Origin of the sequence: Sulfitobacter sp. 1A12779, from assembly GCF_043557315.1 — a bacterium.
GTDB classification, from domain to species: Bacteria; Pseudomonadota; Alphaproteobacteria; order Rhodobacterales; family Rhodobacteraceae; genus Sulfitobacter; species Sulfitobacter faviae.
On record NZ_JBIFFU010000001.1, the window covers coordinates 55073 to 495978 of the forward strand.

437 protein-coding genes, 2 tRNA genes, 1 other RNA gene, 1 pseudogene and 1 riboswitch (1 of these 442 cut by a window edge) are annotated in these 440906 nt (G+C 63.2%); of the genes and pseudogenes, 238 read left to right on the forward strand and 203 right to left on the reverse strand.

Features of this window, described 5'->3' with window-relative positions:
• Together ACGYLQ_RS00290 and ACGYLQ_RS00295 are read right to left on the reverse strand one after the other, a co-directional pair.
• Positions 1-242 carry the 5' portion of a paraquat-inducible protein A gene (locus ACGYLQ_RS00290; RefSeq protein ID WP_271690018.1) on the reverse strand. It extends 418 nt beyond the left edge of the window, so 242 of the gene's 660 nt are visible here — the first part of the coding sequence; the start codon lies at positions 240-242; its stop codon lies beyond the left edge, outside the window.
• A complete protein-coding gene (locus ACGYLQ_RS00295; protein ID WP_394439603.1) occupies positions 200-847 on the reverse strand; it encodes a paraquat-inducible protein A in 648 nt (215 codons plus the stop codon). Before ACGYLQ_RS00295 ends, ACGYLQ_RS00290 begins: the two co-directional genes overlap by 43 nt.
• Before the next feature lie 157 nt (positions 848-1004).
• On the opposite strand from ACGYLQ_RS00295, the gene ACGYLQ_RS00300 reads away from it, so the two are divergent.
• Positions 1005-1565, forward strand: a complete 561-nt coding sequence (locus ACGYLQ_RS00300; protein WP_067268192.1) for a type 1 glutamine amidotransferase domain-containing protein — start codon at positions 1005-1007, stop codon at positions 1563-1565.
• A 50-nt stretch (positions 1566-1615) separates the two neighbouring features.
• On the opposite strand, the gene ACGYLQ_RS00305 is transcribed toward ACGYLQ_RS00300, so the two are convergent.
• From ACGYLQ_RS00305 to ACGYLQ_RS00355, 11 genes are all read right to left on the reverse strand, one after another.
• Positions 1616-2719 carry a CaiB/BaiF CoA transferase family protein gene (locus ACGYLQ_RS00305; protein ID WP_394439605.1) on the reverse strand — a complete coding sequence of 368 codons (1104 nt, stop codon included), beginning with the start codon at positions 2717-2719 and terminating at the stop codon, positions 1616-1618.
• Entirely contained in the window at positions 2716-3687 is a 972-nt protein-coding gene (locus ACGYLQ_RS00310; RefSeq protein ID WP_394439607.1) for a C45 family autoproteolytic acyltransferase/hydolase, read from the reverse strand. The genes ACGYLQ_RS00305 and ACGYLQ_RS00310 overlap by 4 nt, the downstream gene beginning before the upstream one ends.
• A gap of 17 nt (positions 3688-3704) precedes the next feature.
• Positions 3705-5162 carry a biotin carboxylase gene (locus ACGYLQ_RS00315; protein ID WP_394439609.1) on the reverse strand — a complete coding sequence of 486 codons (1458 nt, stop codon included), beginning with the start codon at positions 5160-5162 and terminating at the stop codon, positions 3705-3707.
• 17 nt (positions 5163-5179) lie between these two features.
• Positions 5180-7915, reverse strand: coding sequence for an aminotransferase class I/II-fold pyridoxal phosphate-dependent enzyme (locus ACGYLQ_RS00320; protein WP_394439612.1), 2736 nt, complete (start codon positions 7913-7915; stop codon positions 5180-5182).
• Between the two features lie 66 nt (positions 7916-7981).
• Entirely contained in the window at positions 7982-9064 is a 1083-nt protein-coding gene (locus ACGYLQ_RS00325; protein WP_394439614.1) for a carbon-nitrogen hydrolase family protein, read from the reverse strand.
• Between the two features lie 67 nt (positions 9065-9131).
• Complete coding sequence (locus ACGYLQ_RS00330; protein WP_067268202.1) at positions 9132-9563, reverse strand: universal stress protein; 432 nt, start codon at positions 9561-9563, stop codon at positions 9132-9134.
• Positions 9564-9575: 12 nt separating this feature from the next.
• Complete coding sequence (locus ACGYLQ_RS00335; protein ID WP_394439617.1) at positions 9576-12329, reverse strand: TRAP transporter permease; 2754 nt, start codon at positions 12327-12329, stop codon at positions 9576-9578.
• Between the two features lie 103 nt (positions 12330-12432).
• On the reverse strand, positions 12433-13392 hold the full coding sequence (locus ACGYLQ_RS00340) for a TAXI family TRAP transporter solute-binding subunit (protein WP_067268205.1): 960 nt from the start codon (positions 13390-13392) through the stop codon (positions 12433-12435).
• A gap of 222 nt (positions 13393-13614) precedes the next feature.
• Positions 13615-15216: an ABC transporter ATP-binding protein gene (locus tag ACGYLQ_RS00345; RefSeq protein ID WP_394439620.1), complete on the reverse strand. Its 1602-nt coding sequence runs from the start codon at positions 15214-15216 to the stop codon at positions 13615-13617.
• Positions 15213-16028: an ABC transporter permease gene (locus ACGYLQ_RS00350; protein ID WP_394439622.1), complete on the reverse strand. Its 816-nt coding sequence runs from the start codon at positions 16026-16028 to the stop codon at positions 15213-15215. The genes ACGYLQ_RS00345 and ACGYLQ_RS00350 overlap by 4 nt, the downstream gene beginning before the upstream one ends.
• The gene (locus ACGYLQ_RS00355) at positions 16025-16972 is read right to left on the reverse strand and encodes an ABC transporter permease (RefSeq protein WP_209217004.1); all 948 of its coding nucleotides are present in this window, start codon (positions 16970-16972) and stop codon (positions 16025-16027) included. Before ACGYLQ_RS00355 ends, ACGYLQ_RS00350 begins: the two co-directional genes overlap by 4 nt.
• A 251-nt stretch (positions 16973-17223) precedes the next feature.
• On the opposite strand from ACGYLQ_RS00355, the gene ACGYLQ_RS00360 reads away from it, so the two are divergent.
• Complete coding sequence (locus tag ACGYLQ_RS00360) at positions 17224-17661, forward strand: HdeA/HdeB family chaperone (RefSeq protein WP_067268212.1); 438 nt, start codon at positions 17224-17226, stop codon at positions 17659-17661.
• Between the two features lie 77 nt (positions 17662-17738).
• Here the strand turns inward: ACGYLQ_RS00360 and ACGYLQ_RS00365 are convergent, their stop codons facing one another.
• Positions 17739-19223 (reverse strand): ABC transporter substrate-binding protein, encoded by a 1485-nt coding sequence (locus tag ACGYLQ_RS00365; RefSeq protein WP_394439625.1) that lies wholly within the window; start codon positions 19221-19223, stop codon positions 17739-17741.
• Between the two features lie 159 nt (positions 19224-19382).
• On the opposite strand from ACGYLQ_RS00365, the gene ACGYLQ_RS00370 reads away from it, so the two are divergent.
• The 3 genes from ACGYLQ_RS00370 to ACGYLQ_RS00380 all read left to right on the forward strand — a co-directional run bounded on the left by ACGYLQ_RS00370 (position 19383) and on the right by ACGYLQ_RS00380 (position 22636).
• On the forward strand, positions 19383-20645 hold the full coding sequence (locus ACGYLQ_RS00370; RefSeq protein WP_394439628.1) for an Hsp70 family protein: 1263 nt from the start codon (positions 19383-19385) through the stop codon (positions 20643-20645).
• Between the two features lie 167 nt (positions 20646-20812).
• On the forward strand, positions 20813-21658 hold the full coding sequence (locus ACGYLQ_RS00375) for a formate/nitrite transporter family protein (RefSeq protein WP_394439631.1): 846 nt from the start codon (positions 20813-20815) through the stop codon (positions 21656-21658).
• A gap of 42 nt (positions 21659-21700) precedes the next feature.
• Positions 21701-22636, forward strand: coding sequence for a YihY/virulence factor BrkB family protein (locus ACGYLQ_RS00380; protein ID WP_394439634.1), 936 nt, complete (start codon positions 21701-21703; stop codon positions 22634-22636).
• A gap of 3 nt (positions 22637-22639) precedes the next feature.
• On the opposite strand, the gene ACGYLQ_RS00385 is transcribed toward ACGYLQ_RS00380, so the two are convergent.
• Entirely contained in the window at positions 22640-23368 is a 729-nt protein-coding gene (locus ACGYLQ_RS00385) for a Crp/Fnr family transcriptional regulator (protein ID WP_394439637.1), read from the reverse strand.
• 90 nt (positions 23369-23458) lie between these two features.
• Here ACGYLQ_RS00385 and ACGYLQ_RS00390 point away from each other — a divergent pair, with 90 nt between their 5' ends.
• Positions 23459-23830 (forward strand): hypothetical protein, encoded by a 372-nt coding sequence (locus ACGYLQ_RS00390; protein WP_394439640.1) that lies wholly within the window; start codon positions 23459-23461, stop codon positions 23828-23830.
• Here the strand turns inward: ACGYLQ_RS00390 and ACGYLQ_RS00395 are convergent.
• The 3 genes from ACGYLQ_RS00395 to ACGYLQ_RS00405 form a co-directional block, all read right to left on the reverse strand.
• Entirely contained in the window at positions 23781-24131 is a 351-nt protein-coding gene (locus ACGYLQ_RS00395) for a phage holin family protein (RefSeq protein WP_394430448.1), read from the reverse strand. The two genes, ACGYLQ_RS00390 and ACGYLQ_RS00395, sit on opposite strands and share 50 nt — an antisense overlap.
• Complete coding sequence (locus tag ACGYLQ_RS00400; RefSeq protein ID WP_394439643.1) at positions 24132-24437, reverse strand: YqjD family protein; 306 nt, start codon at positions 24435-24437, stop codon at positions 24132-24134.
• 106 nt (positions 24438-24543) lie between these two features.
• Entirely contained in the window at positions 24544-25353 is an 810-nt protein-coding gene (locus ACGYLQ_RS00405) for a response regulator (RefSeq protein ID WP_067264155.1), read from the reverse strand.
• A 94-nt stretch (positions 25354-25447) separates the two neighbouring features.
• On the opposite strand from ACGYLQ_RS00405, the gene ACGYLQ_RS00410 reads away from it, so the two are divergent.
• From ACGYLQ_RS00410 to ACGYLQ_RS00425, 4 genes are all read left to right on the forward strand, one after another.
• Positions 25448-25618 carry a NepR family anti-sigma factor gene (locus ACGYLQ_RS00410; protein ID WP_197470876.1) on the forward strand — a complete coding sequence of 57 codons (171 nt, stop codon included), beginning with the start codon at positions 25448-25450 and terminating at the stop codon, positions 25616-25618.
• Positions 25618-26175, forward strand: a complete 558-nt coding sequence (locus ACGYLQ_RS00415; protein WP_394439646.1) for an RNA polymerase sigma factor — start codon at positions 25618-25620, stop codon at positions 26173-26175. Before ACGYLQ_RS00410 ends, ACGYLQ_RS00415 begins: the two co-directional genes overlap by 1 nt.
• Before the next feature lie 2 nt (positions 26176-26177).
• Positions 26178-27902: a sensor histidine kinase gene (locus tag ACGYLQ_RS00420; protein WP_394439649.1), complete on the forward strand. Its 1725-nt coding sequence runs from the start codon at positions 26178-26180 to the stop codon at positions 27900-27902.
• Positions 27903-28041: 139 nt separating this feature from the next.
• Positions 28042-28209, forward strand: coding sequence for a hypothetical protein (locus tag ACGYLQ_RS00425; protein WP_209216953.1), 168 nt, complete (start codon positions 28042-28044; stop codon positions 28207-28209).
• 70 nt (positions 28210-28279) lie between these two features.
• Here ACGYLQ_RS00425 and ACGYLQ_RS00430 read toward each other — a convergent pair whose 3' ends face one another.
• Positions 28280-28831, reverse strand: a complete 552-nt coding sequence (locus ACGYLQ_RS00430) for a cupin domain-containing protein (RefSeq protein WP_394439651.1) — start codon at positions 28829-28831, stop codon at positions 28280-28282.
• Positions 28832-29010: 179 nt separating this feature from the next.
• Here ACGYLQ_RS00430 and gabT point away from each other — a divergent pair, with 179 nt between their 5' ends.
• From gabT to ACGYLQ_RS00450, 4 genes are all read left to right on the forward strand, one after another.
• Positions 29011-30411 carry a 4-aminobutyrate--2-oxoglutarate transaminase gene (gene gabT, locus ACGYLQ_RS00435; protein ID WP_394439654.1) on the forward strand — a complete coding sequence of 467 codons (1401 nt, stop codon included), beginning with the start codon at positions 29011-29013 and terminating at the stop codon, positions 30409-30411.
• A gap of 232 nt (positions 30412-30643) precedes the next feature.
• Positions 30644-31633 carry a P1 family peptidase gene (locus tag ACGYLQ_RS00440; protein WP_394440229.1) on the forward strand — a complete coding sequence of 330 codons (990 nt, stop codon included), beginning with the start codon at positions 30644-30646 and terminating at the stop codon, positions 31631-31633.
• A complete protein-coding gene (locus ACGYLQ_RS00445) occupies positions 31626-32435 on the forward strand; it encodes an alpha/beta fold hydrolase (protein ID WP_394439657.1) in 810 nt (269 codons plus the stop codon). The genes ACGYLQ_RS00440 and ACGYLQ_RS00445 overlap by 8 nt, the downstream gene beginning before the upstream one ends.
• Entirely contained in the window at positions 32432-33799 is a 1368-nt protein-coding gene (locus ACGYLQ_RS00450; RefSeq protein ID WP_394439659.1) for a tetratricopeptide repeat protein, read from the forward strand. Before ACGYLQ_RS00445 ends, ACGYLQ_RS00450 begins: the two co-directional genes overlap by 4 nt.
• A 15-nt stretch (positions 33800-33814) precedes the next feature.
• Here the strand turns inward: ACGYLQ_RS00450 and ACGYLQ_RS00455 are convergent, their stop codons facing one another.
• The 5 genes from ACGYLQ_RS00455 to hemC form a co-directional block, all read right to left on the reverse strand.
• The gene (locus ACGYLQ_RS00455) at positions 33815-34504 is read right to left on the reverse strand and encodes a fumarylacetoacetate hydrolase family protein (RefSeq protein WP_067262780.1); all 690 of its coding nucleotides are present in this window, start codon (positions 34502-34504) and stop codon (positions 33815-33817) included.
• A 98-nt stretch (positions 34505-34602) separates the two neighbouring features.
• Entirely contained in the window at positions 34603-36312 is a 1710-nt protein-coding gene (locus ACGYLQ_RS00460) for a hydantoinase B/oxoprolinase family protein (RefSeq protein ID WP_394439662.1), read from the reverse strand.
• 4 nt (positions 36313-36316) lie between these two features.
• Complete coding sequence (locus ACGYLQ_RS00465) at positions 36317-38392, reverse strand: hydantoinase/oxoprolinase family protein (protein WP_394439665.1); 2076 nt, start codon at positions 38390-38392, stop codon at positions 36317-36319.
• Between the two features lie 62 nt (positions 38393-38454).
• Positions 38455-39387, reverse strand: a complete 933-nt coding sequence (locus ACGYLQ_RS00470; protein ID WP_394439667.1) for a LysR family transcriptional regulator — start codon at positions 39385-39387, stop codon at positions 38455-38457.
• Positions 39384-40331 (reverse strand): hydroxymethylbilane synthase, encoded by a 948-nt coding sequence (hemC, locus tag ACGYLQ_RS00475; protein WP_394439670.1) that lies wholly within the window; start codon positions 40329-40331, stop codon positions 39384-39386. The genes ACGYLQ_RS00470 and hemC overlap by 4 nt, the downstream gene beginning before the upstream one ends.
• Positions 40332-40415: 84 nt before the next feature.
• Here hemC and hemE point away from each other — a divergent pair, with 84 nt between their 5' ends.
• The gene (gene hemE, locus ACGYLQ_RS00480) at positions 40416-41456 is read left to right on the forward strand and encodes a uroporphyrinogen decarboxylase (protein ID WP_394439673.1); all 1041 of its coding nucleotides are present in this window, start codon (positions 40416-40418) and stop codon (positions 41454-41456) included.
• 192 nt (positions 41457-41648) lie between these two features.
• Here the strand turns inward: hemE and hemF are convergent, their stop codons facing one another.
• Entirely contained in the window at positions 41649-42530 is an 882-nt protein-coding gene (gene hemF, locus ACGYLQ_RS00485; protein ID WP_209216943.1) for an oxygen-dependent coproporphyrinogen oxidase, read from the reverse strand.
• Positions 42531-42548: 18 nt separating this feature from the next.
• On the reverse strand, positions 42549-43079 hold the full coding sequence (gene idi, locus ACGYLQ_RS00490; protein WP_394439676.1) for an isopentenyl-diphosphate Delta-isomerase: 531 nt from the start codon (positions 43077-43079) through the stop codon (positions 42549-42551).
• 195 nt (positions 43080-43274) lie between these two features.
• Here idi and ACGYLQ_RS00495 point away from each other — a divergent pair, with 195 nt between their 5' ends.
• Positions 43275-43745: a c-type cytochrome gene (locus tag ACGYLQ_RS00495; protein WP_394439679.1), complete on the forward strand. Its 471-nt coding sequence runs from the start codon at positions 43275-43277 to the stop codon at positions 43743-43745.
• Positions 43746-43803: 58 nt separating this feature from the next.
• Here the strand turns inward: ACGYLQ_RS00495 and ACGYLQ_RS00500 are convergent, their stop codons facing one another.
• From ACGYLQ_RS00500 to ACGYLQ_RS00530, 7 genes are read right to left on the reverse strand one after another with little or no spacing between them, the layout of a single operon-like run.
• The gene (locus tag ACGYLQ_RS00500) at positions 43804-44949 is read right to left on the reverse strand and encodes an iron-containing alcohol dehydrogenase (RefSeq protein ID WP_394439682.1); all 1146 of its coding nucleotides are present in this window, start codon (positions 44947-44949) and stop codon (positions 43804-43806) included.
• Positions 44950-44952: 3 nt separating this feature from the next.
• Positions 44953-46326 carry an aldehyde dehydrogenase family protein gene (locus ACGYLQ_RS00505; RefSeq protein ID WP_394439685.1) on the reverse strand — a complete coding sequence of 458 codons (1374 nt, stop codon included), beginning with the start codon at positions 46324-46326 and terminating at the stop codon, positions 44953-44955.
• 2 nt (positions 46327-46328) lie between these two features.
• The gene (locus ACGYLQ_RS00510) at positions 46329-47693 is read right to left on the reverse strand and encodes a glutamine synthetase family protein (RefSeq protein ID WP_394439688.1); all 1365 of its coding nucleotides are present in this window, start codon (positions 47691-47693) and stop codon (positions 46329-46331) included.
• A gap of 59 nt (positions 47694-47752) precedes the next feature.
• Positions 47753-48790, reverse strand: coding sequence for a TRAP transporter substrate-binding protein (locus ACGYLQ_RS00515; protein WP_136720278.1), 1038 nt, complete (start codon positions 48788-48790; stop codon positions 47753-47755).
• Between the two features lie 50 nt (positions 48791-48840).
• Positions 48841-50166, reverse strand: coding sequence for a TRAP transporter large permease subunit (locus tag ACGYLQ_RS00520; protein WP_067268276.1), 1326 nt, complete (start codon positions 50164-50166; stop codon positions 48841-48843).
• Complete coding sequence (locus ACGYLQ_RS00525; RefSeq protein ID WP_067268278.1) at positions 50166-50732, reverse strand: TRAP transporter small permease subunit; 567 nt, start codon at positions 50730-50732, stop codon at positions 50166-50168. Before ACGYLQ_RS00525 ends, ACGYLQ_RS00520 begins: the two co-directional genes overlap by 1 nt.
• Positions 50729-51496, reverse strand: coding sequence for an N-formylglutamate amidohydrolase (locus ACGYLQ_RS00530; RefSeq protein WP_394439692.1), 768 nt, complete (start codon positions 51494-51496; stop codon positions 50729-50731). Before ACGYLQ_RS00530 ends, ACGYLQ_RS00525 begins: the two co-directional genes overlap by 4 nt.
• Positions 51497-51616: 120 nt before the next feature.
• Between ACGYLQ_RS00530 and ACGYLQ_RS00535 the strand changes: the two genes are divergently transcribed.
• The 5 genes from ACGYLQ_RS00535 to ACGYLQ_RS00555 all read left to right on the forward strand — a co-directional run bounded on the left by ACGYLQ_RS00535 (position 51617) and on the right by ACGYLQ_RS00555 (position 56587).
• Complete coding sequence (locus tag ACGYLQ_RS00535) at positions 51617-52489, forward strand: MurR/RpiR family transcriptional regulator (RefSeq protein ID WP_067268280.1); 873 nt, start codon at positions 51617-51619, stop codon at positions 52487-52489.
• A gap of 135 nt (positions 52490-52624) precedes the next feature.
• The gene (gene nadA / locus ACGYLQ_RS00540; protein WP_394439695.1) at positions 52625-53677 is read left to right on the forward strand and encodes a quinolinate synthase NadA; all 1053 of its coding nucleotides are present in this window, start codon (positions 52625-52627) and stop codon (positions 53675-53677) included.
• An 11-nt stretch (positions 53678-53688) separates the two neighbouring features.
• A complete protein-coding gene (locus ACGYLQ_RS00545; RefSeq protein ID WP_394439698.1) occupies positions 53689-55245 on the forward strand; it encodes an L-aspartate oxidase in 1557 nt (518 codons plus the stop codon).
• A 2-nt stretch (positions 55246-55247) separates the two neighbouring features.
• Positions 55248-56093 carry a carboxylating nicotinate-nucleotide diphosphorylase gene (nadC, locus tag ACGYLQ_RS00550; protein ID WP_394439701.1) on the forward strand — a complete coding sequence of 282 codons (846 nt, stop codon included), beginning with the start codon at positions 55248-55250 and terminating at the stop codon, positions 56091-56093.
• Between the two features lie 44 nt (positions 56094-56137).
• Positions 56138-56587: a GNAT family N-acetyltransferase gene (locus tag ACGYLQ_RS00555; protein ID WP_394439704.1), complete on the forward strand. Its 450-nt coding sequence runs from the start codon at positions 56138-56140 to the stop codon at positions 56585-56587.
• Here ACGYLQ_RS00555 and ACGYLQ_RS00560 read toward each other — a convergent pair.
• Both ACGYLQ_RS00560 and ACGYLQ_RS00565 read right to left on the reverse strand, forming a co-directional pair.
• Entirely contained in the window at positions 56577-58082 is a 1506-nt protein-coding gene (locus ACGYLQ_RS00560) for a heme biosynthesis protein HemY (RefSeq protein ID WP_067268285.1), read from the reverse strand. The genes ACGYLQ_RS00555 and ACGYLQ_RS00560 overlap by 11 nt on opposite strands.
• A gap of 10 nt (positions 58083-58092) precedes the next feature.
• Entirely contained in the window at positions 58093-59037 is a 945-nt protein-coding gene (locus ACGYLQ_RS00565; protein ID WP_394439707.1) for a COG4223 family protein, read from the reverse strand.
• On the opposite strand from ACGYLQ_RS00565, the gene ACGYLQ_RS00570 reads away from it, so the two are divergent.
• Positions 59006-59587, forward strand: a complete 582-nt coding sequence (locus ACGYLQ_RS00570) for a hypothetical protein (RefSeq protein WP_394439710.1) — start codon at positions 59006-59008, stop codon at positions 59585-59587. The genes ACGYLQ_RS00565 and ACGYLQ_RS00570 overlap by 32 nt on opposite strands.
• Positions 59588-59714: 127 nt before the next feature.
• Here ACGYLQ_RS00570 and ACGYLQ_RS00575 read toward each other — a convergent pair whose 3' ends face one another.
• Entirely contained in the window at positions 59715-60413 is a 699-nt protein-coding gene (locus ACGYLQ_RS00575; protein WP_394439713.1) for a uroporphyrinogen-III synthase, read from the reverse strand.
• 75 nt (positions 60414-60488) lie between these two features.
• Here ACGYLQ_RS00575 and tsaD point away from each other — a divergent pair, with 75 nt between their 5' ends.
• From tsaD to ACGYLQ_RS00595, 4 genes are read left to right on the forward strand one after another with little or no spacing between them, the layout of a single operon-like run.
• On the forward strand, positions 60489-61592 hold the full coding sequence (gene tsaD / locus ACGYLQ_RS00580; protein WP_394439716.1) for a tRNA (adenosine(37)-N6)-threonylcarbamoyltransferase complex transferase subunit TsaD: 1104 nt from the start codon (positions 60489-60491) through the stop codon (positions 61590-61592).
• Positions 61589-62542 carry an NAD(P)H-dependent glycerol-3-phosphate dehydrogenase gene (locus ACGYLQ_RS00585; protein ID WP_394439719.1) on the forward strand — a complete coding sequence of 318 codons (954 nt, stop codon included), beginning with the start codon at positions 61589-61591 and terminating at the stop codon, positions 62540-62542. The genes tsaD and ACGYLQ_RS00585 overlap by 4 nt, the downstream gene beginning before the upstream one ends.
• 1 nt (position 62543) lies before the next feature.
• Entirely contained in the window at positions 62544-62816 is a 273-nt protein-coding gene (locus tag ACGYLQ_RS00590; RefSeq protein WP_067268301.1) for a YciI family protein, read from the forward strand.
• Positions 62816-63235, forward strand: coding sequence for an EVE domain-containing protein (locus tag ACGYLQ_RS00595; protein ID WP_394439722.1), 420 nt, complete (start codon positions 62816-62818; stop codon positions 63233-63235). The genes ACGYLQ_RS00590 and ACGYLQ_RS00595 overlap by 1 nt, the downstream gene beginning before the upstream one ends.
• A 251-nt stretch (positions 63236-63486) precedes the next feature.
• Here the strand turns inward: ACGYLQ_RS00595 and ACGYLQ_RS00600 are convergent, their stop codons facing one another.
• From ACGYLQ_RS00600 to ACGYLQ_RS00615, 4 genes are all read right to left on the reverse strand, one after another.
• Positions 63487-63828: a DUF2853 family protein gene (locus tag ACGYLQ_RS00600; protein WP_209216928.1), complete on the reverse strand. Its 342-nt coding sequence runs from the start codon at positions 63826-63828 to the stop codon at positions 63487-63489.
• 172 nt (positions 63829-64000) lie between these two features.
• Positions 64001-64912, reverse strand: coding sequence for a PRC-barrel domain-containing protein (locus ACGYLQ_RS00605; protein WP_394439725.1), 912 nt, complete (start codon positions 64910-64912; stop codon positions 64001-64003).
• A gap of 207 nt (positions 64913-65119) precedes the next feature.
• Positions 65120-66511, reverse strand: a complete 1392-nt coding sequence (ahcY, locus tag ACGYLQ_RS00610; protein WP_394430387.1) for an adenosylhomocysteinase — start codon at positions 66509-66511, stop codon at positions 65120-65122.
• 83 nt (positions 66512-66594) lie between these two features.
• Positions 66595-66897, reverse strand: coding sequence for an S-adenosyl-L-homocysteine hydrolase (locus tag ACGYLQ_RS00615; RefSeq protein ID WP_231886452.1), 303 nt, complete (start codon positions 66895-66897; stop codon positions 66595-66597).
• A gap of 75 nt (positions 66898-66972) precedes the next feature.
• Between ACGYLQ_RS00615 and ACGYLQ_RS00620 the strand changes: the two genes are divergently transcribed.
• Positions 66973-67569: an HD domain-containing protein gene (locus ACGYLQ_RS00620; protein WP_394409229.1), complete on the forward strand. Its 597-nt coding sequence runs from the start codon at positions 66973-66975 to the stop codon at positions 67567-67569.
• Entirely contained in the window at positions 67566-68045 is a 480-nt protein-coding gene (locus ACGYLQ_RS00625) for a GNAT family N-acetyltransferase (RefSeq protein WP_394439729.1), read from the forward strand. The genes ACGYLQ_RS00620 and ACGYLQ_RS00625 overlap by 4 nt, the downstream gene beginning before the upstream one ends.
• On the opposite strand, the gene ACGYLQ_RS00630 is transcribed toward ACGYLQ_RS00625, so the two are convergent.
• Together ACGYLQ_RS00630 and ACGYLQ_RS00635 are read right to left on the reverse strand one after the other, a co-directional pair.
• Positions 68042-68596, reverse strand: coding sequence for an ActR/PrrA/RegA family redox response regulator transcription factor (locus tag ACGYLQ_RS00630; RefSeq protein WP_067268317.1), 555 nt, complete (start codon positions 68594-68596; stop codon positions 68042-68044). The genes ACGYLQ_RS00625 and ACGYLQ_RS00630 overlap by 4 nt on opposite strands.
• A gap of 46 nt (positions 68597-68642) precedes the next feature.
• Complete coding sequence (locus tag ACGYLQ_RS00635) at positions 68643-69257, reverse strand: SCO family protein (protein ID WP_394439731.1); 615 nt, start codon at positions 69255-69257, stop codon at positions 68643-68645.
• Between the two features lie 99 nt (positions 69258-69356).
• Between ACGYLQ_RS00635 and regB the strand changes: the two genes are divergently transcribed.
• From regB to ACGYLQ_RS00690, 11 genes are all read left to right on the forward strand, one after another.
• Entirely contained in the window at positions 69357-70748 is a 1392-nt protein-coding gene (regB, locus tag ACGYLQ_RS00640; RefSeq protein WP_209216922.1) for a sensor histidine kinase RegB, read from the forward strand.
• Positions 70749-70833: 85 nt separating this feature from the next.
• Complete coding sequence (locus ACGYLQ_RS00645) at positions 70834-72360, forward strand: PAS-domain containing protein (protein WP_394439734.1); 1527 nt, start codon at positions 70834-70836, stop codon at positions 72358-72360.
• Between the two features lie 56 nt (positions 72361-72416).
• Positions 72417-72890 carry a tRNA (adenosine(37)-N6)-threonylcarbamoyltransferase complex ATPase subunit type 1 TsaE gene (gene tsaE, locus ACGYLQ_RS00650; RefSeq protein WP_394439737.1) on the forward strand — a complete coding sequence of 158 codons (474 nt, stop codon included), beginning with the start codon at positions 72417-72419 and terminating at the stop codon, positions 72888-72890.
• Complete coding sequence (locus ACGYLQ_RS00655; RefSeq protein ID WP_394439740.1) at positions 72887-73900, forward strand: aminoglycoside phosphotransferase family protein; 1014 nt, start codon at positions 72887-72889, stop codon at positions 73898-73900. The genes tsaE and ACGYLQ_RS00655 overlap by 4 nt, the downstream gene beginning before the upstream one ends.
• The gene (locus ACGYLQ_RS00660; protein WP_394439743.1) at positions 73873-74565 is read left to right on the forward strand and encodes a nucleotidyltransferase family protein; all 693 of its coding nucleotides are present in this window, start codon (positions 73873-73875) and stop codon (positions 74563-74565) included. Before ACGYLQ_RS00655 ends, ACGYLQ_RS00660 begins: the two co-directional genes overlap by 28 nt.
• On the forward strand, positions 74558-77515 hold the full coding sequence (addB, locus tag ACGYLQ_RS00665) for a double-strand break repair protein AddB (protein WP_394439746.1): 2958 nt from the start codon (positions 74558-74560) through the stop codon (positions 77513-77515). The genes ACGYLQ_RS00660 and addB overlap by 8 nt, the downstream gene beginning before the upstream one ends.
• Entirely contained in the window at positions 77512-80883 is a 3372-nt protein-coding gene (gene addA, locus ACGYLQ_RS00670) for a double-strand break repair helicase AddA (protein WP_394439748.1), read from the forward strand. The genes addB and addA overlap by 4 nt, the downstream gene beginning before the upstream one ends.
• A 36-nt stretch (positions 80884-80919) precedes the next feature.
• On the forward strand, positions 80920-81240 hold the full coding sequence (trxA, locus tag ACGYLQ_RS00675; protein WP_007118424.1) for a thioredoxin: 321 nt from the start codon (positions 80920-80922) through the stop codon (positions 81238-81240).
• A 198-nt stretch (positions 81241-81438) separates the two neighbouring features.
• Positions 81439-81999, forward strand: coding sequence for an ATP-dependent protease subunit HslV (gene hslV, locus ACGYLQ_RS00680; RefSeq protein ID WP_067623712.1), 561 nt, complete (start codon positions 81439-81441; stop codon positions 81997-81999).
• Entirely contained in the window at positions 81996-83297 is a 1302-nt protein-coding gene (gene hslU / locus ACGYLQ_RS00685) for an ATP-dependent protease ATPase subunit HslU (RefSeq protein WP_067267727.1), read from the forward strand. The genes hslV and hslU overlap by 4 nt, the downstream gene beginning before the upstream one ends.
• A 38-nt stretch (positions 83298-83335) precedes the next feature.
• Positions 83336-84553: an MFS transporter gene (locus ACGYLQ_RS00690; protein ID WP_394439751.1), complete on the forward strand. Its 1218-nt coding sequence runs from the start codon at positions 83336-83338 to the stop codon at positions 84551-84553.
• Here ACGYLQ_RS00690 and ACGYLQ_RS00695 read toward each other — a convergent pair.
• From ACGYLQ_RS00695 to ACGYLQ_RS00705, 3 genes are read right to left on the reverse strand one after another with little or no spacing between them, the layout of a single operon-like run.
• On the reverse strand, positions 84550-85134 hold the full coding sequence (locus ACGYLQ_RS00695; RefSeq protein ID WP_394439754.1) for a Smr/MutS family protein: 585 nt from the start codon (positions 85132-85134) through the stop codon (positions 84550-84552). The genes ACGYLQ_RS00690 and ACGYLQ_RS00695 overlap by 4 nt on opposite strands.
• A complete protein-coding gene (locus ACGYLQ_RS00700) occupies positions 85131-86123 on the reverse strand; it encodes a murein transglycosylase A (protein ID WP_394439756.1) in 993 nt (330 codons plus the stop codon). Before ACGYLQ_RS00700 ends, ACGYLQ_RS00695 begins: the two co-directional genes overlap by 4 nt.
• Before the next feature lie 41 nt (positions 86124-86164).
• Positions 86165-86824 (reverse strand): Tim44/TimA family putative adaptor protein, encoded by a 660-nt coding sequence (locus ACGYLQ_RS00705; protein WP_394439759.1) that lies wholly within the window; start codon positions 86822-86824, stop codon positions 86165-86167.
• Between the two features lie 104 nt (positions 86825-86928).
• On the opposite strand from ACGYLQ_RS00705, the gene ACGYLQ_RS00710 reads away from it, so the two are divergent.
• On the forward strand, positions 86929-87426 hold the full coding sequence (locus ACGYLQ_RS00710) for an FxsA family protein (protein WP_394439762.1): 498 nt from the start codon (positions 86929-86931) through the stop codon (positions 87424-87426).
• Positions 87427-87491: 65 nt separating this feature from the next.
• Positions 87492-87974, forward strand: coding sequence for a protein-export chaperone SecB (secB, locus tag ACGYLQ_RS00715; RefSeq protein WP_394439765.1), 483 nt, complete (start codon positions 87492-87494; stop codon positions 87972-87974).
• 3 nt (positions 87975-87977) lie between these two features.
• Here secB and dnaQ read toward each other — a convergent pair whose 3' ends face one another.
• Genes dnaQ through ACGYLQ_RS00735 form a run of 4 tightly spaced genes read right to left on the reverse strand, consistent with a single transcriptional unit; the run spans position 87978 to position 90679 of the window.
• Positions 87978-88667 (reverse strand): DNA polymerase III subunit epsilon, encoded by a 690-nt coding sequence (gene dnaQ / locus ACGYLQ_RS00720; RefSeq protein WP_271688639.1) that lies wholly within the window; start codon positions 88665-88667, stop codon positions 87978-87980.
• Positions 88660-89250: a dephospho-CoA kinase gene (coaE, locus tag ACGYLQ_RS00725; protein WP_394439767.1), complete on the reverse strand. Its 591-nt coding sequence runs from the start codon at positions 89248-89250 to the stop codon at positions 88660-88662. Before coaE ends, dnaQ begins: the two co-directional genes overlap by 8 nt.
• Complete coding sequence (locus tag ACGYLQ_RS00730) at positions 89250-90083, reverse strand: shikimate dehydrogenase (protein WP_394439769.1); 834 nt, start codon at positions 90081-90083, stop codon at positions 89250-89252. The genes coaE and ACGYLQ_RS00730 overlap by 1 nt, the downstream gene beginning before the upstream one ends.
• Positions 90080-90679 carry a Maf family protein gene (locus tag ACGYLQ_RS00735; protein WP_394439771.1) on the reverse strand — a complete coding sequence of 200 codons (600 nt, stop codon included), beginning with the start codon at positions 90677-90679 and terminating at the stop codon, positions 90080-90082. The genes ACGYLQ_RS00730 and ACGYLQ_RS00735 overlap by 4 nt, the downstream gene beginning before the upstream one ends.
• 406 nt (positions 90680-91085) lie before the next feature.
• On the opposite strand from ACGYLQ_RS00735, the gene ACGYLQ_RS00740 reads away from it, so the two are divergent.
• The 7 genes from ACGYLQ_RS00740 to ACGYLQ_RS00770 all read left to right on the forward strand — a co-directional run bounded on the left by ACGYLQ_RS00740 (position 91086) and on the right by ACGYLQ_RS00770 (position 98430).
• A complete protein-coding gene (locus ACGYLQ_RS00740; protein WP_067267858.1) occupies positions 91086-91535 on the forward strand; it encodes a CopD family protein in 450 nt (149 codons plus the stop codon).
• 124 nt (positions 91536-91659) lie between these two features.
• Positions 91660-92931 carry a transcription termination factor Rho gene (gene rho / locus ACGYLQ_RS00745; RefSeq protein WP_067267859.1) on the forward strand — a complete coding sequence of 424 codons (1272 nt, stop codon included), beginning with the start codon at positions 91660-91662 and terminating at the stop codon, positions 92929-92931.
• 32 nt (positions 92932-92963) lie between these two features.
• Positions 92964-94250 carry a tRNA uridine-5-carboxymethylaminomethyl(34) synthesis GTPase MnmE gene (mnmE, locus tag ACGYLQ_RS00750; RefSeq protein WP_394439774.1) on the forward strand — a complete coding sequence of 429 codons (1287 nt, stop codon included), beginning with the start codon at positions 92964-92966 and terminating at the stop codon, positions 94248-94250.
• 4 nt (positions 94251-94254) lie between these two features.
• Positions 94255-96126 carry a tRNA uridine-5-carboxymethylaminomethyl(34) synthesis enzyme MnmG gene (mnmG, locus tag ACGYLQ_RS00755; RefSeq protein WP_394439776.1) on the forward strand — a complete coding sequence of 624 codons (1872 nt, stop codon included), beginning with the start codon at positions 94255-94257 and terminating at the stop codon, positions 96124-96126.
• Entirely contained in the window at positions 96123-96728 is a 606-nt protein-coding gene (gene rsmG / locus ACGYLQ_RS00760) for a 16S rRNA (guanine(527)-N(7))-methyltransferase RsmG (protein ID WP_394439779.1), read from the forward strand. The genes mnmG and rsmG overlap by 4 nt, the downstream gene beginning before the upstream one ends.
• The gene (locus ACGYLQ_RS00765) at positions 96721-97518 is read left to right on the forward strand and encodes a ParA family protein (RefSeq protein WP_394409157.1); all 798 of its coding nucleotides are present in this window, start codon (positions 96721-96723) and stop codon (positions 97516-97518) included. Before rsmG ends, ACGYLQ_RS00765 begins: the two co-directional genes overlap by 8 nt.
• Positions 97519-97530: 12 nt before the next feature.
• Positions 97531-98430 carry a ParB/RepB/Spo0J family partition protein gene (locus ACGYLQ_RS00770; protein WP_394439782.1) on the forward strand — a complete coding sequence of 300 codons (900 nt, stop codon included), beginning with the start codon at positions 97531-97533 and terminating at the stop codon, positions 98428-98430.
• On the opposite strand, the gene hemW is transcribed toward ACGYLQ_RS00770, so the two are convergent.
• From hemW to rph, 3 genes are read right to left on the reverse strand one after another with little or no spacing between them, the layout of a single operon-like run.
• Positions 98427-99581 carry a radical SAM family heme chaperone HemW gene (gene hemW / locus ACGYLQ_RS00775; protein WP_394439785.1) on the reverse strand — a complete coding sequence of 385 codons (1155 nt, stop codon included), beginning with the start codon at positions 99579-99581 and terminating at the stop codon, positions 98427-98429. The genes ACGYLQ_RS00770 and hemW overlap by 4 nt on opposite strands.
• Positions 99574-100185, reverse strand: a complete 612-nt coding sequence (gene rdgB / locus ACGYLQ_RS00780; RefSeq protein WP_394439787.1) for an RdgB/HAM1 family non-canonical purine NTP pyrophosphatase — start codon at positions 100183-100185, stop codon at positions 99574-99576. Before rdgB ends, hemW begins: the two co-directional genes overlap by 8 nt.
• Positions 100182-100895, reverse strand: coding sequence for a ribonuclease PH (rph, locus tag ACGYLQ_RS00785; RefSeq protein ID WP_394439790.1), 714 nt, complete (start codon positions 100893-100895; stop codon positions 100182-100184). Before rph ends, rdgB begins: the two co-directional genes overlap by 4 nt.
• Before the next feature lie 110 nt (positions 100896-101005).
• Here rph and hrcA point away from each other — a divergent pair, with 110 nt between their 5' ends.
• Together hrcA and ACGYLQ_RS00795 are read left to right on the forward strand one after the other, a co-directional pair.
• Complete coding sequence (gene hrcA / locus ACGYLQ_RS00790) at positions 101006-102070, forward strand: heat-inducible transcriptional repressor HrcA (protein ID WP_271688629.1); 1065 nt, start codon at positions 101006-101008, stop codon at positions 102068-102070.
• A 9-nt stretch (positions 102071-102079) separates the two neighbouring features.
• Positions 102080-102643, forward strand: a complete 564-nt coding sequence (locus tag ACGYLQ_RS00795; protein WP_067267873.1) for a nucleotide exchange factor GrpE — start codon at positions 102080-102082, stop codon at positions 102641-102643.
• Positions 102644-102674: 31 nt separating this feature from the next.
• Here the strand turns inward: ACGYLQ_RS00795 and mutS are convergent, their stop codons facing one another.
• Positions 102675-105296: a DNA mismatch repair protein MutS gene (gene mutS, locus ACGYLQ_RS00800; protein WP_394440231.1), complete on the reverse strand. Its 2622-nt coding sequence runs from the start codon at positions 105294-105296 to the stop codon at positions 102675-102677.
• A gap of 192 nt (positions 105297-105488) precedes the next feature.
• On the opposite strand from mutS, the gene ACGYLQ_RS00805 reads away from it, so the two are divergent.
• Complete coding sequence (locus ACGYLQ_RS00805; protein WP_394439793.1) at positions 105489-107747, forward strand: NADP-dependent malic enzyme; 2259 nt, start codon at positions 105489-105491, stop codon at positions 107745-107747.
• On the forward strand, positions 107747-108622 hold the full coding sequence (locus ACGYLQ_RS00810) for a ribokinase (RefSeq protein ID WP_394439796.1): 876 nt from the start codon (positions 107747-107749) through the stop codon (positions 108620-108622). Before ACGYLQ_RS00805 ends, ACGYLQ_RS00810 begins: the two co-directional genes overlap by 1 nt.
• Before the next feature lie 15 nt (positions 108623-108637).
• Here ACGYLQ_RS00810 and msrA read toward each other — a convergent pair whose 3' ends face one another.
• Positions 108638-109303: a peptide-methionine (S)-S-oxide reductase MsrA gene (msrA, locus tag ACGYLQ_RS00815; RefSeq protein WP_394439798.1), complete on the reverse strand. Its 666-nt coding sequence runs from the start codon at positions 109301-109303 to the stop codon at positions 108638-108640.
• A gap of 155 nt (positions 109304-109458) precedes the next feature.
• Here msrA and ACGYLQ_RS00820 point away from each other — a divergent pair, with 155 nt between their 5' ends.
• The gene (locus ACGYLQ_RS00820) at positions 109459-110157 is read left to right on the forward strand and encodes an HAD family hydrolase (RefSeq protein ID WP_394439800.1); all 699 of its coding nucleotides are present in this window, start codon (positions 109459-109461) and stop codon (positions 110155-110157) included.
• A 66-nt stretch (positions 110158-110223) separates the two neighbouring features.
• Positions 110224-110637, forward strand: a complete 414-nt coding sequence (locus ACGYLQ_RS00825) for a hypothetical protein (protein WP_067267884.1) — start codon at positions 110224-110226, stop codon at positions 110635-110637.
• Positions 110638-110778: 141 nt separating this feature from the next.
• Here ACGYLQ_RS00825 and ACGYLQ_RS00830 read toward each other — a convergent pair whose 3' ends face one another.
• Positions 110779-112005, reverse strand: a complete 1227-nt coding sequence (locus ACGYLQ_RS00830; protein ID WP_394439801.1) for an argininosuccinate synthase — start codon at positions 112003-112005, stop codon at positions 110779-110781.
• Positions 112006-112129: 124 nt separating this feature from the next.
• Between ACGYLQ_RS00830 and ilvA the strand changes: the two genes are divergently transcribed.
• Complete coding sequence (ilvA, locus tag ACGYLQ_RS00835; RefSeq protein ID WP_394407985.1) at positions 112130-113362, forward strand: threonine ammonia-lyase IlvA; 1233 nt, start codon at positions 112130-112132, stop codon at positions 113360-113362.
• Positions 113363-113440: 78 nt separating this feature from the next.
• Positions 113441-114694 carry a PP2C family protein-serine/threonine phosphatase gene (locus tag ACGYLQ_RS00840; RefSeq protein ID WP_394439802.1) on the forward strand — a complete coding sequence of 418 codons (1254 nt, stop codon included), beginning with the start codon at positions 113441-113443 and terminating at the stop codon, positions 114692-114694.
• Here the strand turns inward: ACGYLQ_RS00840 and ACGYLQ_RS00845 are convergent.
• On the reverse strand, positions 114691-115128 hold the full coding sequence (locus ACGYLQ_RS00845) for an NUDIX domain-containing protein (protein ID WP_394439803.1): 438 nt from the start codon (positions 115126-115128) through the stop codon (positions 114691-114693). The two genes, ACGYLQ_RS00840 and ACGYLQ_RS00845, sit on opposite strands and share 4 nt — an antisense overlap.
• Before the next feature lie 76 nt (positions 115129-115204).
• Here ACGYLQ_RS00845 and ACGYLQ_RS00850 point away from each other — a divergent pair, with 76 nt between their 5' ends.
• From ACGYLQ_RS00850 to ACGYLQ_RS00880, 7 genes are all read left to right on the forward strand, one after another.
• Complete coding sequence (locus ACGYLQ_RS00850; RefSeq protein WP_067267891.1) at positions 115205-116179, forward strand: Hsp33 family molecular chaperone HslO; 975 nt, start codon at positions 115205-115207, stop codon at positions 116177-116179.
• A 1-nt stretch (position 116180) separates the two neighbouring features.
• Positions 116181-116777 (forward strand): CoA pyrophosphatase, encoded by a 597-nt coding sequence (locus ACGYLQ_RS00855; protein WP_394439804.1) that lies wholly within the window; start codon positions 116181-116183, stop codon positions 116775-116777.
• Complete coding sequence (locus ACGYLQ_RS00860) at positions 116774-117934, forward strand: CCA tRNA nucleotidyltransferase (RefSeq protein WP_394439805.1); 1161 nt, start codon at positions 116774-116776, stop codon at positions 117932-117934. Before ACGYLQ_RS00855 ends, ACGYLQ_RS00860 begins: the two co-directional genes overlap by 4 nt.
• A gap of 166 nt (positions 117935-118100) precedes the next feature.
• Entirely contained in the window at positions 118101-119939 is a 1839-nt protein-coding gene (locus tag ACGYLQ_RS00865; protein WP_394439808.1) for an ABC transporter ATP-binding protein, read from the forward strand.
• Entirely contained in the window at positions 119936-121768 is a 1833-nt protein-coding gene (locus ACGYLQ_RS00870; protein ID WP_394439809.1) for an ABC transporter ATP-binding protein, read from the forward strand. Before ACGYLQ_RS00865 ends, ACGYLQ_RS00870 begins: the two co-directional genes overlap by 4 nt.
• 37 nt (positions 121769-121805) lie before the next feature.
• The gene (locus ACGYLQ_RS00875) at positions 121806-123029 is read left to right on the forward strand and encodes a class I SAM-dependent RNA methyltransferase (protein ID WP_394439811.1); all 1224 of its coding nucleotides are present in this window, start codon (positions 121806-121808) and stop codon (positions 123027-123029) included.
• A gap of 111 nt (positions 123030-123140) precedes the next feature.
• Positions 123141-123638, forward strand: a complete 498-nt coding sequence (locus ACGYLQ_RS00880) for a murein L,D-transpeptidase family protein (RefSeq protein WP_168612924.1) — start codon at positions 123141-123143, stop codon at positions 123636-123638.
• Between the two features lie 62 nt (positions 123639-123700).
• On the opposite strand, the gene ACGYLQ_RS00885 is transcribed toward ACGYLQ_RS00880, so the two are convergent.
• A complete protein-coding gene (locus ACGYLQ_RS00885) occupies positions 123701-124198 on the reverse strand; it encodes a CAP domain-containing protein (protein ID WP_209216885.1) in 498 nt (165 codons plus the stop codon).
• A gap of 168 nt (positions 124199-124366) precedes the next feature.
• Between ACGYLQ_RS00885 and ACGYLQ_RS00890 the strand changes: the two genes are divergently transcribed.
• Positions 124367-124978 (forward strand): L,D-transpeptidase, encoded by a 612-nt coding sequence (locus ACGYLQ_RS00890; RefSeq protein ID WP_394439812.1) that lies wholly within the window; start codon positions 124367-124369, stop codon positions 124976-124978.
• A 141-nt stretch (positions 124979-125119) separates the two neighbouring features.
• On the forward strand, positions 125120-125302 hold the full coding sequence (locus ACGYLQ_RS00895) for a hypothetical protein (RefSeq protein WP_067261136.1): 183 nt from the start codon (positions 125120-125122) through the stop codon (positions 125300-125302).
• Between the two features lie 105 nt (positions 125303-125407).
• Here ACGYLQ_RS00895 and hemH read toward each other — a convergent pair whose 3' ends face one another.
• Both hemH and ACGYLQ_RS00905 read right to left on the reverse strand, forming a co-directional pair.
• The gene (gene hemH / locus ACGYLQ_RS00900; protein ID WP_394439814.1) at positions 125408-126484 is read right to left on the reverse strand and encodes a ferrochelatase; all 1077 of its coding nucleotides are present in this window, start codon (positions 126482-126484) and stop codon (positions 125408-125410) included.
• A gap of 54 nt (positions 126485-126538) precedes the next feature.
• Positions 126539-127357, reverse strand: a complete 819-nt coding sequence (locus ACGYLQ_RS00905) for an SAM-dependent methyltransferase (RefSeq protein WP_394439816.1) — start codon at positions 127355-127357, stop codon at positions 126539-126541.
• 14 nt (positions 127358-127371) lie between these two features.
• Here ACGYLQ_RS00905 and ACGYLQ_RS00910 point away from each other — a divergent pair, with 14 nt between their 5' ends.
• Genes ACGYLQ_RS00910 through ACGYLQ_RS00925 form a run of 4 tightly spaced genes read left to right on the forward strand, consistent with a single transcriptional unit; the run spans position 127372 to position 129680 of the window.
• Positions 127372-128103 carry a ComF family protein gene (locus ACGYLQ_RS00910; protein WP_394439818.1) on the forward strand — a complete coding sequence of 244 codons (732 nt, stop codon included), beginning with the start codon at positions 127372-127374 and terminating at the stop codon, positions 128101-128103.
• 37 nt (positions 128104-128140) lie between these two features.
• Positions 128141-128401 carry a glutaredoxin 3 gene (grxC, locus tag ACGYLQ_RS00915; protein WP_067265371.1) on the forward strand — a complete coding sequence of 87 codons (261 nt, stop codon included), beginning with the start codon at positions 128141-128143 and terminating at the stop codon, positions 128399-128401.
• Positions 128398-129228 (forward strand): carbon-nitrogen hydrolase family protein, encoded by an 831-nt coding sequence (locus tag ACGYLQ_RS00920; RefSeq protein ID WP_394439821.1) that lies wholly within the window; start codon positions 128398-128400, stop codon positions 129226-129228. Before grxC ends, ACGYLQ_RS00920 begins: the two co-directional genes overlap by 4 nt.
• An 11-nt stretch (positions 129229-129239) precedes the next feature.
• Positions 129240-129680: a MarR family winged helix-turn-helix transcriptional regulator gene (locus ACGYLQ_RS00925; protein WP_067265366.1), complete on the forward strand. Its 441-nt coding sequence runs from the start codon at positions 129240-129242 to the stop codon at positions 129678-129680.
• Here the strand turns inward: ACGYLQ_RS00925 and ubiG are convergent.
• On the reverse strand, positions 129655-130413 hold the full coding sequence (gene ubiG / locus ACGYLQ_RS00930) for a bifunctional 2-polyprenyl-6-hydroxyphenol methylase/3-demethylubiquinol 3-O-methyltransferase UbiG (RefSeq protein ID WP_394439823.1): 759 nt from the start codon (positions 130411-130413) through the stop codon (positions 129655-129657). The genes ACGYLQ_RS00925 and ubiG overlap by 26 nt on opposite strands.
• Before the next feature lie 48 nt (positions 130414-130461).
• Here ubiG and pip point away from each other — a divergent pair, with 48 nt between their 5' ends.
• The 6 genes from pip (at position 130462) to infB (ending at position 137755) form a co-directional block, all read left to right on the forward strand.
• Entirely contained in the window at positions 130462-131433 is a 972-nt protein-coding gene (gene pip, locus ACGYLQ_RS00935; RefSeq protein WP_394439825.1) for a prolyl aminopeptidase, read from the forward strand.
• Complete coding sequence (locus ACGYLQ_RS00940) at positions 131430-132293, forward strand: ABC transporter substrate-binding protein (RefSeq protein WP_394439827.1); 864 nt, start codon at positions 131430-131432, stop codon at positions 132291-132293. Before pip ends, ACGYLQ_RS00940 begins: the two co-directional genes overlap by 4 nt.
• A gap of 136 nt (positions 132294-132429) precedes the next feature.
• Positions 132430-133008 carry a ribosome maturation factor RimP gene (rimP, locus tag ACGYLQ_RS00945; RefSeq protein ID WP_067265355.1) on the forward strand — a complete coding sequence of 193 codons (579 nt, stop codon included), beginning with the start codon at positions 132430-132432 and terminating at the stop codon, positions 133006-133008.
• Entirely contained in the window at positions 133008-134636 is a 1629-nt protein-coding gene (gene nusA, locus ACGYLQ_RS00950) for a transcription termination factor NusA (protein ID WP_394439830.1), read from the forward strand. The genes rimP and nusA overlap by 1 nt, the downstream gene beginning before the upstream one ends.
• 20 nt (positions 134637-134656) lie before the next feature.
• Positions 134657-135277: an RNA-binding protein gene (locus ACGYLQ_RS00955; protein ID WP_271688604.1), complete on the forward strand. Its 621-nt coding sequence runs from the start codon at positions 134657-134659 to the stop codon at positions 135275-135277.
• 9 nt (positions 135278-135286) lie between these two features.
• Positions 135287-137755 (forward strand): translation initiation factor IF-2, encoded by a 2469-nt coding sequence (gene infB, locus ACGYLQ_RS00960; protein ID WP_394439831.1) that lies wholly within the window; start codon positions 135287-135289, stop codon positions 137753-137755.
• Between the two features lie 9 nt (positions 137756-137764).
• On the opposite strand, the gene ACGYLQ_RS00965 is transcribed toward infB, so the two are convergent.
• From ACGYLQ_RS00965 to ACGYLQ_RS00990, 6 genes are all read right to left on the reverse strand, one after another.
• The gene (locus ACGYLQ_RS00965; protein ID WP_394439832.1) at positions 137765-138571 is read right to left on the reverse strand and encodes a metallophosphoesterase family protein; all 807 of its coding nucleotides are present in this window, start codon (positions 138569-138571) and stop codon (positions 137765-137767) included.
• Positions 138568-139485, reverse strand: a complete 918-nt coding sequence (locus ACGYLQ_RS00970; protein ID WP_394439833.1) for a diacylglycerol/lipid kinase family protein — start codon at positions 139483-139485, stop codon at positions 138568-138570. The genes ACGYLQ_RS00965 and ACGYLQ_RS00970 overlap by 4 nt, the downstream gene beginning before the upstream one ends.
• Before the next feature lie 80 nt (positions 139486-139565).
• Positions 139566-139688, reverse strand: a complete 123-nt coding sequence (locus ACGYLQ_RS00975; protein WP_271688600.1) for a hypothetical protein — start codon at positions 139686-139688, stop codon at positions 139566-139568.
• A 117-nt stretch (positions 139689-139805) separates the two neighbouring features.
• Positions 139806-140204: an 8-oxo-dGTP diphosphatase MutT gene (gene mutT, locus ACGYLQ_RS00980; protein ID WP_067264286.1), complete on the reverse strand. Its 399-nt coding sequence runs from the start codon at positions 140202-140204 to the stop codon at positions 139806-139808.
• A gap of 4 nt (positions 140205-140208) precedes the next feature.
• On the reverse strand, positions 140209-141435 hold the full coding sequence (gene argJ / locus ACGYLQ_RS00985) for a bifunctional glutamate N-acetyltransferase/amino-acid acetyltransferase ArgJ (RefSeq protein WP_394439834.1): 1227 nt from the start codon (positions 141433-141435) through the stop codon (positions 140209-140211).
• A 3-nt stretch (positions 141436-141438) separates the two neighbouring features.
• Positions 141439-142287 carry a peptidylprolyl isomerase gene (locus ACGYLQ_RS00990; protein ID WP_209216871.1) on the reverse strand — a complete coding sequence of 283 codons (849 nt, stop codon included), beginning with the start codon at positions 142285-142287 and terminating at the stop codon, positions 141439-141441.
• Between the two features lie 173 nt (positions 142288-142460).
• Here ACGYLQ_RS00990 and secA point away from each other — a divergent pair, with 173 nt between their 5' ends.
• The 3 genes from secA (at position 142461) to ACGYLQ_RS01005 (ending at position 147816) form a co-directional block, all read left to right on the forward strand.
• Positions 142461-145163, forward strand: a complete 2703-nt coding sequence (gene secA / locus ACGYLQ_RS00995; RefSeq protein ID WP_067264279.1) for a preprotein translocase subunit SecA — start codon at positions 142461-142463, stop codon at positions 145161-145163.
• A gap of 102 nt (positions 145164-145265) precedes the next feature.
• On the forward strand, positions 145266-146237 hold the full coding sequence (locus tag ACGYLQ_RS01000) for a hypothetical protein (RefSeq protein WP_394439836.1): 972 nt from the start codon (positions 145266-145268) through the stop codon (positions 146235-146237).
• 19 nt (positions 146238-146256) lie between these two features.
• Positions 146257-147816, forward strand: coding sequence for a phosphate ABC transporter substrate-binding/OmpA family protein (locus tag ACGYLQ_RS01005; RefSeq protein WP_394439838.1), 1560 nt, complete (start codon positions 146257-146259; stop codon positions 147814-147816).
• Positions 147817-147826: 10 nt separating this feature from the next.
• Here ACGYLQ_RS01005 and radC read toward each other — a convergent pair whose 3' ends face one another.
• The 3 genes from radC to dnaK all read right to left on the reverse strand — a co-directional run bounded on the left by radC (position 147827) and on the right by dnaK (position 151850).
• Positions 147827-148588 carry a DNA repair protein RadC gene (radC, locus tag ACGYLQ_RS01010; protein ID WP_209216868.1) on the reverse strand — a complete coding sequence of 254 codons (762 nt, stop codon included), beginning with the start codon at positions 148586-148588 and terminating at the stop codon, positions 147827-147829.
• Between the two features lie 108 nt (positions 148589-148696).
• Positions 148697-149845 carry a molecular chaperone DnaJ gene (gene dnaJ / locus ACGYLQ_RS01015; protein WP_067264268.1) on the reverse strand — a complete coding sequence of 383 codons (1149 nt, stop codon included), beginning with the start codon at positions 149843-149845 and terminating at the stop codon, positions 148697-148699.
• An 82-nt stretch (positions 149846-149927) separates the two neighbouring features.
• Positions 149928-151850, reverse strand: coding sequence for a molecular chaperone DnaK (dnaK, locus tag ACGYLQ_RS01020; RefSeq protein ID WP_271688593.1), 1923 nt, complete (start codon positions 151848-151850; stop codon positions 149928-149930).
• A 207-nt stretch (positions 151851-152057) separates the two neighbouring features.
• Between dnaK and ACGYLQ_RS01025 the strand changes: the two genes are divergently transcribed.
• On the forward strand, positions 152058-152660 hold the full coding sequence (locus tag ACGYLQ_RS01025) for an alpha-ketoglutarate-dependent dioxygenase AlkB family protein (protein ID WP_394439841.1): 603 nt from the start codon (positions 152058-152060) through the stop codon (positions 152658-152660).
• A gap of 50 nt (positions 152661-152710) precedes the next feature.
• Here the strand turns inward: ACGYLQ_RS01025 and ACGYLQ_RS01030 are convergent, their stop codons facing one another.
• Together ACGYLQ_RS01030 and ACGYLQ_RS01035 are read right to left on the reverse strand one after the other, a co-directional pair.
• Entirely contained in the window at positions 152711-153319 is a 609-nt protein-coding gene (locus tag ACGYLQ_RS01030) for a COG3650 family protein (RefSeq protein WP_394439843.1), read from the reverse strand.
• Positions 153316-154140, reverse strand: a complete 825-nt coding sequence (locus ACGYLQ_RS01035) for an ABC transporter permease (RefSeq protein WP_067264256.1) — start codon at positions 154138-154140, stop codon at positions 153316-153318. The genes ACGYLQ_RS01030 and ACGYLQ_RS01035 overlap by 4 nt, the downstream gene beginning before the upstream one ends.
• Positions 154141-154256: 116 nt before the next feature.
• On the opposite strand from ACGYLQ_RS01035, the gene cysQ reads away from it, so the two are divergent.
• The 10 genes from cysQ to ACGYLQ_RS01085 all read left to right on the forward strand — a co-directional run bounded on the left by cysQ (position 154257) and on the right by ACGYLQ_RS01085 (position 166564).
• Entirely contained in the window at positions 154257-155054 is a 798-nt protein-coding gene (gene cysQ, locus ACGYLQ_RS01040; protein WP_394439847.1) for a 3'(2'),5'-bisphosphate nucleotidase CysQ, read from the forward strand.
• Positions 155054-155854, forward strand: a complete 801-nt coding sequence (locus ACGYLQ_RS01045) for a 3-deoxy-manno-octulosonate cytidylyltransferase (RefSeq protein WP_394439848.1) — start codon at positions 155054-155056, stop codon at positions 155852-155854. The genes cysQ and ACGYLQ_RS01045 overlap by 1 nt, the downstream gene beginning before the upstream one ends.
• Positions 155851-157128 (forward strand): glycosyltransferase family 2 protein, encoded by a 1278-nt coding sequence (locus tag ACGYLQ_RS01050; RefSeq protein WP_394439849.1) that lies wholly within the window; start codon positions 155851-155853, stop codon positions 157126-157128. Before ACGYLQ_RS01045 ends, ACGYLQ_RS01050 begins: the two co-directional genes overlap by 4 nt.
• 61 nt (positions 157129-157189) lie before the next feature.
• Positions 157190-158083, forward strand: coding sequence for a UTP--glucose-1-phosphate uridylyltransferase GalU (galU, locus tag ACGYLQ_RS01055; protein WP_394439851.1), 894 nt, complete (start codon positions 157190-157192; stop codon positions 158081-158083).
• A 17-nt stretch (positions 158084-158100) separates the two neighbouring features.
• Positions 158101-159303, forward strand: a complete 1203-nt coding sequence (locus ACGYLQ_RS01060) for a glycosyltransferase family 4 protein (protein ID WP_394439852.1) — start codon at positions 158101-158103, stop codon at positions 159301-159303.
• A gap of 44 nt (positions 159304-159347) precedes the next feature.
• Complete coding sequence (locus ACGYLQ_RS01065) at positions 159348-160358, forward strand: glycosyltransferase family 2 protein (RefSeq protein WP_394439855.1); 1011 nt, start codon at positions 159348-159350, stop codon at positions 160356-160358.
• Entirely contained in the window at positions 160355-162052 is a 1698-nt protein-coding gene (locus tag ACGYLQ_RS01070; RefSeq protein ID WP_394439857.1) for a beta-1,6-N-acetylglucosaminyltransferase, read from the forward strand. Before ACGYLQ_RS01065 ends, ACGYLQ_RS01070 begins: the two co-directional genes overlap by 4 nt.
• A 3-nt stretch (positions 162053-162055) precedes the next feature.
• Positions 162056-163483, forward strand: coding sequence for a nodulation protein NodH (locus ACGYLQ_RS01075; protein WP_394439859.1), 1428 nt, complete (start codon positions 162056-162058; stop codon positions 163481-163483).
• Between the two features lie 180 nt (positions 163484-163663).
• On the forward strand, positions 163664-164224 hold the full coding sequence (locus ACGYLQ_RS01080) for a YitT family protein (protein WP_394439861.1): 561 nt from the start codon (positions 163664-163666) through the stop codon (positions 164222-164224).
• Between the two features lie 150 nt (positions 164225-164374).
• A complete protein-coding gene (locus ACGYLQ_RS01085) occupies positions 164375-166564 on the forward strand; it encodes an NADP-dependent isocitrate dehydrogenase (RefSeq protein WP_394439863.1) in 2190 nt (729 codons plus the stop codon).
• A gap of 107 nt (positions 166565-166671) precedes the next feature.
• Here ACGYLQ_RS01085 and gyrB read toward each other — a convergent pair whose 3' ends face one another.
• The 8 genes from gyrB to mutM form a co-directional block, all read right to left on the reverse strand.
• Positions 166672-169086, reverse strand: a complete 2415-nt coding sequence (gyrB, locus tag ACGYLQ_RS01090) for a DNA topoisomerase (ATP-hydrolyzing) subunit B (protein WP_067263758.1) — start codon at positions 169084-169086, stop codon at positions 166672-166674.
• Positions 169087-169165: 79 nt separating this feature from the next.
• Complete coding sequence (locus ACGYLQ_RS01095) at positions 169166-169786, reverse strand: LysE family translocator (RefSeq protein WP_394439866.1); 621 nt, start codon at positions 169784-169786, stop codon at positions 169166-169168.
• A complete protein-coding gene (gene recF, locus ACGYLQ_RS01100) occupies positions 169783-170880 on the reverse strand; it encodes a DNA replication/repair protein RecF (RefSeq protein ID WP_394439869.1) in 1098 nt (365 codons plus the stop codon). Before recF ends, ACGYLQ_RS01095 begins: the two co-directional genes overlap by 4 nt.
• Before the next feature lie 59 nt (positions 170881-170939).
• Positions 170940-172058, reverse strand: a complete 1119-nt coding sequence (dnaN, locus tag ACGYLQ_RS01105) for a DNA polymerase III subunit beta (protein ID WP_209216850.1) — start codon at positions 172056-172058, stop codon at positions 170940-170942.
• A 162-nt stretch (positions 172059-172220) separates the two neighbouring features.
• Positions 172221-173582 (reverse strand): chromosomal replication initiator protein DnaA, encoded by a 1362-nt coding sequence (gene dnaA, locus ACGYLQ_RS01110; RefSeq protein WP_136720544.1) that lies wholly within the window; start codon positions 173580-173582, stop codon positions 172221-172223.
• Between the two features lie 521 nt (positions 173583-174103).
• Positions 174104-174367, reverse strand: a complete 264-nt coding sequence (gene rpsT / locus ACGYLQ_RS01115; protein WP_067261164.1) for a 30S ribosomal protein S20 — start codon at positions 174365-174367, stop codon at positions 174104-174106.
• A 173-nt stretch (positions 174368-174540) separates the two neighbouring features.
• Positions 174541-175317, reverse strand: a complete 777-nt coding sequence (locus tag ACGYLQ_RS01120; protein ID WP_394439871.1) for an enoyl-CoA hydratase — start codon at positions 175315-175317, stop codon at positions 174541-174543.
• Positions 175318-175381: 64 nt separating this feature from the next.
• The gene (mutM, locus tag ACGYLQ_RS01125; protein ID WP_394439873.1) at positions 175382-176233 is read right to left on the reverse strand and encodes a bifunctional DNA-formamidopyrimidine glycosylase/DNA-(apurinic or apyrimidinic site) lyase; all 852 of its coding nucleotides are present in this window, start codon (positions 176231-176233) and stop codon (positions 175382-175384) included.
• Positions 176234-176333: 100 nt separating this feature from the next.
• On the opposite strand from mutM, the gene ubiE reads away from it, so the two are divergent.
• Entirely contained in the window at positions 176334-177086 is a 753-nt protein-coding gene (gene ubiE, locus ACGYLQ_RS01130) for a bifunctional demethylmenaquinone methyltransferase/2-methoxy-6-polyprenyl-1,4-benzoquinol methylase UbiE (protein ID WP_067261168.1), read from the forward strand.
• A complete protein-coding gene (gene ubiB, locus ACGYLQ_RS01135; protein ID WP_394439874.1) occupies positions 177086-178618 on the forward strand; it encodes a 2-polyprenylphenol 6-hydroxylase in 1533 nt (510 codons plus the stop codon). The genes ubiE and ubiB overlap by 1 nt, the downstream gene beginning before the upstream one ends.
• 30 nt (positions 178619-178648) lie before the next feature.
• On the opposite strand, the gene ACGYLQ_RS01140 is transcribed toward ubiB, so the two are convergent.
• Positions 178649-179830: an acetyl-CoA C-acyltransferase family protein gene (locus ACGYLQ_RS01140; RefSeq protein WP_394439875.1), complete on the reverse strand. Its 1182-nt coding sequence runs from the start codon at positions 179828-179830 to the stop codon at positions 178649-178651.
• Positions 179831-179945: 115 nt separating this feature from the next.
• Between ACGYLQ_RS01140 and ACGYLQ_RS01145 the strand changes: the two genes are divergently transcribed.
• The 3 genes from ACGYLQ_RS01145 (at position 179946) to tdh (ending at position 182831) form a co-directional block, all read left to right on the forward strand.
• Positions 179946-180512 carry a helix-turn-helix domain-containing protein gene (locus ACGYLQ_RS01145; RefSeq protein ID WP_394440233.1) on the forward strand — a complete coding sequence of 189 codons (567 nt, stop codon included), beginning with the start codon at positions 179946-179948 and terminating at the stop codon, positions 180510-180512.
• A gap of 94 nt (positions 180513-180606) precedes the next feature.
• Positions 180607-181791 carry a glycine C-acetyltransferase gene (locus ACGYLQ_RS01150; protein ID WP_394439876.1) on the forward strand — a complete coding sequence of 395 codons (1185 nt, stop codon included), beginning with the start codon at positions 180607-180609 and terminating at the stop codon, positions 181789-181791.
• Positions 181791-182831: an L-threonine 3-dehydrogenase gene (tdh, locus tag ACGYLQ_RS01155; protein WP_394439877.1), complete on the forward strand. Its 1041-nt coding sequence runs from the start codon at positions 181791-181793 to the stop codon at positions 182829-182831. Before ACGYLQ_RS01150 ends, tdh begins: the two co-directional genes overlap by 1 nt.
• A 5-nt stretch (positions 182832-182836) precedes the next feature.
• On the opposite strand, the gene ACGYLQ_RS01160 is transcribed toward tdh, so the two are convergent.
• The 3 genes from ACGYLQ_RS01160 to ACGYLQ_RS01170 form a co-directional block, all read right to left on the reverse strand.
• A complete protein-coding gene (locus tag ACGYLQ_RS01160; RefSeq protein WP_394439878.1) occupies positions 182837-183565 on the reverse strand; it encodes a metallophosphoesterase family protein in 729 nt (242 codons plus the stop codon).
• A 135-nt stretch (positions 183566-183700) separates the two neighbouring features.
• Complete coding sequence (serA, locus tag ACGYLQ_RS01165) at positions 183701-185296, reverse strand: phosphoglycerate dehydrogenase (protein ID WP_394439879.1); 1596 nt, start codon at positions 185294-185296, stop codon at positions 183701-183703.
• 95 nt (positions 185297-185391) lie between these two features.
• Complete coding sequence (locus tag ACGYLQ_RS01170; RefSeq protein ID WP_394439880.1) at positions 185392-186555, reverse strand: phosphoserine transaminase; 1164 nt, start codon at positions 186553-186555, stop codon at positions 185392-185394.
• A gap of 154 nt (positions 186556-186709) precedes the next feature.
• On the opposite strand from ACGYLQ_RS01170, the gene serB reads away from it, so the two are divergent.
• Complete coding sequence (gene serB / locus ACGYLQ_RS01175) at positions 186710-187585, forward strand: phosphoserine phosphatase SerB (protein WP_394414673.1); 876 nt, start codon at positions 186710-186712, stop codon at positions 187583-187585.
• A gap of 54 nt (positions 187586-187639) precedes the next feature.
• Here the strand turns inward: serB and ACGYLQ_RS01180 are convergent, their stop codons facing one another.
• Positions 187640-188620: an asparaginase gene (locus tag ACGYLQ_RS01180; RefSeq protein WP_394439881.1), complete on the reverse strand. Its 981-nt coding sequence runs from the start codon at positions 188618-188620 to the stop codon at positions 187640-187642.
• Positions 188621-188806: 186 nt separating this feature from the next.
• Here ACGYLQ_RS01180 and ACGYLQ_RS01185 point away from each other — a divergent pair, with 186 nt between their 5' ends.
• On the forward strand, positions 188807-189331 hold the full coding sequence (locus ACGYLQ_RS01185) for an invasion associated locus B family protein (RefSeq protein ID WP_082851954.1): 525 nt from the start codon (positions 188807-188809) through the stop codon (positions 189329-189331).
• Positions 189332-189632: 301 nt separating this feature from the next.
• On the opposite strand, the gene ACGYLQ_RS01190 is transcribed toward ACGYLQ_RS01185, so the two are convergent.
• From ACGYLQ_RS01190 to ectA, 4 genes are read right to left on the reverse strand one after another with little or no spacing between them, the layout of a single operon-like run.
• Complete coding sequence (locus ACGYLQ_RS01190) at positions 189633-191069, reverse strand: aspartate kinase (protein WP_067261587.1); 1437 nt, start codon at positions 191067-191069, stop codon at positions 189633-189635.
• A 5-nt stretch (positions 191070-191074) separates the two neighbouring features.
• Positions 191075-191467: an ectoine synthase gene (locus ACGYLQ_RS01195; RefSeq protein ID WP_394439882.1), complete on the reverse strand. Its 393-nt coding sequence runs from the start codon at positions 191465-191467 to the stop codon at positions 191075-191077.
• A gap of 5 nt (positions 191468-191472) precedes the next feature.
• Positions 191473-192765, reverse strand: a complete 1293-nt coding sequence (gene ectB / locus ACGYLQ_RS01200) for a diaminobutyrate--2-oxoglutarate transaminase (RefSeq protein WP_394439883.1) — start codon at positions 192763-192765, stop codon at positions 191473-191475.
• 52 nt (positions 192766-192817) lie between these two features.
• Positions 192818-193351, reverse strand: coding sequence for a diaminobutyrate acetyltransferase (ectA, locus tag ACGYLQ_RS01205; RefSeq protein WP_067261582.1), 534 nt, complete (start codon positions 193349-193351; stop codon positions 192818-192820).
• Between the two features lie 234 nt (positions 193352-193585).
• Between ectA and ACGYLQ_RS01210 the strand changes: the two genes are divergently transcribed.
• Together ACGYLQ_RS01210 and rlmN are read left to right on the forward strand one after the other, a co-directional pair.
• Positions 193586-194086, forward strand: a complete 501-nt coding sequence (locus tag ACGYLQ_RS01210) for a MarR family winged helix-turn-helix transcriptional regulator (protein ID WP_271688566.1) — start codon at positions 193586-193588, stop codon at positions 194084-194086.
• Between the two features lie 89 nt (positions 194087-194175).
• Positions 194176-195357, forward strand: coding sequence for a 23S rRNA (adenine(2503)-C(2))-methyltransferase RlmN (gene rlmN, locus ACGYLQ_RS01215; protein ID WP_394421238.1), 1182 nt, complete (start codon positions 194176-194178; stop codon positions 195355-195357).
• Here rlmN and ACGYLQ_RS01220 read toward each other — a convergent pair.
• Complete coding sequence (locus tag ACGYLQ_RS01220) at positions 195354-196484, reverse strand: NAD(P)/FAD-dependent oxidoreductase (protein ID WP_394439884.1); 1131 nt, start codon at positions 196482-196484, stop codon at positions 195354-195356. The genes rlmN and ACGYLQ_RS01220 overlap by 4 nt on opposite strands.
• A 236-nt stretch (positions 196485-196720) precedes the next feature.
• On the opposite strand from ACGYLQ_RS01220, the gene ACGYLQ_RS01225 reads away from it, so the two are divergent.
• From ACGYLQ_RS01225 to ACGYLQ_RS01285, 13 genes are all read left to right on the forward strand, one after another.
• Positions 196721-198208, forward strand: a complete 1488-nt coding sequence (locus ACGYLQ_RS01225) for an ABC transporter substrate-binding protein (protein WP_394439885.1) — start codon at positions 196721-196723, stop codon at positions 198206-198208.
• A 50-nt stretch (positions 198209-198258) separates the two neighbouring features.
• Positions 198259-199203 (forward strand): ABC transporter permease, encoded by a 945-nt coding sequence (locus tag ACGYLQ_RS01230; RefSeq protein WP_394439887.1) that lies wholly within the window; start codon positions 198259-198261, stop codon positions 199201-199203.
• Positions 199200-200018 (forward strand): ABC transporter permease, encoded by an 819-nt coding sequence (locus tag ACGYLQ_RS01235; RefSeq protein ID WP_394439889.1) that lies wholly within the window; start codon positions 199200-199202, stop codon positions 200016-200018. Before ACGYLQ_RS01230 ends, ACGYLQ_RS01235 begins: the two co-directional genes overlap by 4 nt.
• Positions 200015-200989, forward strand: a complete 975-nt coding sequence (locus ACGYLQ_RS01240; protein ID WP_394439891.1) for an ABC transporter ATP-binding protein — start codon at positions 200015-200017, stop codon at positions 200987-200989. The genes ACGYLQ_RS01235 and ACGYLQ_RS01240 overlap by 4 nt, the downstream gene beginning before the upstream one ends.
• Positions 200982-201770: an ATP-binding cassette domain-containing protein gene (locus tag ACGYLQ_RS01245; protein ID WP_394439893.1), complete on the forward strand. Its 789-nt coding sequence runs from the start codon at positions 200982-200984 to the stop codon at positions 201768-201770. Before ACGYLQ_RS01240 ends, ACGYLQ_RS01245 begins: the two co-directional genes overlap by 8 nt.
• Positions 201767-202573, forward strand: coding sequence for a metallophosphoesterase family protein (locus tag ACGYLQ_RS01250; RefSeq protein WP_394439895.1), 807 nt, complete (start codon positions 201767-201769; stop codon positions 202571-202573). Before ACGYLQ_RS01245 ends, ACGYLQ_RS01250 begins: the two co-directional genes overlap by 4 nt.
• A 202-nt stretch (positions 202574-202775) precedes the next feature.
• Positions 202776-203366 carry a helix-turn-helix domain-containing protein gene (locus ACGYLQ_RS01255; protein WP_394440235.1) on the forward strand — a complete coding sequence of 197 codons (591 nt, stop codon included), beginning with the start codon at positions 202776-202778 and terminating at the stop codon, positions 203364-203366.
• A gap of 64 nt (positions 203367-203430) precedes the next feature.
• On the forward strand, positions 203431-205023 hold the full coding sequence (locus tag ACGYLQ_RS01260) for an ABC transporter substrate-binding protein (protein WP_067262570.1): 1593 nt from the start codon (positions 203431-203433) through the stop codon (positions 205021-205023).
• A gap of 78 nt (positions 205024-205101) precedes the next feature.
• On the forward strand, positions 205102-206211 hold the full coding sequence (locus tag ACGYLQ_RS01265) for a M24 family metallopeptidase (protein WP_394439897.1): 1110 nt from the start codon (positions 205102-205104) through the stop codon (positions 206209-206211).
• On the forward strand, positions 206205-207212 hold the full coding sequence (locus ACGYLQ_RS01270; protein ID WP_168612859.1) for an ABC transporter permease subunit: 1008 nt from the start codon (positions 206205-206207) through the stop codon (positions 207210-207212). Before ACGYLQ_RS01265 ends, ACGYLQ_RS01270 begins: the two co-directional genes overlap by 7 nt.
• Positions 207212-208117: an ABC transporter permease subunit gene (locus ACGYLQ_RS01275; RefSeq protein WP_394439899.1), complete on the forward strand. Its 906-nt coding sequence runs from the start codon at positions 207212-207214 to the stop codon at positions 208115-208117. Before ACGYLQ_RS01270 ends, ACGYLQ_RS01275 begins: the two co-directional genes overlap by 1 nt.
• A 3-nt stretch (positions 208118-208120) precedes the next feature.
• Positions 208121-209098, forward strand: a complete 978-nt coding sequence (locus ACGYLQ_RS01280; RefSeq protein WP_394439901.1) for an ABC transporter ATP-binding protein — start codon at positions 208121-208123, stop codon at positions 209096-209098.
• The gene (locus ACGYLQ_RS01285) at positions 209095-210054 is read left to right on the forward strand and encodes an ABC transporter ATP-binding protein (RefSeq protein ID WP_394439903.1); all 960 of its coding nucleotides are present in this window, start codon (positions 209095-209097) and stop codon (positions 210052-210054) included. The genes ACGYLQ_RS01280 and ACGYLQ_RS01285 overlap by 4 nt, the downstream gene beginning before the upstream one ends.
• A gap of 16 nt (positions 210055-210070) precedes the next feature.
• Here ACGYLQ_RS01285 and doeB read toward each other — a convergent pair whose 3' ends face one another.
• The 8 genes from doeB to ACGYLQ_RS01325 all read right to left on the reverse strand — a co-directional run bounded on the left by doeB (position 210071) and on the right by ACGYLQ_RS01325 (position 218111).
• Entirely contained in the window at positions 210071-211060 is a 990-nt protein-coding gene (gene doeB, locus ACGYLQ_RS01290) for a N(2)-acetyl-L-2,4-diaminobutanoate deacetylase DoeB (RefSeq protein WP_394439905.1), read from the reverse strand.
• Positions 211057-212238: an ectoine hydrolase DoeA gene (doeA, locus tag ACGYLQ_RS01295; protein ID WP_394439907.1), complete on the reverse strand. Its 1182-nt coding sequence runs from the start codon at positions 212236-212238 to the stop codon at positions 211057-211059. The genes doeB and doeA overlap by 4 nt, the downstream gene beginning before the upstream one ends.
• Before the next feature lie 60 nt (positions 212239-212298).
• Positions 212299-213090, reverse strand: a complete 792-nt coding sequence (locus ACGYLQ_RS01300) for an ectoine utilization protein EutA (protein WP_394439909.1) — start codon at positions 213088-213090, stop codon at positions 212299-212301.
• A gap of 17 nt (positions 213091-213107) precedes the next feature.
• A complete protein-coding gene (locus ACGYLQ_RS01305) occupies positions 213108-213548 on the reverse strand; it encodes a universal stress protein (protein WP_067262549.1) in 441 nt (146 codons plus the stop codon).
• Positions 213549-213560: 12 nt separating this feature from the next.
• Positions 213561-214847 carry a TRAP transporter large permease gene (locus ACGYLQ_RS01310; protein ID WP_067262546.1) on the reverse strand — a complete coding sequence of 429 codons (1287 nt, stop codon included), beginning with the start codon at positions 214845-214847 and terminating at the stop codon, positions 213561-213563.
• Positions 214848-214850: 3 nt separating this feature from the next.
• Positions 214851-215489, reverse strand: a complete 639-nt coding sequence (locus tag ACGYLQ_RS01315; RefSeq protein WP_394439911.1) for a TRAP transporter small permease — start codon at positions 215487-215489, stop codon at positions 214851-214853.
• A 73-nt stretch (positions 215490-215562) separates the two neighbouring features.
• On the reverse strand, positions 215563-216573 hold the full coding sequence (gene dctP / locus ACGYLQ_RS01320; RefSeq protein ID WP_394439913.1) for a TRAP transporter substrate-binding protein DctP: 1011 nt from the start codon (positions 216571-216573) through the stop codon (positions 215563-215565).
• A gap of 137 nt (positions 216574-216710) precedes the next feature.
• Positions 216711-218111, reverse strand: a complete 1401-nt coding sequence (locus tag ACGYLQ_RS01325) for a PLP-dependent aminotransferase family protein (RefSeq protein ID WP_394439915.1) — start codon at positions 218109-218111, stop codon at positions 216711-216713.
• On the opposite strand from ACGYLQ_RS01325, the gene ACGYLQ_RS01330 reads away from it, so the two are divergent.
• The 5 genes from ACGYLQ_RS01330 (at position 218110) to ACGYLQ_RS01350 (ending at position 223291) form a co-directional block, all read left to right on the forward strand.
• The gene (locus ACGYLQ_RS01330; protein ID WP_231886306.1) at positions 218110-218643 is read left to right on the forward strand and encodes an Lrp/AsnC family transcriptional regulator; all 534 of its coding nucleotides are present in this window, start codon (positions 218110-218112) and stop codon (positions 218641-218643) included. The two genes, ACGYLQ_RS01325 and ACGYLQ_RS01330, sit on opposite strands and share 2 nt — an antisense overlap.
• Before the next feature lie 128 nt (positions 218644-218771).
• Positions 218772-220256 (forward strand): NAD-dependent succinate-semialdehyde dehydrogenase, encoded by a 1485-nt coding sequence (locus ACGYLQ_RS01335; protein ID WP_209273779.1) that lies wholly within the window; start codon positions 218772-218774, stop codon positions 220254-220256.
• A 48-nt stretch (positions 220257-220304) separates the two neighbouring features.
• Positions 220305-221675 (forward strand): aspartate aminotransferase family protein, encoded by a 1371-nt coding sequence (locus ACGYLQ_RS01340; RefSeq protein WP_394439917.1) that lies wholly within the window; start codon positions 220305-220307, stop codon positions 221673-221675.
• 288 nt (positions 221676-221963) lie between these two features.
• Positions 221964-222935 carry a PleD family two-component system response regulator gene (locus ACGYLQ_RS01345; protein WP_394439918.1) on the forward strand — a complete coding sequence of 324 codons (972 nt, stop codon included), beginning with the start codon at positions 221964-221966 and terminating at the stop codon, positions 222933-222935.
• Complete coding sequence (locus tag ACGYLQ_RS01350; RefSeq protein ID WP_067261064.1) at positions 222932-223291, forward strand: Hpt domain-containing protein; 360 nt, start codon at positions 222932-222934, stop codon at positions 223289-223291. Before ACGYLQ_RS01345 ends, ACGYLQ_RS01350 begins: the two co-directional genes overlap by 4 nt.
• Positions 223292-223380: 89 nt before the next feature.
• On the opposite strand, the gene ACGYLQ_RS01355 is transcribed toward ACGYLQ_RS01350, so the two are convergent.
• The 3 genes from ACGYLQ_RS01355 to ACGYLQ_RS01365 all read right to left on the reverse strand — a co-directional run bounded on the left by ACGYLQ_RS01355 (position 223381) and on the right by ACGYLQ_RS01365 (position 228771).
• The gene (locus tag ACGYLQ_RS01355; RefSeq protein WP_067261066.1) at positions 223381-223752 is read right to left on the reverse strand and encodes a response regulator; all 372 of its coding nucleotides are present in this window, start codon (positions 223750-223752) and stop codon (positions 223381-223383) included.
• A gap of 12 nt (positions 223753-223764) precedes the next feature.
• Positions 223765-225417 carry an ATP-binding protein gene (locus ACGYLQ_RS01360; RefSeq protein ID WP_394439920.1) on the reverse strand — a complete coding sequence of 551 codons (1653 nt, stop codon included), beginning with the start codon at positions 225415-225417 and terminating at the stop codon, positions 223765-223767.
• A gap of 153 nt (positions 225418-225570) precedes the next feature.
• A complete protein-coding gene (locus tag ACGYLQ_RS01365; RefSeq protein WP_394439922.1) occupies positions 225571-228771 on the reverse strand; it encodes a CHASE domain-containing protein in 3201 nt (1066 codons plus the stop codon).
• Positions 228772-229051: 280 nt separating this feature from the next.
• Here ACGYLQ_RS01365 and ACGYLQ_RS01370 point away from each other — a divergent pair, with 280 nt between their 5' ends.
• Positions 229052-230665, forward strand: a complete 1614-nt coding sequence (locus ACGYLQ_RS01370) for a GMC family oxidoreductase (RefSeq protein WP_394439924.1) — start codon at positions 229052-229054, stop codon at positions 230663-230665.
• Positions 230666-230668: 3 nt separating this feature from the next.
• On the forward strand, positions 230669-231634 hold the full coding sequence (locus tag ACGYLQ_RS01375; RefSeq protein WP_394439926.1) for an NAD(P)H-dependent flavin oxidoreductase: 966 nt from the start codon (positions 230669-230671) through the stop codon (positions 231632-231634).
• Positions 231635-231659: 25 nt separating this feature from the next.
• Here the strand turns inward: ACGYLQ_RS01375 and ACGYLQ_RS01380 are convergent, their stop codons facing one another.
• Positions 231660-232523, reverse strand: coding sequence for an LOG family protein (locus tag ACGYLQ_RS01380; RefSeq protein ID WP_271688521.1), 864 nt, complete (start codon positions 232521-232523; stop codon positions 231660-231662).
• A 173-nt stretch (positions 232524-232696) separates the two neighbouring features.
• Between ACGYLQ_RS01380 and dapD the strand changes: the two genes are divergently transcribed.
• The 7 genes from dapD (at position 232697) to ACGYLQ_RS01415 (ending at position 239654) form a co-directional block, all read left to right on the forward strand.
• Positions 232697-233524, forward strand: coding sequence for a 2,3,4,5-tetrahydropyridine-2,6-dicarboxylate N-succinyltransferase (gene dapD / locus ACGYLQ_RS01385; RefSeq protein WP_322328761.1), 828 nt, complete (start codon positions 232697-232699; stop codon positions 233522-233524).
• A gap of 57 nt (positions 233525-233581) precedes the next feature.
• Positions 233582-233836, forward strand: coding sequence for a GlsB/YeaQ/YmgE family stress response membrane protein (locus ACGYLQ_RS01390; RefSeq protein ID WP_067261077.1), 255 nt, complete (start codon positions 233582-233584; stop codon positions 233834-233836).
• A 74-nt stretch (positions 233837-233910) separates the two neighbouring features.
• Entirely contained in the window at positions 233911-234249 is a 339-nt protein-coding gene (locus ACGYLQ_RS01395; RefSeq protein WP_394439928.1) for a hypothetical protein, read from the forward strand.
• Positions 234250-234350: 101 nt separating this feature from the next.
• A complete protein-coding gene (gene dapE / locus ACGYLQ_RS01400) occupies positions 234351-235496 on the forward strand; it encodes a succinyl-diaminopimelate desuccinylase (RefSeq protein ID WP_394439930.1) in 1146 nt (381 codons plus the stop codon).
• On the forward strand, positions 235493-236062 hold the full coding sequence (locus ACGYLQ_RS01405; RefSeq protein ID WP_394439932.1) for a TIGR04282 family arsenosugar biosynthesis glycosyltransferase: 570 nt from the start codon (positions 235493-235495) through the stop codon (positions 236060-236062). The genes dapE and ACGYLQ_RS01405 overlap by 4 nt, the downstream gene beginning before the upstream one ends.
• 32 nt (positions 236063-236094) lie before the next feature.
• Positions 236095-238365, forward strand: a complete 2271-nt coding sequence (gene rnr, locus ACGYLQ_RS01410) for a ribonuclease R (protein ID WP_394439934.1) — start codon at positions 236095-236097, stop codon at positions 238363-238365.
• A gap of 101 nt (positions 238366-238466) precedes the next feature.
• Positions 238467-239654 carry a lytic murein transglycosylase gene (locus ACGYLQ_RS01415; protein ID WP_394439936.1) on the forward strand — a complete coding sequence of 396 codons (1188 nt, stop codon included), beginning with the start codon at positions 238467-238469 and terminating at the stop codon, positions 239652-239654.
• A gap of 33 nt (positions 239655-239687) precedes the next feature.
• Here the strand turns inward: ACGYLQ_RS01415 and ACGYLQ_RS01420 are convergent, their stop codons facing one another.
• Positions 239688-241082 carry an aspartate aminotransferase family protein gene (locus ACGYLQ_RS01420; RefSeq protein ID WP_394439938.1) on the reverse strand — a complete coding sequence of 465 codons (1395 nt, stop codon included), beginning with the start codon at positions 241080-241082 and terminating at the stop codon, positions 239688-239690.
• A gap of 75 nt (positions 241083-241157) precedes the next feature.
• Entirely contained in the window at positions 241158-241859 is a 702-nt protein-coding gene (locus tag ACGYLQ_RS01425; protein ID WP_082852089.1) for a GntR family transcriptional regulator, read from the reverse strand.
• Positions 241860-242004: 145 nt separating this feature from the next.
• On the opposite strand from ACGYLQ_RS01425, the gene ACGYLQ_RS01430 reads away from it, so the two are divergent.
• From ACGYLQ_RS01430 to ACGYLQ_RS01450, 5 genes are all read left to right on the forward strand, one after another.
• Positions 242005-243090 (forward strand): polyamine ABC transporter substrate-binding protein, encoded by a 1086-nt coding sequence (locus tag ACGYLQ_RS01430; RefSeq protein ID WP_394439940.1) that lies wholly within the window; start codon positions 242005-242007, stop codon positions 243088-243090.
• A gap of 100 nt (positions 243091-243190) precedes the next feature.
• Positions 243191-244318, forward strand: a complete 1128-nt coding sequence (locus tag ACGYLQ_RS01435; RefSeq protein WP_394410880.1) for an ABC transporter ATP-binding protein — start codon at positions 243191-243193, stop codon at positions 244316-244318.
• Between the two features lie 2 nt (positions 244319-244320).
• Positions 244321-245196 carry an ABC transporter permease subunit gene (locus ACGYLQ_RS01440; RefSeq protein WP_394439942.1) on the forward strand — a complete coding sequence of 292 codons (876 nt, stop codon included), beginning with the start codon at positions 244321-244323 and terminating at the stop codon, positions 245194-245196.
• Positions 245193-246014 carry an ABC transporter permease gene (locus ACGYLQ_RS01445; protein WP_394439944.1) on the forward strand — a complete coding sequence of 274 codons (822 nt, stop codon included), beginning with the start codon at positions 245193-245195 and terminating at the stop codon, positions 246012-246014. The genes ACGYLQ_RS01440 and ACGYLQ_RS01445 overlap by 4 nt, the downstream gene beginning before the upstream one ends.
• Positions 246011-247339 carry an NAD(P)/FAD-dependent oxidoreductase gene (locus ACGYLQ_RS01450; protein ID WP_394439946.1) on the forward strand — a complete coding sequence of 443 codons (1329 nt, stop codon included), beginning with the start codon at positions 246011-246013 and terminating at the stop codon, positions 247337-247339. The genes ACGYLQ_RS01445 and ACGYLQ_RS01450 overlap by 4 nt, the downstream gene beginning before the upstream one ends.
• 9 nt (positions 247340-247348) lie before the next feature.
• Here the strand turns inward: ACGYLQ_RS01450 and ACGYLQ_RS01455 are convergent, their stop codons facing one another.
• Entirely contained in the window at positions 247349-248248 is a 900-nt protein-coding gene (locus tag ACGYLQ_RS01455; RefSeq protein ID WP_394440237.1) for a rhodanese-related sulfurtransferase, read from the reverse strand.
• A 98-nt stretch (positions 248249-248346) separates the two neighbouring features.
• Between ACGYLQ_RS01455 and pncA the strand changes: the two genes are divergently transcribed.
• Together pncA and pncB are read left to right on the forward strand one after the other, a co-directional pair.
• Positions 248347-248943, forward strand: coding sequence for a bifunctional nicotinamidase/pyrazinamidase (gene pncA / locus ACGYLQ_RS01460; protein ID WP_394439948.1), 597 nt, complete (start codon positions 248347-248349; stop codon positions 248941-248943).
• Positions 248944-249012: 69 nt separating this feature from the next.
• Positions 249013-250305, forward strand: a complete 1293-nt coding sequence (gene pncB / locus ACGYLQ_RS01465; RefSeq protein ID WP_394439950.1) for a nicotinate phosphoribosyltransferase — start codon at positions 249013-249015, stop codon at positions 250303-250305.
• Between the two features lie 3 nt (positions 250306-250308).
• Here the strand turns inward: pncB and ACGYLQ_RS01470 are convergent, their stop codons facing one another.
• On the reverse strand, positions 250309-251319 hold the full coding sequence (locus ACGYLQ_RS01470; RefSeq protein WP_394439952.1) for a PAS domain-containing protein: 1011 nt from the start codon (positions 251317-251319) through the stop codon (positions 250309-250311).
• Positions 251320-251484: 165 nt separating this feature from the next.
• Positions 251485-251702: riboswitch (cobalamin riboswitch) on the forward strand.
• Between the two features lie 33 nt (positions 251703-251735).
• Between ACGYLQ_RS01470 and ACGYLQ_RS01475 the strand changes: the two genes are divergently transcribed.
• The 10 genes from ACGYLQ_RS01475 to cobJ all read left to right on the forward strand — a co-directional run bounded on the left by ACGYLQ_RS01475 (position 251736) and on the right by cobJ (position 261283).
• On the forward strand, positions 251736-251906 hold the full coding sequence (locus ACGYLQ_RS01475; RefSeq protein WP_394439954.1) for a CbtB-domain containing protein: 171 nt from the start codon (positions 251736-251738) through the stop codon (positions 251904-251906).
• 213 nt (positions 251907-252119) lie between these two features.
• Entirely contained in the window at positions 252120-252803 is a 684-nt protein-coding gene (locus ACGYLQ_RS01480) for a CbtA family protein (RefSeq protein WP_394439956.1), read from the forward strand.
• Positions 252804-252814: 11 nt separating this feature from the next.
• Entirely contained in the window at positions 252815-253327 is a 513-nt protein-coding gene (locus ACGYLQ_RS01485; RefSeq protein WP_271688497.1) for a hypothetical protein, read from the forward strand.
• A gap of 72 nt (positions 253328-253399) precedes the next feature.
• Positions 253400-253774: a DUF1636 family protein gene (locus ACGYLQ_RS01490; protein ID WP_394439958.1), complete on the forward strand. Its 375-nt coding sequence runs from the start codon at positions 253400-253402 to the stop codon at positions 253772-253774.
• Positions 253771-254805, forward strand: coding sequence for a cobalamin biosynthesis protein CobW (gene cobW, locus ACGYLQ_RS01495; protein ID WP_394439959.1), 1035 nt, complete (start codon positions 253771-253773; stop codon positions 254803-254805). The genes ACGYLQ_RS01490 and cobW overlap by 4 nt, the downstream gene beginning before the upstream one ends.
• 6 nt (positions 254806-254811) lie before the next feature.
• On the forward strand, positions 254812-258054 hold the full coding sequence (cobN, locus tag ACGYLQ_RS01500) for a cobaltochelatase subunit CobN (RefSeq protein WP_394439961.1): 3243 nt from the start codon (positions 254812-254814) through the stop codon (positions 258052-258054).
• Positions 258051-259199 (forward strand): precorrin-3B synthase, encoded by a 1149-nt coding sequence (cobG, locus tag ACGYLQ_RS01505; RefSeq protein WP_394439963.1) that lies wholly within the window; start codon positions 258051-258053, stop codon positions 259197-259199. Before cobN ends, cobG begins: the two co-directional genes overlap by 4 nt.
• Positions 259189-259818, forward strand: coding sequence for a precorrin-8X methylmutase (locus ACGYLQ_RS01510; RefSeq protein WP_067265689.1), 630 nt, complete (start codon positions 259189-259191; stop codon positions 259816-259818). Before cobG ends, ACGYLQ_RS01510 begins: the two co-directional genes overlap by 11 nt.
• 2 nt (positions 259819-259820) lie before the next feature.
• The gene (gene cobI / locus ACGYLQ_RS01515) at positions 259821-260552 is read left to right on the forward strand and encodes a precorrin-2 C(20)-methyltransferase (RefSeq protein ID WP_394440239.1); all 732 of its coding nucleotides are present in this window, start codon (positions 259821-259823) and stop codon (positions 260550-260552) included.
• A complete protein-coding gene (gene cobJ / locus ACGYLQ_RS01520) occupies positions 260549-261283 on the forward strand; it encodes a precorrin-3B C(17)-methyltransferase (RefSeq protein ID WP_394439965.1) in 735 nt (244 codons plus the stop codon). Before cobI ends, cobJ begins: the two co-directional genes overlap by 4 nt.
• Here the strand turns inward: cobJ and ACGYLQ_RS01525 are convergent.
• Positions 261259-262008, reverse strand: a complete 750-nt coding sequence (locus tag ACGYLQ_RS01525; protein ID WP_394440241.1) for a cobalt-precorrin-6A reductase — start codon at positions 262006-262008, stop codon at positions 261259-261261. The genes cobJ and ACGYLQ_RS01525 overlap by 25 nt on opposite strands.
• Here ACGYLQ_RS01525 and cbiT point away from each other — a divergent pair.
• From cbiT to cobF, 7 genes are read left to right on the forward strand one after another with little or no spacing between them, the layout of a single operon-like run.
• Complete coding sequence (gene cbiT, locus ACGYLQ_RS01530; RefSeq protein WP_394440243.1) at positions 262007-263188, forward strand: precorrin-6Y C5,15-methyltransferase (decarboxylating) subunit CbiT; 1182 nt, start codon at positions 262007-262009, stop codon at positions 263186-263188. The genes ACGYLQ_RS01525 and cbiT overlap by 2 nt on opposite strands.
• Complete coding sequence (locus ACGYLQ_RS01535; RefSeq protein WP_067267847.1) at positions 263185-263553, forward strand: cobalamin biosynthesis protein; 369 nt, start codon at positions 263185-263187, stop codon at positions 263551-263553. The genes cbiT and ACGYLQ_RS01535 overlap by 4 nt, the downstream gene beginning before the upstream one ends.
• 5 nt (positions 263554-263558) lie before the next feature.
• A complete protein-coding gene (cobM, locus tag ACGYLQ_RS01540) occupies positions 263559-264344 on the forward strand; it encodes a precorrin-4 C(11)-methyltransferase (RefSeq protein ID WP_322328778.1) in 786 nt (261 codons plus the stop codon).
• A complete protein-coding gene (locus ACGYLQ_RS01545; protein ID WP_394439967.1) occupies positions 264341-265663 on the forward strand; it encodes a cobyrinate a,c-diamide synthase in 1323 nt (440 codons plus the stop codon). Before cobM ends, ACGYLQ_RS01545 begins: the two co-directional genes overlap by 4 nt.
• On the forward strand, positions 265663-266388 hold the full coding sequence (gene cobA, locus ACGYLQ_RS01550) for a uroporphyrinogen-III C-methyltransferase (RefSeq protein ID WP_394439969.1): 726 nt from the start codon (positions 265663-265665) through the stop codon (positions 266386-266388). Before ACGYLQ_RS01545 ends, cobA begins: the two co-directional genes overlap by 1 nt.
• Complete coding sequence (locus ACGYLQ_RS01555; RefSeq protein WP_394439971.1) at positions 266385-266687, forward strand: DUF1636 family protein; 303 nt, start codon at positions 266385-266387, stop codon at positions 266685-266687. Before cobA ends, ACGYLQ_RS01555 begins: the two co-directional genes overlap by 4 nt.
• Positions 266684-267433 (forward strand): precorrin-6A synthase (deacetylating), encoded by a 750-nt coding sequence (cobF, locus tag ACGYLQ_RS01560; protein WP_394439973.1) that lies wholly within the window; start codon positions 266684-266686, stop codon positions 267431-267433. The genes ACGYLQ_RS01555 and cobF overlap by 4 nt, the downstream gene beginning before the upstream one ends.
• 3 nt (positions 267434-267436) lie before the next feature.
• Here the strand turns inward: cobF and arfB are convergent, their stop codons facing one another.
• The 6 genes from arfB to ACGYLQ_RS01590 all read right to left on the reverse strand — a co-directional run bounded on the left by arfB (position 267437) and on the right by ACGYLQ_RS01590 (position 272756).
• Complete coding sequence (arfB, locus tag ACGYLQ_RS01565) at positions 267437-267859, reverse strand: alternative ribosome rescue aminoacyl-tRNA hydrolase ArfB (protein WP_067267837.1); 423 nt, start codon at positions 267857-267859, stop codon at positions 267437-267439.
• A gap of 329 nt (positions 267860-268188) precedes the next feature.
• Complete coding sequence (locus ACGYLQ_RS01570; protein WP_394439975.1) at positions 268189-268809, reverse strand: queuosine precursor transporter; 621 nt, start codon at positions 268807-268809, stop codon at positions 268189-268191.
• Between the two features lie 63 nt (positions 268810-268872).
• The gene (locus tag ACGYLQ_RS01575; RefSeq protein WP_394439977.1) at positions 268873-269787 is read right to left on the reverse strand and encodes an esterase-like activity of phytase family protein; all 915 of its coding nucleotides are present in this window, start codon (positions 269785-269787) and stop codon (positions 268873-268875) included.
• On the reverse strand, positions 269760-270704 hold the full coding sequence (mepA, locus tag ACGYLQ_RS01580; RefSeq protein WP_067267832.1) for a penicillin-insensitive murein endopeptidase: 945 nt from the start codon (positions 270702-270704) through the stop codon (positions 269760-269762). Before mepA ends, ACGYLQ_RS01575 begins: the two co-directional genes overlap by 28 nt.
• Positions 270701-272074 (reverse strand): MFS transporter, encoded by a 1374-nt coding sequence (locus ACGYLQ_RS01585; RefSeq protein ID WP_394439979.1) that lies wholly within the window; start codon positions 272072-272074, stop codon positions 270701-270703. The genes mepA and ACGYLQ_RS01585 overlap by 4 nt, the downstream gene beginning before the upstream one ends.
• 103 nt (positions 272075-272177) lie before the next feature.
• Positions 272178-272756, reverse strand: a complete 579-nt coding sequence (locus tag ACGYLQ_RS01590) for an acyl-CoA thioesterase (RefSeq protein WP_209216990.1) — start codon at positions 272754-272756, stop codon at positions 272178-272180.
• A gap of 132 nt (positions 272757-272888) precedes the next feature.
• Here ACGYLQ_RS01590 and ACGYLQ_RS01595 point away from each other — a divergent pair, with 132 nt between their 5' ends.
• From ACGYLQ_RS01595 to ACGYLQ_RS01615, 5 genes are all read left to right on the forward strand, one after another.
• Positions 272889-273176: a YggT family protein gene (locus ACGYLQ_RS01595; protein ID WP_067267829.1), complete on the forward strand. Its 288-nt coding sequence runs from the start codon at positions 272889-272891 to the stop codon at positions 273174-273176.
• Positions 273177-273282: 106 nt separating this feature from the next.
• Positions 273283-275328 carry a DNA helicase RecQ gene (recQ, locus tag ACGYLQ_RS01600; RefSeq protein ID WP_394439981.1) on the forward strand — a complete coding sequence of 682 codons (2046 nt, stop codon included), beginning with the start codon at positions 273283-273285 and terminating at the stop codon, positions 275326-275328.
• 31 nt (positions 275329-275359) lie between these two features.
• Entirely contained in the window at positions 275360-276139 is a 780-nt protein-coding gene (gene yaaA / locus ACGYLQ_RS01605) for a peroxide stress protein YaaA (protein ID WP_394439983.1), read from the forward strand.
• A 91-nt stretch (positions 276140-276230) separates the two neighbouring features.
• A complete protein-coding gene (locus ACGYLQ_RS01610; RefSeq protein WP_394439984.1) occupies positions 276231-276881 on the forward strand; it encodes a DUF1007 family protein in 651 nt (216 codons plus the stop codon).
• Positions 276866-277747: a nickel/cobalt transporter gene (locus tag ACGYLQ_RS01615; RefSeq protein ID WP_394439985.1), complete on the forward strand. Its 882-nt coding sequence runs from the start codon at positions 276866-276868 to the stop codon at positions 277745-277747. Before ACGYLQ_RS01610 ends, ACGYLQ_RS01615 begins: the two co-directional genes overlap by 16 nt.
• Here ACGYLQ_RS01615 and ACGYLQ_RS01620 read toward each other — a convergent pair.
• The 4 genes from ACGYLQ_RS01620 to ACGYLQ_RS01635 are packed head-to-tail and all read right to left on the reverse strand — an operon-like array spanning position 277744 to position 284439.
• Positions 277744-279786 carry a hypothetical protein gene (locus ACGYLQ_RS01620; RefSeq protein WP_394439987.1) on the reverse strand — a complete coding sequence of 681 codons (2043 nt, stop codon included), beginning with the start codon at positions 279784-279786 and terminating at the stop codon, positions 277744-277746. The two genes, ACGYLQ_RS01615 and ACGYLQ_RS01620, sit on opposite strands and share 4 nt — an antisense overlap.
• Complete coding sequence (locus ACGYLQ_RS01625; RefSeq protein ID WP_394439989.1) at positions 279783-282551, reverse strand: DUF4159 domain-containing protein; 2769 nt, start codon at positions 282549-282551, stop codon at positions 279783-279785. The genes ACGYLQ_RS01620 and ACGYLQ_RS01625 overlap by 4 nt, the downstream gene beginning before the upstream one ends.
• The gene (locus ACGYLQ_RS01630) at positions 282548-283435 is read right to left on the reverse strand and encodes a DUF58 domain-containing protein (RefSeq protein ID WP_394410965.1); all 888 of its coding nucleotides are present in this window, start codon (positions 283433-283435) and stop codon (positions 282548-282550) included. The genes ACGYLQ_RS01625 and ACGYLQ_RS01630 overlap by 4 nt, the downstream gene beginning before the upstream one ends.
• Positions 283432-284439, reverse strand: a complete 1008-nt coding sequence (locus tag ACGYLQ_RS01635) for an AAA family ATPase (RefSeq protein ID WP_394439991.1) — start codon at positions 284437-284439, stop codon at positions 283432-283434. The genes ACGYLQ_RS01630 and ACGYLQ_RS01635 overlap by 4 nt, the downstream gene beginning before the upstream one ends.
• A gap of 70 nt (positions 284440-284509) precedes the next feature.
• Here ACGYLQ_RS01635 and ACGYLQ_RS01640 point away from each other — a divergent pair, with 70 nt between their 5' ends.
• Together ACGYLQ_RS01640 and ACGYLQ_RS01645 are read left to right on the forward strand one after the other, a co-directional pair.
• Entirely contained in the window at positions 284510-285085 is a 576-nt protein-coding gene (locus ACGYLQ_RS01640; protein WP_394439993.1) for a DUF1285 domain-containing protein, read from the forward strand.
• An 18-nt stretch (positions 285086-285103) separates the two neighbouring features.
• Positions 285104-285868, forward strand: a complete 765-nt coding sequence (locus tag ACGYLQ_RS01645) for a hydroxypyruvate isomerase family protein (RefSeq protein WP_394439995.1) — start codon at positions 285104-285106, stop codon at positions 285866-285868.
• Here the strand turns inward: ACGYLQ_RS01645 and ACGYLQ_RS01650 are convergent.
• The 4 genes and pseudogenes from ACGYLQ_RS01650 to ACGYLQ_RS01665 all read right to left on the reverse strand — a co-directional run bounded on the left by ACGYLQ_RS01650 (position 285857) and on the right by ACGYLQ_RS01665 (position 289988).
• Positions 285857-286474, reverse strand: a pseudogene (locus ACGYLQ_RS01650) (glutathione S-transferase). The gene ACGYLQ_RS01645 and the pseudogene ACGYLQ_RS01650 sit on opposite strands and share 12 nt — an antisense overlap.
• A 208-nt stretch (positions 286475-286682) precedes the next feature.
• Entirely contained in the window at positions 286683-286889 is a 207-nt protein-coding gene (locus ACGYLQ_RS01655; protein ID WP_394439997.1) for a YdeI/OmpD-associated family protein, read from the reverse strand.
• Entirely contained in the window at positions 286889-289687 is a 2799-nt protein-coding gene (gene polA, locus ACGYLQ_RS01660; RefSeq protein ID WP_394439999.1) for a DNA polymerase I, read from the reverse strand. Before polA ends, ACGYLQ_RS01655 begins: the two co-directional genes overlap by 1 nt.
• A 121-nt stretch (positions 289688-289808) precedes the next feature.
• Entirely contained in the window at positions 289809-289988 is a 180-nt protein-coding gene (locus ACGYLQ_RS01665; RefSeq protein WP_067263007.1) for a zinc-finger domain-containing protein, read from the reverse strand.
• A 168-nt stretch (positions 289989-290156) separates the two neighbouring features.
• Here ACGYLQ_RS01665 and gpmI point away from each other — a divergent pair, with 168 nt between their 5' ends.
• The 3 genes from gpmI to ACGYLQ_RS01680 are packed head-to-tail and all read left to right on the forward strand — an operon-like array spanning position 290157 to position 294151.
• Positions 290157-291674 carry a 2,3-bisphosphoglycerate-independent phosphoglycerate mutase gene (gene gpmI / locus ACGYLQ_RS01670; RefSeq protein ID WP_394440001.1) on the forward strand — a complete coding sequence of 506 codons (1518 nt, stop codon included), beginning with the start codon at positions 290157-290159 and terminating at the stop codon, positions 291672-291674.
• A complete protein-coding gene (locus ACGYLQ_RS01675; RefSeq protein WP_209216699.1) occupies positions 291671-292807 on the forward strand; it encodes a murein hydrolase activator EnvC in 1137 nt (378 codons plus the stop codon). The genes gpmI and ACGYLQ_RS01675 overlap by 4 nt, the downstream gene beginning before the upstream one ends.
• 3 nt (positions 292808-292810) lie before the next feature.
• Positions 292811-294151 carry a S41 family peptidase gene (locus tag ACGYLQ_RS01680; protein WP_067268037.1) on the forward strand — a complete coding sequence of 447 codons (1341 nt, stop codon included), beginning with the start codon at positions 292811-292813 and terminating at the stop codon, positions 294149-294151.
• 83 nt (positions 294152-294234) lie between these two features.
• Here the strand turns inward: ACGYLQ_RS01680 and ACGYLQ_RS01685 are convergent, their stop codons facing one another.
• The 4 genes from ACGYLQ_RS01685 to ilvD form a co-directional block, all read right to left on the reverse strand.
• Positions 294235-294609 (reverse strand): hypothetical protein, encoded by a 375-nt coding sequence (locus ACGYLQ_RS01685; protein WP_394440003.1) that lies wholly within the window; start codon positions 294607-294609, stop codon positions 294235-294237.
• A gap of 9 nt (positions 294610-294618) precedes the next feature.
• On the reverse strand, positions 294619-295392 hold the full coding sequence (locus ACGYLQ_RS01690; protein ID WP_394440005.1) for a DUF6478 family protein: 774 nt from the start codon (positions 295390-295392) through the stop codon (positions 294619-294621).
• A gap of 118 nt (positions 295393-295510) precedes the next feature.
• Positions 295511-296110 carry a hypothetical protein gene (locus ACGYLQ_RS01695; RefSeq protein WP_394440007.1) on the reverse strand — a complete coding sequence of 200 codons (600 nt, stop codon included), beginning with the start codon at positions 296108-296110 and terminating at the stop codon, positions 295511-295513.
• The gene (gene ilvD, locus ACGYLQ_RS01700; RefSeq protein ID WP_394418535.1) at positions 296091-297857 is read right to left on the reverse strand and encodes a dihydroxy-acid dehydratase; all 1767 of its coding nucleotides are present in this window, start codon (positions 297855-297857) and stop codon (positions 296091-296093) included. Before ilvD ends, ACGYLQ_RS01695 begins: the two co-directional genes overlap by 20 nt.
• A gap of 211 nt (positions 297858-298068) precedes the next feature.
• Here ilvD and ACGYLQ_RS01705 point away from each other — a divergent pair, with 211 nt between their 5' ends.
• From ACGYLQ_RS01705 to ACGYLQ_RS01720, 4 genes are all read left to right on the forward strand, one after another.
• On the forward strand, positions 298069-298968 hold the full coding sequence (locus ACGYLQ_RS01705; protein WP_394440009.1) for a CPBP family intramembrane glutamic endopeptidase: 900 nt from the start codon (positions 298069-298071) through the stop codon (positions 298966-298968).
• A gap of 56 nt (positions 298969-299024) precedes the next feature.
• Entirely contained in the window at positions 299025-299984 is a 960-nt protein-coding gene (gene accD / locus ACGYLQ_RS01710; RefSeq protein WP_136720227.1) for an acetyl-CoA carboxylase, carboxyltransferase subunit beta, read from the forward strand.
• Positions 299981-301252: a bifunctional folylpolyglutamate synthase/dihydrofolate synthase gene (locus ACGYLQ_RS01715; protein ID WP_394440011.1), complete on the forward strand. Its 1272-nt coding sequence runs from the start codon at positions 299981-299983 to the stop codon at positions 301250-301252. Before accD ends, ACGYLQ_RS01715 begins: the two co-directional genes overlap by 4 nt.
• Before the next feature lie 96 nt (positions 301253-301348).
• A complete protein-coding gene (locus ACGYLQ_RS01720; RefSeq protein WP_394440013.1) occupies positions 301349-301534 on the forward strand; it encodes a hypothetical protein in 186 nt (61 codons plus the stop codon).
• A gap of 18 nt (positions 301535-301552) precedes the next feature.
• On the opposite strand, the gene zapE is transcribed toward ACGYLQ_RS01720, so the two are convergent.
• The 4 genes from zapE to ACGYLQ_RS01740 form a co-directional block, all read right to left on the reverse strand.
• Positions 301553-302611: a cell division protein ZapE gene (gene zapE / locus ACGYLQ_RS01725; RefSeq protein ID WP_067261145.1), complete on the reverse strand. Its 1059-nt coding sequence runs from the start codon at positions 302609-302611 to the stop codon at positions 301553-301555.
• A 134-nt stretch (positions 302612-302745) separates the two neighbouring features.
• Positions 302746-303651 carry a LysR family transcriptional regulator gene (locus tag ACGYLQ_RS01730; protein WP_067261147.1) on the reverse strand — a complete coding sequence of 302 codons (906 nt, stop codon included), beginning with the start codon at positions 303649-303651 and terminating at the stop codon, positions 302746-302748.
• A gap of 144 nt (positions 303652-303795) precedes the next feature.
• Positions 303796-304737, reverse strand: coding sequence for a zinc transporter ZntB (locus tag ACGYLQ_RS01735; RefSeq protein WP_394440014.1), 942 nt, complete (start codon positions 304735-304737; stop codon positions 303796-303798).
• A gap of 76 nt (positions 304738-304813) precedes the next feature.
• A complete protein-coding gene (locus ACGYLQ_RS01740) occupies positions 304814-306841 on the reverse strand; it encodes an FAD-dependent oxidoreductase (RefSeq protein WP_394440016.1) in 2028 nt (675 codons plus the stop codon).
• 116 nt (positions 306842-306957) lie between these two features.
• Between ACGYLQ_RS01740 and ACGYLQ_RS01745 the strand changes: the two genes are divergently transcribed.
• Genes ACGYLQ_RS01745 through ACGYLQ_RS01755 form a run of 3 tightly spaced genes read left to right on the forward strand, consistent with a single transcriptional unit; the run spans position 306958 to position 308389 of the window.
• On the forward strand, positions 306958-307431 hold the full coding sequence (locus ACGYLQ_RS01745) for a GNAT family N-acetyltransferase (RefSeq protein WP_394440018.1): 474 nt from the start codon (positions 306958-306960) through the stop codon (positions 307429-307431).
• A complete protein-coding gene (locus tag ACGYLQ_RS01750; RefSeq protein ID WP_394440020.1) occupies positions 307428-307910 on the forward strand; it encodes an RNA pyrophosphohydrolase in 483 nt (160 codons plus the stop codon). Before ACGYLQ_RS01745 ends, ACGYLQ_RS01750 begins: the two co-directional genes overlap by 4 nt.
• Positions 307907-308389, forward strand: a complete 483-nt coding sequence (locus ACGYLQ_RS01755) for a hypothetical protein (RefSeq protein ID WP_394440021.1) — start codon at positions 307907-307909, stop codon at positions 308387-308389. The genes ACGYLQ_RS01750 and ACGYLQ_RS01755 overlap by 4 nt, the downstream gene beginning before the upstream one ends.
• Before the next feature lie 13 nt (positions 308390-308402).
• Here ACGYLQ_RS01755 and ACGYLQ_RS01760 read toward each other — a convergent pair whose 3' ends face one another.
• Genes ACGYLQ_RS01760 through nth form a run of 3 tightly spaced genes read right to left on the reverse strand, consistent with a single transcriptional unit; the run spans position 308403 to position 310629 of the window.
• Positions 308403-308996, reverse strand: a complete 594-nt coding sequence (locus ACGYLQ_RS01760; protein ID WP_394440023.1) for a GNAT family N-acetyltransferase — start codon at positions 308994-308996, stop codon at positions 308403-308405.
• Positions 308997-308998: 2 nt separating this feature from the next.
• Positions 308999-309988, reverse strand: a complete 990-nt coding sequence (locus tag ACGYLQ_RS01765; protein WP_067261159.1) for an adenosine kinase — start codon at positions 309986-309988, stop codon at positions 308999-309001.
• Positions 309985-310629, reverse strand: coding sequence for an endonuclease III (gene nth / locus ACGYLQ_RS01770; protein WP_209216671.1), 645 nt, complete (start codon positions 310627-310629; stop codon positions 309985-309987). Before nth ends, ACGYLQ_RS01765 begins: the two co-directional genes overlap by 4 nt.
• Positions 310630-310740: 111 nt before the next feature.
• Here nth and ACGYLQ_RS01775 point away from each other — a divergent pair, with 111 nt between their 5' ends.
• The gene (locus ACGYLQ_RS01775; protein ID WP_394440025.1) at positions 310741-311643 is read left to right on the forward strand and encodes a methylated-DNA--[protein]-cysteine S-methyltransferase; all 903 of its coding nucleotides are present in this window, start codon (positions 310741-310743) and stop codon (positions 311641-311643) included.
• Between the two features lie 98 nt (positions 311644-311741).
• Entirely contained in the window at positions 311742-312398 is a 657-nt protein-coding gene (locus tag ACGYLQ_RS01780; RefSeq protein WP_394440027.1) for an OmpA family protein, read from the forward strand.
• 56 nt (positions 312399-312454) lie between these two features.
• On the opposite strand, the gene ACGYLQ_RS01785 is transcribed toward ACGYLQ_RS01780, so the two are convergent.
• Positions 312455-313492: an NAD(P)/FAD-dependent oxidoreductase gene (locus tag ACGYLQ_RS01785; protein WP_394440029.1), complete on the reverse strand. Its 1038-nt coding sequence runs from the start codon at positions 313490-313492 to the stop codon at positions 312455-312457.
• 57 nt (positions 313493-313549) lie between these two features.
• Between ACGYLQ_RS01785 and mnmD the strand changes: the two genes are divergently transcribed.
• Together mnmD and ACGYLQ_RS01795 are read left to right on the forward strand one after the other, a co-directional pair.
• Positions 313550-314224: a tRNA (5-methylaminomethyl-2-thiouridine)(34)-methyltransferase MnmD gene (gene mnmD / locus ACGYLQ_RS01790; protein ID WP_394440031.1), complete on the forward strand. Its 675-nt coding sequence runs from the start codon at positions 313550-313552 to the stop codon at positions 314222-314224.
• On the forward strand, positions 314221-315099 hold the full coding sequence (locus tag ACGYLQ_RS01795) for a DMT family transporter (RefSeq protein WP_394440033.1): 879 nt from the start codon (positions 314221-314223) through the stop codon (positions 315097-315099). The genes mnmD and ACGYLQ_RS01795 overlap by 4 nt, the downstream gene beginning before the upstream one ends.
• Here ACGYLQ_RS01795 and ACGYLQ_RS01800 read toward each other — a convergent pair.
• Complete coding sequence (locus ACGYLQ_RS01800) at positions 315064-317028, reverse strand: lytic transglycosylase domain-containing protein (RefSeq protein ID WP_394440035.1); 1965 nt, start codon at positions 317026-317028, stop codon at positions 315064-315066. The genes ACGYLQ_RS01795 and ACGYLQ_RS01800 overlap by 36 nt on opposite strands.
• 125 nt (positions 317029-317153) lie before the next feature.
• On the opposite strand from ACGYLQ_RS01800, the gene dapA reads away from it, so the two are divergent.
• Positions 317154-318029: a 4-hydroxy-tetrahydrodipicolinate synthase gene (gene dapA / locus ACGYLQ_RS01805; protein WP_209216660.1), complete on the forward strand. Its 876-nt coding sequence runs from the start codon at positions 317154-317156 to the stop codon at positions 318027-318029.
• A 60-nt stretch (positions 318030-318089) separates the two neighbouring features.
• Here the strand turns inward: dapA and ACGYLQ_RS01810 are convergent, their stop codons facing one another.
• The 6 genes from ACGYLQ_RS01810 to ACGYLQ_RS01835 all read right to left on the reverse strand — a co-directional run bounded on the left by ACGYLQ_RS01810 (position 318090) and on the right by ACGYLQ_RS01835 (position 327019).
• Positions 318090-318965 (reverse strand): dimethyl sulfoxide reductase anchor subunit family protein, encoded by an 876-nt coding sequence (locus ACGYLQ_RS01810; RefSeq protein ID WP_394440037.1) that lies wholly within the window; start codon positions 318963-318965, stop codon positions 318090-318092.
• The gene (locus ACGYLQ_RS01815) at positions 318965-319723 is read right to left on the reverse strand and encodes a 4Fe-4S dicluster domain-containing protein (protein ID WP_394440039.1); all 759 of its coding nucleotides are present in this window, start codon (positions 319721-319723) and stop codon (positions 318965-318967) included. The genes ACGYLQ_RS01810 and ACGYLQ_RS01815 overlap by 1 nt, the downstream gene beginning before the upstream one ends.
• 49 nt (positions 319724-319772) lie before the next feature.
• Positions 319773-322589 carry a molybdopterin oxidoreductase family protein gene (locus ACGYLQ_RS01820; protein WP_394440041.1) on the reverse strand — a complete coding sequence of 939 codons (2817 nt, stop codon included), beginning with the start codon at positions 322587-322589 and terminating at the stop codon, positions 319773-319775.
• Positions 322586-323680 (reverse strand): acetate/propionate family kinase, encoded by a 1095-nt coding sequence (locus tag ACGYLQ_RS01825; RefSeq protein ID WP_394440043.1) that lies wholly within the window; start codon positions 323678-323680, stop codon positions 322586-322588. The genes ACGYLQ_RS01820 and ACGYLQ_RS01825 overlap by 4 nt, the downstream gene beginning before the upstream one ends.
• Before the next feature lie 3 nt (positions 323681-323683).
• Positions 323684-325459: a sulfoacetaldehyde acetyltransferase gene (gene xsc, locus ACGYLQ_RS01830; RefSeq protein ID WP_394440045.1), complete on the reverse strand. Its 1776-nt coding sequence runs from the start codon at positions 325457-325459 to the stop codon at positions 323684-323686.
• Between the two features lie 96 nt (positions 325460-325555).
• Positions 325556-327019, reverse strand: coding sequence for a PLP-dependent aminotransferase family protein (locus ACGYLQ_RS01835; protein WP_394440047.1), 1464 nt, complete (start codon positions 327017-327019; stop codon positions 325556-325558).
• A 118-nt stretch (positions 327020-327137) separates the two neighbouring features.
• On the opposite strand from ACGYLQ_RS01835, the gene ACGYLQ_RS01840 reads away from it, so the two are divergent.
• Together ACGYLQ_RS01840 and nagA are read left to right on the forward strand one after the other, a co-directional pair.
• A complete protein-coding gene (locus ACGYLQ_RS01840; RefSeq protein ID WP_394440049.1) occupies positions 327138-328025 on the forward strand; it encodes a BadF/BadG/BcrA/BcrD ATPase family protein in 888 nt (295 codons plus the stop codon).
• A complete protein-coding gene (gene nagA, locus ACGYLQ_RS01845; protein WP_394440051.1) occupies positions 328025-329155 on the forward strand; it encodes an N-acetylglucosamine-6-phosphate deacetylase in 1131 nt (376 codons plus the stop codon). Before ACGYLQ_RS01840 ends, nagA begins: the two co-directional genes overlap by 1 nt.
• Here the strand turns inward: nagA and ACGYLQ_RS01850 are convergent.
• The 4 genes from ACGYLQ_RS01850 to ACGYLQ_RS01865 form a co-directional block, all read right to left on the reverse strand.
• A complete protein-coding gene (locus ACGYLQ_RS01850; RefSeq protein ID WP_394440053.1) occupies positions 329152-329913 on the reverse strand; it encodes a sulfite exporter TauE/SafE family protein in 762 nt (253 codons plus the stop codon). The genes nagA and ACGYLQ_RS01850 overlap by 4 nt on opposite strands.
• Before the next feature lie 145 nt (positions 329914-330058).
• Positions 330059-330322 carry a glycine zipper 2TM domain-containing protein gene (locus ACGYLQ_RS01855; RefSeq protein WP_209216644.1) on the reverse strand — a complete coding sequence of 88 codons (264 nt, stop codon included), beginning with the start codon at positions 330320-330322 and terminating at the stop codon, positions 330059-330061.
• A gap of 207 nt (positions 330323-330529) precedes the next feature.
• On the reverse strand, positions 330530-331927 hold the full coding sequence (locus ACGYLQ_RS01860; protein WP_394440055.1) for an aspartate aminotransferase family protein: 1398 nt from the start codon (positions 331925-331927) through the stop codon (positions 330530-330532).
• Between the two features lie 200 nt (positions 331928-332127).
• On the reverse strand, positions 332128-334227 hold the full coding sequence (locus tag ACGYLQ_RS01865; protein WP_394440057.1) for a DEAD/DEAH box helicase: 2100 nt from the start codon (positions 334225-334227) through the stop codon (positions 332128-332130).
• A gap of 290 nt (positions 334228-334517) precedes the next feature.
• Between ACGYLQ_RS01865 and selD the strand changes: the two genes are divergently transcribed.
• Positions 334518-336689 carry a selenide, water dikinase SelD gene (gene selD, locus ACGYLQ_RS01870; protein WP_394440059.1) on the forward strand — a complete coding sequence of 724 codons (2172 nt, stop codon included), beginning with the start codon at positions 334518-334520 and terminating at the stop codon, positions 336687-336689.
• On the opposite strand, the gene mnmH is transcribed toward selD, so the two are convergent.
• The 7 genes from mnmH to ACGYLQ_RS01905 form a co-directional block, all read right to left on the reverse strand.
• Positions 336673-337728 (reverse strand): tRNA 2-selenouridine(34) synthase MnmH, encoded by a 1056-nt coding sequence (mnmH, locus tag ACGYLQ_RS01875; protein ID WP_394440061.1) that lies wholly within the window; start codon positions 337726-337728, stop codon positions 336673-336675. The two genes, selD and mnmH, sit on opposite strands and share 17 nt — an antisense overlap.
• 51 nt (positions 337729-337779) lie before the next feature.
• Positions 337780-338130 (reverse strand): RidA family protein, encoded by a 351-nt coding sequence (locus ACGYLQ_RS01880; protein ID WP_394440063.1) that lies wholly within the window; start codon positions 338128-338130, stop codon positions 337780-337782.
• Between the two features lie 71 nt (positions 338131-338201).
• A complete protein-coding gene (locus ACGYLQ_RS01885) occupies positions 338202-338588 on the reverse strand; it encodes a rhodanese-like domain-containing protein (protein ID WP_394440065.1) in 387 nt (128 codons plus the stop codon).
• An 11-nt stretch (positions 338589-338599) separates the two neighbouring features.
• Positions 338600-339778 carry a lytic murein transglycosylase gene (locus ACGYLQ_RS01890; RefSeq protein ID WP_394440067.1) on the reverse strand — a complete coding sequence of 393 codons (1179 nt, stop codon included), beginning with the start codon at positions 339776-339778 and terminating at the stop codon, positions 338600-338602.
• Between the two features lie 13 nt (positions 339779-339791).
• The gene (gene cbiB / locus ACGYLQ_RS01895; RefSeq protein WP_394440069.1) at positions 339792-340700 is read right to left on the reverse strand and encodes an adenosylcobinamide-phosphate synthase CbiB; all 909 of its coding nucleotides are present in this window, start codon (positions 340698-340700) and stop codon (positions 339792-339794) included.
• The gene (locus ACGYLQ_RS01900; protein WP_394440071.1) at positions 340697-341650 is read right to left on the reverse strand and encodes a threonine-phosphate decarboxylase; all 954 of its coding nucleotides are present in this window, start codon (positions 341648-341650) and stop codon (positions 340697-340699) included. The genes cbiB and ACGYLQ_RS01900 overlap by 4 nt, the downstream gene beginning before the upstream one ends.
• A gap of 79 nt (positions 341651-341729) precedes the next feature.
• Positions 341730-342704, reverse strand: a complete 975-nt coding sequence (locus ACGYLQ_RS01905) for a glutathione S-transferase family protein (RefSeq protein WP_394440073.1) — start codon at positions 342702-342704, stop codon at positions 341730-341732.
• A 173-nt stretch (positions 342705-342877) separates the two neighbouring features.
• Between ACGYLQ_RS01905 and ACGYLQ_RS01910 the strand changes: the two genes are divergently transcribed.
• On the forward strand, positions 342878-343234 hold the full coding sequence (locus tag ACGYLQ_RS01910; protein WP_209216633.1) for a hypothetical protein: 357 nt from the start codon (positions 342878-342880) through the stop codon (positions 343232-343234).
• Positions 343235-343273: 39 nt separating this feature from the next.
• Here the strand turns inward: ACGYLQ_RS01910 and ACGYLQ_RS01915 are convergent, their stop codons facing one another.
• Positions 343274-344443, reverse strand: coding sequence for a MalY/PatB family protein (locus ACGYLQ_RS01915; protein ID WP_394440075.1), 1170 nt, complete (start codon positions 344441-344443; stop codon positions 343274-343276).
• Positions 344444-344539: 96 nt separating this feature from the next.
• On the opposite strand from ACGYLQ_RS01915, the gene def (ACGYLQ_RS01920) reads away from it, so the two are divergent.
• The 4 genes from def (ACGYLQ_RS01920) to fmt are packed head-to-tail and all read left to right on the forward strand — an operon-like array spanning position 344540 to position 346993.
• A complete protein-coding gene (gene def / locus ACGYLQ_RS01920) occupies positions 344540-345058 on the forward strand; it encodes a peptide deformylase (protein WP_067264635.1) in 519 nt (172 codons plus the stop codon).
• Complete coding sequence (gene def / locus ACGYLQ_RS01925) at positions 345055-345552, forward strand: peptide deformylase (protein WP_394440077.1); 498 nt, start codon at positions 345055-345057, stop codon at positions 345550-345552. The genes def (ACGYLQ_RS01920) and def (ACGYLQ_RS01925) overlap by 4 nt, the downstream gene beginning before the upstream one ends.
• A complete protein-coding gene (def, locus tag ACGYLQ_RS01930) occupies positions 345549-346046 on the forward strand; it encodes a peptide deformylase (RefSeq protein WP_271692494.1) in 498 nt (165 codons plus the stop codon). Before def (ACGYLQ_RS01925) ends, def (ACGYLQ_RS01930) begins: the two co-directional genes overlap by 4 nt.
• A gap of 38 nt (positions 346047-346084) precedes the next feature.
• Positions 346085-346993 (forward strand): methionyl-tRNA formyltransferase, encoded by a 909-nt coding sequence (gene fmt / locus ACGYLQ_RS01935; RefSeq protein WP_394440079.1) that lies wholly within the window; start codon positions 346085-346087, stop codon positions 346991-346993.
• Between the two features lie 10 nt (positions 346994-347003).
• On the opposite strand, the gene ACGYLQ_RS01940 is transcribed toward fmt, so the two are convergent.
• The 5 genes from ACGYLQ_RS01940 to ACGYLQ_RS01960 all read right to left on the reverse strand — a co-directional run bounded on the left by ACGYLQ_RS01940 (position 347004) and on the right by ACGYLQ_RS01960 (position 350691).
• A complete protein-coding gene (locus ACGYLQ_RS01940) occupies positions 347004-347627 on the reverse strand; it encodes a trimeric intracellular cation channel family protein (protein ID WP_271692492.1) in 624 nt (207 codons plus the stop codon).
• Positions 347624-348088 (reverse strand): ribonuclease HI, encoded by a 465-nt coding sequence (gene rnhA, locus ACGYLQ_RS01945; RefSeq protein WP_394440081.1) that lies wholly within the window; start codon positions 348086-348088, stop codon positions 347624-347626. Before rnhA ends, ACGYLQ_RS01940 begins: the two co-directional genes overlap by 4 nt.
• Before the next feature lie 54 nt (positions 348089-348142).
• The gene (gene ispH / locus ACGYLQ_RS01950) at positions 348143-349093 is read right to left on the reverse strand and encodes a 4-hydroxy-3-methylbut-2-enyl diphosphate reductase (protein WP_067264614.1); all 951 of its coding nucleotides are present in this window, start codon (positions 349091-349093) and stop codon (positions 348143-348145) included.
• Between the two features lie 60 nt (positions 349094-349153).
• Positions 349154-349891, reverse strand: a complete 738-nt coding sequence (locus ACGYLQ_RS01955; protein ID WP_394440082.1) for a LuxR C-terminal-related transcriptional regulator — start codon at positions 349889-349891, stop codon at positions 349154-349156.
• A 251-nt stretch (positions 349892-350142) separates the two neighbouring features.
• Positions 350143-350691 carry an NYN domain-containing protein gene (locus tag ACGYLQ_RS01960; RefSeq protein ID WP_209216621.1) on the reverse strand — a complete coding sequence of 183 codons (549 nt, stop codon included), beginning with the start codon at positions 350689-350691 and terminating at the stop codon, positions 350143-350145.
• Positions 350692-350836: 145 nt separating this feature from the next.
• Here ACGYLQ_RS01960 and folK point away from each other — a divergent pair, with 145 nt between their 5' ends.
• The 12 genes from folK (at position 350837) to recO (ending at position 360317) form a co-directional block, all read left to right on the forward strand.
• Complete coding sequence (folK, locus tag ACGYLQ_RS01965) at positions 350837-351427, forward strand: 2-amino-4-hydroxy-6-hydroxymethyldihydropteridine diphosphokinase (protein WP_394440245.1); 591 nt, start codon at positions 350837-350839, stop codon at positions 351425-351427.
• Between the two features lie 70 nt (positions 351428-351497).
• On the forward strand, positions 351498-351851 hold the full coding sequence (gene rpoZ / locus ACGYLQ_RS01970) for a DNA-directed RNA polymerase subunit omega (protein WP_067264606.1): 354 nt from the start codon (positions 351498-351500) through the stop codon (positions 351849-351851).
• Between the two features lie 36 nt (positions 351852-351887).
• A complete protein-coding gene (locus ACGYLQ_RS01975) occupies positions 351888-354038 on the forward strand; it encodes a RelA/SpoT family protein (RefSeq protein ID WP_394440084.1) in 2151 nt (716 codons plus the stop codon).
• 37 nt (positions 354039-354075) lie between these two features.
• Positions 354076-354732 (forward strand): DUF2062 domain-containing protein, encoded by a 657-nt coding sequence (locus ACGYLQ_RS01980; protein ID WP_067264597.1) that lies wholly within the window; start codon positions 354076-354078, stop codon positions 354730-354732.
• Between the two features lie 100 nt (positions 354733-354832).
• Positions 354833-355585, forward strand: a complete 753-nt coding sequence (locus ACGYLQ_RS01985; RefSeq protein ID WP_209216617.1) for a pyridoxine 5'-phosphate synthase — start codon at positions 354833-354835, stop codon at positions 355583-355585.
• A 113-nt stretch (positions 355586-355698) separates the two neighbouring features.
• Positions 355699-356142: a PA2169 family four-helix-bundle protein gene (locus tag ACGYLQ_RS01990; protein ID WP_067264591.1), complete on the forward strand. Its 444-nt coding sequence runs from the start codon at positions 355699-355701 to the stop codon at positions 356140-356142.
• 147 nt (positions 356143-356289) lie between these two features.
• Positions 356290-356703 carry a holo-ACP synthase gene (gene acpS / locus ACGYLQ_RS01995; protein ID WP_394412161.1) on the forward strand — a complete coding sequence of 138 codons (414 nt, stop codon included), beginning with the start codon at positions 356290-356292 and terminating at the stop codon, positions 356701-356703.
• A gap of 122 nt (positions 356704-356825) precedes the next feature.
• Complete coding sequence (gene lepB / locus ACGYLQ_RS02000; RefSeq protein ID WP_394440086.1) at positions 356826-357662, forward strand: signal peptidase I; 837 nt, start codon at positions 356826-356828, stop codon at positions 357660-357662.
• Complete coding sequence (gene rnc / locus ACGYLQ_RS02005) at positions 357659-358345, forward strand: ribonuclease III (protein ID WP_067264583.1); 687 nt, start codon at positions 357659-357661, stop codon at positions 358343-358345. Before lepB ends, rnc begins: the two co-directional genes overlap by 4 nt.
• On the forward strand, positions 358342-359250 hold the full coding sequence (gene era / locus ACGYLQ_RS02010; RefSeq protein ID WP_394440088.1) for a GTPase Era: 909 nt from the start codon (positions 358342-358344) through the stop codon (positions 359248-359250). The genes rnc and era overlap by 4 nt, the downstream gene beginning before the upstream one ends.
• Positions 359251-359265: 15 nt before the next feature.
• Positions 359266-359595 (forward strand): DUF1491 family protein, encoded by a 330-nt coding sequence (locus tag ACGYLQ_RS02015; protein ID WP_271692485.1) that lies wholly within the window; start codon positions 359266-359268, stop codon positions 359593-359595.
• Positions 359595-360317, forward strand: coding sequence for a DNA repair protein RecO (gene recO / locus ACGYLQ_RS02020; protein WP_394440090.1), 723 nt, complete (start codon positions 359595-359597; stop codon positions 360315-360317). Before ACGYLQ_RS02015 ends, recO begins: the two co-directional genes overlap by 1 nt.
• Here recO and ACGYLQ_RS02025 read toward each other — a convergent pair.
• Both ACGYLQ_RS02025 and ACGYLQ_RS02030 read right to left on the reverse strand, forming a co-directional pair.
• On the reverse strand, positions 360301-360693 hold the full coding sequence (locus ACGYLQ_RS02025; protein ID WP_394440092.1) for an META domain-containing protein: 393 nt from the start codon (positions 360691-360693) through the stop codon (positions 360301-360303). The genes recO and ACGYLQ_RS02025 overlap by 17 nt on opposite strands.
• 67 nt (positions 360694-360760) lie before the next feature.
• Positions 360761-362443 (reverse strand): acyl-CoA dehydrogenase family protein, encoded by a 1683-nt coding sequence (locus ACGYLQ_RS02030; RefSeq protein ID WP_394440094.1) that lies wholly within the window; start codon positions 362441-362443, stop codon positions 360761-360763.
• 142 nt (positions 362444-362585) lie between these two features.
• Here ACGYLQ_RS02030 and ACGYLQ_RS02035 point away from each other — a divergent pair, with 142 nt between their 5' ends.
• Positions 362586-363350 carry a sulfite exporter TauE/SafE family protein gene (locus ACGYLQ_RS02035; protein ID WP_271688395.1) on the forward strand — a complete coding sequence of 255 codons (765 nt, stop codon included), beginning with the start codon at positions 362586-362588 and terminating at the stop codon, positions 363348-363350.
• Positions 363351-363558: 208 nt separating this feature from the next.
• Here ACGYLQ_RS02035 and ACGYLQ_RS02040 read toward each other — a convergent pair.
• Positions 363559-363634 (reverse strand) — tRNA-Ala (locus tag ACGYLQ_RS02040).
• A gap of 99 nt (positions 363635-363733) precedes the next feature.
• On the reverse strand, positions 363734-364063 hold the full coding sequence (locus ACGYLQ_RS02045; RefSeq protein ID WP_394440095.1) for a TIGR02300 family protein: 330 nt from the start codon (positions 364061-364063) through the stop codon (positions 363734-363736).
• Positions 364064-364174: 111 nt separating this feature from the next.
• Between ACGYLQ_RS02045 and ACGYLQ_RS02050 the strand changes: the two genes are divergently transcribed.
• Positions 364175-364861, forward strand: a complete 687-nt coding sequence (locus ACGYLQ_RS02050) for a SprT family zinc-dependent metalloprotease (RefSeq protein WP_322328853.1) — start codon at positions 364175-364177, stop codon at positions 364859-364861.
• Here the strand turns inward: ACGYLQ_RS02050 and ACGYLQ_RS02055 are convergent.
• A complete protein-coding gene (locus ACGYLQ_RS02055; protein ID WP_394440097.1) occupies positions 364858-365979 on the reverse strand; it encodes an aminodeoxychorismate synthase component I in 1122 nt (373 codons plus the stop codon). The two genes, ACGYLQ_RS02050 and ACGYLQ_RS02055, sit on opposite strands and share 4 nt — an antisense overlap.
• A gap of 8 nt (positions 365980-365987) precedes the next feature.
• The gene (locus ACGYLQ_RS02060) at positions 365988-366281 is read right to left on the reverse strand and encodes a Dabb family protein (protein ID WP_007118141.1); all 294 of its coding nucleotides are present in this window, start codon (positions 366279-366281) and stop codon (positions 365988-365990) included.
• A gap of 126 nt (positions 366282-366407) precedes the next feature.
• On the opposite strand from ACGYLQ_RS02060, the gene ACGYLQ_RS02065 reads away from it, so the two are divergent.
• Positions 366408-367058, forward strand: coding sequence for a GntR family transcriptional regulator (locus ACGYLQ_RS02065; protein WP_067264652.1), 651 nt, complete (start codon positions 366408-366410; stop codon positions 367056-367058).
• Positions 367059-367235: 177 nt separating this feature from the next.
• On the forward strand, positions 367236-367682 hold the full coding sequence (locus tag ACGYLQ_RS02070) for a GNAT family N-acetyltransferase (RefSeq protein WP_394440099.1): 447 nt from the start codon (positions 367236-367238) through the stop codon (positions 367680-367682).
• Here the strand turns inward: ACGYLQ_RS02070 and ACGYLQ_RS02075 are convergent.
• Both ACGYLQ_RS02075 and ACGYLQ_RS02080 read right to left on the reverse strand, forming a co-directional pair.
• Positions 367679-368641, reverse strand: a complete 963-nt coding sequence (locus ACGYLQ_RS02075; protein ID WP_394411162.1) for an acetyl-CoA carboxylase carboxyltransferase subunit alpha — start codon at positions 368639-368641, stop codon at positions 367679-367681. The genes ACGYLQ_RS02070 and ACGYLQ_RS02075 overlap by 4 nt on opposite strands.
• Before the next feature lie 158 nt (positions 368642-368799).
• Positions 368800-369759 (reverse strand): L-malyl-CoA/beta-methylmalyl-CoA lyase, encoded by a 960-nt coding sequence (locus tag ACGYLQ_RS02080; protein ID WP_067264541.1) that lies wholly within the window; start codon positions 369757-369759, stop codon positions 368800-368802.
• Positions 369760-370016: 257 nt separating this feature from the next.
• Here ACGYLQ_RS02080 and dgcN point away from each other — a divergent pair, with 257 nt between their 5' ends.
• From dgcN to ACGYLQ_RS02095, 3 genes are read left to right on the forward strand one after another with little or no spacing between them, the layout of a single operon-like run.
• Entirely contained in the window at positions 370017-371018 is a 1002-nt protein-coding gene (gene dgcN, locus ACGYLQ_RS02085) for an N-acetyltransferase DgcN (protein ID WP_394440101.1), read from the forward strand.
• 2 nt (positions 371019-371020) lie between these two features.
• Entirely contained in the window at positions 371021-371986 is a 966-nt protein-coding gene (gene dgcA, locus ACGYLQ_RS02090; RefSeq protein WP_394440103.1) for an N-acetyl-D-Glu racemase DgcA, read from the forward strand.
• Between the two features lie 2 nt (positions 371987-371988).
• Positions 371989-372849, forward strand: coding sequence for a D-amino-acid transaminase (locus ACGYLQ_RS02095; RefSeq protein ID WP_394440105.1), 861 nt, complete (start codon positions 371989-371991; stop codon positions 372847-372849).
• 3 nt (positions 372850-372852) lie between these two features.
• On the opposite strand, the gene ACGYLQ_RS02100 is transcribed toward ACGYLQ_RS02095, so the two are convergent.
• Positions 372853-373296: a DMT family transporter gene (locus ACGYLQ_RS02100; protein WP_209216582.1), complete on the reverse strand. Its 444-nt coding sequence runs from the start codon at positions 373294-373296 to the stop codon at positions 372853-372855.
• Positions 373297-373402: 106 nt separating this feature from the next.
• Here ACGYLQ_RS02100 and ACGYLQ_RS02105 point away from each other — a divergent pair, with 106 nt between their 5' ends.
• On the forward strand, positions 373403-373861 hold the full coding sequence (locus tag ACGYLQ_RS02105) for a MaoC family dehydratase (protein WP_394440107.1): 459 nt from the start codon (positions 373403-373405) through the stop codon (positions 373859-373861).
• An 86-nt stretch (positions 373862-373947) separates the two neighbouring features.
• On the opposite strand, the gene ACGYLQ_RS02110 is transcribed toward ACGYLQ_RS02105, so the two are convergent.
• Positions 373948-374259, reverse strand: coding sequence for a DUF1244 domain-containing protein (locus tag ACGYLQ_RS02110; protein WP_067264526.1), 312 nt, complete (start codon positions 374257-374259; stop codon positions 373948-373950).
• A gap of 152 nt (positions 374260-374411) precedes the next feature.
• Here ACGYLQ_RS02110 and pyk point away from each other — a divergent pair, with 152 nt between their 5' ends.
• The 5 genes from pyk to ACGYLQ_RS02135 all read left to right on the forward strand — a co-directional run bounded on the left by pyk (position 374412) and on the right by ACGYLQ_RS02135 (position 378266).
• On the forward strand, positions 374412-375857 hold the full coding sequence (pyk, locus tag ACGYLQ_RS02115; RefSeq protein ID WP_271692464.1) for a pyruvate kinase: 1446 nt from the start codon (positions 374412-374414) through the stop codon (positions 375855-375857).
• A gap of 26 nt (positions 375858-375883) precedes the next feature.
• On the forward strand, positions 375884-376108 hold the full coding sequence (locus ACGYLQ_RS02120) for a hypothetical protein (RefSeq protein WP_067264509.1): 225 nt from the start codon (positions 375884-375886) through the stop codon (positions 376106-376108).
• Positions 376109-376234: 126 nt separating this feature from the next.
• The gene (rpmI, locus tag ACGYLQ_RS02125; RefSeq protein ID WP_067264506.1) at positions 376235-376435 is read left to right on the forward strand and encodes a 50S ribosomal protein L35; all 201 of its coding nucleotides are present in this window, start codon (positions 376235-376237) and stop codon (positions 376433-376435) included.
• 15 nt (positions 376436-376450) lie between these two features.
• Positions 376451-376816, forward strand: a complete 366-nt coding sequence (rplT, locus tag ACGYLQ_RS02130; protein WP_067264504.1) for a 50S ribosomal protein L20 — start codon at positions 376451-376453, stop codon at positions 376814-376816.
• A 253-nt stretch (positions 376817-377069) separates the two neighbouring features.
• Entirely contained in the window at positions 377070-378266 is a 1197-nt protein-coding gene (locus tag ACGYLQ_RS02135; RefSeq protein ID WP_394440109.1) for a Hint domain-containing protein, read from the forward strand.
• Here the strand turns inward: ACGYLQ_RS02135 and ACGYLQ_RS02140 are convergent.
• A complete protein-coding gene (locus ACGYLQ_RS02140; protein ID WP_394440111.1) occupies positions 378255-378467 on the reverse strand; it encodes a hypothetical protein in 213 nt (70 codons plus the stop codon). The two genes, ACGYLQ_RS02135 and ACGYLQ_RS02140, sit on opposite strands and share 12 nt — an antisense overlap.
• 94 nt (positions 378468-378561) lie before the next feature.
• Positions 378562-379236, reverse strand: a complete 675-nt coding sequence (locus ACGYLQ_RS02145) for a type 1 glutamine amidotransferase domain-containing protein (RefSeq protein WP_209216575.1) — start codon at positions 379234-379236, stop codon at positions 378562-378564.
• Between the two features lie 172 nt (positions 379237-379408).
• Here ACGYLQ_RS02145 and pheS point away from each other — a divergent pair, with 172 nt between their 5' ends.
• From pheS to ACGYLQ_RS02165, 4 genes are all read left to right on the forward strand, one after another.
• Positions 379409-380482 (forward strand): phenylalanine--tRNA ligase subunit alpha, encoded by a 1074-nt coding sequence (pheS, locus tag ACGYLQ_RS02150; RefSeq protein WP_394440113.1) that lies wholly within the window; start codon positions 379409-379411, stop codon positions 380480-380482.
• 67 nt (positions 380483-380549) lie between these two features.
• On the forward strand, positions 380550-380831 hold the full coding sequence (locus ACGYLQ_RS02155) for a YrhK family protein (protein WP_322329665.1): 282 nt from the start codon (positions 380550-380552) through the stop codon (positions 380829-380831).
• A gap of 9 nt (positions 380832-380840) precedes the next feature.
• Positions 380841-383237, forward strand: coding sequence for a phenylalanine--tRNA ligase subunit beta (gene pheT, locus ACGYLQ_RS02160; RefSeq protein ID WP_394440115.1), 2397 nt, complete (start codon positions 380841-380843; stop codon positions 383235-383237).
• Positions 383238-383257: 20 nt separating this feature from the next.
• The gene (locus tag ACGYLQ_RS02165; protein ID WP_209216571.1) at positions 383258-383701 is read left to right on the forward strand and encodes a YtoQ family protein; all 444 of its coding nucleotides are present in this window, start codon (positions 383258-383260) and stop codon (positions 383699-383701) included.
• 253 nt (positions 383702-383954) lie between these two features.
• On the opposite strand, the gene ACGYLQ_RS02170 is transcribed toward ACGYLQ_RS02165, so the two are convergent.
• Positions 383955-384119, reverse strand: a complete 165-nt coding sequence (locus tag ACGYLQ_RS02170) for a hypothetical protein (RefSeq protein ID WP_394418417.1) — start codon at positions 384117-384119, stop codon at positions 383955-383957.
• Between ACGYLQ_RS02170 and ACGYLQ_RS02175 the strand changes: the two genes are divergently transcribed.
• Together ACGYLQ_RS02175 and mscL are read left to right on the forward strand one after the other, a co-directional pair.
• Positions 384060-385010 carry a histidine kinase dimerization/phosphoacceptor domain -containing protein gene (locus ACGYLQ_RS02175; RefSeq protein ID WP_394440247.1) on the forward strand — a complete coding sequence of 317 codons (951 nt, stop codon included), beginning with the start codon at positions 384060-384062 and terminating at the stop codon, positions 385008-385010. The two genes, ACGYLQ_RS02170 and ACGYLQ_RS02175, sit on opposite strands and share 60 nt — an antisense overlap.
• Before the next feature lie 122 nt (positions 385011-385132).
• Positions 385133-385564 (forward strand): large conductance mechanosensitive channel protein MscL, encoded by a 432-nt coding sequence (mscL, locus tag ACGYLQ_RS02180; protein ID WP_394440117.1) that lies wholly within the window; start codon positions 385133-385135, stop codon positions 385562-385564.
• Positions 385565-385626: 62 nt separating this feature from the next.
• On the opposite strand, the gene ald is transcribed toward mscL, so the two are convergent.
• On the reverse strand, positions 385627-386745 hold the full coding sequence (gene ald / locus ACGYLQ_RS02185; protein ID WP_394440119.1) for an alanine dehydrogenase: 1119 nt from the start codon (positions 386743-386745) through the stop codon (positions 385627-385629).
• A 138-nt stretch (positions 386746-386883) separates the two neighbouring features.
• On the opposite strand from ald, the gene ACGYLQ_RS02190 reads away from it, so the two are divergent.
• Positions 386884-387342, forward strand: a complete 459-nt coding sequence (locus ACGYLQ_RS02190) for an Lrp/AsnC family transcriptional regulator (protein WP_120351940.1) — start codon at positions 386884-386886, stop codon at positions 387340-387342.
• Positions 387343-387458: 116 nt separating this feature from the next.
• Here the strand turns inward: ACGYLQ_RS02190 and rpsU are convergent, their stop codons facing one another.
• Positions 387459-387665, reverse strand: coding sequence for a 30S ribosomal protein S21 (rpsU, locus tag ACGYLQ_RS02195; RefSeq protein WP_007118112.1), 207 nt, complete (start codon positions 387663-387665; stop codon positions 387459-387461).
• A 110-nt stretch (positions 387666-387775) separates the two neighbouring features.
• Here rpsU and ACGYLQ_RS02200 point away from each other — a divergent pair, with 110 nt between their 5' ends.
• From ACGYLQ_RS02200 to ACGYLQ_RS02215, 4 genes are all read left to right on the forward strand, one after another.
• On the forward strand, positions 387776-388468 hold the full coding sequence (locus ACGYLQ_RS02200; protein WP_209216567.1) for a COQ9 family protein: 693 nt from the start codon (positions 387776-387778) through the stop codon (positions 388466-388468).
• A gap of 72 nt (positions 388469-388540) precedes the next feature.
• Positions 388541-389275, forward strand: a complete 735-nt coding sequence (locus ACGYLQ_RS02205) for an energy-coupling factor ABC transporter ATP-binding protein (protein ID WP_394440121.1) — start codon at positions 388541-388543, stop codon at positions 389273-389275.
• A complete protein-coding gene (locus ACGYLQ_RS02210; RefSeq protein WP_394440123.1) occupies positions 389250-389846 on the forward strand; it encodes an energy-coupling factor transporter transmembrane protein EcfT in 597 nt (198 codons plus the stop codon). Before ACGYLQ_RS02205 ends, ACGYLQ_RS02210 begins: the two co-directional genes overlap by 26 nt.
• 61 nt (positions 389847-389907) lie before the next feature.
• Entirely contained in the window at positions 389908-390453 is a 546-nt protein-coding gene (locus ACGYLQ_RS02215) for a biotin transporter BioY (RefSeq protein WP_209216564.1), read from the forward strand.
• Between the two features lie 31 nt (positions 390454-390484).
• Here ACGYLQ_RS02215 and ACGYLQ_RS02220 read toward each other — a convergent pair whose 3' ends face one another.
• Entirely contained in the window at positions 390485-391591 is a 1107-nt protein-coding gene (locus tag ACGYLQ_RS02220) for an acetyl-CoA C-acyltransferase (RefSeq protein ID WP_394440125.1), read from the reverse strand.
• Positions 391588-392817 carry a class I adenylate-forming enzyme family protein gene (locus ACGYLQ_RS02225; RefSeq protein ID WP_394440127.1) on the reverse strand — a complete coding sequence of 410 codons (1230 nt, stop codon included), beginning with the start codon at positions 392815-392817 and terminating at the stop codon, positions 391588-391590. The genes ACGYLQ_RS02220 and ACGYLQ_RS02225 overlap by 4 nt, the downstream gene beginning before the upstream one ends.
• A gap of 97 nt (positions 392818-392914) precedes the next feature.
• Between ACGYLQ_RS02225 and ACGYLQ_RS02230 the strand changes: the two genes are divergently transcribed.
• On the forward strand, positions 392915-393925 hold the full coding sequence (locus ACGYLQ_RS02230; RefSeq protein WP_394440129.1) for an NAD(P)H-quinone oxidoreductase: 1011 nt from the start codon (positions 392915-392917) through the stop codon (positions 393923-393925).
• A gap of 162 nt (positions 393926-394087) precedes the next feature.
• Here ACGYLQ_RS02230 and ACGYLQ_RS02235 read toward each other — a convergent pair whose 3' ends face one another.
• A complete protein-coding gene (locus ACGYLQ_RS02235) occupies positions 394088-394732 on the reverse strand; it encodes a ribonuclease T (protein WP_394440131.1) in 645 nt (214 codons plus the stop codon).
• A gap of 123 nt (positions 394733-394855) precedes the next feature.
• On the opposite strand from ACGYLQ_RS02235, the gene ACGYLQ_RS02240 reads away from it, so the two are divergent.
• The 3 genes from ACGYLQ_RS02240 (at position 394856) to ACGYLQ_RS02250 (ending at position 398241) form a co-directional block, all read left to right on the forward strand.
• Positions 394856-395635 carry a DUF1013 domain-containing protein gene (locus tag ACGYLQ_RS02240; protein ID WP_067268570.1) on the forward strand — a complete coding sequence of 260 codons (780 nt, stop codon included), beginning with the start codon at positions 394856-394858 and terminating at the stop codon, positions 395633-395635.
• Positions 395636-395754: 119 nt separating this feature from the next.
• Positions 395755-396876: an endonuclease/exonuclease/phosphatase family protein gene (locus tag ACGYLQ_RS02245; protein WP_394440133.1), complete on the forward strand. Its 1122-nt coding sequence runs from the start codon at positions 395755-395757 to the stop codon at positions 396874-396876.
• A gap of 186 nt (positions 396877-397062) precedes the next feature.
• A complete protein-coding gene (locus ACGYLQ_RS02250; RefSeq protein WP_394440135.1) occupies positions 397063-398241 on the forward strand; it encodes a type III PLP-dependent enzyme in 1179 nt (392 codons plus the stop codon).
• 75 nt (positions 398242-398316) lie between these two features.
• On the opposite strand, the gene recR is transcribed toward ACGYLQ_RS02250, so the two are convergent.
• From recR to ACGYLQ_RS02270, 4 genes are all read right to left on the reverse strand, one after another.
• On the reverse strand, positions 398317-398910 hold the full coding sequence (recR, locus tag ACGYLQ_RS02255) for a recombination mediator RecR (RefSeq protein WP_067268574.1): 594 nt from the start codon (positions 398908-398910) through the stop codon (positions 398317-398319).
• A gap of 54 nt (positions 398911-398964) precedes the next feature.
• Positions 398965-399309: a YbaB/EbfC family nucleoid-associated protein gene (locus ACGYLQ_RS02260; RefSeq protein WP_007118099.1), complete on the reverse strand. Its 345-nt coding sequence runs from the start codon at positions 399307-399309 to the stop codon at positions 398965-398967.
• A gap of 51 nt (positions 399310-399360) precedes the next feature.
• Positions 399361-401127 (reverse strand): DNA polymerase III subunit gamma/tau, encoded by a 1767-nt coding sequence (locus ACGYLQ_RS02265; RefSeq protein WP_394440137.1) that lies wholly within the window; start codon positions 401125-401127, stop codon positions 399361-399363.
• A gap of 77 nt (positions 401128-401204) precedes the next feature.
• On the reverse strand, positions 401205-401567 hold the full coding sequence (locus ACGYLQ_RS02270) for a YidH family protein (protein WP_394440139.1): 363 nt from the start codon (positions 401565-401567) through the stop codon (positions 401205-401207).
• Positions 401568-401630: 63 nt separating this feature from the next.
• Here ACGYLQ_RS02270 and ACGYLQ_RS02275 point away from each other — a divergent pair, with 63 nt between their 5' ends.
• Entirely contained in the window at positions 401631-402464 is an 834-nt protein-coding gene (locus tag ACGYLQ_RS02275; protein WP_394440141.1) for a neutral zinc metallopeptidase, read from the forward strand.
• A gap of 130 nt (positions 402465-402594) precedes the next feature.
• Here the strand turns inward: ACGYLQ_RS02275 and ffs are convergent.
• Positions 402595-402692: signal recognition particle sRNA small type (gene ffs, locus ACGYLQ_RS02280), an RNA gene on the reverse strand.
• Between the two features lie 37 nt (positions 402693-402729).
• Positions 402730-404574, reverse strand: coding sequence for a 5'-nucleotidase C-terminal domain-containing protein (locus ACGYLQ_RS02285; protein ID WP_394440143.1), 1845 nt, complete (start codon positions 404572-404574; stop codon positions 402730-402732).
• Positions 404575-404739: 165 nt separating this feature from the next.
• On the opposite strand from ACGYLQ_RS02285, the gene nudC reads away from it, so the two are divergent.
• Positions 404740-405708 carry an NAD(+) diphosphatase gene (nudC, locus tag ACGYLQ_RS02290; protein ID WP_394440145.1) on the forward strand — a complete coding sequence of 323 codons (969 nt, stop codon included), beginning with the start codon at positions 404740-404742 and terminating at the stop codon, positions 405706-405708.
• Between the two features lie 72 nt (positions 405709-405780).
• On the forward strand, positions 405781-406254 hold the full coding sequence (locus tag ACGYLQ_RS02295) for an SRPBCC family protein (RefSeq protein WP_067268594.1): 474 nt from the start codon (positions 405781-405783) through the stop codon (positions 406252-406254).
• Between the two features lie 21 nt (positions 406255-406275).
• On the opposite strand, the gene ACGYLQ_RS02300 is transcribed toward ACGYLQ_RS02295, so the two are convergent.
• Positions 406276-407133: a prephenate dehydratase gene (locus ACGYLQ_RS02300; RefSeq protein ID WP_394440147.1), complete on the reverse strand. Its 858-nt coding sequence runs from the start codon at positions 407131-407133 to the stop codon at positions 406276-406278.
• Positions 407134-407287: 154 nt separating this feature from the next.
• On the opposite strand from ACGYLQ_RS02300, the gene ACGYLQ_RS02305 reads away from it, so the two are divergent.
• Positions 407288-407788 (forward strand): c-type cytochrome, encoded by a 501-nt coding sequence (locus ACGYLQ_RS02305; RefSeq protein WP_394440149.1) that lies wholly within the window; start codon positions 407288-407290, stop codon positions 407786-407788.
• Positions 407789-407912: 124 nt separating this feature from the next.
• Positions 407913-408734, forward strand: coding sequence for an alpha/beta fold hydrolase (locus ACGYLQ_RS02310; RefSeq protein ID WP_394440151.1), 822 nt, complete (start codon positions 407913-407915; stop codon positions 408732-408734).
• Between the two features lie 41 nt (positions 408735-408775).
• Here ACGYLQ_RS02310 and ACGYLQ_RS02315 read toward each other — a convergent pair whose 3' ends face one another.
• Positions 408776-410029, reverse strand: a complete 1254-nt coding sequence (locus tag ACGYLQ_RS02315; RefSeq protein ID WP_394440153.1) for a GAF domain-containing protein — start codon at positions 410027-410029, stop codon at positions 408776-408778.
• Between the two features lie 266 nt (positions 410030-410295).
• On the opposite strand from ACGYLQ_RS02315, the gene ACGYLQ_RS02320 reads away from it, so the two are divergent.
• From ACGYLQ_RS02320 to ACGYLQ_RS02335, 4 genes are read left to right on the forward strand one after another with little or no spacing between them, the layout of a single operon-like run.
• Positions 410296-412224 carry an extracellular solute-binding protein gene (locus ACGYLQ_RS02320; RefSeq protein WP_394440155.1) on the forward strand — a complete coding sequence of 643 codons (1929 nt, stop codon included), beginning with the start codon at positions 410296-410298 and terminating at the stop codon, positions 412222-412224.
• 9 nt (positions 412225-412233) lie between these two features.
• Positions 412234-413325, forward strand: coding sequence for a microcin C ABC transporter permease YejB (locus ACGYLQ_RS02325; protein WP_067268603.1), 1092 nt, complete (start codon positions 412234-412236; stop codon positions 413323-413325).
• Positions 413325-414431 (forward strand): ABC transporter permease, encoded by a 1107-nt coding sequence (locus tag ACGYLQ_RS02330; RefSeq protein ID WP_394429409.1) that lies wholly within the window; start codon positions 413325-413327, stop codon positions 414429-414431. Before ACGYLQ_RS02325 ends, ACGYLQ_RS02330 begins: the two co-directional genes overlap by 1 nt.
• Positions 414428-416008, forward strand: coding sequence for an ABC transporter ATP-binding protein (locus ACGYLQ_RS02335; protein WP_394440157.1), 1581 nt, complete (start codon positions 414428-414430; stop codon positions 416006-416008). Before ACGYLQ_RS02330 ends, ACGYLQ_RS02335 begins: the two co-directional genes overlap by 4 nt.
• A 129-nt stretch (positions 416009-416137) precedes the next feature.
• On the opposite strand, the gene ACGYLQ_RS02340 is transcribed toward ACGYLQ_RS02335, so the two are convergent.
• Together ACGYLQ_RS02340 and ACGYLQ_RS02345 are read right to left on the reverse strand one after the other, a co-directional pair.
• Positions 416138-417601 (reverse strand): D-alanyl-D-alanine carboxypeptidase family protein, encoded by a 1464-nt coding sequence (locus ACGYLQ_RS02340; protein WP_394440159.1) that lies wholly within the window; start codon positions 417599-417601, stop codon positions 416138-416140.
• Positions 417602-417864: 263 nt separating this feature from the next.
• Positions 417865-418572 carry an HAD family hydrolase gene (locus tag ACGYLQ_RS02345; protein WP_209216544.1) on the reverse strand — a complete coding sequence of 236 codons (708 nt, stop codon included), beginning with the start codon at positions 418570-418572 and terminating at the stop codon, positions 417865-417867.
• 156 nt (positions 418573-418728) lie between these two features.
• Between ACGYLQ_RS02345 and clpS the strand changes: the two genes are divergently transcribed.
• The 7 genes from clpS (at position 418729) to ACGYLQ_RS02380 (ending at position 423578) form a co-directional block, all read left to right on the forward strand.
• A complete protein-coding gene (clpS, locus tag ACGYLQ_RS02350) occupies positions 418729-419052 on the forward strand; it encodes an ATP-dependent Clp protease adapter ClpS (protein WP_394440249.1) in 324 nt (107 codons plus the stop codon).
• Positions 419053-419055: 3 nt separating this feature from the next.
• On the forward strand, positions 419056-420048 hold the full coding sequence (locus ACGYLQ_RS02355) for a class I SAM-dependent methyltransferase (protein ID WP_394440161.1): 993 nt from the start codon (positions 419056-419058) through the stop codon (positions 420046-420048).
• A 19-nt stretch (positions 420049-420067) separates the two neighbouring features.
• The gene (locus tag ACGYLQ_RS02360; protein WP_067268615.1) at positions 420068-420868 is read left to right on the forward strand and encodes an SDR family NAD(P)-dependent oxidoreductase; all 801 of its coding nucleotides are present in this window, start codon (positions 420068-420070) and stop codon (positions 420866-420868) included.
• Between the two features lie 89 nt (positions 420869-420957).
• A tRNA-Met gene (locus tag ACGYLQ_RS02365) sits at positions 420958-421034 on the forward strand.
• Positions 421035-421170: 136 nt separating this feature from the next.
• A complete protein-coding gene (locus ACGYLQ_RS02370; protein ID WP_067268618.1) occupies positions 421171-421602 on the forward strand; it encodes a thioesterase family protein in 432 nt (143 codons plus the stop codon).
• 75 nt (positions 421603-421677) lie between these two features.
• Positions 421678-422646 (forward strand): Gfo/Idh/MocA family protein, encoded by a 969-nt coding sequence (locus ACGYLQ_RS02375; RefSeq protein ID WP_394440163.1) that lies wholly within the window; start codon positions 421678-421680, stop codon positions 422644-422646.
• A complete protein-coding gene (locus ACGYLQ_RS02380) occupies positions 422643-423578 on the forward strand; it encodes an acetamidase/formamidase family protein (RefSeq protein WP_394440165.1) in 936 nt (311 codons plus the stop codon). Before ACGYLQ_RS02375 ends, ACGYLQ_RS02380 begins: the two co-directional genes overlap by 4 nt.
• 68 nt (positions 423579-423646) lie before the next feature.
• Here ACGYLQ_RS02380 and ACGYLQ_RS02385 read toward each other — a convergent pair whose 3' ends face one another.
• From ACGYLQ_RS02385 to hmgA, 7 genes are all read right to left on the reverse strand, one after another.
• On the reverse strand, positions 423647-425326 hold the full coding sequence (locus ACGYLQ_RS02385; protein WP_394440167.1) for an ABC transporter substrate-binding protein: 1680 nt from the start codon (positions 425324-425326) through the stop codon (positions 423647-423649).
• A gap of 235 nt (positions 425327-425561) precedes the next feature.
• Entirely contained in the window at positions 425562-425750 is a 189-nt protein-coding gene (locus ACGYLQ_RS02390; RefSeq protein ID WP_394440169.1) for a DUF2783 domain-containing protein, read from the reverse strand.
• A complete protein-coding gene (locus ACGYLQ_RS02395) occupies positions 425747-427354 on the reverse strand; it encodes an FAD-dependent oxidoreductase (protein ID WP_394440171.1) in 1608 nt (535 codons plus the stop codon). Before ACGYLQ_RS02395 ends, ACGYLQ_RS02390 begins: the two co-directional genes overlap by 4 nt.
• Positions 427355-427364: 10 nt before the next feature.
• Complete coding sequence (locus ACGYLQ_RS02400) at positions 427365-427619, reverse strand: hypothetical protein (RefSeq protein ID WP_394440173.1); 255 nt, start codon at positions 427617-427619, stop codon at positions 427365-427367.
• Positions 427619-428569 (reverse strand): MBL fold metallo-hydrolase, encoded by a 951-nt coding sequence (locus ACGYLQ_RS02405; RefSeq protein ID WP_394440175.1) that lies wholly within the window; start codon positions 428567-428569, stop codon positions 427619-427621. The genes ACGYLQ_RS02400 and ACGYLQ_RS02405 overlap by 1 nt, the downstream gene beginning before the upstream one ends.
• Before the next feature lie 46 nt (positions 428570-428615).
• Positions 428616-429869: a fumarylacetoacetase gene (gene fahA, locus ACGYLQ_RS02410; RefSeq protein WP_394440177.1), complete on the reverse strand. Its 1254-nt coding sequence runs from the start codon at positions 429867-429869 to the stop codon at positions 428616-428618.
• A 20-nt stretch (positions 429870-429889) separates the two neighbouring features.
• Entirely contained in the window at positions 429890-431251 is a 1362-nt protein-coding gene (hmgA, locus tag ACGYLQ_RS02415) for a homogentisate 1,2-dioxygenase (RefSeq protein ID WP_394440179.1), read from the reverse strand.
• A gap of 66 nt (positions 431252-431317) precedes the next feature.
• Here hmgA and ACGYLQ_RS02420 point away from each other — a divergent pair, with 66 nt between their 5' ends.
• Positions 431318-431767 carry a MarR family winged helix-turn-helix transcriptional regulator gene (locus ACGYLQ_RS02420; RefSeq protein ID WP_067268636.1) on the forward strand — a complete coding sequence of 150 codons (450 nt, stop codon included), beginning with the start codon at positions 431318-431320 and terminating at the stop codon, positions 431765-431767.
• 26 nt (positions 431768-431793) lie between these two features.
• Positions 431794-432678, forward strand: a complete 885-nt coding sequence (locus ACGYLQ_RS02425) for a DMT family transporter (RefSeq protein WP_394411303.1) — start codon at positions 431794-431796, stop codon at positions 432676-432678.
• 2 nt (positions 432679-432680) lie between these two features.
• Here ACGYLQ_RS02425 and ACGYLQ_RS02430 read toward each other — a convergent pair whose 3' ends face one another.
• Complete coding sequence (locus tag ACGYLQ_RS02430) at positions 432681-433490, reverse strand: division plane positioning ATPase MipZ (RefSeq protein WP_271688345.1); 810 nt, start codon at positions 433488-433490, stop codon at positions 432681-432683.
• 232 nt (positions 433491-433722) lie between these two features.
• Between ACGYLQ_RS02430 and ACGYLQ_RS02435 the strand changes: the two genes are divergently transcribed.
• The gene (locus ACGYLQ_RS02435; RefSeq protein ID WP_394440181.1) at positions 433723-434397 is read left to right on the forward strand and encodes a hypothetical protein; all 675 of its coding nucleotides are present in this window, start codon (positions 433723-433725) and stop codon (positions 434395-434397) included.
• Between the two features lie 174 nt (positions 434398-434571).
• On the opposite strand, the gene rpmE is transcribed toward ACGYLQ_RS02435, so the two are convergent.
• From rpmE to ffh, 11 genes are all read right to left on the reverse strand, one after another.
• Entirely contained in the window at positions 434572-434793 is a 222-nt protein-coding gene (gene rpmE / locus ACGYLQ_RS02440; protein ID WP_067262252.1) for a 50S ribosomal protein L31, read from the reverse strand.
• 11 nt (positions 434794-434804) lie between these two features.
• Positions 434805-435188 (reverse strand): 50S ribosomal protein L19, encoded by a 384-nt coding sequence (gene rplS / locus ACGYLQ_RS02445; protein WP_067262249.1) that lies wholly within the window; start codon positions 435186-435188, stop codon positions 434805-434807.
• Between the two features lie 272 nt (positions 435189-435460).
• Complete coding sequence (locus ACGYLQ_RS02450) at positions 435461-435622, reverse strand: DUF1328 family protein (RefSeq protein ID WP_082849512.1); 162 nt, start codon at positions 435620-435622, stop codon at positions 435461-435463.
• 69 nt (positions 435623-435691) lie between these two features.
• Positions 435692-436480 carry a tRNA (guanosine(37)-N1)-methyltransferase TrmD gene (gene trmD / locus ACGYLQ_RS02455; protein ID WP_394440183.1) on the reverse strand — a complete coding sequence of 263 codons (789 nt, stop codon included), beginning with the start codon at positions 436478-436480 and terminating at the stop codon, positions 435692-435694.
• Positions 436477-437268, reverse strand: a complete 792-nt coding sequence (locus ACGYLQ_RS02460) for a hypothetical protein (protein WP_394440185.1) — start codon at positions 437266-437268, stop codon at positions 436477-436479. The genes trmD and ACGYLQ_RS02460 overlap by 4 nt, the downstream gene beginning before the upstream one ends.
• Positions 437269-437283: 15 nt before the next feature.
• Positions 437284-437811: a ribosome maturation factor RimM gene (gene rimM, locus ACGYLQ_RS02465; protein WP_271688341.1), complete on the reverse strand. Its 528-nt coding sequence runs from the start codon at positions 437809-437811 to the stop codon at positions 437284-437286.
• A complete protein-coding gene (locus ACGYLQ_RS02470) occupies positions 437808-437957 on the reverse strand; it encodes a hypothetical protein (RefSeq protein WP_169306052.1) in 150 nt (49 codons plus the stop codon). Before ACGYLQ_RS02470 ends, rimM begins: the two co-directional genes overlap by 4 nt.
• The gene (bluB, locus tag ACGYLQ_RS02475; RefSeq protein ID WP_394440187.1) at positions 437957-438586 is read right to left on the reverse strand and encodes a 5,6-dimethylbenzimidazole synthase; all 630 of its coding nucleotides are present in this window, start codon (positions 438584-438586) and stop codon (positions 437957-437959) included. Before bluB ends, ACGYLQ_RS02470 begins: the two co-directional genes overlap by 1 nt.
• A 16-nt stretch (positions 438587-438602) precedes the next feature.
• On the reverse strand, positions 438603-438989 hold the full coding sequence (rpsP, locus tag ACGYLQ_RS02480) for a 30S ribosomal protein S16 (RefSeq protein ID WP_394440189.1): 387 nt from the start codon (positions 438987-438989) through the stop codon (positions 438603-438605).
• Between the two features lie 43 nt (positions 438990-439032).
• Positions 439033-439341: a chorismate mutase gene (locus tag ACGYLQ_RS02485; RefSeq protein WP_394440191.1), complete on the reverse strand. Its 309-nt coding sequence runs from the start codon at positions 439339-439341 to the stop codon at positions 439033-439035.
• A complete protein-coding gene (ffh, locus tag ACGYLQ_RS02490) occupies positions 439338-440858 on the reverse strand; it encodes a signal recognition particle protein (protein WP_067262238.1) in 1521 nt (506 codons plus the stop codon). The genes ACGYLQ_RS02485 and ffh overlap by 4 nt, the downstream gene beginning before the upstream one ends.
• Positions 440859-440906: the final 48 nt, after the last annotated feature.

The following is a 440906-nucleotide window of genomic DNA, read 5'->3' on the forward strand; positions in this document are numbered from 1 at the left end:
AGCGTGCGGGTTTTAAGCATCGGATAGGTATTCGCGGGGATGTAGCACATCAGCCCCACCGTCCAGAACGCCCAGACACGCTGAAGGCTCATCCGATCGCGCGAGACCAGCTTGCTGCCACAGCGGCTGCAAAGCTCCGTGCCCATCGGCGCGGGCTTGTTACAGCGGGTGCAGGCCACGATGCCCAACTCCCGTGCGCTCACGATGTCTTGGGATGTTCCAGAGAGTTCCATACGGACCATTTGCATAAGAATCTGTCCTGCGCGATGACGAGGATCACCAGCGCGCCGAACATGTAAAACGCGGGGCCAAAGCCCACATCGGCCAGATCGGCCACTTTGACCAGCGCCACGGCACAGCCGATGGCAAAAACCTCGGCCATCGACCAAGGGCGCAGTTCCTCTGACAGGCGAAAGGCGGCGACGGCATGCCGCGCGGGCGGGCGATCCAGCACCACGGGGATCAGCACATAGAGCGTCAGCAGCACCCGCACGAGCGGGATGAAAAAGATCAGCGCCGCCGTGGCCAGCGACAAGAGGATCATCGGCCCGCCGGAAAAGGCAAGTGCTGCATCCAGCACCGACACCGCGTTGCTGGCCCCCGCCGCGTCGATGGTGAGAAAAGGAAAGACCGCCGCCCCGATGATCAAGACCATGACCGCCACCGCCACGGCGATGATCTGCAACCCGGCGTTCCTGCGGGGCGTGATCAGGGCGGTATGGCACCGCTCACAACTCGCCCGCTCCCCATGGGCGGGGCGGCGCAGCCGGTAGACGGCGTCGCATTGCGGACAGACGATCAATTCGTCCATGGGCAATTCGGCAAGGGGGGTGTCGGGGCGATCCATTCTGAACGCATATATGATGCCGTCCTTTGACGTATCAACAAATATTCACCGCCCTGTGGCGCATCTGCACCGGCGGATCATCGCCCTCGCGCAAATGTGAGGGGAACAGGCGGCCATGCAGACCGTTGGTCCTGCAGAAATGACAAAGGAGAAAGCAATGACTGATATCACCAATGCAAAGATCCTGATCCTCGCCACCAATGGCTTTGAGCAGTCCGAACTGGAAAAACCCCTGAACGATCTGCGCGACCGCGGCGCCACCGTCCATGTGGCCACGCCCGACGGCAATGAGATCAAAGGTTGGGACGAAGATGACTGGGGCAACACCGTGCCCGCAGACCTCGCCCTTCGGGACGTGAATGTCGATGACTACCAAGGCATCGTGCTGCCCGGTGGCCAGATCAACCCCGACCTGCTGCGCGCCAACGAAGACGCGGTGGCTCTGATCCGCAAGTTCCACGACAGCGGCAAGACCGTCGCCGCCATCTGCCACGCCCCGTGGCTGCTGATCGAGGCGGGCATCATCAAGGGCCGCAAGGCGACTTCCTTCTCCTCCATCGCAACGGATGTGAAGAATGCCGGTGCGCATTACGAAGACAGCGAAGTGGTGGCCGACCAAGGCATCGTGACCAGCCGCTCGCCCGAGGATCTCGACGCTTTCGTCGCCAAGATCGTCGAGGAAATCGAAGAGGGCAAACACGACCGCAAAGCGGCCTGAGCCTTGCCGCTATGACGAGATTTACCCCCGGTCCTTTGGCCGGGGGTTTTTCATGCGCGGTCTCGCGGCAGGCCAAGTTCGGCCAGCACCGCATCGGTATCCGCGCCGATGGCCCGTGGGGGGCTGGGCATCTGTGGCGCGGCACCGTCAAACCGCGGCGTTTGGCCTGATTGCAGCACCCCATCGACCCTCACCACATTGCCCCGCGCCGCCATCTGCGGATGATCCGGCGCTTCGGAAAAGCTGAGCACCGGGGCCACGCAGGCATCTGAGCCATCGAAATGCGCCGCCCAGTCGTCCCGGGCGCGGGTGGCAAAAATCGCGGTGAAATCGGCGATACGCGCCTCCCATGTCGTCCTGTCGTTCTGGCTCTCGGCAAGCGCCGCAGGCAGGCCCAACTTCTCTAGCAAGATCGTGTAGAACTGCGGCTCCAAAGCCCCGACCGAAAGGAACTTCCCATCCGCACAGGTGTAGCAACGGTAAAACGGCGCGGCCCCGTCGAGCCAATTGGCGGCACGCTCTTCGGTCCATGCGCCTTGGGCCAACATGCCGTGGATCAGCCCCATCATCGCGGGCACCCCATCGACCATCGCGGCATCGACGACTTGTCCCCTGCCGGTCACCCCGCGTTCGATCACGGCCGCAAGGATGCCGAACAGCAAGAACATCGTCCCGCCGCCGTAATCCGCCACCATGTTCAGGGGCGGCACCGGGGGCGCGTCGGCGTGGCCCATGGCATGAAGTGCCCCTGTTAGAGCCAGATAATTGATGTCATGCCCCGCCGTCTGCGCCCATGGACCGGTCTGGCCCCAGCCGGTCATGCGGCCATAGATCAGAGCCTCGGGGCAGTCGTCGGGGCCAAGGCCCAAACGCTCCATCACGCCGGGGCGAAACCCTTCGATCAGCACATCGGCAGAGGCGATCAGCGCCTTCGCCGCGGCGATCCCTTCGGCGGTTTTCAGGTTCAACACCACCGACCGCTTGCCGCGCCGGTTGATGTCCGACGGGTCCGCCGGGGCGGCTTTGCGGTCAACCGTGATGACATCCGCGCCTAGATCGGCCAGCAGTTGCCCCGCCAGCGGCGCGGGGCCAAGGCCGGAAAACTCCACCACCCTGAGCGAGGACAGCGGCCCTTTGCGCGCCGCCCCGCTCATGCCGCCCCCGGCACCAAGACCTGCCGCGCCCCTTCGGTGAAATCCGTCAGCGACAGCGCCCATGTCGTGCCGGGCCAGCGCAACTCCATCTCGCGTTTGCGCGGACGGTAGACGGCGGTGTAGAGCGTGCCGAAACCGGCGTTGAAGGCCGTGGAATAAAGCGGCGGCTTGAGGAAGGCGCCGATGAACTTCTCCTCCGGGTCGCGGTGCAGACGCAGACGTTGCAACAGGTAGCGCTCCCGCTCGACCGTGGCGGTAAAACGGGCGTGGCTGATCCATTCCACATTTTCTTGGTGGTTGGTGGCCACCGCGGCGCGGGTGATGACAGCCGGGCGGTCAGGGGCCATCATCGCGGTCAGGTAGCTCCGCTTCCGGTCGAGCACGGTGACGTTATAGCTCATATGCGTCGGCACCCGTGCCAGTACCTCGCCCGCCTCTTGCGCGGTTTCGCAGGTCTGCAGCACATAGCGCAGGATCAGCGGCACGCCGAACCCCTCACCCACCACGCGCCGCCCGCCAAAGGTCAGCGAGATCGACAGCCCCGCATCATTCACCCCATCGACCAGCCCCCATAGCCCGTCTGAGGTGCCCATGACCTGCCGCCCCTGCCAGCCCGAGCGCAGCACCATCGCGTCAAAGGCGTTGGGGTTATAGTCATAGTTGCGCACCATGACCGGCTCTTTCCCCGCCCAGATCGCCTGCGAACAGGCCGAGAGATAGGGCGGTGGGCAATAGAAACTAAGGAAGCGCGCCGCGTGATCGCCGCCGCCCGCAAGACTGCAAAGCTGGTCATAAAGCGGCAGCATCTCGGGCATATGCTGGGCCAGCGCACGGCGGCATTGGGCATAGGTCGGGCGCGCGGCCTCCCCCTCCTTCAACCACCATGCGTGATAATCAGGCCAATAGGCCGCGAAGAGACCGGCCCATTTCGGGCCGGGCTGGTCTTCGGACAATGCGCGCCAATACATCGCGGCCTTTCGTCTTGCTACAGGATCTTGAACGCCGGATCAGAAAGCTCTGGACCGGCCGAGGCGGTGGGCAAGGGTTTACCGTGCACACCACGTTTGATCCCGTGAATCCACTTTTTCGCGCGTTCATTCAACTGGAAAGACTTGGTCATCGACCGGCCCCGCGTCACGAGGATGCCGATATCCGCGCCTTCATAGCGATAGTCACCCGGTTGCAGGATGCGCAGAAAGAAGGCCTCGTTCTCGCTCTCGACCGCGCGGCGGTGATAGTCGAAACGGTCAAAGACCACGCTGCCGTCTTCCTTCATCTTGTAAATGCCGGTCTCGGGCGCTTCGGTGCAGATGTCGACACTGTCTTCGGTGTGTTTAATGACCATCTGGCTCCAGCCGTCGATATTGTCCGGATCGGCCCAGCGGGCGTTCAGCTCATCCACGTCGAGGGTGAATTTCTTGCGGCTGAACTCCAGCAAGTGGAACAGGAAAAGCGGCGCGTCGGCATGGGCGAAGGCCGCGTGGTTGGTCATGGAACTTGCGCCGGTGATCCGCGGGTTCAACTCCCCCAACCAAAGGTCGCCGGTCTTCTTGTCGATCAGGAAGTCGAGCTCGAAATAGCCGCGATAGCCCTCTTTCCGCAGCTGCTCGCCGAACTTGAAGGTCAGATCGCGCGCCTTCTCGCGGACCTTGGGCGGGAAGGCGGTGGCGAGGATCTCGTTCCCGCACCAGCCGCCGCGATAGGGGGTCAATTCCTTGAAGCCGACCAGTTCGGTCATCAGCGGGCCGACGATGGTGCCTTCCTTGGTGGCGCAGGCCTCGATCGCGGCACCGCGACAGTCGATCCGCTTCATGATCTTGATCTCGCCCTCGCCCACGATCTCACTTTCGTGGCGGCGGAAATCGGCCTCGGACTTGATGAAGAATGTGGTATGCCCGCTGTCGCCATAGGCCGATTGCAGCACGAGGTCATGGCCCAGATCGGCCTTCTCGCAGATCTCGCGCAGGTGGTCGTAGCTTTTCACCTCGCTCAGCGTGTTGGGCACGGAAGGCACGCCGGCCTTGTTGCCGATGCGCACAGTCTCAATCTTGTTGTCCATCGATTGGCGCAGCTTGGCTTTTGGGAACCAGACCTCGGCCCCAAGTTCCTTGGAAAGCCGCTCGGTCTCCTCGTCGAACATTAGGAAGACGAACTTGGGCTTGCCGCCGCGGCGCTTGATGAAGTCGATGACCTCCTTGTGCTGCAGCAGGTAGTTGTTGATGTCCTCGATGCTCTGGAACTCCGCATGGGGCTGTTCCGAGGGGCAGAAGACGTTGGGATGCTTGCCGCCGTAGCAGTCGATGTAGCAGATGTACTTGAAATTCTTCACCCATTCATCGAGGCCCAGCAGATTGAAGTTGGTCGCCGAGATGAAATAGACCGGGTCCTCGTTTCGGTGAAAGAACCGGCGGATTTCGGAGATATTCTTGAGAATTTTTGCCATGTCGTAGGTCCTTTTGGTCAAACGGGTGAAGAAGAAAGGTCTTTGCGGCGCACGCGTTTCAATGCCTCCGCGGTAAAGACGCGCAGGCCCAGATCGGGCCGGTATCCGTGGATCTCGCTCACATCGAGCGCGCGCATGAAGTCGAGAATTTCCTGACTGACGACCTGTCCGGGGACGAGGATCGGAAAGCCGGGCGGATAGGGGATGATGAAGCTGGCCGAGACCACCGTGTCGCCCGCGTCCATGACCTCTTGCAAGGATCCGTTCAGATCGAGGTAGTCACAGTTCTTCTCATCATAGGCGAGGAAGAAGGGCGTGCGAATGTCGCCCTCGGGCGTGTCGGCCGCGCGGAAGGCTTCGTGGAAGCAACTGAAATCCGGCAGCGGCGGGTAGTTTTCCATCAGATTGGTGACGCGCCGGTCGAATGACAGCCGCTCCATCCGGCTGGCATCGTCCAAAAGATCGTCGAGCGATTTGGCGATCTCCACCAGCACTTCGATCAAATAGGCGACCGAAGAGCGCGTGGTGCCGATGTTAGTCATGAACAACACGGTATTGCGCGAGGTCTTGTTGATCTGGATGCCGTATTTATCCATCAAGATCTGTGTCTTGAAGGTATCGCCATCCCAGCCCGTGCCGCCCACTGCGAGGGTCACGCGGGTCGCGTCGAGCACGAATTCATCCTGCTCCCAACAATCCCACATGTCGGTCCAACCCTGCTCAACGTCATAGTAGCTGGTGACGCCGCTTTCGCGGTGCTGTTCGGGGATCATGTCCCCGGCGGAGAGCACTTTGAAATACTTGCGTAAGAGCGGGTGTTCGCTGATCGCACGGCGCATCGACATTGCCGCTTCGACCTGTCGTTGCACAAATTCGAACCCTTCGAGTTCGACCTGACGCCGCCCCACGTCGAGCGAGGCGATGATCTGGTAGTTCGGCGAGGTCGAAGTGTGGGTCATATAGGCTTCGTGGAAGCTCTGCTCGACCTCACCTTTGAAGTCCTGATCGTTGACGTGGATCATCGAGCCCTGCCGCAGTGAGGTCAGCGTCTTGTGGGTCGATTGCGTGGCATAGGCCCGCACCCGCGCCTGCGGCGGGGGGATCAGCCGGGTGTTGAGCAGGGTCTCATCATTCGCGTCTTTCAGGGTCTTTTGCTGGGCCTCATAGGCGGCGGCATGGGCCTCGGACTTGAACTTCGCCCGCAGGGTATTGGCCGCGTTCATCGCGGTGCGTTGCCGATATGTGGGACTAAACCGGGCGAAAGCGAACCATGCCTCGTCCCAGAGGAAGATGAGGTCGGGCTTGATTGCCAGACATTCCTCCATCACCCGCTCGACGTTATAGACCAGCCCGTCGAAGGTGCAGTTGGTCAGCAAAAGCATCCGCACCCGGTCGAGTTTCCCCGCCGCCTTCAGCTCCAACAACCGTTCCTTGATCTCGCGCAGCGGCACCGCGCCGTACATCGAGTATTCGTTAAGCGGATAGCTGTCGAGGTAGCTGACCTGCGCGCCTGCCAGCACCATGCCGTAGTGGTGGCTCTTGTGGCAGTCGCGGTCGACCAACACGATGTCGCCGGGCCGCACCAGCGCCTGCACCACGATCTTGTTGCAGGTCGACGTGCCATTGGTGGCGAAAAACGTCTGTTTAGAGCCAAAGGCGCGGCTTGCGAGTTCCTGCGCCTCTTTGATCGGTCCATGCGGCTCTAGCAAGCTGTCGAGGCCGCCCGAGGTCGCCGAGGTCTCTGCAAGGAAAATATTCGGCCCATAGAACGCCCCCATGTCCTGAATCCAGTGACTGCGGGTGATCGACTTGCCACGGCTGATCGGCATGGCGTGGAAGACGCCGGTGGGCTGTTTGGAGTATTCTACCAGCGCAGTGAAGAAGGGCGACTTGTTGCGCGCCTGCACCCCGCGCAGGATGTTAAGGTGCAGCTCCATGAAGTCTTCTTGATTGTAGAAGACCCGCCGGCAAATCCCCAGATCGAGCCCGGCGATATCTTCGACCGAGCGTTCGGTGACCAGATAGGCATCAAGCTCGGGCCGGACCTTGGCGATCATGCGGCAAAGCTCGGGGCCATAGCTCTCAGGCTGGAGCGCGTCGATCTCATCCTGCCCGCCCGCGCGGGCGAGGTAGCGGGTCAGGATCTGTTGATCGACTTTCGATTTCAATGTGAGCCCGGGGCGGACCACGATGGCTTGAATGTTGTGGTTGAACATCACCGCGATCAGCGCGTCTTCGAGGCTGGGCACCACGACGGCTTCGTAGATGAACGGGTCTTCGGTCCGGCGCATGCGGGTGACATTGCTGCGCAGCCAGCGTTCCTGCTGTTCGTTCACATTGTCGACGATCAGCACTTCGAAATAGGGTTTCGCCAGCGCCCGCGCCTCGGGCGGCAACATCGCCTCGTCGTCATGCTCGTCCTGATCCAGACTGTCGCGTTCCAACGGGATGGTGCGGCGGCGGTAAGCGCCGGTGGTCAGCGCCCGAGTTACCCGGTTCACGGCAAAGGCCAGATCCTCGAAATTGCCATGGGCGAACTGGCGGCGCATGTGGTCAAAAGCGGACATGCCCGGAAAGGCCCAATAGGGCTCGATCAGGGCCAGTGACTCAAACAGCGCCTCGATTTCCTTGCGCCCCTGCGCCGCGTTCTTGCCTTTCGGATCGCGCGACATGGCGGCGGCGGCGGCGCGCAGGGCGCTCCACCGATCCGACCGCAGTTGAATGGCCGAGGAATAGTCGTTCATAGAATGCATCAGTCGTCCTCTGCTGGAGGGCCGACCGATGCGTCAGGTAGCGCTTTGCGCGAACCTAACCCCGGCCTAGCCGCTGGTATTGTCGTTCTGCCCGGGTGTGTCAGGCGTTGTTTGTGGGTCCGGCGTGGCCGCAGCCGGGGCCACGGGCGCCGGTGTCTGGGCCACCTCGGGCGCCGTCCCGGCGGTGGGGCTGGCAAGCGGCTCAGGCGGGAAACCGTTCTTGCCCTTATAGGTCGGGATTTCGGCAGGCACCTGCTGGGCGGGCACATCGACATGCAGCCCCGCGCGGCTGCCCTGTTGCGGGATTTCAAGCGGGCCAAGCGTGTGCAGGAAGGCATCCGCGCCGCTGTCACGGTCATAGACCGGGAAGTCGGTCGGGCGGTCGCGGAAGGATTTAAGCAGTTGGCCCAGCCCCTTCATCCCCGTCTCACGCTGACGGCGCACCATGTTGAGGTCGATCTCGATCGGGAACATATCCTCTTGCCCCGCCGATTGGTGCAGCACCATCGAAGTCGGATCGACCACGCAGGACCGGCCCACACCCCCGGCGCCGAGGCCGTTCACGTCGAAGATATAGCACTGGAACTGCGCCGCCGTGGCGCGCGCGATGGCAAGTTCCGCATCGCGGTCGGTGGTCCCGGTCAGCACCGGGTGCAGCAACACCTCGACCCCTTGCGAGGTCAACTGCCGCGTCGTTTCGGGGAACCACATGTCATAGCAGATCGACAGGCCAAAGCGGCCCACATCTGGCACATCGAAAATACAGAATTCATTGCCCGCCGCGATCCCGGCCTCATAGGGCCGGAAGGGGAACATCTTGGCATAGCGGCGCACCACTTCGCCTTCGGGGTTGATGACGACCGAGGTGTTATACACGCGGCCATCCTCGGGATGCTTGAGGAACATCGAACCGGGGATCAGCCAGACCCGGTGCCGCCGCGCGGCGGCCTGAAACTGCTCAATCGTCTCATTCTCGGGCGGCAGGGCAAACCGGTCAAGCGGGCCGAAAGGCGCCAGTTCGGAGAACAGCACCATCTGCGTCCAAGGGAAACGCGCCATCAGAATGTCGAGCCGCTGGATCATGCCCTCGACATTGGGCTGCAAGGCATTGACGTACATCTGCACGCCGGCAATCGCGAAAGGGGTCATGCGTGAATACTCCGAACTACGCGGCGCAATGGACCATTTCCTTGCCTATCTCCGCGACGCACGTGTCTTACGCCCTCACGACCAGAACGGAAACAGGAGAACGACGCACAATGCGGTCGGCGTTGGAGCCGACGAGGAATTCCCGCAAGCTGTCGGGGTGCTCCGACCCCATGACCACCAGATCGGCGTTTGATTTCTTTATCGTTTTCAGCGCCTCGCGGTGGATCTTGCCGAATTTCAGGTGCTGCTTCACCTTTACGTCATCAGGCACCTCACGCTCGACCAGCTGTTCAAGCGCCTTGGCCGCGCGGCCCGTGGCCTGTTTCTCGTAATCTGCGGGAAAGAACCCTTCGACCAGCGGCGTACCCATGTCCGGCACGACCGAGAGGATATGCAGCGTGCCTTTGGAGAGGCGGATCATATCAATCGCCTGCGGCAGCGCCTTTTCCCATGATTTCGGGTCGCTCAGATCAACGGTCAGCAGAATGTTATCGAACATGATGCGCCCTCCTCAGGCTGTCGCGGGCTTACGGGGGGCCTGCGCGGCACGGCCCCGTTGCAAGAAGACCACTAGCGCCAGAAGTAGCAGGGCGGGGATGAACATCCAGTACTTGCTGGGTTGTGGCATCGGTTTCAGCACCCGCAGCACCTCTTGATCCCAATCAAGGCCCGCGCCCTGCGCCGGGCTGTCATAGAGGACATCGTCGATGATCATCTTGTCGCCATCCTCGCGGAACATGAGACCCGCGGCCTCCAGCTTCTCGGCCCCGGTCTCACCTTCGCCGATGGGCAGCAGCGCCACGAACTCCAGCGGATCGCCCAGATCGTTCACGCCTGAGATGCGCAGCCGCAGCCGTTCGCCCGCGGGGGTCTCTTCAGCGGCCTGAACAATCTCGGTCGGGGCTTTCTCGCTATAGGGGGGATAGACCATGTCCATCCAAAAGCCCGGGCGGAACAGGGTAAAGGCGATGAGCAGCAGCGCGATGGTTTCATAGAAACGGTTGCGGGCCAGAAAGAAACCTTGGGTCGCCGCTGCGAAAAGCAGCATGGCCACGGTCGCCACCACAAAGATGAACAGCCCCTGCCCCCATGTGACCCCGATCAGCAGCAGTTCCGTGTTGAAGATAAACAGGAACGGCAGCGCCGCGGTGCGCAGGGAGTAGAAGAAGGCGACAAGCCCAGTGCGGATCGGATCACCGCCCGAAACGGCGGCGGCGGCAAAACTCGCCAGACCCACCGGCGGGGTCACATCGGCCATGATGCCGAAGTAGAAGACGAAGAGATGCACCGCGATCAGCGGCACGATCAGCCCGTTCTGCTGGCCCAGCGTCACGATCACCGGCGCCAGCAGCGCCGAGACGACGATATAGTTCGCCGTGGTGGGCAGGCCCATTCCAAGGATCAGCGACAGCACCGCAGTCAGGAACAGGATGGCAAGGATATTGCCGCCCGAGAGCACTTCGACCACATCTGCCAGCGCCGAGCCGACACCGGTCTGGCTGACCGCGCCGACGATGATGCCCGCCGTGGCGGTGGCGATGCCGATGCCGATCATGTTGCGCGCGCCGGTGACCAGACCGTCGATCAGGTCTAGGAACCCGGCTTTGACATCGTTGACGAACTGGCTCTCCCCCCGGAACATCGCCATAAGCGGGCGCTGCGTCAGCAGGATGAAGATCATATAGGCCGCCGCCCAAAAGGCCGAGAGGCCGGGCGACAGGCGGTCGACCATCAGCGCCCAGACCAGCACCACGACAGGCAGGATGAAATGCAGACCGGACCGCGCAGTCGGCCCCGGCATCGGCAGGGTCGTCACCTCGGCGTTGGGGTCTTCCATCTCAAGCGGTTCTTCCTTGCTCGCCACATAAAGCAGGCCGACATAGACCGCCGTGAGGAAGACAAAGATGATATAGCCCGCCGTTTCGGGGAAGGCCGGGCGGATCCAGCCCATCAGGTAATAAACGGCGAAGGATAGCGCGCAGATCGCGATGATCGCAAAGGCGATGCCGATAAGCTGCTGCACCAGCGGCTTGGGCGTATAGGCACGCGGCAGGCCCTGCATCCCGGCCTTCATCGCCTCAAGATGCACGATGTAGACCAGCGCGATGTAAGAGATCACCGCAGGCAGGAAGGCGTGTTTGACCACGTCGAAATAGGGAATGCCGACATATTCGACCATCAGGAAGGCCGCAGCCCCCATGACGGGCGGCATGATCTGGCCGTTGACCGACGAAGCCACCTCGACCGCGCCGGCCTTCTCGGAGTTGAAGCCCACCTTCTTCATCAGCGGGATGGTGAAGGTGCCCGTGGTCACGACGTTGGCGATCGAGGAGCCCGAAATCAGGCCGGTCATGGCCGAGGCCACAACGGCAGCTTTGGCCGGACCGCCGCGCATGTGACCCATGAGGCTGAAGGCGACTTGAATAAAATAGTTACCCGCCCCCGCGCGGTCCAACAGCGAGCCGAAAAGCACGAAGAGGAAGACGAAGGAGGTCGACACGCCAAGCGCGATGCCAAAGACGCCTTCGGTCGTGATCCACTGGTGGTTCACGATCTCCGAAAGGCTGTTGCCCTTATGCGCGATGATGCTGGGCATATAGGGGCCAAGCACGGTGTAGAAAAGAAAGACGCTCGCCACGATCATCAGCGCAGGCCCAAGGGCGCGGCGGGTGGCTTCGAGCAGGATTAACAGGCCGGTCACCCCCGCGATATAATCCGGCAGGATCGGCGCGCCGACGCGGTTGGCGATGTCACGGTAAAAGATAAAGAGGTAGAGCGCGCAGAAGGTGCCGACGATGGCCAAGGCCCATTCCCAGATCGGAATGCGGTTCTTGGGCGAGCCGAGCAGCACTGTCGCGACCACAAAGGCCGCCGGGATCGGGATCCACCAGACCGCGGTGGAATCCTTCGTACTGACCATAAAGAGCGCGGCAAGAACAATGGGAACGATGACGCCAAGCGCCACCTGAAAACTGGTGCGCGTGGCCGGAAACACCATGATGCCAAGGAATACGGCAAAGCCAAGGTGAATGGAGCGGGCCAGCGTATCGTTGAAAAGGCCGATGGGCGAGGCGATGTAGAGCTGGAACAGGGACCAAGCCAAGGCCACCAGCAGCAGCAAAGTGCCCATCAACCCGCTGACAGAACGCCCACCCGTGTCAGAAGAAGCGACAAGTTCGTCCAGTTCCGCCTGGCTCAATCCGCCCCGGTCACCGGTCGCGGCGGTTTCGACAGCCGCCGCCTTTTGCTGGTCCTTCTCAGACATATCGTCCCCCTGTCGGCTCCACCTTGGGGCGGATGCGCATATTGTTTTTTTCGGGTCTCTGACGGCAGCGTACCGCCGCCAGAGCTATCATGTCACGGATAGATTACTCGAGCCAACCTTGCTCTTTGTAATACTTCTCGGCGCCGGGGTGCAGCGGCGCGGAAAGACCGCCCGAGATCATTTCCTCTTGGGTCAGGTTCTCAAAGGCAGGGTGCAGACGCTTGAAACGGTCGAAATTGTCGAAAACCGCTTTGACCACCTGATAAACGACTTCGTCGTCAACATCGGCGGAGGTCACGAAGGTGGCTTTCACACCAAAGGTTTTCACGTCTTCGTCGGTGCCCTTATACATACCGCCCGGCACGGTGGCCTCGGCATAATAGGGGTTGTCGTCGATCAGACCTTGGATCGCGTCACCATCCACGGGGATCAGCTTGGCGTCGACGGTCGACACGGCTTCTTGGATCGAACCGTTGGGGTGACCCACGGTGTAGATGATCGCATCCACCTTGTTGTCGCCCAGAGCGGCGGCTTGCTCAGCCGGCTTCAGCTCGGAGGCCAGTGCGAAATCGTCCAGCGTCCAGCCTTTGGCGTCCATCACGACTTCCATGGTGGCGCGCTGACCGGAACCGGGGTTGCCGATGTTCACGCGCTTGCCTTTGAGGTCGTCGAAGGACTCGATGCCGCTGTCGGCACGGGCGATGACGTTGAAGGGCTCACCATGCACGGAGAAGACCGCGCGCAGGTTGTCGAACTTGTCACCCTCGAACTGGGAGGAGCCGTTGTAGGCGTGGAACTGCCAGTCGGACTGGGCCACGCCCATGTCCATGTCGCCCGCTTTGATCGCGTTGATGTTGGCGATCGACCCGCCGGTGGAAGGCGCGGTGCATTTCAGGTTGTGATCCGCGGTGCCGCGGTTCACCAGACGGCAGATCGACTGACCGACGACAAAGTAAACGCCCGTCTGACCACCGGTGCCGATGGTGATGAATTTTTCCTGCGCCATGGCCGCAGTGCCGGCCACCATGGCACCGGTCATCGCGAGCATTTTGAACATTTTCATAAGATGTCTCCCATTGTTATATTTGGCGGACCACCCTTTAAGTGGACCCCATTGCATGCACAAGTAGAGCGCCGCAGCCTTCAGGCAATTGACTGGGCAGGGAAATTTCAAACGCGCCGTTCGGGCCGCGAGCAGACATGCCCCTGTGGCGGGAATCCCCGATTTCACGTTAGGTCGGTTTTTCATCGCAATCAATGCGGCTGACACGAAGGGCCGCAAAGCCTACCCGACGGGCTGAGGCAGGTCAGGCAGAACCGGCGCGGCGGCGATCAGCGATTTGGTATAGGCGTGCTGCGGCGCGTCAAAGACCTGCGCGGTCTCTCCGGCCTCGACGATCTTGCCAGACTGCATCACCAGCACCCGGTCCGTCACCGTGCGCACCACCGAAAGGTCATGCGAGATGAAGAGATAGGTCAGGTCATAATGGCTGCAAAGATCGGCCAGCAGATCGAGGATCTGCGCCCGGACCGAGACATCAAGCGCGCTGACGGCCTCATCGAACAGAATCAACTCGGGCCGGATGATCAGCGCCCGGGCAATGGCGATCCGCTGGCGCTGACCGCCGGAGAATTCGTGGATGTATTTCCGCGCATCCGAGGCGCGCAGCCCCACGGCGGTCAGCGCTTCGTCAATCGCGCGAGTGCGCTCGGCCCCCTGCGGCGGGGTGTCGAGCAGGTGAAACGGCTCGGTCACCAAACGGTCGACCCGGTGGCGCGGGTTGAAACTGCCGAAAGGGTCTTGGAACACCACCTGCATCTTGCGGCGCACGGCAAGGTTCGGCTGCGTCCCGGTAAAGACCGGCTGGCCATCGACCGTGATACTGCCCTCTTGCACCGGTTCCAGCCCCAAAATCGCCCGGGTCAGGGTCGATTTCCCGCAACCGGATTCCCCGACCAGCCCCAAACGCTCCCCCCGGTTCAGGGTAAAGCTGAGGTTGTCCACCGCGCGGAACGTGCCGAGCGCGCCGAAGAGTGTCTTGCGCGGCAGATGGTAGTCGCGACAGACGCCTTTGACCTCCAACAGAGGCTGCGGCGTGGGCGGCGCGGGCAGGTTCACCTCATGGCGTGAGGCGTCGAAAAGCATTTTGGTATAGGGGTGCTGCATGTTGTGCAGCAGGGCCTGCGTCTCCCCCTGTTCGACGATCTGCCCCTTGCGCATGACGATGATCCGGTCGGCCATATCCGCCACGACGGCAAGGTCGTGGGTGATCATCAACAGCCCCATGCCGTCCTCGCGCGCCAAACGGGTCAGCAGGGCGAGGATCTGCGCCTGCGTGGTGACATCCAGCGCGGTGGTCGGCTCATCGGCGATCAGCAGACGGGGGCGCAGGGCGATGGCGATGGCGATCACCACCCGCTGGCGCTGCCCGCCGCTCAGCTCATGCGGATAGCGCGACAGGGGGAAGCGGTCTTGAGGCAGGCCGACGCGGGTCAGCGTATCGGCGGCGCGGGCCTCAGCCTCGGCCCGGGAGACGCTGGGTTCATGCACCCGGATGGTCTCAGCCACTTGGCGCCCGATGCTTTGCACCGGGTTGAGCGCGGTCATCGGCTCTTGGAACACCATGCCGATGTCATTGCCGCGCATATCGCAGAGCGCTGCCTCGTCCATCTGGGTCAGATCGTCCTCGCCCAGCATGATATGCCCGGTCGTCGTCGCGCCTTTGGGCAAGAGTTGCATCGCCGCCAGCGCGGTCATCGACTTGCCCGAGCCGCTTTCCCCGGTCACGGCCACGATCTCTCCCGGTGCGACGGAAAAGGTCACCCCGCCGAGGATGCGCAGCCCGTGGATTGAGAGCGAAAGGTTGGAGACAGAAAGAAGCGTCATGTGCGTGCTACCCTCAGGCGGGGATCAAGCAGATCGCGCAGCCCGTCACCCATCAGGTTCAGCCCCAGCACCGTCAGGATGATCGCGAAACCCGGCATCAAGGCCATATGCGGCGCGATGCTGACCATGGTCTGCGCATCGGCCAGCATCCGGCCCCAAGACGGCACCGGCGGCTGCGCGCCGAGGCCGACATAGCTCAGCCCCGCCTCGGCAAGGATGCCGAGAGAGAATTGGATGGTCCCCTGCACGATCAGCAGATTGGCGACATTGGGCAGGATATGCTCGAACGAGATCCGCGCCGCGGCTTTGCCTGCCACCCGTGCCGCCATGATGAACTCCCGCTGCCACAGCGACAGCGCCGCACCGCGGGTGATCCGCGCGAAAACGGGAATGTTGAAGATGCCGATGGCGATGATCGCATTGATCGCCCCGGCGCCAAAGACCGCCGTAATCAGAATGGCGATGACAATGGCCGGGAAGGCAAAGACCAGATCATTGCCGCGCATGATGACCTCATCCACAAGGCTGCCGCGCCGTGCCGCAGCCCAAAGCCCCAACGGCACACCCACGCCCATGCCAATGCCCACCGCTACCAGCGCCACGGCGATAGAGGTGCGCGCGCCGACCATGATCATGCTCAGAATGTCGCGGCCAAAATGATCCGTCCCCATGGGATGCGCCAACGACGGGCTGCGCAGCTTGTTCGCAATATCAAGCCCGGCATAGTCATAGGGCGTCCAGACAAAGGAGATCAGCGCGGCCAGCAGAAAGACCGAGGTCAGCACGGCCCCAAGAAACAGGTTGCGGTTCATGTGCGGGCCCTCAACCGGGGATCGACGGCAGCATAGGCCAGATCGACAAGGAAGTTCACCAAGATCACCGAAAAGACCAAGAGCATCACGACCGACTCGACCACGATCAAATCCCGCGCCGAGATCGACTGAAACACCAGTCGCCCGAGCCCCGGCAGGTAAAAGACCTGCTCAATAATGATCGACCCGGCCAGCAGGAAGGAGAACTGCAAGCCGATGATGGTCAGCACCGGGATCAGCGCATTGCGCAACCCGTGCCGCCAAAGCGCCTGCCGCGCCGTCAGCCCCTTGGCCCGCGCGGTGCGCATAAAATCTTCGCCCAGCACATCCAGCAGGGCCGAGCGCATGACCCGCGCAAGAATCGCCGCCTGCGGCAAGGCCAGCGCGATGGCAGGTAGGGTCAGCGCGTGCAGCCCGGCGAAAAGCCCCTTGTCCCAACCGACGAAACCGCCTGCCGAAAACCAGCGCAGATTGATCGAAAAGATCAGCACGAGGATCATGGCGAACCAGAAGTTCGGCACCGCCACGCCCAATTGCGTCGCCCCCATCACGCCCACATCCCCCGCCCGACCGCGGCGCGAGGCGGCATAGATGCCCGCCGGAAAGGCCACGATGACAGAGAGGAAAAGCGCATAAAGCGCCAAGGGCACAGAGACCCAAAGCCGGTCGCCGATCATCTCGGTCACCGGAGTGCGATAGGTGTAGGAAGTGCCGAAATCCCCCTGCAACATGCCACCGACCCATTCCAGATAACGCTCTGGCCGGGACTGATCGAGCCCCAGTTCACTGCGCAGCGCGGCCAGTGTTTCGGGCTGGGCATTCAAGCCCAGCATAAAGGAGGCCGGATCGCCGGGGGCGACCTCGATCACCATGAAAATCACCAGCGACGCGACCGCGAGACTGATGAGCAAGGAGAGAAATCTTTTCAACGCATAGCGCAACATAGCGCGGAGGTTAGGCGGCACGCTCGGGAGGGTCCAGAGCCCGCGTGCAGTTTCCCGCGCGAGAAAGAAAAAAATGATTATTTTTTGGATGCTCGGCCAGCTGCGCCCCGAATGATCGCCGAAAGAATCCAGTCAAGGCATGCCCTTAGCCGCTTTGGGCGCGGTTTTCGCGGGGCTTATTGCTATGCGCTGGAACCATATCGGTTATGCGGTGTTGTTTTCGGGAGAACAGACAAAACTGGAGAATGAAAATGAAAACGACTTTGAAAACACTTGCGATCGCTGGCCTTCTGGGCACCGTTTCCGCACCCGCTTTTGCCGCCGCTCACATGGACATGGCCACCATGACCTGCGCCCAGTACCAAGAACTGAGCGATGACGACAAAATGAAAGTCGCTTCCATGGCAATCGCCGAGCTGGAAGATGGCGGCCACGGTGGCTCCCTGATCACCGAAACCAAGAGCGACGGTTCCGAGCCGAGCGACATCTCAGCTGAAGAAGCGACAGATTCCGAAGAGACCGAAGATTCCCTGATCGACAACACCAAAGCCGTTGAAGATTCCGAAGACGCCGACGTGATGGCCGACACGGACATGCAGCAGGAAATGGAAGACTTCATGGTCGTCTGCAACCAGAACCCCGACGCGCTGGTAAGCGAAGCCGCTGCTGGCATGCGTGGCAAAGACTAATAGGTCTTCGCCTCTAATTACGAAGGGCGCGCCTCACGGCGCGCCCTTTTTTAGTTTCTCGACATGATCCTTTCAGATCACTCCGCCCAGCTAACACCGGTTAGATCGGTCGCCTGTGTCGGTGCGTTCACCCAAAGCCCTTCGACACCGGCCTTGGCAATCGTCGGGAAGGCGAGCTGGAACAGGTAACCGTTCACATAGTCTTCGGCGATGATGCGCTGCGCCTTGGCCAGCATCTCGCTCCGCGCGGCGGGGTCGGCGGTCTTGTTGAACTCGGTCATCAGAGACTGGAACTCGGCATTGTCATACTGGAAGTAATAGTCCGGGTTGGCATAGATGTTGATGTCCATTGGCTCGGTATGGCTGACGATCGACAGGCCGAAATCCTTGCCTTTGAACACGGTTTCCAACCACTGCGCCCATTCGACATTGGTGATCTGGGCCTTGATGCCAACCTCGGCCAGCTGCGCGGCGATGATCTCCCCCCCGCGGCGGGCGTAGGAGGGGGGCGGCAGGTGCAATGTCGTCTCGAACCCATCGGGGAAACCGGCCTCGGCCAGCAGCGCCTTGGACTTTTCGGGATCGTAGCCGCTCATCTCTGTCAGGTCGACGTAGTCCGGGTTATGCGGTGCGAAATGGGTGCCGATGGGCGTGCCATAGCCGAACATCGCCCCGTCGATGATCGCCTGCCGGTCGATGGCATGGGCCACGGCCTCGCGCACTTTGACGTTATCGAAAGGCTCGCGCTGGTTGTTAATCGACAGGATCGTTTCGCCTTCGGTCGAGCCGATCAGAACCTGAAACCGCGGGTCGGCTTCGAACTGTGGGATATTCTCAGGCGCGGGGAAGCCGGTGAAAACATCGACATCTTCAGCCATGACGGAGGCGAAAGCCGCTGTCGGGTCCGAGATGAATTTGAAGGTCGCGCTGGCCAGCGCGGGCGCTTCGCCCCAATAGTCTTCATTCCGGGTCAGGGTGATCTTGTCGCCTTGGTTCCAGTTTTCGAACTTGAAAGCGCCGGTGCCGATTGGGGTCTGTTTGATTGTCTCGACCGATTCCGGCGCCACGATCACCGCATCGCCCCAAGCGAGGTTGAACAGCATGTTGCCGTTCGGCTCGCTCAGTTTGACCTCAACGGTCTGCGGATCGATGACATTCACCTCGGAGATTGCGGAGTAAAGTGCCTTTTGCGCGTTGGCGCTGTCTTCGGCATTGATCCGGTCGAGGGTGAATTTCACGTCCTCGGCATCCATCGTGGTGCCATCGTGAAAGGTGACCCCCTCGCGCAGCTTGAAGGTATAGGTCAGCCCGTCTTCGGAAATCTCCCAAGATTCCGCCAGCCCCGGCACGACAGAGCCGTCGCCCGTGAAGCGGGTCAGCCCTTCGAAAACATTGGTATATAGCACCGAGTCGATGGCGCCCGCAGCGGCGGAGGTCGGATCGAGGTGCGGCGGCTCAAGCTGCATGGCGACGGTGATGTCGTCCTTGGCAAGGGCCGTTGTGGCGGCAGCGACCAATGCGGCGCTGGCCACACCGGTCATCAAGCGGTTCAAACGGTTCATGAAAGTCTCCCATATTGGCGTATTTTTTTGCGAGGCTAGCCAAAAGCCACGCGGCACGCCAGCCTTCGTTGCCAAGCGCGCGCGAGAAGGGTATCGCGGGTGCTTTGCACGGGCGCGCCGCACGTCGGGGCGACCGTGAAAAGGCATCAGGAGAACATCATGGCCACGCTGGGGATTGATTTCGGAACCTCCAATACCGCGGCGGGCATCGCCGTTGACGGCACGCCGCGTCTGATCCCACTGGAGGTCGAGGCGCAGACCCTTCCGACGGCGGTCTTCTTTGATTTCGAAGCGCGGGAAATGCGGATCGGTGCCGCGGCCTCCGACGCGCTGCTGGCCGGGGCCGAGGGCCGCTATATGCGCGGGTTGAAAAGCCTGCTTGGCACCCGGCTGATGCGCGAACGAAGGGTGCTCTTGGGCGAACGGTTGGATTTTATCGATATCGTGGCGCGTTTTCTGGCGCGGGTGAAGACACAGGCCGAAGCCGCGACGGGAATGCATTTCGACAGGGCGCTCTCGGGGCGCCCCGTGCGCTTTCATTCCGCTGATGACGCCCGCGATGCCCAAGCCCTGACAGACCTGCGCGAGGCCTATGCTCGGGCGGGCTTCGATCATGTGGACTTCATGAACGAACCCGAAGCCGCCGCGATTGCCAATCGAGCGGCCTTGCGTCCGGGGGATCTGGGGCTGGTCATCGATATCGGCGGCGGCACCTCGGATTTCACGCTGTTCCGGCAGCGCGGGAACGATGAGATCGACATTTTGGAAAGCCACGGCATTCGGCTGGGCGGGACCGATTTCGACCGGTCCCTGTCGATCGGGCGGGTGATGCCGCAGCTTGGCATGGGCAGCGAAATTCGCCACGCTTTCGGGGGTGACACCCATATCGCGCCCAATGCGATCTTTAACGATCTGGCCACTTGGGCGAAAATCCCGTTTCTCTATGGGCCGGAGACCCGCAAGGCGGCGGCGGAACTGCATAAGTTCGCCGAACATCCCAAACGTCTGGCGCGCTTGGTTAAAGTGCTTGATGAAGAGCTTGGCCATGACCTCGCCTTTGCTGTCGAAGCGGGGAAAATCCGCGCCAATGGTGCGGGGGGCTCGGGGGATGCTGATCCGGTGATCGATGTCTCGATGCTCAAACCCCGCGCTACCTTGCCCCTGCCCCGCGACTGGATGCGCAAGCGGCTGTCGAAACTCGCCGTGCAGATGGGGGATGCGGCAGAGGCGACGGCGCAGAAGGCAGGCCTCGCGCCCGAGGCAGTGGACCGGCTGATCTTTGTCGGCGGGTCGAGCCTGATGGCGGTGGTCGAAGAGGAGATGCGGGCGCGGTTTCCACGGGCGGAACTGCATCGGGGGGCGGCGCTGACTGCGATTGTTGAGGGGTTGGCCTTGCGGGCCGGTGGGGATGAACGCGGCTGATCCGGCCGGTTGAGAGTGCGGGATCGGTATTTGAGAAAGGATGAAGGTGAAGGGGGGAGGCTCGACAGGGCCGCTGATGGTGCGGCGTGAGGCTGCGGTCTTTTTACTGTGCAGAAGGCTGCGGCGGGCTATGTTCATTATGTCCATAGTTTTTAGGAAGAACGCGCATGGCCCCACTGATCCAGAAGAAACCCCCGACCTCTGCTGTGCAGGAGGAGGCGGAAGAACGCTCTGTCAGTGATGCGGCGGCGCTGTCGCCCAAGCTGATTTACGAGGTGATCCGCCGCGAGGGGCGCGACGAGTTGAATCGAACCAACCGTTCGCTGATCTGGTCGGGGATTTCCGCGGGGATGCTGATCAGTCTTTCGGTCTTGGGCGAGGCGATTTTCCGGACCTATCTGCCGGATGCGGAGTGGCGGTTCCTGCTGGAGAACCTTGGCTATTCCTTGGGTTTCATCGCGGTCATCATGGGCCGGATGCAGTTGTTTACCGAAAACACCATCACCACCGTCTTGCCGCTGATGCAGGAGCGCAGCTTGGGGGTCTTGTGCAGTCTGTTGCGGCTTTGGGGTGTTGTATTGGGGGCGAATGTCGTCGGGGCCTTTGCGGCGGCGGCGCTGTTTATTTATACGCCTGCTATTCCAGAAAACATTCTGCCCGCCATTATCAGCCTTTCGGAACATGCCACAGGGATGGGGGTGTCGGAGGCATTCTGGCGCGGCATTCCGGCGGGCGTGATCGTGGCGCTGATCGTTTGGATGCTTCCGCAGGCGGATGAGACAGCGTTTTTCCTGATCCTGACCTTTACATGGCTGATCGCGGCGGGGGATTTCACCCATATTGTCGCCGGGTCGGTTGAGATGGCGGCGCTGCTTTTGCATGGCGGCTTGGGGGTCGGTCAGGCGATCTTTGGCTTCTTCCTGCCGGTGCTTGTGGGCAACATCATTGGCGGCACGGTGGTCTTCACCCTTGTTGCCTGGGGCCAGGTCCGCGACGATGTGGAGGACAGTTGAGGCAAAGCGGTCCCGATTAAGGTTGGGGCCGAATTGAGAGGAATGACATTGGTGTTGCGCAGCCCCCCGACCCGACCGGCGATCTATTGGGACGCTTTCAAAGCGAGTCTGAAGCAGGCGGCGGAGGACAACCTTGCGCTGATCTCGGCCGGGGTGGCGTTTTTCGCCATGTTGTCGCTGTTTCCGGCGCTGGCGGCATTGATCGCGCTTTTGGGACTGATCTCGGACCCTGTCGTCGTCGTTGCCCAATTGGAGGAAGTGCGCGGGCTGCTGCCGGATGATGTCTATGACATCATTAATACGCAGGTGACCGGCTTGGTCACCGCGCGGGCCGATACGTTGGGTTGGGCCGGTATCGTGTCACTGCTGGTGGCGCTTTGGTCCGCCCGGGCTGGGGTGGGGGCGATGGTGATCGGATTGAACGCCGTTTACAATGAGCGCAACCGCAATGCCGCGAAACACTACCTTCATGCCCTGCTTCTGACGGTGAGCCTTGTGGCGGTCGGCATCGTGGCGCTGCTGGCGGTAGTGATCGCGCCGATCATTCTGGCCTTCATCCCGCTTGGCCCCTTTGGCAATGCGGTGGCCGACCTTTTGCGTTGGACCGTGGCAACGGTGGTTTTGTTTGCCGGGGTTGGGGTGCTTTACCGCTTTGGCCCGAACCGGCGGGCGGCGCGGCTGCCGTGGCTCAGCAGCGGGGCGATTTTGGCGGTGCTGTCTTGGGCGGTGCTCTCCATCGGTTTTTCCTATTATGTGGCCAATTTCGGCAACTACAATCAGGTCTATGGCTCGATCGGGGCGGTGATCGCGATGTTGATCTGGCTTTGGATCAGCAGCTTTCTGATCTTGTTTGGGGCCGCGTTGAACGCCCAGGTGGAGCGGCGGACGCGGCCTGACAGCACCGTTGGCCCGGCCAAGCCGCGCGGGCAACGTGGGGCGGAGGCGGCGGATACCTATATCGATGTGGCGCAGGACTGACGGTTAGAGCAGCGGGCGTTTTTGGCGGCTTTCCGGATCGGTCATCCCCTCTTTCGCCAAGGCGGCGAGATTGTTGATTTGCAGCACCCTGTCGGACCATGACAGCAATTGACGCTCCTTCAGGGCGCCGAGGGTCTTGTTGGTGTGCACCACCGAGAGGCCAAGCGCATCGGCCAGATCGCGTTGCGAATAGGGCAGCAGCATCTGGTTGTGGGTGACCATCCCGAGCGACTGGCCGCGTTCGAAAATCTTGACCATCGCCCAAGCGATGGCCTGCATCGCGCTGCGTTGGCCGATGGTAGCGAGGACTTCGCCCATGAAATGCTCTTCGATGGCGGCCAGCCAAGTGATGTCAAAGGCGCGTTCGGGGTGGGATTTGAAGAAATTCCAGAACTCACTGCGGTTGAAAACGCAGAGCCGCATATGGGTGCGGGCTTCGACGGAATGGCCCATTTCGCCCATGATGCCTGCCTGTAGCCCGATGAAATCGCCGGGAAAGACAAAGCTGATGACCTGCCGGCTGCCGTTCTCTAGCGTCTTGTCGCGGATGCCCATTCCGGTGAGCGCCGTGTAAAGCTGGGGCGAGTTCGACCCTTCCATCAGGATCGGCGTGCCCGGTTCGACGGTCAACTCACCTGACTTGAACTTCTCCATGAAGCTCACTTCTTCTTTCGACATCGGCAGGAAGGCATCCCTGCGCCGAAGGGGGCAATAGCGGCATTGTGTCGTCATTAGATAAAATTTGCCTTCATATGTCTTAGTTTAATGCGCGCGTTTTGCGCACCCCCTACACCGGCGACTTTGCTTACCCGGGGGAAGACCATGTCGATCTTGATCTACGAACCGGACCCATTGGTCTGTTCAGACATAAATGAAACGCTTTCTGCCGCGTTTCCGCAATCTCAAATTGAAGTATTGGAAAGCTTTGATCTCAGCGCCTTGGTGGACAACGTCAACGACACGGAATTCGCGGTCCTGTCGCTGCGGCGCGAACAGTTGCAGCAGCATCTGTCGGAACTGTCGAATTTGCAGGAGTGGTTTCCGATCATCTGCATCATGTACGATACACCACGGATGGCAAAGGTGGGCGAGCGGCTGAAATTCATCACCCGCCCGTTTTCCAGCAGCAACCTGCTGGCCGCTGTTAACGGCGCGCTTTCTGACCCGCGGTTATGCCAGCCAGAAATGCCATGACCAGGTTCTTCAGGCCATCATGATCGGAAGCGGCGGGGTCTTCTTGCCGGGACGGCTGCGCCGCGGCCTCACCATCTGACCCGGCGATGGCGAGCAAGAGAAAGCCCATTCCGAAATAGACCGCGCCGAGGATCAGCGCGGCGGTGAGCGCAGTGGTGACGGTGATGAGGTAAAGCCACGCCGCCAGCGTCAGAAACAGCAGGCCGATCAGCAAAAAAAGCGCGGCCCCGGCGCTGAGCATGGCGGTACGCAGTGCCCGTCGCAGGGAGCCGCGCAGATGTTGCATCACCGAAGACAGCATTTAGCGGCGGGCCGTCACAAGACCGACGAGGAAACCAATGCCTGCGGCAATCCCCAAAGCGGTTCCGGGCTGGGTCTTGAGGAATTCCTCGGCCTGTTGCTGAACTTCCATCGCCTTGAGACGCCCCGTATCGGCGAAATCATTCGCCGCATTGCGGGCATTGTCGCGCATCTCTTCCGACTTGGCCTTGCCATAGTCGCCCAGGGTTTCGGTCAGCGATGCGATGTCTTTTTTGAGAAGTGCGATCTGATCCGAAAGATCGTCAATCGTCACTTCTTTTGCGGCAGCGGTTGTGGTCTTGGCCATGCGGACCTCCTGAATGTTTGAGTGATGTTAGGCGGCACATGTTTTTAATGCAAAGGGTTCCCTACGCGACGTTGCGCGCGGGGAACCCTGTTTTCGTGGCTCAGCTTCAGGCGTTGAGCGTTTCCGTGGAGGAAAAGAACATCGCTTGCGACACGGCCGAGACGACCTGATCCACCGAATAGGGCTTGGAAATCAGGAAGGCAGGCTCGGGCTTGTCGCCGGTCAGCAGACGCTCAGGGAAGGCCGTGATGAAGATCACCGGACGCATGCCCAGCTCGTTCAGCAGGTCGTTCACCGCGTCGATGCCCGAAGAGTTGTCGGCCAGTTGAATGTCGGCGAGGATCAGGTCCGGCACATCGGCCTTGCCCAGTTTCACCGCCTCTTCACGGGTGCGCGCGATGCCGGTCACCCGGTGGCCCATCTCGGCCACGATGGATTCAATGTCCATCGCGATGATGGCTTCGTCTTCGATGATCATCACCGAACCCGAGGTGCTGTCGGCCATTTCACGATGGGCGATCTGGATCAACTCGCCCGCTTCGGCCTCATCCACACCGATGATCTTGGCGATTTCCCCGTGAGAGAAGCCTTCGATGGTGTGCAGCAAAAGCGCTTCACGGCTGTTGTTCGTAAGGCTGGAAAGATGGCGCTGTGCCTTGGCCCGCGGGCCGCTTTCGCCCTCTTCCACCGGGGCACCTGCGCTGGCCCAAATGCCGTACAAAACCTTGAAAAGACCCGTCTTTGTATCTACTCCATCGAGCACCGAGCGATCAACCAAGATGGCTTCGAGGGCTGCCGCGGCAAAGGTGTCGCCACTGGTCTGGCTGCCTGTCATCGCCCGCGCGAACCGGCGAAGGTAGGGGATGTTTGCTCCCAGTTCATCGCTGATGCTGGTCTTTTGTGTCGCATCGTTCATCTAGTCGAATCCTTTTTAACTTTTCTTGGAACCAAACACCCCGACATTGTGTTTGGTTCCAGTATGCGTACATAATTATTTAAACGAGACGACGATGCCAGAGGTGATGTTAGTGAATTCAGGAAACAAGGACGAGCGCGAGCGCGTCATCGACGACAACCTCAAACGGGTCTTTGATGAGACGCTCGAAGAAGGCATCCCTGATCGTTTCAAGGATCTGCTTCAGAAGTTGAAGGAACAGGATTCAGAAAAAGGAACGTCATAATGACCCGTCCCGATCCGCGCGACGAGCTGGTAGAACATCTGCCGGCCATGCGGGCCTTTGCCATCAGCCTGACACGCAATGGTGCCACGGCAGACGACATGGTGCAGGACACCCTGGTCAAGGCGTGGACCAACATCGAAAAGTTCCAAGAAGGCACGAATATGCGTGCTTGGCTCTTCACGATCCTGCGTAACACCTATTATTCCTCGCGCCGCAAGGCGAAGCGCGAAGTCTCGGACGTGGATGGCATGCTGACCGATGGGCTGGCCGAAAAGCCCGCGCACGATGGCCACATGCAGATGACCGACTTCCGCAAAGCGCTAGCCCTCTTGAAGGACGAACAACGCGAAGCGCTGCTTCTTGTCGGGGCCTCCGGTTTCTCTTACGAAGAGGCTGCGGAGATGTGTGGGGTCGCTGTTGGCACCATCAAGAGCCGCACCAACCGGGCGCGTGCCCGCCTTGCCGAACTGCTGGGTCACCATGACGACGAGTCGCTTGAAATGACCGATGACGCAACAATGTCTGTCCTATCCGCATCTAAAGTTTCCTCTTTCTAAATATGACATCTGGCTTCTTCAGCGGTGATCTGATGCGTGGGCTGACGATCCGTATCCTGCTGTTTCTGTCTCTCGCGCTTTTGCCCATCGGGCTGATCGCGGTTGTACAGACACGGCAGATCGCGGATCAAAGTCGCCAAAGCGCGGAGCTATCGCTGATCGCCGTGACGGAACAAGCCTCCGCGGCGGAACGCCGGGTGATCCAAGAGGCCTTTGGCGCCGCCGAAGCGCTCACCTCGATCGTGCGGCTCAGGCGGGACGATCCCGAGGAATGCACGGCTTTCCTTAGGGAATACAAACAGGCGTCAGACATCTATTCGCTTGTGGGTTTCATCGGACTAGACGGACAAATGACCTGCTCCTCCACGGGGCAGGATCATGACTTTTCGCAGGATGAGAATTTCCAGACCCTGCTGGAAAACCCGGTCCGCCGCGCGATGCCAGTGTTGCAGGGGGCGGTCAGCAATCAAGTGGTTACGCTGATCAACGCGCCGGTCTACGAAGAGCGCGAGTTGATCGGCTTCATGGCGCTTAGCATCCCCGAGGATGCCATCAACGCGATCCGCGAGCCCAAGACCAAACACAGCAGCGTTGCGATGATGACCCTCAATAAGATGGGTCATATCCTTACCACCGAAAACGGGCTTGAGGTGGCCAAGACGGAATACCCCAGCGATGTCGCCCTTTCGTTGCTGACCACCAAAGACCCCAATGTCTTTCTTTCACAGAATTCCGACGGCCAAGAACGCGCCTATGTGATCGTGCCGATCGTGCCCGACACGGTCTTCGCGCTTAGCGTCTGGCCCAGCAACACCCCGTTTCTGGACACCGGCGTTTCGACCCGTCTCAGCGCGCTTTTGCCCATCGTCATGTGGTTGGCGAGCCTTATCGTGGCCTTCTGGGCGCTGAACCGTCTGGCAATCAACCATATCCGCAAGCTCGGGCGGCAGATGCGGCGCTTCGCGCTGAACCGTACCCTGCCGCGTGGGACACTCGGCCCCTCGGTTCCCACCGAATTGGTCGAGATGGAGGCTGCTTTTGTCGGCATGGCGGAATCCATCTTGCGGGACGAGGCGACGTTGGAAGACAGCCTTCGGCAGAAGAACATCCTGCTGAAAGAGGTGCACCACCGGGTCAAAAACAACCTGCAACTGATCTCTTCGATCATGAACATGCAGATCCGGCAGGCCAAAAGCGAAGATGCGCGTTTCGTGCTGCGCCGGTTGCAAGACCGTATCCTCAGCCTCGCCACGGTGCATAAAAACCTCTATCAGAATGACGATCTGGTCCGCGTCAATGCCAGCGAGCTACTGCGTGAGATTGTGGGCCAGATGCTCTCAGTCGGCTTGCCTTCCGGCACTGGCGTGAAGGTCGAACAGTCCTTCGAGCCGATCAAGATCGACGCCGACGATGCCGCGCCGCTGACCCTGCTGGTCTCTGAGGCGCTGACCAATGCGCTTAAATACGTCTCGACAGTCGAACATGGCAAAGGCTTCATTTCGCTCAAACTGATCCAAACCGGGCCAGAGCAGGCGATGCTCGAAGTGCGCAACACCATCGGCAACCCCGAAGAGGTGAAGTCCGGCACCGGGCTTGGCTCGCGCCTGATCCTCGCCTTTACCCGCCAGTTGAACGGCCAGGTCGAGGTCGAAACCAACGACGACATCTATCAGATCAGGGTGAACTTCCACGTCCCGACCGACAGCAAAATGATCTACGATTACTGAGACCCCGAAGCCCCAAAGGAATCTGGCCCAAAACGCGGCAGACCGATCACAGACTCGTCATAGGCGAAAAATTTGTCGGAACCCTTTGGCCTGCGCGCGGTTGAGCACCTGAAACGCAGTGCTGAAAAGGAACACGGAGATGACCACGGAGCTTTTTCTCGGCGGTCTGACCATCCTGACCTTAGCGGCGGTCATCATCCTTGCCCTCACCACGGGCCGAAGGGAACTTCACCCGGATGAGGACCGCACCGGGCGCGAAAAACAGCAACCGGAGGCCCAAAGGTCGAACTACCGGTCAGACTACTAAGACCTGACACCCCCTATCGACCGCCCCGAGCAGAATGCTCGGGGCGGTCGATATTTATGAGGCCCCTTTTTCAGAAGCTGGGCGGGGTACAGGCGCTGACGATCTCACAACTCTCGGACCCGGTGTTGCGGAACCGATGCGGCAGGCGGCTGTCGAACAGATATCCGTCCCCGGCATGAAGCAGGCTGACCGCGCCATCCACCGTCACTTCGATGCTCCCGCGCACCACGACCCCCGCCTCTTCGCCCTCATGGCTCAGAAACTCAGGTCCGGTATCCGCGCCGGGCTCATAGGTCTCGTGCAGCACCTGAATTGCGTGATGTGCGGCACTGCCCAACTGGCGCAGGGATACGCCGCCCTGATGGCTCGGTGAAATCTCGGTCAACTCCTCCGCACGGTAGAAGACCTTGGCGCTGTCGTCCTCTTCCAAAATCGCGAAAAACTCGGCCATGCTGATGGGAATCGCGTCCAACAGGCTTTTGAGTGAGGCTACCGAGGGGCTGGTTCGGTTCTTTTCGATCAGCGATATCGTGCCATTGGTGAGCCCGGCCTTGGCCGCAAGCTCCCGTTGGGAGAGCCCATGTTTCTTGCGGATCGCTCTGAGTTTATCGCCGACGTTCAATGGCTTGTCCTTTGTAGGCCCCCGCGCCGCCGCCACGGGGCACGGCCCTGGGTCAACCGGGGGTCACGGGAATTGTTAGATAGAGGCTACGATCGCGATTGACAATTATATTAAACGGAATATGGATTTTTTAAACGACACGTCTCTGCCCCTCTCTTTCGCAATAAGGTATCTGTTCCATGTCCAGCACCGTCAAGAAATCACCCCGGAAATCCGCGGCCAAGGCCAAAGCCGCGCCACAGATCTCCGTGGTCGAAACCAACCCCGCGACCCAGCCCGACGGTCAAACCAACGCCGATCTCATCGCGCGCCGCGATGCCGCCGTGCCGCGCGGTGTCGCCTCCGCCGCACCGATCTACGCGAAATATGCCGAAAACGCCGAGCTGTGGGACGTGGAAGGCAACCGCTACATCGACTTCGTCGGCGGCATCGGCGTGCTGAACACCGGGCACCGTCACCCCAAGGTGGTCGAGGCCGCCAAGGCGCAGGAAGATCATTATACCCACACCAGCTTTCAGGTCGTGCCCTACGGGCCCTATGTCGACCTGACCGAAAAGCTGAACGCGCTCGCCCCCGGTGACGCGCCCAAGAAGACGCTGCTGGTCACCACCGGCGCCGAAGCCGTTGAGAACGCGGTGAAAATCGCCCGCGCCGCCACCGGCCGCCCCGGCGTCATCGCCTTCACCGGCGGCTACCACGGCCGCACCCTGCTGACGCTTGGCATGACCGGCAAGGTTACGCCCTATAAGAAAGACGTCGGCCCCTTCCCCGCGGATGTCTTCCGCGCGCCTTTCCCCTCTGTGCGCGACGGGATCACCGTGCAGGATGCACTGACCGGGCTGAAGAACCTCTTCCTCACCGATGCCCAGCCCGAACGTGTCGCCGCGATCATCATCGAACCGGTGCTTGGCGAAGGCGGCTACACCCCCGTACCTTTCGAGATGATGCAAGAGCTGCGCGCGATCTGTGACCAGCACGGCATCCTCTTGATCGCTGACGAGGTGCAGGCGGGCTTTGGCCGCACCGGCACATGGTTCGCGATCGAGCATTCCGGCGTGGTGCCAGACCTGATCACCGTGGCGAAATCCATGGCAGGTGGCTATCCGCTGGCCGGCGTCATCGGCCGCGCTGACGTGATGGACGCGATGGACCCCGGCGGCTTGGGCGGCACCTATGGCGGCAACCCGGTGGCCTGTGCCGCAGCACTGGCAGCCATCGAGGCGATCGAAGACGAAGGTCTGCTGGCCCGCTCGACCGCGATGGGCGAAACGCTCAAAGCCCGCTTTGCCGAGATTGGCGAGCGTTCCGCGCCCTTCCGGTTCTGGGACATCCGCGGCCTTGGGGCCATGGTCGCCGTTGAATTCGTGACCGACTTCGACAGTGCCAAGCCCGACGCCGATTTCACCAAACGCGTCATTGCCCATGCGCTGAAGCGCGGGCTGCTGCTGCTGAGCTGTGGCATGTATGGCAACGCCGTGCGCGTGATGGTCCCGCTGACAGCCTCCGACGCCATCGTCGAAGAGGGGCTCGCCATCTTTGAAGAGGCCGTCGCCGCCGCTGTCGCCGAAGAGCAGAAGTAAACCAAACGGTCACACCGGATGGATCGGGCGCGCGGGGCAACCTGCGCGCCCATTTTTATGGCGTCCCTCCGGCGGGGGCATCCTGTCCCACCTCGGCCCTTGGCATCCGCCGGGGAAGCGCGCAAACTCCGCCCGAAATCAACGCCGGAGTGACGATGCCCTTGTTAGCCCCCTGCCCCATGCGCACCCTTGCGGGGATGTTTCACGTGAAGAGCCTGCCATGAGCGCGCCGATGCGTCCCGGCCCGCGCAACCTGATCACCGATGTGACCGGGCTGAAGGTGGGCAATGCGCAGGATGCGCGGCTGAAATCCGGCAGCACCGTGCTGATCGGCGATGCGCCCTTCACCGCCTCTGTCCACGTCATGGGCGGCGCGCCCGGCACGCGCGAGACAGACCTGCTGGCCCCTGACAAGACCGTCGCGGCGGTCGATGCACTGGTGCTCTCGGGCGGCTCTGCCTATGGGCTGGATGCCTGTTCGGGCGTGGTCGATGCCCTGCGCGCGAAGGGCCGCGGCTTTCGCGTGGGGGACGCGCTGATCCCGCTGGTGCCCGGCGCGATCCTCTTCGATCTGCTGAACGGCGGCGATAAGGATTGGGCGCAGAACCCCTATGCCGATCTTGGCCGCCAAGCCTTGGAAGCGGCGGGCGAAGATTTTCAAATCGGCTCGGTCGGCGCGGGCACCGGGGCGCTGAGCGCGATGGTCAAAGGGGGCCTCGGCTCCGCCAGTTTGCAATTGCCAGATGGCAGCACGGTCGGCGCGCTTGTCGGGGCCAATCCGGTGGGCGCCGTTACCACCCCCGGCGACCGCTATTTCCACGCCGCCCCCTTTGAGATCGACGGAGAGTTCGGCGGGCTGGGGCCGGACCCTTCCGCCGGGCTGGGGCTGAGCTTCGAGAGCCGCAAGATGGCGGCCATGTCGGCCCGCGCCAATACCACCATCGCCATCGTCGCCACCGACGCCACGCTGACCAAGGCCGAATGCCAGCGCGTCGCCGTGGCGGCCCATGACGGCATCGCCCGCGCCGTGGTGCCTGCGCATATGCCCAATGACGGCGATCTGGTCTTCTCTCTCTCGACCGCGGCGCGGCCTGCGGGGGATGTGGCGATGATCGGCCATGCCGCCGCGCTCTGCCTGTCGCGCGCCATCGCCCGCGCCATCTATGCGGCCACCCCCGCCGATGGGGATCTTTTGCCTTGTTGGAGCACGTTGAATGCCTGATCTGCCCCTCTCCGATATTTCACTTCATTATGAGGTCGACGGGCGCGGCCCGCCGCTTTTGATGCTGGCCGGGATGCTGAGCGACAGCGCGAGTTGGGGCGCTCTGGCGCCCTTGCTTTCCGATCACTTCACCCTGATCCGGCCCGACAACCGCAGCACCGGGCGCACGACCCCTTGGGATGCCGAAACCTCCGTCGCGCAGATGGCACGGGATGCGCTGGCGCTGATGGATCATCTGGGGCATGACACCTTTCACGTCGTCGGCCATTCGATGGGTGGGCTGATGGCGATGGAGCTTTTTGGCCTCGCGCCGGATCGCATCGAAGCGCTCAGTATCCTCGCCTCTGCCCCGGTTCGCGCACCCCGGACCATGGCAGTCTTCGATGCGCTGCTCGCCGTCCGCCGCGCGCCGGAAGGGGAGCAGCTTTGGCTGCGCGCGCTCTACCCTTGGATTTTCGCCCCCGGTTTCTTCACTGATCCTGACAATACCGAGGCCGCCCTCGCCGCAGCGCTAGCCTATCCCCATGCGCAGAGCGCAGATGCCATGGCCCATCAACTAGAAGCGTTGCGCGGTTTCCGCCCCACGGTACGGCCCGCTGATCTGACCTGCCCGACCCAAGTGCTCCACGGCGCCGAAGACCTGCTGATCCCCCGCGCCACCGCCGAGGAGGCTTTTGCAGAAATTCCCGATGTGACCCAGATCACCCTGCCAGATGCAGGGCATTCGATCCATTGGGACGCCGTCGAGGCCGTCGCCCAACATCTGCGCCAATTCCACGACACCGCCGGAGACCCGAGATGACACAAGACCTTTACGGATTGGAAACCTCTACCGACCGCCCGGAAACCTTGCAGGCGATCAATGACTTCATCCACGGCTTCCTGTCCTACCAACCCAAGGCCGCGGGCGTGATCGCCGCCGCCGATGCTGACCCCGATGGCCCGCTGGTCAATGCCTATGCCGCGCTCTTGTGGATGTTCCTCGAACACCCCATCGCCCCCGAGAAGGCCCGCCCCTATCTGGACCGCGCCAAAGCAGCCCCCGGCGCCAATGCTCGCGAACAAGAAGTGATCCGCGCCGTTGGGCATTGGATCGACGGCGATGTGCCCGCCCTCGTCGCCGCCTGTGATGCCATCACCGATAAATGGCCCCGCGATCTGGCGATGCTGAAACTGGCGCAATACCACCTGTTCAACACCGGCGATGCCGCAGGCATGTTGCGCATGGCGTTGAAATCCCTGCCCGAGGCCGAAGACATCGCCTATACCCACGGCATGATCGCCTTTGGTTATGAGCAATGCCATCTGCTCGACCGGGCCGAGGCTGCTGCCCGCCGGGCGATGGAATTGCGCCATGATGAGCCTTGGGCGCATCATGCGCTGGCCCATGTGATGCTAACGCAAGGCCGCGTCGCCGAAGGCGCGCGTTTCATGGAAAGCGTGGCCGATACATGGAGCGATCTGAACTCCTTCATGCGGAGCCACAATTGGTGGCATCTCGCGCTGTTCTACCTGTCGCAGGGCCGTCACGACGATGTGCGCGCCGCCTATGATCAGCATATCTGGGGGCTGGAGAAGGACTATTCCCAAGACCAAGTCGGCGCCGTGTCCCTGCTGGCGCGGATGGAATTCGCAGGCGTCGATGTGGGCGACCGTTGGGGCGATGTGGCCGACCATGTGGCGGCCCGGGGGGCGGATACGGTGAGCCCCTTCCTGACGTTGCAATATCTCTATGCCCTTTGCCGCACCGGGCGTCCCGAGGCGGCAGAGATGCTCACCGCGATTGAAGGTCGTGCGAGCGAGACTGCCGCCCATGACCACGCCGCATGGGCCGAAGTCGCACTGCCCGCCGCCCGGGGCATCGCCGCCCATGCCAAGGGGGAGTGGGCCACGGCGATCCGCGAGCTTGGCATGGCCCTGCCCCGCATGGCCGAATGCGGCGGCAGCCATGCGCAGCGTGACCTATTCGAGCAAATCCACCTCGACGCGCTGGTGCGCGATGGCCGGGCCTCTGCCGCGCAGCAGGTGCTTGAGATGCGCCGGACCTATGACCCCGATGGCGTGCCGCTGAACCTGATGCTGGGCGAGGTCTATGAAAAGACCGGCCTGCCCGATCTGGCGGCCCAAGCCCGCGCGCGGGCCGAACGCACGCTGGCCGGGGCCTAGACCGAGCCGCGCGCTTTAGGCGCGCGGGCCGACGGTGACTTCGAACTCGGAGATGCCGTCGACCCCCCCGGTGATCACATCGCCGGGCTGCACCGCCGCGACACCGGCAGGCGTGCCGGTCATGATGATGTCACCCGGTGCCAAGGTCACGGCCTGCGACAGGGTGGCGGTATGCTCCCGCACCGACCAGATCATCTGCGACAGATCGGCCTCCTGCTTCATCTCGCCGTTCACGGCAAGCCAAAGGCGGCCCTTCTCGACCGAGGGGACATCGGCCATGGGCAGGATCGGCGCGATGGGCGCGGAGTTGTCAAAGGCCTTGGACCAGTCCCACGGGCGGCCCATCTTCTTGGCCTGCGCCTGAAGATCGCGGCGGGTGAAATCAATGCCCACCGAGGCGCCCCAAATGTGATCCATCACATCCGCTTCCGCGATATTCGCGCCGCCCTTTCCGATGGCGATGACAAGCTCTGCCTCGAAATGGAAATCCTCCGTCAGCGGCGGATAGGGCACGGTGCAGGGCGTATCCAGCGTGGCATCGGCGGGTTTGGTGAAAAAGAACGGCGGGTCGCGCATGTCATTGCCCATCTCAAGCACATGCGCCTCATAGTTGCGGCCCACGCAAAAGACACGGCGCACCGGGAAACGGTCGCTGGTGCCTTGAACGGCAAGGCTGCTTTGCTTGGGGGGATCAATCACATACATCACGGGTGTTCCTTTTGGCATAATGCCGCCAAGGAACACCCGCGCTTTGTAACAGTCAATGACCCCTTGCGCTTATAAGCCTTTGAGCGGCCACTCTTTCACAGTTCGGCGCCTTTGCGGATGGCCTCTTGCACCTCGGCGATCTCCTCGGCACTCAGCCCATAGTCCGCCGCCGCCACCTCGGCGCTGATGTAGCCGCGCAGAAGGTCGCGTTTGACCTGCGCCTTGGGGCGTTCCTCGGCAGGGCCGTAGCCGGCGCCACCCGGGAAGGCCATCATCACCTTCGCCCCATGTGGCACGAACTGTTTGCCCTTGCCGCGCATCGGCGTGCCGTCATCGCGGGCGATGGTGGTGGGCGCCCCAGGCTTGCCGCCCTGCCGCCCGCGTGCGGGGTGATCGACACGGTCGAACATCGCCTGCATGTCGAACTCATGCCCCTCGCGCGCACCGACCTCCATGTATTGCCCCAGCCCGCCGCGCTGGCGGCCCGCGCCGCCGCTGTCGGGGCGCAATTCCTTGCGCCAGATGACGACGGGACCGGCGTGTTCCGTGGCCTCCACCGGCATGGTCATCACGCCCGAGGGGAAGGCCGTGGCATTGAGCCCGTCATGTTCGGGCCGGGCGCCAGAACCACCGGAGTTGAAGGTCAGCACCTCAGCCCGGCGCGCGCCTGCGGGCGCTTTCGCATCGGTGCGGGGGCGCAGGCTGACCTGGAAGTTGCACAGACACCCCGCCCCCTCGGCCGGCACTAGGTTCGGCAGGATCTGATCCAGCGCTGCATAGACCGTGTCGGGCACGAAGTGGCCCACGATATGCCGCAGCGCCACCGGCGCGGGGTGGACGGCGTTGACGATGGTATCCTCGGGCGCGGTGATCCGAAACGGCTCAAGCGAAGCGGCGTTGTTCGGGATCTCCGGCGCGATGGCGCATTTCAGGGCGTAGCAGGCATAGGCCTTGGTATAGACCAGCGGGCAGTTGATGCCCTTCTTATCGATCCCGCTGGTGCCTGCGAAATCCGACAGGATGTGGTCTTCCGCGATGCTCACGGTGACCTTCAGCGTGATCGGCGTGTCGAACCCGTCGATCGTCATCTCCCCCGTCGCCTGCTGGCGCGGCAGGGCGGCGATGCGTTCCAAGGTGGCGCGGCGGGAATTGTCGAGGATGAAGCTCGCGATGCCGGTGAGATCGTCGAGGTCGAATTCCTCCATCATGTCGATGAGGCGGCGGTGGCCGATTTCGTTGCAGGTGGTCAGCGCATAGATGTCGCCGATCAGCTGATCCGGCTCGCGCACGTTGCCGCGGATGATCCGCACCAGCGTCTCGTCGACCTTGCCCGCATCGGCGAATTTCATGATCGGCAGATAGAGCCCTTCCTCGTAGACGCTCGCCGCATCCGCGCCGAACCCGCGCCCGCCGATGTCGACGATATGCGCGGTACAAGCGAAGAAACCCACGAGCTTGCCGCGGTGGAAGGAGGGCGTGACCATGGTGATGTCATGCAGATGGCCGGTGCCCTCCCACGGATCGTTGGTGATATAGACGTCGCCTTCGCGAATGTTCTGCCGCCCGATCCGGCGGATGAAATGCGCCACCGCGTCGGCCATGGCGTTGACATGGCCGGGCGTGCCGGTGACCGCCTGCGCCAGCATTTGCCCATCGGTGTCATAAACGCCCGCGGAAAGGTCCCCGGCCTCGCGTACCGAGGTCGAGAAGGCGGTGCGCACCAGTGCCTGCGCCTGTTCCTCGACCACCGAGATGAGGCGGTTCCACATGACCTGATAGGCGACGTTGGAATGTGTCTGTGCCATGGGCTTACCCTTTCACGGTGATGTCGATGCAGCCGTCGGGCTGGCAGATCGCCCGGCGCGAGGCGGGCAGGATGATCGTCGTCTCATCCTCGGTGATGGCGGCGGGGCCTTCGGCGGTCTGGCCCGGGGCCATCTGCCCGCGCAGCACGACGTCGGCCTCGCAGTACTCGGAAAGCGCCGGGTCGAAAATGCGCCGTGTTAGAGCCACATCCGCCGTATTCCCCGGCGTCTCTTCCGCGACCCGCGCAACCTCTTCGGGCGGGGTGGTGGCATTGACCGACCAAACCGTGATCTCGATGTCCAAGCCCTCGACGGTACGGCCGAAAAGCTTGGCGTAATCGGCCTCGAACAAGGCTTCGAAACGCGCGGCATCGGGGTTTAGCGCGTCCGCCTCGTCCAGCACGATGGGGATTTCCCAGCCCTGCCCGCTGTAGCGCATGTAGACCTTGTATTCCGACAGGATCTCGGCCCCGGCATCGCAATTGCGGACAAAGCCGGTGGCCTCGTCCCGCAGTTCCGCCAGCAGCGCCTTGATGCGGGTCGCGTCGAAGTCCGACAGCTTCATGTAGACCGAGCGGTTGGCCTCGAAGCTGAAGGGCGCTCGCAGGAAACCGATGGCCGAGCCGACCCCGGCACCGGGCGGCACCAGCAGGCGCTCAACCCCCAGCTTCTCACACAGCCGCCCGGCATGCAGCGGGGCCGCGCCGCCGAAGGCGATCATCGTGTAATCGCTGAGGTCTTCGCCGTTCTCCACCGCATGGACCCGCGCGGCATTGGCCATGTTCTCGTCCACGACCTCGGCCAGACCGAAGGCAGCAGTGGCGGCGTCCATGTCGAGCTCCTGACCGATGACCTGATGCAGCGCAGTCTCGGAATTGCCGGTCTCGAGCCGGATCGAACCGCCCGCGAAATTGTCGGGGTCCAGCTTGCCCAGCACCAGATCGGCATCGGTCACCGCGGGCTTCTCCCCACCGCGCCCGTAACAGGCCGGCCCCGGCTCGGAGCCCGCACTTTCCGGCCCCACCCGGATCTGCCGCATGGCGTCCACATGCGCGAGGCTGCCGCCGCCCGCGCCAATCTCGACCATGTCGATCACCGGTATCGAGATCGGCATGCCGGAGCCTTTCTTGAAGCGATAGGTCCGCGCCACCTCGAAGACCCGGCTGGTCTTGGGTGTCTGGTTCTTGATCAGGGAGATCTTGGCCGTGGTGCCGCCCATGTCGAAGCTCAGCACTTTGTCGAGCCCATAGCGCGCGGCGATGTTGGCGGCGAAGACCGCCCCGCCCGCGGGGCCCGACTCCACCAGCCGCACCGGGAATTCGGCGGCGCTTTCGATCGAGATGATGCCGCCGCCCGAATGCATGAGGAAGATGTTGCAGGAGACGCCCTCCTCCTGCAGGCGCCCTTCCAGCCGTCCGAGGTAGCTCTTCATCAGCGGCTTGATATAGGCATTGGCAACCACGGTGTTGAAGCGCTCGTACTCGCGCATCTGCGGAGAGACCTCGGAGGAGATCGAGACCATGACCCCCGGCAGCTTCTCTTCCAGCACCTCGCGGACCATGCGCTCATGTGCGTCGTTCAGATAGCTATGGATCAGCCCGACCGCGACGCTTTCATAACCCGCCTCGGCAATGCGGTCCGCCAGCGCCTCGACCTCGGCCCGGTCGAGCGGGTGCAGAACCGCCCCCGTGGCATCGACACGCTCTTCCACCGTGTATCGCATCTGGCGCGGCAGCAGCGGTTCGGGGAGGTTGAGGTTCAGATCATACTGCTCGAACCGGCTTTCGGTGCGCATTTCGATCACGTCGCGGAAGCCCTGGGTGGTGATCAGCGCGGTTTTGGCCCCGCGCCGCTCGATCAGCGCGTTGGTCGCCAGCGTGGTGCCGTGGATGATCTGCGTGAGGTCGGCGGGCGTGATCCCGGCCTTGGCGCAGACCTGATGCATCCCGTCGATGATCGCGTTCTCGGGCGCGGCATAGGTGGTCAGCACCTTGGTCGAGAAACTCTCGCCGCCCTTTTCCAGCACCACGTCGGTGAATGTGCCGCCGATATCTACGCCCAGTCGGATGGTTGATGCCATGTCTCACTCCTGTTTGGATGCAGGATAGGGGTGGGCGCAGCATCGGTGCAAATTATTATATTCTATGGGTGTGAAAGGTTTTTTCGATCCTCGACATCGAAGCTTCGGGCGCAGTCGCGGGCCAGTTCAGCGGCGCGGGCGACATAGGCGGGCGTGCGATCCGCGTGATAACGCGCGGCGACTTGCAGCGGGCGCGGGTGCCACGCGGCGGGCAGAATCCGCAGCGCCCCATCGGCCAGCGCGGCTGCCACCATCACACGCGGCATCACCGCCACACCCATCCCGTCGAGCACCATGTTCATCGCCGCCGACAGGCTGCTGGAGGGCACCAAACGGGCCTTCGGCGCAGTCGTGCCGTCGAAATGGCCGATCAGATCGGAATGAGCCTGCGTATGCCGCGCATGGCCTAGCACCGGATGGCGCAGCATGGCGGCGAAGTCGGGCGCGGGGCCGATCTGCGCGGCCAATTCCGGCGCGGCGACCCAGATGTAGTCATAGGTCGCAAGGTCCAGCTGCCCGCTTGCCGGGGTCGAGAAGGGGGCGGTTTGCAGGGTCAGGTCGAGCGCATGGGCGGCAAGCTCTTGATCCAGATCGCGCGACAGATCGACGGTAAGCTCGACTGTGAGATTGGGATAGGCATCGGCCAGCGCGCGCAGAAAGGGGCGCAGCCATGTGCTGGCAACCACTTCGGTCACGCCAAGGCGGAGGCTGTCGTCGATCAGGTCGGGCCGCGCGGCGGTCTCGACCAGTGCTTCGGCTTCGCGCAACACGCAGCGGGCTTGGGTCAGCAGGGCGCTGCCCTTTTCGGTGAGCCGGATGGACCCGGCATCGCGCTGCATCAGGGTGACGCCCAAGGTTGCCTCCAGCCCGGAAATCCGGGCCGAGATATTGGGCTGTGTCGTGTTCAGATGCGCGGCGGCGCGGCGAAAACTGCCAAGGTCTGCGACCCAGATCAGCGCTTCAAGCTGTTTCAGCGTGAAGAGATTGCCGATCATTCGCGCCAGTCAAAGAAACCCGGTCCGGCCTCGGCCAGAAGCTTGCGGGCCATCGCCTCGCCTGCCGCGGCGCCGTCGGAAATGGCGCAGGTCACGTCATCGCCGATGGCATCGGACCCGTCGGGGCGCAGCACCTGACCGCGCAGGCGCATCTCGCTGCCGTTGAGTTCGGCCAGACCGGCGATGGGCGTCTCGCAAGACCCATCGAGGGTGGCGAGGAACGCGCGTTCGGCGGCAAGCTGTTCGCCAGTCTTGCGGTCATGGATCGCCGAGAGCATCTCGGCGGCGCGGCTATCGCCCTCACGGCGCTCAACCCCAATGGCGCCCTGCGCGATGGCAGGCAGCATGTCGTCGGGGTGCACAGCGGCGTGGGGCACGTCGTCCATTTGCAAGCGGTTCAGCCCGGCCATGGCGAGGAAGGTCGCCTCGGCCACACCGTCATCAAGTTTTTTCAAACGAGTCTGCAAGTTGCCACGAAACTCGACCACTTCCAGATCAGGCCGCCGCAGTTTCACTTGCGCGCGGCGGCGCAGACTGGAAGTGCCCACCACCGCGCCTTCGGGCAACTCGGCGATGGAGTTCAGATGCGGCGAGATGAAAGCGTCGCGGCAATCCTCGCGCGGCAGATAGGTGTCGATCAACAGCCCCTCGGGTTGCAGCGTCGGCATGTCCTTCATCGAATGCACCGCGATGTCGATGGAGCCGTCGAGCAGCGCCGCCTCGATCTCGCGGGTGAACAGCCCCTTCCCGCCAATCTCTTTCAGCGGGCGGTCGATGATCTTGTCGCCCGTGGTCTTGATCACGACGATGGTGAAAGCCTCGAACGGCAGATCGAAGGCGGCGGCGAGCCGGTCGCGCACCTCATTCGCCTGCGCGAGCGCCAGAAGCGATCCGCGTGTGCCGATGTTGAGAGGCCGGGCCGGGGTGGGGAGCTGATACGTCATGACGCATCCCTACCCCCGTCGACATGAACTGACAACTGCTGTACCTGCGCTACCTACGGGTTTGCCACAAATAGGAACGCCACAATGACTGCGAATAAGACCATCCTGCGCGCCCTTGCGGGCGAAACCCTGCCGACGCCGCCGATCTGGATGATGCGGCAAGCCGGGCGCTACCTGCCCGAGTATCGCGCGACCCGGGCCGAGGCAGGCGATTTCCTGTCGCTGTGCTACAACCCGGAACTGGCCGCCGAGGTGACGTTGCAACCGATCCGCCGCTATGGTTTCGACGCTTCGATCCTTTTCGCCGACATCCTGCTGGTGCCGCAGGCGCTTGGTGCCGATCTGTGGTTCGTCACCGGTGAGGGGCCGCGTCTGTCGACGATCACCACCAAGGCCGAGATGGAAGCGCTGAAACCGGCGGACGCCATTCACGACCACCTCTCCCCGATTTACGAGACCGTGCGCATCCTGTCGCGCGAACTGCCCGAAGAGACGACGCTCATCGGTTTTGCGGGCGCCCCTTGGACGGTGGCGACCTATATGATCGCGGGCAAGGGCACGCCGGATCAGGGGCCAGCCCATGCGCTAAAGGACGAGAACCCCGAGGTGTTCGATGCACTTATGGAGCGGATCACGCTGGCGACGATCGAATACCTCGACATGCAGATCAAGGCGGGGGCCGAGGTGGTAAAGCTCTTCGACAGCTGGGCCGGATCGCTGGAAGGCACGGATTTCGACCGCTATTCGACAGAGCCGTTGCGCCAGATTATCAGCGCGCTGAAGGCGCGTCATCCGGGCGTGCCGGTGATCGCCTTCCCGCGTGGAGCCGGGGCGCGTTTCGCCAATCTACATGCCGCCACGGGGGCCGATTGCATCGCCGTCGATGACGGGGTGAGCGCAGAGTGGGTGGCCGAACATGTGCAGCCGCATGGCTGTGTGCAGGGCAACCTGAAATCCTCGCATATGGTGACGGGTGGGGATGCGCTGGTGCAGGAGACACGGGCGATTTGCGATGCGCTGTCGAAGGGGCCGCATATCTTTAATCTGGGGCATGGGATCACGCCGGATGCGGATCCGGAGAATGTGCAGTTGATGATTGATACCGTTCGCGGGATGCGGGGGTAAGACCTAGCCACATGTGATGAGGGCCATCGCCTGCCCGCGGGTGGGCGATGCGACGCTGGTTCATACCACTTTATGGTTCAACCATGATGTCTGTCCGACACGGGGCCCCAGCATCACCAAATCGCCTACCCGTCCGGGCGGGCAGGCGATGGCCCGGCGCCTGCGGCTTGATTCCGGGCCGGCGTGGTTAGCTCAAACCCACTTCGCCATCGGCGGCAGGCTCATCAGCACCGCATCCGGATCATGCCCCGTCTCCAGACCAAACTTCGTCCCCCGGTCGTAGACAAGGTTATACTCGGCATAGATCCCCCGGTGCCGCAGCTGCACGTCCTTGTCGTCCATGTCCCACGGCATCTCGCGCCGTTTGTCGACCACGGGCACATAGGCGGGCAGGAACGCGCGACCCACATCCTGTGTCAGCGCGAAATCCGCCTCCCAGTCGCCGCTATTGCGGTCATCGTAAAAGATGCCCCCCACACCCCGCGCGCGTTTGCGATGGGGGATGTAGAAATACTCATCCGCCCAAGCCTTCAACTCATCATAGAGCGTGGCCCCATGCGGGTCGCAGGCGGCCTTCATCTCGGCATGGAAATGGTCGGTGTCCTCGTCATACTCGATACAAGGGTTCAGATCCGCGCCGCCGCCGAACCACCATGCATGGGGGGTCCAGAACATGCGGGTATTCATATGCACCGCAGGCACATGTGGGTTTTGCATATGCGCAACCAGACTGATGCCCGAGGCCCAAAAGCGCGGATCTTCGGCCATGCCGGGCAGACCCTTGCGCGCGGCCATGGCGGCCTGCGCCCGCTCGCCCAACTCGCCGTAGACGGTGGAGATATTCACGCCCACCTTCTCGAACACACGGCCCCCGCGCATCACCGACATCTCACCGCCGCCAGCGTCCGATCCATCGGGGGCAGTGCGGGTGGTGTTGCTGACCACGAAACGCCCGGCCTCTTCCTCGCCCACATGACGCGCTTCGATGTCGTGAAACGCCTGAACGATGTCATCGCGAAGCTTGCGGAACCAATCCGCCGCGCGTGTCTTTTGGTCTTGCATGTCGTCGGTCATCTCTGGCCCGCCTTTCTGTTATTCCATCGCCCCGCCGCCAAGGATCAGACCTTCGTGTTCGGCCATGTAAATCCGCAGCCAAGGCGTATATGCATCGGGGCGCTGCGCGAGGTCGGCATGTAGATCGCCAAGGGTGATCCAGCGCGTCGCCATCACTTCGTCAGGGTTTTCCATGATCGTCAGATCCGGCGCGGCATGGGCGAGATAGACCTCGACCACCTCATGTTCGATCAGCCCGCCGCCGACATCGGCGCGGTATTCGACCCGGCCCCGGTGTTGCAGTGCCAGCCCCGTGATCCCCAACTCTTCCTCCAGACGACGCGCGGCGCAAACCTCGGGCGGCTCATCCCAATGCGGATGCGTGCAGCAGGTGTTCGCCCAAAGACCGGGTGTGTGATATTTGCCAAGCGCGCGCTGCTGCATCAGCAGCTTGCCGTTGGAGATGACGAAAACGGAAACCGCCATATGCCGCAAACCGCGTTCATGCGCGGCGAGCTTTTCGACCGGTTGCAGGGTGCCGTCGACCCAGGCGGGGACCATGATCTCCATCAGATGCGGCTTACCGTTGTGTTCATCTCACCCTCGGCGCAGAAGAAATTCACCGGCAGTTATCGGGGGATTTCCCCCTAGTCTCAACCGCTAACCGGCCCGCCCTGCGCCCGTGCTACCTTTTGGCGCAGCCGAGAACCTTTACCCCTTCGCCCCAAACGCTAGTTTCAAGTCAGACTGACAAAGGAACTCACAATGAACATGCGTATCGCGTCGATCTTCGCCATCTGCCTCGGGGCCACGCCCCTTTGGGCGGAAAGCCATGCCTCCGGTGACGCCGAAGCCGGGGAAAAGGTCTTTCGTAAATGCAAAAGCTGCCACATGATCTCGGATGATGAGGGCAACGATATCCAAAAAGGGGGCCGTACGGGGCCGAACCTTTATGGGATCTACAACCGTGTGGCGGGTTCCGTCGAAGACTACCGCTATGGCGATTCCATCGTGGCTGCGGGCGAGGCCGGGCTGACATGGGACGAAGAGAGTTTCACAGGCTACGTCGCCGACCCCAAGGGGTTTCTGGCCGAGTATCTTGATACGAAACGGGCCAAATCGAAAATGTCTTACCGTCTGAGAGACAAAGAAGACGCGAAAGACGTTTGGGCCTATCTGGTCTCCGTCGGGCCGGAAGTGACCGAGACTGAAGAGGCGGCAGAGGCGACCGAGTAATTCGCGCATTCAGCGCAATGCGAGAGGGGGGCCATCTGGCCCCCCTTTTTGTTTCAGATCAGAAGCAGTCGCGCAGCAGCTGCGTGACGTTCTCTTTGTTAAGCTCAATGGGGTTGCCGCCGCAGCTGGGGTCTTGCAGGGCCGAGGCCACCAGCCCGTCGATGTCGGGGTCGGTCACCCCAAGGGCAGTCAGCGAGCTGGGGATGTTCAACTCTTCATTCAGCTTGCCGACGAAATCGTAGAACCCGTCAAAGCCGCCCACGATATCGAGATAGGCCGCCGCCTTGGCCAGACGCTCCTCGATTGCGGGGCGGTTCATGCGCAGAACCGGCTGCATGACCACGGCGTTGGTGGTGCCGTGATGCGTGTGATGCACCGCGCCGATCGGGTGGCTGATGGCATGGATCGCGCCCAGACCCTTTTGGAACGCTGTGGCGCCCATGGCAGCGGCGGACATCATATGGCCGCGCGCCTCAAGATCACTGCCATCGGCATAGGCGCGGGGCAGGTATTCCTTGACCAGACGCATCCCTTCCAGTCCCATGCCTTGGCTCATCGGGTGATAATGCGGCGAGCAGAAGGCTTCGAGACAATGGGCGAACGCGTCCATCCCCGTGCCTGCGGTGATCATCGGCGGCATGCCGACGGTCAGTTCTGGGTCGCAGATCACGACAGCGGGGAGCATCTTGGGATGGAAGATGATCTTCTTCTCATGGGTCTGGGAATTGGTGATGACGCTGGCACGCCCCACTTCCGAGCCTGTGCCGGCGGTCGTCGGCACGGCCACGATGGGCGCGATGCCGTCGGCGTCGGCGCGGGTCCACCAATCGCCGATATCCTCGAAATCCCACAGGGGGCGGGTTTGGCCCGCCATGAAGGCGATGACCTTGCCCAGATCGAGACCGGAGCCACCGCCAAAGGCGATCACGCCGTCATGGCCGCCATCGCGGTAGACCTTGATGCCCGCCTCGGCGTTCATCTCGGTCGGGTTCGGGTCCACGTCCGAGAACATCGCGCGGCCCAGACCTTCGGCCTCCATCAAGTCCAGTGTGGACTGGGTGATGGGCAGATAGGCCAGCCCCTTGTCGGTGACCAGCAGCGGCTTCTTGATGCCCGCAGCGGCGCAAGCCTCGGCAATCTCTTTAATCCGGCCCGCGCCGAAGCGGATGGCGGTGGGGTAAGACCAATTGGCAGTCAGGGACATGTCTCAGGCTTTCTTGAGGTGGTAGGATTTGGGGCGTGTCAGCGCGTGATAGCCCAGTTCAGACAGGCCCGCGCCGCGCCCGGTTTGCTTGCAGCCGGTCCAGCACAGCGCCGGGTCCAGATAGTCGGCACGGTTCATGAAGACGGTGCCGGTTTCCAACCGCTGGCCGATGGCCTCGGCGGCCTCGGCATCGGCGGTAAAGATCGCGGCGGTCAGACCGAATTGGCTGTCGTTCATCAGCGCAATGGCCTCTTCATCGTCCTTGACCGGCATGATGCCGACAACGGGGCCAAAACTTTCGTCACGCATGACGCGCATCTCATGGGTCACATCGGTGAGCACCTGCGGGGTCAGATAGGCACCGCCATCGTCGGCGGGCATTCTATCGATATGCGCCTTGGCACCAGCGGCGACGGCCTCATCAATCTGCGCGCGGACCTCATTGGCGAAACGGACATTGGCCATCGGGCCAAGCGTCGTGGCCTGATCCAGCGGATTGCCGAGGTTGAGGTTATTCACCCATGCCACGGCCTTTTCGACAAAGGCGTCATAGAGGCTTTCGTGCACATAGATCCGCTCGATCCCGCAGCAGCACTGGCCCGCGTTGAACATCGCCCCGTCCATCACGCCGTCGACGGCCGCGTCGAGGTTGGCATCGGCCCGGACATAGGCGGGGTCTTTGCCGCCCAACTCGGTGGCGACGCCGGTGAAAGTGCCCGCCGCCGCGCGCTCCATCGCCTGACCGCCGCCGACAGAGCCGGTGAAGTTCACGAAATCGAACGCATTGTCGGCGATCAGCGCCGAGGTGGTGTCATGGCTCAGCACGACGTTTTGGAACACATCCTCGGGCACGCCCGCGGCGCGGTAGGCATCGGCGAGGTGTTCACCCACCAGAATGGTCTGCGAGGCGTGCTTCAGGATCACCGAATTGCCCGCGATCAGCGCAGGCGCGATGGTGTTGTTCGCGGTCATATAGGGGTAGTTCCAAGGTGCCACGACGAAAACCACGCCATGCGGCTCACGCATGATCTTGCGGCTGAAGGCGTCGCTCTCTTCGATCACCTTGGGCGCCAGCGCGTCGGCGGCGATCTTGGCCATGTGGCTGGTGCGTTCTTGCAAGCCGCCGAACTCACCACCGTAGCGCACCGGGCGGCCCATCTGATGGGCCAGTTCCTCGGTCATCCGGTCGGTGGAATTCTCAATCTCTTTCAGCGCGGCCATCACCAGATCGACACGCTCCTGCAAGGGGCGCGCGGCCCATGCCTTTTGCGCGCGGCGCGCGCGGGCGACAGCGTCTTGCGCTGCCTGCGTGCTCAGGGTTTCGCGCTCCGCATAGACCGAACCGTCAATCGGAGAGATACATTTTACCGTCGTCATTCTCAGGCCCTTTCAAAGCCGCGGGCGATTTCCCAATCGGTCACCACCCGGTCATATTCTTCCTGCTCCCATTCCGCCGCGCGGGTGTAATGGGTCACTACATCGTCGCCCAAGACCTCGCGCAGGAACGTCGAGCCGCGCAGGGTCTCGGTTGCTGCCCGCAGGGTCTGGGGGATATCGACAGCGTCGGACTCGCCATAAGCATCGCCGCGTGTGGGCGGGGCAAGCTCCATCTTGTCTTCGATCCCTTTGATTCCGGCAGCCAGCATGACCGTCTGCGCCAGATAAGGGTTTAGGTCCGATCCGCCAATACGGCATTCGACCCGCACGCCCTTTGTCCCTGCCCCGCAGAGGCGGAACCCCGCGGTGCGGTTGTCGACGGACCAGACGGTCTTGGTCGGGGCGAAGGTGCCTTTGGCGAAGCGCTTGTAGCTGTTCACATAGGGGGCGAGGAAATAGGTATATTCCGGCGCATAGGCGATCAGCCCGGCCATATAGTGGCGCATGAGTTCGGACATGCCCAACTCACCCTCGCTGTCAAAGAAAGCCGCTTCGCCGTCTTTCCACAGCGACTGATGGACGTGGCTGGAAGAGCCGACGCGGTCCTTGTGCCACTTGGGCAGGAAGCTTGCCGCGTGGCCCTGCTGCCAAGCGATCTCCTTAACCGCATGTTTGGCAATCGTGTGATAATCGGCGCAATCAAGCGCCTTTGAATAGCGGATGTTGAGCTCTTCTTGACCGGCCTCGGCCTCGCCCTTGGAGTTCTCAATCGGCAGACCGGCGGCAAAGAGATGGTTGCGCAGCGGGCGCATCACGTTCTCTTCCTTGGTGGTCTGGAGGATGTTGTAGTCTTCGTTATAGCCGCTGATCGGCGTGAGGTCGCGGTAGCCGCCCTTGCGGATCGCGTCAAAGCTTTGCTCGAAAAGGAAGAACTCCAGCTCGGTCGCCATCATGGCGTCGAAACCCAGTTCCTTCAGCCGCGCGATCTGCTTCTTCAGCATGGCGCGCGGGGAATGCGGCACCGGCTGATGCGTATCGTGATCCAGCACGTCGCAAAGCACCATCACCGTGCCCTCCAGCCACGGCACCGGGCGAATTGTGTCGAGGTCGGGCTGCATCACATAGTCGCCGTAGCCCGTCTCCCACGAAGTGGAGGCAAAGCCTTCGGGCGTGGCCATCTCAAGGTCGGTGGCCAGCAGGTAGTTGCAGCAATGGGTTTCTTTATAAGAGGTCTCGACGAAGTTGACGGCATGGAAGCGCTTGCCCATCAACCGGCCTTGCATGTCCACAAGGCACGCAAGAACCGTATCGACGGATCCTTCTTTGACCAGTTTTTTCAGCGCGTCGAATGTCAGTGTGCCGGGCATGTTCTGTCCACTTCAGGGGGTAAGGCGGGGGCGCAGGCAGCGCGCCCCCGGTTGTCGGTTCAGCCGTTGGTATAGGGCGGACCGGCTTTGTTGATGACTTCGTTATAGTCACGGAAGATCTGCACGATCTTGGCGTGCACTTCGCCTTCTTCGGCGATCTCTGTCCAGAAGTCCTTGGCCGCGTTTTCAACCTCGGCCCATTCGTCGGCAGGCACGGTGCTGAGCTTAAGCTTGTCGCCCTGCGCCCGCAGACGCGCCTCACCGCCCCAGTACCACTGGTTGCGGTAGGTGTGGCCCGCTTCGATCCCCGCCATGACCAACTGTTTGAGGTGATCCGGCAGATCGGCCCACTGCTGCTGATTGACGAAGAACGACCCGATCCAAGCACCCGAGATGTTGTTGGTCAGGAAGTAGTCGGTCACATCGGCCCAGCCGACGGTGTAGTCTTCGGTGATGCCGGACCACGCCATGCCGTCGAGCTCGCCTGTTTGCACGGCGACCTCGGCGTCCTCGTAGGGAATGTTCACCGGCACCACGCCGAACTTCGACAGGAAGCGGCCCGCGGTGGGGAAGGTGTAGAGCTTCAGACCGTCCAGATCGGCGACCGATTTGATCTCTTTGGTGGTGTTGAAGTTACAGGGGTCTTGGCCCGCAGCCGACAGCCATTCAACACCGACCTTGGCATATTCCTCTTTCCAGATTTCGGCCAAGCCGTACTGGTTGAACAGCACCGGCACGTCGAGAATGTGCTTGGTGGCGAAGGGGAAGTAGCCGCCGAATTGTTGCAGCGGCGTGGGCGAGGCCATGGAGTCGTCATCGGAATGCACCATGTCGATGGTGCCGCGCTGCATGGCTTGGAACAGCTCACCGGTGGGGACGATCTGGTCGGCGTAGAACAGTTCGATCTCCATCTCGCCATTGGCGGCGGCGTTGATGTAATCGACCGCCGGTTTGGTCACCTGCTCACCCAGAGCGGCGCCGGCATAGGTCTGCATACGCCATTTGATCGGCGCTTGAGCATGCACGATGGAGGGCGCGGCGAGGGCCGCAGGGGCGGCGACGGCGGCCCCGGATAGAAACTTTCTGCGAGTGGTCATACGTCTCTCCTTTGTTGAAATGTCAGGCCGTCTTTGCGCGGCTCTCATTGTTATTTGTCGTAGATGTAATCGGGCAGCCATGTCGCGATCTCCGGGAAGACCATGACAAGTATCAGCGCCAAGACCATCACCAGCACGAAGGGCGTAATCGACGCATAGATGTCGCGCAGGGTAATCTCCGGCGGGGCCATGGCGCGCATCAGGAACAGGTTATAGCCGAAGGGCGGCGTCATATAGGCGATCTGCGTGGTGATCGTATAAAGGATACCATACCAGATCAGATCAAAGCCCAGCGCACCGACCAAGGGCACATAGAGCGGCGCCACGATGACCAGCATCGCCGTATCATCAAGGAAGGTGCCCATGATGATGAAGCTAAGCTGCATCATGATCAGGATCATCCAGGGGCTGAGGTTCATCTTCTCGGTGAACAGGCTCTCAATCGCCTTTACCGCCCCCAGCCCGTCAAAGACCGCGCCAAAGGCGAGGGCGGCGAGGATGATCCACATGAACATGCAGGTGATGCCCAAGGTGTTGCGGACGGAGTTTTCGAAAACCTCGCGGGTCATGCGGCCCTTGAGAACGGCAGCAAAAAACGCCGCCGCCGCCCCGATGGCCGAGCTTTCGACCAAGCTGGTCCAACCGTTGACGAAAGGCACCATCATCACCGCAAAGATCACCAGCGGCAGGATGCCCGCGCGCAGCAGGCGCAGTTTCTCGGCACGGGGAATGTCGCGATCCTCGGCTGAGAGGATGGGACCAAGTTCGGGATTCATCCGGCAGCGGATGACGATATAGGCGATGAACATCGCTGCCATCATCAACCCCGGGATGACCCCGGCAAGCCACAACTGCCCCACCGGCTGCCGCGCGATCATCGCGTAAAGCACCAGCACGACCGAGGGCGGCACGAGGATGCCAAGGCTGGACCCCGCTTGGATCACCCCCGTGACCATCCTTTTGTCATAGCCGCGTTTCAGCAGTTCCGGCAGCGCGATGGTCGAGCCGATCGCCATGCCCGCCACGCTGAGCCCATTCATCGCCGAGATCAGCACCATCAGGCCAATCGTGCCAATCGCCAGCCCGCCGCGCACCCCGCCCATCCAGACGTGGAACATGCGGTAAAGGTCATCGGCGATGCGGCTTTCGCTCAGGACATAGCCCATGAAGATGAACATCGGCAGCGTCAGCAGCGGATACCATTTCATCAGCTTCATCGCGGCGGCGAAACCGATGTCATAACCGCCCTTGTCGCCCCAGAGCAGCAGCGCCGAGACCACGGCGATAAAGCCGATGGCGCCAAACACCCGCTGGCCAGTCAGTAGCATCAGCATCATTGACGAGAACATCAATGTCGCAATCATTTCATAGGACATCAGATGGCCTCACCCTTGAGCCGCAGCACGTCTTTCGCGAGCTCGGACAGACATTGCAGCAGCATCAGAAAGATGCCGACGATCATCACGACCTTGATCGGCCAGAGATACGGACGCCATGCGGAACTGGATTGCTCCATATGGCCAACCTCTTCGCTGCCGGTGATCAGGCCACCGAAAAAGCTGAACGGCTCGGTCCCCCAGTAGCCCAGCGAATAGGCGGTAGAGCTTACCGCGCCATAGAGCAGCACGCAGAGATAGAAGATCAAAAAGAAGACGGTGAAGAGGTCAAACCACGCTTTGCGGCGCAGCGACCAATCGCCATAGAGCAGGTCCATCCGCACGTTCGACCCCAGTTGGATCGAATAGGGACCGCCCAAGATGTAATAGCCCACCATGACGAACTGCGCCATTTCCAGCGTCCAAAGCGAGGGGACGAAGAAGGCTTTGCTGACGGTGGACCACAACAGCACCCCCATCAGGACAAAGATGCCATACATCATGATCCGCCCGATCCGCCGGTTCATCGCGTCGATGCCTCGGATATAGCCCCGGATGAACCTCATGGTTTGACCTCCTCCATCTCGGGCCGAGCCATGGCGGCGCGGAGCCAATTGCTGATCATCTCGGCCATCTGCCGCTGTTCGGCTTCGGTCGTGATGAGGTCATTACGGATCTCTAGCATGACATGCGGATGACCATGGGCCAGCCCATGTTCTTTCAGCGTATGGGTCACCCCGTCCTCCGGGCCGTAGGGCTCATTTCGTTCGACATTCAGAGCCGTGAACTCCGACGCCACCGCGAGCATCGCATCGGCAAGGCGCGTGTCGCTGTCATGCAGAATGCCGATCTCAACGCTGCGCGGTTTGCCGTGGTAAATCGGCGTAAAACTATGCACCGTGACAATCGCAGGCGCATCGGCCCGTTTGATCGTTGCCGCCAAAGTCTTGCGGAATGGCTCGTAATAGCGCGCCACCCGCTCGGCCCGGCCAGCCTCATCAAGCGTGGCATTGCCGGGGATCGCGAAGATCTCGCTCTGCGCTGGCATCGCGCCCGGGGCTTCGGGCGGGCGGTTGCAATCGTAGACCAGACGCGAGACGCGCCCCGCCACCAGCACCGCATCCAGATCCTGCGCCATGGCCCGGGCCACGCCCAAGGCACCGGGATCCCAAGCCACATGGCTTTCGCGGGCCGCGGCATCCAGCCCCAGACCGTCGTAGCAGGCCGGTATCTCACGCGCCGCATGTTCGCAGACCAACACCAGCGGGGCCTTGGCCCCGGCATTGATCACCTCGACGGCTTCATTCGAAAGATCTGACTGTTCTGACACCCTGTCCCCCTCAGTTAGATCAAACCTCATTCGGGCGGGGGGCTTCTGTCAACAGAATAATGTCAAATTTATTACAACGCCGTTCAGTTTGTGTTATTACTCGTCAAAAGAGGGGCATCCATGGCTGAACCGACGCTGACCATTTCCGACCGTATCCAGCAAGAGTTGGACCGGCTGACCCGTGCGGAACGGCAACTTGCCCATTCGATTCTGGAAAACTACCCCGCCTCCGGCCTCGGCCCGCTGACGGCGCTGGCGAAGGATGCCAATGTCTCGACCCCCACCGTGGCGCGGATGGTGCAAAAGCTGGGGTTCAAGGGCTATCCCGAGTTTCAGAACGAGCTGCGCGAAGAGCTTAAGGCCAAGGCCAAGAACCCCATCGCCAAACATGACAACTGGACCGAAGGCGCGCCCTCGGGCCATGTGTTGAACCGGTTCACCGACGCAGTGATCGACAACATCCGCCACACGTTGGGGCAGATCGAGCCTGCCACCTTCGACCGCGCCTGCGCCATGATCGCCGATACTGCGCATCCGCTCTATATCGTGGGCGGGCGCATCACCCATGTGATGGCCGAATATCTGTTCCTCCACGCCCAGATCATCCGCCCCCGGGTGACACATATCCAATCTACATCAAACGCTTGGCCGCATTACCTATTGGACGTGGGCGAAGGCGATGTCTTCGTCATTTTCGACGTGCGGCGCTATGAGAACAACACGCTGAAACTGGCGGAGATGGCCCATGCACGGGGGGCCAAGATCATCCTCTTCACCGACCAATGGCGCTCTCCGGTGCATAGCCTTGCCGATATCTGTTTCTCCAGCCGGATCGTCGCGCCCTCAGCTTGGGACAGCGCGGCGGCTACGCTGCTGCTGGTAGAAAGCGTGATCTCGGCCATGCAAGACATCAACTGGGCCGATACCAAAGACCGGGCCGAACGGCTGGAAGACATGTTCGACCAGACCCGTTTGTTCCGCAAATTCACCTAACGCCCCCAGCAAGCAACCCCTTGTCATAAAGGGTATTGGCTTGCCCAAACCCCGCTAGTCGTCTATGGCCAGCACGCCGGGTGTGGTGTCCAGCGCGGTGCCGTGACACGCGCCAAGGCCGGAGGGGGACCGACCATGCGTGATGAAATCTTTTCGCCCAGCGAGCTTGAGCGCCATTATGACCTCGCGCCATCGCCAGCGCTGGCGGCTGAAATGGCCGATCTCTACGCCAAGATGGACCGTGTCGTCTCGCCCCCCGATTGGGCCATCCACGCGCCTTACGTCGCCGCGATCAACAAGCTCAAGAAAGAGCGCAACGCGGTCATCCTCGCGCATAATTACATGACGCCCGACATCTACCATGGCATCGCGGATTTCGTCGGCGACAGCCTGCAACTGGCAGTGAAGGCCACCGAGGTTGAGGCCGATGTCATCGTGCAATGCGGCGTGCATTTCATGGCCGAAACCTCGAAAATCCTGAACCCCGCCAAAACCGTGCTGATCCCCGACATGGAAGCGGGTTGCTCGCTGGCTGAAAGCATCACCGCCGAGGGCGTGGCACAGATGCGCGCGCAATATCCCGGCGCGCCGGTTGTCACTTACGTCAACACCACGGCCGAGGTGAAGGCGGCGTCGGACATCTGCTGCACCTCGTCGAACGCGGCGCAGATCGTGGCGGCGCTTGAGGCCGAGACGATCATCATGACGCCGGACAAATACCTTGCCCAGAACATCGCCAAACAGGTGCCGCAAAAGCGCATCGTCTGGTGGGACGGCGCCTGCATCGTGCACGAACGCTACACCGCGAAAGACATTGCGGATTACCGCGAGTGGAACCCAGATACTCGCATCATCGCGCACCCCGAATGCCCGCCCGACGTGGTGGCGGAGGCGGATTTCTCCGGCTCCACCAGCGGCATCCTTGACTACGTGCATCGTGAGAAACCGGCGAAGGCGATGCTGGTCACCGAATGCTCCATGGCGTCGAACATCGCCGATGAATTGCCCGAGGTCGATTTCGTCGGCCCCTGCAACATGTGCCCCTACATGAAGAAGATCACGCTTGAGAAGGTGCTCTGGTCGCTGCACACGATGTCCGGCGCCGTCGAAGTGGAGGCCGAGGTTGCCAGCAAGGCGCGGGTGGCCGTGCAACGGATGATCGACCTCTCCCGCGAACTCGGCCTCTGAAGGGCGCGCGCGTGGAGCAGATCACAACCGGCAGGATCATCATCGTTGGGGCCGGTCTGGGCGCGCTCTATGCTGCGCTTTGTCTTTCGCCGCGCAAGGTTTTGCTAATCTCGCCCGATCCTTTGGGGTCAGGGGCCAGTTCCGCTTGGGCGCAGGGCGGCGTGGCCGCCGCGATGGCGCAGGCCGACAGCCCCGAGGCCCATGCGCTCGACACCATCAAAGCCGGGGCGGGTACAGTCGAGCCGCGCGTCGCCGCCACCGTAACGGATGAGGCCCGGGCCCATATCCTCGCCCTGACAGATTTCGGCACCGCCTTCGACCGCAGCGCCGATGGTGGCTATGTCATGTCACGCGAGGCGGCGCATAGCTTTGCCCGCGTCGTGCGCGTGCAGGGCGATCAAGCGGGGGCCGAGATCATGCGCGCCCTAATCGAAAAGGTGCGCGAAACACCGTCTATCCAAGTGCTCGAAGGGGTGCTGGCCCGCGGTTTGGAAAGTGACGGCACCAAGGTCACCGGGGTCGAGATCGAACTGGCACGGCCCGAAGGCTCCGCCCCAGCAATGCTGCGCGGCGCGGGGGTCTTGCTGGCGGGCGGCGGGTCTGGCGGGCTTTATGCGCTGACCACCAACCCGGCCCGCATTCGCGGGCAGGTGATCGGCATGGCCGCCCGCGCGGGCGCGCTCATTGCCGATGCGGAATTCGTGCAATTTCACCCCACCGCCATCGACTGCGGCGAAGACCCGGCCCCCTTGGCGACCGAAGCACTGCGCGGGGCCGGGGCGCATCTGATCAACCGCGAAGGCGCGCGTTTTATGGAGGTGGTTCACCCCCTTGCCGAGCTTGCCCCGCGTGATGTCGTGGCCCGCGCCATCTTTGCCCAGACCCAAGAGGGGCTGCGCCCCATGCTGGACACCCGCGCGGCCTTGGGCGCGGCGGTGCTGACCGACTACCCCGCCGTCGCAGCCGCCTGCGCGCGCAATGGCATCGACCCGGTGACCCAGCCCATCCCCGTCGCCGCCGCGGCGCATTACCATATGGGCGGCGTCGCCACGGATGCGCATGGCCGCTCAAGCCTCGCCGGGCTCTGGGTCTGCGGAGAGGCGTCTTCGACCGGGCTGCACGGCGCGAACCGTCTGGCATCTAACGGGCTGCTCGAAGCGCTGGTCTTTGCCCGCCGCGCGGCGCAGGACATGCTTGAGGAATGCGAAGCGGGCGAAGATGACGCCGTACAGCTGCCGGATTTGCCTGCTGGCGAGACGCCGAACGAGACGCTCGTCACCCGCCTGCGCCAAACCATGACCGCAGAGGTCGGCGTGCTGCGGGATGCGGCGGGCTTGCACCGTGCCTTGACGGCCATCGCCGAGATCGAAGCCGCGCAACCCGATTGCGCCCAGTTGCAAAACATGACCGCCACCGCAACGTTGATCGCCGCCGCCGCCCACGCCCGGCGCGAAAGCCGGGGCGCGCATTGCCGCACGGACTATCCCAAAACGCTCCCCGAAGCCGCCCGCAGCTTCATGACATTGGCCGAGGCCACCGCCCGCCGCTCCAACCCCGAGGACGCCTGAAGATGACCACCGCCCTGCCCGACCTGATCCTTGAGCCGTTGGTCCGTGCCGCTTTGATGGAAGACCTCGGCACCTATGGTGACGTCACGACCCGCAGCGTGATCCCCGAGGGCACGACCTATACCGCCCGGCTGCGCGCCCGCGCCGAGGGGGTCGTCTCTGGCATGCAAATCGCGCGGCTGGCCTTCCACCTTGTCGACCCCACGCTTGAGGTGCGCACGCTGAAGGAAGACGGCAGCAGGATCGCCAAAGGCGACACGCTGATGGAGATCGAAGGCTCCGCCGCCGCGATCCTCTCGGCGGAACGTGTGGCGCTGAACTTTGCCGGGCGGCTCTCGGGCATCGCCACCCTGACAGCGGCCTGCGTGGCCGAGACGAAGGGGACCGAGACCCGGATCACCTGCACCCGCAAGACCACGCCGGGGCTGCGCATGGTCGAGAAACAGGCGGTGCTGCATGGCGGCGGGTTCAACCACCGCTTCTCCCTCTCCGACGCGATCCTGATCAAGGACAACCACATTGCCGCCGCCGGGGGCATCCGGCCCGTGTTGCAGGCGGTCAAGGCCAATGCATCGCATATGATCCGGGTCGAAATCGAGGTCGACACGCTGGCGCAGCTTGAAAAGGTCTTGAATGAAGGCGGCGCGGATGTGGTGCTGTTGGATAATATGGACACGCCGACGCTCGCGCAGGCGGTCGACATGGCGCAAGGGCGCATCGTGCTGGAGGCTTCGGGCAACATGACCCTGCCGCGCTTGGCCGAGGTCGCGGCAACGGGGGTGCACTATATCTCTATGGGCGCGCTGACACATTCTGCGACAACACTGGACCTTGGGCTGGATTTCTGAACCAACTGGGGCAAAGATCGCGCAGCCAGCGAAGGGAGCCCGCCATGTCCGACCTTACCATCCGAACCGTGAGAGACCATGACCGCGCCGATTGGGAGCGGCTTTATCAAGGCTATGCCGAATTCTATAGAGTCGAGCAGACCCCGGAGATGCGTGCGCGGGTCTGGTCTTGGCTGCATGATCCGCTGACCGAGGTCGAAGGGCTGGTTTGCGAAGATGCCGAAGGGCGGGTAATCGGCCTGACCCATTTTCGGCATTTCGCCCGCCCGCTTGCCGCGGCGACAGGCTGTTTCCTCGACGATCTTTTCGTGGCCCCCGAAGCCCGCGGCAGCGGCGCTGCCGATGCGCTGATCGGAGAGGTGAAGAAGATCGCCCAAAAGCGCGGCTGGAGCCTCGTCCGCTGGATCACGGCCGAGGGTAACTACCGCGGCCGTGGTGTTTATGACAGGCTGGCCACCCGGACCAACTGGGTCACCTACGACATCAAGCTGTAGGGTCTGGCGCTTTCTTGGGCGTCTCGGGATCGGTCGGCTTTTCCGGTTCGGTCACCAGTTCCGCATCTTCGATATCCTCCGTCCGCGTGGTCAACGCCCCCTCTGTCGGGGTCGTTTCCGGCGCGCCGACGATCAGCGGCAGCATCTGAACACCGCTCGGCATGGCCACTTCCGACAGCGGCGGCGTCTTCCATTCCAGCGTGTCGAAGCTCTTGCAGTTTTCGCAGATCGGCACCCATTCGGCATGGATGTGGTGGCAGTTCTCGCAAATCCACTGCGGCCCGCGTGAGACGTTAAGCGCGCGTGTCAGCCAGCCTTTGACGACGGTGTCCGGCGCGCCCTCGCCCCGCTCGATCGCCGCCATCAGGGTGACGGACCGGGCCGAGGGATCGGTCTCGACCAGATTGCCAAGCGCCCGGCGCGCTTCGGGGAAGTCTTCGTTGGCGATGTGCAATTCGGCCAGCAGCATCTTGGTCTCGGGATGGTCGGGCTGAGATTTGGTCAGCGCGCGGAACCGTTTGATCCGCTGGGGCGGTGTCTCATCCGGCTGAATCTCGGCGAAGGCGGCGGCAAGATCGGGGTGCGGCTGCACGCTCCACGCTTTTTGCAACACTTTGGAAGCATTGCGGGGCTTGTCCTGCGCGATATAGCTGCGCGCGGCCATCACGGCGGCGGGCACCAGATCGGGCGACAGGCGGTTCGCTTCAATCGCGGCCTCGCGGGCTTCGACACTGTTGCCCTCGTCGATGACCTCGCGCGCCTCTGAGAGTGCCAGAACCGCGTCGCGGCGTTTGTGCACATCGCGCGGCAGATGGCCGTTCTTATACTTGGCCTGCAGAGTGCCACGCGCACCGGTCCAATCATGTTTCTCGGCCTGCAACTTCAGCAGGGTGTCGCCGGTTTCCTCATGTTTCGGCTTCAGCGCAAAGGCCTTCTCGGCCAGTTTCAGCGCCGTTTCGGTATCTCCGTCGGCCAGCTTCTGCTTCATGATACCGCGCACGCCGACGAAACGGGTCTTTTCGTCTTCGACCAGCTTGCGATAGGTCCGTTCGGCCTTGCGACGGTCCCCCGCCAGCTCCGCCGCCTGTGCAGTCAGCAGATTGGTCAGCGCCGGGCGTTTGAGATAGCGGTCGGCCTTGGCCGCCTTGGCCATCGCGACCTGACCCTCGCCGCTGGCCAGCGCCATCAACCCGTCCGACAGTGCTTCATAGCCCTTGCGCTCCCGATTGCGGTCAAAGTAGCGCGACAGCGCCGTCTCATCGCCATTCAGGAAATGCCAGACTGCCGAGAGCAACGACACGATCTTGAGCAGCACCCAGACCGCAAGCATCAGCAGCAAAACGGCGATCACCGATTGCAACGGTCCAAGGGTATATTCCGTGCCCGCCACGGTCAGTTGAATGCCGCCTTCACTTTCCAACAGGAAACCCGCGCCCCAAGCCAGAGCGGCGACCAGCACGACGAAAAGAACGATTTTAATAAGGGACCAGAGCATTTTTCGTTCCTCAGTTGGCCGTCAGGCGTTGGGAGAGTTCATTGGCGGCGGTTTCAGCCGCCTGACGCGCGCGGGCATCGGCAAGCCATGCCGCCATCGCATCCTGCGCGGGGGCTGGCAGCGTGTCGATCTCGGCCAGCGCATCGGTCAAACGGCCATCGCGCACCGCTGCTTCGGCGCGAGACAGGACAGCATCGGCATCCGTCCCTTCGCGCGGCGCAACCGAGCGGGCCCCGAGTTGACGTTTCAGGAAGTTGCCAAAGCCGCCTTCGCCCTCTTCCGGCACGGCAGCACGGGCGGTGGCCAGCGCCTGCCGCGCGGCATCGGGATAGCGCGCTTGGAGATTGGCGAGGGTGACGACACCGCCGGCGGCGCTTTCACGCAGGGTTTCGGGTATGTCCTCGACCCCGGCCTGCTGCAACTCGGCCAGCGGCGCTTCGAAGGGGCGACCGGCGCTGATCGCGGCATTCATCTGGGTCATCGCAGTCTGGGCACGGGCCGCTTCAGCTGCGGCGGCGGTTGCCTCTTCGGCGGTCTGGGCGTTTTCCAGCAGGCTCTCGATCTCGCTGCGCTGTTCGGCGACGGAGGCGCGCAGGGCTTCCATCTCACGCTCAAAAGCCGCGACCGCGACTTGGTTGTCACCGCCGGTTGCGGGTTGCTTTTCAACCGTGGTGAGGCGGCTGTCGATCTCGCCCAATTGGCTTTGCAGCGCCGAGAGGGCCTCGCGGCTGCCGGTCAGTTCCTCGCGCAGCGCGTCGACCTGCGGCAGGCTTTCCGGCAGGGTGGCAGGCTCTTCGACGCGGGCTTCCAGTTCCGCGATGCGGGCCTGCTGCGCTTCCATCGCGCTTTGCAATTCCGCCGCGCTTTGTGCGCGGGTGCCCAAGACGTCATATTCCGATGCGGCAAAGCCGAGGCCCGCAGCGATGGCACCGCCGAGCAGCATGGGGAAGAACACGCTGCGCTTACGCTCTTTCGGGGCAGGCTCAGGGACCGAGGTCGATGCAGGTGGGGACATCGGTTTGGACGTGGCAGCGCTTGGCTTTTCGGCCTTTTCCGGCGCGGGTTTGGATGAGCTACCGCTCGGCTTAGACGCGGCCGCCGAGGCGCGGGATGGCGCGGGATCAGCGGCCGGTTTCTCTTTGGGTGCCGGTTTGTCCTTGGGTGCAGCGCTGGTGGCGCTTGTCTTGGGATCGTCCTTGGGCGAAGCCGTCTGGGGCTTCGTCTCTTTAGGCGGTGTGGCGCTCTCGGGCTTGTCCGTGGCTTTGTCGTCCGACTTGGCCGCAGCGGCGGGCGTTGCCGTTGCTTTATCCGTTGTGGGCGTGGTGCTGGATGTCTTCGACGGGTCGGCCTTGCCCGTTTCGGTTTTCGGCGCGTCGGGCTTCACATCCTCGGTTTTCGGCGCGTCGGGTTTTGCCGTCTCCGCCCCCTTACCATCGGTCTGGCTGGGTTTCGCGGCCTCGGCCTTCTCCGCCGTGGTTGCCTTGTCCGCCGCGGGAGGCGTCTGATCGGCTGTGGTCTTGTCCGCTTCGCTTTTGCTGACCGTCTTCTTGGGTTTTGCCACGCCTCACGCCTTTCGATTCTGAACCTGTCATTCACTCGCAATGGCGAGCTTACCCGGCATACCTATGCCCCTCAAGGCAAGGTGGTGCAGCGGAATAGTTTTTCAACGGCCTCTGCCATAGCCTCGCCGGTGGGTTCTGCAGCGACATCATGCGCATAGAGCGGCAGAGCTTCAAGCGCCAGAGCGGCGGCGCGGCTGATCGACAGGGCGATGACCCGTTCCGTCGAAGCTGCCTCCCGGGCGAAATGCTGCGCGCTACGCGGGGAAAACAGCGGCACGATGACAGGGTTAGGGCCTGTTAGAAGGGTCTGCGCGGCGGTTGAGAGTGGCAGAAGTGTCTGGTCATAGACCGTGGCGGTTTCCACTTTCAGACCCGCGGCGCTTAAAATTCCGGCAATATCTGCCCGCCGGTGCCGCCCGGCAAGGTGCAAAAGCGGGCCGATCCGGGGGCGTTCCGACAGGGTCGCGATCAGCGCCTCGGCATCCAGCCCGACCATCTGCGCCTGCCAGCCCGCTTTGCCCGCCGCCGCCGTGGTCTGCGGGCCGACGCAATAGGCAGGCCGCCCCTCCCCCAAAGGCGCATGGGCCACGGCATTGGCCGAGGTAAAGATCACCCCGGCATAGGGCGAAAGATCGACAGGCTGACCCGTCGCGGTAATCTCGATCAGCGGAGAGATCACGGCCCCGTCGCGCAGCGCAGGCGAGAGCCGATCCAGAAACTGCGCGGCACCGGGCTGGGGACGTGTCAGAAGCAATCTTGGCTGCGGCATCGCAAGGCTCCGGCATTGTTTGCGCGTGAGAGCGGTGTTACCTGCGGTACAGGTGCCTTGCAACGGAAAGCCCCCATGCCCTCTACCCAGTCTCAGACCCGCTTGATCCTTGGTTTGGAAAGCAGTTGCGACGATACCGCCGCCGCCGTGGTGCGTATGGAGGAGGACGGGCGCGGCAAGGTGCTGGCCTCGGTCGTGGCGGGCCAGACCGAGCTGCACGCCGACTTTGGCGGCGTCGTCCCCGAAATCGCCGCCCGCGCCCATGCCGAGAAATTGGACCACTGTGTCGAGGATGCCTTGGCCGAAGCCGGGATCGGCCTGCCGCAGATTGACGCCATCGCGGTGACCGCCGGGCCGGGGCTGATCGGCGGCGTGGTGTCGGGCGTGATGTGCGCCAAGGGGCTCTCGGCGGCGACGGGCAAACCGCTTTACGGGGTGAACCACCTCGCGGGTCACGCGCTGACCCCGCGGCTGACCGATGATGTGCCCTATCCCTATCTAATGTTGCTGGTCTCGGGCGGGCATTGCCAGTTTCTGCTGGTGCGCGGGCCGGAAAGCTTCGACCGTCTCGGCGGTACGATCGACGATGCCCCGGGGGAGGCATTTGACAAGGTCGCGCGGCTGTTGGGCCTGCCCCAGCCGGGCGGGCCGTCGATCGAAAAATGCGCCCAAGAGGGCGATGCGAAACGCTTTGCCCTGCCGCGCCCCCTACTGGATCGCGAAGGCTGCGACATGTCCTTCTCGGGGTTGAAAACCGCCGTGCTGCGCGCGCGTGACAAATGCGTGGCAGAGCGTGGCGGGCTGACGCGACAGGATCAGGCGGACCTCGCGGCAGGGTTTCAGGCTGCCGTGGTCGATGTGCTCGCGCATAAAACGCGCCGTGCTTTTGCGGAGTACCCGGCGGAGGGCGCACGTAGCCTCTGCGTGGCGGGGGGCGTGGCGGCAAATCGGTCCATTCGCGCCGCGTTAGAGACTGTTGCGGCAGAGCAAAAGGCCGCCTTCGTGGCGCCGCCGCTGGCGCTTTGCACCGATAATGCCGCGATGATCGCCTTCGCCGCAGGAGAGCAAGCCGCCCTGCGGGATGCCGATGACCTGACCCTCGCCGCGCGGCCCCGCTGGCCGCTGGATACCGCGCGCCCGTCGATGTTGGGCAGTGGCAAGAAGGGGGCCAAGGCATGAGCGTTTCCGTCCTCGGCGCAGGGGCATTCGGCACGGCACTGGCCATTTCGCTTGCGGGCAAAGGGCCGGTAACACTCTGGGCGCGTGACGCGGGGGATATGGCCGCGCGGCGCGAGAACGCCAAACGCCTGCCCGACCGCCCTTTCCCCGAGACGCTCAGCGTGACCGAAAGCCTTGCCCAAGCGGCTGAGGCCGAGACCCTTCTGCTGGCCGTGCCGATGCAAAAGCTGCGCAGCGTGTTAAAGGAACATCGCGCGGCGCTTCACGGGAAACATTTGGTTGCCTGCTGCAAAGGCATCGAACTCAGCAGCGGCGTGGGGCCGGTCAGCGTGATCGAAGAGACCATTCCCCAAGCCACCGCCGCGATCCTGACGGGGCCCAGCTTTGCCGCCGATATCGCACGGGGCCTGCCCACCGCGCTCACCTTGGCCTGTGCAGACCCTGCGGCGGGCGAACAGCTACAAGCGGAACTCACCACGGCGAACCTGCGGCTTTACCGCACCACGGATACCACCGGCGCGGAATTGGGCGGGGCGCTGAAGAACGTCGTCGCCATCGCCAGCGGGGCCGCGATAGGGGCCGGATTGGGCGAAAGCGCCCGCGCCGCGCTGATGACCCGCGGCTATGCTGAAATGCAGCGCCTCGCCGCCCACCTGAAGGCTGAGCCGACAACGCTGGCCGGGCTTTCGGGCTTTGGTGATCTCACGCTGACCTGCACCTCCGAGCAATCGCGCAACTACCGTTTGGGGCAATCGCTGGGTCAAGGCACCCCCTTTGACCCATCGACCACAGTCGAAGGGGCCGCGACCGCCCGCGCCGTCGATGCGCTGGCCCGCGAAGCGGCACTTGATATGCCGATCACCCGCGCGGTTGCCGGATTGCTCGACAACCAGTTAGATGTGGCTGGTGCCATGAAATCTTTGCTGACCCGCCCCCTAAAGGAAGAATGATATGTTTGTTGCCCTGATCGCCCATGACAAAGCCGATGGCCTGCCGATCCGTCAGGAAAACCGGCCCGACCATCTGGCCTATCTAAAATCCAGCGATGCCGTGGCACAGGCTGGGCCGCTTTTGGATGCTGAAGGCGGCATGATCGGTTCGCTTATCATTCTGGACGTGCCCGATATGGCCGCAGCCGAGGATTGGGCCGCGAATGACCCCTATGCCAAGGCCGGCTTGTTCCAAAGCGTGACCCTGACCCATTGGAACCGGGTGATCGGCTGATGGCCTATTGGTTGTTCAAATCCGAACCCGCAACTTGGAGCTGGGCCGACCAAAAGGCCAAGGGCGACGCGGGTGAGGAATGGGACGGCGTGCGCAACTATCAGGCCCGCAACTTCATGTGTGAGATGAAGGTTGGCGACCTCGGGTTCTTTTACCACTCGCAGAAAGACCGTGAGATCGTCGGCATCGTCGAAGTCTGCGCCGAGGCTCACCCCGACAGCAGCACCGATGACCCGCGTTGGGAATGTGTGGACATCAAAGCGGTGCGGTCGTTCAACCAGCCGGTCAGTTTGGATACGATCAAAGCGGACCCAAGGCTGGAGGACATGGTTCTGGTGAAGAATTCGCGCCTATCCGTGCAGCCCGTGACCGATGCGGAATGGCAGCTTATCTGCGCCTTGGGCAAGACCGCGCCCTAATACCGGCGCGGCCATCGGAAAAACGAAAAAGGGTTCCGGCACCCCGCCAGAACCCTTCTCACCCCATGTGCTCCCATAACCACCACACATGTTCGTAACTCTTACCAGCCGCTCTGGCCGATATAAGAGAGATAGCAGAAACCGGTGATTTACTCAACTTTCGACTGTTTCAAAGCCCGCGCAAAAACGAAACGCGCGCTTAACCAAGCGCGCGTCTGAGGTAAGGTTTTGGTAGGGTTTCCCACCGCCCTTCAGGCGTAGACGGACTCTTTGCCGAAGTGTTTGACCAGCATGTAATAGACCACCGCGCGGTACTTGTTCCGCTCGGACCGGCCATAGGTCTCGATCACTTTTTGAATGCCGCCCATAAGATGCTCATCATCTGGCAGGCCGAGTTTCTTGATCAGGAAGTTGTCCTTCACGGTGTTCAACTCAGCCGTATCGCTGGAAGACACCGTCTGTGCGTCGGCGTTATAGATCGACGGTCCGCAGCCGATGGTGACCTTGGTCAAAAGGTCCATATCCGGCTCCATGCCGCATTTGTTCTTCAGGTCTTCGGCGTATTTGGCGATCCATTCGTCACGCTTGCCCATAAAATCTCTCCCAATAGTGTCTTCGGCCCGTCAGGGGTTCCTGAAACCGGAGCCTAAGGCCATATCCCTGTATTGCAAAAGATTTATTTCGGGCGCGGCGGGCTGACCCCGGAGCCGCCAGAAAAAGAGGCGCCCGAATTGGGCGCCTCTCAGTCAGGATATCGGCTGTCGCTTAGGAGGCGTCGTCAAGGCGGACGTCGTCTTCCAGCCCTTCGATGTTGCCTTCATCGACTTCCGGCTGGGCTTCCAGCTCGGCTTTGGTCCAGGAGCTCAGCTTCAGATCGTTCTCGGCTGCCATGGAAATTTCCTCAAGCGGTACGGCGACGGTGTGTTCGCCAAGGCCGAGGAAGCCGCCCACGCCAACAACGGCGGCATAGCCATCGTCGGTCTTGATGACATAATCGACGTCACCAATGCTGTCGCCATCGGCTTCGACCACGGTCAGGCCGACCAGATCACCCACGACCATGCCGGAGAATGCGTTGCTCATGCCGGTGTCGGTGCGTGTCACGTCTGTTTCCATGTCCGCTTCGGTGTTGGAAGCGACATTCTCATCCAGATCGGTTTCGGCTTCGCCTTCGATCTCGGCAGTGGTTTCATTATCGAAATCGGCATCTTCGTCGGCTGCCAGATCGGTGTCAGTCTCGGTGGTGACGGTGCCGCTGGTGTCGGTGCTCAGGGTCGAATTCGACTCTGAATCGGCGTTTCCGGCCAGATCCGCTTCGGCATCGGTTGTCGGCGTCACGCCATCGGTCTCGGCGGTCAGTTCCGCTTCGTTGTCGACTTCGGTATCACCTTCGAATTCTGCGCCCTGTGTCGGCGCGGTCAGGATTTCGTCGGTTGTATTGGGGTCGTTGGTCCCCTCGTAGTCGTCGGAATTTTCGCCCGACATCTCAGCCGTGCGCTCGGCCTGCTGCTCAACAGTGGCGGTCAGATCGTTGGCCGTGTTGGTGACGCTCTCGCCCGAGATGGTGGTCTCGGCTTCCGCGGCGGCACCGGCTTCGGTGTCGGCGGTCTGAGCGAATGCGGTACCCGCGGTCAGAGCGAGGGCGGCGACGGTGGACTTCAGGAATGTACGTTTCATCTTCGATACTCCTTTTGAATGGTCTGGGGATGAAACACCGCCCGAATGACTATGTTCCGCCCGCCCTCCGCCGCTGGCAGATATGTGCTTGAATCCGCCGATTGATCTGATTTTCCTATATATCGCAGTCGCTTGACAGAAAAACGCCGTCCCGGAGATCTCCGGGACGGCGCTGAAACATGCTAGAAAGAGGGAACTCTTTGCAGGTTAGTAGCGGTAATGCTCAGGCTTGAACGGACCTTCGGGCGTCACGCCGATATAGGCGGCTTGCTCGGGGTTCAGCTTGGACAGTTTCACGCCGATCCGGTCGAGGTGCAGGCGGGCGACCTTCTCATCCAGATGCTTGGGCAGGATGTAGACATCATTCTCGTATTTGTCGGTGTTTTCCCACAGTTCGATCTGCGCCAGCACTTGGTTGGTAAAGGAAGCAGACATGACGAAAGACGGGTGCCCGGTGGCGTTGCCGAGGTTCAGCAGACGGCCTTCGGAAAGCAGGATCAGACGATTGCCATTCGGCATCTCGATCATGTCCACCTGCTCTTTGATGTTGGTCCACTTGTGGTTCTTCAGCGCGGCGACTTGGATTTCATTGTCGAAGTGGCCGATGTTGCCGACGATCGCCATGTCCTTCATCTCGCGCATGTGTTCGATGCGGATCACGTCCTTATTGCCGGTGGTCGTGATAAAGATATCGGCGGTCGCGACCACGTCTTCCAGCAGCACGACCTCGAAACCGTCCATCGCGGCTTGCAGCGCGCAGATCGGGTCGACTTCGGTGACCTTAACGCGGGCACCCGCACCGCGCAGAGACGCGGCAGAGCCTTTGCCCACGTCGCCATAGCCCATGACAACGGCGACCTTGCCCGCCATCATCGTGTCTGTGGCGCGGCGGATACCGTCGACGAGGCTCTCTTTACAGCCGTATTTGTTGTCGAACTTCGACTTTGTGACAGAGTCGTTCACATTGATCGCGGGGAAGGGCAGTTGGCCCTGTTTCACGAGATCATAGAGACGGTGCACGCCGGTGGTGGTCTCCTCAGACACGCCCTTGATCTGGTCGCGCATCTTGGTGAACCAGCCGGGGCTTTCCGCCATACGCTTCTTGATCTGCGCGAAAATCGCCTCTTCCTCTTCGGATTTCGGCACGGCGATCAGCTCGTCTTCACCATTTTCCACGCGCGCGCCGAGAAGGATGTAGAGCGTCGCATCGCCGCCATCGTCGAGGATCAGGTTCGGGCCTTCGGGGAACATGAAGGATTTATCGAGGTAATCCCAATGCTCGACCAACGACTGGCCTTTGATGGCGAAGACCGGCACGCCCGCTTCGGCGATGGCCGCCGCCGCGTGGTCTTGGGTCGAGAAGATGTTGCAGGATGCCCAACGCACATCTGCGCCAAGGGCGACCAGTGTTTCGATCAGAACGGCGGTCTGGATGGTCATGTGCAAAGAGCCGACGATCCGGGCGCCTTTCAGCGGCTTGCTGTCACCGTATTCATCGCGCAGCGCCATCAGGCCCGGCATTTCGGTCTCGGCGATGTCCAGCTCTTTACGCCCGTAGGCCGCCAGATTGATATCCTTAACAATATAGTCGTGGGCCATGCGGCGCTCCTGTTTAAAGTGTTGCAGGGCGGTTAGCACCTTCGCCGCGAATTCTCAACGTGAATGGGAAAGGCCGCGCCGGATCAGTCCAGAAGAGCGGCCAGTTGCTTATCACCCGACAGGCCCGCCATCCAATCATCGCCTTGAGCCAGCACGCAGGCATTGCCATCGGCCAAAGTCTTGACCAAGGTCCATGTGCCCGACTGATCCGATGCCCAAAGCTGGCTGTTGTCTTCACGCTGACCGGGCACCGGCTCTTCACCGTACCAATCGATCAGGGCAGACTTCATTTCCTTGGCGGGCATGCAGACTTCTTCTGCCTGTGCAGCACCGGCGAGGGTGGCCAAGGTAACTGCAACTATCGTACCGGAAAAAACGGGTTTCATGATCATCTCCTTCGTGGGATGAACAGGTTTGACAGGGATTTGTTCCCAAGGCTCACGAGGTAAGGACCCCCGCGAATGGCGCAGAAACCACGCGCATGGCAAAGGATGCTGTCAGGTCGGCGGCTTGACCTGCTCGACCCCACGCCGGTCGATGTCGAGATCGAAGACATCGCCCATGGTCTGGCCTTTGTCGCACGCTGGAACGGGCAGACACGGGGCGACTATGCCTATTCGGTGGCCGAACATTCGCTGCTGGTGGAAACGATTTTCGCCCGCATCGCCCCCCGTGCGCCTGCGAAATGGCGCCTCGCCGCGTTGCTGCATGATGCGCCGGAATATGTGATCGGCGACATGATCTCACCCGTAAAGGCCGCCGTCGGGCCGGATTATCGCGCTTTGGATGAGCGGTTGACCACTGCCGTGCATGTCCGCTTCGGCCTTCCTGCCAGCTTACCGGTGCGGGTCAAGCAGCAGATCAAGAAAGCCGACCGCGTCAGCGCTTGGATGGAGGCCAGCCAGATCGCAGGCTTTTCCGAGGCCGAGGCGACCCGTTTCTTTGGCCGCCCCGATGCGGCGCTGATGGAGGGGCTGACCATCCTGCTCCGCCCGCCGGTCGAGGTACGAGCCGAGTTCACCGAACGGCACGCGGCGCTGCTGCGCGAAATGGCGTGATCCACATCCGCCGCGCCGGAGCGCTCGATACCCGCGCCTTGGCCGAATTGCTGAACGCGATCATCGCCAAGGGCGGCACCACCGCCATGGTCAGCCCCGTCACCCCGCGCGAGTTGCAAGGTTGGATGGCCGCGCCCGACAGCGCGTGGCATCTGGCAGAAGATGGGCGGGGAGAGATCAAAGGCTTTCAGTACATCGAACCCCATCCCGACCTGCCCGAAGGCGGTGTGGATGTCGCAACTTTCGTACGGTTGGGAGAGACGGGGTTCGGCATCGGCTCGGCCCTGTTCGAACAGACCAAACAGGCCGCGCGTGATCTAGGCTATGCCCATATCCACGCCATCATCCGCGCCGACAATCAGGGCGGGCTGGCCTATTACCAAAGCCGCGGGTTCGAGGATTTCAGACGGCTGCCAAACTGCACACTAGCCGATGGCACCCGCGTCGATAAAATCTGGAAACGGTTCGAGCTTTAGCGCGGCGAGCGTTTTGCCAAGATGCGTTGCAAGGTCCGCCGGTGCATGTTCAGCCGCCGCGCGGTTTCCGAAACGTTTCGGTCACACAGCTCATAGACCCGCTGGATATGCTCCCACCGCACGCGATCCGCGCTCATCGGGTTTTCCGGCGGTTCGGGCAGGTCCCCTCCGGTGGCCAAAAGCGCATTCACAATGTCATTGGCGTCAGCGGGTTTCGACAGGTAATCCGTGGCCCCGGATTTCACCGCCGCCACTGCCGTGGCAATTGCACCATAGCCCGTCAGCACGACGACCCGCGCATCGGCGCGTTTGTCGCGCAGCACTTCAACCACGTCGAGCCCATTGCCATCCTGAAGCCGCAGATCCACCACGGCAAAGGCCGGGGGGCGCGCGGTGGCGATGGCTTTGCCCGCCGCGACGGACCCTGCGGTTTCCACCTCAAAGCCGCGTTTCTCCATCGCCTTGGCCAAACGGCGCAGAAACGGCTCATCGTCATCGACCAAAAGCAAGCTGCGGTCCGCGCCTAAGTCAGAAATATCCTGCATCAACATCCCCTCTCAAAGGCTAATATGGGGCGGCCAAGGCGGCGGGTCAATTTCAGCTTTGATCCAGAAAACAACCGATGCTGTCGGCCATCTCTTCGGGCCGTACTTCACGGCGGAAAAAGTCGACGACGCCTTCTTCGGGCATGACCAGATAGCTGAAGGTCGAGTGATCGACGAGGTATTCACCATTCTCATCTTCGGGGTGCACCTTGTAATAGGTGCGATACGCTTGGCTGGCGGCTTTGACCTGCTCGGGCGAGCCGGTCAGCCCGACCATGCGCGGGTGCATCACCTCGGCAAAATCACCGACCACTTCGGGCGTGTCGCGCGCAGGGTCAACGGTGATGAAGACCGGCGTGATGCTCTGGCCGCGCTCATCCAGAATTTCGGTCGCCGCCGCGTTGCGGTCCACGTCCAGCGGGCAGACATCGGGGCAGGAGGTATAGCCGAAATAGAGCAAGGCCGGCTCTTTGATGACATCGGCATCGGTCACGGTTTCGCCCGCGCTGTTGACCAGTTCGAACGGCCCGCCAATATCGCCGCCCGCCACTTGGCTTGACCGGCAGGTGGCATAGGGATCGTCCTCGCCCCGCAGCACCATGAAAGCCGTCCCGGCCAGAAATACCGCCGCAACCCCAGCTGCGCCAAATGCAATCATTCGTTTCATGTCAGTCCTCCGCCGTGCTGGCCGGTCTTGATCGTGTTTCGCCGCAGACCTACGCTAGATGGCAGGTGATGCAAGACGCAATAAAGTGATGGGGTTAAGATGACGCAGGCAAATATCCGGCCCCTCGATGGGCGCACCCGCGCCAGTTGGATCCGCCTGCGCACGATGATCCTGCTGCGCTGGTTCGCCATCGCCGGACAGTTGACCGCCGTCACCGTGGCGCAATGGGCGCTTGGGCTGCAACTGGCCTTTGGCCTGTGTTACCTGACGATCGGGGCCTCAGTGGTGGGCAACCTTGTCGCGGCCTTCGTTTTTCCGCAGAACAAACGCCTGTCGGAGCGCGAGAACCTTGCCATGGTGCTCTTCGACCTGCTGCAACTGACCGCGCTTTTGGCGCTGACCGGCGGGTTACACAATCCCTTTGCTCTGCTGCTGCTGGCCCCGGTGACGATCTCGGCCACCGCGCTCAGCCTGCGCTCGACACTGGTTCTGGGCGGCACCGCGATTATCGCGGCCTCGGTGCTGGCGCTGTGGCATCTGCCATTGGTGACGCAATCAGGCGATGTGCTGCGCCAGCCCGGCATCTTCGTCTTTGGCCATTGGGCGGCGCTGCTCATCGCTATCGTCTTTACCAGTGCCTATTCCCGGCGCGTTACGACCGAGGTCCACTCCATGGCCGACGCACTATCGGCCACGCAGATGGTGCTGGCACGAGAGCAGAAACTCTCGGACCTCAGCGGCGTCGTTGCCGCCGCCGCGCATGAATTGGGAACGCCGCTTGCCACGATCAAACTGGCCAGCACCGAACTGCTGGGCGATCTAGAAGACCGTCCCGATCTGGCCGAAGACGCGGCGCTGATCCGCGATCAGGCCGACCGCTGCCGGGATATCCTGCGCGACATGGGCCGCATCGGGAAAGACGATCTGCACATGCAGCGCGCGCAGCTGACCGCCGTGGTGAAAGAGGCCGCCGAGCCGCATCTGGAGCGCGGCAAGACGGTGATGTTTTCCGACAACCCGATGGCCCGAGACCCGGCCCGCGCCCCGACGATCCCGCGCAAGCCCGAGATCATCCACGGGCTGCGCAATCTGGTGCAGAACGCCGTGGATTTTGCCGAAACCACGGTTTGGATCGAAACCGAATGGTCCGCCGAGGATATCTCGGTGCGGATTATCGACAACGGGCCGGGCTTTCCGCCACAGCATCTGGGCCGGATCGGCGATCCGTTTTTGCGCCGCCGAGGAGGTGCGTCGAACGAGACGGCGCGGCCCGAATATGAGGGCATGGGGCTTGGGCTGTTCATCGCCAAAACCTTCCTCGAACGCTCGGGCGCGCGGCTGCGCTTTGCCAATGGGTCCGACAGCGGTTGGCTGCGCGGGCTGCCCCCCGCTGGCAGCGGCGCTGTGGTCGAAGTCGTCTGGCCACGCCGCCTGCTGGACCTTGGCCCCGATGACAGCGTGATGGGCGAGAACCAGCGTCTGACGGCCTGACGGCGGGATTGGCGCGTTTGTTAACCCACCGTTAACCATTGGGGCTCAAAATAGGGCGTCGCATTTGCCGAAAGGGGTCTCCGTCATGGCATTGCCGGATGTCATCATCGTGCTTGCCGCCGCCTCCGTCACCGCTCTGGCCGCTCTTTGGTGGCTCGGCTCGGCTGCGGGGCGACCGGCGGCGGCACCCCCCGGCATCGACGACATGAGCCTGCTGTTCGAAGAGGGGCAGTTGGTCCATGGCTCCGACAATGCGCTGACCCGCTTTGCCCTCGCCCCCGGCTACCACCAGTGGGAGGATATTCGCGATGCGCTGCTATCGCGATTTCCCGAATTCCCCCGCACGCCCCGGCATGGGGCCACCGGCAAGTTGACCCTCAGGGCAGAGGATGGCGACAGCCCGTCGGAGCTGCGCATCACATGGCGCGACGCGCTCTGCTGGCTGCACCTGCCCCAGACCCGCGCGACCGAAGAGATCACGGAAGAGACGTTTCAGAAACTCGCCGCCCTGCGCCGGGCCAGCGAAACCAGCCCGAACCCGGCGTGGCAGACCCATGCGAGCGGACGTATCATCTGGCACAACCGGGCCTATGGGGCCTTGAAACGCAAAGCCCAACCAGATCCGGACTGCGGCGGCGCCGCCCTGTTCAGCACCCCCTCGCCCGACCACCCAAACCGCGTCTGCCTGCGCCGTAGCGATGGAGAAAAGCCGGATTGGTACGCGCTCACCACCACGACCGAAGACAATGTGCAAGTCTACCACGCCACCTGCATCAACGCCGTGGTCGCCGCCGAAGAGGCGCAGCGCAACTTTGTCCAAACCCTCGCCAAAACCTTTGCGCATCTGTCCATCGGGCTCGCGATCTTTGACCGAAACGGGCAATTGGCCCTGTTCAACCCCGCGCTGGTGGATCTGACCGATCTGCCTGCCCCATTTCTCAGCGCCCGGCCTACGATGGTCTCTTTCTTTGACCAATTGCGCGAAAGCCGCCGCATGCCGGAGCCGAAGAATTATAAGAATTGGCGTCACGAAATTGCCGAGGTTATCGCCGCCGCAACCGATGGCCGCTATCAAGAGACTTGGTCGCTGGAGAACGGCCAGACCTACAGCATCCGGGGCCGGCCCCACCCCGATGGCGCCACCGCTTTCCTGATCGAAGACATCACCGCCGAGGTGACCCTAACCCGCAATTTCCGGGCCGAACTTGAACAGAGCCAAAGCCTGCTCGACACGCTCGAAGATGGTTTCGCCGTCTTCTCCGCCTCCGGCGTGCTGACCTTTTGCAACGCCGCCTATCGCGCCCGGTGGAAACAGGACCCGGACAAAAGCTTTGCCGAGATCACCATCGACGATGCGATCCGGGTCTGGCAGGAAATGTCGGCGGCCAATCCGCTCTGGCCCGATGTTGTGGAATTCGTCATGGGCAGGGGCGACCGCGCGGGCTGGAACATGCCCATCTACCCGCATCAGGGCGCGCCGCTTTCTTGCGCGGTCTCGGCCATCGCATCGGGTGCCACGCTCATACGCTTTCGCCCGATCCCCGTCGGCGCGGACCGGTCGGAGCCTTCCAACGTCCCTTCGGCGGGCGACCGGCGGCAACCCTCCAACTAGGACACTCCCAGCCGCTTTAATCTTGCGGCTGCGCGTCGGGACGCTAAGCATGGGGCATGTCCGACGATACCCTTTCCCTCCTGCTCAGCGGCCCCGATGACACCGCTGGGCGCGCCCGGCAACTGGCCGGCCGCCTGTCTCCCAGCGATGTCATCCTGCTCAGCGGCGATGTCGGCGCGGGCAAGACCCATTTCGCCCGCGCGCTGATCACCGAATTGCTCGACCACCCCGAGGATATCCCCTCGCCCACCTTCACCTTGGTGCAGACCTATGACACGGCAAGCAGCGCGATCTGGCACGCCGATCTCTACCGGCTGACCTCCACCCATGAGATCGAGGAGCTCGGGCTGATCGACGCCTTTCACGATGCGATCTGTTTGGTGGAATGGCCGGATCGGCTGGGCCCGCTCGCCCCAGCCAACGCCTTAGAGATCAGCCTGTCCCCCGGCACCGAAGAAGACAGCCGCAGGCTGACCGCAGAATGGTCCGGCGGCGAATGGGCCGAGAAGCTGGCGGCGTGGCGCGAATGACCGAACGCGCCGCACTGATCGAAGGTTTTTTGCAAACCGCGGGCTGGGCCGAAGCCTCCCGTAAGCTGCTGGCAGGCGATGCCTCCAACCGGCGCTATGACCGGTTGCGCAAAGCGAATGGAGCGCGGGCCATTCTGATGGACGCCCCACCGGAACGCGGTGAAGACGTCCGACCCTTTCGTCATGTCGCGGCGCAGCTGACAAGCTGTGGCCTCAGCGCGCCCGAGATTTACCATGCGGACAATGACAACGGTCTGCTGCTGATCGAAGACCTTGGCGATGACCTCTTTGCGCGGCTCATGGCCGCGGATCCGGCTCGGGAACTCCCCCTCTACCGCGCGGCTGCCGACGTTTTGGTCAAACTGCACGCTGCCCCCCTGCCAGATCTGCCAATGTGCGATGCCGATTGGCTGACCGATATGGCCTCCCCCGCCTTCGACTTTTACGCGCCCATAGGCGGGCAGAGCGCAAACGCCGCTTTTGCGCAGGCTTTCCGCCCCCTCGCCGCAGCGCTGGATGACAGCCCGAAGGTCGTGATCCTGCGCGATTATCACGCCGAGAACTTGCTTTGGCTGCCAGAGCGCGAAGGGGCAGCGCGGGTCGGTTTGCTGGATTTTCAAGACGCGCTGCTCGGCCACCCGGCCTATGATCTCGTCTCGATCCTGCAAGACGCCCGCCGCGATGTGCCCCGGGCGGTGGAGGCGCAGATCATCGACGATTACCTTGCCCAAACCGGACAGGCGGAAACCCCCTTCCGCCGCGCCTATGCACTGCTTGGCGCCCAGCGCAATCTGCGCATCTTGGGGATCTTTGCGCGCCTCTGTCTGCGCGACGGCAAACCGCATTACGTCGATCTGATCCCCCGCGTCTGGCAGCATCTGCAACATAACCTGCGCCATCCCGCGCTTGCCGATGTGGCGGAGGCAATCGCAGACGTGCTGCCCCCGCCGACCCCCGAATTTCTGGAGCAACTGAAAAGCCAATGCGCGACAATCCCGACGCCATCATGATGTTCGCGGCCGGGTTCGGCACGCGTATGAAACATCTCACCCAGAACCAACCCAAGCCCATGGTGCCAGTCGCGGGCCGCCCCTTGATTGACCATGCGCTCGACCTTGCCCGCGGGATATCCCCTGCGCGGATCGTGGCGAACCTGCACTACCTGCCCGACCAGTTGGATGCTCATCTGAAAGCGCAGGATGTGCAAACGGTGATCGAAACGCCCCAGATCCTCGACACCGGCGGCGGGCTGCGCAACGCGTTGCCGCTGTTGGGGACGGGCCCCGTTTTCACCATGAACAGTGACGCGATTTGGGCCGGGGCGAACCCGCTCGAAATGCTCCGCAATGCATGGGATTCGGCACGGATGGACGCGCTTTTGATGACCGTGCCGTTGGAAAACACCCTTGGCCATGGCGGCACGGGCGACTTTACCCGCGCCGCGGATGGCCGCCTGCAACGGGGGCCGGGCGAGGTCTATGGCGGGGTGCAGATCATCAAGACCGATCTGCTGGCCGATATCGAAGCCGAGGCATTCTCGCTCAACCTGTTGTGGGACATGATGCTGGCACGCGGGACGCTGTTTGGCCTGCCCTATAGCGGGCGCTGGTGCGATGTGGGGCACCCCGGCGGCATTCCCCTTGCCGAAAGCCTCTTGGCAGGTGCCGATGTTTGAGCCGCAGGACAGCCCCCGCGTCTTTGGCCTTGCCCCCGGCGTAGATTTCCCGCGCGGATTGGTGCGCGGGCTGTGCGACCGGTTAGAGAATGGCCCGCCCGAGGCGATGGCCCGTGTCGAGTTGCTGGTGAACACCAACCGCATGGCACGTCGGCTGCGCCATGATTTCGACGCGGGTCCGGCAGGATTTCTGCCGCGCATCCGGCTGATCACCGACCTTGATGCATTGGCCCCCGGCATCGCGCTGCCCGCCCCGACACCGCCGCTGCAAAGGCGGCTGGAACTCATTCAACTCGTGTCGCGCCTGCTGGATGCCGCACCCGATCTCGCGCCGCGCGCCTCGCTCTATGCGCTGTCGGACAGTCTTGCGGGGCTGATCGACGAAATGCAGGGCGAAGGCGTCTCGCCCGAGACGGTGGCCGGGCTGGACGTTGGCAACCTCTCTGCCCATTGGGAGCGGGCGCAGCGGTTCCTCGCCATCGCGCATGACTATCTGGGCCAAACCACCACCCGCCCGGATGCCGAGGCACGTCGGCGGCAGCTGGTCGCCCGGATCATCACCCGCTGGCAGGACGCGCCACCGCAGCACCCGGTGATCCTTGCCGGGTCCACCGGGTCGCGCGGGACAACCGCGCTGTTGATGGAGGCCGTGGCCCGCCTGCCGCAAGGCGCGATCATCCTGCCGGGGTTCGATTTTGAAATGCCGACCGCCGTTTGGAACGAGTTGGATCAGGCGCTTCTGGCCGAGGATCACCCGCAATACCGCTTCCGCAAACTGATGAATATGCTCGGCGTGGCGCGTGGCGCGGTCGCGCCGTGGTGCGAGATGCCCCCGGTATCGACCGCCCGCAACAAGCTGGTGTCGCTATCGCTTCGGCCTGCGCCCGTCACCCATGCTTGGCTGAACGAAGGGCCTAAGCTGGAAGACCTGCAAGGTGCCACCGCCGACATTACCCTGATCGAAGCGCCCACCCCGCGGGTTGAGGCATTGGCCATCGCGCTGCGCCTGCGCCAAGCTGCCGAGGATGGCGTGAAGGCCGCCTTGATCACCCCCGACCGGATGCTCACCCGGCAGGTCACCGCAGCGCTCGACCGGTGGGGCATTCTGCCCGACGACAGCGCCGGGATGCCGCTGCAACTCTCCCCGCCGGGGCGGTTCTTGCGCCATGTGGCGGCGCTGTTTGTCCGAAAACTGGATGCCGAAGCGCTGCTGACCTTGCTGAAACACCCGCTAACCCACAGCGGCGCGGGGCGGAATTTCCACCAGCTCTATACCCAGCGCTTGGAGGCTGAGATCCGCCGCCACGGGCTGCCCTACCCCGACGCCGAAGGCTTGGCCGAGATTGCAGAGCGCGCCGCGAAGCGGATGGAAGACCCCAGCGGGTTCCGCGATTGGGTCGCTTGGCTGGGCGAGGTTTTCCCCGGCCACGACACCCCCGGAGAGCGGCCCCTGCCCGAATGCGTCGCCGCGCATTTGGCGCTGGCTGAAAGGATCGCCGCCGGGCAACCCGCCGATCCCGACCACCTGCTTTGGCAGCAGGGCGCGGGCATCGCGGCCGAGGCGGTGATGGCGAACCTCACGGAACATGCAGCCCATGGCGGGTCGATGAACGCCGCCGATTATGCCGATCTCTTGGGCGCACTCTTGGCCCAAGAAGAGGTGCGCGAGGCCGATACCCCGCATCCCGACATCATGATCTGGGGCACGATGGAGGCGCGGGTGCAGGGGGCCGAGCTGGTCATCCTTGGCGGTTTGAACGAAGGTACATGGCCCGAAGCGCCGCCGCCCGATCCATGGCTCAACCGTCAAATGCGCGAGAAGGCCGGGCTGCTGCTCCCCGAACGGCGCATCGGCCTGTCGGCGCATGACTATCAACAGGCCATCGCCAGCCCCGAGGTTTGGATCACCCGCGCGATCCGCTCGGACGAGGCCGAGATGGTGCCGTCCCGCTGGCTGAACCGCTTGGGCAACCTGCTGGGCGGCTTGGGCGACACCGGCGGGCCGGAGGCATGGAAGGCCATGCAGCAGCGCGGCAACCACTGGCTGGATCAGGTGCGCGCCTTGGAAGCGGTGGAGCGCACCGCCCCGGCCACGCGCCCCTCGCCCCGCCCGCCGCGCGCGGCGCGCCCCCGCAAGCTGTCAGTGACCGAGATCAAGACGCTGATCCGCGACCCTTACGCGATCTATGCCAAACACAGCCTGAAACTGCGCCCAATCAACCCGCTGGTGCAATCGCCCGACGCGCCGGTGCGCGGCATCGTCCTGCATCGCATCATGGAAGATTTCGTCAAACTCGTGGCCCGCGATCCGGCACGCCTGACCCGCGACACGCTGATGCAAGTGGCCGCCGAGGTGCTGGAGGAAGAAGCCCCCTGGCCCGCTGCCCGCGCCATGTGGCTGGCCCGCATCGACCGGATCGCCGATTGGTTCATCGCCCGCGAAAGCCAACGCGCCGCATTCTCCAGCCCGGTCGCATTCGAACAGGGCGCGCGCGGCAGCTACACCTTTGCCGACCTCGGCTTTACCCTCAGCGGCTTTGCCGACCGGATCGACCAGACCGATGACGGCGATGTGCTGATCTACGACTACAAAACCGGCACCCCGCCCGGCAAAAAGGAGCAGCGGCTGTTTGACAAGCAACTCTTGATCGAAGCGGCGATGGTTGAACGGGGCGGTTTTCCCGAGGTGGGCGTGGCCCATGTGGCCCATGCCGCCTTTATCGGTCTAGGGTCGAAACCCGTCGAAGTCCCCGCGCCGCTGGACGAAGAGAACCCGCAAGAGGTGCTGGCCGGTCTCCACGCGCTGCTCTCGCGCTACCTCGATGAGGGGCAGGGCTTTACCGCGCGGCGGATGGTACAAAGCGATGCCTTTGCCGGGAACTTCGACCAATTGGCGCGGTTCGGGGAATGGGACGGCACCAGCCCCGCCCGACCGGAGGATCTGGAATGATGCGTGATTTCAACGATGCCACCCGCGCCCAGATCGAAGCGGCGCGGCCCGATGCCTCCACTTGGCTGACCGCGAATGCGGGCTCTGGCAAGACCCGCGTGCTGACCGACCGCGTGGCGCGGCTGCTGCTCGACGACGTGGAGCCGCAGCACATCCTTTGCCTGACCTATACCAAAGCCGCTGCCTCGGAGATGCAGAACCGCCTGTTTAAACGTTTGGGCGAATGGGCCATGCTGAAAGACGCGGCACTGCGCAGCGCCTTGGCCGATCTTGGCGTTCAGGGCGAATTGACACCCGAGCAACTGCGCAATGCCCGGACCCTTTTTGCCCGCGCGATCGAAACACCCGGCGGGCTGAAAATTCAGACCATCCACTCTTTCTGCGCGGCCCTTCTGCGCCGCTTCCCGTTGGAGGCGCAGGTCAGCCCGCAATTCACAGAGATCGAAGACCGCGCCGCCGATCTGCTGCGGGCAGAGATCGTCGATGAGATGGCCGAAGGCGAAGACGCCCCGCTGGTCGCCAAGATCGCGCGGCACTACACGGGCGAAGATTTCGCCAGCCTCACCCGCAGCATTGTTGGCCAACGCGATGCCTTCAGCACGCCCCGCTCTTGGGCCGAGATCCTCGCGCTTTTCGCCCAGCCGGAAGACCTCACCGAAGACAAGATCGCGGCTTCGGTCTTCCTTGGCAGCGAAGCGGCGATGATGGCCGAGATCATCCCCCATCTGCTGGCCAAAGGCGGCAATGACGGCAAGGCGGGCGCGGCGCTGCAAGAGATCGACCGCTATGATCTTTCCGCCCTGCCCCAGCTTGAAAACATCCTTCTGACCGGCAGCGGCGCCAAGGCGCCCTTTACCGCCAAGATCGGCAGTTTCCCGACCAAGCCCACGCAAAAGGTCATCGCCGAGCAGATGCCGCAGCTTGAGCAATTGATGCAACGCGTCGAAGATGCCCGCGAAGCGCGGTTGGCGCTGAAGGCGGCGCGCAAATCCTATGTGCTCCACCGTTTCGCGGCCCGTTTTCTGGAACGCTACGCAGATGAGAAGCAAAAGCGCGGCTGGCTCGACTTTGACGATCTGATCCTCAAAGCCCGCGCATTGCTGACCGACAAGGCCGTGGCCGCTTGGGTGCTGTTCCGCATCGACGGCGGCATCGACCATATCCTTGTCGACGAGGCGCAGGACACCTCGCCCCGGCAATGGGACGTGATCGAACGGCTGACAGATGAGTTTTACTCCGGCGCCGGGGCGCGTAACGAGGTCGATCGCACCCTCTTCGTCGTGGGCGACAAGAAGCAGTCGATCTACTCTTTTCAAGGCGCGGACCCCGAAGAGCTGGACCGCAAAGGCACGACATTCGAACAGAAGATCGGTGAGGCGGGCCAGTTTTTCCAGCGCCGCAGTCTTGCCTATTCCTTCCGCTCCTCTTCGGCGATTCTGCAAGCGGTCGATGGGGTTTTCGACCCCGCGATCCAGATCGGTTTCGCCAATGACGGCCATATGGCCTTCAAAGATCGCCTGCCCGGCCGCGTCGATCTCTGGCCCTTCATCGAAAAGGCGGGGCCGGACGAGGAAGGCGATTGGACCGACCCCGTCGACCGGCGCAGCGCGCGGCATCACACGGTGCAACTGGCCGAACGAATCGCGCGGCGCATCAAGGAGCTGACGACCGAGGAGCATTACCTCCCCGATGACAGCAAGGGCGGCTTGGCGCGGCGGCGTATCCAACCGGGGGATTTCCTGATCCTCGTGCAGCGCCGCTCGGCTCTGTTTTCCGAGATTATTCGCGCCTGCAAAGCGGCGGAATTGCCTATCGCGGGGGCGGACAGGCTCAAGGTTGGGGCCGAACTGGCGGTGCGCGATCTGGCGGCGATCCTGTCGTTCCTCGCCACGCCGGACGACGATCTATCGCTAGCCACCGCGCTGAAATCGCCACTTTTCGGCTGGTCAGAACAAGAGCTTTTCACCCTCGCCCATTACCGTAAGGAGGATCACCTCTGGCAAGCGCTGCGCAACCAGACCGAGACCCACGCCGCCACCCTCGCCGTGCTGCGCGATCTGCGGGGGCAGGTCGATTACCTGCGCCCCTACGATCTGATCGAACGCATTCTCACCCGCCACGATGGGCGGCGCAAACTGCTCTCGCGGCTGGGGCCAGAGGCCGAGGATGGGATCAACGCGATGCTGAGCCAAGCGCTGTCTTACGAGCGCGGCACGGTGCCCAGCCTGACCGGGTTCTTGCAATGGATGCAGACCGATGATCTGGAAATCAAACGCCAGATCGACAGCGCGTCGAACCAGATCCGGGTGATGACGGTGCATGGTGCCAAGGGTTTGGAAGCGCCAATCGTGATCCTGCCCGACACCGGGCGGCGCGATGTGACGATCAAGGATGAGATCATCACCGTCGATGGCACCCCCGTCTGGAAAGCCCCGGCGGATGACATGCCCCAGCCCATGCGCGCCCGGCTGGACGAGATGAAAGAGGCCGCGCTGCAAGAGCGGCTTCGCCTGTTCTATGTCGCCATGACGCGGGCCGAAAAATGGCTGATCGTGGCCGCGGCGGGGGAATTGTCGAAAGATGAATCCTCTTGGTATCAAATCACCGCTGCCGCTCTGGCCAGGCTCCGCGCCGAGCCTTTGGGCGACGATGGCACGCTGCGCTATCAACAGGGCGATTGGGATGCGCTCGACATCATAGAGACGCCTGAGAAAACCGTCACAACGCCCAGGTTAGACCCTGTTTTCACCCGCTCCGCCCCCTCCCCCAAGGGAGAGGATAAGACCCTGTCGCCCTCGGATCTCGGCGGAGCCAAGGCGCTTGCCGGTGAGGCCGGGCTCGATATGGACACCGCGTTGAGCTATGGCACGCTGGTCCATGAGCTGCTGGAGCATCTGCCACTGATGGGGCCGGATGCACGGGAGATCTTTCTGGAGCGGTTGGCCCACACACACCCCGCCGAGATGATCGCCCGCGCGGAAGATGAGGCGGAAGCGGTGCTGAACACCCCTGCCCTCGCCCCGCTGTTTGCCGAGACAACCCTCGCCGAAGTGCCCGTGACCGGCAGCCTTGGAGACCAGCGCCTGCATGGCACGATCGACCGTTTGGTGATCGCCGAAGATCACATCCTTGCTGTCGATTTCAAGACCAACCGCGTGGTCCCCGGCACGGCTGAGGCCTGCCCCGACGGGCTGCTGCGCCAGATGGGCGCGTATGCTCATATGCTGCGCCAAATCTACCCGGATCGGCGGATCGAGACGGCCATTCTATGGACCGCGACCCCCGCGCTAATGGTGTTACCCAACGATATCGTGACAAATGCCCTGCGCGCCCTGCCATATCTTGACGCCACTGCCGCGCATTCATAGGTTCAGGCCTCAACCCATTCCTGTCAGGAGAGCATCATGGCAACCGTCGCAGTCACCGACGACACTTTCGACGCCGAAGTCAAAAATTCGGACATTCCGGTTCTGGTCGATTTCTGGGCCGAATGGTGCGGCCCGTGCAAACAGATCGGCCCTTCGCTGGAAGAGCTGTCGGATGAAATGAACGGTCGCGTGAAGATCGTCAAAGTCAACGTCGACGAGAACCCGAACTCGCCCGCCCAAGTCGGCGTGCGCGGCATCCCGGCGCTGTTTATCTTCAAGGACGGGCAGGTCGTGTCCAACCTCGCCGGTGCGCGCCCAAAGGCGGCCCTGCAAAGCTGGATCGAAGAATCCATCTAAGGCCAACGCCTTAGGCATTGAGTTACGAAAACGGGCGTCCTTCGGGGCGCCCTTTTCATTGGGGCAAAGCCTCTGGCCACATCACCCCAAGCGTACCCCCGCATCACACCCGGCAGCCCTGCCCCACGCGCAACCGGCGCTGCCCTTGTCCTGCCCTGCCACGGGGGCCATATAGAGCGCCAAGCGACAGGAGGCCCCATGGCACAGAACGACGATTTCCCCGGTTGGCACGGGACCACGATCATTGGCGTCAAAAAAGGCGGCGAAGTGGTGATTGCCGGTGACGGACAGGTCAGCCTTGGCCAGACCGTGATCAAAGGCACCGCGCGCAAGGTGCGCAAGCTCAGCCCCGGCGGCTATGACGTGGTGGCGGGGTTTGCGGGCTCCACCGCGGATGCCTTTACCCTGCTGGAACGGCTGGAGGCCAAATTGGAAGCGACACCGGGTCAATTGGCCCGTGCCAGTGTCGAATTGGCCAAGGACTGGCGCACCGATAAATACCTGCAAAAGCTCGAAGCGATGCTGATCGTGACCGACGGCAAAGACCTGCTGGTCATCACCGGCGCGGGCGATGTGCTGGAGCCGGAGCATGAGGTCGCGGCCATCGGATCGGGCGGGAACTATGCCCTCGCCGCCGCGCGTGGCATGATGGACAGCGACCGGGACGCCGAAACCATTGCCCGTGATGCCATGGCGATCGCCGCCGACATCTGCGTCTACACCAACGGCAAACTCACCGTGGAGAAAATCACCGCATGACCGACCTGACCCCCCGCGAGATCGTATCCGAACTGGACCGCTATATCATCGGTCAGAACGACGCCAAACGCGCCGTGGCCGTGGCCCTGCGCAACCGCTGGCGCCGCAAACAATTGAGCGATGACCTGCGCGACGAAGTCTACCCGAAGAACATCCTGATGATCGGCCCCACCGGTGTCGGCAAGACTGAGATCAGCCGCCGCTTGGCGAAGCTCGCCCGCGCGCCCTTCATCAAGATTGAGGCGACGAAATTCACCGAAGTCGGCTATGTCGGCCGCGACGTGGAACAGATCATCCGCGATCTGGTAGACAGTTCCATCGCCATGACCCGCGAGTTCATGCGCGAAGACGTTAAAGCCAAGGCCGAACAGGCCGCCGAGGATCGTGTCATCGACGCCATCGCCGGCACCGATGCCCGCGACGGCACGCGCGAGATGTTCCGCAAGAAACTCCGCGCAGGCGAACTCGATGACACGATGATCGAGCTTGAGGTCGCCGATACCTCCAGCCCCTTCCCGATGATGGACATTCCCGGCCAGCAAGGCATGGGGATGATGAATCTCGGCGATATTTTCGGCAAAGCCATGGGCGGCCGCACCACCAAGAAACGCATGGCCGTGGCCGATAGCTATGACGTGCTGGTGGGCGAGGAGGCCGACAAGCTGCTCGACGACGAAGCCGTGAACCGCGCCGCCATTGAAGCGGTCGAGCAGAACGGCATCGTTTTCCTTGATGAGATCGACAAGGTCTGCGCCCGCTCCGATGCGCGCGGTGGCGATGTTTCCCGCGAAGGGGTGCAGCGCGACCTGCTGCCGCTGATCGAAGGCACTGTGGTCTCAACGAAATATGGCCCGGTAAAGACCGACCATATCCTCTTCATCGCCTCGGGCGCGTTCCATATCGCCAAGCCTTCGGACCTTTTGCCCGAATTGCAGGGCCGTCTGCCGATCCGCGTCGAACTGCGGGCGCTGACCGAGGATGATTTCGTCCGCATCCTGACCGAAACCGACAATGCGCTGACGCGGCAGTACACCGCCCTGATGGGGACGGAAGAACTGACCGTCACTTTCACCGAAGAGGGCATCGCGGCGCTGGCCAAGATCGCGGCGGAGGTCAACACCTCGGTCGAGAACATCGGCGCGCGGCGGCTTTACACGGTGATGGAACGGGTCTTCGAAGAAGTCTCCTTCGACGCGCCTGATCGCTCGGGGCAAGAGATCACCGTCGATGCCGATTTCGTTGAAAAGAACCTTGGCGAATTGACCCGCTCCACCGATCTCAGCCGCTACGTTCTTTAGGGCTTTCCTTTCTTCCATGCCCCGGCGATGAAAGGGGCATGGAATACCTCTTATTTCTGCGGCGCAACTGGCTGTTTCTGCTGGCCGGTTTCCTGCTGACCTTCACCTCGTCCTATGGGCAAACCTATTTCATCTCGCTCTTTGCGGGGGCGGTGAAGGGCGACTTTGGCCTGAGTGACGGCCAGTGGGGCGGCATCTATACCATCGGCACGACCCTGTCGGCCATCACCATGGTCTGGGCCGGGGTGCTGACGGACCGCTTTCGCGTGCGGGTGCTGGCCCTTGGCGTGATGCTGGCGCTGGCGGGCGCCTGTTTGGCGATGGCGGCGGTGCCGAATTGGATTGCGCTGATCTTTGTCATCTACGCATTGCGGCTGACCGGGCAGGGGATGATGTCTCAGCTAGGGCAGGTCGCCATAGTGCGCTGGTTCGAAGCTTCGCGTGGCAAGGCGCTTTCGCTCTCTTCGATGGGTTTCGCTGCCGGTCAGGCATTTCTGCTGGTGATCTTCGTGGCGCTTTTCGCCAGCTTCCACTGGCGCAGCCTTTGGGTGCTGGCCGCGGTGCTGGTGCTGCTGACGATCCCGGTGATCCTGATGCTGCTGCGGCAAGAGCGCACCCCGCAAAGCATGGCCGATCAGGCGCAGCGCGCAGGCATGCAAGGGCGGCATTGGACCCGGGCCGAGATGTTCCGCTCAGGCCTGTTCTGGATGATCATCCCGCTGGCCATCGGCCCCGCGGCATGGGGCACGGCCCTGTTCTTTCAGCAGGTGCATCTGACCCAAGTGAAGGGATGGGCCTTGGTCGAATTCGTGGCTTTGATGCCAGTCTATACAATCTCGGCGGTGGCCTCGACCTTCCTCTCGGGCTGGGCGATCGACCGTTTCGGCGTCAGCCGCGTGGTGCCGGTGATGATGCTGCCCTTTGCCCTGTCATTCGCGGTGCTCGCCTATGCCGACACGCTCTGGATGGCCGGGATCGGCTTGCTGATTTTCGGCATGGGGCAGGGGATGCAATCCACCGCGCCGGCGGCCTTCTGGGCCGAGTATTTCGGCACCCGCCACGTCGGGTCGATCAAGGCGGTGGCGGCGGCGCTGATGGTCTTTGGTTCGGCCATCGGGCCGGGGGTGACGGGGCTGTTCATCGACCTCGGCGTCGATTTCCCGCAGCAGATGCTGCCCATCGCGCTTTATTATCTGATCGCCGCAGGCTTGGCCGCATGGGCGATTGCGCGCTACAAACCGCTGCTGTGCGGTTAACGGTTGCGCCGTAGGTAGACATAATAGGCCCCGCCGCCGCCGTGGCTGACATGGGCCTGCGCGACCTGTAGCACGAGACCGCTGAGCGGTGGCATCGACAGCCACTGGGGCACCTGATGGCGCAGCACCCCATCGCGCACGGGGATCGGGCCACCGTCATCGCGCCGCTTGCCTTTGCCGGTGATCACCAGCACCAGCCGTTTGCCCCGGGCATGGGCATCCTTAATGAAACCGTTCAACGCCGGATGCGCCCGATCAAGCGTCATGCCATGCAGATCGATCCGGCCTTCGGGGCGCAGTTTGCCGCGTTTGAGCTTGCCGTAAGCCTTGTGGTCCATCTGAACCGGCGCGGCTTTCATCTGCTCGGCCAATGTGGGGCGCAGGTCGTTGCTGCGCTTTTTCATGTTGGGCTGCGGCTTGTTGCCTTGCAGGGCGATCTTGGCGCGCCGAACCTGCGGCGGGGCAGGGGCGGGGGCGTCGATCTCAGGCGTGAACAGCTTGTTCAGCTCCAGCTTTTCGGTCCGCTCGGTCACCCGGCGCCAGAGTTCGAGATCGTCTTCGTTCAAGCGGCGCCGTTTCATATCGCGCTCTCCGGCAGGAAAGCATAAGCGCGTTGAATGGGCATCAAGACCATCATCCGCCCCGGATCACGCAGACGGCCCGCCACGCGGCAGGCTTTGTCACCGGTGCCAAAGAATACATCCGCCCGCTGCGCGCCCTTGATGGCAGAGCCTGTATCCTGCGCGACCATCAGACGGCGTAGGGGCTCCTTCCCGTCCTTCTCGATCCAGACCGGCGCGCCGAGCGGCACATGCGATGGGTCGACCGCGATGCTGCGCATGGCGGTGATGGACCGGTTCATCGCCCCCAGCGGCCCCTTATCGGCGGGCACGCGGCTGACTTCGCGGAAAAAGACGTAAGACGGGTTGTGATAGAGCAATTCGCGGCCATCTTCGGGGTTGCGGCGCACCCAGTTCTTGATGACATCGGCGCTGACCTGATGCGCCTCATAGACCCCACGCCGCACCAGTTCGACCCCGACTGAGCGGTAATCATGGCCATTCGCGCCGCGGTAACCCACCCGCAGATAGCTGCCATCGGGCAGGCGAATACGGCCAGAACCCTGAATTTGCAGAAAGAAAAGCTCAACCGGGTCATCGACCCAAGCGATCTCAAGCCCGCGGTCGCGCATCACGTCGCCATCCAGGATCTCGCGCCTGGTGAGCCAAGGGCGGATCTGCTCGGCCTCGGGGGGCATGGCGTAGATGGGATATTGAAACCGGGCAGAGGGGTAGAGATCACCGTCCAATTCAGGTTCGAAATACCCGGTGAAAAGCGCGTCTTTGCCGTCTTCCATCAGAACGGGGCGAAAGAACAATTCGAAAAACTGCCGCGGGTCGGGGCCATCCTTGGCCAGTTTGCAGAGCGCGCGCCAATCGACGTCTTTCATGTCGCCGCAGGTGCTGGTGAAAACCTCAAAGGCGGCGGCGTGGTCATCTTCGGCCCAGCCCTCAAGCTGGTCGAAATCCATGACGGTATAATGCACCTCTGCTGCGGACGGCGTGTTCATGGACACACCGCCCAACAGCGCAAGAGCGCCAAGCGCACGCGCTACCCGTCTGTGGAAACCAACAGCCAATTCGGATCGTCCGAGCCCATGACACGGGCGAAGACCCATGTATCTTTTTGGCGTTTGATTTCGGTGCTGCTGCCCTCGACAATCTCGCCCTCACGGTTGCGAACCTCCGAGGTCAGCTCGCCGACGAAGCGGATGGTGAGTTCGGCTTCCTTCGTGGTCTCGTCCATCTTGGCGTCGATCAGTTCCATTTCGCGCACGCCGATGAAATTCGCCTCGATCGTCAGACCTTGGTCCTCCCGCGCGGCGACGCCGTCGACAAAGCTTTCATAGACGTCATCGGCCAGAAACGGCTGAATTTCCGCCAAATCGCCCCGCTCATAGCCCATGACGATCATCTCATAAGCGCCGCGCGCGCCTTGCAGGAAACCGCTAACGCCAAAGGACGGCTCGACCCGCTTCATCTCGGCCAAGGCCTTGCCCGAGGGGCTGTCTTCGGGAACGTGGTCAGTGATATCGAGATCCGGGCCACCTTCGATCACTTCAAACGCGGGGCCGCTGCGGGCGCTTGGCGTTTGATCGGTCACCGGGGGCTTTTCAAAACCCTCACGCGTGCCAAGCACGTTTTTCAGCCGCAGGATCAGGAATACGGCGATACCGGCAAGCACCAGAAGCTGTATCAGGGGAGAATTCATCGAAACCTCATTCAGGGGTGGCATGGAAACATGCGAGTTAAGCTCTTATGTAGGTGTTCGACCGGGGCAAGTCCACTCTGCCCCCAGCAAAAGGACTCCGCCGCATGTGGCTATTGATCGCATTTATCGCCGTGCCTCTGATCGAGATCACGCTTTTCATCCAAGTCGGTGGCGCCATCGGCCTTGGCTGGACGCTGGCCGTGGTGGTTTTGACCGCCATTCTGGGCACATGGTTGGTGCGGTCTCAGGGCGCGCTGGCGCTTGGCCAATTGCGCAGTTCCTTCAATGACTTGCGCGACCCGACCGAGCCTTTGGTGCATGGCGCGATGATCCTGTTTTCCGGCGCGCTCTTGCTGACGCCGGGGTTCTTTACCGATGCTGTCGGCTTTGCCTTTCTGGTGCCGCGCTTCCGCGCCGCCGCCTATCGCGCGATCCGCGACCGGGTGAAGGTCCAAAGCTTTGGGACGCCGGGCGGCATTGGCCCACGCCCCGGCCCGCAGGGCAGGCGCGACCCGCGCGGCGATGTGATCGACGGCGATTTCCATGAGATCCCCGAACAGCCGCGCCAGACCAAGGGCCCCTCGGGCTGGACTAAGGATTGAGCGGCCCGTGCCGACCTGTTAAGTCCGGGTAGATTTAAGAAATTCACCACAATAGGACACAGAAAATGGCAGACAACGAAACCGCACAACCCAAGCAGCCGCAGATGCGCGTGCTGGGCCAGTTCATCCGCGACATGTCGTTCGAGAATATCATGGCGCAGAAGGGTGCCCCGGCGGATGTGCAGCCCGACGTGCAGGTTCAGGTCAACCTCGACGCGAAGAAGCGTTCGGGTGAGAACCAGTATGAAACCGCGATCAAGCTGAACATCACCTCCAAAGCGAAAGACGGCGACGCGACGCTCTTCGTGCTGGAGATCGACTATGTCGGTATCTTCCAAGTCGAAAACGTGCCGGAAGAGCAGATGCACCCCTATCTGCTGATCGAATGCCCGCGCATGATCTTCCCCTTCCTGCGCCGCATCGTCAGCGACGTGACCCGTGACGGTGGCTTCCCGCCGCTGAACCTTGAGAACATCGACTTCCTGTCGCTGTACCGCAACGAAGTGGCACGCCGTCAGGCCGAAAACCCGCCAAAAGCCGACGCTTAAGCGTCAGCCAAGCTGTTTCCACAGCGCGTCGTCGCCCAGTTTGCCGACAAATTCGGCATGGGCGGCGGCTTCGGCCTCTGTCAGACGCGAGGGCAGGGGCGTGGGCCGCGGTTTCGGGGTCCAGCGCGTCTCCGGCTCGCCCGTCTTGCGTTCCGGCGCCGAAGACAGCGCGAAATCCGGCTGCCGCCCCCCGATCAGTTCCAGATAGACTTCGGCCAAGATCTCACTGTCGAGCAGAGCGCCGTGCAGCGTCCGCGAGGTGTTATCAATGCCAAAGCGGCGACAGAGCGCATCAAGTGAAGCGGGTGAGCCCGGAAAGCGTTTGCGCGCAATCTCCAGCGTGTCGAGCGCTTGTTCCCACGGGATCTGCGGCAGGCCCATCCAGCGCAGTTCGGCATTCAGGAATTTGATGTCGAAGGCGGCGTTGTGGATGATCAGCTTTGAATCACCAATGAAATCCAGAAACTGCCGCCCGATCTGCGCGAACTTGGGCTTGTCGCGCAAAAAGTCATCGCCCAGCCCGTGCACCTGAAAGGCTTCCTCGGGCATCGAGCGTTCGGGGTTGATATATTGGTGATAGGTCTCGCCCGTGGCCATGTGGTTCATCAGCTCGACCGCGCCGATCTCAACGATGCGGTCGCCGCTTTCGGGGTCAAAGCCGGTGGTTTCGGTATCGAGCACGATTTCACGCATGGCGCAGTCTTTCCCTGATGTCGCGGATCACCGCCCGCACCTGCGCGCGGGCATGGTCGAGCGTGTCGGTCACTATCACATAGTCCGAGCGGGCGCACTTCTCTTCGGCGGGCATCTGCTTGGCGCGGATGGCGTCGAATTGCGCCTCTGTCATCGTGCCACGCGCCAGTACGCGCTCGCGTTGCACCTCTGCCGGGATCGTCACGCAGGCGACCGCGTCCATCTTGGCTGCGCCGCCGGTTTCGAACAGCAGCGGGATGTCCAGAACGGCGATGTCGCTATCCGCTTCTGCCAAAAACGTCGCCCGGTCTTCGGCCACCAGTGGATGCACGATGGCTTCGATCCGGGGCAGGGCGGTCGGATCGGCGGCGATGATCTCTTTCAACGCGGCACGAGAGACGCCACCGCCCTCGATGGCCTCCGGGAAAGCCGCCTGCATCGGCGCCACGGCAGCCCCGCCCGGGGCATAAAGCCGGTGTACCGCCGCGTCGGCGTCCCATACAGCGCAGCCTTCCTCGGCAAACATCCTTGCCGTGGTCGATTTGCCCATGCCGATGGAGCCGGTAAGCCCGAGGTGGAACATCAGCGCAGCACCGCCGTTCGCGTGGCGCGGTCGACCTCGGGCCGCTGGCCGAACCAACGCTCGAACGCTGGGACCGCCTGATGCAACAACATGCCCAGCCCGTCGACCGTGACGCAGCCCAGATCCTCAGCCGTCTCAAGCAGATGGGTCCGCAGCGGAGCATAGACGAGATCCGTCACCACGGTGCCGGGGCGCAGCCCATCCAGTGGCACCCGCAAGGCGCCTTTGCCGATCATGCCAAGCGATGTGGTGTTCACCAACAAACTGGCGTGATCGATCATATTGCCCGCCTGCACCCAATCGACGACTTTGACGCGGCCGCCGAAATCGCGCTGCAACTGCTCTGCCCGGACGCGGGTGCGGTTTGACAGGCAGATCTCAGGCACGCCAGCATCCAAAAGCGACGAGACAACCGCCCGCGCGGCGCCCCCCGCGCCCAAGACCGCCGCCGGTCCGGCCTTCGGATCCCAATCCGGCGCACCGGCCTTGAGGTTTTCGATGAAGCCGTAGCCATCCGTATTGTCTGCGTGAATTTTGCCATCGGCGCGAAAGATCAAGGTATTGGCCGCGCCGATCAGAGTGGCCCGGTCAGTGATGAGATCCGCGATCTCCATCACCGCTTCTTTATGGGGGATCGTCAGGTTCACCCCGACAAAGCCCATCTTGGGCAGCGTTCTCAGCACCTCTTCCAGATCGTCGGGCGCGACATCAAGCGGCACGTAATGACCGGCGATGCCATAGGTTTCGAGCCAATGGCGATGCAACTGCGGGGATTTGGAATGCGCGATGGGCGATCCGATCACACCGGCGAGGGGGATTTTGGGCAGGCTCATATCGTGAGGTCTCCGCGCAGCGTCAGGTAATTCAGCAGTTCAAGAAATGGCATACCAAGGACGTGAAAGTAATCCCCCTCAATCTGGGTGAAGAGCCGCACGCCTTCCTCTTCCAGCTTGTAGCAGCCGACAGCGTGGCGAATGCTTTCCCAGTTTCGCGCAACGTAGTCTTCTATATAAGCGTCGCTGGCCTCACGCATGCGCAGCCGCACCTGACCGACGTGCCGCCAGAGTGGTTCACCGTCTTCATAAAGCACGGCGGCGGAAAGCAGGGAATGCCGATCCCCGCGCAGCCGGTGAAGCTGCGCAATCGCCTCGTCCTGATCATGCGGCTTGTGCAGCATCTCTCCGCGATGCTCCAACACCTGATCGCAGCCCAGAACTAGCGCGCCGGGGTGCCGCTCGCTCACTTTGCAGGCTTTCATCTCGGCCAAGGTATCGGCGATGTCGCGCGGCTTGGCCTCTTCGGCCCGCAGCGCGGCGGTTATCATCTCTTCGTCAATCTTGGCTGGGATCACCTCATGCGGGATCGCGGCCTGTGCCAAAAGCTGCGCCCGGATCTCCGAGCCGGAGGCGAGGATGATTTTCTGCGGCATGTGGATAACCCTGTGATGATCTGGCGCAAACCTTGAGGATTTGTTCTGCGAGATAAAAGTTGACAGCACAAGCCCGCAGATCTCGCCCCGAGTCGCGGTTTTTGTCGCCGATTCCCACCCCGATGAATAGGGATAAACCGCTTGTGCGTATAACCACGAGACTTCACCGGTTATCCCCGCTTTGATACATTTTGTCCCCCGGAAAATACGCCAGCAAGATCCTGAGAAAACTTAACATTCGCGAATCGGGGTCGGCTTATCCACAGGGGGCCGCCAAGTTTGTTCACCTGTTGATAAGCGGCGGTATAAATCATTAATCCACAGGATTCAGGCGCCCTACAATCAACTACATCTTTTCTCTTTTCTTATTTATTAAGAAAGAAGCACGCACACCGGAGCCTTCCCCATGTTCGATCTTCTCAGCCTCGCTTATCCATGGATCAAAGCGCTCCATATCGTGTCGGTCATCAGTTGGATGGCGGCGCTCTTCTACCTGCCGCGCCTCTTCGTGCATCATGTCGAACAGGCGGGCTCCGCCGGGCGGATGCATGAGACTTTCGCGATGATGGAATTTAAGCTCGCTCAGTTCATCATGCGGCCCGCGATGATGGCGACATGGGTTTTCGGCCTCGCCCTCGTTCTGACGCCCGGAATCGTGGATTGGACGATGATCTGGCCATGGACCAAGGGGGCCAGTGTCATCGCCATGACGGTTTTCCACGTTTGGCTGAAAAAACAGGTCAAATCCGTCGAAAGCGGTGACAGTACCGTCACGGGCCGTCAGTTCCGGCTTTTGAACGAAGTGCCGACGCTGCTGATGATCGTGATCGTCTTCTCCGTGGTCGTGAAATTCTGAGGCAATTGACTCAAGCCGCGCTGCCGCCTATATCTGCGCCACTGTCCCGTCCGGGGCGGTTTCTGCTTGCCACATTCAAATGATCGACCAGCCCGCATTCTGCTGCGGCTGAACAGGATGCTCCATGACAACCGAAACGCTGAACCTCGCTGATCTCAAGGCGCAGACGCCGAAAAACCTGCTCGCCATGGCCGAAGAGCTGGAGATCGAAAACGCCTCGACCATGCGTAAAGGCGAGATGATGTTCCAGATTCTCCGCGAACGCGCGGATGACGGTTGGGAGATCTCGGGCGACGGCGTGTTGGAAGTGCTGCAAGACGGATTCGGTTTTCTCCGCTCTCCCGAAGCGAACTACCTGCCGGGCCCCGATGACATCTACGTCTCGCCCGACATGATCCGCAAATGGTCGCTGCGCACCGGGGACACCATCGAGGGGCTGATCAAGGCGCCCGACGACACCGAACGCTATTTCGCACTGACCGAGGTCACCAAAATCAACTTCGAGGCGCCCGAGAAGGCGCGCCACAAGGTTGCCTTCGAGAACCTCACGCCGCTTTACCCCGACGAGCGTCTGACGATGGAGGTTGATGACCCCACGATCAAGGACCGCTCCGCGCGGATCATCGATCTGGTCTCGCCCATCGGAAAGGGCCAGCGCTCCCTGATCGTGGCCCCGCCGCGCACCGGTAAGACCGTGCTGCTGCAGAACATCGCCAACAGCATCGAGAAGAACCACCCCGAGTGCTACCTAATTGTCTTGCTGATCGACGAACGGCCCGAGGAAGTCACCGACATGCAGCGGTCGGTGAAGGGGGAGGTTGTCTCCTCCACTTTTGACGAGCCGGCCACGCGCCACGTCGCCGTTTCCGAGATGGTCATTGAAAAGGCCAAGCGCCTTGTCGAGCATAAGCGCGACGTTGTTATCCTGCTCGATTCGATCACCCGTCTGGGGCGCGCCTTCAACACCGTGGTTCCGTCCTCGGGCAAGGTCCTGACCGGTGGTGTCGACGCCAACGCCCTGCAACGCCCGAAGCGTTTCTTCGGGGCCGCGCGGAACATCGAAGAGGGCGGCTCGCTCACCATCATCGCCACCGCGCTGATCGACACGGGCAGCCGCATGGACGAGGTAATCTTTGAAGAGTTCAAGGGCACCGGCAACTCTGAGATCGTGCTGGACCGCAAGATTGCCGACAAACGCGTCTTCCCGGCGATCGACATCCTCAAGTCCGGCACCCGGAAAGAGGACCTTCTGGTCGACAAGGTGGACCTGCAGAAAACCTTCGTTCTGCGACGCATTCTCAACCCGATGGGCACCACCGATGCCATCGAATTCCTGCTCGGCAAGCTCAAGCAAACCAAGTCGAATTCTGACTTTTTCGACTCCATGAACACCTGAGTTATTTCGTAATAACAATAGGTTAGTGAAATATGGACACGATATTCGCCCAAGCGTCAGCGCCGGGCCGTGCCGGGGTTGCGGTGATCCGCATTTCCGGCCCGCAGGCCTTCGCAATTGCGCAGGAGATTTCCGGCAAACGTCCTGAGGGGCGCGGAAGCGTGTTGCGAAACCTCTGCGGCACGAGTGGCGAGGTTATCGACCAAGCCTTGGTCCTGAGCTTCCCCGGGCCAAATTCCTTCACCGGCGAAGATGTGATCGAGTTTCAACTGCATGGTTCCATCGCCGTGGTCCGGGCGATGCTTTCCCTGCTCTCGACCTTCCCCGAAACTCGGATGGCTGAAGCGGGGGAATTCACCCGCCGTGCGCTAGAGAATGAAAGGTTGGATCTCGCGCAGGTCGAAGGGCTGGCGGATCTCATCGAAGCCGAAACAGAAGCACAGCGAAAGCAAGCGCTTCGCGTTTTATCGGGCCACCTCGGCGCGCGCGTCGAAGGTTGGCGAAAAGACTTGATCCGCGCCGCTGCGCTTCTAGAGGCCACGATCGACTTCGCGGATGAAGAAGTGCCCATCGACGTCACCCCCGAGGTGGAATCGCTGCTCTCGAAAGTCGGCAAGGAATTGCAAGACGAAGCGGAAGGCACCTATGTCGCTGAACGGGTTCGAAACGGCTTCGAAGTCGCGATCATCGGTGCGCCAAATGCGGGTAAGTCGACGCTCTTGAATGCGCTAGCCGGACGTGACGCTGCGATCACCTCAGAAATCGCAGGCACTACCCGCGATGTAATCGAAGTTCGAATGGACCTCGGCGGGCTGCCGGTCACCCTTTTGGATACGGCGGGTCTCCGCGAAAGCGAAGATAAAGTTGAAGCCATCGGGATCGAGCGCGCAATCGAACGCGCCGGGGCGGCGGATCTGCGGGTGTTCCTCGCGGCGCCGGGTGAGGCCTTGGCCGTTACACCGGAGGAAGAGGATATTGTTCTCCACCCCAAGGCAGATCTCGTTGGTATTGAGGCGAACGGTATCTCAGGGAAGACCGGGCAGGGCTTGTCAGAACTTATCGACCGCATTCAATCTACACTCTCGGAGCGCAGTTCAAGCATCGGACTGGCAACCCATGAGCGACATCGCGTCGCCTTGCAGCAAGCCGTCTCGTGTTTGGCTGAAGTAGATGTTATCCTGACCCGAGGACCTGATTTCTATGATTTGGCCGCTGCGGAACTCCGGTTCGCGATTCGAGCGCTGGAAACCCTTGTTGGCCGCATAGACGTTGAGAACCTGCTGGATGAGATTTTCACCAGCTTTTGCGTAGGTAAATGATGGAGTGTTTCACGTGAAACATTTTGATGTGATCGTGATCGGTGGGGGCCACGCGGGCGCGGAAGCAGCGCACGCTTCGGCACGGCTCGGCGCACAGACAGCGCTGGTCACGATGAGCCGGGATGGAATCGGCGTCATGTCCTGTAATCCGGCCATCGGCGGACTGGGGAAGGGCCATCTGGTACGAGAGATCGACGCGATGGACGGCGTCATGGGTCGCGTTGCCGATAAAGCTGGTATCCAATTCCGCCTGCTAAACCGTCGAAAAGGCCCCGCGGTTCAGGGCCCTCGCGCTCAGGCTGACCGGAGAATCTACCGGACAGAGATGCTGCGCGAGATCGAGGCTCAAGCTAACCTCGACATCATTGAAGGAGAGGTTACCGACTTCGTGATGGACGGCGAAGTCGTTGCCAGCGTAGTCTTGGCCGACGGAACGAACATCAAGGCGACATCCGTCGTTCTTACGACGGGGACCTTCCTCCGGGGTGTCATTCATGTCGGCGATGTATCGCACGAAGGCGGCCGCATGGGGGACAAAGCGTCGGTCAAACTGGCCGAACGGATCGATTCCTTTAATCTACCGATGGGCCGACTAAAGACGGGGACACCACCCCGGCTGGATGGCCGCACGATCAACTGGGATATATTGGAAGCGCAGCCCGGGGACGATGACCCCATCCTGTTTTCCTTCCTCTCCGACAAGGTTTCAGCCCCCCAGGTCGCCTGCGGTATTACCCATACGAACGAGAAAACTCATCAGATCATCAGAGAGAATCTCGATAGGTCCGCAATGTATGGCGGGCATATCGATGGCGTAGGCCCGCGTTATTGCCCTTCGATCGAAGATAAGGTCGTCCGTTTTGCCGATAAAGAGTCGCATCAGGTTTTCCTAGAGCCCGAGGGCGCGGATGATCATACCGTCTATCCAAACGGCATTTCGACCTCCCTCCCGGCAGATGTGCAGGAAGCCTATGTCCGAAGCATGGTCGGCCTCGAGAACGCAACTATTTTGCAACCTGGTTACGCCATCGAGTACGACTACGTCGATCCGCGCGCTCTTTCATCAACGCTTGCGGTCCGTACCGTAGCCGGCCTCTATCTCGCCGGACAGATCAATGGTACGACGGGCTATGAGGAAGCGGCCGCGCAGGGACTGGTAGCAGGCTTGAATGCCGCTCTTAGAGCCCAAGGCCGGAATGCGGTGACATTTACCCGTTCCGAAAGCTATATTGGGGTTATGGTCGATGATCTGACGACCCGGGGCGTTACAGAACCCTACCGGATGTTCACATCTCGGGCCGAGTTCCGCCTGTCGCTACGGGCAGACAATGCGGATCAGCGGCTAACTCCTTTGGCGATTCAGTTAGGCTGTACCTCTGCCGCGCGCCGAGACAGCTTTGAGAAGAAGGTTTCCTCCCTAGAGGAGACAAAAGCGAAGCTGGAAGGTACGGAGTATACGCCGAAAGAGCTTGCGAGCGCCGGTATCAAAGTCAACCAAGATGGTGCAAAGCGTAGCGGCTATCAGGTTCTCGCCTTTCCCGATGTGGAGTTTGAAGACTTGCTGCCACTTGATCGCAGCCTGGAAGAAACTCCATTCGAAATACGCCGACAGATTGAACGGGACGCGCTCTACGCAACCTACATCGCTCGACAACAGAAAGAGATCGATGTGCTGAAGAAAGACGAGAACGTTCGTATACCGTCTGATTTTTCCTTCGATGATCTTGCAGGCCTTTCTAACGAGCTGAAGTCGAAGGTATCTTCCGCGCGTCCGGAAACAATGGCACAGGCGGCGCGCATTGATGGAATGACACCAGCCGCGCTGACTTTGATACTTGCTCGTGTGAAGCGCGGGGCCGGAAAGAAGTCAGCATGAGCACTGAAAATGACATCGATGTTTCACGTGAAACATTTGAAAAGCTGAAAGCCTTTGCTGAACTGGTGAGGAAATGGAATCCGAAGATTAATTTGGTTTCCAAAAGCAGCTTGGATGACCTTTGGTCCCGCCATATTCTGGATTCCGTCCAAATCTTTGAGCTTGCTACGGGGCGAGGGAACTGGGTAGACCTTGGTAGCGGCGGAGGTTTTCCGGGCATCGTTATTTCGATCCTCAATCAAGAAGAGCACAGATTCGATGTGGTTATGGTTGAGAGTGATCAGAGGAAATCAGCTTTTCTGCGGACGGCCATTCGAGAACTTGATCTTGCGGCAAAGGTGAAAACCGACAGAATCGAAGAACTCGAATGTCTCAAAGCAGACGTGCTATCTGCCCGCGCTTTAGCCGATCTGACGAAGTTGTTAGGGTTCGCCGAGTTGCATCTTAAACGCGGAGGCATTGCACTTTTCCCTAAAGGTCAAAGCTGGCAGCGTGAAGACCTAGAGGCGCGGCAGGATTGGACTTACGACCTAGAGACGGTAACCAGCAAGACCAATCCGGACGCTGCCATTCTAAAGATTAAGGATATCGCCCGTGTCTGACCTTTCTCGTCCAGATGGACCGAAAATCATTGCCATTGCAAACCAGAAGGGCGGTGTGGGAAAAACGACGACGACGATCAATCTTGCCGCTGCGCTGGCGGAAGCTGGGAAGCGTATTCTGGTGGTTGATCTGGATCCGCAGGGCAACGCCTCTACGGGGCTTGGTATCGAAGTCGAAGATCGCGAATTTACAACATATGATCTCTTGCTGGACGATAGCCTTCCGCAGGATGTCATTCAGCGCACCGAAACGGAAGGGTTGCTCATCGTTCCGGCGACGGTTGACCTTAGCTCTGCGGATATCGAACTCTTTTCGAATGAGAAAAGAAGTTTCCTTTTGCACGACGCACTCAGGCAAACCCAGATGGATCACTTTGAGTTTGATTACATCCTGATTGATTGCCCGCCTTCGCTCAACCTATTGACCGTGAATGCGATGATCGCGGCGCACTCTGTACTTGTGCCTTTGCAGAGCGAATTTTTTGCGTTGGAAGGGCTCTCTCAGCTTATGTTGACGATAAGAGAGGTCCGGCAAAGCGGGAATAAGGACCTGCGGATTGAGGGCGTTCTGCTGACCATGTATGATCGCCGCAATAATCTGTCGCAACAGGTTGAGAATGATGCGCGGGCGAACCTTGGTGAACTGGTGTTCCAAACCGTGATTCCGCGCAATGTTCGGGTCAGCGAAGCGCCGAGCTTTGCCATGCCCGTTTTGAGTTATGATCCCACATCGAAAGGGGCCCAAGCCTACCGCGATTTGGCGGCGGAGCTAACAAGAAACAATGGTTAATAAGGTGGCAGTATGGCAGACAAACAAGAGCGCAAACGGGGCCTTGGCCGGGGGCTTTCGGCACTGATGGCGGATGTAGCGGAGACCGAGAGCGTGGCCGCCAGGGGGGCCGCGGCGGCGGAGCAGTTCGTTCCGATCGAGCGGATCAAACCGAACCCGGATCAGCCGCGTAAGCGGTTTGAGCAAGAGCATCTTGATGATCTCGCGGCCTCAATCAAAGAAAAGGGGGTCATTCAGCCTCTGATCGTCCGCGCTTTGGCCGACGGAAACTTCGAGATCGTCGCGGGTGAACGGCGTTGGCGGGCATCTCAGATCGCCAAGGTGCATAGCCTTCCGGTGATCGTGCGCGAGTTCACCGATGTTGAAGTGCTTGAAGTCGCGATCATCGAGAACATCCAGCGGGCAGATCTGAACTCGGTCGAAGAAGCGGCGGGCTATCGTCAGTTGATGGATAAGTTCGGCCATACGCAGGAGAAGATGGCCGAAGCCCTCGGGAAAAGCCGAAGCCATATTGCGAACCTATTGCGCCTGCTGAACCTGCCAGATCCGGTTCAAGAGATGGTGCGCCAGAATGAACTGAGCGCGGGCCATGCGCGGGCGCTGATTCCGGCGAAGGATCCGCTGAAACTGGCGCAGCAGGTCATCAAAGGCGGCCTTTCCGTCCGCGCGACCGAGGCTTTGGTCAAGAAAGATCAGGCGGGCGAGCGCGGTAATATGGTAAATAAAGAGCGTCTCTCGCAGCGCCCAGAGAAGGATGCCGATACACAAGCGCTAGAAGGCGATCTGTCAGCAAATCTGGGAATGAAGGTTAGTTTGGACCATAAACCGGGTCAGGAAGCGGGGAAGGTGACGTTGCACTATACCACGCTGGACCAGCTGGATGAGATCTGCCGCCTGCTGGGCGGCTCTTAAGGCAGAAGCGTTTCGATCACAGCGTTTAGGACGATAACGCCTTGATCTGAAACAATTAACCTGTCTTTCTCGCGTGCTGCCATGCCGATGTCTTGCAGGTGATTGACGGCCTTTTCGTCGATCTCATGCCCGGCAATCTCGGCGTAACGGCTAAGGTCAACGCCTTCTTTTAGGCGCAGGCCCATCAGGAGAAACTCGGTCGCCTGTTCGCTTCGGCTCAGGGCGGTCCGGGGTTTCTCCGCTTCGCCTTTTGCGACACCGTCGAGCCACCGTTGTGGATTGCTATAAGCAACCGTCGCGAATTTCTCTCCGTCCAGCGTCAGCCGCCCATGAGCGCCGGGGCCGATGCCGATATAATCCCCATAGCGCCAATAGATCAGGTTGTGACGCGATTGGGCGCCATCCCGGGCGTGGTTTGACACCTCGTACGAGGGCATGCCCATGTCATCGCAGATGTCTTGGGTCAGGGTGAACATATCGGCGCCGAGATCTTCGTCGGGCAGGCCGCGAAGTTTTCCGCGGGCGTAACGGTCGCCAAAGGCAGTGCCTTGTTCGATCGTGAGCTGATAGAGCGAAATATGGTCTATCGCGAGGGATAGAGCCTGTTTTAACTCGGCTTCCCATTCTCCGGCGGATTGGTCTTGCCGCCCATAAATCAGGTCGAAGCTCACACGGTCAAAGGTATTGCGGGCGATGTCGAAGGCGGTCATCGCTTCTTTTGCCGTATGCAGGCGGCCCAAACGTTTGAGATCCGGATCCTTCAGCGCCTGAATGCCCATGGAAACGCGTGATACACCGGCTTGCCGATAGGCGACAAAGCGGCCCGCTTCGACCGAGCCGGGATTGGCTTCGAGGGTGATTTCCAGATCGTTGGCCGTGGGCCAATGGCCCCGGATGGCGCTGATGATGTCTGCGACGACATCGGGGTCCATCAGACTGGGCGTACCGCCGCCGAAAAAGACCGCATTGAGCACGCGCCCCGGTGTCTCATCCGCAGCGCGCTGAAGCTCGGCGAGATAGGCATTCCGCCAAGCGGCTTGGTCGATCTGGCGGCTAACGTGGCTGTTAAAGTCGCAATAGGGACATTTCGCCTCGCAAAATGGCCAATGGATATAGAGGCCGAAGCCGCCCTGTTGCCAGTCTTCAGCCAAAACAGCCCGCAATCAGTTTCGCAAAGGCATCCGCGCGGTGGCTGATGCTGTTTTTCTGCTCGGCGTCCATTTCGGCAAAAGTGACCTCATGACCGTCAGGTTGAAACATCGGGTCATAGCCGTGACCCTGTTCGCCGCGCATCGGCCAAACCAGCGTGCCGTTCACCTTGCCCGCGAAAACCTCATCATGGCCGTCGGGCCATGCCAGGACCAGCGTCGCGCAGAAACGGGCGCGGCGGGGGTGGGGGGCGTTCTTTTCTTCTAGCAGATTGCGCGTCTTGGTCATGGCCATGACGAAGTCGCGGCCATTCTCTGTTTCGGCCCAATCGGCGGTATAGACGCCGGGCGCATTGTTGAGCGCTTCGACCTCAATGCCGGAATCGTCGGCCAATGCGGGCAAGCCGGTCGCCTTGGCGGCGGCATGCGCTTTGATCCGGGCGTTGCCGACGAAGGTCGTCTCGGTCTCTTCCGGCTCGGGCAGGTTCATCTCTGCCGCGCCGACCACCTCAACCCCGTGGGGGGCGAAGAGCTGGCGCATCTCTGCCAGTTTGCCGGCGTTATGGGTGGCGATCAGAATGCGATTTTCGGTGAACTTGCGGGTCATGCGGTAACCGATTTTTGGATGGTTGCCAGTTCGCCGACGCCTTTCTCGGCCAGGTCCATCAGTTGGTTCATCTGGTCGCGGGTATAGGTCGAGCCTTCGGCGCTCATCTGCACTTCGATCAGCTTGCCGGATCCGGTCATGATAAAGTTGCCATCGACGCCCGCCTCGGAATCCTCGGGGTAGTCGAGGTCGAGCACCGGCTGGCCTGCGTAGATGCCGCAGCTTACCGCCGCGACCGGATCGACCAGCGGGTCAGAGACGACATCGCCCGCTTTCATCAGCTTGTTCACGGCCAGACGCAGGGCAATCCAACCGCCGGTGATGGACGCGCAGCGGGTGCCGCCATCGGCTTGCAGCACGTCACAATCGACGGTGATCTGACGCTCGCCCAAGGCGGAGCGGTCGACCCCGGCGCGCAGGGCGCGGCCGATCAGGCGCTGAATTTCGACCGTGCGACCGCCTTGTTTGCCGGAGGCGGCCTCGCGGCGCATCCGCGTGTTGGTGGCGCGGGGCAGCATGCCATATTCCGCAGTGACCCACCCCAGACCGGAGCCTTTGATGAAGGGCGGCACGCGGTCTTCGACCGTCGCGGTGCAGAGCACATGGGTATCGCCCATCTTGATCAGGGCGGACCCTTCGGCATGTTTGGTGAAACCTGTCTCGATCGAGACGGCGCGCATTTCATCGAGTTTCCGGCCAGAGGGACGCATGACATATCCTTTTTGATGTTGCCCGGGGATACCGCCCCACAAGGCTTTGATGCAACCCCGATTGACGTTTGCCCGGCTTGTACCTTTATTAGACAAGAGAGCGAGCACCGATGAAAAACACGCCTGAATTGCTGAAAGACATGAACGACCGATCCCGCGAAGTGTTTCGCCGGGTGGTTGAAGGCTATCTGGAAAGTGGCGATCCGGTGGGGTCTCGCACGCTGACGCGCGACTTCAGCGAAAAGGTCTCGGCGGCGACCATCCGCAATGTGATGCAGGATCTCGAGTATATGGGTCTGCTGGACAGCCCCCATGTCTCAGCCGGGCGCATTCCTACGCAGTTAGGGCTGCGGATGTTCGTCGATGGGATGATCGAGATTGGCGATCCGACGGAGCTTGACCGGGAGAAGATCGACGCGACCTTGGGGAATAATTCCTCTGATGTCGGCGGGCTGTTGGACCGGATCGGATCGGCCCTGTCGGGCGTCACGCATGGTGCCTCCCTCGTGTTGACGCCGAAGCATGAAGCGCCGATCAAACATATCGAATTCGTCTCTCTCTCGCCTGATAGAGCCTTGGTTGTGCTTGTCTTCTCTGATGGTCATGTAGAGAACCGGCTGTTCACACCGCCGCCGGGGCAGACCCCCAGTTCGATGCGCGAGGCGGCGAATTTCCTGAATGCTTTCGTCGAAGGCAAAACCCTTAGCGAGTTGCAGCGCAGCATCAAGCAGGAGATCGCTAAGCGTCGGCAAGAGATTGACGTGCTGGCACAGCAGCTTGTCGAGAGCGGTGCGGTGCTGTGGGACGCGGAAGGGGAGCATTCCGAGCGTTTGATCGTGCGCGGTCGGTCGAATCTGCTGGGCGGAGAGGCGGAGGCCGAAGACCTTGACCGTATCCGCAGTCTTTTTGATGATCTTGAGCGCAAGCGGGACATCGCCGAATTCCTCGAACTGGCCGAAGATGGGGACGGTGTGCGCATTTTTATCGGCTCGGAAAACAAACTTTTCTCACTTTCGGGTTCCTCTCTGGTCGTTTCCCCTTATATGAACGCTGATCGTAAGGTGATCGGCGCCGTGGGTGTCATTGGCCCGACACGCTTAAATTATGGACGTATCGTGCCGATTGTGAACTACACGGCACAACTGGTGGGAAAGCTGATTTCCGACCGGAACTAGAGGTGGAACATGGCAGAGCCGAAAGAAAACGACTTTTTGGACGAGATCGACAGCGCCGAAGCTGAAGAATACGCCGAAGACATGGCCGAGATCGACGAAGAAGCCCTTGCGGTTGAGGAACTGCGCGCCGAGCGTGACCAGTACCGCGACCGTTTCATGCGCGCGCTCGCCGATGCCGAGAATGCGCGCAAACGCTCCGACAAGGACCGTCGCGAGGCCGAGAACTATGGCGGCTCCAAGCTGGCCCGTGACATGCTGCCTGTTTATGACAATATGAAACGCGCGCTGGAAACCACCACCGATGAGCAGAAAGAGGCCTTTGGCCCGCTGCTGGAAGGTGTGGAACTGACGATGCGTGAGCTGCTGAACGTCTTTAAAAAGCACGGCATCGAAGTGATCGCGCCCGAGGTGGGTGACAAGTTCGACCCCAAGCATCACGAAGCGATGTTCGAAGCGCCGGTGCCCGGCACCGTGGCGGGCGAGATCATTCAGGTCGCCGCCGAAGGATTCATGCTGCACGACCGTTTGCTGCGCCCCGCGCAGGTTGGCGTCTCGTCGACCCCGGCGAGCTAAGCACGCAGTCAGTTACTTTTGAAAGAGGCGGTCAGGATTTGGCCGCCTCTTTCAGTTTATAGATCAGCTCAAGCGCTTCCCGTGGGGAGAGTTCATCGGGGATGATCTCGGCCAGCTTCTCTTCGACCGCCGAGGTTTTCGCAGGGGCCGGTTGCGGGGGCGGGCTGGCCGCGAAGAGCGGCAGATCGTCGATCAGCGTCTTTTGTGTAGCCCCGCCTTCGCGTTCGCCTTTCTCCAGTGCCTCCAGCACCACGCGGGCGCGGGCGATCACCGGGGCGGGCAGGCCCGCCAACTGCGCCACCTGCACGCCATAAGACCGGTCCGCGGCGCCCTTGCGCACTTCGTGCAGGAAGACGACCTCGCCCTCCCATTCCTTGACCGCCACCGTGGCATTGTCGACCCCCGGCAGCTTGCCAGCCAGCGCCGTCATCTCGTGGTAATGGGTGGCGAAAAGTGCCCGGGTCCGGTTCACGTCATGTAGATGTTCCAGCGTGGCCCAAGCGATCGAGAGGCCATCGTAGGTGGCCGTGCCGCGCCCGATCTCGTCGAGGATCACCAGTGCGCGGTCGTCGGCTTGGTTCAAGATCGCGGCGGTTTCGACCATTTCGACCATGAAGGTCGAGCGGCCCCGCGCCAGATCGTCTGAGGCGCCGACGCGGCTGAAGAGCTGGCTGACCACGCCGATATGCGCCGAAGTGGCGGGCACGAAACTGCCCATCTGCGCCATCAGGGCGATCAGCGCGTTCTGGCGCAGGAAGGTCGATTTACCGGCCATGTTTGGGCCGGTGAGCAGCCAGATGTTGGCGGCTTCACCTTCGGCACTCAAGTCACAGTCATTGGCGATGAAAGGCTCACCCGATTGCTGGGTCAGAGCGCGTTCCACGACCGGATGCCGCCCACCTTGGATGTCAAAGGCGCGGGACATATCCACGCGCGGGCGGGTCCAGTTCTCACTCCGGGCGAGGTCGGCCAAACCTGTGGCCAGATCGACTTCGGCCAGCCCGGAAGAGGCTTGTCCGATCTCTGCGGCATGCTCTAGAATAGCACTCCGAAGGCTTTCGTAGAGCCGCTTTTCGATCTCCTGCGCGTGGTTGCCCGCGTTGAGGATTTTCGTCTCCAACTCGGACAGTTCGACAGTGGTAAAGCGCACTTGGTTCGCCGTGGTCTGCCGGTGGATAAATGTCTCTGACAGCGGCGGAGAGAGCATCTTCTCCGCATGGGTCGCGGTGCATTCGACGAAGTATCCCAGCACATTGTTGTGCTTGATCTTGAGCGAGGAAATCCCCGTATCAGTGACGAATTGCTGCTGCATGCCCGCGATCACGCTGCGGCCTTCGTCGCGCAGCTCGCGCGCGGCGTCGAGGTCGGCGTCATGGCCGGGGGCGATGAAACCGCCGTCGCGCACCATCAGCGGGGGCTCGGCCACCAGCGCGTGATCCAACAGGTCAATAAGCTCCCCATGGCCTTGCAACCCTTCGGCAGCTTCGCGAAGCAGGTCGGGGAGATCCTGTTGTGTCAGGCTCTGGTGCAAAGCCTCGGCTTCGATCAAGCCATTGCGGATCGCGGCAAGGTCGCGCGGTCCGCCCCGGTCGAGCGAGAGGCGTGACAGTGCCCGGTCGAGGTCCGGCACATTGCGCAGACGTTGGCGAATGTCTTCGGCAACGCGGGCATTGTCATAGGCAAAGCTGACCGCATCGGCGCGGGAGGTGACCACATCGACAACCCGCGAGGGGCTTGAGATCCGCCGCTCCAGCAAGCGCGCGCCCCCGGCGGTGACGGTATTGTCCATGATCGAAAGTAAAGACCCGGCGCGGCCACCATTTAGGGAGTGGGTGAGTTCCAGATTGCGCCGGGTAGCCGCGTCGATCTGAACGGTGCGGGCCTCTGCCTCTTTCTGGGGGGGGCGAAGCAGGGGCAGCTTGCCGCGTTGGGTGATTGTGAGGTATTCTATTACCGCGCCCATAGCCGAGACTTCGGCGCGGGTGAAGCTGCCGAAAGCCTCTAGCGTGGCGATATCAAACAGGTCGCAGACCCGTTTTTCCGCACTGGTGCTGTCAAAGGCCGACCGGGCCAGACCCGTCAGTGCGATCCCGAAATCAGAGACAACCTCGTGCAATTCCGTCTCTTTCGCCTCTGAGACGATCAGTTCCGATGGCGACAGCCGCGCCAGTTCCGGCCCCAGCCGGACTTGGGCCAGCGGCATCACGTGAAACGCACCGGTCGAGATATCGACCCAAGCCATCGCACAGGCATCGCGCACCTCGGCAAAGGCCGCGAGGTAGTTGTGGCGCCGCGCTTCCAGCAGGCTTTCCTCGGTCAGCGTGCCGGGGGTGACCAGCCGCACCACGTCGCGTTTCACGACCGCCTTGTAGCCGCGTTTCTTGGCCTCCGCGGGGCTTTCCATCTGCTCGCAGACCGCCACGCGAAACCCCTTGCGGATCAGCGTCAGCAGGTAGCCTTCGGCGGCATGCACCGGCACGCCGCACATGGCGATATCCTTGCCCTGATGCTTGCCGCGTTTGGTGAGCGCGATGTCCAACGCCTCTGCCGCCGCGATGGCATCGTCAAAGAACATCTCGTAAAAATCGCCCATGCGGTAGAACAGCAACGCGTCCTGGTGGTCCGCTTTAAGCTCGAGATATTGCGCCATCATTGGCGTTACTTTTTCTGTCTGCACGGCTGCCCCCTGTTGCCGCGCGGACCCTACAAAACCCCCCGGCGCAGCGAAAGGGGGTGCGGGGCCTTGGGCGGTCATTGTCATGCGATTTGCACTGACGCGGGGCTTGCGTTGTGCTGAACTCGGATCGTGGCTAAGAAGATCCCAAAGCAGAAGAAGGGTAATGTCGTGACGAGAAAGAACCGTATCACCTCTGAAGAGGCGCTTGCCTTTCACCTCGAACCGACACCCGGCAAGTTCGAGATCTCGGCCACCGTGCCGATGACCACGCAGCGCGACCTGAGCCTCGCCTATTCCCCCGGTGTGGCCGTCCCTTGTGAGGCCATCGCCGAGAGCCCTGAGACGGCTTATGACTACACCAACAAGGGCAATCTGGTCGCCGTGATCTCGAACGGGACCGCGGTGTTGGGGCTTGGCAATCTCGGCGCGCTGGCCTCAAAACCGGTGATGGAAGGCAAGGCGGTTCTGTTCAAGCGCTTCGCGGATGTGAACTCGATCGACATCGAGCTTGATACCGAGGACACCGAGGCCTTCATCAACGCCTGCAAGCTGATGGGGCCGACCTTCGGCGGCATCAACCTCGAAGACATCAAGGCGCCCGAGTGTTTCATCATCGAGCAGCGCCTGAAGGAAGAGATGGACATCCCCGTCTTCCACGATGACCAGCACGGCACGGCGGTGATCTGTGCCGCGGGTCTGATCAATGCGCTGCACCTTTCGGGCAAGAAGATCGAAGACGTGAAGATCGTGCTTAACGGCGCGGGGGCGGCGGGCATCGCCTGTTTGGAACTGCTCAAGGCGATGGGCGCGAAACACGACAATTGCATCATGTGCGACACCAAAGGCGTGATCTACCAAGGCCGCGCCGAGGGCATGAACCAGTGGAAATCGGCCCATGCCGCCAATACCGAGCTGCGCACGCTCGAAGAGGCGATGCAGGGCGCGGACGTGTTCCTTGGCGTGTCGGTCAAGGGGGCGGTGACGCCTGCGATGGTGGCCTCCATGGCCGACAACCCGGTGATCTTTGCCATGGCCAACCCGGACCCGGAGATCACGCCCGAAGAGGCGCATGAGGTCCGCATGGACGCCATCGTTGCCACCGGGCGCTCGGATTACCCCAATCAGGTCAATAACGTGCTGGGCTTTCCCTATCTCTTCCGCGGCGCGCTCGACATCCATGCGCGGGCCATCAACGACGAGATGAAGATCGCCTGCGCCCATGCGCTGGCGCAACTGGCGCGCGAGGATGTGCCAGACGAGGTGGCGCTGGCCTATGGCCGCACGCTGAGCTTTGGCCGCGACTACATCATTCCCACGCCCTTCGACCCACGCCTCATCCATCGCATTCCGCCCGCCGTGGCCAAGGCGGGCATGGATACCGGGGCCGCGCGGCGGCCGATCATCGACATGGACGCCTATGAGGTCGGGCTGAAATCGCGGATGGACCCAACGGCGAGCATCCTGCGCGGCATCAACGCCCGCGCCCGGGCCAATCAGGCCCGGATGATCTTTGCCGAGGGGGACGATCCCAAGGTGCTGCGCGCGGCGGTCATGTATCAGCGCGCGGGCTTGGGCAAGGCGCTGGTTGTGGGCCGCGAGGACGACGTGCGCGCCAAGCTCGAAGAGGCAGGCATGGCCGACGCGGTGCGCGAGTTGGAGGTGGTGAACGCCGCCAACACCCAGCATCTGGCCACCTACAAAGACTTTCTTTATGGCCGGTTGCAGCGCAAAGGGTTCGACCGCAAAGACATCCACCGCCTTGCCTCGCGCGACCGGCATGTCTTTGCGGCGCTGATGCTGGCACATGGTCATGGCGACGGTCTGGTGACCGGGGCGACCCGCAAGTCGGCGCATGTCTTGGAGCGGCTCAACCACGTCTTCGATGCCAATGCCGAGGCCGGGGCCGCGGGCATCACCGCGCTGCTGCACAAGGGGCGCATCGTCTTTATCGCCGACACCTTGGTGCATGAATGGCCCGATGAGAACGATCTGGCCAATATCGCCGAAAGCGGCGCGCGCGTAGCGCGGCATCTGGGGCTTGAGCCGCGTGTCGCCTTCGTCAGCTTCTCGACCTTCGGCTACCCTGTCTCGGAGCGCGCCGAAAAGATGCACCTCGCGCCCGAGGTGTTGGATCAGCGCGGGGTGGATTTCGAATATGAGGGCGAGATGACCGTCGACGTGGCGCTGAACGCGGCCAGTCAGGCGAATTATCCGTTCTCGCGGCTGACGGGGCCTGCGAACATCCTCGTGGTGCCAGCGCGGCACTCGGCCAGCATCTCGGTCAAGCTGATGCAGGAGATGGCGGGGGCGACGGTGATCGGGCCGATCCTTACGGGCCTCGATAAGTCGATTCAGATCTGCTCTTCCACCTCGACGGCGAATGACATCCTTAACATGGCCATTCTCGCGGCCTGTAAGGTGGGCTGATGATCTGGAACCTCGGCTCTATCAACGCGGATAACTTCTATCTGCTGCCCCATCTGCCGGGACCGGGAGAGACCATTTCAGCCCGGAATTTCCGGCAAGGTTTGGGCGGGAAGGGGGCCAATATGTCTGTCGCCGCCGCCCGGGCTGGGACGCGGGTGATGCATGTCGGCGCTTTGGGCGCCGATGGCGGTTGGGCGCTGGAGCGGCTTTTGGAATACGGGGTCGAAACGGCGCATATCACCTTGATGGAGGGCGTGACCGGTCACGCCAATATCGCCGTGGATCTGGAAGGGGAGAACAATATCGTCATCTTCCCCGGCACCAATCACGAGATCACCGATGAGATGATCGGTGCCGCGCTGAGCGAGGCTTCCTCGGGCGATTGGCTGTTGATGCAGAACGAAACCAACGGGCAGCGGTTCGCGGCGCGAACGGCGAAAACTCTGGGCCTGCGACTGGCCTATGCCGCCGCCCCCTTCGATGCGGACGCGGTGACGGCGATCCTCGAACAGATCGACCTATTGGTGCTGAACGAGGTCGAAGCGGCGCAGTTGCGGGCCGCGGAGGGGGGCGAGTTGCGGCAACTGCCGATCGACGACATCGTGGTGACGCTGGGGGCGGGGGGCTGTGAATGGGTCTCTAATAAGGCACATCTGGTCGAAAGCTTCCCCGCCTATCAAGTCGATGCGGTGGATACGACCGGCGCGGGCGATACTTTCACCGGCTATCTGCTGGCCGGGTTGGACCGGGGGATGACCATGCCGCAGGCGATTGATCTGGCCATGCGCGCCGGGGCCTTGATGGTCACGCGTCATGGCACGGCGGATGTGATCCCCGATCTGAAAGAGATCCGGGATCACGATTTTCGCAGCTAGGCTTTTGGGGCGTCGTTACTTCACGAAGGGGGCCGCGCTGCCCCAAAGCTGTTTCACGCGGGCGTCACGGCCACAGCCCTTGCGGTAGCGTTTGTAGGCGACCGATTTTTTCACGGCCACGCCGACACTGCTGAACGCCAGCCGGTCGCTGCTTTTGTAGTAGTCCTGGTGATAATCATCAGCGGGGTAAAAGGGCGCATCGCCAAGGATGGGCGTCACGACCTTGGTGCCAAGGGCGGCCTGCGCTTCGGCCTTGGCAGCCTCTGCCGCGCTTTTCTGGGCGGGGCTGCCCGCGAAAATCGCGGTGCGGTAGCTTTCCCCCCGATCACAGAATTGCCCGCCTCCATCTGTTGGGTCGATCGAGCGGAAGAAGAGATCAAGCAGTGTCTTGCGGCTGACGACATCCGGGTCGAATTGGATCTGCACCGCTTCGTAATGGCCGGTGTTGCCGCCGGTGACCTCTTTGTAGGTCGGGTTCTTGGTGCGGCCCCCGGCAAAGCCCGAGATGGCCTCTTTCACGCCTTTGACGGATTCAAAATCGGCTTCGACGCACCAGAAGCAGCCGCCCGCCACGGTCAGCACCTCGGTCTCCGCCGCTGCTGCGGGGCGGTTCTGCGCGGCGAGGCCCAGAGTGATCGCAAGGGTCAGAATGGCGGGTTTGAACATTGATTTTTGGAACATGTCGGTCCTCCTCAGGCCTAGGGTTGCCGCTGGGGCGGAGATAGCGCAAGGCCGGGGCGGGGAAAGTCACGCTCTGGTGAAGGCAATTTACCACTTGGCGCGCGGGCGCGTTCTTTCTAGCGTTCCGGGTTAAACGGCAATGGGAGAAGCCTTTCATGCGTATTGCGATGTGGTCAGGGCCGCGCAACCTCAGCACTGCGATGATGTATAGTTTCGGAGCGCGTGCGGATTTCACCGCGATGGATGAGCCATTTTACGCGGCCTACCTCAAGGCGACGGGGCTGGATCATCCGATGCGCGACGCGGTACTGGCGGCGCAGGAGCAAGACCCCGCGCGGGTGCCTCTTGGCTTTGTCCAAGACGGCGGGCGGCATCTTTATATGAAACATATGGCGCAGCATATGATCGACGGGTTCCCGCTTGATTGGGCCGAGGACTGCGTGAACATCCACCTGATCCGCCATCCGGCCCGGGTGATCGCGAGCTATGCGGAGAAGCGCGAAGCACCCCGCCTGGCGGATATCGGGTTTGACCGGCAACTCATGCTCTTCGAGCGGTTGGGCGGACTTGTCATCGACAGCGGCGATATCCGCGCGGACCCAGAGGGGATGCTGCGTAGGCTTTGCGCCGCCATCGATCTGCCCTTTGATCCTGCGATGCTGAATTGGCCCGCCGGGCCGCGGGCCGAGGATGGGGTTTGGGCGCCGCATTGGTATGGGGCGATCCATCGCAGCACCGGTTTCGCGGGGCCGGAGGGGGAACTGCCCGAGCTTAAAGGAGCAGAGGCGGAAGTTCTGGAGGCGGCCATGCCCTACTATGAGCGGCTGTTTGTGGAACGTCTAAAAAATTCCTGAAGACCGCGAAACTATTTCGCGGGGCTGTCGTGACTACGGTGCTATTTCAAACGGAGGGAAAACCAGATGAAAAAATTTGCAAGCACCGCAATCGCCCTGTCCATGATCGCCGGTGGCGCATGGGCGGATGCCCATGCCATGGCCATGGTCGAAGCTTCGGGTCAGGATGTATCGAATGGCGTCGTCACTGCCGACAAGGTGATGGCGGGCGAGAATGGCTGGCTGGTCGTGCACCGCACCGACGCCGACATGAAGCCCGGCCCCGTGGTCGGCTACGCGCCGCTGCGCGCGGGCGAGAACATGGATGTCGTCGCGATCCTGCAAGAGGACGTGGCTTCGGGCGACATGCTGATGTTGATGGTTCATTCCGAAGATGGTGGTATGAAAACCGGCGTGTTCGAATATACCTTGGGCGCCAAAGAAGACGGGCCGATCAAACCGAATGGGGAGCTGGTGATGACGGTCGTCACTGCCGATTGATCCGGTAGGTGGCTCAGAGAAAGGCCCGGGCGGGAGCGTCCGGGCCTTTTGCGTTTCTATCTGGGGTTGGCCGCCGGGGGCGCTGCCCCCGGACCCCCGTGGTATTTAAGAAAGGATGAAGGGGGATTAGGGTCCCGCGCTTCAGCCTTTGCTGCGCTTGTCGCGGGCGGCGAGGAGTTTGAGGCGCAGAGCATTTAGTTGGATGAAGCCTGCGGCGTCTTTCTGGTCGTAGGCGCCGGCATCGTCTTCGAAGGTCACATGGGCCTCGGAGTAGAGACTGTGATCGGACCAGCGGCCGACGGTGCGGACATGGCCTTTGTAGAGCTTGAGGCGCACGGTGCCGGTGACATGGGTTTGGCTCGCGTCGATGGCGGCTTGCAGCATGGTGCGTTCGGGGCTGTACCAGAAGCCGTTGTAGATAAGCTCGGCATATTTCGGCATCAGCTCGTCCTTGAGGTGCATGGCACCGCGGTCGAGTGTGATGGATTCGATGCCGCGGTGCGCTTCGAGGAGCAGGGTGCCGCCCGGGGTCTCGTAGATGCCGCGGGATTTCATGCCGACGAAACGGCCTTCGACCAGATCGAGGCGGCCGCAGCCGTGTTTGCCGCCAAGTTCGTTCAGTTTGGTGAGGATCGTGGCGGGGGACATGGCTTCGCCATTGATGCTGACCGCATCGCCGCGCTCGAAGCCGATTTCGACGTATTCGGGCGTGTCGGGGGCGTCCTCGGGGTTCACGGTGCGCTGGTAGACGTAATCGGGTGCGTCGACCGCCGGGTCTTCAAGCACTTTGCCTTCGGAAGAGGTGTGCAGCAGGTTGGCATCGACCGAGAAGGGCGCTTCGCCGCGCTTGTCTTTGGCGATTGGGATCTGGTTCTGCTCGGCGAAGGCCAGAAGTTTGGTGCGGCTCGACAGGTCCCATTCGCGCCAGGGGGCGATGACCTTGATGTCGGGGTTCAGCGCATAGGCGGCGAGTTCAAACCGGACCTGGTCATTGCCCTTGCCGGTGGCGCCGTGGGCGACGGCATCGGCGCCGGTTTCTTCGGCGATCTCGACCAGACGCTTGGAGATCAGCGGGCGGGCGATGGAGGTGCCCAGAAGGTAGAGACCTTCATAGACCGCATTGGCGCGGAACATTGGGAAGACGAAGTCGCGTACGAATTCCTCGCGTACGTCTTCGATGTAGATGTTCTCAGACGCGATGCCCATCATCTCGGCCTTCTTGCGGGCCGGTTCCAGCTCTTCGCCTTGGCCGAGATCGGCGGTGAAGGTCACCACCTCGCAGCCATATTCGGTTTGCAGCCATTTGAGGATGATCGAGGTATCGAGGCCGCCGGAATAGGCAAGCACGACTTTCTTGGGCGCGGACATGACGGGTTTCCTTTCAAGTTCGCCCTGCGAGGTAGCGGTTTTCGCGGGCGCGGGCAAGATTGAAGCCCGCGTTGACCTATGCTGGCTGCGCGCCTATCGACGAATGGCAGCAAGGAGAGCACAGATGGCGGATGAATTTGCACGAAAAGCACAGGCGGCGGCAGAAGCGCTGCGGGCGTTGTTCCCGGCGACACCGCTTTTGCGCAATGAACATCTGTCGGAGCGCTTTGGCGCGGATATCTGGCTGAAACGCGAGGATCTGAGCCCGGTGCGCTCCTACAAGCTGCGCGGGGCCTTCAATGCGATGCGCAAGGTGATCCCGGGGCAGGGGGTTTTCGTCTGTGCCTCTGCCGGGAACCATGCGCAGGGGGTGGCTTTTGCTTGTAGTCATTTCGGGGTGCGCGGCGTGATCTTCATGCCGGTGACGACGCCGCAGCAGAAGGTGCAGAAGACCCGTATGTTCGGCGGTGAGAATGTCGAGATCCGGCTTGTCGGGGATTATTTCGACGCCACGCTGGCCGCAGCGCAGGATTTCTGTCGGGAGGAGGGCGCGCATTTCCTGTCGCCCTTCGATGATGACGACGTGATCGAGGGGCAGGCGTCGGTTGCCGTGGAGATTGCCGCGCAGTTGGGCCGGGTGCCGGACCGGGTGATCTTGCCGGTGGGCGGCGGCGGGCTGTCTTCGGGGGTGGTCAGTTATTTTGGTGAGGCTTGCGATTACACATTCGTCGAACCCGCCGGTGCGCCGAGCCTTGCGCGGGCGTTGGAAGCCGGGGCGCCGGTTGATGTCTCTCCGATCGATAACTTTGTCGATGGTGCTGCGGTGGCCAAGATCGGCGCGCGAACTTTCGAGCGTTTGCGCGGGGTGAACCCGGCGGATGTGGTGCATCTGCCTGAGGACCGGATCTGCGTGACGATCAATGAGATGTTGAATGTCGAAGGCATCGTGTTGGAACCGGCGGGCGCGCTATCGATCGATGCGCTGGGCGAGGTGGCCGATCAGATCGTGGGCAAGACGGTGGTTTGCGTGGCCTCGGGGGGTAATTTCGATTTCGAGCGTTTGCCGGAGGTCAAGGAGCGGGCTCAGCGCTATTCGGGTGTGAAGAAATATTTCATCCTGCGCATGCCGCAGCGGCCCGGGGCGTTGAAGGAATTCCTGATGCTGCTGGGGCCGGAGGATGACATTTGCCGCTTTGAGTATTTGAAAAAGTCGGCGCGAAACTTTGGCTCGGTCCTGATCGGGATCGAGACGCGGCGGCCTGAAAATTTCAAACCGTTTCTTGAGCAGTTGGGGCAATCGGGCTTTACCTATACGGATATCACCAACGACGAAACCTTGGCGCAGTTCGTTCTGTAGGGGCGGAAGACCGGAAGGATTCACCTTCTGGAAAGGCTTGGTAGGTTAACTCGACAGGGTCTGTCAGGATCGTGTCGCATGAAATTGGATATCCCCAGCCTTTCCGAAGCGGTGGCGACACCTGCTGTAGCGTCTTTGGTTTTGGTGGTCGAGGGGGATGAGACCCGGCGGGCCTGTCTTTCGACCGCGTTGAAGGGATGGGGGTATGAGGTGGTCTCTGCCGCCTCGGAAGCCGACGCGTTGGCCCTTTGCGCGCAGGGGTGGCCTGATATCGTACTTTGCAGTGGGGCGATATCGGGGCTCGATTTTTGCCGGGCTTTTCGGGAGCTTTCGCAAGGGCGCGGCAGTTATCTCATTCTGTTGGCCGATAGTCAGGAGGGGGTGGACTGCACCCTTGATGCGGGGGCTGATGATGTTTTGCTCCAGCCCGCCGGTCTGCCGGAGCTACGCGCGCGTCTTATGGCGGGGGCGCGTTTTCTGGCCATGCAGCGGGAGTTGACGCAGAAAAACCAGCTGATCACCGAGACTTTGGATATTCTGCGGCAGGTGCATGCGCGGATCGACAAGGATTTGATCGAGGCGAAAAAATTCCAGCAATCGCTGCTCCGCGAGCGTTATCGCGCCATGGAGGGGGGCAATCTGTCGATGATGCTGCGCTCTGCCGGGCATGTTGGCGGGGATTTGGTCGGGTATTTCCCGGTGCGGCCGGGGGTCGTTGGGCTGTTTGGGTTGGATGTGTCTGGGCATGGGATCAGTTCGGCCCTGATGACGGCACGGCTGGCGGGGTATCTGTCGGCGGCCACGCCGGATCAGAACCTTGCGCTCACGCTTTTGCCCGGGGGGACCTACGCGGCGCGGCCACCGGGCGAAGTGATCGCGGAACTGAATGACCTCGTTCTTCATGAGATGGAGACCGAGCATTATTTCACCCTGATGCTCGCCATTGCGGATCTCACGACTGGAGAGGTCACTGTCGCGCAGGCGGGGCATCCGCACCCGGCCTTGCTGCGCTCGGATGGGCGGGTCGAACAGTCGGGCACCGGGGGGTTTCCTGTCGGGCTGCTTTCTGGGGTGGGGTTCGAAGACTATAAACTTCAGATGGCGCCCGGCGATCGTTTGTTGATCCTATCCGATGGGGTGACGGAATGCCCCGATCCGGGTGGGGAGATGTTGGGCGAAGAGGGGTTGGCGCGCATGTTGGGCGAATTGCGCCGGTTCAGCGGCCCGGCGCTGCTAAGTGCGCTGGTTTGGAAGCTGTCGGAATTTGCTGATAGCCGCGATTTCCCCGACGATGTCTCGGGGATATTGCTTGAGTATCACGGCAATGCCTAGCGCAGGTGGCGTTGCAGAAACAAACGGTCACCTTTATTGGTGAGGGTTGCCAGCGCCTCGCTGGCCGATAGCACCAGCGTGGCGTGATGCGGCTCTGTCGGGGCGGCGATTTGGCGCACGGGATGGGCGACATAGATATGGCAGATCTTCTGCGCCCAGAGGTCGTAGTCCTTCATATAGGTAAAGCGGCGGAAGGCTCCCAATCGGCGCGGGCGGGCGATGCGCCAGCCGGTTTCCTCCAGCACCTCGCGGTGCAGCGCTTGAAGCGGGGATTCCCCTGCCTCGATACCGCCGCCTGGGAGTTGCACCTCGGTCTCCTCCGCCATTTCCAGCGTCATTAGAAAACGTCGTTGCAGCGGCAGAATGGCATAGACGCCGGGGCGTGGCGTGTAGCGTTGGCCGGGCTCTGGTGTCTCACCTGTACGTCGGATCATATGCTGCCCCTTTTTCCATGGGTTGCTGCGCCTATATAGACGCGGTATGCCAAGCGGCCCCCGATAAGGAAACCCGATGACCCAAGGAACTAAAATCGCGTGGGACGATACCGTTCTGCCCTTTCAGCTTGATGATGTCGACATGCGCGGCCGCGTGGCGCGGCTTGATGGCGTGTTGGAAGGCATCCTGAAACAGCACGACTATCCGCCGCAGGTCGAAGCGCTGGTGGCCGAGATGGCGTTGCTGACCGCTTTGATCGGCCAGACGATCAAACTCCGTTGGAAGCTGTCGCTGCAGGTGCAGTCCAAAGGTGCCGTTCGGATGATCGCGACCGATTACTATGGCCCCGAGAAGGAAGGCGAGCCTGCGCGCATCCGCGCCTATGCCAGCTATGATGCGGACCGGCTGACCGACGATGCCCCGTTCGAGCAGGTCGGCGAAGGCTATTTCGCGATCATGATCGACCAAGGCCAAGGCATGACCCCCTATCAGGGCATCACGCCGCTGGCCGGTGGGTCTCTGGCCGCCTGTGCCGAAGCCTATTTCGCCCAGTCCGAACAGTTGCCGACCCGCTTTTCCCTGAGCTTTGGCAAATCGTCCGGCCCGGATGAGCCGGAGCATTGGCGCGCCGGTGGCATCATGTTGCAGCATATGCCCAAAGCCTCGCCGTTGGCGGCCTCGGGCGAGGGGAGCGGTGACATCCTTAAGGCCGATGACTTGGTCGAGGGCGATGAGGCCGAGGATTGGAACCGCGTGAACATCCTGCTCGGCACCGTTGAGGATTTAGAGCTGATCGGCCCCAGCGTTCCGCCGACCGATCTGCTGCTACGATTGTTTCACGAGGAACAACCGCGGGTCTATGACCCCCAGCCGGTGCGTTTCGGCTGTACCTGTTCCGAAGACCGCGTGCGGCAAAGCCTGTCGATCTACTCGGCCCGCGATATCGAAAAGATGACCACGGACGAAGGTCGGGTCACCGCCGATTGCCAGTTCTGCGGCGCGCATTACGACCTTGATCCGGCCACGGTCGGTTTCGACGCCAAGGCCTAAGGTGGGCGACCGGTTCCAGTCCTTTCGCGAGGCGCTTGCCCAAACCGGGGTGGAATCCTCTGATTTCGATCTGAACCCAGAGGTTACCCTCCCCGAGGGGCGTGCCCTGCGCCCTGCGGGGGTGCTGGCCCCGGTGGTGGATACCGGTGGGCGGCTGGAGCTGATCCTGACCAAACGGTCTTCGGCGCTGAAACATCACCCCGGGCAGATCGCCTTTCCGGGGGGCAAGCAAGATGGCGGGGATGCGGATGTCATCGCCGCCGCCCTGCGCGAAGCCCGCGAAGAGATTGGCCTGCCAAGCGATATCGTGGATGTCTTGGGCGTGCTTCCGGCTCATGAGACGGTCACCGGCTTTAGCGTGACGCCCGTGATCGGCCATGTGACGCGGGATTTCACCGTGGTGCCTGAGCCCGGTGAGGTCGAAGAGGTGTTTCGCGTGCCGCTCGACCATGTACTCGACCCCAGCAACTACCTTGTGCATTCCCGGCGTTGGCGCGGCCAGCGGCGGTATTATTACGCCGTTCCCTACGGCCCCTATTACATCTGGGGCGCGACCGCGCGTATGTTGCGGGCATGGGCGACACGAATGAACCAATGATTCCGACCGGCACGCGCTGGCTCCATGACGAAGACGCACAGCGGGTTTGCCGCGTGGTGCAGGATGGCGGGCATCCTATCTATTTCGTAGGCGGCTGCGTGCGCGATGCACTGCTGGGCTTGCCAGACAGCGACGTGGACCTTTCTACCGAAGCGACACCTGAAACGGTGATGGCGCTGGCCAAAGCCGCCGGGGTCAAGGCCGTGCCGACAGGGATCGACCATGGCACGGTGACGCTGGTCTCGGGTGGGAAACCCTTTGAGATCACCACCTTTCGCCGCGATGTAGAGACTGATGGCCGCCGGGCTGTCGTCGCCTTTTCCACCGATATCGCCGACGATGCGCGTCGCCGAGATTTCACGATGAACGCGCTCTATGCCACGCCTGAGGGCCGTGTGATCGATCCCTTGGGCGGGCTGCCCGACCTGCGCGCGCGCCGGTTGCGTTTCATCGAGGACGCAGGTCAGCGTATCCGCGAAGATTACCTGCGCACCCTGCGCTATTTCCGCTTCATGGCGTGGTATGGTGACGCAGAAGTAGGGCCAGAGCCGGAGGCGCTGAATGCCATCGCGTCGAATTTGGATGGGCTCGAGACACTCTCGGCGGAACGTGTGGGGCAGGAGGTCAAAAAACTCCTCCGCGCGCCTGATCCTGCCCCCGCACTGGCTCTGATGCGGCAAACCGGTGCTTTGCCCGTGCTTTTACCGGGGAGTGATGACCGTTGGATTTCCATGCTGGTCCATTTCGAACAGGGTCTTGGCCTTGATCCCGACTGGCTGGTGCGTCTGGCCGCGCTGGGCGGGGAGGCTGTGGCAGACCGTCTGCGGTTGAGCAAAGCTGAGGGCAAACATCTCACCCTGCTGCAAGAGCAGGGTTTCGCAGGGCCACCGTTGCCTGAGCTTGCCTATCGTCATGGGGCAGTGGTGGCCATTGGGGCGGCTTTGTTGCGGGGCTGTATGGCGGAGAACATGCCCAAAACCGCCATGTTAGAGACGATAAGAAACGCCGTCGCGGCTCGTTTTCCGGTAACGGCCAAAGACCTGATGCCCGCGTTCAAAGGCCCGGCCTTGGGCCAAGAGCTTGCCCGGCTGGAGCAGCTTTGGGTCAACTCCGGCTTCACCTTGACCCGGGCGGACCTATTGGAGCGGCGCAGCTAGGTCGACATCGCGGGAAAATTCATCTATCCAAAGCCCATTACAAGGGAGATGGGCGAAATGTACCGCGGGATCTGGTTCAGCTAAGCTGGCATAACCATTGCCCCTTTGCGGCTCTGCTCTTGGGCGATGCCGAACATTTTGCACGTCTATATTTCAAGGTCTCCCCATGTTTCGCTTTTTTGAAAACCTCGTCGATCCCTATGTCTCCTATCGCGAGAAGGATGTGCCGCCCCAAGGGCTGTGGCCCTTCCTGCGGGACTATGCGCAGCCGTTCAAAAAGGTATTCGCCCTCGCCGGACTGATGGCGATCCTCGTCGCCGGGATCGAGGTTGGGCTGATCTACTACATGGGCCGTATCGTCGATCTGCTGGGCAGCGATCCTGCGCAGATGTGGGCGGAACATGGGACCGAGCTGATCCTCGTGGCGCTGGCCGTGCTGTTGCTGCGGCCCATGGTGCAGGCGGTCGATGTGATGCTTTTGAACAATGCGATCTTGCCGAACTTCGGCACGTTGATCCGTTGGCGGGCGCATCGCCATGTCTTGCGGCAATCCGTGGGCTGGTTCGAGAATGACTTCGCCGGGCGTATCGCCAACCGGATCATGCAGACCCCACCGGCGGCGGGGGAGGTGGTCTTTCAGGTCTTTGACGCGATATCTTACTCGCTGGCCTATATGATCGGCGCGGCGATCCTGCTCTCCACCTCGGATATCCGTTTGTTAGTGCCGCTTTTGGGGTGGTTCATCCTCTATGGCGGCTTGGTCGCTTGGACGATCAATCGGGTCGGTCCTGCGTCCAAAGCGGCGTCGGACGCGCGGTCGCAGGTGACGGGGCGTGTGGTGGATGCCTATACCAATATCCATTCGGTCAAAATGTTCGCGCATCATGATCTGGAGGTCGATTTCGCGGGCGAGGCCATCGAAGAGGCGCGGCGCACGTTTCAAGGTGAGATGCGTATTTTCACCATCATGGATGTGGTGCTCACCCTTCTCAACGGCATGTTGCTCGTGGGCGTCGTCGGCTGGGCCTTGGTGTTGTGGATGGGGGCCGAGGCAAGCGTCGGTGTCGTCGCCGCTGCCGCCGCGCTGGCGCTGCGGCTCAATTCCATGACCGGCTGGATCATGTGGGCGCTGTCGAGCTTTTTCCGCGAATTGGGTGTCGTCGCCGAAGGGATGGAGACCATTGCCCAGCCCCTCGCCCTCACCGACCGCCGCGATGCGCCGCCGCTGAAGCTCACCGAAGGGCGGATCGAAATGGCGGGGCTGAGCCATCACTATGGGCGCGACAGCGGCGGGGTTCAGGACATCAATATTACCGTGCAGCCGGGCGAAAGGATTGGCCTTGTGGGCCGCTCGGGCGCGGGAAAATCGACCCTCGTGAAGCTGATACTGCGGTTCTACGACGCTGAAACCGGCGAAATCCGGATCGACGGGCAGGACATCGCGCAGGTCCGGCAAGACAGTCTGCGGCGGCATATCGGTGTGGTGCAGCAGGATTCCTCGCTGCTGCATCGCTCGGTGCGCGAGAATATCCTCTATGGCCGTCCCGACGCCAGCGAGGCCGAGATTATCGCGGCGGCGAAACAGGCGCAGGCGCATGAGTTCATCCTCGATCTGACCGACCCTGAAGGGCGCTCGGGTTATGACGCGCGTGTGGGCGAGCGGGGCGTGAAGCTGTCCGGCGGGCAGCGGCAGCGGATCACGCTGGCGCGGGTGATCCTCAAGGACGCGCCGATCTTGTTGCTGGATGAGGCGACAAGCGCGCTCGACAGTGAGGTGGAGGCGGTCATTCAGGAAACGCTCTATGGCATGATGGCGGGCAAGACCGTCATCGCCATCGCGCACAGGCTGTCGACGATTGCCGAGATGGACCGAATTTTGGTTCTGGATCAAGGTCGTATCGTCGAAGAGGGCAGCCATGACGCGCTTTTGCAGAAAGCTGGCCTATATGCAGCTTTCTGGCACCGTCAGTCGGGCGGTTTTCTCGCATTGGATGAAAAAACGTGAGCATTTCGAACTGGATCAACCCGTTTCGCCCCGCCGAGGGGCCGCCACCGCAGACCCTCTGGGCCTTCATCCGCTGGTGCCTTGCAGGAGCTTGGCCGGTTCTCTGGCTCGCCGCCTTTCTATCTGCCGCCGCTGGCGCGATGGAGGCGGGCACAGCGTGGATTTTGGGCAAGGTGATCGATGCCACGGTCAGCGCAGGGCCGGAGCGGTTTTTTGAGGGCAGCAGTCTGGTTCTGGTCTTGGGCGCGATTGCGTTTTTCCTTGTGGCGCGTCCTGTGCTGTTTGGCCTCTCCTCGGCCTCCAACGCGATCATGGTGCAACCCAATGTGAACCCGCTGGTGCTGTCGCGGCTGCACCGTTGGACATTGGGGCAGAACGTCAATTTCTTTGACGAGGATTTCGCCGGGCGCATCGCGCAAAAGCAGATGCAGGCCGCGCGGGCGGTGACGGATGTGGCCGCCGAGGTGATCAATGTGGTGGCCTTTGCGCTCGCCTCTCTCGTGGGGTCGGTCGCCTTGCTTTTGGCGATCGACTGGCGTGTGGCGGTTGGGTTTTCCGTCTGGCTGGTGATGTATCTGGCGCTGATCAACTGGTTCTTGCCGCGCGTGCGCAAACGGGCCGCGGGACGGGCCGGGGCGCGGGCGATGGTTTCGGGGCAGGTGGTTGATACGATCACCAACATCAAGACGGTGAAGCTTTTCGCCCATGCCGATCACGAAGACCGCGCGGCACTTTCCGCGATGCAGAGCTTCCGTGCCCGAGCCTTGGAGTTCGGCTATCTCGCCGCCGGGTTCCGTCTGGCGCTGATGAGCCTTGCCGGGCTTTTGCCGGTTCTGTTGCTGGGCGGGACGATCCTGCTGTGGCAGCGCGGATTGGCGAGTGAGGGCGATATCGTCGCCTCCGGCGCCATCGCGATCCGTATCGCGCAGATGACGGGCTGGGTCTCTTTCACGCTGATGGCGATCTATTCCAATATTGGCGAGGTCGAAGACGGCATGCGCACCCTGACGCCGCGCGTGCGCCTTGATGATGAGCCTGATGCGCAAAATCTGGTCGTCGGGGCCGGAGAGATCGAATTGCGCGATCTGGGCTTTGCCTATGGCCGCCAGACTGGGGGGATCGACCGCATTTCGCTGATCATCCAACCGGGTGAGAAACTGGGCATCGTCGGTGCTTCGGGGGCGGGGAAATCGACCCTCGTGGCGCTGCTCTTGCGGCTCTATGAACCGGAGCAGGGCAAGATATTGATCGACGGGGTGGATACCACGACAGTGACCCAAGAGAGCCTGCGCCGCAATATCGGCATGGTTACGCAGGAGACGGCGATGTTCAACCGCTCCGCGCGGGACAACATCCTGTATGGCCGCCCCGACGCGACTGAGGCCGAGGTCATCGCCGCCGCCGAACGGGCCGAGGCGCATGAGTTCATTCAGCAACTCGAAGATCACAAAGGTCGCCGCGGCTATGACGCGCATCTGGGCGAGCGGGGGGTGAAGCTTTCCGGCGGCCAGCGCCAGCGCATCGCTTTGGCCCGCGCGATCCTGAAAGACGCGCCGATACTGGTGTTGGACGAGGCGACGAGCGCCCTTGATAGCGAGGTGGAGGCCGCCATTCAGCAGACCCTAGATCGTGTGATGGAGGGCAAAACCGTGCTGGCCATCGCTCACCGTCTGTCGACCCTGACCGAGATGGACCGCATCGTGGTGCTGGACGCAGGCCGCATTGCCGAGATTGGCAGCCATGCCGATTTGCTTGCCCAAGACGGGCTTTATGCGCGCTATTGGCATCGGCAGTCGGGCGGGTTTCTGGATGTGAAGGCGGCGGAATAGGCTTTCCCAGTCGCCTTTGCCGCGCTATGGGCAGGCTATGACAGAACATGAAATCTTGCGTCTCGGCCACCACGGCGATGGCATCGCCGAAGGTCCGATCTTTGCCCCGATGACCCTGCCGGGGGAAACCGTCACCGGCGTTGTCGATGGGCAGCAGCTTCGCGATGTGCGGATCGTCACCCCCTCCGACCAGCGGGTCGCACCGCCCTGTCGCCATTTCAAATCCTGCGGCGGCTGCCAGTTGCAGCATGCCGCGGATGATTTCGTGGCGGCTTGGAAGGTCGATGTGGTGCGCAACGCGCTCTCGGCTCATGGGTTAGAGACAGAATTTCGCCCCATCCAAACCTCCCCCGCGCAATCGCGCCGCCGGGCGACCTTTGCCGCGCGGCGGACGAAAAAGGGCGCTATGGCGGGCTTTCATGGCCGCGCCTCTGACGTGCTGATCGAGGTGCCGGGCTGTCAGTTGGTCGATCCCGCCTTGCTGCCGGGGCTGAAGGTCGCCGAAGAACTCGCGCTGATCGGCACCAGCCGAAAGGCCGAATTGGCCGTCACGGTAACACTTTCGGAAGAGGGGCTGGACGTCTCTGTCGCCAATGGCAAACCGCTCGACGGGCCGCTGCGCCAGCAATTGGCGCAGGCTTGTGAGGCTCTGTCTCTGGCTCGGCTGACATGGGATGGCGAGGTGATCGCGATGCGCGCGCCGCCAGCGCAGCGCTTTGGCGATGCGCCGGTCACGCCGCCGCCGGGCGCCTTCCTGCAGGCCACCCGCCATGGCGAAGCAGCTTTGCTGGAGGCGGTCAGAGACGCCGTGGGCGAGGCCGAAGTCGTGGCCGATCTTTTCGCGGGCTGCGGCACCTTTGCCTTGCCCTTGGCGCAGCAGGCGCGGGTGCACGCGGTGGAAGGCGATGCCGAGATGATCGCCGCGCTGGAAGGGGGCTGGCGTCGGGCCAAGGGGGCAAAACCGCTCACCGCCGAGGCGCGCGACCTGTTTCGCCGACCGCTCCTTCCGGATGAACTGGCCAAGATCGACGCCGTGGTGCTTGATCCCCCGCGTGCCGGGGCAGAGGCGCAGGTGGCCGAGATCATCCGCGCCGAGGTGCCGCGCGTGGCCTATGTCTCCTGCAATCCGGTGAGCTTTGCCTGCGATGTGCAGAACATGGTCGCGGCAGGCTATCGGCTGGACTGGGTGCAGGTGGTCGACCAGTTCCGCTGGTCGTCCCATGTGGAACTCGCCGCCTGTCTGACCCTGTCTGAAAGCTAATCTACGGCCTCATATGACGCCGCGGATCACCGCTTTTTGAGTGAAATTAATCCCTCTCTATGGTAACGTGGATAAAAAGGCCGGAATGGCCGGGGCGTTGAGGGCACAGTGATGAAACGCAGGACGATGATACTTGGCGGCACCGCTATGGTGGCGCTTGGCGCGTGCAGTAGCAGTAAGTTCAAACGTTACACCGGTCCTGAAGTGACCTATGTGGTTGTGAACAAAAGCCAACGCCGCATGATGCTGTTGCACCATAACCGCGTGCTCGAAGATTACCGGATCAAACTGGGCTTCGCTCCGGTGGGTCACAAAGCCTTTGAGGGGGATGGCCGCACGCCCGAAGGGTTGTACCGAATCGACCGTCGAAACCCGAACAGCCGTTTCCACCTTTCCGTCGGGATCGATTACCCGAATGCGCGCGATATCGAAAACGCCCGCGCCATGGGCAAAAGCCCGGGGGGCGATATCTTTATCCACGGGCAGAAAGACCCGCGGAAGAAGGAAAAGCACGATTGGACTTGGGGCTGTATCGCGGTCACCAATAAGGAAATCGAAGATGTCTACGCGATGGTGCGCGATGGCACGCCGATCCTGATTACACCTTAAGGCTCGGCCAAAACGACACCGGCCCCCGCAGGGGCCGGATCAAACGCTCGTTCAGTGAAAGATCAGTTGCCGACGACCAGCGTCCACCAGATCTTGCCGCCGTTTTCCTGATGCCATGCGAAACCCATCTGGCGGCCATCGGGGGCCATCAAGATGCGGCGCGTGTCGGGTTGCTCCATCCATGCGGCGAGGGTCTCAAGCTCGGTCTCATAGGTTTCCGAGATCACCTCGCCGACCAGACCGCCGGTATAGCCCACGCGCTGAATGCGATCGATGGGCGAGGACCCGTCAGAGCCGAAGTGCCAAGGGCGGTTTTGCACCGACATATCGCGCGAATGGGTGGCGGCAGCGGCGTTCAGCTTGGCATCCAGCGCGAGCGGCGTCACCCCGGCAGAGCTACGCAGCGCATTGACGGAGTCGAGCATGCGGAATTGGATCGTACCCGCGTCGGAGCGGCTGATGCGGTAGGTGCCGCCAGCTTTGCCGCCGGTCGTGCTGGACGGGGTACAGGCAGATAGCGCAACCGTCAGCGCCAGTAGAATGGACAGGATACGGATCATATGAGCGCTCCACGCAATGAAGTTTTTTCTGCCTTACATCGGGGCGCGTTGCAGTTCAAACGCACATAGGCATGACTCTGCCGTGCAGCCCCGGTTTCAATTGAAACTGCGTCTTTCGAGCCATATAACTGGCATTAATTAGCATAATTTCAGTTTTGGAGACGCTCCATGTCCGCTCCCCGTTTTTCGATCAAGAGCCGCCGTGGCTTCCTTGCTGGCAGCGCCGCGATGCTCGCCACACCCGCGCTGGCGCAAAGCACCTCTTCTTTCAACTCCACCGCCACGACCGAGACGGAGCGCGACCTGACCGAAGCGGTCAAGCGCAATGTCTCAAGTTTCCGGATGCTGGATTGGCGCCCCTATTTCAGCAACACGCGCAATGGCGCGGTGCTGGTCGATATCGACAGCCGGGCGGTGCATTACTGGTCTGAGGATCAGAGCGTTTACAAACTCTACCCCTCTTCGGTGCCGCTGACCGAAGACCTCACACGCCGTGGCCGGACCCGTGTCATCAAAAAGGTCGAGGGGCCAAGCTGGCGCCCGACGCCTTCGATGCTCAAGCGCAATCCCGAATGGCCGCCTTTTGTCGGCCCCGGCCCGGACAACCCTCTGGGCACCCATGCGCTGTACCTCAGCTGGACCTACTATCGTATCCACGGAACCCACGACACAAGAAAAATTGGACGTAAGTCTTCCAATGGTTGCATCGGGCTCTATAACGAACATATCGCCGAACTTTTTGCCCTGACAAAGGTCGGCACGCAGGTGTTGCTTATTTGACGACATCCCCCTGATTCCTTGATGCAATAGCTGATTCCGGGTTTGCAAACTTTTGCCGATACTGTTTAGAACAGGATTACGAGGTAAGTCTTGGGTGCGTGTATGTATATGATACAGCACGCCTATTCTGGAGGTTATGTTATGAAGAAACTCGTTCTCGCCGCTGCTCTGTCCGCTGCTGCATCGACTGCTTTTGCTGGTTCGCTGGCCGAGCCGATCGTAGAAGCACCGGTCATCGTGGAAGAAACAACAGGTTCGTCCTCGGGCATCCTGGTTCCCCTGATCCTGCTGGCCCTGGTTGCCGCAGCTGTTGCTTCCGACTAATCGGAACTGACGATCAAACGGAAAAGGCGGTGCAATGCACCGCCTTTTTTGTTTTCTGCGTAAGGCTTTGAAAAAGGGGCCGCCGCAGCGACCCCAAGGCGGGGCTTAGTCCAGCCAACCGCCCAAGTTCTCGGTGATGATCGTGGTCAGCGTTTCGATATGCGCCGCATCGTCGTTCAGGCAGGGAATATAGGTAAAATCCTCGCCGCCTGCCTCTTCAAAGCTTTCCTTGATCTCTTCGTTGATCTCTTCCAGCGTTTCGATGCAATCGGCCGAGAAGGCAGGCGCGCAGACGGCGATGCTTTTCTTGCCCGCCTTGGCCTGACGCGCGACCTCTTCAACCGTATAGGGTTGCAGCCATTCCTCGGGGCCGAACTGCGACTGGAAGGTCGTGATGATCTCACTATCCTGCCAGCCCAAACGCTCTTTCAGCAGGCGCGTCGTTTTCTGACATTGGCAGTGGTAGGGGTCACCCTCCATCAGATAGCGCTGCGGCAGACCGTGGTAGGAACAGACCAGCAGATCGGGCTTCTTATCCTTCGCGGCATAGGCCCGCTCGACCGATTGGGCCAGCGCTTCGATATAGTCAGGCCGGTCGAAATAGGGGGCCACGGTGCGCGAAGCGGGTTGCCATTTTTCCTTTGCCAGAGCGGCAAAGAAAGCGTCATTCGCCGTCGCCGTGGTCGCCCCGGCATATTGCGGATAAAGCGGGAAAAACAGGATCTTCTGGCATCCGGCGGCGACCATCGCCTCAACCTTGGAGCGGGTCGACGGGTTGCCATAGCGCATGGCGTAGTCGACCATCACATCGGCCCCGTAGCGCGCTTCGATCGCCGCCTTGATCTTGGCGGTTTGCGATTTGGTGATCGTCGCCAGCGGGCTTTCGTTCTCGGCCTCGTTCCAGATGGATTTATAGGCCGCGCCGCTGGCAAAGGGGCGTTTCGTGAGGATCACCGTCTGCAACAGCGGTTGCCATTTCCACGGGCTGTAGTCGATCACCCGGCGGTCCGAGAGGAACTCGCTCAGGTAACGGCGCATTGACCAATAGTCATAGCCGTCCGGCGTGCCAAGGTTGGCGAGCAGAACACCAACCTTGGGACGCGGGACTTTGGGGTGATCGCCGGGGCCGTGTTCGGGCCGGGCGGCGTCGGCTTGGGCGGAGTGGGGCTGGGCTGCCTGCATGGGGGTTTCCTCGCACATGTGATCCGCGCAGAGATAGCCGCTTTGCCGATTGGGTCAATCGGGGAGGGGTTCCTCGCGACTATTCAGCGCATCTGCCAGCCGTTGCTGCGCCGATCCGGGGCGCAAAGGTTTCTGCTGGCTTTCGTCCGGTGCCCATCCGGCGAGAAAGATCATGTCGAAGGTCGCCGTGATCCGGCCCGAGGCGGCGGTGAAATGCGTGGCGTAAAGCTCGGCCGCGCGGGTCAGCACGGCGCGGCCCGTGGGGCGGCGCAGGCGGGCTTGCAGGGCGTTGGTCTCTCCCATTTCGCGCAGGTCGCGCATCAGGGCCCATGCGTCATCATATTCCACGGTCAGCGGTTGGCTATCGGCCACGGGCAGGGCCAGCCCCGCGCGTTGCAGCAGCGCGCCCAGATCGCGCAGTTCCCCCATCGGGGCGATGCGGGGCGACAGGCCGCCGGTCACTTCGGCTTCGGCCTGACCAAGGCAGGCGCGCAGCTCATGCAGGGTTTGCCCGCCAAGCGCCACGGCCTGTAACAGCCCGTCAGGGCGCAGCGCGCGGCGGCATTGGATCAACTGGCCAATGGGGTCATTCGCCCAATGCAGCCCCATGGCGTGGATTGCCAAATCATGCGCCTGCGGTTCCAGCGCCAGCACCTCGGCCTCGGGGACGATCTTGGCCTTGGGGAACGCCTCTGCCCAGACTTGGGGGAAGGCGGTCACGATGGACGGTGCGGTAAACGTTTTCTTAACCAAACTCAGCCGATCCTGAACCTCATCGGCGGCTGCCTGTTGCAGGAACATGCCCCGCGCCGTCGCGCGGGCGCGGTGCTGGGCGAGGGCCTTGGGGTCGGTCAGGGTGGGCTGTGCTGTCATGGGGAACACATAGAATGCCGCCACGGGGACTTCAAACAGCAGTGTCGCTTATCTATCCGCCGCGTTGTCTGGGCTGCGGGGGGCTTGTCGATGCGGATTTCGGCCTCTGCGGCACCTGCTGGCGCGACACGGCCTTCATCGGGGGAACGGTCTGCGATGCCTGCGGGCAGCCCCTGCAGGGCGGCGGGGATGTGGGTTCACCCCATTGTGATGCCTGTCTTGCCACGCCGCGGCCATGGGCGCAGGGGCGCACGGCGCTCATCTACCGCGATATGGGGCGCAGGCTGGTTCTGGCGCTGAAACATAGCGACCGGCAAGAGATCGCCCGCCCCGCCGCGCGCTGGATGGCGCAAGCGGCGCAGGGCATCCTGCCGCAAGAGGCGCTGATCGCGCCGGTGCCGCTGCATTGGCTGCGTTTGCTGAAACGGCGGTACAATCAATCGGCTCTGCTGGCGAAGGCGCTGTCGGCGGAAACCGGGCACCGCTGGTGTCCCGATCTGTTGCAGCGGGTCCGGCATACGCCATCGTTGGAGGGTTTGGGCCGTGCAGCCCGGTATCGCGTCTTGGAACAGGCGATCCGCGTGCATCCTCGGCGGCGGCACCGTATCATAACGCGACCGGTGATCTTGGTGGACGATGTCTTTACCTCCGGCGCCACATTGACCGCCTGCACGCAGGCTTGTCTAGCCGCCGGGTCCGGCCCCGTTTTCGTGCTGGCACTGGCGCGCGTGGCCAAAGAGACCTAGATCACTGTGCAACGTTAACTGTTCAAAGGGTGATCCTATGCAACCTGTCGAAATCTACACGTCGCCGCTCTGCGGTTTTTGTCATTCCGCCAAACGCCTGCTGACCCAAAAGGGCGCAGCCTTTGACGAGGTCGACGTGCTGTCGGAGCCAGAGCGCAAGAAAGAGATGATCCAGCGCGCAGGCGGCGCCCGGACCGTGCCGCAGATTTTCATCGGCGATGTGCATGTCGGTGGATGCGATGAGCTTTATGCGCTGGACCGTGCCGGCAAGCTGGATGCATTGCTGAGCGACAGATGAAAATCGCGCTGCTGCAACTCAACGTCTCGGACGACCCCGCCGCCAATCTGATCGAGACCCGCGCCCTGCTGGGCGAGGCGGTGGCGGGTGGGGCCGAGTTTGTCCTGACCCCCGAGGTGACGAATTGCGTCAGCACCAGCCGGTCCCATCAACAGTCGGTGCTTGCCTATGAGGAAGACGACGCCACCCTCGCGGCCCTGCGCGAAGAGGCGGCGAAGGCGGGCATCTGGCTGCTGATCGGCTCGCTCGGTCTGAAAACGCGCGGGGGCGACGGGCGCTTTGCCAACCGGTCTTTCCTGATTTCCCCGCAGGGGGAGATCGTCGCGCGTTACGACAAGATCCATATGTTCGATGTAAATATCAACGAGACCGAAAGCTACCGCGAGTCCGCGGGCTATCGCCCCGGTGACAAGGCCGTGCTGGCCGAGACGCCTTTTGGCAAGATCGGCATGTCGATCTGCTATGACATGCGTTTTCCGGCGCTCTATCAGGCGTTGGCCGAGGCGGGCGCGCGTATCCTGACCATGCCTGCGGCCTTCTCTCCGGTCACCGGGGCCGCGCATTGGCACAGTCTGCTGCGGGCCCGGGCGATCGAGAATGGCTGCTATGTGCTGGCCCCGGCCCAGACGGGCACCCATGCCAGCGCCGCGCATAAGACCCGCGACACCTATGGCCATTCGCTGGTCGTGGCCCCTTGGGGGGAGGTGGTGTTGGATGCCAGAACAGCCCCCGGCGTTTACTTTTGTGACATGGACATGGAAGAATGTGACAAGGCCCGCGCCAAAGTGCCCAGCCTTGCCAACCGCCGCCCCTTTGCCGCGCCCTGACCGGACCGAAAATGACCGACGATAAAAACACCCTTGCGATCATGTTGTTCGGAGAATTGCTGGCCGCCGACCAATCGGTGCGCAGTCGCCTGACACGGGTGCTGCCGCGGGGGATGGAGATCTCGCATTTCTCGGTGCTGAACTCGCTTTCTTGGCACGGCGGCGAACGCTCGCCCGCGCAACTGGCCGAGACCTTCAACGTCACGCGCGGGGCGATGACCAACACGCTGAGCAAACTGGAATGGGCGGGTTACGTTCATATCCGCCCTGATTGGGACGACGCGCGGCGCAAGATGGTCGCGATCAGCCCCGCCGGGCGGCAGGCGCGGGATGCAGCGGTGAATGCGATCACGCCGATGATCTCGAACGTGGTGGGGGAGCTTGGCGAAGAACAGGTTCGCGCCACGCTCCCGATCCTGCGCGCGCTCAGACGTCAGTTGAGCCAGGGTTGATGCTGGCTGTAACGTAGTTCACGCTTAGATCCCGATCCGACAGCCGCCACGACCATGCAACAGGGTTAAAGACGAAACCTTTGCGATCCACCGGCTCCAGCCCCGCGCGGCTCAGCAGGTCGAAAAGCTCATCGGGGGTGATGAACTTGTTCCAGTCATGCGTGCCCTTGGGCAGCCAGCGCATCACATGCTCGGCCCCGACAATTGCCATCATAAAGGACTTTGGATTGCGGTTCAGAGTCGAACAGATGTGTAGCCCGCCGGGTTTCAGCAGGCGGCGGCAGGCGGTCAGATAGTCGATGGGGGAGGCGACATGTTCGACCACCTCCATGTTCAGCACCACGTCGAATTTCTCACCGGCATCGGCCATGTCTTCGGCGGTGGTGTGGCGGTAGTCGATCTCTAGCCCCGATTGCTGCGCGTGAATCTGCGCCACGGGGATATTCCCCGCCGCCGCATCCGCGCCCACCACATCGGCCCCAAGCCGCGCCATCGGTTCGGACAGCAACCCGCCGCCGCAGCCGATGTCGAGGATGCGCAACCCCGCGAAGGGGGCAGGGGCCGTCAGATCGCGGTCGAACTCCCCCGCGATCTGACTGGTGATATAGTCCAACCGGCAGGGGTTCAGCATGTGCAGCGGCTTGAACTTGCCGTTCAGATCCCACCATTCGGCGGCCATGGCTTCGAATTTGGCGATCTCGGCGGGGTCGATGGTTGATTGATCCGCTTGCATTCTGATCTCCCTGTGCTCTTTTGGGTTCAATGACTATATAGGGCGGCAATGGACAAGTATCCCGACCAAAAACGCGGCGCGCCGCATCTTTATCCGCCGGTTGAGCCTTTCGACCAGCGGATGTTGTCCGTAGGGCAGGGGCATCAGGTCTATGTCGAGCAATGCGGCAACCCCGAGGGCATCCCTGTCGTGGTGCTCCACGGCGGCCCCGGCGGCGGTTGCAGCCCGGCGATGCGGCGGTATTTCGACCCTAAGGTTTACCGCGTGGTGCTGTTCGACCAGCGCGGCTGCGGGCGGTCCACCCCGCATGCCTCGGTCACGGACAACACGACATGGCATCTGGTCGCGGATATCGAGCTGATTCGCACCACGCTTGGCATCGAGAAATGGATGGTTTTCGGCGGCTCTTGGGGCGCGACGCTTTCGCTGATCTATGCCCAAGCGCACCCCGAAGCGGTGCGCCATCTGATCCTGCGCGGCGTCTTCCTGATGACGCAGGCCGAGCTTGATTGGTTCTACGGCGGTGGGGCCGGGCGTTTCTGGCCCGAACTTTGGGCGCGGTTCGTGAACCTGATCCCCGAAGATGAGCGGGACGATCTGATCGCGGCCTATCACCGGCGGCTCTTCTCGGGCGATCTGCGGGTCGAGCAGGACTATGGCCGCGCATGGGCCGCTTGGGAAAATGCGCTGGCCTCGGTACATTCCGATGGGGTGTCGCATGGCGGGCCATCGGCCTATGCGCGGGCCTTTTCGCGGCTGGAGAACCATTATTTCACCAACAATGGCTTTTTGGAGTTCGACGGTCAGATCCTCGAACATATGGGGCGGATCGCGCATATCCCGGGGGTCATCGTGCAGGGACGCTATGACATGATCTGCCCGCCTGCGGGGGCCTATGCGCTGGCCGAACGCTGGCCCAATGCCGACCTGCGGATGATCCGGGATGCGGGCCACGCCCTGTCGGAGCCGGGGATCAGTGCCGAATTGGTGCGCACGATGGATAGGATCGGACAGCGATGAGCGGGCGCAACTCTCTGCTGGATCGCCGGGCGCTTTTCACCACCGGTGCGGCGGCGGCCCTGCTGGCCGCGACAGGTGCCAGCGGCGGAGAGCCGCCCCGGCGCGGGGGCCGTTTGCGGCTGGCGCTTTCAGGTGCCACGCGAGAGGATACTTGGGTCCATGGCGAGGGGCTCTTCATGCAGGTCGCGCGGCAGGGGATGATCTTTGACACGCTGACCGAAGTCACCGGCAATGGCATCCTCAAGGGTGAGTTGGCGACCGGTTGGCAGGCCAGCGATGGCGCCCGGCAGTGGCAGTTCGATCTGCGCCCCGATGTGCGTTTTCACGACGGCAGCCCCCTGACCGCCCGGGATGTGGTGGCCAGTCTGCGCGGTCTGCTGGCGGGGGCCGAGGTCGCCGTTCAGGACGATCTGCAAGTGCAGGTCACTTTGGCGGCGGCGAATCCTGACCTGCCGCTCCTGCTGGCGCAATCGCGCTATGTGATCCGCCCCGCCCATGCGCCCGAGGCCGGGATTGGCACCGGGCTTTACCGTCTGCGGCGCTTTTCCGCCGCACGTCAGGTTTTGGCCGAACGGGTAGAGACGCATTACAAGGACGGCACCGCCGGGTGGTTCGATACGGTCGAACTGGTGTCGCTCCCCGCCCGTGAGGTGCGGGCGCAGGCACTGAGCGAAGGGCTTGTTGATGCAGCGGATTTACCCGCGCGGCCCCGTTACCGCGACCGGGGGGATGTGACCCTTCAGGCCGATAGCGCAGGCGGGGTCAGCGCGTTGTCGGGCGATCTGCGCCAGCCGCCGAACCCCGGACGCCAAGCGCCGATGGACAACCTGCGCGCGCCCGAGCGGTGGTGGTTCGGCTGAGAGGGGTTGCAGTTTCGCCGCATTCGGCCTATATCCCCTTCAACAGCGGCGCTTTCGGGTCCACACCGAAGGCTCCACCGAATTCGTGAACGGGCCGCGCGCCCGTTTTTTTGTGCCCAGTGAAAATGGATGTCTCATGTCGAATGACCTGATCGCCAAAGCCGCCATCGACCGCCGCCTGGCCGAGATCATCACCCCGGTGATCGAGGATATGGGCTTTGAACTGGTGCGCGTGCGCCTGATGTCGGGCAAATCCACCACCCTGCAAGTCATGGCCGACCGGCCCGAGGGCGGGATCGAAGTGGATGAATGCGCCAAGATCTCGCAGGCCATCGGCGCCGTGCTGGATGTCGAAGACCCGATCTTGGACGAGTATTCGCTCGAAGTGTCGAGCCCCGGCATCGACCGACCGCTGACGCGGCTCAAGGATTTCGACGCCTTCGAAGGCTATGAGGCCAAGATCGAGACGACCGAACTGATTGACGGCCGCCGCCGCTTTAAGGGTGAGCTGGCTGGCGTCGAGGGTGGCGAAGTGCTGATCAATGTCGAAGAAGGCACCATCGGATTGCAGTTCGACTGGCTCAGCGATGCCAAGCTGGTGCTGACCGACGACCTGATCAAGGAAATGCTCCGCCAGCGCAAAGCGTCTGGTGCGATCGACGAAACCGATTTTGATGATATCGAGACTGAAGAGTCTGCTGAGGGAGACACCTAATGGCCATTACATCTGCAAACCAGCTTGAGCTGTTGCAAACCGCCGAGGCGGTGGCGCGCGAGAAGATGATCGACCCCGGTCTGGTCGTCGAAGCGATGGAGGAATCCCTCGCCCGTGCCGCCAAGTCCCGCTATGGCGCCGAGATGGACATCCGGGTCGACATCGACCGCAAGACCGGCAAGGCCACCTTTACCCGCGTCCGCACCGTGGTCGAGGATGATGAGCTTGAGAACTATCAGGCCGAGTTCACCGTAGAGCAGGCCAAGCAGTACATGGCCGACCCCAAGGTTGGCGACACTTTCGTCGAGGAAGTGCCCCCGGTTGAAATGGGCCGCATCGCGGCGCAGTCGGCCAAGCAGGTCATCTTGCAAAAGGTCCGCGAAGCTGAGCGTGACCGCCAGTACGAAGAATTCAAAGACCGCGCCGGGACCATCATCAACGGTCTGGTCAAGCGCGAGGAATATGGCAACGTCATCGTCGACGTAGGCGCGGGCGAAGCGATCCTGCGCCGGAACGAGAAGATTGGCCGCGAAAGCTATCGCCCGAACGACCGCATCCGCGTCTACATCAAAGACGTGCGCCGCGAGCAGCGCGGCCCGCAGATTTTCCTGAGCCGCACCGCGCCTGAATTCATGGCCGAGTTGTTCAAGATGGAAGTGCCGGAAATCTACGACGGCATCATTGAGATCAAAGCGGTTGCCCGCGACCCCGGTTCGCGCGCCAAGATCGCCGTGATCTCGCATGACGGTTCCATCGACCCTGTCGGTGCCTGCGTCGGTATGCGCGGCAGCCGCGTGCAGGCCGTGGTGAACGAGCTTCAGGGCGAGAAGATCGACATCATTCCGTGGAACGAAGACCAGCCCACCTTCCTTGTGAACGCGCTGCAGCCTGCGGAAGTGTCGAAAGTGGTTCTCGACGAAGAAGCCGGTAAGATCGAAGTCGTCGTGCCCGAAGAGCAACTGTCGCTCGCCATTGGCCGCCGAGGTCAGAACGTGCGTCTTGCTAGCCAGTTGACCGGTCTCGACATCGACATCATGACCGAAGAGCAGGAAAGCCAGCGCCGTCAGGCCGAGTTCGAACTGCGCACCAAGCTGTTCATGGACAACCTCGATCTTGACGAATTCTTCGCCCAGCTTCTGGTTTCCGAAGGTTTCACCAACCTCGAAGAAGTGGCCTATGTCGAAGTCGACGAGCTGCTGGTCATCGACGGTGTGGACGAAGACACCGCAGGTGAGTTGCAGGCCCGCGCCCGCGACGTGCTCGAAGCGCAGAACAAAGCGGCGCTTGATAACGCCCGCGCATTGGGTGTCGAAGACAGCCTGGTTGAATTTGAGGGGCTGACCCCCCAAATGATAGAAGCGCTGGCCAAGGACGACGTCAAAACGCTGGAAGATTTCGCCACCTGTGCCGATTGGGAACTGGCTGGCGGCTGGACCACGGTCAACGGCGAGCGTGTCAAAGACGACGGCGCGCTTGAGCCCTTCAATGTGAGCCTCGAAGATGCGCAGGCCATGATCATGACCGCCCGCGTCATGTTGGGCTGGGTCGACCCGACCGAGCTTGAGGACGACGCGGAAGAAGACGACGTAGAAACAGACGGCGAAACCGCCGAGGAGGCCGAGGCCTAAGCGGGCCTCGGGGGTTGCACATGGGACGCGGTGGCGCCTCGAATGACCGCTCAGACGGTGCGGAACGCAAGTGCATCGCCACGGGCGAGGTGCAGCCGAAACACGGGTTGATCCGTTTCGTGGTCGGCCCGGACAATCAGGTTTACCCGGATATTCTGGGTAAACTGCCGGGCCGGGGCATCTATGTCGCGGCGGATCGTGCGGCGCTGGAATTGGCCATCAAGAAAAAGGCTTTTTCCCGCTCGGCGAAACAGCCGGTCACTCTGCCCGACGGGCTGGTCGACGAGGTCGAGCAGCAGTTGGCGCGGCGGGTGGTCGAGCTGATCTCGCTCCAGCGCAAGGCGGGCAAGGCGGTCGCCGGTTACGAAAAGGTCAAGGGTTGGTTGCAAACCGAAGAGGCCGAAGTATTGATACAGGCCGTAGATGGGTCAGGGCGCGGGAAGTCCAAGCTGAGCACCCCACACTATGGTCATTACATCGGTTGGTTGACAGCCGATGAATTGGGTTTGGCATTCGGTCGCCAAACTGTGATACATGGGGCGCTCGCCTCTGGTGGACTCACGCAACGTGTTGTAGAGGAAGCCGGTAGACTTAAAGGCGTGCGCGTAAACGAGGGTGGCAACGGCCATCCGAAAGGATAGACGAGCTTCATGAGCGATAGTGACGGCAAGAAAACATTGGGTCTGCGCGGTGGCGCACGTCCGGGGAACGTAAAGCAAAGCTTTAGCCACGGGCGTACCAAAAACGTTGTGGTCGAAACCAAGCGCAAGCGTGTTGTGGTGCCCAAACCGGGTGGCCAGAAATCAACAGGTCCGGGCGCCGGGCCGATTGGCGATCCCAAGAAGCGCCCCGCAGGCATCACCGATGCCGAGATGGAGCGCCGTCTGAAGGCCGTTCAGGCCGCCAAGGCCCGTGAGGCCGAGGAAGCCGCGCAGCGTGAAGCCGAGGAAAAAGCCCGCGCCGAAGAGCGTGAGCGTCGCCGGGCCGAGATTGAGGCCAAGGAACGCGAAGAGCGTGAGCGCGAAGAAAGCCTCAAAGCCAAGGCCGAGGAAGACGCCCGTCGCAAAGCAGAGGCCGAAGCGGCTGCTGCTGCCCCCGCACCGGAACCTGCCGCTGGACGCGAGCCGGGCAACAAACCTGCGCCCTCCGCGACACCGCGCAAAACCACGGACCGTGACCGCGACGACAGCAAGAAGCGCAGCAAAGGTGGCGACAGCCGCCGCGCGGGCAAGCTGACCGTCAATCAGGCGCTTGCCGGTGGCGAAGGTGGCCGTCAGCGTTCCATGGCGCAGATGAAGCGCAAGCAAGAACGTGCGCGTCAAAAAGCGATGGGTGGCCAGGTCGAGCGTGAAAAGATCGTGCGCGACGTGCAGCTTCCGCCCGCTATCGTGGTCTCTGAACTCGCCAACCGTATGGCCGAGAAGACCGGCGCGGTGGTCAAGGCGCTGATGCAAAACGGCCTGATGGTGACCCAGAACGAAACCATCGACGCCGATACAGCCGAGCTGATCATTGAGGAATTCGGCCACAAAGTGGTGCGCGTTTCCGACGCCGATGTCGAAGATGTCATCAAAGAGGTTGAGGACGATCCGAAGGATCTGCAATCGCGTCCCCCGGTCATCACGATCATGGGCCACGTCGACCACGGCAAAACCTCGCTTCTGGACGCGATCCGCAACGCCAAGGTTGTGGCGGGCGAAGCCGGTGGCATCACCCAGCACATCGGCGCCTATCAGGTGAAAACCGACAACGGCACCGTGCTGTCCTTCCTCGACACGCCGGGTCACGCGGCCTTCACCTCCATGCGTTCGCGCGGGGCTCAGGTGACGGATATCGTGGTTCTGGTGGTCGCGGCGGATGACGCCGTGATGCCGCAGACGATCGAAGCGATTGCCCACGCGAAAGCGGCCAAGGTGCCGATGATCGTGGCGATCAACAAGATCGATAAACCCGCCGCCAATGCCGACAAGGTCCGTACCGATCTGCTTCAGCACGAAGTCATCGTCGAGAAGATGTCGGGCGATGTGCAAGACGTCGAAGTATCGGCAGCAACGGGCCAAGGTCTCGACGATCTGCTCGAAGCCATCGCGCTGCAATCGGAAATCCTCGAACTCAAGGCGAACCCGAACCGGGCCGCCGTGGGTGCGGTGATCGAAGCGCAGCTTGACGTGGGCCGCGGCCCTGTGGCGACCGTGCTGGTTCAGAACGGCACGCTGCGTCAGGGCGATATCTTCGTCGTGGGTGAGCAGTACGGTAAGGTTCGTGCGCTGATCAACGACCAAGGCGAGCGCGTCAAAGAAGCCGGGCCTTCGGTGCCGGTTGAGGTGCTGGGCATCAACGGCACGCCCGAGGCCGGTGACGTGCTGAACGTGACCGAGACCGAAGCGCAGGCCCGTGAGATTGCCGAGTATCGTGCGCAGGCCGCCAAGGACAAGCGCGCCGCTGCCGGTGCCGCCACGACGCTGGAACAGCTGATGGCCAACGCCAAGGCGGATGAGAACGTGAGCGAGTTGCCGATCCTCGTCAAAGCCGACGTGCAAGGCTCCGCCGAAGCGATCGTTCAGGCGATGGAGAAAATCGGCAACGACGAAGTCCGCGTTCGAGTTCTGCACTCCGGTGTGGGCGCGATCACCGAGACGGATGTCGGCCTTGCCGAAGCCTCCGGCGCGCCGATCATGGGCTTCAACGTGCGTGCCAATGCCTCGGCTCGGAACACGGCGAACCAGAAGGGTGTCGAAATCCGCTACTACTCGGTCATCTATGACCTTGTGGATGACGTGAAAGCGGCCGCAAGCGGCTTGCTGAGCGCCGAGATCAAAGAGAACTTCATTGGCTACGCCAATATCAAAGAAGTCTTCAAGGTCACCGGTGTGGGCAAAGTCGCAGGCTGTCTGGTCACCGAAGGCGTCGCCCGCCGCAGCGCCGGTGTGCGTTTGCTGCGCGACAACGTCGTGATCCACGAAGGCACGCTGAAAACGCTTAAGCGCTTCAAAGACGAAGTGCCCGAGGTTCAGTCCGGTCAGGAATGCGGCATGGCATTCGAGAACTACGAAGACATCCGCCCCGGCGATGTGATCGAGATTTTCGAGCGCGAAGAAGTGACCCGCACCTTGGCCTAAGCCAAGCGCTTACAAGATGAATTCCCCAGAGGCCCGGTCGAATTGCCGGGCCTCTGCTTTTGTGAAGGCCCTCTTGCTGTCATCGAAACTGATCCGCGCCAGATTGACGTGCAGGGGCGAGATATCGATCAGGTTGAAATCATTCGGCTCCCCCCGCTGGCGCGAAGACAGGCTGGTGCCCGCGTGCAGTTGGATCGCCAGATGACCGTCATGCTCAGGCGCTGGATGGGCAAAGGTGCCCGCGTGCCAGATGTGCAGATGACCCGACAGGATCAGGTCAGCGCCGCAGTCCAAGAGCCGTCTCAGCGCGCGTTTCGCGCCGGGAATGGGCTTCTTGTGGGTCTCATTGGGGTGATCCAGCGGATGGTGGCAAACCGCAATGCGCAGGGTCTTTTCCCCCCCGCGCGACAGGGCGCGGCAGGCGCGGCCCAAACGGCGCAGGCCCAGTTTGCCGGTCTGCCATTTGAACCGATCAACGGTGTTGATCCCCACGGCGACGAAATCCGCCCCCTCATGCACCGGCGTGAGGTCGTGATCGATCCAATGCCGGTAATAGCGCCACGGGGCGAAAAACCGGGTAAAGGGGCGGTGCAGCGGAATATCGTGATTGCCCGGCACGCTCAGCACCGGCGCGTTGATCCTGTCGATAAAAGCCCGCGCGGCGCGATATTCCTTTTCCCGCGCCCGTTGAGTCAGGTCGCCCGAGATGATCACCAGATCGGGGTCATAGCCATTCACCGCATCTAGGAGCGGTACCAAAAGGTCGGGGCGGTCTTTGCCGAAGTGCAGGTCGGATAGGTGAATCAAACGGCTCATCGCACGGTCTTCCCGGTCGTGGAGGGTACAAAGATATGAATGGGCGAACTGGCACGAGTGAGCCGATACGGGCCGCGCATCACCGCAATCTCTCCGTCCCGCGCGACATAGCGTTTGCGCTGTTTCATGCGTATCTCAATCTCGGACCCGCAGAGCATTTCGTAGTCCGTGTGGTGTTTCGCGCGACCTGTCGCCAACGCCACCGCATGGCGCAGCAGGCCGAAGCGATAGGTGTCAGGGGCGACCAGCAGCACCATATCGCCGCGCGCGATGCAGTCCTGCCCATCAAGCCCCATTTGATCCAGTTGAAACGCGTTGTTCACCGCGAAAACGAGCGGGGTGCGCAGCTGGCTCTCTTTCCCGTCGACCACGATGGTCAATTTGAGCGAGGTGCGGAAATCCATCAAGGCTTTGATCACCGACCAATAGGCGGCGACCCGGCTGCGTCCCCAACGGCGGTAGATGCCTTCGCGCGTTTTGAGGATGGCGGGATAAGCCCCGATACTGGCGTTGTTCAAAAAGGTCTCACCGTTGATCGTCGCCACATGCACCGGGCGGCTGTCACCAGCGGCGATGACGTCGACCGCCTCTTCAAGGTTCTCTGGAATACCCATCGACCGCGCAAAATAGTTGAAGGTGCCCTGCGGGATGATGCCGAGCGGACGGTCGTGGTCTACCATGGCCGAGGACACGCCCGAGATCGTGCCATCCCCGCCCGCGACGGCGATGATCCCCTCGCCGCTAGACAGCGCCTCCCGCGCGGCGCTGGCAGGGTCGTTGCGTTTGTCGATGTGAATGAATTCCGCCGTGATCCCATGCCGCGCAAAGGCGGATCGGATCGTGTTTTCGGCTTGGTCACCGTCTTGACGGCCTGAACCGCGGTTCAGAATGACGATAGCGCGCTTCGATGACATAAGTTCCCCTGCCAAATGCTCGGGGAAAACGCGGTGGAACGCCTATTTGTTCACCTCAATAGGCGTTCCGATGAGATTTTTCAGACAGGCTTGCCTTCGAAAATCTTCCCGTCGACCTGAACGGCCATGCGACCGCCCGCCAACATTTTTACAAAGATACCCTGAACGTAAATGGAACTTCCGATTGCGATGGTTCTCAACATGTCGGCACCCTTTCATACAGATGTTACAACTCTGCCTCAGGATGGTGCGCATTCGGTTAAAAAATCCGCAACATGCTGAGCGATTGGCGATCACTAGTGCAATTCTGCCACTCTGCGCTAGAGCCAATCACGCAATATTGATATGAGCGGTACGTCTGCCTCGGGCATTGGATAGGCGCGCATTTCGTTCGGGCGTACCCATTTCAGGGTCTGCCCCTCGCGCGAAACCGGTGTGCCGCCCCATTTGCGGCAGGCGAACAGCGGCATCAGAAGGTGGAAATCACTGTAGCTGTGGCTGGCAAAGGTCAGCGGGGCGAGACAGGATTCCCATGTCTCAATCCCCAGTTCCTCATGCAACTCGCGGATCAGCGCCGCTTCTGGCGTCTCTCCGGGTTCGATTTTGCCGCCCGGAAACTCCCAAAGGCCCGCCATCGGCTTGCCTTCGGGCCGTTGGGTCAAAAGCACGCGACCATCGATGTCGATCAAGGCCGCGGCGGAAACCAGTACTGTCTTCATCTGGTCAGGACCGGTAATCGGCGTTGATGTCGATATAGCCGTGGGTCAGGTCACAGGTCCATACGGTGCACTGCCCCTCGCCAAGGCCCAGATCGACCCCGATGGTGATGTTCTGACCCTTCATATGCGCGGCGGCATCTTCTTCGGAGTAGTCGGGGCTGCGCCAACCGTCGCGGGCGACTTCGATATCGCCGAAACGGATCGACAGACGGTCACGGTCCGCCGCGGCCCCGGATTTCCCAATGGCCATGACGACGCGGCCCCAGTTGGGGTCTTCGCCTGCGATGGCGGTCTTGATCAGGGGGGAGTTGGCGATGGCCATGGCGTGGATCTTGGCCTCGTCATCGTTGGAGGCACCGGTCACGGCCACCTCGACGAATTTCTGCGCGCCTTCGCCGTCTTTGACGACCTGATGCGCGAGGTCCATCATCACGTCCCGCAGCGCCGCGTCGAAGGCTTCATTGCCCGATACATCGACACCGGAGGCACCTGTCGCGGCCATGATCAGCGCATCGGAGGTGGAGGTGTCACTGTCGACAGTGATGCAGTTGAACGTTGTTTCGGTATGGGTCGAAAGGCGCTGTTGCAGCTCGTCCGTCGCCAGTACCGCATCGGTAAAGATATAGACCAGCATGGTGGCCATATCGGGCGCGATCATGCCCGAGCCTTTGGCGATCCCCGCGATAGAGACGGTTTTGCCGTCGATCTCAACCGTGGCGCTGGCCCCTTTGGGGAAAGTGTCCGTCGTCATGATGGCACGCGCCGCGTCTTCGATGCCCGCGGGGTCAAGCTGGTCATGCAGATCACCCAGCACGGCGGTGATGCGTTCATGCGGCAGGGGTTCGCCGATGACACCGGTGGAGGAGGTGAAGACCCGCGCTTGCGGCACGCCGCAGGCCTCGGCAGCGGCGGCGGTGATCGCCTCGACCGCGTCGGTGCCGCCCCGCCCGGTAAAGGCATTGGCGTTGCCCGAGTTCACGACAATGGCGGCGCCTTCGTCCGAGGCCCCGCCGATTTTTGCCTGGCAATCCAGCACCGGGGCCGCGCGGGTGGCGGAACGTGTGAACGCCCCCGCCACGGCGCTGCCCGGCGCCAGTTTCGCCAACATCACATCGGTGCGCCCTTGATAGCGCACGCCCGCGACGATGGTGGCGAATGTCACGCCGTCGATAACCGGCAATTCGGGAAAACGGGCCGGGGCGAGCGGCGAGACAGCCAGGGATTTAGCCATGAGTTAGTTCAGCCATTCGATGTTGTTGAGAACGGAAGGGTCGATGCCTTCGGCCGCGCTGCGGTCAACCTCGGCAGAGTCGGTCAGGCTTTCGATCGCCTCTTGCACGTTGGTCTGGCGGATTTGGGTTTCCAGCTCTTCACGCACGTCTTCCAGTGCGGGGGCTTCGGCGGTGCGTGTCTCGTTCAGTTTGATGACATGCCAGCCGAACTGGGTTTCCACCGGCTCGGACACGCTGCCAGCTTCCATGCCCGCGACGGCCTCTTCAAAGGCAGGCACCATCATGCCGGGGCCGAACCACCCCAAGGAGCCGCCACCGGGGCCGGAGGGGCCGGTCGATTTCTCTTTGGCAAGCTCGGCAAAGTCCGCGCCGCCATCGAGTTCTGCTTTGATCGCGTCGGCTTCTTCCTTGGTTTCGACAAGGATATGCGAGGCGTTGAACTCGGGCTCAGGCTCTGCGTCGCTGTATTGCGCGTCATAGGCCGCTTGCAACTCTTCGTCGCTCACCGGCTCTGCCATGACGCCTTCGATCGCCTCACCAGCGGTGAGCGAGCGGGTCTCATTCTCGAGCGATAGGGTTACGCGCGGCGGCAATTCGCCGGTAAAGCTGTCGGCGAGGGCCGTCTGCTGCACAAGCTGGTCCAGAAGACCTTTGAACAGCACGTCCTCGGGCAGTTGTTGGTACTGCTGGGGCAGGCTCGCGCGGGCGACGATCATATGCCCGAGCGTGATTTCAGTGTCGTTGACGGTGGCAACAACCGTGTCGAGACCCGGTTCGTCCTGGGCGGCCACAGGCAGCGCCACAGCGGCGGCAAGCGCCAAAGACGACAGAAAAGTGAGGGGTTTTTGCATGGTTGGGTCCAATCGCTTCCTTCGTAGCAGGGCTGCTACATTGACAGTGTATGGCACGCCCCTTACATCGCCTTATGGCGCTGAGAGGCGCGGGCTCATCCACTATCTATGGGCTGCCATGGCGCTCGGCAACCAGATCGGCGCAAGACATCATAACTTCGGCGGGAGATTACATGCTGGGTATCGGAACAATCGCCAAAAAGGTCTTTGGCACGCCAAACGACCGGAAGATCAAGGCGACCCGTCCGCTTGTGGCACGGATCAATGCGCTGGAGCCCGAGTTTGAAAAGCTAAGCGACGACGAGATCAAAGCGCGCACCGCGGAACTGGCCAAACGGGCCGACGGGGGCGAAAGCCTTGACGATCTGCTGCCAGAAGCCTTTGCCAACTGCCGCGAAGCCGCCCGCCGCACCCTCGGCCTGCGTGCCTTCGACACGCAGCTTCTGGGCGGTATCTTCCTGCATCAGGGCAATATCGCCGAGCAGAAGACCGGTGAGGGCAAGACCCTGACAGCCACCTTCGCGGCCTATCTGAACGGTCTCACGCATAAGGGCGTGCACGTGGTGACCGTGAACGAATACCTCGCCAAGCGCGACGCCGAATGGATGGGCAAGGTTTTCGGCGCATTGGGCCTGACCACGGGTGTCGCCTATTCCGGCATGCCGGAGGATCAGAAACGCGCGGCCTACGCCTGCGACATCACCTATGCCACCAACAACGAGTTGGGCTTCGATTACCTGCGCGACAACATGAAGTCGAACCTGTCGGACATGCTGCAACGCGGGCATAACTTTGCCATCGTGGACGAAGTCGACAGCATTCTGATCGATGAGGCACGGACACCCCTGATCATCTCCGGCCCGTCGCAGGACCGTTCCGAGATGTATCAGATCATCGACGCGCTGATCCCCTCGCTTACCGATGAGCATTACGAGCTGGACGAGAAGACCCGCAACGTCACCTTCACCGACGAAGGCAATGAGTTCCTCGAAGAGCAGCTGCGCGCGCGGGAATTGATCGAAGAGGGGATGACCCTTTACGATCCCGAAAGCACGACCATCGTGCACCACGTCAACCAAGGTCTGCGCGCGCATAAGCTGTTCCAGCGCGACAAGGACTACATCGTGCGCGATGGCGCGGTGACGTTGATTGACGAATTTACGGGCCGCATGATGCCGGGCCGCCGCCTGTCGGACGGTCTGCACCAAGCGATCGAAGCCAAGGAAGGCGTCGACATCCAGCCCGAGAACGTGACCCTCGCAAGCGTCACTTTCCAGAACTACTTCCGCCTATACGACAAACTGGGCGGCATGACAGGCACGGCCTTAACCGAAGCCGAAGAATTCGCCGAGATCTACGGCCTTGGCGTGGTCGAAGTGCCGACCAACGTGCCAATTGCCCGTGTGGACGAAGACGACGCCGTCTATCGCACCGCGCGTGAGAAATACGAGGCGATGATCGAGCGGGTCAAAGAGGCCCACGCCAAGGGGCAGCCCTGCCTTGTCGGCACCACTTCGATCGAAAAGTCCGAACAGCTTAGCGCCATGCTGACCGCCGCCGGGATCGAGCACAACGTGCTTAACGCCCGCCAGCACGAGCAAGAGGCGCAGATCATCGCCGAAGCGGGCAAGCTGGGCGCCGTGACCATCGCCACCAACATGGCGGGCCGCGGCACCGATATTCAGTTGGGCGGCAACGTCGAGTTGAAAGTGCTCGACGCGCTGGATGCCGACCCTGAGGCCGACCCGGCCAACATCCGCGCCCAGATCGAAGCGCAGCACGCCGAAGAAAAGCAGAAGGTGCTGGAGGCCGGTGGTCTCTACGTTCTGGCTTCCGAGCGTCACGAGAGCCGCCGCATCGACAACCAGTTGCGGGGCCGTTCGGGCCGTCAGGGTGACCCGGGCCGCACCTCGTTCTTCCTGTCGCTCGAAGATGATCTGATGCGCATTTTCGGTTCGGAACGGCTTGAGAAAGTGCTGACGACGTTGGGCCTGAAAGATGGCGAAGCCATCGTGCACCCATGGGTCAACAAGTCGCTTGAGCGGGCGCAGGCGAAGGTTGAGGGCCGCAACTTCGACATCCGCAAGCAACTGTTGAAGTTCGACGACGTGATGAACGAGCAGCGCAAGGTGATCTTTGGCCAGCGCCGCGAGATCATGGAGGCGGATAACCTCAATGAGATCGTCACCGACATGCGCGAGCAGGTGATCGACGATTTGATCGACACCTATATGCCGCCCAAGACCTACGCCGATCAGTGGGATACCCAAGGTTTCTATGCCGCGGTGATCGAACAGTTGAACGTCGACGTGCCGATCATCGCATGGTGCGAAGAGGACGGCGTGGATGATGAGGTGATCCGCGAACGTCTGATGAAGGCCACGGATGAGTTGATGGCCAAGAAGGCCGAGGCCTTTGGCGAAGAGAACATGCGCAACATCGAGAAACAGTTGTTGTTGCAGGCCATCGACACCAAATGGCGCGACCACCTGCTGACGCTCGAACATCTGCGTTCGGTCGTGGGCTTCCGCAGCTACGCGCAGCGCGATCCGCTGAACGAGTATAAGAACGAAGCCTTCCAATTGTTTGAGACGATGCTCGACAGTCTGCGGCAGGACGTGACCCAGAAGCTGGGCCAGATCCAACCGATGAGCGAAGAGCAACGCCGCGAGATGATGCAGGAAATGGCCGCCCGTCAGGCTGCCATGCAGGCTGCGGCGAGCGAAGCGGCGGATGAGGCCTCTGAACAGGCCGAGGCCGCAGCCCCCGGCTTTGACGAGAACGATCCGTCCACATGGGGCAACCCGGGCCGGAACGATCCCTGCCCCTGCGGCTCTGGCAAGAAGTTCAAACACTGCCACGGTCAGATCACCTGAGCGGCGTCACCTTTTCGCCCATAACTTGGCGTTTCAGGGCCATACCCCGGCCCTGATCCGCGCCCATAAAGTCTCTAACGAATCCGTTGAAGGAGACTTGTCATGTGGCGCACCAAAGAAATTCTGACAGCTGTCGGCACTCTGGCCTGTGCGGTGGGCATTGGCTATGTCATGCAAAGCTCCGACACCGCGCAGCAGCGCTATGGCGCGGCTGAGGCGCAGCGCCCGGTGGCCGACAATGGCGCCTTGCTTGAGGTTGAAGGCATCACCCTGACCTCTGCCGCGCTCGACAGCCCCATCGCGCTGCCAAAACTGGATGACCGCGTGGTCAAGGCCGCAGCGCCCCAAAGCCTGCCGCCCGCCCCGGAAAGCCACGGTGCCGCGATCCCAGCGACCTGTGATATCATTGCCGAAGCGGATGCCGTCGCCGCCGCGATGGTGAAACTCACCCTCGATGCCGCCTGTCTGCCGAATGAGCGGCTGACCGTGCACCATAATGGGATGATCTTTACCGAAGTGACCGATGACCAAGGGCAGTTGTCGGTCACCGTCCCGGCCTTGGCGGAAGAGGCTGTTTTCATCCTCGCCTTCGGCAACGGTGATGGCGCGGTGGCGCAGACTTCGGTCCCCGAACTATCCGACTTCAACCGCGTCGTGCTGCAATGGAAAGGCACGGCGGGGTTTGAGCTTCACGCCCGCGAGTTCGGCGCGGATTACGGCGAGGCGGGTCATGTCTGGTCCGGTGCGCCGCGCGATATGACCGCTGCCGTGCTGGGCGAAGGGGGCTTCATGACCCGCAATGGCGACATTGAGGCTTCTGAGCCGCTGATGGCCGAAGTCTATAGCTTCCCGGTCGCCAAAACGGCGCAGGAGGGCGATGTCGCGTTAAGCGTGGAGGCCGAGGTGAGCGAGGCGAACTGCGGGCTTGAGATCGAAGCACAGGCGCTGGAACTGCGCGGCGACGATCCGGTGAAAACCCAGAACCTGACCCTCGCCGTGCCGGACTGTGACGCTGTCGGCAACTTTCTGGTGTTGAATAATTTGCTCCAAGACCTGAAAGTCGCGCAGAACTGACGCAACCGGGTAGGTCTAGATGAACGGGTTGAAACGTGCGGCGATCAGCGCCGCACTTTTGCTTTTTACGGCGGGCGCATCCGCAGCGCAGGACATCGCACTGACCTCGCGCGATGGCAGCGTCGAACTCAGCGGCACCCTGCTGGGGTTCGACGGCGAATTCTACCGCGTCGAGACCGACTATGGCGAGTTGACCGTCGACAGCAGCGGCGTCTCTTGCGCCGGTCCGGGCTGCCCCAACCTTGCGGATTTCGTGGCCGAGGTGCGCTTCTCGGGCTCTGCCACCATGGGGGCGGTGCTGATGCCCGCGCTGATCGAGGCCTTTGCCGCGCGCCAAGGCTATACCGTCAGCCGCGAAGAGGGGGACAGCGGGCGCTTTGCGCTGCTGCTCTCGCGTGAGGATGACGGCAAGTTTGCCGCGCGGTTCGATTTCCGGGCGAGCAATACCAACGAGGGCTTTGCTGATCTGCTGGCGGATGAGGCTGATGTCGTCATGGCCCTGCGCGAGGTGCGCCGCGAAGAGCGGATCAATGCCCGTGAGGCGGGCTTGGGTGATCTGACCGGAGCCAATCGCAGCCGGGTTCTGGCGCTTGATGCGGTGGTGCCCGTGGTCGCCCCGTCTAATCCGGTCAAACAAATCTCGCCGCTGACCTTGGCGCGGGTGTTCTCGGGCGAGATCAAGAATTGGCAGCGCCTCGGCGGGCCGGACGCACCGATTGAGTTGCATCTGCCCACCGCCGACAGCGGGTTGAGCCAAGCCATCGTGGATCAGGTGCTCACCCCCGCCGGGCTGGAACTGAGCACTGATGTCACCCGTCATGCCATGCCCGATGCGCTGGCCGAAGCGGTCGCGCGGGATGTTTTTGCCCTAGGCATCACCAGCTATGCCGAACAGGGTGAGACCGAGGTGCTGACCCTTGGCGGCAACTGCGGTTTTGCGCTGGATGCCGCACGGCGGACGATCAAAACCGAAGATTACCCGCTGACCGCGCCGATGTTCCTCTATTTCCCCGCCCGGCGCTTGCCGCTGATCACGCGGGAGTTTCTGGCCTTCACCCGTGGCCCTTCGGCCCAGATCGTGATCCGCCGGGCCGGTTTCGTGGATCAAACGCCCGAGGAAATCCCGGTTGAGGAGCAGGGCAACCGCTTTGCCAATGCGATCATCACGGCGGGGGTCGAAACCCCGCTAGAGGAGTTGCAGCGCATGACGGCGACGCTGGTGCCGATGGCGCGGCTCACCACCTCTTTCCGCTTCGAGACCGGGTCGATCCGGCTTGATGCGCAGTCGCGGTCCAACGTGCAGCAATTGGCGCGGGCCTTGGAACAGGGGCAATATGATGCGCGGCGATTGATGTTCGTGGGCTTCAGCGATGGCGAGGGGGCCGCGCGGGCCAACCGCGAAATCGCCCTGCGCCGGGCCGAAGCGGTGCAGCGCGCGGTCAGCGCGGCTGCGGTCACCGCCAATCTGTCGCGCATCGATCTGCGGGTCGATGCCTTTGGCGAGGCGATGCCGATTGCCTGTGACGACAGCGAATGGGGCCGTCAGGCCAACCGGCGAGTCGAGGTTTGGGTGCGCTAACCGCGCCCCGCTATAAATGCCCCTCACTGCGAAAGCTGAGCTCGCGCGATTTGCCGATGATCAGATGATCATGCAGGGTTAGCCCCAAGGCGTCACAGGCGGCGGCGACCTGTCGGGTCATGTCAATGTCTGACCGTGACGGGCTAGGATCGCCCGAGGGGTGATTATGCACGAGGATGATCGCGCTGGCGTTCAACTCAAGCGCACGTTTGGCAACCTCGCGCGGATAGACAGGGACATGGTCAACCGTACCCTTCGCCTGTTCTTCGTCCGCGATGAGGATGTTCTTCCGGTCGAGGTAAAGGACGCGAAACTGCTCCATCTCCAGATGGGCCATGGTGGTGTGGCAATAGTCCAGAAGCGCGTCCCAAGAGGAGACGATATGCCTTTGCAGCACCTTCGCTCGGGCCAGCCGCTGTGCCGCGGCCTCAATGATCTTAAGCTCCACAATCACCGCCTCACCGACCCCTTTGACATCGCGCAGACGGGCGGCGGGGGCGGTGATGACGCGGTTGAAATCGCCGAACCGGTCGAGCAGTTCGCGCGCCAGCGGTTTTACGTCCCGGCGCGGGATGGCACGGAAGAGGACAAGCTCCAACATCTCATAGTCCGGCATGGCCGCCGCGCCCCCGTCGATGAAACGGCTGCGCAGGCGCTGGCGGTGATCCGCGATATAAGAGGGTTGCTTGCCCGTATTGGACGGCGGCGCTTGCGCTTCGTCCAAGAGATAGGGGAGGGGCTGATCAGCCAAGGTTCTCGGGGCACGGGTCATGCCCGGAGTGTCGCGCCAAAGTGGTTATTATTCGGTTAACGGACGGTTAAAACTTCGTTCACCACGCTGCCGAAAAAGGGGAGCCGCATCCACGGCTCCCCCCGATGGTTAACCCTTCATCGAATCCCAGAAGGATTTGACGGAAGAGAAGAAGTTGCTGCTTTCGGGGTTGTTGTTCTGGGCCTCGCCCTCGAACTCCCGCAGCAGTTCTTTCTGCCTATTGGTCAGGTTCACCGGGGTCTCGACCGCCAGTTCGATGATCATGTCACCCACGCCACCGCCACGCAGCGGCGGCATGCCCTTGCCGCGCAGACGCATCTGGCGGCCCGATTGGCTGCCCGCGGGGATCTGCACGCGGCCACGGCCCCCGTCGATGGTGGGCACTTCGATATTGCCACCCAGAGCGGCAGTGCTCATCGACACCGGAACACGACAGAAGAGGTTCGGTCCGTCGCGTTCGAATAGCTCGTGATCGGCCACCTCGATGAAGATATAGAGATCGCCCGAAGGCCCGCCACGCATGCCTGCTTCGCCTTCGCCAGCGAGACGGATGCGGGTGCCGGTTTCGACGCCCGCGGGGATGTTGACCGAGAGCGTGCGCTCTTTCTCAACCCGGCCCGCGCCGCGGCATTTCTTGCAAGGATTCTTGACGATCTGCCCCATGCCGGAACAGGTCGGGCAGGTCCGCTCGACGGTAAAGAAACCTTGCTGCGCGCGCACCTTTCCCATGCCCGAACAGGTGGGGCAGGTCGAAGGTTCCGCGCCGCCTTCGGCACCGCTGCCGTCACAGGCGTCACATTGGACCGAGGCCGGGACGGTGATCGACTTTTGCATGCCCGAAAAGGCATCTTCGAGCGAGATGCGCAGGTTGTAGCGCAAATCAGCCCCGCGTGCGGCACGGCGTCCGCCGCCACCGCCACGTTGGCCCATGAAGTCACCGAAGAGATCGTCGAAGACGTCGGAAAAGGCCGAAGAGAAATCGCCCTGACCGCCGCCCATGCCGCCGCCGGGACGCCCGCCGCCCATGCCACCTTCAAAGGCGGCGTGGCCATAGCGATCATAGGCGGCTTTCTTGTCACCGTCTTTGAGCACGTCATAAGCCTCGCCCACTTCCTTGAACTGGGCTTCGGCTTGGGGGTTGTCTTTGTTGCGGTCGGGGTGGAGGTCCTTCACCTTGCGGCGATAGGCTTTCTTGATCTCGTCGGCAGAGGCCCCTTTGGCAACGCCAAGCACCTCGTAGTAGTCACGTTTTGCCATGGGTTATCATGCTCCTGCGCTGGAACGTGATAGGCCGGCCCGTCTGACGGACCGGCCCTTTCACAGGTTCCGTTTCACACGCTTACGCGCGCTTGTCGTCGTCCAGATCTTCGAACTCGGCGTCAAGGATGTCGTCATCGCCACCTTGGGCTTGCTGAGCATCCGAAGGCTGCGCCGTGTCCTCGCTGCCGCCCTCTTCCTGAGCGGCCTTATAGATGGCTTCGCCCAGTTTCATGGCCGATTCGGTGACGTTCTGGATGCCGTTCTTGATCTTGTCGGCGTTGTCTGTTTCCAGCTCGTCTTTCAGCGCGGCAATGGCCAGTTCGATCGCTTCAACAGTGGTCGGGTCGACCTTGTCGGAATGCTCTTCCAGCGACTTCTCAGTCGAGTGGATCAGCGATTCCGCCTGGTTCTTCGCTTCGATCAGCTCGCGACGGGACTTGTCCGCCTCAGCATTCTCTTCCGCGTCCTTGACCATCTGTTCGATGTCCGCATCCGACAGACCGCCCGAAGCTTGGATCGTGATCTTCTGCTCCTTGCCGGTGCCTTTGTCGAGTGCGCCGACCGACACGATGCCGTTGGCGTCAATGTCGAAGGTCACTTCGATCTGCGGCATGCCGCGGGGCGCAGGCGGGATGTTCTCAAGGTTGAAGGCACCGAGCATCTTGTTGTCGGCAGCCATCTCACGCTCACCCTGGAAGACCCGGATGGTCACGGCGTTCTGGTTGTCTTCGGCGGTCGAGAAGACCTGAGACTTCTTCGTCGGGATCGTGGTGTTGCGGTCGATCAGACGGGTGAAGACACCACCGAGCGTCTCGATACCGAGGGACAGCGGAGTCACGTCGAGCAGAACCACGTCCTTCACGTCGCCTTGCAGAACACCGGCCTGAATGGCGGCACCAAGGGCCACGACTTCGTCCGGGTTCACACCCTTGTGCGGCTCCTTGCCGAAGAATTTGGAGACCTCTTCGGCCACTTTCGGCATGCGGGTCATACCACCCACGAGCACGACCTCGTCGATGTCGGACGCGGACAGACCGGCATCCTTCAGCGCGGCGGCGCAGGGCTTCATCGAAGCTTTGATCAGGTCACCAACAAGGCTTTCCAGCTTGGCGCGGGTCAGCTTCATGACCATGTGCAGCGGCGAGCCATCCTTGCCCATCGAGATGAAGGGCTGGTTGATCTCGGTCTGGCTGGAGGAGGACAGTTCGATCTTGGCCTTCTCTGCCGCTTCCTTCAGACGCTGCAACGCCATCTTGTCTTGCGTCAGGTCAACGCCGTTGGCCTTTTTGAACTCTTCCGCAAGGTAGTTCACGATGCGCATGTCAAAGTCTTCACCGCCAAGGAAAGTGTCGCCGTTGGTGGATTTCACTTCGAACAGGCCGTCGTCGATCTCAAGAATGGTCACGTCGAATGTACCGCCGCCAAGGTCATAGACCGCGATGGTTTGCGTGTTCTCTTTGTCGAGACCGTAGGCCAGCGCGGCGGCTGTCGGCTCGTTGATGATGCGCAGCACTTCGAGACCGGCGATCTTGCCGGCATCTTTGGTGGCCTGACGCTGGGCGTCGTTGAAGTAGGCAGGCACGGTGATAACCGCCTGAGAGACTTCCTCACCCAGATAGCTTTCTGCGGTTTCTTTCATCTTGCCGAGGATGAAGGCCGAGATTTGGCTTGGGGAGTATTTCTCACCCTTGGCTTCGACCCATGCGTCGCCGTTGCCGCCGTCGATGACGTTGAACGGCATGTTCTTTTTGTCTTTGGCCAGATCCGCATCGTCGTTGCGGCGGCCGATCAGGCGCTTGACGCCGAAGACTGTGTTTTCGGGGTTGGTGACCGCCTGGCGTTTCGCCGGCTGGCCGACAAGGCGTTCATCGTCGGTGAAGGCGACGATCGACGGCGTGGTGCGCGCGCCTTCGGCGTTTTCGATCACACGCGGCTGGCTGCCATCCATGATGGCGATACAGCTGTTGGTGGTGCCAAGGTCAATACCGATTACTTTGGACATGTTTCGATCCCTCTTTGAATCTAAGGCGATGACACGAGGCGCGGACCCGTTTTGGCATCCTGCCCCGATCTGTTGACATCGAAGACTACGTGCCTTCGACGGTTCGGAGCGTATATAGGGAGGGTACTTGCACCCTGCAACCATTGGCTGGTCTGGATGGTCGCGATTCCGTGATGTTTTTGCTAAACGAGTGAGGAAGAACGAAAAATGACTGCTTTGCGCCTCCGGGCCTTTGATATTCACAAGGAATTTCTGGGCAGAGCGGCCCAGCAGGAGGTGCTGGAGGCGGTGCGCGGCGTGGTGCGCCAGGCGCCGTTTTTTCGCCCCGAAGTGCCGCGCGGCGGGCGCATGTCGGTCCGGATGAGCGCGGCAGGGCGCTATGGCTGGTTTTCGGATCGGCGCGGGTATCGTTACGTCACCGAACATCCCGACGGTGAGCCTTGGCCCGAGATCCCGGCACCGATTATGGCGATCTGGGATCAGTTGACCGGGTTGGAGCGCCGCCCTGAATGCTGCCTGATCAACTACTACGATGCCGATGCGCGCATGGGGCTGCATCAGGACCGGGACGAGGCGGATTTTCAGTGGCCTGTCGTCTCAGTCTCTCTGGGGGATGATGGGTTGTTTCGGATCGGCAACCTAACCCGAGGGGGCAAGACGGAATCGATCTGGCTGCAATCGGGCGATGTGGTTGTGATGGGCGGTGACGCGCGGCTGACCTATCACGGCGTGGACCGGATCAAACCCGGCACCTCGACATTGCTGCCCAAAGGCGGGCGGATCAACTTGACGCTGCGCGTGGTGGAGTGACGTTTTCTTTAAAAGAAAACGGGCACGGACTTTTCAAAAAGTCCGTCGCTTCAGTGGCTAAGCGAACAACACCCTGTCTGATGTTGCCAGCCATCATTTCCCTGCAAAAGAAAGTCGACAGCCAGCCCATAGGCGCGGTCCGACATGCCATCGCTACAGGCGCGCGTCGTGAGCGTGGCGATGGCCGCGCCCTGCGGCCCCTCGGCGATCATATGAAAACTGTCGCGCCGCCCCTGCGCCGGGCCAGACTGCGTGATGCGGTAATCGCGCGGGCTGCCTGCCATGGCGTGATAGTTCAACGCCTCGCCCGTCACCTCAAAAGACCAAAACGGCTCTGTCCCGCCGCAATGGGCCACGGGTGGGATCGCACCGGCCCATTGGCCCGCTTGCCGGGTGAGGAAACGTAGAGAGACCCAGCCGCTCCCTTCGCCCGTGTTGACCAAGCCCCAGCCGTGATGGTCATCGGGGCGGATCACTTCGATGTTCTGGGCGTCAGGCGCGAAGCTGCCGATGATCGGGGCGCTGGCACTCGGGGCTTGGCGAGTGTTTAACACGTCATCCGCCGCGACACCGCTGACGTCATGCAGGGCGGGCCATGCATCCTGCGTCGCCCAGACAGGCAGTGCCCAAAGGCAGAGGAAGAGCGCCAGAAGTCTCATCGCCGGGCGTTCCAACTAATCGACGCATGGCGGCGGGTATAGAATTCGCCCATCAGTCCGATCATCAAAAGCACCAGACCCACCCAAAGCGGATATTCCCAACTGGTGTAGCGCGGGTTGTAATTGATGAAGGCAAAGCCGCGCGCTTGGTCGATGCTGTGAAACAACGGGTTCCAGTCAAACATCGCCAACATATAGCCGGGCAGGGAGTTGGCGAGGAACATCTTCCCCGAGGCGATCATATTGGCGCGTTGATAGACGGTTGAGAAAATCGTCACGAAGGACGGAAACCACGGTTTGATCGCCAGCATCACCAACCCGAGCGCGCAGCCGGTAAACCACGCGGTCAGCATCATCCCGAAAGCGGCAAAGGGCTGGTCTATGGTGATCGGGGTGACTGCCACATGATAGATGAACAAGATCACGAAGAGCGACAGCACTTGGATATAGAGCGAGCCCACTGCCGCTGATGCGATGGCGATGATCGTGTTCATCGGGGCGTGCTGCATCATCGGGCTTGCCGGTCCCTCAGACCCCGCCACCGCGCCCAAAGCTTTCACATGGGTGAGGTAGAGGAAAATCCCGGACATCAGATAGATGAGAAAGTCACCCCGCACGGCAGAGCCGCGCATCCCGAGGATCGAAAACATTACATAGAAGGCCAGTACGAACATCACCGTTTGCAGCATGTTCATCGCGATGGCGATAAAGGCATTGTTGTGCTGTTTGCGCACGTTGCGCACCACGGAATGGTAAACCAGTTCCGCGATGGCGAGGGCCGAGCCGATGCCGGATTTCGGCTTTCTGGAGGATTGGAACATGCGCGCGTCCTTGACGAAGCCCTAGCGTGGCACGGAATTCTTGCTGTTCCGTTAGCTCCGCAGCATAAGGGAAACAGTGAATTGAAGCAACGACAGCCCGCAGGGCCGGAGGCAAAATGGATTACGAGAAACTGGTCGCGGAAATGCGGCGGCTGGCATTGGAAGCCGGGGACAAGATCATGGAGATCTACGGTCAGGACGATTTCGAGGTGAAATCGAAATCCGACGACAGCCCCGTCACCGCCGCCGACGAAGCTGCCGATGCGATCATTTCCGACGGACTCCGCGCCGCTTTCCCCGATGTCATGTTGGTGACCGAAGAGCAGGCTGCGACCCATTCCGCCAAGGGCGATACCTTTCTCATCGTCGATCCGCTGGATGGCACCAAGGAGTTCGTCCATCGCCGCGGGGATTTCACGGTGAACATCGCGCTGGTCGAAGGCGGCGTGCCGACGCGCGGCGTGGTCTATGCCCCTGCCAAAGCCCGGATGTTCTTTACCCAAGCCGACGGCCAGTCGGTCGAAGAGTCCGGCGCATTCGACAAAGGGCAGGTGGGCGAAACCAAAGCGATTTCGGTCTCTAACCCCGACAATGCGGCCCTGATGGTCGTCGCCTCCAAATCTCACCGCGATCAGGCGACCGATGATTATATCGGCAAATACGCTGCGCGCGACATGACCTCGGCGGGGTCGTCGCTGAAATTTTGTCTCGTCGCGACCGGAGAGGCCGATCTCTACCCGCGTTTGGGCCGCACGATGGAGTGGGACACTGCCGCGGGCCATGCGGTGCTGAACGGGGCAGGCGGCGCGGTGGTGCGCTTCGATGACCTCTCGCCCCTGACCTACGGCAAGGAGGATTTCGCGAACCCTTTCTTCATCGCCCACGCACCGGGCGTTGAGTTGAAGGCGGGCTGATGTCTGTCCTGATCGTCATCCCCGCCCGCTATGCCTCCACCCGCTACCCCGGCAAGCCGCTGGTGGCGCTCACCGGGGCGTCGGGCCAGAAACAGACCCTGATCGAACGCAGTTGGCGGGCCGCCAGCGCTGTGTCGGGCGTCGACCGCGTGGTGGTGGCCACCGACGATGACCGCATTCGGGAGGCCGCCGAAGGTTTCGGTGCCGAGGTCGTGATGACCTCGGAGAGCTGCGCCAACGGCACCGAGCGCTGTGCTGAGGCCCATGCCGCATTGGGTGGGGGCTATGACATCGTGGTCAACCTGCAAGGTGACGCCCCGCTGACGCCGCATTGGTTCGTCGAAGGGCTAGTACAGGGGTTGAAAGACAACCCCGAGGCCGAGATCGCCACCCCGGTTCTGCGCTGCGACGGGGCCACGTTGAACAGTCTTCTGGCCGACCGCAAAGCGGGCCGCGTGGGCGGCACCACAGCGGTTTTCGGCGCCGATAATCAAGCGCTCTACTTCTCGAAAGAGGTCGTTCCCTATACCGGAAAGCCCTATGCAGAGACGGATATGACCCCGGTCTTCCACCATGTCGGCGTCTATGCCTACCGCCCCGATGCGCTGGCGCAATACCCAAGCTGGCCTGTCGGCCCCTTGGAGCAGTTGGAAGGGTTGGAGCAGTTGCGTTTCCTTGAAAATGGCCGCGCCGTGCTCTGTGCGGAGGTCGAGGCCAAGGGGCGCGAGTTTTGGGAATTGAACAACCCCGAAGACGTGCCAAAGCTCGAAGCCATGATGGCGAAAATGGGTCTGGAATGACCGCCACCCCGGTCAGTGCCACGCTTGAAAGCGGCGTGCCTGTCAGCATCGTGATCGTCAGCCGGAATCGGCCCGAAGCATTGCGGCGCTGCCTGACGGGGGTGGAACAGCTTCAATATACCCCTTTCGAAGTCATCATCGTGGCCGATCCCGCCGGGATCGCCGTGGCCCGCGCCATGCATTTCGCCGGGGCGTTGAAGCTGGTCCCTTTCGACAGGTCGAATATCTCTGCCGCGCGCAACCTTGGGATTGCCGAGGCTGCGGGGGAGGTCGTGGCCTTTATCGACGATGACGCGGTGCCCGAGCCGCAATGGCTGCGCCACCTGCTGGAGCCTGCGCAACGGCCCGAGGTCGCGGCGATGACCGGCTTCGTCCGGGGGCGAAACGGTATCTCGTTTCAATATCGTGCGCGCCGGTTGAATGGTGTCGGAGAGCCGGAAACGCTCGATGTCGACCCTGAAACCCCTAGCATCTTGCACCCTCTGCCCGGGGGGGCAATCAAGACCGAAGGCACTAATATGGCCTTTCGGCGCGATGTCTTGGTGGAAATGGGCGGCTTTGACCCGGCCTTTCACTACTATCTTGATGAGACCGATCTGAACATGCGGCTGGCGCGGGCGGGCCATGCCACAGCAATCGTGCCACTGGCCGAGGTCCACCACGGTTTCGCCGCCAACGCCATGCGAAGCGCCAACCGCGTGCCGCGCGATCTTTTCGATATCGGGGCGAGCTGGGCCGTGTTTCATCGCAAACATCTGCCTGCGCAGGACCGTGCCGCCCATTGGGCGCATCTGCGCGCCCAAGAGCGCCGCCGTCTGCTGCGCCATCTGATAAGCGGCGGGTTGGAGCCGCGCGATGTGCCAAGGCTGCTGCGCAGGTTGGACGAGGGGCACGCCGAAGGGGTGGAACGCCCCATCGCCAGCGTCACCCTGCCTGAGAAGGCCGACAGCGCTTTCCGCCCTTTTCCGGCCCGTGCCCGGCGCAGCGTGGCCATGTTCACCCGGCCTATTAATCTGGCGCGAGACCGGGCAAAGGCTGCAAAACGGGCATTATCGGGTGAGATCGTGACCCTGATCAATCTTTCGCCGACGGCGCTTTATCATCGCGTTGCCTTTGATCCGGTCCACGCTATTTGGCTGCAAACAGGTGGAATATACGGAAAGTCCACACGGGATGACGCGGTTTTCCGCTTAACTCGGCGCCTCGACAGGCTGCAGAGGGAAGTTAATCGAGTTGCCAGACAGCGCGGTTTAGGCGATGATCATCGCCGGTAGAAAGACGCAGGTAAATTGACCGTGGCGATCTGTATATTTCGAATAAGTTGTAAGGATTAAAATGCGCAAGAAGGTTACAAAAGCGATTTTCCCCGTTGCAGGCATGGGGACACGCTTTCTGCCCGCCACCAAATCGGTGCCGAAAGAGATTATGACCCTCGTCGACCGGCCTTTGGTTCAATATGCAATCGATGAGGCGCGCGCCGCCGGGATCAAAGAGTTCATCTTCGTGACCTCGCGCGGCAAAGGCGCGCTGGAGGATTACTTTGATCATGCGCCGCAGCTTGAGCAGGAGTTGCGTAAAAAGGGCAAGACCGAGCTTTTGGAGACGCTGCAAAGCACCAATATGGACAGTGGCGCAATCGCCTATATTCGCCAGCACAAGGCGCTGGGCTTGGGCCATGCGGTCTGGTGCGCGCGCCGTTTGATCGGCAATGAGCCCTTTGCCGTTATGCTGCCAGATGACGTGATCGCGGCGGAAAAACCTTGTCTTCAACAGATGGTCGAGGCCTATGAGGAAACCGGCGGCAGCATGGTCGCCGCGATGGAGGTGGAGCCTTCCCGCACGTCCTCTTACGGCATTCTCGATACCAGCGAAGAGCGCGGTGATCGTGTGAAGGTCAGTGGCATGGTGGAAAAGCCTGCCGTCGACGAAGCACCATCGAACCTCGCGGTGATCGGGCGCTATATTCTGGCGCCGACTGTTTTAAAGAACCTGAACAAGCTGAAATCCGGCTCGGGCGGTGAAATTCAATTGACCGATGCGATCGCGCAAGAGATCGAGCAAGACCGCGATGTCTATGGCTTCCGTTTCCGCGGTCAGCGGTTCGATTGCGGCTCTAAAGCGGGCTTTTTGCAAGCGACCGTGGCATTCGGCCTTGCCCGTGAAGAATTGCGCGACGAACTTTCGGCCTATCTGCAAAGCATCTCGCAAGTCGACTGCGCGGCGCAGTAGGGGCGAGAAGCGGGCCTTTGCAGAAGCAATCTCCCCCCGCGCGGCTGTTGGACCTGACGCGCAGCTTGCGTCGGGTTGGGCGGGGCGCGACGGGGGTGGATCGGGTCGAACTGGCCTATCTCTCACATCTTTTGACAGAGGACGCGCCGCTTTTTGGAGTGGCGCGCACTGCTTTGGGGTATGTCCTGCTGGACCGCGATGGGATGCGGGGCTTTCAGGATCGGGTTGCGAGCCGCGTTCCTTGGGGGCGGGCGGATCTGCTTTCGCGCCTGCCGCGGGGGCGTACTGTGGCGCTCAGCCGGGCAGAGAGCGACTTGCGGCGTTTGGCAGTCGCGCGCTGCGTTCCGGCCGGGTTGCCCGCGACGCTCTCCCGGCATCTGCCGCCGGGTTTTGCCTATCTGAATGTCGGGCACAGCAATCTGACGGATCGGGTTTTGGGCGCCGTGAAACAGGCGCGGGGGCGGAGTGCTGTTCTCATCCATGACGTGATCCCATTGGAATATCCCGCCTACCAACGCCCCGGCTCCGTTGCGCCGTTTCGGGCCAGGATCGACCGGGTGAGCGCGCAGGCCGATCTGGTGATTTACAACTCGCAAGACACGCGCCAGCGCAGCGAGGCGCAGATGCGCGGGCGGATTCCGCTTGCCGTCGTCGCGCATCTCGGCGTCGATCTGCCCGCGCCCGATGCTGGCGAGCTGCCTGTGGGGCTTCCGCCAGAGCGTCCCTATTTCGTCGTTGTCGGCACGATCGAGCCGCGCAAGAACCACGGGTTTTTGCTGGACCTATGGCAAAAGATGGGGCCTGATGCGCCGCTCTTGCTGATCTGCGGGGCGCGGGGGTGGAACAACAGCGCGGTTTTCGACCGGCTCGACCGTCTGCCTAAAAACGGCCCCGTGCAAGAGCTGGCGAACCTTGATGACAAAGGATTGGCGGCCTTGGTGCAGGGGGCGGCGGGGATGCTCTTTCCCAGCCATGCAGAGGGGTTTGGCCTGCCCCCGGCAGAGGCGCTGAGCCTTGGAACGCGTGTTTTATGCAACGATTTGCCGGTCTTGCATGAGGTCTTGGGTGACAAAGCCGTTTACGCTCCCCTGAGCGAACCCTATTCATGGATCAGAACAATCGAAGAATGGGCCGCATCTGTGCCAGACCCGCGCCCAGCGACGACTTTTATCGCGCCAACATGGGCCGAACACTTCAAGACCGTGTTAAAGTCGACGTGATAGCGCGGTAGAGGGGCGGTCAGACGCGATAGGTAAGGGGCGGTTTGGGCTTAATTCAGTCATATCGGTTGCGGCTGCAACGCAAGCGCTGGCGCATCCGCGCCTTCCGCAAGCGGCGCGAGTTGACCTCTGTGGCGAACCGGACCGCGCAGATCAAAGCCGACGATATTCTGCTGTTCTGCACGCAGCGCAACGAAGCGATCCGGCTGCCCTATTTCCTGAAATACTACCGCGAGATGGGCGTCGCGCATTTCTTCTTTGTCGATAATGACAGCGACGATGGCGCGCTCGACTATCTGGCCAAGCAACCCGATGTCTCGGTCTGGAGCGCCAAGGCCAGCTACAAACGCGCGCGCTTTGGGGTGGATTGGCTGAACTGGTTGCAGATGAAATACGCCCACGGCCATTGGGCGCTGACGGTCGATCCGGATGAGTTTTTGGTCTACCCCTTTTGTGACACGCGCCCCCTGCGGGCGCTGACCGATTGGCTCGATGCCTCTTCGATCAAGAGCTTTTCGGCGATGCTGCTGGATATGTATCCCAAGGGGCGGCTTGACGAGGAGCCCTATCAGGCGGGGCAAAATCCGATTGAGATCGCCGCATGGTTCGACAGTGGCAATTACACCATTTCGCGCAATCGGCGGTTTGGGAATCTCTGGATACAGGGCGGTCCACGGGCGCGGGTGTTCTTTCCTGACGCGCCTGCCAAAGCGCCCGCGCTGAACAAGGTGCCGCTGGTCAAATGGGATCGGCGCTATGCATATGTCAGCTCGACCCATATGCTGCTGCCGCGCGGGCTTAATCAGGTCTATGACGAATGGGGCGGAGAGAAAGCCTCGGGCGTCCTCTTGCACGCCAAATTCCTCGACACCTTCGGGGTCAAGGCGGCGGAGGAGTTGCAGCGTAGCGAGCATTACGCGGCTTCTGTCGAATACAAAGCCTATGCTGAACAGCTGAAAGACGACCCGCAGCTTTGGTGCAAATGGTCGGAACGCTACATCAATTGGCGGCAGCTTGAGATCCTCGGCCTCATGTCCAAGGGGAACTGGGCATGAGCGTCGGGATCGTCATGTTGGTGCACAACGCTTTTGACCGGGCCGAGCAGGTTGCGCGGCATTGGGCGGCAGCGGGCTGTCCGGTGGTGATCCATATCGACAAGGCGGTGCCCCGGCGGGCGCATGATGCCTTTGTGGCGGCGCTGTCGGATCTCAAGGATGTCTGCTTTAGCCCGCGCAAACGCTGCGAATGGGGCACTTGGGGGATCGTTGCCGCCTCTCAGGGGGCGGCGGAGATGATGCTCTCGCGCTTTCCCAAGGTGCGCCATGTCTATCTGGCCTCCGGCTCTTGCTTGCCGCTGCGCCCGGTGCAGGAGTTGATCGACTATCTTGAGGACCGTCCCCAGACCGATTTTATCGAAAGCGCCACCACGGCGGATGTGCCTTGGACCGTGGGCGGGCTGGATGCAGAGCGGTTTACCCTGCGCTTCCTCTTTTCATGGCGGCGCAATCGCTATCTGTTCGACCGCGCGGTCGAGGTGCAGCGCCTACTGCGGTTGAAACGTCGGATGCCGCGCGGGATCGTGCCGCATATGGGCTCGCAATGGTGGTGCCTGACCCGGCGCACCCTGTCGGCAATCCTGCAAGACCCCGACCGGCCCACCTACGACAAGTTCTTTCGCCATGTTTGGATCCCGGACGAAAGCTATTTCCAGACCCTTGCACGGCTCTATTCCAGCAAGATCGAAAGCCGGTCGCTGACCCTTTCTAAGTTCGATTTTCAGGGCAAGCCGCATATCTTCTACGACGATCACCTCCAGCTTTTGCGCCGCTCGGATTGTTTCGTGGCACGCAAGATTTGGCCCCATGCGGACAGGCTTTATGATGCCTTTCTGACCGACCCTGCCGGTGCGATGAAAAAGACCGAGCCGAACCCCGGCAAGATCGACCGCATCTTTGCCAAGGCGGTGGAGCGGCGCACCCGGGGCCGTGCGGGGCTTTATATGCAAAGCCGTTTTCCCAACGAGGACTGGGAGAATGGCGTCACCGCCGCGCCCTATTCGATGTTTCAGGGCTTTACCGAGATTTTCGAGGATTTCGAACATTGGCTCAGCCGGGCCAGCGGGGCGCGCGTGCATGGGCATCTCTTTGCCCCCGACCGGGTGCATTTCGCGGGCGGGGAAACCGCGCTGAACGGTGCCTTGTCGGACAACCCGGTGCTGCGCGATCATAATGCCAGTGCGTTCCTGACCAATCTGATCTGGAACACCCGGGGCGAGCGTCAGTGCTTTCAGTTCGGCCCAATGGACAATCAAGACATCAACTGGCGTGTGGCCAAGGACCCGAATGCGCATATTTCGGTGATCACCGGCGCTTGGGCGGTGCCGCTGTTCCGCTCGAACCTTGATTTCGCAGATATCCGCCGTCTGGCCGCCAAGTTGCAAAAGGCAGAAAGCACGCATTTGGATGTACTGAATTCGCCCTATACCAAGGCGCGTGTGCGGGTCTGGACCATGGCCGATTTCATCGAAGCGCCGATGGAGCCTTTGCAAGATATCCTTGACGAAATTGGCCGCCCCCGTCTGCGCCGCCTGTCAGAGGCGCCGCGCATGGTTGATCTGAACGGCTTTGGCCAGTTCCTCCAGAACCTCAAGAACCAAGGCATGCACCCCTATCTGGTCGGCGATTTTTCGGTCGCCCAAGGGGGCAGCGCCGATGCCAAACCTTCCCCCAAACCCTATCTGGTGAAATAACCCATGCGCGACAAATTCGACAGTTTCGTGGTCTTCGCCGAGATGCGGACCGGGTCCAACTTCCTAGAGGCGAACCTGAACGCCTTTGCCGGGATCGCCTGTCATGGGGAGTCGTTTAACCCTTTCTTCATGGGCTATCCCAAGAGCGAGCCGATCCTTGGCGTTGATCAGGCCACGCGGGACGAAAACCCCAGAAAGCTGCTGGCGGCGATCCGGGGGCAGCAGGATGCTTTGGGCGGTTTCCGCTATTTCCACGACCACGATCCGCGGGTCTTCGATGAGATCGTCGAGGATCAGCGCTGCGCCAAGATCGTGCTCACGCGCAACCCGGTCGACAGCTATGTCAGTTGGAAGATCGCGCAGGCCACCGGGCAGTGGAAACTGACCGATATGAAGGCGCAGAAGGTGGCGCAGGCCGTCTTTGATGCAGATGAGTTCAGCGCCCATTTGGATGCCCTCCAGCAGTTCCAGATCACGCTGCTGAACCGTTTGCAAACCTCCGGCCAGACGGCATTTTACGTGGCTTACGAAGACCTGCAAAGCGTTGAGGTGATGAACGGGCTTGCGCGCTATCTCGGCGTGGATGAGCAGTTGGAGGGGCTGGACAAGAACCTCAAGAAACAGAACCCCAGCCCGATCTCGGCCAAGGTCAGCAACTATGACGAGATGCTTGAGGCGCTGGCGCGGCTCGATCGTTTCGATCTGACCCGCACCCCCAATTTCGAGCCACGGCGCGGGCCGAATGTGCCCTCTTATGTGGCGGCGGCGACCAGCGGCATGATCTATCTGCCGATCAAATCCGGCCCGCAGGATCAGGTGCTGGACTGGCTCGCCGCCCTCGATGGCGTCCCGCGTGAGGCACTGCGCGATAAGATGTCGCAAAAAGAGCTGCGGCATTGGAAACGCAAAATGCGCGGGCATCGCGGCTTTACTGTGCTGCGCCATCCCGCCCTGCGCGCGCATGATGCCTTTTGCCGCCATATTCTGACCACGGGGGAGGGCAGTTACCGCCAGCTGCGCCACACGCTGATGCGGCGCTACAAGGTGCCGCTGCCCAAGGATGGCCCCGACGCCGAATATGACCGCGAGGCGCATCGCGCCGCCTTTGTCGCTTTCCTGAAGTTTCTCAAAGGCAATCTGGCCGGGCAAACCTCGATCCGGGTGGATGCTGCATGGTGTTCTCAGGCCCAAGCCATTGCGGGGTTCGGGGCGTTCTGCTTGCCCGACCGCATCCTCCGCGAAGAGGAGTTGGCCAGCGAACTCCCCGCCTTGGCTGCGGGTCAAGGCCATGCCACCGTTCCCGCCGTGCCCCAGATGGTGGAGCTCGGGCCCTTCACGCTCGGCGATATCTATGACGATGAGATTGAGGCGCTGACGGCAGAGGCCTATCAGAAGGATTATATGACCTTCGGCTTTTCCCGCTGGCGGTGAGGGGCACAGGCTAGATTGACCTTGCCGGTTCTGACGTAAACTGGAACAACAGGGCATCTTGAGCATCCCGCCAAAGGTCGCGCCGTGAGTTTCCTGTCTGTCACCTCTGTTCCCCGGCTGCGGTGGAGTTCCCCCAAAGCCTTCACGCTCAGGCCGCCATTGGCCTCAATGGTGTTTCTGGTGCTGGGATTGGTCATGTTTGGCTTGGGCGAGGCGCTTTTGGTCACCGCGGGCGTCGGCGTCAGCCCATGGACCGTCTTCGCCGAAGGGGTGACCCGCATCACGGGGTGGAGCCTCGGCTTTGCGACCTTCCTGATCAGCGCCGTGGTTCTTTTGCTTTGGATCCCGCTGATGCAGACGCCCGGTATTGGCACCATTCTGAACGCGGTGATCGTGGCGCTGGTGCTGGAATATGCGCTGCCGATCCTGCCCCACTTCGACAGCTATCTGGCGAATGCCATGCTGGCGCTGACCGGCGTCTTTGTGACCGGCTTTGGCGGTGCGATCTATCTTGTGGCAAACCTTGGCCCCGGACCACGGGACGGGTTGATGACGGGGCTGCAACGGGTCACCGGCAAACCCATCGCGCTGGTCCGCATGAGCATCGAATTGTCCGTCGTTGCCATCGGCTGGGCCTTGGGCGGCACCCTGGGTCTCGGCACGCTGCTTTTCGCGGTGGGGATCGGCCCGGCCATGGCGATTGGGATGCAGATTCTGCAACTGCGCAGCGTGGCCCGCTAGGCGGCAGCGCGCAGGCAGCGCTAGGTGACCCGTCCAAAAGGCTGAAATCCGCTTTTTCCTGAAACGACGCCACCGCATACTGCGGTATACCGTCGACCTTCGCCGCCTCTTCCGCTATCAGGGCAGCAAATGCAGCAATTTGGAGCAATCATGTCCGATATCATCTACACCAAAGTTGACGAAGCGCCGGAGCTGGCCTCTGCCTCGCTGTTGCCGATCATCAAAAAGTTCGCCGAAGCCGCCGGTGTGAGCGTCGGCACGAAAGACATCAGCCTCGCGGGCCGTATCCTCGCGACCTTCCCTGAGCATCTGAGCGAAGAACAGCGTCAGTCCGACGATCTGGCGGAATTGGGCCGTCTGGTGAAGACGCCCGAGGCGAATGTTATCAAACTGCCGAACATCTCTGCCTCCGTGCCGCAGCTGGTCGCCGCGATCAAAGAGCTTCAGGCCCAAGGCTACGCGCTGCCCGACTACCCCGAAGAGCCAAGCACAGACGAAGAAAAAGCCGTGCGCGCCAAATATGACGGCATCAAAGGCTCCGCCGTGAACCCGGTCCTGCGCGAAGGCAACTCCGACCGCCGCGCGGCCAAGGCCGTCAAGAGTTTTGCCCAGTCCAATCCGCACCGCATGGGGGAGTGGACCGCCGACAGCAAGACGCATGTCTCGTCCATGACGGGCAATGATTTCTTCTCTAACGAAGTTTCGGCCACGCTCGACGCCGCGACTGGCGCCAAGATCGTGCTGGAAACCGCGGACGGGGAAAAGGTGCTGAAAGAGGGGCTTGAGTATCCCGCCGGCACCGTGGTCGACGCGACCTTCATGAGCGCGACCGCGCTGAAGGACTTCCTCAACACCCAGATCGAGAAGACCAAAGAAGACGGCATTCTTTTCTCGCTGCACCTCAAGGCCACGATGATGAAGGTCTCCGACCCGATCCTCTTTGGTCACGCGGTCAAAACCTACCTTGCGCCGGTATTTGAAAAACATGGCACAAAGCTCAAAGAACTGGGCGTGAACCCCAACTCCGGTCTCGGCGATCTGCTGGAGCGCGTGAAGGGCGAGAGCGAGATCATGGCCGACATCGACGCATGCATGGAAGAGCGTCCGCCGATGTATATGGTCGATTCCGACAAGGGCATCACCAACCTGCATGTCTCTTCCGACGTGATCATCGACGCTTCCATGCCCGCGCTCATCCGCGCTGGCGGCAAGGGCTGGGGCCCGGACGGCAAAGAGCATGACGCCAACTGCGTGATTCCCGATAGCTCCTATGCGCCGGTCTATGACGAGGCGATCAACTTCTTCAAAGAGAACGGCAAGCTCGACCCGGCCACCGCCGGCACGGTGCAGAACATCGGCCTGATGGCGCAGAAGGCCGAGGAATACGGCTCCCACCCGACCACATTTGAGCTGGCCGAAGCGGGCACCGTCAAGATGATCCTCGACGACGGCACCGTGCTGCACCAGCATAAGGTCGACGCCGGTGACATCTGGCGCTCTTCCTCCGCGCGCAAGGCGCCGATCGAGGATTGGGTGAACCTTGCCATCTCGCGCCAGAAGGCTGAGGGCTGCCGCGCGATCTTCTGGCTGGACGCAAACCGCGCCCATGACGCCGAGCTGATCTCCTACGTCAAGCCCATCCTTGAGGCACAGGGCGTTGCCGACAAGTTCGAGATCATGGCCCCCCGCGAAGCGACCCGCGCCTCGCTTGAGACCATCACCAAGGGCGAGAACACCATCGCGATCACAGGCAACGTGCTGCGCGACTACCTGACCGACCTCTTCCCGATCTTGGAGCTGGCGACCTCGGCCAAGATGCTGTCCATCGTGAAGCTTATGAACGGTGGCGGCTTGTTCGAGACCGGCGCGGGCGGCTCTGCCCCCAAACACGTTCAGCAGTTGATGGAGCAAAACCACCTGCGGTGGGACAGCCTTGGCGAATTCTGCGCCCTTGGCGAGAGCCTGAAGTTCCTCGCCGATGCCCGCGGCAACGAGAAGGCGCGCGTGTTGGGCGATGCCGTGGAAACCGCGACGCAGGGCATCCTCGACCACGGTCGTTCCCCTTCGCGCAAGGTGGGTGAGCCCGACAACCGCGACAGCCACTATTGGTTCGCGCGCTACTGGGCCGAAGCCGTCGCCGCGCAGAGCGATGACGCGGACCTCGCCGCAGAGTTCGCGCCCATCGCCAAGGAACTGGCCGCCAAGGAAGCCGACATCCTGTCCGAGCTTGCAGCGGCCCAAGGCACGGCTGTCGATCTGGGCGGCTACTACCACACCGATGCGGAGAAAACCGCCCGCGTGATGCGCCCCTCCGAGACGCTGAACGGCATCATCGGGTAACTCGCCTGATACAAAAAAATCCGCCGCGTCGCTGTTTAGGCGGCGCGGCGGATTATCGTTTTAAGACCTGGCAGCGGGGCAGAGGCTATACGCCCGCCTACACCCCCTCAAAAATCCAAATTCTCCACGCTCAGCGCGTTCTGCTGGATGAACTCGCGGCGCGGCTCCACCACGTCACCCATCAGCTTGGTGAAGAGATCGTCGGCCTCGGCCATATCCTCCACGCGGACCTGTAGCAGCGTGCGCGCGTCCGGGTCGAGGGTGGTTTCCCACAGCTGGTCAGGGTTCATCTCGCCCAGACCTTTGTAGCGTTGCAGCGACAGGCCTTTCTCGCCCTCGGCAAGGATCGCGTTGAGCAGGTCCATGGGGCCATAGATCATCTGGCTGCGGTCCTTGCGGATCAGCTTGGCGGGTTGGTCGTAGACCTCCTGCAGGTGCTGCGTGAAGCTGCCGGATTTCTTCGCCTCGCCTGAGCGCAGCATGCGACCGTCGAGGGTGCGCACTTCCTCAACGCCGCGCAGAATGCGGGCGAGGCGGATGCCGTGGTCTTGGGTGATGCGCCCCTGCCAGCCGCGCTCGTATTCCAGCGCGATCAGGTTCAGACGGTCGGCGACCTTGTCGGCCACGCCCTGCAGGTCGCTGTCCACCGCGCCCTCGACAAAGGCCCCGGCGATGGCGGCCTGTTCGAGGATGTGGCGGGGGTAGTGGGTCGGGAAAGCCTCCAGCACGCGTTTTAGCTGGCGCGCCATGTCGACCACGCGGGTGAGGTCTTGGCCGGTGATTTCCTCACCGTTGCCTTGGCGCAGCATGGCGCCGTCGACACCCTGCTGGATCAGGTAGTCCTCCATCGCGGCCTCATCCTTGAGGTAGACCTCGGACTTTCCGCGCGAGACTTTGTAGAGCGGCGGCTGCGCGATGTAGAGATGGCCGTTCTCGATAAGTTCGGGCATCTGGCGGTAGAAGAAGGTCAGCAAAAGCGTCCGGATATGCGCGCCGTCAACGTCGGCGTCGGTCATGATGACGATCTTGTGGTAGCGCAGCTTGTCGATGTTGAACTCGTCGCGCCCGATCCCGGTGCCGAGCGCCATGACGAGGTTGCCGATCTCCTGGCTGCCCAGCATCCGGTCGAAACGCGCGCGTTCCACGTTGAGGATTTTACCCTTCAGCGGCAGGATCGCCTGCGTCTGTCGGTCGCGCCCGGTCTGGGCCGAGCCGCCCGCGCTGTCCCCCTCGACGAGGAAGACTTCGGTCTTGGCCGGGTCTTTCTCCGAGCAATCCTTGAGCTTCCCGGCGAGGAAGTTGACGTCCATCGCCGTCTTGCGCCGGGTCAACTCGCGCGCCTTGCGGGCCGCCTCGCGGGCCTGTGCGGCCTCCACGATTTTGCCGACGATCTGCTTGGCCTCGTTGGGGTTCTCTTCGAACCATTCGGCGAGACGCTCGTTCATCAGCCCCTCGACCGCCGGGCGCACTTCGGAGGAGACCAGCTTGTCCTTGGTCTGCGACGAGAACTTCGGATCGGGCACTTTCACTGACAGCACGCAGGTCAGACCCTCGCGGGCGTCGTCGCCGGTGAAGCTGATCTTTTCTTTCTTGGCGATGCCGCTGGTCTGGGCATAGGCGTTGATGGTGCGGGTCAGCGCGCCGCGGAAGCCCGCCATATGGGTGCCGCCGTCGCGCTGCGGGATGTTGTTGGTGAAGGGCAGCACCGTCTCGTGGTAGCTGTCGTTCCACCACATAGCGACCTCGATGCCGATGTCGTCCCGCTCCCCGGTGATGAAGATCGGCTCGTCCATGACCGCGTGTTTGTGCCGGTCGAGGTATTTGACGAATTCCTTCACGCCGCCTTCGTAGTAAAGCTCGGTCTGCAGTGGCTCGACGGGGCGTTCGTCCTTCAGGATGATGCGCACGCCGGAGTTCAGGAAGGCCAGTTCGCGCAGGCGCTTTTCCAGCGTCTCGAAGCTGTAGTCGATGTTCGAGAAGGTCTCGGTCGAGGCCATGAAGCGCACCTCGGTGCCAGTGCGGTCGGTCTCGCCCACGACTTCGAGGTGTTTGGTGGTGAAACCGCCCTCAAACCGCGCGATATGTTCCTTGCCCTCGCGCCAAATGCGCAGTTCCAGCCAGTCCGAGAGCGCGTTCACGACCGAGACGCCGACCCCGTGCAGACCGCCCGAGACCTTGTAGGAGTTGCTGTCGAACTTCCCGCCCGCGTGTAGCTGGGTCATGATGACCTCGGCCGCCGAGACGCCCTCTTCCTCGTGGATGCCCACCGGGATGCCACGGCCGTTGTCGCTCACAGATACGCTGGAATCCGCGTGGATCGTGACCGTCACCGCGTCGGCGTGTCCGGCCAGCGCCTCGTCGATGCCGTTGTCCACGACCTCATAGACCATGTGGTGCAGGCCCGAGCCGTCATCGGTGTCCCCGATATACATGCCGGGGCGTTTGCGAACGGCCTCCAACCCTTTGAGAACCTTGATGGAATCGGCACCGTATTCCTGTGGTGTCAGATCAGTGTCGGACATGCCGAAAAAACCCTTATCGTTTGCCCGATTTATAGTGTTTTCGACCGGCATTGTCACGCGAATGACACAAGATTTTGTGTCAGGCGAAGGGGATGATCAGGCCCACGAAAACCAGCATCGCGCCGGAGATCAGATTGATCCGTCGCAGGGTGCGCGGGGCGGTCAGAAAGCCGCGCAGATGGCCCACCAACAGCGCGATCACGAGGTTGCCGATGAGCGGCACGATGACCGAAGCGGCGAGGATCAGCCCGATGTCGGGGGCGGTGACCGCGCGCAGATCGGAGAAGCCGGGCAGCACGCCCATGTAGAAGAGCACCGCCTTGGGATTGCCGAGGATCGCGATGAGCCCGGCGATGAAACCGGGCCACATGCCGGGGCGGGTGAGGCGGCTGTCGGTGTCGATCTTCGCACCCGCCTGCCGGATCAGGCCCAGCCCCATGGCGATGAACACCAGTGCAGCGGTCCAGCGCAGCACCTCCATAAGCGTGTCGAAGGCCGAGACGATCCAAGTGATCCCCAAGATCGCCACCAGCGGCCAGAGCATGTCACCGATCGCCACGCCAAGCGCCAGCGGCCACGCCGCCTGAAACCCGCCCGAAAGCGCCCGGGCCATCATCGCCAGCCAGACCGGGCCGGGGGTGAGAAACAGGATCAGCAGAGCGCCGCAGTAGAGCAGCAGGTCGGTGGGCAATAGGGTCATGGTTGCCGCACCACCTGCGACAGGCCGTCATCCTCGGTCACTTCCACGTATTGCGCGCGGTCCCCGAGGCTGTCGAAAAGCTCCGGCCCCGTGCCGGTCATCCAAGCCTGCGCGCCAAGTGCCGTGATCTCGTCGTAAAGCGCCGCACGGCGGCCCGCGTCGAGATGCGCGGCCACTTCGTCCAGCAGCAGGATTGGCGGCGCGCCGAAATCGGCGGCGATGGCGCGGGCATTGGCGAGGATGAGCGAGACCAGCAGCGCCTTCTGTTCCCCGGTCGAGCAATCCCGCGCGGCGATGCCCTTGGCGGCATAGGTGCCCTCCAGATCGGCGCGGTGCGGGCCGATCAGCGTGCGGCCGGCGGCGACATCGCGCATCCGGTTGTCCGACAGCGCCCGGCGCAGCCCCTCGGCACTGTCGGGCATGTCGTTTTGCAGCATCAGCGTGGCGATGGGGAAGGCGGTCTGCGCCTCCTCCTGCGCGCTCGCGAGTGCCGTGAGGGCCTGTTGCCGGTTGGCGTGGATCTGCGCCCCGGTCTCGGCCATGCGGTCTTCGAGGGCGGCGTACCACGCAGGCTCGCGCACCATGTCCTTTAGCAGGCGGTTGCGCTCGCGCATGGCTTTCTCGTAGCTCAGCGACAATTCGGCATGGTCGGGCAGCATCGAGAGCGTCACCCGATCGAGAAACCGCCGCCGCCCCTCGGCGCCCTCGATCCAGAGCCGGTCCATCGCGGGGATGAGCCAGAGCACGCGGGCAATGCGGCCAAGCGCTGTCTGGGCCGCAGCCTTGCCGTCGATCTTAGTCTGCCGGGCGGCTCCGCCTTCGGACCAGATCTCGACCTCGTGCAGCACGCTTGGCCCATGCAAGACCCCGGTGATTTTCCATCCCAGAGCCTCGGGACGGCGGGTCATGTCTTGCGCGCTGCTGCGGCGCAGCCCGCGTCCGGGCGACAGGAGCGAGATCGCCTCGATCACATTGGTCTTGCCAGCGCCGTTGGGGCCGTAGAGCGCCACGGGGCGCGCGTCGACCTCGATCACCGCGCGTTTGTGCGAGCGGAAATGCGACAGGCCAAGGTTGGAAAGATACAGCTGCGCCATTCAGACCCCGTTTTCTTGGAAAGAAAACGGCGCGGAAATTGTGAAAATTTCCGCCAGCGTCACACGCGCATCGGCATGACGACATAGACCGCCGAGGTGTCGGTGCCCTCGCGCATCAGGGTCGGATCGCCCGAGGAGTTGAACAGGAAAACGGCGTTTTCGCGGTCCACCTGACTTGCGATCTCCAGCAGGTATTTCGCGTTGAAGCCGATCTCGAGCCGCTCGTCGCCGTAGGCCACGGCAAGCTCTTCTTCGGCCGCACCGCTGTCCGGCGCGTTGACCGAGAGCACCAGACGGTCTTCGTCGAGTTGCAGTTTCACGGCGCGGGAGCGCTCGGAAGAGACGGTCGCCACCCGGTCCACCGCGCGGGCAAAATCGGCAGCGTCGACTTCCATCTTGCGGGTGTTCCCCTGCGGGATCACGCGGGTGTAGTCGGGGAAGGTGCCGTCGATGACCTTGGAGGTCAGGGTGATGGCCGGAGTGGCGAAACGGATCTTGGTCTCGGACACGGATACCGCGATTTCCATCTCATCATCGTCAAGCAGTTTGCGCAGCTCGCCCACGGTCTTGCGGGGCACGATCACGCCGGGCATCTCAGACGCGCCCTCGGGCATCTCGGCGTCGATCCGGGCCAGACGGTGACCGTCGGTCGCCACGCAGCGCAGGGCCTTGCCGCCCTCGGCATCCGCCACATGCAGGTAGACACCGTTGAGGTAATAGCGCGTCTCTTCGGTGGAGATGGCGAATTTGGACTTGTCGAACAGGCGGCGCAGCACCGGGGCCGGAGCCGAGAAGTTCGAGGCGTACTCGGACGACGCCATGACCGGGAAATCCTCCCGCGGCAGCGTGGCCAATGAGAAGTTGGAGCGGCCCGCTTCGACCGTCAGGCGGCCTGCGGCGGTATCGGCGGTGAGGCTGATCAGCGCGCCGTCGGGCAGCTTGCGCACGATTTCATGCAGCAGCGTGGCCGAGACGGTGGTGGCACCTGCGCGTTCGACTTGGGCTGCGACCTTGTCGACCACCTCGATATCCAGATCGGTGGCGCGGAAGGAGACATCGCTGCCCTCGGCCTCGATCAGCACGTTGGCGAGGATCGGAATGGTATTGCGGCGCTCGACCACGGATTGGGCTTGCGAAACGGCTTTGAGCAGTGCCGCGCGTTCGATGCTGAATTTCATATGCCTTCTCCCATACCGACTGCCGGGAGAGGCAAACTACCCGGTTCCCACGCTTACACAAGAACTTTTGTGGCTTTGTTGAAGTGAATGCAAGAGGGGCGCAAGCTGCGCCCCCGATCGCTGTTTGACCGTGTCCTGAGGACAACCCTCAGGCCGCTATGATTAGGATTCGAGCGCCCGGCGCAGCAGTTCCAGATCTTCGGCGATCTGCCCGTCCGAGACCTTGAGTTCTTCGATCCGGCGCACCCCGTGCATGACGGTGGTATGGTCGCGCCCACCGAAGCGGCGGCCGATCTCGGGCAGGGAGCGGCTGGTCATCTGCTTGCACAGATACATCGCCACCTGCCGCGGGCGCGCGTAGCTGCGCAGACGCTTGGGGCCGATCATGTCGCTCAGGCGGATGTTATAGTGGTCGGAAACCTTGCGCTGAATTTCCTCGACCGAAATCTTGCGCTCCGAGGCGCGCAGCACGTCGGCCAGACAATCCTGCGTCAGCCCCATGTCGATCTCGCGGCCCACCAGCGAGGCGAAGGCGAAGAGACGGGTCAGCGCACCTTCGAGCACACGGACGTTGGAGGTGATGCGATGCGCGAGGAATTCCAACACGCCGTCGGCCACTTCGAGGTCGGGGTAGGTCTTGCGCTGCACGTCGACCTTGCTTTGCAGAATGCCGAGGCGCAACTCGTAGTCCGTGGGGTGCAGGTCCACGATCAAGCCGCATTGCAGGCGCGATTTCACGCGGTCTTCGAGGTCTTTGATCTCACCCGGGGCGCGGTCGGCGGAGATGATGATTTGCTTGTGCTGGTCCACCAGCGCGTTGAACGTGTGAAAGAACTCTTCCTGCGTGGAATCCTTGCCCGCGATGAACTGCACGTCATCAACCATCAGCACGTCGACGGAGCGGAAGATTTCCTTGAAATCCATCATCTTACGGTCGCGCAGGGCCTGCACGAAACGGTACATGAACTGTTCAGCCGAGAGGTAGAGCACGTTCATCTCGGGCTTGCGCTCATGCAATTCGCGGGCAATCGCGTGCATCAGGTGGGTCTTACCAAGGCCGACGCCACCATAAAGGAACAGCGGGTTGAAGGTGACGGGGCCGCCTTCGGCGACACGGCGGGCGGCGGCATGGGCCAGTTCGTTGGGCTTGCCGACGACGAAATTGTCAAAGCTGAAGCGCGGGTCGAGCGGGGCGGTGCTGAGCTGCGAATTGGCGGCAGGTTTCGCGGCAGCCGAAGTCTGACGCGCAGCCGGGGCGGGCTTTTCGGCGGCAGGAGTAGGCTGCTGATTCAGGGCAAAGTTCAGACGCGTGGCATCGGTGCCGGTCGCGTTGATCTCATGCAGAATCAGGTCCGAGAAGTTCTGGCTGACGTAGTTGCCGAAGAAATTCGTCGGCACTTTGAGTGTCACGATTCCGTCTTCGACGGCGCCGGGCACAAGCGGTTCAATCCAGGTGGTGTAGTTGTTCTGCCCCACGGTCTTTAGAAGCCGCTCTTTGATCTCGCCCCAGTGATCTAATGTCATCGTGCCTTACGTCCCGCTTTGCTCTTCGCACAGAGGCCGAGTGGATCCCGGCCCTTAATATTGTTTCACCCGGCAACAGGTCATCCACCCGGTCCCACGCGGATGACCGACCTGTGTCCTTCGGACTTTCAAAGAATGGCCTGCCCATGAGCCTGCTGTGCCGTAAACCGGCGCAAGAGGCGCTGAACGAACCGTTCGTGTTCTCATCGACAGGGTAAACGTGCTGGCAGCAGCATTCACGATGGTGCGCGGGACCGTCTGTGAACGGTCACTTGCACCCCCCTGAATTTGGCATTCTGCCAGTTGGCTGACGCCGTGTTCAGGGCCTGTCCCCCCAAGCGAAATGAATCGCTGGACCTTTGGTAGCAAGTGTTTCCGGTTCGCTTCAACATATCTTCCATCTTGACTCAGAGATTGCCGGAAAAGAATCTCTGGCGTGTTTTTTTCGCTGCACCCGCACGAAAAAAGGCGCCGCAATGCGGCGCCTCTTGTGTTTCTAAGGGCTTGGCGATGAAGCCAAATTACCCCAGTGCTTTGACCCGCGCGGACAGGCGCGACATTTTGCGCGACGCGGTATTCTTGTGGAAAACGCCTTTGGTGACGCCGCGCATCAGCTCGGGCTGGGCGGCTTTCAGAGCGGCGGTGGCGGCTTCTTTATCACCAGAGGTGATCGCCTCTTCGACCTTGCGCAGGTAGGTGCGGATGCGCGAACGGCGTGCTTTGTTGATCGCAAAACGCTTTTCGTTTTGACGGGCGCGCTTTGCGGATTGACGGGTGTTTGCCATGAGTATCAGCCTTCGGGTTCATATGTTGCGTAGCAATGCGTGACGCCAACCCGACCGGAAATCCGGACCCCCTTAGGGTAGGTGATTCTAGCCAGAGCGGGCTGCACGCGCATGTATTGGTGCCGCCTATAAGGCAGCGGGCGCGGCAATGCAAGCCGCGCCGGGGGCGACGCTTATTTGTCGCGGAATTGCGCTTCGCGCTTTTCGAGGAAGGCGGACATGCCTTCTTTCTGGTCTTCGGTGTTGAACAGCGAATGGAACATGCGGCGTTCGAACAGCAGCCCCTCGCTCAGCGGCACCTCATAGGCGCGGTTCACGCATTCCTTGACCACGGTGGCCGAGATCATGGATTTCTCGGCGATCTTGGCTGCGGCGCCCATCGCCTCTTCCATCAGCTTTTTCACCGGCACCACGCGCGACACGAGGCCCGAGCGTTCGGCTTCTTCGGCATCCATGAAGCGGCCCGTGAGGTTCATATCCATCGCTTTGGACTTGCCTACCAGACGGGTCAGACGCTGGGTGCCGCCGATGCCCGCCACGACACCGAGGTTGATCTCGGGCTGGCCGAACTTGGCGCTTTCCGAACAGATGATGAAGTCGCACATCATCGCCAACTCGCAGCCCCCGCCGAGGGCATAGCCCGACACAGCGGCGATGATCGGCTTGCGCACGCGCAGAATCTGATCGGTCTCGGGCGTGAAAAGATCCCCCATGAAGACGTCGACAAAGCTTTTCTCGCGCATCATCGCGATATCGGCCCCGGCGGCGAATGCCTTCTCCGAGCCGGTGATGACGATGCAGCGGACCTTGTCGTTTTCCTGCGCGCTTTTCAGCGCCTTGGCGAGTTCACCCAGCAGCGCCTCGTTGAGCGCGTTCAGCGCATCCGGGCGGTTCAGGGTGATCAGGGCCACATGGTTGTCCACGTCCACGATGATCGTTTCGTAAGCCATCAAGAATGCTCTTTGTTGTTGCGCTCAGGGGAATGTGCATACCACGGCACCCCCATGTTTCAAGTTATCTTTGGCAACGCGGACAATAGAAGGAAGAGCGCCCGCTTTGCACGATGCGCGCGATTGCCCCGTCGCAGCCCGGTCTGCGGCAGGCTTGGCCCTCGCGGCCATAGACGTCGAAACTGTGTTGGAAATAGCCCAATTCGCCATCCGCCTGCCGAAAATCCTTGAGCGACGATCCCCCCGCCGTGATCGCATCGGCCAGCACTTGGCGGATGATCGGCACCAGCCCGGCCGCGCGGCTGGCCGAGATGCGCCCGGCCTTGCGGGCCGGGTGAATCCCCGCGCGGTAAAGCGCTTCGCAGACGTAGATGTTTCCCAAACCCGCCACGATCCGTTGATCCAGCAGCGCCGATTTGATCGGCGTGTTGCGGCCTTTCAGCGCGGCGACCAGATGCGCTTCGTGAAAGTCGTTGCCCAAGGGTTCCGGCCCGAGCGAGGCCAGCAGCTTATGCGTCTCGGCCCCGGCGGTGGGCATCAAATCCATCGCGCCGAAACGGCGCGGGTCGTTAAAGGTGATCCGCGCACCGTTACCCATATGCAACACGACATGGTCATGTTTCTCGGGTGCGGGGTGGTTGTGCTGAAATTGCCCCAGAGGGTCGCCCGAAACCAGCATCCGCCCGGACATGCCCAAATGCACCAAGAGCGATTCCCCGCTCGCCAGATCGGCGAGGATGTATTTCGACCGCCGCCGCAGCAGCCCGACGCGCTGCCCGGTCAGCCGCTCCGCCATCCGCTCGGGGAAGGGCCAGCGCAGATCGGGGCGGTTCACCTCGGCGCGGGCGATCACTTGGCCCTCCATCGCGGGGGCCAGCCCCCGGCGGACGGTTTCGACCTCTGGCAGTTCCGGCATCTCGGTTTCCCCTCTGGCTTGCCTGTGACAAAAGGCACGCATTGTCCCTGCCCCCCGGCACCCTATAACAAGGGACAGAACCAGAGGATCGCAAGAGCAGATGACCCAGGACGCTGACAAAACAACCCATTTCGGTTTCGAGACCGTGCCCGAACATGAAAAGGCCGGGCGCGTGCAGGGTGTGTTCAACTCCGTCGCCAGCAAATACGACATCATGAACGATGTGATGAGCATGGGGATCCACCGCGTCTGGAAAGAAGCGATGATGGACTGGCTCGCCCCGCGCCCCGGGCAGAAACTGCTCGATGTGGCGGGAGGCACTGGCGATGTGTCTTTCAAATTCCTCAAACGTGCCGGACACGGCCATGCCACGGTGCTCGACCTGACCGAGCCGATGCTGGTCGAAGGCCGCCAGCGGGCCGAGGCGGACAGGCTGACCGGCAGCCTTGATTGGGTCGTGGGCGACGCGATGGCGCTGCCGTTCCCCGACAACACCTTTGACGTCTACACAATCAGCTTCGGCATCCGGAACGTGACCCGCCCCCAAGAGGCACTGAACGAGGCGTACCGCGTGCTGCGCCCCGGCGGGCGGCTGATGGTGCTGGAGTTCAGCCAACTGCCCAACCCGGCGATGCAGAAAGCCTATGACCTCTACAGTTTCAACGTGATCCCGCGCATGGGCCAAGCCATCGCGGGCGACCGCGACAGCTATCAATATCTGGTCGAATCGATCCGTAATTTCCCCGATCAAGAGACCTTCTTGTCGATGGTGCGCGCGGCGGGCTTTGGGCAGGCCAAATATCGCAACCTGTCGATGGGGATCGCGGCGCTGCATTCGGGTTGGAAGCTCTGATGCGCGGTCCGCACAACATCTGGCGGTTGATCCGCACGGGCGCGACCTTGGAACGCGCGGGGGCGATGAATGTGGTGCTGGATGCTTTCGATGCCTCCCCGCCGCTGCGTTTTGTGGCCCGCGCGCTTGGCCTGCCGTTCAAATGGCTGGGCTACAAGGGCGACCCGACGATGCCGCCCGCCACCCGCGCGCTCACGGCGCTTGGCCCGGCCTACATCAAATTCGGTCAGGTGCTGTCGACCCGCCCCGACGTGGTGGGCGACGATCTGGCGGTGCAATTGCGCGTGCTGCAAGACAAGTTGCCGCCCTTTGACATGGCGCTGGCCCGCAGCGCGGTCGAGCAAGAGTTGGGCGAGCCGGTCAGCGCGATCTTTTCCGAGTTCAGCGAACCCGTCGCCGCAGCCTCCATCGCGCAGGTGCATCACGCGCGGCTGGCCGAGACCGGCGAAGAGGTCGCCGTCAAAGTCCTGCGCCCCGGCATCGAAAAAGCCTTCCGCAAGGACATTGACGCCTTCTACCTTGCTGCCCGCATGGCCGAGATTTTCTCGCCCGGGTCGCGCCGCCTGCGCCCGATGGAGGTGATCGAACATTTCGATGGCGTCGTGCGGGGGGAGTTGGACCTGCGGCTCGAAAGTTCCGCCGCGTCAGAGTTCGCGGCCAACACCAAGGATGACGCCGGGTTTCAACTGCCCGAGATCAAATGGAATTACTCGGGCCGCCGCGTGATGACGCTGGGCTGGGCCGATGGCCTGCCGCTGGGCGACAATGCCGCGCTGGATGCGGCGGGGCACGACCGGGTGGCGCTGTCGGAACGGGTGTTGCAACTCTTTCTTCAGCACGCCCTGCGCGACGGTTATTTCCACGCCGACATGCACCAAGGTAACCTCAAGGTCGCGGCCAACGGCGATATCATCGCCTATGACTTTGGCATCATGGGCCATATCGACAGCTACACCCGCCGGGTCTATGCCGAGATTCTCTATGGCTTCATCCGTCGCGATTACCAGCGCGTCGCCAAGGTGCATTTCGAGGCGGGGTATGTGCCCGCCGACAAGGACGTCGATGAATTCGCCCGCGCCCTGCGTGCGGTGGGCGAGCCGATTTTCGGCATGGACGCCACCCGCATCTCCATGGCGCGGCTGCTGACCTATCTGTTCGAGGTGACCGAGCGTTTCGGCATGGAAACCCGGACTGAGTTGATCTTGCTGCAACGCACCATGGTCGTGGTCGAGGGCGTGGCCCGCTCGCTCAACCCGCATATCAACATCTGGGAAGTCGCCAGCCCCATCGTGACCGACTATATCACCAAGTCGCTCGGTCCCCGGGCCATCGTCTCTGATCTGCGCGACACGGCGATGGTCATGGCCCGTTTCGGCCCGCGCCTGCCCGGGCTGGTCGAACAAGCGCTGAACCGTCAGACCGAAGAGCAGCCCGAGCGCCGCCCCCGTTTCTGGCGCTATATCGCGGCGACTGCGGTGATGTCTGGCGTGGCCGGGGCCACCACAATCGCCCTGATTGATGCACTGCTTTAGGGCAGGGGGCCGCGAGGCCCCCCCCGGCCTTTAGGCGATACGTTCGATTGCCATGGCGATGCCTTGCCCGCCGCCGATGCACATGGTGATCAACGCGCGGTTGCCACCAATCCGCTCCAATTCATACAGCGCCTTCACGGTGATGATCGCGCCCGTCGCGCCGACCGGGTGACCAAGCGCGATGGCCCCGCCGTTCGGGTTCACCTTTGCCGGGTCGAAGCCCAGTTCCTTGCTCACCGCCAGTGCTTGGCTCGCGAAAGCCTCGTTGCTTTCGATCACGTCGAAGTCATCGGCCTTCAGCCCGGTGCGTTCCAGCAGGCGGCGCACGGCGGGGACCGGGCCGATGCCCATAACCTCGGGGCGCACGCCGGCGTGGGCATAGCCGAGGATGCGGGCGCGAGGCGTCAGCCCGGCAGATTTCGCGGCCTCTGCGCGGGCCAGCACCAGCGCCGCCGCACCGTCGTTGATGCCGCTGGCGTTGCCCGCCGTAACGCGGCCGTCTTTCTGGAACACGGGACGCAGCCCGGTCAGCGCCTCTGCCGTGGTCGCCTTGGGGTGTTCGTCGGTGTCGAAGGGCACCATGTCGCGCTTCACCTTGACCTCGACTGGCACGATCTGGTCCTTGAAATGCCCTGCCGCGATGGCCGCCGCCGCGCGTTCTTGGCTTTGCAGGGCGAAGGCGTCCATCTCTTCGCGGGTGATCGTGTGTTCATCCGCCACGTTCTCTGCCGTCACGCCCATATGCCCGGTGCCGAAGGGGCAGTTCAGCGTGCCCAGCAGCATGTCGAGGCTGCGTGCATCGCCCATCTTCTGGCCCCAGCGGGCGTCGGGCAGCACATAGGGCGCGCGCGACATGCTTTCGGCACCCCCGGCCAGCGCGAAGTCTGCATCGCCCAGCATCAGGCTCTGGGTGGCCGAGACCAGCGCCTGGACGCCCGAGCCGCAGAGCCGGTTCACATTCATCGCTGGCACCTCGTCAGGCACGCCCGCGTCGCGCGCGGCGACGCGGCTGAGGTACATGTCGCGCGGCTCGGTGTTGATGACGGTGCCAAAGACGACATGGCCGATCTGCGCCGGGTCAACGCCCGCCCGTTCCATCGCCGCCGCCGCGACGGTGCTGGCCAGCTTGGTGGGCGGGATGGCGGCAAGCGCGCCGCCGAAAGTGCCGATGGCGGTGCGTGCGCCGCTCAGGATGACGATATCGTCTGACATGAAACTCTCCTCTAATCGTTGGCGCCACTATGGGGGGCGGGCGCGGCAAAGTCAGGAGAAACGTCCCGTCATGCGACAGCTTGACAGGGAGGGGGCGCCGCGCGACATATCCGCCATGACGGACAACACCGACAAGATCCTGACACAGCTGCCCGCCCGCCTGAAAGAGGCGCGGCAGGGGCAGGGGTTGTCGCTCGACGCCGTGGCGAAGCTCTCGGGCGTGTCGCGCTCTATGGTCAGCCAGATCGAGCGCGGCGAATCGAGCCCCACCATCGCGACGCTGTGGAATCTCACCCGCGCGCTTCAGGTGGATTTCGCCGGCCTTCTCGACGCCGCCCCCGGCGAGCCGCAGATCGAGGTATTGCGCAGCGCCGCCGTGCCGACGATCAGCAATCTGGGCGACGGTTGCCGCATTCGCATCCTGTCCCCGCCCGAGGAGGCCGGGCATCACGAGGTCTATGAATTGCTCATCGGCGAGGGCGGCGTGCTCGACAGTGCGCCCCACACCCGCGGCGCGCGCGAGCATCTCAGTGTCTTCGAGGGCGCGGTGGAGGTCACCAGCGGCAGCGGGACCGAGCGGCTGCAGGCCGGCGACACTGCGCGCTATGCCGCCGACGTGCCCCATGCGATCCGCGCGACCGAGGGGCCGGTGCGCGCCTTTCTGGTGGTTCAAGACGCCTAGTTTCCGCAATATCGGAAAAATTCCGCCATTTAGGAAATCCTCTATTTCGGAATCGCCTCCGCTATGGTAGAATCTCCCTGAAAAGGAGAGCCTCATGACCCAAGCATTTCTGTCCCATGTCACCGACACCCTGTCCGAGATCGACGCCGAGGGCATGATGAAGCGCGAGCGGCTCATCACCACCCCGCAGGGCGGCGAGATCGCAGTGGGCGACCGCGAAGTCATCAACCTTTGCGCCAACAACTACCTCGGCCTCGCCGATCACCCCGAGCTCATCGCCGCCGCCAAGGAAGCGATGGACGAGAAGGGCTTTGGCATGGCCTCGGTCCGTTTCATCTGCGGCACGCAGGACATTCACCGCGAGTTGGAGCAGAAGCTGGCCAGCTTCCTGGGCCATGACGATTCGATCCTCTTCGCTGCCTGTTTCGACGCCAACGGTGGGCTCTTCGAACCGCTGCTGGGGCCGGAAGATGCGGTCATTTCAGACGCGCTGAACCATGCCTCGATCATCGATGGCATCCGGCTCTGCAAGGCCAAGCGCTACCGTTATGCCAACAGCGACATGGAGGATCTGGAGGCCAACCTGAAACAAGCCCGCGAGGACGGCGCGCGCTTCATCATGATCGCCACCGATGGGGTCTTCTCGATGGACGGCTACCTTGCCAAACTGCCCGAGATCGTGGCACTGGCCGAGAAATACGAGGCGCTGGTGATGGTCGACGATTGCCATTCCACCGGCTTCATGGGGCCAAAGGGCGCGGGCACCCCGGCGCATCACGGGGTGAAGGTCGACATCGTGACAGGCACGCTGGGCAAGGCGCTCGGCGGGGCGATCGGCGGCTATATCGCCGGGCCGCAGCCGGTGATCGATCTGCTGCGCCAGCGCGCGCGGCCCTATCTGTTCTCGAACTCGCTGCCATCCTCCATCGTGCGCGCCGGCATCCGGGCGCTGGAACTGGTCGAAGACGGCGATGATCTGCGTGCACGCCTTTTCGAGAATACGAAATACTGGCGCGCGGGGCTGGAGAAGTTGGGCTTTGACCTGCTGCCCGGAGAGCATCCCATCGTCCCCGTGATGCTGGGCGAGGCGCAGCTGGCGCAGGACATGGCCGCCAAGCTCTTTGAGGAAGGCGTCTATGTCTCGGGCTTCTTCTTCCCGGTGGTGCCGCGCGGTCAGGCGCGCATCCGCACCCAGATGAATGCGGCCCTGACGCGCGAACAGCTCGACCGCGCGCTGAAAGCCTTCGAGACGGCCGGCAAGGCCTGCGGGGTGATCTGATGGCGACGAACGAGATGAAGGCACTGGCCAAGCTGCACCCCCGCGAGGGGCTGTGGATGACCCATGCGCCGGTGCCCGAGGTCGGCCCCGAGGACGTGCTGATCAAGATCAACAAGACCGGCATCTGCGGCACCGATATCCATATCTGGAACTGGGACGACTGGGCCGCCGGGACCGTGCCGGTGGGGCTGATCACAGGCCATGAATTCGCCGGCGAGATCGTGGAGCTGGGCCGCAATGTCGAAGGGCTGGAGATCGGCCAGCGCTGCTCGGGCGAGGGGCATCTGATCGGCAAGCAGTCGCGGCAAAGCCGGGCGGGCAAGTTCCACCTCGATCCCGCGACGCGGGGCATTGGGGTGAACGAGCAGGGGGCCTTTGCGCAATACCTCAAGCTGCCCGCCTTCAACGTGGTGCCGCTGCCGGACGAGATTTCCGACGACATCGGCGCGATCCTCGATCCCTTGGGCAACGCGGTGCATACTGCGCTCAGCTTCGATCTGGTGGGCGAGGACGTGCTGATCACCGGCGCGGGGCCGATCGGCATCATGGCCGCCGCGGTGGCGCGTCACGTCGGCGCGCGGCATGTGGTGATCACGGATGTGAACCCCGACCGGCTGGCGCTGGCCGAGAAAGTCGCCGACGTGGTGCCGGTGAACGTGGCCGAGGAGGACTTGGCCGATGTGATCCCGCGGCTGAAGATGAAGCAGGGTTTTGACGTCGGGCTTGAGATGTCGGGCAACCAGCAGGCGCTGGACCAGATGGTGGAGGCGATGACCATGGGCGGGCGCATCGCCATGCTGGGAATCCCGCCGGGCAAGTCGCCGGTGGACTGGAGCCGCATCGTCTTTAAGGCGATCACCATCAAGGGCGTCTATGGCCGCGAGATTTTCGAGACCTGGTACAAGATGATCGCAATGTTGGAGAACGGGCTGGACGTCTCGGGGATTATCACCCACCGCTTCGGGGTGGATGACTTCGAACAGGGGTTCGCCGCGATGAAATCGGGGCGGTCGGGCAAGGTGGTGCTGGACTGGAACTGAGCCACTCAGGGGCGCAGGCGATTGCGCCCCTGTTGCGTGAGGACCCAAACGTCCTCCCCTTCGAACACCGCTGCGCAGAGCGGTTTGCCATAGCCCGCCCCGGTGTCGAGGTTCACCCGGTTGCCATAGTGCATGGCGCTGTCGACCGGCGTGTGGCCGTGGACGATCACCTTGGGGTGGGGCGCGGTGTGTTGGTGAAACTCCTTGCGGATCCACAGCAGATCATTCTCGCGCTGATCGTCCAGCGGCACCTCGGGGCGGATGCCCGCATGGGCAAAGAACAGGTCGGGCGTTTGATGTGACAGGGCGAGGGTCTTGAGGAAATCCACATGGCTCTGCGGCACCTCTGCGCGGGCTTTCTCATGCACCTCTGACATCCGGTCGCGCCCGCTGACCGAAACCCCGTAGGACCCCAGCGTCGTATCCCCGCCCAAACGCGGGTTAAGCCAGTTAAGCTCTACCAGCAAAAGCGGATCGTGGCGGGGGAAATCCTCCATGAACCAACTGAACATCCGGTCGTGATTGCCCATCAGGAAGGTCCAGTTGCGGCCCTCGGCCTTGCCTTGGGCCAGCCGCTCAATCACCGCTTTGCTGTCGGGGCCGCGGTCGGTGTAATCACCCAGAAAGACGATCTGCGCCTCCGGCCCGCCGTCTTCTTCGATCAAGGTCAAAACGCGCTCAAGCTCGGCGGCGTAACCGTGGATGTCTCCGATGGCATAGATGGGGCTGGGCATGATCGTTCCTGTCCTTCTGCACCCCCTCGTGATGCCGCAAAGCGGCGGGGAAGGGAAGGCTTAGGCCCGACAATGCCCTAAAAGCAAAAGCGCCCCACGAGGGGGCGCTTCCAGATTGTGCAGGTCGTGCGGGCCTTAGACCACGTCGAATTGCAGCGGCTTGATCTGCCGGAACATGCCGGTGTCGCGCAGCTTGCCGATCACCGTCTCGGGCACCTGATCATCGACATAGAGCAGGGCAATCGCCTCGCCCTTGGCGGTGTGGCGGCCAAGGGTGAAGTTGGCGATGTTCACGCCGTTCTCGCCCATGGTCTGGCCCAGTGTGCCGATGATGCCCGGCACGTCTTCGTTGGTGGTGTAGAGCATGTGCTCCCCGATCTCGGCGTCGATGGTGATGCCCTTGATCTGGATGAAGCGCGGCTTGCCGTCCGAGAAGACGGTGCCCGCGATGGAGCGCTCGCGCTTCTCGGTCACCACGGTCACCTTGACGTAGCCGTCGAAGACGCCGGATTTGTCCTGGTTGGTGGTGGAGATCTGGATGCCCTTTTCACGCGCGACCACGGGGGCGGAGACCATGTTCACGTCCGGGTTGGCGCGTTTCATGATGCCCGCCACGACGCCGCAGTTCAGCGCCTTGAGGTTCATCTTGGCGACCGAACCGTCGTAGAGGATGTTGATCGCCTTGATCGGCTCGTCGGTCATCTGGCCAATGAAAGCGCCGAGATGGCCAGCCAGCTTGACCCACGGCCCCATGACCTTGGCTTCCTCGGCGGTGACCGAGGGCATGTTGAGCGCGTTGGTCACGGCACCCGTGAGCAAGTAGTCGGACATCTGCTCGGCCACTTGCAGGGCGACGTTCTCCTGCGCTTCGGTGGTCGCGGCACCGAGGTGCGGGGTGCAGACCACGTTGGGCAGATTGAAGAGCGGGTTCTCCTTGGCCGGTTCCTCTGCAAACACGTCGAAGCCCGCGCCCGCCACATGGCCCGACTTCAGCAGGTCGGCCAGCGCTTCCTCGTCCACCAGACCGCCGCGGGCGCAGTTGATGATGCGCACGCCGGGCTTGGTTTTTTCGAGGTTCTCGCGGCTCAGGATATTCGCGGTCTGCTCGGTGTAGGGCACGTGCAGGGTGATGAAGTCGGCGCGGGAGAGAAGTTCGTCCAACTCGACCTTCTCGACGCCCATCTTCTCAGCCTTTTCTTCGCCCAAGAAGGGGTCATAGGCCACGACCTTCATCTTGAGGCCCCGCGCGCGGTCGCAGACGATGCCGCCGATGTTGCCCGCGCCGATCACGCCCAGCGTTTTGCCGGTCAGCTCGACGCCCATGAACTTGGACTTCTCCCATTTGCCCGCATGGGTGGAGGCGCTTGCCTCAGGAATCTGCCGCGCCACGGCGAACATCATCGCGATGGCGTGCTCCGCGGTGGTGATCATGTTGCCGAAGGGCGTGTTCATCACGATCACACCCTGTTTCGAGGCGGCTTCCTTGTCGATGTTGTCGGTGCCGATGCCCGCGCGGCCGATCACCTTAAGGTTCGGCGCGTTGGCGAGGATCTTTTCCGTCACCTTGGTGGCCGAGCGGATGGCGAGGCCATCATAGTTGCCGATGATCTCGGCCAGCTTGTCTTTGTCCTTGCCCAGATCGGGTTGGAAATCCACGTCGATGCCGCGGTCGCGGAAGATCTGAACAGCAGCTTCGGAGAGTTTGTCGGAGATGAGTACTTTGGGGGCCATTTCTCTGGTCCTTCATAAACGGGGTCAGCGGTGCGCAGAAACGCGCAGCCGACGAGAGGGGGGAGTAGGGTGCGCGATCCTCGCGCACCATCGCGTCACGCGTTGATTTCGGCTTCAAAAGCCCATTCGAGCCAAGGCAGCATCGCTTCGATGTCCGCCGTCTCGACCGTGCCACCACACCAGATGCGCAGGCCCGGAGGGGCATCGCGGTAGGCGCCGATGTCGAGCGCTGCGCCCTCATCCGCCAGCCGCTTGGCCACGGCCTTGGCAAAGGCGGCGCCGTCTTCGATGCGGTCGTCGGTGAACTTCAGGCAGACCGAGGTGTTGGAGCGTGTCGCGGGATCGGTGGCGAGGAAGTCGATCCAGTCATGCGCTTCGACGAAATCGGCCACGGCCTTGGTGTTGGCATCCGCCCGCGCGATCAGGCCTTTCAGGCCGCCCACGGATTTGGCCCAGTCCAGCGCCAGCAGGTAATCCTCGACGCAGAGCATCGACGGCGTGTTGATCGTCTCGCCGCGGAAGATGCCCTCGTTCAGCTTACCGCCCTTGGTCAGGCGGAAGATCTTGGGCAGCGGCCACGCGGGGGTGTAATTCTCCAGCCGTTCCACGGCGCGGGGGGACAGGATCAGCATGCCATGCGCTGCTTCGCCGCCCAGCACCTTCTGCCAAGAGAAGGTTGTCACATCGAGCTTGTCCCACGGCAGGTCCTGCGCGAAGGCGGCAGAGGTCGCGTCGCAGAGCGTGAGCCCCGCGCGGTCCGCCGGGATCACGTCGCCGGTCGGTACGCGCACGCCGGAGGTCGTGCCGTTCCAGGTAAAGCAGACGTCGTTGTCATAGTTCAGCGCGGCCATGTCGACGATCTCGCCATACTCGGCGGTGTGGACCTGCGCCTCGATCTTCAGCTGCTTGACCACATCGGTGACCCAGCCCGCGCCGAAGCTTTCCCAAGCGACCATCTCGGCGGGCCGTTCGCCCAGGAGCGACCACATGGCCATCTCGAAAGCGCCGGTGTCGGAGGCGGGCACGATGCCGATGCGGTAGTCGGCGGGCACGCCAAGCACTTCGCGGGTGGTCTCGATCGCCTGCGCGAGCTTGGCCTTGCCGGGCGCGGCACGGTGGCTGCGGCCCAGCGGGGCATCGCCAAGCTTGGTCAGATCGAATGTGGGGATTTTGGCGCAGGGGCCGGAGGAGAAACGCGGGTTTGCCGGTACGGCAACAGGTTTCGCTTCCGGGCGCGGTGCCGGTTGTTCAATAGCCATTGATGCTACCCTCTCAGATATTCGCCCTTCGTTGGGGAAGGGTGTCCCACTTGCCGGGATACGCGGGGAGGCCGGGCTGGTGCAAGTCGCAAAATGACGCTAGGACGCCGGTCATGTCGCTTTGCGCGGCGCGAATGATGCGGATCGGAAACTTATGTTCACGGCAATCTTGTTGACCTCCCCCACCAACCCCAGCCTCGACCCCGCGCTGGTGGAAAGCCTGCGCAATGCTTGGGGCGGGGGCGACGCGCTTTGGCTGGCCCCGGATGAGGCGGCGGAGTTTTCGCTGGCCCAGATGCCGGAAAACCGTTGGGATGTCTGGGAAAGCTGCCAGTCCATGGGGGTCGATCTGGTGATCGTGCCGACAGAGGGCCGCCGCAAGAAGATGCTGCTGGCCGATATGGACAGCACGATGATCCAGCAAGAATGTATCGACGAATTGGCCGATGAAGCAGGCGTCGGGGAGCGCGTGAAAGAGATCACGGCCCGCGCCATGAACGGTGAGTTGGATTTCGACGGCGCCCTGCGCGAACGGGTCGGCCTGCTTAAAGGTCTGGAAGCCAGCGTGATCGACAAGGTCTTGGCTGAGCGGATCACCCTGATGCCCGGCGGCGGGGCGCTGGTGGGCACGATGAAGGCCAATGGCGGCTATGCCGCACTGGTCTCGGGCGGGTTCACCGCCTTTACTGCCAAAGTGGCCGAGATGCTGGGCTTTGATGAGAATCGCGCCAATACGCTGCTGGTTGAACAGGCCGCGCTGACGGGCGATGTGGGGCTGCCGATCCTTGGGCGTGAGGCCAAGGTGACTGCCTTGGAAGAGATTACGGCAAAGCTGGGGATCACCGAGGATCAGGTCATCGCCGTGGGTGATGGGGCCAATGATCTGGGCATGTTGGGGCGCGCGGGCATGGGCGTGGCGCTACATGCAAAGCCTTCTGTCGCGGCGGAATGTGACATCCGCATCAATTTTGGCGATCTGACCGCGCTGCTGTTCGTGCAGGGCTATGCGCGTAGCGAATTTGCGGGCTGAGCCTGCCCGCGTGGCACTGCCGCTTCGTTTCATCCAAGCGGCAGCGCGAGTGGCTTAAAGCAGCCCCGCCGCTGGTTTCAGCATCCCGGTTTCAAGCCCGCGCCAGTTCTTGATCGGCGCGTTCATCCGCTTGAGCGCGGCGGGGTGGTTGGCGTCCAGCGCCCCCAGTTTGACCATCAGCGCGGTGATCGCACATTCGGCGGCGCGGGTGGTGCCGCAGGCGGCTTTCAATGCGATGCCCAGTTTGCGCTCGGGCCAGATGGCGATGAAGAAGCCTTCGGCCCCGGTCTTCAAGGCGACCTTGCCGTCCATCGCCCGCATCAGTTCTGTGCAGGCACGGCCTTCGCCCGCGACGAGTTCGGGGTGCAGGCGCATGGCTTCGTGCAGGCGCGCCTCGGCAGAGCCTTCGGGCGCGGCGGCGAAATGGACCATGGCGCGGGCCATACCGTGCAGGGTGCAAGCGTAATTCGGGGCCGAGCAGCCGTCGATCCCATAGCCGGGGGAGGTTTCTTGGGTGACCGTCTCGAAAGCTTCAAGGCAGGCTTTTTGCACCGCGTGCTCTGGCTTTTCGTAATCCGCACCGCCACCCAGATGTTGGTTCAGCGTCAGGAAGCCTGCGTGTTTGCCCGAGCAGTTGTTGTGGATCTGGCAGGGTTTCTCATGGGCGCGGATCAGCCCCTCCATCGCGTCGCGGTCGGCGGGCTCCTGCGGGCCGCAGCGAAAGGCGTCGTCGTCCAGACCCAGCGTGTCGAGCCAGACGCCCACCCGGTCGGTGTGGATGGCGGCCCCTTGGTGCGAGGCGCAGGCCAGCGCCAGTTGCTCGGTGCTCAGCCCCGCCTTGTCCGCCGCGCCGGAATTGATCAGCGGCAGCGCTTGGATCATCTTGGAAGACGAGCGCGGCAGAATGACCTTTTCCGGGTCGCCCCAAGCCTCGACGATCTGGCCGCTGGCGTCGCAGATCACGGCGTGACCGGAATGCACGCTTTCCAGAAAGGGTCCGCGCCAGATTTCCGCAAAGGGGGCTGCTTTGGTCATGAGGTTCATCCTGTTTCTGGGCGAAAACCTGCCAATCAGGGTTTCGTCGGTCGCGCGTTTGCCGTTATTGTGGTTGGTGTCGAACAGATAACAGACACCCGCAAGAGAGCAACCCGCCCGAGGTTGCCCGGTTGGGGTCTGTGGACGTGTTGAGGTCAAGGACGGCTGGAGGCTGGACAGATGGGAATGATGAAGACATGTGGTCTTGCACTTGGGGCGCTCGCCCTTGTGGCGAGCGGCGCAGTGGCGCAGGAGCAGAGCACCAACCGGGTGGCTGCCAAGACCGACTGGAGCGTCTTTGTAGAAGATAACCCGACAGAATGCTGGGGCGTCTCGACGCCTAAGGAAGTGGTCAACACGCGCGATGGGCGTGTCGTGGCTGTGAACCGGGGCCAGACATTGCTGATGGTATTCTACCGCCCTTCGGCAGAGGCCAAGGGTCAGGTTGCTTTCACCGGCGGCTATCCTTTCGCCTCGGGCTCGACCGTGACGATGAGCATTTCGGGCAATACCTATGAGCTGTTCACCGAAGGCGAATGGGCGTGGCCCGCGACAACGGCGGATGACGCCAAGATCATCGCCGCGATGAAACGCGGTGCGGATGCGACGCTGGTCGGCAAGTCTTCGCGCGGGACGCAGACCAAGGACACCTTCTCGCTTCTGGGCTTCACCGCTGCGGTTGAAGATGCGGAGAAGCGCTGCGGGGGGTGAGCCTCTGAGACTTGAGAGTTTGGGACGGCCTCGCGATTGCGGGGCCGTTTTTGTTTGGGGTGAACGTGCCACCCGGGCCCGGGGCAAGCCGCAGGCGCCGGGCCATCGCCTGCCCGCCCCACGGGTAGGCGATTTGGTGAGGCTGTGTGTGACTTCGCAGGGCTTACACCATGATTGAAGCATCAAGTGGTATCGAAAATATGTTGGTTCGCAGACCCGCGGGCAGGCGATGGCCCTCGCACGAAAAAGCCGCGGCTTCCTTTCGGGAGCCGCGGCTAAGGATACGTCGTATATTCCGATGTCAGGCCGCCCGCGAGAGCGGCGCCGCCACCTCTTCCTCGATAAACGCGCCGTGCAGCGCCTTGATCACCGGTTGCAAGCTCTCCCGCTCGACGATGAACTGCACGTCCACGTTGCGCGGCCCTTGGCTCGCGCCGATCGCCGTCTCGCCAGCCTCTGCGATGGCCACGAGGCCCCGTTGCAGCACCGAGAGACCGTTCAGATCGCGCCCGATGACCGAGGCCATGGACAGCGTGCGGGTGGTGATCTCGGCGGTGGGGTAAATCTCGGCCAGATCCTTCTCCACCCGGCGCATCGTTTTCAGCGAAGCGTCCAGATAATGGGTGATCGTATTGGCGTTCGAGACTTTCGAGACAATCCGCACGTTGTGGCGTGTCAGTACGTCGAGGATCGCGGTGTCATAGCCTTTGACGCCGACCATGTCCTGCTCGAACAGTTCAAGCGTGACGATGTCCAGACCGGTCACGATTTCCACCGCGGGCGCTTCGGCCTGACGGTCATCGATCAGCGTGCCGGGGTCTTCGGGCTCGAAAGCATTGGTCACGCGCAGCGGCACGTCGGCTTGGCGCAGGGTCTTGGCCGCCTTGGGGTGGATCGCCTCCATTCCCATGTTCGACAGCTGATCCGCCACGTCGTAGTTGGTGCGGCCGATCTTCTTGACGGCATGTTCACCGACAAGCTTCGGGTCGCAGGACGACAGGTGGAATTCCTTGTGAATGATCGCCTCCCGCGCGCCGGTGAGAGCGGCGAGCTTGGAGAATGTCACCTCGGAATAGCCGCGGTCGAACTCGCGCATCAGACCTTCGGCGCATTGCGCGTAGCCTGTGACGATGGGCATTTCCGTATGAGGGTCGATGCCCTCCATCGCCTGCGCGATGCGCTCATCGAGGGTCACATTGCCCTCGTCACGCCACCCCGAGAGGTCGACGAAACGGGCGTTCACGCCAGCGCGTTGCAGCAGGATTGTGGTGACGAAGGCGGAATGCGCCTCGCCCAGACCGGACAGCAACTCGCGGATTTGCAACATGTGTTCCGACAGGCGGAAGTGGCCATAGGCGCAGAGGCGCTGTAGGTCAATCAGGCAGTTGCGGGCACCATGGGTGCGCTCGGAGACAAAGGCGTCGGCCTGTTCGATGTCACCGGGATGCTCCAGCACCTCGCGGTGCACGCGCTGCATCTCGGCCGAGACGCGGGTCAGCGCCTCGTGCCAGCCGTGATCGTTGCTGGCATTGGCCAAATGGGCGTAAACGCCCGGCTCGCCGGATTTCTTATGCTCCAGCAGCAGGTTCGTGATCCCGCCAAAGGCGGAGACCACGAAGACGCGCCCATAGATGTCCGCGCCCTTACGGTCACCGACAAAGAGCGTATCTTTGAGTTGGTTCACGCGGGACATGGACGTCCCGCCGATTTTTTCGACAGTGTGGGACGGTTGAGTCATAAAACTTAAGCGACCTCCTCGGCAGGCGCATAGGAACCATCTTCGCGGTGCACTTCGTTGCCGGTGACCGGCGGGTTGAAGCAGCACGCCATGTGCAATTCTTCCTCTGCGCGCAGGGTGTGTTTGTCGTTCAGGTTCAGGGCGTACATCACGCCGGGGGTGATCTCATGCGTCTCGCCGGTGGCAAGATCGGTGATCGAGCCTTTGCCCTTCATGCAATAGACGCTCTCGAAGTGATGCTTGTAGTGGAACGTGTGTTCCGACCCGGCCTCAAGCACGGTGATGTGGAAGGAAAACCCCATCCCGTCATCGGCCAGAAGCATCCGTGTGGAGGTCCAATTCGCATCCGCCACGTGACGGTCTGTGCCCTGAAGTTTGTTAAAATCGCGTACAATCATCGGTATTACTCCGCTGCCAGTTTCATGTTGCCCGTCACATCGCGGGTCGCTTGAAGAAGGATATCAAAGCCTTCGCGCATAACCTTCTCCGGCGTGGTGAGCGGGGCAAGATATTTTACGATCTCGTCGTTCGCGCCCGATGTTTCGATCACAAGGCCCAATTCATAGGCACGCGCGCAGATCGCACCGGCCAGCTCGCCTGAGCCGACGTCGACGCCCTGCATCAGGCCGCGGCCTTTCAGCGTGGCGCCGTCGACCAGATCGGCCACATCCTTAAGCGCAGTGGTCAGCAGCACGGCTTTCTCGGCCAGCGACTTTTCGAAGGTGTCATCAGACCAGAACTTCTCAATCGCGACGCGGGCGGTGACGAAGGCATGGGTGTTGCCGCGGAAGGTGCCGTTGTGCTCGGCGGGCTTCCAGATGTCATGCTCCGGCGCGATCAGCAGGGCCGCGAAGGGCAGGCCAAAGCCGGAAAGCGATTTCGCTTGGGTGATCATGTCAGGCTTGATGCCGGATGCCTCAAAGGAAAAGAAGCTCCCCGAACGGCCACAGCCCGCCTGAATGTCGTCGACGATCAGCAGCGCACCATGTTTGCGGGCGATCTTTTCGATGCCCTGCATCCATGCGTCGGAGGCCGCGTTCAACCCGCCTTCGCCTTGGATCGGCTCAAAGATAAAGGCCGCGGGCGCGTCGATGCCCGAGGAGGGGTTCGACAGCATCGCGTCGATCATCTCAAGCGTGTCCACGTTCTCGCCCAATGCGCCTTCGAAGGGCATGTGGGTGACATCGGCCAGCGAGCCGCCGCCCGCGCCGCCGCGTTTGCCTTTGTTGCCAGTCAGCGCCAGCGCGCCCATGGTCATGCCGTGGAAACCGTTGGTGAAAGAGATCACGTTGGTGCGGCCTGTTACCTTGCGCGCCAGCTTGATCGCGGCTTCGACGGCATTGGTGCCGGTCGGGCCGGTCATCATAACCTTATAGTTCATGCCGCGCGGCTTGAGGATTTTCTCCTCATAGGCTTCGAGGAAGGCCGCCTTGGTCTCGCTATGAAAGTCGAGGCCGTGGGCGATGCCATCCGCGGTGATATGCTCCACCAGCGCCTGCTTCATGTCCGGGTCATTGTGCCCGTAGTTCAGCGAGGAGCAGCCGGCGAGGAAGTCGATGTAGCGGTTGCCTTCGCCATCGAACATTTCCGAGCCGCTGGCGCGGGTGAAAACGGCGTTCATACCGCGGCAGTAGGAGCGGGCTTCGCTCTCGCGGCGGGTAAAGATGGTCGTGTTCTGTGCCATGTCCTTAGGCATAGGAATTCCTTTCTCTTCTAGAGAGTCTGTCGTGTGAATTGTCAGCTGCGGTTTACGCGGCGCGTTTCAGCGCGGCGGCCTCGGGCAGCGTGATTGTCACCATATGTTCGGTGTCATGCGCGCCCTCGAAGTGGGCGTCTTTGGTAAAGTGGGGCGCATCGGAAAGATCGCCGCCGATGTGGTTCGCAAAGCTGCGGAACAGCCCCCAAGAGGCGTCGTTGTCGCGGGTGATCGTGGTTTTGAGGGTCTTGGCGTCCTCGGTCTCATCCCGGTTCACCAGTTCCATCAGCATGGTTTTCCCCAGACCAAGGCCACGGGCCTTGGGGCTGACGGCGACCTGCCAGACAAAGAAAGCATCTTGGGCAGGGATCATATGGCCGGAGATCCAGCCCACGATATCACCGTCCAACTCGGCCACCACGCAGGTGTCGCGGAAGTGGTCGGCTTGGATCAGGTTCGCATAGAGCGAATTTTCGTCGAGCGGTTTACAGTCGCGAATCAACCGCCAGATGGCGGCTCCGTCCTCGGCATTGGGCTTGCGCAGCTTGGGTGTGCGGGCTTTTTTCATGTCGAGTTTATTCTGCATCCGTTCGTGGCTCCCTGATTGTTTCGATAGGCTAAATAAGTCATGCGCGATGATACTTCAACAATCAAAGCAAATTACTTCAAGATGCGCTTATAGCGTGATTTAAGCGCCATAGAACTGTGCATATTTGTTTCGTTTTCCGAACGAAATTAGGCGGCTTCGCTTAGCTATACTAAGCGATCGGGCAGGTTTTGAGCGATTGCTGAGAATGCCGCCAATGTGCAATGATGCACCATGACGCAGAAACATCCCGACCGGGTCGACGAAAGTCTGATCGCTTTGCGCCGCATTTTGCGGGCCACCGAACTCTATGCCCGCGATCTGGCGCAGGCCGCGGGGGTGACCCCTGCGCAGCTGCGCGTTTTGCAGATCGTGGGAGAGAAGAAAGACCCGACGGCCAAGACCCTCGCCAATCAGATGGGTGTGAGCCAAGCCACCGTGACCGCCTTGGTCGACAAGCTGGTGGCGCGCAGCTTGGTCTCGCGCCAGCCTTCGGCGCAGGACCGTCGCCAGACCAACATCACCTTGACCACCCAAGGCGAGGATGTGTTGGAAGAAGCCCCCGATGCGCTGCAACAGCGCTACGTCCGCGCCTTTGCGGATCTCGCCGATTGGGAGCAGGCGCAGCTGGTGTCGTCGTTGGAGCGTGTGGCGGCGATGTTGAACGTGGACAGTCTGGATGCCGCGCCGGTTCTCGCGACGGGGGAGTTGCGCACAAGCAAGAAGACCTATTGAGCGCGGTCCCAGACCTCGGCGGCCAAACCCTTTTGCAAATCGCGCCTTTTCTTATATAGAGACCCATCCCTAGCCAGTGAGTCTTTGAAATGTCCGCTTCCGCGCCCATCACCCAAGACGTGATGACCCTTCCCCGTAAGCTGCCCGAAGGGCCGATCAACCTTGTCGGCCTGACCCGCGACGCCATGCGCGACGCGCTGATCGCCCATGGCACGCCCGAGAAACAAGCGAAGATGCGTGTGGGGCAGATTTGGCAGTGGATCTACCAGTGGGGCGTGCGGGATTTCGACGCGATGACCAACCTCGCCAAGGGCTACCGCGCTCAATTGGCTGAGAAATTTGTGATCGAAGTGCCCGAGGTGGTGACCCGTGCGGTGAGCGAGGATGGCACCCGCAAATACCTCGTGCGGATCGCGGGCGGTCATGAGGTCGAGGTGGTTTACATCCCCGAAGAGGGGCGCGGCACGCTTTGTGTATCCAGTCAAGTGGGCTGCACGCTGACTTGCTCCTTCTGCCACACCGGCACGCAGAAGCTGGTCCGCAACCTCACGGCAGGGGAGATCATCGGTCAGGTTATGGTGGCGCGTGACGATCTGGGCGAATGGCCTGAAATCGGCGCGCCAAAGGATGAAACTCGGCTTTTGAGCAATATCGTGCTTATGGGCATGGGCGAGCCGCTCTACAACTTCGAGAACGTGCGCGACGCGATGAAGATCGCGATGGACCCCGAAGGCATCCAGCTGTCGCGCCGCCGCATCACGCTGTCGACTTCCGGCGTCGTGCCCGAGATTCACCGCACCGCCGCCGAGATCGGCTGCCAGTTGGCCGTGTCCTTCCACGCCACCACCGACGAGGTGCGCAACAAGCTGGTGCCGATCAACAAGCGTTGGAACATTGAGGCGCTGCTGGAGGCGCTCAAAGCCTACCCCAAGGTCAGCAATTCCGAGCGGATCACTTTTGAATACGTGATGCTGAAGGACGTGAACGACAGCGACGAGGACGCGCATCGTTTGGTCAAGCTGATCGAGGGCATCCCGGCCAAGATCAACCTCATTCCCTTCAATGAATGGCCCGGCTCGCCCTATGAGCGGTCGTCGAACAACCGCATCCGGGCTTTTGCCAACATCATCTATCAGGCCGGCTATGCCTCGCCCATTCGCACCCCGCGGGGCGAGGACATCATGGCGGCCTGCGGTCAGCTAAAATCGGCGACCGAACGCGCGCGCAAGTCGCGCAAGCAGATCGAGGCCGAGGCGGGGATGGGCGGTTAAGCCAGCCCCGCGCGGTCCCGTGCCAGCGCTTCTGCAGTGACACCCTCGGCGGCGATGTCGCCGGGGATTTCCTCACCCCGCACCAATGCCGCCGCCGCGCGCGCCAGCGCCGGGGCGGTCTGGATGCCGTAGCCGCCCTGACCGGCGAGCCAAAAGAAACCCTCTCCCTCGGGATCGAACCCCGCCACCGGATCGCCATCGGGGAGGAAGCTGCGCAGCCCGGCCCAGCGGCTTTCGATGCGCGGGCGCTCCAAGTCGAAGGCGGTTTCGATCCGGTCGATGCAGATCGCGATATCCAGTTCCTCGGGCTGCGCGTCGCAGGGCGGCGAGGGCGTGGCATCGGCGGGCGAAATCAGCAGCTTGCCCGCATCGGCCTTGAGGTAGAACTGCTCGTCGATATCCACCACCATCGGCCAACGGTCCGGCACCATGCCCGCGGGCGGGGCCACCGTCAGCGCCGTGCGGCGTTTCGGGGTGAGGCCCGCAGGTTTCAACCCGGCCAGCGTGGCGATCTCATCCGCCCAAGCCCCTGCGGCATTGACGATCACCGGGGCGTGGAAGGTGCCTTGGTTCGTGTCGACCTGCCAGTCACCCTCTTTGCGAAGCGCTTGCACCTCGGCCTTGGTTTGCAAAACGCCGCCCGTCACGCGGAAGGTCTTGAGGTAATGCTGATGCAGCCCGTTCACGTCGATATCCGCCGCCGAAGTGTCCTGCAGCCCGCCGGTGGCATAGCCTTTGCGCAGCAGCGGCACGCGCGTCTCGACCTCGGTCCCGCTCAGCGGGGTGACATGGGGGCACAACTCCTCAGCAGTGCGGGCGAGCGATCCTTGCTGGTCCTGCCGCGCGACGAAGACCGCGCCGCGGGGTTCCAGCAGCGGATGCGCCAGATGCGGGCTGGCAGGGTCGTGAAAGAAAGCGGCAGAAGCGCGGGAGAGGGCGCGGATCACCTCAGGCCCATAGGTCACGGTAAACAGCGCGGCGGAGCGGCCCGTGGTGTGATAGCCCGGCTGGCTTTCGCGCTCCAGCAGCAGCACCCGGCGGTCGCTGGACAGTTCAGCGGCGATTGAAGCGCCCGCTATGCCCGCACCGATCACGATGCAATCGAAACCTGTTGTTGAATTGTTCATACTCTGCCCTCTCTGCGCTGAGGCTAGCACCGCCCGCGGCGGGGCAAAAGGGCCGAAGCGCGGTCCGCCTCTGCCCCTGCGGGCAATCGGATAAATCCGCCATATTGTTGCAATTGCATGAAATTTTCGTCCGGCGCGGCAAAGCCGTTGACCGAACGCCCCCGCCCGGCGCAGTCTGTCACAAAGGGCGCATGCGGTGATGCCGAACACGCCCCGACCCACAGGAGTGCTGCCCCATGTCCGAACTGACCCTTTCCAAAACCCTTCCCGCGCTGACGCTGGCCTTTGGCCTGATGGCCTCGGCTTCCGCCGCTGCCGAGCTTGTCATCGGCATGCAGCAGGAGCCTACGTCGCTCGATCCCACGGCGGATGCCACCGCCTCCATCGACAGCATGATGACGCAAAACGTCTTCGAATCGCTGACCACCGTGGCCGAGAACGGGGAAGTGCAGCCTAATCTCGCGACCTCTTGGGAGGTGTCGGATGACGGGCTGACCTATACCTTCACACTGGCCGAAGGCGTGACCTTCCACGACGGCAGCACGCTGGACGCCGAGGATGTCGTCTATTCCTTCGACCGCGCCATGGGTGAAGACAGCGTGAACCCGTCGAAGGACATTTTCGAGCCGATCGAAAGCGTCAAGGCCGTGGATCCCCAAACGGTCGAGATCACGCTCACGAACAAGGATGCCTTCTTCCTGTTCAACATGGGGCAGGGCGACAGCGCCATCGTGGCTTCGGAAAGCGTGGAGACCAACAACGCCAACCCGGTGGGCTCCGGCCCCTTCAAGTTCGACAGCTGGACCCGCGGCGACCGGCTGACGCTGGTCAAGAACCCCGATCACCGCGATGCGGCCGAGGTGGCGCTCGACAAGGTGGTCTTCCGCTTCATCTCAGACCCGGCCGCCGCCACCGCGGCGATGATGGCTGAAGAACTCGACGCTTTCCCCGGCTTCCCCGCGCCGGAACTGCTGCCGCAGTTCGAGGCCGACCCGCGCTTCCGCGTCAACGTCGGCTCGACCGAGGGCGAGGTGATCCTTGCCATGAACAACGCCAAGCCGCCTTTCGACAATGTCGAGGTGCGCCGCGCCGTGGCCACCGCCATCGACCGCGATGAGATCATCGAGGGCGCGATGTATGGCCAAGCCGTGCCGATCGGCAGCTTCTACCCGCCGCATGGCACCGCCTATGTCGACCTGACGGACGCCTATCCGCATGACAGTGCCAAGGCCGAGGAGATGTTCGAGGCGGCGGGGGTCGCGGGGGCCACCATGACCCTGCGCGTGCCGCCGTTCCCTTACGCCACACGCTCGGCCGAGATCATCCAGAACCAACTGTCGGAGGCCGGGATCGACGCCAAGGTCGAGAATGTCGAATGGGGCTTCTGGATCGATGAGGTCTACAAGAAGAAGAACTACGACATGACCATCATCGCCCACACCAGCCCCAATGACATGGGCAATTTCGCCCGCGGCCCGGATTATTTCTACGGCTACGACAATGCCGAGATGACCGCCCTGTGGGAGAAGATCCAAACTGAGGTTGATCCCGAGGCGCGCAACGAACTGCTCAAGCAGGGCCAGCAGATGCTGTCCGACCAGTCGGTGCATGGCTTCCTGTTCCAGCTGCCTCTCCTGGGCGTCTTCCGCCAAGAGGTCGAAGGCTACTGGTCCTCCTCGCCCGTGCTCTACATGCCGCTGAAGAACGTGCGCATCGCCGACTGACCTGAAACGGCCGCGGTGCCCCCGGTGGCGCGGCTTTTGGACCTGACTTCGTGGCCTATTTCCTCTTCCGCCGCACGCTCGGTTTCGTGCTGACCCTGCTCGCCGTCTCGCTCGTGGTCTTTGCCGTGATGAACGTGCTGCCGGGCGATCCGGCGTTGACCATCCTTGGCATGGACGCGAGCGAGGATGCCATCGCGGCGCTGCGCGAACAGCTCGGGCTTAACGAGCCGCTGGCGACGCGGTACCTTGCTTGGGTTTGGAACGCGGCGCAGGGGGACTTTGGCCTCAGTCATTCGTTTCGCGTGCCGGTTTCGGAACTCATTGCCGAACGCCTGCCGATGACGATCTCTCTCGCGGTGGCGGGGATGCTGGTGACGCTGGTGCTGGCGCTGGGCCTTGGCATCACGGCGGCGGCGCAGCATGGGCGCGCGGGGGATTGGGGGGTGATGTTTCTGAGCCAGCTTGGCATCGCCGTCCCCGCCTTCTGGCTGTCAATTCTGCTGGTCATGCTCTTTGCCGTGAAGCTGCGCTGGCTGCCGCCGGGTGGCTTTGCCGGCTGGGACGATCCGGGGGCGGCGCTGCGCTCGCTCATCCTGCCCACGGTGGCGCTGGCGTTGGTGCAATCGGCGGTACTGGCGCGGGTCACGCGCTCTTCGGCGCTGGAGGTGATGCGGCAGGATTTCGTGCGCACCGCCCGCGCCAGCGGCCTGTCTCGACAACGGGTGCTCTGGCGGCATGTGCTGCCCAATGCGCTGGTGCCGATCGTGACCATCGTTGGCATGCAGTTCGCCGCATTGGTGACCGGGACCATCGTGATCGAGAATGTGTTCTACCTGCCCGGTCTGGGGCGGCTGATCTTTCAATCCATCGCCAACCGCGATCTGCCCACGGTGCAGGCGCTGGTGATGCTTTTTGCCGCCATCGTGGTGACGGCGAATTTCGTGGTCGATCTGCTCTACGTTGTCATCGACCCCCGGTTGAAGGCGCGGGCATGAGGCGGCTTCCGGCGAATTTCCTGCTGGGGGCGCTGCTGGTGAGCCTCGTGGTCGGGGTGGCGGCGCTGTCGCTCGTCTGGACCCCGCATGACCCGCAGGCGATGTCGATCGGCACCAAGTTCGCGCCGCCGTCCCAAACCCATTGGCTGGGCACCGATCAGTTGGGCCGTGACGTGGTGGCGCAGCTGATGGCGGCGGCGCGCAACTCGATGACCGTGGCACTGGTGGCGGTGCTCTTGGGTGGCAGCATTGGCGTGGGGCTGGGGCTTCTGGCCTCCGCACTCGGTGGCTGGGTTGAGGATGCGGTGATGCGGCTCGCCGACTTGGGCTTTGCCTTTCCGGCGCTGTTGTTCGCGATCATGCTGGCGGCGGTTTTCGGACCTTCGCTGACCAATGCAGTGCTGGCGATCTCCTTCATCAACATTCCCATCTTCGCCCGCGTCACCCGCGCCTCGGCGAACCAGATCTGGACGCGCGATTATGTCGCCGCTGCGCGGGCCGCCGGGCGCGGGCGCTTCGCGATCAGCCGCGATCATATCCTGCCCAACATCGCCGCGGCGGTGATCGTGCAGGCGACCATCGAATTCGCGGTGGCGATCCTTGCCGAAGCGGCGCTGAGCTATCTCGGCCTCGGCGCGCAGCCGCCCGCCTCGAGCTGGGGGCGGATGCTGTCGGAGGCGCAGACGCTGATGTATCTCGCCCCGCAACTGGCGATCTATCCGGGGCTGTGCATCGTCGTGGCCGTGCTGGGCTTTGGCCTTCTGGGCGACGGGCTGCGCGACATCACCGATCCCCGACTGGTGCGCGCGCGATGATTGAGCTTAGCAATCTTTCGATCCATTTCGGCACTGCCGCCGCCCTGCGCGACGCCAATCTGGTGATCGAGCGCGGCGACCGTTTGGGAGTTGTGGGCGAAAGCGGTTCGGGCAAGACGCTGCTGGCGCTTTGTCTGATGGGCATGGCGCCCGAAAGCGCGCGGTTGACCGGGCAGCTACGCATCGACGGGCAGGACATGGCCGCCGCGTCTGAGCGCGATTGGCAGAGGCTGCGCAGCCGCCGCGTGGCGATGGTGTTTCAGGAACCGATGGCGGCGCTGAACCCGCTGCGGCGGGTGGGCGACACGGTGATGGAGCCGATGTTGCTGCATGACGGGCTGACACGCAGCGCCGCCCGTGCCCGCGCCCTGAGCCTGTTCGAAGAAGTGGGCATTCCCGATCCCGACCGTCGCCTGCGGCAGTTCCCGCATGAGATGTCCGGCGGCCAGCGCCAGCGGGTGCTGATCGCGCTGGCGCTGGCCTGCAACCCGATGCTGCTGATCGCGGATGAGCCGACAACCGCGCTCGACGCCAATGTGGCGCTGCGGATCACCGACCTGCTGCAACGGCTCGCGCGGGAGCGGCAGATGGCGCTGGTTTTCATCAGCCATGACCTCGCCGCCGTGGCGCGGGCGACCGAGGACATCGTGGTGATGTATGCGGGCGATATGGTCGAGCAGGGCCGCACGGCAGAGGTGCTGGGCACACCTGCCCATCCCTATACCAAGGGGCTCTTGGGTGCGCGGCCCGATCTGGGCGTGGCGGGGCGGGATGCACAAGGAAAACGGCGCAGGCTGCCGACCATTCCTGGCGCGGTTCCGCCGCTGCAGGGGCTGCCGCAGGGCTGCCGTTTTGCGGGGCGCTGCCCGGTGGAACTGCCCCAGTGCGCCGCGCAGCGCCCGGCCTTCGTGCAGAGCGACGCGGGCCGTGCCGCCGCCTGCCACCTGCTGACGGAGGGGTGCCATGACTGACGCGCCGCTTTTAGAGGTCCGCAACCTGACCCGCCGCTACAAACTGCCGCGCCAAAGTCTGCTGCGTGCCCCGCCAGTGCTGACGGCTTTGGAAAACGCCTCCTTTTCGCTGCACGCCGGGGAGACTTTGGGCGTGGTCGGGGAAAGTGGCTCGGGCAAATCCACTCTGGCGCGGCTGATCATGGCGTTTGAGCGTCCGGACGCGGGCGCGGTGCTGTTTCGGGGGCGCGATCTGCATGGGCTCGGGGGGCAAGAACTGCGCAGCCTGCGGCGCGATTTTCAGATGGTGTTCCAAGACCCTTTTGGCTCGCTCAACCCGCGCCGCCGTGTCGGCTGGTCCATCGCCGAGCCGCTGCGCGCCAATGGTGAGACCGAGGATATCCCCCGCCGCATCGCCGAAGCCTTGGGGCAGGTCGGGCTGCATGCCGCGGACGCGGGCAAATATCCGCATGAGTTCTCTGGCGGACAGCGCCAGCGCATCGCAATCGCGCGGGCCATCGTCACCCGCCCCGCGTTGTTGGTCGCGGATGAGGCAGTCTCGGCCCTCGATGTCTCGGTACAGGCGCAAATTCTCAACCTTCTGATGGACCTGCAGGATGATCTGGGCCTCGGCATGCTCTTTATCAGCCACGACCTTGCGGTGGTCGGCTCGATCTGCGACCGGGTGCTGGTGCTACAGCATGGCAAGACCTTGGAAAGCGGTGCGGCGGCAGATGTGTTGCGCAGCCCCGAGCACCCTTATACGAAAACCCTGCTGACAGCCGCAGGAGTACGCCCATGACCCGTTTCGTCCACCTGACCGACCTGCATATCTCGCATCCCGATTTGGCCGACCCGCATCTGCACAGCGACACGCCCGCCACCCTGCGCCGCGTGGTGGAGGTGATCAACGCGATGGAGCCCCAGCCCGATTTCGTGGTGGCCAGTGGCGATCTGACCAATCACGGCGACCAGCAAAGCTATGCCCTTGTGCGCGAGATTATGGAACCGCTGAAAGCGCCGCTGGTGATGGCCCTCGGCAATCATGACAAACGCGATGGGTTCAACGCGGTCTTTGCGCCGGGGCTGGCCGATGCGCCCTATTTCCACGACGCGCCGCAGGGCGATCTACATGTCATCACGTTGGACAGCAGCGTGCCGGGCAAGGTGGCCGGGGCGCTGGACGACGCGCAGTTCGAGTTTTTGGAAGCCGCGCTTGAGCGTCATGGCGAGCTGGCGAAACTCTTGGTGATCCACCACCCGCCGCGCATTGATCCCGCCGCCCTCGCATGGGGCAGCCTGGACGGGGCGAGCAGTGCGCGTTTGGCCGAGATGTTGAAGGGGCAGCGCGTGGCGGGCATCCTCTCGGGCCATGTGCATGTGAACCGGGTGAGCCATTGGCACGGCATTCCGGTGGTCATTTCCAACGGGCTGCACTCCACTGTCGATCTGACCGAAACTCGCGATCTGCGTATTATGGAGGGGACCGGATTCGGCATTTGCGAATGGCATCCCAGCGGGCTGAGTGTTTCCTTTGCCCCGCTTGACCCGACGGCGTCTGAATTGGCGCGGATCGACCGGGCACAGCTAAAATCCTTTGAGTAGAATGACATCCACCCCCGCTGGCCGCAGCCTCGCGCCCTGCGCCGCGGTGCAGTAAAAAAATTATTGTTGACCCTCAACCTTTTTAATTTCACACAGCGAGACATGAAAAGGCTATACCCGGCATAAGATCGGGCCGCTGTTCACGGGGAGGGTGAATTTGCTGACTGCCAATGGCGACAGTGTATCGACGCTTGGCGCGCGTATGCGCAAGCAACGTCATCGTTTGTCCCTGACTTTGCAGCAGTTGGGCGAAGCCTCTGGCGTGTCGGTCGGGTATCTGAGCCAGGTGGAGCGGGGCCGGGCCACGCCTTCGCTGGGCACCCTGTCGCAGATCGCGGTGGCGCTTCAGGTCGATGTCAGTTTTTTCATCTATACGCCAAAGACCCAAGACAGCCTGACCCGCGCGGCTGAACGTCCGCGCTTTGCCGTTTCGGGCTCATCCATCGAATATGAAAAGATCGGCGCGGATTTCCCGGGCCATGAGCTGTCCTCCTACATCATGAACGTGCCGCCGGGCTATGCCTCGGAAGAGGTCGTCCATGAGGGCGAAGAGGTGATCTATATCCTTGAGGGAGAGATCGCGCAGGTCGTTGATGGGGGGGAGCATATCATGCGGCCCGGCGACAGCCTGCATTACCTCGGCAGCAGCCCGCATTCGTGGTCCAACAAGACCGACAGGCCCGCCCGCGTGCTCTGGGTGGGGCGGATGCAATATGAACAGGCCGCTGGCGCCAATAGAATACGTCCGAATGAAGGGGCGGTCGCCACCGCATTCGCGTCGTCTCGCCCGTAAGGGCGTATCACCTGCGGCGGATACCCCGCTGCCAAGAAACAAACCAACCAGGAGAGAGAATATTATGTCTTTTACAACGAAATTGGCCACCGGTGCCATGCTGGCGGCCCTTGGGGCCTCGGCGGTATCGGCCCAATCGCTGGTCTATTGCTCCGAAGGCTCGCCCGAGGGTTTTGACCCCGCGCTGTACACAGCCGGCACCACATTCGACGCTTCCAGCCACCCGATCTACAACCGTCTGGCCGAGTTCAAAGTCGGCACGACCGAAGTCGTGCCCGCGCTGGCCGAAAGCTGGGAAGTCAGCGAAGACGGCATGACCGTGACCTTCAAGCTGCGCAAAGGTGTGAAATTCCACTCCAACGACCAGTTCACGCCGACACGCGATTTCAACGCCGACGACGTGATCTTCAGCTTTGACCGTCAGGGCAATGAAGAGAACCCCTATCACACCGTCTCGGGCGGCACATGGGAATACTACGGCGGCATGTCCATGCCCGATCTGATCGAAAGCATCGAGAAGGTCGACGACTACACCGTGGCCTTCAACCTGACCCGTCCCGAAGCGCCCTTCATCGCGAATATGGCGATGGACTTCGCTTCGATCGTGTCCAAGGAATATGCCGACGCGATGATGGAAGCGGGCACGCCTGAAATGGTGAACCAAGCGCCCATCGGCACTGGCCCGTTCAAGTTCCAAGCTTACCAGAAAGACGCGGTCATCCGTTACCTGCGTAACGACGACTACTGGGGCGATGCGGCCAAGGTTGAAAGCCTGATCTTCGCGATCACGCCCGACGCCTCCGTGCGCTACCAGAAGGTGCAGGCGGGTGAGTGCCACGTGATGGCATATCCGAACCCGGCTGATGTTCAGGCGATGAAAGACGCCGAAGACATCGTCGTGATGGAGCAAGAAGGTCTGAACGTGGGCTATCTGGCCTATAACACGCAGGTCGCGCCCTTCGACAACGCCAAGGTCCGCAAGGCCCTGAACATGGCGATCGACAAGCAGGCGATCATCGACGTGGTATTCCAAGGCTCCGGCGAAATCGCCAAGAACCCGCTGCCGCCGACCATGTGGTCCTACAACGACGCCATCGAAGACGACAATTATGACCCCGAGGCCGCCAAGGCGATGCTTGAGGAAGAGGGCGTCAGCGATCTGTCGATGAAGATCTGGGCGATGCCGGTTCAGCGTCCCTACAACCCCAACGCCCGCCGTATGGCCGAGCTGATGCAGGAAGACTTCTCCAAGGTTGGCGTCGATGTCGAAATCGTCTCCTACGAATGGGGTGAGTATCTGGAGCGTTCCAAGTCCAAGGACCGTGACGGTGCCGTGCTGCTGGGTTGGACCGGCGACAACGGTGACCCAGACAACTTCCTTGCGGTTCTGCTGGGCTGTGACGGTGTCGAAAAATCCAACCGCGCCCAGTGGTGCAACGAGGAATTCGACGCGCTGATCCAGAAAGCCAAGGTTCTGCCGACCCAAGAAGAGCGTGCGCCGCTTTACGAAGAAGCGCAGGAAATCTTCAAGGATCAAGCGCCTTGGGCCACCATCGCGCATTCGGTCGTCTATATGACCATGCGCCCCGAAGTTGAAAACTATGTCGTGCACCCGCTGGGTGGCCACATCTTCAACCAAGTTGGCCTGAAGCAGTAACACTGCCGCTTTGACCAAAGGGGGCGGCATCATGTGCCGTCCCCATTTTATTAACCTCGCCAGCCCGAAAGCCAGCCCATGTCTCCTTCGCTGAATGATCGCCTGTCGGCCTATGCCGATATCGCCGCCGACCTATCGGTCGATGCCGTGGCGCTGGTGCCCGGCCCGAATTTCACCCGCGCCGTCGACCATGCCTTCATGAGCCACGAACGCCCCTTCGTTCTGGTGATCCCCGCCCGCGGCCCCGCCGCCGCCTTGGTGCCGAACCTTGAATTGGGCAGTTGGGAGTTGGTCGGTTTCGACGGGGCCGTTTTCGATTGGCGCGACCAGACGGGCTATGACGATGCCTTTGCCGCGTTGTTGCAACATCTGACCATCACCTCGCTTGCCGTTGAGGGCCAAGTGATGCGCGTCTTTGTGCATCACGCGCTGAAGAAAGCGCAGCCCGACCTGCGGATCATCGACGCCGAGCGTGAGATCTCCGCCCCCCGCATCATCAAGACCGAGGCCGAGGTCGCGGCCCTACAAAAAGCCATCAACATTTCCGAACGCGCCCTGCGCGCCACGCTGGATAGCGTGAAGCTCGGCCAGACCGAGAAAGAGATCGAACAAAAGCTGGTGCAGATGGTCTTTGCCGAAGGAGCTGATGATCTGTCATTCGCCCCCATCGTCGCTGCCGGTGACGGCTCGGCCCGCCCGCATGCCAAGGCGCGTGAGGATTATCGCGTCAAAGCAGGCGATGCGCTGCTGATCGACTTCGGCGCGCGCAAGGACGGCTTTGCCGCCGACATCACCCGCACCGTTTTCCTTACCCATGTCAGCGACGAGGGGCGCGCCGTGTACGACACTGTGCTGCGCGCCAATCTTGCCGGGCTGGAGGCCACCCGCGCAGGCGTCACCGCGCATGAGATCGACGATGTGGTGACCGGCGTGCTCGAAGCCTCCCCTTTTGCCGACCGCATCCGCACCAAGACCGGCCACGGTCTGGGCCGCGATGTGCATGAAGCGCCTTATATCATGCGCGGCAACCACATGACTTTACCCGCCGGAACGGTGTACACCAACGAACCCGGTCTCTATGAGATCGGCAACTTTGGGGTGCGCATCGAAGATGACGTGCTGATCACCGAAGATGGCTACAAATCCCTGACCAACTTTCCGAAGGAACTGATGGTGCTCCCGTGCTGAAATATGTCTTGTCGCGCCTTGCGACCTTCATCCCCACTTTTATCGGCGTCACGCTGATATCATTCGCCTTTATCCGCTTGCTGCCCGGCGACCCGATCGTCGTCATGGCCGGTGAGCGCGGCATTTCCGAAGAACGCTATCTCGAACTGCAACAGCAGTTCGGCTTTGACCGGCCGATCTATGTGCAGTTCTGGGATTACTTCACCGGCGTGATACAGGGGGATTTGGGCACGTCTTTCGTGACCAAACGCCCGGTCTGGGATGAGTTCTTCTCGCTCTTCCCCGCCACGCTTGAGCTGTCGCTCTGCGCGATGATCTTCGCCGTGGCCTTGGGCCTGCCCGCAGGGGTGATCGCGGCGGTGAACCGGGGCAAGTTCTTTGACCGGGCGCTGATGTCGACCGCGCTGGTGGGCTATTCGATGCCGATCTTCTGGTGGGCGCTGCTGCTGATCATCGTCTTTTCCGGCAACTTGGGCTGGACCCCGGTCTCGGGCCGGATCGACCTTCTTTACTATTTCCCCAACGCCACCGGCTTTATGCTGATTGACAGCATCGTATCGGGGCAGGACGGGGCCTTCCTCTCGGCGCTGCGGCACCTGCTGCTTCCGACCATCGTGCTGGGGACCATCCCGCTGGCGGTGATCGCGCGGCAGACCCGTTCGGCGATGCTCGAGGTGCTGGGCGAAGATTACATCCGCACCGCCCGCGCCAAGGGCATGTCGACGGGCCGGATCAACGGTATCCACGCCCTGCGCAACGCGCTTATCCCCGTCATCACCGTGATCGGCCTGTCGGTCGGCACGCTGCTGGCGGGCGCCATCCTGACCGAGACGATCTTTAGCTGGCCGGGCATCGGCAAGTGGATGGTCGACAGCATCTTCCGCCGCGACTACCCGGTGGTTCAGGGTGGCCTTCTGCTCATCGCCGTCATGGTCATGGTCGTGAACCTTACCGTCGACATGCTCTACGGCATCATCAACCCCAAGATCAGGAAACGCTAATGGACGACGCACTCTCTGCCGAAGCCGAAATGGTGCACGACCGCCCCGGCCGCTTGCGCGAATTCTGGTTCTATTTCCGTGAAAACCGCGGGGCCGTGATCGGCCTGTGGATCTTTGCCATCTTCGCCGTGCTGGCGCTCTTCGGCCCGTGGATCGCCCCACATGACGCGACCGAGCAGTTCCGCTCGGCCACCCTGCAACCGCCCGCGTGGCAAGAGGGGGGGACGTGGAAGCACGTGCTGGGCACCGACCCTCTGGGCCGGGACATGCTCTCGCGGCTGATCGTCGGCGCGCGCTATTCCTTCTTCGTGGGCATCGTGGTGGTGACCATCGCCGCTTCGGGTGGGATCATCATCGGCCTCATCTCGGGCTTCGCGCCCAAATGGGTCGATACGATCATCATGCGGATCATGGACATCATCCTCGCCTTCCCGTCGCTCTTGCTGGCGTTGGTGCTGGTGGCGATCCTTGGGCCAAGCCTCACCAACGCGATGATCGCCATCGCCATCGTGCTTCAGCCGCATTACGTGCGCCTGACCCGCGCCAGCGTGATCTCCGAGCGGCAGAAGGACTATGTCACTTCGGCCCGCGTCGTTGGCGCGAGTACGCTGCGGCTGATGGTCGTGACCGTGCTGCCGAACTGCCTTGCGCCGATCATCGTGCAGGCCGCGCTGTCGTTTTCGACCGCGATTCTTGACGCCGCCGCCTTGGGCTTTCTCGGCATGGGCGCACAGCCGCCGACCCCTGAATGGGGCACCATGCTGGCCGAGGCGCGCGAGTTCATCCTGCGCGCATGGTGGGTCGTGACTTTCCCGGGTCTTGCGATCCTCGTCACCGTGCTGGCGATCAACCTCATGGGCGACGGTCTGCGCGACGCCCTCGATCCGAAACTGAAGCGGAGCTGATTGATGTCTCTATTGCGTATCCGCAACCTCTCGGTCGATTTCGCCACCGCCTCGGGCAAGTTCCGCGCCGTGGACAGCGTCGATCAGGATGTCGACACCGGTGAGATCCTCGCCATCGTCGGAGAAAGCGGCTCGGGCAAGTCGGTCTCGATGCTGGCGCTGATGGGGCTTTTGCCTTGGACCGCCACCGTCACCGCCGATGAGCTGACCTTTGACGGCCACGACCTGCTGACCATGGACAAACGCGCCCGGCGCAAGATCGTCGGCAACGATCTGGCGATGATCTTTCAAGAGCCGATGTCCTCGCTCAACCCCTGTTTCCCGGTGGGCTGGCAGATCAAGGAATCCCTGCGCGTGCACCTCGGCCTGAACCGGGCCGAGCGGCACAAGCGGGCGATTGAACTGTTTGAGCAGGTCGGCATTCCGGACCCGGAAAAGCGCCTTTCGGTCTTCCCGCACCAGATGTCGGGCGGGATGAACCAGCGCGTGATGATCGCCATGGCGATTGCCTGCAAGCCGAAGCTTTTGATCGCGGATGAGCCGACGACCGCGCTCGACGTGACCATTCAGGCGCAGATCCTCGACCTGCTGACCTCGCTGCGCGACGAGACGGGCATGGGGCTGGTGCTGATCACCCATGACATGGGCGTGGTGGCCGAAACCGCCGAGCGCGTGAGCGTGCAATATGCCGGTCGGAAGATCGAAGAGCAGCAGGTACTGCCGCTCTTCCGCGAACCGCACCATCCCTATACGGCGGCGCTGCTGGACGCGCTGCCAGAACGGGCCACGGAGAAACGTCTGCCGACGATCCCCGGCGTGGTGCCCGGCCAGTTCGACCCGCCTGCGGGCTGCCTCTTCTCCCCGCGCTGCAAGTTTGCCAACGACAAGTGCCGCGCCGAGAACCCGCCGCCCTTGGGCGAGGATCTGGGCAAGGCGCGCTGTTTCTATCCGCTCAACACCAATGAAAGGGCCGCGTCATGACTGCCCCCGTAATGACCGCCGACGCGTTGCAGCGACACTATCAGGTTGGTGGCGGCTTCCTGCGCAAGACCCAGACGCTCAAGGCCGTCGCAGGTCTTGATTTTCAACTGCACCCCGGCAAGACGCTGGCGGTGGTGGGTGAAAGCGGCTGTGGCAAGTCCACGCTGGCGCGCATGGTCACGATGATCGAGGAGCCGACCGCAGGCTCGCTGACACTCGATGGCAAGCCGGTGCGGCCCGAGGATTGGGCCGACCTGCGCCAGCATGTGCAGATCGTCTTCCAAGACCCCTATGGCTCGCTTAACCCACGCCAGCAGATCGGCACGATCCTGCAGGAGCCGCTGGTCATCAACCGCAAGGACATGTCCAAGAAAGAGCGCGAGGAGAAGGCGCGCGAGATGCTGCGCCTCGTCGGTCTGCGGCCCGAGCATTACGACCGCTACCCGCATATGTTCTCGGGCGGTCAGCGCCAGCGCATCGCGGTGGCCCGCGCGCTGATGCTCGACCCCAAGGTGCTGGTGCTGGATGAGCCGGTCTCCGCGCTCGACCTGTCGATCCAGTCGGCGATCCTGAACCTGCTGGTGGACCTGCAGGAGAAGATGGATTTGGCCTATCTCTTCATCAGCCACGACCTGTCGGTCGTGCGCCATGTGGCCGATGACGTGATCGTCATGTACCTCGGCCGCGCGGTGGAGAAGGGGCCGAAGGACGAGGTTTTCGACAATCCGCGCCATCCCTATACGGCGGCGCTGCTCTCTGCCACACCGCGCGCGGACCCCGAAGGCGGCAAGGAGCGCATCAAGCTACAGGGCGAATTGCCTTCGCCGCTGGCGATCCCCGACGGTTGCCCCTTCGCCCCGCGCTGCTGGAAAGTGCAGGATGTTTGCCGGAAAGAGCGCCCCCCGTTGGAGGGCGCGCCGCATCCGGCGGCCTGCTACTTCCCCATCGACGAATGAGGCGGGCGCGGGTGGCTCAGACCACCTGCGCCACCACGCCGATGCAATCGCCCATCTTGACCAGCCCCGGCACATGCCGGGCGGTCAGGATGCCGCTTAGCTGCGCATGGGCGAGGATCGCTGGCTGACCGCTTCGGTCGCTGGGCCAGAGGCGGGCGATGGGCTGACCCTCGGTCACCGCGTCACCCAGATCGACCAGCGGCTCCAACAGGGCCGTGGTCTCGCTAAAGGTGAAGCAGCGCCCGTCGGGCATGTCGAGCATCACGCTTTCGGCCACCTCCGGCTTCCCTTTCAGAATGCCCGCATGGATCAGCAGGTTGCGCGCGCCTTTGCGGGCGACGGCGATGCTCTTGGCCGTCGATGTGCCCGCGCCCCCCAATTCGGTGGTGACAAAGACCTTGCCCTGTTCCTCGACCTCGGTGTCGAACATGCCGCGGTTGTCGATCTCTAGCATTTTCATGGAGTAGGGCGCGTTGAAGGCCTCCATCGCGGCCATGCAGGCGGCCTCCTGCCGCTTGTCGGGCAGGATATGTGCAGCGGCGAAGGGCAGGAAATCCAGCGTGCGCCCGCCAGAGTGGTAATCCAGCACAATATCGGCCAGCGGCACCAGTTCGGTGGCGATGTAATGCGCGATCTTCTGGGTCACCGTGCCGCCCGGGCTGCCCGGAAAGCTGCGGTTCATATTGCCGCCGTCGATGGGCGAACAGCGGCGGCCTGCGGCGAAGGCGGGTTGATTCATCATCGGCAGGATGATGACGCGACCCGTGACCTGCGCCGGATCCAGCGTGGCGGCCAGTTCCTGCAAGGCAATCGGACCTTCGTATTCATCGCCGTGGTTGCCACCGGTCAGCAGCGCTGTGGGGCCGTCGCCGCCATTGATGACGGTGATGGGGATCATTACGGACCCCCAAGCGCTGTCGTCGCGGCTGTAGGGCAGGCGCAGGAAACCGTGATGCGCGCCGGGTTGGTCGAGCGGGATGGTCGGGGTGATAGGATTGCTGGTCATGCGGAAACAAACAACTTTCGCGGTGTGGTGCAGAAACATTCATGGCCGGTCTCGGTGATGCGGATCGGCTCGGTGATCTCAAGCCCGCCATCGTCAAGCCAAAGCGCGGGCATGAAATGGAAGGTCATGCCGGGCTCTAGGATCGTCTTGTCGCCACGGCGGAAAGAGATGGTGCGCTCGCCCCAGTCGGGCGGGTAGCTGATGCCGATGGCATAGCCGCAGCGGCTGTCCTTCTCGAAGCCCGCCTTGTTCAGCGTGGCGTTAAAGGCATTGGCGATATCCTCGGCCCGGTTGCCGGGTTTGGCCTGTTCGAGACCTGCATCAATCGCATCCAGCACGGCGCTTTCCGCGTCGCGGTATTTTTGCGGCACATCGCCAAAGAACAGCGTGCGCGACTGGGGGCATTGGTAGCGCCGATGCGCGCCTGCGATCTCAAAGAAGGTCGCCTCGTTGGGCTGCATGGGCCGGTCGTCCCATGTCAGATGGGGGGCTGTGGCGTCCATGCCCGAGGGGGCCATCGGCACGATGGCTGGGTAATCGCCCCAGAACCCCTGCGCGCCGCGAATGCCGGTGGCATAGATTTCGGCCACCAGATCGTTCTTGCGCATACCGGGCACCGCGACTTCGAGGATGCGGACGTGCATTTCCTCCACGATACGGGCAGCGCGTTCCATGTATTCGATCTCGCGTTCGGATTTCACCGCGCGTTCCCAGTTCACCAACGCCGTGGCATCCAAGAAGGTCGCCTTGGGCAGTTTGGTCTTGAGCGTGTCATGTGCGCGGGCGGAGTAATAGTAGTTGTCCATCTCGACGCCGATACGCGCCTGCTCCAACCCCATCTCGCTAAGCAGGGCCGAGAGGTCTTCCATCGGGTGTTTTTCGGGGTTCTGGACGTAGGTATCGTCATAGCCGCGAATGCAGTCGTCCTCCATGAAGACCGTCCGCCGGGCGCCGAGCGCGTCCATGCCGCGGCCCCACCAGACCGGCTCGCCCTCATGGGTCAGGATCACCGCTTGGTAAACATAGAAGGACCAACCGTCATAGCCCGAGAGCCAAGACATGTTCGACGGATCGCTGACGACGATGGCATCGAGATTGCGCGCGGCCATGGTCTTGCGCGTTCGGTCGACCCGGCGCTGGTACTCGCTGTTTGTAAAATTCGCCTCATAAGTGGTCATAGGCCAGCCCCTTTCATGTCTGGTTACCCGAATAATGCGATCCGGCCAGAGGGGCCGGGATCACGGAATGATGCCTTGTGCATGGGCGCTTGGCATGTCGCAGTCGAACAGACGGCCATAGCCATCGGGGCGGCCCGAAAGCCCGCCCATCCGTTGCAACGCCCAGCACAGCGCTTGGTTAGAGGTCACGACGGGCTTTCCCAGCCGTGCTTCGATCCGGTCGATCACGTCAACGCCGCGCAGGGAGGTGCAGGAGAGGAAAAATGCCTCTACTTCCGCGCCATCCAGCGCAGCGGCGCCGTTTATGATGCTTTCGTCGTCGATCCGCGCCATGTCGCGGTCGTCTTCCAATGCGAAGGCCCCGTTGCGCATGACCTCTAGCCCCTGATCGTTGAAATAGGTGGCCAGCGGCGCGGCGGTTTCCGGCAGATAGGGGGTCAGCATCGCCACCCGCGTCACGCCAAGCGCGGCAAAGCCTGCGATGGCGGCAGAGGCGGGGGTGATGACGGGCACGCCGGGCAGCCCCTCGCCAATCGCCTCGCGCACCGCCGGGTTGCCGATGGCGACCGAGGCCGAGGTGCAGCAAAAGGCGATGGCCGAAAGCTGGATGCCCGGCACCAAGAGCGCCGCCGTGCGGGCCATATCGGGGGTCATGGCGCGCAGCCGCTCAGGCGTGGTGGGGTTCTCGAAGGCGATCCGCGCCACATGCAGCGCCGCCTGCGCCGGGTCGATCAGCCGCGCGGCGTCGCGTTCAAAGGTCATGTCAGTCGACAGCAGCATCGCCCCCAGCCGCACGGGGTCATCTTCACGCAAACGGCAATCAAGCGCCTCGCTTTGCACAGGGGGTGTCACCTGAATATTCCTTTGACCTAGACGACAAGCACGGGGCATTTCGCGAGCCCCGTAACCTTGTGAGAGACCGAGCCCAAGAGATAGCTGTCGCCCGTGGCCCCAAGGCCGCGCGAGCCGATGACGATCAGGTCAACCTCATGTTTCTTGGCAAATTCCGTCACCGCCCGCGCGGGGCGGCCAGAGCGGACGAAGGCGCGGACATTCTCGACTCCCGCGTCTTTCATCAGTTGCTTGCCGTGGGTGATAATCTCGGTCGCATGGGCCTGCATCGCGTCGTCGATATTGCCCGGATCGTTCACCCGCACCATCGACAGCGACGCCTCCAGCATCGAATGATGCCGGTAGATCGTCAAAAGCGTCACTTTCGCCCCGGTCAGCTTGGCCATCTCTGCCGCTTTCATCAGCGCGCGGTCGGCATTCACCGAGCCGTCATAGGGCGCGAGGATATGGGTGAACATGACGCTCTCCTCTTATTTCGCAAAGGCCAGATCGCGCAGGAACAGGGCGATCTGCGGGAAAAAGATCAGGGCAACCGAGACGCTCAGCAGCATGATGATGAAGGGCGGGGTGCCGCGGATGACCTCCATATAGGGCCGTTTGAAGACCGCGATGGCGGTGAAAATATCACAGCCGAAGGGCGGCGTGGCCGAGCCGATGGCGACTTGCAGCGTGATGACGGTGCCGACCAGCACCGGGTCGAGGCCGACCGAGTCCACCACCGGTGCGAAGATCGGCACGAAGACGAGGATCACGACGATGGGGTCCACGAACATACAGCCGATGAAAAAGGCCGCCGAGATCACGAAGAGCACGCCAATCGGCCCCATGCTGTCGATCCCGATGCCGGTCAGCACCGCTTGAGGAATTTGCGCGAAGGAGATCACCCAAGAGAATGCCGCACCCGCCGCGACGAGGATGAAGACCACAGCGGTAATCAGCCCGGTCGACTTCGCGGTTTCATAGATGCCGGCAAAGTCGATTTCCCGAAAGACGATCATCTCAAGGAAAATGGCATAAAGAACGCAGGCCGCCGCCGCCTCGGTCGGGGAGAAGACACCGCCGTAGATGCCGCCGATGATGATCGCCGGGAAGCCCAACGGCCAAAGCGCTTGGCGCACCGCGCGGAACCGCTCGCCCCATGTCGCTTTTTCTTCGGTGGGGACGTTGTGGCGGTAGGCGTAGATCACGGAATAGACCGAGAAAAGCGCGAGGATCAGCAGCCCCGGCCCGATGCCCGCGATGAAGAGTTCGGCAATCGACGTGTTAGAGACGACGCCGTAGATGATCATCCCGATGGAGGGCGGGATCAGGAAGGCGATGTCGGAGGAGTTCACGATCAGCGCCAGCACGAAACTGTCTTTGTAGCCCGCCTTCAGCATCCGGGGCCGCAGCGGGGAGCCGACGGCGACGACCGTCGCCTGTGTGGAGCCCGAGACCGCGCCGAACATGGTGCAGGCCGCGGCAGTGGCGACCGCGAGACCGCCTTTCATATGGCCGACGAAAGACATCACCATGTCGATCAGCCGCCCGGCGGATTGGCCCCGTGTCATGATGTCGGCGGCAAAGATGAACATCGGCACGGCGATCAGCGAGGCGGGTCTGACCCCCGCCATCATCTGCTGCACCATCGTCTCAAGCTGGCCGAAACCGCCGAAGAGCGAATAGAAACCGACGAAAGCCCCCACGATCAGCGGGATCATCATGGGAAAGCCGAGCAGCAGCAGGACGACCATGACAGAGAAAATGGTGACGGCCATGGCTCAGACCTCCCGCTCGTTGTCGTCGTAGCCTTCGAGAACGCTGGTCGACAGGTAAATATCTGGTTCGATGATGTTTTTGATCGCTGTCAGCAGGTATTGCAGCCCGGTCATGAAAAAGCCGAAAGGCACCCAGACCAGCGTCCACCAGACCGGCACTTGCAGCGCGGGCAGCAGGCGGCCCCGCCCAGCTTGAGTCATGATGTATTGCAGCGCGTACCAGGCAAGGCCGAACATGAAGACAGCGGTGACAAAGGCGATGAAGATCATCAGCGCTTTGCGCGGGCGCGGGGGGAGGGCGTCGAAAATCGCCGACATGCGGATATGCCGCCCATGCCGCGCGGCATAGGAAATGCCCGCGAAAGTGATGAGAATGATCAGAACGCTGTTCAGTTCTTCGGAAAAGAAGATCGAGCTTTGAAAAACGAAACGGCCCACCACATTGGCGATTGTATTCGCGGCCATCAGCAACACCCCAGCGGCGAGCATCACAGACTCAAGCCAGCTGATCGCGTTGTCGATCGTGCCCAGAGGGCCGGGGAGGGTGGATTTATAGGTGCCCACGGGGGCGTCATCGGTGCCGGTGGTATCTGTCTGCGATTGCAGTTGCGAACTGTGGTTGTCTTCCGTCACCGGCGTCATCCCGTAGATGGTTCAAATGGATCGCGTCAAAATAAGGTCACCCCCCGGCGATGCCGGAGGGTGAGAAAGTCGTTTACTTAACGGCTTCGAGGTCGGCCTTGAATTGGTCAAGGATTTCCTCGCCGCTGTCGCCTGTCATTTCGATGAAGGCTTCTTCGACCGATGCGGCCTTGTCTTTGAAGGGCTGACGCTCTTCTTCGGACAGGATGTTGATCTGCATGTCGGGCTTCGCCGCTGCGATGTTATCCAGCGACTTTTCCTGCAGGCCGGACTGGTATTCGAGGATGTATTCGAATGCCGCGTCAGAGGCGTTCTGAACCACCTCTTTGTCCGCGTCGGACAGGCCGTCATAGAAATCCTTGTTGGCCATCACAGCGGTGGTGAAGTTGTTGTGGCCGATGCAGGTGATGACCTCGGTCACCTCATACATCTTGGTGGATTCCAGATAGAAGCCGGGGTTTTCCTGACCTTGGATGATGCCGGTCTGCATCGCGCCATAGACTTCGCCCCATGGCAGCGGTGTCGGGGTCGCGCCGAAGGCTTTGTAGCTTTCGACCAGAAGCGGGTTGGTCATGACGCGGAACTTGACCTCATTGAGGTCTTCGGGCGTTTTGACCGGCTCTTGTGTGGTCATGCAGACGTCACCCTCGGGGAACATCTTGAGCAGTTCCAGACCCTGCTCTGCATAAAGCTCGGGGAACATTTCGTTGATTGCCTTGGAGGTGCGGAAGAACTCGAACAGTTCCTCGTCGTCCTGCGGCAGCAGGTAGGGCACGAAGAAGACCTGCGCCTCGGGGATCAGCGCGCCGGTGAAGCCGGGGGATTGGTCCACGAACTGAAGAATACCGGCCTGCGCCTGTTCCATCGTGTCAACGGATTCACCCAATGTGCCATAGGGGAAAAGCTGCACTTCGTGGTCGGAGTTCGCTTCGACCTCTTCCTTGAATTTCTGGGCGTATTTGCCCTGCACCTCGTCCAGTGCCTCTTCAAATGCATAGCGCCATGTGTCGGCGGAGGCCGCGCCTGCGACGCTTGTCACGGCTGCGAGGATACCCCCGGTGATAACGGTCTTGAAATTAGCCATCTGTCTCCCTTTCATTTATTGCCCGCGCAGCACAAAGGCCGCAGCGAAACTAATGTCCTGACTGCTAGATCATTTAAACCGATCCCAATCATGTCAATGTGAATATTGATCCATGACAATTTGAGACGCTCTCACAGTCATTCCGCCCTACCCCTGTTGCGTAATCTTGCATCGATCATGCGAATCCCCCGGGCGAATTCGGGAAAGGATTGCCCCCCGATCGAGACGCGAAGCCCCGGGTGGCGGTCGGGCGGGCCGATGGCGAAACTGGCCCCGTTGGCCACGGCGACCCCGCTTTCGCGGATGGATTTGACCAGTTCGGCCTCTTCGTAAATGTCGTGACAGGGCAGCCAGAGGTGCAGCCCGTTCGAACTGGTCCGCATGTCGAGGCCGCGAAACACATTGGCGGCGAAATCGGCACGGTCGCGCAGGGCCAATTGCTGACGGTTGAGCAGGGTTTCGGCGGTGCCTTCTTCGATCCAGCGCCCGGCGATCTCGGTCATCATATTGGTGGCCATCCAACTGGTCACCATATGCCGGTTGGCCGCCGAGGCGCAGAGGTGATCCGGCACCACCAGATAGCCGACCCGCAGCCCCGGCAGCAGGCATTTCGTGAGGCTGGTGAAATAGAGCACCCGTTCCGGGGCCATGGCCGCCATCGGTGGTGGCGGCGCGTCTTGCAGCGGCCCCCATGACTGGTTCTCGATGATCAGCAGGTCATGGCGTCTTGCCACCTCGATCACCGCAGCGCGGCGGCTTTCGGTCATGGTAAAGGCCAGCGGATTGGCGCCATTGGGGATCAGATAGACGGCCTTCACCGGTTCTTTCGCGCAGATCCGCTCCAGCGCTTCGGGGCAGATGCCGCCCGCGTCGACGGTCACCCCTTGCAGGCGGATGCCCAAAAAGCGGGCGAGGGGGCGCAGGGTGTGATGGCCGATGTCTTCGCTGACGATCAGATCGCCCGGTTGCGCCGCCGTCATCATCGCCACAGTCATCGCGCTGGTGCTGCCGTTGGTGGGGATCACCGCCATCCCCTCTAAATCCAGCCCGCAGAGCGAGAGCCAGCGCCGCACCGCGCTGCTGCTGTCCCCGGCGCGGAGGTCTTGGCGAAACCCGCCCATCATCGCGCGGGGCAGGGAGCGGGCCATGGCACGGAGCGTCTTTTGCATCGCCTCTTCATGGGCGTGATCCAGCACAGGTTTCAGGATCGACATATCCAGCAACCGCCCGGCGGCCTTGCGGCTGACGAAGGGCATGGAGATCTCATCGCTCGCCGCGCGCACGAAGGTGCCGCGACCCACCTCTCCGACGATTTTGCCCGCCTCGACGAGCTTGTCATAGGCGCGGCTGACGGTCTGCACGCTCAGCGACAGGTCAAAGGCCATCTGGCGCTGTGTCGGCAAGCGGTCTCCGGGTTTGAGCACGCCGTTCTGTATTGCCGTTTCAATCGCCTGAACGAGTGAACGATAGGCAGGACGGGTCAGGGATCCGGGGTCTGGGCGCCATTTTGTCATGATCTGGATGATCACCACAATCATGACAATTGACAAGTCCGGCATGCGCTCGCATGAAGCGGATATGAGCTTTGTCAAACTCGATAAGCGCGATATCGCGGTGCTGTCGATCCTCTCTCGCGAGGGGCGCATCGCCAAATCCGCGCTTGCCGACAAGGTCAACCTGAGCGCCACCGCCTGCGGCGAACGGCTGTCGCGGCTGGAGGCTGCGGGCATCATCACCGGCTATCAGGCCCATGTCGCCCTGCGCCGCATCGCCCCGCATGTCACCGTCTTTGTGCAGGCCGAATTGGGCAACCATCGGGCCGAGGCATTTCAGCGTTTTGAGGCCGTGATCGCGCAGCATGATGAGATCGTGCAGTGCTGGGCCTTGGGCGGCGGCTTTGACTATCTGCTACAGGTCGTCACCCGCGACATCGACAGCTACCAGCGTCTGATGGATGCGCTGTTGGATCAGCAGGCCGGGCTGAGCCGCTACTTTACCTATGTCGTCACCAAATCGGTCAAATCGGCACCGCTGCCCCTGTCGCTGCTCCTGCCCGAGGGCGAAAGCTGAGCCGCCGTAGTTTTTCCGGCGGGCCGGGGGCTGCGCCGCAAAACCTCCTGCCGATCGGCTGATATTCGGTCAAACCCGCGCCGGTTCCTGCCTTACCTTCGGGGCAATTCATCCCAAGGAGGTGCCCGATGACCAAGATGATCCCAACCCCCGCCGATGGTCTGCCCGCGCTGACGCGGGGCGCACTGGCCCGCCACTTTGCCTATGTCGATGGCGCATGGGTCGCGGGGGCGCAGAGCGATGATTTCAACGTGACCGATCCGGCCAGCGGCGCGGTACTGGGCGCGGTGGCCAAGCTTAGCGCCGAAGACAGCCGCGGCGCGGTGGATGCCGCCCATGCTGCCTTCCCCCATTGGTCGGGCCTTCTGCCGCAAGAGCGCGGCGCGATCCTGCGGCGCTGGCGCGACCTTATGCTGGAGAACCGCGAGGATCTGGCGCGGATCATGACCGCCGAACAGGGCAAACCCATCTCCGAGTCGCGGGGCGAGATCGACTATGCCGCCTCCTTCTTTGAGTTCTATTCCGAAGAAGCCCGCCGCCCGAACATCGAAGGCGTCACCTCGCATCTGCCGGATGCCGAGGTGGAAATCTGGCGCGAGCCGGTGGGCGTGGCCGCCCTCATCACGCCGTGGAACTTCCCCTCTGCCATGCTGACCCGCAAGGCGGGGGCGGCGCTGGCGGCGGGCTGCACCGTGGTGGCGCATCCTTCGGCAGAGACGCCCTTCTCGGCGCTGGCGCTGGCCGAATTGGGCGAACAGGCAGGGCTGCCCAAGGGGGTGTTCAACGTCGTCACCGGGGAGGCGCCGGAGATCGTGAAACCGTGGATGGAAGACACCCGCGTGCGGGCGATCTCTTTCACCGGCTCCACCGAGATCGGCAAGCTGCTGTACCGTCAGGCATCGGACAGCGTGAAACGTCTGGTGCTGGAGCTCGGCGGCCATGCGCCTTTCATCATGTTCGATGATGCCGATATGGACCGCGCCGTCGAAGAGGCGATCAAGGCCAAGTTCGCCACCTCCGGTCAGGACTGCCTCGGCGCGAACCGCTTCTTCATTGCCCGCGACAGCTATGCGACGTTCTGCGCGCGTTTCACCGCCGCGACCGAAGCGCTCACCGTGGGCATCGGGGCGGATGACCCCGACATCGGCCCGTTGATGAACGAAAAGGCCGTGGCCAAACAAGAAGAACACGTCAAAGATGCGCTTGACCGTGGGGCGCGGCTGCTTTGTGGTGGCAAGCGTCACGCGGCGGGGCCGCTGTTCTTTGAGCCGACGGTGCTGGCGGATGTACCGCCCGATGCGCTGATCATGCGCGAGGAAACCTTTGGCCCCGTGGCCGCCATCGCGGCTTTCGACAGCGAGGATGAGGCGATCCAGCGGGCCAATGACACGGAGTATGGCTTGGTGGCCTATGTCCACAGCCAAGACCCCCGCCGCATCTACCGTGCCAGCCGGGCGCTGTGTTTTGGCATGGTGGCGGTGAACCGCACCAAGGTGACCGGCGCGCCGATCCCCTTTGGCGGGACGAAACAATCGGGCATCGGACGCGAAGGGTCGCGGCTGGGGCTCGAAGCCTTTACGGAAGTCAAATACGTCTGCCGTGACTGGGCCTAAGATTTGAAAGACATGGCGCAAAGCCGCGCCGGAAGAAAGGAAAGACCAATGCTGAAGAACGATATGCTCGAACAATGGGACCGTGAGAATTTCTTTCACCCCTCCACCCATCTGGCGCAGCACGCCCGCGGCGAAAGCCCGACCCGTGTGATCAAGACCGCCAAGGGCAGCCATATCACTGACCGCGACGGCAATGAATTGCTCGACGCTTTCGCGGGCCTCTACTGTGTGAACGTGGGCTATGGCCGCACCGAGATTGCCGAGGCGATTGCCGAGCAGGCGCATGAACTGGCCTATTATCACTCCTACGTCGGCCATGGCACCGAGGCGAGCATCACCCTGTCCAAGATGATCCTCGACCGCGCGCCCGAAGGCATGAGCAAGGTCTATTTCGGCCTCGGCGGGTCGGACGCGAATGAGACGAACGTCAAGCTGATCTGGTATTACAACAACATCCTTGGCCGCCCCGAGAAGAAAAAGATCATTTCGCGTTGGCGTGGCTATCACGGCTCGGGGCTGGTGACCGGCTCGCTGACCGGGTTGGAGCTGTTCCACAAGAAGTTCGACCTGCCGTTGGCGCAGGTGGTCCACACTGATGCGCCCTATTACTACCGCCGCCCCGACGCCAACATGAGCGAAGCGGAGTTCACCGCCCATCTGGTGGGCGAGTTGGAAGCGCTGATCGAACGCGAAGGGGCCGACACCATCGCCGCCTTCATCGGGGAGCCGGTTCTGGGCACCGGGGGCATCGTGCCGCCGCCCGAGGGCTATTGGGCCGCCGTGCAAGAGGTGTTGAACAAGCACGACATCCTGCTGGTCGCGGATGAGGTTGTCACCGGCTTTGGTCGTCTGGGGTCGATGTTCGGCTCGGATCACTACGGGATGAAGCCTGACCTGATCACCATCGCCAAGGGCCTGACCTCGGCCTATGCGCCGCTGTCGGGCTCCATCGTGGGCGACAAGATGTGGAAGGTGCTGGAGCAGGGCACCGATGAAAACGGCCCCATCGGGCACGGCTGGACCTATTCGGCCCACCCCATCGGCGCGGCTGCGGGGATCGCGAACCTCAAGCTGATCGACGATCTGAAGCTGATCGAGAATGCCTCGGACGTGGGCGGCTATCTGAACGCGCAGATGAAAGCCGCATTGGGCGATCACCCCAAGGTGGGCGACATCCGGGGCGAAGGCATGCTCTGCGCCGTGGAGTTGGTCGAAGACCGCGAAGGGCGCACGCCTTTCGATCCGGCGCGCAAAGTAGTGCCGACCATCGTCGGCGATATGGTCAAGGCCGGTGTCATCGCCCGCGCCATGCCCCAAGGCGACATCATCGGTTTCGCGCCGCCCTTCTGCCTGACCCGTGAGGAAGCGGATAAGGTCGTGGGGGTCACCGCCGACGCGATCAAGGCGACCTTGGGCTAAGGCTCAAATCTACGAGACATTTAAGCGGCCCGGCGGAAACGTCGGGCCGTTTGTATTGGAGGGAATCACACCCCGCGAGAGGTGCCGCAGCTAGACCGATCAGAAATGAAAAACGGTAAACAGGGCCGTTTATCGGGCCAGATTCCCCCGATATGGAAACAGTGCCCCGGTTTGTCGCCTATTTACTAAGAATTCGCCAAAATTAGGCCACAGTTCCCAGAGAAATTAGAAGAAAGCAGCGGTCCGTCCAGTTTGGGGCCCAAAGATTTTTATCTGTGGAGAGATGTAATGAGAATTCTGGCGGTGGATGACGATCCGATTATCCTCGAATTGCTTGGGCAATTTGTAGAGATCATCGGCGCGCATGACCTGACGACCGCCCCATCGGCTCTGCATGCGGTTGAAATGTTGGGTGATCCCAATCTCGGGCCGATTGATTGCTTCATGCTTGATATTCAGATGCCGGGTATGGATGGGATCGAACTGGCGCAGCACATCCGCAATTCGGCGCGCCATGCCGATACGCCGATCTTGATGCTCACCGCGATGTCCGACAAACGCTATATCGACGCCGCCTTTGCCGCCGGGGCGACCGACTATGTGACCAAGCCTTTCGAGATTGCCGAACTCAAGGCCCGCATCGGGCTGGTCGAAGGCATGGTGAAAGAACGTCAGCAGCGGACCAAGAAGATTTTCGCCGCCAAGACAATCGCCGATCAGGCGACGCATATGGAGCTGTTCGAGCCGGTCCCGATCTATGACGTGGACAATGTGATCGACTATACCGCGATGGAGAACTACGTCGCCCAACTGTCGCGCAGCGCGCTTTTCGGCTCCACCGCCTTTGCCTTCACCATCCGCGAGGTCGATGCCTTCCACGCGACGATGACCTCTTTCGAGTTCTATAGCCTTGTCTCAGATGTGGCCGAAATCCTGTCCGATACGCTCGTCGATCATCAGGTGCTGATGTCCTACGCGGGCAATGGCACTTTCGTATGTGTCACGGAGAGCGGCTGGCGCCCGAATATGGGCGGTTTGATGGATGCGGTTAACTTTGAGTTGTCTCAAACCGAATTGTTCGACAATAATGGCGAGCGTGTTCACCCGCGTGTCAGCGCGGGAGAGGCCGTGCGGCTGATCTGGAAAAGTGGCAATTCCGTCATGGATGCGCTGGCGCAGGCCCATGCAAGTGCAGAAGCCGCCAGTGAGGCGCATACGAGATCGCTCAATGATTTTTGGCAGAATGATCAACAGGCATGACTAAAATGTTAGCGGAACTTCCCGGCATAGAGCGCATCAGACAGCGCTTTGTCGAAATGCTGGACGAGCGTCAGACGCTGATCGCAACCCATGGGTTGGCCGCCTGGGACGGGACCACCGTAGACGAAATCAAAAGCAATCTGGCCAGCGCGCAGGCCATTCTGCACCAGATCGCAGGCAGCGCCGGGTCGCTCGGCTTCGAAGAGCTGGGCCGTCTGGCACGCAAATGCGAAACGCAGATTGTCGAGCATCTGGCCGGGCCGCGCGCCAACCACGCCGATTGCCCGATCGAGATCATTTCGGAACTGGATGGGTTCGTCGCCCATTGCCGGCAGGAAATCGACGCCCACGCCTAAGGGCGCGGCGCCCGGTATTGAGCCGGTCCAAAACCTACTGACAATTTACCGCAAACCCGCCCGCAAGGGCAGGCCAAAGGCAAGTCGGCTCAGCCTGCTTGCATTGCCGCCTTGACCTGATCCGCCAGCGAGATCGGATCGAAGGGTTTGCTGATCACGTCAGCCGCCCCCAGATCGCGAAGCTCTTCGATCTCATTATGCTGGGCGCGGGCGGTCATGAAGATCGCGGGCACGTCGCGCAGGCTTTCCATCTCGCGCATCTTCTCAAGCGTCTGGCGACCGGTCATGCCGGGCATCATCATATCGAGCAGGATCACATCGGGCGTGTAGGACTGAACCTGATTCAGCGCCGCTTCCCCGGTCTCGCATTGGACGACGTCGAAATCGCCGCTCAGCTCAAGCGCCATCAGCGCGATTTCACGAATATCGGCGTCATCCTCGACGTGCAGCAGTTTGATCATTCCATACTCTCTCTAGGAGGCTTCGCGCAGCAACGCGGCCGGTTCCTCTGCCGCTACCTGAGAATTTTTCTTCGGCAGGGTAAAGTAAAATGTCGTACCAAATCCCTCACGGCTGTCAAAACCTATTTTACCGCCGAGATTCTCGACGATGGCTTTGCAAACGCTGAGGCCCAGCCCGGTGCCGCCTTTGTCGGCCCGGTTGGAATTGGACAGATCGGCAAACCGCTGGAACACCTTGTGCTGCTCGGAAGCCGGAATGCCGGGGCCACGGTCCGCCACGGAGATGCGCAGTTCGTCGTCATTCTCTTCGGCGCGGATGGTCACACGCTCCCCAGGTTTGGAGAATTTGGCCGCGTTCGACAGGAAGTTCGTCAGCACCTGAATGACCCGGTTCGGGTCCGTGGTGACCTTGTTCAAGTCCTCCGTCCCTTCGACCTGAATGCGCACGCCATGGCGCTGCTCCAGTGAGGCATTGGCGGCGCTGGTTTCGTGCAGAAGTTCCGCGATGTCGACTTCCTCAAGATTGAATTCCAGCCGCCCGTTGGCAATTTTCTCAAGATCGAGGATGTCGTTGATGATCAGCACAAGCCGGTCGGCGTTGCGGTGGGAGATCTCCAGCAAGGCACGCGCCTTGCTGGGCAATTCGCCCGCCGCCCGCGACAAGAGCAGCCCCATGGAGCCTTTGATCGAGGTCAGGGGCGAGCGTAGCTCGTGACTGACCATCGAGATGAACTCCGACTTCATCCGCTCTTCGTTGATGATATCCGAAATGTCATGCAGCATAATCAGGAACCGCCCCGTCGCCCCACCGGTGGGCAGCAGCTTGATCGTAACTTGGAAATGGTTGCCAAACAGTTGCGTGTCGAACTGCGTCATCGCTTTGCCCGACTTTTTCAGCGCGCGGCAGGCGTCCAGCAGGGCCGGGTTGTCGCTTTCCTCGGTCAGGGTTTCGAGCGTTTGCGTGCGGTAGCTGTCCTTGCTCCAGCCGGTGCGGCTCATGGCGACGCGGTTCATATAGCTGAAGCGTTCTGTCTCGGCGTCGACGATCCAGATGTCATCGCGCAACTCATAGAGCGTTTCCGCCGTGTCGCGCTCGGCCAAAAGCTCGTTGGCATGGGTCACATCGGTACGGGCCGAAATCGACCCGGCCCAAGCGCCCTTTTTGTCGAAAAGTGGCATCACGGTGCACTGCGTCTGGATCACCCGACCATCGGCGCAGCGCAGCGGGGTTTCGCCCTGCCACGTCTTGCCTGCCATCAGGGTGGCGCGGATCTCTGCGGCAAGTTCGCGAAACTCTTCTTGGTAAAGCATCGACACAGGCTGGCCGATCAATTGATCGCGGGTGTAGCCTGTCAGTTCGATGAAACGGTCGTTGACCTGTTCCAGCATCCCGCCCGTATCCACGATGTTCACAATGGCATGGCTGTCGAACGCTTTAAGCCTTTGTTCCATATCTGAATTATCGGCAGGAGCCTGCGGGTTTGGTTGCAATGCGGTCGCGGCAAAGGGCGTGAGCCCCGCCAGAATGATCGCACCGACGACGGGGGTAACCTCGCCCATTTGGCCCGCGAAAATTGCGGATGTTGCGGTGTACCAGCTGCCGGAAATGGCAGTGCCCAGAAAAAATGTGGCGGCGGTACGCTTGGTAAATGGCTTTGACGACACTTGGAATTCCTCGCCCCGAAGCGGACATGCTTAAAACTATAGCATGACTTGTGCATTGTAATTTAATCAAAATGCCAGAGCATATTGGCAATAATATGGCATGTCGCACTTTAGCGTCACTCCGCTGAAATGCCACGGTTTATAACGCGCCGGTTAAGAGGCGCGGGCGGTTGTCCCCGTAATTGAGTTGACCACCGAGCTGATCCCGCTCCGTGATTTGACAAGGTTGATCCCCACGCGGGGGTCGGGTTCGCGGTTGTTGTCTGCGGAAAGGCTGATGATTTTGGCCGCGGGATGCAGGCGGGTGATATCTTCCAGCAAAGAGCGTGCATCGCCGTCGGGCAGGGACCAATCAAGGATCACGACGTCGACTTCATCCTGGCCGATCAACTGTCGCGCTTGGGCAAGGTTGGTGACATTGGTCACCTCCGCCACGCTGTCCAACCCGGTGCGGATCACCTCGGCAAAGTCGATGTCGTCTTCGATATGCAGCACGCGTAGCTTGGTGTCCCGCTCCTCCGCTTCCACGTCGGGGCTGGCGGGCGTTTGCGCGGTCTGCGCCTCGGCAATGGGGCAGGTGAACCAAAAGACGGTGACGCCGTTGGGGATGCTTTCAAACCCGATGGTGCCGCCTTGGCGCTTGATGATCTGCCGCGTGATGTTGAGCCCCAGCCCGGTGCCGCCCTTGGCGCGGGTGTCGGAGCCATCAGCCTGCGAGAAGGCCTGAAAGATGCGCGGGCGGAAGTTTTCCGGCACGCCGGGGCCGGTGTTCTGGATAAAGACGATGGCCCGGTCCTCCAGCCGCTCGGCGCGGATTTGCACCTCGCTCTCGGCATCGGAGTATTTGCAGGCGTTCGAGATCAGATTGGCCAGCACCTGCCGGGTGCGGCTTTCATCCACCCGAACTGTCAGCGGCTTGTCGGGCAGTTGCAGGCCCAAGGTGTTGTTATGGGTGATCGCAAAGGGCGACATTTCGTTGACCGAGTCGGTGATCACCTTGTTCAGATCGACATCATGGAAGTCGAACTGCACTTCGCCCGATGAAATCTTCTCAAGGTCGAGAATGTCGTTCACGATATGCGACAGCCGATCGGCATTGCTGCGGGCAATGTCGATCAGGCGGATATGCGCGGGGAGGAAGCGGCTGTTGTCCGTGGTGTCAATCAGCCCCAAAGCGCCTTTGATCGAGGTCAGCGGCGTGCGCAGCTCATGGCTGACGGTCGAGACAAACTCGCTCTTGATCTGTTCCAGCTTCTTTTGGTCGGTAATGTCGTTGATCTGAACGATAAAGACATAGCCGCGGGCGTTCTTGTCGTAGGTCCAAGAGACGTTGAACAGGCCCCAGCGTTCATAGCCCAGCTTGTGGGTGATGCGGTATTCGGCCTGATAGGTCTGCGAGCTTCGGGAATCGACCAGCCCGCGCACCTCACCGTAGAGCTTTTGCAGATCGCCCTCGGGCATCAGATCGCCCAGTTTGGTGTTCGACAAAAGCTCTTCTTCGCTATAGCCGCAAAGGGTGCAAAGCGCGCTGTTGACGCTGTTGAACACGCCGCCTTCGCCCAAGATCGCCATGCCCACCGGGGCCGCGGCCAGCACTTGGCGAAACCGCCGCTCGCTGGTTTCAAGCGCGTTGCGGGCGTGGACGATGTCGGTCACATCGGTCTGGGTGCCGACCATCCGCAGGGCGGTGCCGTTTTCATCGCGTTCGGTCACCACCGCGTCAGAGCGCATCCAGCGCCACTCACCGGTGCCGATCTTCAGCCGGTATTCGGTAACGGAACGTTGTTGCTGCCCCGAGATACAGGCCTGATCAGTCTGGGTCAGCAGAGGCAGGTCATCTGGGTGAACGCGTTTGAGGAATTCCCCCTGCGGGTCGGGCAGCCGCTCGAAATCCGCCATCCCCAGAATGCGCCGCCATGTGTCGGACACCTCGGATTTGCCGGTGCGCAGGTCGATGTCGAAAACACCGATCTGCGCGCCTTCGAGGGCGAGGTCATAGAGCGCCTTGTTCCGCGCCAGCTCATCCTGCACCGCCAGTTCCGAGGTCAGGTCACGCACGATTGCGGTCACCCGCCGTTCGCCGGTGTGGGTGGTCCAATTGTTGCGTTGCAGATCAAGCTTGAGGTCTTGGCCAAAGCAGGTCTTGCCCGCCGCGTTGACCTGTTCGTGGTCGTGATCCTCAACCAGATCGGTGACGAGTTCGCCGAACTCCATCCCCTTGAGCGCCTCATGCCCATAGCCAAAGCAGACCAGCGCCGCTTGGTTGGCAAAGAGCACCCGGTCATTGCTGCCGAGCAAGAAGATGGGCGTCACCGCGTTTTCGATAACGGCGCGGTTTTCCTCTTCATGGGCGTCGATCTGGCGTTCGCGAAGTACGGCAAGCTCGCTCAGCGCGGCGCTGCGCTGGCGCAGGCTGCGGAAGGCCACGAAGAACAGGATCGCCAGCAGGATGCCGGAGACCAGCAGGATTTCCGGCACGGCACTATGGGTGGCGCGGTCAAAGCTGGCGGTGCTGACATGGACAACGGTCCAAGGGCGGCCAAAGCGTTCGATGGTCTGGGTGATGCTGTGGTGGCCGGTGGCGATGCCTTCGGGCGTGCTGTCGAAAATCCGGTTTTCGGGGGCCGTGGTCAGCCCATCGTAGACTTGGATGTCATAGGACTCTCCCTGAGCGGGGGTCAGCCCGGACAGCAGGTTGGCCCCGACAAAGGGCGCATAGACCCAACCGATGAAACCGGCGGTCTCCTGCGCCGGGCTGTTGTCGGCGGCATAGACCGGGCGCAGCAGCAGGAAACCGGGCTGGCGCGTCTTGTCCTGCACCAGCAGGATGCGCGGCGTCAGCTTCGGCTCTCGCGTCTCACGGGCGCGCAGGGCGGCGCGGCGGCGGTCTTCGTTAAAGCTGATATCAAGGCCCACGGCCTCTGCATTCGGTCCTTGGGGGTAGATATACTGGATCACCATCTTCTCGGCATTGCCGGTGTCGGGGTGGATGCGGAAATCCTCGATCCCGAGGGCGGTGACCTTTTCGATGAACGCCTCTTCGGTGCCTCTGGCAACGGGGGCAACAAAGCCGATGCCGTTGATGCCGGGCAGGAAGCTGTCGATCTCCAGCGTATCGGCATAATGCGCGAAATCGCTGGCCGTCACCTCGTCCGAGGCGTTCATGAAGGCGGCGATGCCATTGAGGCTTTGCAAATAGGTATGCATCCGCGCGTCGAGGCTTTGCAGGCTTTCCTTTGCGATCCGATCAAAGGTCCGTTCGGCGGCGATGTCGTTGCTGCGACTGCTATAAAGAAACACCCCTAAAGTGATGGCGAGGCATCCGATAAACAGTATAATTTCGGGTCGCCGCACCAGTTCAAGCCTTTGTTTCTGGCCACCAAATGGCGGCAAAATCTTTCCCCGAAATGAACGTCGCGCATCGCGGGAGGGGTATGTCCAATCCGGTCATATTCACCCATGGGTCGAAAAAATCAACAAACGGATTCGCCGCGCATGCAAAGCGCGGTGATTGTGGCTTTGCGGCAAAGGCCGCGGGGGCCCGGGCGATTTACGGCAGGGATTGTGACCCGTCACCGCGCGCTCTACCAATGACGGGCCGGGGAGGCGGGACAGAATATCGGGAGAGAGCACCATGAACGACGAAACGCAGCTAGAGGGCCGCTATGACTATATCATTGTCGGTGCGGGCACCGCGGGCTGTGTCTTGGCCAACCGTCTCAGCGCCGATCCGGCCAATCGGGTTCTGCTGCTCGAAGCCGGGGGGGATGACAACTATCACTGGGTAAAGGTGCCGGTGGGGTATCTTTACTGTATCGGCAACCCGCGCACGGATTGGATGATGAAAACCGCGCCCGAGGCGGGGTTGAACGGGCGCTCTCTGGCCTACCCGCGGGGCAAGGTGCTGGGCGGCTGCTCTTCGGTGAACGGCATGATTTACATGCGCGGGCAGGCGGCGGACTATGACCATTGGCGGCAACTGGGCAATGCCGGGTGGAGCTGGGATGACGTGCTGCCCTATTTCTTGAAATCCGAGGATCACCATGCGGGCGGCAGCGAGATGCACCGCGCGGGGGGCGAGTGGAAGGTCAGCAAGCAGCGCCTGCGGTGGGACATTCTGGAGGCCGTGCAAGACGGCGCGCGGGAGTTCGGGATCGAGCCACGGGCGGATTTCAACGATGGCGACAACGAAGGTTCGGGCTTTTTCGAGGTGAACCAGAAAGGCGGGGTGCGCTGGAACACGGCGCGCGGTTTCCTGCGCCCTGCGATGAAGCGCCCCAACCTGCGGGTGATCACCCATGCCCATACCGATGGGCTGGTCATGGACGGCAAGCGCGTGACCGGCGTGCGTTTCACCCATAAGGGCCGCGCGATGCGCGCCGAGGCCGAGGGCGAAGTGTTGCTTTCGGCGGGGGCGATTAATTCGCCCAAGATCCTTGAGCTGTCGGGGATCGGGCAAGGTGACCTTTTAGGCGGCATGGGGATCAACGCGCTGCACGATCTGCCCGGCGTTGGGGAGAACCTTCAGGACCATTTGCAAATCCGCACTGTCTATAAGGTGCAGAACACCAAAACGCTCAACACGATGACCCATTCGATTTGGGGCAAGGGCCGGATGGGGTTGGAATACCTCCTGCGCCGCAGCGGTCCCTTGGCGATGGCGCCCAGCCAGTTCGGCATGTTCACCAAGTCCGACCCCGCGCTGGAAACGCCGGATCTGGAGTATCACGTGCAGCCGCTGTCGACCGACAAGCTGGGTGATCCGCTGCACCCTTTCCCGGCGATCACCGTCTCGGTCTGTAACCTGCGGCCCGAAAGCATCGGCAGTTGCCATCTCACCAGCCGCGACAGCGCGGTGCAGCCCGATATCCGGCTGAACTATCTTTCCGCCGAGAATGACAAACGCGTGGCGGTCACGGCGATGAAACAGGCGCGTCACATCATGACGGCCAAGGCGCTGCACCCCTATGCGCCCGAGGAAATCCTGCCCGGCCCCGCCGTGCAGAGCGACGAAGACCTGCTCGACAAGGCGCGCGACATCGCCACGACGATTTTCCACCCCGTCGGCACCTGCAAGATGGGCAGCGATCCGATGGCGGTGGTCGATAGCGATCTGCGGGTGCATGGCTTAGGCGGTCTGCGTGTCGTGGATGCGTCGATCATGCCCAAGATCGTATCGGGCAACACGGCTTCGCCAACGGTGATGATCGCCGAAAAAGCCGCTGATGCCATTCTGGCGGGGCGGTAGGCGATGCTGACCACGCGGCTGACCAAACGGCTGGGGATCGACCACCCGATTATCCAAGCGCCGATGGCCTTTGCCGCAGGCGGGCGGTTGGCGGCGGCGGTTTCAGGCGCGGGCGGTTTGGGGATGATCGGCGGGGCTTATGATGCCGGCGATTGGATCGCCGAGCAGCAGGAACTGGCGAGCAACCAATCGGTCGGCTGCGGTTTCATCACTTGGAAGCTGCGAGAGCATCCGCAGGCGCTGGAACAAGCGCTCGACCGTGATCCGACGGCGATCTTTCTTTCCTTCGGCGACCCGGCAGAGTTCCTCCCCGCGATCCGCGCGGCAAAGGTGCCGTTGATCTGTCAGGTGCAAACCCTGCGCGACGCCGCCCATGCGATTGATCTGGGGGCCGAGATCATCGTCGCCCAAGGGGCCGAGGCTGGCGGCCACGGCGAGAAACGCGCGACCTTTACACTCGTCCCCGAAGTCGCGGATCACATCGCCCGCCATGCGCCCGAGGTGCTGCTCTGCGCCGCAGGCGGCGTCGCGGATGGGCGCGGGTTGGCGGCGGCGCTGATGTTGGGGGCCGACGGTGTGGTCGTCGGCTCGCGCTTCTGGGCCTCGGAAGAGGCGCTGGTGCACCCCGCGATGCGAGAGGCCGCGCTCAAGGCCTGCGGCGACGACACACTGCGCAGCACCGTGACGGACATCATGCGCGGCTATGATTGGCCCAAACGCTACACGGGCCGTGTTTTGCGCAACGATTTCACCGACCGCTGGCATGACAACCCCGACGGGTTGCGCGCCGCGCTGGCGCAGGAGCTGCCGCGCTGGCAGGCGGCGGTGGCCGCGGGGGATGCCCGCACCGCCAACGCCTTTGTCGGAGAGGTGGCAGGGCTGATCGGTGCGGTCAGCCCCGCCGCTGATATCCTGCGCGATATCGTCCAAGGGGCCGAAGCGGCCTTGGGCCAGACCTTCACCCGGTAACGGGGCGGGGGCGGGCCAAGGCGGCTTAGCCGTGATCTTCGACCTCTTCGCGGCCCGGCACATGTTCGCGGGCGGGGGCGGTTTCCCAATTTTCGATCACCTCCATCGCCTCATCCGCGCTTTCGACAAAGCGGAACAGGTCGAGGTCTTCGGCTGAGATCGTGCCCGCATCGGCCAGCGCGTCCCAGTTGATGATCTTTTCCCAGAACTCACGGCCAAACAGCAAGAAGGGCACTCGGTTCATGCGGCCCGTTTGGATCAGCGTCAGCGCCTCAAAGAGTTCGTCCATCGTGCCGAAACCACCGGGGAAGACGCAGATCGCGCGGGCACGCATCAGGAAGTGCATCTTGCGGATCGCGAAGTAGTGGAAGTTGAAGCATAGCTCGGGCGTGACATATTCGTTGGGCGCCTGCTCGAACGGCAGCACGATATTGAGCCCGATGGAATGGCCGCCCGCGTCCAGCGCGCCGCGGTTGCCCGCCTCCATCACACCCGGCCCGCCGCCGGTCACGATGACGTTCTCGGTGCCGCCGCTTTCCATCGACTTTTCGGTCATCAGCCGGGCAAAGGTGCGCGTCTCGTCATAAAAACGCGACAGATCGGCCAGCGTCTTGGTCCGGGCGGTGTGTTTCTCGGCCGGTTCGGGAATGCGCGCGCCGCCAAAGAGCACGATGGTCGATTGGATGCCATGGGCGTCCAGCAGCAGCTCGGGCTTAAGAAGCTCCAGTTGCAGACGCACCGGGCGCAGCTCATCGCGGCACATGAAGTCATCGTCGGTAAAGGCCAGACGATAGGCAGGCGCGCGGGTTTGGGGCGTGTCGGGGGCGTCTTGGGCTTTGGCGCGGTCTACATTGGCGCGGCGCAGGGGGTGGCGGTGTTCGTCGGTCATCCTCGGGTCTTTCCTTGGTCTGGGGCTTGGCTCAGGTGGCGCGATGGCCGCTTAGGTCAAGATGCCCTGTTGTTCGGCGAATGACCACGCCCCTCATCGCCCGGCAATTGCACCCTAGGCAGTGCAAGGCTATAGCCCTCAAAAGGCCTTTTCATCATTCGGAGACTCGCCCCATGTCCAACGCCCAACTTGAAACCGCCATCGAAGCCGCTTGGGATACCCGCGATCAGATCACCTCCGCCACCACTGGCGAAGTGCGCGACGCCATCGAAGAGACGTTGAACGCGCTCGACAGCGGCAAGCTGCGCGTGGCGGAAAAGCAGGACGACGGTCAGTGGCATGTCAATCAGTGGGCCAAAAAGGCCGTGCTGCTGGGCTTCCGCATCAAGGACATGGAACATCAAGAAGGCGGCCCGCAGGGCGCTGGCTGGTGGGATAAGGTCGACAGCAAGTTCAAAGGCTGGGGCGATACCGAGTGGAAAGAGGCCGGTTTCCGCGCCGTGCCGAACTGCGTCGTGCGCCGCTCGGCCTATATCGCACCGGGCGTGGTGCTGATGCCGTCTTTCGTGAACATCGGCGCCTATGTCGATTCTGGCACCATGGTCGACACATGGGCCACGGTCGGCTCCTGCGCGCAGATCGGTAAGAACGTGCACCTCTCGGGCGGCGTCGGTATCGGCGGCGTGTTGGAGCCGATGCAGGCGGGGCCGACCATCATCGAAGACAATTGCTTCATCGGCGCACGGTCGGAAGTCGTCGAAGGCTGCATCGTGCGCGAAGGCTCGGTGCTGGGCATGGGCGTCTTCATCGGCCAGTCGACCAAGATCGTCGACCGCGAAACCGGCGAGATCATGTATGGCGAAGTGCCCGCAGGTTCGGTCGTCGTGGCGGGCACCATGCCGTCGAAGAACAACGTGAACCTCTACTGCGCCGTGATCGTCAAACGGGTGGACGCCAAGACCCGCTCCAAAACCTCGATCAACGAACTGCTGCGCGACTGAACGGAACCAAATACCCCGTCATGGCGTTGAGACCTGAATTTAAAGGAGATTGACGACATGACGGGTATCGGTTGGTTTGCCGCAATCATCGTGGGCGGCCTTGCGGGCTGGATCGCGGAAAAGATCATGAAATCGGACATGGGTCTGATCATGAACATCATCCTCGGCATTCTGGGTGCCTTGGTCGCGAACTGGCTCTTGATGCTGATCGTCGGCAGCACGCTGGGCGGTTGGTTCGGTCAGTTGGTGGTGGGCGTCATCGGTGCCTGCCTGCTGATCTGGGTCACACGGATGGTCCGCGGCAAGACTTAGGGGCAGGGGCGCGGCCCCTTTCCAAATCCAAGTGAAACGGTTAGGGCTGCCGAAAGCAATCGGCGGCCCTTATCATGTCTGAACCCAAGAAAACCAAGAAACCTTCGCGCCAGCAGGTCTTTACCCTTTTGGTTCAGATCGGCCGCAAGGATGGTGACGGTCTGCCCGACAAGGCCACCGGTGCTGCGCTGATGTGTTTCGCCCCTGGTATCGACGAGGCCGAAGCCGTGCGCGAGACGGTGGCGATCCTCAAACAGGCCGATACCAACCCGCTTGACGTGACCGGCTACGGCACGCTGGAAGAGCGCGAAGCCGAAGGTCAGGAGATCGACGCCGAGGAACGCGCCCTGATGCAGCGCGCTTTGGAAGAAAACTCGGTCATCGTCGCGCAAATGACCCCCTTTTACGACTGACCCGCGCCCCACACGGGGAATTGCAATGCGCCCCCTTGGCATTGGCGCGATTTGCCCACACAAGTTACCGGACAAGCGATAACCCCTGAAAAGGAGCCGATATGTCCGGTCTCGACCCTGTTGATCTCACCGCGAAACTGGTGCGCTGCGCCTCTGTCACCCCCGCGAACGATGGGGCGCTGGAAGTGCTCGAAGAGGTGTTGGGCGCGGCGGGTTTCGACTGTACGCGCGTCGACCGGGGCGGCATCTGCAACCTCTTTGCCCGCTGGGGCAACAAGGGCAACACCAAGTCCTTCGGCTTTAACGGTCATACCGATGTCGTGCCCATCGGGGATGAGGCGGATTGGTCGATGCCCCCCTTCGGGGCCGAGATCAAGGACGGCATCATGTATGGCCGGGGCACCACGGATATGAAATCGGGCGTGGCGGCTTTCGTCGCAGCGGCGGTGGATTTCGTGAAGGACACGCCGCCCGATGGCTCCATCGTGCTGGCGATCACCGGGGATGAAGAGGGCGATGCCCTCGACGGGACCACGGCTCTTTTGGACTACATGTCGGAGAACGGCGAGCGGATGGATGTCTGCCTTGTGGGGGAGCCGACATGCCCCGAGACCATGGGCGACATGATCAAGATCGGGCGGCGCGGCTCGATGAACGCGCATTTCAAAGTGACCGGCAAACAGGGCCATGCGGCCTATCCGCACCGCGCGAACAACCCACTGCCCGCGATGGTGCGGCTGATGGATCGTCTGGCCAGCCATGAGTTGGATCAGGGGAGCGATCACTTCGACCCTTCGACGCTGGCCGTGGTGACCGTCGACACCGGCAATAAGGCAACCAATGTGATCCCGGCGCAATGCCGCGGCGCGGTCAACATCCGGTTTAATGACCACCATTCGGGCGCAAGCCTCAGCGACTGGCTGAGGAGCGAGGCGGATAAGATCGCCAAGGAGTTCGGCCTGCAAGTGGATGTGGAGATCAAGATATCCGGCGAAAGCTTCATCACCCCGCCGGGCGCCCTGTCCGATCTGGTCGCGGGCGCGGTTGAGGCTGAGACGGGCGTGCAGCCCGAGCTTTCCACCACCGGCGGCACCTCTGACGCGCGTTTCGTCAAGGCGCATTGCCCGGTTGTGGAGTTTGGTCTGGTCGGCCAATCCATGCACCAAGTCGATGAGCATGTGCGGGTCGAACATATCGAACAGCTCAAATCCATCTACGGGCGCGTGCTGCGGAATTATTTCACGTGAAACCAACGCTCATCGTCATGGTGAAAGAGCCGCGCCCCGGTCGGGTGAAAACCCGTCTGGGCCGCGACATCGGCATGGTCGGCGCGGCTTGGTGGTTTCGCCACCAAACGCGCCGCCTGTTGCGTCGGATCGAAGACCCCCGTTGGCAGGTGGTGCTGGCCGTGGCCCCGGACGTGGAAGGGCTGCAAAGCCGCGTCTGGCCCGCGCATCTGCCGCGTTGGCCGCAGGGCAGGGGCAATCTGGGCGACCGTATGGCGCGGATGCTGCGCAGCGCGCCGGGGCCGGCCTGTGTGATCGGGGCGGACATTCCGGGCATCAACCGCAAGGAACTGGCGCGGGCATTCGATGCGCTTGGCAACCATGACGCGGTGTTTGGCCCGGCGCCCGATGGCGGCTATTGGCTCGTAGGGCTAAAACATCCCCGCCGTGCGCCGCCCACGCTCTTTGACGGGGTGCGCTGGTCTGTCCCCCATGCGCTGTCCGACAGCCGCGCGACCCTACCGGGCTGCCGCATTGCCGAAGTCTCTACCCTGCGCGACGTGGACGAAATTCACGATTTGCCATGACGACAGGGGGGCTGCGTGCTACCTGCTGAGGTATGAGCAAGATACCCAGCAAATCCGAGATCCTCGACTGGATCGAACAGAACCCCACGCTGACCGCCAAGCGCGACATCGCCAAAGCCTTTGGCATCAAAGGCGCGGCGCGGATCGACCTGAAGCGCGTGCTGAAAGAGCTGGAGGCCGAGGGCCATCTGGAAAAGCGCAAGCGCAGCTATCAGGATCCCGACCGCCTGCCGCCGGTCTCGGTCTTGCTGGTCACGGGGCCGGACAGCGATGGCGATCTTTTTGCCAAGCCGATGGAGTGGCATGGCGAGGGGAAAGAACCCATCGTTCTGCTGATCCCGCGCGAGAGTGATCCGGCGCTTGGCGAAGGTGACCGCATTCTGGCGCGGCTGACGCTGGTAAAAGGCGAAGATCACCACTATGAGGCCCGGCTCATTCGTCGCATCGGCTCCAACCCGCGCAAGGTGCTGGGCATTTTCCGCAAAGCGGCCGAAGGTGGGCGGATCGTCCCGATCGACAAGGGCACGGATCGCGAATGGCGCGTCGGTGCCGACCATACCCATGGCGCGAAAGACGGTGAACTGGTCGAGGCCGAGCAGGCCGGACCGAAGGCGCGCATGGGATCGCCCCGCGCGCGCATCGTCGAACGGCTGGGCGATCCGTCCGAGCCGCGCGCCGTCTCGCTCATCGCGATCCACCAGCACGGCATCCCCGACGACTTCCCCGACGATGTGATCGCACAGGCCGATGCCGCCAAGCCGCAGGGGCTGAAGGGCCGCGAAGACCTGCGCGATCTGCCGCTGGTCACCATCGACCCATCCGATGCGCGCGACCATGACGACGCCTGCTATGCCCATGCCGACGATGACCCCAAGAACGAGGGTGGCCATGTGCTCTGGGTCGCTATCGCCGACGTCGCCGCCTATGTGACCCCCGGCTCCGCGCTGGACCGCGAGGCGCGCAAGCGCGGCAACTCCACCTATTTCCCTGACCGCGTGGTGCCGATGCTGCCGGACCGGCTTTCGGGTGACCTCTGCTCTCTGCACGAGGGCGTGCCGCGCGCCTGTATCGCCGTGCGCATGGTGCTGGATGCCAAGGGCAACAAAATCGGCCACAGCTTCCACCGTGGCCTCATGCGCTCGCCTGCCTCGCTGCATTACGAGGAAGTGCAGGACGCCATCGACGGCAATCCGAACGACCGCACCGGGCCGCTGTTGGAGCCGGTGTTGAAGCCGCTCTACGCCGCCTATGACGCGCTGAAGACCGCCCGCGCCGAGCGGCAGCCGCTGGAGTTGGACCTGCCGGAACGCCGCATCGAATTGGGCGAGGATGGCAAGGTGAAGTCGGTGAACTTCCGCGAGCGGCTCGACGCGCATCGGCTGATCGAAGAGTTCATGGTCTTGGCCAATGTCGCCGCCGCCGAGACGCTGATCAAAAAGAAAACCCCGTTGCTGTTCCGCATCCACGAGGAACCCTCGCCGGAGAAGCTCGAATCCCTGCGTGAAACCGCACAGGCGGCGGGTTTCACGCTGGCCAAGGGGCAGGTGCTGCAAACTGCGCATCTTAACCGGCTGCTGGATCAGGCGGCGGGCACCAATGACGCGGAGTTGATCAACCTCAGCACCCTACGCTCGATGACGCAGGCCTATTATGGCCCGGCGCATATCGGGCACTTCGGCCTTGCGCTGCGCTCCTACGCGCATTTCACCTCGCCCATTCGCCGCTATGCCGACCTCATCGTGCACCGCGCGCTGATCACGGCGCATGGTTGGGGCAAGGATGGGCTGACGCCCGAAGAGATTGAGGGGCTGGAGCAGACCGGCGCGCATATCTCCGACACCGAGCGGCGCTCGATGGTGGCCGAGCGTGACACGACCGACCGTTACCTTGCCGCCTTCCTGTCGGAGCGCGTGGGCAACGAGTTCACCGGACGGATCAGCGGCATTGCGCGTTTTGGTGCTTTCGTGAAGCTGGACGAGACCGGCGCGGATGGGCTGGTGCCGATGCGCTCGCTCGGGCGGGAGTATTTCCACCACGACGCCGAGGCGCAGACGCTGATGGGCTCGGACACCGGGATGACAATCGGCCTTGGCCAGCGTGTCACCGTACGACTGGCCGAGGCGGTCCCCGTAACCGGGGGCATCGCGCTGGAATTGCTTGAGATTGAAGACCAAAAGGTCAAACAGGGCGGGGGTGGTGGCCGCCGCAGCCCGGCGGGCCGTAGCAAGCCGCGCGGCAAGGCCGTGAAGGCCAAGCGCAAGAAGGACAAGATCAAACGCAAAGTGACCCGCACCCGCCGCTAAGACGGCAAACCGGCGGAGCTTCGCGGATGGCCGCCCCCCTCCCTTTCCACCGGGGCGGGGCGGGCATAGGATTTGCCGTAACTCTATGAGGTGAGGCGATTATGATCCGGCACTACGCGATGATTTCAGGCATTCTGGCGACCGCTGGCATGGGGGCGCCGGCCTTTGGGTCTGGCCCGACTGAATCCCTGCGCCCCGCGCCGCGCGCGCCGCAGGCCGTGCTGGCCGCCGTGTCGCCAGCGGCGCAGGAACCCGCGGCAGAAGCCAGCGGCGACGATGCCGGGCTGCGCGCTTGGGTGAAAGAATTCCGCCCCCGCGCCCTGCAACAAGGCATCACCGCCACCTCGGATCTGAGGGTGCAGAACGGGCAGAAGGCGCTCGCCCAATGGCAGCGCACGCTGGAAGAGATCGAAGTGAAGTACGGTGTCGAGAAAGAGATCGTCACCGCGATCTGGGGGCTTGAGAGCGCCTATGGCAGCTTCCGCGGCGGGGATCGGGTGTTGGATTCACTGGCCACGCTTGCCTATGACGCGCGGCGGGCGGAATTTTTCGAAGGCGAGCTCCTCGACGCCCTGCGCATCCTTCAGGCGGGCGATACCGATGCCGATCAATTGCGCGGCTCTTGGGCCGGCGCGATGGGGCATACGCAGTTCATGCCTTCGTCCTTCCACGCCCATGCGGTCGATTGGGATGGCGACGGGCGGCGCGACATCTGGGGCGATGACCCCAGCGATGCGCTGGCCTCTACCGCCGCCTATCTCAAGTATTTCGGCTGGACCAAAGGGCAGCCTTGGGGTGTCGAAGTGGCTCTGCCCGAGGGGTTCGACTATCTGCTGGCCGACCGCGCGGTGACCAAGACCTCGGCGGAATGGGCCGACCTTGGCGTCACCGCGCTCGATGGTGGGGCGGTGGCGGATCATGGCCCGGCGTCGATCTTGCTGCCCGCGGGCGCCGAGGGGGCCGCCTTTATGATCTTCCCCAATTTCGCGGTGATCGAGCGCTATAACACGGCGGATGCTTATGTCATTGGTGTGGGCCATCTGGCCGACCGCATCGGCGGCGCGGGCGAGATACAGCAGGACTGGCCCCGCGAAGACCGCGCGTTGAGCTTTGATGAGCGGATCGAATTGCAGACCCTGCTGACCGAGGCGGGTTTTGACACGCAAAAGATCGACGCCAAGATCGGGCCGCTGACCGTCAATGCCGTGCGCAGCTATCAAAAGGCCGAGGGGATCGCGCCCGATGGCTATGCCTCCCCCCGGCTGCTGGCCCGACTGCGCGCCGAGTGAGGGGCCGCCCCCGATTGGGGGCAGCCCGATGTTTTAGGACGCGGCTTTGAGCATGTCCTTGTCTTTCAGATCGGCATAGGTCGCATCCAGCGCCTTGGTCGCCCGTTCGGCGAAGATCTTGATCTCTTCCGGGGTGATAATCAGCGGCGGGGAGATGATCATCCGGTCGCCGACATGGCGCATCACCAGATTGTTGGCAAAGCAATGTTCGCGGCAAATGTACCCGGCGGTGCCGCTATCGGCGAATTTCGCGCGGCTTTCCTTCTGAGGCGTCAGTGGGAGGGAGGCCATCAGGCCCGATACGTTCACCCCGCCCACCAGCGGATGCTCTCCCAGCTTGTCCAGCGCCTCTTTCAGCGCGGGGGCGGCGACGTTTTGAACATGGGCGACGATGTTCTCTTCTTGCATGATCCGCAGGTTTTCCAGCGCCACGGCGGCGCAGACCGGGTGGCCGGAGTAGGTGTAGCCGTGGTTGAACTCGCAGGCGTTGATGACCTCAGCCACCTCGTCGCAAACGATCGACCCGCCGATGGGCGCATAGCCCGAACTCAGACCCTTGGCGATGGTCATGATATGCGGCTTGATGCCCATGGTTTGCGAGCCAAACCAATTGCCCGTCCGACCAAAGCCGCAGATCACCTCGTCAGCGATCAGCAGAATGTCGTGTTTGTCGCAAATGCGCTGAATCTCGGGCCAATAGGTGCTGGGCGGCACGACGACCCCGCCCGCGCCCTGAACCGGTTCGGCGATGAAGGCCGCGACCTTGTCCGCGCCCAGCTCGACGATCTTCGCTTCCAACTCCTGCGCGCGTTTCAGCCCGAAATCTTCGGGCGCCATATCCCCGCCTTCGGCATACCAATCGGGCTGGCCGATGTGGTGAATGCCGGGGATCGGCAGCCCACCTTGCTCATGCATATAGGTCATCCCGCCAAGACTGGCCGAGCCGACCGAAGAGCCGTGATAGGCGTTTTTACGGCTGATAATATGGCTCTTTTCAGGTTTACCCTTTTGCGCCCAATAGGTGCGGACCATGCGCAGATTGGTGTCATTCGCCTCTGACCCGGACCCGGCAAAGAAGACGTGGTTCAGATCCCCGGGGGCCAGATCGGCCAGTTCCTTGGCCAGCGCGATGGCGGGCACATGGGTCGTTTGGAAGAAGGTGTTGTAATAGGGCAGTTCGTTCATCTGCCGCGCGGCGACATTGCCCATCTCTTCGCGGCCATAGCCAAGGTTCACGCACCACAGCCCCGCCATCGCATCGAGAATCTCATTCCCCTCGCTGTCGGTCAGGTAGATGCCCTTGGCCCTTGTGATGATGCGCGCGCCCTTGTCGCTCAACTCATCATTGGTGGTGAAAGGATGCATGTGATGCGCCGCATCCAGCGCCTGAAGGTCCGCGGTGGGGAGGTGATTCGTGATGGGCGGCATGGGGATGCACCTTCTATTTGCATGAAAAATAAGCTTCGCCGCAGAATATGATCAAATTATAGCATGTCAATCGAATCAACGCGGAACGGGCAGACCATCAAGGGCTGCGCGAATTTGGGTCATTCCTTGGGCAACATCGCCCGCCATGACCTCACCCGCCAAAGCGGCATTGCCCTCGGCAAAGGCCGCCAAAAGCTCGGCATGTTTGTCGGGCAGATTGCTGGTGCCATAGCGCCCGCAAACCACCCGAAGCGAGGGGCCAAAACGCAGCCAAAGACGGTCCACCGTCGCGGCCATGATCGGCGCTTCGGCAAGGTCGTAAATCATCCGGTGAAAGCTATAGTTCTGCATCAGATAGCCGCCGACATCGCCCCGGTCGATGGCATGGTTCAGTGCGTTGTCACAGGCTTTCAAAGCGTTCAAACGCTCATCCGTCATGCGGTTTGCGGCGCGTTTGGTCAGTTCCGGCTCTAGCGTTTCACGCATGAATCCCAGTTCTTCCAGCCCCGCATGGGTCAGTTCCGGCACGGTGACCCGGCGGTTGCCCAAATGGGTCAGCGCCCCTTCCGAGATCAGGCGGCGGATGGCCTCGCGCACCGGCGTCATGCCCGCGTCCAAAGCGGCGGTCAGACCTTGGATCGTGACCCCCTGTCCGGGGGCCAGATCGCCAAAGAGAATCATCTTGCGCAGGCGTTCGTAAACATGCTGATGGATCGGCGTCTTGGCCGCCGCATCGGCGGCGGGAAGCAATCTCGGATCGGTTTTTTCTGAACCCATGGGAGCGATCTTTCCGTCTTGTTTCGCCGTGTCTTGCAGCATTTCATTCTGCATGAAAGCATAAACCATCTTGCCCGAAGAGGCAAAACTTGATCAAATTGACGAAAGGTGGGGATCAACCCGACCTGTCTAACGGGAGTATGAAATGAAACATGTGCTACTAAGCAGCGTCGCCGTTGCCACCTTGATGGCAGGTGCCGCCTCTGCCGAAACAGTCCGGGTCTACAACTGGTCCGACTATATCGACGAATCCCTGCTGGATAAATTCGAAGAAGAGACCGGCATCGAATTGGTCTATGACGTGTTCGACAGCAACGAGGTGCTGGAGACCAAAATGCTCGCCGGTGGGTCCGGCTATGACGTGGTCGTCCCCTCGGGCACCTTCCTGCAGCGCCAGATCACAGCCGGGGCATTCCAGCCGCTGGACACCTCCAAACTGCCCAACCTTGAAAACATGTGGGACGTGGTTTCCTCGCGTACCGAACAATATGATCCCGATAACGCCCATTCGATCAACTATATGTGGGGCACCACTGGCATCGGCGTGAATGTCGGCAAGGTGAAAGAGATCCTGGGCGAAGATGCCCCGATCGACTCTTGGGACTTGGTTTTCGACCCGGCCAATATGGAAAAACTGGCCGACTGCGGCGTGCATTTCCTTGATGCCCCGGCAGAGATGATCCCCGCCGCGCTGAACTACATCGGCGAAGACCCCAACAGCCATGACCCCGATGTGATCGCCAAGGCCGAAGAGGTCTTCATGCCGGTCCGCCCCTATATTCAGAAGTTCCACTCTTCGGAATATATTAACGCTTTGGCCAACGGTGACGTCTGCGTCGCGGTGGGTTGGTCCGGTGATATCCTGCAGGCCCGTGACCGCGCGGATGAAGCCGACAACGGTGTCGAAATCGCCTATAACGCCCCCTCCGAAGGCGCGCAGATGTGGTTTGACCAGATGGCCATCCCGGTTGACGCGCCGAACCCCGAGGGCGCGCATAAGTTCCTGAATTTCATCATGGACGCCGAGAATATGGCCGCCGCGTCGAACTATGTGTACTACGCCAACGGTAACGAAGCCTCGCAGGAGCATCTGATCGAGGATGTGATCGGCGATCCGGCGATCTACCCTTCTGAGGCGGCGTTGAACAACCTGTTCACCACCACACCTTACCCGCCGAAAGTACAGCGCGTGGTGACCCGGCTCTGGACCAAGATCAAGTCCGGTACCTGATCTGAAACAGGGGGTGCGGCCAGTCTGGTCGCGCCCCTTTTTCTTGCCCCGCGACCCCGATCAAAGCCCGAGCAAAGCCCGATCAAAGGATGTCTCAACCGTGAGCCCAACCGTCTTCGCCCCCTGGAACGACCCCGACGAAAAGCCGCTCATTCGCTTTAAGAATGTGACCAAGAAATTTGGTGAGTTCGTCGCCATCGACGATCTGTCTTTGGACATCTACGCACAGGAATTTTTTGCCCTGCTTGGGCCTTCGGGCTGTGGCAAGACGACGATGATGCGGATGCTGGCGGGGTTCGAAAGCCCGACCACCGGGCGCATCGAATTAGCGGGGCAGGACATCGCCCCGGTGCCCCCGAACAAACGCGCGGTGAACATGATGTTCCAATCCTACGCGCTGTTTCCGCATCTCAGCATCTGGGACAACATCGCCTTCGGCCTGCGCCGCGACAAGATGGAGAAGGACGCCATCGCCGCCCGCGTGGCCGAGATGCTGAAGCTCACCCGGCTTGAGAAATTCGCCCGCCGCAAACCGCATCAGATTTCCGGCGGCCAACGGCAGCGTGTGGCGCTGGCGCGCTCGCTAGCCAAAGCGCCGAAGCTTCTGCTGCTCGATGAACCCTTGGGCGCGCTCGATAAGAAGTTGCGGCAAGACACCCAGTTCGAACTGATGGACATTCAAGAATCCACCGGCACCACCTTTGTCATTGTGACCCACGACCAAGAAGAGGCGATGACCGTCGCCTCCCGCGTGGCGGTGATGGACGAGGGGCGCGTGATTCAGGTTGCCACCCCAGCCGAGATCTATGAAGCGCCGAATTCCGTCTATGTCGCCGACTTCATCGGTGACGTGAACATCATCGAAGCCAGCACCAAGGCCATTGGCCAAGATCAATACCATCTGAACTGGATCGACGGGCAGCCGCCGCTGACCGCCACCTCTGCCGCGCCGTTCAGCGAGGGGCAGCAGGCCCATCTGGCGATCCGGCCCGAGAAAATCCGCATTTCGACCGAGAGGCCCGAGGATGCGCCCAATGCGCTACAGGGCAAAGTGCTCGACATCGCGTATCTGGGGAACCTTTCCACCTATCACGTCGAACTGCCCGGCGGGCAGGTGATCAAGGCGCAGACGGCCAACACTCGCCGCATCGCACGGCGTGACATCACATGGGAAGACCCGGTCTGGATTTCATGGAGCGCCACCGCAGGCGTTTTGTTGGCGCAATGAACATGCGTCGTTTCGCCCTGATCGCGGTCCCGTACCTCTGGCTGTTGGCGCTGTTTCTGGTGCCTTTCCTGATCGTTTTCAAAATCTCCCTCTCCGATACAGCGCTGGCGATCCCGCCCTATACGCCGACGATCAAGGACGGCATCAGCGCCCTGATCGCCCAGTTGGATTTCGAGAATTTTACCTTCCTCGCCTCTGACGATCTTTATTGGAAAGCCTACCTTAGCTCCCTGCGCATCGCCGTTGTATCGACCGCGCTGACGCTATTGGTCGGCTATCCCATCGCCTACGGCATGGCCCGCGCCCCCGAAGAGTGGCGCGCCACATTGATGATGTTGGTGATCCTGCCGTTCTGGACCTCCTTCCTGATCCGCGTCTATGCGTGGATGGGCATTCTCAGCAACGAAGGGCTGCTGAACCAACTCTTGATGGGGTTGGGTCTAACGGCAGAGCCTTTACAGATCCTTAATACCAATACGGCAGTCTATATCGGCATCGTCTATACCTACCTGCCGTTCATGATCTTGCCCATCTACGCCACGCTGGACCGCTTGGATGAATCCCTGAACGAGGCGGCTGAGGATTTGGGCTGCTCGCGTTTGCAAGCCTTCTGGCTGGTGACGATCCCGCTGTCGCGCAACGGCATCGTAGCGGGCAGCTTCCTTGTCTTCATCCCGGCTCTGGGCGAATTCGTGATCCCCTCGCTCTTGGGCGGGTCGGGCACGCTGATGATCGGCAAGGTGCTGTGGGAGGAGTTCTTCAACAACCGCGACTGGCCGGTGGCGAGTGCGGTGGCGGTGATCCTGCTGCTGATCCTGATCATTCCGATCATCCTCTTCCAACGCAACCAGCAGAAACAGGCGGAGGCCGAACAATGAAGCGGATGACATGGTTCAACGTGACCTCGCTGACGCTGGGGTTCGCCTTTCTCTACCTGCCGATGATCATGCTGGTGATCTACAGTTTCAACGCCTCGAAACTGGTGACGGTCTGGGCCGGATTCTCGACCCGCTGGTACGGCGAGCTGTTGCAGAACGAAGCCTTCCTGAACGCCGCTTGGGTCACGCTGAAGGTCGCGGTGATCTCCTCCTCCATCGCCACGGTGCTGGGCACGATGGCGGCCTATGTGCTGGTGCGCGGCGGGCGGTTCATGGGGCGGACGTTGTTCTCCGGCATGATCTACGCGCCGCTGGTCATGCCCGAGGTGATTACCGGCCTGTCGCTCCTCTTGCTTTTCATCGGCATCGGGCTGGACCGCGGCGTGCTGACCATCGTGCTGGCGCATACGACCTTTTCGATGTGCTATGTCTCGGTCGTCGTCTCCTCGCGGTTGGTGTCCTTTGACCGTTCGTTGGAGGAGGCCGCGCTCGACCTCGGGTCCTCGCCATGGGAGGCCTTCCGCCTCGTGACCCTGCCGATCATCGCGCCAGCGGTGATCTCGGGCTGGCTTCTGGCCTTCACGCTCAGCCTTGATGATCTGGTCATCGCCTCCTTCACCGCCGGGCCATCGGCGACGACGCTGCCGATCAAGATCTTCAGCGCCGTGCGTTTGGGCGTCTCGCCCGAGATCAACGCGCTCTCGACGATCATGATCGCCATCGTGACCGTAGGGGTCATCACCGCATCGCTGGTCAGCAAACGCTCAAGCCTGCGCGCGCAGGAGGAGGCCCGCGCGGCGGAACGGCCTGCCGCATGAAGCGTATCTACGCAGATTTCGCTTATTCCGAAGCGCCGCGTGCGGGCTGCTGGTGGGACCAGACCCATGGCGCGCCGGAGCGTCCGGCGCTGCAAGGCGACGCGCAGGCCGATGTTGTGATCATCGGTGGCGGTTTCACCGGCCTCAATGCCGCGCTGCATCTGGCGCAGGCCGGGGTCGGGGCCACGGTGCTGGAGGCCGAGCGGGTGGGCTTTGGCGCTTCGGGCCGCAACGGGGGCTTTTGCTGCTTGGGCGGCGGGATGCTGGATGACGCGGCGCTCGACCGGAAAGTCGGGCGGGCAGAGCGGCTTGGCTGGCGACAGGCTGAGGTGGCAGCGATCCGACAGGTGGAGGATTTCATCGCCGCCCGCGGCATCAATGTCGACCGGCATTCCCAAGGGGAGACCCAGCTGGCCCACCGCCCGCGTGATTTCGAAGAGATGCGCGGCAGGCTCGATTACTACGCGGAGAATTACGGCGTCACGGCGCGGCTGACCGAAAAGGCCGATCTGGCCGCCGAGGGGCTGAACGCAGGCTTCGAGGGCGCGATCACCGTGCCGATCGGCTTTGGCCTCAACCCCCGCAAATATGTGACCGCCCTCGCGCAGGCCGCGGAAGAGGCGGGGGCCGCGATCTATCACAACAGCCCGGCCACCGGGGTGACGGGGCAGGAGGGCGCGTTCGAGGTCACGACGCCGCAGGGTCGCATTCGGGCCGAGCGGGTGATCATCGCCACCAATGGCTATTCCTCCGAAGACCTGCCGCCATGGCTGGCCGCGCGCTACATGCCGACGCAATCCAGCGTGATCGTGACCCGCCCGATGAGCGAGGCAGAGCTTTCCGCCCAAGGTTGGACCAGCCAACAGGCCTGCTATGACAGCCGCCATCTGCTGCATTACTTCCGGCTGATGCCCGACAATCGCATGTTGTTCGGCGTGCGCGGCGGGCTGATGTCGAACCCCAATTCCGAGCGGCGCGCGCTGGCCCGGGCCCGCGCGGATTTCGAGGCGATGTTCCCCGCGTGGCGCCATGTCGAAACGCCGCATGGCTGGTCCGGCATGGTCTGTATCGCGCGCAATCGCATGCCCTTCGTGGGGCAGGTGCCGGATCAGCCGGGGATCTTCGCGGGGCTGTGCTACCACGGCAATGGGGTGGCGATGGGCAGCTATTCCGGTGCGCTCTTGGCCGATCTGGTTCGCGGCATAACGCCCGAGCGGCCCTATCCCGCCCCCATACGCGCCCCGCTTGCGCGGTTCGAACTGGGCCGTTTTCGCCGGGCGGTCATGCCCTTTGCCTATGCGGGCTTCGCGCTGTCGGATCGCTGAAGGGGGCGGTCAGCCCTCTTCCCGCGCCGCGCGCTCTTTGGCCAGCGTCATCTGGCGCTGGCGTTCGCGGAACCGTTCCTTATCCTCTGCCGAGGTCTCATCCACACATTGATGACAGGACACCCCGGCCTCATAGGCCGGATGCTGCGTGTCGTCGGGCAGGATCGGGCGGCGGCAGCCGTGGCAGAGCATATGCGGCCCCTCGCGCAGCCCATGGCCGACGCTGACGCGGTTGTCGAAGACGAAACAGTCGCCTTCCCATGTGCTTTCCTGTTCGGGCACCTCTTCGAGGTATTTCAGGATGCCGCCTTTGAGATGGAAGACATCCTCGACGCCCTGACCGATCAGATAGTTGGTCGATTTCTCGCAACGGATGCCGCCAGTGCAGAACATCGCGATCTTCTTGTTGTGGAAGCGGTCTTTGTTCGCCTCCCACCACGCGGGGAATTCACCGAAACTCTCGGTCTCGGGGTCGACCGCGCCTTCGAAGGTGCCAATCGCCACTTCGTAGCTGTTGCGCGTGTCGATCACCGCCACATCGGGGGAGCGGATCAACTCGTTCCAGTCCTTCGGGTCGACGTAATGGCCCACCTTGGCGCGGGGATCGACATCGGGCTGGCCCATCGTCACGATCTCGCGCTTGATGCGCACCTTCATCTTGCCGAAGGGCGGCTTGTCGCTGGTGGCCTCTTTCCACTCCAGATTCGCGCAGCCGGGCAGGGCGCGCAGATGGGCGATCACCGCGTCGATCCCGGCGCGCGGCCCGGCGATGGTGCCGTTCACCCCTTCGGGGGCCAGCAGCAGCGTGCCCATGACCGATTGCGCCTCGCAAAGTGCCAAAAGCCCGGGTTTGAGCGCGGCTGGATCGTCGAAGCGGGTGAAGTGATATAGGGCGGCGATGGTATACATGAGCGTCAAATAAGCGCTTCGGCGGCAAAGCTCAATCCGGCGCGTGCCATTGACCTACCCCATCCGCAGCCCTACCCCTTTCGGTAAGGAGAATGCCCATGACCCATGCCCTGATCGTGATCGACGTTCAAAATGATTTCTGCCCCGGCGGCGCGCTGGAAGTGCCGCAGGGCGATGAGATCCTGCGCGGCATCAACGCGCTGATGCCCGAGTTTGACGCGGTCGTCCTGACGCAGGACTGGCACCCGGCGGCGCATTCGTCTTTTGCCTCATCGCATAAGGACAACGGGCCTTACGAGGTCATCACCATGCCCTACGGCCCGCAGGTGCTTTGGCCCGATCACTGCATCCAAGGCAGCATCGGCGCGCAGTTCCACCCCGAGTTGCAAACCGACCGCGCCGACCTGATCATCCGCAAGGGCTACAACCCCGACATCGACAGCTATTCGGCGTTTTTCGAGAATGACCATCGTACGCCCACGGGGCTCGAAGGCTACCTGCGCACGCGTGGGATCGAGCGGCTGACCATGGTGGGGCTGGCGCTGGATTTCTGCGTAAACTTCTCGGCTGTGGACGCGGCGAAGCTGGGGTTCAAGGTCGATGTGCGCGAAGACCTGTGCCGGGCGATTGATCTGGACGGATCGCTTGCCAAGGCCCGCGAAGGCATGCGCGCGGCGGGAGTGACGCTGGCCTGATCCGCCGCTTTCCCCTTGCCCATCTGTCCGCCCCATTGGCATGAAGGGGCACGCAATAAGGAACCTCCCATGGTCGACATCGCCACCCGCGTCTATAACCACAAGTGGAAAATCGACCCCATCGTGCGGTCGCTGATCGACACGGATTTCTATAAGCTCTTGATGTGCCAGTCGGTGTTCCGCAACAAACCGGACACGCAGGTCACCTTTAGTCTGATCAACCGCTCCACCCATATCCCGCTGGCCAAGCTGATCGACGAGGGGGAGTTGCGCGAGCAACTCGATCACATCCGCTCGCTCAGCCTAAGCCGGGGGGAGAGCACATGGCTGCGCGGCAATACCTTCTACGGCAAGCGCCAGATGTTCCGCCCCGATTTCATGGAGTGGTTCGAGGGCATGCGCCTGCCGCCCTATCATCTGGAGCGGAAGGGCGATCAGTATGAGCTGACCTTTGAGGGCAAGTGGCATGAGGTCATGCTTTGGGAAATTCCCGCGCTGGCGGTGCTGATGGAGCTGCGCAGCCGCGCCGCGCTCGACCCGATGGGTAAGTTCGAGCTTCAGGTGCTTTACGCCCGCGCCATGACCCGCGTTTGGGAAAAGATCGAAGCGCTGCGCGAGGTCGACAATCTTTCGATCGCGGATTTCGGCACCCGGCGGCGGCATTCCTACCTCTGGCAGGATTGGTGCGTGCAGGCGATGCATGAGGGGCTGGGCGATGCCTTTACCGGCACCTCCAACTGTCGCATCGCCATGATGCGCGAGCTTGAGGCGATTGGCACCAATGCCCATGAATTGCCCATGGTCTATGCCGCTTTGGCCGAGGATGACGCCGCCCTTGCCCGTGCGCCCTATGACGTGCTGTCGGATTGGCATGATGAGCATGAGGGCAATCTGCGGATCATCCTGCCCGATACCTACGGCACTAAGGGTTTTCTCGATCATGCGCCGGATTGGCTGGCGGGCTGGACCGGCATCCGCGTCGACAGCGGCGATCCGGCCACGGCGGCGCAGACGGCCATCGACTGGTGGCACGCCCGTGGCGAGGACCCGACGACCAAGCGGGTGATCTTCAGCGATGGGCTGGATGTGGACAAGATCAAGGAGTTGCACGCGCAGTTTGCGGGCAAGGCCAAGGTTTCTTTCGGTTGGGGGACGTTGCTGACCAATGACTTCCGCGGGCTGGTGCCGAATGATGCGCTGGCGCCCTTTAGTTTGGTCTGCAAAGCGGTCAGCGCCAATGGGCGGCCCACGGTCAAACTCTCAGACAACCCGAACAAGGCGATGGGTCCGGCGGATGAAATCGCGCGTTACAAGCGTGTTTTCGGGGTCGGAGAGCAGGCCGCGCAGCAGGTGATCGTCTGACGGTCAGCCTTCGCCAAGGGCAGCCACGGGGAACTCCGCCGTGGCAATCAACCCTTCGGGCTGCCAATCGTAGTGCAGGGTGCCGCCGACCGCGCGTGTCAAGGACTGGATGATCCGCGAGCCGCTGTTGCGCGGAGATTTGATAACCTTCGGCCCGCCTGTTTCGCGCCAGACAAACCGCAGGCGGGCAGGCTCCTGAAGGATGGTGATATCGAGCATTACCCGCCCGGTATCGGAACTGAGCGAGCCGTGTTTCACCGCATTCGTCGCCAGTTCGTGCAAGGCCAGCGTCAGGGGCGAAACGAGGCGGTGCGAGATCAGCGGATTCGCCCCGGTGAGGTTGATCTGATCCTCGGTGGCCGAGGTATAGGCCCGCATGATCGGCCCCATCAGCGTCTCGAAATCCACCTCATGCTGGTCGCTACGGCCAATCGTGTCGAAATGCGCCGCGCCCAAGGCGGCCAGCCGCTCGATCACCTTGTCGGCAAAGGCCGCCGGGGTCGGCTCCTCGCGAGCGGTCAGGCGGACCATGGCGGTCATGACGTTGACGATATTGCGCAGCCGGTGCAGCAATTCGTCATCGGCCAATTGCCGGTGCTCCCGCTCCACCCGGCGGCGTTCGGAAACGTCGAGTTGCGAGCCGAAGAAGTAGACCAGATTGCCATCATCGTCATTGATCGGCCCCAGTTGTAGGGCGTTCAGGAAGCGGCTGCCATCCTTGCGGTAGTTCACGATCTCAACCGTATCGACCCGGCGCGCCAGTAGGATTTCGCGCACCGCATCGACGCTTTCGCGCGTGGTTTCCGGACCTTGCAGGAAACGGCAGTTCTGGCCCACGATCTCATCCAAGCCATAGCCGGTGAGATCGGTAAAAGCGTCATTCACATAGACGATGGGATTGTCCGGCAGGGTCGGGTCGGTGATGCACAGCGGCAGGCGGGCATAGCGCACGACCTTGCCTAGAACGTCTTCGGTCAGGGTCTGCCGAGCGTCGGAGACCGTGTTGTCGTTCATGAATTCCTGCCCTTCGATCGAAACTGGCCGTCAATGTGCCCTGCACGTGGCTTTTGGGTCAACCCGCATACTGGGGGTTGGGCCAGATTTATCTACTAAATGCTGTATGCGCCATACGGTTCCGCGAGGTTCGATAAATGCGGCTTGTCAGGAAGGGCCGAAAATGCGTAATTGAGGGCGCTTGGTGTCCCGAAAAGCGCCTTTGAGTGTGGGACCGAAAAGGGAATTCAGTAAGGGGTCGCCCGACCCTGAAGCCGAAGCCGCCCCCGCGACTGTAAGCGGTAAGCCAATGCCCCTCGTGCCACTTGTCCTTTCGGACGGGGAAGGCGGGCAAAGGCCACGACCCGCGAGCCAGGAGACCTGCCAGGCAAATGAAACGCTAGATGCCGTCGGGTGTGACGGTAAGGAGATTGAAGATGACGACGATGATTAAGACCGCCGGTGCCACGCGCAGCAAACTCGTACCGGCGCTGTTTGCTGCCTTATTGGGTGTGGCTCTGATGGCGCTGACCGGCCATGTGCAGGCCGCAGCACTGCATGATGCCGCCCATGACGTGCGCCACGCGACAGGCTTTCCCTGCCACTAAGCGCCGCGTTCGGTATCACAGGGGTCCGGGCTGCCATGCCGCAGTCCGGCTGTCTGTGATTCTGGTTTTCTTTCCATGCCCGCCTCTTGCCGTTTTGCCTGCCTCCGCCCTTGACCGTGTGGGCAGGTCTTTGGCGCATCTTGAGGCTGGCTGATGGCTCGGCCCGCACTTGGCGCGGCGCCGGGTGTCATTTCGCACCCAAGGATCATTGCGATGTTTTCACGTTTTCTGACTTCCGCCCTGTTTGCCGGGGCCTCTGCCGGCCTGCTGACCGGCTTGCTGCAACTCTATTTCGTGCAGCCCGTGCTGCTTCATGCCGAGCTTTATGAGACCGGCGCGCTGGTGCATTTCGGGGCCGACCCCGTCAGCGCGCACCCCGATTTGCCCGGTTTCGATGCCGCCCGCGATGGGCTGAGCCTGATTTTCACCATGTTGACCTATACCGCCTATGCGCTGATCCTTCTGGCCGCGATGAGCCTTGGCGAAGAGCGCGGCGCGGTGATCGATGGCCGTTGGGGCATCCTTTGGGGTGTCGCCGGGTTCGTGGCCTTCCACCTCGCGCCGGGGTTCAGCCTTGCGCCCGAAGTGCCCGGCGTTGCCGCCGCAGACATCACCGCGCGGCAGATCTGGTGGTTCGCCACCGCCGGGGCGGCGCTGGTGGCGCTTTGGCTGCTGGCCTTTGGCAAGGGTTGGGGCGCATGGATCGGGGCGGCGGTTCTGCTGATGGCCCCCCATGTCATCGGCGCGCCCGAGCCCGAGAGCTTCAGCGGCCCGGTGCCGACCGAGATCGGCGCGCTTTTCGCCGCCCGTGCGCTTGGCATCGGCTTGGCCGCATGGGTGTTGCTGGGCAGTTTCGCCGGGTTCTTTTGGCAACGTGAAGGCGCTCAGAGCGCCTGAGGGAGGTCGAAATGGATAGATCACTGGCGCTATTTGCCATTGGATTGGTCTTTGGCGGTGGCATTGGTTTTGCCATCGCCGCAAGCAACGGCGTGACCTTCGACGGCCATGACCACGGCGACCCTGCCGCCCATGGCGGCGGCGGGCATGTGGCCATGGATCACGGTGGTGCGGATCACGCGCGCATGCACGGCCAGCCCATCGCGCTGGCCGCCGAAGAGGCTCCCAGCCTTGCCATCCGCGTCACCCCCGACCCGATGTCGGGCCATAACCTTTTTGTTGAGACCGAAGGCTTCGCCTTTGCCCCGCAGAACGCCAGCGGCGAAAATCAACCGGGCGAGGGCCATGCCCATGTCTATGTCAACGGTGCCAAGATCGGGCGGCTTTATGGCCCATGGCTGCATCTGGCCGATCTGCCCAAGGGGGAAGTCACGGTGGAGGTCACCCTCAACGCCAATGACCACCGCCCCTTGGCGGTGAACGGTGCGCCGATTACGGCCCGTGAGGTGCTGACGGTTGAATAATCGCGCCGCCTCCCCTTTTCATGGCGGGCCGGAGCGCATACCCGGCACGCATAACCCGATGGGACAAGATCAATGAGCGCAACCCTACATGTCTGCATGACCTGCCGCGCCGGTGAGGTGCTGGAGGAAGAAGCCCCGCGCCCCGGCGCGCAGCTTCATGCCGCCCTCGACGCCGCAGGCGCGCCCGAGGGCGTGACCATCGTGCCGGTGCAATGTCTTTCTGCCTGTTCGCAGGGGGCCGCCGTGGCGCTGTCTGCGCCGGGCAAATGGTCCTATGTCTATGGCCGCTTGACCAAGGAAGACGCCGCCGACATCCTTGCCGGAGCTGCCGCCTATGCCGCCACCCAAGACGGGCTGGTGCCATGGCGCGAACGCCCGGTCATCTTTCGCAAGCAAAGCCTTGCGCGTATCCCCCCTTTGACCCTGCCGCAGGAGCCTACAGCATGAGCGATCTCGCCAAAATCCCCGTTACCGTCATCACCGGCTTTCTCGGCGCGGGCAAGACCACGTTGATCCGCCACCTGATGACCAATGCAGGCGGGCGCCGCCTTGCCGTTCTGGTCAATGAGTTCGGCACCGTGGGGGTCGATGGCGACATCCTGAAATCCTGCGCCATCGACGACTGCCCGGCGGAGAATATCGTCGAGCTGGCCAATGGCTGCATTTGCTGCACCGTGGCCGATGATTTCATCCCCACCATCGAAGCACTGATGGCCCTGCCCACGCGCCCCGATCACATCCTGATCGAAACCTCCGGGCTGGCCCTGCCGAAACCGCTGCTCAAAGCCTTCGACTGGCCCGCGATCCGGTCCAAGATCACCGTCGACGGCGTTATCGCGTTGGCCGATGCAGAAGCCGTGGCGGCGGGCACTTTCGCCGCCGATGTCGCCGCGGTAGACGCGCAGCGTCTGGCCGACGACAGCCTCGACCACGAAACGCCGCTCTCCGAAGTGTTCGAAGATCAGATTTCCTGCGCCGATATCGTGCTGATGTCCAAAGCCGATCTGGCCGGTCCCGATGGCCTCGCCAAAGCCCGTAAGGTGATTGAAGAGGAAAGCCCGCGTGAAATTCCGATCCTTGAGATGACCGAAGGCGTGATCGACCCCAAGGTGGTGCTCGGCCTCAACGCCGCCGCCGAAGACGACCTCGCCGCGCGCCCCTCGCATCATGACGGCCACGACGATCACGAGCATGACGATTTCGAAACCGTGGTGATCCCGATGCCGGAAGTGGCGGATGTAGACGCGCTTGTGGCCTCGATCGAGCGGCTCGCGCGTGAGCAGAACATCCTGCGCGTGAAGGGCTATGTCGCGGTCGAGGGCAAGCCGATGCGCCTGTTGGTGCAGGCCGTGGGCGCGCGGGTGCGTCAGCAGTTCGACCGCCCTTGGGGCAGCGACGCGCGCGCCGGGCATCTGGTGGTGATCGCCGAGCATGACGACATCGATCTTGCCAAAATCCGCGAGATTTTGGGAGCCTGACCGCCCATGCATGTCGTCTTTCGCGAAAGCCACGGGTTGGAGGATACCGACACCCCCTATGATCCGGGGCAAACCCCCGCCGATCTGGTGGTGCTGTCGTTTTCCGACAGTGACCTCGGCGCTTTCGCGGCAGGCTGGCATCGCGGCGGCGGCAAGGAGGGCAAGCTGCCCTCGCTGCGTCTGTGCAACCTCGTGGCGCTGCGGCACCCGGCCTCGGTCGACAACTATATCGAACAGACGCTGACCGGGGCCAAGGGCATTCTGATCCGCCTCATCGGGGGGGAGAATTACTGGCCCTACGGCATCATGCAGGTCCAAGACTTCGCCCGCCGCCATGACATCGCGCTGGCCGTCTTGCCCGCCGATGGGCGCGAGGATCCGGGGCTCGACGCGCATTCGACTTTGCCGGTTTCCACGCTGCGCCGTCTTGCGCATCTTTGTGATGCGGGCGGGCCGGTGGCGGCGCAGGCCGCGCTGGCGCAGATGGCGCTGGCGGCGGGCTTTTACGCCGGGCCGGTCATGGGCACGAAAACGGTGCCCGATTGCGGCTATTACGACCCCGATCAAGGGGTGCTCCCCCTCGCCGACGCGGCGGGGGAGACTGTCGCGGTTACCTTTTACCGCAGCTATCTTCTCGCCGCCGATACCGCGCCCGTCGATGCGCTGATCCGTGCGTTGCGGGCAGCGGGGCTGAACGCCATCGGGCTTTTCGTACCCTCGCTCAAATCCGATCCCGCGCGGGGCTTTCTGGACGATGCCCTGGTGGCGATGAAACCCGTGGCCATCGTCAACGCCACCGCTTTCTCGGGGCGCGGGGATGATGGCACCTCCCCGCTCGACGCGCCGGGCTGCCCGGTGTTTCAGGTGGCCCTCTCCACCGCCCGACGGCGCGATTGGGACGAGAGCGAGCGCGGCCTTTCCCCCGCCGATCTGGCGATGCATGTGGTCTTGCCCGAGGTCGATGGCCGCATCTTCGGCGGCGTCGTCAGTTTCAAGAGCCCCGGAAAGCGCGACCCCCACCTGCAATATTCCCGCTTTGCCCACCGCGCCGAAGAGGCGCGGATCGAGGCTGTCGTCGCCCGTGTGCTGGGCTGGCATCGGCTGGCGCAGACCCCGGCGGCCACACGCAAGCTGGCACTGGTGCTCTCGACCTATCCGGGGCGGGACGATCAGCTGGCCCATGCGGTCGGCCTTGATGCGCTGGCCAGCGTCGAAGACATGCTGATGCGGCTGGCGGGTGAAGGCTATGGCGTCACGCCGCAGATCGGTTTTGGCCGGAGCCTGACCGAGCAGCGCATCTCATGGCCCCTTGCCGACTATGAGGCGGCGCTGGCCGCTCTGCCGCAGGCGCTGCGCGATGACCTTCGCGACGCGTGGGGCGCGGCGGCGGATGATCCGCTGGTGCAGGACGGCGCCTTTCACTTCGCGGCCCAAGCCTGCGGCAACGCGCTGGTCGCACTGCAACCCGAGCGGGGCGATCTGCAAGACCGCGAAGACAGCTATCATGACCTCGCCCGCACCCCGCGCCATTCCTATGTGGCCTTCTACCTCTGGCTGCGGGCGCAGGGGCATCATGCGCTGGTGCATATCGGCGCGCATGGTACGCTGGAATGGCTGCCGGGCAAGGCGGTGGCCCTCTCGGGCGATTGCTGGCCCGAGGCGCTTACCGGCGATCTGCCGGTGATCTACCCCTTCATCGTCAACGATCCCGGTGAAGCGGCACAGGCCAAGCGGCGCATCGGGGCGGTGACACTGGGCCATCTGCCCCCGCCGCTGAAAGACAGCGAAACGCCCGAGGGGCTGTTGCGGCTGGAACGGCTGCTGGATGAATATTCCACCGCCGACGGGCTCGACCCCGCGCGCCGCGACCGGCTGGTTGACACGATCCGGGCGGAGGCGCAGGCGGCGGGGGTCGAAGATGATCTTGGCCTCGACGCCGCCAGTTCCTCGGCCGAGGCGCTGACCCGGATCGACGCCTTCGTTTGCGACATCAAGGAAAGCCAATACGGCGATGGCCTGCACGTCTTTGGCGCGGGGGCGGGCGAATGGGACGGGCTGCTGACCGCGCTGGCGGGGCGGCGCGTGACCTCCGGGCCCTCTGGCTCGCCCTATCGCGGGCGGTCTGATGTGCTGCCGACGGGGCGCAACCTCTATGCCGTCGATCCGCGCGGGGTGCCCAGCCGGGCCGCCCATGCGCAGGGGGTGAAACTGGCCGAGGAACTGCTCAGGCGGCATCTGCAAGACAATGGCGACTGGCCGCGCGGGCTGGTGATCGACCTTTGGGGCTCGGCCACCATGCGCACGGCGGGCGAAGAGGTCGCCATGGCGATGCATCTCGCCGGGATTGCGCCGAAATGGGATGAGGGCAGTGAGCGGGTTTCGGGCTTTGAGGTAATCCCGCTGACCCTGCTGGACCGTCCGCGCATCGACGTGACCCTGCGCATCTCGGGCCTGTTCCGCGATGTCTTTCCCGGCCTCGCGCAGCTTTTCGAAGCCGGGGCGGCGGCATTGGCCGAACGCGAAGAAGCGCCGGATATGAACCCCTATCTCACCCGTACCCCCCGTGTTTTTGGCCCCAAACCGGGCCTTTACGGCGTGAATATGGAAGCGGCCTTGCAAGACTATTCCGACGCCGGTCGCGCCGCGGCGGGCGAGGCGTGGCTCGCGGGGTCGGAATGGGCGATCAACGCCCAAGGCGAGGCGCATCAGGACCGCGCCGCGCTGGAGGCGCAGTTGCAGCGCGCCGATGGCTTTGCTCATGTGCAGGACTTGGCCGAAAGTGATATCCTGCTCGCCTCGGACTATGCCAGCCACGAAGGCGGCTTTGCCGCCGCGATGGCGCATCTGGGCGCGCAGAAACCGGCGATGTACCACCTTGACCACACCCGCGCAGGCAGCCCCCGCGCGCGCTCCATGCCCGAAGAGATCGCTCGCGTCGTCCGCGCCCGTGCGGCCAATCCCGGCTGGGCCAGCGGCATGATGCGCCATGGTTTCCGCGGCGCGGCAGAGGTGGCGGCGACACTCGACAACCTTGCTGCCTTTGCGCATCTGACACGCGAGGTGCCTGCGCATCTCTTCGACCTCTACTTCGACGCCACGCTGGGGCGCGATGATCTCGTTGCCTTTATGGAGGCCGAGAATCCCGCCGCCCTGCAAGCCATGCGCGACCGTTTTGCGGCGCTGCGCGAGTCCGGCCTCTGGCTGACCCGCCGCAACTCGATCTCGGCCACGTTGGACGGGGTGACATGAGCGCGGCCCCGGTGACCAAGGGCTGGTGCCCGGGGGCGCTGCGTCCGATGCTCTCGGGCGATGGGCTGGTGGTGCGTCTGCGGGTGCCGCAGGGGCGCTTGACCCCGGCCCAAGCCCGCGGCGTGGCAGGGCTGGCCACGCGCTATGGCAACGGCATGCTCGATCTGTCGAACCGGGGCAATCTGCAACTGCGCGGCGTCGATCCCGCGCGGCACGAAGGGCTGATCGACGCGCTGCGCGCGCTGGCGCTGATCGACGTGGATGAGCGGACGGAGCGGCGGCGCAACATCATGGTCAGCCCCTTTTGGCAGGCGGGCGATGATACGGATTTCCTTTGCCAAGCCCTCTCTGCCGCCGCGCAGGCCCATGCGCTGCCGGATGTCTCGGCCAAATTCGGCTATGCGGTCGATGCAGGGCCGCAGCCGGTGTTGCAGGCCGATCCCGCAGACATCCGGTTCGAGCGGTCGGCGGAGGGGCAACTGCTGCTCTGCATTGAAGGGGCAACGCGGGGCAAGCCCGTGACCCGCGCGACCGCGGTTCCCGAGGCCATCGCGCTGGCCGAATGGGTGCGCGCGCAGGGGGTGACCCGCGCCGCGCGCGCCACGGCCACGGGGGCGCCGCTTCCCGCCGGTTTTGACTGCCCGCGTCAGGCGGGGCAGGGCACACCTGCCCCCGGCCTCTACCCAGCCGGGGCGCTTGTTGCCTGTGCTTTCGGGCAGATGGAGGCCGAGACGCTTGCCGCGCTCGCCGAGTTTGGCCCGCTGCGCCTGACCCCATGGCGGCGGCTGCTGATCGAAGGTGCCCCGCGCCTGCCTGATCTGGCCGGTCTCATCACCGCCGCCGATGACCCGCTGTTGCGCGTGGTTGCCTGTATCGGCGCGCCGGGCTGTGCACAGGGCCGGGGTGAGACGCGCGGGCTGGCCCGGCACCTTGCCGCCGTGGTGCCGAAGGGGCAACGCCTGCATGTCTCCGGCTGCGCCAAGGGCTGCGCCGCGCCGCGCGCTACCGACCTCACCCTGACCGCCACTGCGCCAGAGCGCTATGACCTCATCCAAGAGGGCCGCGCCGATGCCATCCCTGATCTGCGCGGGCTGACCCCCGCCGCCATCGCCTCTCACCTTAGAAAGTCCGCCGATGCCCCATAGCTATATCACCGACGGTGCCGAGATTTACCGCCAGTCCTTTGCCACCATCCGCGCCGAAGCGGCGCTAGCGCGTTTCACCCCGGAGGAAGAGATCGTCGCCGTGCGCATGATCCACGCCGCGGGCATGGTCGGGCTGGAGGAGCACATCCGCTTTTCCGAAGGCATGGCCGTGGCCGCGCGGGCGGCACTGGAGGACGGCGCACCGATCCTCTGCGACGCCTATATGGTCAGCGAAGGCATCACCCGCAAACGCCTGCCGCGCGAGAATGAGGTGATCTGCACCCTGCGCGACCCTTCGGTGCCAGCACTGGCCGCGAAGATGAGCAACACCCGCTCTGCCGCCGCGCTGGAACTGTGGCGGCCGCATTTGCAAGGTGCCGTGGTGGCCATTGGCAATGCGCCCACGGCGCTGTTTCACCTGCTCAACATGCTCGAAGACCCCGATTGCCCGCGCCCGGCGGCAATCATCGGCTGCCCGGTGGGCTTCATCGGCGCGGCGGAATCGAAAGAGGCTTTGATGCAGGACCTGCCGGTGCCCTCGATGATCGTGCAGGGGCGTTTGGGCGGTTCGGCGATTACCGTGGCGGCGGTGAACGCCTTGGCCAGCAGGGTGGAATGACGATGGGCAAGGTTATCTGCGCGGGCCTTGGACCCGGCGACCCCGAACTGATGAGCGTGAAATCCGACCGTGCCATTCGCGGCGCGCGGCATCTGGCCTATTTCCGCAAGAAAGGCCGCGCGGGCCAAGCACGCCGGATCGTTGAGGGGATGCTGCGCGACGATGTGGTGGAATATGCGATGGAATATCCCGTCACCACCGAGTTGCGTTTTGATTCGCCCGAGTATCGCGCCCAGATGGTCGCTTTTTACGAGGAATGGGCCGACCGGCTAGAAGCCTTGGCGCGCGATCACGAGGTGGTTGTGCTCTGCGAGGGTGACCCTTTCTTCTACGGCTCCTTCATGCATCTGCACACGCGGCTTCAGGGCCGCGCCGAGGTTGACGTGCTGCCCGCAATCCCCGGCATGGTGGGCTGCTGGAATGCGCTGGATACGCCCTTCACTTGGGGCGACGACGTGGTAACCGTCTTGATGGGCACGCTGCCCGAGGCCGAGTTGACCGATCACATGAAGCGCGCCGATGCGCTGGTGGTGATGAAGACGGGCCGCAACCTGCCCAGCGTGCGCCGCGCGCTGGCGGCGGCGGGCAAGTTGGAGGACGCTTGGCTGGTCGAACGCGGCACCATGCCCGACCAGCGGGTGGCGAGGCTTTCTGACGTGGCGGATGACGACTGCCCCTATTTCGCGATCGTCTTGGTTCATGGCCAAGGCCGCAGACCGGAGGCGGAGACATGAGCGGCATCCTTCATATCGCGGGCCTCGGCCCCGGTGACGACGCGCTTGTCACGCCCGAGGTGACCGAGGCCTTGGCGCAGGCCACAGACGTTATCGGCTATATCCCTTACGTCGCCCGCGTCGCCCCGCGCGACGGGCTGACCCTGCACCCCAGCGACAACCGGGTGGAGTTGGACCGCGCGACCCACGCGTTGCAACTGGCGCAGGCGGGCGCGCGTGTGGTGGTGGTCTCTTCGGGTGATCCGGGCGTCTTTGCCATGGCCTCAGCCGTGTTCGAAGCGGTGGAGCGGGAACCGGCGTTTGAGAGCGTCGACATCCGCGTGCTGCCCGGCATCACGGCGATGCTGGCGGCGGCGGCGCGGCTTGGGGCGCCCTTGGGCCATGATTTCTGCGCGATCAACCTCAGCGACAACCTCAAGCCCTGGGCGATGGTGGAGCACCGTTTGCGGATGGCCGCGCGGGCGGATTTCGCCATGGCCTTCTACAACCCCCGCAGCAAATCCCGCCCGCATCAATTCGCCGAGGCGTTGGACATCCTGCGCGCCGAATGCGGGCCGGACCGGCTGATCACCTTCGCCCGCGCCGTGACCACGCCGGAAGAGGCGTTCAACACCGTCACACTGGGCGAGGCGACGCCCGAGATGGCGGATATGCGCACCGTGGTGATTGTCGGCAATTCCGCGACGCGGCAGGTCGGACGCTATGTCTATACGCCGCGCAGCGCGGTATGATGTAGCCAATGCATCACTTCGGTCACATCATTGGCGGCCACTTCGCCCGGCAGTTTCGGCCGCTCGGCCAAGATCACCGGCAGGCCAAGGCTGCGGGCGGCATCCAACTTGGCCCGCGCGCCAGCGCCTCCGGCGTTCTTGGCGACGACATGGGTGATCGCATGGGTCTGCATCAGCGCGGTATCCCCCGCCACGTCAAAAGGCCCGCGCGCCAGCACGACCGTCGCCCGCGGCAGCGGCAGCGGGTCGCGTGGCGGATCGACGAGGCGCAGGAGGTAGCGGTGCTGCGGTTTCGCAGCGAAAAGCGCCAGTTGCTGCTTGCCGATGGCCAGAAACACCCGCGCCGGGCTGTCGGGCAGGGCGGCGGGCAGCGCGGTGAGGTCGGGCACGAAGGTCCAGTCGTCACCCTCCTGCGGCTCCCACGCGGGGCGCTCGAACCGCACCAGCGGCAGGTCTTGCCGGGCGCAGGCAACGAAGGCATTGTTGCTCATCCCCGCGGCAAAGGGATGGGTGGCGTCGACAACATGGGTGATCGCTTCGGCTTCGAGATAGGCCACCAGCCCCGCCACGCCGCCAAAGCCGCCGATGCGGGTGGGCAGGGGCTGGGCCACAGGGCTGTCGGTGCGCCCGGCATAGGAAAACACCGCGTCGATCCCGGCTTTGGCCAAGGCGCGCGCCAAGGCGCTGGCTTCGGTGGTGCCACCCAAAAGAAGGACGCGCATGATGGGTGATCCTTGGCTCAGCATCATCGGAATGCCCGACGATAGCGCGGATGCCTTGCCCGCGGCAAGCCGCGCGGCGCTGGCAAAGGCCGAGGTGATCTTTGGCGGGCCGCGTCATCTGGAGCGGGCAGGCGCAGGTGCGCGCGGGCGGGCTTGGCCCGTGCCCTTCTCGGTCGAGCCGGTGTTGGCCGAGCGTGGCAAGCGCGTGGCGATGCTGGTGTCGGGCGATCCCTTCTGGTTTGGCGCGGGCGGCAGCATCGTCGGCGCGTTGCAGCCCGACGAATGGCACAGCCTGCCCGCGCCTTCGACCTTTTCGCTGGTCGCCAATGCGCTTGGCTGGCGGCTGGAGGAGATCACTTGCCACGGGCTACACGCCGCACCGCTGGCGCAGTTGCGCGGGGCCCTGCGTCCCAAGGGGCGGATGATCTGCCTGCTGCGCGATGGGGAGGCCCCGGCGACGCTGGCGGAGTTTCTTTGCACACAGGGCGCAGGCGCGGCGAGGTTGCATGTTGCCGAACGGCTGGGCGGTCCCGATGCGCGGGTGCGGGCGGTGCAGGCGGATGGCTTCGATCTGACGGATGTGCAAGCGCCGGTGGCAGTCGGGGTGGAATTGCCCAAGGGCATCGGCCTGCCGCGCAGCCCCGGCCTGCCGGATGACCATTTTGCCAGCGACGGCCAAATCACCAAGGCGCCGGTGCGGGCGCTGACGCTATCGGCCCTTGCCCCCCGGCCCGGCGAGTTGCTGTGGGACATCGGCGCGGGCAGCGGCTCGGTCTCGGTCGAGTTCTGTCTCGCCGGTGGGCGCGCCATCGCCTTTGAGCAGCACGCCGCGCGGGTCGAGAATATCACCCGCAACATCGCAGATTTTGGCCTGAACGCGCGTATGCAAACGATTCATGGCCGCGCGCCGAAAGTCTGGGCGGGGCAGCCTCGGCCTGACGTGGTCTTTGTCGGCGGCGGCGGGAACGCGGCGCTTTACGATGCCCTCCTGCCTGCGCTACCAGCGGGCACGCGGCTGGTCGCCAACGGTGTGACGCTGGAAACCGAAGCGCTTTTGGCGCAGTTGCAAGCGGAGCATGGCGGCACCCTGCTGCGGATCGAATTGGCGCAGGCCGCACCTTTGGGCCGGATGCGCGGCTGGCAGCCGCTGCGGCCCGTGGTACAATGGAGCGTGACTTTATGAGGATGGCCGGGATCGGATTTCGGGGCGCGGCGAGCGTCGCCTCGCTGCGCGATGCGCTGGCGCGGGCCAACCCAGATGGCACCAAGATCGACGCGCTGGTGACCGAAGCCGCCAAGGCCCGCGCCACCGTCTTCCGCGAGTTCGCGCAAGAGTTGGGCGTGCCGGGGCTCGGCATCACCACCGAAGACTTGGCCCGCATGATAACCCCCACGCAATCGGCCCGGATCGAAGACCGTTTCGGCACCGGCTCCCTGTCCGAGGCCGCGGCATTGGCCGCCGCCGGGCCGGGGGCGGTATTGGTTGCCGAACGCGTCGTTTCGGGCGATGCCATGGCCACCGCGGCGATTGCCGAGAGGAAAGGATAGATACCGTGACTGTACATTTCATCGGAGCCGGGCCGGGGGCGGCGGATCTCATCACCCTGCGTGGGCGCGACCTGATCGCGGCCTGCCCGGTCTGCCTCTATGCCGGATCGCTGGTGCCCGAAGCCCTGCTGAGCCACTGCCCCGAAGGCGCGCGGATCGTCAACACTGCAAGGCTGTCGCTAGACGACATCATGGAAGAAATCGCCGCCGCCGATGCCGCGGGCCATGACGTGGCGCGCCTGCATTCGGGCGACCTGTCGGTCTGGTCGGCGATGGGCGAACAGCTGCGCCGCTTGCGCGAGATGGGCATCGCCTATGACGTGACGCCGGGGGTGCCATCCTTTGCCGCCGCCGCGGCGGAACTGGGGGCCGAGCTGACCCTGCCGGGCGTGGCGCAATCGGTGATCCTAACCCGCACCTCGGGCCGCGCCACGGCGATGCCCGAAGGCGAGACGCTGGCCAATTTTGCCCGCACCGGAGCGACGCTGGCCATCCATCTGTCGGTGCATGTGCTTGATAAAGTCGTCGAAGAACTGACCCCGCATTACGGTGCCGATTGCCCCGTCGCCGTGGTCTGGCGTGCAAGCTGGCCCGATCAGCGCATCGTCAAAGCGACGCTTGCGACCCTGCGCACCGAAGTGGGCGAGGAAATGGCCCGCACCGCGCTGATCCTCGTGGGCCATGCCATCGGGGCCGAGGATTTTGGTGAGAGCCGCCTTTACGCCGCCGATTATGACCGCCGCTTCCGCCCCGTCGGGGCCGAGCCGCGCTTTCCGGAGACTTCCTCATGATCCCGCCCGGCCTGCTGATTTCCGCCCCGGCCTCTGGCACCGGCAAGACAACCTTGATGCTGGGGCTGCTGGCCGCGCTGCGCGCCGAAGGTGTCGCGGTGCAGCCGTTCAAAAGCGGCCCTGATTACATCGACCCTGCCTTTCACACGGCGGCCTCGGGCCGGGCGTCGTTCAACCTCGACAGTTGGTCGATGGACCGCGCGCGGATCGAAGGGCTGGTCGGCAACGCCGATGGGGCCGAGTTGATCCTCGGCGAAGGGTCGATGGGGCTGTTTGATGGCGTCGCCAAACCGGGGGCCTGTGGCAATGGCGCCAGCGCCGATGTCGCGGCGCTGATGGGCTGGCCGGTGGTGCTGGTGCTCGACGTGTCGGGCGCTGCGCAATCGGTGGCGGCCACGGCGCTTGGCTTTCGTGAGATGCGGCCCGATGTGGAACTGGCAGGCGTGGTGTTGAACCGCGTCGCCTCACCCCGGCATGAGACGCTGGTGCGCGCAGGGATGGAGGCTGTCGGGATCAAAGTCTTCGGCGCGCTGCCGCGCCGGGTCGAGATCGAAATGCCCGAGCGTCACCTCGGGCTGGTGCAGGCCGGGGAGCAGGAAAACCTGCCCGATCTGTTGGGGCAGGCGGCGGCATTCGTCGCGGCCCATGTCGATGTCCCCGCCCTGCGGGCCGCCGCGCGGGGCACGTTGCAGAACCCGCCCGCTCCGGCGCAGATCACCCCGCCCGGGCAGCGCATCGCGCTGGCGCAGGACAACGCTTTCGCCTTTGTCTATCCGCATCTCTTGGCCGGATGGCGCGCGGCGGGGGCAGAGGTTCTGCCCTTCTCCCCGCTCGCCGATGAAGCGCCGGACGACAGTGCCGATTGCTGCTGGCTGCCGGGCGGCTACCCGGAACTTCACGCCGGCAAACTCGCCGCCGCCGCGCATTTCCGCAAAGGATTGCGCGCCTTTGCCGAGACCCGCCCGGTGCATGGCGAATGCGGGGGCTATATGGCGATGGGCGCGGGCCTTATCGACAAGGAGGGCACCCGGCATGAGATGGCGGGACTTCTGGGGCTGGAGACCTCTTTCGCCAAGCGCAAGATGCATCTGGGCTACCGTCAGGCCGATCTCAACGCGCCGATCCCCGGCCATTCCGCGCGGGCCGAATTGCGCGGGCATGAGTTCCACTATGCCACGATCCTTGCCGAGCCGGACGCCCCGCTGGCGCGGATCACCGATGCCAATGACCTTGAAGTGCCCGAGACCGGCTCGGTCCGTGATTTCGCGGGGGGCGGGCGTGCCACGGGCACCTTCTTTCACATGATCGCGGCGCTGTGATGGGGGGCTTTGTTTCCTTCGTCTCCTCCGGCCCGGGCGACCCGGAGCTGCTGACGGTCAAGGCCGTGGCGCGGTTGCAGGCGGCCGATGTGGTGCTCTTCGATGACCTCAGCGCGGGCCCGATTTTGGAGCACGCGCGGCCTGATGCGGACCTGATCGGGGTCGGCAAACGGGCCGGGCGCGCCTCGCCCAAGCAAGACCATGTGAGCCGCGTTCTGGTCGATCATGCGCAAGCCGGGCTAAAGGTCGTGCGGTTGAAATCCGGCGACAGCGGCATGTTCGGACGGCTGGAGGAAGAGATCATCGCCCTGCGCGCGGCGGATATCCCTTTCGAGATCGTGCCGGGCGTGACCGCCGCCTCTGCCGCCGCCGCCACCGCAGGCATCCCGCTGACCCGCCGCATGACGGCGCGGCGCGTGCAATTCATCACCGGCGCGGATGTGACCGGCGAATTGCCGCGCGACGTGAACATGGCCGCCTTGGCCGATCCGATGGCGACCACCGTGGTCTATATGGGCAAACGCACCTTTGCGGGCCTTGCCGCAAGATTGGTCGAACACGGGCTGCCCGGCACCACGCCCGCGCTGCTGGCCGAGGCGGTCTCGACCCCGGCGGAGAAGGTGCAGCGCTTCACGATCGAAACGCTGGCGCGCCATCTGGAAAGCACCAGCAGCACCACGCCCGCGCTGATCTTTTACGGGCCACTGGCCGAGTTCGAGACGTGAAAGCGTTTGTCTGCACCTCCTGCACCGCTGATGGCGGCTTTCTGGACGTGGTCCGCGCGGGTCTGTCCGAGGTGGAGGTCGAAGGCATCGACTGTATGTCAGGCTGCACGCGGGCGCAGACGGTGGCGTTTCGCGCGCCGGGCAAGGTGGCCTATCTGTTTGGAGAGATCACCGAGGCGGATATGGATGACCTGCGCCGTTTCGTGACCCTCTACCGTGCGTCGCCGGATGGCAAATTCCCCGATGCGCGGGTGCTGGGCGGGCTGCGGCTGAAAGCGATTGCGAGGATACCGGGATGAGCGCGCTTGAACTCACTTTGATCGGCATCGGCACCGGCAACCCTGAGCATCTGACGCTGCAAGCGATCCGGGCGATGAACGCGCAGGACCTGATCTTGATCCCGCAAAAGGGCGCAGGCAAGGATGATCTGGCCGGGCTGCGGCGGAGCATCTGCGACGAAGTGCTGACCAATGCGGCAGTGCAGATCGTCGGCTTCGATCTGCCCGTGCGTGACCCGGCGATCGAAGATTACCGCGCCCGCGTCGACCACTGGCATGATGCGATTGCCGAGGCATGGCGCGGGGCGATGGCCCAGCATCCGACCGCCCGGCGGGTGGCGCTGCTGGTCTGGGGCGATCCGTCGCTTTATGACAGCACCCTGCGCATCGCCGCGCGGCTGGAACCTGCGCCGCACATCACCGTGATCCCCGGTATCACCTCATTGCAAGGGCTGACGGCGGCTCATGCGATCCCGCTGAATGAAATCGGCGCGCCCTTCATGGTGACCACCGGGCGGCAATTGCGCGATCATGGTTGGCCCGAGGGGGTCGATACGCTGGTGATCATGCTCGATGGCGATTGCGCCTTTCAGGCGTTGGACGCGGAAGGCGTGACGATCTGGTGGGGCGCTTACGTTGGCATGGCCGAAGAGATCATCCGCCATGGCCCGCTGGCCGAGGTTGCCGAAGACATCATCGCCACCCGTGCCGCCGCCCGCGCGGCGCATGGTTGGATCATGGACATCTACCTGCTGCGGCGCGGCTGATCCTTAACCGTCGGGATCGACCTTGCCGCGCATCGCCTTGACCTCGCCGCGCACCTTCTTGGCCTTGAGGCGGCGCTTTTTCGACCCCAGCGTCGGGCGGGTGGCGATGCGGCGTTTCGGCGGGGTGAGGGCGCGGCGGATCAGCTCGGCCAGACGCTCGCGCACCAATTCGCGGTTGCGCGCCTGACTGCGGGTCTCGTCACATTGCAACACCAATGCGCCTTCGGTGGTCCAGCGCCGTCCGGCCAGACGGCGCAGCCGGTTTTTGACCGGTTGCGGCAGGGAGGGCGAGGTGGCAGCTTCGAACCGCAGTTCCACCGCCGAGGAGACCTTGTTCACGTTCTGCCCGCCGGGGCCGGAGGCGCGCATGAAGCTTTCCGTCAGCTCCCAATCCTGAATGGCGATGTCATCGTTGATGTGCAGCATGGGCTCTCCTTGCCCCGCAACATGCCAGCCCGCGCGGTGAGGGTGAAGGGGGAATGCGAAATGGGCCGCCCCTTGCGGAGCGGCCCAATCGAATGGTTTCAGGAGGGGGATCGGTTAGACCGACGTCCACCAGGTGGTTGCATTGCCAGGGGCTGCCCTAGCAGGAAACCCCGCTGGCTGTTCCGACACCTCGCTCCAATACCTTTCTTGACACTGGATCACCTCCTTTACATTTGTTGAACTCACCCTGAGCGTTGCACAGGTTTTGAAATTCGCAAAGCGTTTTTTTAGAGGGGTGCGGCGGCAGGGGGTGGCCCCCTGCGCCGGTATCACGCGCGGGCGGTCAGCCGTGCGGTCAGCAGCCGGAAGGGGATCAGCGCGATCAGCGCGATGGCCAGTTTGACCGACCAATCCGCCACGGCGAGCGAGACCCAAAGCGGCGCGAGCGGGCCCGCGCCCAAAAGCGGCAGCGTCTCAGCGGCCCAAGCCACATCGGTGGCGGGGTGGATGAACGACAGGCTGGCCGAAAAGGCGATGGAGAAAAACAGCGCCGTGTCGATCGCGCTGCTGATCAAGGTGCTGACCAAGGGCGCGCGCCACCACGCGCCATCGCGAAAACGGTTAAAGATCGTCACGTCCAACGGCTGCGCCACGAGGAAGGCGGTGCCCGAAGCCACGGCGATGCGGATCGTCACCAGCGGGCCGAACTCGCCCATGATCTGCGTCCCAATGAGCGAGCAGATCAGGCCCACGACAAACCCCACCAACACGACCCGGCGCGCGGCAGAGGCGCCGTAGAGACGGTTCATCACATCGGTGACGAGGAAGGCCAGCGGATAGGTGAAAGCCCCCCAGGTCAGCCATTGGCCAAAGAGGAACTGAACAAGGATATTCGAGGCCACGACGATGGCGGCCATGGCAAGAATGCCGGGAAGATAGGTGCGTGTCATATGTGAACCGTTTTGTGCAAGGGTGCGGCGACTTGGCCTGCGGGGATCGCAGACCGGACGGCTTTAGCCCTCGGAACCCGGTTTGGCAAGGATCAGCTCAACCACCTCATTGCGCTGCATGACGAAGAAGTTGTCGTCCGACAGCAGGGTCAACCGGGTTTGCCCCGCCGCATCCTGCCACGTGCTGAGCGCTTCGAGGTTGTCATATTGACCGGGGCCGGAGGTCAGCAGTGTCTCTTCGCCAAGCGCAGGCGCGGTGAGGTCGAAGCTGCGGATGCGGCTGCGAAACCCCAGCGGCGTGATCGTCCGCTCCAGCAGATAAAGGGTGCCGTCCTCGGCAAAATCGGCATCCACCGGCAGGAACGGCCCCCGGCGCGGGATTTCTGCGGTGATCGTCCAACTGCTGCCGTCAAAGGCATAGAGCGGGAAATCATCCGAGGCCGGGCCGCCGCCTTCGGGGATCGCAAAGAGCCGCCCATCGGGGTGGGCGGCCAAAGTCTCCATCCCCGCGTTCGGCTCGAACTTGGCGAAGTCGTCGTGTCTGGGCAGCGGGGTGGTGACGCCGCTCTCGGGCGACAGCCGCGCGACATGGTGGTCGTGCTCGAATGAGACGTAGAGTTGCCCGCTGCCGTCACGCGCCAATGCTTCGGCATCGCGCATCTTGTCGCGCAGGGCCTTGCCATCGGCATCTTTGAGCGGCGCATCCTCCACAATCTCAAGCGCGACCAAACGGCCCGCCTCGCGCAACATACGCGCTTGCACGACATGGCCCCGGTCCGACACCGCCGTGAGGCGGGTGCCATCGGCATTCACCTCAACCCCGGAAAAGCCGCCGAACCACGGCGCCGGATGGCGCCATGTCAGCACGCTGTCCACCTGCACCACCGGCCCTGTCTGCGCGGCGGGGGCCACGCAGGCGATGAGCAGGAAGAACGGGAGGCAGGCGCGGATCAGTTTGCGTTCAAAACGGCGTTGCATTGGGCAGGCAGGTCCGCAAGCAGGATATCGCGCTTGGGCTTGGGTTTTACTTTGGGCGCGTTCGGGTCGGGCTTTGGCGGGTTCAGGATATTGGCCTGCCACTGGCGCGCATCGGCGCAGCCGTCACCGGGCGGGGGCGGGGCCTGATCCACACAGCCGCGCGCACCCTTGGGGCAGCTGATGCGGATGTGGAAATGGTAGTGATGCCCGTACCAAGGCCGGATTTTGCGCAGATAGCTGCGGTCGCCTTTCTCATCGGCGCACATCTGCACCTTAGCGCCGGGGAAGACGAAGATACGCGCGGTGCGGGGGTCTTGGGCCGCAGCCTTGATCACCTCGTGATGCGCAGGTGTCCAAGAGGAATTCACATAGGCCCCGCTCGCCCGGCGCATGGAGATCGAGGAGATATTCTCGCGCTGCGCCCGGCTGAGGTTCAGGGACTTCGGCGGCAGCATCCAGATGTCGGCATCAAGCCCGATCTGGTGGCTGGCGTGGCCGGTCAACATCGGCCCGCCGCGCGGCTGGCTCATATCGCCGACATAGACGCCTTCCCAACCGGGTTGCTGCGCGGCCTTCCGGCTGAGCTTTTTAACCATGTCGATCATCTCGGGATGGGCCCAGTTGCGGTTACGCGACAGCCGCATGGCCTGCCATGTCGGACCCGTCTCGGGCAATTGCTCGGCCCCGGCAAGGCAGCCTTTGGAATAGCTGCCGAAAGCCGCCGGAGACTGTGCGGAGGCAAAGCTTTTGGCCCCGAAAAGCCGCTTGGCCTCGACCGTGCTCAATGCGCCGCCCGAAGAGCCGATGGTCGGCAGGGCGACCTTCTCACCGCTGATGTCGGTCTCGGTCCGGCCGCCCCCGCAAGAGGCAAGCGCAAAGGCCAGCGCCACGGAGGTGAGGGTGCGAAGCAGCGTCATGTGGCGAAATCTCCCTTGGGTTTGACCCAAGCTAACAGGATCAAACCGACGATGAAAAGCCCCACGACGGGGGTGATCCCCAGCCTTTGGCTGCCGGTGAGGTCGCTGGTCAGGGCAATCAGCGCCGGTGCGAGAAAGGAGGTGGCCTTGCCCGAGAGGGCGTAGAGGCCAAACGCCTCGGTCATCCGCTCGGGGTTTCCCTGTCGGGTCAGCATGTTACGCGATGACGCCTGGAGCGCCCCGCCGGCCGCCCCGATAGCGGCACCGGCGACGTAGAAGAGGATATCGGGCAGGGCGGAGCCTTCGGGCAAAGAAACGCCCATGACGGAATTCGGCCCCAGCGAGATGATCAGGCAGGCGGTGGCGATGAGGATGACGCAGCAGGCCACGATCACCGGCATCGGGCCGATGCGCCGGTCGATCCGCCCGCCCAACACGCAGAACACCGCGCCCGAGATGGCGGCGAGGATGCCGAAGATGCCGATCTCTTGGATCGACCAATCCAGCACCCCAAGCGCATAGACCCCGCCAAAGGTATACATCCCGTTCAGCGCGTCGCGGTAGAACATCGACGAGCCGAGATAGGCCAGCAGAGACGGGTGCTTCGGCAAGCCCCGCAGGGTGCGCGCCAAATCCGCGAGACCCGCGCCCACGCGATAGCGCACAGCGCCGGGTTTCGGCCTGTCGCGCACATAGAGGAAGAAGGGGATCATAAAGACCGCGTACCAGATGGCCGTCAGCGGCCCGACGATGCGGGTGTCGGCCTTTGTCGCCGGGTCGAGCCCGAAAAGCGGCGTCAGCCCCGCCATGGTGCGCCCATTCGCGCCGCTTTGAAACAGGGCGATCATCGCGATCAGGGCCAGCACCCCGCCCGCATAGCCGAAGGCCCAGCCATCGCCGGAAATGCGCCCCCGCTCATCCGCGTCGGGGTGCAGCTCGGGCAGGTAGGCATTGGTAAAGATCGTTGCGAACTCCATCCCGACCAAGCCGATGCCGAAAAAGAACAATGCCCAAAGCAGAGAGAAATCCGCCGGGGCCGTCCACCACAGCGCGCCCGCGCCGACCACATACATGGCCGAGAAAAGCCGGATCCAAGGCATCCGCCGCCCCGAGGAATCCGCCACAGCGCCCAAGATCGGCGCCAGCACCGCAATCGCGACGCCCGCCAATGCCAGACCATAGCCCCAGTATGCCTGCGCTTGGGCTTTGGCGGCGCCAAGCTCCATCCCGCCCTCGACCAGCGCATTGGTCGCGGTCTGGGCAAAGTAGGGGCCGAAGATGAAAGTCAGAAGCAGGGTGTTGTAAGGCTGGCTGGCCCAGTCAAAGAAATACCATCCCCAGATGCGCTTGCGCCCGCCTGTCTGTGCCATGTTGCGCCCCTTCGCGACCTGCCCTTTTTCAAGTTAGAGCAGGGCAGGCCGCAAGGCGCAAGCGTCAGTAAGGGCGGGGGTGAGGCAGAGGAGGGCGGTCGGCTCAGGCCGAAAGCGGCCCTGCCGCAGCGGGGGCCGGGGCCGCGTCCTGCATCGGCGGCCAGGGGCGGTGCGCATCGGCGCGGATCCATTCGGCCACCCAGCCCGGCACCTCAGGCGAAGCTTGCTGCCGTCCCATCGCTTGCAAGACCTTTTCCGGCGGGATCAGCCCGTTACGATCGGTCACGGCGGAACGGTAGAGCACATGGCTCGCGCATTCGCCGTTCTTCTTCCACATGGATTGCTCAAGGTAGATGAACTTGTCGTCCCAACACAGGGTCCGGCTGCGCATCTCGAATTTCTCGAACATGCGGATGCGGCGGCGGAACCGCGTGCTGGAGCCCGCGATGGTGATCGCCCATTTGTTCTGCCGCAGCAGCGTGATCAGCCCGGCCCGCTGCGCCATGGCGGTGCGGCCAAGATCATAGAGCGACAGCGCCCGCCCGTTGTTCAACTCCATCCAGATATCGAGGTCATGCGGCCAGCAGATGTGGTGGCTGACATGGGTGTCGGTCAGATTGTCCAGCGGCGCCTGCCGCGCGGCGACGATGACGTCTTTGGCCATGCGGATGATCGGGAACATGAGGCTTTCCTTTGTCGTGACGCCGCGGATCTGCGGCGGAAGCGCTGCGCGGTCAAGCATATACGTCGCGACACTCTTGCCCTTTGAGGGCGGGGCGCTTAACTGTCTTGCGTCAAACCAAGGGGATATTCCATGACGTCGCTGTTCCAGATCCTGATGCTGCTTTTGAACATCGTTTGGTTCATCGTCATCGCCCATGTCATTATGTCTTGGTTGATCAACTTTCAGGTGCTGAACCTGCGCCAACCGCTGGTGGCGCAGATCTGGGACGGGCTGAACCGCATTCTAGAGCCTGTCTATAGCCGCGTGCGCAATGTGATCCCGCCGATGGGCGGTCTGGACCTCGCCCCCTTGATCGTGCTGATCGCCGTTGCCATGGCGCGGATCGTGCTGACCAACAACGCAGCGGCCTTCTACTGACGCGTGTGGCCCGCCCGCGCGCCGATGTCGCGCTTATCCGGCCTTGTTCACGCTTTGTTAGTGTGGGAGTCTGCATAAAAAGAGCAGACAATCTTGCAGGTTCTCCATGACAGGCGCTGCCACGCTTCTTCGTGATGTATTCGGTTTCGACGGGTTCCGCCCCGGCCAGCAAGAGATTGTTGAGGCCGTAACCGAGGGCGAAAACGTGCTGGCCATCATGCCCACGGGCGGCGGCAAATCCCTGTGTTTTCAATTGCCTGCCCTGATGCGCGAGGGGGTGACGGTGGTCATCTCGCCGCTGATTGCCCTGATGCGCGATCAGGTCCGCAGCCTGCAAGAAGCAGGCGTCGCGGCAGGCGCGTTGACCTCGGGCAACACGCCTGAAGAGACCGATGCGGTTTGGGAGGCGCTTGAGGCGGGCACGCTCAAACTGCTCTACATGGCGCCGGAACGGCTGGCGGCAGGCTCCGCCATGGGGATGCTGCGCCGGGTTGGCGTCAATCTCATCGCCGTGGACGAGGCGCATTGCGTCAGCCAATGGGGCCATGACTTCCGCCCCGACTACCTGCGCATCGGTGAGCTGCGCCGCACGCTCGACGTGCCGCTGGCGGCTTTCACCGCCACGGCGGATGCCGAGACTCAGGCCGAGATTGTCGAAAAGCTTTTCGACGGCACGCCGCCGCGCGCCTTCCTGCGCGGTTTCGACCGGCCCAACATCCACCTCGCCTTTGCCGCCAAGAACAAGCCGCGGGACCAGATCCTCGCCTTCGCCGGGGCGCGGCGCGGCCAGTCGGGCATCGTCTATTGCGGCACCCGCGCCAAAACCGAGGGGCTGGCCAAGGCGCTGCGCGATCAGGGGCAGGAGGCGCTGCATTACCATGGCGGGATGGAGGCCGAGGACCGCCGCATCGCCGAGCGCCGCTTCCAGCAAGAGGACGGGCTCATCGTCTGCGCCACCGTGGCCTTTGGCATGGGGGTCGACAAGCCCGACATCCGCTGGGTCGCCCATGCCGATCTGCCCAAGTCGATCGAGGCTTACTATCAGGAGATCGGCCGCGCCGGGCGCGACGGTGCCCCGGCCGAGACGCTGACGCTTTTCGGCCCCGACGACATCCGCCTGCGCCGCGCCCAGATCGACGAGGGGCTGGCCCCGCCCGAACGCCGCGCCGCCGATCACGGGCGGCTCAACGCGCTTTTGGGGCTGGCCGAGGCGCTGGAATGCCGCCGCAAAACCCTGCTGGGCTATTTCGACGAGACCGAGGTCACCTGCGGGCGCTGCGATCTGTGCGACAATCCAGCGGAGGTTTTCGACGGCACCACCGCGGTGCGCAAGGCGCTCTCGGCCATGCTGCGCACCGACGAATGGTTTGGCGCGGGCCATCTCATCGACATCCTCTTGGGCAATGAGACCGAGAAGGTTCGCCAGCGCGGCCACCAATCGCTGCCGACCTACGGCGTGGGCGGGGAATACAGCCGCAACGAATGGCAGGCGGTGTTCCGGCAGATGATGGGCCATGACCTCGTGCGCCCGGATGCCGAGCGTCACGGCGCCCTGCGCATGACCGACGCCGCCCTGCCGATCCTGCGCGGCGAGGCCAGCATCAACCTGCGCCGCGATACGATCAAAGCGGCGGGTGCGAACCGGCGGCCCGCGGTCAAGGCCATGGTCAGCGACGAGGACGCGCCGCTGCTCTCCGCGCTCAAGGCCAAGCGCCGCGCGCTGGCCGAGGCGGCCCGCGTACCCGCCTATATCATCTTCACCGACCGGACGTTGATCGAAATGGCCGAGGCGCGACCGCAAGACCTCGACGCCATGGCGCGGATCGGTGGGGTGGGGGCCAAGAAGCTGGAAAATTACGGCGCGGCCTTCCTCGAAGTCATCAACGGCGAGGCGCAGCCGATGCACAAGGCGCGGCGCAAGCTGGCGGGGCGCGAGGCGGGCAATGTCTATGACCAACTCTTGCAGGTGCAGGCCGACCTCGCGCGCGGCGCGCAGGGCACCGAAAAGCCGCTAAGCTGCTCTGCCGCGATGCTGGCAAAGGTGGCGCAACTGCGCAGCGCCGACAGTTCCGCGATTGAACGCTTGCTCGGCGACAAACGCGCCGAACGCTTTGGCCCCGCCTTTCTGGACGTTCTGCGCGACGCGGGCTAGATCACCCCGAAACGCCCCCAAGGAGACTGCCATGCTCGTCGTTATTTCCCCCGCCAAACGCCTTGATTGGGCTGAGCGCAATGTCGCCGTCACCCAGCCTGATTTTCAGGAAGACGCCGTGCGGCTGGCGACGACCGCGCGCAATCTCAGCTTGGGCGATCTTAAAAGCCTGATGGGGCTGAGCGACGATCTGGCGCGGCTCAACCGTGACCGTTTTCAGGCGTTCGAGGCTGACCCCACAGCCGAGGTCACCCGCCCCGCCGCGCTGGCCTTTGCTGGCGACACCTATCAGGGGCTGGAGGCCACGAGCCTTGATGCCGATGAGATGACCTATGCCCAAGATCACCTGCGCATCCTGTCGGGTCTCTACGGCGTGCTGCGCCCGCTGGACGCGATCCAAGCCTACCGGCTGGAGATGGGCAGCAAGCTGAAAACCCGTCGGGGCGGCAACCTCTATGACTATTGGCGCGACAGCCTGTCAAAGGCACTGAATGCACAGGCCGAGGCGACCGGCTGCGATGTTCTGGTGAATTGCGCCAGTCAGGAATACTTTGGCGCGGTGGACCTCAAGGCGCTGAAACTGCGGGTGATCACCCCGCAGTTCATGGAAGATAAGGGCGATGGCAAGGGGCCGAAGATCGTCAGCTTCTTCGCCAAGAAGGCGCGCGGTGCCATGGCCCGCTATATCTTGCAGCACCGGGTGAATGACCCGGAAGGTTTGCAAGATTTCGACAGCGGCGGCTATGCCTATCAGCCCGATGCCTCTACGCCCGAGCGTCCGGTCTTTGTCCGGCCCTATCCATCGACCTGACCCGCAGGCGGGGCGGCGATGCGCGTCTTCCCGCCGTGCGCCGCCCGCCGGGCGATTGCCGCGCTTGGCGAAGGGGCGTAGACCTAGCGCCATGAAATACCCGCTCGCCACCGCCGCTATCATCGCCTGCGCCACGCCGCTTGGCGCGCATCCGCATATCTTCGTCGATACCGGGTTCGAAGTGATCGTCGATGCCGAGGGGCGGTTGACCCATCTGCGGATCACATGGGCCTATGACGAATTCTACTCTCTCTTGGTGACCGAGGATCGCGGCCTCGACCCCGATTACGATGGCGTGCTGACGCAGGCGGAAGTCGCCTCTCTCAACGGGTTCGACATGCAGTGGATCGAAGGGTTCAACGGCGATACGGTCCTATTGGACGGGGGCGAAGAGATCACGCTGTCCGGCCCGCTTGAGGTGGCGACCACATTTGCCGAAGGCCGGATCATCACCACCCATCTGCGCGCGGTCGAAGGTACGGTGCCGGGGGCGGATGGGCTGGTGATCAAACCGTATGATCCGACCTATTACACCGCCTATGAGGTGACCCAGAAAGTGACCGTGCAAGGCAGCGATGCCTGCCGCGCGCGGGTCAAGATGCCGGATATGAATGCCGATCTGCGCGCCCTTCAGCAGGACTTGAGCGCGTTGGACGCGAATACCGATCCAAGCGATGTCGGCCTGCCGGAGATCGGCGAAGCCTTGGCCAATGAAGTGGTGATCACATGCGACGCATCATAGCGCTGGCAGCATTGGCGACCCTTCTGGCGCTGGCGGCGCTGTGGTGGTCGGGCGGGTTCAACGCCCTTGCCCATTGGGCCGCAGGGCAGCAGCGCGGGTTTCAAAACAGCATCGCCAGCGGGCTGCGCGCCACGCGGGGCGGCGATGCGGCGGCGTTCTGGACGGTGCTTCTGGCGTCTTTTGCCTATGGCGTCGTCCATGCGGCAGGGCCGGGGCACGGCAAGATCGTGATCGGCGGCTATGGGTTGGCGCGGGCGGTACCGGTGCTGCGGCTCTCGCTGATCGCGCTCGCGGCGTCTTTGGGCCAAGCGGTGACCGCCGTGGTTCTGGTCTATGCGGGGATCCTCCTCTTGGGTCTCGGGCGGGAGGCGCTGGTCGGCGTGACCGAAGACATCATGGCCCCGGCAAGCTATGGCGCGATTGCCCTTATCGGGCTTTGGCTGATCTGGCGCGGGCTGCGCCATGCGCGGCAGGACAGCTCGGCGCATTCCGGTGAAGTATGCAGCCATTGCGGCCATGCCCATGGGCCCAGTCTGGCGCAGGTTCAGCGCGCGGGCAGGCTGCGCGACGCGCTGCTTTTGATCGGCGGGATCGCCATCCGGCCCTGCACCGGCGCGCTTTTCGTGCTGGTGATCACTTGGCATATGGGGATCGGCGGGATCGGCATCTTGGGGGCCTTTGCCATGGCGCTCGGCACCGGCTTGATCACCATCGCCACCGGCTTGGCCGCGACGGGGTTGCGCGCCGGGGTCTTGGGCGGGCTCGCCGGATCGCCGAGGCTGGCCCAAGCCGCAGCGGTGGCCGAGCTGACGGCGGGGCTGGTCGTGGTGACGCTGGCGGGCGGCTTGCTGCTGCGGGCGCTTTAGCGGCGGCCCTCGCGCAGCCATGCGGCAATGATGAAGAGCGCCGAGAGCAAGAGCACCAGCCACCCCGGCAGCAGCGGCGTTTGTCGCACATCGCGCGTCTCGTAAGCGCCGCGCGGGGTCAGCCCCAGCCAGCCGCGCCCGGCGGCAGGGCGGCCAAGGCGCACGTCGCGCAGGCGGGGGAGCCCATCCTCCACCCGTGCCACCCCACCGCGCAGGCTGTCGATCGCCGGGCGCAGGGGCGCATCGCTGGCGCTGGTCTCGACAAACTCGCGCGGGGCGGCGGGGCCGAGGCCGATGACGGTGACCTCATCGCCGTTCTCCAGCCGGTAGAGGCCGATCTCTTCGCCGGTATATTCCGCCTTGAACCGGCCCGGCCCGGCGGGGGCGAGGGGCAGCTCGGTCGTGCTGCCATCGGGGGCGGTGATCGTGACGGGGGGCACGGTCTCGTCCAAGGTGCGGCGGGTGATGCGCATGGTCCGGCCTTGGGCCGAGGCCATTAGCGCCTCTTCCTCAAGCTCGGGTTCCTTCATCATCCAATGGGCCAGACGACGCAGCAACTCCAACTGCGGGCCGCCGCCCTCATAGCCGCGGTTCCACAGCCAAGCGTGGTCAGAGGCGAGCAGCGCAACGCGCCCCTCATCCACCCGGTCCAGCACCAGAAGCGGGCGGTCGTCCGCGCCGGTCATCACCACGTCACCGCTGTCAGCCGTCACGTCGATCTGACGCAGCCAGCGGCCCCAGTCGCCCTTGCCGGGCAGGTCTGAGGTGACGGGATGGCGATGGCCGATGTCGGTGACGACCGGGGGGAAGGCTTCCTCCAACACCCGCGCGGTGGGGGTGGCTGGCAGCACCGTGCCGAGCGGCGACCGGTAGAGACTGTCCGCACTGGCAAAATCCGGCCCGGCGGCGACCAGCACGGCCCCGCCCTTGCGCACATATTGCGCCACATTGTCGAGGTAGAGCGCAGGCAGGATGCCACGCCGTTGGTAGCGGTCAAAGATGATAAGATCGAAGTCGTCGATCTTTTCCATGAACAACTCGCGCGTCGGGAAGGCGATAAGCGACAGCTCGTTCACCGGCACCCCATCCTGTTTGTCGGGCGGGCGCAGAATGGTGAAATGCACCAGATCGACCGCGCTGTCGGACTTCAGCAGGTTGCGCCACGTGCGCCCGCCGGGATGCGGCTCGCCTGAAACCAAGAGCACGCTGAGCCGGTCGCGCACGCCGTTCATCTGGATCAGCGCGGCATTGTTGCGGTCGGTCAACTCGCCCTCGGCTTCGGGCAGGGAAAAGCGGATCACGTTGCGCCCGCCATGGGGCAGGGCCACGGGCAGTTCGAGGTCTTGGCCAATCGGCACGTTGAAGCTTTGTGGTTCTTCCCCGTCGACAGAGATATCAAGCTGGGTCAGGCCGCCGCCCTCGGGCGCGGCGCCCAGATCGTCGATGCGCAGGGTCAGGGTCACCGGCTCTCCGATGATGGCAAAGGCCGGGGCGTTGCGCACAGTGAGGCGGCGGTCCCAATCCTCGGCTCGACCGGTTTGCAGCAGGTGCAGCGGCGCGGGCAGGTCAAGCGGCAGATCGGCGTCATGCACCCGGCCATCGCTGAGCGCCAGAATGCCCGCGATCCGCGCGCGTGGCTCTTCGGCCAGCGCATCGGCCAGCGTGGTCATCAGCCGGGTGCCGGCATCCTCGGCCCCATCGGGGACGGTGATCCGGCGCAGTTCGGTATTGGGGCGGGCGGCGATGCGGGCAGAGAGCGCCTCTGCCGCCGCGTCGGTCTGCGCGGCACGGTCGGAGAGCCGCTGGCTGGCGCTTTCGTCTTCCAAGAGCAACACGATGTCCGACAGCGGCGCGCGGTCTTCGGTCTGGTAGGATGGCCCGGCGAGCGCGGCCAGAACCACTGCCGCCGCCAAGCCCCGCAGGGCCCAGCCCGACAGGCCGCGCCACAGCGCCAGCAGAAGGCCGAGCGCGGCCAGCACCGCAAGGCCAATCAGCAGCGGCAGGGGGATCAGCGGGTCGAAAAGCACGGTTCCGGTCATTGGCCCAACCTATCCAGCAGCGCAGGCACATGGACCTGATCGGATTTGTAGTTGCCGGTCAGCACATGCATGACAAGGTTCACGCCAAAGCGGTAGGCCAGTTCGCGCTGCCGCTCTCCGGCAAAGCCGCGCCCGATGGGCAAAAGCGGCGCGCCATCGCGGCGCACGGCCCAAGCGGCGGCCCAGTCGTTGCCCCCGATCACCACCGGCGTCACCCCGTCATTGAGGTTGCGAAAGGGCATCCCCTCGATCCGTTCGGCATCGGGCGGCGCAGCCTCGACCCAGACATCGCGGCTGCTGTAGCGACCGGGGTAGTCTTGCAACAGGTAGAACGTGCGCGTCAGAACGTGATCGCCCGGCAGTGGCTCAAGCGGCGGAATGTCGAGCGGTGCGGCCAGTTCCTGCAACTTGCGCCCATTCGGGCTGGCGGCACCGTAGCTGGCGATATCCGCGTCCCGCGTATCGAACAGGATCAGCCCGCCCGAGCGGAGGTAGTCGTTCAGCTTGCCATAAGCCTCGGACGAGGGCTGCGGTTGGTCGGGGGTCACCGGCCAATAGAGGATCGGAAAGAAGGCCAGTTCGTCCTGTTCAAGATCAACGCCGGTGGGCAGGTCAGGCTCCACCGTGGTGCGGAAATAGAGCGTGTCCGACAGGCCGATCAGTCCGGCGCGGGCGATCTCGTCAACGTCGCTGTTGCCGGTCAGCACATGGGCCAAAGTCACCTCCGAGGCCGAGCGTATGGCAAAGCTTTCGGGGTCATTCTCTTGCGCGTCGCCCATTTGCGGGGCGATGGCCATCCCCAAGGCCAGCGCCAAGCCGCCGGTGGAACGGCGCAGCAGCATCCCCGAAAGGGCGAGGGACGCCAGCACATCGGCCACCAACAGCAGGATGGCGAGGCTCAGAAGCGCCCCGGCGAGTGGTTGTTCCGGCGGCAGGGCAAGGCCGCGCAGCGGCACATCGGCGGGCCATGTGGCGGGGGTGAGAGCGGTCTCGCCGGTCAGCACATTGCGCGCAAGCCGCCGGTCTTCGGCGCCGTAGATGCCCGGCGGCAGGGCGGGGCCCGCGGGGGCCGAGATTAGGTCAGGCCCTGCGACGCCGGGCAAGTTGCCCGCGTCGGACAGGATGCCGAAACCGTCCATCACCCGCAGCGGGGTCCATGTGATGCCCTCAAGCCCCTCGGCTTCGGGGGCGCTGGCACCGGATGACACGGCCAGTCGTTCCATCATCTGCACGAAAAGACCCGACAGCGGCAGGGTCGACCATTCCGCCGTGGCGGTGACGTGGAACAGCACGATCTGCCCCTGACCCACCGCTTTGCGCGTGACCAGCGGGGTGCCATCGCTGAGCGATGCAATCACCCGGTCGGCCAGTGTCGGGTCCGGCTGCGCCACGACTTGGGCCGAAACGGTCACGTCATCGGGCACCGTCAGCCCGAAGAATGGCGACCCGTTGCGGAAAGGGGCCAGTGCCTTGGGCTCCCCCCAAGACATCGCGCCGCCGACACTGCGGCCCCCGGCCCGTAGGCGCACGGGCATCAGCGGGTCTTCGTCGATGCGGCTGACATCGCTCGCCGCCACCCGCGGCCCGGCGAAACGGATGAGCATGCCGCCCGCGTCGATCCACTCTTGCAATGGCTCGGCCTCGGCGGGGGCGAGGGTGGCCACATCCGCCAGCACGATCACATCGGGGTTGGCGGGCAGCACCTCGGTCAGGGTGCCGTCGATCAAATCGGCGCTCGGGGCCAGCGCCTGTTCGATGTAATGCAGCGGTGAGAGCAGTTGCAGCCCCTCCTGCGCCCCGCGCCCCCGGATCAGCGCGACTTCGCGGTGGCGCAGCCCGTCATCGACCAAGCTGCGCGCCCCGGCGGAGCGTTGGCCCGCGATGTCGAAAGAGGTGAGCCGCGCGCGCATTTCGGCGGGCAGCGAGAGTGAGGTGCTGGCCTCGGTCGCGCCCGCCTCGAACGTCGCATTGGCGGTGGCGAGCACGCGGGCGTTGCCCGCCGGATCGCGGCCATGGGCCTGCACCACCGCCGCGTGTTCCGGTCCGGGCGCGGCGCGGCGCAGGGTCAGGTCGATCGCGCCATCTTGGTAGACTGCGGGGGCGATGCCGACGACATTGCCCGCGGAATGATGCACCTCGACCGCGCCTTTGGATTGCAGCGCGGCAAGCAACCCATCACGGCCCGGATAGTCCAACCCGTCGCTGAACCACAGGGTGTCGAAGGCGGGCAGGGCCGCCATGATCTCGGTCGCGCGGGTCAGCTCTGCCGGGGCCGGTTGCCACGGCGCCGGGGTGAACCCGGCCAGACGGCTGCGCCACGCATCGGCGGATTGGAAGGTCGGCACCTGCGGGTCGGTGAGGCTGAGGATGCCCACCGTCCGCTCGGCCCGTCCGGCGCGGGTGAGTTGCGCGTCAACGGCGGCCATCTGTCGGTCCCAGCCGCTGGCGCCGGCCCATGAGCCGTCGAGCAGGATCAACAAGGGGCCGCTGCCCTCTTCCGCCTCCGCCTGCGGGTTCAGCACCGGCCCGGCAAGGCCGATGATGATCGCGGCCACGGCCAGCATCCGCAGAAAAAGCAGCCACCACGGGGTGCGGTCGCTGGTGCTGTCGTCATCCGCCAACCCCAAGAGCAGCGCCACACCGGGAAAACGGCGGCGAACCGGCGCGGGCGGCACGGCCCGCAGGATCAGCCAAAGGATCGGCAGCGCCAGTAGGGCCAGCAGCAGCCAAGGCGCGGTGAAACCGATGCCGCCGAAAACGCTCATGCCGCACTCCCCTGCCGCGCGTCCAACGCGCCATAGAGCCAGAGCAGCGCCGACTGCGCCGTGGCGTCGGTGTGGTGCAGCCCATAGCGCCAGCCGGTCCGGGCGCAGAGTTGCTGCAAGGCGTCTTTGCGCGCCGCCAGCCGGTCGAGGTAGCGGTCGCGCAGGTCGTTTGCCTTGAGCGTCTCATGTCGCAGACTGCCGCCGACGCTTTCGAAAATGGTACGGCCCGCGAAGGGAAACGCCTCCTCCGCCGGGTCTAGCAGGTGATAGAGCACGCCGCGCACGCCACGGTCGGCGGCCTTGGTCAGCGCGGTCTGTACCGGGTCGAGATCGCCCATGAAATCCGAGATGAAGACCGCCCGCGCATGGGGGATCATGCCGCGATGTTCGGGCGGGGCGTAGTCTTGGCCATCGTCTTGGCAGAGCAATTCGGCCAGTCGCAGCACCTGGGGATTGCCGCGCCGTGGGGGCAGGGCGGTGCCGGTCAGGCCCACACGCTCCCCCCCACGCAACAGCAGGATCGCCAGCGCAAGGCCCAAAAGGCGGGCGCGGTCGGCCTTGTCAGGCAGCGCCTTGTCCGAGGCAAAGCGCATCGAGGCCCCCTGATCGACCCAGAGCATGACGGACTGCGCGATTTGCCACTCGCGTTCGCGCACGAACTCCTGATCGCCGCGTGCCGAGCGGCGGTGGTCGACCATGCGGCGGCTGTCGCCGATCTGTGCCGGGCGGTATTGCCAGAAATCATCTCCCGTCCCCGCGCGGCGGCGGCCATGGGCACCGGGCAACACGGCACCGGCCAAATGCTCGGCCCGCGCCAGCAGGGCGGGCAGCCGGGCCGCTTCGCCCTCGGCGCTGGCTCTGAGGGACAGGGGGCTATGGGTCACGCGGCGGCCTTTTTCCCGATCAATTGACCGGCGGTGGCGTCGATCAGCCCTTGCAGGCTTTCGCCCCGCGCGCGGGCGGCAAAGTTCAGCGCCATCCGGTGGCTCAGCACCGGACGGGCCATGGCCAGCACATCCTCGGCAGAGGGGGCCAACCGCCCCTCCAGCAGCGCACGGGCGCGCACGGTCAGCATCAGCGCCTGCGCGGCACGGGGGCCGGGGCCCCAAGCGACGCTGTCGCGCACGGGCTGTGTGGCCTCAGGCTCATCGGGGCGGAAGGCGCGGACAAGGTCGAGGATCAGTTCCACCACGCTGTCGCCCACCGGCATCCGCCGCAGCAGGGTCTGGGCAGAGAGCAGATCTTCGGTGGTGAAGACCGGGCGCACGGTGCCCTCTTCGACACCGGTGGTGGCCAGCAGAATGTCCCGCTCCGTCGCACGGTCGGGGTAGGCCACGTCGATCTGCACGAGGAAACGGTCAAGCTGCGCTTCGGGCAGGGGGTAGGTGCCTTCCTGCTCGATCGGGTTTTGCGTGGCCAGCACATGGAAGGGCTGGCCCAGCGCGCGGTCCTGCCCCGCGACGGTCACGGTCTTCTCTTGCATCGCCTGCAACAAGGCGGATTGCGTGCGCGGGCTGGCGCGGTTGATCTCATCGGCCATCAAGAGCTGACAGAAGATCGGCCCTTCGATGAAGCGAAAGGCGCGGCTGCCGTCGGGCGCGGTGTCGAGCACTTCGGAGCCGAGGATGTCGGCGGGCATCAGGTCGGGCGTGAATTGTACGCGGTTGCCGTTCAGGCCCATGACGGTGCCCAAGGTCTCCACCAACCGTGTCTTGCCCAAACCCGGCAGACCGATCAGCAGCCCATGGCCGCCGCAGAGCAGCGCGGTCAGGGCAAGGTCGACAACCTGTTCCTGACCGACAAACCGCCCGGTGATCGACTGTTTGGCCTGCGCCAGCTTTTCGGTCAGCGCTTCGATATGCGCGATCAGATCGTCCGCTTCGGCCATGACATTTCTTTCCCCGGAGTTATATCGTTCAGGTGTAAGTGTATCGCGACCAAAGGGAATGGCAAAACCAATGAGCGGACAAAATACCGTGACCCCCACGGCAGACAGTTTGATCGAAGCCGCCAAGGCCGCAAAGGCGCGCGGAACCCCGCCGCTTGAGAAGTGGAACCCGGAATTTTGCGGCGATCTGGACATGCAGATCAAACGCGACGGGACGTGGTTCTACCAAGGCACGCCGATTGGCCGGATCGAAATGGTTAAATTGTTCGCATCGATTCTCTGGCGCGAGGGGGATGATTATTTCCTGAAAACCCCGGTGGAAAAGGTCGGCATCACCGTCGAAGATGCACCATTCGTCGCCGTGGATTTCGAGGCCGAGGGCGCAGGCGAGGCGCAGCAGTTGCGGTTTTTGACCAATCTGGGCGACGTGGCCGAGGCGGGCGCGGCCCTTCCGATCCGCGTGGTCCGCGATGAAGAGACGGGCGAACCTGCGCCCTATGTGCTGGTGCGCCGCAATCTGGAGGCGCTGATCGACCGCAAAAGCTTTTACCGTCTGGTCGATCTGGGCCAGCACCGCGATGGCTGGTTTGGTGTCTGGTCGGGTGGGGAATTCTTTGGCATCATCCCATCGGAAGACCTGCCGTAAGCTCACCGAAAGACCCGAATGCCGATCACCCCCGCCGCTAACCTATCGCTGCTTTGGTCCGAACTGCCCTATCTGGACCGGTTCGATGCGGCGGCAGAGGCGGGGTTTGGCGCGGTCGAGGTCTTGTTTCCCTATGACATGCCCGCAAAAGAGACGCAGCGCGCCTTGCTGCGCAATGGATTAACGCTCGCCCTGATCAACGCGCCGCCGCCGAATTACACCGGCGGTTCGCCCGGTTTCGCCGCCCTGCCGGGAGGCGAGGCGCGTTTCGCCCATGATATGCGCCGGGTCTGGCGCTATGTTAAGGCGCTGCGGCCCAGAATGGTGCATGTCATGGCCGGGGAGGCCGAAGGGCCAGCGGCGGCAAAAGCTTTCGTGGCGAACCTGCGCCATGCCGCGGCAGAGGCGCCGCCGGGGGTCACGCTGATGATCGAACCGCTTTGCCCGCAGGCCAAACCGGGGTATTTCCTGAGCGACTACGCGCAGGCGGCAGACCTGCTGGCAGCGGTGGATGCGCCCAATGTGGCGCTGCAATTCGACAGTTTTCACGCGCAGATGATCCATGGCGATGCCGTGGCTGTTTTCGAGGAATATCGCCCCCTGATCCGCCATGTGCAGCTAGGTGACACGCCAAAGCGCGGCGCGCCGGGCAGCGGTGATGTCGATTTCGACGGGCTCTTTGCTGCGCTGCGGGCGGGCTATGACGGTTTCGTCAGCGGGGAGTATATTCCGGGCGGCCCGACGGAGCGGTCCTTGGGGTGGGTGTCCGCCTTAGGGGAATGACACCGGCGTATCCCCGGGCTGCCATTGGGGGTATTTGTCCATCACGCTTTCAAAGCGGGGCGAGGCGAGGAAACGGTCGAGCTAGCCGCGCAGCGCGGGCCAATCCTGCGCGTCGAACCAGGCGCGGTCGATAAAGGCGAACTGCCGCACGAAGGGCAGGATCGCGTAATCCGCCAGCGTGGGGCGGTCAAAGATCCAGTCCCCCAGTTGCGCGTCGAGGTCATGGAGGAAGGTTGCCGCCTTGGCGCGCTGCTCTTCGGGGTCCGCCTCGGGGTAGCGGGTGGCGTATTTGGTGCGGTCCAGCGCGTCTTTGAACGGGCCGTCGGCGCGGGCGATCCAGTCGTGGCCTTCGGACGGCATGTCGCGCCAACCCTCGGGATCGTTCTGGGTCAGCGCCCATTTCATGATGTCGAGGCTTTCGTCGATGGGGCCGGTTTCGGTGACGAGGCAGGGCACGGTGGCGGTGGGCGAGGCGTCAAGGAAGGCTTGCGGTTTGTCGCGCAGGACGACTTCGCGCAGGTGGACGGGGGTTTGCGCGGCCGCGAGGACGAGACGCGCGCGCATGGCGTAGGGGCAGCGGCGGAAGGAGTAGAGGACAGGGGTCATGCTAGATGATCTAGCGCATGGGGGACGCGTGTACAAAGGGCCATCGCCTGACCGCGGGTAGGCGATCTGACATGGCCTTATGCCACTTTATGGTTCAACCATGATGTGTGTCCGCAAACTCACGCCCAGCCTCACCAAATCGCCTACCCGGGGGGGCGGCAGGCGATGGCCCGGCGCCTGCGGCTTGATTCCGGGCTGGGGGTCAACCTCATTGAAACGGCGTCGGCGGCAGCCCCTTGCCGGCAAAGCGCGCCACGTCGTCCACCCGCTTTGACCGCGCCGTCGTGGTCCGTGCCGCGTCGATCCACGCCAGCGCATCGGCGCGCAGCGCTTCGCTGTAGCTGTCCCAACCGGCCTGCGCGCCGGTCTCTTCCAGCGCTTGGGCGAGGTCTGCGGGAAGGGGCGCGTCTTCCATCAATGCGCCTCCGCCCAATTGGCACCCACACCGGCGTCGACGATCAGCTTCACGTCAAGCTTCACCACCGGATCATTGGCGTTCTCCATCACCTCACGCGCGGCGGCGATCAGCGCATCTTCGGCACCTTTTTCGACCTCGAACAGCAGTTCATCGTGCACCTGCAACAGCATAGTCGCAGGCAGATCAGCGATCGCCTCGGGCATCCGCACCATGGCGCGGCGGATCACATCGGCGGCGGTGCCTTGGATCGGCGCGTTGATCGCGGCCCGGGCGGCGAAGCCCGCCTGCGGCCCCTTGGCGCCGATGTTGGGCGTGTTGATCTTGCGGCCAAAGAGCGTTTGCACATAGCCGTGCTCTTTCGCAAAGGCCTTGGTCTCGTCCATATAGGTCCGGATGCCGGGGAAGCGCTCGAAATAGCGGTCGATGAATCCCTGCGCCTCGGCCCGCGGGATGCGCAGGTTGCGCGCAAGGCCGAACCCGGAGATGCCGTAGATCACGCCGAAGTTGATCGCCTTGGCGTTGCGGCGAATCTCAGGGGTCATCTGATCCATCGGCACGTCGAACATCTCGGACGCCGTCATGGCGTGGATGTCGTCGCCGCGGTGGAAGGCTTCCTTGAGCGCGTCGATCTGGGCGATATGCGCCAGAATCCGCAGCTCGATCTGGCTGTAGTCCAGCGCCACCAGCACCTTGCCCTCGGGGGCGACGAAAGCCTCGCGGATGCGGCGGCCTTCCTCGGAGCGGATCGGGATGTTCTGCAAGTTCGGATCGGTCGAGGCGAGCCGCCCCGTCGCCGCCCCGGCGATGGAATAGCAGGTGTGCACGCGGCCCGTCTCGGCGTTCACATGGTCTTGCAGCGCATCGGTATAGGTCGACTTCAGCTTGGACAGCTGCCGCCAGTCCAGCACCCGGCGGGCGAGGTCATGCTCGGTCGCCAAATCCTCAAGCACATCCGCGCCGGTAGAGTATTTCCCGGTCTTGCCCTTCTTGCCGCCGGGCAGCCCCATTTTGCCAAAGAGGATTTCGCCAAGCTGGGCAGGGGAGCCGACGTTGAAACTCTCGCCCGCCAGCTCGTGAATATCCGCTTCCAGCCCGGCCATTTTCTGGGCAAAGGCGTTGGACATGCGGCTGAGCGTATCGCGATCGACCTCGATGCCCGACCGCTCCATCTGCGCCAAGACCGGCACCAGCGGGCGCTCCAGCGTTTCGTAGACCTTGGTCACCTCGGCGCGGTGCAGCTGTGGCTTGAAAAGCTGCCACAGGCGCAGGGTGACATCGGCATCCTCGGCGGCATAGGGCACCGCGTCTTCCATTGGCACCTTGTCGAAAGTCACGGCGGATTTGCCGCTGCCCAAAAGCGGTTTGATCGGCATCGGTGTGTGACCGAGATAGCGTTCCGACAGCGTGTCCATCCCATGCCCATGCAGGCCCGCGTGCATCGCGTAGGACATCAGCATGGTGTCGTCGATGGGCGCGACCGCGATGCCCAGTTGAGCGAAAATCTTGCTGTCGTATTTCATGTTCTGCCCGATCTTGAGGATCGCGGGATCCTCAAGCATCGGGGTCAGCAGTTGCAGCGCCTCTTCGACCGGCATCTGACCGGGGGCCAGCCCCTCTCCGCCAAAGAGGTCATCGTCGCGGCTGGCTTTGTGGGTCAGCGGAATGTAGCAGGCCTGCCCGGGCTCCACGGCCAGCGAAACGCCGACCAGTTCCGCGGTCATCTCATTGAGGCCGGTGGTCTCGGTATCGACCGCGACATAGCCCCGCTCGTAAATCCGGTTGAGCCAGACGCGCAGCGCTTCGGCGTCGCCGACCTGTTCGTATTTGCTGTGGTCAAAGGCCACCTCGGCCACCTGCGGTGCGTCCGCCACGGCGGGCGCTGGCGCGTCGGGGATGGCGGGGGCTTCACGGCCCAGCACTTCGGCCACGCGTTTCGACAGGGTGCGGAATTCCATCTCGGACAAGAACCCCAGCAGGGTGTCCGCATCGGGGTCGCGCACTTCGAGATCGTCGATGGTGAAGTCGAGCGGCGTGTTCTCGTCCAGCAGGACGAGATTGCGGCTCAGGCGGATTTGCTCGGCATGGTCGATCAGGGTCTGGCGGCGCTTGGGCTGTTTGATCTCGCCCGCGCGCTCAAGCAGCGTATCCAGATCGCCGTATTCATTGATCAAAAGCGCCGCCGTTTTGATCCCGATGCCGGGCGCGCCGGGCACGTTGTCGACCGAATCGCCCGCCAGTGCTTGCACGTCGACGACGCGTTCGGGATAGACGCCGAACTTCTCGAACACCCCATCACGGTCGATGGTCTTGTTCTTCATCGCGTCGAGCATTTCCACCCCGTCGCCTACAAGCTGCATCAGGTCCTTGTCGGAGCTGATGATGGTGCAACGCCCCCCGGCAGCGCGGGCCTGCACAGCGAGGGTGGCGATGATGTCATCGGCCTCATAGCCCTCAAGCTCTTTGCAGGCGATGTTGAACGCCTCGGTCGCGGTGCGGGTCAGCGGGATCTGCGGGCGCAGGTCTTCGGGCATCGCATCGCGGTTGGCCTTGTACTGGTCGTACATGTCGTTGCGGAAGGTGTGGCTGCCCTTATCAAAGATCACGGCGACATGGGTGGGCGCGTTGGGGCCGGTGTTGCCCTCGACATAGCGGTGCAGCATGTTGCAGAAGCCCGCCACGGCGCCAATCGGCATGCCGTCGGATTTGCGCGTCAGCGGCGGCAGGGCGTGGTAGGCGCGAAAGATGAAGGCCGAGCCGTCGATCAGATGCAGGTGGTGGCCTTTGCCGAATGTCATAGGAATGCTCCGCTGGGTTGGCGACCCTTTTGCCACGAAGCATGGCCCACGGCCAGACGCCAATGCGCCGCGCGGGCAGGTTCGTGCCGTCGGTTCAGTTGTTCATGGGGGGCGGGAAGGCTCAGACTTTGCCTTCGAAATCCGCATGGACGAATTTGCAGTCGCAATAGCCGCATTCGACCCAGCCGCGATCCTGGGGGATTTGCAGCCAGACGCGCGGGTGGCCAAGCGCGCCTTCGCTGCCGTCGCAGGCCACGCGCCAAGTGTTCACGATGCGGGTTTCGGGCGCTTGCAGGGTCATGGAGTTGGTCCTCGGCTCAGGCGAAAGTTGCCACTCGTTATGACCAAAGCAGCCGCGCGGGGCAAGGGCTCTGCGCGGGAATGGGGGGCTTGTGCACAAAGTGGTTCAAGTGCCAGCCCACAAGGGGTAAAAGGCGCTGAACAGCCATGAAGCCGGAGCAACAGTCTGATGAGCGCCCCCAAACCTGTCGTATTGTGCATCCTTGACGGTTGGGGCCTGAGCGAGGTGCGGGAAGGCAACGCGCCCCTGCTGGCCAAGACGCCAAATTTCGACCGGATCATGCAGGCGGGGCCGAAGGCGCAGTTGATCACCCATGGCCCCGATGTGGGTCTGCCGCGTGGGCAGATGGGCAATTCCGAGGTCGGCCACACCAATATCGGCGCGGGCCGGGTGGTGGCGATGGATCTGGGGCAGATCGATCTGGCCATCGAAGAGGGCAGCTTTGCCGAGAATGAGCGCCTGCAAGATTTCATCGCCAAGCTCAAGGAAACCGGCGGCACCGCGCACTTGATGGGCGTCGTCTCGGACGGGGGGGTGCATGGGCATCTCAGCCATATGATCGCCGCAGCCCGCGCGCTGCATGCGGCGGGGTTGCCGGTGGTGATCCATGCGGTGACCGATGGGCGCGACGTGGCGCCGTCCTCTGCCCTTGGCTATTTCGAGACGCTGGAGGCGGCGCTGCCCGAGGCGGTGAAGATCGTCACCGTGACGGGGCGCTATTTCGCGATGGACCGCGACAACCGTTGGGACCGGGTCGGCAAGGCTTCGGCGGCGATCCTGCATGGCGAAGGGGAGGGGTTTCCCGATCCCCGCGCGGCGGTTGAGGCGGCCTATGGGCGAGGCGAGACGGATGAATTCATCACCGCCAGCGTGATCGAGGGCTACGCGGGGGCGGCTTCTGGCGACGGATTCTTCTGCCTCAACTTCCGCGCCGACCGCGCGCGGGAAATCATGGCGGCTTTGGGCGATCCGGGCTTTGACGCCTATGACACCGGCGCGCGCCCCGATTGGGCGGCGCTGATGGGTATGGCGGAATATTCCAAGGACCACGCCGCCTATATGACCACGATGTATCCCAAGCCGGACATCAAGAACACGCTGGGCGATTGGGTGGCGCAGCAGGGGCTGCGGCAGTTCCGGCTGGCCGAGACCGAGAAATATCCCCATGTGACCTTTTTCCTCAACGGCGGGGTTGAGACTCCGGCCACGGGGGAGGACCGCAACATGCCCAAATCGCCCAATGTGGCGACCTATGACATGCAGCCCGAGATGTCCTCCGCCGAGGTGACGGATCAATTCGTGCAGGCGATCGAGGCGGGCTATGACCTCATCGTGGTGAACTACGCCAACCCCGATATGGTCGGCCATACCGGCGATCTGGAGGCGGCGATCGCGGCTTGTGAGGCGGTGGATGCGGGGCTGGGCCGGGTGCTTAAGGCGCTGGAGGCCGCAGGCGGCGCGATGGTCGTCACCGCGGATCACGGCAATTGCGAGATGATGATCGACCCTGAGACCGGCGGCGCGCATACGGCCCATACGCTCAATCCCGTGCCGGTGGTGGCGGTGGGCGCGCCCGAAGGGGCGGCGCTGCGCGACGGGCGGTTGGCCGATCTGGCGCCCACGGTGCTTGATTTGATGGGGCTGCCGCAGCCCGAAGAAATGACCGGGAAAAGCCTGCTTTCATGAAACATCTTGCCGCGGCTGTCCTTTTTGCCTGTCTGCCTCTGATGGCACAGGCGCAGGCCGATGAGGCCGCCGCGGAGGCACGCGCGGCAGCGACCGCCTTGGAGGCGGCATCGGCGCGGCTGGACCAAGCCGATGGCGCGCGCGACCGGGTCAAGGCGCTGACCGAGACGATTCAGGCGTTTGAGGCAGGTCTCGCGGCGATGCGGGCTGGGCTGCGCCAGGCCGCGATCAACGAGGCGCAGCTTAGCCGCAAGCTACAGGCGCGCGAGGGTGAGGTGGCGCAGTTCTTGGGCGTCTTGCAAAGCATCGGCGGTGACCCGTCGCCCGTGGTGCTGCTGCACCCCGACGGCCCGATGGGCACCGCCCGCGCAGGCATGTTGCTGGCTGAATTGACGCCTGCGCTCAACGCCCGCGCCGATGCGCTGCGGCAGGACTATGAGGACATCAAGACCTTACGCGCGTTGCAAACCGACGCGGCGCAGCGCCTGCAAGATGGGTTGACCGAGCTTCAGGCCGCGCGCACCGCGCTCAATCAGGCGATGGCCAACCGCACCGATCTGCCGATGCGCTTTACCGAAGACCCGGTGCGCACTGCGATCCTCATCGCCTCGACCGAGACGCTGGACGGCTTTGCCAGCGGCCTGTCCGAGATCACCACCGGCGCGGTTGAGCCTGCGCCGGTGAACCTCGACGGGCAGGTGGGCGACCTGCCCCTGCCCGCGCAGGGGCTGGTGATCCGCAAGGCTGGAGAGACGGATTCGGCGGGCGTAACGCGGCCCGGCATGATCCTTGCCACGCGCCCGCGTGCCATCGTGACCAGCCCTTCGGCGGCGACGATCCGCTATGTCGGGCCGCTGCTTGATCTGGGCAATGTCGTGATCCTTGAGCCGCAGGTCGACACGCTTTTCGTGCTGGCGGGGCTGGATGTGGTTTACGGCCAAGCCGGGCAGGTGATTGCCGGTGGCACCCCCATCGGGTTGATGGGCGGGCCGGAAAGCGGCACAACTTCTCAGATGTCACCAAATGGTGAAGCCACTGGCACCGACCGGACGGAAACGCTCTATATAGAAGTCAGGCAAGACAACACACCTCAGGATCCGGCAGACTGGTTCCGCACCGACAAGGATGGATAGCAGATGAAGAAATTCGTGATGGCAGCCGTTGCAGGCACGGTGGCGGGGGTGGTCGCCACCACCCAGATCGCCGGGCCGCTGCTGGCGCAAGAGGCCGAGAAGACGACCAATGTTTACGAACAGCTTGATCTTTTCGGTGATATTTTCGAACGCATCCGCGCCCAATATGTCGAAGATGTCGATCCCGGCGACCTGATTGAAGCGGCCATCAACGGCATGCTCACCTCGCTTGATCCGCATTCGTCCTACCTGTCGCCGAAAGACGCCGAAAAGATGCGCGAACAGACGCGTGGGGAGTTTGGCGGTCTTGGCATTGAGGTCACCCAAGAAGAGGGTTTTGTCAAAGTCGTCTCGCCCATCGACGGCACGCCGGCTGCTGAGGCCGGGATCGAAGCGGGGGATTTCATCACCCATGTTGATGGCGAAAGCCTGCTGGGTCTTGGCCTCGACGACGCGGTCGAGATGATGCGCGGGCCGGTGGGGTCCGAGATCCTCATCACCGTGGTGCGGGAAGGGGAGCCAGAGCCCTTTGACGTCTCCATCGTGCGCGACACGATCCAATTGACCGCCGTGCGGGCCCGCACCGTGGGCGATACCGCCGTGCTGCGTCTGACCACCTTTAATGAGCAGACCTATCCGAAGATGAAGGAAGGGTTGGAGCAGCAGATCGAAGAGGCGGGCGGCATTGAGAATCTCAACGGCATCGTCATCGACATGCGCAACAACCCCGGTGGCCTGCTTAATCAGGCGATTGCCGTGTCGGATGCCTTTCTTGAGGAGGGCGAGATCGTCAGCACCCGGGGCCGGGATATCGAAGATGGTGACCGGGTGAACGCCACGCCGGGTGATCTGGCAATGGGCAAGCCGATCGTCGTGCTGATCAACGGCGGTTCGGCCTCGGCTTCCGAGATTGTCGCGGGCGCTTTGCAGGACCACCGCCGCGCCATCGTCATCGGCACCAAGAGTTTCGGCAAAGGCTCGGTTCAGACCGTGATGCCGCTGCGCGGGGACGGGGCCATGCGCCTGACCACGGCGCGTTACTACACGCCCTCGGGCCGGTCGATCCAAGCGCTTGGCGTATCGCCCGATATCGTCGTGGCCCAGCCTCCGGTCACGCCAGAGACCGAGGAAGATGACGACGCATTGTCGGCACGCCCCCTCCGCTCCGAAGCCGATCTGCGGGGCCGGTTGAACAATGACAGCCTGACCGACGATCAGATCAAACAGATCGAAGACGACCGCGAAAAGGCCCGCAAAGCGGCTGAGCTGCGCGAAGAGGATTACCAGCTGGCCTATGCCATCGACATCCTCAAAGGTCTGTCGGCTCTGGGTCCGAACGAGTGATCTCTTTCACATAGATGCACAAAGCCCCGCTGGCGACAGCGGGGCTTTTTGTTTGGGCGCGGTTCTGCGGGAAGGCGTTTCGCTTATTCCGTCTCGCGGCAATGCCGCCGAAAGGCGCGTTTCAGCATGTCGAGTTCGGCGCGCAGCAGGTCCATCTCGGCCCGTATGTCATCGCCGAGCGCTTCATCCGCGATCAGGGTCACATGACCCAAGAGCGCCCCGCTGGCCTTTTCGGTAATGATGAGGGTCTGGACCCCATCGGCAATCGCCTGCGCCGGGACGGGGAAGGAAAGATGCCAGCGCCCCTCGGACCCTTCGGGCTCTAACGTGATATCCGTCACCTCCATGCCCTCATGGGTCACGCTGATCTGCGGCGTGTCTGCGCCCTCTTTGGCGGTCAGCAGGCCGTGCCAGACGCCTTGGCGCAGCACGGTTTTGGTCAGGTCATATCGGCTCATCACGGGGTCCTAGATCTGGGCGCGGGGGGAGCGGGAAAAAGTGAGGTCGCGCAGCACGACTTGGTTCATCTCCGGCCCTTCAAAGATCAGGTCGATCCATGCCGCCTCGATCCGCTTTTCGTTGAGCTTGCTATAGGCCAGATCGAATTCGATGCTGATGCTTTCCTGACCCACGGGCATTTCGCGGAAGATCTGTTCGGTGTTCGGCCCGTGGCGGATGTTGAGCCGGGCAAAGATCTCTAGCGGGTGCTCCAATTCCACGATCGTATCCATGCGGATCAGGTGGCGGCGTTTCAATCCGGTGATCGCCTCGGGCGGCAGATCGACCACCAGCGACAGGAATGACCCGTCGAATTTGAACACGTCGAGTTGCAGGCCAAAGGGGGCCAGATCGGCCTCGCGCAGGTTGCGCAATTGGCGCAGGGTCAGTTCCGACTGCGCGCAATCGTGGAACAGGGTCACCTCTTCGCCCAGTTTGGATTTCGTCGCGACCGAGGACAGCCCCGGCGTGGCAAGCGGGTCGCGCCACAACTCGGGCCGCCATGCCCAATCGGCGTTATGTGGTTTCGGGAAGCCGCTGGCCCCGATGGCAGGCAGGGCAAGGCGGTCTTCGGCGCGGTGGATCAGCCGGTTCAGTTCGGCACGCAGCAGCCGGGCGCGGCTGCGTTGGCGGCGCAGGGTGGCAGGGTCAGCCGTGGCCGCTTTGCGGGCTGCAACCGCCCAGCGTTGCAGCGCGCGGGCAAAGAGCTTGCCCTCAAGATAACCGCTGCGGAAGTTGACCATGGACCTGCGCCTCTCGTTTGCTGGCAGTCTATGCAAGGCGGGGATTTCGTTCAAATGAATAGCCCCCGTGATTGTTTCCGTCCCCGGGCAGTGTTGCCGAATTGGAAACAAAGGTCGGTCAACTGCCGGGGGCGGTGGGCGTTGCGCTTTTGCTGCGGCTTTGCTGGATCAGCTCTGCCACCAGCGCGCGGCCCTCTTCGGAAATGGCGCGGCTTTGTGGCGCGCCGTAGAGGGTGACGCTGGCGACATGGTCGCCGATCCGCGCCGTGCCGCGCCAGTGGCGGGGGGACATGCCCTCGGCGGGCGCCGGCCCTTGAGCCACAAAGATCGACGCGCCTTCGATGCTACCGGCCTCTTGCAACTGGCTTAGCCCCGCCGCCTCGGCCACCTGTTGCGGCGTGGGCAGGGGCGCGTCGGCCTCTGCTTCGATCAGTGCGAGGGTGAGAATGCCGCGCGGCGCGGCGCTGATCACATCAGGCAGGCCAAGTGCATCGCAGCGCGCCATCAGCGCAAAGCGGCGTTTGAGGCTTTTGGGGTCGATACAATAGCCCTGCGGCGGCACCACCTGCACCGCGCCCCCGGCAAGCGTCGTTTGCAGCAAAGGTTTGTCGGCTGCGCCGCCGCGGCTGCCAAAGGAAAAACCCTGACCGCCTTCGCAGGCGGACAGGGTGAGCATTGCAAGCGCCGCGAGGGGGCTTTTAGAGGTCCATGTAATCATGGGTCTCCGCCTTGGCGCCGGGATGTGTTACCGCGCCAAGGTAGGTGGGGCCGACGAGCTTGGCGTATTTCCAAAGCGCGCCGCTTTCGTAGTTGGTGGCACGCGGGCCAGCCCATGCCTTGCGGCGCTCGGCCAGTTCCTCGTCCGACAGATCCACGGTGATGCTGCCCTTGACCGCGTCGAGGGTGATCATGTCGCCGTTCTTCAGCAGCGCGATCGGGCCGCCATGTGCCGCCTCGGGGCCGACGTGGCCAACGCAGAAACCGCGCGTCGCGCCCGAGAAGCGCCCGTCGGTGATCAGCGCCACCTTCTTGCCCATGCCCTGACCCGAGAGCGCCGCCGTGGTCGCCAGCATTTCGCGCATGCCGGGGCCGCCCGCGGGGCCTTCGTTGCGGATCACAAAGACATCGCCTTCCTTATAGGCGCGGTTTTGCACCGCCTCGAAGGCGTCCTGCTCGCATTCGAACACCAGCGCCGGGCCGGTGAAGACGATGTCTTCCTCGGCCATGCCCGCGATCTTCACGATGGCGCCTTCGGGGGCGAGGTTGCCTTTCAGGCCCACGACGCCGCCGGTCTTGCTGATCGGGGTGGCGACCGAGTGGATCACCTTGCCGTCGGCCTCGCGGTCGATGCGGTCCAGTTCTTCGCCGATAGAACGGCCCGTGGCGGTCAGACAGTCGGTGTGCAAGAGGCCCGCCTTGCGCAGCTCCTTCATCACCACCGGCACGCCGCCGGCGTCGTAGAGGTCCTTGGCGACGTATTGGCCGCCCGGTTTCATGTCGACGAAGTAGGGTGTGTCGCGGAAGATCTCGCAAACGTCTTCGAGGAAGAAATCGATCCCGGCCTCATGGGCCATCGCCGGAAGGTGCAGGCCCGCGTTGGTCGACCCGCCGGTGCAGGCGACGATGCGCGCAGCGTTTTCAAAGGCTTCGCGGGTGCAGATGTCGCGGGCGCGGATGTTCTTCTCGATCAGGTTCATCACCGCAGCGCCCGAGGCTTCGGCATAGGCATCGCGGCTTTCGTAGGGCGCGGGCATGCCGGAGGAGTTCGGCAGCGCGAGGCCGATGGCTTCGGACACGCAGGCCATGGTGTTGGCGGTGAACTGGCCACCGCAGGCCCCGGCGGAGGGGCAGGCGACGCGCTCCAGCACATCGAGGGCGGCTTGCGACATGGAGCCGTTCTGGAAGCGGCCCACGGCCTCGAACATGTCCTGCACGGTCAGGTCGCGGGTGGCGAAATCTTCCGGAACGTCGGCGCCCGCAGGGGCTTTGCCCGGCAGGATCGACCCGCCGTAGAGGAAGACCGACGGCACGTTCAGCCGCAGCATCGCCATCATCATCCCCGGCAGGGACTTGTCGCAGCCCGCCAGCCCGACGATCGCGTCATAGCAATGGCCGCGCATGGTCAGTTCCACCGTGTCGGCAATCGCCTCACGCGAGGCCAGCGAGGAGCGCATGCCCTCATGCCCCATGGCGATGCCGTCGGTGACGGTGATGGTGGTGAACTCGCGCGGGGTGCCCTGTTCGGAATGCACGCCAACCTTCACCGCCTGCGCCTGACGGTTCAGCGCGATGTTGCAGGGGGCGGCTTCGTTCCAGCAGGTGGCGACGCCCACCAGCGGCTGGTGAATCTCTTCTTCGGTCATGCCCATGGCATAGTAGTAGGACCGGTGCGGCGCGCGGGCCGGGCCTTCGGTCACATGGCGGCTGGGCAGCCGGGATTTGTCGAAGCGGGGCGTGGTGGACATCGGTGGGCTCCTTGAAACGTCTTGAATGGAATAGTCGGGCGGCGGCTATGCTGCAAGGCTTTGGCGCGTATGAGGCGGGGGAACTGTTGTATTGCAGCGTGTTAGGGCATAGGTTCTGACCTTCTGGCGCGGTCGGTTGGACCGGCCCGGTAAGCGTGAAGGCCCGGCATATGCTCTGCAAGCACCACCCCCGATTTGGACGGCGCCGCTGATGAACTGGCGGCCCGATTACAGCGCTCACGCGGCCTTTGTCGCGCCCGCGCGGAGCGCCTCGGCGTTGTGGCGGTTTTTCTTGGGGCTGTTCGTGGCCGTGGTGGCCTATGTCGCGCTGAACGAGCTTTACTTTCAGACGGTCTATGGGCTGGCGGGATCGGCGGCCCCCTCGCTGCACGGCGATCTTCTGAAAGGGGCCACGCCGCAGGCGATGTATCTGCTACTGTTCAGCTTTGGCACCATGGCGATGGCCGTCGCCGTGACCCTGCGGATCGTGCACCGGCGCAGCGCGGGGAGCCTTTTTGGCGTGCCGGGGCGGCTCTGGCCCAGTTTTCGCGCGGTTTCGGGGGCCATGTTGCTGCTGGGCGTCACGCTGGCGGTCCTGCCGCCGTGGGGCATGGGCGGTGAGTTGACGCCGAACCTGCCCCTAAGCCGCTGGTTGCTGCTTCTGCCGCTGTCGCTGCTGGCCGTGCTGGTGCAGGTCAGCGCCGAAGAGATCGTCTTTCGCGGCTATGTGCAGCAGCAACTCGCGGCGCGGTTCAACGCGCCGCTGATCTGGATGGTGCTGCCGTCGGCGCTGTTCGCAGCGGGCCATTACCTGCCTGCCGAGGCGGGGGAGAATGCGCTGATGGTGGCGCTTTGGGCTGGGGTTTTCGGTATCCTGATGGCGGACCTTACCGCGCGCTCCGGCTCGCTTGGGCCGGCCATCGCGGTGCATCTGTGGAACAATGTCTCGGCCATTCTCATTGTCTCTTTGCCGGATGATCTTTCGGGGCTGGCGCTTTATCTCACGCCCTTTTCGATAGATGACGCGGCGGCGTTGCGTTCATGGCTACCGGTGGACTTCGCCTTGATGCTGGTCTCATGGCTGGCGGCGCGGCTGGCGATACGCCGCTGATTGCAATTTCCCCATGCGGGGATTATCTGGGACGGAACCACAGCAGAGGCCTGCCAATGAACTGGATCACGAACTACGTCCGCCCGCGAATCAACTCGATCTTCTCGCGCCGCGAGACGCCGGACAATCTGTGGACCAAGTGCAACGAATGCGGCACCATGCTGTTTCACCGCGAATTGGCGGACAATCTGAACGTCTGTACCAACTGCGGCCATCACATGCACATCAGCCCCCGCGCGCGCTTCAAAGCGCTGTTCGACGGTGGCATCTTTACCGAGGTGAAGGTTCCGGCGCCCACACCCGACCCGCTGCATTTCAAAGACCAGAAGCGCTATCCCGACCGGATGAAGGCCGCGCAAAAGCAGACCGGTGAGCATGAGGCGATGCTGGTCGTGACCGGCGATATCGGCCGCACGCCGATCGTCGCCTGCGCGCAGGACTTTTCCTTCATGGGTGGGTCGATGGGCATGTATGTCGGCAATGCGATCATTGCCGCCGCCGAGGAAGCCGTGAAGCTGAAGCGCCCGCTGGTGCTGTTCTCCGCCGCCGGTGGCGCGCGGATGCAGGAGGGCATCCTGAGCCTGATGCAGATGCCGCGCACCACCGTCGCCGTGCAGATGCTGAAAGAGGCGGGGCTTCCTTACATCGTCGTGCTGACCCATCCCACCACCGGGGGCGTCACCGCGTCCTACGCAATGCTGGGCGATGTGCAGATCGCCGAGCCGAACGCGCTGATCTGTTTTGCCGGCCCGCGCGTGATCGAACAGACCATCCGTGAGAAACTGCCCGAAGGGTTCCAGCGCGCGGAATACCTGCTCGACCACGGGATGCTCGACCGGGTGACCAAACGGACCGAGATGCGCGATGAGTTGATCACCATCACCCGCATGCTGATGGGCCTGCCCCCTGCCGTGCGCGGCGACCTGCCCGCCCCCGAAGAGCTTGAGGTGGCCGAGGCTGCCGCCGCCGTTCAGGCCGCAGCGGATTTGCCCGCCGACACGCCAGAGAAGAAATGAGCACGCCTTCATCCGACGTCATCCTTGAACGGATGATGGCGCTGCACCCCAAGATCATTGACCTGACGCTCGACCGGATGTGGCGGCTGCTTGATGCTTTGGGCAATCCGCAGAACGACCTGCCGCCGGTGATCCATATTGCGGGCACCAATGGCAAAGGCTCGACCCAAGCGATGATCCGCGCAGGCCTGGAGGCGGCGGGAAAGACGGTGCACGCCTATACCTCGCCGCATTTGGCGCGGTTTCATGAGCGCATCCGGGTCGCGGGTGAGTTGATCTCGGAGCCCGACCTCGCCGCCGTGCTGGACGAATGCCATGCCGCCAATGGCAGCGAAGAGATCACCTATTTTGAGATCACGACCTGCGCCGCGATCCTCGCCTTTTCGCGGGTGCCTGCCGATTACACGCTTCTTGAGGTGGGCCTTGGCGGGCGGCTCGACGCGACGAATGTGGTCGATCCCGCCCTGACCGTGATCACCTCGGTGTCGGTCGATCATCAGCAGTATCTGGGCGAAACACTGGCGGAGATCGCAGGGGAAAAGGCGGGTATCATCAAGCGGCTTGTCCCTTGCGTGGTCGGCCCGCAGGAAGACCCCGCGCTTGAGGTGATCGAAGACCGCGCCGCGAAACTCGGGGCACCCCTCTTGGCCTATGGTCAGCAGTGGCATGTCGCGCCCGAAGCCGGGCGCATGGTCTATCAGGATGAGCGCGGCCTGCTTGACCTCCCGCGCCCCAATCTGCCCGGCGACCACCAGCTCATGAACGCCGGGGCCGCGCTGGCCGCGCTGCGTCAGCTTGGCGTCGATGCAGAGGCCTGCGAGGCTGCCGTGACGCAGGCGCGGTGGCCCGCACGGATGCAGCGGCTGTCAGATGGGCCGCTTGCCCGTATGGCGCCCGAGGGCGAGTTGTGGCTCGACGGCGGCCATAATCCCGCGGCGGGGGCGGCATTGGCGGCCACGCTGGCGGCCTTGCCGAAACGCCCGACGCATCTGATTTGCGGCATGTTGAACACCAAGGATATCGCCGGATACCTGCGCCCGCTGGCGGCGGAGGCGGCAAGCCTCACCGCCGTGTCGATCCCCGGCGAGGCGGCGACCCTGCCTGCCGAGGCGACAGCAAAGTTGGCGCGCGATGTAGGGTTCGAGACCGCCGAGGCCGAGACCGTCACCGAGGCGCTCAAGGCGATCATCGCCCGCGAACCCCATGCGCGTGTGCTGATCTGCGGCTCACTCTACCTTGCCGGTAGCGTGTTGCGTGAAAACGTCTAATTAACCATATTTGGGTGTACCGCTGCTGCGAGGTGCAGATGTGGTATATCTTGGTCCATGGAAGTCTCCCCTTTCGAATTTGACCGAGGTGTCCCCATGCGCAATTTCAGCCGGTCCGCGCGTCACGATCAGGACGATGCACGGAAATCTCAATTTATCTTCATGGCCGTAGGCCTCGCAATTATCGCGGGCGGCCTGTGGTGGCTTTATGAGGTCGAACGGCCTTACCACCCTTTCCTGCAGGGCAATGACCTGCATATGCAGCCGGTCAGTGATTCCTGATCGGTTGGCCGGGGGCGGTCAGCGCCCCCAGTCTTCCCCCTGCATCTCCCGCAGGCGGGAGGCTGTACGCTCGAATTCAAAGGTGCCTTCACCTTCGAGGTAGAGCATTTCCGGGGCGGCGGCGGCGGAACAGATCAGCCGCACCTTCGCCTCGTAAAGCGCGTCGATCAGGGTGACGAAACGCTTCGCCTCGTTAAAATTCGACCGGCCAAGGGTGGGGATGTTGTCTAGCAGCAGCACCCGCACCGCCTGCGCCAGCGCGAGGTAATCCGCCGCGCCCAAGGGCTGGCCGCAGAGCGCGTGAAAACCGGCGCGGGCCATGCCGTTGTGATATTGCGGAATGGTCACTTCGCGGCCCTTGACGTGTAGGGTCAGCGGTTCGCCCTCGGCCCCTGCAAGATCGTCCCAGACCGCGTCCATCGCGGCGCGGCTTTCGGCGTTGACGGGAGTGAAATAGACCTGTGACCCTGCCAGCCGGTCTTGGCGGTAGTCGGTCGGGCTGGCCAGTTCATGGACCACCATCCGCTCTTTGATGAGGTCGATGAAGGGCACGAAAACCTCGCGGTTGATGCCGTTTTTGTAGAGGTCATCAGGCAGGCGGTTCGAGGTGGTGACCACCACGACACCCGCGGCGAAGAGTGCTTCGAACAGGCGGCCCACGATCATCGCGTCGGTGATGTCGGTGATCTGCATCTCGTCGAAGGCCAGCAGGCGGACGCTTTCCGCCACGTCCCGGGCGACGGGCGCGATGGCGTCATCCACGCCGGTCTTGCGGACCTCATGCATGGCGTTGTGGATTTCCTGCATGAAGGCGTGGAAATGCACGCGGCGCGCAGGCACGTCGGGCAGATGCGCCACGAACATGTCCATCAGCATGGATTTGCCGCGCCCGACGCCGCCCCAGAGATAAAGCCCCTTGGGCGGCTCTGGGGCCTTGCGGAAAAAGCTTTTCTTCGGCGGGTTGGCCAGCGCATCGCGGATGCGGTCGAACTCGGCCATGACGGTTTCTTGGGCCGGGTCGGCCTGTAGTTTGCCCTCGGCGACAAGCCGGGCGTAGGTTTCGCGCATGTTGCTCATGGCGAGAGAGATAGCGTGCTGGTGAGGGAGAGGAAAGGTGGTCTTGTGGAAGGGCCATCGCCTACCCGGGGGGGCGGGCAGGCGATGGCCCGGCGCCTACGGCTTGATTCCGGGCCAGGTGGCAATCGCGACCCTTACCAGTCCGCCGGCCCCTTCTCGGCAAACTCATGCACAAGAAAGTCGATAAACGCCCGCACCTTGGGCTGCGTGAAACGGCCCGGCGGGTAGACGGCATAGATGCCCTGCGTCTCCAGCGGCAGATCGGGGATCGCGTCCTCGACCAGACCTTTCTCCATCGCCTCGGCGTAGAGGAAGCTTGGCAGATAGGCGATCCCGAGGCCCGAAATCGCGGCGTTCAAGAGGCTCTGCCCGTCGTTGACCGACAGCCAACCGGCGGTGCGCACCTGCCGCTTCTCGCCCGAGGGGGCGGTCAGTTTCCACACGTTGCCCGAAGACTGGTTCGAATAATGCAGCAGCTTGTGATTGTTCAGATCGTCGATCTTTTCCGGCCGCCCGTATTGCTCGAAATACTTCGGGCTGGCGATCATGCGTTTGGTGGTCTCGGTCAATTTGCGCGCGCGCAGGGTGCTGTCTTCCAGCTCCCCGATCCGCACGGCCATGTCGAAGCCTTCCGAGATCAGCTCGACGTAGCGGTTGTTCAGCACCATGTTCACGGTGATATCGGGAAAGTCCTGCAAGAACTCAGACAGCGCGGGCGAGAGGTGGTTCACCCCAAAGTCCGTCGCGACTGAGATCCGCAGCAGCCCCGAGGGCGCCGATTGCATCGAAGTAACCAAGGCATCAGCCTCGCCCGCGTCGTTCAGCACCCGGCGGGCGCGGTCGTAGTAAGCAAGGCCAATCTCGGTGGGCGAGACGCGGCGGGTGGTGCGGTTCAGCAATCGTGCGCCCAAGCGCGCCTCAAGCGAGGAGACATGCTTTGAAACGGCGGATTTCGAGATCCCCATCTTCTTGGCAGCATCTGTAAAGCCGCCTTGATCCACCACAGTGGCAAACGCTTCCATTTCCGTAAGGCGGTCCATTGCCTGTCCCTTCGCATTGATCTTGTTGCGGTCAGGTATGGGCGGCAATTCGGGCAGGATCGGGGCGGAGGCAAGACAGTCCCGTGGTCTTTGCGGGGATCGTTCATGGCATGGAAACGGCAGAACAATCCGTTTCCCCGCCTGTCACAGCCAGCGCAGCCATTTCAGCACGGCCAGCATGATGGCGGCGAGGCCGACCATGGCAAGGCAAAGGATCGCGAAGGCGCGCGGATCGTCCACGCCCGGCATCCCGCCCACGTTCACGCCGAAAAGCCCCGTCAGGAACCCTAGCGGCAAAAAGACCGCGGCGGCGATGGACAGCATGTAGCTGTGCCGCGCCTGTCGCTGCGCGACCTGGTTGTCGTGTTCGTCCTGCACCGTGACGATGCGTTCCTGTAGGGCGTCCAATTCCTCGACCACTATGGCGGTGCGGTTGGCCAGTTCGCGCAGCTTCATCGCGTCCACGTCCGGCACCAGCGGTAGGTCCAGTGTGGCCAACCGCTCCAGCGCGTGGCGCTGCGGGGCGAGGTAGCGCTCCAGCCGGATCGCGCTGCGGCGGGTCACCGGCAGTTCCTTCGGCGGCGGGGTGCTGTGGTCTTCTAGATCGGCCTCGTAGAAGGCCGTCCGATCCGCCAGCCGCGCCACTTCGACCTGCACCCGCGCAGTCAGGCGAGAGACCAGCGCCTCGACAAAGGCCGAAGGCCGGGGTGGCGCGTTGTTCTCGGCGGCCATCGCGCGCAGCTCATCTATGGCAAAGACCCGGCGCATCCGCACGGTGATCACCACCGCATCCGTCACCCACATCCGGACCGAAACCATTTGGTCGGCCTGTTGACCTTCGTTGAGGTTGATGCCGCGCAGATTGAGGATCAGCCCGTCGTCATATTCGTCACAGCGCGGGCGGGTTTCGGGCTGTAGCAATGCGCCCGCCGGGATCTCGGGCAGGTGTTCGGCCAGCCACGGTGCCAGCGCCGGATCGGCCATGTCGTAGTGCCACCAGCGGTAACGCCCCGGCCCAGTGAGGTTGTCGTCGGAAGGCACCTGCGCGGTGCCGTCCTCATAGATGTCGAAGACGCAGAGGGGCATGAAAACCTTGGATCGTTTTGGCAATCCTGCGGCGATCCAGGGCGGGGCGCAAGGGGGCCAAGCGCCCGCCCATCACTTACAGCCCGGCGGCCAGACGCGTGCCTTGGTTGATGGCGCGTTTCGCGTCCAGTTCCGCCGCCACATCCGCGCCGCCGATCACATGGCAGCTCTGCCCCCGCGCCTCCAGTGCATCGGCGAGGCTTCGCTCGGACAATTGCCCGGCGCAGAGCACGATGGTGTCGGCCTCGATCACCGTGGGGTTCTCGCGCGCTTCGCCAAAGGAGATATGCAGGCCCGCGTCGTCGATCTGCTCGTAGTTCACGCCCGCGATCATCTTCACGTCGCGCATGGTGAGCGAGGCGCGGTGAATCCAACCCGTGGTCTTGCCCAGACCCTTGCCGGGCTTGCTGGTCTTGCGTTGCAGCATGGTGATCTGGCGCGCGGGTGCTGGCGGTTGCGGCCCTTCGGGGGCGAGGCCGCTGCGATGCGCGCCCGGATCCGTGACGCCCCATTCGCGCATCCATTCCGGCAGGTTCAGCGTGCTGCTCTCGCCGTCATGCACCAGATGCTCGGAGACGTCGAAGCCGATCCCGCCTGCGCCGATCACGGCGACCCGTTGGCCGACCTTCGCAGTGCCGTTCAGCACGTCGATGGAGCTGACCACGTTGTCGCGGTTCTGGCCGGGAATCTCCGGGTCTCGCGGCACGACGCCGGTGGCGATGACGACCTCGTCGAAGCCTGAGAGCGCCTCGCTCGTGGCTTCGGTCTCAAGCTGCACGGTCACGCCGTGGACCTCGAGCATGGTGCGGTACCAATCGACGAGGCCCCAGAACTCCTCCTTCCCCGCGACCTGTTTTGCGAGGTTGAGTTGCCCGCCGATCTCGCTTGCGCGGTCCATGAGCGTCACCTTGTGGCCGCGCTCCGCCGCCGTGATGGCCGCCGAGAGACCGGCAGGCCCGGCGCCGACAACGGCGATGGATTTGGGGTTTGCGGCGGGTTCGATCCGCAACTCCGTCTCGTAGCAGGCGCGCGGGTTCACGAGGCAGGTGGAGATCTTGCCGCCGAAGGTATGGTCGAGGCAGGCTTGGTTGCAGGCGATGCAGGGGGCGATACGGTCGGCCTGACCGGCCTTGGCTTTGGCGAGGAAATCGGCATCTGCCAGCATTGGACGCGCGAGGCTGACCATATCGGCGTAGCCCTCCGCCAGCACCTCTTCGGCCACTTGCGGCGTGTTGATCCGGTTCGAGGTGATCAGCGGGATGCCCACCTTGCTCATCAGCTTTTTCGTGACCCATGCAAAGGCCGCGCGCGGCACCGAGGTGGCGATCGTGGGGATGCGCGCCTCGTGCCAACCGATGCCGGTGTTGATGATATTGGCGCCGGCCTTTTCGACCTCTTGCGCCAGTTGCACGACCTCTTCGAAGGTCGAGCCGTTGGGCACGAGGTCGATCATCGACAGGCGGTAGATCAGGATGAAATCCTCGCCCACCGTCTCGCGCACGCGGCGCACGACCTCTAGCGGCAGGCGCATCCGGTTCTCGTAGGAGCCGCCCCAGCGGTCTTCGCGCTTGTTGGTATGGGTGACGAGGAACTGGTTCAGGAAATACCCCTCGGAGCCCATGATCTCGACCCCGTCATAGCCCGCCTCGCGGGCGCGCAGGGCGCAGGCGGCGATGTCGCTAATCTGTTTCTCGATGCCTTCCTCGTCCAACTCCTTGGGCGCGAACATCGAGATCGGCGATTTCACCGCGCTCGGGGCCACGCATTCAGGTGTGAAGGCATAGCGGCCCGCGTGCAGGATCTGCATGGCGATCTTGCCGCCCGCCTCATGCACCCGCTGGGTGATGATGCTGTGGTTGTCCACGTCCTTCTGGCTGACCATCATCGCCGCGCCATGGGCCACCGCGCCTTCGCGGTTCGGCCCGATGCCGCCCGTGACCATCAGCCCCACATCGCCCCGCGCCCGTGCCGCATAGAACTCCGCCACGCGGTTCCAATCGCCCGTCTCCTCCAACCCGGTGTGCATCGAGCCCATCAACAGCCGGTTCTTCAGCGTGGTGAAACCAAGGTCGAGCGGGGCAAGCAGGTGGGGATAGTCGGACATGGCTTTACCTTTCTGGGTGGGCTGGGTCACTGTGACACCATCGGAAACGGCAGGGCAAGTCACGCGAAACGCCGCGTCATCTGCCCGGCTCACGGCAGGTCAAGACGGGGTGCGGGATGGCGCGGGCAGAGGTGGCGTTGCGTGATGCGGTGATGGCGGATCATGATGCTTTGGGGCGGGTGATGTTCGACGCGATCCACCATGGCACAAGCGCCTATAGCGCGGCGGAGCGGGCCGCGTGGCTCCCCACACCGCCACGGGGGCCGCAGTGGTCGGCCAAGTTGGGCGGGCAGCAGGTGGTGCTGGCCGAACGGGCGGGGCAGGTGATCGGTTTTATCACGCGGGAGCGGGGCTATATCGATCTGGCCTTCATCGCTGCGCCCGCGCAGGGGCAGGGTGTCTTTCGCGCGCTTTATGAGCGGGTCGAACAGGCAGCGATCACAGCGGGCGAGAGCCGGTTGCACACCCATGCCAGCGTGATGGCGCGGCCCGCCTTTGAGGCTATGGGCTTTCGTGTTATCGCGACAGAGCGCGTCGCACGGTCGGGTGAATATCTGGACCGCTTTGAAATGGAGAAGATACTGACATGACCCCCGAAGAAATTGCCAAACTGCCCTACCGCCCTTGCGTCGGCGTGATGCTGGTGAATGCCGAAGGGGAGGTCTTTGTCGGCCAGCGGCGCGACCGGGATCAGGACGCTTGGCAGATGCCCCAAGGCGGGGTCGACAAGGGCGAGGCCGCGCGCGATGCGGCCCTGCGTGAGTTGGAGGAAGAGACCGGCATCCCCAGCAATCTGGTGCGGATCGAAGCCGAGACGACAAGCTGGCTGCCCTATGATCTGCCCCATGAACTGGTGCCCAACATCTGGAAAGGCCGCTACCGGGGGCAGGAACAGAAGTGGTTCCTCATGCGTTTTATGGGGCAGGACGATCAGGTCAATATCCAGACGGCTGAGCCTGAATTCTCGGAATGGCGCTGGATGCCCGCAGATCAACTGGTCGCGAATATTGTGCCGTTCAAGCGTGCGGTCTATGCGGCGGTTCTTGACGAGTTTGAGGAGAAGTTATGACACGGATCATCGCCTGCGCCCTCGCCGCCATGGCCCCGCTGCCCGCGCTTGCGCTCAGTTGCCTGCCCCATTCGGTCGAGGCGACCTATAAACGCGCGGCCAAGGCCGAGGAAAGCTACGTCGTGGTGCAGGGGCGTCTGACCTTTGACGCCAGCGCCCTTCCGAAGGGCGGCACCATCGGGATCAACCCGCCCGAAGAGACGCCGATCCGGGCGCAGATCAGCGGCAAGGCGCTATCCGAAGGGGGCTTTGACGTGCCCTTTGACCAGCCCTTGATGCTCAACGTTCAGTGTTTCGGCCCTTGGTGCGGCTCTGCCGAAGAGGGGGATGTTCTGGCCTTTCTCGAACGCAAACCGGATGGGGCCTATGCACTGGAAAGCAACTCCTGCGGGGGCGACCTCTTTGGCTCTCCGAAGCCTGCCATGGTGGATAAGGTGATCGCCTGTTTCCAAGGGGCGGAGTGCACGCCGGTTCGGTGATTCGGCGGCGGTCTTATGCCTCGATAAGCGGCACTTGCGGTGCCGCATCGCGCGGCAGTAGCCCTGTGAGACGCGGGTCGTCGTCGATCTCGACCTGACGGCGCACTGGGGTGAAGCCTGACCGCACATAAAAGCCAAGCGCCTGCGGGCTGTCGTTGGTGCAGGTGTGCAGGTGCAGCCGGTTGATTGGCTTTTCCCATGCCAGCGTGATCGCTTGGTTCATCAGATACCGCCCTGAGCCGCTGCCGATCAGCGCCGAGGTCAGCCCGAAATAGGCCAACTCGCAGCTGCCATCTTCGGGGAAGTTCAACTCAAGCAGCGCCTCGTCCTTGCCATCGCGGGTCAGCGTATAGAAGTCCCGCGCCGGGTCTTGCAGCAGCGCAGAGAGGGCCGCGCCATCCAATTTGAGCCGCCCGTACCAGAGCCAATCCATCCCGACACGCCGGAAAATGTCCCGAAACCAGTCGGGCGTCGGTGTGACCTTCCGAAAGGTGACACCCTCGGGCAGGGGCACCTCCCGCAGGCTGGGTTTGGCGTCCATCTCAAGATGGGTCACCACCACGGCGAGTTTGCCGGGCGGGACATCGTGAAAACCGTTCTCGATCATGGTCAGACCAGCCCTTCGGCCTTGAACAGGGCCATGATGTCAGTCTGAGGGCGGGGGCCGATGTGGCGGATCACCTCGCCCGCGCAGATGTTGCCCATGCGGCCACAGGTCTCCAGATCGCGGCCCGTGGCGAGGCCATAGAGGAAGCCCGCCGCGAATTGATCGCCCGCGCCCGTGGCATCCACCGGCACGACCTTTTCGACCGGCACGTCGACCCGTTCCGCACCCCGGACCAATGTGACCCCGTCGCCCGAGCGGGTGCAGACCACCAGCGGGCAAATCTCAGCGGTTTTGGCCAGTGCGGCTTCGGTGTCGTCGGTTTCCCAAAGGGCGCGAATCTCGGCCTCATTGCCGATGACATAGCCCAGATCGTTTTCGATCAGCGCGAGGAAGTCGTCGCGGTGGCGCTCCACGCAGAAGGGGTCGGAGATGGCGATGCCTGCCATGCCGCCGCCCGCCGTCGCGGCCCGAGCGGCCTCGCGAAAGGCGGTTTTGCCCGCCTCATGGTCAAAGAGGTAGCCTTCGAGGAACATCAGCTTGGCCTTCTCCGTCACCGCCTGCGGCACATCGGCCGAGGTCAGCCCGGTCGAGATGCCGAGGTAGGTGTTCAGGGACCGCTCCCCATCGGGGGTGACGAAGATCATGCAACGCGAGGTTGGGTTCTCGCCCTCGGCCACGGGGGCGTTGACGAAATCGATCCCGATATCGGTCATCGCCTTGGCATAGAACTGGCCCAGCTCATCATCGCGCACCCGCCCGATAAAGGCTGTCTTGAGGCCCAGCGCGCCCGCGCCCGCGACGGTATTGGCGACCGAGCCACCCGGCGTCTGCACCCGGTCTTGCATCGCGGCATAGAGGTCTTCGGCGCGGTCACGCTCGATCAACTGCATGATGCCTTTCTCGATGCCGTTGTCGGCAAGGAAATTGTCATCGGCATGGGAGATCACGTCGACGACGGCGTTGCCGATGCCAACCACTTCGTATTGGGTCATTCTGTCTTGTCCTCGTATTGGCACAGGTCACGGATGATGCAGGTGCGGCACAGGGGTTTGCGGGCTTTACAGTGATAGCGGCCATGCAGGATCAGCCAGTGATGGGCATGGCGCTGGAAATCGGCGGGAATGTTGTCTTCGATAGCGCGCTCGACCGCGTCGACCGTCTTGCCCGGTGCGATGCCGGTGCGATTGCCAACGCGGAAGATATGCGTGTCCACCGCCTGCGCGGGCTGGCCCCACCACATATTGAGCACCACATTCGCGGTCTTGCGCCCGACGCCCGGCAGCGATTGCAGCGCGGCGCGGGAATTGGGCACCTCGCCGTCGTAATCGTCGACCAGGATTTGGCTCAGCTTGATGACGTTCTTGGCCTTCTGACGGTAGAGGCCGATGGTCTTGATATGGTCGATCAGCCCCTCAAGCCCGAGATCGAGCATCTTTTGCGGCGTGTCGGCGATTTTGAACAGCTCGCGCGTCGCCTTGTTGACACCCGCGTCTGTCGATTGCGCGCTCAGCGCCACGGCCACGACGAGCGTATAGACATTCACATGCTCCAACTCGCCCTCGGGCTCAGGCTCTGCCTGTTGGAAGCGGGCGAAGATCTCGCGGATGGTATGATAATCAAGTTGGCGGGCCATGGCTCAGGGTATGCGATGAATGGCGCGGCAGGGCAAGCGGGGGCGGGGCGTGGGGTGCGATGGCGCAAGAAACGGGTCGCACGGGGGCAGGGGCGCGGCTAATCTGGTGGCATGACACAGATCGCACAGCTCTCTCCCGCGCCCGAAGATCAGGGGTACCACTATCAGGTGATGCGCCGCGCCATCGCCCTGATCGACAAGGCCGAAGACCCCAAGCAACTCGATTGGATCGCGGGCGAGATGGGCATGTCCGCCGCACATTTCCAGCGGCTGTTCTCGCGCTGGGTGGGGGTCTCACCGAAGCGATACCAGCAGTATCTGATGCTGGATCAGGCCAAGGTCATGCTGCGCGACCGTTTCACCACGCTGGCGGCGGCGCATGAATTGGGGCTGTCGGGCAGCGGGCGGTTGCATGACCTTTTCCTGCGCTGGGAGGCGATGAGCCCCGGTGAGTTCGCCCGCAAGGGCGCGGGGCTGACGATCTACTGGGGTTGGTTCGACAGCCCCTTCGGCCCGACACTGGTGATGGGCACCGACAAGGGCATCTGCGGGCTCGCGCTGTCGTCGGAAGTGGGGGAGGATGCGGCGATGGCAGATCTTTGCAGCCGCTGGCCGCTCGCCGATTTCGTGGAGGCCCCCGCGCGGTTGCAGGCATGGGTCGACGCGGCCTTTGGGCGGCGGAAAGACCCCGAGGCAAAAGCGCCGCTCTACCTTATCGGCGCGCCCTTTCAGATCAAGGTCTGGGAGGCGCTGCTGAGCATCCCCTCGGGGCAGGTGACCACCTATTCCGAAATCGCGCAGAGCATCGGCAGCCCCCGCGCCGTACGCGCCGTGGGCACAGCAGTAGGGCGCAATCCGGTGAGTTGGCTGATCCCCTGTCACCGGGCGCTGCGCAAAAGCGGGGGCTTGGGCGGCTACCACTGGGGCCTGCCGGTGAAACGCGCAATGCTCGCCTTCGAGGCGGCACGGGCAGAGGCGCAAACAGCTCCCTCTGGGCGGGTTTCTGCCGAATAGCGGTTATATGTAATGTTTTTGGGAACTTTGCGTGCCTATATTGCGTTCACGTCAAGATGCCCCGCCCGAACGGGGCCGCAAACATGAAGGCAGTAGACATGATTTCTTCGAAGATGACTTTGGCCGCCGCTCTGGCTGGCGCGATGACACTGGGTGCCTGTACGCAGCCGATGCAACCCGGCAATGGCGATCCCAACCAGCGGACCAAGAACGGCGCTTTGATCGGTGCGGGCGTCGGGGCCCTTGCCGGTGCGATTTCCGAAGGTGACGGCAAAGGCGCGCTGAAAGGCGCTTTGATCGGCGGCACGATCGGCGCGGGCGTCGGCTATTCGCTTGATAAGCAAGAGGCCGAGCTGCGCGCCGCGATGGACAGCCGTGTGGTGATCACCAACACCGGCGACCGTCTGATCGTGACCCTGCCGCAAGACATCCTCTTTGCGACCGACAGCACCAGCGTATCGCCCGCCCTGCGTGACGATCTGGCCGCGCTGGCGCAGAATGTGAACATCTATCAGAACTCCACCCTGCAAGTCGTGGGCCACACCGACAGCGATGGCGAAGCGGCCTATAACCAGCAGCTTTCCGAGCGTCGCGCGCAGGCCGTGGGTAGCATTCTGCTCTCCAACGGCGTGCCGCAGCAGCGTTTGCAGACATTCGGCCGTGGCGAAAGCCAGCCTGTGGCAAGCAACCTGAGCGCCGCTGGCAAGGCGCAGAACCGCCGGGTCGAGATCGTGATCCTGCCCAACGCGCGCTAAGCCGCAGGTTGAAAGTGACAGAGAACCCCGGCCAGTGGCCGGGGTTTTTTGTTGGCCTAAAGGTTGTCCTCGACCCTGAAACCCTTGGGGATGGCATCGCGCCCTTCGAGCAGAAGATCGGCCATGACCTCTGCCACTTTCGGGGCCATGCCGAAGCCGATTTTAAAGCCGCCATTGGCGATGTAATGCCCCGGCTTGCCCGGCCACGGCCCCAGCATCGGCGCGCGGCTACGGCTGCGCGGGCGCAGCCCGGCCCAGCGTTCGATCACCGGCGCATCTTGCAGCGCAGGCACCGCCGCGCGGGCCTTGGCGATCACCGCGTCGAGCTGTGCATCGGTGCCGTCAGGGCTGTCATATTCTCGCTCAGTCGTGCCGCCTACAGCCACCGTGCCATCCAGATGCGGGATCACATGGACCCCATCGGCAAAAAGCTGCGCTGCGCCGCCCCGGTCCAGCCGCAAGAGCGCGGCCTGCCCTTTGATGCCCGCGCCAACCAAACGCGGATGGCCCGCACTCAGCGCCTCCAGCCCCGTGACCCCAGTGGCCCAGAGGGTCAAACCCGCATCGGGCGCTTCGGCCACGATCTCAACGCCTTTGGCCGCCAGCGCCGCGACCAGTGCCGCGCAGGCGTGGCGCGGGTGGACGAGGGCGCTTAGCGTGTCGCGGATCAGCCAGCCGGTGGGGCTCTGCGGGGCCCAATCGCTGCTCTCGGCGCGGATCAACTCCCACCGGGCGCGGCCTTGCCAAAGTTCGGCTGCCGTGTCCTGCCGTTGCCGTGCCAGCGCGAGGGCCGCGTCATCCGCCACCGGCTGCAAGCGCCCGCTGCGGATATAGCCGGGCGCGCGACCGCCCTCGGCCTCGACCTCGGCCCAGAAGGCTTCGGCGCTGAGCAGGCTTTCCAGTTGAAAGGCTTTCTTGGCGTTCCAATTTTCCGGCACATGCGGCGCCAGCGCGCCCACGATCCCGCCCGAAGCCCCCGCCGCCGGTCCTGACGGATCGACCACACGGACCACCGCCCCGCGCCGGACGCAGGCCCAAGCCACCGACAGGCCAAAAATCCCGGCCCCTCTTACGGTTACATCCACCATTGCCATTCCCCGCCAGCTTGCGCAGTGTCTGCGCGACTTCTTCCCCCTCTAGCAGGACGTGCCGTGCCAGACCAGAATGCCCAGATCACGTGGCGCGCGGGCCAAGTGCCCGTCTCGACCCAGTTCGATGACCCCTACTTCAGCCTAGAGGATGGCGCGGCTGAGACGGCCTATGTCTTTCTGGCGGGCAATGACCTGCCCGAGAGGTTCCGCCCCGGGTTTCACATCGCCGAGCTTGGCTTTGGCACCGGGCTGAACCTGTTGCTTGCTTGGGATGCTTGGATGCGGGCGGGCCATGACGGGCCGCTGCATTTCACCAGTTTCGAAGCCTACCCGATGCGGCCTGAGGATATGGCGCAGGCCCATGCGGCCTTTCCCGCGCTCGACGGGCGGCGCGATGCGCTGACAGCGGCGTGGGATGGCACGGGTGGCGTGTTGGAACTGCCCGGCCTGCGGGCCGAGATCATCATCGGGGACGCGCGCGAAACCCTGCCCGCATGGCAGGGGCAGGCCGATGCTTGGTTTCTCGATGGGTTTTCACCGGCCAAGAACCCCGAGCTTTGGGGCGATGATCTGATGGCCGAGGTGGCACGCCATACCGCACCGGGCGGCAGTGCTGCGACCTATACCGCCGCGGGCTTCGTGCGCCGGGCGCTCGCCGCGGGCGGTTTTGAGGTTGCCCGCATCCCCGGCTATGGCCGCAAACGCCATATGACCCGCGCGCGGATGCCCGCATGAGCCAGTCCAACAACATCCCGCTCGGCATCATGCTGATGATCGCCACGACGATGGTCTTCGCCGTCCAAGACGGGCTGTCACGCCATCTGGCCGAGAACTACAACGTGCTGATGGTGGTGATGATCCGCTATTGGTTTTTCGCGGCCTTCGTGATCGCGCTGGCAATGCGCAAGGCAGGCGGCATCCGCCGCGCCGCCGCCACGACACAGCCCGCGGTGCAAATCCTGCGGGGCGTGCTGCTCTCGGCGCAGATTTGCACGATGGTACTGGGCTTCACCATTCTGGGGTTGGTAGAGAGCCATGCGGTCTTTACCTGCTACCCGCTTTTGGTGGCGGCGCTCTCTGGCCCGATCTTGGGTGAAAAAGTCGGCTGGCGGCGGTGGGCCGCAATTGGTGTGGGCTTTGTCGGGGTGCTGGTGATCTTGCAACCCGGGCTTCGCGTGGTGGATCCGGCCGCCGCGATCCCGCTGGCAGGGGCGGCGATGTTTGCGGTCTATGGCCTGCTGACCCGCTATGTCGCGCGGCGCGACACGACGGCGACAAGTTTCTTCTGGACGGGCGTGACCGGTGCGGCGGTCATGACGGCGGTCGGCATCTGGTTTTGGGAGCCGATGACCCCGGGCAACTGGCTGTTGATGGGCACGCTTTGCATCACCGGGGTCACGGGCCATTGGCTGCTGATCCGTTGCTACGAGGTGGCCGAGGCCAGCGCGGTGCAGCCCTTCGCCTATACGCAGTTGATCTTTACCGTGATCATCGGCCTGTCTGTCTTTAACGAGGTGCTGCGCCCCAGTGTGGTGTTGGGCGCGGGCATGATCGTGGCGGCGGGGTTGTTCACCCTATGGCGCGAACGCCTTCAACGTCGACCCGGTTAACTCTTCGCTAAAGGGGATCGGCAGCGGGTCTTTTCCCAGACGGGCGCGATAGACCGGCAGGCTTTCGGACACCCGCATGACGTAGTTCTGCGTCTCACGAAAGGGGATCATCTCGATCCAATCGACGATGTCGATCTCACCCTTGCGCGGGTCGCCATAGGTCGCCATCCAGCGCCGCGGGCGGCTGGGGCCTGCGTTATAGGCCGCCGACATCATGGAGACATTGCCGTCGAAAAGCCCCGCCATCTGCGACAGATAGGTCGCGCCAAGCCGCGCGTTGTAATCGGGGTCGGCGGTCAGCCGGTCCGTCGTGTGCTGGGCTGAAATGCCCAGATCGCGCGCCACGTCCCGCGCCGTGGCGGGCATGATCTGCATCAAACCCCGCGCGCCGACGCCGCTTTGCACATTGGGGTCAAATTCGCTTTCACGCCGCGCGATGGCGAGGGTCATCTCGGTCGCCATCGGCAGGTCTTTTTCCACCAGACTGTGCAACGCGTAATAGGGGGCGGGCACCTCCAGCCCCCGCTGCGCCGCGCGTTTGCCGATCATCACCGCGATATGGGGCTGGCCCACGTCGATCGCGGCTTGCCCCAGCAGGGCGATGTCTTCGGGGACGAGCTGCTCGGCCAAATGGGTCCAGAACCGCTCGGCGGTGGACAGCTCGCCCGAGGCTTGCAGCAGCAACCCGGCCTCAAACAGGGGCGCACGGGCCAGCGGAGAGCTGCGCCAGTCTTGTTCAGGTGCCGCGCCTGCGAGCTTTTCATCAAAGGGGAGGCCGCCCCGTTCGGCGGCCAGCAGCCCGTAGAAGGAGGTTTGGTATTTCGCCCCCATGGCATAGGCTTTCGCCGCGCCTTCGGCATCGCCCATCGCCTCCAAGGCGCGGCCCTGCCAATAGCCCGCGCGGCCTTGGCTGATGGGGGATTCCACGGCGTTGTCGTGGTTCTGGAAATGGCCCAGAGCGGTGGTGGGATCGTCCAAGAACCGCAGCGCGATATAGCCTGAGAGCCATTCGAGATCGGCATAGTTCGAGCCATCGGTCAGAAAATGCTGCGACGCCAACCGGTAGGCCCTTCGCGCATTGCCATTGCGCATTTCATCCCGCGCCAAGGCGCGGCGGCGGTTGGCCCATTTGGGGGGCTGGCCCAGGGCCTCAGCCGAGGTTGAGCGCGCCAGCATCAAATCTTTGGCATCCTCGCGCAGCCCCTTGCGGATGCGCCATTCAAAGCGGTCATGCGCCAGCCCCGGCGCATCGGCCTTTGAGGCGGGCAGGGCGTCGATCTTGGCGTTCACGTCGCTTTCCAGCTTTTGCAGGGCGATGCGGGTTTCCGCCAGCCCCCTGTCGGCGCTTGAGACCAGATCGAACATCTGCCGCGCTTCGGAATGTTCGCGCTGCCAGAGCATCTCTTCCAGCCGGGCCGCGTGATGCGGGGCCAGAAGGCTCCCATGGGCTTCGGTGAAAAGGGCCTGACTGCTGGCGTTCATCGGCATGGTGCGCCACGCCAGAACGAGGTTCGCCTCGGCCTCACCGCGCTGGCCGCTGTTGATCAGCGCCTCGGCGTGGGCCAGCACGCCGCGTGGGGTCTGCGGGGCCATGGCCGAGAAGAAATCCAGTATATCGCTCTCACCCTGTTTGATGACCGCCGCTTCGCTCTGTCGGCGCAAATAAGCCTCACCGGGCCAGTCGGGTCTGCGGTTCAGGAAATCGCGCGTGTCGGCATAGGAGCCGCGCCCGGCGCGCAGCCGGTGCCATTCGATCACATCGGCGGCGACCTGCCCGTCACGGGCAGCCAGCGCCGCGGCGGCGTCCCAATTGCCGCTGCGCATCGCATCCATCGCCCAGCCCAAAGGCCGTGGCCGCTGCGCCTCCGCAGGCACGGTCAGGACAAAAATACTCATGAGGATCGCCATCAGGCGCGTCATCGCTTGCATTTCCCACGTCTCCGAGGCTAGAGCCTTGCAACATATGGCTCGGGCGCCGTTTATCAAACCGTAGCGCCCGCAAAAGCCCTCATCCAGTCCGGTTTTCCACCGGCCAGCACTTAAGGAGCGTGCACATGTTCAAAGGCTCTCTGCCTGCCCTCGTCACGCCGTTTCGCAACGGCGCGCTGGATCTGGATACGCTCAAGAAACTGATCGAATGGCACATCGGCGAAGGGTCGAGCGGGCTTGTCCCCGTCGGCACCACCGGCGAATCCCCGACGCTGAGCCATGCCGAGCATGAGACCGTCGTCGAAGAGGTGGTCAAAGCCGTCGCGGGCCGCATTCCGGTCATCGCGGGTGCCGGGTCGAACAACACGGTCGAAAGCATCCGCCTTGCCCGTCACGCCGAAAAGGTCGGCGCGGATGCGCTGTTGGTGGTGACGCCCTATTACAACAAGCCGACGCAGCGCGGGCTGGTGGCGCATTTCACCGCCGTGCATGACTGCTGCGAGTTGCCGATCATCATCTACAATATCCCCGGCCGTTCGGTGGTGGATATGATGCCCGAAACGATGGGCGAACTGGCCGAGCTGCCGCGCATCGTCGGCGTTAAGGACGCCACCGGCGATCTGGCCCGTGTCTGCGATCAACGCATCACCTGCGGCCCGGATTTCTGCCAGCTCTCGGGCGAAGATGCCACGGCGCATGGGTTCAACGCCCAAGGCGGCGTCGGCTGTATCTCGGTCACCGCCAATGTCGCGCCGCGCCTTGTGGCGCAGATGCAGGCCGCCTGTCTTGAGGGCGATTATGCCAAGGCGCTGGAGTTGCAGGACCGTCTGATGCCGCTGCATAAGGCGATCTTTACCGAACCGGGGCTTGTGGGTGTGAAATACGCCATGTCGCGGCTCGACCTCTGCTCGGACGAGGTGCGTCTGCCGCTCACGGAACTGACCGACCCGACCAAGGAACTGGTCGATGCGGCCCTGCGCCATGCGGGGCTGATGAACTAAGTCTAATTTAAACAGGTTGGCCGATACGAAGAGGGGGTGGAGACACCCCCTCTTTTGCGTTCAGCGTTTGCCGTAGTAAAGGCCGACCACATGTTCGGCTTGGGCAAAGAACAGCCAGCGCGCGGTCAGCACCCCTGCCGCATGGCTCAGCACCGCGAGGCCGGCGGCAAGGTGGTGAAACACGGGCGAGAGCAGCAGCAGCAGCGGCAGGAGCACCATCAACGCAATCGCGATCACCCGCAGTTTCAGCGCATGTTTGCGCCCGATCTGATAGACGAATTCCCGCAGCAGATAGTTGCTGCCGGTATGGGGCGGCTCAAAGGCGCGGACGCTGCCCTGCGGCCCCAGTTGCGTCGCGCTCGCGATATCGCTGTTTGAGGCGGCAAGCGCCCGATCCCCGCGCCACCATGTGGCGATCTGCACCGCCCCGGCCAGCGCCAGCAGGATCATCGCCGCCGTCACCTGCCCCGCCAGCAGGGCACCGCCCGCGATGCTGAGCGATAGGAAATTCAGCGGCGTCATAACGCTGTGCCAGCGTGGCACGGTCTTCATCTGGGTATAGATCATCGCCGTGGTCAGCACCGTGAGCAGCGACAGCGCCGCACCGATCACCCCCAAGGGCCAAAGCCGCGTGTCGTAGAACACCAGCCCCGCGCCATAGGCGGCCATGACCAGCAGCGCCGCGACCGAGGCCCAAGCCTCGCGGCTGAGCCAAGAGCTGCGCCACTGGGTGAAAGCCTTGAGCGCGCGTTCCGGATGGCCGAGGTGAAAGGTCGAGGCGATGAGCCCGCCCACGGCCAAGAGATAGGCCAGCGCGAAGAAGACGAAGGCCACCCAGCCGGTCACCGCAGGCAGGCCGATCCCGAGCCATGCAAGCAGGCCAAATCCCATGCCCGACAGGCTGCTGAACAGAATAACGGAAGGCGCCGGATGCATCAGAGCTTCTCCAAAGTGCGGTCAAGCCAGCCGAGAAAGCCCTTCGGCCCCTCGTCCACCGGAGCGAGGAAGGGGGCGAGCACGTCGATCTCGCCTTGGGGAGGACCAAGCGTGTCACGCGGGCGCGGCGGCAGGTATTTGTTGACCGGTTTGGTGCCCTGCTCGGGCATCAGGTCTAGGCCACCACGCTCTGCCACCAACTGGCTGACAGCGCTGTCCGGATCGCCCAGATCGCCGAAATGCCGCGCGCCGGCGGGGCAGGTGCGCACGCAGGCGGGCTGGCGGTCTTCTTCGGGCAGGTTCTCGTTGTAGATCCGGTCGACGCAGAGAGTGCATTTCTTCATCACGCCCGCGGCCTGATCCATCTCGCGCGCGCCATAGGGGCAGGCCCAGGCGCAGAGGCCGCAGCCGATGCAATCGCTCTCGTTGACCAGCACGATGCCGTCCTCGACCCGCTTGTAGCTCGCCCCCGTCGGACAGACGGTGACGCAGGGCGCGTCTTCGCAATGCAGGCAGGATTTGGGGAAATGGACCAGTTGCGCCGCACCCGCCTCGGGCTGGACCTCGTAGCTGTGCACGCGGTTGAGGAAGGTGCCCGACGGGTCGCCGCCATAGGCGTCTTGGTCCGACAGCGGTGCGCCGTAGTTTTCGGTGTTCCAGCCCTTGCAAGAGATCACGCAGGCATGACAGCCGACGCAGGTGTCGAGGTCGATCACGAGGCCGAGTTTGCGGTCGGTCTGTTGCGGGAGCGTGGTCATGTCTGGCGGTCCTGAAGGGTCGTTCTCGCGGCGCGGGGGGCGAAGGGGGTCATTTGCCCACCTTCCACGCGATGTCGCGCGGCGCGGGCGGGACAGGCGAGCGTTGCGGCGGGATTTCCGGTTGTGCCTCGGCGGGGGCCGCGGTCTTTTCAATATGGACCTTGAGGTCGAACCAGGCGGCCTGCCCGGTGATCGGGTCGGAGTTGGACCAGCGCAGGCCATCGCCCTTTGGGGGGAGAAGCTCGTGGATCAGGTGGTTGAGCAGGAAGCCCTTCGTCGCCTCTGGCGCGTCGCGGTCCAGCGCCCATGCGCCCTTGCGCTTGCCGATGGCGTTCCATGTCCAGACGGTATGGGGGTTCAGCGCGGCCATCTCCATCACCGGCACGGTGATCCCGCCATGGGGAGAGGTCACGCGCGCCCAATCGCCGTCCTTCAGACCCTTGGCCCGCATGATCGCCGTGGGCAGGTAGAGCGGGTTGTGCCCGTGCAACTGCCGCAGCCAAGCGTTCTGGCTGCCCCATGAATGGTACATCGCCATGGGGCGTTGGGTGAGGGCGTGAACATCGTAGCCCTGCGTGCCCTCGGGGTCGCTTTCGTACCAATGGGGCAGCGGCGTCATGAACTGCTTGATGCGCTCGCGCAGATGCTCCGGGGGCTGGCGGTCGCCGTGGCCCTCGGCGGCCAGTTGGAAGCGGCGCAGCGGCTCCACGTAGAGCGAGAAGAGATAGGGTTGGGGCGCGTCGTAAATCCCCATGCCCACGGCCCAGTCCTGATAGGCGGCGTTCCACGGTTTGTAGTATTGCGCCTCAGCGGGAATGTGATGGGTCGAGAAGCCGCCGTTCTCGATGTAGCGGTCGATCTGCTCGGGGTTCGGGGCGCCGCGGCCACTTTGGGTGCCGTCTTCCCCGCGAAACCCGGCCAGCGGGCCGATGCCGGGGCGGCGTTCGTGGTTGGTGATGTAATCGGCGTAGTCGCGGTATTTCTGACTGCCGTCGTCATTCACGAACCCGGGCAGGTCCAGCCGCGCGCCGAGATCGCAGAGCACCGATTGGAAGCCGCGCACGTCGCGGTTGGGTTCCACTACAGGCCAGCGGATCGCGTCGGCGGCGGCGTCGGCCTCGCTGATCGGGCGATCGAGGAGCGAGATGCAATCGTGACGCTCCAGATAGGTCGTGTCAGGCAGGATCAGGTCGGCATAGGCCACCATCTCCGACGAATAGGCATCGGAATAGATGATGCGCGGAATCACGTAGTCGCCGTTCTCATCGGTGTCGGTCAGCATTTCCATCACCCCGCCGGGGTTCATGGAGGAGTTCCACGACATGTTGGCCATATAGAGAAACAGCGTGTCGATCTTGTAGGGATCGCCCGCATGGGCGTTGGAAATCACCATATGCATCAGCCCATGGGCCGACATCGGGTTCTCCCATGTAAACGCCTTGTCGATCCGCGCGGGGCTGCCATCGGGGCACAGTGCCAGATCCTCGGGGCCTTGCACGAAACCCAGATGCGGCCCGTCGAGCGGCCCGCCGGGCGTGGCCTTGCAATGGGGTTTGGGATGCGCCGTGGCGGGCTTGGGGTAGGGCGGTTTGAACCGGAAGCCGCCGGGCACTTCAACGGTGCCGAGGATGATCTGCAGCACATGCAGCGCGCGGCAGGTCTGGAAGCCGTTGGCATGGGCCGAGATGCCGCGCATGGCGTGGAAGGACACCGGGCGGCCGGTCATCTTCTCGTGACGCTCGCCGCGGAAATCAGTCCAGGGCTGGTCAAGCTCAAAGGCCTCGTCGAAGGCCACGCGCGCCAGTTCGGCGGCGATGGCGCGGATGCGCGGCGCCGGGATGCCGCAGCGCTCGGCTACGGCCTCGGGGGTGTAATCCTCTCCGAGGTATTTTTCGGCCATCTTGTGGAACACCGGGCGGTGGGTGATCCCGCCCGCGCGGTAGGTCGCGGAAAGGTCGGGGCGGACGCCGAGTTGGTCGAAGGGGGTGAGCTTGCGGGTCTTGCGGTCGATCACCAGCGCTTTGCCGTCCGCGTCGCGCAGTTGCAGGCCGAACTCGGGCGACTTCGGGTCGCCGTTCAGCAGCACCGGCGCATCGGTGTAGCGCGCGAGGTAGTCTAGATCGATGCGACCGGCCTTCATCAGGCAGTGGATCAGCGACAGGATGAACAGCCCGTCGGTCCCGGGCGTGATGCCGACCCAATCGTCGGCGATGGCATTGTAGCCGGTGCGGATGGGGTTCACCCCGATCACCCGCGCGCCGCGTTTCTTCAGCTTGCCCAGTCCCATCTTGATCGGGTTGCTGTCGTGATCCTCGGCCACGCCGAAAAGCATAAAAAGCTTTGTGTGGTCCCAGTCGGGCTGGCCGAACTCCCAGAAGGCGCCACCCATGGTATAGATGCCCGCCGTGGCCATATTGACCGAGCAGAAGCCGCCATGCGCCGCGTAATTCGGCGTGCCAAAGGCCTGCGCCCAGAGCGAGGTGAAGCTCTGCGACTGGTCGCGCCCGGTGAAGAAGGCGAGTTTCTCTGGCGCCTCATGGCGTAGCGGGGCAAGCCAGCCGGTGGCGATCTCAAGCGCCTCGGCCCAGCTGATGTCCTCGAATTCGCCTGAGCCGCGAGGGCCTACGCGTTTCATCGGGTTGCGCAGCCGCGCCGGGGAATTGTGCTGCATGATCCCGGCCGAGCCCTTGGCGCAGAGTACGCCGCGGTTCACCGGGTGGTCGCGGTTGCCCTCGATATAGGCGACCTTGCCCTTCTTCATATGCACGTTGATGCCGCAGCGGCAGGCGCACATGTAACAGGTCGTGCGGCGGACCTCGTCCGAGACCTTGGGCGACAGATCGAGCGGCGGCTGGGAATGCGTCATGAGGGGGCGGGGGCTTTCAGCAGGGCAAGCGCTTGGCGCGCGATATGTTTCTCTTCGGCGGCGGGGATGACCCATGAGGGAATATTTCCCGCCCAGCGGAGGTTTGCAAGAACCTTTTCCCTCGCCTCGGAATCGTTCTCGCCAATCCCGCCGGTGAAGGCGATGCCGTCGATCCCGCCCATCGCGGCGATCATCGACCCGGCCTGACGGGTAATCCAGTAGCAAAAGTGGTCGCGGGCAAAGCGGGCGCTTTCGCTGTCGCTTTCCGCCAATTGCCGCATGTCGGCGGTCTGGCCCGACAGGCCGAGCAACCCGCTTTCGTGGTGCAGCAGTCTCTGCGCGGCTTCCAGTCCGAGATCGTCCACCAGATGCAGCACCGCGCCCGCGTCGATCTCTCCCGCGCGGGTGCCCATGGTCAGCCCGCCCAAGGGTGAGAATCCCATGGTCGTGGCGACCGAGCGGCCCTCGCGGATCGCGCAGAGCGACGCGCCATTGCCCAAATGCAGCGCCAGCAGGCGGTCGGGCAGGGGGGCGCCGGTTTGGGCGGTGAAATTCCGCACGAGGCTTTCGTAGCTGATGCCGTGGAAACCGTAGCGGTGCAGGGCGGCGGTCTGGGGCTTCTCGGGCAGCGCGTAGCGGCGCGCCACGTCCGGGTTGGTGCGGTGAAAGCCGGTGTCGAAAGCGGCGAATTGCGGCAGCTCAGGCATCAGTGCGGCAAGGGCGTCGATGGCGCTAAGGTGATGCGGGTTGTGCAGCGGGGCCAACGGTTGCGCCGCGGCGATGGCGGCGCGCACGGCGGGGGTGACTTCCGTTGTCTCGGCCAAATCCGGGCCGCCGTGCACCACGCGATGCGCGGCGGCGCTGAGGTCAGCGGTCGCGATCCCCGCGTCACGCAGCCCCGCCAGAATGGCGGTGAAGGCGGTGCGGTGATCGGGGAGCGTAAGAGCCCGTGCCGGAGCCTTTCCGACACGCAGGGCGCCGGACTGCCCGATGCCCTGCGCCTCGATCCGCAGGGTTTCAGCCAGCCCGCCGTCAAAGACCGCCGCTTTGATCGACGACGAGCCTGCATTGACGACGAGCACCAGCGGCATGGCTCAGGCTCGTTGCGGGCGCATGTCATCCCGGCTGATCCCGGCGACGGAGACCGGTTTCTTCATCGCGTCGCGGCGGAAGGGTTCGCCCAGTTCCTGGTTGAGCAGCACCTCAATGAAAGTGGTCTTGCCGTCATTCATCTGTGCCTTGATCGCGCGGTCCAACGCCTCGGTCAGTTCCTCCATGGTCGAGACCTGCACCCCCTCGACCCCGCAGGCCTTGGCGATCCCGGCGTAGCTCACCTCCTGCGCCAGTTCGGTGCCGACGAAATTGTCGTCGAACCAAAGCGTCGTGTTCCGCTTCTCCGCGCCCCATTGGTAGTTGCGAAAGATCACCATGGTCACGGCGGGCCAGTCGTCGCGGTTCACGCTCACCATCTCGTTCATGGAAATGCCAAAGGCGCCGTCGCCGGCAAAGCCCACGACGGGCGTGTCCGGGCAGGCGATCTTAGCGCCGCAGATCGCCGGGAAACCGTAGCCGCAGGGGCCGAAAAGCCCGGGGGCGAGGTATTTGCGCCCCGCCTCGAACGTCGGGTAGGCGTTGCCGATGGCGCAGTTGTTGCCGATGTCGGAACTGATGATCGCCTCCGTCGGCAGCGCCTTCTGGATCGCGCGCCACGCCATGCGGGGCGACATTTTTTCCGGCTCGCGGCTGCGGGCGCGTTCGTTCCATGTGGTGCCGGGGTCGTCATCTTCGTGGTCCATCGAGGTCAGTTCCTGCGCCCATGCGGATTTTGTCTGGGCAATCACATTGCGGCGTTCCTCGCGGCCCGCGTCACCGGCGCTCTCGCTCAGCCGGTCGAGGAGGCTGCGCGCCACCTTGCCCGCATCGCCCACGATGCCGACGCTCACCGGCTTGGTCAGGCCGATGCGGTCGGGGTTGATGTCGACCTGAATGATCTTGGCCTCTCGCGGCCAATAGTCGATGCCGTAGCCCGGCAGGGTCGAGAAGGGGTTGAGCCGCGTGCCGAGCGCCAGCACCACATCTGCCTTGGCAATCAGCTCCATCGCCGCTTTCGACCCGTTGTAGCCCAATGGCCCGACCGAGAGCGGATGCGAGCCGGGGAAGGCGTCGTTGTGTTGGTAGCCGCAGCAGACCGGGGCATCCAGCCGCTCGGCCAACTGCCGCGCGTCGTCGATGGCCCCACCGATCACCACGCCCGCGCCGTTCAGGATCACCGGGAACTTGGCGTTCGAGAGCAGTTCCGCCGCCTCGGCGATGGCGGTCTCCCCGCCCGAGGGGCGCTCGAATTCGACGATGGCGGGCAACTCGATGTCGATCACCTGCGTCCAGAAATCGCGGGGGATGTTGATCTGGGCGGGGGCAGAGTGGCGCTTGGCTTGCAGGATCACGCGGTTCAGCGTCTCGGCGATGCGGCTGGGGTCGCGGACCTCCTCCTGATAGGCGACCATGTCGCGAAAGAGCGCCATCTGCTCGACCTCCTGAAAACCGCCCTGACCGATGGTCTTGTTGGCGGCCTGCGGGGTCACCAGCAAAAGCGGCGTGTGGTTCCAGTAGGCGGTCTTTACCGGCGTCACGAAATTGGTGATGCCCGGCCCGTTCTGGGCCACCATCATCGACATCCGCCCCGAGGCGCGGGTGTAGCCATCGGCCATCATGCCCGAATTGCACTCATGCGCGCCGTCATAAAAGGTGATCCCGGCGGCGGGGAAGAGGTCGGAAATCGGCATCATGGCCGAGCCGATAATGCCAAAGGCCGTGTCGATCCCATGCATCTGAAGGGTTTTGACGAAGGCTTCTTCGGTGGTCATTTTCATCGCGCGATCCTTTGGGCATGGGGCAAAGCTATCGGCAAATTACGGGCAGGTGCAGGCCGGGGTTAGGGCCAGAACTGCGCCAGCCCTAAGGCCAGATCAGCGCAGGCGGTCAATCTCTTGCGCGATCAGCCCGACGCCCTCTTCGATCCGTGCGGCGGGGATCGAAGAATAGGCCAGCCGGTAGAAATTCGTGGCCTTCTCAGCCCCGGCGAAAAAGGCATGTCCCGGCTCCAGCAGCACATCCTGCGCGCGCAGGTTTTCGGCCAGTTCCGCCGTGTCCACGCCCTCTGGCGCGCGCATCCAGAAGGACGAGCCGCCATAGGCCCCCCGGCCCGAGACGCGCAGACCGTGGGTCTCTAGCGCCGCGTCCATGACCCGGCGGCGTTCGTGCAGCGCCAGCCCCATGCGGCGGATCTGAGCGTCGTAATGGCCAAGCGACAGGAAATAGGCGGCAGTGCGCTGGATATGCCCCGGCGGGTGCCGCAGGACCGAGGCGCGCAGCGCGCGGGCCTCACGGATGAAGGGTTCGGACCCCACCAGATACCCCAGCCGCAGCCCCGGAAAGAGCGATTTGGAGAAACTGCCAACATAGATCACCCGCCCCTCGTCATCGAGCGATTTGAGCGCGGGCGAGGCGGGTTTGAGAAAGGACATCTCGAACTCATAGTCATCCTCGACGATCAGCGCCTCCAGCGCGCGGGCGCGGGACAGCAGCGCGCGGCGGCGGTCCATCGGCATGGTCGCATTGGTCGGGCATTGGTGGCTTGGGGTCGCGAAAATCACATCCGTATCGGGGGGGATCGCCTCGGGCGGGAGGCCGTCTTGATCCACCCGCACGGGCGTGATGTGACAGCGGGATTGGCTGAGAATACCGCTCAGCGCCGGATAGCACGGGTCTTCGAGCACGGCGCGCCGACGTTGGGTCAGCAGCACCTGCGCGGTCAGCCAAAGCGCGTTTTGCGCGCCGAGGGTGATAAGGATCTGCTCGGGCCGGGCCGAGACGCCGCGCCGGGGCAGGATATGGCGGGCAATGAACTCGATCAGCTGCGGGTCGTCCTGATCGTAGTAATCGGTCGTCATCGAGGTAAAGTCGCGCTGGCCGAGGGCTTGCAGGGCGCAAAGCCGCCAGTTGGCGTGGTCAAAGAGCGTCGGGTCGGCTTGGCCATAGATGAACGGGTAGCGGTAGCTGGCCCAATCCTGCGGTTTGGCGGCCAACCCATTGGCGCTGAACCGCTGCCCGATGGCGCGGGTCCAGTCGATGGCGTCATCCGCCTCGGCCCGGGGGGCGAAGGCGGGCGGGGCGGGCGCGTTGTCCGAGACGAAATACCCCGACCGCCCGCGCGAGGTGAGGTAATCATTCGCCAAAAGCTCGGTATAGGCGATGGTCACGGTGATCCGGCTGACGCCGAGATGCGCGGCGAGCCTGCGGGTCGAAGGCAGCTTCTCCCCCCGCTGGAACCGGCCCGAGAGGATGCCTTGGGCGATCATCTGCTGGATCTGCTGTTGCAGGGTGCCTTGCGCATCGGGGCGCAGGAAAAAGGTTTCAACGGGCAGGGCCATGGGGCGAAGGTTAGGCTGGCCTTAGGGGGAGTTCAATCTGGCATTACGGCTGGCCGAATTTATCCTCGCGGCCGCGCCCGCACTTCCCTTCGCCCGGCCCCTCGCCTAGAACGATCGCATGAGCATTTCCGCCCCTCTCTTGATCGCCGTAGACGGCGGTGGCACCGGCTGCCGTGCGGCCATCGGCACGCAGCGCGGTAGCATCCTCGGCCGGGCCTCTGGCGGGCGGGCCAATATTGGCAATGACCCGGATCAGACCCTCATCAATATCCGCGCCACGGTCGAAGCGGCGGCAGCCTCGGCGGGGCTGCCTGCCGAGGCGCTTGCCGGGGCCACCGCCTTTCTCGGCCTCGCCGGGATGAACGTCGCGCGGGACGCAGCGCGGCTGCGCGCGGCGCTGCCCTATGCCCGGATCATTGCGGAGGATGACCGCCCCGCCTGCGTGGTCGGCGCGCTTGGCGAAGGCGCGGCGGGCTGGGTCTTGGCCATCGGCACCGGCACGATCGTGGCTGCCACGGATGGCACGGCGTTTCGCTATGTCGGTAGCTGGGGGTTTCATCTGGCGGATCAGGGATCGGGCGCTTGGCTGGGCCGCGGCGCGCTGGATTTGGCGTTGCAATGTCATGATGGGGTGTTGCCCCAGAGCGACCTGACCCGCGCTTTGTTGGCGGATTTCGGAGGTGATCCTGAGGCTTTCGTGGCCTTTAGCTTGACGGCGCAGCCGGGGGATTATGCGGCATTCGCGCCCAAAGTCATCGCGGCGGCGGAGGCCGGAGACCATCACGCGCAGGCGTTGATGCGGGAGGGTGCCGCCTATTACACCCGCGCGTTGAAGGCGCTGGATTTCGCGCCCGGCGATCCGCTCTGTCTGCTCGGCGGGATCGGCCCGCATTACGCGCCGTACCTGCCGGAAGACCATTTGGCAGGCCGGATCGTGGCGCGGGGCACGGCGCTGGATGGGGCGTTTCATCTGGCCTGCAAGGCCGCAGCGGAAGAGGTTCTGTGATGAGCGAGATCGCAAAGGTTTTCACCGGGGCGCAGATCTACGACGGCACGCGGTTGCACCGCGGCATGGTGCTGGCGCAGATGCAGGACGGGAGCCGCCGCATCCTCACCGCCGAAGAGGTGCCGCAGGGCGTCGTGGCGGAGCCTATGGCGGGCGGCGTGCTCTGCCCCGGCTTCGTCGATCTTCAGGTCAACGGCGGCGGCGGGGTGATGTTCAACGACAGCCCCGATGTGGCGACCCTGCAGGGCATGGCCGACGCGCATCGCAGCACCGGTGTCGCGGCGCTCTTGCCCACCCTGATCACCGACACGCCCGAGAAGACCGAAGCGGCCATCGAGGCCGCCGTCGATGCCATTGCCGAAGGGGTGCCGGGCATCATCGGGCTGCATCTGGAAGGCCCTCATCTGGCGCTTTCGCGCAAGGGCGCGCATGACGGGGCGCTGATCCGCCCGATGCGTGAGGCCGACCTCGCCCTGATCCTACGCGCCGCCGCGCGTCTGCCGAACCTCATGGTCACCGTCGCGCCAGAGAATACCAGCACCGCGCAGATCGCCGCGATGGCCGAGGCGGGGGTCGTGGTCTCGCTCGGCCATAGCGATGCGGATTACGAGACCTGCATGGCGGCCTTCGACGCGGGCGCATCCTGCGTCACCCATTTGTTCAACACGATGAGCCAGATGGGCAACCGCGCGCCGGGGCTGGTCGGGGCGGCGCTGTCTCGAGAGGGGGTGCATGCCGGACTGATCGCCGATGGCATCCATGTGCATCCTGCGTCCATGCGCAACGCGCTGGCGGCCAAGGGCGACGGTATTTTCCTCGTCAGCGATGCCATGGCGACGGCGGGGTCGGATATCACGGGCTTCACCCTCAATGGGCGGGAGGTGTATCGCGCCGAGGGCCGGTTGACCTTGGCTGATGGCACGCTGGCGGGGGCGGATCTGGAAATGGGCCGCGCGGTGCATGTGCTGACCCATGCGGTGGGGGAGCCGCTGGAGGTGGCCCTCGCGCGGGCGATCTCGGGGCCGGTTGCGCTGTTGCGCGAGGACATGGGGCTGGGCCGGATCGAAAGCGCGGACCACCCCTTGGTGCATTTCGATCCCGAAAGCGGCGCGGCGCGGGTGGTGGACTAGCCCGCCACGAGCCGCCAGAAAAACACCGCGCTCATGCCGAACCCGATGGCGGCGATCAGCCAGCGCACGGTCTCTTTCGGCAAGGCCCGCGCCAAGGGCGCCCCGGCATAGCCGCCCGCCGTGGCCGCCAGCATCATCAGCAGCGCCTGCGGCCATGCGACCAGACCGGCCAAGGCAAAGACCGCCACGGAGATTGAGGAGAGCACGAAGCTCAGCCCGGTCTTGAGGCCGTTCATCCCGTGCAGATCGGTCATCCCCCAAAGCGCGAAAAGGGCCAGCAGAACGATGCCCAAGCCCCCGTTGAAATAGCCGCCATAGACACTGACCGCAAAGAGGCCGAGCGCGCCTTGGGGCGTCACGGCGCGGGCATGGGTGGCGGCGAAGGCGCGGATCCGGTCGCCCAGCAGAAACACCAGCGTCGCCGCGAGCAGTAGGAAAGGCACGACAACGGAAAACGCCGCGTTGGAAGAGATCAGAAGCAAACCCGAACCGACCACACCGCCCGCCAGCGTGATGAGGGACAGCCGCAGCAAGGCGCGGCGGTCGAAGCGGCCAAGCTCGTTGCGAAAGCCAAGAGCGCCTGCAAGGTAGCCGGGAAACACCGCCACGGCGCTGGTCGCATTGGCGGCCACGGGGGGCATGCCGGTAAAGACCAGCGCAGGGAAGGTCAGAAAGGTGCCGCCCCCGGCGATGGTGTTCAACACCCCCGCACCGAAGGCCGCGATCAGCAAGATCGCGATATCGCTTAAAGTTGTCATGGTTCCTCCCCGCGCCCTTGGGGCGCTTGATCCCTGTTAGGATCAAATCATGTCGGTGCCAAGGTGAGGGGAGAGGCGGAAACGAAAAAGGGCTCCGACCGATGGTCGAAGCCCCGATAACGCGAAATCGCGCGATGTCAGCCGTTTACGGGCAAGCCGCGACGTAGCGCTGGCCGTTGGCGTTCTGGTAAACGCATTTGCCGGACTGGGTCTGGCCGATGTAGTTGCCAGCCGCCGCACCTGCGAGACCGCCGATGATTGCGCCTTGGACCTTGTCGTCACCGCCTGAAACGGCAGCACCGGTGGCAGCTCCGAGAGCCGCGCCAGTCAGAGCACCTTGGTTGGAGGTGGTGCCGTCACAAGCGGCGAGACCGGCGATCATCGGAATTGCGATAAGAAACTTCTTCATGTCTTTCTCCCAGTTTACTCATTTGCCAACGCGGGGGGATTGGAAGAGGTTCCCGCGAAGGCGCTACATTTTCAGAAAAATCCCGCGGGTTTCGATCTGCGGCGATCTTTCGGTGCGATGTCATGTTCGGGCAAGACAGGGGTTTAGATAGACGAAGGCGGCACCGGGTCAACCGATGCCGCCTGTCGCATGCCGCAAGACGCGGTTTTACGCCGATGTGAAGACCCGGCCCAAGGCACCATCGACCGCCGTGATGATCTCATCAATATCATCGCGGGTGGCGATCAGCGCGGGCGAGAAACACAGCGTGTTGTTCTTTCCGGGCAGGGAGCGGTTGGTGGCGCCGATGATCACCCCTTGGGCCATGCAGTCGCCCACCACGGCCTGAATGCGCTTTTCCTCAACAGGGGCGCGGCTGTCGCGGTCCATCACCAGTTCGGCCCCCAGAAACAGCCCTTTGCCGCGCACATCACCGATCACCTTGTGCTTGTCGGCCAGCGCGTGAAGCTGCTCCAGCATGTAGTGGCCCATGTTGGTGGTGTTCTCGAGCAGGCCCTCGTCCTCGATAATGCGCATGTTCTCGATCCCCGCCGTCGGCCCTGCGGTGCAGCCGCCAAAAGTCGAGATGTCGCGGAAGTAGTTCAGCGGATCGCTGGCGTCATCCTTGAACATGTCAAAGACCGCATCGGTCGTGACCAGACAGGCGATGGCGGCATAGCCCGAGGCGACGCCCTTGGCCATGGTCACCATGTCGGGCTGGATGCCGTAGTGCTGATAGCCGAACCATGTGCCAGTGCGGCCCACGCCGCAGACGACTTCGTCGATGTGCAGCAGGATGTCGTATTTGCGGCAGATTTCCTGCACGCGCTCCCAATAGCCCTCGGGCGGGCAGATCACGCCGCCGCCTGCTGTGACCGGCTCAAGGCAGAGCGCGCCCACGGTTTCGGGGCCTTCGGCGAGGATCACCTTTTCGATTTGATCGGCGGCCCAGACACCGTAGTTTTCCTGCGGCGCGCCGTCCTGTTCGAAGCTGCGGTATTCGAGGCAATGCGGCACCCGCACGAAGCCCGGTGCAAAGGGGCCGTATTGCGCATTGCGCTCGTCCTGACCGCCCGCCGAGAGGCAGCCGATGGTGGTGCCGTGGTAGTCGCGGTCGCGGTAGAGGATCTTGTGCTTTTTGCCGCCGTAGCGCTTGTGCGCGATCTGGCGAACCATCTTGAAGGCTTTCTCATTCGCCTCGGAGCCGGAGTTGCAATAGTAGACGCGGTCGAGGCCGGGCATCTTGTCGAGCAGCTTCTCGGCGAAATGGGAGCCGGGGATCGAACCTGCGGACCCCGCGAAATAGTTCAGCTTGATCAATTGGTCGCGCACCGCATTGGCGATGCTTTCGCGGCCATAGCCAACGTTGACCGTCCAGACACCGCCCGAGACGGCGTCGAGGTGTTCCTTGCCCTTTTGGTCCCAGACCCGGATTCCCTTGCCTTCGACGATGATGCGGGGGTCGGTGGTTTCATAGGGTTTGTGCTGGCTCAGGTGGTGCCAGATATGCGCGCGGTCGGCTTCGACAACGCGGGAGATGTCGTTCTCGTTGAAATTGCCGTCCATGGGGCAAACCTTTCTTTACGGGTGGGCGAGCCCACGAATGAAGCCCGCGCAAAGGCGGGATAAACTGTTCCAAGAACACCGCGAATAGGCACGATCCAGTAGTGCCAGTTTGCCCCCTTCGGTGAGGCCAGAGGGGGCGATTTCCTTAAAGAAATGGCGCCGGATGCAAAAACGCCGGGGTGAGGCCCCGGCGTTTGATCTTATTTCGATTTAGGGCCACCCTTGCCGCCCTGTTTGCCGATCTTATTCGGCGGGGTGAAGCGTTTGGACGGGTCGGAGGCCCGTTTGTAGGACTTCTCTCCGCCCGGCGTGGTGGCCGAGGTGGTCGGCTTGCCTTTGCCCTTGCGCGGGGCGTCGCCCGCGGGCTTTTCCTTTTTCCAAACGGCCTTTGCCTTGGGCTTGCCGCTCGTGTCGCCGCCCGATTTGGGCTTGGGCGTCGCGCCGGGTTTCATCGGGCTACGCTCGGTCTTATGCGACTTCGGCGGGCGTTCGCCCTTGGGGGCGCGGGGTTTGTCGAATTTGGGCTTATCGAACTTGGGCTTGTCGTATTTCGGCTTGTCGAAAGACGCAGCACCGGGGCCATCGCTGGATTTCGCGCGGGGTTTGCGCGGGGCGGGGGCGGCATCCGGGTCGTAATCGCCGCGCGGTTTGCGCGGGCCGCGGTCGCCTTTGTAGCCGCCCGGTTTCGGGCCGCGTTTGCCGCCGGGCTTGGGGCCGCGCGGCAGGTCTGGGGCCTTGTCCAACTTGGTCAGCACCACGCCGTCTTCCAGTTTCATGTCGCCGCCGAGCGTGTCGAGCAGACCGGGCACCGAGGCTTCGGCCACCTCCACGAAACTATGGCTGTCTTGCACGCGGATCGCGCCGATGTCGTCCTTGGTCAGATCGCCCCGGCGGCAGAGCATCGGCAGCAACATGCGCGGCTCGGCCCCGTCTTTGCGCCCGGTTGAGACCGAGAACCAGACCGATGGGCCAAAGTCGCGGCGCGGCTTGTCCTCGCCCGGCGCGCCGGGATCGCTCAGCTCTTCCGGGGCGGACTGGCGCTTGCGGTAGAGGTTGACGAAAGCGGTGGCCAATTGCTCGGCGCTGAATTTCTCGACCAGTGAGGTGACGAATTCCGCCGCATCCTCGGGCGCAGGCTCCACCCATGCGGAATCGGCCAGCAGGCGGGCTTCGTCAGCGGCGTTGACCTCGGCGGCGGAGGGCGGTGCGGCCCATTCCACTTTTAGCTTGGCCCAGCCCAGAAGCCGGTTTGCCTTGCTGCGCATCTTGGGCGGTACGATCAGCGCCGAGACCCCCTTGCGCCCGGCGCGGCCCGTGCGGCCCGAGCGGTGCAGCAGCGTGTCGGAGTTGCTGGGCAGGTCGGCGTGGATCACCAGTTCGAGGTTCGGCAGGTCGATGCCGCGTGCGGCCACATCCGTCGCGATACAGACCCGCGCGCGCCCGTCGCGCAGCGCTTGCAACGCGTTGGTGCGCTCGGACTGCGTCAGCTCACCCGAAAGCGCCACGACCGAAAAGCCGCGGTTGGTGAACCGCGTGGTTAGCCGCGCCACGGCGGCGCGGGTGTTGCAAAAAACGATGGCGTTCTTGGCCTCGTAGAAACGCAGCACGTTGATGATCGCGTTCTCGGTGTCGCGCGGATGCACGTTCAGCGCACGGTATTCGATGTCGCTGTGCTGTTTGGCCTCGCCCACGGTGGTGATCCGCTGCGCGTCGCGCTGGTAGGATTGCGCAAGCTTGGCGATGGCCGCGGGCACGGTGGCCGAGAACAGCAGCGTGCGGCGTTCCTCGGGGGATTCCGACAGGATGAACTCAAGGTCTTCGCGGAAGCCAAGGTCGAGCATCTCGTCGGCCTCGTCCAGCACCACGGCGCGCAAGGAATCGAGGTCGATGTTGTTGCGCTTGATGTGGTCGCAGAGGCGGCCCGGCGTGGCGACGACGATATGCGCGCCGCGGTCCAGCGCCCGGCGCTCGGTCCGGGTGTCCATGCCGCCGACGCAGGTGGTGACCACCGCGCCCGCCTTGCCATAAAGCCAGGTCAACTCGCGGCTAACCTGCATGGCCAATTCGCGCGTCGGCGCGATGATCAGCGCCAGCGGAGCGCCCGCTTGGCCGAAATGCGTGTCCTCGCCCAGAAGCGTGGGCGCGATGGCAAGGCCGAAGCCCACCGTCTTGCCCGACCCGGTTTGGGCCGAAACCAGAAGGTCTTGATCGTTCAGCGCAGGGTCTGTGACGGCCTCCTGTACGGCGGTAAGTGTTTCATAACCCTGTTGGGCAAGGGCATCGGCAATAGTCTGGATCACGAAGGCTGTCCTGTCTTGAACGTTGTGCGGGGGGCGGGCACGTGGGGTGCTACCAGCCACGGCAAAGGAATCCGACCGTCGGTAGAGGGTCGGGGATGGAATGTACATGGGGGTTTTGTGGCGAATTGTCACCCTTTTTACCGGTTTGGCGGCTTTCGGGGCCCGAATGGGCGGGGAAGCGCCATTTCCGCTTTGATCCGGCCCGCTCACATCTCGGTCAGGCCGATGGCGCGGGCGGGCGGCTTGGGGTAGCTATGATCCAAAGCGGAAAGAGAGAGTGAGGCAATCTGGTGCAAAGCGATCTGCCCCTGACGCGGGATTTGGTGCTGGTGGGGGGCGGGCACGCCCATGCGCTGGTGCTGCGCAAATGGGGGATGGACCCGCTGCCCGGCGCACGGCTGACCGTCATCAACCCCGGCCCCACCGCGCCCTATACCGGCATGCTGCCCGGTCATATCGCCGGGCATTACGATCGCGATGCGTTGGAGATCGATCTGATGCGCCTCTGCCGCCACGCCGGGGCGCGGTTGATCCTTGGGGCGGCGACGGGGATCGACCGCGCGGCGCGGGAGATCACGGTCGAAGGGCGCGGGGCCGTGGCCTATGATGTGGCGTCAATCGACATAGGCATCACGGCCAAGATGGACCTGCCGGGATTTGCCGAACACGCGGTCGGGGCCAAGCCGCTCGATCTCTATGCCGCGCGTTGGCGTGCGTTTCTGGCGGCGGTCAAGGCGGGGGCGCAGCCGCCCGAGGTGGCGGTGATCGGCGGCGGTGTGGCGGGCTGCGAGCTTGCCATGGCGATGGCTTTTGCCCTGCGCGACGCGGGGGGGCAGCCTGCGGTGACGGTGGTGGAACATGGGCCGCAGATTTCCGGCATGGCCCCCCGGACCGAGGCGATGGTGCGGCGGCAGATGGCAGAGCTTGGGGTGACCGTGGCGCTTGAGGCCGAGGTCACGCAGATCACCGACCGGCAGGTGCTCTTGGCGGATGGCGCGCCGATCCCCGCGGCGCTTTGCGTGGGGGCGGCGGGGGCGGTGCCGCAGGGCTGGCTTGCCCAGACCGATCTGCCGCTGCACGCGGGGTTCATCCGCGTCGGGGCCGATCTGGGGGTGGTAGATGATGACAGGCTCTTCGCCGTTGGCGATTGCGCCCATATGGAGGCCAGCCCGCGCCCCAAGGCCGGTGTCTTTGCCGTGCGGGCGGCGCCGGTGCTGCACGACAACCTGCGCGCGGCGCTCAGCGGCGGGGCACGGCGGGGGTTCAAACCGCAGCGGCATTATCTCAAGCTGATCTCACTCGGCGGGAAAGCCGCCGTGGCGGAGCGGAACGGGCTGGCCCTTGGCGGTGCGCTGCTGTGGCGGTGGAAGGACCGGATCGACCGGAAGTTCATGGACGGGCTCGATGACCTGCCCGCGATGAAGACTGATGCGCTGACGGGCCCGGTGGCCTCGGGCGTGCAGGAGGCGCTGGCGGGCAAGCCGCTTTGTGGCGGATGCGGGGCCAAGGTGGGCGGCGCGGTGCTGGGCGATCTTTTGGCCGAGGTGCAGCCGCCCGTCTCGGGCGATGTGCTCACTGGGGCGGGTGATGATGCGGCGGTGCTGCGCCGCCCCGGCGGCGGCTTTCAGGTGATGAGCACGGATCATCTGCGCGGTTTTGTCGAAGACCCGGCAATGATGGCGCGGATCGCGGCGGTGCATGCCTTGGGCGACATCTGGGCGATGGGGGCCGCACCGCAGGCGGCACTGAGTTCGATCATCCTGCCGCGCATGTCGCCCGACTTGCAGGCCCGGACCCTGCGCGAAATCGCGGTGGCCGCGCAGGAGGTGATGACGGGCGCAGGCGCGCAGATCGTGGGCGGCCATACGACCATGGGCGCGGAACTGACCATCGGCTTTACGGTCACCGGCACGCGGGACGCGAGGCCCATCGGCCTCGGTGGCGCGCAGCCGGGCGATGTGCTGATGCTGACCCGGCCCATCGGGGCGGGGGTGATCCTTGCAGGCCATATGGCAGGGACCGCGCCGGGGCGGGTGGTGGCCGAGGCGCTCGGCGTCATGGCCACCCCGCAGGTGCGGGAGGCGGAGATTTTGGGCAAGGCCCATGCGATGACGGATGTGACGGGCTTTGGCCTTGCCGGCCATGTGCAAGCGATTTGCCGCGCCTCGGGATTGGCGGCGGAGCTTTGGGCGGAGGCGGTGCCGATCTACCCCGGCGCGCAGACGCTGTCGGATCAGGGGGTGGCCTCTTCCTTGCTGGCGGTCAATCAGGCGGACGCCCCGATTGCGGCGGCAGACCCGGTGAACCCGCTTTTCCACGATCCGCAAACCGCCGGGGGGCTGCTGGCAGCCTTGCCCGAGGATGCCGCGAAAGCGGCGCAGGCGCTGTTAAGGGCCGAAGGCTTGGCGGGCCATATCATCGGGCGGCTTGAGGCGGGGGCGCCCTCTATCCGCCTGCGGTGAAACGGCTGTGCAGCGCGGCGGCGGTCTCGGCCAATGTGCTGTCATCAAGCCGGTCGAGCGTCAGCCGGGCGCGCGGGGCAGGGTTGCGGCTGGCGGCCTTGGCATAGCGCGGATCGTAATGCTGGCCGATCAGCCCTTCGGCGAGGCTGGCCCAATCGCCCGCGCGGGCTTGGGCCTGCCACTGGGTGATCGTCTCACCGCTATGATAGGGCCGCAGCTTGTCGATGCGGTTTTCGAGCATGGCGGGGTCGGTGGTCAGGTCATCATAGGCCCGGCACAGAAAATCCGCCCGCGCGGCCAAGGGGGCGGCGATCTCAACCCGCGCGGCGTAGCGCATCGCGGCCCAAAGCGCAGGCGGAAGGGTGATGTCGCCGATCTTGCTGCTCTCGGCTTCGACCCATGTCACCTGCGCGGGGTCGAGCGGCAATAGCGCTTGAGCGAGCCGGGATTCGAACATCTTTTGATGCGGCTGCCCGCCATCCACCGCACCGAAAAGCGAGCCGCGGTGCTGCGCCAGCCCTTCGAGGTCAAGCACCTGCGCGCCTGTCTTGGCCAAATGGTGTAACAGCCGTGTCTTGGCCGTGCCGGTGCCGCCTTCGATCAGCATCAGCCGATGCGGCAGGGGGGTGTCGTAGAGCGCCGCGACCACGAGCCGCCGGTAGCTGCGATAGCCGCCGCGCAGAAGTTGCACGCGCCAGCCGACCTGATCGAGGATCGTCGAGAATGCCCCCGACCGCTGCCCGCCGCGCCAGCAATAGACCAGTGGCTGCCAGCCGCCGTCTTTATCTGCCAGCGCCGTCTGCAAATGTCGCGCCGTGTTCTGCGCCACCAGCGCCCCGCCGATCTTGCGCGCGTCAAAGGGGCTGACCTGCTTGTAGATCGTGCCCACTTCGGCGCGCTCCGCGTCCGACAGCACGGGCAGGTTGATGGCACCGGGCAGATGATCCTCGGCAAACTCCATGGGCGCGCGCACGTCGATGATTGTGTCGACGTTGAGCGTGGCGAGGTCCGACAGGGCGGTGAGGGTGCAGGGGGTCATCTGGGGGTCCGGCAAAGCCCCGCGCCCGGTGACAGGGCGCGGGGGAATGGCTCAGGCCTTGGCGGCGATCACCAGCACTTCGACCAGATATTCCGGCGTGGCCAGTTTGGATTCGCCGCAGGCGCGGGCGGGGGCTTGGCCCTCGGGCACCCATGCGTCCCAAACGGCGTTCATGGCTTCAAAATCGGCCATGTCGGCCAGCCAGATGGTCGATTGCAGGATGCGGGTCTTGTCGCTGCCAACCTCGGCCAGAAGGGTGTCGACCTTATCAAGGCAATCTTGGGTCTGTTGGGCCACATCCGCCCCCGCCGTGCCGACCTGACCGGCAAGGTATATCACATCACCATGCTCGACGATTTGGCTCATGCGGGTGTTGGTGTGGTGGCGTTTGATCTCGGTCATTCTGGCTCTCCTTTGACGTTGCAAAACTTGTGGCAGCTTTACGTGGGGGAGGCCAGATCAAAGCCTGCGCTTCAGGACCTCTCGATCGGGCCGCCCGCTTTTTCCCAGCCGCCGAAACCGTCCTTCAGGTGGGCCGCGTCAAACCCCATGTCTTGCAGCGTCGCGACCGAGATGGCCGAGCGCCAGCCAGAGGCGCAGTGAAAGACGAACTTCTTGTCTTGGGCAAAGACCTCTTTGAAATAGGGGCTCTCGGGGTCGACCCAGAACTCCAACATGCCGCGCGGGCAGTGGAAGGCACCGGGGATGAACCCGGTGCGATCGCGTTCGCGGGGGTCACGCAGGTCGACGAATTGCACGTTTTCGTCCTCCAGCATGGCGATGGCCTCAGTGCTGTCGATCTCTTCGATCCGGGCGCGGGCCTCGGCGACCATTTGCGCGGCGGTTTTCTTGAGGGCCATCGGTCTTCTCCTTACAGTTTGTTCAGCAACTCAGGCGTGGGCCAGCCATCGACGGGCATGCCGAGACGTTCCTGCTCGGCCCGCACCGCACCGCGGGTGCCAGAGCCGAGGATGCCATCCACATCGCCCACGTCATAGCCCTTGGCTTGGAGTTTGCGTTGCAGCGTTTTCATCGCCTCGCCGCCCAGACCGGGGGTCGGATTGCCCGCGTCATAGACCTGCGCGCCTTCCAGCCGTGTGGCGAAATAGGCGGCGGTCATGACGTAGGTAAAGCTCTGGTTCCACTCGAAATAAACCCGAAAGTTCGGATAGGCGATGAAGGCCGGCCCGCCGCGCCCCTGCGGCAGCAGGACAGAGGCGGTCAGCCCCTCGGCCAGCGGCCCGTTGCGGGGGGAGACACCCATCGCCTGCCATTCGCTGACGGGTTTCGTGGTCTCCAGCCCGGTTTGCGACCAGTCGAAATCCTGCGGCAGGGTGACCTCGGCCAACCAAGGCTCGCCCGCGCGCCAGCCGAGGCTTTGCAGCATTTTGGCACCCGACAGCAGCGCATCGGGGGCGGAGGTCTTGAGCGAGACCACGCCGTCGCCGTCGCCATCCACCCCGTTCTCTAGGATGTCGCGCGGCAGCATTTGCACCATGCCGATCTCACCAGCCCAAGCGCCAGTGGTGGTGGCCGGGTCGAACTCACCGCGCTCGAAAAGCTCTAGCGCCGCGAAAAGCTGTGGGCGGAACAGTTCGGGGCGGCGGCAGTCATGGGAAAGGGTTGCCAGCGCGTTGGCGGTGTTAAAGTCGCCTTGGATTGCGCCGTAATCCGTCTCGAACGCCCAGAAGGCCAAGAGCACGCCACGGCTGACGCCGTATTCCGCCTCGATCCGGTCGAAGATGGCGTCGTATTTCTCGGCCATGGCGCGGCCTCGGTTGATCCGGTTTTCCGAGATCAGGCGGCGCGAGAATTCGATGAAGGGCTTTTGAAACACCCCTTGGGCCTGATCGGCGCGCAGCACGGCGGGGTCTTGGCGCAGGCCGGCAAAGAAACGCTCGGCCTTGGCGGGGTCCGCGCCGTTCGCCACGGCCTCGGCCTTGGCATCGGCGATGAAACTGGAGAAGTCCCCGCCGCATTTGGCTTGCGCATAGGCGCTGGCGGGAAGGGTGAGCGCCGCGAGTGCGGCAGCGAGAAACGTGGGGCGCATGGTTACCTCTTTGTCACAGACAGGCCAGAACTAGGGCGATTGCCCACATCACCAACCATGCCTGCCAGAGGCGGGTGATGGCCGCATCGATCTCCAAAGGTCCGATGACGCGCGCCCCCGCGCCATGCACCCAAGGAAACTGCTGCACCTGTCCATCATAACTGCGCGGACCGGCGAGGGCCACACCTATGGCCCGCGCCATGGCGGCTTCAGGCCAACCGGCGTTGGGCGAGCGGTGCAGCGCCGCGTCGGCGCGGATGTCGCGCCAGCGGTGCAGCACCCCGCCGGGCAGGGCAATCAGCAGGGCGGTCAGCCGTGCGGGGGCGAGGTTCAGAAGGTCATCCATCCGCGCCGCGGCCCAGCCGAAATCGGCATAGCGCGGGGTGCGGTAGCCGATCATACTGTCGGCAGTATTGACGATTTTATAGACCAGCATCCCCGGCAGCCCGCCCAGCAGGAACCAAAAGGCAGGGGCGATGATCCCGTCGCTGAGGTTCTCCGCCCCGCTTTCGATGGCAGAGCGGGCGACGGCCTCTGGCGGCATCGCGCCAGTGTCGCGGCTGACGATCATCGCCACGGCGCGGCGCCCTGCGGGCAGGGACTGGCGCAGCCCGTCGGCCACGGCGCGCAGGTGCTCGACGAGGGAACGTTGCGCCAGCAGTATGGCGGCGAGGATGATCTCGACGAGGGGGCCAGCAAGGCTGAGCGCCCAGCCGAACAGCGCGGCCCCGATCATCAGCGCCAGCAGCAGCGCCACGCCCTTGGCGCGGCGGGCTTGGCCGCGGTTCAACCGACGGTCCCCCCAGCCGATCAGCCGCCCCATCAGCACCGCCGGATGCGGCAGGCGACGCCAGAGCCAGTCCGGCTCTCCAAGCGCCGCGTCTAGCAGCATGGCCAGCGCGAGGATCGCCGCCGTGCTCATGCCAGCGCCTGCTCCAACCGCGCCCAACCTATCGAGGGCGGCAGGCCAAGGCGCAGCCAGCGCGTATTGTAGGGGAAGACGCGGCTCCAGATCTGGTGCCGGGCGAGGCGGGTTTGCCAAGCCTGCGCGTCTTCGACCTCATAGAGCCGGAAAAGCGGGGTGCCGCCGACGATCTCTGCGCCTGCTGTGGTCATCAACCCGTCGAGACGCGCGGCCTCGGCCCCCAGCCGCGCCCGCGTGGCCTCGGCCCATGTTTCATCCCGCAGCGCCGCTGCGCTGATATGCAGCGCGGGGCCGCTGACCGGCCATGGCCCGAGCATCTGTTCAAGCCGCGCCACCAAGACCGGATCACCGATCACGAACCCCAGCCGCAGCCCGGCCAGCCCCCAGAATTTGCCAAAGCTCTTGAGGATCAGCGTGCCGGGCACCCTGGCCTGCGCCATCAGGGTGGCGTTGGGCGTGATGTCGCAAAAGCTCTCATCAATGATGCTGAGCGGGGCTGTCGTCTCTGCCAAGGGCCACAGGTGCCCGTCGGGGTTGTTGGGATGGACGTGAACGGCGGCTTCGGTCTCGCCCGTCTCGACCACTTGCCAGCCGTTCTCGGCGAAGCTGGCGGCATGTTCGTTATAGGTCGGCCCGGGGATGCGCACGCGGCCCTGCGGGGCCAGCGCCGGGATTCGCGCGATGGCCGAGGAGGCCCCCGGCACGGCAAGGATCGCGGCCCCTTCGGGCACTTGCCAAAAGCCGCGGGCGGCGGTCAGCAGGGCGTCTTGCGCCGCCGCGTCGGGGAGGGCGGTCCATGCGCCCGCTGGCAGGGCAGGTATTGGGTAGGGCGCGGGGTTGATCCCGGTGGAAAGGTCGATCCAATCCGACCGCTGCCCGCCGAAACGCGCCGCTGCCGCATCGACACCGCCGCCGTGGTCGCGCTGGTCTGGCTTTTGCATGATCATCCCCCTGCCGTTGTCGCTGCGGTGAAAGCGCAAAAGCGCTGCGCGATCAAGCGCCTTCACGGGGCAGGGGGAGGGGAGGTCAGCCGCGCCCGTGCGGCGCGTCGAAGTCCAGCACCGGATTGATCGGGATGATGCGGTGCGGGTTAATCGTGTCGTGGCTGTAGTGGTAGTGCCGCACGATATGGTCGAAGTTCACCGTCTCGGCCACGCCGGGCACCTGATAGAGTTCGCGCGTATAGGCCCAGATGTTCGGGTAATCGACGATCCGCTTGCGGTTACATTTAAAGTGCAGATGATAGACCTTGTCGAAGCGCATCAGCGTAGTGAAGAGCCGCCAATCGGCCTCGGTCATCCGGTCGCCCGCGAGGTAGCGGTTCTGCGACAGGATGTCTTCGATCCAATCCAGCGTGTCGAAGAGCGGATGCACGGCAGCGTCATAGGCCTCTTGCGTGGTGGCGAAACCAGCTTTGTACACGCCGTTGTTCAGCGTGTCATAGACGCGGGCGTTCACCTCTTCGATGCGGTCGTGCAGGGGAGCGGGGTAATAGTCATCACTGTTGCCGGTGATCGCGTCGAAGGCGCTGTTGAACATGCGGATGATCTCGGCGCTCTCGTTGCTGACGATGGTCTCGCGCTCTTTGTCCCAGAGGATCGGCACGGTGACGCGGCCTGTGAAATTGGGATTGGCACGGGTGTAGATGTCGCGGGCATAGGGCAGGCCGAAGAGCGTGTCGCCCGTGGCACCGGGGAAATCCGTGTCAAAGGTCCAGCCCTCGCCCAGCATATCGGGATGCACGACAGAGACACCGATGTGATCCTCAAGCCCCTTCAACTGGCGGAAGATCAGCGCGCGATGCGCCCATGGGCAGGCATAGCTGACGTAGAGGTGGTAGCGGCCCGATTCTGCCTTGAACCCGCCTTCGCCGCTGGGTCCGGCGCTGCCATCGGCGGTCACCCAGTTGCGAAACTTGGCCTCGCTGCGCTCAAATTTGCCGCCCGAGGATTTGGTGTCATACCATTTGTCTTGCCATTTACCGTCGACCAATAGGCCCATCTTGTTCTCCTTTCCGCGTTTGAGGGTATATTTAGGGCAGGGCGCGGGGGCCGCCCATCTTCATAGGCGCGCAGCCGCTCTGCGCTGATGCAGACTGCCCAAACGTCACCAATTCTTAACTTGAATTTTCTACGCTTTCCGCCAGCTTAGAGGCATCAGCGGGGGGATTGCGCATGGAAGAATTTCTGTCGAAAGAAATACAGGCGGGGCTGGATGCCGCGCGTATGGCAAGCCTGCGCAAGGGCGCGCGCCTGCGGCTTGAGGCGGGCGGTGATGTCTACCGCGTACTGCGCATGTGGAAGACCGGTTTCTCCGTCGATGCACAGGATGCGCCGAAGCTGCGCGGGCTGGTCGATCTCTATGACGGCAGCCTGCATCTGTTCCAATGTCTGATCGTGGCGAGTGAGGAAGAAGCGGGCGAGATGCGCTATGAGTTCAAACGCGCCACCGCCGTGGCGGACCGTCCGCCGCTTGACTTCGAACGCCCCGCCGATGCGCCGCTGGGTCTGATCGAAGACGGCCGCGCCTGAAAGGGCGGCACGGCGGGGCTGCCCCGCCGCGCCGTTTCGTTACTGTAAATCGCTGAAAGCTTTGGTGAGCCGCTCGCAGGCTTCCTCGACCCGTGCGCGCGGGGTGGCGAGGTTGAAGCGCATGAAGCTTTCGCCCCCCGTGCCAAAGGTGGCGCCGTGGTTGGCGGCGATGGCGGCGCTTTTCTCGACACGGTCCTGAAACTCTGCGGGCTCCATGCCGGTGCCCGAAAAGTCCACCCAAGCCAGATAGGTCGATTCCAACGGCATCGAGCTTAGCCCCGGAATCGCGTTCACCGCCTCGTCGAAGAGCTGCCGGTTGCCATCAAGATAGGCGGTCAACTCATCCACCCAAGCAGCCCCTTCGGGCGAATAGGCAGCGGTCGCCATGATCAGCCCGAAGGAGTTTGCCGAAACGCCCAAGGCCGCCATGCGCCGGGCAAAGCGCTCACGCAGCTTGGGGTCGTGAATGATGACGTTTCCGGTATGGCCGCCCGCGATGTTGAAGGTCTTGGTCGTGGCGGTCATCATCACCAGACGGTCTTCGATCCCGTCGATCTGGGCCATGGGGATATGCTTGTGCCCCGGCATCACCAGATCGTGGTGGATCTCATCCGAGACCAGCACCAGATCGTGCCGCTTGGCGAAGTCGGCCACGCCTTGCAGTTCCTCACGGCTCCAGACCCGCCCGCCGGGGTTATGCGGCGAACAGAGGATCACCATCTTCTCATCCCCGGTCATCAGGGCGTCATAAGCGTCAAAATCCATCTCGTAACGGCCCGAGGCATTGGTCAGCGGGCATTCCACCACCCGACGCTCGGCGGCGTTAATCACGCGGGCAAAGGCGTGATAGACCGGGGTGAACAGCACCACCCCATCGCCGGGCTGGGTGAAAGCATCGACACACATGGCGGTGCCGTTCACCAAACCATGCGTGGTAAAGATCGCCTCGGCGTCGACTTTCCAACCGTGGCGGTTTTCCATCCACCATTGGATCGCGGCAAGGTATTTGCTGTCATCGCCGAAATACCCGTGCACCCCGTGATCAATCTGGGCCTGAAGCGCGTCCTGCACCACTTGCGGGGGGCGGAAATCCATGTCGGCCACCCACATGGCGATGCCGGTATCCGCGGGCACGCCATAGATCGCTTCCATCTTGTCCCATTTCGCACAATGGGTGCCGCGCCGGTCGATGATGTCGTCAAAGCTCATGCTGGTCTCTCCTGATATTGCGGCCAAGCTAACGGCTGCCGCAGGCGCTGCAAGCCCCCGGTTGCGCGATGCACGGGCATGGCCTAAATGAGCGGGATGAAACGCCCGATCCTTTTGCACCCCGATCCACGGCTCAAGAAAGCCGCAGCCCCCGTCGCCGATCTCAGCGACGAGCTGCGCGTGCTGGGCGATGATATGTTGACCACCATGTATGATGCGCCGGGCATCGGCCTTGCCGCGCCGCAGATCGGCGTGCTGAGCCGTGTGATTGTGCTGGATTGCGTCAAGGAAGAGGGCGAAGCGCCCCGGCCCTTGCTGATGTTCAACCCCGAAATCGTGGCCTCTTCGGACGCGCTCAACACCTATGAAGAAGGGTGCCTCAGCATCCCCGACCAATATGCCGAGGTGACCCGCCCGGCGGAGGTTGAGGTGCGCTGGCTCGACCGTGATGGGAAAGAGCAGCAGGAAGCCTTTGACGGGCTTTGGGCGACCTGCGTTCAGCATGAGATCGACCACCTCGACGGCAAGCTTTTCATCGACTACCTCAAGCCGCTGAAGCGCCAGATGATCACACGCAAGATGGTCAAGCTCAAGCGCGAGCTGGCGCGCGGATGAGCGTGCTGGAGGTTCTCCGCTGGCCCGACCCGCGTCTGGCCGAGATCTGCGCCCCGGTCGAAGAGATCACGCCGGAGATCGAACGCCTCGCCGCCGATATGCTTGAGACGATGTATGCCGCACCGGGGCGTGGCCTTGCCGGGCCGCAGGTGGGCGCGATGCTGCGCATCTTCGTTATGGACGCGGGCTGGAAAGAGGGCAAGTCCGACCCGCTGGTTTGCATCAATCCGATGTTTCAAGAAGTGGGCGAAGAACGGGTGACCAATACCGAAGGCTGCCTGAGCATCCCCGGCATCAGCACCGACATCTCGCGCCCCGCGCAGGTGCAGATGGTCTGGACCGGTCTGAACGGGGGCCGCTATGTGCAGAGCATGGAAGGCGCCGCCGCGTTGATCGCGCAGCATGAGATGGATCACCTTGATGGCGTGGTGACCTTCGATCACCTCGACGCGGAGACCCGCGCGGCCAAGATTGCGGAGTTCAACGCACAATGACCCTACGCCGCTATGTTCCATGGCCCGACAAACGCCTGCGCAGCCCTGCCGAACCGATTGAGGCGGTGACGGATGAAATCCGCACCCTCTGGGACGACATGATCGAGACGATGGACGCCATGCCCGGCGTCGGCCTTGCCGCGCCGCAGATCGGGGTGATGTTGCAGGTCGCCGTCGTCGATGCCTCGGAAGCGCGCAACAAACGCATTCGGCTGGCGAACCCGGTGATCGTCGATGCCTCTGCCGTGTTGCATCCTTACGAGGAGGCCAGTCCCAATCTGCCCGGTTTCAGCGCCGTGATCCGCCGCCCGCGTGGGGTGAAGGTACGCTTTCTGGATGAGACGGGGGCCGAGGTGGAGCGCGATTTCGTCGGACTGGAAGCGGTGAGCGTGCAGCACCAGATCGACCATCTGGCGGGCAAGATGTATTTCGACAACCTCAGCAAAACCAAGCGCGACATGCTGTTGCGCAAGGCACGCAAACAGAACGGCTGACGGCGCTCTCCAAGGTGCTGTCCGGCAGGAGTGAACAGATGCGACTGATCTTCATGGGCACGCCCGATTTCTCGGTGCCGATCCTCGATGCGCTGGTGCAGGGCGGGCATGAGATCTGTGCGGTCTATTGCCAGCCGCCCCGCCCCGCCGGGCGCGGCAAGAAGCCCCGTCCCAGCCCGGTGCAGCAACGCGCCGAAGCGCTTGGCCTGCTGGTGCGCCATCCGGTCTCGCTCAAGCATCCCGAGCCGCAGGAAGAATTCGCCGCGCTTGAGGCCGATGCGGCGGTGGTCGTGGCCTACGGTCTGATCCTGCCGCAGCCCATTCTCGACGCGCCGAAACATGGCTGTTTGAACATCCACGCCAGCCTGCTGCCGCGCTGGCGCGGGGCGGCGCCCATTCACCGTGCGATCATGGCGGGCGACGAAAAGACCGGCGTGTGCATCATGCAGATGGAAGCGGGGTTGGATACCGGGCCGGTGCTGCTGTGCGAAGAGACCAAGATCGGCAGCGATGAGACGACGGCACAGTTGCATGACCGGTTGAGCACCATGGGCGCGGTTGCGATCAACAAGGCGCTGTCGCACCTGACCGATCTGGCGCCGCAGCCCCAGCCCGAAGAGGGCGTCACCTACGCCGCCAAGATCGACAAGGCCGAAGCGCGCATCGACTGGACCCGCCCCGCGGTCGAGGTGGACCGGCTGATCCGGGGCTTGTCGCCTTTCCCCGGCGCGTGGTTCGAGATTGACGGCCAGCGGGTGAAAGTCCTCGGCTCGGTGCTGGACGAGGGCACCGGCGCGCCGGGTGAGGTGCTGTCGGAGGCGCTGCGCATCGCCTGCGGCGACGGGGCGGTGCGGCTGACGCGGCTACAGCGCGCGGGCAAGGGCGTGCAGGAGGCGGATGTGTTTCAACGCGGTGCGCAGATCGCAGTGGGTGCGCGTCTTAGCTGAGACTGAGCGTTCAGCTTTTGGGCGGGGTGCTTTTGTAGACCGGCAGGTGCCAGCCAAAATAGAGCGACCCGGCGCGCAGTACCCAAGTCGTCGCGGCGCAGGCCAGCAGCGGGTAGAGCGTGCCATCGAAATAGGGCGACAGCAGCACGGCGACGGCGGCACCTGAGAGCGCTGCGGTTGCGTAAAGCTCGCCTTGGGTCAGCACCAGCGGCAGCTGCCCGACCACCACATCGCGCATCAGCCCGCCCATACAGCCGGTGATCATACCCATCACGATGATGATCGGCGCGGACTGCTCTTGCGCCATCGCCACACCAACCCCCGCCGCGACCGCGACGGCAAGCGCCAGACTGTCGAGCCAGATCAGAGTGCGAAAGCGGCTTTCCAGCAGGTGGGCGGTGAAAAACACCACCAAAGCGGCCAGGATGGCCACGCCTAACATGCTGGGGGTCTCGATCCAGAAGATCGGGTTGCGGTCGAGCAGAAGGTCACGGATCGTGCCGCCGCCCACGGCGGTCAGGCAGGCGATAAAGGCAAAGCCCACGATATCAAGCTGCGCCCGGCTGGCAACAAGCGCACCGGTGATGGCAAAGACCAGCACGGCGGCATAGTCCAGCAGGGCCAGCAGGGTCACTTCTTGCCGCCCGGTTTGAAGGGGGCCATGCCTGCGCGGGCCAGTTCATCGGCGCGCTCGTTCTCGGGGTGGCCGGCGTGGCCCTTGACCCATTTCCACGTCACATTGTGCCGCGCATTCGCGGCGTCCAGCCGTTGCCAAAGCTCGGCGTTCTTGACCGGCTTCTTGGCCGCGTTCTTCCAACCGTTCTTTTTCCAGCCGAAGATCCAACCGGTGATGCCGTTTTTGACGTAGTTGCTATCGGTCACCAGCGTGATCTCGGTCGGGCGGCTGAGCGATTCCAGCGCCGAGATCGCGGCCATCAGCTCCATGCGGTTGTTCGTGGTCTGCGCCTCGCCGCCTTTCAACTCGCGTTCCTTGACGATCTTATCGCCCTCCATCGCGCGCATCAGCACGCCCCAGCCGCCGGGGCCGGGATTGCCCGAACAGGCACCGTCAGTATAGGCGTAGAGGTCAGGCATGGGTATCTCCGGCAGTTTCCAGCGCGGTTTAGGCGGCTGGCGCGCGGCGGTCAATCAGGCGGGTTGGCGTAGAACGCGCGGCACTTTGAATTCGACGTTCTCCTGCGCGGTTTCGACCAGATCGGTGGTTACGTCATAGCGCGCTTTGAAGGCGTCGATCACCTCATTGATGAGCACTTCGGGGGCCGATGCGCCCGCCGTGATGCCGATGCTTCCGATGCCCTCCAGCGCGCGCCAGTCGATGTCATCGGCGCGCTGCACCAGTTGCGCATAGGCGCAGCCTGCGCGGGCGCCGACTTCGACCAGCCGTTTGGAGTTCGAGGAATTGGGCGCGCCCACCACGAGCATCGCGTCGCATTTCGGCGCCATGGCTTTGACCGCTTCCTGACGGTTGGTCGTGGCGTAGCAGATGTCTTCTTTATGCGGGCCGATGATGGCGGGAAAGCGCGCCTGTAGGGCAGCCACGATATCGGCGGTGTCATCGACGCTGAGCGTGGTCTGAGTGACATAGGCCAAACGCGCGTCATCGCGCACGGCGACTGTGGCCACATCCTCAGGCGTTTCGACGAGCAGCACATCGCCTTCGGGCAATTGACCCATGGTGCCGATCGTCTCAGGGTGGCCCGCATGGCCGATCATGATGATCTGAAGGCCCGCATCCGCATGCCGCTGCGCCTCGATATGCACCTTGGAGACCAGCGGGCAGGTGGCATCGACATAGATCATATTCCGCGCCTGCGCCGCCGAGGGCACGGATTTCGGCACGCCATGGGCGGAAAAGATCACCGGGCGGTCGTCGGGGCATTCGCTCAGTTCCTCGACAAAGACCGCGCCCTTGTCGCGCAACCCGTCGACGACGAATTTGTTGTGCACGATTTCATGTCGCACGTAGACCGGCGCACCCCATTTCTCGATCGCCATTTCGACGATCTTGATCGCCCGGTCCACGCCCGCACAGAATCCGCGCGGCGCGGCAAGGTAGAGGGTAAGAGGCGGTTTGGTCATGGCGAAATCTCCGGACGGTTGGCGCAGAGGTAAGGGCTTGGGCCCGCTTCGTCCAGCCCGTCAGTCCGACTTGGGCGCAGGCTCGCCCGCCGTGGCGTGCACCAGCGCGGCGGCCTGCGCCCGGTTGCGGATGCCGAGCTTGCGGTAGCCGGATTTCGCATAGTCCGACACGGTGTGGATAGAAAGATTGCAGCGGTGCGCGGTCTGCTGGCGGGTGTAGCCGTGGGCCAGCAGGTTCACCACTTCGGCTTCGCGCGGGCTGAGTTTATCGAAGGCCGAAGGGTTCTCGGGCAGGGGCAGGGGCGCGGTGCCGGTCAGGTCTTCGATCCGGCGGTGCATGAGCAGGCAGAAGAGGCGCAGATCCTCGGCAATGTCGCTGAAGGCGCGCTCGAACTCTTCGGCCTCCATCTCGTTACCGACGATGAAGCCGCCAAAGCGTTCGGAGCCCTTCAGCCGCATCGGCACGGCAAAGGCAGCATGCAGACCTTCGCGCCCCGCGCGGGCGATCAGCGAATGCTCGGACGGGGTGACATCGGGGTAGAGGTGTACGAAGGCTTGGCCGATCGTCAGCACATCATAACTGTTGCACGAGTGGTGCAGGAATGGGTCATCCTCGGGCGGGAGGTCATCGTAAAGGTCGGGGATGGTGGACAGAAACTGAGCGTCTTTGAAATCCGCACCCACGCTGATGTGGATGGCATGGGTAAAGCCGGTCTTTCGAAATGTCTTTATGATCCCATCCCAAAGCGCGCTAACATCTTGCAGCTTTTCCAAACGTACAGCGGCATCGAACAGCATCTTCCCTCACTTTTACCCCCCTTTTTCGGGGGGTCGTCTGTTTCTACGGGAGCAGGTAGTGTGGGATCAAGGGGAACGCATGGGTTCATGTGCTGTATTGTATCTTCCCTGGGGTATTTTAGAAATTTCACAGGCCAGTGACGCCACAGTCGCTGGCCTGGTATTCGTTTGCCCATTACCCATACACTGCGCACAATAGGACCGCTGCCGCACGGGGCGGCATGGTTCTGCGCGAAATGGGCCTACGTCGTTTAGTCCTGCGGTGCGGGATCGCGCGGCGGGCGGCCGATAACGTCACGCAGGTCATCAAGCTCGATAAAGTTGTCGGCTTGGCGGCGCAGATCGTCCGAGATCATCGGCGGCTGGCTGCGGATCGTGGAGACGACGGAGACGCGCACGCCTTGGCGTTGCAGGCTTTCCACCAGCGGGCGGAAATCACCATCGCCAGAGAAGATCACGATGTGATCGACACGCGGGGCCAGTTCCATCGCATCGACGGCCAGTTCGATGTCCATATCGCCTTTGACTTTACGGCGGCCCATGCTGTCGGTGTATTCCTTGGCCGGTTTGGTGACCATGGAGAAGCCGTTGTAGTTCAACCAGTCGACAAGCGGGCGGATTGGCGAATATTCATCGTTTTCCAAAAGCGCGGTATAGTAGAAGGCGCGCAGCAGCTTGCCGCGGCGCATGAACTCTTGCCGCAGCAGCTTGTAGTCGATGTCGAAGCCCAGCGTCTTTGCCGCGGCGTAGAGGTTGGAGCCATCTATAAAAAGCGCCAACCGCTCATCTTTGTAGAACATTAAACTATCCTTTCGGCAGGCTTCGCCGTATTCCCGGTTTTGAACTGTAATCGCCGCGGATTAATAAATCCGTGACCTCTGGCGATGCCCCCACATCAGGGTGCATAACTAAGGCTTTTTAACGATGTCGCAAGACCCCGAGGGTATGGAATTAAGCAGTAGAGGCCCTATACGAAAGTATAGTCTTCTGGTTGCGCTCGGCGGTAACCTTGCATCTTCTGTGGGTAAGCCTCAGGAAACGCTAAAATCGGCTTTAAAGCTATTGCAGACGTCCGGCGCGGTGATTCGCGCCACGAGTGCATTTTATCACACTCCGGCCTTTCCCGCAGGGGCGGGGCCGGACTATGTGAATGCCGCCGCCTGGCTTGAAGCGCCGTGGGATCCGCAGGCCGCTCTTGGCGTCTTGCACCGGATCGAGGCGCAGATGGGCCGTGAGCGGGTGCAACGCTGGGGCCAGCGGACCTTGGATTTGGATCTTTTGGCCTGTGATGATATCGTGTTGCCAGACCGCCAGACCCACAAGATGTGGCGCGAGTTGCCTTTGGAGGCACAGATTGGCCGCACGCCGGAGCAATTGATCCTGCCGCATCCCCGGCTACAGGATCGGGCCTTCGTCTTGGTGCCGCTGGCCGATGTGGCCCCCAATTGGGTGCATCCGCTGCTTGGAAAACCCGTGCGCGCCCTGCTTGAGGCCCTGCCTGAGCGGGATCGTGCCGAGGTGCGGCGGCTGCAATAACGGCTTGTAAATCTGCCCGAGGCGGCTTAAATACGGCACTTCTGGCAGCAAATGAGATATTGGAGGCTTCATGGCCCGCGTCACCGTCGAAGATTGTGTGGATAAGGTTCCGAACCGTTTCGAACTCGTCATGCTGGCCGCACATCGTGCCCGCGAGATCTCTGCCGGATCGCAGCTGACCGTTGACCGTGACAACGACAAGAACCCCGTCGTGTCCCTGCGCGAAATCGCCGAAGAAACACAGTCGGCCGATGATCTGCGCGAGCGTCTGATCGAAAGCAACCAGAGCCAGATCGAAGTCGACGAGCCCGAAGAAGACGCCATGGCGCTTTTGATGGGTGCCGAAGAGGACAAGCCCGAAGAAGACAGCATGTCCGAAGAAATGTTGCTGCGCCAGTTGATGGCCGCACAGGGGCAGGGCTAACCCCCGCGCCCCGGCCGGGGCTATGAGGCAGATGGCATGAACAGCGCCGACATCACTGCCGACGACCTGATCGCTCTTGTTCAAGGCTACAATTCGCGTACCAATGAACCCCTGATCCGCGCCGCTTTCGACTATGGGGCGCGGATGCATGAGGGGCAGTTTCGCCATTCCGGCGAGCCCTATTTCACCCATCCCATCGCTGTCGCTGCGATCCTCACGGAACAGCAGCTTGACGATGCGACGATCATCACCGCCCTTCTGCACGACACGATCGAAGACACCAAAGCGTCTTATGCCGAGGTGCAAAGCCTCTTTGGCGGCGAGGTGGCGGAATTGGTCGATGGCGTCACCAAGCTCACCAACCTTCAGCTGAACTCGACCGAGACCAAACAGGCCGAGAATTTTCGCAAGCTTTTCATGGCGATGTCCAAGGACTTGCGCGTCATCCTCGTCAAGCTCGCCGACCGTCTGCACAACATGCGCACGATCAAATCCATGCGCCCGGACAAGCAGATCAAAAAGGCGCGGGAGACGATGGACATTTATGCGCCGCTGGCGGGCCGCATGGGCATGCAGTGGATGCGCGAAGAGCTTGAAGACCTCGCCTTTCGGGTCCTCAACCCCGAGGCGCGCGCGTCGATCATCCGGCGTTTCATCACCCTGCAACGTGACACCGGCGATGTGATCCAGCGCATCACCGGCGATATGCGGGTAGAGTTGGAAAAGGCGGATATCGAAGCCGAGGTCTTTGGCCGGGCCAAGAAACCCTATTCGATCTGGCGCAAGATGGAGGAGAAGGAGCAAAGCTTCTCCCGCCTGTCCGACATCTACGGCTTTCGCGTCATTACCGCCTCTGAAGAAGACTGCTACCGCACCCTCGGGGCGATCCATCGCCGCTGGCGCGCGGTGCCGGGGCGGTTCAAGGATTACATCAGCCAGCCCAAGACCAACGGTTACCGGTCAATCCACACCACCGTCTCGGGCCGTGACGGCAAACGGGTGGAGGTGCAGATCCGCACCCGCCAGATGCATGACGTGGCCGAGACCGGCGTCGCCGCCCATTGGTCCTACCGCGACGGTGTGCGCAGCCGGAACCCCTTTGCCGTCGATCCCGCCAAGTGGATCAGCCAGCTGACCGAGCAGTTCGACGCCGAGACCGATCACGAGGATTTCCTCGAAGCGGTGAAGCTTGAGATGTACGCCGATCAGGTGTTCTGCTTCACGCCCAAAGGCGATGTGGTGAAACTGCCGCGCGGGGCTACGCCGATTGATTTCGCCTATGCGATCCACACCCGTATCGGCAACGCCTGTGTGGGGGCCAAGATCGACGGGATGCGCGTGCCGCTGTGGACCCGGATCAAAAACGGCCAGTCGATTGAGATCACCACCGCGCAGGGCCAGACGCCGCAGGTGACATGGCTCGACATTGCCACCACGGGCAAAGCCAAGTCGGCGATCCGGCGCTCCCTGCGTGAGGTCGACCGCGAGCGCTTTATCAAACTGGGCCGCGAATTGGCGCGCTCGGCCTTTGCGCAGGTCGGTAAGAAGGCCACCGACAAGGTGCTGCATACCGTGGCCAAGAACATGCGGCTGAATGGCCCTGATGAGGTGCTCGCCCGGCTTGGCAGTTCGGAACTCACGGGCCGCGAAGTGGTGGAATGCGTCTATCCCGACCTTGCCCCGCAAAAGGGCGAACAGATCGACGTGCGCCGCGCGGTCGTGGGGCTCGAACCCGGCCAGAGCTTTGACCGCGCGCCTTGTTGCACCCCGCTGCCCGGTGAGCGGATCGTTGGCATCACCTTCCGGGGCAAGGGCGTGACTGTCCATGCCATCGACTGTGACCGCCTCTCGGAATATGAGGACCAACCCGAACGCTGGCTCGATCTGCGTTGGCATGACGGCAGCCACCCAGCGGTCTATACCTGCGCGCTGGACATCACCATCGGCAATGGCGCGGGCGTTCTGGGGCGGGTCTGTACCTTGATCGGCGAAGCCTCGGCCAATATCTCAGATCTGGAGTTTGTGGAGCGCAAGCCTGACTTTTACCGGCTGGTGGTCTATGTGGATCTCAGAGACGTGAGTCACCTGCATTCGCTGATGTCCACGCTCGAAGCCGAGAGTGAGGTCGCCGATGTCAACAGGCACCGCAATATGAGCATGGGAAAGACCGTCGAAAAGACCACCTGACCCTGCGCAGACGAAACGCCGATACTGGACCTGAGACTTGATTTTCAAACGCCGCGATCCGAAACCGACCCTGCGCGCGCTGGCCGAGTTTCTGTGGCCGCGCGGTGGTTGGACGCGTGCGTTTCACTATGTCAAACACCGGATGCGGCGGCTGCCCGACAGCCCTGAGCGCATCGCGCGCGGCATCTGGGCCGGGGTCTTTACCACCTTTACGCCCTTTTACGGCCTGCACTTCATCGTGGCCGCGCTGATCGGGCGGGTGATGCGGGCCAATATCCTTGCTGCGCTGATGGCGACTTTCTTTGGCAATCCGCTGACCTATGTGCCCATCGGCATCGCGGCCCTGCAAACCGGGCATTGGATCCTCGGCGCGCCTGTGGCGCCGACGGCGCACCGCTCTTTCGGGGGTAAGTTTCTCGACGCCGGGCGCGATCTGAAAGAGAATTTCGTCGCGATCTTTACCGATACCCAGATGGATTGGACGGGGCTGACGGTATTCTTCCATCAGGTCTTCTACCCCTATCTGATCGGGGGCATCCTGCCTGGGATGATCTGCGCCTCTATCGCCTATTACATCTCGGTCCCGGTGTTGCGCGCCTATCAGAAGCGGCGGCGCGGCATGATCAAAGCTAAGTTCGAGGCGCTCAAACATAAGGCGGCACAAAAGGCCGACGCAAAGCGCCACGCAGACTGATCTTTTCGCGCCATCAATTTTCGGGAAAAACCGCTTCTCCCTATGGGGTTGGCGAAAGTTCCGACCTATGGTCGGGGCGAGTGATGCAAGGGGAATCGAGATGGCGGATCAACCAAAGCTGAGATTGGGCGTGAATATTGACCATGTGGCGACGGTGCGCAACGCACGGGGCGGCGCCTATCCCGACCCGCTGCGCGCGGCCAAGATCGCGGAAAAGGCCGGGGCCGATGGCATCACCGCGCATCTGCGCGAAGACCGGCGGCATATCTCGGATGCCGATATCGAAGGCTTGATGGAGGTGCTGTCGGTCCCGCTCAACTTCGAGATGGCCGCGACGGATGAGATGCAAAAGATCGCCCTGCGCCACAAGCCCCACGCCGTCTGCATCGTGCCCGAAAAGCGTGAAGAGCGGACCACCGAAGGCGGGCTGGAAGTCGCGCGGGAAGAGAACAAGCTGGCCCATTTCATCGCGCCCCTGCGCGAGGCGGGCAGCCGGGTGTCGATCTTCATCGCAGCCGAGCGCGCGCAGATCGAAGCCGCCAACCGCATCGGCGCAGAGGTGATCGAATTGCACACCGGTGCCTATTGCGATGCCTTCGCCGAGGGCCGTTGGGATGAGGCGGATGTAGAACTCAACAAGCTGCGCGAGATGTCGCGTTTCGCGGACTCTCTCGGGCTTGAAGTGCACGCGGGCCACGGGCTGACCTATGACACCGTCACCCCGATCGCCGCTTTCCCCGAGGTGCGTGAGCTTAACATCGGGCACTTCCTGATTGGAGAGGCGATCTTCCTCGGGTTGGAACCCGCGATTGCCGAGATGCGCCGCCTGATGGATGAGGCCCGCGAGGGCTGAACCTGCCGCCCGCCGGTGGCGGAAAATCTCTCAAAGGGTGCCTCCCTCCGGACCTAAAGCGGCCTTGGCCGCGTTGGGCCGCCAGACTGGTTAACAAACCTAAGGAGGCACCAATGAGCGACCATATCGACACGCTGAAGAAACTGCACACCCGCCTGATCGACAGCCGCGACGGCTATCGCGAATCCCGCAAGCAGGTCTCGGATGAAGCGGCTTTTGTCGGCTTCTTCGACCAGCGCATTGCGGAACGTGAGAAGTTCCACACAGAACTGCACCGCCAGCTTGGCGTCGACGGCGTGGATGTATCCGAAGAAGGCTCTGCCGCCGCATCGGCTCACCGCGGTTGGCTGAAGCTGCGCGACGCAGTGACCGGCGACAACGAAGCTGTCTATGACGAGATCATCAACGGCGAATCCGCATTGGTCGAAAACTACGACGATGCGATCAAAGCCACTGCTGGCCGCCCCGGCTATGAGTTCCTGACCGAACAGCGCGCCGCCGTTCAGCGCGCCATCGACGAGGCGAAAGCCGAGAAGGCGCGCCACGTCGCAGCCTAAGCGCCGCGCCCTGTGGTAAATTCAACGCCGTCCCGTTCCCGCGGGGCGGCGTTTTCGCGTCGGATTGCCGCTTTTCCTCGCTTCCGCCGCGTGATCTATTGAGGGCAAAGGGCCATCGGCCCCGTCACGCGGCAAGAATGGCACTCAATGATCCTCGGCATCGGCACTGATCTGGCAAATATCGAGCGTATCCAAGGCACGCTTGACCGTTTCGGCGACCGGTTTCGCAACCGGGTGTTCACCGAGGTCGAGCAACGCAAGGCCGAGCGGCGCCATGATGTGGCTGGCACCTATGCCAAACGCTGGGCCGCGAAAGAGGCTTGTTCAAAGGCGCTTGGCACCGGGCTGCGCATGGGCATCGCTTGGCGCGACATGGCGGTGAGCAATCTGCGCAGCGGTCAGCCGGTGATGGAGGTCACGGGCTGGGCTGCGGACCGTCTCGCCGCGATGACCCCGCCGGGGCATGAGGCGATCATCCATGTCACCCTGACCGACGATCACCCTTGGGCGCAGGCTTTCGTGGTGATTGAAGCGCGCCCTCTTGCCGATCCGGCCTCTTAGGCTGGCGCGCCCCGCCGTTTCGCGTCATATGCACGCGGGGCAGGCCGATCCGGCCCCGCGTCACTTGACTTGGCCCGCACGGCCCCGCATGTAACCCCAAACCGATATGTCAGGAGCGCCGCATGGCCGCTAAGGAAAAAACCGGCAACGCCTTTGTCGAAACCATCAAGACAATCTTTTGGGCGCTGCTGATCGCCGGTGTCTTTCGGACCCTGTTCTTCCAGCCCTTCTGGATCCCCTCCGGCTCCATGAAAGAGACGCTGCTGATCGGTGATTTCCTCTTCGTGAACAAGATGGCCTACGGCTATTCCTACGCCTCTTGCCCCAGCCTGATGCTGCCCGGTGTCGGGATCGAGATTGACGCCAAGGATGTCTGCGGTGTCTTCGATGGCGATAACGAGCGCCTCTTCGGTTCTGAGCCTGAGCGCGGCGATGTGGTCGTCTTCCGTCACCCTGTCTCGGGCCGCGACTATATCAAGCGCCTGATTGGCCTGCCGGGTGACAAGGTGCAGATCAAGAACGGTGTCATCAGCCTGAACGGCACCCCGGTCGAGGTCGAAGATGCCGGCACGTTTGAAGAGGTGATGGCCCCCCAAGGCCCGCAACGACTGCGCCCGCGCTGCGAAAACGGCCCCGTAGGCCAAGGGGCGACCTGCGTGAAAAGCCGCCAGATCGAAACCCTGCCCAATGGCGTGTCCTATCCGACCCTGAACATCACCAATCAGCAGTCGGACAACACAGGCGTCTACACGGTGCCCGAGGGGCATTACTTCTTCATGGGCGACAACCGTGACAACTCTGCCGACAGCCGCTTGGCGCAGCGCGCCGGGGGCGTGGGCTTCGTGCCCTTCGAAAACCTCATTGGCCGCGCGGATCGCATCATGTTCAGCTCTGCCGGGCGTTCGATGCTGTTCTTCTGGACATGGCGCGGTGACCGCTTCTTCGAAGCAGTCAGATGAAACTGAGCGGAGACCTCAAAGCCTTCGAGACGCGGATTGGCCATCACTTTGCCAAGCCGGAGCTGCTGGTGCGCGCGGTGACCCATGCCTCCATGTCCTCGGCCAACCGCGATGACAACCAGCGGTTGGAGTTTCTGGGCGACCGGGTGCTGGGCCTTGTCATGGCCGAAGCGCTGCTGGCGCTTGATCCCGGCGCCAGCGAAGGCCAGTTGGCCCCGCGCTTCAACGCATTGGTGCGCAAGGAAACCTGCGCCGATGTGGCGCGTGAGATTGATCTGGGTAAGGTGCTCAAGCTCGGTCGGTCCGAGATGATCTCGGGCGGGCGGCGCAAGCAGGCGCTTTTGGGCGATGCGATCGAGGCGGTGATCGCCGCGGTCTATCTGGACGGTGGTTTTGACGCTGCCAAAGACCTCGTGCTGCGGCTCTGGGGTGACCGCCTCAAAACCGTCAAGGAAGACGCGCGCGACGCCAAGACCGCTTTGCAGGAATGGGCGCAGGCGCGCGGGCTGAACCCGCCGCGCTATGTGCAGACCGGGCGCAGCGGCCCGGATCACGCGCCCGTCTTTACCATTACCGCGCGGCTGGACAACGGGGCCGAGGCCGCCGCCACCGCGCCGTCGAAACGCGCCGCCGAACAGGCCGCCGCCAGCACGCTGCTGCGGCAATTGGAGAGCAATACATGACCACCCGTGCCGGATTCGTCGCCCTGATCGGAGAGCCCAACGCGGGCAAATCCACCCTGCTGAACCGCATGGTCGGGGCCAAGGTCTCGATCGTGACACACAAGGTCCAGACCACCCGCGCCCGCATCCGCGGCGTGGCGATGGAGGGCGATGCGCAGCTGGTCTTTGTCGATACCCCCGGCCTGTTCCAGCCGCGCCGCCGTCTGGACCGCGCCATGGTCGCCGCCGCTTGGGGTGGCGCGGCGGATGCCGATGTGATCGTGCTGCTGATCGAGGCGCACCGCGGCGTGACCGAGGGCGTGGAACGCATCCTCGAAGAGCTTAGCAACATCGCCAAGGGCCGCCGCGTGGCGCTGGCGATCAACAAGATCGACCGCGTCGAGGCGCCGGTGCTGCTGGGGCTGGCCGAGAAGATGAATGCGGCCTTCGACTTTGCCGAAACCTTCATGATCTCCGCCGAGCGCGGCCATGGCACCGATACCCTGCGCGAATGGCTGGCGGCCGAGGTGCCGGAAGGCCCGTGGCTCTATCCCGAAGACCAGATCGCCGACCTGCCGATGCGCAACATCGCCGCCGAGATCACGCGCGAGAAACTGACCCTGCGCCTGCATCAGGAACTGCCCTACCAGCTCACCGTCGAGACCGAGAACTGGGAAGAGCGCAAGGACGGCTCGGCCCGGATTGACCAGCTGGTCTATGTCGTGCGTGACGGCCACAAGGGCATCGTGCTGGGCAACAAGGGCGAGACGATCAAGGCCGTGGGCAAGGCCGCCCGAGAGGAACTCGAAGAGTTCCTTGGCCGCAAGGTGCATCTGTTTTTGCAGGTAAAAGTCCGCGCCAACTGGCTGGAAGAGGCGGAGCGCTATTCCGAGATGGGCCTGGATTTCAAAGATGGCAATGACTGACGCCAAAGGTCTGCCATGGCCCGCCTGACCGCGCGCTTCTGGGTCGATGCCTATCTCGCCCGGCTGCGCCTGCAGGACATCCCCGCCTTCGTCGTGGCCCATGGCGATGACACCGGCGGCGCGGTGCTGGTGAAGCTGGCAACGCTCGATGGCCGCGCGGTGCTGTTCCAGCGTTCCTTCGATCTGATGAGCGGCGCGCGTAAATGGGTCGAACTGGCCGCGGGCGACGAGGGGGAGGTCGATGCCACCGTCTCGCGCCAACGCGGCTTCGATCCCGACCTCTGGGTGATCGAGGTCGAGGACCGCGCCGGGCGGCACCTTTTGGACGAACCGGGGTTGGCCTGATGGAATGGCGCGATCAGGGCATCCTGCTGAGCGCGCGGCGACATGGTGAGACCTCCGCCATCATTGAGGTCTTCACCCCCGCCCAAGGCCGCCACGCCGGCATCGTCCGTGGTGGCACCAGCCGCAAGATCGCCCCCAGCCTGCAACCCGGCGCGCAGCTTGATCTGGCATGGCGCGCGCGGCTGGAGGACCACATCGGCGCCTTCACCGTCGAGCCGCTCCGCAGCCGCGCCGCCGTGGCCATGCAGGACCGTTTGGCGCTGGCGGGGCTGAACGCGGTCACCGCGCTCTTGGCCTTCTGCCTGCCCGAACGCGAGCCGCATCCGGCGCTTTATCGGCGCACCGAGGCGCTACTGGATATGCTGGGGCAGGGCGATGTCTGGCCGCTAGCCTACCTCAAATGGGAACTGCGCCTTTTGGAGGAAATGGGCTATGCGCTCGACCTTGACGTCTGCGCGGTGACGGGCGCGACCGAGGGGCTGATCTATGTCTCCCCCAAGACCGGGCGCGCAGTCTCGGCCAAGGGGGCGGGGGACTGGGCGGATCGGCTTTTGCCCCTGCCGCCTGTGCTGCGCGGCGGCGCAGGCAGCGATGCCGAAGTGGCGCAGGGGTTGCGGACGACGGGGCATTTCCTGACCGCGCATCTGGCGCGGGACTTGGGCGGCAAACCCCTGCCGGAAGCCCGTGCGCGCTTTGTCGATGCCTTTAGTCGGCGGCTTTGAAAACCAGACGTTCGCCGCCGTCATCCGATAGGATCATCGTGTCGCCCAGCACGTCCGAAATGGTCACCTCTGTCAGCGCATCGAGGAACGCCGTCTCGCCCGCAAGGTCGGGGCAAGCGCGGCGGGTGATGGCGATATGGCCGGTGTCGAACCACGGGTAGGGCACCGTCATCGGCGCGCTATAGGCGTTGCAGGGGGCCTGCCCGGCGATCTTGCCGGTCTCGGGGAAGGTCAGGGTCGCGCGGGCATCGAAGGGCTTGCCGTCCAACTCCACCAGATGCCAGGTCTTGTCGCCCGCGCCATAGGCACGGACGGTTTCATCGCCTTGGCATTGCGGCAGGGCGCTGAGGGCGGCGAGGATCAGAAAGCTGCGCATGGGCTGTCCTTTGGAGTGAAGCGCCGCCTATGTCCCTGACATCCGCGACGCTTGCAAGCCCGGCAGATCAGCCCAGAAGGCGGCGGGCAATAACCTGCGCCTGAATCTCGGCGGCGCCCTCAAAAATGTTGAGGATTCGCGCATCGCAAAGCACCCGGCTGATCTTGTACTCCAGCGCGAAGCCGTTGCCGCCGTGGATTTGCAAGCCATTGTCGGCTGCCGCCCATGCGACCCGTGCGCCCAGCAGTTTGGCCATGCCCGCCTCCACGTCGCAGCGGCGGCCTGCGTCCTTCTCGAAGGCGCTGTAATAGGTCAGCTGCCGGGCCACCATCAGCTCTACCGCCATCATCGCCAGCTTGCCCGAGACGCGGGGGAAGTTGATCAGTGATTTGCCGAACTGCTTGCGGTCTTGGGCGTATTGCATCGAGATATCGAGCGCCGATTGCGCCACGCCGATGGCGCGGGCGGCGGTCTGGATGCGGGCGCTCTCGAAGGTCTCCATCAGCTGTTTAAAGCCGCGCCCCTCTTCGCCGCCGAGAAGGTTCTCGCCCTTCACCTCGAAACCGTCGAAGCCAAGCTCGTATTCCTTCATCCCGCGGTAGCCCAGCACCTCGATCTCACCGCCGGTCATGCCGGGCGTGGGGAAGGGATTGGCATCATCGCCGGGCGTCTTCTCGGCGAGGAACATCGACAACCCGCGGTGATCGCTGGTTTCGGGATCAGTGCGCGCCAGCAGCGTCATCACATGGGTCCGTGCGGCATGGGTGATCCATGTCTTGTTGCCGGTCACCTTGTAATCATCCCCGTCCTTGACCGCGCGGGTGCGCAGACTGCCGAGGTCGGAGCCGGTGTTCGGCTCGGTAAAGACCGCCGTGGGCAGGGTCTCGGCGCTGGAGATGCGGGGCAGCCATTTCTCTTTCTGCGCGTCGGTGCCGCCGCAGAGAATCAGTTCGGCGGCAATTTCCGAGCGGGTGCCGAGCGAGCCGACCCCGATGTAGCCGCGCGAAAGCTCTTCGCTGACCACGCACATCGACGCTTTGGTCAGCCCCAGCCCTCCGTATTCTTCGGGGATGGTCAGGCCGAAAACGCCCATCTCGGCCAGTTCCTCGATCACCTCCATCGGGATCAGTTCGTCCTTGAGGTGCCAGTCATGGGCGTGCGGCTCGACCTTTTCCACCGCGTAGCGGCGGAATTGGTCGCGGATCATCTCAAGCTCTTCATCCAGTCCGCTGACGCCAAAGGTTACATCGGCGCTGCGTTCCTGCATCAGTTCGACCAGACGGCTGCGCGCGGCTTGGGTGTTGCCCGCGCGGGTCAGGGTAGTGATCGCGGGGTTATCGAGCGCGGCCTCATCCTCGGCGCTCAACCCCAGATCTTGCAGGCGCAGCATCTCCCCTTGGTTCATCTGGATGCCGCCGCGGATCTGGCAGAGGTATTCGCCAAAAGCGATCTGGTGCAGCAGTTGCTCCACCTCGCCAAAGCGTCCTTCGCTTTGCAGCCGCTCGGCCCAAAGCTGCATCTGACGCAGGGCTTGGAAATAGGTGGCGAGCCAAGCAAGCCCGTGGGCGGCGGTTTGATTGGCCTCGATCAGCTTGGCCGAAACCCGGTCGCCATCGCTCACCTGCGCGCGGACCGCGGCGGTGGCGGTTTCGAGCAACTGGTCGAGCGGGGGCAGGGCCGCGCCGGTCTGCCCGATCAGATCGTCGAGAATTACGCGATGCATCGTCATGTCCTGACCGTCATGTGCCATGGGCTGTCCTTTCTTGCTTGGGACAGGCATAGACCTTTCGCAGTCGCAGCACAACAAAGATACGTTTCGCTGCGGCATTTTGTTCTAATCTTGCGCGGTCATTTTTGACGTGCGGCCCCGGAGGAGGGTGCTATGTAACGGTATGAACAGTATTTTCCCCTTTCTCACCCCGTTCGAATTTTATGCTGCACTTGCAATCGGCCTTTGCGGTGGCTTCGTCAAAGGCGTGGTGGGCTTCGCCCTGCCGCTGGTGCTGATTTCTGGTCTCACGACCTTCATGGCGCCCGATCTGGCCTTGGCGGGGCTGATTCTGCCCACGGTGCTGGCCAATGCCTTTCAAGCGTTGCGGCAGGGGCCGCAGGCCGCGTTGCGGTCGATCAAGCTGTTTTGGGTGTTTCTGCTCTGCGGCGGCGTGATGCTGGTGCTTTCCGCCCAGATGGTGCGGCTGGTGCCGGCGACGGTGATGCTGCTGATGATCGGCGTGCCGGTGGTGCTGTTTGCGCTGCTGCAACTGTCGAAACATCAGTTTCATCTGGCCCAGCGGTCGACGAAGGTCGAGGCGCTGGTGGGCGGGTTTGCCGGGGCCGTCGGGGGGATTTCCGGCATTTGGGGGCCGCCCACGGTGGCCTATCTCACCGCGCTCGGGACCGCGAAACATGATCAGATGCGGATCCAAGGGGTGATTTACGGGCTGGGCGCGGTGGCGCTGCTTGTCGCGCATATCGGCTCGGGCGTTCTGAACGCGCAGACCTGGCCCTTCTCGGCGCTGTTGATTCTACCGGTGATGCTGGGGGTTTGGCTGGGCAGCAAGGTGATGGACCGTGTTGATCCGGTGCTGTTTCGCAAGATGACTTTAGTGGTCTTGATGGTGGCGGGGTTGAACCTGATCCGGCGGGCGATTTTTTAATCGGTTGAAGTTGCCCTCGGGTCCGGGAGCAAGCCGCAGGCGCCGGGCCATCGCTTGTACGCGGGCAGGAGATGACCCACAGAAATCGATTGCAACGCATCGATCTCGACTGATTGCTAGCATCGTTCTATTTTGAGTAGGTGGGTTTGCGCTCTCATCGCTTCTGCGAAGCGACTGCCGCGCGACGCCTTTTGCTTTGCAAAAGACTTGGTGGAGCCTAGCGGGATCGAACCGCTGACCTCCTGCATGCCATGCAGGCGCTCTCCCAGCTGAGCTAAGGCCCCATCGTGGATCGTGATCGTGTGATCCGGGTCGTTCTGTGGCGCTGTCTAGGCGCTGGCGGAGGCGGGATCAAGCGGAAAATTGACCCCGCCGCCGATTAATTAATCCTCGTCGTCCGAGGCCACATCGGCAAGGTCGTCGAGCGGTACTGTATCGTCATCATCGTCGTCATCGTCGAGGATGTCGTCGTCCAGATCCACATCGACCGCGTCATCGTCATCCACCAAGGATTCTTCATCGCCCTTGTCGCCCTTCTTGGCTTTGGCTGTGACCGCATCCTCGGCATCCGCCGCGATCATGCGCGACTTGGAATTGTCGACCTCGACCTCTTCGCCCGTGTAGGGGCTGATAATCGGATTCTTGTTGAGGTCATAGAAGCGCTTGCCCGTAGTGGGGCACAGGCGCTTGGTTCCCCATTCTTCGTTGGGCATGAAACACCCCTTTATAATATTGCTGTTGCGTGTAGATGATTCCGGCCAAGTGCCATATGAGGGGGGCACTGTCAAAGGCTTTGGCCTCTATCTAGGGACGTTGCTCCGGTAATGAAAGACCCTGTGCTGCCCGGCAACCCGCCGATTCCGCTGATCCTGCGCCGTTCGGCGCGCGCGCGGCGCATCTCACTGCGCATCTCGCAATTGGACGGGCGGGTGACCCTGACGATGCCGAAACGGCTGGCAGAGCGTGAGGCGCTGGCCTTTGCCGAAAGCAAGCAAGACTGGATTCGCCAACACCTCGCCGCGCGGGGCGAGGATGTGATCGTGGCCCCCGGGGCAGAGCTTCCGGTGGGCGGCAAGCTGCTGCGCGTCCGCGGCGGGCAGGGGAGGGGGGTGCGGATCGGGCCCGAAGAGATCCTTGTGCCCGGCCCAGAGGATAGCATCGGCAAACGTCTGGCCGCACACCTGCGCGAAGTGGCGCGCGACCGCCTCGCCGGGGCTTGTGACGATTATGCCGCGCTACTGGGCAAGCCCTATGCCCGCATCACCCTGCGCGATACGCGCTCTCGCTGGGGGTCTTGTTCCAGCGACGGGGCGCTGATGTTCTCTTGGCGGCTGATCATGACCCCGCCCGAGGTGCTGGACTATGTCGCCGCCCATGAGGTCGCGCATCTGGCGCAGATGAACCACTCCCCCGCCTTCTGGGCCGAGGTCACGCGGATCTACGGCGACTATCAGGCGCCGCGCCAATGGCTGCGCGACCATGGCGGCGGGCTGCACCGCTATCGATTCTAGGCCAGCGTGGCGAAACGCGCCTTCAGCAGCGCTTCGGCATATTCATCCTCGGCCGTGCTGTCATGCACCACGCCGCCGCCCACGTTCAACCGCAGCCGCCCCTCTGGGTGACAGGTCGCCGTGCGGATCGCCACGTTGAACTGCATCGCACCCGTGGGGGCGATCCACCCCACCGCGCCGCAATAGGCATCGCGCGGGGCCGGTTCCAAGGCACGCAGGATCTGCATCGCGCGGATCTTGGGAGCGCCAGTGATTGAGCCGCAGGGAAAGAGCGCGTGAAAGAGGTCAGTCAGCCGTTTGCCCGGCAAGACCTGCGCCGTGATGCGCGAGGTCATCTGGTGCAGGGTCTCATAGGTCTCAATCTCGAACAGTTTCGGCACCTCGACACTGCCCACCTCCGCGATCCGGCTGATGTCGTTGCGCAAAAGGTCCACGATCATCAGGTTCTCGGCCATGTTCTTTTCCGAGGCCGCAAGGTCATCCCGCAGCTTCGCGTCCTCCTCAGCATCCCGCCCGCGCCGCGCCGTGCCCTTCATCGGGCGGGCGGTGAGCTGCCCCTCGGCGGTGAGCGCGAAAAACAACTCCGGCGAGCGCGACAACAGCACAGGGCCGCCAAGATCGACGAAAGCCCCATGGACCACGCTTTGCCGCTGGCGCAGCCGGGCATAAAGCGCCGCTGGCGTCCCGGTATAGCGCCCCTCCATCCCGAAGGTCAGATTGGCCTGATAGATGTCCCCCGCGCTGATGAAGTCCTGCACCTCGGCAAAGGCGGCCTGATACTGCGCGAAATCCCAATCCGGCGTGAGCGCCGACAGACTGGCATCACCCGCATCTTCGGCAAAACCATAGGCCTCAGGCGCATCAAAGACGCCGAAGCGCAGCAGTGGCAGCCCGCGCGCCGCAGGCAACAACTCGCGCAGCTTGTGCGAGCCGAGATAGCCCAACTCATAACTCGCATAGCCTGCCAGCCACGCGCCGCTTTCCTGCGCCGCTTCAAGTGCTGCAAAGGCCGCAGGCACCTCAGCCGGGGTATCGGCACTGATGATCCGCCGCGGCGCGGTGAAGGCCGTGCCGTGCCCCAGCGGGCCAGTGTCGAAAAGAACGCGCGGGCCAGCCATGGCGCGCCCTAAAAGTCCGCAGGCACGCGCATGTCGCGCAGAGGCCGCACGATATCGATGGATTCCTGGTAGATCGGATGCGCCTTATAGGCGGCCAGCGCCTCGGCATCCGGGAATTCGGCATAGACGACCACATCCACATCCCCCGACAGCGCATCGACACGGGTGTTTTCGCAGATCTCGAAAGTCGTCGAATGCGGAATGTCGGCCAGTTTCCAAAGCCCCGCCACGATCGTCGGAATGTCCTTGGGGTCCTTGGCTGAGAAAAAGACCACATGACGGATGAAGTTTCGTTTGGTCACGGCGCGTCTCCTTAAGGCAGTTTGACCTCCGATAAATCGCCGCAAGGCTCGCGACAACGGGTGATCGCGTCTTGGCTGCAAAATGCCGCGCTTGACGGGTGGCTGGTTTGTGATCACAACCGCATCATGAACCTGACCCCACGCCCTGTCGAGGCCACACCGCTGGCCCATGATCGTGTCTACCGCCGCCTGCGCGCGCGGATCATGCATGGCGATCTGCCGCCCGGCCACGCGCTGACCCTGCGCGGCATCGGTAAGGAATATGAGGTCTCGATGACCCCGGCCCGCGAAGCGGTGCGGCGGCTGGCGGCAGAGGGGGCGCTGACCATGTCGACCTCCGGACGCATCTCCACCCCCGAGCTCAGCAACGAGCGGATCGAGGAGCTGGCCGCCCTCCGCGCGCTCTTGGAGGTCGAGCTTGCCTCACGCGCCCTGCCACGCGCCCATATGGCGCTGATCGAGCGGATGCAGACGATCAACACCAATATTGCCGAGGCCGTGGCCCACCGCGATGCGGTCAGCTACATCCGCACCAATCTCGAGTTTCACCGCACGCTCTACCTGCGTGCCCAAGCGCCGGCCATGCTCGCCATGGCGGAAACGGTCTGGCTGCAACTGGGCCCCACCATGCGCGCGCTCTATGGCCGCCTGCGCCGGACCGAGCCGCCGCATTTCCACCGTCTGATCATCGCCGCCCTGCGCGCGGGCGATGAGCCGGGGCTGCGGCTGGCGGTGCGTTCGGATGTGACCCAAGGGCTGCGAATGCTGGCCAGCTGATCCCGCCCATGGCTTGACAGTCAGGCAGCAGCGGCGCATCAAAGGCATATGGAAAAGACCAGCTTCACATCTGTCTATTACCCCCGCTCCTGACCGGCGCGGCACCCATTCCCATACCCACAAGCCGCCACAGCGCGGCTTATCCTGTCTCCCTGTGGCCTCACAGAAAGAGACGACATGCCCCCCATTCGACCCGCCGTAAAATCCGACCTGCCGATGGTGCTCGATCTGGCCCACGCGCTGGCCGCCTACCACGGCGACACCGCCACCGTGACCCTCGCCGCGCTAGAACGTGACTGCTTCGGCCCCACACCCTGGGTGACCCTTCTGGTGGCCGAAGGCGCCACCGGCCTGCATGGCTATGCCGCGCTCTGCCCGCAGATGCAGTTGCAATTCGGCGCAAGAGGGATGGACCTGCACCACCTCTTCGTCTGCGACACGGCCCGCGGTCGCGGCATTGGCCGCGCGCTGGTCGAAGCGGCGCTGGACCACGCCCAGAGCCAAGGATGCAGCTATGTGACCGTGGGTACGGATACGAAAAACCGGCGCGCGCAGGGCTTCTACCGCGCCGCCGGTTTCGATCAAATCACGCCTGATCCACGTTTTCGGCGGCGGCTGGCTTAGGCCGCCAGCCCCTTGCGCCCCATCTCAAGGAACTTGGTCCGGCGCTCTTGAACCAGCGTCTTGCCGTCCTTGCCGTCAAGCTCCTTGAGCATCGCTTCGATCGACTTGCCCACGGCCTTGATCGATTCCTCGGCATGGCGATGCGCACCCCCCATCGGCTCAGGGATGATCTGGTCGATCACGCCAAGCGTCTTGAGCTCATCGGCCGTCAGACGCATCTGCTCGGCGGCCTCGCGCATCTTCTCGCTGTCCTTCCACAGGATCGAGGCACAGCCTTCGGGCGTGATCACGGAGTAAACCGAATGCTCCAACATCGCGACACGGTTCGCCGTGGCGAATGCCACCGCCCCGCCAGAGCCGCCTTCGCCCACAATCACGCTGACCAAAGGCACGCCAATCTGCAGACATTTCTCCGTCGAACGGGCAATCGCCTCGGACTGGCCGCGTTCTTCGGCACCCTTGCCGGGATAGGCGCCGGGCGTGTCGACGATGGTGACCACCGGCAGGTTGAACTTGTCGGCCAGTTCCATCAAACGCACCGCCTTGCGATAGCCCTCAGGCCGCGCCATGCCGAAATTACGCTCGATCCGGCTCTTGGTGTCATTGCCCTTCTCATGGCCAATCACCACCACCGGCGTATCATTGAACCGCGCCAACCCGCCCATGACAGCCAGATCATCGGCAAAGTTCCGGTCCCCCGCCAAAGGCGTGAACTCGGTGAAAAGCGCCTCGATATAATCCTTGCAATGGGGCCGCTCCGGATGACGCGCCACCTGACATTTCCGCCAAGGCGTCAAAGAGCCATAAAGGTCTTCAAGCATCCCGGCGGCTTTCTTGTCCAGCGCGCGGGCCTCATCGGTGATGTCCATCTCTTCATTGGACCGGGCCAACGCCCGCAGCTCTTCCGCCTTGCCTTCGATCTCGGCCAGGGGTTTTTCGAAATCCAGATATTGGGTCATTGCATGCTCCGGCTTGTTGCCTGTGTATATGGAGCGCCGCGCGCCGGTTTGCAACGCGGGTTTGCAAGGCAGGCAAGCCCACGCCCCTCCCTCTTCATCCTTTTTCAAATACCCTCGGGGGTCCGGGGGCAGGGCCCCCGGCGGCTTGCCAAAAGCGCTCAGCCCCCGGCGATCATCTCAGACTGGCGCACGATCACCTCCGCCTGTTTGATGCTGGCGATATCCACCAAACGCCCCTTATAAACGGTGGCCCCTTCGCCCTTGGCCTTGGCCTCTTCCATCGCCGCGAGGATTTCGCGCGCCTCAGCCACAGCCTCTTCCGACGGCGTGAACACCTCGTTGCTTAGCGCCACCTGCTTGGGGTGGATCGCCCATTTGCCGACCATGCCCAGCGTGGCCGAGCGGCGCGCCTGTGCGCGGAAACCCTCGTCGTCCGAAAAATCGCCAAAGGGCCCGTCGACGGGGAGCACACCATGGGTACGGCAGGCGGCGACGATGGCGGCCTGCGCCCAGTGCCACGGGTCCGACCAATGCTTCTGCTCGCCGCGCTGCATATAGTAGTTCTCCTGCGTGCCGCCGATGCCGGTGGTCTGCATGCCCATGGAGGCGGCGAAATCCGCGGCCCCCAGCGACATCGCCTGCAAGCGGGGGGAAGACGCGGCGATCTCTTCCACATGGGCGATACCGGCAGCGGATTCGATGATGACCTCAAAGCTGATTTTCTTCTCGCGGCCCTTGGCGGTCTCGACCGCCGTCACCAGCGCGTCGACGGCATAGACATCCGCCGCGCAGCCCACCTTGGGGATCATGATCTGGTCAAGCCGCGGCCCGGCCTGCTCCAGCAGCTCCACCACGTCACGATACCAATAGGGTGTGTCGAGCCCGTTGATCCGCACCGAAAGCGTCTTGTTGCCCCAGTCGATCTCGGAAATCGCCTTGATGATATTGGCGCGCGCGCTGTCCTTGTCCGAAGGTGCCACGCTGTCTTCGAGGTCGAGGTTGATCACATCGGCATCCGACGCTGCCATCTTTTCAAAGATTGCAGGGCGGGAGCCGGGGCCGAACAATTGGCAGCGGTTCGGGCGGGCAGGGGCGGCAGGCTGAATGCGGAAGCTCATGGGGCACCTTTGGGTAATATTGTTTCATCGTGCGTCTCTATTCTGGTATGAAATTGCGCCTCCAATCGCAAGGAGGTTTTCGCAGGCGCAGCATTTCGGGGGGTTTGCCTGCAAAACCAAGCTGCGCACGAATTTTGCGCAGCCAACGGTAATTTGCGAGAATTGCTGCGCATTTGCATGCAGATGCGTCGACAACGCCACGCACTTGCGTATTCTCGCGCGCAATATGCGGACAAATTCAATGCCGGAGGCTTGCCATGATCAAAACCCCCTATCTGCTCTTTCTGGGCGACGCGCCTGACTCTCTGTCCGCCAAGGTCGCACAAGGCATCAAGGATTGGCGGCCCGACAATGCGGTCGGCCAGTTCCGCATGGCGGGCTGCAAGGCCGATCTCGGTCTGCAAGACATGACGCTGGCCGAAGCGCGTGAGGCGGGGGCCGAGACATTGGTGATCGGTGTCGCCAACCGTGGCGGTAAAATTAGCGCGGCATGGAAAGAGGTGCTGATTGAGGCGCTGAACATGGGCTTTGACATCGCCTCGGGCCTGCACAACCTGCTACGCAACGAAGCCGATCTGGTGGCGGCTGCCGAGGCGAACGGCACCACATTGCATGACGTGCGCGTGCCCAGCGTCGAATACCCGATCGCCGACGGCAAGAAACGCAGCGGCAAGCGGGTTCTGGCCGTGGGCACCGATTGCTCGGTCGGGAAAATGTACACCGCCCTCGCGCTGGACGAGGCGATGCGCGAAAAGGGAATGAAAAGCACCTTCCGCGCCACCGGACAGACCGGCATCCTGATCACCGGCGAAGGCGTGCCGCTGGATGCCGTGATCGCCGATTTCATGGCCGGGTCGGTGGAATATCTCACCCCCGCCAATGACGATGACCATTGGGACATCATCGAAGGGCAGGGCAGCCTGTTCCACGTCTCTTATTCCGGTGTGACCATGGCGCTGATCCACGGCGGCCAGCCCGATGCGCTGATCCTCTGCCATGAGCCGACCCGGACCCATATGCGCGGCCTGCCGGAATACAGCCTGCCCAGCCTCGAAGCGGTGCGCGACATGGCGCTGACGCTGGCGCAGGTGCCGAACCCCGACTGCAAGGTTGTCGGTATCTCGGTCAACACCTACCACATGTCCGAGGCCGAGGCGGATGCCTATCTGGCCGAGGTTGAAGAGCGTCTTGGCCTGCCTGCGGTTGATCCCTTCCGCCAAGGGGCGGCGCGACTGGCCGATGCGCTGGCGGCGCTGTGACCATGCAGATCGACGTTACCGCAGATACGTTCAAACTGGCGCAGGTCTTTACCATCAGCCGCGGCTCGCGGACCGAGGCCAAGGTGCTGACCGTCCGTGTGACCGAAGGCGGCGTCACCGGCTGGGGCGAATGCGTGCCCTACGCGCGCTATGACGAGACCCTCGAATCGGTCACAGCTGAGATCAACGGCCTGCCGGGTGATATCACCCGCCAAGCGCTCTATGATCTCCTGCCTGCCGGGGCCGCACGCAACGCGGTCGACTGCGCGCTATGGGATCTAGAGGCCAAACGCGCAGGCAAGCGGGTGTGGGAGTTGGCCGGGCTGACCGCGCCGGGGCCAGAGATCACGGCCTATACCCTTTCGCTGGACGAACCCGAGGCAATGCGCGCGCAGGCGGCGAAACACAGCTATCGGCCACTGCTGAAGATCAAGCTCGGCACGCCTGACGACATGCCGCGGCTCGAAGCGGTGCGCGCCGGGGCGCCCGATTCCACCATCATCATCGACGCCAATGAGGGCTGGTCGGCTGAGGTCTATGCCGACCTCGCCCCGCATCTGGTTCGTCTGGGCGTGGCGCTGGTCGAACAGCCCCTGCCCGCTGGCGAAGACGACGCGCTTTTGGGGGTGGACCGCCCCGTGCCGGTCTGCGCGGATGAAAGCTGCCACGACCGCGCCAGCCTGCCGGGCCTCAAGGGCAAATACGATGTGGTGAACATCAAGCTCGACAAGACCGGCGGGCTGACCGAAGCGCTAGCCTTGCGCGATGCGGCGCGGGCGGAAGGCTTCGAGGTCATGGTCGGCTGCATGGTCGGCTCATCGCTAGCCATGGCGCCTGCGACGCTGGTCGCCCAAGGCGCGAAGGTGGTGGACCTTGACGGCCCGCTGCTTCTGGCCGAAGACCGCGACAATGCTTTGAAATTCGACGGCGCGGGCGTGCATCCCCCCGCCGCAGCGCTCTGGGGGTGACCATGCGAACTGTCTATGTAAACGGCGAATACCTGCCCGAGGATCAGGCCAAGGTCTCGATCTTTGACCGGGGTTTCCTGATGGCCGATGGGGTCTATGAGGTGACGAGCGTGCTGAATGGCAAGCTCATCGCCTTTGACGGCCATGCCGAGCGTCTGACCCGTTCGATGAACGAGCTTGACATGCGCGCGCCTGCGACGACCGAAGAACTGCTGGAAATCCACCGCGAGTTGGTGCGGCTGAACGAGATCAAAGACGGGTTGATCTATCTTCAGGTCACGCGCGGGTCGGATGGCGACCGCGATTTCGCCTTTCCCGACCCCGAGACGACCGCGCCCTCGCTGGTGCTGTTCACCCAATCCAAGCCGGGGTTGGCCGACAACCCCGCCGCCCGTGACGGCATCCGCGTGATCAGCATCGAAGACATCCGCTGGGGCCGCCGCGATATCAAAACGGTGCAGCTGCTCTACCCGTCGATGGGGAAGATGATGGCCAAGAAAGCCGGTGTCGAAGACGCTTGGATGGTCGAAGACGGTTTCGTCACCGAAGGCACCTCGAACAACGCCTATATCGTTAAGGACGGCAAGATCGTGACGCGCGAGACCTCGAACGACATCCTGCATGGCATCACCCGCAAGGCGGTGCTGGAACTGGCCCGCGAGGCGCAGATGCAGGTGGAAGAGCGGAACTTCACCATCGAAGAGGCGCAGCAGGCGGATGAGGCTTTCGTCACCTCGGCCAGCGCTTTCGTGACGCCGGTGATCGAGATCGACGGCGCCAAGATTGGTAGCGGCACGCCGGGCAAGCTTGCGCCCCGTTTGCGTGAAATCTATCTCGAAGAGATGCGCAAAACCGCGATCTGAGCTTTAGAACCGCGATAAAACCAGCCCCGCCGCCACCAGCGCGGCGGCGGCGATGCGGGTGGGGGTGATGGCCTGCACCGACAGGCCCAAGAGCCCCGTGGCATCGATCACCAGCGCCGCGCTCAATTGGCCGAGGATCAACGCCGAGATCACTGTCAGCGCCCCCAGCGTCGGGATCGCCCAAAGCACCGACCAGACGTAGAAGGCCCCCAACACCCCGCCCAGCAGCAAAACGGGCGAGGCCGAGGCCGCGCGGGGCAGGGCGCTCAACTCGCCGCGCAGCAGCAAGACCCCCAACAGGATCGCAAAGCCGACGCCAAAGGACACCGCCGCCGCAGCGACCCCGCTGCCGATGTTGCGCCCCAAGGCGGCATTGATCGGGGTTTGCAGGGCCACGGCGGCCCCGGCGATGGCGACGGTGATAAGGGCAAGGATGGGGGTGTTCATGGCGGCTCCGCTCTGTTTGGCCCCAGCATGAAAGATGTCCCGGCGGGCGCAAGGGCTTTCGCAGCGATCGCCCGCGCGGCTAGACTGGCGCAAAGAGGAGGCCGCGATGCGCAGAGAGATTGACCGGGCAGAGATGGAAGCCGCCGTGGGCCGTGAATTGGGCGTCTCACCGTGGTTCGTGATGGATCAGGCGCGGATCGACGCTTTTGCCGATGTGACCGAGGACCATCAGTTCATCCATGTTGACCCGCTCCGCGCGGCCAAGACGGATTTTAGCGGCACCGTGGCGCATGGGATGCTCACCCTATCGATGATGTCGGGCATGGCTTACGGTGCGCTGCCGGTGGTGGCGGGAACGAAGGCGTCGATCAACTACGGGTTCGACAGCGTGCGCTTCATCGCACCTGTGCATTCCGGCAAGCGGATTCGGGGAAGGTTCACGCTGGCCGAGGCGCAGAGGCGCGGGCGGGGTGGCCTGATGACCCGCTTTGCCGCAACGGTAGAGATCGAAGGCGCCGCGCGGCCTGCGCTCAAGGCGGATTGGCTTGTGCTCTATCAGTTCTAGGCGAAGCCCTTGAGCACGCTTGGCCAAGGCAAAGGCGGGCGCACAGGGATGCGCGCCCGCTTTGTGGGTTCACTTAAGCGGATTGCTCAACCCTTTCCGACATTCTCTTCAAAGGCCGTTTTGAACGCCTCTTTCTGGCTGTCGTTCGCATCGGTCTGATAGTTGGCTTTCCATTCGTCCATCGTCATCCCGTAGAACAACTCGCGCGCCTCGTCCTTGCCCATCTCGATCCCGCGTTCGTTAGCGGCCTCTTGATACCAGCGCGACAGGCAGTTGCGGCAAAAACCGGCGAGGTTCATCATGTCGATGTTCTGCACATCCGTCCGATCTTCCATCAGGTGTTTCTGCAACCGGCGAAAGGCGGCGGCTTGCAGTTCGATCTCTTGTTGGCTGGGCATGACAGCTTCCTTCTCATATCACTGGACGGGACCGCGATGGACCGTCATTCTGATGAAACCTTTGACAGGCACTCATGGGGGCGCTAGGCCACCGGACAGGCGATGTTATCGTTAACATTCGCTCTGGGGACATAGGACACGAAGGAACAGATATGAGACGTTTGCGCAATGTAAAGATCGTGGCCACGCTTGGGCCAGCCTCCGAAACCCGAGAGGTGATCGCGGCATTGCACAACGCCGGGGCGGATGTTTTCCGCCTGAACATGAGCCACGGAAGCCACGAAGAGATCCGGGAAAAGCACCGGATCATCCGCGATATCGAGAAAGAGACCGGCGGCGCGATCGGCATTCTGGCGGACCTTCAGGGGCCGAAGCTGCGCGTTGGCGTGTTCGAGGGCGACGGGCCAACCTTGGAAGAGGGCGCGTCTTTCCGGCTTGATCTTGACGAGACGCCGGGCGATGCGACCCGCGTCTGCCTGCCCCATCCTGAGATTTTCGCAGCCCTTGAGCCGGGCGCGAGCCTTTTGGTCAATGACGGCAAGATCCGCCTCAAGGTGCGCGACTGCGGCCCGGATTTCGCCGATTGCGAAGTGGTGACGGGCGGTGTCATCTCAAACCGCAAGGGCGTGAACGTGCCCGACGTGCTGCTGCCGCTGGCCGCGCTTTCCGAGAAAGACCGCGCCGATTTGGAGTTCGTCTGCGAATTGGGGGTCGACTGGCTCGCCCTCAGCTTTGTCCAGCGGCCCGAGGATGTGACCGAGGCGCGCGATCTGGTCAGAGGCCGGGCGGCGGTGCTGTCGAAGATCGAGAAGCCCGCGGCGGTGGAGCGGTTCGAGGCGATCTTGGATGTCAGCGACGGCATCATGGTGGCGCGGGGCGATTTGGGCGTGGAGCTACCGGTGCAGAATGTGCCGCCGATCCAGAAACGTCTGGTGCGCAAATGCCGCGCGGCGGCCAAGCCGGTGATCGTGGCGACACAGATGCTCGAATCGATGATCGAAAGCCCGATGCCGACCCGCGCCGAAGTCTCGGACGTGGCAACCGCAATTTACGAAGGCGCCGATGCCGTGATGCTGAGCGCTGAATCCGCCGCCGGGGATTACCCGCTACAGGCCGTGGCAACGATGGATAACGTGGCTCAAGAGGTCGAAGCCGATGCGACCTATACGCAGATCATCGAATCATCGCGCACGGCGGATCGCACCACCGTGGCCGATGGCATCGTCGCCGCCGCGCGTGAGATTGCCGAGACGACGGACATCAAGGCGATCTGCTGCTTTACCCAATCGGGCACCACCGCCCTGCTGACCGCCCGCGAACGGCCCCGTGTGCCGATCATCGCCCTGTCGCCGCTGGTCAACACCGCGCGCCGTCTGGCGCTGAGCTGGGGCACGAATTGCATCATCACCGATGGGCATGACCGGTTTAAACTGGCGGTGCTGAGCGCCGCGCGGGCCGCATTGTCAGAGGGGTATGCGGGGCCGGAGGATCATATCGTCGTCACTGCCGGTGTGCCCTTCAACGTGCCGGGCAGCACCAATATTCTGCGCGTCGCCCCCTGTGACGAACGTTTGATTTACGCCTCCGATCCAGAGTAGCCTTTCCCTGGATAGGGGGATGTTGCGTGGACTCTGACTTGGCAATGGTGGTGGGCATCGTTCTGGCGGTGCTGTCGATCCCCTCGATCCTGTCTGCGGTGACCGACCGTCGGTCGCCGCGCGCCTCGGCCATCACGATCTTGATCGCGGGCGGGCTGATCGTCTTTGCGCTGCGCGAAAATCCGGGGCGCTATTCCTTTGAGAACCTGCCGGAGGTCTTCGTCTCGGTCGCGGCGGACTTCTTGCCCTGAGGGGGCGTGCGAAACTTCTTGCATCCCTGACCGACCGCGCCTATACGGCGCATCTTAGCCTGCACGACCGGCCTCAAGTGGCATGCCGAGTCGTGTTTATACCGAACTCAAAAGACGGAGACGGAAATGCCCAAGATGAAGACGAAATCGAGCGCCAAGAAGCGCTTCAAGGTCTCGGCGACCGGCAAGGTCATCGCCAGCCAAGCCGGCAAACAGCACGGCATGATCAAGCGGACCAACAAGTTCATCCGTAACGCACGCGGCACGACAACCCTGTCGGAAGCCGATGCAAAGATCGTCAAGGGCTTCATGCCCTACGCCCGCTGATTAAGGAGAGCCGAGATGTCCCGAGTTAAAGGTGGTACAGTCACCCACGCGCGTCACAAGAAGATCATCAAAGCCGCAAAAGGCTACTATGGTCGGCGCAAGAACGTCTTCAAGGTCGCCACGCAGGCGGTCGACAAGGCCAACCAATATGCAACGCGTGACCGCAAGAATCGCAAGCGCAACTTCCGCGCGCTGTGGATCCAGCGGATCAACGCCGCCGTGCGCAGCCACGACGAGGCGCTGACATACAGCCGCTTCATCAACGGTCTGACGCTGGCCGGCATCGAAGTGGACCGCAAGGTTCTGGCCGATCTGGCCGTGCACGAGCCCGAAGCCTTCGGTGCGATCGTCAAGCAAGCGCAGGACGCGCTGGCGGCCTAAGCCAAAATTGCTTTGAATTTGCGAAAGCCCTGCCGGATGGCGGGGCTTTTTGCGTTTGGGGGATCTGCGTTTCGGGCCGTCGTGCGGGGCTTGCCATAATCTTGCCCCGATAATCCCTTGCCACGGCCTTGCCTGCTCCTCACCCCCATGGACAATGTGCCCCAACGACAGGTCACTGTGCAGCTATCTGCACCGGTGCCGCAGCAATTGGCGCTGTTTGTCGGCAAGTTATTTGTAAAAGGTGGGGACGTTTATGCCCGGAATTGTAGTCAACAGGTTGGACGAAGACCCGCATGAGACGGTCTATGGTATTCGCGACGATACCAGTTCGCGCGGCGCCGATCTTGAGGGCGCGCGGATCACGCTGACCTATGCCGATGGCTCGGTCGAGACGCTGACGTGGCACGCAACGGATCCCTATACGAATGGCGCGGCGGTGGGGGAGGATACGCAGATGTCCTTCGGCTATGACTGGCACCATCTTGAGACGACCAAGCCGCTCGCCACGATGGAGATCGACCTTCAGCCCGCCAGTTCCGTCTTCGACACCACCACCACGGCGGACGACGACCCCAATGGCGGCTCGACCCCCACGTCGCTTGAGGGGTTTCCCTTCCGCGTGGAGTCCGGTTCGCGGGATTTGGCCGGTGATCTTGAGGTGACCTATTCCGGCATCGTCAATCTGGCGGGCAGCCCGGCTGCGGGGGATCTTTTCACGACCATGACCGTCGATTTCTCAGACCTGCCCGAGGGCGGGTTATTGGGCAATCTGGCGTGGAAATCCGACATCGACACGATGCGCGAAGAGGGCGATCTGGTCTCGACCGGCGTGGCCTGTTTCGCGCGCGGCACGCTGATCACCACCGAAGCGGGCGATCTCCCGGTCGAGGCTTTGGCCCCCGGCGTGCGCGTGCTGACCCAAGGCCACGGCTATCAGGAGCTTGTCGCAGCGCTGCGCCGTTCGGTCGGGGCAGGGGAGTTGGCGAAGAACCCCAAGCTCTACCCCATTCGGATCAGTGCTGGGGCCTTGGGCGCGGGGCTGCCCAAGCGTGACCTCATGGTCTCAAGGCAGCATCGCATGGTCGCGCGTTCAGGCATCGTCAAGCGGATCTGCGGCGCGATGGCCGTGCTCGTTGCCGCGGTCCGGTTGACCGAACTGCCGGGGGTGCATGTGGATGAGGGCGTCTCACAGGTGGAGTATTTCCACTTGGTCTTTGAAAAGCACCAGATCGTCTATGCCGAGGGCGCGCCGAGCGAGAGTTTCTTGCTGAATGCCGACACCGTGAAAACCCTCGGTCAGGCGCAGCGCGAGGAGTTTGCGACGCTCTTCCCCGCTTTGGTTGAGGGCGACGGCTTCGGTGCCCCCGCGCATCAGATCCCCGCGGGGCCCGTGCAAAAGCGGTTGATCGCGAAGCACAAGAAAAACGGGCGCGCCCTGCTATCGGTTTAGGGTGTCGGGGTCATAGGGATTGTGGCTGGCGGCGGTCAGGTTGATTCCATCCTGTGCTGCGCGATGCGCAATCGCCTCTTCGCTGCGGTTCAGTTGCACCGCGATCACGCTGGTCGCCGTGCCCTCTGCCGCAAGAATGCGAAGCTGTTCGAGGTCTTCGGCGCTCCATGGGGCGCCGGTGCTGCGGTCATAATCTGCCATGTCGGAGGCTCCTTTCACGGGCAAAACACGGCGCGGGCTGTGGCGGTTCCTCCCATGAGGGAGAGGGGGCGCGGACTTGCGCCCCCACCTGCCGTCACTTCAAGAGCGCCAGCATCTCTTTCGCCGCTTCCTCGGACGAGGCGGGGTTCTGGCCGGTGACCAGCTTGCCGTCGACCAGCACATAGGACGCCCAATCGTCGCCCTTGCTGTAGTCGCCGCCGTTTTCCTTCAGCATGTCTTCGACCAAGAAGGGCACCACGTCGGTCAGGCCAACGCCTTCTTCCTCGGTGTTGGTAAAGCCGGTGACGCGTTTGCCCGAGACCAGCGGCTTGCCGTCGGCTTGGGTATCTTTGAACACGGCAGGCGCGTGGCAGACGGCACCCACGGGGCGGTCGGAGGCCCAGAAGGTTTCGATCAGGCGCTTGCTGTCGGCATCATTGGCCAGATCCCACAGGGGGCCGTGGCCGCCGGGGTAGAAGATCGCATCGAAACCGTCCGCGTCCACATCGCCCAGCACTTTGGTCGAGGCCAGCGCCTGCTGCGCGGCAGCGTCGTCTTTGAACCGGCGGGTGGCATCGGTCTGCGCGTCTTCGCTGTCGCTATTGGGGTCGAGCGGCGGCTGCCCGCCCTTGGGTGAGGCGAGGGTCACATCCGCGCCCGCGTCTTTGAAAACGTAATAGGGGGCGGCGAATTCTTCGAGCCAGAAACCGGTCTTGTTGCCGGTGTCGCCCAATTCGTCATGCGATGTCAGAACCATCAGAATTTTCATCAGTCTCTCCTTTCGGGGGAGGTTGGGCGCGCCGCTGAAGCAGGGCGCGCCGAGGGGATGCGGCCTAACGCTTTGCAGAGGTGGTGGTTCCCCCATGGCGCCACAACCCCTACGGCTTGCATTCGAGGGGCGAGAGGGCTAGCAGGACGGGGTATTATTCCAAGGGCCTGTCATGGACGATCTGAAGCAAAAGTACCTGAGCCAAATCGCCGATGCTGGCGACGAATCCGCGCTGGAAGACATCCGGCTGGCCGCCGTGGGCAAAAAGGGCGAAGTCGCGCTGAAAATGCGCGAGCTGGGCAAGATGACCCCCGAAGAGCGTCAGGTCGCCGGGCCCGCGCTGAACGCGCTGAAGGACGAGATCAACTCGGCGCTCTCGGCCAAGAAGGCGGCCCTTGCCGATGCCGCGCTGGACGAGCGTCTGCGCAGCGAATGGCTCGACGTCACGCTGCCCACGCGGCACCAGCGTCAGGGCAGCATCCACCCGGTGAGCCAAGTGACCGAGGAGCTGACCGCGATCTTCGCCGAGATGGGTTTTGCCGTTGCCGAAGGTCCGCGCATCGACACCGATTGGTACAACTTCGACGCGCTGAACATCCCCGGCCACCACCCCGCGCGGGCCGAGATGGACACCTTCTATATGCATCGGGCCGAGGGTGATGAACGCGCCCCTCATGTGCTGCGCACCCATACCTCCCCGGTGCAGATCCGCACCATGGAGGCCGAGGGCGCGCCTTTGCGCATCATCTGCCCCGGCGGCGTCTACCGTGCCGACTACGACCAGACCCACACGCCGATGTTCCATCAGGTCGAGGGGCTGGCGATCGACAAGGACATCTCCATGGCGAACCTCAAGTGGACGCTTGAGGAGTTCTTCTCGGCCTTCTTCGAAATCGACGGCATCAAGACCCGCTTCCGCGCCTCGCACTTTCCCTTCACCGAGCCGTCGGCTGAGGTCGACATCCAGTGTTCCTGGGTCGACGGCCAGCTGCGCATCGGCGAGGGCGACGGCTGGATGGAGGTGCTCGGCTCCGGCATGGTGCACCCCAAGGTGCTCGCCGCCGGCGGGATCGACCCCGACAAATGGCAGGGCTTCGCCTTCGGCATGGGGATCGACCGGATTGCGATGTTGAAATACGGCATCCCGGATCTGCGGGCGTTTTTTGATTCAGACCTGCGCTGGCTGCGACACTATGGGTTTGCGAGCTTGGATCAGCCGAATTTGCATGGTGGGTTGTCGCGGTGAACTGCGCAGCTAGCCTGCGGCGACCGCTGTAGGAACATCAAAAGACACCGCGTGGGGCATGTCTGATATGAAACTCTTTCGACACGAGAACCGCGAGAACAACGCCCGGTCTCGCGAGCTTTATGCGAAATTCGAAATTGCCTACACGCTTATCGATTTTTGCGCGGCAGTTTGCTTCATCGTCGGCTCTGTGCTGTTTTTCTTCGAGAGTACGCAGACCAGCGCGACATGGCTCTTTTTGATTGGGTCGATCTTCTTTGCGGCCAAGCCTTGCCTGCGGGTGGTCCGCGAAATCAAACTTTATCGGATGGGCGATATGGCCGATCTGGCCAAACGTTACGAGAATTAGGGAACGATCATGAAATTCACCCTCTCCTGGCTCAAGGACCATCTCGACACCACGGCGTCGATTGATGAGATCACCTATGCCCTGACCGACCTCGGCCTCGAGGTCGAAGGCGTCGAGAATCCGGCTGCGAAGCTGGCCGACTTCACCCTCGGCTACGTGCAATCGGCCGAGAAACACCCCGATGCCGACCGGCTGAACGTCTGTCAGGTGGAGACCGACGAGGGCGTCATGCAGATCATCTGCGGCGCGCCGAATGCCCGCGCGGGCATCACCGTCGTCGTGGCCAAGCCGGGCGTCTATGTGCCGGGCATCGACACCACCATCGGCGTCGGCAAGATCCGCGGCGTGAAGAGCTTCGGCATGATGGCCTCCGAGCGCGAGATGGAGCTGAGCGAGGAGCATGACGGCATCATCGAGCTGCCCTCGGGCAAGCCCGGTGACCGTTTCATTGACTGGCTGGCGCAGAATGACCCGGCGAAGGTCGACCCGGTGATCGAAATCGCCATCACCCCCAACCGCCCCGATGCGCTTGGCGTGCGCGGCATTGCGCGTGACCTCGCCGCGCGGGGTCTGGGCAAGCTCAAGCCGCGCGATTGCGATGTGGTGGAGGGCAGCTTTGCCTCGCCGATCAGCGTCAGCATCGACGACGACACGGTAGACGGCTGCCCGGTGTTCTATGGCCGCTTGATTAAAGGCGTGAAGAACGGCCCCAGCCCGCAGTGGCTGCAGGACCGGCTGCGCGCCATCGGGCTGCGCCCGATTTCGTTCCTCGTGGACGTGACCAACTTCTTCACCTTCGACCGCAACCGCCCGCTGCATGTCTTCAACGCCGACAAGGTCGCGGGCAACCTGCGCGTGCACCGCGCCAAGGGCGGCGAGGAAATCGCGGCGCTGGACGAGAAGACCTACACCCTGCAGGAAGGCCAGATGGCCATCTCCGACGACAGCGGCGTGGAAAGCATCGCGGGCATCATGGGCGGCGAGGCGACCGGCGTGACCGAGGAGACGGTGAACGTCTTTGTCGAGAGCGCCTATTGGGACCCGGTGCAGATCGCCTATGCGGGCCGCGCGTTGAAGATCAACTCGGACGCGCGCTACCGGTTCGAGCGCGGCGTCGACCCGGCCTTCACCCCCGAGGGGCTTGAGCATGCCACGCGGATGATCCTCGATCACGCGGGAGGCGAGGCCTCGGAGGTCGTGGTCGCAGGGCAGGTGCCGGACACGTCGCGCGCCTACAAGCTCGACTCCGCGCGGGTGCAATCGCTTGTCGGCATGACGATCCCCGAAAGCGCGCAGCGCGAGACGCTGACCGCGCTTGGCTTCGTACTCGACGGCGACATGGCGCAGGTGCCAAGCTGGCGCCCTGATGTGCAGGGCGAGGCCGATCTGGTCGAGGAAGTCGCGCGCATCGCTTCGCTGACGCAGCTCGAAGGCAAGCCCCTCCCGCGCCTGACCACGGGCGTGCCACGCCCGGTGCTCTCTCCCATGCAGCGCCGCGTGGTGACGGCGCGGCGCACGGCGGCCGCGCTCGGCTACAACGAATGCGTAAGCTACAGCTTCATCGACCAAGCCTCGGCGGCACTCTTCGGCGGTGGCACCGATGCGACGCGGCTGGAGAACCCGATTTCCTCGGACATGAGCCACATGCGCCCCGACCTGCTGCCGGGCCTCTTGCAGGCCGCCGCCCGCAATCAGGCGCGCGGCTTTGCCGACATGGCGCTGTTTGAGGTCGGTCCCGCCTTCTCCGGGGGGGAGCCGGGCGAGGAGCAGGTCATGGTCTCGGGCCTTCTGGTCGGACGCACAGGCCCACGCGACGTGCATGGCGCGGCGCGCGCGGTGGATGTCTACGACGTGAAAGCCGATGCCGAGGCGGTGCTGGCCGCCATCGGCGCGCCCGCCAAGGTGCAGATCCTGCGCGGCGCTGATGAATGGTGGCACCCGGGCCGTCACGGCAAGATCTGCCTCGGCCCGAAAAAGGTGCTGGGCGTCTTCGGCGAGGTGCATCCGCGGGTTCTGGCTGCGATGGACGTGAAAGGCCCGGCGATGGCCTTCACTCTCTACCCCGCCGAGGTGCCGCTGCCGCGCAAATCCGGCGCCACGCGCCCGGCGTTGCAGATCAGCGACCTGCAGGTGGTCGAGCGTGACTTCGCCTTTGTCGTCGATGCCGATGTGGAAGCACTGACGCTGGTCAATGCCGCCAAGGGCGCCGACAAGACCCTGATCGACGATGTCCGCGTCTTCGATGAGTTCATCGGCGGCAGCCTTGGCGAAGGCAAGAAATCCCTCGCTATCACCGTGCGCCTGCAACCCAGCGACAAGACGCTGAAGGATGCAGACATTGAAGCCGTGGCTGCTAAGGTGGTCGAAAAGGTGACCAAGGCCACGGGCGGCGTGCTGCGCGGCTGAACCAAGGAAGGACGGAAGCGATGAAAGTCTACCTCTCCGGTGAAATCCACACCGATTGGCGCGAACAGATCACCGAAGGGGCCAAGGGTCTCGACGTGACCTTTACCGCACCCGTCACCGACCACGCCGCCTCTGATGACTGCGGCGTGGCGATCCTCGGCGCGGAGGACGACAAGTTCTGGCATGACCGTAAGGGCGCACAGATCAACGCGATCCGCACCCGCAAGGCGATTGCCGAGGCGGATGTCGTCGTGGTGCGCTTCGGTGACCAATACAAGCAATGGAACGCGGCCTTCGACGCGGGCTATGCCGCAGCACTTGGCAAATCGCTGATCATCCTGCACGGCCCCGACCACGCCCATGCGCTGAAAGAGGTCGACGCCGCCGCGCTGGCCGTGGCCTCCGAGCCTGCGCAGGTGGTTGAGATTCTGCGCTATGTCTTGACCGGTACGCTGCCGGGGTGACGCGGCAGCGGGGCTAGCCGCGTTGAAATTGAACATCTATCAAGGGTTTAAGCGCGAATCGATTCGGTAGCATGCTGGACGCCGCTGCTTTGCGGACTAAACCTTCACTAGCTGGAGGTTCATCAGCCGTGATCTGCCCCCCGAAAGGCAGGCCATATCCGACCCCCGCTGCCGTGCCAAAGTTGCGTGGCGGGTTAACTTTGGAAGGAGAAGGTCCATTTTAGCCGACACGCCCGCAGAGCAGGACGAGCGTCTAGAGACGCTCTATTCCTATGATATTCTTGATACCGAAGCCGAAGCGGATTTCGACGATATTGTCGAGCTTGCGTCCAAAATCTGCGAAACGCCCGTCTCTCTGATCAGTCTGGTTGATGAAAAGCGCCAATGGTTCAAGGCGCGCGTCGGGTTCGAGCCGCATGAGACGGCCCTTGATCAATCGGTCTGCTCTCATGCCATTCTCGACGAGGGCTATACCGAGATTGCGGATATGGGGGCGGATCCGCGCACCTCGGACAATCCGCTCTATGTTGGCGACCCTCGGGTGAAATTCTATGCCGGTGCCAATCTTGTCGCGCCGAACGGCCAGCCGATTGGCACGCTTTGCGTGCTGGATACCAAGCCGCGGACCTTGAACGATTTCCAGCGCCAAGCGCTGCAAACCCTGTCGCGCCATGTGATGATGCAGTTGGAATTGCGCAAGAAGATCCGCATCGAAGCGGCGCTGCGCGCCGAGATGGACCACCGGGTGAAGAACTCGTTCCAGACCATCGCCTCATTGCTGCGCATGGCGACACGCAAGGTGCAAGACCCCGACGCCAAGGATGTGCTTGCCCTTGTCGAGCGCCGTTTCGGCGCGGTGGCATCGCTGCACAGCGAGTTGATGGGGCAGGGTGGCCGAAGCAAGGTGCAAACCAAGTCCTACCTCGAACAGCTGAACAAGCTTCTCGCCGCCAGCGCGCCGGACCACGTTACCATCTTTTGTGCGGCTGAGCCGGGCGAGTTGCAGGCCGTGCAGGCCTCAGCCCTCGGCATGATCGTGAGCGAATTCGTGGCCAATTCAATTAAACACGCCTTTGCCGGGGACCGGGCGGGGGAGATCAAAATCTCCCTACGGCGGCAGGAGGGGGCCGAGGGCTGGCTTTTGGAATGCCGCGACAATGGCTGCGGCCATGCCGGTGCCGTCTCGGGGGCCGATAGCACGGGGCTGGGGCGGATGTTGATGGCCACGGCAGCCGAGCAGTTGAACGGGCGTCTGACGACCGATTTCAGCCCCGAGGGCGCGCTTTTGCGGGTCTGTTTTCGGGAATGAACGGGCGCGGGCCGTAAAACGCGCGATTTACCGTAAAACTTTATTGACCGTTCTATATGCTAGTCCGCACTATCGACCGTGATGGCGGGGTTATCGTCGCGCCTTAGAATAGGGACAGAACTGTGATTCAAGAATTCAAGGATTTCATCGCCAAGGGCAATGTCATGGACATGGCCGTTGGTATCATCATCGGCGCGGCCTTCACGGCGATCGTGTCGTCACTGGTGGCCGATCTGATCAATCCGATCGTCGGGCTTTTCACGGGCGGGGTGGATTTCACCAACAACTACGCGGTGCTTTCGGGCGATGTGCCCGCGAGTGCCTCGCTTGAACAGGCGCGGGAGGCGGGGGCGTCGGTCTTTGCCTATGGCTCGTTCCTGATGGCCGTGATCAACTTTTTCATCATCGCTTTCGTCGTCTTCATCTTGGTGAAGATGGTGAACCGTGTGAAGGCCGCCGCAGAAAAGCCGGACGAGGTGGCACCCGAGGTCGAAACCGGTCCGTCGCAGCTCGATGTATTGCTGGAAATTCGAGACGCTTTGAAGACGCGCTGAGCGCTGCTTTCGAAATGGAAAGGCCCGCCAATCTGGCGGGCCTTTTGTTTGGCCGCTGTCGTTCAGCTCGCGATGGCCTGATCCGCGGTGATGCTGTCGAGCCCAAGCGCTTCGCCCACGGCGGCATAGGTCAGCTTGCCCGCGTGGACGTTCAGCCCGGCTTTGAGGTGCGGGTCATCCGCGCAGGCCTGTTTCCAGCCCTTGTCGGCCAGTGCCAGCATGAAGGGCATGGTGGCGTTGCCAAGCGCGATGGTCGAGGTGCGCGCCACCGCGCCGGGCATATTGGCCACGCAGTAGTGCATGATGCCGTCGACCTCATAAACCGGGTCTTGGTGAGTCGTCGCCTTGGAAGTCTCGAAGCAGCCGCCTTGGTCGATGGCCACGTCGACCAGCGCCGCGCCGGGTTTGAGTTCCGACAGTTGCGCGCGGCTGATCAGCTTGGGGGCCGCGGCCCCGGGGATCAGCACCGCGCCGATGATCATATCGGCCTCACGCGCCAGTTCGACGGTGTTGCCCGCGCTGGCATAGGCGGTCTTGAAGGTGCCGCCATAGATGTCATCGAGATAGCGCATCCGGGGCAGGGAGCGGTCGAGCACGGTCACATCTGCGCCCATGCCCGCGGCGATGCGGGCCGCATGGGTGCCGACGACGCCGCCGCCGATGACCATGACTTTAGCCGGGCCGACACCGGGCACGCCGCCCATCAGCACGCCGCGCCCGCCATTGGCCTTTTGCAGCGTCCATGCCCCGACCTGCGGGGCCAAACGGCCCGCGACCTCGGACATCGGGGCCAGAAGGGGCAGGCCGCCATTGCGGTCGGTCACGGTTTCATAGGCAATCGCCGTGCAGCCCGAGACCAGCAGATCGTGGGTTTGATCCGGGTCGGGCGCGAGGTGCAGATAGGTAAAGAGCAATTGCCCTTCGCGCAGCATCTTGCGTTCGCCCGCCTGTGGCTCCTTCACCTTGACGATCATGTCGGCTGTGGCAAAGATTTCCTCGGCCGTGTCGATGATGCGCGCCCCGGCGGCGGTGTAATCCGCATCTTCAAAGCCCGCGTCGACCCCGGCCCCCGCCTGCACGATAACCTCATGCCCATGGGCGATGGCTTCTTGTGCGGCATTGGGCGTCAGGCCGACGCGGAATTCCTGCGGTTTGATTTCTGTCGGGCATCCGATTTTCATGGGGGTTCCTCCTCCTCCGTAGTGGGACAGGGCTATCATATCTGCCGTGCATATCGCTGCGAAATGGGGGTCGCCAAGGGGCGCATCATTCGAATATAATCGCGCTGGATTGCTTCCTCACGCGAAAGTATTGCGCATATGGCCTTGGATGAGATTGATCGGCGTGTTTTGCGGGCTTTGCAGCGCAATGGGCGGATGTCCAATGCCGAACTGTCAGAGGTGGTGCATCTGTCGCCCTCGGCCTGCCATCGCCGTGTACAGCGGTTGGAGAAGGAAGGGTATATCCGCGATTATGTCGCCCTCTTGGACCCGCGGAAGTTGGATATGCCGACGACGGTCTTTGTGGAGATCACTTTACAGGCGCAGGCCGAAGAGGTGTTGGAGGCTTTCGAGAAGTCGGTCTCGCGCATTCCCGATGTCTTGGAGTGTCACCTGATGGCCGGGACGGCGGATTACCTTTTGAAGATCGTGGCCGAGAATACCGAAGATTTCGCCCGGATTCATCGCCAGCATTTGGCGCGGCTGCCGGGGGTGGCGCAGATGCAGTCGAGTTTCGCGCTCAGGACTGTGTGCAAGACCACGGCGCTGCCGGTATAGCTGGAAAGCCCGGAATCAAGGCCGTAAGGCCGCCGGGCAGCGCTCCCCCACAAAACAAAACCCCCGCTGCCATGGGCACCGGGGGTTCTATATCTGTCGCGTGTCGCGGGGATGATTTACATCATACCTTCGCGTTGCGCTTTTTTGCGTGCCAGCTTACGGGCACGGCGGATCGCTTCAGCTTTCTCGCGCGCTTTTTTCTCGGACGGTTTCTCGAAATGTTGCTTGAGCTTCATTTCACGGAAAACGCCTTCGCGCTGGAGCTTTTTCTTCAGAGCCCGGAGGGCCTGATCGACGTTGTTGTCGCGAACACTAACCTGCATGTGGTTGTCACCACCTTTCTAGGATAAAGTTGCAAGGAATTGCAGGAAATGGGCCTATAACAGCCTATATCACGTTTGTCCACCCCATCACGCCCCGATAGGAGCCCGCCATGACACCGCCCAAGGCCGACCCAAAGGACCAATTGCTGGATGCCGCATTGATGCATGTGCCGTTTGATGGCTGGTCGCCCGCGACCTTCAACGCCGCGATCAAGGACAGCGGTCTGGACCCGGCGCTGGCCCGTGCGGTCTGCCCGCGCGGGGCGGTCGATCTGGCGGTGGCCTATCACCGGCGCGGCGATGCCAAGATGGTCGAAGGCTTGGCGCAGGCCGATCTGTCGGCGCTGCGCTTCAGGGACCGTATCGCCAAGGCGGTGCGCTTGCGGCTGGAAGCCGGGGATCGTGAGGCGATCCGCCGGGGCAGCACGCTTTTCGCTCTGCCGCATCACGCCCCCGAAGGGGCCGGGCTGATCTGGGAGACCAGCGATAAGATTTGGACCGCGCTTGGCGATACCTCGGAAGATGTGAATTGGTACAGCAAGCGGGCCACGCTGTCGGGGGTCTATTCGGCCACGCTGCTTTATTGGCTGGGGGATGCCAGTGAGGGGCATCAGGCGACATGGTCGTTCCTCGATCGGCGCATCGACGATGTGATGCAGATCGAAAAGCTTAAATCCCATGTGCGCGAAAGCCCGACGCTGAGCCGTCTGATGGCCGGGCCGAACTGGCTGTTGAGCCATATCAAAGCCCCACGCGGGCAAGGTGACCCCGATCTGCCGGGCCGTTGGACGCCGCCGAGCTGAGGCGCGCTGCGGGCTTCCACGCCCGCGCGGCAGGTGGTAGGGCGGGGCACCCGGTTTTACCACAGGCGCCCGATGACCAATCCGACCCTTCCGCTCATCGATATTGACAGCATCAGCTACACCCCCGGGGGCACGCCGGTGCTGCGGGGCGTGAGCCTGAGCTCCGATGCCGAGCGGATCGGCATCGTGGGCCGCAACGGCTCGGGCAAGACCTCTTTCGCGCGGGTTCTGTCGGGGCTGGTGGCCGCCGATGAGGGGCAGGTGCGGATTGCCGGAGTCGATGTGGCCCGCGACCGCCGCCGCGCGATCGGGGCGGTGGGCATCCTGTTCCAGAACCCGGACCATCAGATCATCTTTCCCACGGTGGAAGAGGAAATCGCCTTTGGCCTGCGGCAGATGGGCCAATCCAAGGCCGAGGCCGCGCGGGGCGTGGCGGCGATCCTTGGTCAATTCGACAAGGGCCATTGGGCGCAGGCGTCGATTCACCAACTCTCCCAAGGGCAGCGGCAGTTGGTTTGCCTGATGGCGGTCTTGGCGATGCAGCCACGGGTGGTGGTGTTGGACGAACCCTTTGCCGGGCTCGACATCCCCACGCGGTTGCACCTTGAACGGGTTTTGGCGGGGCTGGAGCTGACGCTGGTCCATATCACCCACGATCCGGCGGCGGTGGCGGCATACGATCACGTTCTCTGGCTGGAGCGCGGCGAGGTCGTCCAGCAAGGCAGCGCCCGCCCGGTGCTGCGCGCCTTTGAGACGCGGATGAAGGAATTGGGGGCGAGCGATGATCTCTCTGACCTCGCCGGTTGAGACCCGCGCCCATGGCTGGCCCGCCGGGGCCAAGCTGGGGGCGCTCTGCCTGGCCACGCTTCTGCTCTTCGGGGTGGAGGACCCGGTTTGGCAAATTCTCTTCTGTGCCGGGATGCTGCTGCTCTATGCCCTACCGGGGCGGGCCTTCCTGCGGGCCGGGTTGGGGCGTCTGTGGATGCTTTGGCCTTTCGTCGGGTTGATCCTGCTGTGGCATGTCTTGACCGACGATGCGGAGGCGGGGCTTGTGATCGCGCTGCGGATGGTCACCGCTGTGGGGCTTGCGAACCTCGTCACCATGACCACCAAGCTCAGCGATATGATGGGGGTGGTGCATTGGCTCGCCGCCCCGCTGCGCCGTTTCGGGCTCCGCACGCGCAGCCTTGAGTTGGCCGTGGCGCTGGTGGTGCGTTTCACCCCCGTACTGGCGGCCAAGGGGCAGATGCTGTCGCTGGCGTGGCGGGCGCGGTCGCGCAGGCGGGCGGGCTGGCGCGTGGTGATGCCCTTCACGGTTCTGGCCATCGACGACGCCGAACATGTGGCCGAGGCGTTGCGTGCGCGGGGCGGTCTGTAATGCTTGACCGGGGCAAGGGGGTGGCCTAGTCAATGGAAAATTCAACCCAAGGATCCTTCCAATGGAACGCAATCTGACCATGATCGCCCTTTTTGCCGCGTTGATCGCGGCGCTGGGCCTGATTCCGAAATTCACGCTTGGCTTCGGCGTGCCGATCACGGCGCAGTCGCTGGGGGTCATGCTCTGTGGCACGGTGCTGGGCGCATGGCGCGGTGGCCTTGCGGCGCTGCTGTTCGTGGCGCTGGTGGCGCTGGGTCTGCCGCTTCTGGCGGGCGGTCGTGGCGGTCTGGGCGTTTTTGCCTCGCCGACCGTGGGTTTCCTCGTCGGCTTCCCGATCGGGGCTTTCGTGACCGGCTTTATCATGGACCAGTGGCGCAGTGCCCCGGTGGGCCTCGCGGCTGGGGTGTCGGCGGTCTTGGGCGGCATCCTCGTGGTCTATGCCTTCGGCATCTTCGGCATGATGATGACGCTGAACAAAACGCTGGTCGAGGCGACCCTGCTGGTCCAAGCCTTCATCCCCGGTGACCTGATCAAAGCCGTGCTGGCAGGGTTCATCACCTCCGGTCTGGCCAAAGCGCGCCCCGCAAGCCTGCTGTCGCGCAGCTAAACGATTGGCCCGCTTCCCAAGGGGCGGGCCGCTACAGCCGCATCAGCGCGGCAGAGCCGATCCCCCCGGCGGCGGCAATCGCCGCCAAGCCGGTGCCCGATCCCCGCGCCACCAACTCATGCCAAAGCCGCACCGCATTGATCGCGCCCGAAGCGCCAATCGGATGCCCGCGCGCCAAAGCGCCGCCACCTCTGTTGACGATCCGCGGCGCGATCTCCGCGCCGGTGACGCAGGCGATGGCCTGCACGGCATAGGCCTCCATGATCTCGGCGCGGTGCAGGCCGCGGGCTTCCAATCCGCTTTGACGAAAGACTTCTCCGATGGCCACCAATGGGGCCAGCCCCGGCTCTTCGGGGCGGCTTCCCTTCGTCGCCGCTGCGGTGAGTTCGACTTTCGGCAGGGCGAGGTCCGCCGCCACCCGTTCTGACACGACGATGCAAAAGGCCGCGGCATCGGCGGCGACGGCGGCATTGGCGGCGGTGATGTCGCCGGAAAGCACCTTGGCCCGGCTGCAAAGCGCGGGGGTGAGCCGGCGGGTGAAGGCATCGGTTGAGACGCCCGCGAGCGGCACCAGTTCCGCTTCGGTTGGGGCGCTCGCGCGGGCCTTCGCATGGCTTTCCACGGCCCAGTCATCCTGTTCTGCGCGGGAAATGCCTTGGGACCGGCCAAGCGCCGCAGCGGCCTCCGCCATGTCGGGATCGCGTTCGGGCCATGGAGTGAAGGGCGCTTGGGTATAGGCCTCAGCCGGGCGGCCATCGGCGAAGGTGCGGTAGCGCAGCGGCTGGCGAGAATAGCTCTCGGCCCCGCCCGCCACGACGATATCGGCGGCCCCGGAAAGGACCATCTGCCGCGCCAGCGCCAGCGCATCCAATCCCCCCGCGCATTGCCGGTCGATGCTCAAGCCCGCCACCTGTTCGGGCAGCCCCGCGGCCAAAGCGATGCTGCGCGCGGGGTTGCCGCCGGGGCCGAGGGCGGTGCTGCAAATCACCTCGTCGACCTGCGCAGGGTCCAGCCCCGCGCGGCTGAGGGCAGCAGAAAGGACCGGCGCTGCAAGCTCGGGTAGCAAGAGATGGGCCAGCGCCCCGCCGCGCGGGGCGACCGGGCTGCGGCAGGCCGAGACGATATAGGCGCGGGTCACCTTTGGCCCTCCACCCAGTCCGAGAGGGCGCGCAGGTCGGGCTTGCCCGAGGGCAGCAGGGGCAGGTCGGGGCGGAAATAGATGCGCCGGGGGGAGGCGAGGGGCCCGAGCGTCGCGCGGCAATGGGCAATGATCTCTTCGGCGGGCGGCTCTCCTGCCGGGGCTTCGATCACCGCGACCAGATGCTGTCCTCGCAGCGCATCGTCCCGGGGCAGAACCGCGCAGGGCAGGCCAGTTTGGGCGCTGATCACGGCCTCCACCGTTTCGGGGAACACCATCTGGTCGGCGATCTGCACCATGCGCTGCCGCCGCCCCTTGATCCAGAGGTTGCCCTGGGCATCCAGCGCGCCCATCTCCCCCACGGTCACGAAGCCCTCCTGCCAGCGGGTCTCTTCGCTGTGGCCCAGGGCGTAGCCATCGAAGAGGTAGGGGCTGCGTACCCAGATCTCGCCAACATCAGTAACGGGCTTGCCTTCCTCATTCAGTAGACGCAGCTCGACACCGGGGTAGGGGCGGCCCACCGCGCCTTCGGGCGTATTGGCATCGGCCAGCGTGATAAAACTCGTCTCCGCCGCGCCGTAGAAAACATGCACCGCGGCTTGGGGGCAGAGCCGCGCCACCGCCGTCCGGGTCGCCGGATCAAGCGCGCCACCGCCGCAAAGGACCAAGTGCAGCGACGGCAGCGGGGCGGCGGCAGCGCGGGCAAGCAGGCGCAGCTGGGTCGGCGTGGCGTAAAGGATCGTCGCCCCGGTCTCGGCGATCCGCTCTGCCTGCCGCCGGGGGGCGTGATCCGCCAGCACATGCGCATCGAGGCCAAGATGCAGCGCTTCCAACACCGCATAGAGCGATAGCGAATGGCTGAGCTGCCCCAACACGGCGACGCTGTCGCGGGGGGTAAGGGCGAAACGGTCAGCATTAACCTCAAAACTGGCGATCCAAGAGGCTTGGCTGCGTCGGACCGCCTTGGGCCGCCCCGACGCGCCGCCGGTGAGGGTGAGAAAGGCAGCGGGCGGGCAGGAGATGTCATCGGGCAGGGGCCAGTCGCTGAGGCAAAAGGGGGCCTGCTGGGTGATCGCTGTGGTTAGGGCCGCCAGTGCGTCGAAGGCCGGAGTGGCGGGCAGGGCGCGGAAGCTGTCGTGCTGGCCTTCGGGCGCGCGGGGCAGTTCCCGCTGCCCTGCATAAAGCCGTGCGGCCTCATGCCATTTGAACCTGCCTTGCCCGCGCATCTGCCTCTCCCTCTTCCGTGGGGTCTCAAATTCCGGGTGCACGCCCCGGGGCCGCCCGTTAGGCTGCGGCGAAACCAGACCCGAGGATACTTCAGACATGACAGAGACCATGCGTGCAATCGAAATCACCGAACCCGGCGGTCCGGACGTTCTGCAAGGCACCACCCGCCCGCGGCCCCAGCCGAAACACGGTCAGGTCATCATCAAGGTCGCCTATGCGGGGGTGAACCGCCCCGATGCGCTGCAACGCGCGGGCCGCTACGCGCCGCCCGCCACCGCTAGCGATCTGCCGGGGTTGGAGGCCTCGGGCGAGGTGGTCGAAGTCGGGCCGGGGGTAACGACACTGGCCCCGGGCGATCTGGTCTGCGCCCTGCTGCCGGGCGGCGGCTATGCCGAATATGTCGCCACCCCCGCGGTGCATTGCCTGCCCATTCCCGAAGGCATGGGGCTGAAAGAGGCCGCTTGCCTGCCTGAGACCTTCTTTACCGTCTGGTCGAACCTTTTTATGCGCGGTGGGTTGAAGGCCGGGGAGAAAGTGCTGATTCACGGCGGCTCTTCCGGGATCGGCACCACGGCGATCCAACTGGCGCGCATTTTGGGCGCGCGGGTTTTCGTGACCGCGGGCACCGATAGCAAATGCGCGGCCTGTATGAAGCTGGGGGCCGAGGTGGCGATCAACTACCGGGACACGGATTTCGTCGATGTCGTGCAGGCCGAAGGTGGCGCGGATGTGATCCTCGACATGGTGGGCGGCAGCTATATCAACCGCAACCTCAAGGCTTTGGCCGAGGACGGCAGGCTGGTGCAAATCGCGTTTCTGCAAGGGGCCAAGCAAGAGGTGAACTTTGTCACGCTGATGACCCGCCGCCTGACCATGACCGGATCGACCCTGCGCCCACAGAGCGATCTGGCCAAGGCGCGGATTGCAGAGGAGCTTTTGCAGAATGTCTGGCCCCTGTTGGAGCAGGGCCGCGTCGCGCCGGTGATGGACAGCACCTATGACCTGTCCGAGGCGAATGACGCCCACCGCCGGATGGAAGCCAGCGGCCATATCGGCAAGATCGTCCTGAAGGTGGGCGGTGAACTGCAAGGCGGAGAAGATCAGTAAAACTTGAGACAGTAACGAATTGTTAACCAGTAATTCGTCTACTGAAGGCACGGGTGGCCGGGACGCTGACCACCCGTGTTGGAGAGAGAGCCGAAAGGCATTGAATGCGGGGGAGGAAATTACGCCTCTCCCGCTTTCGCCAGACTATCGGCCCGGTTGGGTCTAGCGCAGAGGGGTGAACAGCGCGTTATCAAGCGTGCAGTCCCGCCGAACGTCCGGCCCGCAGGGGATGAACTCAAGGTCGCGGGACAGGCAGATGCGCGCCTCTCGGATGTGCCCTTGCTTGCAGGTGATGGTGATCCCCTGCGCGGTCAGGTCCGGGTTCGCTTTGAGGAAGGCTTCTTCCACCACCGCTGCGGGGAGGGACACGGTACGGTCGAGCTTGCGAAAGACCTCGGGGCGCTTGATCCGGGCGTAGGCCTCCCGCGAGAGGGCGAAATAATCCGCCGGGTCCAACCCGCTGCAAGAACCGTGTTTCTTCCACTGGTGCCATGCCAAGCCACCGGTGCCCATGATATCGGCCATCGCCCCGGTCCGGGCACGGCTGGGCGGGCGGCGGCCGCTTTGGCAATAGGACGGGTATCCCCGTGTGAACTGGGGCCAGAGACCATGTAGGGTCCAACCGTGGTCTTTCGCGGCGTCGCATTGCGGGGATTGCCGCGCGTCGCCGGTCAATTCGCACCAATTGGGCGACCATGACAGGGACATGACGTAGTAGTCGAATTCGCCCGAACGCTCCCCTTCGGCCAGCGTGGCGGTGGGGGCGATCAGCCCGAGGATCAGCAGACAGGCGCGCAGTGGCCGCATTGGGTCTTCCCTTATGACGTTTGAGCCAGTATACAGCCGCCAACTTCCCCGACAATGGAGACCGTTCTGCCCAGCAGGACAGCCTTTCAGGCGACGGGAAAATTGCGTTTTTAGGAGAGTGACATGGCAAAACCGATTATGGCCAAAGCCACCGCCGTTTGGCTCGTGGACAACACCACCATCAGCTTCAAGCAGATCGCCGATTTCGTCGGCATGCATGAACTCGAAGTGCAGGGCATCGCCGATGGCGACGTGGCGCAGGGGGTGAAGGGTTTTGATCCGGTTGCGAACAACCAGCTGACGCAGGAAGAGATCGACGCGGCGCAGGACAATCCGCTGCACAAGCTGAAGCTCAAGTTCAACGCCGCCGCCGAAGGCGAAGAGAAACGCCGCGGCCCGCGCTATACCCCGCTTAGCAAACGACAGGACCGCCCGGCGTCGATCCTGTGGCTGGTCAAGTTCCACCCCGAACTGTCCGACGGTCAGGTCAGCAAACTGGTGGGCACCACCAAGCCGACAATCCAAGCGATTCGCGAGCGCACGCATTGGAACATCGCTAACATCCAACCGATCGACCCGGTCGCACTGGGCCTGTGCAAACAGTCCGAGCTTGACGCCGCCGTGCAAAAGGCCGCCGCGAAAAAGGCTGCCGCGGGCGAGGTGATGAACGACGACGAGCGCCGCAAACTCGTCTCGACCGAGCAGAGCCTCGGCATGGAGAGCGAGCCGAAAATCCCCACAGCCATCGAAGGGTTGGAGACCTTCACTCTCTCCGGCAACAGCACGGATGACGAGGAAGAAGAGAGCCACACCAAGGGCGATTACTCTGACGCCGACAGCTTCTTCTCGCTGCCCGACAGCACCGATGAAGATGATGAGGACGAAGACAAAGCCAAGGGCTAAGCCCCCTAAGGGCGGTGCGGCGAAAGGAACTTTCGCCGTAAAGATGTGTTAGAATGACAGGGCGTCGGGTATTCCGGCGCCCTGTTTTGCTTTGTAGAAAAGGCGCGGCGCGCCGGGGGATGGATTTGGAAACGGCATTGGACTGGGTGATCTGGGGACTGGCGGGGCTGCTGATACTGGGCAGCCTGCTGCCGCTGAGCAAACTGCCCTTCGGGGCGATCCGCGGGCTGGCCTTTCCTCGGGAACAATTCCTCGGCTTGGCGCTGTTGCTGGCAATCGGGTTCGCCCTGTCGCAGGGGGTGACGACACCCTTGGGCATGGCCGGGATCGCGTTGATGCTGGGGGTCGCAGCGCTTCACGCACTTTACATCACCAAGTTCACCCCGCTGTGGCGCAAGCAATCTTTGGCGGCCTCGCCCGAGTTGCGCCGCGCGACGGACCGGCATTTCAGCCTGCTGGCCGCCAATGTCAAAATGTCCAACCGCGACTATGGCAAGCTGATCGCACTGGCCGAGGCGCGGGTGCCAGATATCTTCATGGCGATCGAGGTGGATCAGGCGTGGATCGACGCACTGAATGACGGTCTGGGCAAGAACTACGAGCATCGCGTCGACGTGCCGCTCGACAATGGCTATGGGCTTTGCCTCATGTCGAAACTGCCGCTGTCGGAGGTCGAGGTGCGCGAGTTGGTCACCGAAGAGGTGCCCTCCATCCGCGCCCGTGTGCACCTGCCAGTGGGGGAGGATTTCCGCCTCTACGTCGTCCACCCCGAACCGCCCGTGATCGAACATGACACCAAAGGGCGCGACAGCGAGATCGCCTTGGTCGGTATCGAGGCTGAGAAGGACCCGCTTCCCGCCGTGGTCTCGGGTGATCTGAACGATGTGGCTTGGTCGACCACGACCCGGCGCTTTCAGCGGCTTTCGGGCCTTTTGGACCCGCGGGTGGGGCGCGGCATGTACAACACATTCAGCGCAACAATGCCTTGGGTGCGCTGGCCTTTGGACCACCTTTTCCACGATCCGCAGTTTCGTCTGCTAGAGATGGACCGCTTGGACAAGATCGGGTCGGACCACTTCCCGATGTGGTTCGTCCTCGCCATGGCCGAGACCGAAGCCGCCGAGAGCGACCCCGAAGAAACCGACCCCGAAGAAGAGCGGGAGACCAAGAATATGATCAAAGAAGAACGGAAAAGAGACCGCGACCCCATCGGCAGCGATTGGGAAGACGAGGAAAACTAACAATTTGCCGTAGGGGCAATTTTACCCCTTGTACGAATCCAAAAACGGCGTATGTGGCGCGTTACAGACGCCAACGCACGCGCCTCTGGCCGGTCAGTTCCCACTCTGACTGACCCGCGTTTATGTAGCGACGGTAACGTCTCTTGAAACGACACGCGGGGAACCAGCCCCACCTGCTCTTTGGAGATGACCATGAATGCTACAGTCCCCGGCGCCCTGCGCGCCGCACCGTCCTTTCACGCCGACCCGGCTGCGGCCTATATCGCCGCCAACAGCTTTGACAAGCCCACGCTGGTGATCAGCCGTGACCGTGTGGCTGCGCAATATGACGCGCTGCACAAGGGCTTGGGCGCGGCGCATATCCACTACGCGGTGAAGGCGAACCCGGCCCCCGAGATCATTCGTCTGCTGGTCAACAAAGGCTCCGGCTTTGATGCGGCCTCGCGGGCCGAGATTGAGCTGTGCCTGAGCCAAGGGGCGAAGCCCGAGAATATCTCTTTCGGCAACACCATCAAACGCGCCTCTGACATCGCTTTCGCCCATTCGGCGGGGGTGACACTCTTTGCGGCGGATAGCGAAGCGGAGCTGGACAAGATCGCTGCCCATGCGCCGGGCGCGCGGGTCTATCTGCGGTTGATCGTCGAAAACTCCATGGCCGACTGGCCGCTCAGCCGGAAGTTCGGCTGTGCCGGTTCGGCGCTGCCCGCGCTGCTGAACCACGCGGTTGCCGTGGGCCTCGTGCCCTTCGGCCTGTCCTTTCACGTCGGCTCTCAAACCCGCAAGGCGGAGTTTTGGAACCCGGTGCTGGATCAGGTGGCGCCGCTGTGGCATGCCGCTCGTGCGGATGGCCATGACCTGCAACTGCTGAACCTTGGCGGTGGTTTCCCCGCCTTTTACGGCGAAAGCATCGAAGCGCCCCGCGCCTATGCCGCCGCTGTGATGCGCGCCGTTGCAGCCCGCTTTGGCGATGTCCCTCAGGTGATGGCAGAGCCGGGCCGTGGTCTGGTGGCCGAAGCCGGGCATATCGCTGCCGAAGTCATGCTGGTCAGCCGTAAATCCGCGGACGATTTGCACCGCTGGGTCTATCTGGATATCGGTCGTTTCTCGGGCCTGGCCGAGACTGAAGGCGAAGCGATTCGCTATCAGATCGTCACACCGCATGACGGCGAAGAGACCGGACCCTGCGTTTTGGCCGGCCCGTCTTGCGATTCGGCGGATATTCTCTACGAAAAACGCCCGATCCACCTGCCTTTGGCCCTGCGCGATGGCGATAAAGTGATGATTCGTGCTTGCGGAGCCTACACAAGCTCGTACAGTTCGGTTGGGTTCAATGGATTTCCGCCGCTTGATGTGATCGTGCTCTGACAGCACGATCTGCGTCGCCCCGGAAAAGGGCCGTCTGCTTTGGGAGGAGCGGGCGGCCCGCTTTGATTCTAGGAGTTAAAGCGACTTGCGGGCCTGCATCGCGGCGGTGATCGTCCCGTCGTCGAGGTAATCCAACTCCCCGCCGATCGGCACACCTTGGGCGAGCGACGTCAGCCGCACGCGGTCTTCCAATTGATCCGCGATGTAATGTGCCGTGGTCTGCCCGTCGATCGTGGCGTTGAGCGCGAGAATCACCTCGGTCACCCCTTCGGTATCGATCCGGTCCACAAGGCGCGGGATGCGCAATTCCTGCGGGCCAATGGCGTCAAGCGCTGAGAGCGTGCCGCCCAGTACATGATAGCGGCCCTTGAACACGCCAGAGCGTTCCATCGCCCAGAGGTCGGCCACGTCTTCGACCACGCAAAGCTCTCCGTTCGCGCGTTTTTCCGAGGTGCAGATGTCGCAGATGTCGGCGGTGCCGACGTTGCCGCAGTTCAGACATTCGCGTGCCGTGGCGGCGACGGTCTGCATCAGGTCGGACAGGGGCGTCAGCAAAAGTGCGCGTTTGCGGATCAGGTGCAGCACCGCCCGCCGGGCCGAGCGGGGGCCAAGGCCGGGCAGTTTCGCCATCAGCTCGATCAGAGCGTCAATATCGCGGGTAGAGCTCAAGAATGGCACCTATGGGCGTTGAAAGAGGGGCGGGACCGGCCCGCCCCACCGGGATCAGAAGGGCAGTTTCATGCCCGCAGGAAGGCCCATGCCTTCGGTCAGCTTGCTCATCTCGGCCTGCGCACGTTCCGAGGCTTTGCTCTGCGCATCTTTGATGGCGGCGAGGATCAGGTCTTCGACCACTTCCTTTTCGTCTTTGTTGAAGATCGACGGGTCGATATCCAGCCCCTTCAACTCACCCTTGGCGCTACAGGTCGCTTTGACGAGGCCGGCACCGGATTCACCTTCGACGGTGATGTTGTGCATCTCCTCTTGCAGTTCGGCCATCTTGCCCTGCATTTCCTGCGCTTTTTTCATCATCCCGGCCATATCGCCGAGGCCGCCTAATCCCTTGAGCATCTGGGTCTCCTTGTTGCGTTGTCGTTTATATGTGGCGCAGGGGCCGGGGGATCAACCGTCCTCGAACGGATCCCATTCGTCTTCGACTTCGGGCAGCGCCTCTGCCGTGGCGGCGGCGGCGATGTCTTCGGGGGTGCGGATCGCGGTGATCCGGGCCTTGGGAAACTGCGCCAGCACCGCCTGCATCATCGGGTGGTCCTCGGCCTGTTTCTTCAGCGCCAGTTCACGCGCATCGCGGACCTGCGCGATGGTCTTGGCCCCGCCCTCGTTCACCAGTGAGACGGCCCAGCGGTTGCCGGTCCAGAGTTGCAGTTTCTGCCCCAGCCGCTGCGCCAGATCGCGCGGCGCGTCGCCGGTGGGGACAAACTCGATGCGGCCGGGCTGGTAGGCGGCCAGTTGCACGCAGGTTTCCACCTCGACCAGCAGCTTCACGTCGCGGTTCACGCGGATCAGTTCGACCACATGTTCGAATGTCGGAAAGCGGGCCAGCGCGGCGTTGAGGTCTTGCGCCAGTGCCGTGGTCTGTCCCTGCGGGCCGGGGTTAGAGGCCATGCGCTGCTGCGCCTGTTGCACGGCCTGCGCGCCGGTGCTGCCCTGCGCCGCGCTATTGCCCCCGCCGTTGCCGCCACCGCCAACGGGGCCGGGGGCCGGGGGCGGGCTGCTGTTTTGCAGCTTGCGCACCAGTTCCTCGGGCGAGGGCAGATCGGCCACATGGGTCAGACGGATCACGGCCATTTCGGCGGCCATCATCGCGTTGGGCGCGGCTGCGACTTCGTCCAGCGCTTTGAGCAGCATCTGCCAGAGCCGCGTCAGCACCCGCATCGGCAGGGTCTCGGCCATCTGCTGGCCGCGGGCACGTTCCTCGGGCGCGATTGTGGGATCTTCGGCGGCATCGGGCGTGATCTTTACGACCGAGACCCAATGGGTGATCTCGGCCAGATCGCGCAGCACCGCCATCGGGTCGGCCCCATCGGCATATTGCGCCGAAAGCTCGGTTAGCGCAGCCCCCGCATCGCCGCGCAGCACCATGTCGAAAAGGTCCAGCACCCGGCCACGGTCGGCCAGCCCCAGCATGGCGCGCACCTGCTCGGCCCCGGTCTCGCCCGCGCCGTGGCTGATTGCCTGATCCAAGAGCGAGGTGGCATCGCGGGCCGAGCCTTCGGCGGCGCGGGTGATAAGCGCAAGGGCGTCATCGGTGATCTCGGCACTCTCGGCGGTGGCGATCTTGCGCAGGAGCGCGATCATCACCTCGGGCTCGATCCGGCGCAGGTCGAACCGTTGACAGCGCGACAGCACCGTCACCGGCACCTTGCGGATTTCGGTGGTGGCGAAGATGAATTTGACGTGTTCCGGCGGCTCTTCCAGCGTCTTGAGGAGCGCGTTGAACGCCCCGGTCGAGAGCATGTGCACTTCGTCGATGATATAGACTTTGTACCGGGCCGAGGCGGCGCGATAATGCACCGAATCGATGATCTCGCGGATGTTGGCGACGCCGGTGTTCGAGGCCGCGTCCATCTCCATCACGTCGACGTGGCGGCCTTCCATGATGGCGGTGCAATGTTCGCAAACGCCGCAGGGGTCAGTCGTCGGCCCGCCGTTGCCGTCCGGCCCGATGCAGTTCATCCCCTTGGCGATGATCCGCGCCGTCGTCGTCTTGCCGGTGCCGCGGATGCCCGTCATCACAAAGGCCTGCGCGATCCGGTCGGCGGCGAAAGCGTTTTTCAACGTGCGCACCATGGCGTCTTGGCCGACGAGATCGGCAAAGGTTTCGGGCCGGTATTTGCGGGCCAGAACGCGGTAGGCGGATGTATCTGTCATGGTGCCCCAGATCGGATTCGGTCAAGGCCGTAAACTATGCGCTCCGCGCCGTGGCGTCTACCGTGCTTGCGGAAGGCTCAGAGCATCCAGAGGATCACCCCGACCCCGGCAGAGGCGAAGGCAAGCAGGATCGACAATACTTTCATGCGGCTGTTGGGCTGGGCATGGGCGTGATGGTCGCTCAGCCGCTTTTGGGTTTTCGCCGCCGAGGCCTGCGCGGCCCAATAGACGTAAAGCGCGGCTAAAATGAAGACCGAGGCCACGGCTTTCGCCACCCATGTCGGCTCGAACTCACCAAACACGGCGCGCAGACCGATCGCCACGGCGACTGCGGCCATGCCGGTGCGCATCCAGCCCGCAAAGGTGCGTTCATTGGCAAGGATCGTGCGATCCTCGGCCCAGTCGGTGCGGTCTTCGGCTAGGTCATTCTTATCACTCATTGAACCAAACTGCGCCCTGCGCGTTCATGTGGCAATAGGCTTTGACATAACGAGGGATGGTTCATGCGGTTGGGTGGAATTGGGCGGAGCAAGAATGTCATCCGCCGCAGCGGACGGGCCGGCAAGGCCGGGGGGCTTGGATTGGTCGGCGTTTTGGCAGTCATGGCAATTGGCTATTTCACCGGGATCGACGTGACGCCGCTGTTGACCGGCCAAGGCGGCGGTCAGGTCCAGCAGTCCCGCCCGCTAAGTGACAGCGAAGACCCGCAGGTCGATTTTGCCGCCCGCGTGCTGACCACGACCGAACAGGTCTGGAGCCGGATTTTCCAAGAGCAATTGGGTGAAACCTATACGCCGCCCAAGCTTGTGGTTTTTGAGAATGTGACCCAAAGCGCCTGCGGCGGGGCTTCGGGCGCGACGGGGCCGTTTTACTGCCCGGCGGACAATATGGCCTATCTCGACACCGCGTTCTTCCGCACGTTGGACCAGCGTCTTGGTGCCGGAGGCGATTTCGCGGCGGCCTATGTGATTGCCCATGAGGTCGCGCACCATGTGCAGAACGAGATCGGCGTTCTGCCGCAGGTCGCCCGGATGCGGCAGCAGGCTTCCGAGGTTGAGGCGAATGCCCTGACCGTGCGTCTTGAACTGATGGCTGATTGTTTTTCTGGAATCTGGGCCTCGAACGTCGAAGGCTTGATGGAGAAGGGTGACCTCGAAGAGGCGCTGAATGCTGCGCGGATGATCGGGGACGATCATTTGCAGCGACAGGCCGGTCAGGTGCCGCAGCCGCATACTTTCACCCATGGCACGTCCGAGCAGCGCGCACGTTGGTTCGAGCGGGGGTTTGAGAGTGGCCAGATTGCGGCCTGCGATACGTTTGAGGCGGATCGGTTGTGAGGCGATGCCCGTGGTGCCCACGGGCGGGGCATCTCGCCTCTCGAACGCATCTTTTTTTAGGAGAAGCTACCCCTCTCATCGCTTCTGCGAAGCCACTTCCGGGGCGTTGCATTGCTGCGCAATGCGATGGTGGTGAGAGGCTGATAACGACCCAAGCGGGGCTCGTTACGGCTGCTTCCTTCCGGATCTGACCGGGTTGGCGAGGCGCTTGCCCGCACCAACCTCTCAAGGCCCATATAGGAGGGCATGGAGCGAAGTGCAAGCCTCACAAGCGGATCGCGATTTGGGCGAAGCCCGAGGCGGTCATCCCCCGCGGGGTGGGCGACAGATGGGCGATGTCTTGCAAGAAGGGCAGGGCCTCGGGCGAGGTATAGAGAACCGCCTGCGCCCCCGCCGCATCAAAGCGCCATGGCGGCGCGTCGGACCATGGACACGCCTGCGGCGTAGCGAGAGCGGCAATCAGCGCGTCGGACAGCGGAAGCGGGCTGCGCAGGGCGACGTCATCCCCCGCCGCGCGGTCAAACCCGCCGCCGCCCGCCGCGCGGAACTGGTTGGTCGCGAGTAGAAACTTCTGGTCTGGCCTCACCGGTGCCCCTTGCCATGACAGCGCAGTGATCCGTCTGCCGCGGGGGCGGCAGGGGTCAATGGTATAGGTAACGCCAAAAATCGTGTCGCAGTGAAATGGCGGGCGGCAGGGGTCGAGTAGCGGGCCCGGGGTGCTGCCGAGCGGGGCAAACACCTCTGCCGCTTTTTCCAAACGCCGTCGCAGGTCGGCACCGGTGAGGCGCAGAGCCCAGACCGCGTTCTGATAGGGAAGCAGCCCGGCGATATGTCGGCGTTGCACCGCGCCCGCCGGGATATGCAGGAAATGCCCCGGCCCGCCGCGCCCGCCTGCCGTATGTGCCGCCGTGGCGGCGAGGATCGGGAGTTCGCTATCCGCCGTGCCCGCGACCCCTTGGCGGATCACCTCGGCCTGTGCACGGGCGCTCAGCGCGTCGATGGGGGTGGGCATGGCGAGGGCAAAGTAGTTGTGCAGCGCGGTGTCGGTATGGCCGACCACCTCCTCCAGATGTCTGCGCACGCCAATGTGGCTGACCCGGGCCGCGCTCAGCACCGTGGGATCGGCCAGCGTTTGTGTGCTGTTATCGCGCAGGTGGCTTTGATGGCCCGACACCGTCCAGCGCCCCTGCGCATCCCGTTCAAGAGCCAGATCCAGCACCGCCAAATCGGACCCGCCAAAGCCCGGCATCGCCGCCGGACGGTCGGACAGTGTGCCCGCCTGCGTATCAACCCCCTCGCGCGGGCCGTGGTCCTCTCCGGGAAAACGAAGATGTGTGTGGCCGGTGATCACCGCGTCGATCCCGTCGATCTGGGCCAAAGTGCAGATGTCTTCCTCGGTGGTGATTTCACCTTCATGGGCGATACCCATATGGGCCAGCAGCACGGTCAGATCAGCCCCCTCTTCCCGCAGCGTCAGTGCGGCGCTGCGCAGGCTTTCGAGCGGGCAGATGATCTCGGCCTCATTCTCCAAAACCTCGCGGTTCCAGATCGCGGTTCGGCCCGGCAGGACGGAAAGCAGGCCCACCCGCAGCCGAGAAGAGGGATGCCCCGCAACGGCAGGCAGCAGGCACGAGACGACGGCCCAACGGCGCAGCGGGCCGGGGTCGGTCAAATGCAGATTGGTCGAGATCAACGGCATGTCCAGCGCCCCGGCCACAGCGCGCAGATAGGGCAGCCCATGGTCGAGGTCGTGATTGCCAAGGCCCAGACCGTCATAATGCAGATGGTTCACACAGGCGACGAGCGGATGCGTATGGGTGACCGGCATCTGCGCCAGTTGGTCGCCCAAGGCATTGCCCTGCAACAGATCGCCATTGTCGAGCAGGATACAGGCGGCCCCCTGTTCCGCCGCCTCTGCCCGGGCGGTGCGGATCAAGGTGGCGATCCCGGCCAGCCCGTGATGGCCCACCGAACGGTCGCCCACATAGTCATGCCCCACGATCTGCATATGCAGGTCCGTCGTGGCCAGTATGCGCAGACGTGCCTCGGCCGGGATGCCACCCTCAGGGGGAACGACACCGGTCGAGGCATATGTGCTGCGCCTGTTCACCGAAAAGGAAAGTACTCGTTAAATTTTGCAACTTAAAGATGTTTTGATATGACCAGATTTCAACCGATCTGGCAAGGGGGCTTGGGATTGCCATTCTCGCATGCGCCGTGGCATGGCTGGGCAAAACGCCAAAAGCCTGTATCGGGCCTGTATCGGGAGAGCGCCATGCGTCACGCGGAGACGGTAACCTTTGGAGGCTCGGCCCTTGATCGGGCGGGGGAGATACGCGGCAATCCGGAAGCCTTGGCGCAGTTGCGCGCCGACCCGGCGGCCCGGGCGGTGGTCTTTTGGCGCGGCAAGCCGCTGATCGCGCCCGAACGCCCCGCCGCTTTGGCGCGATTGGCGATGGATCACCCCGTCTTGCAAGAGGCCGAAGGCACGGCGATCTTGCTGGGGCGTGAGGATGGGGCGCCGCGCTTTGCGGTCGATATCTCCGGCTGGGAACCCGCCGATCTGGATCAATCGCAACTGGGCGCGTTCCTTGACCCCAGCGAACAGCGCCATCCGCTTCTGGGCGATGACATGGCCTTTGCCGAATTGCGGCGGGTGATGACATGGCTTGATCCGCGCGATGCCGAACTGGCGGCCAGCGGCAAGGCGATCCTTGGCTGGCACGACACCCACCGCCATTGCGCGCGCTGCGGCAGCGCCACCGATCTGGCGCAGGGCGGCTGGCAACGGGTCTGCCCCGATTGCGGCGGCGCCCATTTCCCGCGCACCGATCCGGTGGTCATCATGCTGATTACCCACGGAAACTCGGTCCTCATGGGCCGCTCCCCCGGTTGGCCGGAGGGGATGTATTCCCTGCTGGCGGGCTTTGTCGAACCGGGAGAGACGGTAGAGGCCGCCGTGCGGCGCGAGGTCTTCGAGGAGGCGGGCGTAGAGGTCGGCGCGGTGAGCTACCTCTCCAGCCAGCCATGGCCCTTTCCGGCGTCCCTCATGCTGGGCTGTGCGGGGCAGGCGCTGAGCCGGGAGTTGACCATCGACCCGGTTGAGATCGAAGACGCGCTTTGGGTTACCCGCGAAGAGATGATGGAGGCCTTTGCCGGAAGCCACCCGCGGCTTCTGCCCGCTCGTCGTGGTGCCATCGCGCATTTCTTGCTGGAAAACTGGCTTGCGGATAGACTGACCTGACACACCGCGCTGACGGGCCCGGACAAAGCGGCGGGGGTGGCAAATGCGAGCAGAAGAATTGGAGCGGACCGAATGAAATTCTCCACCAAAGAAGACGTCGAAGCGCCGATTGAGGCGGTCTTTGACATGTTGTGCGATTTTGAAAGCTTTGAGCGGGCGGCGATGCGGCGCGGGGCCGAGGTGCAGCGCGCCGATGCCCTGCATCAGCCCGGCGTCGGGATGACATGGAAGGCGGTCTTCCCCCTGCGCGGCAAGCGGCGCGAGTTGACGCTAGAGATGGTGACCTTTGACCGGCCCAACGAGATGGTGATCGACAGCATGTCGCAGGGGTTGGCGGGGCAGATGTCCTTTGAATTGATGCCCCTGTCGCGCAACAGCACGCGGGTTTTGGTGGCGCTTGAGGTCAAGCCGCTGACCCTGTCGGCGCGGCTTTGGGTGCAATCGCTCAAACTGGCCAAGACCACCCTGACCCAGAAATACAAAGACCGCGTGGCGGAATATGCCCGCGGGATGGAAGAACGCTACGCCAGCGGCGTCAAGGTCTGAGCTTGCGCGCCTCGCCCCGCCTCACATCCCGGTCGGCGCGCCCCTGCCGGGATGTGCGGGGTAGGCGCCGAGAATTTCCAGCTTGTTGGTGAAATACCCCAGTTCATCCAGCGCGCGTTTGACCGCCGGGTCTTCGGGATGGCCTTCGATATCGGCGTAGAACTGCGTCGCGGTGAAGGAGCCGCCGACCATATAGCTTTCCAGTTTGGTCATGTTGACGCCATTGGTCGCAAAGCCCCCCATCGCCTTGTAAAGCGCGGCGGGAATGTTGCGCACCTCAAAGACGAAGGTGGTCAGCATCCGCTCGGCACGGCGCGAAAGGTCGATCTTCGGCGCCATCAGCAGAAAACGGGTGGTGTTATGGTCCATATCCTCAATATCGCGGGCCAGCACGGTGAGGCCGTTGATCTCTGCCGCGACCTCTCCGGCGAGAACACCATCGGTGCAGCCCTCGGTGGCGGCCAGTTCGGCGGCGGCCCCGGCGGAATCGGCGGCGGGTTCAGAGGTGATGCCATGTTGCTGCAAAAAGCTGCGCGCCTGCGGCAAAAGCACCAGATGCGCGCGGACATGTTTGATGTCTTCCAATGCCACGCCGGGGCGGGCCATCAGGGCGATGCGCACCCGCACGAAGGCTTCGCCAATGATATGCAGGCCGCTTTTCGGCAGCAGGCGGTGGATGTCGGCCACCCGGCCATAGGTCGTATTCTCGACCGGCAGCATGGCCAGTTCCGCGCGGCCCTCGTTTACGGCCCGGATCACCCCTTCGAACGATTGGCAGGGCACCGGTTCCATGTCGGGGCAGGCCTGAAGGCAGGCCTCGTGACTATAGGCACCAAGGGCCCCTTGGAAGGCGATGCGCGGCGTGGTCTGGGCGGTCATGGATCGTATCCTGCTGCAAAAGGCGCGGAGAAGGGCAATTGGTCGCGGTAACTACACCTTGCCTGCGCCAAGGGAAAGCAATAGATACGCGGGCAACGATGCCAAGAACCATGGCCCGCCCATGGTGCCAATACCAAGTGATGGACCCTGACGCATGTTCGATACAATGACCCTGACCAAAATCGCAGCCGGCGTATTCGGCGCCTGGTTGGTACTTCTGCTGGGCAAATGGGCGGGTGAAGAGATTTACCACGCCGATGCACATGGGGAAGCGTCCTATGTCATCGAAGTGGCCGACGCCGGTGGTGACGATGGCGGCGAAGAGATCGATTTTGCAGCCGTGATGGCCGAAGCCGATGCCGACAGCGGGTCGAAAGTGTTCCGCAAATGCGCCGCTTGCCACAAGGTTGACGGCACCAACGCCGTTGGTCCGCACCTTGACGGTGTCGTTGGCCGTGACATCGCCGCGGTTGATGGTTTTGGCTATTCCGGCGCGCTGACCTCGCTTGAAGGGGATTGGACCCCGGAAGAGCTGGGCGCTTTCTTGGAAAGCCCCAAAGGCTACGCGCCCGGCACCACCATGGGTTTCGCTGGTTTGCGTAAGGTCGAAGACCGCGCCGACGTGATCGCTTACCTGCAGAGCGTTTCCAACTGATACCCCGCGCCATCGCGTGAGAGAAAGCCGCCCTTCGGGGCGGCTTTTGCGTTTGGGCGGGGCGGAACGTCTTATCCGTGCAGGTGTTGGGCCATGAAACGTCCACACCGAAAGGAGACGCGCCATGCAAAGTCACAAAACCACGGTTGATGGAATCGAAATGCGTTGGGAAGAGATGGGGGCGGGGGATCCCGTGATCCTGCTTCACGGCATTCCCACCTGTCCCGCGCTTTGGCGGGATGTCGCGCCCAAGATCACGGGTCGTCGGGTGCTCGCTTGGGAGATGCCGGGCTATGGGGCCTCAATCCCGCAGGGCGAAGGGCGCGATATCTCGGTCGCCAAACAGGCGGATTATCTGGTCGCTTGGATGCGCGATCAGGGCATCACGCGCGCGATCCTCGCGGCGCATGACCTCGGTGGCGGGGTCGCGCAGATCGCGGCGGTGCGTCACCCTGAGATGGTCGGCGGGCTGCTTTTGACCAATGCGATCAGTTATGATTCGTGGCCTGTCCCGCTGGTCAGCGCGGTGGCCAAGACCGGCGGCGTGGCGAAACATGCGCCCGATGGCTCATTCCACCAGTTGCTGAAGATGATGTTCTCGAAAGGGCATGAAACCGACGCCGCCGCCGAGGCGGCCTTTGACGCCCACGCCCCGCATTACGCGCAGCACGGAGAGGCCGAAGCCTTTGTCCGGCAGGCGCAGTCGCTGGACGTGGAAGACACGAAAGCCATCGCGGACAAGCTGCCCACCCTCAATATCCCCGCGCGGATCGTCTGGGGGGCTGCGGATGACTTCCAAAAGATCGAATATGGGGAGCGGTTGGCGAAAGACCTGAATGCGCCCCTGCGCCGGATCGAAGGGGGCAAACACTTCACGCCGGAGGATCACCCCGAGGTGCTGGCGGATGAGATCAACGCGCTGATCCGCACGGTCGACGGGCAGTGATTGGACGGGGGGCGCGACATCCGGCGCGCCCCGTTTCGACTTTACTGAGCGGCGATCACCGGGGCGGTGGCATTCGCGGCGGCGATCCCGCCGATGTCGCAGCGCCAAGCGGGCAGGCGGATCACGGCGCGGCTTTGGCCCGCTTCCACATGCACCTCGAAATCCCCACCGTGCATTTCGATTAGTTTGCGGGTCAGCGGCAGGCCAAGGCCGAGCCCGCCCTTCGTGCTGCGGTGCTCCATCATGCCGCCGACGACGAAGGGTTTGTAAAGCTCCGCCAGATCGACGTGCTCATCGAATGAGCCGTTGTCGATGATCGAAATCTCGATATTGCCCTCGGCGTCTTTGAACGTCTCCAAGGCGATCTCACTGCCGCCATGCAGGACGGAGTTCAAAACCAGCGCCGTGACCGCCAATTCGATCTGGTCGCCGTCGATATGCATTTCTTCAAGGGGGAGACTGTCGCGCAGCGTGATGGTCTTGGGCGTCGCATCCGTGGTGGCGAAATGCAGGGCGGAGACCGATTGCAGAAGGTCGCTCAGGTTGCATTTCCGCTCGTTCAGGCGCAGCTCGCCGGTGCTGACATTGCTGTAGGAAATGATCGTCTCGATCAGGGCGCTCAGATGGTCGACAGACCGGCGGGCCGAGCGGATCAGCAGCGGATTGACCCCCTGTTCGGCCTTGGCCTCCAACATGCGCAGACTGCCGAAAAGAACCGTTAGCGGGGTGCGGAGTTCGTGGCCCACCAGCGTCAGGAAAGTGGCTTCGGCGCTGTTGTCGGCCTTTTGCTCGGACGCGTCTGGCTGGGAGCGTTCAAGGGCCGCGACCACCATGCGGCCCATATCTTCCAATAGGGCGATCTGCTTCTCAGAAGGCGCCTCATGCGGTTGCAGGTCCAGCGCGCACAGGCTTCCAAAGCGGTGGCCCGACGACAGGATCAGCGGCACACCGCAGTAATAGCGCGCCTCGGGGCCGCCCTTGGCGACCATGGGGTGACGCGCGAACCGGGGGTCTTTGCTGAGGTCGGGAATCACCAGCGGCGCGTCCGACATGATTGTATGGCTGCAAAACCCGGTATCTTTCGGCATCGGCCCCAGCGGGTAGCCGAGCACGGATTTGTACCACTGGGTACCTGCCTCCACGACGCTGATATGTGCGATCGGACAGTCAAGCAGGCGGCGGGTGGCCTCGCAAATGGTGTCGAACAGAGCTTCGTTCTCGGCGGTGAGGCCGGGCACATCGAAAACGGCGCGCAGACGGGCTTCTTCGTTAAAGGGAATCGGGTAGGTTCTCATGTTCAGCTCCAGTTTACGCATCGTTAACCTGAGTGAAGAATCTGTTAACTTTAGGGCGACAAACGGGCTGGGCCGCGAAGATACAGGGGCAGCGGGCTACACTATGTCGCGAGCGGGGGCGGGGGAAACCGCCAATCCGCGGGGCATGCTTTGCGGTGGACCGCCCGTGCGGGGCAACCTTACATATTCGCAACTTGTATCTTGGCGTCGCACAGCGTTAGCCTAGATGACGCCTATCCGGACTACGCCACGCCAAGGAGTGACCTATGCCCCGTGCCCAGACCCGCGCCGCGACCCGTCCTTCGGTCATTGATGACCTGCCGCTCTGGCTCGCGACGCTGACGCTGATGGTGGCGGCCCTGCTGGCCGGTGCCGCCGCGGCACAGGAGCAGAAGATCATCAAAAGCCACGGTTATTCCTTCTACGGCGATCTGACCTATCCGGCGGATTTCGAGCATTTCGACTATGTGAACCCCGATGCGCCCAAGGGCGGGGAAATCTCGATCCCCTTCGTCGGCACGCTGGATTCGATGAACCCCTATTCCGGCAAGGGCCGCGCGCATCTGTTTTCGATCTTCGGTTTCGAGAGCCTGCTGGGAGAGGCGCCCTCGGGTGAGCCGCTGCCGGCGGACGTCTATGGCGAGAGCTACTGCCTGCTCTGCGAAAGCCTCGAATACCCCGAGGACAAATCCTGGGTCACCTTCCACATGCGCCCCGAGGCGCGTTTCTCGGACGGCACGCCGGTGACGGCGCATGACATCGTGTTTTCGCACAACCTGCTGCTGGATGAGGGGCTGAAATCCTACGCCGACGCGGTGCGCAAGCGCATTCCCAAGGTCGAGGCGCTGGATGATCACACGGTGAAGTTCCACTTCGCCGACGGCATCTCGCGCCGCAGCCTGATCGAGACGGTGGGCGGCGTGCCTGCTTGGCCGAAACACTGGTTCGAGGAGACCGGCAATACCCTGAAAGATAGCTGGATGGACCCGCCCCCCGGATCGGGCGCCTACATGGTCGAAAGCGTCGATTTGACCAAGCGTATCGTGCTGAAACGCAACCCGGACTACTGGGGCAAGGACCTGCCGATCAACCGTGGCCGCATGAACTTCGACCGTATCCGGTTGGAAATCTTCAGCGACGACACCTCGGCTTTCGAGGCCTTCAAGGCTGGCGAATACACCTTCCGCGCCGAGGGGGACTCCAAGAAATGGGCCACAGGCTATGACTTCTCCAAGGTGAGTGACGGTGCCATCGTGAAGGCCGAACTGCCTGACGGCTCACCGCCCACGCCCTCGGGCATCATCTTCAACTTGGGCCGCGAGACGTTGCAAGACCGCCGCGTGCGCGAGGCCGTGGCGCTGATGTTCAACTTCGAATGGACCAACGAGTCGCTGCAATACGGGCTGTTCAGCCACCGCGCCTCTTTCACCCAAGACACGCCGCTGATGGCCGGGGCCGCGCCCGAGGGGGCGGAACTGGCGCTTCTGGAAAGCCTCGGCGATCTGGTGGCGGAGGAGTTGCTGAGCGAGCCCGCCGTGGTGCCGCATAGCTCGGACCCCGCGCGCCTGTTGGACCGCCGCAACGCGCGCCGCGCCTCCAAGCTGCTGGAAGAGGCGGGCTGGACCGTGCAGAACGGCATGCGCGTCAACGAGGCGGGCGAGCCCCTGCGGCTGAATTTCCTGATGAACTCCGCCGGCTCGCCGACGATATCGGCGGTCATCGAGAACTTCGTCGGCAACCTCACCTCCATCGGCATCGATGCGCGGCTCGAGAAGGTGGACAGTTCGCAATACACCGCCCGCGAGCGCGACCGCGACTACGACATGATCTACGATGGCTACGCCGCCTTCCTTGGCACCGGCACCGGGTTGGCGCAACGCTACGGCTCGGAAGCGGCGGAGTTCTCGCTCTTCAACCCGGCAGGCCTCGCCAGCCCCTTGGTGGACGCGATCATCGAGGCATCGCTTGATGCCGAAACGGCTGAGGAGGAAGACGCCGCCCTCATGGCCCTCGACCGGGCGCTGCGGCACGAGTTCTTCATGATCCCGACGTGGTACAACGACAGCTACTGGGTCGCCTATTACGACCAGTACGAGCACCCCGAGATCCCGCCCTACGCTTTGGGATACCTCGATTTCTGGTGGTATGACGAAGAGGCCGCCCAGCAGTTGCGCGCCTCGGGCGCCTTGCGGTAAGGCGACCAAATGGGAGCCTATATCCTCAGACGGCTTTTGCTGGTGATCCCGACGTTGTTCGGCATCATGCTGGTCAACTTCGCGCTGGTGCAATTCGTGCCCGGTGGCCCGGTGGAACAGGCCATCGCCCGGATTCAGGGCGGCGGTGACGTCTTCGGCGGTTTCGCCGGAGGCAACAATGACGCCGGGGTCGATACCATGGCCCGCGGGTCCGACAGCACCTATGTCGGCGCGCGCGGCTTGCCGCCCGAGTTGATCGAGGAATTGGAGAAAGAATTCGGCTTCGACAAACCCCCGGTGGAGCGGTTCTTTCACATGCTGTGGAACTACATGCGGTTGGATTTCGGGGAGAGCTACTTCCGCGCCATCAGCGTGATCGATCTGATCAAGGAAAAGCTGCCGGTGTCGATCACGCTGGGGCTCTGGTCGACGCTAATCGCGCACTTGGTGTCGATCCCGCTGGGCATCCGCAAGGCAGTGCGCGACGGCTCGCGCTTTGACACGTGGACCTCGGGCGCGATCATCGCGGCCTATGCGATCCCCGGGTTCCTCTTCGCCATCCTTCTGCTGGTGCTCTTCGCCGGCGGCTCCTACTGGCAGATTTTCCCGCTGCGTGGCCTGACTTCGGACAATTTCGACAGCCTCAGCCCCTTGGGCAAGGTGGCCGATTATTTCTGGCACATCACCCTGCCGGTGCTGGCCTCCACGATCTCGGCATTCGCCACGCTGACGCTGCTGACCAAGAACAGCTTTCTGGACGAGATTAAAAAGCAATATGTCATCACCGCCCGCGCCAAGGGCCTGTCCGAGAGCAAGGTCCTCTACGGCCATGTCTTCCGCAACGCGATGCTGATCGTGATCGCCAGCTTTCCGGCGGTGTTCATCTCGGTCTTCTTCGGCGGGTCGATCATTATCGAGACGATCTTCAGCCTCGACGGTTTGGGGCGTTTGGGCTTCGAGGCAGCGGTGGCGCGTGACTATCCGATCGTCTTCGGCACGCTTTTCATCTTTGGCCTCATCGGCCTTGTCGTCGGTATCCTGTCGGACCTGATGTATGTGCTCGTCGACCCGCGCATCGACTTTGAGAAGAGGGAAGGCTGATGGCGCTCTCTCCGCTGAACCAGCGCCGCTGGCGCAATTTCACCGCGAACCGGCGCGCCTATTGGTCGCTGTGGATCTTCGCGATTCTGTTCGGGATTTCGCTGCTGGCCGAGTTTGTGGCGAACGACAAGCCGATCCTCGTGAGCTATCGCGGCGAATACTACACGCCGATCTTCAACTTCTACCCTGAGACCGCTTTCGGCGGCGACTTCCAGACCGAGGCCGCCTACCGCGATCCCGAGGTGCAATGCCTCATCGCCACCGGCGGGCTGGACCTTTGTTTCGACGATCCGGAGGGCTACATCCTCGACGCCGAGGATGGCGAGATCGAGGGCGAGGCGATCGAGACAGGCTGGGCGCTCTGGCCTGTCATTCCCTATTCCTACGACACCGCCGTGGACCGCCCCGGTGCCGCACCCCTGCCGCCCAACGGGCAGAACTGGCTGGGGACCGATGGCACCAAACGCGATGTCATGGCGCGCGTGATCCATGGTTTCCGCCTGTCGGTGGTCTTCACTCTGATCGTGACCGGGGCGGCCTCGCTCATCGGTATCCTCGCGGGCGCGGTGCAGGGTTTCTTCGGCGGCTGGCTCGACCTGATCTTCCAGCGCATTATCGAGATCTGGTCTTCGACCCCGTCGCTCTACGTCATCATCATCATGTTCGCCATTCTGGGCCGAAGTTTCTGGCTTCTGGTCGTGCTGCTGGTGCTGTTTTCGTGGACTGCATTGGTTGGCGTGGTGCGGGCCGAGTTCCTGCGTGCGCGCAACCTCGAATACGTCCGCGCGGCCCGGGCGCTCGGGGTCGGCAACGGCACCATCATGCTGCGCCACATGCTGCCCAATGCCATGGTGGCGACGCTGACCATGCTGCCCTTCATCATCACCGGCACGATCTCCACGCTGGCGACGCTCGACTTCCTCGGCTTCGGCCTGCCGTCTTCGGCGCCCTCGCTGGGTGAGTTGACGCTGCAGGCCAAGCAGAACCTTCAGGCGCCGTGGCTCGCCTTCTCGGCCTTCTTTACCTTTGCCATCATGCTGTCGCTTCTGGTCTTCATCTTCGAGGGCATCCGCGACGCATTCGACCCCAGAAAGACCTTCTCGTGACTGCATTGTTGGACGTCAAAGACCTGCAAGTCTCCTTTCGGCAGGACGGGCAGCTGATCCCGGCGGTGCGCGGGGTGAGCTTTGCCGTGAACCGGGGCGAGACGGTGGCGCTGGTGGGCGAAAGCGGCTCGGGCAAGTCGGTCTCGGCGCTGTCGACCGTGTCGCTGCTGGGCGAAAGCGCTGAGGTGAGCGGGTCGGTGACTTACAACGGCCAGCAGATGATCGGCGCCGACGACAAGCTGCTGCGCGACGTGCGCGGCAACGACATCTCCTTCATCTTCCAAGAGCCGATGACCTCGCTCAACCCGCTGCACACGATCGAGAAGCAACTGGCGGAATCGCTGGCGTTGCATCAGGGGCTGCAAGGACAGGCGGCGCGGGAGCGGGTGCTGGAACTGCTCCAGCAGGTCGGCATTAACGACGCGGAAAGCCGCATGGACGCCTATCCGCACCAGTTGTCAGGCGGGCAGCGGCAGCGCGTGATGATCGCCATGGCGCTGGCCAACAAGCCCGACATCCTGATCGCGGACGAGCCGACGACGGCGCTCGACGTGACCATTCAGGCCCAAATCCTCGACCTGTTGAAGGATCTGAAAGACGAGATGGGCATGGGGCTTTTGTTCATCACCCATGACCTTGGCATCGTGCGGCGCATCGCGGACCGGGTTTTCGTCATGCAAAAGGGGCTGGTGGTCGAGGAAGGGCCGACAGCCGAGATCTTCGACAACCCGCAGCACCCCTACACGCGCAAACTGCTCGGCGCCGAGCCCACCGGTGCGCCCGCGCCCGTGGAAGAGGATGCGCACGAAGTGCTGCGCACCGACAACCTCAAGGTCTGGTTCCCGATTCAGAAGGGCCTGCTGCGCCGGACCGTGGGCCATGTGAAGGCCGTCAACGACACCAGCCTGTCGATCCGCGCGGGCGAGACCTTGGGCATCGTGGGCGAAAGCGGCTCGGGCAAGACCACGGCGGCGCTGGCGATCATGCGGCTCATCGGCTCGGAAGGGGAGGTGACCTTTCGCGGCGAGGACCTGCGCAAATGGTCGACCAAGAAGCTGCGCCGGTTGCGCGCCGACATGCAGATCGTCTTTCAGGACCCCTTCGGCTCGCTCAGCCCGCGGATGACCTGTTTCCAGATCATCAGTGAGGGGCTGGCGATCCACAAGATCGACAAGGGGCGCGACAAGCGCGAATTGGTGGCCGAGGTGATGACCGAGGTCGGGCTCGACCCCGCGACGATGGACCGCTACCCGCATGAGTTCTCCGGCGGTCAACGCCAGCGCATCGCCATCGCCCGCGCCATGGTGCTGCGGCCGAAGCTCTTGGTTCTGGACGAGCCGACCTCGGCTCTGGACATGACCGTGCAGGTGCAGATTGTTGATCTTTTGCGGGATTTGCAGGCGAAATACGGGCTGGCCTATCTCTTCATCAGCCATGATCTGAAGGTGGTGCGGGCGATGTCGCACAAGGTCATGGTGATGAAACGCGGCGACGTGGTGGAATATGGGGACGTCGACGCGCTCTATGACAATCCGCAGACGGAATACACGCGGAACCTGTTGCAGGCGGCAGGGTAAGCGGGCGTTGCATTTGCGGAGAGGGTAGGGGGGGCGCTGCCCCCATCGCGCCGGGGGCGCGATTCCCCCGCGGTATTTTTAAAAGGATGAAGATGGTTTGGGCGGCGCTTTGGCCGTCCCGGTGGTGGTTTAGCCTTCGCTGGGGCCGATCATGAAGCAGCTGACGTTGCGCGCGGCCAGACGGCGGCAGGCGAGGTCGGCGCTTTCGCGGGACATGCCGAGGAAGTTCGCGTCAAAGCCTTGTGGGCGGCGCACGACTTTGCGCAGCGTGCCGTCGAGGGTCGACATTTCGGCCAGTGCGGTTTTCAGCAGGACCTTCTCGGCGGCGTAGCGGCTGGGGAAACGGCCCACGTTCACGCCCCAGTGGCGCCCGCCGGAGGTGGAGACGCGGGTCACGATCTCTTGCTCTACCGCCTGTTGTACCGCCAGCGTCACATCTTTGGGGCGCGGTTCGGGGCGCGGGGAGACTTTGGCGGCGGCGATGACGACCTCGGCCTCCTTGGCCTCTGGGGTGGGCGCGGCGGCGGTCGGGGTTGGTGCCGTTTCAACCGCTTCGCGCAGCGCTGCGGTGATATCGCTGTTGGAGACCACGCTGGTTGCTTCGGGCGCGGCGGCGGTGGCCACGACCACGACATCGCTGCGGGGGCGCAGTTGCGGGCGTTTGGAGGTGGTGACGGCGCCGACGAGGCGGATCGTTTTGCCAGCGGCGCCGGGGGCGGTTTCCACATCGGCATAGACGGGTGGGACCGGTTTGCGCAGCGGCGCGGAAGACGGCGCGCGGCGGAAGCCGAGGTCCATAAGCTCGGCCACTTTGGCGTTGCGCGAGGCGGTGGATTTGCCGCCGAAGACGGTCACGATGATGCGCTCATTGCCCCGTTCGGCCGAGGCGGTGAGGTTGAAGCCGGCGGCGCGGGTGTAGCCGGTCTTGATGCCGTCCGCCCCTTTGTAGGACCCCAGAAACCGGCGATTCGTATGGGAGACCTTGCGCACGCCCGCATCGGCGGTGATGCGCGAGAAGAGGTTGTAGTATTGCGGGTAATCATAGAGCAGGTGGCGGCCCATGCGTGTCATGTCGCGGGCGGTGGAGAGGTGGCCGCTCTCGGTCAGGCCGTGCATGTTTTTGAACGTGGTGCGCGTCATGCCAAGCTGTTTGGCGGTGCGGTTCATCCGGCGGGCGAAGGCGGCCTCAGAACCGCCGATGGCCTCGCCGATCGCGGTGGCGGCATCATTGGCGGATTTCACGGCGGCGGCGCGGATGAGGTAGCGCAGAGCGATCTTTTGGCCCGGGCGCATGCCCAATTTGCTGGGCGGCTCGGAGGCTGCGTTTTTCGAGATCGTCACTTGGGTATCGAGAGAGATTTCCCCCCGTTCCACCGCTTGGAAGGCGATATAGAGGGTCATCATCTTGGTCAGGGAAGCCGGGTGCAGGCGGGTGTCGGCATTCTCGGCGTGGATTTCTTTGCCGGTGCGAGCGTCGATGACATAGGCGGCGTAGGGGGCAGCGATCGCGCTGAGGGGCAGGAGAACCAGAACCCAGAGTGCTGCGAATAGAAATAGCCCGTAACGGGCCGGCTGAATGCGCCGAGCCTTCATATTTGCCTGCCTTTTACTGCCTCAGGTCGCCGATTTCTGGCTGACCATTTATTAATTGGTTCAAGGCTAGCATAGGACGCCGCATCGCGGAAGCCGTCGAATCCAGTGAACAGGGGAAAAAGGGGCGGATCTCTCCTCCAATATGTAGAGGCTTGCACACATCAACCCACTATAAGCGCGAATAAGGCAAGAATTGGGCGGAAATTGGCCCGCAGTGCGGCATTTTCGGCGATGTGTCAGAACGACTCAGGCGCGGGGGCGAGTCACCCCGACACGATCTTTTCGATCGTTTCTGGGAGGCCTGAGAGGTCGCTGATCTCGGCGAAACGGGGGGAATTGGTTGGCGCTTCGGCATGTTCCATTGCCCATGTGAGGTCGTGAGGCACATAGACGCCCCAGCCGCCTGCCGCGATCATCGGGCGCACGTCGGAGGCCATCGAGTTGCCGACCATCAGCCCCCGTTCGGCACCTTGGCCGTGCTGCTCAAAAATGTGGCGATAAGCGGCTTCGGTCTTGTGAGAGACGATTTCGACCGCGTCGAACCTGTCGCGCAGGCCCGATTGGGCCAGTTTGCGCTCTTGGTCTAGCAGGTCGCCTTTGGTCACCACGATGAGCCGGTAGTCGCCGCGCAGGTTTTCCAGCACGTCTTCGACATGGGGCAGCAATTCGATGGGGTGGTCCAGCATGTCACGCCCGGCGGCAAGCAGATCGCTGATCACCTCGGCGGGGACTTTGCCCTCGGTCACCTCGATCGCGGTTTCGATCATCGACAGGGTGAAGCCTTTGATCCCATAGCCGTAATGCGGCAGATTGCGCCGTTCGGCCTCCAGCAGCCGGGCCATCAGGTGGTCGCGTTCACTATGTTCGGCGAGAAGGGCTGCAAAACGGTCGTGAGAGAGTGCAAAGTAGCGTTCATTATGCCACAATGTGTCATCCGCATCGAAACCGATAGTGGTGAGTGCCCCGCCCATATGTGCTGCCTCTTTCCTAAATTGGTTCAGGGGCTATATAGACGGCTGCACGACGAACAAGCTCTACCCCCAGCCGCAGGAGCAGCAATGCACCGTGACGACGTGAAAGCAGATTGGACGATCCAGCCCGCAGGCCGGTCCGCGCCGGGCGCGTGGATGATGGCCGACCGCCCCAAGGATGACGACGACAGCGAGCTGTTGACCAAGACTCGCCCCAAGACCAAACGCCCGCCGCTCTACAAGGTGATGTTGCTGAACGACGATTTCACCCCGATGGAATTCGTGGTGCATGTTTTGGAACGTTTCTTTGGCCTGAACCACGCGCAGGCGTTCGAGATCATGTTGACGGTTCACAAGAAGGGGCTGGCCGTGGTTGGCGTCTTCAGCCACGAGATCGCGGAGACGAAAGTGGCACAGGTGATGGATTTTGCCCGGCGTCACCAGCATCCGCTACAATGCACCATGGAAAAAGAAGAATAACACGTGATTGATCCGCGACTGGAACTGGCCCTGAACGGCGGTGGGCTAGCCCTGCCCGAAACTGGGGTGATCGCTGTTTTTCAGCCCCCCGTGGATGCGGATCTGGCCGGTCTTCCGCCCGAGCGTTGCAAGATCATTCACGATTTCAAACCTGCCTATGACGCGTGGACGGCGCGGGGCTATGAGGCGGCGCATTCGATCGAGGGGCGCTATGCTGCCGCCATCGTCTGTCTGCCGCGCGCCAAACATGAGGCCCGCGCTTTGGTCGCTCAAGCTTGTGCTGTGAGCGATGGGCCGGTGGTGGTTGACGGGCAAAAGACCGATGGCGCGGATTCCATCCTGCGCGAGATGCGGGCGCGGGTGACGGTGCAGGGGCCGATCTCCAAGGCGCATGGCAAGCTTTACTGGATCGACGCGGGCGCGAGCGATTTTTTCACGGATTGGGAGGCTGGCCCGGCCCAGACGGAAGGCGGCTTTTGGACCGCGCCGGGGGTGTTCTCTGCCGATGGGGTCGATCTGGCCTCGGCGCTTTTGGTGGATGTGCTGCCCGATAACCTCGGGGCCGAAGTGGCCGATCTGGGGGCGGGCTGGGGGTTCCTTTCGGCGCATGTTTTGACGCGGCCTAAGGTGAAGACGGTGCATTTGGTCGAGGCTGGGCATATGGCGTTGGAATGTGCGCGCCATAACGTGACCGATGACCGCGCCGTGTTCCATTGGGAGGATGCCACCGAATGGCAGCCCCCGCACCGGATGGATACCGTGGTGATGAACCCGCCTTTCCACACAGGCCGCGCTGCCGAGCCGCAGATCGGTCAGGCCTTTGTCGCCGGTGCCGCGCGGATCCTCTCGGGGCAGGGCGATCTGTGGATGGTGGCCAACCGGCATCTGCCCTATGAGGCGGAACTGAAGAAACGCTTTGCTCAGGTGGCCGAGCTTGGAGGCGATGCGCGGTTCAAACTGTTCCACGCCACACGCCCGCTGACCCGGCGCCGCTGAGCCTAAAGGGGGTATCCCGATGTCATTCTCGATCTCTGGTAAAACAGCCATCATCACCGGCGCGGCGGACGGGATCGGCCTTGCCATCGCGCGGCATCTGGCCGACCGGGGCGCCAATGTGATGTGCGCCGATTCCAACGAGAAAAAGCTCATGGAAGAGCTGGGCGACACGCCGGACGACGGCAATATCCGCGTCTTTGCCGGTGATCTGCGCCAGCGGCTGACCATCGCCAACCTCGTCTCGGCCACGATCGACGCTTACGATCAGGTCGATATCCTCGTGAATGCCTCGCGGCAGGTGATGCCTACCGACCCGCTGGATGTGGAGGATGGCTCGGTCGAGACGCTGTTGCAGCAAAACCTGATGACGGCGCTGCAACTGTCACAGCAGGTGGCGCGGCGGATGATCAAACAGGCCGAGGGCCAGACTGAGGGGCAGGTGGGGTCGATCATCAACCTTAGCTCCATCGCGGCACAGCGCCACCAGCCGGATATGATGGGCTATGCCATCGCCTCGGCGGCGGTGCAGCAGATGACCCGCTCTCTGGCGCTGGTGCTGGCGCCGCATCGGATACGGGTGAATGCGATCTCTTTCGGTTCGGTGATGAGCGCGTCCCTCCGCGCCGCCGTGGCCGAGAATCGCGACTGGCGCGACGACATCCGCGCGCATACGCCGCTTGGCCGGATCGCCGGGCCGAATGAGCTTTGCGAGGCGGTGCAATTCCTCGCCGCTGAAAGTTCGGGCTTCATGACCGGCGAGATCATGACCATCGACGGCGGTCGCACGCTGCTTGATGTGGTCTCGGCCCCCGCGCATTGAGGGCGGGCAGCAGTTTTCTGCGGCAAAAGTGAAATCATCCAGATTTCGCCCTTGACCCCAATGCCAAGCTGCCTTATCCGACGCGCCACGGCGTTATAGCTCAGTTGGTTAGAGCGAACGACTCATAATCGTTAGGTCCCTGGTTCAAATCCAGGTAACGCCACCATCCTCCCCCTTCGTTTCAGATGAACATCCGGCGTCAGCGCTGCTGCGTGCGCGCCGCGCTTGGGTTGCGCATGGGGCTGGAAGGGATAGAAGATAGCCCATGCCCCGCGCGGGTTTGAGCAGATGAAAGCAGCCTTATGACCACGGAAAACTTCGTTCACGAGATCAACGTCACTTGGGGCGATTGTGACCCGGCGCAGATCGCCTATACCGCGCGGCTGCCCTATTTCGCGCTGGACGCGATCAACGCGTGGTGGGAGGCACATTTCGACGGTGACGGCTGGTTTCAGCTTCAGATCGACCGCAATATCGGCACGCCTTTCGTCAACCTGTCGATGGATTTTCGCAGCCCGGTCACCCCGCGGCACAAGCTGATGTGCGAAACCTATCCGACCCGGCTTGGCAATAAGTCCATCACCTTCGGCATGAAGGCGCGGCAGAATGGGGTGCTGTGTTTCGAAGGGTCTTTCACCTGCGTCTTTACCATCGCGGATGTGTTCAAAAGCCAATCCGCGCCCGAAGAATTGGCTCGTGTGATCAAACCTTTGGTCCGCGCCGACCTCGCCTGAGGCAATTGCGCCGCGAGCAGTTGAAGTTCCCCCGATTGCAGCGTCTTATCGCGCAGCACATTGAGGGAGACGAAGATGACGATCAGGACTGCGGTAATCGGATTGGGGATCATGGGCCGGCGCATGGCCGAGAACATGGTGCTGCACCCTGACTTCACGGTCACCACCATGTGGGATCCCGACCCCGCGGCCTGCGCCGCCGCGCAAGAGGTCGCGCCGGAGGCGGTTGTCTCCGCCACGGCGTCCGAGGCGATGGCCGATGTCGATCTCGTTTACCTCGCCTGCCCCCCGGTGCCGCGCAAAGCCTATGCGCTTGAGGCCGCGGCGGCGGGCAAGGCGATCTTCCTCGAAAAACCGCTTGGCGTGGACATTGCCGAGAGCCGCGCCTTGGTGGCCGAGTTGCAGGCCGCGGGCGTTCCGGCGGCGGTCAACTTTACCCAAGCGGCGGGGGCGGCGCTGACCGATCTGACGCGGTCGATCAAAGAGGGCGCGCTTGGCGATCTTTGCGGCATCGACATCATCTTGACCTATCCGGCATGGCCCCGCGCGTGGCAGGTGGATGCCGATTGGCTGCGCTTTGCCGCTGAGGGGGGCATGACGCGCGAGGTGATCTCGCATTTCCTGTTCCTGAGCGAGCGGGTGCTGGGGCCGCTGACCCTGCAATGGGCTCATGCGGAATACCCCGACGACAAACTTTGCGAAACCCATGTGGCGGCGCGGCTGATCAATGCCGAAGGCTTGCCGGTTTCAATCCTCGGTTCTGTCGGCGGCGCGCAGCCAGACCGGCAGGAAGTGACGGTGAAAGGCGCGAAGGCCAGCCGCCGGATCTCGGAATTCTCCATCGACACCGTCTCGACCGGGGAGGATTTCGCGCCGACCAGCGACGCGCCCGCTGACACCCGCGCCACCAGCCTCAAGGCGCAGCTTGACGACATGGCGCTGCTGATGGCGGGCAAGCCCAGCCGTCTGGCCACGCCAGAGGAAGCGCTGCGGGTGCAAGAACTGATCGAAGGCATCTTGGCCAACCGGGGGGCGCAGTCATGACCGCCACGCTGCAATCTTCGCCCGAGACCTGCCATTGGGGCTATTTCGAGGCCAGCCGCCCGCCTGCGCTGACCATCCAAAGCGGCGAAGAGGTGATCATCAACACCGTCTCAGGCGCGCCCAATTGCCTGCCGCCCGAGGGCTTCCATGTGCCGCCCGAACTCTACGACATCCACAAGGCAGGCCCGCCGCCGATGCCGGGCCATATCCTGACCGGGCCGGTCGCCGTCGAAGGCGCGATGCCCGGCGATGTGCTGAAGGTCGAAATCCTCGATGTCGCGCTGCGGCAGGACTGGGGGTATAACTTCATTCGCCCCCTGGCGGGCACGCTGCCGCAGGATTTCCCCGAGACCTATCACAGCAATATCCCGCTGGATGCAGAGCGGGGCGTCGCCCGGCTGCCTTGGGGGCTGGAACTGCCCTTGGCCCCGTTCTTTGGCGTGATGGCCGTGGCACCGCCGCCCGAATGGGGCCGGATCGCCACCATCGAGCCGCGCAAACATGGGGGCAATCTGGACAACAAGGAACTGGGGGCGGGCAGCACGCTTTACCTGCCGGTCTTCAACGAAGGGGCGCTGTTTTCCTGCGGGGACGGGCATGGCGCGCAGGGCGATGGGGAGGTCTGTGTCACGGCGATTGAGACGGCGCTACAGGGGCGCTTCCGTCTGACTGTGTTGAAGGACCGCACACTCAGCTATCCGCAGGCCGAAACGCCGAACCATGTGATTACCATGGGCATGGCCCCCGACCTCGACCGCTGCGCGGAGATGGCCCTGCGCGACATGATCGCATTGGTCTCTGACCGCGCGGGGATCAGCCGCGAGGATGCCTATGTGCTCTGTTCGCTGGCCGGCGATCTGCGGATCACCCAGACGGTGAATCGCGAGAAGGGCGTGCATATGATGATGGCGAAAGAGTTGATCGGCGGTTAACTGAGCCTCTGCGCCAAGAAAAAGGGCCGCATCGCTGCGGCCCTTTTGCGTGTCTAGCTAGCGGCAGATCACTCTTCCGCCCAAGCCATCCGCGCCGGGTGATATTCGAACCCGATGTGATGCGCGGCACCCACCAGCCCCTCGCGGGTGTGGTTGTAGAGCGAGCGCCAGTAGGGCTGGATCGTGACGCCATCGTCTTGCAGCATCTTCTCACCCTTCGCCATGATCTCGCGGCGCGCTTCGACATCCGCCGTGGCCAGCGCCTCTGACAGCAGGGCGTCGAACTCGGGGCTCGCATAGCCGAACTCGTTCCACGCCTCGCCCGAGCGATAGGCCAGCGCCCAGATCTGCACGCCCAAGGGCCGCGCGTTCCAGTTGGTGGAGGAGAAGGGATATTTCACCCAGTCGTTCCAGAAGGTCGAGCCGGGCAGGATGGTGCGTTTGACCTTGATGCCCGCGTCACGCAGCTGGGCTGCCACGGCATCGGTGGTGTCTTTGCGCCATGCATCGTCGATCGAGAAGAGCTCATGCTCGTAATCGGCCATCCCCGCCTCTTCCATCAGCGCGCGGGCGGCTTCAGGGTCGGTCTTGGGCGGCTCGACTTCGGCGTATTCGGGGTGCATCGGGCCGACGTGGTGGTTCTCGGCGACGAGGCCGCGCCCGGCGTAGCCCAGTTCCAGCAGCACGGCATTGTCGACCGCGAGTTGCAGCGCGTTGCGCACGCGCTTGTCCTCGTAAGGTTTCATGCCGTCGACTTCGGCCAATTGGTTGGGGCGGATCACGATGGTCGCCGCCGTGGCAATCTCATTCTCGACCCAGCCGTCGAGCGTGCTCATCACGTCGATATATTCGCCTTCCATGGAGTAGAAAGCGTCAACCTCTTCGGCTTCGGCCGCGGCGATCCATGCGGAAGGATCGGTGCCGTAGTCGATATATTCCAGACGGTCGATATAGGGCCCGCCGAAGACCTCACTGCCCCACCATGTGTGATCGGGGTTCTTCACCAGCACGCTTTTGACGCCAACTTCGAGCGACTCGGGCAGGTAGGGGCCGGTGCCTTTCGGGTTTTCCAACATCGTGTCGGGGTCGAACCCTTCGGGCGTGATCGCGGCGGGGTAGTCGGCCATGCCGGGGATCAGCGTGATGTCGGATTTGGGCAGCGTGAGCTTGACGGTGTGGTCGTCCACCACCTCGATCGCGCCTTCGATGGCCTTGCCGGTTTCCTCATCCACTAGCGTGGCGAAACGGCCCGCCATGGAGTTGCCTTCGAGCGACTTGTCGCACCAGCCTTCGATGTTGCGCGCCACGTCCTGCGCGGTGAAGGCGGTGCCGTCGTTCCATGTCACGCCCTTGCGGACGTTCAGCGTGTATTCGGTGGCGTCGTCGTTGATCTCCCAGCTTTCCAGCAGACCGGGGGTGAAGGTGCCGTCATTCTCCCAGATGGCGAGGTATTCCAGCCAGCCGCGGCTGAAGTTGGCGATCTGCGACCAGTCATAGGTGCGCGGGTCTTTCAGGGCACGCACCTCCATCTGCATCCGCACGGTGCCGCCTTCCTTGAGGTTGGCATGGGCTGCCGCACGCGCGGGCGCGGCCATGCCAAGCATCCCGTAGGCTGTGGCGGACGTGGCCCCGAAGGCGCTCGCAATCGCCAGAAACTCGCGTCTGCTGACGGGGTCTTTCTTGGCGTTCTCGGCTGATGTCAGCACGGATTGCGGCAGCGGTTTTCCGGTGCGTGTCAAAAATTCCATGATTTTCCTCTCTGTTGGTGCGTTGGCCAAGGCCATCGCGGATCCCCACTTTTATGGTGGGGCAGGTGATGCAGTTGACCTGCTTTTGTCGCCTCTTGAGGTGGGCGCGGGGTGTTTAGTCTGCCGATCAGGCGCGTTGCGTCAAGCCTGTCGCGGGAAGTTGAGCAGCAAGCTAGCGCAGGAAAGCGGCCCGGCAAGCGCGGGCATGGGGGAAAAGTGCTGTGAGGCTGGCGGGTTAGGCCAGATCGCGCGCGGCTTTGAAAAGCGCCGCAAGCCGCGCCGGGTCGCCGAGTTCATTGGCCAGCATCAGAACCAATCGGGCATTTAGGGCGTGGCTTTCCGCCTCGTTCAGCCCTTCATGGGCGGCCATGAGGGCGGCATAGACGCTGTCGCCCTCGGCGCCGAGGTTGTCTTCGAGGATCATGCGGTGGCTCCTTTCGCACGGTCAAAGGCGCGGGCAATCGCGGCGCTGTCGGGCTGGTCGAAGACGGAGCAGACATGTCCATCGGGGCGCAGCAGATAGAGGAACCCGCTGCCATAGCGCCGCTGCGCGTGGCCGTCCTTGCCCTGAAAACAGGGGTAGGCGTCATGTGATTGGTCGATGCCGATCCGGGCGACGCCGGGGATATCGGGGGCGGTGATCGCTCCCACGGCGAGGAGGGTGAACTGGCCCTGAACCGCGCCCAGCAGCCAGCAATCCCCCGCAGGCCCGGCCAATGGCGCGTCGATCAATGCGCTGCCGGGGCGCAGGGGCGCATCGCCTGCGGTTTGCAGCGGGCTATGGGCCAGCGTACAGGGCTGCGACAACCGGCCTGAGTTGATCAGTTTGCGCGCGAATGGGTGCTTTGCTGCGAGGGTCAGCACTTCGTTGCGAAACAGGGTCTCGATGGGGGATTTCGGCGTCATGAAATTGGTCGCGCGGGCGGAGTTGCGCATGTTCTCATCCGCGCCATGGCCGCGTTCGATGTCATAGCTCTCGATCAGGCTTGGCGGCGCATCGCCCTGCACCACAGCGGCCAGTTTCCAGCCAAGGTTGTCGACATCCTGCACCCCGCCATTGCCGCCCCGCGCTCCGAAGGGGCTGACCACATGGGCGCTGTCACCGACAAAGACGACCCGATCATGCACGAACCTCTCCAGCCGCGCACAGCGGAACTTATAGACGCTCATCCAATCCAGCCGGAACGGCGCATCGCCCAGCATCTGTCTCAGCCGCGGGACGACTTTCTCTTTGGTCACTTCGGCTTTTGGGTCGGTCTCTGGCCCCAGTTGCAGGTCGATGCGGTAGATGTTGTCGGGCTGTTTGTGCAGCAGCGCGGATTGGCCATTATGAAAGGGTGGGGCGAACCAAAACCACCGCTCGGGCGTGTCATGGTCGCCGAAGGGGGAGGTCTCCATCTCCACATCGGCGATGAGGAAATGTTCGTCAAAGGTCTGCCCTTCGAAGGGCAGGTTCATCCGTTTGCGCGTGGCCGAGCCCGCGCCATCGCAGGCGATGTACCAGTCGGTTTCCAGTTGGTAGGGGCCATCCGGCGTCTCGATCGTCAGCTCAACATGGTCGGCGTGGCCCTTGTGATCGGTGACCTTGTTGAGAAAGCGAAGGTCGATCAGGTCGGGGAACTCCTGCGCGCGTTCAATGAGATACTCTTCAACGTAATATTGCTGAAGGTTCACGAAGGCCGGATATTTATGCCCCGGCTCGGGCAGCAGGTCGAAGTTATAGACCTCCTGTTCCCCGTGAAACTGGCGGCCCACTTTCCACGTCACGCCCTTTTCCAGCATCCGCTCGCCGATGCCGAGCCTGTCGAAAATCTCCAGCGTCCGTTTCGCCCAGCAAATCGCGCGCGAGCCGAGGGAGACGACGTTGTTGTCATCCAACACGACCGATCTGACCCCGCGCAGGGCCAAGTCCACGGCCATCGACAGGCCGATAGGGCCAGCGCCTATGATCACCACCGGATGCCGCGGCTCGGGCGCGGTCAGGCCGGGTGGGGGGCTGTAGGGGAAGGGGGTGTAGGCATAGGCCATGGCGGTATCCTCAGAGAAAGACGCGCAGGAGCAGCAGGGCCAGCAAGGCCAGCGTCACCAGTGCCACCCGGCGGCGCGCACCGCGGTATTCGGGCGCGCGCAGCATCTTTGACCAAACCTGCGCCGCATCGCGCAGCCCGGCGTAGGGCTGCCCACTTCGGCGGGCCGCGTGGCGGCGGTGCTCCATTACCAGCGCGAAGACCAGATAGAACCAGAGCGCCAGCGCCAGAGCGATCAGGGCGGGAAGAAGCGCGGGCAGGGACATCAGTCCGACAGCGCCTCCCACATCTCTTTGTCGCGCGCCGCCGTCCAGATGCGCGGCGTATCGATGTCCAGCGCCTCGTCATAGGCGCGGGCGACGTTGAAGGGCAGGCAGTGCTCATAGATCGCATAGTCGCCGAACTTGGGGTCGCATTCGGTGCGCACGGCGTCCCATGCCTCTTTCAAGGTGCCGCCACGCAGAGCCACGCGGGCCGCCGGGCGGTAGGTAGAGCGGACGAAGTCTGCGGTGCTGTCGATCGCGGCATTGACCATGTCGCGCCCCACCAGCGCGTCGCCCCGGCCCGGCGCGATGGCGTCGAGGTCGAAGGCGCGGATGCGTTCCAGCGTCTCGGGCCAGTCGTGGAAATGCCCATCGCCGCAGTAGCAGGCGGAGTGATACTCGACGATGTCGCCGGTGAACATGACGTTCTGGTCCGGCACATAGATCACCGCGTCGCCCGCCGTATGGGCGCGGCCCAACTGCATGATATCGACCCGGCGTTTGCCGAGATAGACGCTCATCCGTCCGTTGAAGGTGGTGGTGGGCCACGTCAGGCCGGGGATGCTCTCATGACCTTCGAAGAGACGGGGAAACCGCTCGAATTCGCTGTCCCAATCCTCTTGCCCGCGTTCGGCGACCATGGCGCGGGCCTTCTCAGACATGATGATCTGCGAGGCACCGAAGGCCGACGCCCCGAGCACACGCACGGCGTGGTAATGGGTCAGCACCAGATGGCTGATCGGCTTGTCGGTGACCGAGCGGACGCATTCGATGACCTTATTCGCCAGTCGCGGTGTCGCCTGTGCTTCGATGATCATCACGCTGTCGTCGCCGATGATCACGCCGGAGTTCGGGTCGCCCTCGGCGGTGAAGGCGTAGAGACCCTCACCCACCTGGGTAAAGGAGATTTCCTTTTCGGTCATGTCGCCTTGTGATGCGAATTGCTTGGCCATGTGTTGTCCTTCTGTCTTGCTTCGCCAGCGCGGATGCGCGGGTTGTTCAGGAAAAGTCGATTGCCGGGCGGACCTTGCCGGTGCAGGCGCCGAAACCCACGCGAAAGCCATCGCCCTGGGCGTGGCCGGTGAGGGTCAGCGTGTCGCCGTCTTCGACAAAGCTGCGGGTGCTGCCGTCTGCGAGGGTGATCGGCTCCTTGCCGCCCCATGACAGTTCCAAGAGCGACCCGCGTTGCGATTTTTCGGGGCCGGAGATCGTGCCGGAACCCAAAAGATCGCCCGCGTTCATCGCGCAGCCCGAAGAGGCATGATGCGTCAACTGCTGCGCGGCGGAGTAATACATCTCGCGGTAGTTGGTGCGGGCGATTTCCTCGGCCTCGCCGCCCTCGGGCTGGAGCATCACGGAAAGCTCGATGTCATAAAGGCCGGGTTTGCTCTCGCGCAGGTAGGGCAGCAGGTCTTTCTCCCGCGCGGGCGTCGGGGTGCGAAAGGGCTCCAACGCGTCACGGGTCACGATCCACGGGGAGATCGAGGTGGCGAAGGCTTTCGCCTGAAAGGGGCCGAGCGGTTGGTATTCCCACGCCTGAATGTCCCGCGCCGACCAGTCGTTCAGCAAGACATAGCCAAAGATCATCTCATCCGCCTCAATGATGCGGATCGGCTGGCCCATCTCGGTCGAGGTGCCGACGATCGCGCCCATCTCCAACTCGATATCGAGTTTTTGACAGGGGCCGAAATGCGGCGCTTCGGCTTCGGGGGCTTTCAACTGGCCATTGGGCCGCGTGATCTCGGTCCCCGAGACGACGACGGTGGAAGCGCGGCCATTGTAGCCGATGGGGATGTGCAGCCAATTCGGCGGCAGCGCGTTCTCGGCTCTGCGAAACATGGTGCCGACATTCGTGGCGTGATGCTTGCCCGCGTAGAAATCCGTATATTCGGAAACCATCATCGGCATGTGCAACTGCGCGGCCTCCATCGGCACCAGATGAGGGGCAACGGCGGCTTGATCCGGCGCATCGGCGCTGAGCAATTCGATCAGCCGGGACCGCAAAGAGGCCCAAGCCGTGGGGCCAAGGTCCATCACATCGTTCCAATAGGGCACATCGAACACCGGCTCTTCGGCGAGGGCGATCAGCCCCTCTTCCTCCAGCGCGGCCATGTCGAGGATCATATCCCCGATGGCCACGCCGCAGCGCGCCTCAAGCTGATTGGTCGAAAAGACGCCGTAGGGCAGGTTGTTCAGCGGGAAATCGGTGGTGGCCGAATTGGCGCTTTCCACCCAAGAGGTCATCAGGGTCATTGCGGTCCTTTCGAGGGCGGTCACTTCTTGCCCGGGGTGCCGTCGAACTTTTTCTCAAGGCTTTCCCAGCAATCGATGTAATCGTCCTGCAACGGCGCTTCCTTGGCGGCGAATTCGGTCAGATGCTGCGGGAAGCGGGTCTCGAACATGAAGGACATTGTGTTGTCGAGCTTATGGGGCGCCAACTCGGCATTCGACGCGCCCTCGAATGCGTTCCGGTCCGGCCCATGCGGCAGCATCATATTGTGCAGGCTCATGCCGCCGGGAACGAAGCCCTTGGGCTTGGCGTCGTACTGGCCGTGGATATTGCCCATCAGTTCGGACATGATGTTCTTGTGATACCACGGCGGGCGGAATGTATCCTCAGCCACCATCCAACGGTCACGGAACAGCACGAAGTCGATGTTCGCCGTGCCCTCCACGCCCGAAGGCGCGGTCAGCACGGTGAAGATTGACGGGTCGGGGTGGTCGAACAGCACCGCGCCCACCGGGCAATAGGTGTTGAGGTCGTATTTCACCGGCGCGTAATTGCCGTGCCATGCCACCACGTCGAGCGGCGAATGCCCGATCTTGGTCTCATGGAACTGGCCGCACCACTTGATGGTGACGGTCGAGGGCACCTCGCGGTCCTCAAAAGCCGCCACGGGGGTCTTGAAGTCACGCGGGTTCGCCATGCAGTTGGCGCCAATCGGGCCGCGCGCGGGCATGTGGAACTTCTGGCCGTAGTTCTCACAGACAAAGCCGCGCGCGGGGCCGTCCAGCACTTCGACACGGTAGACCAGCCCGCGCGGAATGATGGCGATCTCCTGCGGGGCGATGTCCATGACACCCAACTCGGTGCAAAAGCGCAAGCTGCCCTCCTGCGGGACGATCAAAAGCTCGCTGTCGGCAGAGTAGAAATAGCTGTCCACCATGCTTTCGGTCACCAGATAGATATGGCTTGCCATGCCGACTTGGGTGTTCACATCCCCCGCCGTGGTCATCGTGCGCATGCCGGTCAGCCAAGTCAGCGGCGTGTCGGAATGGGGCGCCGGATCCCAACGGTATTGGCCAAGGCTGGTTACATCCTGCGGCTGATGCGGTGCGGACTTCCAATAGGGCAGGTCGATCCGCGTGTAGCGCGACGAATGTTTGACCGAGGGCCGGATGCGGTAGCACCATGTACGCTCGTTCTGATGAGAGGGCGCGGTAAAAGCCGTGCCGGAAAGCTGTTCGCCATAAAGCCCGTAGTTGCATTTCTGCGGGGAGTTCATGCCCTGCGGCAGGGCGCCGGGCAGGGCTTCGGTTTCGAAATCATTGCCGAAACCCGGCATATAGCCCGGATGCGTGCCCGATGTGGTGGCCGCGGTTGTCATCGTCGATGGCTTGGACTGGTTGGTCATCTGTGCCCCCTTGCAGAATCTGTTACAAGCGTAATAGTTGGATTTGTAACTAACAAGCGGCGCAGCATGGCGGACGGTGACTTTCAGCTTCAGTATTTTCTGCCCTACCTGCTGAACCAAGCGGCGGAGGCGTCATCGCTTGAGTTTCAGCAGATCTACAAAAGCCGCTATGGCATGTTGCGCACCGAATGGCGGGTCTTGTTCCACCTCGGCCTATACGGGCAACTCACGGCGAGCGAGATCGGCCAGCGCGCGCGGATGCATAAGACCAAGATCAGCCGCGCCGTGCACCGCCTGACCGAACGGCGCTTCGTCACCCGCAGCCGTGACCCAGAGGATCGGCGGGTGGAGCATCTGTCGCTGACCCGGCAGGGCCAAGCGGCCTATGACGATCTGCGCGCCGTGGCGCAGCGCTACAATGCCGCGCTGATGGATGCGCTCGACCCTGCCGAGGCGGCGGTGCTGCGGCGGGCGCTGCTCAAGCTGTCGGATGTGGGGCAGGGGGGCTTTACTTAGCCCGTGGAAACCGCCACCGATGGCGCATGACCGATCAGACCAAAGGCCTCTTGCTCACCTTTCTTGGGGTGATGTGCATCGTTCCCGAAGCGCTTTTCGTGCGCGTCATCGACGCGCCGATGCTGACGCTCGCCTTTTGGAAGGTGACCCTCGTGGGCATGGCGATTGGCGCGGGCCTGCTGCTGGCCCAAGGCACCGCTCCCTTCCGCGCCCTCAGCCGCGCCGGATGGGCGAGCGCGATCTACATCGGCGGCGTGGCCTGCGCCGGGGTCGGCTTCGTGCTGGCCGTGCGCCTGACCTCGGTCGCGAATGTGGTCTTCATCCTCGCCTCGCTGCCGGTCTTTGCCGCGATCTATAGCCGGGTCTTTCTGGGCGAGCCGATCAGCCGCCGCATGTTCTTTACCATCGCGGCGGTGCTCGCTGGCTTGGCCGTGATCGCCTTCGGCTCGGGCGAGACCGAGAATGCCTCGCGCGCGGGCGATCTGCTGGCCCTGTCGATCTCGGCCATCTTCGCCGGAGCGCTGACAGCGGCGCGCCACGCGCGCGCGGTGTCGATGGTGCCAGCGGTAGCGTTGGCCTATCTGCTGGCCGGGGCGGTGCTGCTGCCCGTGGCGCAGCCGCTGCACATGCCCACCGCAGAACTGCCGCAGATGCTGCTCTACGCGGCGTTCATGGCTGCCAGCGCCGGGCTCATCGCGCTTGGCCCGCGCTATATTTCAAGCGCCGAAGTGGGCCTGCTCGTTTTGTTGGAATCCGTGCTGGCGCCGCTGCTGGTCTGGGCGGTGCTGGGCGAAGACCCCGGGATCTATGCGTTGATCGGCGGGGGGATCGTCGTGGGCGCGCTGTTTCTGTCGAACCTCATCGCCCTGTCGCGCCGCCGCCGCGTCGTGCCCCCACTGCCGCGCCACTAGGATCAAAAGTCGGGGCTGACGCCCGGCAACTCCAACGCCTTGATCAACTCACGCAACTCCTGCCGCGCGGCGATGTTCGAGATATTGAGCTGTTTCACCCCGATATCCTTGAGGTCCAGCAAGGTCAGACCGCGCGGGAAAAGCTCCCGAAAAATCACCCGCTCATTGAACCCCGGCGCGGTGCGGAACCCGATCCGCTTGCTGAGGTTGTTGATCGCGCGCTCCATCTTTTCCTTGTTGACCATGCGTTGCGCCCCCAAACGGTTGCGCACCACGATCCAATCGATCGCCGACAGCCCGGCCTGCGCCCTGAGCTGCCGCGCGTTCCAAACCATCTCGGAATAGACGGAGGGGCCGGTGATCTTTTCGCCATTGGCATCGATATGGGCCAAAAGATCAAAGTCGATGAAACTGTCGTTCAGCGGCGTGATCAATGTGTCCGCCAGCGAATGGGCCACCTGACTGAGCCGCGTGTGCGAGCCGGGGCAGTCAATCAGAATGAAATCATTGTCTGGCTCCAGCGCGGCCACGGCGGCGCTCAGGCGATGATCATACATGTTCTCGCCGGGGCGCAGGCTGCTGGCCTCCACATCCGGCAATTCGCAAAGCGTCGGACTGGCCAGCGTCAGGCCGGACTCGCGCATGAAGGCCCGGCGGTTCTCGATATAGCGCCCAAAGGTCCGTTGCCGCAGGTCGAGGTCCAGCCCGCTGACCTTATGGCCAAGCCGCGCCAAGGCCGTCGCCACATGCATGGAAACGGTCGATTTGCCCGCGCCGCCTTTTTCGTTACCGACGACGATAATATGCGCCATACTGCTGTCCCTTCGCGCCTGCCCTTCAAGGCAGGATATTGTTGAGCCGCACTATATGTAGGGTTCACGCCTTTGGAAAGTGGCGAGGCCGCTTGTTCAGCCGACCGTGGCAGCCCTGCCGCGTTTGGACATCGCGCACATTTGCGCTATTTTCACCGCTCAAGGTGCCGTGTAACACCGCGCCTTACCGCGCCCGCGCACCCCAACGAACCGCTCAAGCAAGGCCTCCCCCATGCCAGATCACCACCCCACCACATCGAAACCAATAACTGCCCGCGGCGTGCTGCCGTCTCTTGGCATGGTGATCGCGGAATTCGCGCTGGTTTGCCTGCTGGTGGCGCTTGTGCCTGTGACGGTCTACCTCGATACGGCCGTTCTGGGCGAGGGCGTCACCGAAGATTCGCTGACCGAACATATGCACAACACCCTGCTGGCCATCGCGGCTGGGATTTTCATGATGGGCGCTTATCAACATGTGGGCATGCGGGGGTATCTCACGCTGGCGGCCACGCTCTTCGCCTGCATGTTCCTGCGCGAATATGACGCCGCGCTCGACCGCATTCAACACGGGTTCTGGATCTACCCCGCCCTCGTGACACTGGCAGTGGGCAGCTTCATCGCATGGCGCAATCGCGGCACCACGCTGCTGCCCATGCTGCACCACCTGCAATCCCGCTCCGCCACTTTCGTCTATATCGGCGTGGTGCTGCTGCTCTTCTTTTCGCGGATTTTCGGCACCGGCGCCCTGTGGGAGGCCGTCATGGGCGCCGCCTATGACCCGCAAATCAAAACCACCGTCCAAGAGGGCACGGAACTGCTCGCCTATCTGCTGATCGCCTATGGCGCGGTGCTGTCCCACCTGCACGGCTACGGCGCCCAAGCCGCCCTACAAGAACGCCGCCTCTAACTCGGCCTCCCCCATGCGCGCCGGCCCCCACCGGCACGCATACCCCTTAACTTCATCCTTTTAAAAATACCTCCACACCGCTTGCCGCACACACCCGGCCTCGGCCCCATCCCCCAAACGCAAAAGGCGCGACCCCCGAGGGGCCGCGCCTTTGTTTCGCACTGTCGGTTAGGCTTAGAAGCCCAGACCTGCGTATTTGTTCTTGAACTTCGACACGCGGCCGCCGGTGTCCATGATGCGGCCAGTGCCGCCGGTCCAGGCAGGGTGCACGGAAGGGTCGATGTCGAGCGACAGCTGGTCGCCTTCTTTGCCCCATGTCGATTTCATTTCCACAACGGTGCCGTCGGTCATTTTGACGTTGATGATGTGGTATTCGGGATGTGTATCGGTTTTCATCGACCAGTCCTTTATGCGTTCGCGCCGGAAAGCGGCTTGTAGTGGACGTTTTCGGCGATCCGTGCGGATTTGCCGCGACGGCTGCGCAGGTAGTACAGCTTGGCACGACGCACGCGACCACGGCGCACGACGGTGATGCTGTCGATGTTGGTCGAATGCAGCGGGAACACACGCTCCACGCCTTCGCCAAAGGAAATCTTGCGCACGGTGAAGGACCCGGCGATGCCGTGACCGTTCTTGCGCGAAATGCAGACGCCTTCGTAGTTCTGCACACGGGTGCGGGTGCCTTCGGTGACTTTAAAGCCAACACGAACGGTATCACCGGCACGGAAGTCGGGGATCTCTTTCCCCAGTTCGGCGACTTGTTCCGCCTCGATCTCTGCGATCAGGTTCATCTGACCATTCTCCTATGATGTTCGCGGTATTCCACGAAATTATGTCGCGACCCAGAGCTTCGGGTTCTATCGGGCAGCGCCGCGATCGTTTCCAATCAAGGCCCCCCGCCGGAGGTATCGTCGTCATTACTTAGTTTCCTGCGTTAAACGCAAAGCACCGGAGCCGCCAAAGCGATTCCGGATGCGCGGGGTATAGGGGGCAAAAGCGATAGGATCAAGGGGGCTGTGGCCGCCTTGATCCCCTGTGTCTCAGACCTCTGCGCGCTGGCGCGTCAGGCCAGCGCGATCACGCCCAAGACAACGAGCAGGAACAGCACCAGAACGATGCCGATCAGCACTTTCGCCCCGGTCATCGCGGCACCCGATACGCGGCCAAAGCCCAAGAGTGCTGCAACGGCGGCGACGATCAACAGAATAAGAATAAGTTCAAGCATTTGGATTCTCCCTCCGATATGGGAGATCAACGCGCCGCGCGGGGGCGGGTTCCGTACCGGGCCGCGGGCTCAGTCCTTGCTCTCGAACGTAGCCCACATGTCGGGGCGGCGTTTGCGGGTCAGCTCTTCGGCCTGCGCCTGACGCCATTTCGCAATCTCGCCATGGTTGCCCGACATCAAAACGGGGGGAATCTCGCGCCCTTCCCATTCGGCGGGGCGGGTATATTGCGGATGTTCCAGCAGGCCCGAGGCGTGGCTTTCCTCTTCAATGCTCTCGGCATTGCCCAGCACCCCAGGCAAGAGGCGCACGGTGGCGTCGATCATCGCTTGGGCGGCCAACTCGCCCCCCGTCATGACAAAATCGCCCAGGCTGACCTCGGTGATGCCGAAATGCTCGATCACCCGCTCGTCGACCCCCTCGAATCGCCCGCAGAGCATTGTCACCCCCGCGCAGCTTGCCAGATCGCGCGCCATGGCCTGATCGAACCGCCGCCCGCGCGGCGACATGTAGAGGATCGGCCAGCGCCCATGGGCGTGGCTTTGCGCGCGCGCCAGCGCCGGGCCGACCACATCGGCGCGCATGACCATGCCCGCCCCGCCGCCTGCGGGGGTGTCATCGACATTGCGGTGCTTGCCGATGCCAAAGTCGCGCAGGTCATGGGTGTGCAATTGCCAACGCCCTTCATGCAGCGCCTTTCCGGTCAGGCTGGCCCCCAGCACACCGGGGAAGAGATCGGGAAACAGCGTGACGATCCGGGCCTGCCAGACATCGGCATAATCGGGCGCGTCTTGCATCAGGGCGCGGGGTTTGAGGCTGGGGCGTGCGCTTTGACGTCCGTGAGAGCGGGTGGGTTTCATGCGGTTCCTGCCTGTTGCAATAGAGCGGTCTTGGCGCGGCGGCGCGCCTCGGGGTCATCGGCGTGTTGGCGGTTGGCGTCAAGCAGAGCCTGCAAAAGTTCCGCGGGCAAGCGCTGGTTCTCGGGCGGTGGCACGGTCATCTGCGCCAAGACCTCAGGCGGCAATGCGCAAAGGTCTAGAAGGGGCGTCGCGGGGCCGAACGGCAGGTCGCGGCAGGCCTCCAGCCGCGCGTGATGCACCGGGCAGGGCAGACGCCGGGCAATCGTTTCGGCCACCCCATCCAAATCTGCCGCTGGGGCGTAGCGGGCTGTGAAAGTGGCAAGGTCGAGCGTCATGGAGGAGGCTTTGACATGCTCCCAATAGGCCGAAGCGATCCAATCCGCCGGATCGCGGGTCGAGAGGTAGACCATGATCTCTGCTCGGGGGAAACGGCGGCGCAGGCTGCGGGTAAAGGTCTCCAGCAGTTCGGGCGCGGCGCTGTAATCGGCCAGAGCGCCCCGCCCGGGCATGTGACCGGCCAGTTCCTCGGCCGAGAGGACCAGCGTCCGGCGCGGCATCCGGGGCAGGGCGTCGAGAAGGGCGTCGAAGCGGTATTCGGCCTTGAGCAACGTGAGCGGGTCGCGCCATGTAGAGTAGCCGCGGGCGGCATGCAGCAGGTCTTTCATTTGCCAGCGCAGGCGCAGGGCAACATGGGGTTTCAGCAGGGCGCGATTGGCGCGCAGGGTGGCTTGAACGGAACTGGTCCCGGTCTTGTGAAAGCCGGGATGCAGGATGATCCGGCGGGGCATCATCCGGCTCCGGTCTCAGCCATCCTTGCCCTCAGGCAGCACGCCCAAAGGCGGGTCGGCGATGATCCGGCCCGAGGCAAGGTCGACCGTCGGCACGGCGGCTTTGGTGAAGGGCAGGAAGGTGGTGGCCGAGGTGCCTGCAAGTTGCAGTTCCAACAGATCGTCCGCCCCGTGGTTCTGCACCGTTTTCACGCGGCCCAGCAGCACGCCGCCGGTGTCATAGACCTCAAGCCCGATGAGATCGGCGTGGTAGAATTCGTCATCCGGCAGGCCCGGCAATTGATCCCGCGCGGCAAAGAGCGAGACACCGCGCAGATCGTCGGCCTCTTCCTTGGTGGTGATTTCGGCGATGCGCGCGGCAAAGCCGTTTTTGACCGGGTGCAGCAGGGCGAGGGTGAACTGGCGGCTGCCGTCTTCGGTGCTCAGCGGGCGGTAGTTTTCGATATCTTCGGGCACGGCGCAGTAGCTTTTCACGCGCACTTCGCCGCGCACGCCATAGGCGCCCGCGATGGCACCGACGCAGATCAGGTCTTGGTCACTCATTGCAACAACTCCGAATTCACGCAGATCGTCCCGGTCCATTCACCGGCCCCGGCTTTGCATTCATCCTGCATTAACTGCCGATCATAGCGGATGCCAAGGACAAAGCCGAGCACGAGCACGGACAGAAGGAACAGTAGCTTTCTCATTAGCGGGTCTCGACCTTGAGGCGGGGGGCGCGGGTCTCCCAACCCTTGGTTTCCAGTTCCGGCGTCAGGCTGTTCTCCTCGGGCCAGCCCATGCAAAGATAGGCCACCAGCGACCAGTCCTCTGGCACCGCGAGGTCACGGTTCAGCTTTGCCGGGTCGAGCACCGAGACCCAGCCCAGCCCGAGGCCATGGGCGCGGGCGGTGAGCCATAGGTGGGTGATCGCCCCCACCACCGAATAGCGCCGCATCTCGGGCATGGTGCCCGCGCCGAGGCCGCTGCCCTTTTCGGTGCTTTCATCACAGTAGATCGCCAATTGCTCGGGCGCGTCGCTCATGCCCGAAAGCTTGAGCCCCGCATAGAGCGCGGCCTTTTCACCATCGTATCCGGCGAGGGCGCGGGCATTGGCGGATTGGAAATTCTCAAGCGCGGCTTGGCGCGCGGTGTCGGAGGCAACGCGGATGATCCGCCAAGGTTCCGACAGGCCCACAGAGGGGGCGAGGTTAAAACTGTCGAGACAGCTTTGCACAAGCGCCTCGTCCATCGGGTCTGTGCGAAAGCGGCGCACATCGCGCCGCCATCGCATCAGGTCGTGCAGCCCGGCACGGAAGTCATCAGAGAATGTATCCATGCCGGGCGCTCGAAGCTTATTCTGCGGAAGCTTCTTCGGCAGGGGCGTTGGCAGCTTCGGCAGCGGCAGCAGCCTTGTCGGCTTTCTCCTGCGCGCGCTCTTGGGCTTTCTTGCCCGGTGCGCCCTTCTTGGGGTTGTTACGCTCGGTCTTTTCGCGGACGCCAGCGGCTTCCAGCATGCGAACAACGCGCTCGGTCGGCTGGGCGCCTTTGGCGATCCATTCCTGAACCTTTTCAACGTCCATTTTCACGCGGTCTTCGCTGTCTTTGGGCAGCAGCGGGTTGTAGGTGCCCAGCTTCTCGATGAAGCGGCCATCGCGCGGCATGCGGCTGTCGGCGGCCACGATGCGGTAGAAGGGGCGCTTTTTGGAGCCGCCGCGGGCGAGACGAATTTTCATTGCCATGGTGTTTAATCCTTTAGGTTGGTTGGGGGGACGGGAGGCCGTCCTATTCTTGGTGGGTTTTGTGGTGCCGAATGACTTCGGCGATGATGAAGTTCAAGAACTTCTTGGCGAAGACGGGGTCGAGGTCCGCCGCTTCCGCCAAATCTTCGAGCCGCTCGATCTGGGCCGCTTCGCGGGCCGGATCGGAGGGGGGAAGGTCGTGCGTGGCCTTGAGTTTCCCCACGGCCTGCGTGTGTTTGAACCGCTCGCCCAGCGTATAGACGAGGATCGCGTCGAGCCGGTCGATCGAGGCGCGGTGCTCTTTCAACAGCTCGGCGGCGCGGGCGGCGGTATCTGTGACGGGCTCGGTCATTTCTTCTTCCCGAAACCGCTAAGGCCCCCGGGCAGGCCCATGCCCCCGCCGAGGCCACCGCCCATGCCGCCCAGACCGCCGGGCAGCTTGCCGCCCATTTGTTTGGCCGCCGCTTCCAGCGCCTTGGGGTCCATCTGGGAAGGGTCCATGCCGCCGGGCATGCCGCCCTTGCCCATCATGCCCTTCATGGCCTGCTTGAGCATACCGCCTTTGCCCATCTTGCCCATCTTCTTCATCATGTCGGACATCTGGCGGTGCATCTTCATCAGCTTGTTGAGGTCCGAGACCTCCATGCCGGCACCCTTGGCGATACGCTTCTTGCGGCTGGCCTGCAGCAGGGCAGGGTTGGCGCGCTCTTTCTTGGTCATGGACTGGATGAGGGCGATCTGCTGCTTGAGGATCTTGTCGTCGAAACCGGCATCTTCGACCTGTTTCGCCATTTTCCCCATGCCGGGCATCATGCCCATCATGCCCTGCATGCCGCCCATCTTGATCATCTGTTCAAGCTGCATCTTCAGGTCGTTCATGTTGAACTGACCCTTGGCCATGCGCTTCATCATCTTCTCGGCCTGTTCGGCCTCGATGGTTTCCTGCGCCTTCTCGACCAGCGCCACGATGTCGCCCATGCCGAGGATGCGGCCCGCGATGCGCTCGGGCTCGAAGGTCTCAAGCGCGTCCATCTTTTCGCCCAGACCGACGAACTTGATCGGCTTTCCGGTCACGGCCCGCATCGAGAGCGCAGCACCGCCACGGCCATCGCCGTCCATCCGGGTCAGCACCACGCCAGAGATGCCGATACGCGCGTCAAAGTTCTCAGCCGTGTGCACGGCATCCTGACCGGTCAGGCCATCGACGACCAGCAATGTTTCACGTGGATTGGCCACGTCGCGCACGGCTTCGACTTGGCTCATCAACTCTTCGTCGATGGACAGGCGGCCCGCGGTGTCGAGCATATAGACGTCATAGCCGCCCAAGCCGGCCTGCGTTTTGGCGCGTTTGGCGATTTGCACCGGGCTTTCGCCCTTGACGATTGGCAGCGTGTCGACGCCGATCTGCGTGCCGAGAATCGCCAACTGCTCCATCGCGGCGGGGCGGTTCACGTCGAGCGAGGCCATCAACACGCGCTTGCCATCGCGGTCTTTCATGCGCTTGGCGAGTTTCGCGGTGGTGGTCGTCTTACCGCCGCCCTGCAGGCCGACCATCAGGATCGGCGCGGGCGGGCTGTCGATTTTCAGCGAACCGGGTTCGCCTTCGCCTTTCAGCACGTCGATCAGCGCGTCATGGACAATCTTGACGACCTGCTGGCCCGGCGTCACCGATTTGGTCACCGCTTGGCCCGTGGCCTTTTCCTGCACCGTCTTGACGAATTCACGCGCCACGGGCAGCGAAACGTCCGCTTCCAAAAGGGCGACGCGCACTTCGCGCAGGGCGGTCTTGACGTCCTCGTCGCTGAGCGCGCCTTGTTTGGTCAGGCGGTCAAAGACACCAGAGAGCCGTTCGCTTAGATTTTCAAACATGGGCACAGGGCCTTTCGGGTCGGTTGCACTTGCCCCTATTTAAGGACG

Bases quoted from the DNA above. Each gene is read 5' to 3' on its own strand.
- ACGYLQ_RS00295 (WP_394439603.1), bottom strand. From the start codon at position 847: ATGGATCGCCCCGACACCCCCCTTGCCGAATTGCCCATGGACGAATTG.
- ACGYLQ_RS00300 (WP_067268192.1), top strand. From the start codon at position 1,005: ATGACTGATATCACCAATGCAAAGATCCTGATCCTCGCCACCAATGGC.
- ACGYLQ_RS00305 (WP_394439605.1), bottom strand. From the start codon at position 2,719: ATGAGCGGGGCGGCGCGCAAAGGGCCGCTGTCCTCGCTCAGGGTGGTG.
- ACGYLQ_RS00310 (WP_394439607.1), bottom strand. From the start codon at position 3,687: ATGTATTGGCGCGCATTGTCCGAAGACCAGCCCGGCCCGAAATGGGCC.
- ACGYLQ_RS00315 (WP_394439609.1), bottom strand. From the start codon at position 5,162: ATGGCAAAAATTCTCAAGAATATCTCCGAAATCCGCCGGTTCTTTCAC.
- ACGYLQ_RS00320 (WP_394439612.1), bottom strand. From the start codon at position 7,915: ATGCATTCTATGAACGACTATTCCTCGGCCATTCAACTGCGGTCGGAT.
- ACGYLQ_RS00325 (WP_394439614.1), bottom strand. From the start codon at position 9,064: ATGACCCCTTTCGCGATTGCCGGCGTGCAGATGTACGTCAATGCCTTG.
- ACGYLQ_RS00330 (WP_067268202.1), bottom strand. From the start codon at position 9,563: ATGTTCGATAACATTCTGCTGACCGTTGATCTGAGCGACCCGAAATCA.
- ACGYLQ_RS00335 (WP_394439617.1), bottom strand. From the start codon at position 12,329: ATGTCTGAGAAGGACCAGCAAAAGGCGGCGGCTGTCGAAACCGCCGCG.
- ACGYLQ_RS00340 (WP_067268205.1), bottom strand. From the start codon at position 13,392: ATGAAAATGTTCAAAATGCTCGCGATGACCGGTGCCATGGTGGCCGGC.
- ACGYLQ_RS00345 (WP_394439620.1), bottom strand. From the start codon at position 15,216: ATGACGCTTCTTTCTGTCTCCAACCTTTCGCTCTCAATCCACGGGCTG.
- ACGYLQ_RS00350 (WP_394439622.1), bottom strand. From the start codon at position 16,028: ATGAACCGCAACCTGTTTCTTGGGGCCGTGCTGACCTCGGTCTTTCTG.
- ACGYLQ_RS00355 (WP_209217004.1), bottom strand. From the start codon at position 16,972: ATGTTGCGCTATGCGTTGAAAAGATTTCTCTCCTTGCTCATCAGTCTC.
- ACGYLQ_RS00360 (WP_067268212.1), top strand. From the start codon at position 17,224: ATGAAAACGACTTTGAAAACACTTGCGATCGCTGGCCTTCTGGGCACC.
- ACGYLQ_RS00365 (WP_394439625.1), bottom strand. From the start codon at position 19,223: ATGAACCGTTTGAACCGCTTGATGACCGGTGTGGCCAGCGCCGCATTG.
- ACGYLQ_RS00370 (WP_394439628.1), top strand. From the start codon at position 19,383: ATGGCCACGCTGGGGATTGATTTCGGAACCTCCAATACCGCGGCGGGC.
- ACGYLQ_RS00375 (WP_394439631.1), top strand. From the start codon at position 20,813: ATGGCCCCACTGATCCAGAAGAAACCCCCGACCTCTGCTGTGCAGGAG.
- ACGYLQ_RS00380 (WP_394439634.1), top strand. From the start codon at position 21,701: ATGACATTGGTGTTGCGCAGCCCCCCGACCCGACCGGCGATCTATTGG.
- ACGYLQ_RS00385 (WP_394439637.1), bottom strand. From the start codon at position 23,368: ATGACGACACAATGCCGCTATTGCCCCCTTCGGCGCAGGGATGCCTTC.
- ACGYLQ_RS00390 (WP_394439640.1), top strand. From the start codon at position 23,459: ATGTCGATCTTGATCTACGAACCGGACCCATTGGTCTGTTCAGACATA.
- ACGYLQ_RS00395 (WP_394430448.1), bottom strand. From the start codon at position 24,131: ATGCTGTCTTCGGTGATGCAACATCTGCGCGGCTCCCTGCGACGGGCA.
- ACGYLQ_RS00400 (WP_394439643.1), bottom strand. From the start codon at position 24,437: ATGGCCAAGACCACAACCGCTGCCGCAAAAGAAGTGACGATTGACGAT.
- ACGYLQ_RS00405 (WP_067264155.1), bottom strand. From the start codon at position 25,353: ATGAACGATGCGACACAAAAGACCAGCATCAGCGATGAACTGGGAGCA.
- ACGYLQ_RS00410 (WP_197470876.1), top strand. From the start codon at position 25,448: ATGCCAGAGGTGATGTTAGTGAATTCAGGAAACAAGGACGAGCGCGAG.
- ACGYLQ_RS00415 (WP_394439646.1), top strand. From the start codon at position 25,618: ATGACCCGTCCCGATCCGCGCGACGAGCTGGTAGAACATCTGCCGGCC.
- ACGYLQ_RS00420 (WP_394439649.1), top strand. From the start codon at position 26,178: ATGACATCTGGCTTCTTCAGCGGTGATCTGATGCGTGGGCTGACGATC.
- ACGYLQ_RS00425 (WP_209216953.1), top strand. From the start codon at position 28,042: ATGACCACGGAGCTTTTTCTCGGCGGTCTGACCATCCTGACCTTAGCG.
- gabT (WP_394439654.1), top strand. From the start codon at position 29,011: ATGTCCAGCACCGTCAAGAAATCACCCCGGAAATCCGCGGCCAAGGCC.
- ACGYLQ_RS00440 (WP_394440229.1), top strand. From the start codon at position 30,644: ATGCGTCCCGGCCCGCGCAACCTGATCACCGATGTGACCGGGCTGAAG.
- ACGYLQ_RS00445 (WP_394439657.1), top strand. From the start codon at position 31,626: ATGCCTGATCTGCCCCTCTCCGATATTTCACTTCATTATGAGGTCGAC.
- ACGYLQ_RS00450 (WP_394439659.1), top strand. From the start codon at position 32,432: ATGACACAAGACCTTTACGGATTGGAAACCTCTACCGACCGCCCGGAA.
- ACGYLQ_RS00455 (WP_067262780.1), bottom strand. From the start codon at position 34,504: ATGTATGTGATTGATCCCCCCAAGCAAAGCAGCCTTGCCGTTCAAGGC.
- ACGYLQ_RS00460 (WP_394439662.1), bottom strand. From the start codon at position 36,312: ATGGCACAGACACATTCCAACGTCGCCTATCAGGTCATGTGGAACCGC.
- ACGYLQ_RS00465 (WP_394439665.1), bottom strand. From the start codon at position 38,392: ATGGCATCAACCATCCGACTGGGCGTAGATATCGGCGGCACATTCACC.
- ACGYLQ_RS00470 (WP_394439667.1), bottom strand. From the start codon at position 39,387: ATGATCGGCAATCTCTTCACGCTGAAACAGCTTGAAGCGCTGATCTGG.
- hemC (WP_394439670.1), bottom strand. From the start codon at position 40,331: ATGACGTATCAGCTCCCCACCCCGGCCCGGCCTCTCAACATCGGCACA.
- hemE (WP_394439673.1), top strand. From the start codon at position 40,416: ATGACTGCGAATAAGACCATCCTGCGCGCCCTTGCGGGCGAAACCCTG.
- hemF (WP_209216943.1), bottom strand. From the start codon at position 42,530: ATGACCGACGACATGCAAGACCAAAAGACACGCGCGGCGGATTGGTTC.
- idi (WP_394439676.1), bottom strand. From the start codon at position 43,079: ATGGAGATCATGGTCCCCGCCTGGGTCGACGGCACCCTGCAACCGGTC.
- ACGYLQ_RS00495 (WP_394439679.1), top strand. From the start codon at position 43,275: ATGAACATGCGTATCGCGTCGATCTTCGCCATCTGCCTCGGGGCCACG.
- ACGYLQ_RS00500 (WP_394439682.1), bottom strand. From the start codon at position 44,949: ATGTCCCTGACTGCCAATTGGTCTTACCCCACCGCCATCCGCTTCGGC.
- ACGYLQ_RS00505 (WP_394439685.1), bottom strand. From the start codon at position 46,326: ATGACGACGGTAAAATGTATCTCTCCGATTGACGGTTCGGTCTATGCG.
- ACGYLQ_RS00510 (WP_394439688.1), bottom strand. From the start codon at position 47,693: ATGCCCGGCACACTGACATTCGACGCGCTGAAAAAACTGGTCAAAGAA.
- ACGYLQ_RS00515 (WP_136720278.1), bottom strand. From the start codon at position 48,790: ATGACCACTCGCAGAAAGTTTCTATCCGGGGCCGCCGTCGCCGCCCCT.
- ACGYLQ_RS00520 (WP_067268276.1), bottom strand. From the start codon at position 50,166: ATGTCCTATGAAATGATTGCGACATTGATGTTCTCGTCAATGATGCTG.
- ACGYLQ_RS00525 (WP_067268278.1), bottom strand. From the start codon at position 50,732: ATGAGGTTCATCCGGGGCTATATCCGAGGCATCGACGCGATGAACCGG.
- ACGYLQ_RS00535 (WP_067268280.1), top strand. From the start codon at position 51,617: ATGGCTGAACCGACGCTGACCATTTCCGACCGTATCCAGCAAGAGTTG.
- nadA (WP_394439695.1), top strand. From the start codon at position 52,625: ATGCGTGATGAAATCTTTTCGCCCAGCGAGCTTGAGCGCCATTATGAC.
- nadC (WP_394439701.1), top strand. From the start codon at position 55,248: ATGACCACCGCCCTGCCCGACCTGATCCTTGAGCCGTTGGTCCGTGCC.
- ACGYLQ_RS00555 (WP_394439704.1), top strand. From the start codon at position 56,138: ATGTCCGACCTTACCATCCGAACCGTGAGAGACCATGACCGCGCCGAT.
- ACGYLQ_RS00560 (WP_067268285.1), bottom strand. From the start codon at position 58,082: ATGCTCTGGTCCCTTATTAAAATCGTTCTTTTCGTCGTGCTGGTCGCC.
- ACGYLQ_RS00570 (WP_394439710.1), top strand. From the start codon at position 59,006: ATGGCACCGCCGAGCAGCATGGGGAAGAACACGCTGCGCTTACGCTCT.
- ACGYLQ_RS00575 (WP_394439713.1), bottom strand. From the start codon at position 60,413: ATGCCGCAGCCAAGATTGCTTCTGACACGTCCCCAGCCCGGTGCCGCG.
- tsaD (WP_394439716.1), top strand. From the start codon at position 60,489: ATGCCCTCTACCCAGTCTCAGACCCGCTTGATCCTTGGTTTGGAAAGC.
- ACGYLQ_RS00585 (WP_394439719.1), top strand. From the start codon at position 61,589: ATGAGCGTTTCCGTCCTCGGCGCAGGGGCATTCGGCACGGCACTGGCC.
- ACGYLQ_RS00590 (WP_067268301.1), top strand. From the start codon at position 62,544: ATGTTTGTTGCCCTGATCGCCCATGACAAAGCCGATGGCCTGCCGATC.
- ACGYLQ_RS00595 (WP_394439722.1), top strand. From the start codon at position 62,816: ATGGCCTATTGGTTGTTCAAATCCGAACCCGCAACTTGGAGCTGGGCC.
- ACGYLQ_RS00600 (WP_209216928.1), bottom strand. From the start codon at position 63,828: ATGGGCAAGCGTGACGAATGGATCGCCAAATACGCCGAAGACCTGAAG.
- ACGYLQ_RS00605 (WP_394439725.1), bottom strand. From the start codon at position 64,912: ATGAAACGTACATTCCTGAAGTCCACCGTCGCCGCCCTCGCTCTGACC.
- ahcY (WP_394430387.1), bottom strand. From the start codon at position 66,511: ATGGCCCACGACTATATTGTTAAGGATATCAATCTGGCGGCCTACGGG.
- ACGYLQ_RS00615 (WP_231886452.1), bottom strand. From the start codon at position 66,897: ATGAAACCCGTTTTTTCCGGTACGATAGTTGCAGTTACCTTGGCCACC.
- ACGYLQ_RS00620 (WP_394409229.1), top strand. From the start codon at position 66,973: ATGGCGCAGAAACCACGCGCATGGCAAAGGATGCTGTCAGGTCGGCGG.
- ACGYLQ_RS00630 (WP_067268317.1), bottom strand. From the start codon at position 68,596: ATGTTGATGCAGGATATTTCTGACTTAGGCGCGGACCGCAGCTTGCTT.
- ACGYLQ_RS00635 (WP_394439731.1), bottom strand. From the start codon at position 69,257: ATGAAACGAATGATTGCATTTGGCGCAGCTGGGGTTGCGGCGGTATTT.
- regB (WP_209216922.1), top strand. From the start codon at position 69,357: ATGACGCAGGCAAATATCCGGCCCCTCGATGGGCGCACCCGCGCCAGT.
- ACGYLQ_RS00645 (WP_394439734.1), top strand. From the start codon at position 70,834: ATGGCATTGCCGGATGTCATCATCGTGCTTGCCGCCGCCTCCGTCACC.
- tsaE (WP_394439737.1), top strand. From the start codon at position 72,417: ATGTCCGACGATACCCTTTCCCTCCTGCTCAGCGGCCCCGATGACACC.
- ACGYLQ_RS00655 (WP_394439740.1), top strand. From the start codon at position 72,887: ATGACCGAACGCGCCGCACTGATCGAAGGTTTTTTGCAAACCGCGGGC.
- ACGYLQ_RS00660 (WP_394439743.1), top strand. From the start codon at position 73,873: ATGCGCGACAATCCCGACGCCATCATGATGTTCGCGGCCGGGTTCGGC.
- addB (WP_394439746.1), top strand. From the start codon at position 74,558: ATGTTTGAGCCGCAGGACAGCCCCCGCGTCTTTGGCCTTGCCCCCGGC.
- addA (WP_394439748.1), top strand. From the start codon at position 77,512: ATGATGCGTGATTTCAACGATGCCACCCGCGCCCAGATCGAAGCGGCG.
- trxA (WP_007118424.1), top strand. From the start codon at position 80,920: ATGGCAACCGTCGCAGTCACCGACGACACTTTCGACGCCGAAGTCAAA.
- hslV (WP_067623712.1), top strand. From the start codon at position 81,439: ATGGCACAGAACGACGATTTCCCCGGTTGGCACGGGACCACGATCATT.
- hslU (WP_067267727.1), top strand. From the start codon at position 81,996: ATGACCGACCTGACCCCCCGCGAGATCGTATCCGAACTGGACCGCTAT.
- ACGYLQ_RS00690 (WP_394439751.1), top strand. From the start codon at position 83,336: ATGGAATACCTCTTATTTCTGCGGCGCAACTGGCTGTTTCTGCTGGCC.
- ACGYLQ_RS00695 (WP_394439754.1), bottom strand. From the start codon at position 85,134: ATGAAACGGCGCCGCTTGAACGAAGACGATCTCGAACTCTGGCGCCGG.
- ACGYLQ_RS00700 (WP_394439756.1), bottom strand. From the start codon at position 86,123: ATGAACACGCCGTCCGCAGCAGAGGTGCATTATACCGTCATGGATTTC.
- ACGYLQ_RS00705 (WP_394439759.1), bottom strand. From the start codon at position 86,824: ATGAATTCTCCCCTGATACAGCTTCTGGTGCTTGCCGGTATCGCCGTA.
- ACGYLQ_RS00710 (WP_394439762.1), top strand. From the start codon at position 86,929: ATGTGGCTATTGATCGCATTTATCGCCGTGCCTCTGATCGAGATCACG.
- secB (WP_394439765.1), top strand. From the start codon at position 87,492: ATGGCAGACAACGAAACCGCACAACCCAAGCAGCCGCAGATGCGCGTG.
- dnaQ (WP_271688639.1), bottom strand. From the start codon at position 88,667: ATGCGTGAAATCGTGCTCGATACCGAAACCACCGGCTTTGACCCCGAA.
- coaE (WP_394439767.1), bottom strand. From the start codon at position 89,250: ATGTTCCACCTCGGGCTTACCGGCTCCATCGGCATGGGCAAATCGACC.
- ACGYLQ_RS00730 (WP_394439769.1), bottom strand. From the start codon at position 90,083: ATGAGCCTGCCCAAAATCCCCCTCGCCGGTGTGATCGGATCGCCCATC.
- ACGYLQ_RS00735 (WP_394439771.1), bottom strand. From the start codon at position 90,679: ATGCCGCAGAAAATCATCCTCGCCTCCGGCTCGGAGATCCGGGCGCAG.
- ACGYLQ_RS00740 (WP_067267858.1), top strand. From the start codon at position 91,086: ATGTTCGATCTTCTCAGCCTCGCTTATCCATGGATCAAAGCGCTCCAT.
- rho (WP_067267859.1), top strand. From the start codon at position 91,660: ATGACAACCGAAACGCTGAACCTCGCTGATCTCAAGGCGCAGACGCCG.
- mnmE (WP_394439774.1), top strand. From the start codon at position 92,964: ATGGACACGATATTCGCCCAAGCGTCAGCGCCGGGCCGTGCCGGGGTT.
- rsmG (WP_394439779.1), top strand. From the start codon at position 96,123: ATGAGCACTGAAAATGACATCGATGTTTCACGTGAAACATTTGAAAAG.
- ACGYLQ_RS00770 (WP_394439782.1), top strand. From the start codon at position 97,531: ATGGCAGACAAACAAGAGCGCAAACGGGGCCTTGGCCGGGGGCTTTCG.
- rdgB (WP_394439787.1), bottom strand. From the start codon at position 100,185: ATGACCCGCAAGTTCACCGAAAATCGCATTCTGATCGCCACCCATAAC.
- rph (WP_394439790.1), bottom strand. From the start codon at position 100,895: ATGCGTCCCTCTGGCCGGAAACTCGATGAAATGCGCGCCGTCTCGATC.
- hrcA (WP_271688629.1), top strand. From the start codon at position 101,006: ATGAAAAACACGCCTGAATTGCTGAAAGACATGAACGACCGATCCCGC.
- ACGYLQ_RS00795 (WP_067267873.1), top strand. From the start codon at position 102,080: ATGGCAGAGCCGAAAGAAAACGACTTTTTGGACGAGATCGACAGCGCC.
- mutS (WP_394440231.1), bottom strand. From the start codon at position 105,296: ATGATGGCGCAATATCTCGAGCTTAAAGCGGACCACCAGGACGCGTTG.
- ACGYLQ_RS00810 (WP_394439796.1), top strand. From the start codon at position 107,747: ATGATCTGGAACCTCGGCTCTATCAACGCGGATAACTTCTATCTGCTG.
- msrA (WP_394439798.1), bottom strand. From the start codon at position 109,303: ATGTTCCAAAAATCAATGTTCAAACCCGCCATTCTGACCCTTGCGATC.
- ACGYLQ_RS00820 (WP_394439800.1), top strand. From the start codon at position 109,459: ATGCGTATTGCGATGTGGTCAGGGCCGCGCAACCTCAGCACTGCGATG.
- ACGYLQ_RS00825 (WP_067267884.1), top strand. From the start codon at position 110,224: ATGAAAAAATTTGCAAGCACCGCAATCGCCCTGTCCATGATCGCCGGT.
- ACGYLQ_RS00830 (WP_394439801.1), bottom strand. From the start codon at position 112,005: ATGTCCGCGCCCAAGAAAGTCGTGCTTGCCTATTCCGGCGGCCTCGAT.
- ilvA (WP_394407985.1), top strand. From the start codon at position 112,130: ATGGCGGATGAATTTGCACGAAAAGCACAGGCGGCGGCAGAAGCGCTG.
- ACGYLQ_RS00840 (WP_394439802.1), top strand. From the start codon at position 113,441: ATGAAATTGGATATCCCCAGCCTTTCCGAAGCGGTGGCGACACCTGCT.
- ACGYLQ_RS00845 (WP_394439803.1), bottom strand. From the start codon at position 115,128: ATGATCCGACGTACAGGTGAGACACCAGAGCCCGGCCAACGCTACACG.
- ACGYLQ_RS00850 (WP_067267891.1), top strand. From the start codon at position 115,205: ATGACCCAAGGAACTAAAATCGCGTGGGACGATACCGTTCTGCCCTTT.
- ACGYLQ_RS00860 (WP_394439805.1), top strand. From the start codon at position 116,774: ATGATTCCGACCGGCACGCGCTGGCTCCATGACGAAGACGCACAGCGG.
- ACGYLQ_RS00865 (WP_394439808.1), top strand. From the start codon at position 118,101: ATGTTTCGCTTTTTTGAAAACCTCGTCGATCCCTATGTCTCCTATCGC.
- ACGYLQ_RS00875 (WP_394439811.1), top strand. From the start codon at position 121,806: ATGACAGAACATGAAATCTTGCGTCTCGGCCACCACGGCGATGGCATC.
- ACGYLQ_RS00880 (WP_168612924.1), top strand. From the start codon at position 123,141: ATGAAACGCAGGACGATGATACTTGGCGGCACCGCTATGGTGGCGCTT.
- ACGYLQ_RS00885 (WP_209216885.1), bottom strand. From the start codon at position 124,198: ATGATCCGTATCCTGTCCATTCTACTGGCGCTGACGGTTGCGCTATCT.
- ACGYLQ_RS00890 (WP_394439812.1), top strand. From the start codon at position 124,367: ATGTCCGCTCCCCGTTTTTCGATCAAGAGCCGCCGTGGCTTCCTTGCT.
- ACGYLQ_RS00895 (WP_067261136.1), top strand. From the start codon at position 125,120: ATGAAGAAACTCGTTCTCGCCGCTGCTCTGTCCGCTGCTGCATCGACT.
- hemH (WP_394439814.1), bottom strand. From the start codon at position 126,484: ATGCAGGCAGCCCAGCCCCACTCCGCCCAAGCCGACGCCGCCCGGCCC.
- ACGYLQ_RS00905 (WP_394439816.1), bottom strand. From the start codon at position 127,357: ATGACAGCACAGCCCACCCTGACCGACCCCAAGGCCCTCGCCCAGCAC.
- ACGYLQ_RS00910 (WP_394439818.1), top strand. From the start codon at position 127,372: ATGCCGCCACGGGGACTTCAAACAGCAGTGTCGCTTATCTATCCGCCG.
- grxC (WP_067265371.1), top strand. From the start codon at position 128,141: ATGCAACCTGTCGAAATCTACACGTCGCCGCTCTGCGGTTTTTGTCAT.
- ACGYLQ_RS00920 (WP_394439821.1), top strand. From the start codon at position 128,398: ATGAAAATCGCGCTGCTGCAACTCAACGTCTCGGACGACCCCGCCGCC.
- ACGYLQ_RS00925 (WP_067265366.1), top strand. From the start codon at position 129,240: ATGACCGACGATAAAAACACCCTTGCGATCATGTTGTTCGGAGAATTG.
- ubiG (WP_394439823.1), bottom strand. From the start codon at position 130,413: ATGCAAGCGGATCAATCAACCATCGACCCCGCCGAGATCGCCAAATTC.
- pip (WP_394439825.1), top strand. From the start codon at position 130,462: ATGGACAAGTATCCCGACCAAAAACGCGGCGCGCCGCATCTTTATCCG.
- ACGYLQ_RS00940 (WP_394439827.1), top strand. From the start codon at position 131,430: ATGAGCGGGCGCAACTCTCTGCTGGATCGCCGGGCGCTTTTCACCACC.
- rimP (WP_067265355.1), top strand. From the start codon at position 132,430: ATGTCGAATGACCTGATCGCCAAAGCCGCCATCGACCGCCGCCTGGCC.
- nusA (WP_394439830.1), top strand. From the start codon at position 133,008: ATGGCCATTACATCTGCAAACCAGCTTGAGCTGTTGCAAACCGCCGAG.
- ACGYLQ_RS00955 (WP_271688604.1), top strand. From the start codon at position 134,657: ATGGGACGCGGTGGCGCCTCGAATGACCGCTCAGACGGTGCGGAACGC.
- infB (WP_394439831.1), top strand. From the start codon at position 135,287: ATGAGCGATAGTGACGGCAAGAAAACATTGGGTCTGCGCGGTGGCGCA.
- ACGYLQ_RS00965 (WP_394439832.1), bottom strand. From the start codon at position 138,571: ATGAGCCGTTTGATTCACCTATCCGACCTGCACTTCGGCAAAGACCGC.
- ACGYLQ_RS00970 (WP_394439833.1), bottom strand. From the start codon at position 139,485: ATGTCATCGAAGCGCGCTATCGTCATTCTGAACCGCGGTTCAGGCCGT.
- ACGYLQ_RS00975 (WP_271688600.1), bottom strand. From the start codon at position 139,688: ATGTTGAGAACCATCGCAATCGGAAGTTCCATTTACGTTCAGGGTATC.
- mutT (WP_067264286.1), bottom strand. From the start codon at position 140,204: ATGAAGACAGTACTGGTTTCCGCCGCGGCCTTGATCGACATCGATGGT.
- argJ (WP_394439834.1), bottom strand. From the start codon at position 141,435: ATGGCTAAATCCCTGGCTGTCTCGCCGCTCGCCCCGGCCCGTTTTCCC.
- ACGYLQ_RS00990 (WP_209216871.1), bottom strand. From the start codon at position 142,287: ATGCAAAAACCCCTCACTTTTCTGTCGTCTTTGGCGCTTGCCGCCGCT.
- secA (WP_067264279.1), top strand. From the start codon at position 142,461: ATGCTGGGTATCGGAACAATCGCCAAAAAGGTCTTTGGCACGCCAAAC.
- ACGYLQ_RS01000 (WP_394439836.1), top strand. From the start codon at position 145,266: ATGTGGCGCACCAAAGAAATTCTGACAGCTGTCGGCACTCTGGCCTGT.
- ACGYLQ_RS01005 (WP_394439838.1), top strand. From the start codon at position 146,257: ATGAACGGGTTGAAACGTGCGGCGATCAGCGCCGCACTTTTGCTTTTT.
- radC (WP_209216868.1), bottom strand. From the start codon at position 148,588: ATGACCCGTGCCCCGAGAACCTTGGCTGATCAGCCCCTCCCCTATCTC.
- dnaJ (WP_067264268.1), bottom strand. From the start codon at position 149,845: ATGGCAAAACGTGACTACTACGAGGTGCTTGGCGTTGCCAAAGGGGCC.
- dnaK (WP_271688593.1), bottom strand. From the start codon at position 151,850: ATGTCCAAAGTAATCGGTATTGACCTTGGCACCACCAACAGCTGTATC.
- ACGYLQ_RS01025 (WP_394439841.1), top strand. From the start codon at position 152,058: ATGACTGCTTTGCGCCTCCGGGCCTTTGATATTCACAAGGAATTTCTG.
- ACGYLQ_RS01030 (WP_394439843.1), bottom strand. From the start codon at position 153,319: ATGAGACTTCTGGCGCTCTTCCTCTGCCTTTGGGCACTGCCTGTCTGG.
- ACGYLQ_RS01035 (WP_067264256.1), bottom strand. From the start codon at position 154,140: ATGTTCCAATCCTCCAGAAAGCCGAAATCCGGCATCGGCTCGGCCCTC.
- cysQ (WP_394439847.1), top strand. From the start codon at position 154,257: ATGGATTACGAGAAACTGGTCGCGGAAATGCGGCGGCTGGCATTGGAA.
- ACGYLQ_RS01045 (WP_394439848.1), top strand. From the start codon at position 155,054: ATGTCTGTCCTGATCGTCATCCCCGCCCGCTATGCCTCCACCCGCTAC.
- ACGYLQ_RS01050 (WP_394439849.1), top strand. From the start codon at position 155,851: ATGACCGCCACCCCGGTCAGTGCCACGCTTGAAAGCGGCGTGCCTGTC.
- galU (WP_394439851.1), top strand. From the start codon at position 157,190: ATGCGCAAGAAGGTTACAAAAGCGATTTTCCCCGTTGCAGGCATGGGG.
- ACGYLQ_RS01070 (WP_394439857.1), top strand. From the start codon at position 160,355: ATGAGCGTCGGGATCGTCATGTTGGTGCACAACGCTTTTGACCGGGCC.
- ACGYLQ_RS01075 (WP_394439859.1), top strand. From the start codon at position 162,056: ATGCGCGACAAATTCGACAGTTTCGTGGTCTTCGCCGAGATGCGGACC.
- ACGYLQ_RS01085 (WP_394439863.1), top strand. From the start codon at position 164,375: ATGTCCGATATCATCTACACCAAAGTTGACGAAGCGCCGGAGCTGGCC.
- gyrB (WP_067263758.1), bottom strand. From the start codon at position 169,086: ATGTCCGACACTGATCTGACACCACAGGAATACGGTGCCGATTCCATC.
- ACGYLQ_RS01095 (WP_394439866.1), bottom strand. From the start codon at position 169,786: ATGACCCTATTGCCCACCGACCTGCTGCTCTACTGCGGCGCTCTGCTG.
- recF (WP_394439869.1), bottom strand. From the start codon at position 170,880: ATGGCGCAGCTGTATCTTTCCAACCTTGGCCTGTCGCATTTCCGCTCG.
- dnaN (WP_209216850.1), bottom strand. From the start codon at position 172,058: ATGAAATTCAGCATCGAACGCGCGGCACTGCTCAAAGCCGTTTCGCAA.
- dnaA (WP_136720544.1), bottom strand. From the start codon at position 173,582: ATGACATTAGATCACTGGGGCGAGATCAAAGAGCGGCTTCTAAAGACC.
- rpsT (WP_067261164.1), bottom strand. From the start codon at position 174,367: ATGGCAAACACCCGTCAATCCGCAAAGCGCGCCCGTCAAAACGAAAAG.
- ACGYLQ_RS01120 (WP_394439871.1), bottom strand. From the start codon at position 175,317: ATGGCTTACGAAACGATCATCGTGGACGTGGACAACCATGTGGCCCTG.
- mutM (WP_394439873.1), bottom strand. From the start codon at position 176,233: ATGCCGGAACTGCCAGAGGTCGAAACCGTCCGCCGGGGGCTGGCCCCC.
- ubiE (WP_067261168.1), top strand. From the start codon at position 176,334: ATGACCCAGGACGCTGACAAAACAACCCATTTCGGTTTCGAGACCGTG.
- ubiB (WP_394439874.1), top strand. From the start codon at position 177,086: ATGCGCGGTCCGCACAACATCTGGCGGTTGATCCGCACGGGCGCGACC.
- ACGYLQ_RS01140 (WP_394439875.1), bottom strand. From the start codon at position 179,830: ATGTCAGACGATATCGTCATCCTGAGCGGCGCACGCACCGCCATCGGC.
- ACGYLQ_RS01145 (WP_394440233.1), top strand. From the start codon at position 179,946: ATGACGGACAACACCGACAAGATCCTGACACAGCTGCCCGCCCGCCTG.
- ACGYLQ_RS01150 (WP_394439876.1), top strand. From the start codon at position 180,607: ATGACCCAAGCATTTCTGTCCCATGTCACCGACACCCTGTCCGAGATC.
- tdh (WP_394439877.1), top strand. From the start codon at position 181,791: ATGGCGACGAACGAGATGAAGGCACTGGCCAAGCTGCACCCCCGCGAG.
- ACGYLQ_RS01160 (WP_394439878.1), bottom strand. From the start codon at position 183,565: ATGCCCAGCCCCATCTATGCCATCGGAGACATCCACGGTTACGCCGCC.
- serA (WP_394439879.1), bottom strand. From the start codon at position 185,296: ATGGCCCCCAAAGTACTCATCTCCGACAAACTCTCCGAAGCTGCTGTT.
- ACGYLQ_RS01170 (WP_394439880.1), bottom strand. From the start codon at position 186,555: ATGGCTATTGAACAACCGGCACCGCGCCCGGAAGCGAAACCTGTTGCC.
- serB (WP_394414673.1), top strand. From the start codon at position 186,710: ATGTTCACGGCAATCTTGTTGACCTCCCCCACCAACCCCAGCCTCGAC.
- ACGYLQ_RS01180 (WP_394439881.1), bottom strand. From the start codon at position 188,620: ATGACCAAAGCAGCCCCCTTTGCGGAAATCTGGCGCGGACCCTTTCTG.
- ACGYLQ_RS01185 (WP_082851954.1), top strand. From the start codon at position 188,807: ATGATGAAGACATGTGGTCTTGCACTTGGGGCGCTCGCCCTTGTGGCG.
- ACGYLQ_RS01190 (WP_067261587.1), bottom strand. From the start codon at position 191,069: ATGACTCAACCGTCCCACACTGTCGAAAAAATCGGCGGGACGTCCATG.
- ACGYLQ_RS01195 (WP_394439882.1), bottom strand. From the start codon at position 191,467: ATGATTGTACGCGATTTTAACAAACTTCAGGGCACAGACCGTCACGTG.
- ectB (WP_394439883.1), bottom strand. From the start codon at position 192,765: ATGCCTAAGGACATGGCACAGAACACGACCATCTTTACCCGCCGCGAG.
- ectA (WP_067261582.1), bottom strand. From the start codon at position 193,351: ATGCAGAATAAACTCGACATGAAAAAAGCCCGCACACCCAAGCTGCGC.
- ACGYLQ_RS01210 (WP_271688566.1), top strand. From the start codon at position 193,586: ATGACGCAGAAACATCCCGACCGGGTCGACGAAAGTCTGATCGCTTTG.
- rlmN (WP_394421238.1), top strand. From the start codon at position 194,176: ATGTCCGCTTCCGCGCCCATCACCCAAGACGTGATGACCCTTCCCCGT.
- ACGYLQ_RS01220 (WP_394439884.1), bottom strand. From the start codon at position 196,484: ATGAACAATTCAACAACAGGTTTCGATTGCATCGTGATCGGTGCGGGC.
- ACGYLQ_RS01225 (WP_394439885.1), top strand. From the start codon at position 196,721: ATGTCCGAACTGACCCTTTCCAAAACCCTTCCCGCGCTGACGCTGGCC.
- ACGYLQ_RS01235 (WP_394439889.1), top strand. From the start codon at position 199,200: ATGAGGCGGCTTCCGGCGAATTTCCTGCTGGGGGCGCTGCTGGTGAGC.
- ACGYLQ_RS01240 (WP_394439891.1), top strand. From the start codon at position 200,015: ATGATTGAGCTTAGCAATCTTTCGATCCATTTCGGCACTGCCGCCGCC.
- ACGYLQ_RS01245 (WP_394439893.1), top strand. From the start codon at position 200,982: ATGACTGACGCGCCGCTTTTAGAGGTCCGCAACCTGACCCGCCGCTAC.
- ACGYLQ_RS01250 (WP_394439895.1), top strand. From the start codon at position 201,767: ATGACCCGTTTCGTCCACCTGACCGACCTGCATATCTCGCATCCCGAT.
- ACGYLQ_RS01255 (WP_394440235.1), top strand. From the start codon at position 202,776: ATGCGCAAGCAACGTCATCGTTTGTCCCTGACTTTGCAGCAGTTGGGC.
- ACGYLQ_RS01260 (WP_067262570.1), top strand. From the start codon at position 203,431: ATGTCTTTTACAACGAAATTGGCCACCGGTGCCATGCTGGCGGCCCTT.
- ACGYLQ_RS01265 (WP_394439897.1), top strand. From the start codon at position 205,102: ATGTCTCCTTCGCTGAATGATCGCCTGTCGGCCTATGCCGATATCGCC.
- ACGYLQ_RS01275 (WP_394439899.1), top strand. From the start codon at position 207,212: ATGGACGACGCACTCTCTGCCGAAGCCGAAATGGTGCACGACCGCCCC.
- ACGYLQ_RS01280 (WP_394439901.1), top strand. From the start codon at position 208,121: ATGTCTCTATTGCGTATCCGCAACCTCTCGGTCGATTTCGCCACCGCC.
- ACGYLQ_RS01285 (WP_394439903.1), top strand. From the start codon at position 209,095: ATGACTGCCCCCGTAATGACCGCCGACGCGTTGCAGCGACACTATCAG.
- doeB (WP_394439905.1), bottom strand. From the start codon at position 211,060: ATGACCAGCAATCCTATCACCCCGACCATCCCGCTCGACCAACCCGGC.
- doeA (WP_394439907.1), bottom strand. From the start codon at position 212,238: ATGACCACTTATGAGGCGAATTTTACAAACAGCGAGTACCAGCGCCGG.
- ACGYLQ_RS01305 (WP_067262549.1), bottom strand. From the start codon at position 213,548: ATGTTCACCCATATCCTCGCGCCCTATGACGGCTCGGTGAATGCCGAC.
- ACGYLQ_RS01310 (WP_067262546.1), bottom strand. From the start codon at position 214,847: ATGGCCGTCACCATTTTCTCTGTCATGGTCGTCCTGCTGCTGCTCGGC.
- ACGYLQ_RS01315 (WP_394439911.1), bottom strand. From the start codon at position 215,489: ATGACGCCGGTGACGGAAGACAACCACAGTTCGCAACTGCAATCGCAG.
- dctP (WP_394439913.1), bottom strand. From the start codon at position 216,573: ATGGCTAATTTCAAGACCGTTATCACCGGGGGTATCCTCGCAGCCGTG.
- ACGYLQ_RS01330 (WP_231886306.1), top strand. From the start codon at position 218,110: ATGACAATTGACAAGTCCGGCATGCGCTCGCATGAAGCGGATATGAGC.
- ACGYLQ_RS01325 (WP_394439915.1), bottom strand. From the start codon at position 218,111: ATGATTGTGGTGATCATCCAGATCATGACAAAATGGCGCCCAGACCCC.
- ACGYLQ_RS01335 (WP_209273779.1), top strand. From the start codon at position 218,772: ATGACCAAGATGATCCCAACCCCCGCCGATGGTCTGCCCGCGCTGACG.
- ACGYLQ_RS01340 (WP_394439917.1), top strand. From the start codon at position 220,305: ATGCTGAAGAACGATATGCTCGAACAATGGGACCGTGAGAATTTCTTT.
- ACGYLQ_RS01345 (WP_394439918.1), top strand. From the start codon at position 221,964: ATGAGAATTCTGGCGGTGGATGACGATCCGATTATCCTCGAATTGCTT.
- ACGYLQ_RS01350 (WP_067261064.1), top strand. From the start codon at position 222,932: ATGACTAAAATGTTAGCGGAACTTCCCGGCATAGAGCGCATCAGACAG.
- ACGYLQ_RS01355 (WP_067261066.1), bottom strand. From the start codon at position 223,752: ATGATCAAACTGCTGCACGTCGAGGATGACGCCGATATTCGTGAAATC.
- ACGYLQ_RS01370 (WP_394439924.1), top strand. From the start codon at position 229,052: ATGAACGACGAAACGCAGCTAGAGGGCCGCTATGACTATATCATTGTC.
- ACGYLQ_RS01375 (WP_394439926.1), top strand. From the start codon at position 230,669: ATGCTGACCACGCGGCTGACCAAACGGCTGGGGATCGACCACCCGATT.
- ACGYLQ_RS01380 (WP_271688521.1), bottom strand. From the start codon at position 232,523: ATGACCGACGAACACCGCCACCCCCTGCGCCGCGCCAATGTAGACCGC.
- dapD (WP_322328761.1), top strand. From the start codon at position 232,697: ATGTCCAACGCCCAACTTGAAACCGCCATCGAAGCCGCTTGGGATACC.
- ACGYLQ_RS01390 (WP_067261077.1), top strand. From the start codon at position 233,582: ATGACGGGTATCGGTTGGTTTGCCGCAATCATCGTGGGCGGCCTTGCG.
- ACGYLQ_RS01395 (WP_394439928.1), top strand. From the start codon at position 233,911: ATGTCTGAACCCAAGAAAACCAAGAAACCTTCGCGCCAGCAGGTCTTT.
- dapE (WP_394439930.1), top strand. From the start codon at position 234,351: ATGTCCGGTCTCGACCCTGTTGATCTCACCGCGAAACTGGTGCGCTGC.
- rnr (WP_394439934.1), top strand. From the start codon at position 236,095: ATGAGCAAGATACCCAGCAAATCCGAGATCCTCGACTGGATCGAACAG.
- ACGYLQ_RS01415 (WP_394439936.1), top strand. From the start codon at position 238,467: ATGATCCGGCACTACGCGATGATTTCAGGCATTCTGGCGACCGCTGGC.
- ACGYLQ_RS01420 (WP_394439938.1), bottom strand. From the start codon at position 241,082: ATGCCGCCCATCACGAATCACCTCCCCACCGCGGACCTTCAGGCGCTG.
- ACGYLQ_RS01425 (WP_082852089.1), bottom strand. From the start codon at position 241,859: ATGGGTTCAGAAAAAACCGATCCGAGATTGCTTCCCGCCGCCGATGCG.
- ACGYLQ_RS01430 (WP_394439940.1), top strand. From the start codon at position 242,005: ATGAAACATGTGCTACTAAGCAGCGTCGCCGTTGCCACCTTGATGGCA.
- ACGYLQ_RS01440 (WP_394439942.1), top strand. From the start codon at position 244,321: ATGCGTCGTTTCGCCCTGATCGCGGTCCCGTACCTCTGGCTGTTGGCG.
- ACGYLQ_RS01445 (WP_394439944.1), top strand. From the start codon at position 245,193: ATGAAGCGGATGACATGGTTCAACGTGACCTCGCTGACGCTGGGGTTC.
- ACGYLQ_RS01450 (WP_394439946.1), top strand. From the start codon at position 246,011: ATGAAGCGTATCTACGCAGATTTCGCTTATTCCGAAGCGCCGCGTGCG.
- ACGYLQ_RS01455 (WP_394440237.1), bottom strand. From the start codon at position 248,248: ATGTATACCATCGCCGCCCTATATCACTTCACCCGCTTCGACGATCCA.
- pncA (WP_394439948.1), top strand. From the start codon at position 248,347: ATGACCCATGCCCTGATCGTGATCGACGTTCAAAATGATTTCTGCCCC.
- pncB (WP_394439950.1), top strand. From the start codon at position 249,013: ATGGTCGACATCGCCACCCGCGTCTATAACCACAAGTGGAAAATCGAC.
- ACGYLQ_RS01470 (WP_394439952.1), bottom strand. From the start codon at position 251,319: ATGAACGACAACACGGTCTCCGACGCTCGGCAGACCCTGACCGAAGAC.
- ACGYLQ_RS01475 (WP_394439954.1), top strand. From the start codon at position 251,736: ATGACGACGATGATTAAGACCGCCGGTGCCACGCGCAGCAAACTCGTA.
- ACGYLQ_RS01480 (WP_394439956.1), top strand. From the start codon at position 252,120: ATGTTTTCACGTTTTCTGACTTCCGCCCTGTTTGCCGGGGCCTCTGCC.
- ACGYLQ_RS01485 (WP_271688497.1), top strand. From the start codon at position 252,815: ATGGATAGATCACTGGCGCTATTTGCCATTGGATTGGTCTTTGGCGGT.
- ACGYLQ_RS01490 (WP_394439958.1), top strand. From the start codon at position 253,400: ATGAGCGCAACCCTACATGTCTGCATGACCTGCCGCGCCGGTGAGGTG.
- cobW (WP_394439959.1), top strand. From the start codon at position 253,771: ATGAGCGATCTCGCCAAAATCCCCGTTACCGTCATCACCGGCTTTCTC.
- cobN (WP_394439961.1), top strand. From the start codon at position 254,812: ATGCATGTCGTCTTTCGCGAAAGCCACGGGTTGGAGGATACCGACACC.
- cobG (WP_394439963.1), top strand. From the start codon at position 258,051: ATGAGCGCGGCCCCGGTGACCAAGGGCTGGTGCCCGGGGGCGCTGCGT.
- ACGYLQ_RS01510 (WP_067265689.1), top strand. From the start codon at position 259,189: ATGCCCCATAGCTATATCACCGACGGTGCCGAGATTTACCGCCAGTCC.
- cobI (WP_394440239.1), top strand. From the start codon at position 259,821: ATGGGCAAGGTTATCTGCGCGGGCCTTGGACCCGGCGACCCCGAACTG.
- cobJ (WP_394439965.1), top strand. From the start codon at position 260,549: ATGAGCGGCATCCTTCATATCGCGGGCCTCGGCCCCGGTGACGACGCG.
- cbiT (WP_394440243.1), top strand. From the start codon at position 262,007: ATGGGTGATCCTTGGCTCAGCATCATCGGAATGCCCGACGATAGCGCG.
- ACGYLQ_RS01535 (WP_067267847.1), top strand. From the start codon at position 263,185: ATGAGGATGGCCGGGATCGGATTTCGGGGCGCGGCGAGCGTCGCCTCG.
- ACGYLQ_RS01545 (WP_394439967.1), top strand. From the start codon at position 264,341: ATGATCCCGCCCGGCCTGCTGATTTCCGCCCCGGCCTCTGGCACCGGC.
- cobA (WP_394439969.1), top strand. From the start codon at position 265,663: ATGGGGGGCTTTGTTTCCTTCGTCTCCTCCGGCCCGGGCGACCCGGAG.
- cobF (WP_394439973.1), top strand. From the start codon at position 266,684: ATGAGCGCGCTTGAACTCACTTTGATCGGCATCGGCACCGGCAACCCT.
- arfB (WP_067267837.1), bottom strand. From the start codon at position 267,859: ATGCTGCACATCAACGATGACATCGCCATTCAGGATTGGGAGCTGACG.
- ACGYLQ_RS01570 (WP_394439975.1), bottom strand. From the start codon at position 268,809: ATGACACGCACCTATCTTCCCGGCATTCTTGCCATGGCCGCCATCGTC.
- ACGYLQ_RS01575 (WP_394439977.1), bottom strand. From the start codon at position 269,787: ATGCAACGCCGTTTTGAACGCAAACTGATCCGCGCCTGCCTCCCGTTC.
- mepA (WP_067267832.1), bottom strand. From the start codon at position 270,704: ATGACGCTGCTTCGCACCCTCACCTCCGTGGCGCTGGCCTTTGCGCTT.
- ACGYLQ_RS01585 (WP_394439979.1), bottom strand. From the start codon at position 272,074: ATGGCACAGACAGGCGGGCGCAAGCGCATCTGGGGATGGTATTTCTTT.
- ACGYLQ_RS01590 (WP_209216990.1), bottom strand. From the start codon at position 272,756: ATGTTCCCGATCATCCGCATGGCCAAAGACGTCATCGTCGCCGCGCGG.
- ACGYLQ_RS01595 (WP_067267829.1), top strand. From the start codon at position 272,889: ATGACGTCGCTGTTCCAGATCCTGATGCTGCTTTTGAACATCGTTTGG.
- recQ (WP_394439981.1), top strand. From the start codon at position 273,283: ATGACAGGCGCTGCCACGCTTCTTCGTGATGTATTCGGTTTCGACGGG.
- yaaA (WP_394439983.1), top strand. From the start codon at position 275,360: ATGCTCGTCGTTATTTCCCCCGCCAAACGCCTTGATTGGGCTGAGCGC.
- ACGYLQ_RS01610 (WP_394439984.1), top strand. From the start codon at position 276,231: ATGAAATACCCGCTCGCCACCGCCGCTATCATCGCCTGCGCCACGCCG.
- ACGYLQ_RS01615 (WP_394439985.1), top strand. From the start codon at position 276,866: ATGCGACGCATCATAGCGCTGGCAGCATTGGCGACCCTTCTGGCGCTG.
- ACGYLQ_RS01620 (WP_394439987.1), bottom strand. From the start codon at position 279,786: ATGACCGGAACCGTGCTTTTCGACCCGCTGATCCCCCTGCCGCTGCTG.
- ACGYLQ_RS01625 (WP_394439989.1), bottom strand. From the start codon at position 282,551: ATGAGCGTTTTCGGCGGCATCGGTTTCACCGCGCCTTGGCTGCTGCTG.
- ACGYLQ_RS01635 (WP_394439991.1), bottom strand. From the start codon at position 284,439: ATGGCCGAAGCGGACGATCTGATCGCGCATATCGAAGCGCTGACCGAA.
- ACGYLQ_RS01640 (WP_394439993.1), top strand. From the start codon at position 284,510: ATGAGCGGACAAAATACCGTGACCCCCACGGCAGACAGTTTGATCGAA.
- ACGYLQ_RS01645 (WP_394439995.1), top strand. From the start codon at position 285,104: ATGCCGATCACCCCCGCCGCTAACCTATCGCTGCTTTGGTCCGAACTG.
- ACGYLQ_RS01655 (WP_394439997.1), bottom strand. From the start codon at position 286,889: ATGGAAGACGCGCCCCTTCCCGCAGACCTCGCCCAAGCGCTGGAAGAG.
- polA (WP_394439999.1), bottom strand. From the start codon at position 289,687: ATGACATTCGGCAAAGGCCACCACCTGCATCTGATCGACGGCTCGGCC.
- ACGYLQ_RS01665 (WP_067263007.1), bottom strand. From the start codon at position 289,988: ATGACCCTGCAAGCGCCCGAAACCCGCATCGTGAACACTTGGCGCGTG.
- gpmI (WP_394440001.1), top strand. From the start codon at position 290,157: ATGAGCGCCCCCAAACCTGTCGTATTGTGCATCCTTGACGGTTGGGGC.
- ACGYLQ_RS01675 (WP_209216699.1), top strand. From the start codon at position 291,671: ATGAAACATCTTGCCGCGGCTGTCCTTTTTGCCTGTCTGCCTCTGATG.
- ACGYLQ_RS01680 (WP_067268037.1), top strand. From the start codon at position 292,811: ATGAAGAAATTCGTGATGGCAGCCGTTGCAGGCACGGTGGCGGGGGTG.
- ACGYLQ_RS01685 (WP_394440003.1), bottom strand. From the start codon at position 294,609: ATGAGCCGATATGACCTGACCAAAACCGTGCTGCGCCAAGGCGTCTGG.
- ACGYLQ_RS01690 (WP_394440005.1), bottom strand. From the start codon at position 295,392: ATGGTCAACTTCCGCAGCGGTTATCTTGAGGGCAAGCTCTTTGCCCGC.
- ACGYLQ_RS01695 (WP_394440007.1), bottom strand. From the start codon at position 296,110: ATGATTACATGGACCTCTAAAAGCCCCCTCGCGGCGCTTGCAATGCTC.
- ilvD (WP_394418535.1), bottom strand. From the start codon at position 297,857: ATGTCCACCACGCCCCGCTTCGACAAATCCCGGCTGCCCAGCCGCCAT.
- ACGYLQ_RS01705 (WP_394440009.1), top strand. From the start codon at position 298,069: ATGAACTGGCGGCCCGATTACAGCGCTCACGCGGCCTTTGTCGCGCCC.
- accD (WP_136720227.1), top strand. From the start codon at position 299,025: ATGAACTGGATCACGAACTACGTCCGCCCGCGAATCAACTCGATCTTC.
- ACGYLQ_RS01715 (WP_394440011.1), top strand. From the start codon at position 299,981: ATGAGCACGCCTTCATCCGACGTCATCCTTGAACGGATGATGGCGCTG.
- ACGYLQ_RS01720 (WP_394440013.1), top strand. From the start codon at position 301,349: ATGCGCAATTTCAGCCGGTCCGCGCGTCACGATCAGGACGATGCACGG.
- zapE (WP_067261145.1), bottom strand. From the start codon at position 302,611: ATGAGCAACATGCGCGAAACCTACGCCCGGCTTGTCGCCGAGGGCAAA.
- ACGYLQ_RS01730 (WP_067261147.1), bottom strand. From the start codon at position 303,651: ATGGACCGCCTTACGGAAATGGAAGCGTTTGCCACTGTGGTGGATCAA.
- ACGYLQ_RS01735 (WP_394440014.1), bottom strand. From the start codon at position 304,737: ATGCCCCTCTGCGTCTTCGACATCTATGAGGACGGCACCGCGCAGGTG.
- ACGYLQ_RS01740 (WP_394440016.1), bottom strand. From the start codon at position 306,841: ATGTCCGACTATCCCCACCTGCTTGCCCCGCTCGACCTTGGTTTCACC.
- ACGYLQ_RS01745 (WP_394440018.1), top strand. From the start codon at position 306,958: ATGGCGCGGGCAGAGGTGGCGTTGCGTGATGCGGTGATGGCGGATCAT.
- ACGYLQ_RS01750 (WP_394440020.1), top strand. From the start codon at position 307,428: ATGACCCCCGAAGAAATTGCCAAACTGCCCTACCGCCCTTGCGTCGGC.
- ACGYLQ_RS01755 (WP_394440021.1), top strand. From the start codon at position 307,907: ATGACACGGATCATCGCCTGCGCCCTCGCCGCCATGGCCCCGCTGCCC.
- ACGYLQ_RS01760 (WP_394440023.1), bottom strand. From the start codon at position 308,996: ATGATCGAGAACGGTTTTCACGATGTCCCGCCCGGCAAACTCGCCGTG.
- ACGYLQ_RS01765 (WP_067261159.1), bottom strand. From the start codon at position 309,988: ATGACCCAATACGAAGTGGTTGGCATCGGCAACGCCGTCGTCGACGTG.
- nth (WP_209216671.1), bottom strand. From the start codon at position 310,629: ATGGCCCGCCAACTTGATTATCATACCATCCGCGAGATCTTCGCCCGC.
- ACGYLQ_RS01775 (WP_394440025.1), top strand. From the start codon at position 310,741: ATGACACAGATCGCACAGCTCTCTCCCGCGCCCGAAGATCAGGGGTAC.
- ACGYLQ_RS01780 (WP_394440027.1), top strand. From the start codon at position 311,742: ATGATTTCTTCGAAGATGACTTTGGCCGCCGCTCTGGCTGGCGCGATG.
- ACGYLQ_RS01785 (WP_394440029.1), bottom strand. From the start codon at position 313,492: ATGGCAATGGTGGATGTAACCGTAAGAGGGGCCGGGATTTTTGGCCTG.
- ACGYLQ_RS01795 (WP_394440033.1), top strand. From the start codon at position 314,221: ATGAGCCAGTCCAACAACATCCCGCTCGGCATCATGCTGATGATCGCC.
- ACGYLQ_RS01800 (WP_394440035.1), bottom strand. From the start codon at position 317,028: ATGCAAGCGATGACGCGCCTGATGGCGATCCTCATGAGTATTTTTGTC.
- dapA (WP_209216660.1), top strand. From the start codon at position 317,154: ATGTTCAAAGGCTCTCTGCCTGCCCTCGTCACGCCGTTTCGCAACGGC.
- ACGYLQ_RS01810 (WP_394440037.1), bottom strand. From the start codon at position 318,965: ATGCATCCGGCGCCTTCCGTTATTCTGTTCAGCAGCCTGTCGGGCATG.
- ACGYLQ_RS01815 (WP_394440039.1), bottom strand. From the start codon at position 319,723: ATGACCACGCTCCCGCAACAGACCGACCGCAAACTCGGCCTCGTGATC.
- ACGYLQ_RS01820 (WP_394440041.1), bottom strand. From the start codon at position 322,589: ATGACGCATTCCCAGCCGCCGCTCGATCTGTCGCCCAAGGTCTCGGAC.
- ACGYLQ_RS01825 (WP_394440043.1), bottom strand. From the start codon at position 323,680: ATGCCGCTGGTGCTCGTCGTCAATGCAGGCTCGTCGTCGATCAAAGCG.
- xsc (WP_394440045.1), bottom strand. From the start codon at position 325,459: ATGAAAATGACCACCGAAGAAGCCTTCGTCAAAACCCTTCAGATGCAT.
- ACGYLQ_RS01835 (WP_394440047.1), bottom strand. From the start codon at position 327,019: ATGGCCCTGCCCGTTGAAACCTTTTTCCTGCGCCCCGATGCGCAAGGC.
- ACGYLQ_RS01840 (WP_394440049.1), top strand. From the start codon at position 327,138: ATGAGCATTTCCGCCCCTCTCTTGATCGCCGTAGACGGCGGTGGCACC.
- nagA (WP_394440051.1), top strand. From the start codon at position 328,025: ATGAGCGAGATCGCAAAGGTTTTCACCGGGGCGCAGATCTACGACGGC.
- ACGYLQ_RS01850 (WP_394440053.1), bottom strand. From the start codon at position 329,913: ATGACAACTTTAAGCGATATCGCGATCTTGCTGATCGCGGCCTTCGGT.
- ACGYLQ_RS01855 (WP_209216644.1), bottom strand. From the start codon at position 330,322: ATGAAGAAGTTTCTTATCGCAATTCCGATGATCGCCGGTCTCGCCGCT.
- ACGYLQ_RS01860 (WP_394440055.1), bottom strand. From the start codon at position 331,927: ATGGACGGCAATTTCAACGAGAACGACATCTCCCGCGTTGTCGAAGCC.
- mnmH (WP_394440061.1), bottom strand. From the start codon at position 337,728: ATGACCCCCTGCACCCTCACCGCCCTGTCGGACCTCGCCACGCTCAAC.
- ACGYLQ_RS01880 (WP_394440063.1), bottom strand. From the start codon at position 338,130: ATGACCGAGATCAAACGCCACCACACCAACACCCGCATGAGCCAAATC.
- ACGYLQ_RS01885 (WP_394440065.1), bottom strand. From the start codon at position 338,588: ATGGCCCTCAAGAAAACCGCCGCGCAAATGGTCGCCGAGGCCCGCGCC.
- ACGYLQ_RS01890 (WP_394440067.1), bottom strand. From the start codon at position 339,778: ATGCGCCCCACGTTTCTCGCTGCCGCACTCGCGGCGCTCACCCTTCCC.
- cbiB (WP_394440069.1), bottom strand. From the start codon at position 340,700: ATGAGCACGGCGGCGATCCTCGCGCTGGCCATGCTGCTAGACGCGGCG.
- ACGYLQ_RS01900 (WP_394440071.1), bottom strand. From the start codon at position 341,650: ATGATCATGCAAAAGCCAGACCAGCGCGACCACGGCGGCGGTGTCGAT.
- ACGYLQ_RS01905 (WP_394440073.1), bottom strand. From the start codon at position 342,704: ATGGGCCTATTGGTCGACGGTAAATGGCAAGACAAATGGTATGACACC.
- ACGYLQ_RS01910 (WP_209216633.1), top strand. From the start codon at position 342,878: ATGGAAGAATTTCTGTCGAAAGAAATACAGGCGGGGCTGGATGCCGCG.
- ACGYLQ_RS01915 (WP_394440075.1), bottom strand. From the start codon at position 344,443: ATGAGCTTTGACGACATCATCGACCGGCGCGGCACCCATTGTGCGAAA.
- def (WP_067264635.1), top strand. From the start codon at position 344,540: ATGAAACGCCCGATCCTTTTGCACCCCGATCCACGGCTCAAGAAAGCC.
- def (WP_394440077.1), top strand. From the start codon at position 345,055: ATGAGCGTGCTGGAGGTTCTCCGCTGGCCCGACCCGCGTCTGGCCGAG.
- def (WP_271692494.1), top strand. From the start codon at position 345,549: ATGACCCTACGCCGCTATGTTCCATGGCCCGACAAACGCCTGCGCAGC.
- fmt (WP_394440079.1), top strand. From the start codon at position 346,085: ATGCGACTGATCTTCATGGGCACGCCCGATTTCTCGGTGCCGATCCTC.
- rnhA (WP_394440081.1), bottom strand. From the start codon at position 348,088: ATGCCTGACCTCTACGCCTATACTGACGGTGCCTGTTCGGGCAATCCC.
- ispH (WP_067264614.1), bottom strand. From the start codon at position 349,093: ATGACCAAACCGCCTCTTACCCTCTACCTTGCCGCGCCGCGCGGATTC.
- ACGYLQ_RS01955 (WP_394440082.1), bottom strand. From the start codon at position 349,891: ATGCTGTTCGATGCCGCTGTACGTTTGGAAAAGCTGCAAGATGTTAGC.
- ACGYLQ_RS01960 (WP_209216621.1), bottom strand. From the start codon at position 350,691: ATGTTCTACAAAGATGAGCGGTTGGCGCTTTTTATAGATGGCTCCAAC.
- folK (WP_394440245.1), top strand. From the start codon at position 350,837: ATGGAATTAAGCAGTAGAGGCCCTATACGAAAGTATAGTCTTCTGGTT.
- rpoZ (WP_067264606.1), top strand. From the start codon at position 351,498: ATGGCCCGCGTCACCGTCGAAGATTGTGTGGATAAGGTTCCGAACCGT.
- ACGYLQ_RS01975 (WP_394440084.1), top strand. From the start codon at position 351,888: ATGAACAGCGCCGACATCACTGCCGACGACCTGATCGCTCTTGTTCAA.
- ACGYLQ_RS01985 (WP_209216617.1), top strand. From the start codon at position 354,833: ATGGCGGATCAACCAAAGCTGAGATTGGGCGTGAATATTGACCATGTG.
- ACGYLQ_RS01990 (WP_067264591.1), top strand. From the start codon at position 355,699: ATGAGCGACCATATCGACACGCTGAAGAAACTGCACACCCGCCTGATC.
- acpS (WP_394412161.1), top strand. From the start codon at position 356,290: ATGATCCTCGGCATCGGCACTGATCTGGCAAATATCGAGCGTATCCAA.
- lepB (WP_394440086.1), top strand. From the start codon at position 356,826: ATGGCCGCTAAGGAAAAAACCGGCAACGCCTTTGTCGAAACCATCAAG.
- rnc (WP_067264583.1), top strand. From the start codon at position 357,659: ATGAAACTGAGCGGAGACCTCAAAGCCTTCGAGACGCGGATTGGCCAT.
- era (WP_394440088.1), top strand. From the start codon at position 358,342: ATGACCACCCGTGCCGGATTCGTCGCCCTGATCGGAGAGCCCAACGCG.
- ACGYLQ_RS02015 (WP_271692485.1), top strand. From the start codon at position 359,266: ATGGCCCGCCTGACCGCGCGCTTCTGGGTCGATGCCTATCTCGCCCGG.
- recO (WP_394440090.1), top strand. From the start codon at position 359,595: ATGGAATGGCGCGATCAGGGCATCCTGCTGAGCGCGCGGCGACATGGT.
- ACGYLQ_RS02025 (WP_394440092.1), bottom strand. From the start codon at position 360,693: ATGCGCAGCTTTCTGATCCTCGCCGCCCTCAGCGCCCTGCCGCAATGC.
- ACGYLQ_RS02030 (WP_394440094.1), bottom strand. From the start codon at position 362,443: ATGGCACATGACGGTCAGGACATGACGATGCATCGCGTAATTCTCGAC.
- ACGYLQ_RS02035 (WP_271688395.1), top strand. From the start codon at position 362,586: ATGAACAGTATTTTCCCCTTTCTCACCCCGTTCGAATTTTATGCTGCA.
- ACGYLQ_RS02045 (WP_394440095.1), bottom strand. From the start codon at position 364,063: ATGCCCAACGAAGAATGGGGAACCAAGCGCCTGTGCCCCACTACGGGC.
- ACGYLQ_RS02050 (WP_322328853.1), top strand. From the start codon at position 364,175: ATGAAAGACCCTGTGCTGCCCGGCAACCCGCCGATTCCGCTGATCCTG.
- ACGYLQ_RS02055 (WP_394440097.1), bottom strand. From the start codon at position 365,979: ATGGCTGGCCCGCGCGTTCTTTTCGACACTGGCCCGCTGGGGCACGGC.
- ACGYLQ_RS02065 (WP_067264652.1), top strand. From the start codon at position 366,408: ATGAACCTGACCCCACGCCCTGTCGAGGCCACACCGCTGGCCCATGAT.
- ACGYLQ_RS02070 (WP_394440099.1), top strand. From the start codon at position 367,236: ATGCCCCCCATTCGACCCGCCGTAAAATCCGACCTGCCGATGGTGCTC.
- ACGYLQ_RS02075 (WP_394411162.1), bottom strand. From the start codon at position 368,641: ATGACCCAATATCTGGATTTCGAAAAACCCCTGGCCGAGATCGAAGGC.
- ACGYLQ_RS02080 (WP_067264541.1), bottom strand. From the start codon at position 369,759: ATGAGCTTCCGCATTCAGCCTGCCGCCCCTGCCCGCCCGAACCGCTGC.
- dgcN (WP_394440101.1), top strand. From the start codon at position 370,017: ATGATCAAAACCCCCTATCTGCTCTTTCTGGGCGACGCGCCTGACTCT.
- dgcA (WP_394440103.1), top strand. From the start codon at position 371,021: ATGCAGATCGACGTTACCGCAGATACGTTCAAACTGGCGCAGGTCTTT.
- ACGYLQ_RS02095 (WP_394440105.1), top strand. From the start codon at position 371,989: ATGCGAACTGTCTATGTAAACGGCGAATACCTGCCCGAGGATCAGGCC.
- ACGYLQ_RS02100 (WP_209216582.1), bottom strand. From the start codon at position 373,296: ATGAACACCCCCATCCTTGCCCTTATCACCGTCGCCATCGCCGGGGCC.
- ACGYLQ_RS02105 (WP_394440107.1), top strand. From the start codon at position 373,403: ATGCGCAGAGAGATTGACCGGGCAGAGATGGAAGCCGCCGTGGGCCGT.
- ACGYLQ_RS02110 (WP_067264526.1), bottom strand. From the start codon at position 374,259: ATGCCCAGCCAACAAGAGATCGAACTGCAAGCCGCCGCCTTTCGCCGG.
- pyk (WP_271692464.1), top strand. From the start codon at position 374,412: ATGAGACGTTTGCGCAATGTAAAGATCGTGGCCACGCTTGGGCCAGCC.
- rpmI (WP_067264506.1), top strand. From the start codon at position 376,235: ATGCCCAAGATGAAGACGAAATCGAGCGCCAAGAAGCGCTTCAAGGTC.
- rplT (WP_067264504.1), top strand. From the start codon at position 376,451: ATGTCCCGAGTTAAAGGTGGTACAGTCACCCACGCGCGTCACAAGAAG.
- ACGYLQ_RS02135 (WP_394440109.1), top strand. From the start codon at position 377,070: ATGCCCGGAATTGTAGTCAACAGGTTGGACGAAGACCCGCATGAGACG.
- ACGYLQ_RS02140 (WP_394440111.1), bottom strand. From the start codon at position 378,467: ATGGCAGATTATGACCGCAGCACCGGCGCCCCATGGAGCGCCGAAGAC.
- ACGYLQ_RS02145 (WP_209216575.1), bottom strand. From the start codon at position 379,236: ATGAAAATTCTGATGGTTCTGACATCGCATGACGAATTGGGCGACACC.
- pheS (WP_394440113.1), top strand. From the start codon at position 379,409: ATGGACGATCTGAAGCAAAAGTACCTGAGCCAAATCGCCGATGCTGGC.
- ACGYLQ_RS02155 (WP_322329665.1), top strand. From the start codon at position 380,550: ATGAAACTCTTTCGACACGAGAACCGCGAGAACAACGCCCGGTCTCGC.
- pheT (WP_394440115.1), top strand. From the start codon at position 380,841: ATGAAATTCACCCTCTCCTGGCTCAAGGACCATCTCGACACCACGGCG.
- ACGYLQ_RS02165 (WP_209216571.1), top strand. From the start codon at position 383,258: ATGAAAGTCTACCTCTCCGGTGAAATCCACACCGATTGGCGCGAACAG.
- ACGYLQ_RS02170 (WP_394418417.1), bottom strand. From the start codon at position 384,119: ATGCGGCTCGAACCCGACGCGCGCCTTGAACCATTGGCGCTTTTCATC.
- ald (WP_394440119.1), bottom strand. From the start codon at position 386,745: ATGAAAATCGGATGCCCGACAGAAATCAAACCGCAGGAATTCCGCGTC.
- ACGYLQ_RS02190 (WP_120351940.1), top strand. From the start codon at position 386,884: ATGGCCTTGGATGAGATTGATCGGCGTGTTTTGCGGGCTTTGCAGCGC.
- rpsU (WP_007118112.1), bottom strand. From the start codon at position 387,665: ATGCAGGTTAGTGTTCGCGACAACAACGTCGATCAGGCCCTCCGGGCT.
- ACGYLQ_RS02200 (WP_209216567.1), top strand. From the start codon at position 387,776: ATGACACCGCCCAAGGCCGACCCAAAGGACCAATTGCTGGATGCCGCA.
- ACGYLQ_RS02205 (WP_394440121.1), top strand. From the start codon at position 388,541: ATGACCAATCCGACCCTTCCGCTCATCGATATTGACAGCATCAGCTAC.
- ACGYLQ_RS02210 (WP_394440123.1), top strand. From the start codon at position 389,250: ATGATCTCTCTGACCTCGCCGGTTGAGACCCGCGCCCATGGCTGGCCC.
- ACGYLQ_RS02215 (WP_209216564.1), top strand. From the start codon at position 389,908: ATGGAACGCAATCTGACCATGATCGCCCTTTTTGCCGCGTTGATCGCG.
- ACGYLQ_RS02225 (WP_394440127.1), bottom strand. From the start codon at position 392,817: ATGCGCGGGCAAGGCAGGTTCAAATGGCATGAGGCCGCACGGCTTTAT.
- ACGYLQ_RS02230 (WP_394440129.1), top strand. From the start codon at position 392,915: ATGACAGAGACCATGCGTGCAATCGAAATCACCGAACCCGGCGGTCCG.
- ACGYLQ_RS02235 (WP_394440131.1), bottom strand. From the start codon at position 394,732: ATGCGGCCACTGCGCGCCTGTCTGCTGATCCTCGGGCTGATCGCCCCC.
- ACGYLQ_RS02240 (WP_067268570.1), top strand. From the start codon at position 394,856: ATGGCAAAACCGATTATGGCCAAAGCCACCGCCGTTTGGCTCGTGGAC.
- ACGYLQ_RS02245 (WP_394440133.1), top strand. From the start codon at position 395,755: ATGGATTTGGAAACGGCATTGGACTGGGTGATCTGGGGACTGGCGGGG.
- ACGYLQ_RS02250 (WP_394440135.1), top strand. From the start codon at position 397,063: ATGACCATGAATGCTACAGTCCCCGGCGCCCTGCGCGCCGCACCGTCC.
- ACGYLQ_RS02260 (WP_007118099.1), bottom strand. From the start codon at position 399,309: ATGCTCAAGGGATTAGGCGGCCTCGGCGATATGGCCGGGATGATGAAA.
- ACGYLQ_RS02265 (WP_394440137.1), bottom strand. From the start codon at position 401,127: ATGACAGATACATCCGCCTACCGCGTTCTGGCCCGCAAATACCGGCCC.
- ACGYLQ_RS02270 (WP_394440139.1), bottom strand. From the start codon at position 401,567: ATGAGTGATAAGAATGACCTAGCCGAAGACCGCACCGACTGGGCCGAG.
- ACGYLQ_RS02275 (WP_394440141.1), top strand. From the start codon at position 401,631: ATGCGGTTGGGTGGAATTGGGCGGAGCAAGAATGTCATCCGCCGCAGC.
- nudC (WP_394440145.1), top strand. From the start codon at position 404,740: ATGCGTCACGCGGAGACGGTAACCTTTGGAGGCTCGGCCCTTGATCGG.
- ACGYLQ_RS02295 (WP_067268594.1), top strand. From the start codon at position 405,781: ATGAAATTCTCCACCAAAGAAGACGTCGAAGCGCCGATTGAGGCGGTC.
- ACGYLQ_RS02300 (WP_394440147.1), bottom strand. From the start codon at position 407,133: ATGACCGCCCAGACCACGCCGCGCATCGCCTTCCAAGGGGCCCTTGGT.
- ACGYLQ_RS02305 (WP_394440149.1), top strand. From the start codon at position 407,288: ATGTTCGATACAATGACCCTGACCAAAATCGCAGCCGGCGTATTCGGC.
- ACGYLQ_RS02310 (WP_394440151.1), top strand. From the start codon at position 407,913: ATGCAAAGTCACAAAACCACGGTTGATGGAATCGAAATGCGTTGGGAA.
- ACGYLQ_RS02315 (WP_394440153.1), bottom strand. From the start codon at position 410,029: ATGAGAACCTACCCGATTCCCTTTAACGAAGAAGCCCGTCTGCGCGCC.
- ACGYLQ_RS02320 (WP_394440155.1), top strand. From the start codon at position 410,296: ATGCCCCGTGCCCAGACCCGCGCCGCGACCCGTCCTTCGGTCATTGAT.
- ACGYLQ_RS02325 (WP_067268603.1), top strand. From the start codon at position 412,234: ATGGGAGCCTATATCCTCAGACGGCTTTTGCTGGTGATCCCGACGTTG.
- ACGYLQ_RS02330 (WP_394429409.1), top strand. From the start codon at position 413,325: ATGGCGCTCTCTCCGCTGAACCAGCGCCGCTGGCGCAATTTCACCGCG.
- ACGYLQ_RS02340 (WP_394440159.1), bottom strand. From the start codon at position 417,601: ATGAAGGCTCGGCGCATTCAGCCGGCCCGTTACGGGCTATTTCTATTC.
- ACGYLQ_RS02345 (WP_209216544.1), bottom strand. From the start codon at position 418,572: ATGGGCGGGGCACTCACCACTATCGGTTTCGATGCGGATGACACATTG.
- clpS (WP_394440249.1), top strand. From the start codon at position 418,729: ATGATGGCCGACCGCCCCAAGGATGACGACGACAGCGAGCTGTTGACC.
- ACGYLQ_RS02360 (WP_067268615.1), top strand. From the start codon at position 420,068: ATGTCATTCTCGATCTCTGGTAAAACAGCCATCATCACCGGCGCGGCG.
- ACGYLQ_RS02370 (WP_067268618.1), top strand. From the start codon at position 421,171: ATGACCACGGAAAACTTCGTTCACGAGATCAACGTCACTTGGGGCGAT.
- ACGYLQ_RS02375 (WP_394440163.1), top strand. From the start codon at position 421,678: ATGACGATCAGGACTGCGGTAATCGGATTGGGGATCATGGGCCGGCGC.
- ACGYLQ_RS02380 (WP_394440165.1), top strand. From the start codon at position 422,643: ATGACCGCCACGCTGCAATCTTCGCCCGAGACCTGCCATTGGGGCTAT.
- ACGYLQ_RS02385 (WP_394440167.1), bottom strand. From the start codon at position 425,326: ATGGAATTTTTGACACGCACCGGAAAACCGCTGCCGCAATCCGTGCTG.
- ACGYLQ_RS02390 (WP_394440169.1), bottom strand. From the start codon at position 425,750: ATGATCCTCGAAGACAACCTCGGCGCCGAGGGCGACAGCGTCTATGCC.
- ACGYLQ_RS02395 (WP_394440171.1), bottom strand. From the start codon at position 427,354: ATGGCCTATGCCTACACCCCCTTCCCCTACAGCCCCCCACCCGGCCTG.
- ACGYLQ_RS02400 (WP_394440173.1), bottom strand. From the start codon at position 427,619: ATGTCCCTGCCCGCGCTTCTTCCCGCCCTGATCGCTCTGGCGCTGGCG.
- ACGYLQ_RS02405 (WP_394440175.1), bottom strand. From the start codon at position 428,569: ATGGCCAAGCAATTCGCATCACAAGGCGACATGACCGAAAAGGAAATC.
- fahA (WP_394440177.1), bottom strand. From the start codon at position 429,869: ATGACCCTGATGACCTCTTGGGTGGAAAGCGCCAATTCGGCCACCACC.
- hmgA (WP_394440179.1), bottom strand. From the start codon at position 431,251: ATGACCAACCAGTCCAAGCCATCGACGATGACAACCGCGGCCACCACA.
- ACGYLQ_RS02420 (WP_067268636.1), top strand. From the start codon at position 431,318: ATGGCGGACGGTGACTTTCAGCTTCAGTATTTTCTGCCCTACCTGCTG.
- ACGYLQ_RS02425 (WP_394411303.1), top strand. From the start codon at position 431,794: ATGACCGATCAGACCAAAGGCCTCTTGCTCACCTTTCTTGGGGTGATG.
- ACGYLQ_RS02430 (WP_271688345.1), bottom strand. From the start codon at position 433,490: ATGGCGCATATTATCGTCGTCGGTAACGAAAAAGGCGGCGCGGGCAAA.
- ACGYLQ_RS02435 (WP_394440181.1), top strand. From the start codon at position 433,723: ATGCCAGATCACCACCCCACCACATCGAAACCAATAACTGCCCGCGGC.
- rpmE (WP_067262252.1), bottom strand. From the start codon at position 434,793: ATGAAAACCGATACACATCCCGAATACCACATCATCAACGTCAAAATG.
- rplS (WP_067262249.1), bottom strand. From the start codon at position 435,188: ATGAACCTGATCGCAGAGATCGAGGCGGAACAAGTCGCCGAACTGGGG.
- ACGYLQ_RS02450 (WP_082849512.1), bottom strand. From the start codon at position 435,622: ATGCTTGAACTTATTCTTATTCTGTTGATCGTCGCCGCCGTTGCAGCA.
- trmD (WP_394440183.1), bottom strand. From the start codon at position 436,480: ATGAAACCCACCCGCTCTCACGGACGTCAAAGCGCACGCCCCAGCCTC.
- ACGYLQ_RS02460 (WP_394440185.1), bottom strand. From the start codon at position 437,268: ATGCCCCGCCGGATCATCCTGCATCCCGGCTTTCACAAGACCGGGACC.
- rimM (WP_271688341.1), bottom strand. From the start codon at position 437,811: ATGAGTGACCAAGACCTGATCTGCGTCGGTGCCATCGCGGGCGCCTAT.
- ACGYLQ_RS02470 (WP_169306052.1), bottom strand. From the start codon at position 437,957: ATGAGAAAGCTACTGTTCCTTCTGTCCGTGCTCGTGCTCGGCTTTGTC.
- bluB (WP_394440187.1), bottom strand. From the start codon at position 438,586: ATGGATACATTCTCTGATGACTTCCGTGCCGGGCTGCACGACCTGATG.
- rpsP (WP_394440189.1), bottom strand. From the start codon at position 438,989: ATGGCAATGAAAATTCGTCTCGCCCGCGGCGGCTCCAAAAAGCGCCCC.
- ACGYLQ_RS02485 (WP_394440191.1), bottom strand. From the start codon at position 439,341: ATGACCGAGCCCGTCACAGATACCGCCGCCCGCGCCGCCGAGCTGTTG.
- ffh (WP_067262238.1), bottom strand. From the start codon at position 440,858: ATGTTTGAAAATCTAAGCGAACGGCTCTCTGGTGTCTTTGACCGCCTG.